Source organism: Tellurirhabdus rosea, from assembly GCF_026278345.1.
Lineage (GTDB): Bacteria > Bacteroidota > Bacteroidia > Cytophagales > Spirosomataceae > Tellurirhabdus > Tellurirhabdus rosea.
In genome coordinates this window covers 3,036,363-3,497,735 of sequence record NZ_CP111085.1, presented here as the reverse complement: position 1 = coordinate 3,497,735, position 461,373 = coordinate 3,036,363, and the positions used below count along the sequence as shown (strand labels likewise).

385 protein-coding genes, 2 tRNA genes and 2 pseudogenes (2 of these 389 running past the window's edge) are annotated in these 461,373 nt (G+C 57.2%); 172 read left to right on the top strand and 217 right to left on the bottom strand.

Features of this window, described 5'->3' with window-relative positions; genetic code table 11:
* The 6 genes from ORG26_RS14735 to ORG26_RS14710 form a co-directional block, all read left to right on the top strand.
* On the top strand, positions 1–485 hold the 3' portion of the coding sequence (locus ORG26_RS14735; RefSeq protein ID WP_266363028.1) for a hypothetical protein. 157 nt of this gene lie to the left of the window's left edge; 485 of the gene's 642 nt are visible here — the last part of the coding sequence; its start codon lies off the left edge, out of view; its stop codon occupies positions 483–485.
* Positions 482–1,375: a DUF4097 family beta strand repeat-containing protein gene (locus tag ORG26_RS14730; protein ID WP_266363026.1), complete on the top strand. Its 894-nt coding sequence runs from the start codon at positions 482–484 to the stop codon at positions 1,373–1,375. The genes ORG26_RS14735 and ORG26_RS14730 overlap by 4 nt, the downstream gene beginning before the upstream one ends.
* Positions 1,376–1,392: 17 nt before the next feature.
* On the top strand, positions 1,393–1,620 hold the full coding sequence (locus ORG26_RS14725) for a hypothetical protein (protein ID WP_266363025.1): 228 nt from the start codon (positions 1,393–1,395) through the stop codon (positions 1,618–1,620).
* Between the two features lie 145 nt (positions 1,621–1,765).
* Entirely contained in the window at positions 1,766–2,161 is a 396-nt protein-coding gene (locus ORG26_RS14720) for a hypothetical protein (protein WP_266363023.1), read from the top strand.
* A 148-nt stretch (positions 2,162–2,309) separates the two neighbouring features.
* A complete protein-coding gene (locus ORG26_RS14715) occupies positions 2,310–2,765 on the top strand; it encodes an ABA4-like family protein (RefSeq protein ID WP_266363021.1) in 456 nt (151 codons plus the stop codon).
* A gap of 4 nt (positions 2,766–2,769) precedes the next feature.
* Complete coding sequence (locus ORG26_RS14710; RefSeq protein WP_266363019.1) at positions 2,770–3,633, top strand: TraB/GumN family protein; 864 nt, start codon at positions 2,770–2,772, stop codon at positions 3,631–3,633.
* 130 nt (positions 3,634–3,763) lie between these two features.
* Here ORG26_RS14710 and ORG26_RS14705 read toward each other — a convergent pair whose 3' ends face one another.
* Both ORG26_RS14705 and ORG26_RS14700 read right to left on the bottom strand, forming a co-directional pair.
* Positions 3,764–4,654 (bottom strand): PPK2 family polyphosphate kinase, encoded by an 891-nt coding sequence (locus tag ORG26_RS14705; protein WP_266363017.1) that lies wholly within the window; start codon positions 4,652–4,654, stop codon positions 3,764–3,766.
* Positions 4,655–4,711: 57 nt separating this feature from the next.
* Positions 4,712–5,620 carry a PPK2 family polyphosphate kinase gene (locus ORG26_RS14700; protein WP_266363015.1) on the bottom strand — a complete coding sequence of 303 codons (909 nt, stop codon included), beginning with the start codon at positions 5,618–5,620 and terminating at the stop codon, positions 4,712–4,714.
* A 220-nt stretch (positions 5,621–5,840) separates the two neighbouring features.
* On the opposite strand from ORG26_RS14700, the gene msrA reads away from it, so the two are divergent.
* Positions 5,841–6,419 (top strand): peptide-methionine (S)-S-oxide reductase MsrA, encoded by a 579-nt coding sequence (gene msrA / locus ORG26_RS14695; protein ID WP_266369417.1) that lies wholly within the window; start codon positions 5,841–5,843, stop codon positions 6,417–6,419.
* A 56-nt stretch (positions 6,420–6,475) separates the two neighbouring features.
* Here msrA and ORG26_RS14690 read toward each other — a convergent pair whose 3' ends face one another.
* Both ORG26_RS14690 and ORG26_RS14685 read right to left on the bottom strand, forming a co-directional pair.
* Positions 6,476–6,832, bottom strand: coding sequence for a hypothetical protein (locus tag ORG26_RS14690; protein WP_266363013.1), 357 nt, complete (start codon positions 6,830–6,832; stop codon positions 6,476–6,478).
* Between the two features lie 137 nt (positions 6,833–6,969).
* On the bottom strand, positions 6,970–8,181 hold the full coding sequence (locus ORG26_RS14685; RefSeq protein ID WP_266363011.1) for an NADP-dependent isocitrate dehydrogenase: 1,212 nt from the start codon (positions 8,179–8,181) through the stop codon (positions 6,970–6,972).
* A 169-nt stretch (positions 8,182–8,350) separates the two neighbouring features.
* Between ORG26_RS14685 and ORG26_RS14680 the strand changes: the two are divergent.
* Positions 8,351–10,020: pseudogene (locus ORG26_RS14680) on the top strand (peptidase dimerization domain-containing protein).
* A gap of 69 nt (positions 10,021–10,089) precedes the next feature.
* Here ORG26_RS14680 and ORG26_RS14675 read toward each other — a convergent pair.
* The gene (locus ORG26_RS14675; RefSeq protein WP_266363010.1) at positions 10,090–10,932 is read right to left on the bottom strand and encodes a CvfB family protein; all 843 of its coding nucleotides are present in this window, start codon (positions 10,930–10,932) and stop codon (positions 10,090–10,092) included.
* A gap of 266 nt (positions 10,933–11,198) precedes the next feature.
* Here ORG26_RS14675 and ffh point away from each other — a divergent pair, with 266 nt between their 5' ends.
* Entirely contained in the window at positions 11,199–12,518 is a 1,320-nt protein-coding gene (gene ffh / locus ORG26_RS14670; RefSeq protein WP_266363009.1) for a signal recognition particle protein, read from the top strand.
* 115 nt (positions 12,519–12,633) lie between these two features.
* Here ffh and ORG26_RS14665 read toward each other — a convergent pair whose 3' ends face one another.
* Positions 12,634–16,314: a DUF5689 domain-containing protein gene (locus tag ORG26_RS14665; protein WP_266363008.1), complete on the bottom strand. Its 3,681-nt coding sequence runs from the start codon at positions 16,312–16,314 to the stop codon at positions 12,634–12,636.
* A gap of 196 nt (positions 16,315–16,510) precedes the next feature.
* On the opposite strand from ORG26_RS14665, the gene ORG26_RS14660 reads away from it, so the two are divergent.
* Positions 16,511–16,960 (top strand): hypothetical protein, encoded by a 450-nt coding sequence (locus ORG26_RS14660; RefSeq protein WP_266363007.1) that lies wholly within the window; start codon positions 16,511–16,513, stop codon positions 16,958–16,960.
* A gap of 89 nt (positions 16,961–17,049) precedes the next feature.
* Here ORG26_RS14660 and ORG26_RS14655 read toward each other — a convergent pair whose 3' ends face one another.
* Complete coding sequence (locus ORG26_RS14655) at positions 17,050–18,771, bottom strand: S41 family peptidase (RefSeq protein WP_323134259.1); 1,722 nt, start codon at positions 18,769–18,771, stop codon at positions 17,050–17,052.
* A gap of 171 nt (positions 18,772–18,942) precedes the next feature.
* Positions 18,943–20,943, bottom strand: a complete 2,001-nt coding sequence (locus tag ORG26_RS14650) for an acetoacetate--CoA ligase (protein ID WP_266363006.1) — start codon at positions 20,941–20,943, stop codon at positions 18,943–18,945.
* A gap of 178 nt (positions 20,944–21,121) precedes the next feature.
* Here ORG26_RS14650 and ORG26_RS14645 point away from each other — a divergent pair, with 178 nt between their 5' ends.
* Both ORG26_RS14645 and ORG26_RS14640 read left to right on the top strand, forming a co-directional pair.
* Entirely contained in the window at positions 21,122–23,047 is a 1,926-nt protein-coding gene (locus ORG26_RS14645; protein WP_266363005.1) for a pseudouridine synthase, read from the top strand.
* A gap of 1,366 nt (positions 23,048–24,413) precedes the next feature.
* A complete protein-coding gene (locus ORG26_RS14640) occupies positions 24,414–26,090 on the top strand; it encodes a gliding motility-associated C-terminal domain-containing protein (RefSeq protein WP_266363004.1) in 1,677 nt (558 codons plus the stop codon).
* Between the two features lie 3 nt (positions 26,091–26,093).
* On the opposite strand, the gene ORG26_RS14635 is transcribed toward ORG26_RS14640, so the two are convergent.
* Together ORG26_RS14635 and ORG26_RS14630 are read right to left on the bottom strand one after the other, a co-directional pair.
* Positions 26,094–30,032: an AAA domain-containing protein gene (locus ORG26_RS14635; protein WP_266363003.1), complete on the bottom strand. Its 3,939-nt coding sequence runs from the start codon at positions 30,030–30,032 to the stop codon at positions 26,094–26,096.
* Between the two features lie 111 nt (positions 30,033–30,143).
* Entirely contained in the window at positions 30,144–31,223 is a 1,080-nt protein-coding gene (locus tag ORG26_RS14630) for a TerC/Alx family metal homeostasis membrane protein (RefSeq protein WP_266363002.1), read from the bottom strand.
* 203 nt (positions 31,224–31,426) lie between these two features.
* Between ORG26_RS14630 and ORG26_RS14625 the strand changes: the two genes are divergently transcribed.
* Positions 31,427–32,167 (top strand): glycosyltransferase family 2 protein, encoded by a 741-nt coding sequence (locus tag ORG26_RS14625; RefSeq protein ID WP_266363001.1) that lies wholly within the window; start codon positions 31,427–31,429, stop codon positions 32,165–32,167.
* A gap of 33 nt (positions 32,168–32,200) precedes the next feature.
* On the opposite strand, the gene ORG26_RS14620 is transcribed toward ORG26_RS14625, so the two are convergent.
* Positions 32,201–33,028: an SMP-30/gluconolactonase/LRE family protein gene (locus tag ORG26_RS14620; RefSeq protein WP_266363000.1), complete on the bottom strand. Its 828-nt coding sequence runs from the start codon at positions 33,026–33,028 to the stop codon at positions 32,201–32,203.
* A gap of 138 nt (positions 33,029–33,166) precedes the next feature.
* Here ORG26_RS14620 and ORG26_RS14615 point away from each other — a divergent pair, with 138 nt between their 5' ends.
* A complete protein-coding gene (locus ORG26_RS14615) occupies positions 33,167–34,813 on the top strand; it encodes a GMC family oxidoreductase (protein WP_266362999.1) in 1,647 nt (548 codons plus the stop codon).
* 67 nt (positions 34,814–34,880) lie between these two features.
* Here the strand turns inward: ORG26_RS14615 and ORG26_RS14610 are convergent, their stop codons facing one another.
* Both ORG26_RS14610 and ORG26_RS14605 read right to left on the bottom strand, forming a co-directional pair.
* Positions 34,881–35,510: a hypothetical protein gene (locus ORG26_RS14610; RefSeq protein WP_266362998.1), complete on the bottom strand. Its 630-nt coding sequence runs from the start codon at positions 35,508–35,510 to the stop codon at positions 34,881–34,883.
* 103 nt (positions 35,511–35,613) lie between these two features.
* The gene (locus tag ORG26_RS14605; RefSeq protein ID WP_266362997.1) at positions 35,614–36,243 is read right to left on the bottom strand and encodes an MgtC/SapB family protein; all 630 of its coding nucleotides are present in this window, start codon (positions 36,241–36,243) and stop codon (positions 35,614–35,616) included.
* A 197-nt stretch (positions 36,244–36,440) separates the two neighbouring features.
* On the opposite strand from ORG26_RS14605, the gene uvrA reads away from it, so the two are divergent.
* Positions 36,441–39,407 (top strand): excinuclease ABC subunit UvrA, encoded by a 2,967-nt coding sequence (uvrA, locus tag ORG26_RS14600; RefSeq protein WP_266362996.1) that lies wholly within the window; start codon positions 36,441–36,443, stop codon positions 39,405–39,407.
* A gap of 82 nt (positions 39,408–39,489) precedes the next feature.
* On the opposite strand, the gene ORG26_RS14595 is transcribed toward uvrA, so the two are convergent.
* Complete coding sequence (locus tag ORG26_RS14595; RefSeq protein WP_266362995.1) at positions 39,490–40,116, bottom strand: thymidine kinase; 627 nt, start codon at positions 40,114–40,116, stop codon at positions 39,490–39,492.
* Between the two features lie 158 nt (positions 40,117–40,274).
* On the opposite strand from ORG26_RS14595, the gene ORG26_RS14590 reads away from it, so the two are divergent.
* Positions 40,275–41,504, top strand: a complete 1,230-nt coding sequence (locus ORG26_RS14590; RefSeq protein WP_266362994.1) for a hypothetical protein — start codon at positions 40,275–40,277, stop codon at positions 41,502–41,504.
* Between the two features lie 95 nt (positions 41,505–41,599).
* Positions 41,600–43,651 carry a ComEA family DNA-binding protein gene (locus ORG26_RS14585; protein ID WP_266362993.1) on the top strand — a complete coding sequence of 684 codons (2,052 nt, stop codon included), beginning with the start codon at positions 41,600–41,602 and terminating at the stop codon, positions 43,649–43,651.
* 75 nt (positions 43,652–43,726) lie between these two features.
* Here ORG26_RS14585 and ORG26_RS14580 read toward each other — a convergent pair whose 3' ends face one another.
* Positions 43,727–44,623 (bottom strand): DUF4249 domain-containing protein, encoded by an 897-nt coding sequence (locus tag ORG26_RS14580; RefSeq protein ID WP_266362992.1) that lies wholly within the window; start codon positions 44,621–44,623, stop codon positions 43,727–43,729.
* A gap of 80 nt (positions 44,624–44,703) precedes the next feature.
* Positions 44,704–47,112, bottom strand: a complete 2,409-nt coding sequence (locus ORG26_RS14575; RefSeq protein ID WP_266362991.1) for a TonB-dependent receptor — start codon at positions 47,110–47,112, stop codon at positions 44,704–44,706.
* A 169-nt stretch (positions 47,113–47,281) separates the two neighbouring features.
* Between ORG26_RS14575 and ORG26_RS14570 the strand changes: the two genes are divergently transcribed.
* Together ORG26_RS14570 and ORG26_RS14565 are read left to right on the top strand one after the other, a co-directional pair.
* A complete protein-coding gene (locus ORG26_RS14570; protein WP_266362989.1) occupies positions 47,282–48,781 on the top strand; it encodes a S41 family peptidase in 1,500 nt (499 codons plus the stop codon).
* Positions 48,782–48,902: 121 nt separating this feature from the next.
* Positions 48,903–51,146 (top strand): heavy metal translocating P-type ATPase, encoded by a 2,244-nt coding sequence (locus tag ORG26_RS14565; RefSeq protein WP_266362987.1) that lies wholly within the window; start codon positions 48,903–48,905, stop codon positions 51,144–51,146.
* A gap of 130 nt (positions 51,147–51,276) precedes the next feature.
* Here the strand turns inward: ORG26_RS14565 and ORG26_RS14560 are convergent, their stop codons facing one another.
* The gene (locus ORG26_RS14560; protein ID WP_266362985.1) at positions 51,277–52,785 is read right to left on the bottom strand and encodes an ATP-binding protein; all 1,509 of its coding nucleotides are present in this window, start codon (positions 52,783–52,785) and stop codon (positions 51,277–51,279) included.
* Between the two features lie 254 nt (positions 52,786–53,039).
* Here ORG26_RS14560 and ORG26_RS14555 point away from each other — a divergent pair, with 254 nt between their 5' ends.
* A complete protein-coding gene (locus tag ORG26_RS14555) occupies positions 53,040–53,549 on the top strand; it encodes a hypothetical protein (RefSeq protein WP_266362983.1) in 510 nt (169 codons plus the stop codon).
* 76 nt (positions 53,550–53,625) lie between these two features.
* Here ORG26_RS14555 and ORG26_RS14550 read toward each other — a convergent pair whose 3' ends face one another.
* From ORG26_RS14550 to ORG26_RS14540, 3 genes are all read right to left on the bottom strand, one after another.
* Positions 53,626–55,716: a prolyl oligopeptidase family serine peptidase gene (locus ORG26_RS14550; protein ID WP_266362982.1), complete on the bottom strand. Its 2,091-nt coding sequence runs from the start codon at positions 55,714–55,716 to the stop codon at positions 53,626–53,628.
* A gap of 106 nt (positions 55,717–55,822) precedes the next feature.
* Positions 55,823–56,299, bottom strand: coding sequence for a response regulator (locus ORG26_RS14545; RefSeq protein WP_266362980.1), 477 nt, complete (start codon positions 56,297–56,299; stop codon positions 55,823–55,825).
* A 69-nt stretch (positions 56,300–56,368) separates the two neighbouring features.
* Positions 56,369–57,466, bottom strand: coding sequence for a ferredoxin--NADP reductase (locus ORG26_RS14540; RefSeq protein WP_266362978.1), 1,098 nt, complete (start codon positions 57,464–57,466; stop codon positions 56,369–56,371).
* 69 nt (positions 57,467–57,535) lie between these two features.
* On the opposite strand from ORG26_RS14540, the gene ORG26_RS14535 reads away from it, so the two are divergent.
* Both ORG26_RS14535 and ORG26_RS14530 read left to right on the top strand, forming a co-directional pair.
* Positions 57,536–59,452, top strand: a complete 1,917-nt coding sequence (locus ORG26_RS14535; RefSeq protein ID WP_266362976.1) for a hypothetical protein — start codon at positions 57,536–57,538, stop codon at positions 59,450–59,452.
* A gap of 116 nt (positions 59,453–59,568) precedes the next feature.
* Complete coding sequence (locus ORG26_RS14530; protein ID WP_266362974.1) at positions 59,569–60,483, top strand: alpha/beta fold hydrolase; 915 nt, start codon at positions 59,569–59,571, stop codon at positions 60,481–60,483.
* 136 nt (positions 60,484–60,619) lie between these two features.
* On the opposite strand, the gene ORG26_RS14525 is transcribed toward ORG26_RS14530, so the two are convergent.
* Positions 60,620–61,342, bottom strand: a complete 723-nt coding sequence (locus tag ORG26_RS14525; protein ID WP_266362972.1) for a glucosamine-6-phosphate deaminase — start codon at positions 61,340–61,342, stop codon at positions 60,620–60,622.
* Between the two features lie 207 nt (positions 61,343–61,549).
* On the opposite strand from ORG26_RS14525, the gene ORG26_RS14520 reads away from it, so the two are divergent.
* Positions 61,550–64,741, top strand: a complete 3,192-nt coding sequence (locus ORG26_RS14520; protein ID WP_323134258.1) for a TonB-dependent receptor — start codon at positions 61,550–61,552, stop codon at positions 64,739–64,741.
* Between the two features lie 158 nt (positions 64,742–64,899).
* On the opposite strand, the gene ORG26_RS14515 is transcribed toward ORG26_RS14520, so the two are convergent.
* The 5 genes from ORG26_RS14515 to ORG26_RS14495 are packed head-to-tail and all read right to left on the bottom strand — an operon-like array spanning position 64,900 to position 75,827.
* Positions 64,900–65,865 (bottom strand): DUF1735 domain-containing protein, encoded by a 966-nt coding sequence (locus tag ORG26_RS14515; protein WP_266362970.1) that lies wholly within the window; start codon positions 65,863–65,865, stop codon positions 64,900–64,902.
* A 17-nt stretch (positions 65,866–65,882) separates the two neighbouring features.
* A complete protein-coding gene (locus ORG26_RS14510) occupies positions 65,883–67,685 on the bottom strand; it encodes a RagB/SusD family nutrient uptake outer membrane protein (protein WP_266362969.1) in 1,803 nt (600 codons plus the stop codon).
* Positions 67,686–67,697: 12 nt separating this feature from the next.
* Positions 67,698–70,856 (bottom strand): SusC/RagA family TonB-linked outer membrane protein, encoded by a 3,159-nt coding sequence (locus ORG26_RS14505; protein WP_266362967.1) that lies wholly within the window; start codon positions 70,854–70,856, stop codon positions 67,698–67,700.
* A 30-nt stretch (positions 70,857–70,886) separates the two neighbouring features.
* Positions 70,887–72,734: a RagB/SusD family nutrient uptake outer membrane protein gene (locus ORG26_RS14500; RefSeq protein ID WP_266362965.1), complete on the bottom strand. Its 1,848-nt coding sequence runs from the start codon at positions 72,732–72,734 to the stop codon at positions 70,887–70,889.
* 18 nt (positions 72,735–72,752) lie between these two features.
* Complete coding sequence (locus ORG26_RS14495) at positions 72,753–75,827, bottom strand: SusC/RagA family TonB-linked outer membrane protein (protein WP_266362963.1); 3,075 nt, start codon at positions 75,825–75,827, stop codon at positions 72,753–72,755.
* A 786-nt stretch (positions 75,828–76,613) separates the two neighbouring features.
* Here ORG26_RS14495 and ORG26_RS14490 point away from each other — a divergent pair.
* Together ORG26_RS14490 and ORG26_RS14485 are read left to right on the top strand one after the other, a co-directional pair.
* Positions 76,614–79,073: a TonB-dependent receptor gene (locus ORG26_RS14490; protein ID WP_266362961.1), complete on the top strand. Its 2,460-nt coding sequence runs from the start codon at positions 76,614–76,616 to the stop codon at positions 79,071–79,073.
* A 102-nt stretch (positions 79,074–79,175) separates the two neighbouring features.
* On the top strand, positions 79,176–79,745 hold the full coding sequence (locus ORG26_RS14485; protein ID WP_266362959.1) for a Uma2 family endonuclease: 570 nt from the start codon (positions 79,176–79,178) through the stop codon (positions 79,743–79,745).
* 68 nt (positions 79,746–79,813) lie between these two features.
* On the opposite strand, the gene ORG26_RS14480 is transcribed toward ORG26_RS14485, so the two are convergent.
* The 4 genes from ORG26_RS14480 to ORG26_RS14465 form a co-directional block, all read right to left on the bottom strand.
* Entirely contained in the window at positions 79,814–82,699 is a 2,886-nt protein-coding gene (locus tag ORG26_RS14480) for a M16 family metallopeptidase (protein ID WP_266362957.1), read from the bottom strand.
* Between the two features lie 179 nt (positions 82,700–82,878).
* On the bottom strand, positions 82,879–84,039 hold the full coding sequence (locus tag ORG26_RS14475) for an acyltransferase family protein (RefSeq protein WP_323134257.1): 1,161 nt from the start codon (positions 84,037–84,039) through the stop codon (positions 82,879–82,881).
* 94 nt (positions 84,040–84,133) lie between these two features.
* Positions 84,134–86,068, bottom strand: coding sequence for a glucosamine-6-phosphate deaminase (gene nagB / locus ORG26_RS14470; protein ID WP_407704830.1), 1,935 nt, complete (start codon positions 86,066–86,068; stop codon positions 84,134–84,136).
* Positions 86,069–86,344: 276 nt separating this feature from the next.
* Complete coding sequence (locus ORG26_RS14465; RefSeq protein WP_266362953.1) at positions 86,345–87,460, bottom strand: sensor histidine kinase; 1,116 nt, start codon at positions 87,458–87,460, stop codon at positions 86,345–86,347.
* A 197-nt stretch (positions 87,461–87,657) separates the two neighbouring features.
* On the opposite strand from ORG26_RS14465, the gene ORG26_RS14460 reads away from it, so the two are divergent.
* The 5 genes from ORG26_RS14460 (at position 87,658) to ORG26_RS14440 (ending at position 97,003) form a co-directional block, all read left to right on the top strand.
* Complete coding sequence (locus ORG26_RS14460) at positions 87,658–88,851, top strand: acyltransferase family protein (protein ID WP_266362951.1); 1,194 nt, start codon at positions 87,658–87,660, stop codon at positions 88,849–88,851.
* A gap of 132 nt (positions 88,852–88,983) precedes the next feature.
* Positions 88,984–91,740: a DUF1553 domain-containing protein gene (locus tag ORG26_RS14455; RefSeq protein ID WP_266362949.1), complete on the top strand. Its 2,757-nt coding sequence runs from the start codon at positions 88,984–88,986 to the stop codon at positions 91,738–91,740.
* A 117-nt stretch (positions 91,741–91,857) separates the two neighbouring features.
* Positions 91,858–93,351: a DUF1501 domain-containing protein gene (locus tag ORG26_RS14450; RefSeq protein ID WP_266362947.1), complete on the top strand. Its 1,494-nt coding sequence runs from the start codon at positions 91,858–91,860 to the stop codon at positions 93,349–93,351.
* A 176-nt stretch (positions 93,352–93,527) separates the two neighbouring features.
* Positions 93,528–94,217, top strand: coding sequence for a DUF2306 domain-containing protein (locus ORG26_RS14445; RefSeq protein ID WP_266362945.1), 690 nt, complete (start codon positions 93,528–93,530; stop codon positions 94,215–94,217).
* 371 nt (positions 94,218–94,588) lie between these two features.
* Positions 94,589–97,003: an outer membrane beta-barrel protein gene (locus ORG26_RS14440; RefSeq protein ID WP_266362943.1), complete on the top strand. Its 2,415-nt coding sequence runs from the start codon at positions 94,589–94,591 to the stop codon at positions 97,001–97,003.
* Between the two features lie 44 nt (positions 97,004–97,047).
* On the opposite strand, the gene ORG26_RS14435 is transcribed toward ORG26_RS14440, so the two are convergent.
* A complete protein-coding gene (locus tag ORG26_RS14435; RefSeq protein WP_266362941.1) occupies positions 97,048–98,418 on the bottom strand; it encodes a Gfo/Idh/MocA family protein in 1,371 nt (456 codons plus the stop codon).
* A gap of 225 nt (positions 98,419–98,643) precedes the next feature.
* Here ORG26_RS14435 and ORG26_RS14430 point away from each other — a divergent pair, with 225 nt between their 5' ends.
* The 6 genes from ORG26_RS14430 to ORG26_RS14405 all read left to right on the top strand — a co-directional run bounded on the left by ORG26_RS14430 (position 98,644) and on the right by ORG26_RS14405 (position 104,157).
* Positions 98,644–100,251, top strand: a complete 1,608-nt coding sequence (locus ORG26_RS14430) for an N-acyl-D-amino-acid deacylase family protein (protein WP_266362940.1) — start codon at positions 98,644–98,646, stop codon at positions 100,249–100,251.
* A 6-nt stretch (positions 100,252–100,257) separates the two neighbouring features.
* Positions 100,258–100,650 carry a contact-dependent growth inhibition system immunity protein gene (locus ORG26_RS14425; RefSeq protein WP_266362939.1) on the top strand — a complete coding sequence of 131 codons (393 nt, stop codon included), beginning with the start codon at positions 100,258–100,260 and terminating at the stop codon, positions 100,648–100,650.
* A gap of 26 nt (positions 100,651–100,676) precedes the next feature.
* Entirely contained in the window at positions 100,677–101,138 is a 462-nt protein-coding gene (locus tag ORG26_RS14420; protein ID WP_266362937.1) for a DUF6932 family protein, read from the top strand.
* Between the two features lie 2 nt (positions 101,139–101,140).
* Positions 101,141–101,374: a hypothetical protein gene (locus ORG26_RS14415; protein WP_266362935.1), complete on the top strand. Its 234-nt coding sequence runs from the start codon at positions 101,141–101,143 to the stop codon at positions 101,372–101,374.
* Positions 101,375–101,395: 21 nt separating this feature from the next.
* The gene (locus tag ORG26_RS14410) at positions 101,396–102,454 is read left to right on the top strand and encodes an NHL repeat-containing protein (RefSeq protein WP_266362933.1); all 1,059 of its coding nucleotides are present in this window, start codon (positions 101,396–101,398) and stop codon (positions 102,452–102,454) included.
* Between the two features lie 203 nt (positions 102,455–102,657).
* The gene (locus ORG26_RS14405; protein ID WP_266362931.1) at positions 102,658–104,157 is read left to right on the top strand and encodes a c-type cytochrome domain-containing protein; all 1,500 of its coding nucleotides are present in this window, start codon (positions 102,658–102,660) and stop codon (positions 104,155–104,157) included.
* Positions 104,158–104,226: 69 nt separating this feature from the next.
* Here the strand turns inward: ORG26_RS14405 and ORG26_RS14400 are convergent, their stop codons facing one another.
* From ORG26_RS14400 to ORG26_RS14390, 3 genes are read right to left on the bottom strand one after another with little or no spacing between them, the layout of a single operon-like run.
* Positions 104,227–104,670, bottom strand: a complete 444-nt coding sequence (locus ORG26_RS14400; protein WP_266362929.1) for a MarR family winged helix-turn-helix transcriptional regulator — start codon at positions 104,668–104,670, stop codon at positions 104,227–104,229.
* Between the two features lie 56 nt (positions 104,671–104,726).
* A complete protein-coding gene (locus tag ORG26_RS14395) occupies positions 104,727–105,182 on the bottom strand; it encodes a DoxX family protein (protein ID WP_266362927.1) in 456 nt (151 codons plus the stop codon).
* On the bottom strand, positions 105,182–105,598 hold the full coding sequence (locus tag ORG26_RS14390) for an organic hydroperoxide resistance protein (protein ID WP_266362925.1): 417 nt from the start codon (positions 105,596–105,598) through the stop codon (positions 105,182–105,184). Before ORG26_RS14390 ends, ORG26_RS14395 begins: the two co-directional genes overlap by 1 nt.
* Before the next feature lie 209 nt (positions 105,599–105,807).
* Between ORG26_RS14390 and ORG26_RS14385 the strand changes: the two genes are divergently transcribed.
* The gene (locus tag ORG26_RS14385; RefSeq protein ID WP_266362923.1) at positions 105,808–106,605 is read left to right on the top strand and encodes a polysaccharide deacetylase family protein; all 798 of its coding nucleotides are present in this window, start codon (positions 105,808–105,810) and stop codon (positions 106,603–106,605) included.
* Here ORG26_RS14385 and ORG26_RS14380 read toward each other — a convergent pair.
* On the bottom strand, positions 106,602–107,654 hold the full coding sequence (locus ORG26_RS14380; RefSeq protein ID WP_266362921.1) for an FUSC family protein: 1,053 nt from the start codon (positions 107,652–107,654) through the stop codon (positions 106,602–106,604). The two genes, ORG26_RS14385 and ORG26_RS14380, sit on opposite strands and share 4 nt — an antisense overlap.
* Positions 107,655–107,937: 283 nt before the next feature.
* Between ORG26_RS14380 and ORG26_RS14375 the strand changes: the two genes are divergently transcribed.
* From ORG26_RS14375 to ORG26_RS14360, 4 genes are all read left to right on the top strand, one after another.
* Positions 107,938–111,366: a DUF1553 domain-containing protein gene (locus ORG26_RS14375; protein WP_266362918.1), complete on the top strand. Its 3,429-nt coding sequence runs from the start codon at positions 107,938–107,940 to the stop codon at positions 111,364–111,366.
* 75 nt (positions 111,367–111,441) lie between these two features.
* Positions 111,442–112,887, top strand: a complete 1,446-nt coding sequence (locus tag ORG26_RS14370; protein WP_266362916.1) for a DUF1501 domain-containing protein — start codon at positions 111,442–111,444, stop codon at positions 112,885–112,887.
* Positions 112,888–113,057: 170 nt separating this feature from the next.
* The gene (locus tag ORG26_RS14365) at positions 113,058–113,594 is read left to right on the top strand and encodes a DoxX family membrane protein (protein ID WP_266362914.1); all 537 of its coding nucleotides are present in this window, start codon (positions 113,058–113,060) and stop codon (positions 113,592–113,594) included.
* A 189-nt stretch (positions 113,595–113,783) separates the two neighbouring features.
* Positions 113,784–114,866 (top strand): mechanosensitive ion channel family protein, encoded by a 1,083-nt coding sequence (locus tag ORG26_RS14360; RefSeq protein ID WP_266362912.1) that lies wholly within the window; start codon positions 113,784–113,786, stop codon positions 114,864–114,866.
* 81 nt (positions 114,867–114,947) lie between these two features.
* On the opposite strand, the gene ORG26_RS14355 is transcribed toward ORG26_RS14360, so the two are convergent.
* Both ORG26_RS14355 and ORG26_RS14350 read right to left on the bottom strand, forming a co-directional pair.
* A complete protein-coding gene (locus ORG26_RS14355) occupies positions 114,948–116,273 on the bottom strand; it encodes a Gfo/Idh/MocA family oxidoreductase (RefSeq protein ID WP_266362910.1) in 1,326 nt (441 codons plus the stop codon).
* Positions 116,274–116,335: 62 nt separating this feature from the next.
* A complete protein-coding gene (locus ORG26_RS14350) occupies positions 116,336–117,322 on the bottom strand; it encodes a formylglycine-generating enzyme family protein (protein ID WP_266362908.1) in 987 nt (328 codons plus the stop codon).
* Between the two features lie 233 nt (positions 117,323–117,555).
* Here ORG26_RS14350 and ORG26_RS14345 point away from each other — a divergent pair, with 233 nt between their 5' ends.
* Together ORG26_RS14345 and ORG26_RS14340 are read left to right on the top strand one after the other, a co-directional pair.
* On the top strand, positions 117,556–119,439 hold the full coding sequence (locus ORG26_RS14345) for an ABC-F family ATP-binding cassette domain-containing protein (protein ID WP_266362906.1): 1,884 nt from the start codon (positions 117,556–117,558) through the stop codon (positions 119,437–119,439).
* A gap of 91 nt (positions 119,440–119,530) precedes the next feature.
* Positions 119,531–120,181 (top strand): DedA family protein, encoded by a 651-nt coding sequence (locus ORG26_RS14340; protein ID WP_266362904.1) that lies wholly within the window; start codon positions 119,531–119,533, stop codon positions 120,179–120,181.
* A 75-nt stretch (positions 120,182–120,256) separates the two neighbouring features.
* Here ORG26_RS14340 and ORG26_RS14335 read toward each other — a convergent pair whose 3' ends face one another.
* Entirely contained in the window at positions 120,257–120,772 is a 516-nt protein-coding gene (locus tag ORG26_RS14335) for a gamma carbonic anhydrase family protein (protein ID WP_266362902.1), read from the bottom strand.
* 208 nt (positions 120,773–120,980) lie between these two features.
* On the opposite strand from ORG26_RS14335, the gene ORG26_RS14330 reads away from it, so the two are divergent.
* The 14 genes from ORG26_RS14330 to ORG26_RS14265 all read left to right on the top strand — a co-directional run bounded on the left by ORG26_RS14330 (position 120,981) and on the right by ORG26_RS14265 (position 138,299).
* A complete protein-coding gene (locus ORG26_RS14330; protein ID WP_266362901.1) occupies positions 120,981–123,362 on the top strand; it encodes an SLBB domain-containing protein in 2,382 nt (793 codons plus the stop codon).
* A gap of 177 nt (positions 123,363–123,539) precedes the next feature.
* On the top strand, positions 123,540–124,901 hold the full coding sequence (locus tag ORG26_RS14325) for an MATE family efflux transporter (RefSeq protein ID WP_266362899.1): 1,362 nt from the start codon (positions 123,540–123,542) through the stop codon (positions 124,899–124,901).
* A 24-nt stretch (positions 124,902–124,925) separates the two neighbouring features.
* Positions 124,926–126,026: a DegT/DnrJ/EryC1/StrS family aminotransferase gene (locus ORG26_RS14320; protein WP_266362897.1), complete on the top strand. Its 1,101-nt coding sequence runs from the start codon at positions 124,926–124,928 to the stop codon at positions 126,024–126,026.
* Positions 126,023–126,439 carry a GNAT family N-acetyltransferase gene (locus tag ORG26_RS14315; protein WP_266362895.1) on the top strand — a complete coding sequence of 139 codons (417 nt, stop codon included), beginning with the start codon at positions 126,023–126,025 and terminating at the stop codon, positions 126,437–126,439. Before ORG26_RS14320 ends, ORG26_RS14315 begins: the two co-directional genes overlap by 4 nt.
* Positions 126,440–127,651, top strand: coding sequence for a glycosyltransferase family 4 protein (locus ORG26_RS14310; protein ID WP_266362893.1), 1,212 nt, complete (start codon positions 126,440–126,442; stop codon positions 127,649–127,651). It abuts the gene before it with no gap.
* Positions 127,652–127,778: 127 nt separating this feature from the next.
* Entirely contained in the window at positions 127,779–128,861 is a 1,083-nt protein-coding gene (locus tag ORG26_RS14305; protein ID WP_266362891.1) for a Wzz/FepE/Etk N-terminal domain-containing protein, read from the top strand.
* Between the two features lie 179 nt (positions 128,862–129,040).
* Positions 129,041–129,838: a hypothetical protein gene (locus ORG26_RS14300; RefSeq protein ID WP_266362889.1), complete on the top strand. Its 798-nt coding sequence runs from the start codon at positions 129,041–129,043 to the stop codon at positions 129,836–129,838.
* A 12-nt stretch (positions 129,839–129,850) separates the two neighbouring features.
* Entirely contained in the window at positions 129,851–130,573 is a 723-nt protein-coding gene (locus tag ORG26_RS14295; RefSeq protein ID WP_266362887.1) for a hypothetical protein, read from the top strand.
* A 5-nt stretch (positions 130,574–130,578) separates the two neighbouring features.
* Positions 130,579–131,397, top strand: a complete 819-nt coding sequence (locus ORG26_RS14290) for a glycosyltransferase family 2 protein (protein ID WP_266362886.1) — start codon at positions 130,579–130,581, stop codon at positions 131,395–131,397.
* Between the two features lie 2 nt (positions 131,398–131,399).
* A complete protein-coding gene (locus ORG26_RS14285) occupies positions 131,400–132,815 on the top strand; it encodes a hypothetical protein (protein ID WP_266362884.1) in 1,416 nt (471 codons plus the stop codon).
* Positions 132,808–133,977 (top strand): glycosyltransferase, encoded by a 1,170-nt coding sequence (locus ORG26_RS14280; protein ID WP_266362882.1) that lies wholly within the window; start codon positions 132,808–132,810, stop codon positions 133,975–133,977. The genes ORG26_RS14285 and ORG26_RS14280 overlap by 8 nt, the downstream gene beginning before the upstream one ends.
* A complete protein-coding gene (locus ORG26_RS14275) occupies positions 133,905–135,179 on the top strand; it encodes a WcaI family glycosyltransferase (RefSeq protein ID WP_266362880.1) in 1,275 nt (424 codons plus the stop codon). The genes ORG26_RS14280 and ORG26_RS14275 overlap by 73 nt, the downstream gene beginning before the upstream one ends.
* 168 nt (positions 135,180–135,347) lie before the next feature.
* On the top strand, positions 135,348–136,727 hold the full coding sequence (locus tag ORG26_RS14270) for a sugar transferase (RefSeq protein WP_266362878.1): 1,380 nt from the start codon (positions 135,348–135,350) through the stop codon (positions 136,725–136,727).
* Between the two features lie 33 nt (positions 136,728–136,760).
* Positions 136,761–138,299 (top strand): capsule assembly Wzi family protein, encoded by a 1,539-nt coding sequence (locus ORG26_RS14265; protein ID WP_266362876.1) that lies wholly within the window; start codon positions 136,761–136,763, stop codon positions 138,297–138,299.
* A gap of 73 nt (positions 138,300–138,372) precedes the next feature.
* On the opposite strand, the gene ORG26_RS14260 is transcribed toward ORG26_RS14265, so the two are convergent.
* The 24 genes from ORG26_RS14260 to ORG26_RS14145 form a co-directional block, all read right to left on the bottom strand.
* Positions 138,373–138,921, bottom strand: a complete 549-nt coding sequence (locus ORG26_RS14260; protein WP_266362874.1) for an NADH-quinone oxidoreductase subunit J family protein — start codon at positions 138,919–138,921, stop codon at positions 138,373–138,375.
* A 64-nt stretch (positions 138,922–138,985) separates the two neighbouring features.
* Positions 138,986–139,549 carry a NuoI/complex I 23 kDa subunit family protein gene (locus tag ORG26_RS14255; RefSeq protein WP_266362871.1) on the bottom strand — a complete coding sequence of 188 codons (564 nt, stop codon included), beginning with the start codon at positions 139,547–139,549 and terminating at the stop codon, positions 138,986–138,988.
* Between the two features lie 72 nt (positions 139,550–139,621).
* Positions 139,622–140,770, bottom strand: coding sequence for an NADH-quinone oxidoreductase subunit NuoH (gene nuoH, locus ORG26_RS14250; RefSeq protein ID WP_266362869.1), 1,149 nt, complete (start codon positions 140,768–140,770; stop codon positions 139,622–139,624).
* 55 nt (positions 140,771–140,825) lie between these two features.
* A complete protein-coding gene (locus ORG26_RS14245; RefSeq protein WP_266362867.1) occupies positions 140,826–141,911 on the bottom strand; it encodes an NADH-quinone oxidoreductase subunit G in 1,086 nt (361 codons plus the stop codon).
* 130 nt (positions 141,912–142,041) lie between these two features.
* Positions 142,042–143,382, bottom strand: a complete 1,341-nt coding sequence (nuoF, locus tag ORG26_RS14240; protein WP_266362865.1) for an NADH-quinone oxidoreductase subunit NuoF — start codon at positions 143,380–143,382, stop codon at positions 142,042–142,044.
* Between the two features lie 9 nt (positions 143,383–143,391).
* Entirely contained in the window at positions 143,392–143,892 is a 501-nt protein-coding gene (gene nuoE / locus ORG26_RS14235) for an NADH-quinone oxidoreductase subunit NuoE (RefSeq protein ID WP_266362863.1), read from the bottom strand.
* 25 nt (positions 143,893–143,917) lie between these two features.
* Positions 143,918–145,156, bottom strand: a complete 1,239-nt coding sequence (gene nuoD, locus ORG26_RS14230) for an NADH dehydrogenase (quinone) subunit D (RefSeq protein WP_266362861.1) — start codon at positions 145,154–145,156, stop codon at positions 143,918–143,920.
* Positions 145,157–145,267: 111 nt separating this feature from the next.
* Positions 145,268–145,771 carry an NADH-quinone oxidoreductase subunit C gene (locus ORG26_RS14225; protein ID WP_266362859.1) on the bottom strand — a complete coding sequence of 168 codons (504 nt, stop codon included), beginning with the start codon at positions 145,769–145,771 and terminating at the stop codon, positions 145,268–145,270.
* A 104-nt stretch (positions 145,772–145,875) separates the two neighbouring features.
* Entirely contained in the window at positions 145,876–146,421 is a 546-nt protein-coding gene (locus ORG26_RS14220; RefSeq protein WP_266362857.1) for an NADH-quinone oxidoreductase subunit B, read from the bottom strand.
* A gap of 60 nt (positions 146,422–146,481) precedes the next feature.
* A complete protein-coding gene (locus ORG26_RS14215; RefSeq protein WP_266362855.1) occupies positions 146,482–146,853 on the bottom strand; it encodes an NADH-quinone oxidoreductase subunit A in 372 nt (123 codons plus the stop codon).
* A 179-nt stretch (positions 146,854–147,032) separates the two neighbouring features.
* Positions 147,033–149,165 carry a sialate O-acetylesterase gene (locus tag ORG26_RS14210; RefSeq protein WP_266362853.1) on the bottom strand — a complete coding sequence of 711 codons (2,133 nt, stop codon included), beginning with the start codon at positions 149,163–149,165 and terminating at the stop codon, positions 147,033–147,035.
* A 173-nt stretch (positions 149,166–149,338) separates the two neighbouring features.
* Complete coding sequence (locus ORG26_RS14205) at positions 149,339–151,999, bottom strand: T9SS type A sorting domain-containing protein (RefSeq protein ID WP_266362851.1); 2,661 nt, start codon at positions 151,997–151,999, stop codon at positions 149,339–149,341.
* A 93-nt stretch (positions 152,000–152,092) separates the two neighbouring features.
* Positions 152,093–153,094, bottom strand: coding sequence for a GTPase ObgE (obgE, locus tag ORG26_RS14200; RefSeq protein ID WP_266362849.1), 1,002 nt, complete (start codon positions 153,092–153,094; stop codon positions 152,093–152,095).
* Positions 153,095–153,130: 36 nt separating this feature from the next.
* Positions 153,131–153,709 (bottom strand): adenylate kinase, encoded by a 579-nt coding sequence (locus tag ORG26_RS14195; RefSeq protein WP_266362847.1) that lies wholly within the window; start codon positions 153,707–153,709, stop codon positions 153,131–153,133.
* 159 nt (positions 153,710–153,868) lie between these two features.
* A complete protein-coding gene (locus tag ORG26_RS14190; RefSeq protein ID WP_266362844.1) occupies positions 153,869–155,629 on the bottom strand; it encodes a tetratricopeptide repeat protein in 1,761 nt (586 codons plus the stop codon).
* 87 nt (positions 155,630–155,716) lie between these two features.
* Positions 155,717–156,652, bottom strand: a complete 936-nt coding sequence (locus ORG26_RS14185) for a PstS family phosphate ABC transporter substrate-binding protein (RefSeq protein WP_266362842.1) — start codon at positions 156,650–156,652, stop codon at positions 155,717–155,719.
* A gap of 215 nt (positions 156,653–156,867) precedes the next feature.
* Positions 156,868–157,698, bottom strand: a complete 831-nt coding sequence (locus tag ORG26_RS14180; RefSeq protein WP_266362840.1) for an energy transducer TonB — start codon at positions 157,696–157,698, stop codon at positions 156,868–156,870.
* A gap of 12 nt (positions 157,699–157,710) precedes the next feature.
* Complete coding sequence (locus tag ORG26_RS14175) at positions 157,711–158,235, bottom strand: ExbD/TolR family protein (protein ID WP_266362838.1); 525 nt, start codon at positions 158,233–158,235, stop codon at positions 157,711–157,713.
* A 42-nt stretch (positions 158,236–158,277) separates the two neighbouring features.
* The gene (locus ORG26_RS14170; protein ID WP_266362836.1) at positions 158,278–158,907 is read right to left on the bottom strand and encodes an ExbD/TolR family protein; all 630 of its coding nucleotides are present in this window, start codon (positions 158,905–158,907) and stop codon (positions 158,278–158,280) included.
* A 45-nt stretch (positions 158,908–158,952) separates the two neighbouring features.
* Positions 158,953–159,789, bottom strand: coding sequence for a MotA/TolQ/ExbB proton channel family protein (locus ORG26_RS14165; protein ID WP_266362834.1), 837 nt, complete (start codon positions 159,787–159,789; stop codon positions 158,953–158,955).
* 401 nt (positions 159,790–160,190) lie between these two features.
* On the bottom strand, positions 160,191–161,366 hold the full coding sequence (locus ORG26_RS14160; RefSeq protein WP_266362832.1) for an MFS transporter: 1,176 nt from the start codon (positions 161,364–161,366) through the stop codon (positions 160,191–160,193).
* A gap of 186 nt (positions 161,367–161,552) precedes the next feature.
* A tRNA-Pro gene (locus tag ORG26_RS14155) sits at positions 161,553–161,626 on the bottom strand.
* Positions 161,627–161,731: 105 nt separating this feature from the next.
* Positions 161,732–164,122 carry a M1 family metallopeptidase gene (locus ORG26_RS14150; RefSeq protein ID WP_266362830.1) on the bottom strand — a complete coding sequence of 797 codons (2,391 nt, stop codon included), beginning with the start codon at positions 164,120–164,122 and terminating at the stop codon, positions 161,732–161,734.
* Positions 164,123–164,297: 175 nt separating this feature from the next.
* On the bottom strand, positions 164,298–164,879 hold the full coding sequence (locus tag ORG26_RS14145; RefSeq protein WP_266362828.1) for a HupE/UreJ family protein: 582 nt from the start codon (positions 164,877–164,879) through the stop codon (positions 164,298–164,300).
* Between the two features lie 144 nt (positions 164,880–165,023).
* On the opposite strand from ORG26_RS14145, the gene ORG26_RS14140 reads away from it, so the two are divergent.
* The 4 genes from ORG26_RS14140 to ORG26_RS14125 all read left to right on the top strand — a co-directional run bounded on the left by ORG26_RS14140 (position 165,024) and on the right by ORG26_RS14125 (position 168,785).
* Positions 165,024–166,001: a zinc-dependent alcohol dehydrogenase family protein gene (locus tag ORG26_RS14140; protein WP_266362826.1), complete on the top strand. Its 978-nt coding sequence runs from the start codon at positions 165,024–165,026 to the stop codon at positions 165,999–166,001.
* Between the two features lie 236 nt (positions 166,002–166,237).
* Positions 166,238–167,362 carry an alkane 1-monooxygenase gene (locus tag ORG26_RS14135; RefSeq protein ID WP_266362824.1) on the top strand — a complete coding sequence of 375 codons (1,125 nt, stop codon included), beginning with the start codon at positions 166,238–166,240 and terminating at the stop codon, positions 167,360–167,362.
* A 217-nt stretch (positions 167,363–167,579) separates the two neighbouring features.
* Positions 167,580–168,293, top strand: a complete 714-nt coding sequence (locus ORG26_RS14130; RefSeq protein WP_266362822.1) for a MotA/TolQ/ExbB proton channel family protein — start codon at positions 167,580–167,582, stop codon at positions 168,291–168,293.
* Positions 168,294–168,392: 99 nt separating this feature from the next.
* A complete protein-coding gene (locus ORG26_RS14125) occupies positions 168,393–168,785 on the top strand; it encodes an ExbD/TolR family protein (protein ID WP_266362820.1) in 393 nt (130 codons plus the stop codon).
* Positions 168,786–168,808: 23 nt separating this feature from the next.
* Here the strand turns inward: ORG26_RS14125 and ORG26_RS14120 are convergent, their stop codons facing one another.
* The 3 genes from ORG26_RS14120 to ORG26_RS14110 all read right to left on the bottom strand — a co-directional run bounded on the left by ORG26_RS14120 (position 168,809) and on the right by ORG26_RS14110 (position 172,412).
* Positions 168,809–169,792: an FAD:protein FMN transferase gene (locus ORG26_RS14120; protein ID WP_266362818.1), complete on the bottom strand. Its 984-nt coding sequence runs from the start codon at positions 169,790–169,792 to the stop codon at positions 168,809–168,811.
* A 2-nt stretch (positions 169,793–169,794) separates the two neighbouring features.
* On the bottom strand, positions 169,795–170,889 hold the full coding sequence (aroC, locus tag ORG26_RS14115) for a chorismate synthase (RefSeq protein ID WP_266362816.1): 1,095 nt from the start codon (positions 170,887–170,889) through the stop codon (positions 169,795–169,797).
* A 113-nt stretch (positions 170,890–171,002) separates the two neighbouring features.
* A complete protein-coding gene (locus tag ORG26_RS14110; RefSeq protein ID WP_323134256.1) occupies positions 171,003–172,412 on the bottom strand; it encodes a BatD family protein in 1,410 nt (469 codons plus the stop codon).
* A 130-nt stretch (positions 172,413–172,542) separates the two neighbouring features.
* Here ORG26_RS14110 and ORG26_RS23595 point away from each other — a divergent pair, with 130 nt between their 5' ends.
* The gene (locus ORG26_RS23595) at positions 172,543–172,746 is read left to right on the top strand and encodes a hypothetical protein (protein WP_266362813.1); all 204 of its coding nucleotides are present in this window, start codon (positions 172,543–172,545) and stop codon (positions 172,744–172,746) included.
* Between the two features lie 50 nt (positions 172,747–172,796).
* Here ORG26_RS23595 and ORG26_RS14100 read toward each other — a convergent pair whose 3' ends face one another.
* From ORG26_RS14100 to ORG26_RS14085, 4 genes are all read right to left on the bottom strand, one after another.
* A complete protein-coding gene (locus tag ORG26_RS14100; RefSeq protein WP_266362811.1) occupies positions 172,797–174,134 on the bottom strand; it encodes a dihydroorotase in 1,338 nt (445 codons plus the stop codon).
* Between the two features lie 98 nt (positions 174,135–174,232).
* Positions 174,233–175,213: a porphobilinogen synthase gene (gene hemB / locus ORG26_RS14095; protein ID WP_266362809.1), complete on the bottom strand. Its 981-nt coding sequence runs from the start codon at positions 175,211–175,213 to the stop codon at positions 174,233–174,235.
* 114 nt (positions 175,214–175,327) lie between these two features.
* The gene (locus ORG26_RS14090) at positions 175,328–176,008 is read right to left on the bottom strand and encodes a response regulator transcription factor (RefSeq protein ID WP_266362807.1); all 681 of its coding nucleotides are present in this window, start codon (positions 176,006–176,008) and stop codon (positions 175,328–175,330) included.
* A 76-nt stretch (positions 176,009–176,084) separates the two neighbouring features.
* Positions 176,085–177,992: a sensor histidine kinase gene (locus ORG26_RS14085; protein WP_266362805.1), complete on the bottom strand. Its 1,908-nt coding sequence runs from the start codon at positions 177,990–177,992 to the stop codon at positions 176,085–176,087.
* A gap of 184 nt (positions 177,993–178,176) precedes the next feature.
* On the opposite strand from ORG26_RS14085, the gene ORG26_RS14080 reads away from it, so the two are divergent.
* Both ORG26_RS14080 and ORG26_RS14075 read left to right on the top strand, forming a co-directional pair.
* On the top strand, positions 178,177–178,968 hold the full coding sequence (locus tag ORG26_RS14080) for a T9SS type A sorting domain-containing protein (RefSeq protein ID WP_266362803.1): 792 nt from the start codon (positions 178,177–178,179) through the stop codon (positions 178,966–178,968).
* A 282-nt stretch (positions 178,969–179,250) separates the two neighbouring features.
* On the top strand, positions 179,251–179,484 hold the full coding sequence (locus ORG26_RS14075) for a hypothetical protein (RefSeq protein ID WP_266362801.1): 234 nt from the start codon (positions 179,251–179,253) through the stop codon (positions 179,482–179,484).
* 2 nt (positions 179,485–179,486) lie between these two features.
* Here ORG26_RS14075 and ORG26_RS14070 read toward each other — a convergent pair whose 3' ends face one another.
* Both ORG26_RS14070 and ORG26_RS14065 read right to left on the bottom strand, forming a co-directional pair.
* Complete coding sequence (locus ORG26_RS14070) at positions 179,487–180,065, bottom strand: methyltransferase (protein ID WP_266362800.1); 579 nt, start codon at positions 180,063–180,065, stop codon at positions 179,487–179,489.
* Entirely contained in the window at positions 180,058–180,552 is a 495-nt protein-coding gene (locus ORG26_RS14065) for a rhodanese-like domain-containing protein (RefSeq protein WP_266362798.1), read from the bottom strand. Before ORG26_RS14065 ends, ORG26_RS14070 begins: the two co-directional genes overlap by 8 nt.
* A 293-nt stretch (positions 180,553–180,845) precedes the next feature.
* On the opposite strand from ORG26_RS14065, the gene ORG26_RS14060 reads away from it, so the two are divergent.
* The 8 genes and pseudogenes from ORG26_RS14060 (at position 180,846) to ORG26_RS14020 (ending at position 191,621) form a co-directional block, all read left to right on the top strand.
* Entirely contained in the window at positions 180,846–183,893 is a 3,048-nt protein-coding gene (locus ORG26_RS14060; RefSeq protein ID WP_266362796.1) for a glycoside hydrolase family 3 N-terminal domain-containing protein, read from the top strand.
* A gap of 100 nt (positions 183,894–183,993) precedes the next feature.
* Positions 183,994–185,073: pseudogene (locus ORG26_RS23640) on the top strand (Ig-like domain-containing protein); the annotation flags it as partial.
* 3 nt (positions 185,074–185,076) lie between these two features.
* On the top strand, positions 185,077–188,412 hold the full coding sequence (locus tag ORG26_RS14045) for an Ig-like domain-containing protein (RefSeq protein ID WP_266362791.1): 3,336 nt from the start codon (positions 185,077–185,079) through the stop codon (positions 188,410–188,412).
* Between the two features lie 102 nt (positions 188,413–188,514).
* A complete protein-coding gene (locus ORG26_RS14040; RefSeq protein WP_266362789.1) occupies positions 188,515–188,952 on the top strand; it encodes a nucleoside deaminase in 438 nt (145 codons plus the stop codon).
* Between the two features lie 59 nt (positions 188,953–189,011).
* Positions 189,012–189,623 (top strand): superoxide dismutase, encoded by a 612-nt coding sequence (locus ORG26_RS14035; RefSeq protein ID WP_266362787.1) that lies wholly within the window; start codon positions 189,012–189,014, stop codon positions 189,621–189,623.
* A 111-nt stretch (positions 189,624–189,734) separates the two neighbouring features.
* Positions 189,735–189,810 (top strand) — tRNA-His (locus ORG26_RS14030).
* Positions 189,811–189,860: 50 nt separating this feature from the next.
* Complete coding sequence (locus tag ORG26_RS14025) at positions 189,861–190,520, top strand: carotenoid biosynthesis protein (protein ID WP_266362785.1); 660 nt, start codon at positions 189,861–189,863, stop codon at positions 190,518–190,520.
* 222 nt (positions 190,521–190,742) lie between these two features.
* The gene (locus ORG26_RS14020; protein ID WP_266362783.1) at positions 190,743–191,621 is read left to right on the top strand and encodes a MerR family transcriptional regulator; all 879 of its coding nucleotides are present in this window, start codon (positions 190,743–190,745) and stop codon (positions 191,619–191,621) included.
* Positions 191,622–191,742: 121 nt separating this feature from the next.
* On the opposite strand, the gene ORG26_RS14015 is transcribed toward ORG26_RS14020, so the two are convergent.
* The 3 genes from ORG26_RS14015 to ORG26_RS14005 form a co-directional block, all read right to left on the bottom strand.
* Entirely contained in the window at positions 191,743–192,696 is a 954-nt protein-coding gene (locus tag ORG26_RS14015) for a D-2-hydroxyacid dehydrogenase (RefSeq protein WP_266362781.1), read from the bottom strand.
* A gap of 24 nt (positions 192,697–192,720) precedes the next feature.
* Positions 192,721–194,778, bottom strand: a complete 2,058-nt coding sequence (locus ORG26_RS14010) for a penicillin acylase family protein (RefSeq protein WP_266362779.1) — start codon at positions 194,776–194,778, stop codon at positions 192,721–192,723.
* Positions 194,779–194,918: 140 nt separating this feature from the next.
* Entirely contained in the window at positions 194,919–195,878 is a 960-nt protein-coding gene (locus ORG26_RS14005; protein WP_266362777.1) for a YheT family hydrolase, read from the bottom strand.
* Between the two features lie 63 nt (positions 195,879–195,941).
* On the opposite strand from ORG26_RS14005, the gene ORG26_RS14000 reads away from it, so the two are divergent.
* The 3 genes from ORG26_RS14000 to ORG26_RS13990 all read left to right on the top strand — a co-directional run bounded on the left by ORG26_RS14000 (position 195,942) and on the right by ORG26_RS13990 (position 197,414).
* Complete coding sequence (locus tag ORG26_RS14000; protein WP_266362775.1) at positions 195,942–196,391, top strand: hypothetical protein; 450 nt, start codon at positions 195,942–195,944, stop codon at positions 196,389–196,391.
* 208 nt (positions 196,392–196,599) lie between these two features.
* On the top strand, positions 196,600–197,067 hold the full coding sequence (locus ORG26_RS13995) for a hypothetical protein (protein WP_266362773.1): 468 nt from the start codon (positions 196,600–196,602) through the stop codon (positions 197,065–197,067).
* Positions 197,068–197,081: 14 nt separating this feature from the next.
* Positions 197,082–197,414: a hypothetical protein gene (locus ORG26_RS13990; protein ID WP_266362771.1), complete on the top strand. Its 333-nt coding sequence runs from the start codon at positions 197,082–197,084 to the stop codon at positions 197,412–197,414.
* A gap of 99 nt (positions 197,415–197,513) precedes the next feature.
* Here the strand turns inward: ORG26_RS13990 and ORG26_RS13985 are convergent, their stop codons facing one another.
* From ORG26_RS13985 to ORG26_RS13955, 7 genes are all read right to left on the bottom strand, one after another.
* Complete coding sequence (locus ORG26_RS13985; RefSeq protein WP_266362769.1) at positions 197,514–198,707, bottom strand: neutral zinc metallopeptidase; 1,194 nt, start codon at positions 198,705–198,707, stop codon at positions 197,514–197,516.
* Between the two features lie 184 nt (positions 198,708–198,891).
* Positions 198,892–199,656 (bottom strand): glycosyltransferase family 2 protein, encoded by a 765-nt coding sequence (locus ORG26_RS13980; RefSeq protein WP_266362767.1) that lies wholly within the window; start codon positions 199,654–199,656, stop codon positions 198,892–198,894.
* A 43-nt stretch (positions 199,657–199,699) separates the two neighbouring features.
* Positions 199,700–200,659, bottom strand: a complete 960-nt coding sequence (locus tag ORG26_RS13975; RefSeq protein WP_266362765.1) for a glycosyltransferase family 2 protein — start codon at positions 200,657–200,659, stop codon at positions 199,700–199,702.
* Positions 200,660–200,807: 148 nt separating this feature from the next.
* The gene (locus ORG26_RS13970) at positions 200,808–201,749 is read right to left on the bottom strand and encodes a glycoside hydrolase family protein (RefSeq protein WP_266362763.1); all 942 of its coding nucleotides are present in this window, start codon (positions 201,747–201,749) and stop codon (positions 200,808–200,810) included.
* A 6-nt stretch (positions 201,750–201,755) separates the two neighbouring features.
* A complete protein-coding gene (locus tag ORG26_RS13965; protein ID WP_266362761.1) occupies positions 201,756–203,291 on the bottom strand; it encodes a hypothetical protein in 1,536 nt (511 codons plus the stop codon).
* Between the two features lie 289 nt (positions 203,292–203,580).
* Positions 203,581–204,654 carry an NAD-dependent epimerase/dehydratase family protein gene (locus tag ORG26_RS13960; RefSeq protein ID WP_266362759.1) on the bottom strand — a complete coding sequence of 358 codons (1,074 nt, stop codon included), beginning with the start codon at positions 204,652–204,654 and terminating at the stop codon, positions 203,581–203,583.
* 193 nt (positions 204,655–204,847) lie between these two features.
* Positions 204,848–205,099 (bottom strand): hypothetical protein, encoded by a 252-nt coding sequence (locus ORG26_RS13955; protein WP_266362757.1) that lies wholly within the window; start codon positions 205,097–205,099, stop codon positions 204,848–204,850.
* 194 nt (positions 205,100–205,293) lie between these two features.
* On the opposite strand from ORG26_RS13955, the gene ORG26_RS13950 reads away from it, so the two are divergent.
* Entirely contained in the window at positions 205,294–205,800 is a 507-nt protein-coding gene (locus ORG26_RS13950; RefSeq protein ID WP_266362755.1) for a DUF1003 domain-containing protein, read from the top strand.
* Positions 205,801–205,826: 26 nt separating this feature from the next.
* Here the strand turns inward: ORG26_RS13950 and ORG26_RS13945 are convergent, their stop codons facing one another.
* Positions 205,827–207,572, bottom strand: a complete 1,746-nt coding sequence (locus ORG26_RS13945) for a M3 family oligoendopeptidase (RefSeq protein ID WP_266362753.1) — start codon at positions 207,570–207,572, stop codon at positions 205,827–205,829.
* Between the two features lie 99 nt (positions 207,573–207,671).
* Positions 207,672–208,739, bottom strand: coding sequence for a ferredoxin--NADP reductase (locus ORG26_RS13940; protein WP_266362751.1), 1,068 nt, complete (start codon positions 208,737–208,739; stop codon positions 207,672–207,674).
* Positions 208,740–209,361: 622 nt separating this feature from the next.
* On the opposite strand from ORG26_RS13940, the gene ORG26_RS13935 reads away from it, so the two are divergent.
* Entirely contained in the window at positions 209,362–214,053 is a 4,692-nt protein-coding gene (locus ORG26_RS13935; protein WP_266362749.1) for a putative Ig domain-containing protein, read from the top strand.
* Between the two features lie 63 nt (positions 214,054–214,116).
* Here the strand turns inward: ORG26_RS13935 and ORG26_RS13930 are convergent, their stop codons facing one another.
* A complete protein-coding gene (locus ORG26_RS13930) occupies positions 214,117–214,956 on the bottom strand; it encodes an N-acetylglucosamine kinase (RefSeq protein ID WP_266362747.1) in 840 nt (279 codons plus the stop codon).
* 112 nt (positions 214,957–215,068) lie between these two features.
* Positions 215,069–215,314, bottom strand: coding sequence for a cytochrome b5 domain-containing protein (locus tag ORG26_RS13925; protein ID WP_266362745.1), 246 nt, complete (start codon positions 215,312–215,314; stop codon positions 215,069–215,071).
* Between the two features lie 190 nt (positions 215,315–215,504).
* Here ORG26_RS13925 and ORG26_RS13920 point away from each other — a divergent pair, with 190 nt between their 5' ends.
* Together ORG26_RS13920 and thiL are read left to right on the top strand one after the other, a co-directional pair.
* Positions 215,505–215,948, top strand: a complete 444-nt coding sequence (locus ORG26_RS13920; RefSeq protein ID WP_266362743.1) for a hypothetical protein — start codon at positions 215,505–215,507, stop codon at positions 215,946–215,948.
* A gap of 158 nt (positions 215,949–216,106) precedes the next feature.
* Positions 216,107–217,144: a thiamine-phosphate kinase gene (gene thiL / locus ORG26_RS13915; protein ID WP_266362741.1), complete on the top strand. Its 1,038-nt coding sequence runs from the start codon at positions 216,107–216,109 to the stop codon at positions 217,142–217,144.
* 94 nt (positions 217,145–217,238) lie between these two features.
* Here the strand turns inward: thiL and ORG26_RS13910 are convergent, their stop codons facing one another.
* On the bottom strand, positions 217,239–218,309 hold the full coding sequence (locus ORG26_RS13910) for a mannose-1-phosphate guanylyltransferase (protein ID WP_266362739.1): 1,071 nt from the start codon (positions 218,307–218,309) through the stop codon (positions 217,239–217,241).
* Positions 218,310–218,552: 243 nt separating this feature from the next.
* Between ORG26_RS13910 and ORG26_RS13905 the strand changes: the two genes are divergently transcribed.
* The gene (locus ORG26_RS13905; RefSeq protein WP_266362737.1) at positions 218,553–221,687 is read left to right on the top strand and encodes a carboxypeptidase-like regulatory domain-containing protein; all 3,135 of its coding nucleotides are present in this window, start codon (positions 218,553–218,555) and stop codon (positions 221,685–221,687) included.
* An 87-nt stretch (positions 221,688–221,774) separates the two neighbouring features.
* Here the strand turns inward: ORG26_RS13905 and upp are convergent, their stop codons facing one another.
* Positions 221,775–222,419 (bottom strand): uracil phosphoribosyltransferase, encoded by a 645-nt coding sequence (upp, locus tag ORG26_RS13900; RefSeq protein ID WP_266362735.1) that lies wholly within the window; start codon positions 222,417–222,419, stop codon positions 221,775–221,777.
* Positions 222,420–222,573: 154 nt separating this feature from the next.
* Between upp and ORG26_RS13895 the strand changes: the two genes are divergently transcribed.
* Entirely contained in the window at positions 222,574–224,358 is a 1,785-nt protein-coding gene (locus ORG26_RS13895; RefSeq protein WP_266362733.1) for a hypothetical protein, read from the top strand.
* 168 nt (positions 224,359–224,526) lie between these two features.
* Positions 224,527–225,108: a D-sedoheptulose 7-phosphate isomerase gene (gene lpcA / locus ORG26_RS13890; RefSeq protein ID WP_266362731.1), complete on the top strand. Its 582-nt coding sequence runs from the start codon at positions 224,527–224,529 to the stop codon at positions 225,106–225,108.
* Here lpcA and ORG26_RS13885 read toward each other — a convergent pair.
* Entirely contained in the window at positions 225,071–226,153 is a 1,083-nt protein-coding gene (locus ORG26_RS13885) for a helix-turn-helix transcriptional regulator (protein WP_266362729.1), read from the bottom strand. The genes lpcA and ORG26_RS13885 overlap by 38 nt on opposite strands.
* A 120-nt stretch (positions 226,154–226,273) precedes the next feature.
* Between ORG26_RS13885 and ORG26_RS13880 the strand changes: the two genes are divergently transcribed.
* Positions 226,274–227,803, top strand: a complete 1,530-nt coding sequence (locus tag ORG26_RS13880) for a TROVE domain-containing protein (RefSeq protein WP_266362727.1) — start codon at positions 226,274–226,276, stop codon at positions 227,801–227,803.
* 778 nt (positions 227,804–228,581) lie between these two features.
* Positions 228,582–231,593: an AsmA-like C-terminal region-containing protein gene (locus tag ORG26_RS13875; protein ID WP_266362725.1), complete on the top strand. Its 3,012-nt coding sequence runs from the start codon at positions 228,582–228,584 to the stop codon at positions 231,591–231,593.
* A gap of 26 nt (positions 231,594–231,619) precedes the next feature.
* Here ORG26_RS13875 and ORG26_RS13870 read toward each other — a convergent pair whose 3' ends face one another.
* A complete protein-coding gene (locus ORG26_RS13870; RefSeq protein WP_266362723.1) occupies positions 231,620–232,663 on the bottom strand; it encodes a methyltransferase in 1,044 nt (347 codons plus the stop codon).
* Between the two features lie 246 nt (positions 232,664–232,909).
* Here ORG26_RS13870 and ORG26_RS13865 point away from each other — a divergent pair, with 246 nt between their 5' ends.
* The 3 genes from ORG26_RS13865 to ORG26_RS13855 all read left to right on the top strand — a co-directional run bounded on the left by ORG26_RS13865 (position 232,910) and on the right by ORG26_RS13855 (position 235,041).
* Positions 232,910–233,317: a nuclear transport factor 2 family protein gene (locus tag ORG26_RS13865; RefSeq protein ID WP_266362721.1), complete on the top strand. Its 408-nt coding sequence runs from the start codon at positions 232,910–232,912 to the stop codon at positions 233,315–233,317.
* Positions 233,318–233,434: 117 nt separating this feature from the next.
* Positions 233,435–234,031, top strand: coding sequence for a GNAT family N-acetyltransferase (locus ORG26_RS13860; protein WP_266362719.1), 597 nt, complete (start codon positions 233,435–233,437; stop codon positions 234,029–234,031).
* Positions 234,032–234,141: 110 nt separating this feature from the next.
* Entirely contained in the window at positions 234,142–235,041 is a 900-nt protein-coding gene (locus ORG26_RS13855; RefSeq protein ID WP_266362717.1) for a carbon-nitrogen hydrolase family protein, read from the top strand.
* 3 nt (positions 235,042–235,044) lie between these two features.
* Here the strand turns inward: ORG26_RS13855 and ORG26_RS13850 are convergent, their stop codons facing one another.
* Positions 235,045–236,586: a YifB family Mg chelatase-like AAA ATPase gene (locus ORG26_RS13850; protein WP_266362715.1), complete on the bottom strand. Its 1,542-nt coding sequence runs from the start codon at positions 236,584–236,586 to the stop codon at positions 235,045–235,047.
* Positions 236,587–236,685: 99 nt separating this feature from the next.
* Positions 236,686–238,101, bottom strand: coding sequence for a M20/M25/M40 family metallo-hydrolase (locus tag ORG26_RS13845; RefSeq protein WP_266369409.1), 1,416 nt, complete (start codon positions 238,099–238,101; stop codon positions 236,686–236,688).
* Positions 238,102–238,425: 324 nt separating this feature from the next.
* Between ORG26_RS13845 and ORG26_RS13840 the strand changes: the two genes are divergently transcribed.
* Together ORG26_RS13840 and ORG26_RS23525 are read left to right on the top strand one after the other, a co-directional pair.
* Positions 238,426–240,519: a S9 family peptidase gene (locus tag ORG26_RS13840; protein WP_266362713.1), complete on the top strand. Its 2,094-nt coding sequence runs from the start codon at positions 238,426–238,428 to the stop codon at positions 240,517–240,519.
* 184 nt (positions 240,520–240,703) lie between these two features.
* Positions 240,704–241,597, top strand: a complete 894-nt coding sequence (locus tag ORG26_RS23525) for a M23 family metallopeptidase (RefSeq protein ID WP_323134254.1) — start codon at positions 240,704–240,706, stop codon at positions 241,595–241,597.
* A gap of 2 nt (positions 241,598–241,599) precedes the next feature.
* Here ORG26_RS23525 and ORG26_RS13830 read toward each other — a convergent pair whose 3' ends face one another.
* The 3 genes from ORG26_RS13830 to ORG26_RS13820 all read right to left on the bottom strand — a co-directional run bounded on the left by ORG26_RS13830 (position 241,600) and on the right by ORG26_RS13820 (position 245,715).
* Positions 241,600–242,607, bottom strand: a complete 1,008-nt coding sequence (locus tag ORG26_RS13830; RefSeq protein WP_266362711.1) for a hypothetical protein — start codon at positions 242,605–242,607, stop codon at positions 241,600–241,602.
* Positions 242,608–242,681: 74 nt separating this feature from the next.
* The gene (locus ORG26_RS13825) at positions 242,682–243,383 is read right to left on the bottom strand and encodes a hypothetical protein (protein WP_266362709.1); all 702 of its coding nucleotides are present in this window, start codon (positions 243,381–243,383) and stop codon (positions 242,682–242,684) included.
* Positions 243,384–243,507: 124 nt separating this feature from the next.
* On the bottom strand, positions 243,508–245,715 hold the full coding sequence (locus ORG26_RS13820; protein ID WP_266362707.1) for a bifunctional alpha,alpha-trehalose-phosphate synthase (UDP-forming)/trehalose-phosphatase: 2,208 nt from the start codon (positions 245,713–245,715) through the stop codon (positions 243,508–243,510).
* Between the two features lie 117 nt (positions 245,716–245,832).
* Here ORG26_RS13820 and treF point away from each other — a divergent pair, with 117 nt between their 5' ends.
* The 5 genes from treF (at position 245,833) to ORG26_RS13795 (ending at position 251,940) form a co-directional block, all read left to right on the top strand.
* Entirely contained in the window at positions 245,833–247,347 is a 1,515-nt protein-coding gene (gene treF / locus ORG26_RS13815) for an alpha,alpha-trehalase TreF (RefSeq protein WP_266362705.1), read from the top strand.
* 188 nt (positions 247,348–247,535) lie between these two features.
* The gene (locus ORG26_RS13810) at positions 247,536–249,017 is read left to right on the top strand and encodes a xylulokinase (RefSeq protein WP_266362703.1); all 1,482 of its coding nucleotides are present in this window, start codon (positions 247,536–247,538) and stop codon (positions 249,015–249,017) included.
* A gap of 101 nt (positions 249,018–249,118) precedes the next feature.
* Complete coding sequence (locus ORG26_RS13805; protein WP_266362701.1) at positions 249,119–250,039, top strand: Rpn family recombination-promoting nuclease/putative transposase; 921 nt, start codon at positions 249,119–249,121, stop codon at positions 250,037–250,039.
* A 58-nt stretch (positions 250,040–250,097) separates the two neighbouring features.
* A complete protein-coding gene (xylA, locus tag ORG26_RS13800) occupies positions 250,098–251,438 on the top strand; it encodes a xylose isomerase (RefSeq protein ID WP_266362699.1) in 1,341 nt (446 codons plus the stop codon).
* A gap of 58 nt (positions 251,439–251,496) precedes the next feature.
* Positions 251,497–251,940, top strand: coding sequence for a nuclear transport factor 2 family protein (locus ORG26_RS13795; protein ID WP_266362697.1), 444 nt, complete (start codon positions 251,497–251,499; stop codon positions 251,938–251,940).
* A 91-nt stretch (positions 251,941–252,031) separates the two neighbouring features.
* Here the strand turns inward: ORG26_RS13795 and ORG26_RS13790 are convergent, their stop codons facing one another.
* Positions 252,032–252,856 carry an enoyl-CoA hydratase-related protein gene (locus tag ORG26_RS13790; protein ID WP_266362695.1) on the bottom strand — a complete coding sequence of 275 codons (825 nt, stop codon included), beginning with the start codon at positions 252,854–252,856 and terminating at the stop codon, positions 252,032–252,034.
* 105 nt (positions 252,857–252,961) lie between these two features.
* Between ORG26_RS13790 and ORG26_RS13785 the strand changes: the two genes are divergently transcribed.
* Together ORG26_RS13785 and ORG26_RS13780 are read left to right on the top strand one after the other, a co-directional pair.
* Positions 252,962–254,065: a T9SS type A sorting domain-containing protein gene (locus ORG26_RS13785; protein ID WP_266362693.1), complete on the top strand. Its 1,104-nt coding sequence runs from the start codon at positions 252,962–252,964 to the stop codon at positions 254,063–254,065.
* A gap of 124 nt (positions 254,066–254,189) precedes the next feature.
* Entirely contained in the window at positions 254,190–255,308 is a 1,119-nt protein-coding gene (locus tag ORG26_RS13780) for a T9SS type A sorting domain-containing protein (RefSeq protein ID WP_266362691.1), read from the top strand.
* Positions 255,309–255,417: 109 nt separating this feature from the next.
* On the opposite strand, the gene ORG26_RS13775 is transcribed toward ORG26_RS13780, so the two are convergent.
* From ORG26_RS13775 to ORG26_RS13765, 3 genes are all read right to left on the bottom strand, one after another.
* Positions 255,418–256,395, bottom strand: coding sequence for a radical SAM protein (locus tag ORG26_RS13775; protein ID WP_266362689.1), 978 nt, complete (start codon positions 256,393–256,395; stop codon positions 255,418–255,420).
* A gap of 122 nt (positions 256,396–256,517) precedes the next feature.
* On the bottom strand, positions 256,518–257,360 hold the full coding sequence (gene accD / locus ORG26_RS13770; RefSeq protein WP_266362687.1) for an acetyl-CoA carboxylase, carboxyltransferase subunit beta: 843 nt from the start codon (positions 257,358–257,360) through the stop codon (positions 256,518–256,520).
* Between the two features lie 103 nt (positions 257,361–257,463).
* A complete protein-coding gene (locus ORG26_RS13765) occupies positions 257,464–258,165 on the bottom strand; it encodes a DNA alkylation repair protein (protein WP_266362685.1) in 702 nt (233 codons plus the stop codon).
* A gap of 138 nt (positions 258,166–258,303) precedes the next feature.
* Here ORG26_RS13765 and ORG26_RS13760 point away from each other — a divergent pair, with 138 nt between their 5' ends.
* Entirely contained in the window at positions 258,304–259,584 is a 1,281-nt protein-coding gene (locus ORG26_RS13760; RefSeq protein WP_266362683.1) for a M20/M25/M40 family metallo-hydrolase, read from the top strand.
* A 99-nt stretch (positions 259,585–259,683) separates the two neighbouring features.
* On the top strand, positions 259,684–260,244 hold the full coding sequence (locus tag ORG26_RS13755; RefSeq protein WP_266362681.1) for an NADPH-dependent FMN reductase: 561 nt from the start codon (positions 259,684–259,686) through the stop codon (positions 260,242–260,244).
* Positions 260,245–260,295: 51 nt separating this feature from the next.
* On the opposite strand, the gene ftsZ is transcribed toward ORG26_RS13755, so the two are convergent.
* From ftsZ to rsmH, 21 genes are all read right to left on the bottom strand, one after another.
* The gene (gene ftsZ, locus ORG26_RS13750) at positions 260,296–261,720 is read right to left on the bottom strand and encodes a cell division protein FtsZ (RefSeq protein WP_266362679.1); all 1,425 of its coding nucleotides are present in this window, start codon (positions 261,718–261,720) and stop codon (positions 260,296–260,298) included.
* Between the two features lie 90 nt (positions 261,721–261,810).
* Positions 261,811–263,181, bottom strand: coding sequence for a cell division protein FtsA (gene ftsA / locus ORG26_RS13745; RefSeq protein WP_266362677.1), 1,371 nt, complete (start codon positions 263,179–263,181; stop codon positions 261,811–261,813).
* Positions 263,178–263,924, bottom strand: a complete 747-nt coding sequence (locus tag ORG26_RS13740) for a cell division protein FtsQ/DivIB (RefSeq protein WP_266362675.1) — start codon at positions 263,922–263,924, stop codon at positions 263,178–263,180. Before ORG26_RS13740 ends, ftsA begins: the two co-directional genes overlap by 4 nt.
* A gap of 67 nt (positions 263,925–263,991) precedes the next feature.
* The gene (gene murC, locus ORG26_RS13735; RefSeq protein WP_266362673.1) at positions 263,992–265,380 is read right to left on the bottom strand and encodes a UDP-N-acetylmuramate--L-alanine ligase; all 1,389 of its coding nucleotides are present in this window, start codon (positions 265,378–265,380) and stop codon (positions 263,992–263,994) included.
* Positions 265,381–265,534: 154 nt separating this feature from the next.
* Complete coding sequence (gene murG / locus ORG26_RS13730; protein WP_266362671.1) at positions 265,535–266,626, bottom strand: undecaprenyldiphospho-muramoylpentapeptide beta-N-acetylglucosaminyltransferase; 1,092 nt, start codon at positions 266,624–266,626, stop codon at positions 265,535–265,537.
* Positions 266,627–266,653: 27 nt separating this feature from the next.
* Positions 266,654–267,820 (bottom strand): FtsW/RodA/SpoVE family cell cycle protein, encoded by a 1,167-nt coding sequence (locus ORG26_RS13725; protein ID WP_266362669.1) that lies wholly within the window; start codon positions 267,818–267,820, stop codon positions 266,654–266,656.
* Position 267,821: 1 nt separating this feature from the next.
* Positions 267,822–269,195 carry a UDP-N-acetylmuramoyl-L-alanine--D-glutamate ligase gene (gene murD, locus ORG26_RS13720; protein WP_266362667.1) on the bottom strand — a complete coding sequence of 458 codons (1,374 nt, stop codon included), beginning with the start codon at positions 269,193–269,195 and terminating at the stop codon, positions 267,822–267,824.
* Positions 269,196–269,359: 164 nt separating this feature from the next.
* Positions 269,360–269,695 carry a large-conductance mechanosensitive channel protein MscL gene (mscL, locus tag ORG26_RS13715; RefSeq protein ID WP_266362665.1) on the bottom strand — a complete coding sequence of 112 codons (336 nt, stop codon included), beginning with the start codon at positions 269,693–269,695 and terminating at the stop codon, positions 269,360–269,362.
* Positions 269,696–269,766: 71 nt separating this feature from the next.
* Positions 269,767–270,696 carry a DUF3078 domain-containing protein gene (locus ORG26_RS13710; RefSeq protein ID WP_266362663.1) on the bottom strand — a complete coding sequence of 310 codons (930 nt, stop codon included), beginning with the start codon at positions 270,694–270,696 and terminating at the stop codon, positions 269,767–269,769.
* Entirely contained in the window at positions 270,696–271,520 is an 825-nt protein-coding gene (locus tag ORG26_RS13705) for a mechanosensitive ion channel family protein (RefSeq protein ID WP_266362661.1), read from the bottom strand. Before ORG26_RS13705 ends, ORG26_RS13710 begins: the two co-directional genes overlap by 1 nt.
* 29 nt (positions 271,521–271,549) lie before the next feature.
* Positions 271,550–271,753, bottom strand: a complete 204-nt coding sequence (locus ORG26_RS13700; protein WP_266362659.1) for a hypothetical protein — start codon at positions 271,751–271,753, stop codon at positions 271,550–271,552.
* A 3-nt stretch (positions 271,754–271,756) separates the two neighbouring features.
* Positions 271,757–272,371 (bottom strand): RNA polymerase sigma factor, encoded by a 615-nt coding sequence (locus ORG26_RS13695; protein ID WP_266362657.1) that lies wholly within the window; start codon positions 272,369–272,371, stop codon positions 271,757–271,759.
* Between the two features lie 196 nt (positions 272,372–272,567).
* Positions 272,568–273,404, bottom strand: coding sequence for a translation elongation factor Ts (gene tsf / locus ORG26_RS13690; protein ID WP_266362655.1), 837 nt, complete (start codon positions 273,402–273,404; stop codon positions 272,568–272,570).
* Between the two features lie 186 nt (positions 273,405–273,590).
* Positions 273,591–274,424 carry a 30S ribosomal protein S2 gene (gene rpsB / locus ORG26_RS13685; RefSeq protein ID WP_266362653.1) on the bottom strand — a complete coding sequence of 278 codons (834 nt, stop codon included), beginning with the start codon at positions 274,422–274,424 and terminating at the stop codon, positions 273,591–273,593.
* A 165-nt stretch (positions 274,425–274,589) separates the two neighbouring features.
* Positions 274,590–274,976, bottom strand: a complete 387-nt coding sequence (gene rpsI / locus ORG26_RS13680) for a 30S ribosomal protein S9 (RefSeq protein ID WP_266362651.1) — start codon at positions 274,974–274,976, stop codon at positions 274,590–274,592.
* Between the two features lie 114 nt (positions 274,977–275,090).
* Positions 275,091–275,540 carry a 50S ribosomal protein L13 gene (rplM, locus tag ORG26_RS13675; RefSeq protein ID WP_266362649.1) on the bottom strand — a complete coding sequence of 150 codons (450 nt, stop codon included), beginning with the start codon at positions 275,538–275,540 and terminating at the stop codon, positions 275,091–275,093.
* A gap of 238 nt (positions 275,541–275,778) precedes the next feature.
* Entirely contained in the window at positions 275,779–277,002 is a 1,224-nt protein-coding gene (gene mraY / locus ORG26_RS13670; protein WP_266362647.1) for a phospho-N-acetylmuramoyl-pentapeptide-transferase, read from the bottom strand.
* A 97-nt stretch (positions 277,003–277,099) separates the two neighbouring features.
* Positions 277,100–278,572 carry a UDP-N-acetylmuramoyl-L-alanyl-D-glutamate--2,6-diaminopimelate ligase gene (locus tag ORG26_RS13665; protein WP_266362645.1) on the bottom strand — a complete coding sequence of 491 codons (1,473 nt, stop codon included), beginning with the start codon at positions 278,570–278,572 and terminating at the stop codon, positions 277,100–277,102.
* Positions 278,573–278,582: 10 nt separating this feature from the next.
* On the bottom strand, positions 278,583–280,853 hold the full coding sequence (locus tag ORG26_RS13660) for a penicillin-binding protein (protein ID WP_266362643.1): 2,271 nt from the start codon (positions 280,851–280,853) through the stop codon (positions 278,583–278,585).
* A complete protein-coding gene (locus ORG26_RS13655) occupies positions 280,850–281,248 on the bottom strand; it encodes an FtsL-like putative cell division protein (protein WP_266362641.1) in 399 nt (132 codons plus the stop codon). The genes ORG26_RS13660 and ORG26_RS13655 overlap by 4 nt, the downstream gene beginning before the upstream one ends.
* A 57-nt stretch (positions 281,249–281,305) precedes the next feature.
* Positions 281,306–282,217 (bottom strand): 16S rRNA (cytosine(1402)-N(4))-methyltransferase RsmH, encoded by a 912-nt coding sequence (gene rsmH, locus ORG26_RS13650; protein ID WP_266362639.1) that lies wholly within the window; start codon positions 282,215–282,217, stop codon positions 281,306–281,308.
* Between the two features lie 92 nt (positions 282,218–282,309).
* Here rsmH and ORG26_RS13645 point away from each other — a divergent pair, with 92 nt between their 5' ends.
* Together ORG26_RS13645 and ORG26_RS13640 are read left to right on the top strand one after the other, a co-directional pair.
* Entirely contained in the window at positions 282,310–283,551 is a 1,242-nt protein-coding gene (locus tag ORG26_RS13645; protein WP_266362637.1) for a TlpA disulfide reductase family protein, read from the top strand.
* Between the two features lie 9 nt (positions 283,552–283,560).
* Complete coding sequence (locus tag ORG26_RS13640) at positions 283,561–284,778, top strand: MFS transporter (protein ID WP_266362635.1); 1,218 nt, start codon at positions 283,561–283,563, stop codon at positions 284,776–284,778.
* A 10-nt stretch (positions 284,779–284,788) separates the two neighbouring features.
* On the opposite strand, the gene ORG26_RS13635 is transcribed toward ORG26_RS13640, so the two are convergent.
* Both ORG26_RS13635 and yiaA read right to left on the bottom strand, forming a co-directional pair.
* Complete coding sequence (locus ORG26_RS13635; RefSeq protein WP_266362633.1) at positions 284,789–286,162, bottom strand: DUF2254 family protein; 1,374 nt, start codon at positions 286,160–286,162, stop codon at positions 284,789–284,791.
* Between the two features lie 72 nt (positions 286,163–286,234).
* A complete protein-coding gene (yiaA, locus tag ORG26_RS13630; protein ID WP_266362631.1) occupies positions 286,235–286,684 on the bottom strand; it encodes an inner membrane protein YiaA in 450 nt (149 codons plus the stop codon).
* Positions 286,685–286,868: 184 nt separating this feature from the next.
* Between yiaA and ORG26_RS13625 the strand changes: the two genes are divergently transcribed.
* The 6 genes from ORG26_RS13625 to ORG26_RS13600 all read left to right on the top strand — a co-directional run bounded on the left by ORG26_RS13625 (position 286,869) and on the right by ORG26_RS13600 (position 294,354).
* Positions 286,869–287,951 carry a Gfo/Idh/MocA family protein gene (locus ORG26_RS13625; protein ID WP_266362629.1) on the top strand — a complete coding sequence of 361 codons (1,083 nt, stop codon included), beginning with the start codon at positions 286,869–286,871 and terminating at the stop codon, positions 287,949–287,951.
* Between the two features lie 175 nt (positions 287,952–288,126).
* Positions 288,127–288,693 (top strand): hypothetical protein, encoded by a 567-nt coding sequence (locus tag ORG26_RS13620; RefSeq protein WP_266362627.1) that lies wholly within the window; start codon positions 288,127–288,129, stop codon positions 288,691–288,693.
* 71 nt (positions 288,694–288,764) lie between these two features.
* A complete protein-coding gene (locus ORG26_RS13615) occupies positions 288,765–289,997 on the top strand; it encodes an alkaline phosphatase family protein (RefSeq protein ID WP_266362625.1) in 1,233 nt (410 codons plus the stop codon).
* Positions 289,998–290,039: 42 nt separating this feature from the next.
* Entirely contained in the window at positions 290,040–291,377 is a 1,338-nt protein-coding gene (locus tag ORG26_RS13610; RefSeq protein ID WP_266362623.1) for a DEAD/DEAH box helicase, read from the top strand.
* 106 nt (positions 291,378–291,483) lie between these two features.
* Positions 291,484–293,358 carry a heparinase II/III domain-containing protein gene (locus ORG26_RS13605; protein WP_266362621.1) on the top strand — a complete coding sequence of 625 codons (1,875 nt, stop codon included), beginning with the start codon at positions 291,484–291,486 and terminating at the stop codon, positions 293,356–293,358.
* A gap of 219 nt (positions 293,359–293,577) precedes the next feature.
* Positions 293,578–294,354: a 3-keto-disaccharide hydrolase gene (locus ORG26_RS13600; protein WP_266362619.1), complete on the top strand. Its 777-nt coding sequence runs from the start codon at positions 293,578–293,580 to the stop codon at positions 294,352–294,354.
* Positions 294,355–294,363: 9 nt separating this feature from the next.
* On the opposite strand, the gene ORG26_RS13595 is transcribed toward ORG26_RS13600, so the two are convergent.
* Together ORG26_RS13595 and ORG26_RS13590 are read right to left on the bottom strand one after the other, a co-directional pair.
* Positions 294,364–294,771, bottom strand: coding sequence for a putative toxin-antitoxin system toxin component, PIN family (locus tag ORG26_RS13595; protein WP_266362617.1), 408 nt, complete (start codon positions 294,769–294,771; stop codon positions 294,364–294,366).
* Positions 294,768–294,998, bottom strand: a complete 231-nt coding sequence (locus tag ORG26_RS13590; RefSeq protein ID WP_266362615.1) for a hypothetical protein — start codon at positions 294,996–294,998, stop codon at positions 294,768–294,770. Before ORG26_RS13590 ends, ORG26_RS13595 begins: the two co-directional genes overlap by 4 nt.
* 298 nt (positions 294,999–295,296) lie before the next feature.
* Here ORG26_RS13590 and ORG26_RS13585 point away from each other — a divergent pair, with 298 nt between their 5' ends.
* The 5 genes from ORG26_RS13585 (at position 295,297) to ORG26_RS13565 (ending at position 299,288) form a co-directional block, all read left to right on the top strand.
* The gene (locus tag ORG26_RS13585; protein ID WP_266362613.1) at positions 295,297–295,476 is read left to right on the top strand and encodes a hypothetical protein; all 180 of its coding nucleotides are present in this window, start codon (positions 295,297–295,299) and stop codon (positions 295,474–295,476) included.
* Positions 295,464–295,682, top strand: coding sequence for a type II toxin-antitoxin system RelE/ParE family toxin (locus tag ORG26_RS13580; RefSeq protein ID WP_266362611.1), 219 nt, complete (start codon positions 295,464–295,466; stop codon positions 295,680–295,682). Before ORG26_RS13585 ends, ORG26_RS13580 begins: the two co-directional genes overlap by 13 nt.
* An 85-nt stretch (positions 295,683–295,767) precedes the next feature.
* Positions 295,768–297,183: a Gfo/Idh/MocA family protein gene (locus ORG26_RS13575; protein ID WP_266362609.1), complete on the top strand. Its 1,416-nt coding sequence runs from the start codon at positions 295,768–295,770 to the stop codon at positions 297,181–297,183.
* 82 nt (positions 297,184–297,265) lie between these two features.
* Complete coding sequence (locus tag ORG26_RS13570; RefSeq protein ID WP_266362607.1) at positions 297,266–298,396, top strand: ATP-binding protein; 1,131 nt, start codon at positions 297,266–297,268, stop codon at positions 298,394–298,396.
* Positions 298,397–298,442: 46 nt separating this feature from the next.
* Positions 298,443–299,288, top strand: coding sequence for a glycoside hydrolase family 16 protein (locus tag ORG26_RS13565; RefSeq protein WP_266362605.1), 846 nt, complete (start codon positions 298,443–298,445; stop codon positions 299,286–299,288).
* 3 nt (positions 299,289–299,291) lie between these two features.
* Here ORG26_RS13565 and ORG26_RS13560 read toward each other — a convergent pair whose 3' ends face one another.
* Both ORG26_RS13560 and ORG26_RS13555 read right to left on the bottom strand, forming a co-directional pair.
* A complete protein-coding gene (locus ORG26_RS13560; protein ID WP_266362602.1) occupies positions 299,292–300,413 on the bottom strand; it encodes an aldose epimerase family protein in 1,122 nt (373 codons plus the stop codon).
* Positions 300,414–300,422: 9 nt separating this feature from the next.
* Positions 300,423–301,340 carry an SMP-30/gluconolactonase/LRE family protein gene (locus ORG26_RS13555; protein ID WP_266362600.1) on the bottom strand — a complete coding sequence of 306 codons (918 nt, stop codon included), beginning with the start codon at positions 301,338–301,340 and terminating at the stop codon, positions 300,423–300,425.
* A gap of 123 nt (positions 301,341–301,463) precedes the next feature.
* Here ORG26_RS13555 and ORG26_RS13550 point away from each other — a divergent pair, with 123 nt between their 5' ends.
* Positions 301,464–302,606: a DEAD/DEAH box helicase gene (locus ORG26_RS13550; protein ID WP_266362598.1), complete on the top strand. Its 1,143-nt coding sequence runs from the start codon at positions 301,464–301,466 to the stop codon at positions 302,604–302,606.
* Here ORG26_RS13550 and ORG26_RS13545 read toward each other — a convergent pair.
* The 6 genes from ORG26_RS13545 to ORG26_RS13520 are packed head-to-tail and all read right to left on the bottom strand — an operon-like array spanning position 302,603 to position 309,219.
* A complete protein-coding gene (locus ORG26_RS13545; protein WP_266362596.1) occupies positions 302,603–303,226 on the bottom strand; it encodes an HmuY family protein in 624 nt (207 codons plus the stop codon). The genes ORG26_RS13550 and ORG26_RS13545 overlap by 4 nt on opposite strands.
* A 5-nt stretch (positions 303,227–303,231) precedes the next feature.
* Positions 303,232–305,349, bottom strand: a complete 2,118-nt coding sequence (locus ORG26_RS13540) for a TonB-dependent receptor plug domain-containing protein (RefSeq protein WP_266362594.1) — start codon at positions 305,347–305,349, stop codon at positions 303,232–303,234.
* Entirely contained in the window at positions 305,349–306,377 is a 1,029-nt protein-coding gene (locus tag ORG26_RS13535) for a hemin-degrading factor (RefSeq protein ID WP_266362592.1), read from the bottom strand. Before ORG26_RS13535 ends, ORG26_RS13540 begins: the two co-directional genes overlap by 1 nt.
* A 1-nt stretch (position 306,378) precedes the next feature.
* Complete coding sequence (locus ORG26_RS13530; RefSeq protein ID WP_266362590.1) at positions 306,379–307,221, bottom strand: heme ABC transporter ATP-binding protein; 843 nt, start codon at positions 307,219–307,221, stop codon at positions 306,379–306,381.
* A gap of 4 nt (positions 307,222–307,225) precedes the next feature.
* Positions 307,226–308,329: a FecCD family ABC transporter permease gene (locus ORG26_RS13525; protein ID WP_266362588.1), complete on the bottom strand. Its 1,104-nt coding sequence runs from the start codon at positions 308,327–308,329 to the stop codon at positions 307,226–307,228.
* Between the two features lie 11 nt (positions 308,330–308,340).
* Positions 308,341–309,219, bottom strand: coding sequence for a heme/hemin ABC transporter substrate-binding protein (locus tag ORG26_RS13520; protein WP_266362586.1), 879 nt, complete (start codon positions 309,217–309,219; stop codon positions 308,341–308,343).
* 135 nt (positions 309,220–309,354) lie between these two features.
* Here ORG26_RS13520 and ORG26_RS13515 point away from each other — a divergent pair, with 135 nt between their 5' ends.
* Both ORG26_RS13515 and ORG26_RS13510 read left to right on the top strand, forming a co-directional pair.
* The gene (locus ORG26_RS13515; protein ID WP_266362584.1) at positions 309,355–310,233 is read left to right on the top strand and encodes a helix-turn-helix transcriptional regulator; all 879 of its coding nucleotides are present in this window, start codon (positions 309,355–309,357) and stop codon (positions 310,231–310,233) included.
* Positions 310,234–310,323: 90 nt separating this feature from the next.
* Positions 310,324–311,634, top strand: coding sequence for an alpha/beta hydrolase family protein (locus ORG26_RS13510; protein ID WP_266362581.1), 1,311 nt, complete (start codon positions 310,324–310,326; stop codon positions 311,632–311,634).
* Between the two features lie 97 nt (positions 311,635–311,731).
* Here the strand turns inward: ORG26_RS13510 and ORG26_RS13505 are convergent, their stop codons facing one another.
* Positions 311,732–313,051: a DEAD/DEAH box helicase gene (locus ORG26_RS13505; protein WP_266362579.1), complete on the bottom strand. Its 1,320-nt coding sequence runs from the start codon at positions 313,049–313,051 to the stop codon at positions 311,732–311,734.
* A 210-nt stretch (positions 313,052–313,261) separates the two neighbouring features.
* On the opposite strand from ORG26_RS13505, the gene ORG26_RS13500 reads away from it, so the two are divergent.
* The 4 genes from ORG26_RS13500 (at position 313,262) to ORG26_RS13485 (ending at position 318,010) form a co-directional block, all read left to right on the top strand.
* Complete coding sequence (locus ORG26_RS13500; protein WP_266369407.1) at positions 313,262–313,744, top strand: MarR family winged helix-turn-helix transcriptional regulator; 483 nt, start codon at positions 313,262–313,264, stop codon at positions 313,742–313,744.
* Positions 313,745–313,876: 132 nt separating this feature from the next.
* On the top strand, positions 313,877–316,318 hold the full coding sequence (locus ORG26_RS13495) for a 3-hydroxyacyl-CoA dehydrogenase/enoyl-CoA hydratase family protein (protein ID WP_266362577.1): 2,442 nt from the start codon (positions 313,877–313,879) through the stop codon (positions 316,316–316,318).
* Between the two features lie 64 nt (positions 316,319–316,382).
* A complete protein-coding gene (locus ORG26_RS13490) occupies positions 316,383–316,793 on the top strand; it encodes a four helix bundle protein (RefSeq protein ID WP_266362575.1) in 411 nt (136 codons plus the stop codon).
* Between the two features lie 38 nt (positions 316,794–316,831).
* Positions 316,832–318,010 carry an acetyl-CoA C-acyltransferase gene (locus ORG26_RS13485; protein ID WP_266362573.1) on the top strand — a complete coding sequence of 393 codons (1,179 nt, stop codon included), beginning with the start codon at positions 316,832–316,834 and terminating at the stop codon, positions 318,008–318,010.
* 14 nt (positions 318,011–318,024) lie between these two features.
* Here the strand turns inward: ORG26_RS13485 and ORG26_RS13480 are convergent, their stop codons facing one another.
* Complete coding sequence (locus tag ORG26_RS13480; protein ID WP_266362571.1) at positions 318,025–320,004, bottom strand: LysM peptidoglycan-binding domain-containing protein; 1,980 nt, start codon at positions 320,002–320,004, stop codon at positions 318,025–318,027.
* A gap of 423 nt (positions 320,005–320,427) precedes the next feature.
* On the opposite strand from ORG26_RS13480, the gene ORG26_RS13475 reads away from it, so the two are divergent.
* Positions 320,428–322,242, top strand: a complete 1,815-nt coding sequence (locus tag ORG26_RS13475) for an acyl-CoA dehydrogenase family protein (protein WP_266362569.1) — start codon at positions 320,428–320,430, stop codon at positions 322,240–322,242.
* Between the two features lie 134 nt (positions 322,243–322,376).
* Here ORG26_RS13475 and ORG26_RS13470 read toward each other — a convergent pair whose 3' ends face one another.
* Complete coding sequence (locus ORG26_RS13470; protein ID WP_266362567.1) at positions 322,377–323,945, bottom strand: hypothetical protein; 1,569 nt, start codon at positions 323,943–323,945, stop codon at positions 322,377–322,379.
* A 247-nt stretch (positions 323,946–324,192) separates the two neighbouring features.
* On the opposite strand from ORG26_RS13470, the gene ORG26_RS13465 reads away from it, so the two are divergent.
* The 5 genes from ORG26_RS13465 (at position 324,193) to ORG26_RS13445 (ending at position 333,674) form a co-directional block, all read left to right on the top strand.
* On the top strand, positions 324,193–324,633 hold the full coding sequence (locus tag ORG26_RS13465) for a nuclear transport factor 2 family protein (protein ID WP_266362565.1): 441 nt from the start codon (positions 324,193–324,195) through the stop codon (positions 324,631–324,633).
* Between the two features lie 154 nt (positions 324,634–324,787).
* Positions 324,788–330,214 carry an alpha-2-macroglobulin family protein gene (locus tag ORG26_RS13460; RefSeq protein WP_266362563.1) on the top strand — a complete coding sequence of 1,809 codons (5,427 nt, stop codon included), beginning with the start codon at positions 324,788–324,790 and terminating at the stop codon, positions 330,212–330,214.
* A gap of 87 nt (positions 330,215–330,301) precedes the next feature.
* Positions 330,302–330,964 carry a hypothetical protein gene (locus ORG26_RS13455; protein ID WP_266362561.1) on the top strand — a complete coding sequence of 221 codons (663 nt, stop codon included), beginning with the start codon at positions 330,302–330,304 and terminating at the stop codon, positions 330,962–330,964.
* 149 nt (positions 330,965–331,113) lie between these two features.
* Positions 331,114–331,830, top strand: a complete 717-nt coding sequence (locus tag ORG26_RS13450) for a S24 family peptidase (protein WP_266362559.1) — start codon at positions 331,114–331,116, stop codon at positions 331,828–331,830.
* A gap of 131 nt (positions 331,831–331,961) precedes the next feature.
* On the top strand, positions 331,962–333,674 hold the full coding sequence (locus ORG26_RS13445) for a GMC oxidoreductase (protein WP_266362556.1): 1,713 nt from the start codon (positions 331,962–331,964) through the stop codon (positions 333,672–333,674).
* Here ORG26_RS13445 and ORG26_RS13440 read toward each other — a convergent pair.
* Entirely contained in the window at positions 333,669–334,487 is an 819-nt protein-coding gene (locus tag ORG26_RS13440; protein ID WP_266362554.1) for a polysaccharide deacetylase family protein, read from the bottom strand. The two genes, ORG26_RS13445 and ORG26_RS13440, sit on opposite strands and share 6 nt — an antisense overlap.
* A gap of 67 nt (positions 334,488–334,554) precedes the next feature.
* On the opposite strand from ORG26_RS13440, the gene ORG26_RS13435 reads away from it, so the two are divergent.
* Positions 334,555–334,848 (top strand): hypothetical protein, encoded by a 294-nt coding sequence (locus ORG26_RS13435; RefSeq protein ID WP_266362552.1) that lies wholly within the window; start codon positions 334,555–334,557, stop codon positions 334,846–334,848.
* Positions 334,849–334,900: 52 nt separating this feature from the next.
* On the opposite strand, the gene ORG26_RS13430 is transcribed toward ORG26_RS13435, so the two are convergent.
* Positions 334,901–336,808: a glycoside hydrolase family 9 protein gene (locus ORG26_RS13430; protein WP_266362550.1), complete on the bottom strand. Its 1,908-nt coding sequence runs from the start codon at positions 336,806–336,808 to the stop codon at positions 334,901–334,903.
* Between the two features lie 132 nt (positions 336,809–336,940).
* On the opposite strand from ORG26_RS13430, the gene ORG26_RS13425 reads away from it, so the two are divergent.
* The 6 genes from ORG26_RS13425 to ORG26_RS13400 all read left to right on the top strand — a co-directional run bounded on the left by ORG26_RS13425 (position 336,941) and on the right by ORG26_RS13400 (position 343,890).
* Positions 336,941–337,216 (top strand): hypothetical protein, encoded by a 276-nt coding sequence (locus tag ORG26_RS13425; protein WP_266362548.1) that lies wholly within the window; start codon positions 336,941–336,943, stop codon positions 337,214–337,216.
* Positions 337,217–337,266: 50 nt separating this feature from the next.
* A complete protein-coding gene (locus ORG26_RS13420) occupies positions 337,267–338,178 on the top strand; it encodes a TIGR01777 family oxidoreductase (protein ID WP_266362547.1) in 912 nt (303 codons plus the stop codon).
* Positions 338,179–338,331: 153 nt separating this feature from the next.
* Positions 338,332–339,429 (top strand): polysaccharide biosynthesis protein, encoded by a 1,098-nt coding sequence (locus tag ORG26_RS13415; RefSeq protein ID WP_266362545.1) that lies wholly within the window; start codon positions 338,332–338,334, stop codon positions 339,427–339,429.
* Positions 339,430–339,594: 165 nt separating this feature from the next.
* Entirely contained in the window at positions 339,595–340,248 is a 654-nt protein-coding gene (locus ORG26_RS13410; protein WP_266362543.1) for a class I SAM-dependent methyltransferase, read from the top strand.
* A gap of 189 nt (positions 340,249–340,437) precedes the next feature.
* Complete coding sequence (locus ORG26_RS13405) at positions 340,438–341,643, top strand: acetyl-CoA C-acetyltransferase (RefSeq protein ID WP_266362541.1); 1,206 nt, start codon at positions 340,438–340,440, stop codon at positions 341,641–341,643.
* Between the two features lie 63 nt (positions 341,644–341,706).
* A complete protein-coding gene (locus ORG26_RS13400) occupies positions 341,707–343,890 on the top strand; it encodes a 3-hydroxyacyl-CoA dehydrogenase NAD-binding domain-containing protein (RefSeq protein ID WP_266362539.1) in 2,184 nt (727 codons plus the stop codon).
* Positions 343,891–343,931: 41 nt separating this feature from the next.
* Here ORG26_RS13400 and ORG26_RS13395 read toward each other — a convergent pair whose 3' ends face one another.
* Complete coding sequence (locus tag ORG26_RS13395) at positions 343,932–344,975, bottom strand: sialidase family protein (protein WP_323134252.1); 1,044 nt, start codon at positions 344,973–344,975, stop codon at positions 343,932–343,934.
* 144 nt (positions 344,976–345,119) lie between these two features.
* Between ORG26_RS13395 and uvrB the strand changes: the two genes are divergently transcribed.
* On the top strand, positions 345,120–347,150 hold the full coding sequence (uvrB, locus tag ORG26_RS13390; protein ID WP_266362537.1) for an excinuclease ABC subunit UvrB: 2,031 nt from the start codon (positions 345,120–345,122) through the stop codon (positions 347,148–347,150).
* A gap of 121 nt (positions 347,151–347,271) precedes the next feature.
* Here the strand turns inward: uvrB and ORG26_RS13385 are convergent, their stop codons facing one another.
* Positions 347,272–348,612 carry a glycoside hydrolase family 140 protein gene (locus ORG26_RS13385; protein ID WP_266362535.1) on the bottom strand — a complete coding sequence of 447 codons (1,341 nt, stop codon included), beginning with the start codon at positions 348,610–348,612 and terminating at the stop codon, positions 347,272–347,274.
* Positions 348,613–348,723: 111 nt separating this feature from the next.
* On the opposite strand from ORG26_RS13385, the gene ORG26_RS13380 reads away from it, so the two are divergent.
* From ORG26_RS13380 to ORG26_RS13370, 3 genes are all read left to right on the top strand, one after another.
* Positions 348,724–349,257, top strand: a complete 534-nt coding sequence (locus ORG26_RS13380; RefSeq protein WP_266362533.1) for a DUF2911 domain-containing protein — start codon at positions 348,724–348,726, stop codon at positions 349,255–349,257.
* A 165-nt stretch (positions 349,258–349,422) separates the two neighbouring features.
* Positions 349,423–353,427, top strand: a complete 4,005-nt coding sequence (locus tag ORG26_RS13375; protein WP_266362531.1) for a S8 family serine peptidase — start codon at positions 349,423–349,425, stop codon at positions 353,425–353,427.
* Positions 353,428–353,483: 56 nt separating this feature from the next.
* Entirely contained in the window at positions 353,484–354,131 is a 648-nt protein-coding gene (locus tag ORG26_RS13370; RefSeq protein WP_266362529.1) for a deoxyribose-phosphate aldolase, read from the top strand.
* Positions 354,132–354,225: 94 nt separating this feature from the next.
* On the opposite strand, the gene ORG26_RS13365 is transcribed toward ORG26_RS13370, so the two are convergent.
* Entirely contained in the window at positions 354,226–355,152 is a 927-nt protein-coding gene (locus ORG26_RS13365; protein WP_266362527.1) for a carboxypeptidase-like regulatory domain-containing protein, read from the bottom strand.
* Positions 355,153–355,295: 143 nt separating this feature from the next.
* On the opposite strand from ORG26_RS13365, the gene gcvT reads away from it, so the two are divergent.
* Entirely contained in the window at positions 355,296–356,384 is a 1,089-nt protein-coding gene (gene gcvT / locus ORG26_RS13360; RefSeq protein WP_266362525.1) for a glycine cleavage system aminomethyltransferase GcvT, read from the top strand.
* Positions 356,381–357,100: a 2-phosphosulfolactate phosphatase gene (locus ORG26_RS13355; protein ID WP_266362523.1), complete on the top strand. Its 720-nt coding sequence runs from the start codon at positions 356,381–356,383 to the stop codon at positions 357,098–357,100. The genes gcvT and ORG26_RS13355 overlap by 4 nt, the downstream gene beginning before the upstream one ends.
* 108 nt (positions 357,101–357,208) lie before the next feature.
* Here ORG26_RS13355 and ORG26_RS13350 read toward each other — a convergent pair whose 3' ends face one another.
* The 4 genes from ORG26_RS13350 to ORG26_RS13335 all read right to left on the bottom strand — a co-directional run bounded on the left by ORG26_RS13350 (position 357,209) and on the right by ORG26_RS13335 (position 361,660).
* Positions 357,209–357,445, bottom strand: coding sequence for an acyl carrier protein (locus ORG26_RS13350; RefSeq protein ID WP_266362521.1), 237 nt, complete (start codon positions 357,443–357,445; stop codon positions 357,209–357,211).
* Between the two features lie 113 nt (positions 357,446–357,558).
* A complete protein-coding gene (locus ORG26_RS13345; protein WP_266362519.1) occupies positions 357,559–358,863 on the bottom strand; it encodes a TolC family protein in 1,305 nt (434 codons plus the stop codon).
* A 34-nt stretch (positions 358,864–358,897) separates the two neighbouring features.
* On the bottom strand, positions 358,898–360,472 hold the full coding sequence (locus ORG26_RS13340; RefSeq protein ID WP_266362517.1) for a DHA2 family efflux MFS transporter permease subunit: 1,575 nt from the start codon (positions 360,470–360,472) through the stop codon (positions 358,898–358,900).
* Positions 360,473–360,562: 90 nt separating this feature from the next.
* Positions 360,563–361,660 carry an HlyD family secretion protein gene (locus ORG26_RS13335; RefSeq protein ID WP_266362515.1) on the bottom strand — a complete coding sequence of 366 codons (1,098 nt, stop codon included), beginning with the start codon at positions 361,658–361,660 and terminating at the stop codon, positions 360,563–360,565.
* Positions 361,661–361,820: 160 nt separating this feature from the next.
* On the opposite strand from ORG26_RS13335, the gene ORG26_RS13330 reads away from it, so the two are divergent.
* Positions 361,821–362,321, top strand: a complete 501-nt coding sequence (locus ORG26_RS13330; protein ID WP_266362513.1) for a MarR family winged helix-turn-helix transcriptional regulator — start codon at positions 361,821–361,823, stop codon at positions 362,319–362,321.
* 83 nt (positions 362,322–362,404) lie between these two features.
* Here the strand turns inward: ORG26_RS13330 and ORG26_RS13325 are convergent, their stop codons facing one another.
* Positions 362,405–363,856 (bottom strand): Gfo/Idh/MocA family protein, encoded by a 1,452-nt coding sequence (locus ORG26_RS13325; RefSeq protein WP_266362511.1) that lies wholly within the window; start codon positions 363,854–363,856, stop codon positions 362,405–362,407.
* A 109-nt stretch (positions 363,857–363,965) separates the two neighbouring features.
* Complete coding sequence (locus tag ORG26_RS13320; protein ID WP_266362509.1) at positions 363,966–364,262, bottom strand: SCP2 sterol-binding domain-containing protein; 297 nt, start codon at positions 364,260–364,262, stop codon at positions 363,966–363,968.
* Between the two features lie 91 nt (positions 364,263–364,353).
* On the opposite strand from ORG26_RS13320, the gene ORG26_RS13315 reads away from it, so the two are divergent.
* Together ORG26_RS13315 and ORG26_RS13310 are read left to right on the top strand one after the other, a co-directional pair.
* Positions 364,354–364,893, top strand: coding sequence for a sigma-70 family RNA polymerase sigma factor (locus ORG26_RS13315; RefSeq protein ID WP_266362507.1), 540 nt, complete (start codon positions 364,354–364,356; stop codon positions 364,891–364,893).
* A gap of 50 nt (positions 364,894–364,943) precedes the next feature.
* Positions 364,944–365,693 carry a FecR family protein gene (locus ORG26_RS13310; RefSeq protein ID WP_266362505.1) on the top strand — a complete coding sequence of 250 codons (750 nt, stop codon included), beginning with the start codon at positions 364,944–364,946 and terminating at the stop codon, positions 365,691–365,693.
* Positions 365,694–365,748: 55 nt separating this feature from the next.
* Here ORG26_RS13310 and ORG26_RS13305 read toward each other — a convergent pair whose 3' ends face one another.
* From ORG26_RS13305 to ORG26_RS13270, 8 genes are all read right to left on the bottom strand, one after another.
* Positions 365,749–366,159 carry a hypothetical protein gene (locus tag ORG26_RS13305; protein WP_266362503.1) on the bottom strand — a complete coding sequence of 137 codons (411 nt, stop codon included), beginning with the start codon at positions 366,157–366,159 and terminating at the stop codon, positions 365,749–365,751.
* Between the two features lie 654 nt (positions 366,160–366,813).
* Entirely contained in the window at positions 366,814–367,014 is a 201-nt protein-coding gene (locus tag ORG26_RS13300; protein ID WP_266362501.1) for a hypothetical protein, read from the bottom strand.
* 150 nt (positions 367,015–367,164) lie between these two features.
* A complete protein-coding gene (locus ORG26_RS13295) occupies positions 367,165–368,403 on the bottom strand; it encodes an MFS transporter (protein WP_266362499.1) in 1,239 nt (412 codons plus the stop codon).
* 97 nt (positions 368,404–368,500) lie between these two features.
* Positions 368,501–369,763 (bottom strand): MFS transporter, encoded by a 1,263-nt coding sequence (locus ORG26_RS13290; protein ID WP_266362496.1) that lies wholly within the window; start codon positions 369,761–369,763, stop codon positions 368,501–368,503.
* 151 nt (positions 369,764–369,914) lie between these two features.
* A complete protein-coding gene (locus ORG26_RS13285) occupies positions 369,915–370,403 on the bottom strand; it encodes a YciE/YciF ferroxidase family protein (RefSeq protein ID WP_266362494.1) in 489 nt (162 codons plus the stop codon).
* 158 nt (positions 370,404–370,561) lie between these two features.
* The gene (locus tag ORG26_RS13280) at positions 370,562–371,341 is read right to left on the bottom strand and encodes a polyprenol monophosphomannose synthase (protein ID WP_266362492.1); all 780 of its coding nucleotides are present in this window, start codon (positions 371,339–371,341) and stop codon (positions 370,562–370,564) included.
* Positions 371,342–371,522: 181 nt separating this feature from the next.
* Positions 371,523–372,824: a protoporphyrinogen oxidase gene (gene hemG, locus ORG26_RS13275; protein ID WP_266362490.1), complete on the bottom strand. Its 1,302-nt coding sequence runs from the start codon at positions 372,822–372,824 to the stop codon at positions 371,523–371,525.
* 2 nt (positions 372,825–372,826) lie between these two features.
* Positions 372,827–373,231, bottom strand: coding sequence for a DUF4296 domain-containing protein (locus ORG26_RS13270; protein ID WP_266362489.1), 405 nt, complete (start codon positions 373,229–373,231; stop codon positions 372,827–372,829).
* Positions 373,232–373,377: 146 nt separating this feature from the next.
* On the opposite strand from ORG26_RS13270, the gene ORG26_RS13265 reads away from it, so the two are divergent.
* The 4 genes from ORG26_RS13265 to ORG26_RS13250 all read left to right on the top strand — a co-directional run bounded on the left by ORG26_RS13265 (position 373,378) and on the right by ORG26_RS13250 (position 377,018).
* Positions 373,378–374,244, top strand: coding sequence for a DUF58 domain-containing protein (locus ORG26_RS13265; protein ID WP_266362487.1), 867 nt, complete (start codon positions 373,378–373,380; stop codon positions 374,242–374,244).
* 25 nt (positions 374,245–374,269) lie between these two features.
* The gene (locus tag ORG26_RS13260; RefSeq protein WP_266362485.1) at positions 374,270–375,232 is read left to right on the top strand and encodes a hypothetical protein; all 963 of its coding nucleotides are present in this window, start codon (positions 374,270–374,272) and stop codon (positions 375,230–375,232) included.
* A gap of 79 nt (positions 375,233–375,311) precedes the next feature.
* Entirely contained in the window at positions 375,312–376,319 is a 1,008-nt protein-coding gene (locus ORG26_RS13255) for a VWA domain-containing protein (protein ID WP_266362483.1), read from the top strand.
* A gap of 123 nt (positions 376,320–376,442) precedes the next feature.
* Positions 376,443–377,018 carry a ribonuclease HII gene (locus tag ORG26_RS13250; RefSeq protein WP_266362481.1) on the top strand — a complete coding sequence of 192 codons (576 nt, stop codon included), beginning with the start codon at positions 376,443–376,445 and terminating at the stop codon, positions 377,016–377,018.
* A gap of 86 nt (positions 377,019–377,104) precedes the next feature.
* On the opposite strand, the gene ORG26_RS13245 is transcribed toward ORG26_RS13250, so the two are convergent.
* From ORG26_RS13245 to rpmH, 5 genes are all read right to left on the bottom strand, one after another.
* Positions 377,105–377,614 (bottom strand): DUF2480 family protein, encoded by a 510-nt coding sequence (locus tag ORG26_RS13245; RefSeq protein ID WP_266362479.1) that lies wholly within the window; start codon positions 377,612–377,614, stop codon positions 377,105–377,107.
* A gap of 5 nt (positions 377,615–377,619) precedes the next feature.
* Positions 377,620–378,354: a tRNA (adenosine(37)-N6)-threonylcarbamoyltransferase complex dimerization subunit type 1 TsaB gene (gene tsaB / locus ORG26_RS13240; protein ID WP_266362477.1), complete on the bottom strand. Its 735-nt coding sequence runs from the start codon at positions 378,352–378,354 to the stop codon at positions 377,620–377,622.
* A 129-nt stretch (positions 378,355–378,483) separates the two neighbouring features.
* Complete coding sequence (locus ORG26_RS13235) at positions 378,484–380,151, bottom strand: S41 family peptidase (RefSeq protein ID WP_323134251.1); 1,668 nt, start codon at positions 380,149–380,151, stop codon at positions 378,484–378,486.
* A gap of 11 nt (positions 380,152–380,162) precedes the next feature.
* The gene (locus ORG26_RS13230; RefSeq protein ID WP_266362475.1) at positions 380,163–380,591 is read right to left on the bottom strand and encodes a ribonuclease P protein component; all 429 of its coding nucleotides are present in this window, start codon (positions 380,589–380,591) and stop codon (positions 380,163–380,165) included.
* Between the two features lie 51 nt (positions 380,592–380,642).
* On the bottom strand, positions 380,643–380,810 hold the full coding sequence (gene rpmH, locus ORG26_RS13225) for a 50S ribosomal protein L34 (protein WP_266362473.1): 168 nt from the start codon (positions 380,808–380,810) through the stop codon (positions 380,643–380,645).
* A gap of 242 nt (positions 380,811–381,052) precedes the next feature.
* Here rpmH and ORG26_RS13220 point away from each other — a divergent pair, with 242 nt between their 5' ends.
* The 7 genes from ORG26_RS13220 to ORG26_RS13190 all read left to right on the top strand — a co-directional run bounded on the left by ORG26_RS13220 (position 381,053) and on the right by ORG26_RS13190 (position 387,935).
* On the top strand, positions 381,053–382,522 hold the full coding sequence (locus ORG26_RS13220; protein ID WP_266362471.1) for a M61 family metallopeptidase: 1,470 nt from the start codon (positions 381,053–381,055) through the stop codon (positions 382,520–382,522).
* A 92-nt stretch (positions 382,523–382,614) separates the two neighbouring features.
* Complete coding sequence (locus ORG26_RS13215; RefSeq protein WP_266362469.1) at positions 382,615–383,391, top strand: NIPSNAP family protein; 777 nt, start codon at positions 382,615–382,617, stop codon at positions 383,389–383,391.
* Between the two features lie 197 nt (positions 383,392–383,588).
* Positions 383,589–383,963, top strand: a complete 375-nt coding sequence (locus ORG26_RS13210) for a BlaI/MecI/CopY family transcriptional regulator (RefSeq protein WP_266362467.1) — start codon at positions 383,589–383,591, stop codon at positions 383,961–383,963.
* The gene (locus ORG26_RS13205) at positions 383,960–384,847 is read left to right on the top strand and encodes a M56 family metallopeptidase (RefSeq protein WP_266362465.1); all 888 of its coding nucleotides are present in this window, start codon (positions 383,960–383,962) and stop codon (positions 384,845–384,847) included. Before ORG26_RS13210 ends, ORG26_RS13205 begins: the two co-directional genes overlap by 4 nt.
* Positions 384,848–384,850: 3 nt before the next feature.
* Positions 384,851–385,867, top strand: a complete 1,017-nt coding sequence (locus ORG26_RS13200) for a TonB family protein (protein ID WP_323134433.1) — start codon at positions 384,851–384,853, stop codon at positions 385,865–385,867.
* Between the two features lie 8 nt (positions 385,868–385,875).
* Entirely contained in the window at positions 385,876–386,862 is a 987-nt protein-coding gene (locus tag ORG26_RS13195) for a TonB family protein (RefSeq protein WP_266362461.1), read from the top strand.
* Positions 386,863–386,897: 35 nt separating this feature from the next.
* The gene (locus ORG26_RS13190) at positions 386,898–387,935 is read left to right on the top strand and encodes a TonB family protein (protein ID WP_266362459.1); all 1,038 of its coding nucleotides are present in this window, start codon (positions 386,898–386,900) and stop codon (positions 387,933–387,935) included.
* A 72-nt stretch (positions 387,936–388,007) separates the two neighbouring features.
* On the opposite strand, the gene ORG26_RS13185 is transcribed toward ORG26_RS13190, so the two are convergent.
* The 7 genes from ORG26_RS13185 to ORG26_RS13155 all read right to left on the bottom strand — a co-directional run bounded on the left by ORG26_RS13185 (position 388,008) and on the right by ORG26_RS13155 (position 393,813).
* The gene (locus ORG26_RS13185) at positions 388,008–388,463 is read right to left on the bottom strand and encodes a hypothetical protein (protein ID WP_266362457.1); all 456 of its coding nucleotides are present in this window, start codon (positions 388,461–388,463) and stop codon (positions 388,008–388,010) included.
* 64 nt (positions 388,464–388,527) lie between these two features.
* Positions 388,528–389,295, bottom strand: coding sequence for a LytR/AlgR family response regulator transcription factor (locus ORG26_RS13180; RefSeq protein WP_266362455.1), 768 nt, complete (start codon positions 389,293–389,295; stop codon positions 388,528–388,530).
* Positions 389,292–390,347 (bottom strand): sensor histidine kinase, encoded by a 1,056-nt coding sequence (locus ORG26_RS13175; RefSeq protein ID WP_266362453.1) that lies wholly within the window; start codon positions 390,345–390,347, stop codon positions 389,292–389,294. Before ORG26_RS13175 ends, ORG26_RS13180 begins: the two co-directional genes overlap by 4 nt.
* Before the next feature lie 133 nt (positions 390,348–390,480).
* The gene (locus ORG26_RS13170) at positions 390,481–391,155 is read right to left on the bottom strand and encodes a hypothetical protein (RefSeq protein WP_266362451.1); all 675 of its coding nucleotides are present in this window, start codon (positions 391,153–391,155) and stop codon (positions 390,481–390,483) included.
* Between the two features lie 170 nt (positions 391,156–391,325).
* The gene (locus tag ORG26_RS13165) at positions 391,326–391,832 is read right to left on the bottom strand and encodes a SixA phosphatase family protein (RefSeq protein WP_266362449.1); all 507 of its coding nucleotides are present in this window, start codon (positions 391,830–391,832) and stop codon (positions 391,326–391,328) included.
* Positions 391,833–391,834: 2 nt separating this feature from the next.
* Positions 391,835–393,025 (bottom strand): M20 metallopeptidase family protein, encoded by a 1,191-nt coding sequence (locus ORG26_RS13160; RefSeq protein WP_266362446.1) that lies wholly within the window; start codon positions 393,023–393,025, stop codon positions 391,835–391,837.
* An 83-nt stretch (positions 393,026–393,108) separates the two neighbouring features.
* The gene (locus ORG26_RS13155; protein WP_266362444.1) at positions 393,109–393,813 is read right to left on the bottom strand and encodes an RDD family protein; all 705 of its coding nucleotides are present in this window, start codon (positions 393,811–393,813) and stop codon (positions 393,109–393,111) included.
* Positions 393,814–394,020: 207 nt separating this feature from the next.
* Between ORG26_RS13155 and ORG26_RS13150 the strand changes: the two genes are divergently transcribed.
* The 8 genes from ORG26_RS13150 (at position 394,021) to ORG26_RS13115 (ending at position 402,720) form a co-directional block, all read left to right on the top strand.
* Positions 394,021–394,965: a stage II sporulation protein M gene (locus ORG26_RS13150; RefSeq protein ID WP_266362442.1), complete on the top strand. Its 945-nt coding sequence runs from the start codon at positions 394,021–394,023 to the stop codon at positions 394,963–394,965.
* On the top strand, positions 394,962–395,816 hold the full coding sequence (locus ORG26_RS13145) for a hypothetical protein (protein WP_266362440.1): 855 nt from the start codon (positions 394,962–394,964) through the stop codon (positions 395,814–395,816). The genes ORG26_RS13150 and ORG26_RS13145 overlap by 4 nt, the downstream gene beginning before the upstream one ends.
* A gap of 2 nt (positions 395,817–395,818) precedes the next feature.
* Positions 395,819–396,739, top strand: coding sequence for a hypothetical protein (locus ORG26_RS13140; protein ID WP_266362438.1), 921 nt, complete (start codon positions 395,819–395,821; stop codon positions 396,737–396,739).
* Positions 396,723–397,454 (top strand): DUF4129 domain-containing protein, encoded by a 732-nt coding sequence (locus ORG26_RS13135; RefSeq protein ID WP_266362436.1) that lies wholly within the window; start codon positions 396,723–396,725, stop codon positions 397,452–397,454. The genes ORG26_RS13140 and ORG26_RS13135 overlap by 17 nt, the downstream gene beginning before the upstream one ends.
* Before the next feature lie 52 nt (positions 397,455–397,506).
* Positions 397,507–398,685 (top strand): DUF4350 domain-containing protein, encoded by a 1,179-nt coding sequence (locus tag ORG26_RS13130; RefSeq protein WP_266362434.1) that lies wholly within the window; start codon positions 397,507–397,509, stop codon positions 398,683–398,685.
* A gap of 83 nt (positions 398,686–398,768) precedes the next feature.
* Positions 398,769–399,737, top strand: coding sequence for an AAA family ATPase (locus ORG26_RS13125; RefSeq protein WP_266362432.1), 969 nt, complete (start codon positions 398,769–398,771; stop codon positions 399,735–399,737).
* A gap of 157 nt (positions 399,738–399,894) precedes the next feature.
* Positions 399,895–401,232, top strand: coding sequence for a DUF58 domain-containing protein (locus ORG26_RS13120; RefSeq protein ID WP_266362430.1), 1,338 nt, complete (start codon positions 399,895–399,897; stop codon positions 401,230–401,232).
* Between the two features lie 27 nt (positions 401,233–401,259).
* Positions 401,260–402,720, top strand: coding sequence for a M20 family peptidase (locus ORG26_RS13115; protein ID WP_266362428.1), 1,461 nt, complete (start codon positions 401,260–401,262; stop codon positions 402,718–402,720).
* Between the two features lie 56 nt (positions 402,721–402,776).
* Here ORG26_RS13115 and ORG26_RS13110 read toward each other — a convergent pair whose 3' ends face one another.
* The 4 genes from ORG26_RS13110 to ORG26_RS13095 form a co-directional block, all read right to left on the bottom strand.
* Positions 402,777–402,995 (bottom strand): hypothetical protein, encoded by a 219-nt coding sequence (locus ORG26_RS13110; protein ID WP_266362426.1) that lies wholly within the window; start codon positions 402,993–402,995, stop codon positions 402,777–402,779.
* Positions 402,996–403,088: 93 nt separating this feature from the next.
* Complete coding sequence (tatC, locus tag ORG26_RS13105) at positions 403,089–403,961, bottom strand: twin-arginine translocase subunit TatC (protein WP_266362424.1); 873 nt, start codon at positions 403,959–403,961, stop codon at positions 403,089–403,091.
* A 146-nt stretch (positions 403,962–404,107) separates the two neighbouring features.
* Positions 404,108–405,400, bottom strand: coding sequence for a serine hydroxymethyltransferase (locus ORG26_RS13100; RefSeq protein WP_266362422.1), 1,293 nt, complete (start codon positions 405,398–405,400; stop codon positions 404,108–404,110).
* A gap of 197 nt (positions 405,401–405,597) precedes the next feature.
* Positions 405,598–406,461: an AraC family transcriptional regulator gene (locus ORG26_RS13095; protein WP_266362420.1), complete on the bottom strand. Its 864-nt coding sequence runs from the start codon at positions 406,459–406,461 to the stop codon at positions 405,598–405,600.
* A gap of 135 nt (positions 406,462–406,596) precedes the next feature.
* Between ORG26_RS13095 and ORG26_RS13090 the strand changes: the two genes are divergently transcribed.
* Both ORG26_RS13090 and ORG26_RS13085 read left to right on the top strand, forming a co-directional pair.
* Positions 406,597–407,424, top strand: coding sequence for a phytanoyl-CoA dioxygenase family protein (locus ORG26_RS13090; RefSeq protein ID WP_266362418.1), 828 nt, complete (start codon positions 406,597–406,599; stop codon positions 407,422–407,424).
* Between the two features lie 202 nt (positions 407,425–407,626).
* A complete protein-coding gene (locus ORG26_RS13085) occupies positions 407,627–409,738 on the top strand; it encodes a protein-disulfide reductase DsbD family protein (protein ID WP_266362416.1) in 2,112 nt (703 codons plus the stop codon).
* A gap of 127 nt (positions 409,739–409,865) precedes the next feature.
* Here the strand turns inward: ORG26_RS13085 and ORG26_RS13080 are convergent, their stop codons facing one another.
* Positions 409,866–410,558: a porin family protein gene (locus ORG26_RS13080; RefSeq protein WP_266362414.1), complete on the bottom strand. Its 693-nt coding sequence runs from the start codon at positions 410,556–410,558 to the stop codon at positions 409,866–409,868.
* Between the two features lie 144 nt (positions 410,559–410,702).
* On the opposite strand from ORG26_RS13080, the gene ORG26_RS13075 reads away from it, so the two are divergent.
* On the top strand, positions 410,703–411,497 hold the full coding sequence (locus ORG26_RS13075; RefSeq protein WP_266362412.1) for a DUF3050 domain-containing protein: 795 nt from the start codon (positions 410,703–410,705) through the stop codon (positions 411,495–411,497).
* Between the two features lie 154 nt (positions 411,498–411,651).
* Positions 411,652–412,467 carry a lysophospholipid acyltransferase family protein gene (locus ORG26_RS13070; RefSeq protein WP_266362410.1) on the top strand — a complete coding sequence of 272 codons (816 nt, stop codon included), beginning with the start codon at positions 411,652–411,654 and terminating at the stop codon, positions 412,465–412,467.
* 104 nt (positions 412,468–412,571) lie between these two features.
* On the opposite strand, the gene ORG26_RS13065 is transcribed toward ORG26_RS13070, so the two are convergent.
* The 4 genes from ORG26_RS13065 to ORG26_RS13050 all read right to left on the bottom strand — a co-directional run bounded on the left by ORG26_RS13065 (position 412,572) and on the right by ORG26_RS13050 (position 416,333).
* A complete protein-coding gene (locus tag ORG26_RS13065) occupies positions 412,572–413,987 on the bottom strand; it encodes an inorganic phosphate transporter (protein WP_266362408.1) in 1,416 nt (471 codons plus the stop codon).
* A 175-nt stretch (positions 413,988–414,162) separates the two neighbouring features.
* On the bottom strand, positions 414,163–415,239 hold the full coding sequence (rlmN, locus tag ORG26_RS13060) for a dual-specificity RNA methyltransferase RlmN (RefSeq protein WP_266362406.1): 1,077 nt from the start codon (positions 415,237–415,239) through the stop codon (positions 414,163–414,165).
* Positions 415,226–415,789, bottom strand: coding sequence for a CvpA family protein (locus tag ORG26_RS13055; protein ID WP_266362404.1), 564 nt, complete (start codon positions 415,787–415,789; stop codon positions 415,226–415,228). The genes rlmN and ORG26_RS13055 overlap by 14 nt, the downstream gene beginning before the upstream one ends.
* Positions 415,790–415,883: 94 nt before the next feature.
* On the bottom strand, positions 415,884–416,333 hold the full coding sequence (locus ORG26_RS13050) for a GatB/YqeY domain-containing protein (RefSeq protein ID WP_266362402.1): 450 nt from the start codon (positions 416,331–416,333) through the stop codon (positions 415,884–415,886).
* A gap of 138 nt (positions 416,334–416,471) precedes the next feature.
* Between ORG26_RS13050 and ORG26_RS13045 the strand changes: the two genes are divergently transcribed.
* The 3 genes from ORG26_RS13045 to mnmH all read left to right on the top strand — a co-directional run bounded on the left by ORG26_RS13045 (position 416,472) and on the right by mnmH (position 419,019).
* Complete coding sequence (locus ORG26_RS13045) at positions 416,472–417,185, top strand: pyridoxine 5'-phosphate synthase (RefSeq protein WP_266362401.1); 714 nt, start codon at positions 416,472–416,474, stop codon at positions 417,183–417,185.
* Between the two features lie 150 nt (positions 417,186–417,335).
* Positions 417,336–417,692, top strand: coding sequence for a hypothetical protein (locus ORG26_RS13040; RefSeq protein ID WP_266362399.1), 357 nt, complete (start codon positions 417,336–417,338; stop codon positions 417,690–417,692).
* 280 nt (positions 417,693–417,972) lie between these two features.
* On the top strand, positions 417,973–419,019 hold the full coding sequence (mnmH, locus tag ORG26_RS13035; RefSeq protein ID WP_266362397.1) for a tRNA 2-selenouridine(34) synthase MnmH: 1,047 nt from the start codon (positions 417,973–417,975) through the stop codon (positions 419,017–419,019).
* Between the two features lie 7 nt (positions 419,020–419,026).
* Here the strand turns inward: mnmH and ORG26_RS13030 are convergent, their stop codons facing one another.
* Complete coding sequence (locus ORG26_RS13030) at positions 419,027–419,581, bottom strand: hypothetical protein (RefSeq protein ID WP_266362395.1); 555 nt, start codon at positions 419,579–419,581, stop codon at positions 419,027–419,029.
* Between the two features lie 280 nt (positions 419,582–419,861).
* On the opposite strand from ORG26_RS13030, the gene prfA reads away from it, so the two are divergent.
* The gene (gene prfA, locus ORG26_RS13025; protein ID WP_266362393.1) at positions 419,862–420,935 is read left to right on the top strand and encodes a peptide chain release factor 1; all 1,074 of its coding nucleotides are present in this window, start codon (positions 419,862–419,864) and stop codon (positions 420,933–420,935) included.
* 101 nt (positions 420,936–421,036) lie between these two features.
* On the opposite strand, the gene ORG26_RS13020 is transcribed toward prfA, so the two are convergent.
* Positions 421,037–421,825, bottom strand: a complete 789-nt coding sequence (locus tag ORG26_RS13020; protein ID WP_266362391.1) for an SDR family oxidoreductase — start codon at positions 421,823–421,825, stop codon at positions 421,037–421,039.
* Between the two features lie 86 nt (positions 421,826–421,911).
* On the opposite strand from ORG26_RS13020, the gene ORG26_RS13015 reads away from it, so the two are divergent.
* The 5 genes from ORG26_RS13015 (at position 421,912) to ORG26_RS12995 (ending at position 426,193) form a co-directional block, all read left to right on the top strand.
* Positions 421,912–422,652, top strand: coding sequence for a DUF547 domain-containing protein (locus ORG26_RS13015; RefSeq protein ID WP_266362389.1), 741 nt, complete (start codon positions 421,912–421,914; stop codon positions 422,650–422,652).
* Positions 422,653–422,773: 121 nt separating this feature from the next.
* Complete coding sequence (locus ORG26_RS13010; protein WP_266362387.1) at positions 422,774–424,219, top strand: DASH family cryptochrome; 1,446 nt, start codon at positions 422,774–422,776, stop codon at positions 424,217–424,219.
* 65 nt (positions 424,220–424,284) lie between these two features.
* A complete protein-coding gene (locus tag ORG26_RS13005) occupies positions 424,285–424,866 on the top strand; it encodes a LemA family protein (protein WP_266362386.1) in 582 nt (193 codons plus the stop codon).
* Positions 424,867–424,945: 79 nt separating this feature from the next.
* Positions 424,946–425,377 (top strand): TPM domain-containing protein, encoded by a 432-nt coding sequence (locus ORG26_RS13000; RefSeq protein ID WP_266362384.1) that lies wholly within the window; start codon positions 424,946–424,948, stop codon positions 425,375–425,377.
* Positions 425,378–426,193 (top strand): TPM domain-containing protein, encoded by an 816-nt coding sequence (locus tag ORG26_RS12995; protein ID WP_266362382.1) that lies wholly within the window; start codon positions 425,378–425,380, stop codon positions 426,191–426,193.
* A 45-nt stretch (positions 426,194–426,238) separates the two neighbouring features.
* Here ORG26_RS12995 and carA read toward each other — a convergent pair whose 3' ends face one another.
* From carA to rpoB, 41 genes are all read right to left on the bottom strand, one after another.
* The gene (gene carA, locus ORG26_RS12990) at positions 426,239–427,351 is read right to left on the bottom strand and encodes a glutamine-hydrolyzing carbamoyl-phosphate synthase small subunit (protein WP_266362380.1); all 1,113 of its coding nucleotides are present in this window, start codon (positions 427,349–427,351) and stop codon (positions 426,239–426,241) included.
* A gap of 160 nt (positions 427,352–427,511) precedes the next feature.
* Complete coding sequence (rplQ, locus tag ORG26_RS12985; RefSeq protein ID WP_266362378.1) at positions 427,512–428,072, bottom strand: 50S ribosomal protein L17; 561 nt, start codon at positions 428,070–428,072, stop codon at positions 427,512–427,514.
* 93 nt (positions 428,073–428,165) lie between these two features.
* On the bottom strand, positions 428,166–429,155 hold the full coding sequence (locus ORG26_RS12980; protein WP_266362376.1) for a DNA-directed RNA polymerase subunit alpha: 990 nt from the start codon (positions 429,153–429,155) through the stop codon (positions 428,166–428,168).
* 137 nt (positions 429,156–429,292) lie between these two features.
* Entirely contained in the window at positions 429,293–429,898 is a 606-nt protein-coding gene (gene rpsD / locus ORG26_RS12975) for a 30S ribosomal protein S4 (protein WP_266362374.1), read from the bottom strand.
* 132 nt (positions 429,899–430,030) lie between these two features.
* Positions 430,031–430,426 carry a 30S ribosomal protein S11 gene (gene rpsK / locus ORG26_RS12970; protein WP_266362372.1) on the bottom strand — a complete coding sequence of 132 codons (396 nt, stop codon included), beginning with the start codon at positions 430,424–430,426 and terminating at the stop codon, positions 430,031–430,033.
* 91 nt (positions 430,427–430,517) lie between these two features.
* A complete protein-coding gene (gene rpsM, locus ORG26_RS12965; RefSeq protein ID WP_266362370.1) occupies positions 430,518–430,895 on the bottom strand; it encodes a 30S ribosomal protein S13 in 378 nt (125 codons plus the stop codon).
* Positions 430,896–430,904: 9 nt separating this feature from the next.
* Positions 430,905–431,021: a 50S ribosomal protein L36 gene (rpmJ, locus tag ORG26_RS23590; RefSeq protein ID WP_038119933.1), complete on the bottom strand. Its 117-nt coding sequence runs from the start codon at positions 431,019–431,021 to the stop codon at positions 430,905–430,907.
* 87 nt (positions 431,022–431,108) lie between these two features.
* Positions 431,109–431,327, bottom strand: coding sequence for a translation initiation factor IF-1 (gene infA / locus ORG26_RS12955; protein WP_266362367.1), 219 nt, complete (start codon positions 431,325–431,327; stop codon positions 431,109–431,111).
* A gap of 8 nt (positions 431,328–431,335) precedes the next feature.
* Positions 431,336–432,151 (bottom strand): type I methionyl aminopeptidase, encoded by an 816-nt coding sequence (map, locus tag ORG26_RS12950; RefSeq protein WP_266362365.1) that lies wholly within the window; start codon positions 432,149–432,151, stop codon positions 431,336–431,338.
* Positions 432,152–432,154: 3 nt separating this feature from the next.
* Positions 432,155–433,468, bottom strand: a complete 1,314-nt coding sequence (gene secY / locus ORG26_RS12945) for a preprotein translocase subunit SecY (protein WP_266362363.1) — start codon at positions 433,466–433,468, stop codon at positions 432,155–432,157.
* An 87-nt stretch (positions 433,469–433,555) separates the two neighbouring features.
* Entirely contained in the window at positions 433,556–434,002 is a 447-nt protein-coding gene (gene rplO, locus ORG26_RS12940; protein ID WP_266362361.1) for a 50S ribosomal protein L15, read from the bottom strand.
* 7 nt (positions 434,003–434,009) lie between these two features.
* On the bottom strand, positions 434,010–434,189 hold the full coding sequence (rpmD, locus tag ORG26_RS12935) for a 50S ribosomal protein L30 (protein WP_266362359.1): 180 nt from the start codon (positions 434,187–434,189) through the stop codon (positions 434,010–434,012).
* Between the two features lie 12 nt (positions 434,190–434,201).
* Entirely contained in the window at positions 434,202–434,717 is a 516-nt protein-coding gene (rpsE, locus tag ORG26_RS12930) for a 30S ribosomal protein S5 (RefSeq protein WP_266362357.1), read from the bottom strand.
* 9 nt (positions 434,718–434,726) lie between these two features.
* Complete coding sequence (gene rplR, locus ORG26_RS12925) at positions 434,727–435,083, bottom strand: 50S ribosomal protein L18 (RefSeq protein WP_266362355.1); 357 nt, start codon at positions 435,081–435,083, stop codon at positions 434,727–434,729.
* Positions 435,084–435,114: 31 nt separating this feature from the next.
* Positions 435,115–435,672, bottom strand: coding sequence for a 50S ribosomal protein L6 (rplF, locus tag ORG26_RS12920; protein ID WP_266362353.1), 558 nt, complete (start codon positions 435,670–435,672; stop codon positions 435,115–435,117).
* A gap of 9 nt (positions 435,673–435,681) precedes the next feature.
* Positions 435,682–436,080 carry a 30S ribosomal protein S8 gene (gene rpsH, locus ORG26_RS12915; protein ID WP_266362351.1) on the bottom strand — a complete coding sequence of 133 codons (399 nt, stop codon included), beginning with the start codon at positions 436,078–436,080 and terminating at the stop codon, positions 435,682–435,684.
* 111 nt (positions 436,081–436,191) lie between these two features.
* Positions 436,192–436,461, bottom strand: coding sequence for a 30S ribosomal protein S14 (gene rpsN, locus ORG26_RS12910; protein WP_266362350.1), 270 nt, complete (start codon positions 436,459–436,461; stop codon positions 436,192–436,194).
* Positions 436,462–436,488: 27 nt separating this feature from the next.
* On the bottom strand, positions 436,489–437,043 hold the full coding sequence (gene rplE / locus ORG26_RS12905) for a 50S ribosomal protein L5 (protein WP_266362349.1): 555 nt from the start codon (positions 437,041–437,043) through the stop codon (positions 436,489–436,491).
* A gap of 33 nt (positions 437,044–437,076) precedes the next feature.
* Positions 437,077–437,412, bottom strand: coding sequence for a 50S ribosomal protein L24 (rplX, locus tag ORG26_RS12900; protein ID WP_266362348.1), 336 nt, complete (start codon positions 437,410–437,412; stop codon positions 437,077–437,079).
* 3 nt (positions 437,413–437,415) lie between these two features.
* Positions 437,416–437,784, bottom strand: coding sequence for a 50S ribosomal protein L14 (gene rplN / locus ORG26_RS12895; RefSeq protein WP_266362347.1), 369 nt, complete (start codon positions 437,782–437,784; stop codon positions 437,416–437,418).
* 3 nt (positions 437,785–437,787) lie between these two features.
* Positions 437,788–438,051 carry a 30S ribosomal protein S17 gene (gene rpsQ / locus ORG26_RS12890; protein ID WP_266362346.1) on the bottom strand — a complete coding sequence of 88 codons (264 nt, stop codon included), beginning with the start codon at positions 438,049–438,051 and terminating at the stop codon, positions 437,788–437,790.
* A 30-nt stretch (positions 438,052–438,081) separates the two neighbouring features.
* On the bottom strand, positions 438,082–438,276 hold the full coding sequence (rpmC, locus tag ORG26_RS12885) for a 50S ribosomal protein L29 (protein ID WP_266362345.1): 195 nt from the start codon (positions 438,274–438,276) through the stop codon (positions 438,082–438,084).
* A 35-nt stretch (positions 438,277–438,311) separates the two neighbouring features.
* Positions 438,312–438,740: a 50S ribosomal protein L16 gene (rplP, locus tag ORG26_RS12880; RefSeq protein ID WP_266362344.1), complete on the bottom strand. Its 429-nt coding sequence runs from the start codon at positions 438,738–438,740 to the stop codon at positions 438,312–438,314.
* A gap of 92 nt (positions 438,741–438,832) precedes the next feature.
* Positions 438,833–439,699 carry a 30S ribosomal protein S3 gene (gene rpsC, locus ORG26_RS12875; RefSeq protein WP_266362343.1) on the bottom strand — a complete coding sequence of 289 codons (867 nt, stop codon included), beginning with the start codon at positions 439,697–439,699 and terminating at the stop codon, positions 438,833–438,835.
* A gap of 9 nt (positions 439,700–439,708) precedes the next feature.
* Positions 439,709–440,104, bottom strand: coding sequence for a 50S ribosomal protein L22 (gene rplV, locus ORG26_RS12870; protein WP_266362342.1), 396 nt, complete (start codon positions 440,102–440,104; stop codon positions 439,709–439,711).
* 77 nt (positions 440,105–440,181) lie between these two features.
* Entirely contained in the window at positions 440,182–440,460 is a 279-nt protein-coding gene (gene rpsS / locus ORG26_RS12865) for a 30S ribosomal protein S19 (protein ID WP_266362341.1), read from the bottom strand.
* Positions 440,461–440,467: 7 nt separating this feature from the next.
* On the bottom strand, positions 440,468–441,292 hold the full coding sequence (rplB, locus tag ORG26_RS12860; RefSeq protein ID WP_266362340.1) for a 50S ribosomal protein L2: 825 nt from the start codon (positions 441,290–441,292) through the stop codon (positions 440,468–440,470).
* 34 nt (positions 441,293–441,326) lie between these two features.
* Complete coding sequence (gene rplW / locus ORG26_RS12855) at positions 441,327–441,614, bottom strand: 50S ribosomal protein L23 (protein WP_266362338.1); 288 nt, start codon at positions 441,612–441,614, stop codon at positions 441,327–441,329.
* 3 nt (positions 441,615–441,617) lie between these two features.
* Complete coding sequence (gene rplD, locus ORG26_RS12850) at positions 441,618–442,247, bottom strand: 50S ribosomal protein L4 (RefSeq protein WP_266362336.1); 630 nt, start codon at positions 442,245–442,247, stop codon at positions 441,618–441,620.
* A 4-nt stretch (positions 442,248–442,251) separates the two neighbouring features.
* Complete coding sequence (rplC, locus tag ORG26_RS12845) at positions 442,252–442,872, bottom strand: 50S ribosomal protein L3 (protein ID WP_266362334.1); 621 nt, start codon at positions 442,870–442,872, stop codon at positions 442,252–442,254.
* A 401-nt stretch (positions 442,873–443,273) separates the two neighbouring features.
* A complete protein-coding gene (gene rpsJ / locus ORG26_RS12840; RefSeq protein WP_234736410.1) occupies positions 443,274–443,579 on the bottom strand; it encodes a 30S ribosomal protein S10 in 306 nt (101 codons plus the stop codon).
* Positions 443,580–443,751: 172 nt separating this feature from the next.
* Complete coding sequence (gene fusA, locus ORG26_RS12835; RefSeq protein ID WP_266362330.1) at positions 443,752–445,857, bottom strand: elongation factor G; 2,106 nt, start codon at positions 445,855–445,857, stop codon at positions 443,752–443,754.
* A 179-nt stretch (positions 445,858–446,036) separates the two neighbouring features.
* Positions 446,037–446,162 (bottom strand): hypothetical protein, encoded by a 126-nt coding sequence (locus tag ORG26_RS12830; protein ID WP_266362329.1) that lies wholly within the window; start codon positions 446,160–446,162, stop codon positions 446,037–446,039.
* Between the two features lie 120 nt (positions 446,163–446,282).
* Positions 446,283–447,863, bottom strand: coding sequence for a glucoamylase family protein (locus ORG26_RS12825; RefSeq protein ID WP_266362327.1), 1,581 nt, complete (start codon positions 447,861–447,863; stop codon positions 446,283–446,285).
* Positions 447,864–447,925: 62 nt separating this feature from the next.
* Positions 447,926–449,419, bottom strand: coding sequence for a RagB/SusD family nutrient uptake outer membrane protein (locus ORG26_RS12820; protein ID WP_266362325.1), 1,494 nt, complete (start codon positions 449,417–449,419; stop codon positions 447,926–447,928).
* Between the two features lie 59 nt (positions 449,420–449,478).
* Complete coding sequence (locus tag ORG26_RS12815) at positions 449,479–452,460, bottom strand: SusC/RagA family TonB-linked outer membrane protein (protein WP_266362323.1); 2,982 nt, start codon at positions 452,458–452,460, stop codon at positions 449,479–449,481.
* Between the two features lie 197 nt (positions 452,461–452,657).
* Positions 452,658–453,125, bottom strand: coding sequence for a 30S ribosomal protein S7 (rpsG, locus tag ORG26_RS12810; RefSeq protein ID WP_266362321.1), 468 nt, complete (start codon positions 453,123–453,125; stop codon positions 452,658–452,660).
* A gap of 69 nt (positions 453,126–453,194) precedes the next feature.
* Positions 453,195–453,620: a 30S ribosomal protein S12 gene (rpsL, locus tag ORG26_RS12805; RefSeq protein ID WP_266362319.1), complete on the bottom strand. Its 426-nt coding sequence runs from the start codon at positions 453,618–453,620 to the stop codon at positions 453,195–453,197.
* A 212-nt stretch (positions 453,621–453,832) separates the two neighbouring features.
* The gene (locus ORG26_RS12800; protein ID WP_266362317.1) at positions 453,833–454,153 is read right to left on the bottom strand and encodes a DUF3467 domain-containing protein; all 321 of its coding nucleotides are present in this window, start codon (positions 454,151–454,153) and stop codon (positions 453,833–453,835) included.
* A 148-nt stretch (positions 454,154–454,301) separates the two neighbouring features.
* A complete protein-coding gene (gene rpoC / locus ORG26_RS12795; protein ID WP_266362315.1) occupies positions 454,302–458,648 on the bottom strand; it encodes a DNA-directed RNA polymerase subunit beta' in 4,347 nt (1,448 codons plus the stop codon).
* Between the two features lie 106 nt (positions 458,649–458,754).
* On the bottom strand, positions 458,755–461,373 hold the 3' portion of the coding sequence (gene rpoB, locus ORG26_RS12790; protein WP_266362313.1) for a DNA-directed RNA polymerase subunit beta. 1,245 nt of this gene lie beyond the right edge of the window; only the last 2,619 of its 3,864 coding nucleotides appear in the window; its start codon lies off the right edge, out of view; it ends in the stop codon at positions 458,755–458,757.

Here is a 461,373-nt window from a genome sequence, read left to right as displayed (position 1 = left end):
TGGAAAGCCGATTGGCAAATGTACAGATGCCGCCTTTCGGCGAAATGACCGCTTCCGATGGGCAATCGACCGAAAAGATTCGTCCGCTCTGGAATCGGGTGCCGAAACGGGCTTCCATTCTGGCGGCCGCCACCGTTGCCGGACTTCTCGGCGGCTGGCTTTACCTGACCCTTGAACCCCCGGAGACCGTGACCGTGACGTATTCCATCGAGGTGGCTAAACCCGTGCAACCGAAGTCCGCAGCGCCGCCCATTGACGCCCGCCAACTCATCGCCGAACGTTGTCAGGAAGTGAAAACAGTCTGCGAAAAGCCGGAAGTGAAGGAACTCCGCACCGAACTGGCCGATCTTGACAATCGCCAGGCCCAATTGAAGGAGCAACTGGCCGTGTTTGGCAACGACCCGCAGTTGGTGGAAGCCCAGGCGCGACTCCAGAGCCAGCGCGAGGAAGTTACGAAAGAACTGGTCGAACTGCTGGCGATATGAAAAAGTACCTTATGCTCCTGTTTCTGGCAGTGCTGCTGACTCCACCGCTGGCCGCCCAGGTAAAATTACAGGTGGTGACTCAGTCGCTGGAAAAAGACCTGACGGGCATCCGCAAGGTGGTTATCAACGGCAAAAAAGCCGATGTCATCATCCACGGCTGGACTAAAACGGGCGTTTCGGCCCAGATCCGGCGCGTGGCCAAGCACCCCGACCGCGACGTAGCCGAATTAGAACTGAACTTCATGCTCTACAAAATCGGTGCGCAGGACGGCGTGCTGACGCTCACCAATGGCTTCCGGATTCCGCAGAACCGCCGCAGCGTGCAGAGTCAGTTGAAAACCGTGTTTGAGCTTTGGGTGCCGGAGAATACGGGCCTGCAGATCGACAACAGCTTTGGCGACATCACGCTGGCAAACCTGCGCGGCGAAACGTCCGTCACCTTCGAGTTCGGTAAGCTCAGTCTGAGCGATTTAACGGGAAAGCTTACCATCCAATCGGAGTATGGCGACCTGGAAGCGACGGACGTGGGCGGGCAGCTGGTTTGCAAGGCAGAAAAAGCCGATATCATCCTGCGTCAGCTCAGCGGAACGGCCCGGATTGAAAGCCGCTACGGCAAGCTTTACGTCCGCCCCGCCGAGCGATTGTCTTCCCTGACGGTCAGCGCCGCCCGAACCGAGATCTACCTCTACACCCGTCGGGTGGATGATTTCCAATATGAGGTTGAAACGACCTACAGTACGCTGAAAGTCCCGGACTCGCACCAGCCGTTTGTCAGAAAGCTGCGCTTCGACCACCAGCCCGCCGGGAATCGGCCCGCCGTGCGGATTGACGGAAGTTACAGCCCGGTGACGCTCATTCAGTCGGCCGGAGACATGTTGATTAAAAATTAGAAACCACTGCTAGACTTATGAAATACGGACTGTTTACGATCTGCCTTTGCTTTTTGCTGACCACCCCGCTGTTCGCCCAGCAATCCGACACTCTCCGCACCACCGTCACGCAGGAGGAATGCCGCCTGACGAGCGAGGAAATTAACCGGTTCATCTGCTACGTAACGCGGGCCAATGTGGAGGAGAAAACCTTGATCAAGTTTGGCTTAAGCCCTCTATTTCGGGAACCTCCTTTGTTGCGGTAGGGCCAACATTTGCGATAGGCTCCAACTTCGAACTGGCCCTTGAACGGAAACTCAGCCCGTCGTTTTCTGCCCTGCTGGGCATCGACGCCATGGTGTATTATTCCACCTTCAATCAGTCGTCGGTGGTGGCTTCGCAGATGATTGAGTGGAAAAGTCGAACATTTCGGAATACAATGGGCGTCAAGCTTGGTGCCCGGTATTATTACGCAAAAGCCAGACACATCCGCACTGGCAAATCGGCCAACAACTTTTCGGCAATTATGTGTCTATCCAGTTGGCAAGGCCTGTTTCGTATTATGTCTCCGAAAAGAGCTTTGATGCTTCCACCCAAACCTTCATCACCAGACGAACCGCTCCGACTCTTCAGGGTCTCAATCTACCCACGTTGGGCCTTTTTTGGGGACTGCAGCGCCGGTTAAGCCACTTTGGCTACGTCGACTTGAACGCCGGCCCGCAACTTATGCGGCCACAAGACACCAAAAGCACCCGACTCATTGACTTTTCTTTTCAATTCAACGCGGCGATTGGCCTCGGCTGGTAATTTCCTTCGCGAAAACCTTTCTTCACCCTATGCGTCCGCTCCTGTTTTGGAACGGGCGGATTTTTTTGTGTCCTGAGGCCGCCTTCGTACATTCGTTAATCGATGGGCTTTCTGCTCCAAAGACCGCTCTGTTAACACCTACCTATTCATGAATACCGCTCTGGCTTTCCAACTGGCAAATGCGCTGGTGCTGCCCCAATGGCTGCTGATGATTTTTGCCCCGCGCTGGCAACCGACCCGCTGGCTGATGCGTCACCAGCCCATTCCGGCACTGCTGGCCCTGTTTTACCTGTATTTTCTTTTTTTCGGGACCAATACCAACAACCTGGCGCTGGATTCGTTCAATACATTAGCGGGCGTCAAGGCGCTGTTTACCAGCGATGCGGCCGTGCTGGCGGGCTGGATACACTACCTCGCCTTTGACCTCGTGGCCGGAACGTACATATTGCGCAGCGGTCGCCGCCGCCGGATTCCGCACGGACTGCTGGTGCCTTGCCTGCTGCTGTGTTTCCTGCTCGGCCCGACGGGTTTCCTGATTTACTGGATCATTCGGAAATTTTATAAACGCTCGTACTCGCGGAGCGACCATTCAGACGAGGATTAAGTCTATGAAACGTTATACCCTGCTCCTCCTAACGCTCCTGACCGCCTCGGCGGTTTCGGCGCAGTCGCTCTTGTGGAAAGTATCGGGCAACGGCCTGCGGGAACCGTCGTACCTCTTTGGCACGTACCACGTCCTGAAAGACAGTTATCTGAATTCCAACCCGAAAGTCCGGGACGCTTACCGAAAGGCGCAGGGTGTGGTGGTCGAAACGACCATCGATTCATCCGCCGCCATGATGCAGATGGCCATGAAGGCGCTCATGCTGGACAACAGCCTGACCAAACTACTTTCCGATGAAGATTACGCTCTGGTTTCGAAGGAATTTCAGCGCGCGACGGGCATGGATTTAGCCATGTTCAACCAGTTGAAGCCGGCCATCGCGTCCATGATGCTCAGCATGGCCGACCTCGAAAAAGGCACCGATACCCTCAAACGGTTTACCGGCCAGCCCATCGACCTGTTCTTTGCGGCGGATGGCAAAAAACTGGGCAAGAACGTCTCGACGCTGGAAACGATGGATGAGCAGTTGAGCCTGCTCCTCGACCACGAACCCGTCGAAAAACAGGCCAAACAGCTGGTGCAGATGGTCCGCGAAAAAGACAAGATGCGGGGCGTCGGCAAGCAGATTACGGACCTGTACTTCAAACAGGATTTGCAGGCCATGTACAAACTCAGCCAGGACCTCGGCGAGAGCTACGGCGACATGACCTACCTCACCGACGAGCGCAACCGGACCTGGATGAAGAAACTGCCCGCTCTGGTTTCCTCCCGCCCCACCTTCATCGCCGTCGGCGCCCTGCACCTCCCCGGCCCGCAGGGCCTGATCGAACTCTTCCGCAAAGAAGGCTACAAGGTGGAACCGCTGTAGGGAGGTAAGAATTAAGAGTTATGAGTTAAGAATTATGAGTTAAGAATTAAAAGTAAGAAGGCTCCGCCGGGTCAGAAACCTGAATCAGCGGAGCTTTCTTACTTTTAACTTTTAACTCTTAACTCTTAATTCATTTGTCTTGTCTTTCAATTTCCCGGATGAGGCGGCGGGCTTCTTTGTCGTCGCGGGTGGGAAACTCGATCGGCAGCGAGTCGAGGACTTCGGTCACGATCCGGGCGATGATGAGTTGCTGGTTGGCGCGGTCGTCGCTGGGAATGATGTACCAGGGACAGCGTTTGGTCGCCGTGGCGTTGATGGCCTCTTCGTAAGCCTGGATGTACTCATCCCAATGCTGCCGTTCTTCCAGATCGCTCTCGCTCAGCTTCCATTGCTTCTCGGTATCGCGCAGGCGGTTGATGAGCCGCTGGCCCTGCTCCTGCTTGTCCACGTGCAGGTAAATCTTGATCAGGAGAAAGCCGTTTCGGAAAAGGTAATCCTCAAAATTCCGGATGTCGAGGTAGCGTTCTTTCCAGAGTTCGTCCGGATTGGCGACCAGATTCGGCGGCAGTGAGCTTTCGGTCAGGCGTTCGCGGTGCACTTTTTCGACCAGCACTTCTTCGTAATACGTCCGGTTGAAAATGCCGATATAGCCCCGCTCGGGCAGTTCTTTCCAGAAACGCCAGAGGAAATCGTGCGCCAGGTCCTGCTTGCTGGGTTTTTTGAACTCCCCCACGCGAAACCGGGACGGATTGACGCCCGAGAACACATGCCGGATACTGCTGTCCTTGCCGCCCGCATCCATCGCCTGAAAGAGCACCAGCAGACCGTAATGTTCGTCGGCGTGCATCTCGTTCTGGCGCTGGTCGATCCGGGCCGTCAGGGCATCGAGTTGGCGGGTCCGGTCGGCCTCGTCCCGGTAGAACGGCTCGATGCGGGTGGGCGTATCGCGCAGGGACAGCCGGGTGCGGCCTCCTTCAAACCGGAAGCTGGCGGCGTCAAATTTTGGTTTCTTCAGGTTCATAGCGCTGTAAATCGTCGGGAGCCGCCGGTGTTGCATGACCGCGGCCTTCGGTGCGGGTTAGTCCTTGTCCTGTTTTTCAATGACTTCTTTCAATTGCTGCAGGGTTTTTCGCTGGCGGGCGTTTACCTCCGGATAGCGGAACTTCAGTTTTTTCAGTTCTTCCACCAGTATTTTGGCCACGATCAGCCGCATGTTCTTCTTGTCATCGGCGGGCACGACATACCAGGGCGCGTGTTCGGTAGCCGTCTCGTTGATGGTTTCTTCGTATGCCTTCATGTATTCTTTCCAGAAACCCCGTTCCACCACATCCTGGTCGTCGAACTTCCAGTTTTTCGCCGGATTTTCGATGCGCTTGATGAGTCGTTTGCCCTGCTCCTTCTTGGAAATATTCAGGAAAAACTTCACGACCGGAAAGCCGTTGCGGTGCAGGTATTTTTCGATATGGCGAATGTCTTCGTAGCGGTGGTCCCAGATTTTCTCCGGTTTTTCGAGCAGGTCCTCGGGCAGACGCTGTTTTTCGGTCAGGAGGTCCGGATGCACTTTCACGGCCAGCACTTCCTCATAATACGAGCGGTTGAAAATGCCGATGGTGCCGCGTTCGGGCAGATTGACGAGGCAGCGCCACAGAAAATCGTGGTCGAGTTCCTGCTCCGACGGCCGTTTGAATGAGTACACCCGCAGCCCCAGCGGGTTCACGCCCGAGAACACTTTCTGAATGGTGCTGTCCTTCCCGGCGGCGTCCATCGCCTGAAAAATAGCCAGCAGGCCGTAGCGGTTATGGGCAAACATGCGCTGCTGAAGCTCGTCGAGTTCGTCGGTCAGGCTGTGCAGCAGGGCGTCGTACTGGTCGTCGGATTCGTACAGGTCCGGAATTTTGGTGTCCGCTTCTTTCAGGACAAAGGTATCGCTGCCGTCCTGCCGGAAACGGTCAACATCCAGAAGCAGCTTGGTTTCGTACGTATTCATGCCGGGAGTTGGGGTTGAAAAACAGTGTGTGGTGTCGTGGCACCACTAGCGCAACTTTCCGGAGAAAGTTTCTGTTATGCTTTTGTAGAAAAACCCGAAAACCAAGGTGATGGTTACTACTTCCCTGCGCAGCCGCCTCATGCTCCTGCTGACGGCTCTGCTCCCCGCGCTGACGTCGTGCGCGCAGAAATCCAACACGGCACAGGTTAAGGCAAACGATATGACTCAGGAACAAATTGCAAAAACGCCCGGCCTCGAAAAGGCAACTTTCGGCACGGGCTGCTTCTGGTGTACGGAAGCGATGTTTGAAGCCCTCGACGGCGTAGTTTCGGCCGTTTCCGGATATGAAGGCGGTCAGAAGGCCAACCCCACGTACAAAGAAGTATGCACCGGCGAAACGGGCCATGCCGAGTGCGTGGAAGTAACCTACGACCCCAAAAAAGTGTCCTACGCCGCCCTGCTGGAAGCTTTCTTCCGCAGCCACGACCCGACGACGCTCAACCGTCAGGGTGCCGACGTGGGCACGCAGTACCGCTCGGTGATCTTCTTTCACAACGACGAGCAGAAGACCCTGGCCCAGACGGCCATTGCCGAACTGAACAAGTCCGGCGCGTACAACCTGCCGATCGTGACGGAAATCAGCCCGAAAAGCACGTTTTACGCGGCCGAGGACTACCACCAGAATTACTTCGCCAACAACCCCGATCAGGCGTACTGCTCGTTCGTGATTGCCCCGAAGCTGGACAAGTTCAAGAAGGTGTTTAAGGAGAAATTGAAGAAGGAAGTCGCCCAGAATTAACAGAAAAGCCCCGGTTGATCGGGGCTTTTTTATTCCATTCTCCACAGAAGCCCCTCCTATTTCGTCACTTCCAGATGCGTCAGTTTGATGGGGATTCCGGCCAGCCGAATATTCGGCGGGGGCGCAAATTCCGTGGCGTTGAAGATCACGCTGGTTCCCGTCTTCTGGAGCGAAGTGGGCAGGTTGCAGGCGAAATACCGTTTCTTGTCCGAGGTTTGGATATAAACCCAGGTGCTTGTTTTGGACGTATCGGCTTCGTTCACGACGGTTCCCGGCACGGCCCGCAGGTCGGCGGCCTTCTGCCATTCATCGTAATCGGGACAGGCGTCGCTCAGGGCTACGCCGTCGGTATTGGCGTCTTCGCAGGCCGTCAGCAGCAGCGACAGGGCCAGAGTGGATAGTGTCAGTTTCATACGCTAAAAAAACGAAAGATTCTGGTACATAGACACCAACCGGACTAAAAAGGTTGGAAAAAGCCGCCCCCAAATTGAGAGCGGCTCTCCTCTACCCTAATAAGGAATGCCATATCTGCGAGATATGGCATTCCTTATTAGGAAAGCTTCGCTTTCAGATTCTGGTCGAGCGCCTCCAGGAAGTCCTGGGTGTTGAGGTAGTGCTCACCGGCGACCAGTTTCGTTCCCGCCGGGAATACCGACACGGCCAGGTCCTTGGTCATCTTGCCGCTTTCGACGGTTTCGATACACACCTGCTCCAGCGCGTTGCAGAAGTCGATCAGCGGCTGGTTGCCGTCCAGTTTGCCCCGGAAAGCCAGACCGCGCGTCCAGGCGAAGATCGAGGCGATCGGGTTGGTCGAGGTCGGGTTGCCTTTCTGGTGCTCGCGGTAGTGGCGCGTCACGGTACCGTGAGCAGCTTCCGCTTCCATCGTCTGACCGTCCGGCGTAACCAGTACCGACGTCATCAGGCCCAGCGAACCGAAGCCCTGCGCGACGGTGTCCGACTGCACGTCGCCGTCGTAGTTCTTACACGCCCACACGAAGTTGCCTTCCCATTTCAGGGCCGAGGCCACCATGTCGTCGATCAGGCGGTGTTCGTAGTGAACTTCCGGGAAGTCGGCGCTCACTTCTTCGAAAATATCTTTAAAACGACCGTCGTACTTCTTCAGGATCGTGTTTTTGGTCGAGAGGTACAGCGGCCAGTTTTTCTGTTTCGCCATGTTGAAACAAGCCTTGGCAAAGCCGCGGATCGATTCGTCCACGTTGTACATGCCCATGGCTACGCCGCCGCTCTTGAAGTTGAAAACTTCAAAATCCATCACGGTTCCGTCTTCGCCTTCGAACTTCATCGTCAGCTTACCGGCACCCGGTACGACGAAATCCGTCGCGCGGTACTGGTCACCAAAGGCGTGACGACCCACGATGATCGGGGCCGACCAGTTGGTCACCAGACGCGGTACGTTTTCCATCACGATGGGCTCGCGGAACACCGTACCGTCCAGAATGTTCCGGATGGTGCCGTTGGGCGACTTCCACATCTGCTTCAGATTGAATTCCTTCACGCGGGCTTCATCGGGCGTGATGGTGGCGCATTTGATCCCGACACCGTACTGCTTGATGGCGTTGGCCGCGTCGATCGTTACCTGGTCGTTGGTTTCGTCGCGGTATTCGATGCCGAGGTCGTAGTATTTAATGTCAACGTCGATGTAGGGAAGAATCAGCTTATCCTTAATGAACTTCCAGATGATTCTGGTCATTTCGTCGCCATCCAGTTCAACAACGGGATTAGCTACTTTAATTTTTTCCATTAGCTAACTATAAACAGGTGAAACGTATACAGAAAATCAGGCGCAAAGGTAGCAATAATGGGAATACAGGGAAATGAATCTTAATTTTTAGCCCGTACGGCCAAAGCGGCATTTTTCTTTATATTTAATAAGTAAATACAACCTTACTCTTATTAATTCTTCTGTCTTTATGGTTAAAAAGACTACGCTTGTCCTGTTCCTGTGTATTTATTGTTCGGCCCTCCTTTCTGCTCAGCCCCGCAAAGGAAAAGCGGGCGACAGTCGTCTCGACAAACTCAAATCCGAGGCCATCGCCGAGGTTGAAAAGCGCAAAGACCTCGGGCAACAAATCAACGATATGCTGTTCAGCTTCTCCGAATTGGGCTTTCAGGAGGAAGAATCGTTCAAATACCTGACCAGTTTACTGGAAAAGAAGGCTTCAAAGTCCAGAAAGGCATCGCCAACATGCCCACGGCCTGGATCGCCACCTGGGGCAGCGGCAAACCCGTCATCGCCATCGGCTCGGACGTTGACTGCATCCCGAAAGCGAACCAGAAACCCGGCGTGGCTTACCACGACCCGCTCGTCGAAGGCGCTCCCGGCCACGGCGAAGGCCACAACTCCGGGCAGGCGCTGAACATCATTTCGGCACTCGCCGTGAAGGCCCTCATGGAACGCGAAAAACTGCCCGGTACGCTGATGCTGTGGCCCGGCGTGGCCGAAGAACTCGTTGGCGCGAAGGCGTTCTACGTCCGCGACGGTTATTTCAAAGACGTGGACGCCTGTATTTTCACCCACGTCGGCAACAACCTCGGCGTGTCGTGGGGCGATGCGGGTAACAACGGGCTGGTGTCGGTCAAATTCACGTTTGAAGGCGCGGCGGCCCACGCGGCGGGCGCTCCGTGGCGCGGACGCAGTGCCCTGGATGCGGTCGAACTGATGAACGTCGGCTGGAACTTCCGCCGCGAACACCTCGAAACCACGCAGCGGTCCCACTACGTCATTCCCGACGGCGGCGACCAGCCCAACGTCGTGCCTTCCAAAGCGGCGGTCTGGTACTATTTCCGCGAACGCTCGTACCCGAAGATCAAGCGCCTGTTCGACATCGGGGTCAAAATCGCCGAAGGCGCGTCGATGATGACCGATACGAAGTTCTCCTACGAAATTCTGGGTTCGGCCTGGCCGGGGCACTTTAACAAACCCATCGCCGAGGCCATGTACCAGAACATCCGCAAGGTGGGCCTGCCAACCTGTTCCGAAGAAGACCAGCTACTGGCGAAAGCCACGCAGATGGAGCTACAGGCCATCAACGTCAAAGGGCTGGCCTCCAGACTGGACACCATCGGACTGCCCGCCTCGGCCGCGCCGATGATGATGGGCGGACAAACGCTGAACTCCAACGCCGGCTCGGACGATATTGCCGACATTTCGTGGTCGCTGCCCACCATCGTGCTGCGGTACCCGTCCAACATTCCGGACCTGCCCGGTCACCACTGGTCGAACGCCATTTCGATGGCGACGCCCATTGCGCACAAAGGCATCGTGGCGGGCGCCAAAGCCGAAGCCATGACCCTGCTCGACCTGCTGACCAAACCGGAGCTGATTACGGCCGCCTGGGACTATTACAAAAACGAGCAGACCAAAGACATCAAGTACACGCCGCTCATTTCGCCCAAAGAAGCCCCGGCGGTGTATCTGAACCGGGAAATCATGGCGAAATTCAAACCCGAACTGAAGAAGTATTATTACGACCCGGCGAAGTACAAAACGTATCTGGAGCAACTGGGCATCAAATATCCCACGTTGCGGGACGACCAGAAAACGGCTTTGCTGAAAGAAAAAGAGTCGAAAGGAAAATAAAGTCTGTAAAGCGGCTCGCAGCGTTCATTTCGGAGTTTCCGGACGAACGCTGCGAGCGTTCTATACGGCTCACGCCAGGCGAATCCCGCCCGATTCAATCGTAATCCGCTGCTGCCGGTAGAGCGTCCCGACGGCCCGTTTGAAGGTTTTCTTGCTCATTTTCAATGTGTCGTAAATTTCCTCCGGATCGCTGTCGTCGGTCAGAGGCAGGAAACCGCCGCGGGCCTTCAGGCTGTCCAGAATCTGCTGTGCACCCGCTTCGATGTTGCCAAAACCCGGTTTTTGGAGGGTCAGGTCCACGCGGTTGTCTTCCCGGATGCGTTTGATATAGCCCTGCAACCGGTCGCCGGGATAAAGGCGGCGGAAAAGTTCGTTCCCGTACAGCAGGCCCCGGTAGCGGTTGTTCACGATGGCGTTGAAACCCAGATCGGTAGGCTCGTAGACCAGCAGATCGACCTCCTGGCCCTCTTCCAGCCCGAACGCCTCGTTTTCCAGAAAGTGGTTGATCTTGGCCGAGGCCACGAGCCGGTCGGTTTCGTGGTCCAGATACAGAAAAACGACGTAGCGGCGACCTACTTCCATGCGCTTGTTCTGCTCGCGGAACGGCACAAAGAGGTCTTTTTCGAGTCCCCAGTCCAGAAACGCGCCCACCGACGAAACGGCCACACACTGCAGATAGGCAAACTCATTGCGCTGGATTTTGGGCGTCCGGGTCGTAGCAACGAGGCGGTCTTCGGAGTCGGTGTAAATAAAAACCGAAATCTCGTCGCCCTCCCGCAGGTCGTCCGGAACGTATTTGTTGGGCAGCAGAATGGCGTCTTCGTACTCATCTTCCTCGCTTTCGGCCAGGAAAGCCCCGACGCTCGTAAAGCGCACCGCAACCAGCGTATTGAATTTCCCCTGTTGAATCATGCAAAAGCCGGAATTCCGGCGTTGGTTTGTGGGTCAAAGGTAAACCAGTCGGTCACGTTTTTCAACCTCCCGTTAAAAATCACTAACTTTGCTCCTTAAAGAGTTTAGAGTTTAGAGGTCAGGGTTTACAGTTTATGGTTGCTGTACTCATGGACAGGTTGCGGAGGCGACCGTTGGTACACCAAACTATAAACCATAAACTATAAACTTTAAACCCTAAACTACAAACCGTCAAATGTCCGGTTGCATAGTAACACTACAGACACATGTTTGAAAGTCTTCAGGATAAATTAAACCAGGCCTTCAAGACCCTCAAGGGGCAGGGCCGTATTACGGAAATCAACGTCGCCGCCACGGTGAAGGAAGTTCGCCGGGCGCTGACCGACGCCGACGTCAACTATAAGGTAGCCAAGGAAGTAACTGACCGCGTCAAGGAAAAAGCCCTCGACCGGAAAGTACTCATCTCCGTGGAACCGGGGCAGCTGTTTGTCAAGATCGTACAGGAAGAACTGACCGATCTGATGGGCGGCGAAGCCCAGAACATCAACGTCAAAGGCGAGCCCGCCGTTATCCTCATCGCCGGTCTGCAGGGATCGGGGAAAACCACGTTCTCGGGCAAGCTGGCCGCGTACCTCAAAAAGCAGGGGCGCAACGTGCTGCTGACCGCCTGCGACATCTACCGCCCCGCCGCTATCGACCAGTTGAAAGTGCTGGGCGAACAGGTGGGTGTGGAAGTGTACGCCGAACCGGAAAACAAAAACGCCGTGGAGATTGCGCAGCACGCCCTGGAACATGCCCGCAAGACCGGCAAAAAGGTGGTCATCGTCGATACCGCCGGTCGTCTGGCCGTGGATGAGGTGATGATGCAGGAGGTGGAAAACCTCAAAAAAGCGCTGAATCCCTCCGAAACCTTGTTCGTCGTGGACTCGATGACGGGTCAGGATGCCGTCAACACGGCCCGGACGTTCAACGAGCGCCTGAACTTCGACGGGGTGGTGCTGACCAAGCTCGACGGTGACGCCCGCGGCGGAGCGGCCCTTTCGATCCGGTCGGTGGTGCAGAAGCCCATCAAGTTCATCTCGACGGGCGAGAAAATGGAAGCCCTCGACATCTTCCACCCCGAGCGGATGGCCAGCCGGATTCTGGGCATGGGCGACGTAATCTCCCTCGTGGAGCGCGCCCAGCAGGCTTTCGACGAAGACGAAGCCAAGCGCATCAGCGCCAAAATGCGCCAGAACAAGTTCGATTTCAACGACTTTCAGGCGCAGTTGCAGCAGATCAAGAAAATGGGGAACATCAAAGACCTGCTCGGCATGATTCCGGGCATGGGCAAGATGATCAAAGACCTCGACATTGATAACAACTCCTTCACGCCCATCGAAGCCATCATCGGCTCCATGACCCCGAAAGAGCGCGAACGGCCCGACATTATCGACGGCAGCCGCAAAAAACGCATCGCCAACGGCAGCGGCACGACCATCCAGCAGGTCAACAACCTCCTGAAACAGTTCGACGAAATGCGGAAGATGATGAAGAAAATGAACCAGATGCAGGCATCCGGCAAGTTGAATAAGATGATGCGGTAAAAAAGGTTTATAGTTTAAGGTTTATAGTTGCTCCGCCCCTTTATTCCCATTGAGGCGAAGCAACTATAAACCTTAAACCCTAAAAAAGCCGGCTGAGTGACTCAGCCGGCTTTTTTTATCGCTTCAGAAGTTTCACCACTCGGGTTTCTGTCGGGGTGCTGACGCGAAGCAGCAGCAGACCCGCGGACTGGCTGGCTACCGGCAGCGTGCGGCGTTCCACCGCTTCCGCCCGCTCTACCTCCTGGACGCTGACGGGTTTGCCCTGCACGTCTGTCAGCAACAGGCGTAGGGGCTGGCCGGTCGCTCCGCGCACTTCTACCTGCACCGATTCGCCCGTCACCGGGTTCCCGACAACCGTCACCGACAGTTTCACGTCCGCTTCCGCCGAGGCCAGGCGGGCCGAGCTGCCGCAGACTACGTTGGTATTAAAAACAATGCCGACCCCATCGTAGCCCTGGCCGTTGGCCGCCCGCTGGCGCACATTGATTTTCAAGTCCTTTCCACGGTTCTTAGCGTCGATGACCTGCGTCGCCGCGTCCGTCCAGCCGGTCGTAACGGCCGGAATCATGTATTGAAGCGGATTGCCGTTGCCGCCCGTCGTCCGGATGGTGAGCTGGCCGGTCGCGCAGTTATAGAGCGGAGCCACCAGCTTCAGCGGCTGGGCCTGCACCGTTACCGTCACGCTGGTCGGGGCGCTGGCGCAGTTGCCAAGCGTACAAATGCCCGTATAAACGACCGTACCCGTTTCGGAGGTCGGCACCACGATGTTTCCGGTCCCCGTCTGGCCCTTCGGGCCCGTCCACGAGAGCTGGCCCGCGCAGTTGCTGGCCGCAAAGGCCACCTCGCCGCTGTATTGCGGCACCGTCAGGCTTGTCTGGTTAGCGGCGTAGAGCTGCCCGCCAATGGTGGCGTAGTTCGGCGCATCGGCTACGGGGGCCACCGTTACCGTGGCGGTAGCGGTGTTCGTCTGGTTATCGGCATCCTTTACGGTTACCGTGAACGTGTGCGTGCCGGTCGGCAGACCCGATACGGTAGCCGTGGCGCTGCCCGGGTTCGAGATCGTACCCGGTCCGGTCCAGGTGTACTGATAAGCCGGGGAGCCGCTGGTTACCGAAGCGATTAGCTGCGCCGATTCATCCGGGCAAATAGCGCTCGTCGGCGTAGCCGAAGCCGATACGGCCAGTGGCGGAATCAGGGCCTGAAGATCGAAACGGGCCACGACCGGGATGTGGTCGGAAGTCGTGTTCGAATAATCCGAAATGAACGTGTACGGCGTACCGACACCCGCCGAACCCGCCACGTAGGCCGGAGTCAGCTCATTCGACACAACAATATGGTCAATCATGTTTTCCTGGGCCAGGAACGAACGGAAGCCGTTGTCGCTCAGCGTCCGGGTCAGGGACGTGAAGCTGGCGGCATCGTCCACGAAGGGCTTGTAGGTTGATTCCGTCGCGCTGACGTTCGCTACCGTGCGGTCGAGGTCGTCGTTGAAGTCACCGGCCAGCACCAGCAGCTCGTTCGGGAACTGGGCCTGCAGCGAGTCATACAGCACCTGCACGTCGTACTTGCGGCGGTCGTAGCTGCCCTGAAGCGGGGCCGTATTGGCTTTGGCGTGAATGCCGATGAAGTTCACGCGGCGGGTCGTATTGGCCACCTTCACGTCCAGCGACCACAGGTACGGATACCGGCCTGAAGCCCAGAAGTTATCCACCCCGGCCGGATAGTTGGGCAACGGAGCGGCTTTTTCGAGCAGCGGGCGCTGCGACACGATTGTAGCCAGTTCGGTTTTGTAAAGAATGCACACGCGCTGGGCGTCGTCGGGCACGGTGGTCGGCGTTGTGGGGTCGGCGGGAACTTCGTGGCCGGGGTTGTTCGAAACGAACGGCGAGCAGTTGCCGCTGTAGCCCGGCAGGGCCGCCACGAGCCGGTTGATGGCCGCCGCGGACGAGATTTCTTCCAGCACCACCACGTCGGCCTGCAGGTTGTTGAGCACCTGCACGGCGTTGCTGAACTGCCGGTCCTCGTCGCCGGGGCCGTTGCCGGTATTGCCCAGCCATTCGATGTTCCAGGCAACCACGTCCAGCGTCCGGGCGCGGTCGATCTCACCACCGCCGGGGACGTAAGGCACCGAACCCGGAATATCCTGCGTAAAACGCGGCAGCAGCTGATACGTTGCGTTGAAACGGCCCGCAATGCCCGTCAGCGTCGCCGGACCCGCCGGGTTCGTATTGCCCGGAATGTTGGTGAAGCGGTTCACGCGCAGGGCCGTCGCGGCACCGTTGCTTTCGAGGCGGAAATTGGCGTCGGGTGTCAGCACAAACACCGGGTTGGCGGCATCGACCGGAGTGTTGGGACGAATCACGGCGGCTTCAATCGCTACCAGCCGGCTTTCGTAAGCGGGCAGATCAGCAATCGTCACCACTTTGGGCGCCAGCGGACCCACGTTTCCGATGCGCGTGAACGTCACCGCCTCGCTGACCTGCTTGCTCTGGTTGAACTCGCTCAGCGTTCCGCCCGTAATCTGAACCGAATCGCCAATCTGCACCTGTCCGGCAAACGTAGCGTTGAACACGGCGATCCCGGCCGTACCGTCCTGAATGTAGGCCGTGCTGCCGAACTGGTTGCTGGCCGTAACCCGCCCGGCAATTTTTCCGCCCGGCAGGGACGTAATCGAGGTGCCGTTGGGCCGCGTGCGCGCCTCAGCAATCGGGGTGATGACGTTCGGGTCGTTCACGACGCCGCTGATGGTCACGGTAGCCGTCAGCGTCCCGTTGAAGACGTTGGTGATGCTGCCGCTGATTGTCTCGGCCGTGGTTCCCGCCAGCCGGACCCACACCACCTGCGACACGCTGCCGTCGGTGGTCGGCACGCTGAGGGTAGTGCCGTAACTGCTGTTGTCGGTGCTCACCTGCACGCCCGCCGGGGCCGTTACGCTCACCGAACCACTGAGGTTACTGCCCGTCAGCGTGTACGACTGCGGAGTCGAGGGGGTTCCTGCGTTAGTCGAAAAGCCCGTCAGCGCCGCCGGATTGGCCGCCAGCGTGGGCGAAACCACGTTGCCGATGGCCGTTACCGTCACGTCGTCGATGGACAGACCGTGGTCGGCACCCGCGTGGTCAGGGTCGTACCAGCGCAGCATGATTTCCTGACCGGGATTCAGCGTCAGGTTCGTCAGCGTGTACGTTTTGATTGCGCGGTTGGCGGCATCGTTCCCGTTGATGGCCCCGGCCGACCCGCCCGTTACGGGGCTGACGAAGTCCAGTTCGTCAACGGCCGTAAAGCCACCGGGTGTTGCCGTGCCGCTGCCCGGCACCGTGCTGGTCACCTCGTCGGCGATGCGGTAGGAAAAATCTACCGTCTGGGCGGCCGCGGCGCTGTTGCGCCATTGCTCGCCCGCGTAGCTGATCTGCAGCGACGTAACGGTAGCGCCGGTGTTGTTTTTCAGCCGAACGCCGTACGTGAAGTTACCCGCGGCGGCGTTGCTCGAACCCACGGAGCCCAGCGCCCGGTCGGTATCGGTGCCCGTGCCGTAGCTGTAGAGCCCGCCCGCGTTGCTGGAGCCGGTGTTGGCGGTGATGACGGAGCCGTTGCCCGATCGTTCGCCGTAGACACCCGGAATGGTACTGTTCTGCCCGAACGTCAGCGTGCCGCTGGCCGGCAGGGCATTGAATGTCTGGGTAACCGGGACGTTGAAGGAAGAAATCGACGTTTGCCCGTACAGCTCCGGCGCCAGAGCCAGGGGAGCCAGCAGGGCCGTCAGTCGTAAAAGTGATGTTCGTAAAAGTGATTTTAGCATGCGGATAGGTTTAACGTAAAAAGCCTACAAAGGTAAATTCCAGCCCTTATATTCTTGTTACTGAACTGTTAATTGTGAAAACATTAACGCATCCTTATTGTCTCAAATCGAAGTATTTCCGGCGTTTCGGCCCCGGTAGTGGGCTCCCGGACGGGGGAATACGAAAAGAGTCCCCGATTTTTGCGTCTTTTGCAGGATGAAAAAATGGCTTTTGCTGGGGCTGCTGCCGCTGGGACTTCCTGCGTTTGGGCAGGCTTCGGTCGCGTACTACCCCTGGGCGGACCTCTTCACCGTCAGCACCAATCCCAACCGGACGCTCTGGCTCGACGCCCGGTTTCAGACCAATACGCTTTTCGGCCAGCTAAATACGACGCTGGCCCCGCTCATTAATCTCAAAAAAACGGAGAATTATCAGTTTTACACCGGGCCGGGTGTGCGGTTCAGCGCCATCGACGCGGCGCAGGGGGGCGATTTTCTGCAGGGCTATTCGTGGCAGTTCGGCGTCCGGGTAGCGCCGCTGACGGCCCTTCCGCAGCTTCAGGCGGCGTTCGAGATTTCGCCTTCGGTGTCAAGCGGCTTTAGTTCCGGAGTGCTGTATTCCCGGCTGGGAGTGGCGTATGTATTTCGTAAAAAATCTGAACTGTGATTGACGCTGATTTAACGGATTGATATGATTTCTATTTAGGCGTAGCCAATCATATCAATCCGTTAAATCAGCGTCAATCACAGTTCAGACTACTTCTTCACCGTATAATTTCCCCGCTCCAGCAGGCGCGCCCGGTCGAAGAGCGTCAGGGCTTTGCGGTACGTGTTGTCGGATTCATACATGACCTGGAAGAACTCGTTGTTCAGGCCGTCTTTGCTGCCGCGCTTCCAGACGTACTGGGCAATGTACGCTTTCAGCTGCGTCCGGATGTAGTCCTTCGAGCGGTTGAATTCCTTCTCGTTGAACTTGACGCCCTGGCTTTTGGCGTCATCCACCATTCGCTGCATCATCGGCTCGGTCACCGTGAACGTCTTCCGGAAATCGGCGAATCCTTCTTTTTCAAGGCGTTTGCGGTTTTCGTTGGCGTATTCCAGCGCCATCTCCCGGATGATGTTTTTGCCGTAGAGCTTGGCCAGATAATCCGTCATGTACAGCGTGTCGCGGGGCACAAACACGTCCGGCGTAATGCCGCCCGCGCCGTAGACCGTCCGGCCGCCGGAGGTCGTAAACTTGTATTTCGGATCGTTCTTGATGCTGTCGGCAATGAAGAATTCGCCGTTCTTGGCCCGGGCGTCCAGCTCATGCTCGTATTCGTCGTTGCCTTTGCCGAGGGTATACGGCTTCTGGATGCTTCGGCCGCTGGGCGTGAAGTACCGGGAAATAGTCAGCCGCAGTTCCGAACCGTCGGTCAGCATGACGGGCATCTGCACCAGTCCCTTGCCAAACGAACGCCGTCCGACAATCAGGGCGCGGTCGTGGTCCTGCAGCGCACCGGCCACAATTTCCGAGGCCGAGGCGCTGCCTTCGTCCAGCAGAACGACCAGCGGGCCATCCTCAAACTGTCCGGCAATGCGGGCTTTCACCTGGCGGTCGTAGCGGTTGTCCTTGCCGTCGGTATACACCAGCAGTTTGTCGCCCGACAGAAATTCGTCGGCCATGCTCGTGGCGCGGTCCATGTAGCCGCCGGGGTTGTTGCGCAGGTCCAGCATCAGCTGCGCCATGCCCTGTTGCTTCAGATTCGCCAGCGCGTTCTTGAATTCGTCGTAGGTCGTTTCCGAGAAGCGGTTTACCTTGATGTAGCCCGTTTTGTCGTCGATCATGTAGGCGGCATCCACCGAATAGGTCGGAATCCGGTCGCGGGTCACGGTGAAGGTCAGCGGTTTTTTCTCGCCTTTCCGCAGCACCATCAGTTTCACCGGCGTTCCCCGGCGACCGCGCAGTTTCTGGAATACCAGCCCGTTGTCGAGCTTGCTGCCCGTCAGTTCGGCATCGTCCACTTTGATGAGTTTGTCGCCACTTTGCAGGCCCGCCGCCTCGGACGGTCCTCCGGCCAGAGGCGTCACGACATAAACGGTGTCTTTGTAGATGTTGTATTCAATCCCGATGCCGTCGAATCCCCCTTCCAGCTGCGTCCGGGCGGCGGTAGCCTCGTCCGGATTCATGTAGGACGTGTGCGGGTCGAGCTTTTCGAGCATTTTCTGGATAGAATAATCCACCAGTTCTTCCGTGTTAACGGTATCAACGTAGTTGTTTTCGATCAGTTGGAGTACTTCTTTGTATTTTGAATAGCCCCGCCCGATATTCCCCAGGCTTTTGGGTCCGCTAAAAAACGTAGCGCCTACCAGCATGCCGGCGGCCATCGTAAGCCCGAGCAGCATCGGCAGCCGGACCATCGTTCTGTCATTCCGAATCCCCTCGTCGCCCCGCCCGGGCGTGTGTGGTGCGGGTCCCTCCTCTCTCATCTCGCTCATACTTTTGGTGTGTGCTTAAAGCGTCAAACAGGTAGCTATAACTAATCCAGAGTTTATAGTTTATTGTTTAGAGTTGCTTCGCAAATTCCTGAGGAGGCGGAGAAACGATGAACTTTAAACTATAGACTCTAAACTCTAATTTCAAATTGTTTGCCGCAATCCCTCAGACGGTTACATCTTTGCGCCACCGGCCAGCGTGGGGGCCAGTTCGACGAAGGCATCCCAGGCCGACGGGTTCTTCAGGGTGTCGCGACTCGCGGCTATTTCGGGCAAAACGCCCATTAAGAGCTTTTTCACCGGCGCTTCGACTTTTTTTCCGCTGATGGTGTACGGAATTTCGGAAACCTGATAAATAGCGTCCGGGACATGGCGCGGACTGTATTGAGAACGCAGTTCGTGACGTATACGTTGCGTTATTTCCTCATTCAGTTGCGAGGGTTCCCCACCTTCCTCTTTCAGCACCACAAAAAGGGGCATGAAATAGCGTCCGCCTTCCTGTTCCAGACAAATGACCAGACTATCGGCCACTTCGGGTACACTTTCCACGGCGCTGTAAATCTCGCTCGTCCCGATCCGGACCCCGTCGCGGTTCAGCGTGGCGTCCGAACGGCCGTAAATGACGACCCCGCCGCGGGGCGTAATCCTGATCCAGTCTCCATGCCGCCAGATGCCCGGAAAGTGCTCGAAATAGCTGCTACGGTACCGTTCGTTGTCCCGGTCGTTCCAGAAATAAATCGGCATCGAAGGCATGGGCTGCAGGATGACCATCTCGCCCAGTTCGTTCCGGACGGGCTTACCGTCTTCGCCGAAAGCCTCCAGTTTACAGCCCAGCAGCCGACACTGGATTTCGCCTTCGTACACGGGCAGCGAAGGGCAGCCGCCCACGAACCCGCTGCACACGTCGGTCCCGCCGCTGAACGAAATCAGCCAGACGTCGCTTTTGACCTGCTGGTAAATCCAGCGGAACCCTTCCGGCGGCAGCGGCGAGCCGGTAGAACCGATCGTTCGCAGGTGCGGCAGGGAAAGCGAAGCCGGTGAAATGTCCGCCCGCATGCAGGCCAGGTAATACGCCGCGCCGCCGCCGAAATGGGCCACTTTGGCTTTTCGGGCCAGTTCCCAGAGCACGTTGAGGTTTGGCGCGGCGGCCGCTCCGTCGTAGAGCACCAGCGTGGACCCCAGCAGCAGCGAAGCCACGGAATAATTCCACATCATCCAGCCCGTGGTCGAATACCAGAAATAGCGCTCGCCGGGCTTGACGTCCTGGTGCAGCGCCAGCGCCTTCAGGTGTTCGAGCAGGCAGCCGCCCACGCTATGCGTGATGGCCTTCGGCTTGCCCGTCGTCCCCGACGAATACAGCACCCAGATCGGATGATCGAACGGGACGGCCTCAAATTCGAGTTCGGCATCGGGCAGGGTGAGCATGGCGTCCCAGGGAACGGAGTTTTCGAGGCGGCTGTCGCGGTCCAGGTACGGAATCCATACCACCTGCCGGAGCGTCGGCAGTTCCTCGCGGAGTTCGCGGATGGTCGCGGTTTTGTCGATGGGCTTGCCGTTGTACGTATAGCCGTCGGCGGCAAACAGGATTTTGGGTTCGATCTGCTGAAAACGGTCGATGATGCTCGGCGTCCCGAAGTCCGGCGAACAGCTCGACCACACGGCCCCCACCGCATTGGCCGCCAGAAACGCCACTACGGCCTGCGGAATGTTGGGCAGCACGCCCACCACCCGGTCGCCGGGCCGGATGCCGTTTTCGCGCAGCCAGGTCGATACCACGGCCACCTGCCGTTCGAGCTCCGCCCACGAAAGCTCCGTCAGCGGGTGCTGCTCGGACTGGAAGAGAATGGCCGGACGGTCGTAGGTTTTATTGCGAAAAACATGTTCGGCGTAATTCAGGTGCGTACCCGCAAACCAGCGCGTCCCGATGAAGCCGGTTTTGGGGCGGCTGATGACCTCGTCGTAATCCCCTTTTCCCTGCACGTCGAAGAATTGCCAGATGCTTTCCCAGAAATCTTCGAGGTCCGTCGTCGACCAGTCCCAGAGGTCTTGATAGTCCCGAAAATAAAGTCCTTTCTTGACAAAAAGCCAGTCTGTATATCGTTTGAGGTTGGATTGCTCAATGAATTTACGGTCAGGTTTCCAGAGTGGAGTAAGGGTTGTGGAGGCTGTGGTCATGGAATTTTCGTTTGGGACAAATTTGAGCAAAATTTAATCGTTAAAAGTAAATCGTAAACGGCAAATTATTTGTTGTCTGAAAATAAGCTAACTTTGCAGCCCACTTCAAAAGGCTGATCATAAAGCAACTGATTATCAATAGGAAATCGTAATAGTACAGTAGCGATACTGCAACTTCATGGCTAAATTCAATAAAGACGACCAGGACCGCCGCGAGGGCAGGTCCGATTCCAACCGTTCAAACGACGAAAGACGTCCTTTTTACGACAATGTAAACCGCAACCGGAGCGAGGGCCAGCCCGAACGCCGGGAACGCAGCTTTGACCGGGACGAACGGCCCCGCCGCGAGTCAGGCGACCGCAACGAGCGCCCGGGCTTCGACAAGCCGGGCTTCGATAAGCCCCGCCGTCCCTTCGGTGAGCGCCGGGATGATAATGCCCGCGGAGAGCGCCGTCCGTTCGGTGAGCGCCGCGACGACAATGCCCGCGGTGAACGCCGCCCCTTCGGCGAACGCCGTGAATCCGATTTCTCACGCGGAAATGACAGAGATCGGGGTGGTTTCGGAGAACGCCGGAGCGGCGAAAATCGCTTTGGTGGCGAACGCCGCTTCGAAGAACGCGGTGACCGCCCCCGTTTCGGCGGCGACCGCAAAGAAGGCGGCAACCGCTTCAATCGCCGGGACGATGAGGCCGGCAACCGTTTCGGCGGCGAGCGCCGTTTCAACGAACGCCGCGATTCAGACCGCAACGACAAGCCGGGCTTCGATAAGCCGGGCCGCCCGTTTGGCGAACGTCGCGAGTCAGGCGACCGCAACGAACGTTCGGGCTTCGACAAGCCGGGCTTCGATAAGCCCCGCCGTCCGTTCGGCGAGCGCCGGGATGATAATGCCCGCGGAGAGCGCCGTCCGTTCGGTGAGCGCCGCGACGACAATGCCCGCGGTGAACGCCGCCCCTTCGGCGAACGCCGCGAATCCGGTTTCTCACGCGGCAACGACCGCCAGCGCCGCGACGAACCGGCCTGGAAAGATCCCGAACGCAAAAGCTTCCGCTGGAACGACGATCCGGAGCGCAAACCCACTGACCGTTCCGACGACGATCGCCGTTTCAACCGGCGCGACGACAGCGAACGCCGCCCGTATGGCGAGCGCCGCAGCGAAGGAACCGGCCGGGGCGAACGCCGTCCGTATGGCGACCGCAACGAAGGCGCACGCCGCCCGTTCCAGCGCGACGACCGGAATGAAGGCTCCCGCTTCGACAAGCCGCGTGCCCGTCGTGAAGACGGAGACCGCAGCCGGCCGGGCGGCCCGAAAGCGCCGAACTACGACATCGACCGCATGAAGGAACGCGTTCCGGAGAAGAAACAGCGCGAACTGGAACGGGCCGAACGCAGCAACGACGGCACCATCCGCCTGAACCGATACATCGCCAACTCGGGCATCTGTTCCCGCCGCGACGCCGACGTGCTGATCGCCAACGGCGAGATCAAGGTGAACGGCACGGTGATTACGGAAATGGGCTACAAAGTCCGTCCGGAAGATACCGTCAAGTACGGCAACCGGGTGCTGAACCCCGAGAAAATGATGTACGTTCTGCTCAACAAGCCGAAGGATTACATCACGACAACGGACGACCCGCAGGAGCGCCATACCGTTATGGAACTGGTGAAAGACGCCACGCCGTACCGGATATACCCCGTCGGTCGCCTCGACCGCAACACCACCGGCCTGCTGCTGCTGACCAACGACGGCGAACTGGCCGAAAAGCTGACGCATCCGTCGAACAATATCCGGAAAGTGTACCAGGTGGAAATCGACAAGCCGATGACGACGGAGCATTTCGAGCAGATTCAGGAGGGCATTGAACTGGAAGACGGTTTTATCAAGCCGGACGACCTGAGCATTGTCACGCCGGACGCGCAGGTGATCGGTATCGAAATCCACAGCGGCCGTAACCGGATTGTCCGCCGGATTTTTGAACATTTCGGGTACGAGGTCACGAAACTGGACCGTACGGTTTACGCCAGTCTCAACAAAAAGGACCTGCCCCGGGGCAACTGGCGCTACCTTACCGAAAAGGAAGTAATTAGACTGAAATTTCTGCTGTAAAAGCACGTAAGTAATTCCGGGGCTAAAACCGGGGACGGAAGAATTAAATAAAAATTAATTTTTCAATGTTTTTGGAATAACAAGCCCGTGATTTACAGAGTCTTACAGAAAAGTACTTAAAATTTAAGTAAGTATTTTGACTTAGTTGTTTTTTCTGAAATATTTTCTCATTTACTTTGTTCCATACACTTAATGGTGTGTAAAGGGATAGCTACATTTGAGTAAATGAACGGTAAAGCCCGCCCACTTTGTGGACGGGCTTTATGTTTTTCTGCACTTTTTCGTTACCGGTTTAGGTATTTCACCGCTTTCCATCCTACATTTAAAGGCTTTTAGGAAACACATTCTACACACCGGTAACAACATGGCATGCAAAAGGTACGTACTCACCTGGCTGGTCCTTGTGGGGATACTATTGCCTTTTTTCAGCGCGGCGCAGTACACACCACAGGTTGGCAGACGGGCAAACGTTTGGTATTTCGGAAACTTTGCGGGTTTGGATTTCAATAGTGGAGCGCCTGTTCCGATCAGCAATGGAAACATGCGCCAGTCTGAAGGGTGCGCGGCCATATGTGACGAAAGCGGTCGCATACTTTTCTACACACATGGATCACAAATTTGGAGTCGGGAAATACAGACTGATGGTAAAAACAAAAGAATGCCTAATGATGCAAACCTTAAAGGGCATGACTCCTCTACTCAAAGCGCTTTAATCGTTCCTAATCCAGCCGACCGCAATATTTATTATATATTCTCAGCGTACTACGAAGGGCAGGGTGGTCTAGTATATTCTACTATTGATCTGTGCTTAAATAATGGCTTTGGCGATGTCAAAGAAAAAAACAATCAGCTCCATACACCCACTACAGAAAAACAGACCGCCGTTCCTCATGCAGACCGTAAGTCTTACTGGGTTATTGCTCATGAGGCAGGCACTAATAAATTTCTAGCTTTTCTTGTTAACGCCAGCGGTGTGAGTAGTACACCTGTAGTTTCTTCTGTCGGTTCTGTACATCCCCTAACGCCTAACCGAGGTAATATCGGGGCAATGAAAGCCTCACCAGATGGCCGCAAAATCGCTGTAGCTGTTTCCAATCCCGGTTTTGTAGAGCTTTTTGACTTTGATAATACTACGGGCAAGCTTTCTAATCCTAAAGTTGTTATTAATGGCAGACCCAATATTTACGGCTTATGTTTCTCGCCCAACAGCAATCTTTTATATGCCAGTTCAGCCTTCGAAGCACCTCATAATCTCTTTCAAATAGATTTGAACAGTTCGACATTTAGCGCAACAATCTTATCTACTAACAACACAACTACAATTGCCTATGGAGACTTACAGATAGGTCCCGACCGAAAAATATATATGGCCCGGTTGAACAGCGACCACCTGAGCGTCATTAACAATCCCAATGTTGCCGGAAGCGGATGTGGATTTACGCTTAATGGACTCAGTCTTGGTGGGAAAACCAGCCTCCTCGGCCTGCCCAACATCGTTGACCTGCTCCCAGTACCCCAATCCGCCAATAAACCCGAAGCCACCATTCGGAACACACCGGGGGCCGGCTGCGGCAATGACCAGCTGCGCGCCGAAGTTACCAAATCCGCCGCGACCCGCTTCAAATACCAGTGGTACAAAAACGGCACGGCCATGAACGGCGCTACCCAGCCAGCCATCGCCGCCACCGGCCCCGGAACGTACGAGGTCGAGGTGACGGAAGACGAACCCTGCCGCAACCAAATGGCCAAATCCCCGCCCTTTACCGTAACGGCGACTTCCCTTCCTTCCGCTCCGACCAAGCAGCCCAAAGGGTGCGGCGCTTTCATTCTGGCCGCCAACGCCGGCACCAACAAGGTCGAATGGGCCGGACCGGGCATCAGCGGCCCACGAGCCACCCAGGATACCCTCCACGTGACCGGCCCGAACGGAAAGACCGTTTACAAGCTTAAAATCACCTCCGCTACGGACGCGACCTGCTTTGTCGAAACCAGTCTGGAAGTCGATTTCAACCGCCCGGCGGATTACAAACTCAACCTGCCGCCCCAGACCGCCTGCCGCGAAAGCATCACGCTCCGGGCGGCCCCGGCCCCGGCCTGGGACAGCTTCTCCTGGATTCAGCCCGACAATTCAACCGTTTCGGGAGCCGACATTACGGCCCGGCGCAGCGGCACCTACCTCGTCGTGGCCCGCAGTACCGCTACCGGCTGCGAAAGCAAAGACCAGGTGACCGTCACGCTCAATCCGCCGCCGCCCGCCCCGACGCTCGTTTCGGGTTCCAGCGCGACCGTTTGCCAGGGCGACCCGCTGCCTACCCTGCTGGCGAGCGGGAGCAGCCTGAAATGGTACGCCGACCCGAACCAGACCACTCAGGTAGGCAGCGGAACCAGCTTCCAGCCCGTCCTTTCGGGTACGCCGCCGCAGCCGCTTCGCTACTACGTCACCCAGACCGTTTCGGGCACCTGCGTCAGTCCGGCGGCGCAGGTCGAGGTGTTCATTCGCTCGGGGCCGCCGCTGCAACTGGCGCAGAAAGCCTACAGCGCCTGTTTTACGGCCGGTTCGGTGGTGTTTCTCGACGCCGGGCGGGGCAACAACTGGATATACGAATGGCGGGAAGTGGGCGTTCCCCGCGTGCTCGGCACGCAGCAGCAGCTGATGGTCAGCAAACCCGGCAGTTACAGCGTTCGGGTGTCGGACGGGCAATGTTTTTCGGGCGAAACCCTGACCGTGACCGAAACCTGTTCTGCCCGGTTCTCGCTGCCCGACGCCTTTACGCCCAACGGCGACGGCATCAACGACCGTTTTGCCCTCAAAGGCCAGTTCATGACCCGGTTCGAACTGAAAGTCTACAACCGCTGGGGCGGCGTTATTTTCGCCCTGGAAGGCACCGACCCGGCGGCAGTGGCCGACAAGTTCTGGGACGGCACCTACCGCAACGAGCCCGTTCCACCGGGGGCCTACTCCTACCGGCTGAACATCTGGCAGCAGCAGGACACCCGGGAGGAGTCGTTTACGCGACAGGGCACGGTTTACGTCATCCGGTAACCTTCAGGTCCGTTTCTGCCAGTACACCCGGCTGAACACTCGCCGGAAAGGCCAGTTTTTCGTTTGCAGCGACAGCGGCAGGTAGGCGTGGGCTTCTTTCACGGTGCTTTCAAAATAAAGGGCATCGTCGGTCAGGACCAGTTCAGAATACGCATGCTGGCTTTTTCGGGTCAAATCGGCAAAGGGCAGTTCTTCGGTCAGCGTGGCGTCTTCCGTTTTCAGATAATCTTTCAGCAGGCGACCCGTCGGCAGGCGTTCGGGCGTGTGGGGCTGCGGCCGATAACGGCCTTCCGACACGGTCAGGGCGTATTCCAGATACGCGCGAAGCAGTTTTGGACCTTCGTTCAGCGTCTGCTCGACGGGCAACTGCGCGGGCTGTACGCTCGTGATGACATAAATCCGTTCGCGGGCGCGGGTCACGGCTACGTTCAGGCGATTTTCGCCGCCCGCCAGATTCAGCGTCCCGAACTGGGCGGCAATCCGGCCCCGCTCGTCGGGCGCGTAACCCACCGAGAAAATGATGATGTCCCGCTCGTCGCCCTGCACGTTTTCGATGTTTTTGACAAAAAGCCCTTCGACCGTCGTCCCCGGCAGCGGCAGAGCCTCTCCTTCCAGCAGGTCCAGAATGAGCTGCTGCTGCGGGAAATTGAACGTCACCACGCCCACCGAAAAGGCCGGTTCTTCGGTCTGAAGCTGCCGGATGAGGTCCACCACCGCCCGGGCTTCCATTTCGTTGGTCTGCTGCTGCCAGAGGCCGCCCACATTCCGGTAAGAAATGGCGGGCTGGCGGCGGGCCAGGTGGTTGAAGTCCGGGAGGAGCTGCAGGCGGTTTTTATAGAACTGCCGGTTCGAAAAGTCAATCAGTTCCGGCGAGCGGCTGCGGTAATGCCCGCGCAGGGTCGTCTGGGCAAACGAGCGGGCGGCCAGCACCAGCAGGGATTCGGCCTCCAGTTCGGGCGGTGTATCCTCGTCCGGCTCCGGTTCGAAGCGGACGCGGTAAAGGTCGGTAGGCGGCAGTTGCTTCGTGTCGCCCGTCACCACCACCCGGCTGGCCCGCCAGAGTGCCGGAATGCCGTATTCAGCCGAACACTGCGAGGCTTCGTCGAACACCACCACGTCGAACAGGTGCCGCCGCAGCGGAAAAATGGCCGACACCGATTCCGGCGAGGAAAGCCAGCAGGGAACGAGCTGAAAAATTTCGTCCGAGAACTGTTCCAGCAGCTTCCGTACCGGCCAGACGGCCCGTTTTTTGGTTACCTGGTGCCCCAGGTCGCGGTACGTCACAAGGTTGTTCAGGCGGTTGTATTCCAAATCCCGGTAGATCTGTTCGCGCAGCCGGATGCCCAGAATCTGCTGGCTCAGCGCCTGTTTCTGCACCACATTTTCCTGCAAAGCCTTTTCCAGCTGCTGCATCCGCAGGGACGACACGCTCCGCAGTTCCGGCCGCTGCTCTTCCAGATACGCCAGCCAGGCCAGCCGCAGGGAGTTCTGAAAAACGGCGGGCCAATCCCCGACCGAACGGGTAATCAGGCGTTCGAGCACGGTTCGTTCGGCTACGGTCAGGCTTTCGTGCAGCCGGTCCGCCTCGACGAGCAGGTCAAAATCGGCCTCCAGTGATTCCCGAAGCACGGCGGCCATGCTTTCCGGCTGGCGCAACAGGGCGTCGAGCTGCGCGGGCGTGAGCAGCCGGTACCAGGCCTCGGTACGGGTCTGCACGGTCAAGAGCCAGCCGGTTAGTTCCTGAAGTCCGCGCCACGAAGACGGCCCACCGGTTCGGCTCTGCAACCAGGGCAGCAAAAAATCAAAGCGGGTTTCGAGCAGTTGCCAGGCTTCCGAAGCGCCCCAGAAAGCCGTATACAGCCGGTCGGCGGCTTCTTTCATCCGCACGGCATCGTCCGTCAGCATGGAAGGCAGTTGCAGCTGCGTGGTGGCCGCTTCGACCTGACGCAGGAGGCCCTGCTGGCGGTCGAGCTGCAGAATAAGGCGGTTCAGGCTGGTGGCGTCGGTCGGGTAACCGCAGCGGGCGGCCAGTTCGGTCACTCGTTTTTTCCCGCCAAAAAACAGCCAGCCCAGCATCCGTTCGCGGGCCTGCACCCCGGCGCGCAGAACGGCCAGCGTCTCCGGAATGTCGGCAAACGGCACCGGCACCGACTGCGGGTCGGCCTCGAAAGCTTCGGCGACATCCACCAGCAGGCGTTTCAGGCGGTTTTCGGCCTCGGGCAGCACTTTCCGCCGGGCAAAACGCAGCAGAATCTCGCAGAAAAGCGGCTCGGCAGTCTGGGCCATGATGCGTTCCAGGGCGGGCCGGTCGTAGGCCAGCTGGGTGGCTTTCTGCCAGGAAAGCGGCGTCTGGAACTGCATCAGCGTTTCTTCCGCCAGTCGGCCCGACAGGTCCACCACCTCGTCGATCACCTGCCGGATGGCGGCCTGATCCCCCAGGCCAAACCGGGCGAACGAAATCCGTTTCTGCCAGGGATGCGGCGCCGCCAGTCGCTGGTGGTACGCCTCGTAGTTTTCCAGCTTCTGCAGGAACGTTCCGGTTTCGTTCAGGGGAAACTGCCGGTAGAGGTCGTTCAGGGCGATGGTCGGCGCGGAGGGGTTGCTGCTCAGATACAGCTCTTTGGCCGATACGCCGCACAGGCTTTCGTCAAACAGGGCGTCCTTGAAGGCCTGCAGCTCACCGAGGGTCTGGTCGATCTGCCGGGCGGTCTGGGTAAACGTCCGTTCGAGCAGCACGGCGTCGAGGCCCTGATTCTGCTTCCGGTAGTCTTCGACGCGTTCGATCTGGTCGGCCAGTTGCTCGTACAGCATCCGGCGGTCGTTTTTGAAATCGTGAATCAGGGCCGTAAACGGCGCCATACCGACCTGCCGGAGCCGTTCGTAAACGACATCCAGCGCCACCCGTTTCTGGCAGACCAGCAGCACCCGTTTGCCCTGGGCCGCAAAATCCGCCATCAGGTTGGCGATCAGCTGCGACTTGCCCGTTCCCGGCGGGCCCTGCACCACCAGCGACTCCCCGGCCCGTACGCGCCGCAGGGCCGCCTCCTGCGAAGCATCCAGCGGCAGCGGTGTGTGGAGGTGTTCTTCTTTGAAGGAGGGGGAGGAAAGGGAGGAAGGAGGAAAGGGGAAAAGAGCCGCTTCCGTTCCTCCTTCCTCCCTTTCTTCCCCTTCTTCCTTTTCCAACGCTTCGTAGTCGCGGACGAGGTAGGAACCGGCCTGAGGGAGAATACCGAGGACGGCTTCGGGGTAGAGTTTCAGTTCGCCGTTTTTTTCCAGCTGTTCCAAATCGGCTTTTTTAAGCGCCTGAAAAGGCTGGAGACGGTCGGCGAAAAGGTCGGGGTTGAAATCGAGGCGAAGCGGGCTGTTTTTCAGCCGTTCGTACAGTTGGGTGCGGAAAGCCGTAGCGTCGCGTTCGTAATCGTCGAGCGGCTCTTCCAGTAAGTCTTCGGGCGCGGAAAGGCTGCTGAAATGGGCGTAGGCCAGCAAAAAACTGCGGTTGAGCGTCACCGGCTCGTCGGCGCGTCGGCGCAGCAGCCAGCGGCCGGCTTCCTGAATGAGCTGCACCGGAAATAGCAGCAGCGGACCGTGGACGGGCGTTCCGTCGGCAAATTTTCCCCGCACGAACGGATACCCGACGTAGAGGTCCTGCGCCCCGCGCTCTTCTTCAATAAATTGGGCCGTCCGGGCGATGCGGCGCAGGCGGCGGCTGGCGTCGTTGGCCTTGCCGTCGCGCGGGTCCAGCACTTCGCAGACCGGAACGGTCGCCTTACGGCCGATCAGCTGGCGGATAATGTCGAAGGAAGGCTGGTTGAGCCGGTAATCTGTTTCGTGCAGGTCCAGAAACTGTTCGGCGGGCAAGCTGGTCAGCAACAGGGAACGGTTGCGGCTGCTCAGGTTAGTCAGGCGGCGGGCGTAAGCTTTGAGAATAGGTTTCTGAACCACAGATTACACAGATTTATGAATTGACCACGATTGTCTTTTTGAGACTTCATAGTTAATCATAAAAATCTGTGTAATCCAGATGGTCCTCCGGTGCGGTCCGGAAAGGGCAAATCAAAGTTCGGACATCTCCGGCTCCGGCTCTTTTTTCTCCGGAATCAGCCACGACGCCAGAATGGCAGTGCCGAGGATGGTCAGGATGACGTATAACGAGTAAACGGTCTTGAAGCCCCACTCTTCCAGCGGCGCGTGCAGCACCATTTTCAGACCGATGAACGTCAGCAGCACGGCCAGACCGACCTTCAGGAAGCGGAATTTGCTCATGATGCTCGACAGGAAGAAGAACATCGACCGCAGCCCCATGATGGCAAAAACGTTCGAAAAAAAGACGATGTACGGGTCTTTGGTGATCGAGAAAATGGCCGGAATGGAGTCTACGGCGAACACCAGGTCCGTAAAAGCCACCACGATAACCACGATGAACAACGGCGTCACGAAGAGCTTGTTGTCGGTTTTGCGGCGGACAAAGAAGTGGTCGATCACGTTGCGGCGGTACACGTTCAGGTACTTGGCCGTAAACTTCACGACGGGGTGGTTCTTAGGCTCAATCTTATCGTCGCCTTCTTTTTCGAAGAACAGCTTCATGCCGGTATACACCAGGAACGCGCCGAAGATGTAGATGATCCAGTCGAAGCGCTGCAGCAGGGCCGAGCCGACGAAGATGAAAATGAAGCGCAGAACGATGGCTCCCAGAATACCCCAGACGAGGATTTTCTTGTAGAACCGCTCACGAACGCCGAAGGAGGCGAAAATCATGATGAACACGAAAATATTGTCCGCCGACAGGGAGTACTCGACCAGATAACCCGTGATGTACTCCAGCGACATGTTGTTCTGGAACAGGCGCAGGCTTTCCTCAAAATTTCCCGCCACCAGCGGCACATGGTCGGCATACCGCGCCCGGACCTCCTCCAGCCGTGCCATGTCGGTGATTCCGTGGATGAGGTAGCCGTAATTCTTAATGAAAAAATAAAAAGCGATGGACAGCGCCACCCAGATAGCGCTCCAGATCCCGGCTTCCTTGAAGCTGACCACATGGCTTTTCTGCTTGGTGAGCAAGCCCAGGTCGAGGGCCATCACGACCAGCACAAACAGCGAAAAGCCCGCAAAAAATATTACTTCGTTGCTAAACATAGTATGTATCCACAGGCTTTGGCCTGTGATGGTTATGTATCCACCGACCGAAGTCTGCGGTACTTGCTAAATAGTTGATAAGGGCACAGCTCCTCACGGACGGTCCGTGGATACCGTGGGTACAAAGGCGCAATATCGCACTAAATCGGCAGTTGATTGCATTGCTTTTCATTCGTTCCCCCGGATTCCGTACTTTTGCCCGTATGTATAACCAGAAAAGAGTAGCGGTCGTTCTGCCTGCTTACCGGGCAGCGCTGACGCTGGAACGTACCTACCGGGAGATACCTTTTGATATTGTGGACGAAGTCATTCTGGTAGACGACGCCAGCCCGGATAATACGGTGGAAGAGGCGCGGCGGCTGGGCATCCGGCACGTGATCCGGCACGAAAAAAATCGCGGTTACGGCGGCAATCAGAAGTCCTGTTATCAAAAGGCCCTCGAACTGGGCGCCGATATTGTGGTGATGCTTCACCCGGATTACCAATACACCCCGAAGCTGATCGTGGCGATGGTCAGCATCATCGGCAACGACCTGTACCCCGTTGTCTTCGGCTCGCGGATTCTGGGCAAAGGAGCCCTGAAAGGCGGTATGCCGATGTACAAATACGTCGCTAATCGCTTCCTGACGCTGACGCAGAACATTCTGATGAATCAGAAGCTGTCGGAATACCATACGGGCTACCGGGCTTTTTCGGCCGGGGTGCTGCGCAGCCTGGACTTCTCGCACAACTCCGACGACTTCATCTTCGACAACGAGATGATCGCCCAGATTTTCTACAAGGGCTTCGACATCGCGGAGGTTACCTGCCCAACGAAATATTTTGAAGAGGCGTCCTCGATCAATTTCAAACGCAGTTCCATTTACGGGCTGGGCGTGCTGAAGGTTTCCTTGTTTTACCGCCTGACCAAGTGGGGAGTAATGAATTGGAACGTTCTGAAATAATTTGACGCCGTAGAGACGCAGAAATCTGTGTCTCTACGGGTTTATCTGCAATAACTCCCCCCGTTCTCCTTCGGTAATGACGATGCCCCGCCGGCCGGTCGGGTCGCAGGCTACGTTGGTTGGGCACTCGCCGGGCAGGCTGATGTCGCGCAGGTGTTTGCCTTGCTGGTCGTACACTTTCACGCAGGCCGCTCCATACACGGCGACGTAGAGATTCCCGTCCGGTCCGATGGTCATGCCGTCGGGGCCGTGGCCGGGTTCGCCCGTCTTGACCCAGATGTCGGGGTTCTCCCAGGCCGGTTCGTCGGCGTTCGGGTCCCAGTACCCGTACCAGATGCGTTTGCGGTGCGTTTCGGCAATCAGGAGCGTGTTGCCGTCGGGCAGCAGGGCCAGCCCGTTGGGGTAAAACAGGCCCTCGGTAATCTTAAAAACCTCCCCCACGGGCGTACAGACGCAGACGTACCCGGTGGGCGTAGCCTCGTCGCCCGAAGGTCCCGGACAGGAGAAAATCAGGTTGCCGGCGCTGTCGCGGATGAGGTCGTTGGGCATGTTCAGCGGCTTGCCGTCCACCTGGTCGATGATGATTTCCGGCTTCATGTCCAGAGTGGCCCCGGCCGAATAATTCAGACAGCGGATGGCGTTCAGGCCCGAGTCGCAGAACCAGAGCCGGTCCAGGCTGTCCACATAAAGCCCGTTCGGGCGGCTGCCCGCGCCCACCGAGACCCGGCCGCTCTCGCCATCGGGCTTCAGAAAAAACAAACTTTCGCCTTCCTGTTCAACACACCAGAGCGTGCCGTCGGCGGTAAAGGCTGGACCTTCCGGGAGGCGCAGACCGGTTGCTATCGTTTCAATCTGACCCATGCGTTCAAAAACACCCCGTTCCGAAGACCGGTTCTGAAAACCGACTGACCGGACTTTCGCCGTCTTAAACGCCTGACATCTTGTAATCTATCCTGAAAAAATTGTATCTTCACAGGCTGACTTTCCTAAACCTGACCCATGAAATATGATTACATCCTCGTCGGGGCCGGTTCGGCTGGCTGCGTTCTGGCGCACCGGCTGACGGCGGACCCCGGTGTTTCGGTGCTGCTGCTGGAGGCAGGCGGCCCGGATACCAAACCGGAAATTCACATTCCTGCCGCCTACACCAAACTCAACCGCACCTCCGTGGACTGGGGCTACTGGACGGAACCCCAGGCGCATGTCGATGGACGGATGCTGTACCTGCCCCGCGGCAAAACGCTCGGCGGAAGCAGTTCGACCAACGCCATGGCCTACGTCCGCGGCAACGCCCTCGACTACGACGATTGGGCGGCGCTGGGAAACGAAGGCTGGGGTTATCAGGACGTGCTTCCGTACTTCCTGCGTTCGGAGCACAACGAACAGATCGACCAGCTCGATCCGCGCTACCACGGCACGGACGGCCCCATGAACGTGACTTTTGCCACCCGCTTCCGGACTCCCCTGGCGGGTGCATTCGTTAACGGCTGCAAAGCCATCGGCATTCGCGAAACCAACGATTTTAACGGCATCCGGCAGGAAGGAGCGGGTTTCTTTCAGTTCACAATCCGCAACGGCCGCCGGGAAAGCACCGCCACGGCATTTCTGAAACCCATCCTGAATCGTCCGAACCTGACCGTCCGCACGAAAGTCTATACCCGCCGCGTCCTGCTCGAAAACGGCCGGGCCACGGGCGTGGAAGTCATCACCAGCCGGAATGTGACGGAGAAAATTTACGCCCGCCGGGAGGTCATTCTGTCGGCCGGCTCGTTCAACTCCCCGCAGATTCTGATGCTGTCGGGGATTGGGCCCGCCGAAATGCTGCGGCCGTTCGGAATCGAAACGCTGCACGAGCTGCCGGGCGTGGGGCAAAATCTTCAGGATCACCTCTTCACCGGAGCCAGTGCCCTCACCAGCGGCCTGTATGGCACCAACCATTACCTCAGGCCGCTGTACCAGTTCCAGACGCTGCTGCAGTATTTTGCCACCCGCCAGGGACCGGCCACCATCAGCCCGCTCGAAGCCAACGCCTTTATCCGGACCGACGAAACCAAAGACCGTCCGGACCTGCAGCTTCACTTCGCCCCGACGCATATCGGCGACGATTACAAAGGCGATCTGTACGACATCAATACGTTTCCGCGCACGGACGGCTTCACCATTCTGCCGACGCTGCTGAAGCCACAAAGCCGCGGCTACGTGCGACTGCGGTCGGCCAACCCGATTGATGTGCCGGTGATTCAGCCCAACTTCCTGTCGGCCGAAGCAGACCGGAATCTGCTGTTAAAAGGAATGAAAATTGCCCTGGAAATCATGGAGACCGACGCTTTTGGCCCGTACCGCGAGCGCACGATCACTCCGCCCGACCGCAGTTCCGACGAGGCGATTCTGGCGCACATCCTCAGGCAGGTTGAAACGGTGTACCACCCGGTCGGCACCTGCAAAATGGGGAACGACGAAATGGCCGTGGTGGATGCCAAGCTGCGGGTCCGCGGACTCGAAGGGCTGCGCGTCATCGACGCGTCCATCATGCCCACCATCGTTTCGGGCAATACCAACGCGGCGGCAATTATGATCGGCGAAAAAGGAGCGGATCTGGTGATGGGCGTTCGGCAGAAAGCGAGGGAGGTGATGAGTAATGAATAATGAAGGCTCCGCCTCAATCCAATTGGACGAATAGGCGGAGCCTTCATTGTTCATTATTCATTCTTCGTTAGAAGAACGAAATCCGAAACACCCACGGGCTGCTGTAGGCTTGCAGGGTATTGGCGTTGTAATTCAGGTTGTACAGCGCTGACAGGTTGATACCCGCCAGACGGCCGATCCGCTGCGAATAGGTAAGACCAACCAGGGGAGCACTCACCCAGGTTCTCGTAATGGGCACTCCAAGACCTTTGTAGGTATCCTGCAGGCTATTCGTCTCCAGTTCGCCATGTGCGTACAGGTTCTGGATAACACTGGGAATGATCTCATAGAGACCAAATACCCGCCCGCCGTACTGATTCGCCGTTAAATTGATGCGTTGGTTGGTTGAGGCATCCACTACCCTGAAACGGGTGTAGATGTAATTAATACCAACCCCCAGCACGGCCCGCTCCGAAGCCTGGTAGGCAAGAACGGGCGAAAGTCCAATGCTGAAGGGATTGCCAATGGACAATCCGCTGATGCCGCCGCCAAAACGCAGTCGCTGGCTGAACGGCAGCGGGTCGCCTTCCGGTGTAGTGGCGCGGTTGGGTTCTTTACCGGGATTGCGCCGGTCCTCGGGGTCTTCCGTAATCTGCCCGAAGGCCAAGCCGCTGCTCAGAAACAGCAATAAAAACAGGCTTTTCTGTATGAATTTCATGATGCAAGTTTACAGGAAAAAGAATGCTTATACATAACGAACGGGACCCGGTTTTGGTCTAAAGCGTTGCAACCCTGTCAGCGGTCGCAAACCCTGACAGGGGTTAGAACTCGAATTCCTTCACGTCCGGGTCGTTGAGCAGCTTCTTGATGCATTTTTCATGCGCCTTTTCCGGCCCCTCCACCTTCCAGCGACCGATGATCTGGCTGCCGAGCCGTAGCTGCGGGCCGCGCTGCGCCGTCAGCCCGCACTCTTCAAACAGCTTGTCGTAATAATTCAGCGTCTTGTTCTTGAAAGGCGTCGTGATGCGGTATTCACGGGTTTGCCGGAACTGCGAAATACGAACCGACAGCCGGGAAAGCATCAGCAGGGACCCGATGATGAGCCCAAACCCAACCAGCGCAATGTCGAAAAAACCGCCGCCAATAGCCATGCCGATGGCCGATACGGCCCAGACCGTTGCGGCCGTAGTGAGCCCTTTCACCCGGCTGTCTTCTCGGAAAATGATGCCCGCCCCCAGAAAACCAATGCCGTTGACGATGTTGGCAGCAATGCGGTCGTGGTCGGGACTCAGCCGGTGCGACACCAGCGTGAACAGTGTCGAACCCACGCAGATCATGATCATCGTCCGTAAACCGGCGGACTTACTCCGGTACTCCCGTTCCGCTCCGATAGCTCCTCCGAGCAGCAGCGCCAGCAGGAGTTTGTAAATATCCTCTTCGTAAAAATCCATCTGGGTGTCGAAAAAAGAGTCGCAGCGAGGGGCAGAACGGGGAAACAGCCGTAGCCTCTCGTGCGTTCCAGCCAGAAAAGGGTACGCCCGGCTTCGCTTTCCTCCGCTTCACTCCGCGATACAAGTAATTAAGCCTAAAGAAACCATAAAGTCCTAAAAACCGTTAGCCTTGAGATACGGTTTGCTAAATTTACAGAATGAATATATCGGTTAGTCCGTCGGTGCAGACCGACATCGAGCGCCTTGACCCGAAGCAGTTTATCGTCATTAAAGGCGCCCGGGTTCACAACCTGAAAAACCTGGATGTTGCCATTCCCCGCAATAAATTAGTGGTTATAACGGGCCTGTCAGGTTCCGGGAAGTCGTCGCTGGCCTTCGATACGCTGTTTGCCGAAGGGCAGCGGATGTACGTCGAAAGCCTCAGCAGCTACGCCCGGCAATTTCTGGGGCGGATGGAGAAGCCCGAAGTTGACTTCATCAAGGGCGTCTCCCCGGCTATCGCCATTGAGCAAAAGGTCACCACGCGCAACCCGCGCTCCACGGTGGGCACCTCCACGGAAATTTACGATTACCTCAAACTCCTTTTCGCTCGCGCCGGCACGACCTACTCCCCCATTTCGGGCCGCGAAGTGAAACGGGACACGGTCACGGACGTGGTCGATTATCTCTATTCCTTCCCCGACGGGCAGCGCGTCATGGTCATGGCGCCGCTGACCATTCACGAAGGGCGCACGCTGGCCTATGAACTGAAAATCCTGCTTCAGAAAGGCTACACCCGCATTGTGGCCGACGGCGGTCCGGCGGGTCAGCAGGTCCTGCAGATCGAGGATTTGCTGGAAGACGACTCGCTCCTGGCGTCCCTTTCCTCTGCTTCTTCCCTCGAAATCCTGATCGACCGGGGAACAGTGCAGTTTGGCGATGACGGCAAGCCGGAAGAAGATAACCAGTACCGCTTCTCGGATTCGGTCCAGACGGCCTTCAACGAAGGCGACGGTATCTGCCGGGTGGACATCGTGGGCCGGGGCGACAACCCGGGCGAATCGCGGACATTTTCGGATAAATTCGAAATGGATGGGCTGGTCTTTGAGGAGCCAAGCGTGAATCTGTTCACCTTCAACAACCCGTACGGAGCCTGCCGCCGCTGCGATGGGTTCGGCAAGGTACTGGGCATCGACCCGGATCTGGTTTTTCCGGACAAAAACCTGTCGGTGTTCGAAGGCGCCATCGCCCCCTGGCGGAGCGAGAAAATGAGCGAGGAGTTTCTGAAGCCGCTCCTGAAAAACGGCATCCGCTTCGACTTCCCCATTCACCGACCGTATAAAGACCTGACGCAGGCCGAAAAAGACGTCCTCTGGACCGGAAATCAGTATTTCAGCGGCCTGAACGCATTTTTCGATTTTGTCGAAAGCCAGACCTTCAAGGTGCAGTACCGGGTCATGCTGTCGCGTTACCGGGGCAAAACGACCTGTCCGGAATGCCGCGGCTCACGCCTTCGCGTCGATGCCAGTTACGTCAAAATTGCTGGTGGCCCGTCACACGGCGGTCCGTCGAACGGTGGCCCGTCACACGGCTACTCGATTACCGATCTGGTTCTGATGCCGATTAGTCAGACAGCGGCTTTCTTCCGGGCGCTCGAACTGCCCGAACACCAGCAGCAGGTTGCCAAGCGCATTCTGGTCGAAATCCGCAACCGCCTGGAATACATGGAACGCGTCGGCCTCGGCTACCTGACGCTGAACCGCCTGACAAATACGCTGTCCGGCGGTGAATACCAGCGCATTAAGCTGGCGACCTCCCTCGGCTCGGCGCTGGTCGGCTCGATGTACATTCTGGACGAACCCAGCATCGGCCTGCACCCGCGCGACACCCAGCGCCTCGTCAGCGTGCTCGAATCCCTGCGCGACATGGGTAACACGGTCATCGTTGTCGAACACGAGGAAGAAGTGATGCGGGCCGCCGACCAGCTTATCGACATCGGCCCCGAGGCCGGAGCCGGCGGCGGAAAGCTCGTTTTTCAGGGAACCTGGGAGGCAATTAAAAGTGAAGAGTTAAAAGATAAAAGTAATGGCCTGGAGTCGGGGCTGCATTCGTACACGATTGACTTCCTGACCGGCAAGGAAACGGTGCCTGTGCCCCGGTTCCGGCGGCGCGCCACGCAGTGGATCGACGTCAACGGCGCCCGGGAAAACAACCTGAAAGACGTCAGCGTACGTTTTCCGCTCAATACCCTGACGGTGGTCACGGGCGTGTCGGGTTCGGGCAAATCGACGCTCATCCGGAAAGTGCTGTTTCCGGCCCTGTCGCGGCTCAAAGGCGGCGGAGCCGAAGAGGCGGGTAAGCACGACAGCCTCGGCGGCTCGCTCGACCGCGTCGCTTCGGTGGAGATGATCGACCAGAACCCCATCGGCAAGTCGAGCCGCTCCAATCCGGTGACGTACATCAAGGCGTACGACTACCTGCGGCAGGTGATGTCCGAACAGCCGGTTTCCAAAGCGCGGGGTTACAAACCGTCGCACTTTTCGTTTAACGTGGACGGCGGGCGCTGCGAAATCTGCCAGGGCGAAGGCGAGGTGAAGGTGGAGATGCAGTTTATGGCCGACATCTACCTGAAGTGCGAGGGCTGTAACGGCAAGCGCTTCAAGCAAGAAGTGCTGGAGGTGGCGCTGGAAGGCAAAAACGTCTCCGACATTCTGGACATGACCGTCGACGAAGCAATTGAGTTTTTCAGGAAAGCCGACCCCAAAATGGTGGAAAAGCTGCTGCCGCTTCAGGAAGTGGGTCTCGGCTACATCACGCTGGGACAGTCGTCCAACACGCTTTCGGGCGGGGAAGCGCAGCGGGTCAAGCTGGCGTCGTTTCTCGGCAAAGGCAATCCCAACAAAGGAAAAACGCTCTTTATCTTCGACGAACCGACGACGGGTCTGCACTTCCACGACATTCGGAAGCTCCTGAAAGCCATCAACGCGCTGGTCGATCAGGGCGATTCGGTCATCATCATTGAACACAACACGGAAGTCATCAAGTCCGCCGACCACATCATCGACCTCGGCCCGGAAGGCGGTGAAGCGGGCGGCTACGTGACGTTCGAAGGCACACCGGAGGAAATGGTGCAGCTGCCGGAAGGCGAAAATTACACGGCGGATTTTCTGAAAGGAAAACTCTAATGTCTCTGCGGCCTTTGGCGCAAGTGTCAAAAGCCCCGCATCCGAGAACGGGTGCGGGGCTTTTTTATCGAAGCCAGGACTTTTACTCAGGCTGCTTTTCGTACACCCACTCCCGTTTCCCGGCCCGTTCGCCGAGCTGAAAGCAGTTGCGGCAGCGGGCTTCGTAACTGTCGGTTTCGCCAAGCAGAACCTTTTCCCGGGAGGGCACAAGTCGGTAGGAATAGCTGGCAATATCGCCGCAGACCACGCAGATGGCGTGGACTTTGGTTACGTATTCGGCAATCGCCATCAGCTGCGGCATGCAGCCAAACGGATTTCCTTCAAAATCCATATCCAGCCCGGCCAGAATGACCCGTTTGCCCTCGTTGGCGAGCCGGTTGCAGACCTCCACAATTTCTTTATCGCCAAAAAACTGAGCCTCGTCGATGCCCACAACCTCACAATCGCCGGCCAGCTCCAGAATCTCGTGCGCCGAGCGGACGGGTATGGATTCGACCGTGTTGGCGTTGTGCGAAACAATGTGCTTTTCGTGGTAACGGGTATCGACGGCCGGTTTGAAAATCCGCACCGACAGACGGGCGATGAGGGCGCGGTTGAGCCGTCGGATCAGCTCTTCGGTTTTGCCCGAGAACATCGATCCACAAATCACTTCTATCCACCCGGTCCGCAGGTGAGGCGGTTCCGGCCGACGGCTTGGTTCAATAAACATACGCTGGTGTCGTTCTTTACTCGAAAACTAGGCTGAGATTAGCGCACGCTGGCATTTTTGTTGTTATTGACAAAAACTGGGCCTGCCGGATAAATTTAGACCCCTCCGACAGGATTCGCCGCGAAAACTATATCTTTACAAAGCAAAGATATTTTGACATGTCGACCAAATTCAACACATCTTCTCTGACCGAATACAGCAAGACATACGCCCGTCGTCTGGCCGGGGACTTCTTTGCCAATCACACGATCATTTCAGGTGCTGAACTGCTGCGGCTATCCCCAATCGGGCAGGTCAATCTGTTTGTTGTCAGCGCTTTATACGACAAATGGAAAGCCGACGCCGAGAAATTCCGCAGTCCTTATTTCGACTTTGAAAACCCTGAGGTCCGGCATGCGCTTCAGGCGTTCATGAATACCGTTTCCCAGCATATCTCGGTTCGCCGGGAGCATCTGGAACCCCTGCTGGCCGAAGCTGTCAAGCGCACCCTGACGCTGCTTTTTGACCCGCATCATTACTTCGACGAAGCCCTGCGCAACCAGCCCGATTTTCAGTTTTCGGCCGAAGCCGCCAAACAACTGACGCGCTACACCCAAATCAATAAGTTCGTGCCGCAGGTACTGGAAGAGCGGATGAAAGGCAAAGAGTTTATTTACGTCAACCACGCCCTGAACCTGCTGGATGAAATCCTGACGCAGCGTGGCCGCGAACTGGAAAAGCCGGATAAGTACATCGCGCTGTTTTCCGAAAAAGCCCCGCTCGATCCGGCCATTCTGCTGCGCAAGGTTCCGTACGATCCGCACACGCCGCAGCAGCCCGCCAACCCGGCCAGCCGTTCCTTTTTCGAACTGGACCTCGACACGCCGGCCGCGCCGGAAGCCGAAGCCCGCCCGACGCCGACTCCCGCGCTGGAACCGGAGCCTGCCCCGCTCACGCCGCCCGCTCCCGCAGCGCCGGTCACCAACGGTTCGGTTCATTTTATTGAGAACGGCCACGCCGAAGAGCCTTCGGCCCCGTCGTTCGGCGCCGGACCAGCCACTGGTCTGGAAACCCGCCACGATTTTCACGTTCCCTCGACGGTGGCCGAATCGCCCGAGCCGCCCCGGACCGACGCCCCGCCGACGATTGGCGAAAAATTCTACCGCGCGCCTATCGAGAGCCTGTCCAAAAGCATTTCGCTGAACCAGAAGTTTATGTTCATCAACCAGTTGTTCAACGGCAACGCCGGTTCGTACAACCAGGCCATCGAAGAACTGGACCGGGCTTCCACATACGAACAGGCCCGCGACCTGATTTCGTACCGCTACGCCGCCCAGTACATGTGGGATATGAGCAGCGACGAAGTGGCGGCCCTGATCGAGATTCTGCGGCGGCGGTTTGCCGTTTAAGGGCCGGTGGGGCAGCGCTGCAAAATTTTGCAGTCCGCTGCGGTTGCTTCCCGTAAATTCATTCGTCTAACGGATATCCCCCATCCGTTAGACCTGTGTTTCGTTTCTTCCTTTTTTCGATTCTCGTATGGCCCGTCGTGGCGACCGCTCAGCCGGTTCGCCAGCGGGAGGCCGATCTCAACCGCTTCATCCAGGAACTCGTGCCGGTGCAGACCGAGGGCGTGGACGTGCAGGTCGTTTTCGACAACCTGTTTCAACTGTACGCCAATCCGCTGGACCTCAACGCCGTCACGCGTGAAGAGCTGGCGGCAACGAACCTCCTCACGGAGAAGCAGCTTAACCATTTCTTCGCCTATCGGCAGGAATTAGGCCCGTTTCTCTCCGTCTACGAACTACAGGTCCTTCCCGACTTCGACCTGCCGACGGTGCGCCGCCTGCTGCCTTTTGTGACGGTAGACAGCCGCGTCCGCTCCCTCCGCAATCCCACGGACCACTACCTGACCCTGCGGATGGAGCGGGTGCTGGAGCAACAGAAAGGCTTTTCGCCCGCCGAACCGGACACCAAAGGCAACCTGCCCCGCCGCTATCTGGGCGACCCGCCGCAATGGTTCCTGCGGTATCGCTACAGCCGCCCGCGCCGGTTCAGTTTCGGTCTGACGGCCGAACAGGATCCCGGCGAGCCCTTCCGCTGGCAGCCGGGGCGGTACTATTACGGCGTCAATTTTCTGTCGTTCCACGCGCAGGTCCAGAACCGGGGCCGCTGGAAAAACATCACGGTGGGCGATTTTCAGGTGCAGGCGGGTCAGGGGCTGGTGCTGTCGGCGGGATTTTTTCTCGGAAAAGGGTCGGAGCCTGTCGCCGGGGTGCGCCGCCCGACGCTGGGAGCCCGGCCTTACGCGTCGGTAACCGAATACGGCTACCTGCGCGGCATTACGGCCACCTACGAACTGACCAAAAAGCTCCATCTGACCCTGCTGGCCGCCCGCAATCGCCGGGATGCCAACATCGTGGCGGGCGAGGAACCGACCGTCAGTTCACTGCAAACTTCCGGACTGCACCGCACCGCTTCCGAACTGGACGACCGGGCGAGTCTGCGCGAACAGAATGTGGGGGCGCACCTCCAGTATCAGACGGATCGCTTTCAACTGGGCGCCACCTTTCTGCAAACGACCTTCGACAAGGCCCTCCAGCGCCGGAACGCGGCTTATAATCAGTTTGAATTTTCGGGAAAACAAAACCGGCTGGCCGGACTGCACGGCTCCTACGTCTGGCGCAACGTCAATTTTTTCGGCGAACTGGCCTACAGCAGCGGCTCCCGAACCGGCAGCGGTGGACTGGGCGTCGTCAGCGGAGCCATTGCCAGCCTTACCAAACGGCTGGATGCCACGCTCCTCTACCGGCATTTCGACCGGAATTTTCACAGTTTTTACGCCAACGGCTTCTCCGAAGGGTCGCGCACCATCAACGAAACGGGACTTTATGCCGGTGCCCGGTACGTGGTCTACCGCCGCCTGACCGTAGGAGCCTACCTCGACCAGTTTCGCTTCCCGTGGCTGCGGTATCTGGTCGATAAGCCCTCAGGCGGCCGGGATTATCTCCTGCAAACGACCTGGACCCCGACCAAAAAATGGACCCTGAACGCTATTTTCCGGCAGGAATTCAAGGAAAAGAATCTGCCCGGCACTAAACCGGTGCAGGTGGTCCGCACGCGCCGGAACAGTCTGGTGCTGAATGCGGAATACAACCCAACCCGGATTCTGTCGGTCCGGACGCGGGTTCAGGGCGGCGGTTTTCGGTATCGGGGGCAGCCGGGCAGCCAGGGACTGGTCGTTGCGCAGGATGCCACGGCCGATTTTGGGCGGCTTTCGCTCAGCGGACGACTGGCGTGGTTCCGCACCGACGACTGGGACAGCCGCCAGTACCTCTACGAACGCGACGTGCTGTACGCTTTTTCCATTCCGGCCTACTACAACCGGGGCTGGCGGCATTACCTGCTGGTGCAGTATACCCTCAACCGCCACGCCGACCTCTGGCTGCGCTGGGCCCGCACCGACGCCCGGCAGGCCGATTCCATCGGCTCGGACCTGGACGAAATCAGCAAGCCGCACAAGACGGAGGTGAAAGTGCAGTTGCGGTGGCGGTTTTGAAGCAGGACGGCCGTGCCTGCCGTACCCGGATGAGACCGTTCGGCCGCAAGCCAATTGCGGCCGAACGGGACAAACTCAGGACTTCGGCCGAATCGTAGCCTTATCGACCTTAACGGTTTTGCTGCCCACAGCCGAAACGCCGAAGAAACCGACCGCTTTGGGGCCCGCCGTCCGGGTGTTCAGCACGTTGGTCGGCACGTTGGCGGGCGGCGAAGCAAACAGGCCGCCGTTGTTGATCTGGGTGCTCAGCTGTTGGAAAAAGTTGAACGCATCGGCCGTGATGGACAGCACCTCTACCCGCACCGAATCGGATTCCTGGTACAGTTTCTCGGGATTGATGGCCTGACGTATGGGCCGGATGAAGAGCAGCCCGTCCGTGTCAGCCCCGTTGACGGTAAAAGCGCCGTTGAAGGAAACCGACACGTCTATGGTCCGGTCGAGGCGCTTGCCGTTCTGGTACGCCCTGATCCAGTAGAAATCCGGCGAGTTCGGAAGATCAGTCGCGTAAAATTCGGCCAGATAGCCTTCTTCTGAAGACACCGGCGTCAGTTTCTGTTTCACAAAAGTCACCGAATCGACGGCCGGAACGGGGCGCATGGCCGACACGGCCCGGTAGGTTTCGCCGGAAAAGGCAATGTTCAGCGTATAGGTCCGCCCGACCTGCCCGAAAACGGAATCCGTTTTTGTCGGGGTCCAGACGTAATTGCCGTCGTTCTTGCCGTCGGTGAAGGCGTAGACCTTGCCCCGGTCGTCGGTGACGGTCACGGTGGCCCCGGTGGCGGCAGGCGGCAATCCGGCGTTGAAGTAGCCGGCCGTCCGGGTCAGGCGGATGGTCTGCGGGCCGCGCTGGTTGGTCACCCAGCCGTCTACGGCGAGTTGGGACGGGCCTTCGTCGAGGCTGATGTCAATTTTTTCCTCGCAGGCCGTGAGCGCAACAAGGAGAAAAAGGAGGAATATGTTGAGGCTTCTCATGTCTGAAAAATAGGCAGTCTCGCGGCGCGAAGGGCCGTTGTGAAAAACGCTTCACCCGTCTTTCTTCCGCGATACGATGGTTAAAACTTGAAATTATACGTCACCGACGGAATCACGCTGGCGAAGATGGAGTACCGGATGGCTTCCGCCTGCGGAATCTGTACCTGCTCGCCGTTTACGTTGACCGTCCGGCGGTCGTCGGCCTGCTGGAAAAAGACCGAGAACGGATTGCGGCGGTTGTAGACGTTGTACAGCGAGAAAACCCAGTTGTCTTCCTTCTTTTTGCCCGGCCGTTTGCGCCCCTGCAGCGTTGCCGACAGGTCGAGGCGGTGGTAGGGCGGAATCCGGTAGTTGTTGCGGGCATTTTCGGCATTATGCGGCACCAGCCAGCCCTGAAAAGTGTAGCCGTTGGTCGGGAAAGTGCCCGGCGTGCCGCTCGACAGCGAGAACGTACCCGAGAAGCTCCAGCGTTTGTTGAGGTCGTAGAGGGCCACGAGGTTGAGGACGTGCCGCCGGTCGAAGCGGGTCGGAAACCAGCGGTCGTTGTTGATGCCTTCCACGAGTCGTTCGGTTCTGGCCAGCGTGTAGCTGACCCAGCCCGTGAGGGTTCCTTTGTTCTTTTTGAGGAAAAACTCCGATCCGTAGGCGCGGCCCCGGCCGTTGAGCAGTTCGCCTTCCAGCAGCGGATTCAGGAGCAGATCGGCCCCGTCGATGTAATCAATCTGATTTTGCAGCCATTTGTAATACACCTCTACCGACGCTTCATACTCGGTGCCGGTCCGGCCGAAGTTCCGGAAATATCCCCCCGCGACCTGGTCGGCAATCTGCGGTTTGATGTTGTTGGTCGAAGGCGTCCAGACGTCGAGCGGGGTCGAGGCGGTGGTATTGGACACCAGGTGGATGTACTGCGCCAGCCGGTTGTAGCTCAGTTTCAGGGAACTCAGGGCTCCCAGGTCCAGTTTGGCCGAAAAACGCGGCTCCCAGTTTCCGTAGGTCTGGATTGTCTCGCCCCGGCCGTATCGCTGCGTCAGGCCCGGAATCACGTCGCGGCGCTGGCCGGGCGTTTCGTTGGTGAAAAACGTGTACGCCACGCCCGAACCGATGTAGTTGTAAAAGGAATACCGCAGTCCGTACTGGAGCTGCAGCCGCCGCGACACCTGCTGTTCGTTGCCGACGTAAAGGGCGCTTTCCAGGGCATATTTGCGTTCCAGTCCGAACGACCGCTCCACGCCGCCCGTCGCCGCCGTGGCCGTTCCGGGTTCAAATTCGTAGAGCAGCGCCTGTCCGCCGAAGGTCAGGGTGTTGTTTTTCAGAAAATACGTAAAATCCGGTTTGACGCTGTAGTTCTTGATGCGGGATTTCCAGCGGAAATAATCCCGGGTATCGGTGCGGCGCAGGTCCGAATCGAGCAGGTAATCGTAATTGCTGTAGAAGGCGGTCGTGTTCAGAAACAGTTTGTCCGAAAACACGTGGTTCCAGCGCAGGGAAGTCGTCGCGTTTCCCCAGTTAAATCCAAAGTCGGCTCCAAACACGTCGCGGCCGAGGTAGCCCGACAGGAAAACCGTGTTTCGGTCGTTGATCCGGTAATTGGCTTTTGCCGTAAAGTCGTAGAAAAAGAAGCGCGTGCCTTTGAGGTCGCCGCGCAGAAACGGCCGGGCCAGCACGTCGGCGTAGGACCGGCGACCCGCCACGATGAACGACCCGCGGCCTTTGAACAAGGGCCGTTCGTAGGTCAGGCGGCTGAAAATGACCCCGATGCCGCCGTTCACTTCCGGCCGTTTGGCGTTGCCTTCTTTCATCCGCACATCCAGAATCGACGAGATCCGCCCGCCGTACAGCGACGGAATGCCGCCCTTGACCAGTTTCACATCCTTGACCGCGTCCGGATTGAAGACCGAGAAAAAACCGAACAGGTGCGAGGAATTGTAGACCGGCGCTTCGTCGAGCAGCACCAGATTCTGGTCGATGGCCCCGCCGCGGACGTTGAAGCCCGTAGCCCCCTCGCCCACCGTCGAAACGCCCGGCAGAAGCTGGATGCTCCGCACCACGTCCACTTCGCCGAGCAGCGCCGGAATGCGCTGGATGGTCTTCATCTCGATCTTGTTGACGCTCATTTCAATGCTTTTCACATTGTCGTCCTCGCGCCGGGCCGAGACGGTCACTTCCTGCAGGTCGCGGCCTTCCTCGCGCAGTTCCATGTCCAGGCGCACGTTCTGCATCGTCAGATCGACGGTGCGGGTTTCTTTCCGGTAGCCGACAAAGGTGAAGATCAGGCTGTAGGTGCCGGGCGGCACGGTGATCGCGTAGAATCCGTAATTGTTGGTTACGGCACCGGTGGCGGCTTCTTTCCCGTAAACGGAAACGCCGATCAGGCCCTCGCCGTTGGCGGCGTCTTTCACGTAGCCGCTGACGGTCCGTTTGTCCTGCGCCCGCGCTGACAGAATGCCCGTCAGCAGGCTGCAGAAAATCAGTAGAATGGCTTTCATCATAGGTTGGGGGGTAATCCTTTTGCTAACTTTTTTCAATACTATTTGTTTCTCACGGGTTGTATTCCGGCCAAATGCCTTGTCACCGCTTTGACACGTAACACACCTACCGCCCCTATTCGTTGCAAAGCCGCTGCCAAACATGTATATTGAATTAGAAATTGATACCGGAATGAAATTTCTGATTTGGGCGCTTTGCCTGTTGGGCTGGCTTTCCGTCGGTGCGCAGCCGCTGACCCCCGAAAAAGCCCGGGCGGACATGAAGTTTTTGAAACGAAAACTGGACAGACTCTATCCGGGCATCGGTCATTATGCGCCCCAGGCCAACTACGAGCGGCTGTACGATTCGCTGGTCAACCAGGCGGCTCCGCCCGTTTCGTACCACGACTTTTTTCAGCGTCAGGTGGTCCCGCTGATTGCGTCTTTGAAAGACGGGCACCTGGCGGTCATGCACGCGCGGGATTACATCATCCGGCCGTACCGCTACTTTCCTTTCGAGGTGCGGCAGGTGGGCAGCCGGTATTACATTTCCCATAATTTGTCTGCCGACACCAGCCTCCGCCGCGGCACCGAGATTCTGGCCCTCAACGGCGAGCCGTTTGCCGCCATCCACGAAACCCTGCAACGCTACCACCGGGGCGGCAACGACGGCGACCTGACGGCCGGGGCCCGCACCCGCAGCCTGGTTTATTTTCCGGTATATTACCTCTGGTGGTACGGGCCGCAGACCTACGTTACGCTCACCTGCCGGACGCCCGGCGACACCACCGTCCGCGACGCCACCGTGTCGTGCCTCACGTCGGGGCAGTTACACCGCTACGCCGTCCGCCGGTACCGCAGCGAGATGAAAAGTACCCTGCCGAATCTGGCCGTGCGAAAAATCGACAGCCTGCCCGGAACGGCCGTGCTGCGCATCGAGACCTTTTCCAATTCGTCCCGCGACTGGTTTGGGCTGCGCTACAACCGGCAGCTCCGGAAGGCGTTTACCGAAATAAAGGACCAGAACGTGCAGAATCTGGTGATCGACGTGCGCAACAACGGCGGCGGCACGGTTCTGAACGCCGTACGATTGCTAAGTTACTGGATGCCCCAGCCCTTTCAGCTCATGGAGCCCGGCGTCATCAAGCGGGGCGGACGTTCGGCCTACGTGAAAGCCTGGAATCCGTTCACGTGGATGCTGTTTCCGGTTTTTTACAAAAAAGACCCTTCCGGCGGCTTCCGCGAACGGCCCGCGCCGCCCAAGCGCAAACCGCAGCAGGAACTGGCCTACCGGGGCAACCTGTATTTTCTGGTCAACGGGGCGTCATACTCGGCCACGACGTCGGTACTCGCCAAGACGCTGGACGCCGGGCTGGGTACGTTTGTCGGCGAGCCGTCGGGCGGGGCCTACTGGGGCGATTTTGCCGGGCAGTTTCAGTACGTAACCCTGCCGAATTCGGGCATCCGGGTCCGGATTCCGCTCAAGAAACTCATTCACGCCGTCAATCCGAAAAACGCCAACGGGTTCACCGTAGAGCCGGATTTTACGGTCGACCGGACGCTGGACGACATCCTGCAGGGCCGCGATTATCTGCTGCACCGCACCCTCGAACTGGTCAAACAGGGCAAACTCGCCGAACGGGAAGCCAAACGGCGGCAGAGCCTCTCCACGGAGCTTTCGTCTTCCCGGTAAAAATCCTGCACATACCGGCGGAAATTCTGTAACGCTTTTGGGTGTTATCCGTATGACCTTTGTGGGGTCAACTGGCTCTGGCGCGGACCCATTCGCGCTGCAGTGCTATTCTTTTACAACCATGAGTACCAAAACCATATCCCAGCCAACCGAAGTCCGCAAGACCTTTCCCGTCCTGGAAATGTCCTGCGCAGCCTGCGCGGTGAGCGTCGAGTCGATGCTTAAAAGCACGCCGGGCGTGAGCGACGCGGGGGTCAACTATGCCAACCAGAGCGCCTGGGTCCAGTACAACCCGAAAGCCGTAACGCCGGAAGGGCTACAACAGGCCGTGCGTTCGGCAGGCTACGATCTGGTGCTCGAAAGCGCCGAACCCGATGCCGAAAGTCCGCAGGAAATCCAGCGGGCCGCCCAGCAGCGGCATTACGAGGCGCTCAAAAAACGGACGCTCTGGGCGGGTCTGCTGGCGCTGCCGGTGGTCGTTATCGGGATGTTCTTCATGGACATGCCGTACGCCAACTGGCTCATGCTCGTGCTGTCGGCCCCGGTGGTCTTTGGCCTGGGCGGGACGTTTTTCACCAATGCCTGGAAGCAGGTGCGGCACGGCAAAGCCAATATGGACACGCTGGTCGCCCTCTCGACCGGCATTGCGTTTCTGTTCAGTACCTTCAATACGGCTTTTCCGGAGTTCTGGCACCGGCGGGGACTGCATCCGCACGTTTATTTTGAAGCCGCCGCCGTCGTCGTGGCCTTTATTCTGCTGGGTCGTTTGCTGGAAGAACGGGCCAAGTCGAACACGTCGGCGGCCCTCAAGAAGCTGATGGGACTGCAACCCAAAACGGTGCGCGTGGTCGAAAACGGGGCCGAAACGGAGATTCCGCTGGCGCAGGTCCGGACCGGGCAGCTGCTGGTGGTGCGCCCCGGCGAGCGGATTCCGGTAGACGGCCGCGTCGAATCAGGGTCGTCGTACGTAGACGAAAGCACCGTTTCGGGCGAGCCGGTGCCGGTGGAGAAAACGGCGGGCGCGGTGGTCTTTGCCGGAACGATCAACCAGAAAGGCAGCTTCCGGTTTGTGGCCGAAAAAGTCGGCGGCGATACGGTGCTGGCCCAGATTATCCGGCTGGTGCAGGAAGCGCAGGGCAGCAAGGCGCCGGTGCAGAAGCTGGTGGACAAAATTGCCGGGATTTTTGTACCGGTCGTTATCGGCATCGCTCTTCTGACCTTTGCCGCCTGGATGCTTTTCGGCGGCGACAATGCCCTCACGCACGCCCTGCTGGCGTCGGTGACCGTGCTGGTCATTGCCTGCCCCTGCGCCCTCGGCCTGGCGACGCCCACGGCCATCATGGTCGGCGTCGGCAAAGGAGCCGAACACAATATTCTGATCAAGGATGCCGAAAGTCTGGAACTGGGTTACCGCGTCAACGCCGTCATTCTGGACAAAACCGGCACGATTACCGAAGGCAAACCCCGCGTGACGGACTTTGAATGGACCGCCGCCGACGCCGACCAGCCCCGGCTGACGCGGATTCTGCACGCGCTGGAAGCCCGCTCGGAGCACCCGCTGGCCTCGGCCGTGGTCGCCTATCTGCCCGGAACAGAAAGTCTGGTAATGGACCGTTTCGAAAGCCTGACGGGCCGGGGTGTCATCGGTACGCAGGCCGGACGGACGTACCTCGTCGGGAACCGCCGCCTGCTGGACGAACACGGCATCCGCCCGGATGCGGCGCTGGAGAGCCTGGCTGCCCGCCTGAGCGCCGAAGCCAAAACGGTCGTTTATTTCGCGGATTCAACGCAGATTCTGGCCGTCATGGCCATTGCCGACCCGGTCAAAGCTACGTCGAAAGCCGCCATCGAAACGCTGCAAAGCCGGGGCATCGACGTGTTCATGCTGACCGGCGACAATCGGCAGACCGCCGGAGCCGTCGCGCAGTCGGTTGGTATCCGGGAGTTCCGGGCGGAAGTTATGCCGTCCGACAAAGCGGATTTTGTGAAAGAACTGCAGCAGCGCGGCAAGGTGGTCGCTATGGTCGGCGACGGCATCAACGACTCCCAGGCGCTGGCGCTGGCGGACGTAAGCATCGCGATGGGCCGCGGCTCCGACATTGCGATGGACGTGGCCAAAATGACGCTCATTACCTCCGACCTCGGCAGCATCCCCAAAGCCCTGCACCTGTCCCGGCGCACCGTGCAGACCATCCGGCAAAACCTGTTCTGGGCGTTCATTTACAACCTCATCGGCATTCCGCTCGCCGCCGGAATCCTTTACCCAATCAACGGCTTCCTGCTGAACCCCATGCTCGCCGGAGCCGCCATGGCCCTAAGCTCCGTGTCGGTGGTGATGAACAGCCTGAGGCTGAGGTATGAGTGAATGATTGAATTTTGAATGATTGAATGTTGAATAACTGGATGGCTAAATGGCTGGATGGTTGAATGGCTTCGCAAGCTTTAAATTGAGGCGAAGCCAATCAATCATTCAAAATTCAACATTCAATCGTTCCCTACCCCGGCAGGTACACGGTGAACGTGGTTCCCTCGCCGACTTTGCTGCGGACGCTGATGCTGCCGCCGTGGAGTTCGGCGATTTTTTTGCACATCGCCAGCCCGATGCCGGTGCCTTCGTACTGGCTGCGTCCGTGGAGGCGTTCGAAGAGTTGAAAGATGCGCTTGTAGTGTTTTTCATCAATGCCAATGCCGTTGTCGGTGACTTCGACCCGCACCCAGCTGGCGTGGGCCGATGCCGCAATCGGAACAGCCGTTTTATCGATGATTTCGCCCTTGATGATTACGATGGGCTTAAGATGCTTGGGGGTGAATTTCAGGGCGTTGCTGATAAGGTTTTGAAACAACTGACGGAGTTGGAGCGGGTTGCCTTTCAGAATCGGCAGCGGGCTGAGCTGGATGGTGGCGTTTTTCTCCCGGACCATCATTTCAAGGTCCTGCTGAATTTCGGTCAGAATCTTGGCCAGCGAAACCATTTCGAAAGCGGGCTGGCCGGTCGTCAGGCGGGAATAAGAGAGCAGGCCCCGCACCAGCGTCTGCATCCGGCCGCCGGCGGCTTCCATGCGCCGCAGCAGGTCCGCCGCATCGGCCGGCAATGAATGACTGAATTGCTCGCGCAGCAGCGTACTGAACGACTGGATCTTGCGCAGCGGCTCCTGAAGGTCATGCGAGGCCACGTACGCAAACTGTTCCAGCGCCTGGTTGGACTCCCGCAGTTCGGCCACCAGTTCCCGGGAACGGACCAGCGCCTGCCGCAGCGGCGTCTCGTCAATCACCGAGACCACCACCCCGTCTCCCTGCCGCACCACCGACACGTCGTAACAGCGGCTCTCACCGTTCTGGTCGAATACATGTTCAAAGCGGGTCGGAACGCCGGTTTCCACCACTTCCGTGTAGCGTTCAAAAATGCCGCTTTCCTTCAGTCCGGGCAGCACTTCGAGCAGCGTCTGGGTGTGGTGGTCGCCGCTCATTCCTCCGGCCAGCTGGCGGTTGGCCTCGTTTTGGGTGAGGTTGCGGAAATCCACGATGCGGCCCGTCTCGTCGCGGAGGGCTTCGGCCAGCATCAGCGCGGCCTGACAGCCGTCCAGAATACCTTCCAGCTGTTCGCGGCGGCGACGCTCCTCATGCTGCAAAAACCGGGTTTGGGTAATGTCTTCAAACGTAAACAGCACGCCTTCGTCCTGCCGGGAGAGGTTGACCATGATCCAGCGGCCTGCCTCCACTTCGTGCAGTTCTTCTTCGTACTGCATCGGCTCGCCCGTTTCCCAGACGTACCCGAGGCGGTCGAGAAAACCCGTCTCGACGGCGAGCGGAAACACCTCCGACAGCCGATGGCCCGACACCTCTCCCGCCGAACGTCCGGTCAGGCGGGCGTAGGTTTTATTGACAAACTGGTACGAAAAATCGTCCACACGCCCTTCTGCATTCTGAATGCACCGAAACAATACCAGTCCAACCGGCATGTGGTCGACGATCCGCTGAAAAAACTGTTCTGATGCGCTGTTCATCAAGGATGTGGATTGGACGCCCTAATCTACAAACTTTCTGGAGAATACTGCTTTTTTGGCCTGTAACCACCTATTGACTTTGTCAACTTATCTCCATACATTCATCCTATGCACAGTTCAACCCGTAAAAATGCGGGTCTACCTACGGTTTTATACCCTTCATGGAAGTACCGTATCATTGCGCTTGAATTCCGGTTCTCTTTGCCTTTACCTTTGTGTCACACAAACAACCAAAAGCAAAACAATCCACGAAAATGAAAAAGATTTTCTCCTTCCTCGTTGCCGCCTTTTTACTCATTAGTGTACAGTCTTTTGGACAGCTTTCTGTCGATAAGGGCACCAAGTTCCTTAACGCAGGTATCGGTTTAGGCGGCTGGGGTGGCATCGGTTATTCGGGCAGCGTTGCTCTAGGCGCCTCGTTTGAAGTTGGCGTTATTCCTAACCTGACCGTTGGTGGCATTGGCGCTTACCGTGGTTACAGCGGCTACGGCGCATACTACAGCATCGGCGCCCGCGGTTCTTACCACTTCAACGAAATTTTGAGCATTGCTAACGACAAGGTTGACCTGTATGGTGGTCTGGGCCTGATTTACAGCGGCTGGTCGTGGAACGAAAGCTACATTGGCTTCCGGGACTCGTACGGCGGTGTTGGTCTGGGTGGCCACGTAGGTGCCCGCTATTTCTTCAGCGAAAAGATTGGTGGTTTTGCCGAAGCCGGTTTCGGAGTCGCTCCTCTCCAACTCGGTCTGACAGTCAAATTCTAATCTTCCTCTTTAATTTAAAAAGCCCGCTTCACGTTCTGTGAAGCGGGCTTTTTGTTGCACCAGCCGGGATCCGTCACTACTTGCTGGCCACTTCCTTCAAACTCTTGACACCCATGTTCCAGAGTGTGAAGGCGTAGATATCGGCCATCAGTTCGAGGCTCTTTTTGGTGTTGCTGGCCCCGTGGCCCGAGTTGGTGTCGATGCGGATCAGCACCGGGTTCGGGCCTTTGTATTTTTCCTGAAGCGTCGCGGCGTATTTGAACGAGTGCGCCGGCACTACGCGGTCGTCGTGGTCCGCCGTGGTCACGAGCGTAGCGGGGTAATTCTGGCCTTCTTTCAGGTTGTGAATCGGCGAATAGGCGTACAACGCCTTAAACTCCTCCGGGTTGTCGCTGCTGCCGTAGTCGGCAATCCAGTTCCAGCCGATGGTGAACTTGTGGAACCGCAGCATGTCCATCACGCCCACCTGCGGAATCGCCACCCGGAACAGCTCCGGACGCTGGTTCATCACCGCCCCCACGAGCAGACCTCCGTTGGAGCCGCCGCGGATTGCCAGTTTCTGCGAAGACGTGTATTTTTCCTTAATGAGGTATTCGGCCGCCGCGATAAAGTCGTCGAACACGTTCTGCTTTTTAAGCTTCATGCCCTGTTCGTGCCATTTCTCGCCGTATTCGCTGCCGCCGCGCAGGTTGGCCTGGGCATACACGCCGCCCTGTTCGAGGAACGGCACCAGCAGGGAATTGAACGAAGGCGTCAGGCTGATGTTGAAGCCGCCGTAGCCGTAGAGCAGCGTCGGGTTGGTGCCGTCGAGTTGCAGGCCCTTGCGGTAGGTCAGGAACAGCGGCACTTTGGTGCCGTCCTTGCTGGTGTAGAACACCTGCTTCGTTTCATAATCGGCCGGGTTGAAGCTTACTTCGGGCGCCCGGAAAACGCTGCTTTTCTTCGTCGCAATGTCGTAGCGGTAGATCGTCGGCGGGACGGTGAACGAGGAGAAGGTGTAGAACACGAATGTATCTTCTTTTTCGCCGCCGAAGCCGCCCGCTTCGCCCAGACCGGGCAGCTTGATTTCGGCCTCAGGTTTGCCGTTCAGGTCGAACACGGCCACGCGGGAGGTTACGTCCTTGAGGTATTCGACGAACAGCTTACCGCCCGCCGAACCGACGCCGCCTTCCGTGATCGGCTCCGGCTTTTCGGCGATCAGCGTCGCAAATTTCTTCGTTTTGAGGTCAAACGAGACTACTTTCTGGTTGGGAGCGTTCTCGTTGGTCAGCAGGATGAGGCGGTCGCCTTCGTTTTCCACCACGCCATAGCTGAAGTTGGTGATGTCGGCCACCACGGGCACAAACTCCTTCTGACCCGCCTTGGTATCCATCGCAAACAGCGCGTTGCCGTCGAGGCCCCGGCCCCGGTCGCTGACGTTCAGGAACACGAAGCGCTCATCCTCCGAGGTGGACGCGATGTTGAAGCGCTGCGGATTCGCCTTGTTTTCGTACACCAGCCGGTCGGCCGACTGCGGGCTGTTGAGTTTATGGTAAAAAACCTGATGGTTTTCGTTTCTGGCCGCCAGCGCCGAGCCTTCCGGCTTCGGATACCGGCTGTAGTAGAACCCGTCGCCCTGCCAGGCCGCTCCCGATACTTTTACCCATTCGATTTTATCGGGCAGATACTGCTTCGTCTGCATGTCCATGACCTGGTACTCCTGCCAGTCGGAACCGGCTTTGGAGAAGCCCACCACGGCATACCGGCCATTTTTGGAGAGCCGGAAAACGGTCAGGCGGGTGGTGCCGTCGGCGGACAGTTTGTTGGGGTCGATCACCACTTCCGGCACCCCGTTGAGGCCCTTCTGGCGGTAAAGCACCGACTGGTTTTGCAGGCCGTCGTTTTTGTAAAAATAAAACCACTCGCCTTTCCGGGCCGGAGCCGAGAATTTGGGGTAGTTATAAACCTCTTCCAGGCGGTTCTGAAGCTGCCTGCGGTACGGAATCTGCTCCAGATAGCCAAACGTAACTCCGTTCTGGGCCTTCACCCATTCGCCGGTTTCGGCCGAACGGTCGTCTTCCAGCCAGCGGTAAGGGTCGGCTACTTTGGTGCCGTGGTACTCGTCGGCGTGATCAATTTTGCGGGTTTGAGGGTACTGCAATTGAGCCTGGGCAAGAGAAGAAAGCATAACGGACAGTCCAATTAGCGTTGGTCTTAGCATGCGTTGATGGTTTTAAGGGGAAAACAACCCTTAAATTTCGTCAGGAACCACCGGGAATCCAAGTGCAAAATGGTCAGGAGCGCGAATCGGGCAGGGTGACGGTGTCCCACCAGTATTGTTTCAGGGTCCGGAAGTAGTCCAGCCAGTGGTCGTAATCGAGCGGTTTGATGAGAAAAGAGGTAACGCCCTGCTCGTAGGCGGCCCGTACGTCGGCCTGGTCGGTGGAATTACTCAGCACCACAACCGGAATCCGGTGCAGCGCCCCGTCTTTGTTTTTGAACCAGCCCAGCAGCCGCCAGCCATCTTCGCGTCTGGGGAGGTACAGGTCCAGCAGAATCAGCTTGGGATAATCGGTTTTGTCGTCAGAACACGTTTCCAAATACCGGATCGCCTCCTGGTCGCTGGCGGCCCAGAACAGCCCAACCTCAGGCATCACCTGTTGCAGGGCCATCCGAATGATGGTCCACTGGGCGGAATCGTCCTCGACAACCAGGATACTGGCCTGTCGGTAGTTCCGACGCGTTGCTTTTGTCCGTTGAGTAGTGTTCATTTAACTTGGGCAGTCGGCAAAAATACACATTCTATCAGGCGAATCAAGATGTCGTGAACAGCCAGCCGCTTATGTATCAGGGATTTCTTCCAGAAAAAGCTGGACGTCGTCGCTTTCGGGATAACCGGTGCAGGTAAGAACCCACCCGTTTGCCAAATCGTTTTCAGTCAAAACGTCGTTGATGGTCATGGCCACCCGGCCGCGGCGGCAGCGCACCGCGCAGGCCGAACACCGCCCGCCCCGGCAACTGTACGGAAGCGGAATGCCCTGCCCCAGCGCCGCCTCCAGAATCGATTGATAGGCAGGCACCTGCAGTGTGTATTCGGTCCCCCGGAAGGTCAGCGCAATCCGGTGGTCCCTTGCCCGCTCCGGACTGATGGCCGGGACGCTGACGACGTCCACGGTAAAATTTTCTTTGCGGATCTGTTCCTGCTTTATTCCTAAAAAAAGAAGCGTGAACTGCACCATCCGCATGTAGTCGCCGGGGCCGCAGATGTACCAGCGGGCGTCGGCCCGGTCAAAAGTCGTCAGGCCGGGCAGCATCAGTTCCAGCAGCAGGTTGTTCAGCCGCCCCCGGCGGACCTCTCCGTTCAGCCCCCCGTCGCCCGTCGGCTGGCTGAGCAGGTGAATCAGCCGGAAGCGGTCGGCATGGCGTTGCCGGAGCGCATTGAGGCTGTCCCGAAACACTACCGAATGCTCACTGGTGTTGCTGTACAGCAGCGTTACCCGGCTGTCGGGTTCTTCGTGCAGCACCTGTTTTAGAATGGAGAAAAGCGGCGTAATGCCGCTCCCGGCGCCCATCAGCACAATGTCGCGCGGCGTGCCGGGGCTGGTTTCCAGCACAAAACGGCCCAGCGGCGGCAGGCTGGTCAGCACGTCGCCCACCTGCACATGGTCGAGCAGGTAGCGCGAAACCTCCCCGTTGTCCACCCGTTTAATCGTAATCCGCAGGTCGGCATCGACGCCCGGTGTGGAGCTGAGGGAATACGACCGCCGGACTTCATGGCCCGATATGTGCAGCACGAAGGTCAGAAACTGACCGGCCCGGTAGCGCACGGGGCGGTTATCAACGGGTTGCAGGACAAGGGTTTTCGCCGTAATGTGGCGGGTGCCGGACGTTTCGATAAGAATTTCCGACACATGAAGATGAATCAATTCCTCGTTCATCAGGGGTTTGTAACTTTGCAGGACGTAGGCAGCCCGGAATCAGGACCGTAAAGGCTTAACGTTATCAACATGAATAAGTTTACATTTTCAGGAAGTGTTTGGGTCGTCCTTACCGTTGTGCTCATGGCGGCGCGCGGCGCTGGACTTTCTCCGAAAAAGATGCCGGTCGCTTCGGACACCCTCATCATCCGCACCGACACGCTGATCGACCGCTTCGTCAAGGACAGCGCGTACCGGGCCGTTTTCAAGCGCGATACCACCTTTAAAGCCGACGAAGGGCAGGCCGCCCGTGCCGATTCCAATCTGCTGGATACGCCCGACATTCTGACCGGCGACCTCAACGGGCTGGCTGTTTGTCCGGGTTCGCCCGTCACCGTCCCGTTTGGCACCACCGGCCGGTTTGCCCCTGACAACCAGTACGTACTGCAACTGGTCGATCCAACGGGCAAAGTCACCAACCTGACCGAACCCGCCCGTCCGGCCCCCGGCGCGGCCCTGCTGACCGGTCATATTCCGTTGCAGACGCCCGCGGGCAGTTTCTACGCCCTGCGCGTGTCGTCCACCAGTCCGGTCGTGAACGGGACGCTGCGGCGGCTGCGCATCCTGCCCGCCCCGACGGCCCGCATCGAACTGCCGGACGGCGGCACCACCACGACCATCGTGCCCGGCCAGCCCGCCACTCTGCGCGTGGCCCTGAGCGGCCAGGGACCCTGGTCGTTTGCGCTCTCCGACGGCACCAAAGTGACCAACGTCATGCAGACGCCTTATGAACTGACCATCACGCCCGACCAGCCGACCGTGTACAAAGTCCTGACCGTCAGCGGTCCCTGCGGCAGCGGCGCGGTTTCGGGGGAAGTGATCGTGAATGTGAACGAAAATCCGACGCCGACCCTGACCCTCAAAGCACCGACCGGCGGCTGGCAGGTCTGCACGGGGACGCCGTTTCAGGTGGCCTTTACCGCAACGGGCAAATTCAACGCCGGAAATAATTACGTCGTACAACTGGCCGGGGCCGACGGAGCCTGGACCAACATTTCCGGCGGCGGCGCAGGCAGTCCGCTGACGGCCCGGCTTCCCTACGGCATCGACCCGAAGAAAAGCTACCAGTTGCGCGTGGTGTCGACCTTCCCGACGCTGACCAGCGAAACGGCCCCGCTGACCATCGCCCAGCAGGCCACGGTCGCCCTCCGGCCCGACTCCATCCGGATCGACGAAGGAAAAAGCGCCGAGCTGAAACTGGACCTGGGCGGCGGCGGCCCCTGGTTTGTGCTGCTAACGGACGGGACCTACGAAAACGGCATCACCAAAACGCCGCACACCCTCCGCGTGACGCCCCAGAACTCGACGGCCTACGGCATCACTTCGGCCGGCGGGGCCTGCGGCGTGGGCGACTTCAGCGGACGGGCTTTCGTGCGGGTCAACGTGCCGCCGTCGGGCATTGCCACGGGCAATCTGGCCTCCCGGACCGTCTGCTACGGCAGTGAACTCACCATTCCGTTTACCACAACAGGGCGTTTCTACGCCAGCAACAAGTACATCGTGCAGGTGGCCGACACCAGCGGGACTTTCCACAGCATGGCCACCACCTACCGCGACGGCGTGCTGAAAGCCACGCTGAGTCCGCCCTCGCTGCGGGATACGCTCAGCACCGTGCGGGTGCGGGTCATTTCGACCAGCCCGGCCGTGATCGGTTCGGAGACAACCGTGAAAATGCTGGCTCCGAATGCGGGCCTGGCGACCCTCGGCGGCGAAGCGACCATCCGGCCCGGACAGACGACCCGCGCCCGGATTGCGTTCCGCAACGGCATGCCGCCGTACTCGTTCACGCTCTCGGACGGAACGCAGATCAACGGGACGTTCCTCAACCCGTACGTTCTGACACTGGCCCCGACGACGACCACCGAGTACACCATTACCAGCATGAAAAGCGGCTGCGGGTCCGGGCGGGCGACGGGCAAGGCCGTCGTGACGGTCGAGATCAACTAGCTTTGTCGCCGCTCCGGGCGGATTGGGTGAAGAATCCGGCGGTTTCGTCCTTTCTTTCGGGCGGCTCTGGCGGCGTCTGCTGAACTTTGTTGCCAACAACAACTTCGGTGAACGCCATGAGATTGCTCTTAACCCTGGTTGCCTGCCTGCTGGCAATGGCCGCCGTCGCCCAGAAAGCGGCGGATAACGGTTCGTTTTTCTTCACGACCTCCGACAGTACCCGGCTGTACGTCCGGGTTGCCGGGAAAGGCCAGCCCTGTCTGTTTCTGCACGGTGGCCCCGGCTCCACGAGCCATTATTTCGAAGCTTCGGACGGGCGCCGGGTAGAGGATTTCATGCAGATGATCTACATCGACCTGCGGGGAAGCGGCCGTTCGGGCAGCGCGCCTTCGGGCGATTACTCGATTGCCCGTCTGGAAAAAGACCTGGAAGAACTGCGGCGCTATCTGGGCCATGCGAAATGGACCGTCATGGGCCATTCCTTCGCCGGGTTGCTGCTGACGAATTACGCCGCCTACCATCCCGACCGCATCCGGTCGCTGGTGTACGTCAACTGCACGCTCAACCTGACCGCTTCCGCCGAAAGCTGGATTGATTTTGGCATCCGGGAATTAAAGCTCCAGGACACGAAGGCGCTGAAAGACCCGGCGGTTCCGGCCTTGCAGCGCATGGGTCTTATCAGCGAAAAATTAAACGAAAAAGGGGTCTGGTACAAGCTCATGTTCGCCACGCCGGAGGCCAAGGCCAAAAGCGACTCGGTCAGCTTTCAGAGTTTTCCGGAGTTTAATTTCGAATACGGGCAAAAGGTTTGGGGGAACCCCGAATACATGCAGGATTACACGCCGCTGACGGCGAAAATCTCCGCGCCGACGCTGGTCGTTACGGGTGCCCGGGACTTTGCCGTCGGGCCGGAGCATTACAAAGCCTTTCGGTTTCCCAACAGCCGGGTGGCCGTTTATGACGGCGGTCACTGCCCGTTTCAGGAAGGCGGAGACTGGTTTGTGAACGAAGTGAGGCAGTTTGTGAAGTGACGCGATTGGGGTTCCCACAGATTGGTTTCTCGCAGATTTGCGCGGATTTTGTACGCAGATTTACACAGATTACTATTGAAAAAAATCTGCGGAGATCTGCGTACAAAATCCGTGTAAATCTGCGGGAACCAACCCGTTATAATCCCCCCGCCGCTTCGGCATCGGCCCAGACCTTGCCGTTTGGCAGAATCTGGAACAGACTGGCCGGGAACTCCTCCGTCACCGGCCCTTTCAGCGCGGTTTTGAGCACGGCCGCCTTTTTGGCCCCGCTGACCAGCAGGAGGGCTTCCCGGGCCTCGGCCACGTGCCGCAGGCCGACAGTCAGGCCTTTTTCGAGCGGCGTCGGGCGGTTGAAATATTTCTGTCCGACGGCAATCGTCGTTTCGTGCAGGTCGGAAACGTGCGCTTCGCTTTTGAAGGAAGTACCCGGTTCATTCATGGCAATATGCCCGTTGAGGCCCACGCCGACGATAATCAGGTCGAAACCGCCGTTGCAGGACACCAGCCGGTTGATCCGGTCGCACTCGGCCTGCGGATCGTCCGTTTGGGTGCTGAACAGCTGTACCTGCTCCGGCCGGAGCTTCAGCGGGTCGAACAGGCCGCGCTGCAAATACCAGCTACAGCTTCCCTCGTCTTCAGGGCCCATGCCCATCCACTCGTCCAGCCCCACGAAAGTGACCTGGCTGGTATCGGCCTCTCCGGCCTGCGCCAGCTTTACAAATTCGGAATAGGCACCCAGCGGCGTATCACCGGAAGCGACGCAGATAAGGGCGGCTGGTTTTCGTTTTAATAAATCCGCCATGCAGCAGGCCGTTTGGCGGGAAAGGGAAAGATAATCGGGAAATGTACGAAAGGTCATGGGGTTAGATTCAGATTCGGGCGGTAAGATACTTCCGAAACAGACTAGTTCGGAATGACTTTTGTTCGAAAAATGCGCTTAAGGCACTCTCAGATTACTTTTTCTTTAAGCAGCCTCCAAAACCATAACAGACAGTTCACCTGCCGTTCACACACGCTTAACACTCATTTGGTCACTTTGCAGCAGTAAAACCTACCAATTTGCTGCATGAGAAACACTCTATTCTCTCTTCTTATTATCCTAATGGGTTGTCTGGCGACGAGCCAAACGCTGGCCCAGACTACCCAGGCGTCCATCGCGGGCGTCATTACCGAAACGAACAAGTCGCCGCTGGCGGGCGCCACGGTTCAGGTTCGCAACGAATCGACCGGCTTCACGACCGGGACCGTGACCAACGCCAAGGGCGAGTATCTGTTCAAGGAACTGCCGCTCGGCGGGCCGTACACCGTAAAGGTCACGTTCATCGGATTCGGCGAACAGAAACGGACCGGGTACGCCCTCAACCAGGGTGATGCCGTGCGCGTCAACCTGTCCATGCAAGAAGACAACCAGACGCTGGAAGTGGTGCAGGTGGTGGCCTCGGGGCTCAAAAACAAGGTCGAGAACTTCGGCGCGGCCACGACCATTTCGGCCCGCTCCATTGCCACGCTGCCGGTCAACGGACGGAATTTCACCTCCCTGATGGACCTGTCGCCCCTGAGCCGCGGCGGCAACCTCTCCGGCCAACTCGGTTCATCCACGAACTACACCATCGACGGGATGAACGCCAAAAACCCGACTTCGGCGGGGGCCACGACCAGCCGGAGCGGTGCGCCCTACTCCATTTCGATTGAAGCGGTCCGCGAATTCAAGGTCGTCACGAACCAGTACGATGTCACCTTCGGCCGGGCCGGGGGCGGTACGGTGAGCGCCGTGACCAAAGCCGGAACCAACCAGCTGAGCGGCAGTGCCTTCAACTACACCCGCGCCGACTGGCTGTCGAGCCCGTACGACATCCGGGGCAACAAGCGCGTAAACAAGTTCTCGACCAACCAGTACGGCTTCGCCCTGGGCGGTCCGCTGATCAAGGACAAGCTGCACTTTTTTGCCGTCTGGGACCACCAGCAGGACTCGCGCCCGCTGATCATCGCCGACATTCAGTCGGCCACCGACGAAAACCGTTTCAACACCACCCGGACGACCCTCGACCGCTTTGTGTCCATCGCCCGTAACCAGTACGGGACGTCGGCCTCGCCGCAGTACGGTTCCTTCGACAAAGTGCGCGGTTCGGACGCGGCCTTTCTCCGCCTCGACTGGCAGATCAACCCGAAAAACCTGCTGACGATCCGGAACAACTACACCAGCGACCGCAACAAACTGGGTCTGGCCGACAATACGGCGATCAACATCTACGAGTCGTACGGCAATGACTACAACATGGACAACAGCCTGCTGGCAACGCTGCGGACCTCTCTGAATCCGAAAGTCACGAACGAACTGAAGCTCCAGCACCTGTACACCTTCCAGGACAGCAGCCCCGGCGACCAGCTGCCGGATGCCAACATTCCGCGTGCCATCGTCGAGAACGTAGTTTCCACCGTCGCCGGGGGCACCCGCTCGACCAACATCCAGATGGGCGGTCACCGTTTTGCGCAGGAAAGCTTCCGCAACAACGTGCTGCAACTGGTGGATAACCTGTATTACAACACCGACAAGGTGCAGTACACGCTTGGTCTGGACCTGATGTACACCCACGCCTCTTCCATCTACGGCAGCGAAGTGAACGGGCGTTTTCATTACAACGTATCGGGCAACACCTCGGCCCTCGACAATTTTGAACGGCTCCAGCCCTACCGCTACTACCGCGAAGTGCCGCTGGTGGACGACCTGACCGTGAAAGGCGGCATCCTGAACGCCGGGGCCTACGGACAGATGAGCACCCGCCTCGCCACCGGCCTCGACCTGACCGCCGGTCTGCGCTTCGACCTGGCGCGTTACCCGTCGGCCCCGCTGAACCAGCTGGTGTACGACGAGTTGAAGCTCCGGACCGACAACAAAATCAAGTCGTTTGTGGTCCAGCCGCGGATTCAGCTGACCTGGGACGTGAACGACCAGCGCCGCGACATCATCCGATTCGGAGCCGGGATTTTTGCGTCCGACATCAACAACTACATGGTTATCAACAACCTGACCTTCGACGGCAAGCACCTGGCGACGGTGGACGTTCGCTCCCCGAACATTCCGACGCCTGACTTCCGGGCGTACCGCAGCAATTACGCGAGCATCCCGACGCTGGCCCAGTTCCAGCTGCCGACCATCAACCTGAACGGTCCGGACGCGAAGGTGCCCATCATGTACAAGGCGAACCTCTCGTACAACCGCTTCCTGACGGACAAATTCCGGGTGGGTGTGGCCGGTTTCATGACGCTGGGCCGCAACAACTACGTCTACGTGGACCGCAACATGGTGGCCAACCCGTACTTCCGCCTGGCAAACGAAGAGAACCGGGGCGTTTACGTGCCCCTGAACACCATGCCGGCCAACGGCGCGGGCGACTGGCTGCAGGGCCGCGTCAGCAACAAGCTGGGCCGCGTTCTGGAACTCAACAGCACGGGCAAGGTCAATAACTTCGCCGTGGTGGCCGACGCCACGTACCAGTACTTCCGCGACGGCGAAATTACGGTCAGCTACACCTGGAACGATACCCGGGACAATACTTCGTTTAATGGCAACGTCGCCAACACGGCCACGCTGGTACTGCCGGTGAAAGACGATCCGCGCGACCTGAGCCGGGTAACGTATTCGGACAACCAATTCCGTCACAAAGTTGTGTTCTTCGGCACGCTGCCCACGTTCTACGGCATCAGCGTCGGCGTTCGGTATTCGGGCATCGGCGGGACGCGCTACTCGCTGCTGTCGGGTGCCAACACCAACGCCGACTTCGTGGGCACCAACGATCTGGCCTACATCTTCGACCGCAACGGTGAGAATGTACCGGCTAATGTGAAAGCGGGTTTGCAGGCGATTCTGAACAACCCGGACGCCAGCCAGAGCATCAAGGACTACATCACGAAGTACAACGGCCGGATGGCCGAGCGGAATGGCGGCATCAACGGCTTCTTCGGCGTGTGGGACATCCGGGCCAGCAAGCGGTTTACGTTCTACAAAAAGCACAGCCTGGAGATTTCGGCCGACTGCTTCAACTTCGCCAACTTCCTCAACAAGTCGTGGGGCGTCAACAAATCGCTGAGCTCGCAGGCGCTGTATGCGCTCGGCATCCCGGCTACGGCCACCTCGCCGGCCGTTCCGAACTTCGACCGGACGACCGGGCAGTTCAACTACCGCGTCAATACGGCGGGGGTGGTAGCGCCGTCGGGCAACCCGTACCAGTTCCAGTTGGGAGCGAGGTATAGTTTCTGAGACAAAAGAGGAAAGACAAAAGAGGAAAGACAAAAGAGGAAAGACAAGAGACAATAGACCTCTGGAGTAAAACAGCAAGAGCCCATCTCGGTTGAGATGGGCTCTTGACTTTTATGAGCATTTGCCTTTCGGGCGCGACGGCTGCTTCCCGAGAACAATTACTGATAATTCGCCGGGTTTTCGTCCTGCCACTCGTTCACGCCGTCGCGGATGCGGTTGCGGAAGGTGAGGGTGTCCTGGGCGAAGGAGGTGGTGCCGTCGGCGTTGGCGTATTTGTACTTCAGGATGATTTTCCGGTTTTGCAGTAGCTTAGACCGGTTGAAAACACTTTCGCCATCGGGTTCCACGATTACCCGCGAGCCGGGGGCCTGGCTGACGATCACGCTGTTGCCTTGCAGCGTCAGTTTCATGGCACCCGTCTGGTCGCTGATCTTGTTGGTCACCAGAGCGTTCGGCGCGATTGTCTTCAGGGCCATCACCTTGCCTTCCGGCGAGGGAATGGTCGTGAAATAATTCACCGTCCGGACAACCTTGCCCGTCGCATCCTTCACCGTCGTAACGCCGCCATGCCAGTAGTTTCCGAAAAGCATGTTCTCGTACTTGAGGGCAATCACGGCGGACCGCTTGGCCCGCACGAGCGAATCGGCATCGGCCGAAACGATGTAGAACGGCAGTGCATACACCGGCCGGAGGGTCGCGGCGTCCTGCAGGAACCGGGCCGAATCCGCTTTGATGACCACCGAGCCCGAGTGTTTCCCGGCTTTGATGACCATCTTTGCGTTGTCGGAAATGGTGAAGTAATTCGACGGAATCACTTTGAGCGTGTCCACCGTCTGCACCGCATCCTTGATGTAGGCGGCCCCGGTTTTCATGGCGGCCAGCGCCTCGGCGTTCACCAGTTTGGGGTCCAGCGTAAAGTTCACGACCCGGTCGCGGGTATTTTCCCGGATGCCGCCCAAGGCCGCCCCCACTTCGATTTTCATGCCTTCGCCGACCACAAACGTCCGGACGTTGGTCTGGTACATGAAGTAAATCGAGGTGTAGTCAAAATCCTTGATATACGGTTCGTAGCAGGACGACAGCAGGGCCGAAAGCAAGGCACACACGCATAGAATCTTTTTCATAGCATCTTCAATTTCAATTATTTCCAGGTATCCCAGCCTTCGTTTTGCACCAGTCTGCTCATCCGCAGCATTTCGTCGTACGGAATGGGCAGGTAGGCGGATTTATACGAGCGCGTTTCGACCACTTCGTCCATCTTGTACGTAAACGTGCCGTCCGGATTACGGGTGATTTTGGCCATGTGCACCGGCTTGTTGAGGTCCGTCAGGTTGGTTGACCAGCGGCGCAGGTCGTAGAAGCGCATGCCTTCAAAGCACACCTCGATCCGCCGCTCATTTTTGACAAACTGGTCGAACACCGTTTTGCCTCCCGCGGCCACTTCCGTCAGGTAAGGATCGGACGTAAAGCCCCGGCCGCCGTCGCTGTTGTTGCGGGCGCGCAGATACCCCATCGCGTCTTTGGCCGACATACCGTAACGAGCGCTGAGCGGCCCATCCATCTGGTTGGCGGCTTCGGCGAACGTCAGCAGCATGTGCTCCCAGCGGATGAAATACTTGGCGTGCGGCTGGCGGTTGATGGAGTTATCGGCCCAGTTCAGCCCCATGAACACCATTTTCTTGATGTGGTAATTCGTCCGGCTGTTGACCGCCGGTCCGGCCGCATCCTTCCCGCCGTTCGCCCAGTTTTCGAAGGTGTACATGGTCGTGGTCGTGTTGATCTTCACCGCTTTGGCTCCGTTGTGGAAGATGTTTGCGTAGAAACGCGGATCGCGGTTTTCGTACGGTTTTGCCGGGTCGTAGAGGCTGCGCGGGTCGGTGATCGGGTAGCCGTTCTTCATCGGGAAGGCGTCCACGAGTTCCTGCGTCGCGCCGACCGAGCCGGTGCCCTGGAATCCGCCGGGGTAGAACATCCGCTCCATGGCGTCGTTAGCATTGTTGTACCGCGACGAGAAGACGATCCCCGGGTGGTTGGGATCAAACCAGTTGACGGCCCGCGTGGCGTTGAAGCCATTGGTGACGGCGTCCACTTTCATTTTGAAGTCAATCACTTCCTTCGCGTTTTTGGCGGCCAGATCCCAGCGGGTCAGGTCGTTCGACGGATTGAAGCGCGGGCTGGCCCAGGTCAGGTACACCATTGCCTTCAGCGCCCGGGTGGTGATGCCGTCGAAGCGGCCCCAGTAGCGCGATCCGGCATAGACACGGTCGTTTACGTTCGGAACAAGGAAATCGCGGTGCGCAATGGGCAGGTATTTGTAAGCCGAGTCGCAGTCGGCGATGATCTGCCGGACGCATTCGTCATAGGTATTGCGGGCCAGGTTGGTCTCGGTCTTGATGTCGATCGGGTCGAGCACAATCGGGAAGCCGAGCAGTTGCCCGTTCGTTGCTTTGCCGCCGAATTTCTGCAGCAGGTCCCACTGGAACCAGGCCCGCAGCGCGAACGCTTCGCCCTGCAGGCGGTTCTTCACCAGACTGTCGAGGTGTTCGTTCACCAGAAAACGGGTGTTGTAACCGCGCCGGTCTTTCAGGAACAGATTGACGAGGTAGATCGAGCGGTAATCCCGGTCCCAGTACGTCCGGAACGGGTCCTGGCTGGTCGGCAGCGCACCCACGGCCAGGCGGGTCATGCTGTTGGTGGTGCTGGTAATGACCACGTCGTCCGTCGTGCCGTCGAGGTAGACGCCTTCGTTGTCGTTGTAGTTCCGGGGCATGTTGTCGTAACACTGGCCGACCAGCCCCTGCACCATGTCCTGAAATTTCCAGATATCCTCCGTGGTCCGGTTGCCGTTCGGGAACGGGTCCAGATAGTCCACGCAGGAAGCAAACAGGAAGCCCGAAAGGGCCAGAACAGCGACGCTTTTGGAATATATTGAACTGAATTTCATACCGATACGCTGCTAGAAAGTAAGTTTAAAGCCTCCGGTGAAGGTTTTGAACAGGGGGTACACCGTCACGCCGGAGTTGATCGATTCCGGATCAACATCCTTGATCTTCGAGATCGTCAGCAGATTGGCGCCCCGGACAAACAGCCGGGCACCCCGCGAGCCGAAGATGTTGCCGGCGCCCACGGGCAGGTTGTAAGCCAGTTCGACGTTCTGAATTTTGAAGAAACCACCGTCCCGCAGCCAGAAACTGGAGTTGATGAAGTTGTTGTTCACCTTGTAATACGTCAGGCGCGGATACTGGCCGTCGATGTTGTTCTTCACAAAATTCGAGTAGTTGTTGTCGCCCCAGCCGCTCCAGAAGTACTTGTTGGTCATCGGAATGTCGTAGAACGCCCGGCCGGTGCCGAGGCCGGTCAGTTCGAAATTCCGGTAGCTGACCCTCAGGTTCAGGGCATACGTCAGACGCGGCGTGGTGTTGCCGATCCGGCTCTGGTCGTTGTCGTCCACGACGCCGTCGCCGTTCATGTCCTGGTATTTCAGGTCACCTTTCATCAGCACTTCGTCGTAAATCTGCGGCACCTGGCGGGTATCGGCATCGCTGGCAAATTTCCCGACGTAGGTCTGTCCCCAGAAGGCGTCGATGGGCAGGCCAATGCGCGACTGGTACTCGAACCGGTATTTCGGTTCATCCCACATCAGGATTTTGCTGCTCTGAACGGCGGCATTCCCCCCTACCGAGAACCGCAGCGCGCCGATCTGGTCGCTGTATTGCAGGCCCGTTTCGACGCCGAAGTACCGGACTTTGTTGTAGTTGTACCAGGGCCGCGCGGTCGAAATGCCGCCGACGAACGGCACCGTGTTGGCCAGCTGCGACACAATGCCGTCGCGGAGGTTATTGAAGTAGGTCAGTTCCAGCGACAGTTTGCGGTTCAGCACCAGCGCATCCAGACCCACGCTGAACTCCTTGCGGGTTTCCCAGGTCAGGTCCGGGTTGCCGATGCGGCTCGGGGTAGTCCGGTAAACGGAGTTGTCCGTGTTGCTGCCGAACCACTGCCCGGTCGAATACGGTCCGAAGGCCGAGCCGCTGGTGTTGACGCCCCAGCGGTCGAGATACAGGAACGGCGTCAGGAAGCTTTCGAAGCCCAGCACACCGCCTTCTGCCCGCAGCTTCAGGTAATCGATGCCTTTGATTTTCTGCATGAACGGCTCTTCGGACAGCACCCAACCCAGACCCACGGCCGGGAACAGGGCATAGCGCTTGCCTTTGGCGAAGCCGGACGTCCCGGCGTAGTTCAGCACGCCGTGGAACATGTAGCGGTCGCGGAAGCTGTAGCGGCCCGTGAAGATGCCGTTCTGCTGGCGCTGCGGTTCCTCGATGCCGTTGCGGGCATTTTTGGAAATGTAGTAGGTGGCCCCGGCCTGCAGGTCGTGCCCGTTCCAGGCTTTTTCGTAGCTCAGGTTCTGGTAGACCACAAACCGCTGCGTGTAGTAATCGTGCAGCTTGGCCATCCCCGCCATGTCTACGCCGTCGTGTACCTTCGACAGGCGGGTGGTGTCCGCACCGGAGGCCGTTTTGCCCGGCGTCACGATGTAGGCAATGTAGTCTTCGGCCTTCCCGATGCGCACGCTGTTGTAGAGGTTGAAGCCTACGTACGTCCGCGATTTGAGGCCCGGCACCATTTCCTTCATGTCGTACTCGAAGGTCATGTTCGACGCGCCCGTCCGGCCGGTTTCCGTGTAGTAGCCGTTGTGCATCAGGTTACCGATCGGGTTCTGGCGGAAGCTGGAGTTGGAACTGACCGCGTACCAGGGTGCCACCGGATTGTCGCCGAAAGCGGCGTAGACCGGGAAGGCAATCGGCGGCGTGTTGGTGATGTCGTTCAGGGCCGTATTGAGCTCGACCAGGTCGAGGGCGGTGTTCGTGTTGCCGTCGTCGCTGGTGAAGTTGGAGTTGTATCCGTAGTTGGACGACCGCCGGAAGCTCACCCCGCCGAAGAAGTCGAACTTGATCTTGATCAGGTCGTTGATCTTGACGTCGATGTTGGAGCGGACATTGAGCCGGTTGTAATCCGACTTCGCGCCCATCTTGTAGATGTCGCCTTCGCCGTTGTAACCGAGGTAGGCGCTGTACTGCACCACGTCGTTACCGCCCGTCGACGACAGGTTGTACCGCCGAAACGCCTTCGTGTTTTTCAGCATCATCTGCCGGAAATCCACGCTTGGGTAGTACATGTTGTACGGGTCGTTTTTGGCGTATTCCCCGATGGCCGATTCGCTGTAGAGCGCCGGCAGGGCGCTGTTGGTGCGGGCCACGTTGTTCAGGCGGGCGTATTCGGCACCCGAGGCCCAGCCCGGGAAGCGGTCCACGACGCTGACGCCCTGTTCGGCGTTGACGTTCAGGACGCGTTCGTTTTTGCGGCCGCGTTTGGTCTTGATGTAAATAATCCCGTCGGCGGCGCGGGGGCCCAGCATTGTTTTTCCGACAATGTCCTTGACGACCGTTACCGTTTCGATTTCCTGCGGGTCGAGCGGCATTTCGGTCACGTCCGTGGGAATGTCGTCGATGATGTAAATTGGGTTACGGCCGCGGGTGGCGTTGCTGATTTTTTCGGTCACCCGGAAAAAGCCCAGCTGTTCCTCGGCGTTCAGCCCCGGCGAGCCGTCCCGTTCGATGACGTCCAGACCCGGCACCAGCCCGGTGAAGGCGTTGCGCAGGTCATTGGACGGGTATTTTTCGAGGTCGGTGGTGCGCAGGACGTTGTAGCCGCCCGTCGCGTTCCGTTTTTTGATGTCCATAAACGGCATCGGCACCACGTCGTCGAAGGTCCCGAAGAGGTTGGCCCGCTTCAGTTCGATGACGCTGCGGGTCACGATTTCGCCCACCGGCGACACAAATTTGTCGTATCCGAACGTACTGACCGTAACGACTTCCTCCGGGGCTGCCTCAAAATCGTAATCCCCGAACGCATTGGTTTCCGCGTAGAGACGGCCCTCGCCCACCACCACGGCGGCTTTGGGAACCGGATTGCCCTTTTCGTCGGTCACCTTCAGATGTATTTTCACGACCCGCGCTTTCCGGCCTGCTTTGTCCTGCGCCTGCGTCGCGCCCGTCAGGCACAGCAGCAACAGCAGCAACCCGATAAAGCCGCGGTTTTGGTAAAGGTTTTTCACTCGCATAATCATCAGGGTAAAGGATTTAGGCTACCACACTTCGTTGGGCACAAATTTTTTCATCTTGTACATATCGTCCGTGTTGAACGGCAGATAATACATGGCTTCCTTCCAGCGCACCTGGCGGTCGGCCGGCAACGGCATACGGGTGTACTTGTAGCCCGTCGGATAAGTAGCGCTCGTCGGCACCTTTTCGATTTCCACCTTGTAGAGCGTGCCGGACATGATGCGCGGAACGTCTTTCCAGCGGCGGATATCGTGGTAATAGTGTCCGCCTTCGAAGCACAGTTCGATGGTCCGTTCGTTTTTGATGCGGTCGCGGAGCTTGTCCTTGGACGAAGCGAAGGCCGCCAGCACGTCCGGCATTCCGGCGCGGTTGCGGATTTTGTTCAGGGCCTGCATCGCCGTCAGGGCCGAACCCGGAGCCGCCCCGTTGGGACCGTAGGCTTCGTTGGCCGCTTCGGCGTAGTTGAGGTAAAGCTCGCCGAGGCGGATCAGCGGGTCGGTGTACTGGGGTGTCGTCTTGTTCTTGACGCTCTGTTCGCCCCAGGTTTTCCGCTCGTAGTAGCCCGTGCGCGTCACTCCGGCATACGACTGGTCCAGCATTTCGGCGTAAACGGCCGCCCCGTTGTTGGTTTCGTAGTAAATCTTGGCGGTGCCGTAGCCCGGAACCGGAGCCGTGTTGTAAATGATGTCGATGTAGAAACGCGGGTCGCGGTTGGCGTACGGGTCCTGCTCCTTGTAGTGCCCGGCGGCGGCGGCGGCGGCCCGGTCGGCTTCCGTATTCAGCGGTTCGCCCCACTTGGTCTCAAATTTGTCGACCATGTTCTGGGTCGGGCATTCGCCGGAGAAACCGGTTTTGCTGCCGCCGAAAATGCCGTTGACCTGCCCCTGCAGATCGCCCGCGTTGTACGCCTTCGTGCCGGCATACCAGCCCCAGAGCTGCTCGTTGGAGTAGGTGGTTCCGATGTAGTTTTTCTTGTAATCCGCCAGCGGCAGCAGCGTATAGCCATATTGTTCGGCCAGTTTGATGGCTTCCCAGTTGGCTTTGGCGGCTTCTTCCCAGTCTTTGGCGCCCAGTTCGTTGTTGAGCGGGCTGGCGGCATAGAGCAGGGCCCGGGCTTTCATCGCCTTGGCCGCTACGCCCGTCGGACGTTTCTGCTCGGGGTTGTTGAGGTGGCCGGCCACGCCCGGACCGGGGTCGCGGCGCATGAGGTCGGCTTTCTCGAAGTACATTGCGGCCGTATCCATGTCGGCGGCGATCCGGATCAGCGTTTCGTGCTTGGAGAGGCGGGGAATGTCCCATTCGTCATCCGGACCAATCACCTTGGTCAGGTACGGCATCGCTCCCCAGAGGCGGAAGAGTTCAAAGTGCGCGAATCCCCGGATAAAGTAGGCCTGCCCCTTGAAATCGTTGATATCCGTCTCGTTCACATCCTTCAGCATCTTGATGTTCTGGAGCGAGAGGTTGCATTTCCGGATGATGTAGAACATCGAACCGAGAATGGGCCGGCGGGCCTGGTCGTAGGTCATTTTGTTGATAATGGCCGAAATCTGGCCCGCTTTGATGACCTGCGCATCCATGCTCCGGCCCATGTCGCTCATGTCCGTCAGCGATTCCATGGTGTACTTCTGGTCCCAGAAGTCGAAATAGAGCGAGAAGGCATTTTTTATGTTATAGCCGCGCCAGGTTCCGGCATCGTTCCGGTTTCCTTCGTAGATATCGTCAAAATAACGCTTGAAGTTATCGTACTTGGAAAACACGTCGGCCGTGGTCAGGCCCGATTCGGGTGCCTTGTCGAGGTAATCGTTCTTACAGGAAAATGTCAGAACCATCAGCAGCAACGGCGCGAACAGGAGGGCAAAAATCTTTTTCATGGACGTAGAAATTTTACGTTAGAATGCCGCTTTGAGGGAGAATCGGATCGAGGCCATCGTCGGGTAGAAACCCTGGTTGAAGTCCTTGCGCTCGGGGTCGCCTTCGATGAGCTTGGTGGCCGTCCAGATGTTGTTGGCCGTCACGAAGAAAACCAGATTGGACGTTCCCAGCACCCGCTTCAGCATCGGAGAGTTGAACGTGTACGAGGCGTAGACTTCCCGCAGACGCAGGTAGTCGGAGTTGCGCCAGAAGCGGTTCTCGACCATGATGTCGAAGCCGCGGTCGGCTTCTCCACCGCCCCAGAACAGGTTGTCCGTGCTGCCGCCGCCCGAATAGTGCAGGGTGGCGTGGTTGGCTCCCGGGTTGGTCGGCGTCCAGTAGTCCAGCTGCGAAGAGTGTACGCGCCAGTCGCCTTTGATGAACTCGACCTCGTAGGGTTGGTTGAACTCCACGTACTTGCCGACGTTGCCCGTGAACATAAAGTTGAAATCAAACTTTTTGTACGAGAAACCCGACGAGAACGAGTACGTCAGCGGCGCGTAGTCGGAACCCCGGATGGGATATTTGTCGAGGTTGGTCACCCGGCCGTCGGCGTTGAAATCCAGGAATTTGTAGTCTCCAACGTTCAGCTTCTGGAGGTCGATGGCCGCCGTATTGTTGTGAATGTCGTCAATCGACGTGTAGTACCCGCTGCCGGTCAGCTGCACCCCGCTCAGCTGCGCGCCCAGCGGTTTGCCCTGCTCTTTCTGGTAGTCGAAGGCATAGGGCAGGTCATCCTTGAAGATAATCCGGTTTTCGTTGAAGCCGAAAATCCCTTTCACGAAGTAGCTCAGGCCCATGCCGGTGCTGTTGCGGTACTCGGTTTCGATCTCGATCCCGTGTTTCTTCAGCTGCCCGCGGTTCAGTTCCTTGAAGGAGTTGCCCACCAGCATCGTCACCGTACGCGGCACGAGCAGCATTTTCTCGCGCTGTTCGTCGAAGAGGTCCACGCTGAAGTTGAAGCGGTTGTTCCACAGGCCAATCTCCACGCCGAAGTCCCGTTTGCGGGCTTCCTCCCACTGCGAAATCGGGTTGGGGCCGAGGTCTTCGTGAATGTATCCGGAGTTGTCCTTGAAGTAATCGCTCAGGTACAGCCAGCGGTTGGCGGCAATGTCGCTCCCCACTTTTCCGTCCGAGTAGCGGAACTTCAGTTTGCTGAGCCAGGGCAGAGATTCCTTGATGAACCGCTCTTCCGACGCCACCCAGCCGACGGCTCCGGACGGGAAGAAACCATACCGGCGGCCCGGCGCAAAGCGTTCGGAACCCGTGTAGCCGACGTTCACCTCCATCAGGTAACGGCCGTCGTAATCGTACGTGCCGCGACCGACAACGCCCTGGTTGTAATACGGGAATTCGGTTGTTTTGTCCTTCTGCTGCCGGTTCACCAGCGCCAGACCCGTTACGCTGCTTTTGCCGAACGTGCGGCTGTAGCCCATCGACGCTTCGAGGTACAGGTCTTTGTAATAGTCGTTTTCGAGTTCGCCCACGTTGATGTCGAGCGGCCCCTGCTGGAACATTTCATTGCCCTGCCCGTTGCGGAACCAGGGGTTTTCTTCCGTCCCAATCTTATCGTAATTAAGCTGGTATTCGGGGAAGGTATAGGTCGCCGTGAGCGAACGGTTGCGGTAATACGTACTCATCGACACCTTCCCGCGCAGGGTCAGGCCGGGGGTCAGGAAGTCGAGTTTCTGGTCCAGGATCAGGTCCGTAAACAGCTTGGAATCCAGGTACCGGTTAAACGAGCCCTGGTTCATGGACGTATACGGGTTGCCGGTGAATTCCCCGAAGTTCATCGCCAGGCGGTCGCCGCGGTCGTTCGGATAATCCGGGTCGGGCACCTGTTCGAGCACCCAGGCCGGGAAGTAGGCCGGGTAGCGCGACGGGCCCGTGGAGTACAGGTTCCGCCAGGGCGTGCTGCTGGGCTGGTTTTTCAGACCCGTTTCGCCGCCCACGTTCAGGGACAGCGTGCTGCTGCTGGTCAGGTTGAAATCGATGTTGGTGCGGTAGTTGAACCGGTGGTACCAGTAGCGCGTATCGTCGTAGCCCTGGTTGTACGCCTTGAAAAAGTCGCCCTGGTACGAATAGCCCAGCGAGGCGAAGTATTTCACGGAGTTGGTCCCGCCCGACACGTTGAAGTTGGCATTGCCGGTCGGCGCAAACTCCTTCGTCATGATGTCGAACCAGTTCACGTCCGGGTAACGGAGGGCGTTCAGCGGCGTCGACGGCTTGCGGTACTGGTCCAGGGCGTACTGCGGAATGAGGTCCTGAAACTGCTGGCCGTTCATCAGCGCCATGTTGTACATCGACATGGTGGTGTGCGAGCTGATGTGGTCCGGAATGCGGGTGGCCTTCGAGACCCCGTACGAGCCCGTAAAGTCCAGTTTCGGTTTGCCGATGACGCCGCGCTTGGTCGTCACGATGATGACGCCGTTGGCCCCTTTCGCCCCGAAAACGGCCGTGGCCGAGGCGTCTTTCAGGACCGAGATTGTCGCAATTTCGTTGGGGTCCATGTCCCGGAAGTCGCGTTCCACACCGTCGACCATCACCAGCGGCTGGGAGCCGTTCCAGCTCGACAGACCGCGGATAATGATTTCGGAGTGGTCGCTGCCCGGTTCGCCGCTCTGCTGCATGGTCAGTACGCCCGAGAGTTTACCGGCGATGGCGTTGGTGATGTTGGTGGTACCGGAGCGCATCAGGGCTTTGTTGTCCACCTGCGTGATGGCCCCCACGACGCTTTCCTTGCGCTGCGTGCCGTAGCCGACCACGACCACTTCCTGCAGCGATTTGTTTTCGGCAATCAGCTTGACGTCGATGGTCCGCTGTTTGTTTACCGGAACTTCCTGAGAGGTGTATCCAATGTAACTGAAAACCAGAATCGAGTTTTCGTTGGCGACGGTAATCTTGTATTTCCCGTCCTTATCGGTGGAGAAACCGTTCATGGTTCCTTTTTCCACCACGTTCACGCCCGGCAGCACGCCCCCGTCGTCGCCCTTAACGACCCCGGTAATCGTGACGGCCAGCACTTTCAGATCAATGGTTCGAGGCGGATTCATCCGGTTGGCCTTATACGCAACCTTTCCGGCCGCCGAACCCGCCTTGTTTTTTTCAGGATCGTCTCCCTTTGCAACCAGCTGCCCCACGAAAAGGCATTGGAGAAGTACTCCGGTCAGTGCATAGCGAGGTCTGGCTACAATTTGTAGTAAAGGTTTTAAATCCATAATTTTAATGGTTTGAATTGCACAATTCAAATCATGGAGACTTTACCGAAGTACCTGAGCGCCAACTCGTAACCAACGGTAAAAAATCTCCGGAGCCGGTAATCCGCCCTGGATTACCGGTTTTCTAAGTCATCTCGGGGAGCATGGAGAAGGGATCGTTTAGTTTTGGTTATGATAAAAAACAAATATCTTTTTGACTGAACCGGTAAAAGCGGGATCAATCAGAATTTATACGGCAGGGTGTGTACGAAATGGATTTTGTTAACGCTTTACGGGGGAGAGACTGCTGTTATGCCTTCAAAAAGTTTGACGATCCCGCTATCTAACCTTCAATAGACTTTTTTATAGGAAACTTTACAATTGGAAACGCTCTCATTCAAAATAAATCTTTCTTTTGTTATATAACCGGGAGGTTTACTTCCGGAAGATTGCGCAGAATCATTTTCCATAACATTGCACCGGTATTCCCGTTTCCGGGTAACCCGCCCGAAGCCCGGTCCACCCGCAGTCCCTTTAAAAAATTTAAACGGGATTGCTGACGACAACATAGTAGAATACCAGAGCGGGGTACTTCGATATTAAGCTATTCCCAACTTCATTCCGCCAGCCGACCGCCAGCGCATGAAACATCCTTTACTTTTGTTGCTTTTCCTGGCTTGTCTGCAGGCGCAGGCACAAACCCCGGCGGCTCCGGCACCGCCGTCGGTCCGCAGTCCGGTCATCGCCGCCGGGCGCATCAGCGGAACCGTGCTGGATGCCGTCACGAACAAACCCGTGGAGTTTGCCACGGTGGCCCTGCTCAATGCCGAGACCGGCAAGCCCATCACCGGCACCACGACCGACGAAACGGGCAAGTTTCAGCTCAGCAACGTGGCCGCCGGGCAGTACCGGATTGCCATCAGTTTCATGGGCTACGAAACCCGTACGGTCGACCCCGTGTCCATCACGGTGCAGAAGCCCGAAGCCGCCCTCGGCGTGCTGACCCTGAAGGCCGACAACCGCACCCTCGGCGAAGTGACCGTCACGGCCCAGAAAGAACTGATTGAAGACAAGGAAGACCGGCTGGTGTACAATGCCGAAAAAGATCCCACCGCCGCCGGCGGCACGGCCGTAGACCTCCTCAAAAAAGTGCCCATGCTGACCGTTGACCCCGACGGCACGATCCAGCTCAAAGGCAGTTCGAGCATCAAGGTGCTCATCAACGGCAAGCCGTCGAGCATCATGGCCCGGAACATCAACGAGGCGCTGCAAATGATTCCGGCGGAAATGATCAAAACGGTGGAAGTCATCACGGCGCCGTCGGCCAAATACGATTCGGAAGGCACGGCCGGGGTCATCAACATCATCACCAAAAGCCAGTTGCAGGGCCTGACGGGCGGACTCAACGCGGCGGCGGGCAACCTCCGGCGCAATTTCGGCGGAAACTTCAATTTCAAAGGCCAGAAACTGAGCGTGACGGGCTTCGGCGGCGTCAACGGCAGCAATTACTTCGGCGGGGCGTCGTCGTTCCGGCAGAATCTCCGCGCCGACAGCGTCGTCAGCACCGTTGAGCAGCAAAGCACCTACCGCAATACGGGCCGGTCGTTCATTGGTTCGTTCAGCGTCGATTACGACATCGACACCCTCAACCGGGTGGGAATTGATGCCAGTTTTGGCGGCGAAGGCCGGAACACGTTTTCGACGCGCGACACCCGGACCCGCCTGCTGAATCCGCAGGAATTCCGCCGTTACAACCGCTCCGAAAACGGGAACGGGAACATGGACCTCAATTTCAACTACACCCGCATTGCCAAACGCAGTTCCGAACAGGAATACACGTTTCTGGCCCAGTACAACCGCAACGACAACGCCAGCCGGTACGACCTGAACCAGTACCCGCTGCCCGAAAGCGACGTGATCAATTACCGCGAACGCAACAACAACACCAACCAGCAGAACGAACTGACGATCCAGACGGATTACGCCTACCCGTTTTCGACCGTCAAACGGCGGATGCTGGAGGTGGGCACGAAGGCCATTTACCGGGATGTGAACAGTGATTTTCGGCTCGAAAACGCCCGCGACGGCTCCCTGGATTACCAGGAAGACCCGCGCCGGGCCAATACCTTCGAATACCAGCAACTGGTCTGGGCCACCTACGGCTCGTTCCGGTTCCGGACCGACAAGCAATGGGGCTTTACCTTCGGCGGGCGCTTCGAGTTGACTGACATCAACGCCAATTTTATCTCGACCAATACCCGGTTCAGCGACCGCTACCAGAACCTGATGCCGAACATTACCCTGTCGAAGCGGCTGGGCAAAAGCCAGCGGGTCCGGCTCAATTACAGCCAGCGGATTCAGCGGCCGTCGATTGCCTACCTCAACCCGTACGTCAATTATTCGGACCCCAAAAACATCCGGTCAGGCAACCCGTACCTGAACGCCGAACTGGCCCACTCGGTCGAACTGTCGTACAACACGTTCACGCAGAAGGGCCTGACGGTGAATACCACCTTCTTCGGGCGGCAGACCAACAACGCCATCGAACAGGTCACGACCGTGGACAGCAGCGGCGTATCGACCAGCACGTTCCGCAACATCGCCCGCAACGCCACCTACGGCACCAACCTGTACGCTTCCGTGCGGCCGGTGAAGCAATGGAACCTGAACGGCTCCGTCGGGCTGAACTACAACCTGCTCAACAGCCCCGCCCTCCAGACGACGAACCAGAACTGGAGCTACCGGTTCAACCTGAACACGTCGCTGCAACTGCCGAAGGATTTCAGTCTGCAGGCCAACGGCTCGTACACCTCCCGCCGGGTGCAGTTGCAGGGCCAGTCGTCGGGCTATTATTATTACGGCTTCTCGGCGCGGAAGGAGTTCAAGAAGCAGAAAGTGACGTTTGTGGCCAATGCCGAAAACGTCTTCCGGCTGCATAACGTCGTTCGGAACCAGTTCCAGACGGCCACGTTTATTTCGGAGGGCATCAACTACAACGTCATCCGCAACGTCCGGCTCTCGGTCAACTGGCGTTTCGGCAAGATGAAAGCCGCCCCCGAACGCGAACGCAAAAAGATCACGAACGACGACGGGAAAAGCTAAACCCCGTGGGGTGGCACGACCACCGGGCGACGCTGTCCGGGTCGTGTCCCCACTCATCTTCCTTTTCGCTATATTTGGAAAGCAAAACGTAGCGGAAACCTCATGGAAGCTCTCAGCGCACCGAAAACCTACACCGTTCAGGAATATTTTGAACTGGAAAAGACCAGCGAACTCCGGCATGAATTTTACCGGGGCGAAATTTTCGCGATGGCCGGCGCAACGCTCAACCATAACGAGATTGTGCAGAACATGACGTTTGCCCTGCGGGACCATTTTCGGCCCAAAGGCTGCCGCGTCTTCTCGGAAAGTGTTAAGCTGGAAGTCATCCGGGACGTGTATTATCCTTATCCGGACATTATGCTCACCTGCCATCCCGACGATCTGCGGGCGCAGTACGTGGTGAAGCACCCGGGCCTGATTGTGGAAGTTTTATCCGATTCCACCGCCGACCACGACCGGGGCTTCAAGTGGCAGAACTACCAGCGAATTCCGTCCCTGAAGCATTATTTACTCATTTTTCAGAACGAGTACCGGGCCGAACTTTACAGCCGCAACGTTGATTTCTGGAAATACGAAGTCTTCACCGAGCCCAGCCAGCAGATTGCCTTCGAACATCTGGACTTCCAGCTGCCGCTTTCGGAGATTTATCAGAACGTGGTAGTTGGCGAATAAAAGCACTAAAAAGCCCCGCCAACCAACAAACTCGTCAGCCAGCGGAGCCTACTTTTAACTCATAACTCTTAATTCTTAACTGTCTTTTCCGGCATCAGCACCACCCGAATGTAATTCCCGGCGAAATAGCGGTTGGCGGCCACTTTCGTGCTTTCGACCGTTACTTTTTTCAGCAGTTCGTCTTCGCGCAGGATTTCGGTCGGGTCGTCTCCGTTGAGGTACTGGCTGGAGAGGTAGCCGAGCCAGAAGCCGTTGTCCTTCAGTTGCACTTCGGTTTCGCGGCGCGTTTCGGCCTTGAACTTGGCAATGTCCCGTTCGTCGGCCCCGGTCTTTTTCAGGCTTTCAATCGTTTCCAGCGATTTGGCGATGAGCTTTTCCACGTTTTCGGGGGCGCAGGTGAAGCCGATGCGGAACGAGTAACGCTCCGCCGGAATCTTGCTGTAGCCGCCGCCCACGCTCACGCCGTAAACGCCGCTTTCCTCCTCCCGCAGCTTTTCGGTCAGCTTGATTTCCAGCACTTCCGCCAGGGCGTCCACCTGGGTGGCGTTCTCCGGATTCCAGTCGAAATCGCCGCTGAACACGAGTTGCACGGTGCTTTTCGGGTCGATGCCCTTAAAAACCGTTTTGGCGATCTGGCCCTTCGGTGTCCGGATGCCCAGGTCCTTGTAGCTTTCCTTGCGGCCCGTCACCGGCAGACCGCCGAGGTACTTTTCGAGCAGCGGCCGGATTTCTTTTTCCTTGAAATTACCGACGAAAAAGAAGGTAAAATCGCTGGCGTCGGCAAAACGGTCGCGGTAGAGCTGCAAAGCCCGCTCGGGTTTCACCTGTTCGAGGCGCGCGAGCGTGAGCGGCATCCGGCGGTAATTGTAGTTGCCGAGTACGGCCGCCAGCGTGTCGTTGAAGATCTTCTGCGGCGTGGGGGTGGCGTACGCATTTTGCAGTGCTGCCCGCTGGTTCGACAGGAAGCCCTTGATGACGTCGGTGTCCAGGCGGGGCGTCGTGAAATAGGCGTAGAGCAGTTGCAGGGCCGTTTCGAGGTCTTCCGGCGATGTGTTACCACCGACGCCTTCGCCCGTTTCGGAAATGTACGGCCCTACGTTCACCGACTTGCCCGTCAGGAACCGCTGCAACTGCGTCTGGTTGTATTCGCCCACGCCGCTCAGATGGGCCAGCGTCGAGGCAAAGCGGGCCGACTCGAAATCCTCGTTGCCGTACAGCGATGTGCCACCGAAGCTGGTGCCGGTGAAAATGATCTGGTCGTTCTTGAAGTTGGTCGGCTTCAGCACCACGCGCACGCCGTTTTTGAGCGTCCATTCCGTCACGCCGATTTCCCTGATTTCGCGCTCATTTGTCACCGGACCGCCCACGGGCAAGGTGGATAACAGGGGTTTATCCACCACTTTATCCACATACGCCGTCACGTCGCGGCCCGCCCCGTTGACCAGCGCCAGCACGTCGGCCTCCGACGGCAGTTTGTCCTTTTCTTTCTCGGGAGCCATGATCACCACGGCGCGGTTGTCCGGCGTGATAAAATCTTTGGCGAGGTTGTTAACGTCCCCGAGCGTGATGCCGCCGATGTACCGTTTCTGAAAATCGTAATACGTTTCGATGCCGATGGCCGGGTCGTCGTGCAGGAAATGGTCCACATATTCACCGATGTAGACCGACGAGCGGGTTTTGTCGCGTTCGCGGTAGGCGCGTTCGATGGTTTTCATGAACTGCTTTTTGGCCCGCTCCAGTTCGGTTTCGGTAAAGCCATAGCGTTCGACCCGGGCGTTTTCGTTCAGGATTTCGTTGAGCGAGCGCTTCAGGCTGGCGGCGTCTTTCGCCACCACATACGAACTGAAGGCATCCAGATTCCCGAGGAAGCTGCCGTAATTGCTGAAACCAAACAGAAACGGCGGGTCGGCCTGGCGGGTCAGTTCCTGAATCCGGTCGCCGAGCATGGTGTTGAACAGACTGCGTTTCATGCCTTCGCGCAAATCCAGCAGCGTTTTTTCCTTTGTTTCGGGACGTTTGTAGAGAATCTGCACGACCGTATTGGGCTGTTCCGGGTCGGTCACAATCGCGATTTTGGTGTCCTTATGCGGCGAAATGGTGTACTCCGTGCGGGGTTTTGGACCTTTCACAGCCGGAATGCGCCCGAATTTTTCGCGGATGGTCGCCTCCACCTGCGCCACGTCAAAATCGCCCACGGCCACGACGGCCATCAGGTCCGGACGATACCAGTCGGTGTAAAACTGCTTCAGCGTGGCCGGTTTGAAGGTCCGGATGATGTCCAGTTTGCCGATGGGCAGCCGGTCGGCGTAGCGGGAATTGTTCAGAATGAGCGGAAAGTACTTCTCGCGCATCCGTTCCTGGGCACTCCGCCGCGACCGGGCCTCTTCCAGCACCACGCCCCGCTCCTTCTCGATTTCGTCCGGCTCGAACGTGATGTTGTGCGCCCAGTCTTCCAGAATCTGAAACGCCCGCTCGAACACCCGGGCGGAGTCGGTCGGGACGGGCAGTTCGTACACCGTCTCGTCGAAGCCCGTGTACGCGTTCAGGTCGGCCCCAAAGCGTACGCCCGACGACTGGAGAAAGTTGATCAGTTCGTTTTTGGGGAAGTTCTTCGTGCCGTTGAAGGCCATGTGTTCCAGAAAGTGCGCCAGTCCCTGCTGCTCGTCCGTTTCCAGAATGGCGCCCGCCTTCACGACGAGCCGCAGTTCAGCCCGGGCTTTTGGCTCGGTATTTTTTCGGATATAATAGGTCAGGCCGTTGGGCAGCTTGCCGCGTTTTACGGTGGGGTCGAAGGGAATGGCCTGTTTCAGTTCGGCCGGAACGGGCACGGCCGTGCGGCGTACGACGGCGGGTTTGGCCGAGGCTTTCCGGGCTTTGGTTGTCTGGCCGAGTGCCGGAGCCATCAGCACCAGGGCGGCAGACAACGATAGGAAGGACTTGCGGAATACGTTCATGCGTTGGGAGCCAAAGCTTTGGGGGCAATATGCGTCAATAAAGCCAAACTTTTCCCTTAAAACGTGCAGGCGGCGGTGACTGTTGCAAAAACGAAAAGCAGCGGTGCCGCCTTCCCCGGAGCGAAGATACACCACTGCCCGAAAATCGTTTTTGTGCGGAGAAGCCGCCAGACAATCGACTACACTTTGATGATGATCCGCCGCCGGTACATCCCGTACAAAATCCCGAACCAGATGCCGATGAAGGTCAGGGCGCCGGCCAGCGAGGCGTTGTACGGACTGTCGAAGTACGGCACAAAAAAGGTCTGGTACATCCACTCTTTCGCACCCGTTTCCTTTCCGTCCGGTCCGGCAACTTTGATCATCGACAGGATGCGCGGAATCAGGCCCGAGAGGAAAAAAACCGTGATGGCGTTCACCCCGAAAGCCACAAAAGGCGGCGTCCAGCGCTTGTAGCCCTGCACATCGACCAGCCAGTAACACAGCGCCAGCCCCAGCAGGGCCAGTCCGCCCGCGAGCAGCACGTACGAACTCGTCCAGAGAGCTTTGTTGATCGGGAAAAAACCGTTCCAGACGTAGGCGGCGAGCAGTGCCAGACAGCCCGCCGTAAACAGCCAGGCCACTTTTTCGGCTTCGGCGCGCGCCGAGCGCAGCAGCGTTCCGGCCAGCACACCGATCAGGCCCGTCCCGATTGCCGGGACGGTACTCAGCAGCCCTTCCGGGTCCCAGATTTTGGAGGTTTTCCAGAGGTGATCGCCCAGCAGCGTCCGGTCGAGCCAGGCCCCGAAGTTTGTTTCCGGCTCCAGATTCGCGTACCCGACGCCGGGAACGGGCACCACCGTCATCAGGAGCCAGTAGCCGACCAGCAACGTTCCCAGCAGCCAGCCCTGTTGCCGGGCCGTCGTCCGGACAAAAATCAGGGAGCAGAGGATGTAAACCAGCGCAATCCGCTGCAGCACGCCCGGAATGCGGAACGTGGCAAAGTCAAAACGGGGGAACAGATTCAGGAACAAACCGAGGCCGAAGAGCACCAGCCCGCGTTTCAGGATTTTCCCGGTCGTGCCGGGCCTGTCGCCACCCGCCAGCGCGTAGGTGATCGACACGCCGACGATGAACAGGAAAAACGGAAAAATCAGGTCCGTGGGCGTCCAGCCGTGCCAGTGGGCGTGGAGTAGGGGGCCGTAGACATGCCCCCAGTCGCCCGGATTGTTGACCATGATCATCGCCGCGACGGTGATGCCGCGGAAAGTATCGAGCGACAGCAGGCGCGCACCCGCGATCGGACTGCCTTGTGGTTTACGTTCGGTAGTTATCGCTTGCGCTTTAGGTTCGGTCTGCATAGGTTACGTATCAGGTGTCTATATTACCTATTTTCCCGAAAAGAGAAATGCCATACCTCGCAGATATGGCATTTCTCTTTTCGGGAAACTGTAGTTAGAATTTCCAGCGGACGAAGGCTTCCATGGCTTCGTATTCGGCCAGGCCCAGGCGGTTGTACAGTTCTGCCGTACCCTGGTTGCGCTCCTCGGCCCGCTGCCAGAACTCACGCGAATCGGTTCCCTGGAACACCACCCCGTCCTTCTGGGACTGGTGTTTAAAAATGCCAAGGCGCTTGCGCAGCAACTGGTCCGGCGACATCGGTACGGCCATTTCGATTTCGTAAATATCCCACTCGGCCCAGGCACCACGGTACAGCCATACCCAGCAGTCTTTCATGAAATTCTTGTGCTTCAGGCGGCGAACGGCTTCCATGATGGCATCCAGACAGACCTTGTGCGTGCCGTGCGGATCGGCCAGGTCCCCGGCGGCGTAAATCTGGTGCGGCTTGACCTTCTCGATCAGGTCCATCACCACCCGGATATCCTCTTCGCTCAGCGGCTTTTTCTCTACTTTGCCCGTTTCGTAGAACGGCATATCGAGGAAGTGCGCGTTTTCGACCGGAATACCCACAAAACGGCAGGTCGATTTGGCCTCACCCCGGCGAATCAGGCCTTTCACGTGCCGGACTTCGGGCGTGTCCATTTCGCTGTCCTTTTTGTTGCGCAGGAACGCGGCGGCATCCCGGAAAATCTGGGTCGCCTGCGGACTCTCGATGCCAAAACGCTCGTTGAAATCCACCACATAATCCGCAAAACGCAGCGCCTCGTCGTCCGCTACGGCAATGTTGCCGGAGGTCTGGTACGCCACGTGGACCTCGTGCCCCTGGTCGTGCAGGCGCTGGAAGGTGCCGCCCATCGAGATGATGTCGTCGTCGGGATGCGGCGAGAAAATAAGGCAGCGCTTGCTGGCGGGCAGGGCGCGTTCGGGACGGTTGGTGTCGTCGGCAGCCGGTTTACCGCCCGGCCAGCCCGTAATCGTGTGCTGAAGCTGGTTGAAAACGTCGATGTTGAGGTCGTACGCCTGCCCGACCTGCGCCAGCAGATCGCTCATCCCGTTGTCGTTATAATCCTTGTTGGTCAGTTTCAGAATAGGCTTGCCGAGGGTCAGCGACAGGTGCGTGACGGCCTTTTTGATCATCTTGTTATCCCAGACGACCGTATCGACCAGCCACGGCGTTTTCATGCGGGTCAGCTCCGAAGCGGCGGCTTCGTCGATGACAAATAGGCCGTTGGGATGCGTCTGCAGGTACGAAGCCGGCACCAGTTCGGTCACTACGCCTTCCACGGCGGCTTTGATGACCGGCGCTTTGCGCTCGCCCCAGGCCAGCAGCACCACACGACGGGCTTTCAGAATGGAAGCAACCCCCATCGTGATGGCCTTCTTGGGCACTTTAGCCAGACTGCCGAAGTCGCCCGCGGCGGCGGCTCGTGTCGAATGGTCGAGCATCATCAGGCGGGTGTGCGAATTGATGAGCGAACCCGGTTCGTTGAACCCGATGTGACCGTTGCCGCCAATGCCGAGCAGCTGGAAGTCCAGACCGCCGTACGATTCGATTTTGTCTTCGTAAGACCGCACAAAATCCGCCACCTTGTTCAGCGGCACCGTTCCGTCCGGGATGAAGTAGTTGCCCGCCGGAATATCGACGTGGTCGAAAAGCTGCTCCTTCATGAAGCGGACGTAGCTTTGCAGCGAATCCGGCTCCATCGGATAATATTCGTCGAGGTTGAAAGTGACCACGTTCCGGAAGCTCAGGTCTTCCTCGCGGTGCATCCGGATCAGTTCGGCGTAAACCGTCTTAGGCGACGAACCGGTGGCCAGACCCAGCACGCAGGGTTTGCCTTCCGCCTGTTTCTGCCGAATCAGGGCCGCAATCTCTTTGGCTACCGCCTGCGACGCCGCTTTGGCATCCGCGTAAATATTGGTCGGAATTTTTTCGTAGGTAATCGCCTGTTGAATCGGCTCACCCGCACGGGCCGTCGTGCTGTCCATACCAGCCCCGTCGATAACGGAAGGTTCAGCAATCATAATCTGTTGGCGGTGTTTGTTGGAGAGGTTGTTTACCAGAATTCAAAGTTGAGCAAACTTTGTCGGAACGGCAACGGATTGTTTTTAAATTTTTTTAAAAACTAGGCAATGCTCCTGAATGGGTAGACAGTCCCGGAGCGATTCGTCCCAAAGCCCGCTCCGCCCTTGCTATTCCATGTCCTAAGCTGTCTCTGAGGCCATTAGCCAATCCAAAAAACTACTTTTGTAATAGGCGCAGCCTCAGACCCGGGTTGTCGGGAGTTCGGGCTGAACCGCGGCGGGAACGAGCGGCACGGTCACGGTGAAAGCGGCCCCGTCGTCCTGAATGACCGGCTCCGGCTGGCCGATGAACCGATAGCGGGTGACGATGTTGCGAAGACCGACGCCGTTGGAGGCGACAGCCACCGTTTTGCGCTGCAGATTGTTCCGAACCACCAGCCAGCCCCGCTCGTCGGTCCCGATATACACTTTCAACGGCCGACGCTCCTGCGCGACGTTGTGTTTGACGGCATTCTCGACCAGCAGCTGTAGCGTCAGCGGCGGCACACCGCAGTTTTCGTACTCTCTGGCCACATCCACGGCGAGCAGAAACCCTTCCCCAAACCGGGTTTTCAGCAGGTGGGCGTACGACTCGATAAAACGCAGTTCCGCGGCAAGGGTCGTCAGGGGCTGGTTGCTCGACTGCAGCAGGTAGCGATACACCGAACTAAGCTCCTGCAGATAATGGCTGGCCTGAGGCGGGTCGATCTCAATGAGCGCATTCAGGGCGTTGAGGCTATTGAACAGAAAATGCGGGTTGATCTGCTGTTTGAGAACATCAAGCTGGCTCAGCAGGTGCGCCTTTTCCAGCTCGGCCTTTTCGGCTTCGGCCCGCCGCAACTGCTGGGCCACCGCCCGGGATTCGGCGGCATACAGGAAAATTTCGTAGGCCAGCAGCAGGACGATAAACGGAAAAAACGCCCGCAGCAGGTCAATTTCCAGAATCGTCAGCGAGACCTTCAGGTGATTGATGGTGATGGACGCCGTGCGTTCCGGGGGAATATTTTCCAGCGAACCCGTCAGCAGCAGGTGCCGCAGCACGTCCAGTCCCCGGAGCAGAACGGCCGTCGCCCCGGTCCCGACCAGCACCGTCGTGACCAGCCGCCGGCCGGTGGCGGTGGGGTATTTTCTCCGGAAAAACAAAATCAGAAACCGCCCGGCTTCCCAGAACGCCACAATGGTCAGCAGGGCCAGGCCCTGTTTGGCGATGAGCGGCCCGGTCAACGGCTGTTTCCAGTACCCGTTGCTGAGGTAGTTCAGCACCATCATGAGCGACACGCCCACCAGACGCAGCCAATTGTCGTTTACGGTCGGCAAGGGAAGAGTTGAGTTTCGCGGGAGGTTTTAATCCACCTGAAAATAAATCATTTGAGCCTTATAAAGCAAAAAATTAACGCTCCGTCGGTTTGTCAGACAAATCAAAATCACCTTACGCTAAACTGAAAGCCCGCTCAGCGCAAGTATGGCCTCTTTTTTGCAGAAAATGGTCTATATCTTAACCGTAACGGACTCTTTTGAAAACGCATTACCAGACAAGGCAAAGCCTTTCGCCTGCGTTGTCGCATTTGGCTTTTATCGACGGAATGAGGGCGCTGGCGGCGCTTTACGTCGTCATTCACCATGCCTCCCTGCAGATTCCGCGCGACCATCTGGCCCAGAACTGGCTGCTGCCGTATTTTGCGTACGGCCGTCACGCCGTCGATGTGTTCATTGTGCTGTCGGGCTACTGCCTGATGCTGCCGGTCGCGCGCAACAACGGCTACCTCCGGACCGATTACCTGATGTTTATCCGCCATCGCTTCCGGCGCATTGTTCCCCCTTACCTGCTTAGTCTGGCCCTTTCGCTGCTGCTGATTGCGACCTGCATCGGGCAGCCGACCACAACGCACTGGACCATCTGCCTGCCGGTCACGTCCTGGGATATCGTCAGCCACCTGCTCCTGATTCACGACCTGACCGGCAGCGCCTACAAAATCAACCACTCGCTCTGGTCCATCGCCGTCGAATGGCGGATTTACCTGTTTTTCCCGCTGCTGGTGCTCGGCTTCCGGCGCTGGAGCGGCAGCGGGACTACCCTCGTCACCGTGGCGCTGTCGGCGGTGCTGTGGTTCGTGCTGTGGCAGCATCCGGTCGAGGGAATCAGCCAAGAGGCCTGTCTGGACTATTTTGGCCTTTTTGCGCTGGGTATGCTGGCGGCGCATCTGGCGTTTTCGAGTGAGCAGTTGTTCGGCATGCATCCGCGCAAAGGCCCCTGGTACGAGCTGGCAACGGGTTTTCTGGCGCTGAACATCTGGCTGACACCGCAGACGGGAACGTTTACCCTCCTGCCCGTCGACCTGAGTCTGGGGGCCGCCACGGCCTTCCTGCTGGTCGGGTTGTCGCGCCGGACGGGAAGCTGGTTCAAAAGCCTGCTGTCGTGGGACCCGCTGGTGTACGTAGGCCAGTTTTCGTACAGCATTTACCTGATTCACGCCCCGCTGCTGCAGGTCATCGAACTGTACCTGATCCGCCCGCTCGGCCTGACGCCGGCAGGGGCCAGCCTCTTCTACGCGTTTGTCGGGACTCCGCTCGTAGTGGCGCTGGCCTACGGGTTTTACCTGCTCGGCGAACGGCCTTTTATGACGACCCGCCAGAAAAAGCCCACCACCCGTTTTCCGGGCGAGGAGCCGCTGCTTCGGACCAGCCAGGACGGTGTTTCCATCCGTTGAGCTGGTTGGACCACCACGCGTTTGTCGGAAAAGCCGGCGTACTTCTCCGCGTCGAACGTATTTTGTATCAATAGTTTGGGTAAATTAGGCTTTGTTCCTGTTTTTACGGGACAGAGCCTATTTCCAAACCTTATGAATGTAAAAATCATAGCGATTACCGGCGTAGTCGCCGTGGTTGCCCTCACGCTGCTCTCTTCCTTCGGTGCGTTCGAATCGAAGGTGGATTTCAACACCCAGATCAAACCGATTCTCAACAAAAACTGCATTGCCTGTCATGGCGGGGTCAAAAAGGTCGAAGGGTTCTCGCTGCTGTTTCGCCACGAAGCCGTCGCCCCGACCAAGTCCGGCAAACCCGCCCTGATTCCCGGCGACGCCGATGCTTCGGAGATGATCCGCCGCCTGACGGCCGAAGATCCCGACGAACGGATGCCGCTCGACGCCCCGCCGCTGAAAGAAGAAGAAATTGACCTGCTCAGAAAATGGGTCGATCAGGGAGCCGAGTGGGGCGACCACTGGGCCTATACCGGCCCTGAAAAGCCCGAAATACCCCGAATCGGCACGTTCTGGAGCCGCCTGGGTCTGACCGACCACCCGGACCACGCCTGGGCAAAAAACGAAATTGATCCTTTTGTTCTGGATAAACTGCGTCCGGACGGCATACGGCCGCAACCCGAAACCGACCGCCGCACCCTGATCCGCCGCGTGGCCCTCGACCTGACGGGCCTGCCGCCCACCGAAGCGATGGTCGAACGTTTTGTGTCCGACAAAAGTCCCGATGCGTACGAAAAGGCAGTCGATAGCCTGCTGGCCTCCCCGGCTTACGGCGAACGCTGGGCGGGCTCCTGGCTCGATCTGGCCCGTTACGCCGACACCAAAGGCTACGAACGCGACCCCGGCCGGCAGATCTGGCGCTACCGCGACTGGCTGATCCGGGCCTTCAATCAGGATAAGCCGTATGACCAGTTCATCACCGAACAACTCGCAGGCGACCTTTTGCCGAACCCCACCGACGACCAGCTGGTGGCGACCGGCTTTCACCGCAACACCATGAACAACGACGAAGGCGGCACGCAGGACGAGGAGTTTCGCATTGCGGCCGTGATCGACCGGGTCAACACCACCTGGGACGTGTTTCAGGGCACTACGTTCGCCTGTGTGCAGTGCCACAGCCATCCCTACGACCCTTTTGTGCACGAGGATTATTACAAATACCTCGCCTTCTTCAACAACACCCGCGACGAGGACGTAACGAGCGACACGCCCACGCTGCGTTTTTACAAAAATCAGGATTCGGTAAAAGTGGCCGAGCTGAAAAACTGGGTGACCCAACATAGCGGCAACCCGCGTCAGGTGCAGGAATGGATGCATTTTGTCCGGCTGATAGAACCGAAAATCAATTCGCACGACTTCGACGAATACCAGAACGCCTCCCTGCTCGACGCCAAGTACTTCGGCGTGCAGCATGGCGGCTCGGCTCGCATCCGGCAGGTGGACCTGACCGGCAAAAACCGGCTGATTCTCGCCTGGGGCACCAACGCGGACAATGCCGTCGTTACGATCCGCGAAAACAGTCCCACCGGCCGCGCCCTGCTGACGCTCCCGGTGCCCAAAACCGGCAGCGCCTGGAACGACTCGGTCATGACTTTCCCGCTGCCCGACCTGCGGGGACGCCGAAACCTCTACCTCACGCTCGACAGTCCGAAGGCTCCGAAAGAATGGGTCATGGTGAAATGGGTCGCTTTCCGCCCCGCCCTGCCCGGCCAGCCCGCCGACCGCCTCGGCGAGATGGACCGGAAACTGATGGCGGTGCTGAACGCCAGCCCCCCCAGCACGCCGGTCCTGTACGAAAGCAGCGGCGAACTGACCCGGAAAACGCATGTTTTTGAACGGGGCAACTGGATGGTGAAGGGCAAAGCTGTCCAGCCCGACGTCCCGAAATCGCTGCCTCCTCTGCCGAAAGACTACCCGCGTAACCGCCTCGGTCTGGCCCGCTGGATGACCTCACCGGACCACCCGCTGACGGCCCGCGTTGCTGTCAACCGCTTCTGGGAGCAGCTTTTCGGCCAGGGGCTGGTCGAAACGGTGGAAGACATGGGCACGCAGGGCGTTTCGCCGACCCACCGCGAACTGCTGGACTACCTGGCCGTGGAGTTTGCCACGACGGATGCCTGGTCGGTGAAGAAACTGCTGAGGCGCATCGTGCTGTCGGCCACCTACCGGCAGCGCTCCGAAGCCACCCCCGAAGGACTGGCTCACGACCCGACCAACCGCTGGCTGGCCCGCGGGCCGCGCGTCCGGCTGGCGGCCGAACAGGTCCGCGACCAGGCGCTCGCCGTGACGGGTTTGTTAAGCCCCAAAATGTACGGTCCGAGCGTCATGCCGCCCCAGCCCGACGGCATCTGGCAATCGCCCTATAACGGCGAGACCTGGAAGCCCAGCACGGGCGAAGACCGACACCGCCGGGCGCTGTACACCTACTGGAAACGCACGGCTCCGTACCCGTCGATGGTCACTTTCGACAGTCCGAGCCGGGAATTCTGCCAGATTCGCCGCATTCGCACGAACACGCCCCTGCAGGCACTGGTGACGCTCAACGACACGGTCTATGTCGAAGTGGCCCGAAAGCTGGCCGACGCGATGGCCGACAGGGCGAAGACGCCCGCAGACCAGATTCGGGCGGGCTACCGGACGGTCACGTTCCGTGACCTTTCGCCCAGAAAACTGGCCGTTCTGCTGAACCTGTACCGAAAAACCGAAACGTATTACCGGCAGCACCCGGACGATGCCCGAAAGCTGCTCGCCCGGGCCGACGCTCCGCCCGCGCGGGCCGCCCTGACCGTGACGGCCAATACGCTCCTGAACCTGGACGAAGTGATTACGAAGGAGTAATGTACCGCGAAGCGGCGCTTCGCGGATGGATTTGACGACATGGGCCGCAACGCGGTGTTTTTGACAATATTCATGGTTTGAAAAAATAAGCGGAGAGCTACTCCGCTTTACAGAGACATGAACAAGCTTCTGCACGAACTTCAGCAAGCCACCCTCCAGCGCGAGACGCGGCGGCATTTTCTTCATACCTGCTCCACCGGTCTGGGAGCTATGGGCCTGACGGGTCTGCTGACCGGCTGCGGCTTTTTTGACAAAAAACAACCGGCGGCCCAGGCGCCTGCTCTGGCGGACAATCCCATGACGCCCCGCGTGGCTCCGGCCGTGGCGCGGGCCAAACGGGTCATTTACATCCACATGGCCGGATCGCCTTCCCAGCTGGAATTGTTTGATTACAAGCCGGAGCTGGTGAAATACCACGGCCGGGACTGCCCGCAGGAACTACTGACGGGCAAGAAATTCGCCTTCATCCGCGGCGTGCCGAAGATGCTCGGTCCGCAGGGAAAATTTGCGCAGCATGGACAGTCGGGCGCGTACATTTCGGACTACCTGCCCTATTTGCAGCCGATGGCCGACGACCTGACGTTCCTGAAGGCCATGTACACCGACCAGTTCAACCACGCTCCGGCGCAGCTCATGATGCACACGGGCTCGGCGCGGCTCGGGCGACCGAGCATCGGCTCCTGGGTCACCTACGGCCTTGGGACCGAAAACGACGATCTGCCCGGCTTTATCGTGCTGGCTTCGGGCGGCAAACAGCCGGATGCGGGCAAGTCGGTCTGGGGCAGCGGGTTTCTGCCGACGGTCTACCAGGGCGTGCAGTGCCGCACGGACGGCGACCCGGTGCTGTACGTCTCCAACCCGGCGGGCATGACCGGCGACATCCGCAAACAGACCATCGACGCCATTACCGAAATCAACCGGCAGGAGTACGAGGAAGCACAGGACCCGGAAATTCTGACCCGCATTTCGCAGTACGAAATGGCGTTCCGGATGCAGACCTCCGTGCCCGACGCGATGGACATCAAAGGCGAACCGCAAGCCATGCTGGACCTATACGGCGCCGACCCCAACAAAGGCTCGTTTGCCCGGAACTGCCTGCTGGCGCGGCGGCTGGTGGAGCGGGGCGTCCGGTTCGTGCAACTCTTCGACTGGGGCTGGGATACCCACGGCACCTCGGCCGACGGCTCGATTGAAACCGGCCTCCGCAACAAATGCCAGGCGTCCGACCAGGCCGTGGCGGCGCTGCTGAAAGACCTCAAACAGCGCGGTCTGCTGGACGAAACGCTGGTGGTCTGGGGCGGCGAGTTCGGCCGGACGCCCATGCAGGAAAACCGCGACGGGCAGACGCTGCCGTTCATGGGCCGCGACCACCACCTCGAAGCCTTCACGGTCTGGATGGCGGGCGGCGGCGTGAAGCGGGGCTTCAGCTACGGCGAAACGGACGACATCGGGTACTACGGCGTCAAAGACAAGGTTCACGTCCACGACCTTCAGGCCACCATCCTGCACCTGCTCGGCTTCGACCACGAGAAGCTGACCTTCCCGTTCCAGGGACGCAATTTCCGGCTGACGGATACGGCGGGAAAAGTCGTGAAGGCGGTGCTGGCGTAAAGCCCTGAACGGCGGGGGTCGGAGTTGTTTTGCAAAAGAAGGGCAGTGTCAGCGCCCCGGTTGGGCTAACGGGCCTTGTCAAACGTCCCAAAACCTGCCGTACGACCCTATTTTTTGCATTCTGTCCGGGAAGGGCGGTACGTTTGCCTCAACCAAAACGCAAACGCACAACCGCCATGAAAATGCTGATTTCTTTCCTGCTCATCACCCACGTCGTCGCCGGGACGCTGGCCCTGCTGATTGGGCTGGTGCCGATGTTCGCCCGCAAAGGCAGCCGCTTACACAACCGCGCGGGCCGGATTTATGTCTGGAGCATGACCTACATTGCCCTTTCGTCGGTACTGCTTTGCGTGCTTCAGCCGTTCACGCTGTTCCGGCTTTTTCTGAGCGGAATTGCCGTCTTTAGTTTTTACCTGAGCACCACCGGCTGGCGGGCAACCCGGCAAAAGCGGGGGCAGATCACGGCGTTTGACCGGGTCCTGACTTACGGAACGCTGCTCGTCAGCGCGGGCATGATCGGCTTCGGCTTCTGGCTGCTCGCGCAGTCGTACTCGTACCTAAACGTGCTGTTCCTGGTTTTCGGCGGCATGACCGGAACCTTCGCCCTGAAAGATGCGCTTCGTTACCGGCAACCGGCCGAAAAAATGGCCTGGTACTTTCAGCACCTAACCCGGATGGGCGGCTCCTACATTTCGGCCATCACGGCGTTTCTGGTCAACAACAACACCCGGATGCTGCCCCCGGGCACGCCCGACTGGGTGCACCTGGCCACTTGGATCGTCCCTTCCGTCGTCGGCGGCATACTGATCGGGCGTACCGTTCGCTATTACAAGGAAAAATTTGACCGAAAGCCCGCCCTCGCCTGATTCATCCGACCCGTTTATACCCGCGCCACCGGCCCTTTCTGCAAAGGCCGGTGGCGCTCTTTTTTCGTTCCAATGGCTCTTTTCTGATTTCACAAAAAAAATAGCCTCGTTTGTTTCCCCGCCACCGCCACGCTACGACTAACCCGTTTGTCGGGCCGGCGGGCCGTTTGCGGCCTTCGGGCGGAGAGCGGTTCGGGTTCCACCCGAAAACGTTCCCATCCACTCCTCTTTTTTAACCATGAAAACTACCCGAATCCCTGATGCCTGCCTGCGCTCGTGGCCTCCCCCAACGAGTTTTTTACGCCTCCTGCGACCCGGTCTGAAGCCGACCAACAGTGAATCCACGGGCCCTTTCTGATGAGCTTGACGTTATGAAAACATTTATCCTTCTCGTTTTTGCGGCCACGAGCACCATTGCTTACGGACAGGCCAGGCTCAGTGGGACGGTTAAGGATGCGGCGGGCAAACCGCTGCCGTTTGTCACGGTGGTGCTGCTCAAACCGGACTCTTCGCTGGTGAAAAGCACCGCCAGCGACTCCGGCGGGCGGTACGCGTTCGAGAACGTCCGGTTGGGGGCTTACCGGCTGGCGGCCTCGGGCGTGGGTTTCCGCAAAATTGCGTCCCCGCCTTTTGCCGTGGAATCCCCTTCCACATCCGGCCCCACGCTGACGCTCGCGGAGAGCACCAGCCAACTGTCCGAAGTGACCATAGCGATCAAAAAGCCGTTTGTGGAACAGAAAATCGACCGCATGGTGGTCAACGTGGCGGGCAGCATCATCGGCAGCGGCAGCACGGCGCTGGAAGTGCTGGAACGGTCGCCCGGCGTAACGGTTGACTATCAGAACGAAACGCTTCAACTGCGCGGAAAGGAAGGCGTCATTGTGCAGATCGACGGGCGGCAGAGTTACCTTTCGCCGCAGGATGTGATTGCCCTGCTGCGGACGATGTCGAGCGACAACATTGAGAAGGTTGAACTCATTACCAATCCCTCGTCGCGCTACGATGCCGCCGGAAATTCGGGCATTATCAACATTCAGCTGAAGAAAAATCGCAGTCTGGGCACCAACGGCAGCCTGTCGGCGGCGCTCGGCACGGGCCGTTACGACCGCGAGCGGGGTGGCCTGCAACTGAATCACCGGACGGCCAAACTGAACCTGTTCGGCTCGTACAGCCTCAACCGGGGCGGCAATTTCTTCGATTTTCTGCTGAAACGCAACCAGCCGGACCCCAGCCCGACGGCCCCCGGCCGCCGCAACCTGGTGGAGACGTACACCTACCTGCGCTTCCGCGACCTGGGCCAGAATGCCAAAGCCGGATTTGATTTCATGCCGACCAAACAGACGACCATCGGGCTGGTCTGGACGGGTCTATGGAGCGACCACCGCGAACGTGGCCCCGCTTACGGCACCTTCCGGCGGACCGAAAACGGCCCCGTCTACCTCTGGACCGGGACCGAAAAAACCTATAACACCAACAGTCTCAATCAGGTCGGCAACCTCAATTTTCAGCACTCATTAGGAGAAAAAGGCGGGCAGCTCAACGCGGACGTGGATGTCGGGTACTTTCAGCGCGATTTCAGCAACCGCCTCCTGACGACGGTTCTGATTCCGGACGGGCAGACGGAGCCCAGCGAGCTACTCAACACGCAGCCGACCGAAATCAACATTTTTACGGCAAAAGCAGACTACACCCGCCCGCTGCGTAACGGCTGGCGGCTGGAAACGGGCCTCAAAACCGCTTCCGTCCGGACCGACAACGACCTGACGCTCAGCCTGGGCCCGCCCGGCGAAATCGTCCGTAACCCGGACCTGTCGACACGGTTTCTGTACACCGAACGGGTGAATGCCGCCTACGCGAGCGCTTCCGGGAAATGGGGCAAAACGCAGGTGCAGGCCGGTTTGCGGGCCGAACACACGCATTCGGAGGGCAACGCCGTGACCATGCGGCAGGTGGTGACGCGCAACTACCTGAACCTGTTTCCGAGCCTGTTTCTGACCCGTCCGCTGGCCGGCGACCGCACGCTGAATGCGTCCTACAGCTACCGCATCGACCGGCCCAATTACCAGTTTCTGAATCCGGCCCGGGGCTACGTCGATCCGTACACGTATTCGCAGGGAAACGCTTTTCTGCGGCCGCAGTACACCCATGCGCTGGAAGTTCGGTACGCGTTCAAAAACGGCCTTTTTGTCTCGGCGGGGGCCAATTACCTGCGGGACATGTTCAGCTATGTGGTGTATGTAACAGAAGGAAATACGGGTTACCGCTTTGCGCAGAACATCGGAAGGTCACAGGGCTATACCGCAACGCTCGGCTGGCCGGTTACCGTGACAAAAGGCTGGCAGTTGCAGACCAACTGGCTGGCGTATTTCAACCGCTACCAGTTCCGATACGAGAGCACCGACTTGCGCATCGACAACTTTTCGGGACGTCTCAACGCCAACAACGCCTTTACGTTTGGCAAAGGCTGGACGGGCGAACTGAACGGCTGGCTCCAGACGCCTTCGGTGACGGTTCTCTTCCGGACTCCCTGGCTCGGGTCGCTGGATGCGGGCGTGCAGAAAGCGGTCACTTCGGCCCTGAAGCTGAAACTGAGCGCCCAGGACGTGTTTCGCTCGAATCAGGTGATCGGCGGGGCCGACCAGCCGGGCAACTCCCAGTCCGTCCGGATCAAATTTGACACCCGCGTGGTGCTGCTCAACCTGACGTACTCGTTTGGCAACCAGCAGGTGAAAGCGGCCCGGCAGCGGCAAACGGCTTCGGAAGAGGAAAGCCGTCGGGCCAACTAGGACTTTAAAAGGCGAGGCCGGTAGCAATACCGGCCTCGATTTGTTTATACCCGCGCCGGTTCGGGATGCTTCCACGGGGCGCGGTAGGGCCGCTTGAGCAGCGCCGTAGCCTCTTTGTCGCCGACGACTTCGCGTTTCTGCGGATCGTACACCAGCGGGCGGCCGACTTTCATGGAAATATTCGCCAGAATGCAGCTGGCCGTGGAGATATGGCCTTCCTCGATGTCGGCCACCGGGCGGCTTTTTTTCTCGATAGCGCTCAGGAAGTCGAGCATGTGCAGGCGCGTGGCCGGGGCGGCGTTCAGTTCGATGCGTTCCTCGGTCTGGTCTTCGGGGTATTTTTCCTTTTCGTAGACCACGTCCTTGTGAATCTTTTCGACCTTTTTGTCAACGGGCACAAAGTCGTACTGCATGGTGCTGGCGTACAGCGTTCCTTTGTCGCCGTAAATCGTCAGCGACCAGGGGTAATCGGCATTGGCGGGTGTCCCCCAGGAGCGGTGAGTCCAGACGCAGTTGAGGTTGTCGTATTCGAAAACGGCCGTCTGGGTGTCGGCGATGTTCGATTTGCCTTCTTTCTGCACGTACACCCCGCCCGTGGACGAGATTTTTTTCGGCCAGCCCAGCCCCAGCATCCACCGGACCGTATCGAGCATGTGGACGCACATATCGCCCATGATGCCGTTGCCGTACTCGTTGAAGGTCCGCCACCAGCGGATGTGCGGCAGTCCGTCGTAGGGGCGCAGGGGAGCGGGGCCGGTCCACATCTCGTAGTCCAGAAAGGCCGGAACCGCCTGGGTCTCCGGGTTTCCGTTGGCCCGCATGTGGAAGTAGCAGCACATTTCGACGTGGGCGACTTTGCCGAGCAGCCCTGTCTCCACGATTTTTTTCTTGGCGTCGATGAGGTGCGGCGTGCTTTTGCGCTGCGTGCCGACCTGCACCACTTTGTTGTATTTGCGGGCGGCGGCCACCATCGCTTCGCCTTCCATCACGTCCACGCTGATGGGCTTCTGCACGTACACATGCGCTCCGGATTTCAGGGCGTCGATGGTTTGCAGGGCGTGCCAGTGGTCGGGCGTACCGATCAGGACAATGTCCATTTTATTTTCGTCCAGCATCTTCCGGTAATCGCCGTATAGTTTAGGCACCTTGCCGGATTTCTGCCGCTGGCTGACGAGTTTACCGGCCGCTTCGAGCATGTTTTTATCCACATCGCAGAGGGCGACAACCTCCACGGGTGCTACCTGAATAAGGCGAAAGAGGTCACTTTTGCCGTACCAGCCCGTGCCGATCAGGCCAACGCGGTAGGTCTGGGCCGTCGGATGGAGCATGTTCATGCCGTTGGCTCCGTAGGCGGTCAGAGCCAGTGCCGCCGACGCGCTGAGGAAGCGCCGCCGGTCGATGGTGAGGTTATTCATACGAGTAAGGGTTGCGGAAAGGCGGTTAGTCTTTGGATATTTTCGTAAAAAGCCGCCACCGGACCGTACTTACTCTATTCCTCTCCCGCTGAACCGGTTTGGTCCTCCCGACCCCGGATTCAGCGGATTTTCGGCGAAAGAAAGGCTTCTTTGCGGCCGGAAGGGCCTTTTGTGTAGACATCCCGCGGTTCTTTTGCTACCTTGTAGCAACCTAACTCTTTCGTAATGCCAACACTACGTTTACTCCTCTTCGTATTGATGACCTTAACGGCCCGTGCCCAGACGTACGACCTCGTCATCCGCAACGGCCGGGTCGTTGACGGCACCGGAAACGCCTGGTACCACGCCGACATCGGCATTCGGGCGGGCAGGATTACCCGGATCGGCGCCATCCCGGCGGCGGAGGGCAAACGGGTCATCGACGCCCGAAACCAGATCGTTGCGCCCGGTTTCATCGATGTCCACACGCATCTGGAAAGCAGCATCGGGCCGCGGCCGGGGGCCGAAAATTTCCTGTACGACGGGGTCACCACACTCATCACGGGCAACTGCGGCGGGTCGGCCACCAGCCTGCGGGCCTTTTTCGACTCGCTGGCGCTGACGGGCGTTTCGCCCAACGTCGCGGCCATGATCGGCCATAATACCGTCCGGCTGAAAGTGATGAAAACGGCCTTCCGCGACCCTACCGCCCGCGAACAGGCCGAAATGGAGCGCCTCGTGGAAGAAGCCATGAAACAGGGCGCCGTGGGCCTCTCGACCGGGCTCATCTACAAACCCGGCACCTGGGCCAAAACGGGCGAAATCGTGGGGCTGGCCAAAGTGGCGGCGCGCTACGGTGGCGTCTACGCCTCGCATATCCGCACCGAAGGCCAGGAGGTCCGCAAAGCCATTGCCGAAGCCATTCAGATTGGCCGTGAAGCCCGCATTCCGATTCAGATTTCGCATTTTAAAGTCGCCAGCAAGCCCATCTGGGGCGCCAGCCGCGAAACGGTCGGCATGGTGGAGGCCGCCCGCCGCGAAGGCATCGACGTGACCGTGGACCAGTACCCGTACACGGCGTCCAGCACTTCGCTCGAAACCATGCTCCCCTCCTGGGCGCTGGCCGACGGCGACTCGGCCCTACTCGCCCGGCTCCGCGACGCAGCGACCCGCACCAAAATCCGCAACGAAATGGTGACGGCCCTCAAAAAAAGCGAGCGCAAGAACTACGAATACGCCGTGGTGGCCTACTACCGCGCAGATACCACCCTCAACGGCAAGAGCATCACGGCCATCAACCGGCAGATGGGCCGCAAGGCAAACCTGGAAACGGAGGCCGAACTGATTCTGGAGCTGATGGAAAAAGCTAACCTCCAGCGGATTCAGATGGTCTACCACACCATGTCGGAAGAGGACGTGACCACCATCATGCGGTATCCGAACACGATGATTGCCTCCGATGCCGGGGTCGTGCGGTTTGGGTCGGGAATGCCGCATCCGCGCGCCTACGGCACCAACAGCCGCGTGCTGGGCCATTACGTACGCGAACAGAAGGTGCTGGGTCTGGAAGATGCCGTCCGCCGGATGACCTCCCTGCCCGCCCAGCGCTTCAGACTGGCGGACCGGGGCCTGCTGCGGCCGGGCTACGCGGCGGACCTCGTAGTTTTTGACGAAAATACCGTGGCCGACGGCGCCACCTACGACGCGCCGCATGGCTACGCCAAAGGATTCTCGTACGTGCTGGTCAACGGCGAGCCGGTCATTGAAGACGGTCGGCACAACGGAAAGCGGCCCGGCCAGTTGCTGCGGGGCAGTGCCTACGCGGCGGGCAGTGTAGCCGACGCGAATAAGTAAAAAAGCATGGAAACCACCTGGAAAGAACAAACCCTCGAAACCATTGAACAGCGAAGCTGGCCGGAACCGGACTTCGACGACCATACCGGACAGCGGCTGTATGCCCTCTGGCGCACGCCGCTGGCCCGCTTTACAGTGGAAGACATCCGCCTGCTGATCGCCCACAAGGCCGCCCTGTCCCACCTGGTCCCGCTGGCGATCGAAAAGCTGGGCGGCAATCTGTTTGCAGAGGGAGATTTTTACCCCGGCGATCTTTTACAGAGTGTACTGACCATCGACCCGGAATTCTGGTACGCCAACCGCCCGCTCTGGTCCAGCGTGTACGAACTGATCCGGTACCGGGACTGGGAACTGGAAGAGCGCGGCATCCGCGCGGATGGTTTTCTGGAACTGTCGTAGCACAGACGTTTGTCCACCGAACTTGTATGCAGTTTGACGAATACGGGCACCTGCTGCCCTACGAACCGATTTTAGCGGATTTGGAAACGTTCGAGCAGGAATTTGTCGCCGCGTTTCCAGCCTCGGCATCCCGCCGGGAATTGTTTTTGCATTATTGTGCGTACGTTCAGGAGTTGAAACAGTGGCTCCCCGGTGGATTTACCCAGTGGATTGACGGTAGTTTTGTTACCCGAAAGCTGAATCCAAAGGATATTGACGTGGTTACGTTCGTCCCTTATAATCAGTATACGCAGCATGAGCCGATCATTAACGAGCTAAGGCAGCAGCGGATTAGTCGAAAAAAACAAATTGACGGTTATTTTGTAAAAACTTTTCCCGAAAACCACCGGCTGCATCACCTGTACGTCCTGGACCGTGCCGACTGGCTTTTTCAGTTCAGCGGAACAAGAGACAATCGGAATAAAGGTTTTATCGTAATTCGATACTGACTATGGAACAACCACGGGATGAGCACGAGCGCGGCTTGTTCATTGCTCGATTACTCGAATTGATTCAACGCACCACGGCAGCCATCGCCCGCCATCAAGCGATCGAAGAAGCGGACCGTGACCGGTTTGCCATCCAGCAATACACTGAATTGCGTGAGCGGTACCTTGAAGAACTGACGCAATTGCTAGAAGATGCCGGACTTGATGTCCACCTGCACGTCAGACAAGCCGCCTGATCCCTACCTTTCCTGAACCCCATGAACCACCCAACCCGCCGCGTCTTCCTGGCGCAGACTGCCACGCTGGCCGCCGCCGTCAGCTTTCCGAATGTTCTCTTCGGTAAACAGCCGAAAGGGGACGAGATCGTCGTCGGGCACAACTCGCACCGCTACCGGGCCGTCCCGAACTGGGGCGTGCTGGACGCGGGCAAAAACCCCGTCAACGACTGCCACGAGATGGTGCAGGACGCCAAAGGCCGGATTCTGCTGCTCACCAACGAGACCCGCAACAACGTCCTGATCTACGACAAATCGGGCAAACTACTCGACAGCTGGGGCAACGCCTATCCCGGTGCCCACGGCCTGACGCTGGCCAGCGAAGGCGGCGAACAGGTGCTGTTCATCTGCGACCCCGACCGGCACCAGGTCATCAAAACCGACCTAAAAGGAAAGGAACTGCTGAAACTGGATTACCCGCGCGAAACCGGCGTCTACGCCCATCCCGCGCAGTTCAAACCGACCGAAACGGCCGTCAACCCCGCGAACGGCGACATTTACGTGGCCGACGGCTACGGCTCCAACTACGTCATGCAGTACGACCGCAACGGTAAACTGATCCGGTATTTTGGCGGGAAAGGGACCGAAAACGGGCATTTCGACTGCTGCCACGGCGTGCTGGTCGATACCCGCAACAAAGCCAACCCCACGCTGCTCGTCACCGACCGCCGCCGCAACGCTATCAAGCGTTTTACTTTGGACGGAAAATACCTTTCGACCATCTCGCTGCCCGGCTCGTACGTCTGCCGCCCCGTTCTGCACGGCGATATGCTCTTTGCGGCCGTCTTCCGCAGCACTTCGGACGCCTACCCGGATTCGGGTTACGTGCAGATTCTGGACAAGGCCGACAAGGTGGTGTCCACGCCGGGCGGCTCGGCTCCGGTGTACCAGAACGGGCAGTTGCAGGAACAGCGCAAGGACCGCACGTTTGCCAGTTTTCTGCATCCGCACGATGTGCTGGTGGACGAAGACGAAAGCCTGTACGTGGCGCAGTGGGCGTCGAAAAAAACGTATCCGGTGAAGCTGGAGCGGATTGCCTGAGCGGGCGCCCAGGGGTTCACGCAGATTTACGCGGATTTTCCCGCAGATTTTCGCAGAAATAATCTGGGAGAATCTGCGGGAAAAATCCGCGTAAATCTGCGTGAACCAGACCCTTCCAATCGAAGCCGCATCAGTATTTACCCGAAATTTCCGCCTTTAGGAAGTATCGTTACAAGCCGTCATGCGGCTGAATCTGAATCTACATGAGCCTGCTCCTTCAAGCCACCGCCCCCTCTGACTGGTTACTTTTCTTCGGCCGCTTTCACCCGCTGATCGTCCACCTGCCGATTGGTTTCCTGATGGTGGCCGGGCTGCTCGAACTCGGGCGGCTGACGGGGCGGATCAGCTTCAGCGCCAGCACCCTCACGGCCATTCTGTTCTGGTCGGCGGTGAGCGCCACGGTGGCCTGCGTCTTCGGGTACTTCCTGTCGCTGGGCGGCGGCTACGAGGCCGAATTGCTGGAGGAACACCAGTGGCAGGGCATCGGCGTAGCGGCGTTTGCCTGGGTGGCCTGGGCGGTGAAGTCCGATCGTTTTTCCGAAAAAATCCCTTTCAGTTCGGCCCTGTACGTGCCCGCGCTGGCCTTGTCGCTGCTGCTGTTGATGGTGGCGGGGCATCATGGCGGCTCGCTCACCCACGGCACCGATTACCTGACGCAGTACACGCCCGAGCCGATCCGGACGCTGGCCGGGATTCCGCCGCGCGAGGAAGACGTGCTGGCCCTCAAGCCGATTGAGAACGTCAACGAGGCGCTGGTGTACGAGCAGATTGTGAATCCCATTCTGAAAACCCGCTGTGTGCAGTGCCACAATCCGCAGAAGGCGAAGGGCGATTTGCGGATGGACACGCCCGAAATGCTCCGGAAAGGCGGCGAGGAAGGCCCTATTTTCGTGCCGGGCAAGGCCGACGAAAGCGAAATGCTGAAACGCTGCCTGCTGCCGCTGGAAGACGACGACCACATGCCCCCCAAAGGCAAAACGCAGCTGACCGAAAACCAGCTTGCCCTGCTGCGCTGGTGGATCAACGAAGGCGCGCCGTTTGACAAGAAAGTCGCTCAGCTGAAAGTGGACGAAGCGGTGAAACCGGCGCTGGCGTCGCTGGGCAGCGGGGGTGGGACGAATGAGGAAGAATTAAAAATGAAGACTGGTGAATCGCCGGTGCTGGCGCTGAAGGTGGCCGCTCCGGACGCAAAGGCGGTCGAAGAACTGAAAAAGACCGGCCTGCTGGTGCTGCCGCTGGCGAAAGACCAGAATCTGCTGGAGGTAAGCGCCGTGAACGCCCGCTCGTTCAGCGACGCACAGGCCGCGCTACTGGGCAAATTGAGCGAACAGATCGTCTGGCTGAAGCTGGGCGACACCCAGATCACCGACGCCACCCTCACGCAGGTAGCCCGGCTCAAAAACCTGCAAAAGCTTCACCTCGAAGGCACGGCGGTCACCGACGCCGGTCTCGCCAGTCTCAAAGTCCTGCCCTACCTCGAATACCTGAATCTCTACGGTACGGCGGTCACCGACGCCGGTCTGCAAAGCCTGAGCCGCTTGAAGTCGCTGAAAACCGTCTACCTCTGGCAGACCAAGGTGACCGAAACCGGCGTGGCGAATCTGAAAAAAGCGGTGCCGGGCCTGGAAGCCAATACGGGTTTGGACGAAAAGATAATTGCGGAGATGGTGAAAAGTGAAGAAACGGCCAAAGAGCAACCGTAACACCCGTTTCGCCTTTTTTTACGGGAAATGGCAGGTTCGCTTTGGACATTGCCGGAATCAGCAATGCCCTTATTTGCTGGACAACATCCGGATAAGCCCCTGCAACTGGTCTCGCATCTGAATCAGCCCCTCGACGGACAGCTCTTCCGACCGTAACCCCTTCACTAATTCTTCCGGAATCGAAGCGGCGGCGGATTGTAAGTCCCGGCCTTTGGGGGTCAGTTTGATAATCACTTTCCGCTCGTCTTCCGTGGAGCGCTGGCGTTCCAGCAGTTTCATGGCCTCCATGCGCTTGAGCAGGGGTGTGATGGTATTGGTCTCCAGCAGCAACCGCTGGGTGATTTCCGAAATAGAAATCCCGTCCGTCTCCCAGAGCACCAGCAGCACCAGATACTGCGGGTAAGTGAGGCCCAGTTTCTCCAGATGAGGCTGGTATTCCCGGATAATCAGGCGCGAGGCGGCATAGACCGGAAAACAAACCTGATTTTCCAGTTTGAGTTGTTCTACCATCATGATCTAAATCTTTATTCGTCAGGTCTAACGAATAAAGGTACCCATTTCAGCCGAAATCATTTCCAAGACGTCCGTTTTCGAGCTCGCCACGTCTGCCACGCGCCCGTCGCCCAGAGTGCCCAGATCACCAGCACCGGCTGAAAAAACAGCCGAACCGTGCGCGCCAGATCCGAATTCAGTCCGAAGGCGTCCCGGTGGTGCACCAGCTGAGCGATGTTGCCCGGAAAGATGGCGACAAAAAAAGCCGCGACAACCCACCCGACCAGAAACCGCTGACTGAACCAGAATACCAGCGCCAGCCCGAGGGTAATTTCAACGATACCCGACAGCACAACTACCAGATCCCCATCCAGAGGCAGCCAGGGAGGCACCTGCGCCAGAAACTCGGTTCGTGCCCAGGTGAGATGGCTTGTCCCGGCAAAGGCCAGATTCAGCCCCAGCAATACCCTACCCACCTTCTGAAAGGTGGATGTCCCTGCCTGATTATTCCCGGCAATCCCGTTTTGGTCCATTACTCCTGTAAGTGCAGGGTCACAACCACATTATTCCGAATCGCTTTTGAATACGGACAGACCGCGTGAGCCTGCTCAAGCAGTTCCTGAGCCGTAGCCCGGTCCGTACCTTCCATCCGAACCGCCAAATCGACGGCAATGTTGAAGCTTGTCGCGTCGGCCATTTGGAGAGAAACGGTCGCGGAAACGCTGGAAGTAATCTTAACTTTCCGCAAACGCGCCACCATGTTCAGCGCACTGTCGAAGCAGGCCGCATACCCGGCGGCGAACAACTGCTCCGGATTTGTAAAGTCCCCGGCAGGGCCACCCAACGCTTTCGGAGGGCGTACTTCCAGCGTCAACACCCCGTCTTCGCTGCTTACCTGACCCTCCCGGCCGCCTACAGCCGTTGCTGTCGTTTGATAAATCGTTTTCATTTGTATCGCATAAGATTATATCGTGTACGATACAAATGTATAGAAAGTCTCCACTCCCTCCAAACTCGGCCCTGAATCTTTATTCAGATTCAGGGATGAGGAATTCCATCATCGCAGCCAACATAAATATCCACAACTGATTAAGATTCGCTTCGTTTCTTCTTTCCTGACAAGAAAGAACCTGACCGTTCTCTGAAGCTCCCGTTTTTATGAAAAAACACGTTGTCCTCTTTTCCCTGCTCCTGACGCTAGCTGTTTCGGCCCACGCCCAGCAAAACGGCCCCTGGAACGGCAGGCGGTGCGCGGTGGTGCTCACCTACGACGATGCGCTCAACGAGCATTTTACCAATGCCATTCCGGCGCTGGATTCGCTCAGATTGAAGGGCACTTTCTACATCACGGACATTTTCGGCACGCTTCAGGCGCAGATTCCCGGCTGGCGACGGGCGGCGGCCAGCGGGCACGAACTGGGCAATCATACCTTCACGCACCCCTGCGAAGGCGGTCGGCCGGGGCGGGAGTTCGTCAAGCCGGATACGGACCTGACCCAATACAGCCTGCCACGCATCACGGCCGACATCCGGGCTATGAACGCCCTGCTGTTTGCCATCGACGGGAAAACGAAACGGACCTTCGCCTACCCCTGCGGCGATACCAAAATCGGGGGTACGCCTTACCTCAGCGGCCAGAAAGAGCTGTTCGTCGGGGCGCGGGGCGTGCGGGCAGGCATCACCCCGGCGGCCCAGGTAGACCTAACCAACACCAACGCCTTCATCGTCAACGGGCAGTCGGGTGAGGCGCTGATCGCGCAGGTGAAGAAAGCCGAAGCCCGGCAGGGTCTGCTGGTGTTCTGCTTTCACGGCGTGGGCGGCGGACATGGCCTCAACGTTTCGCTACCGGCGCACCGCGAACTGCTGCGCTACCTGAAACAGCACGAAAAAGACATCTGGGTCGCCCCGATGGTAGACGTAGCGGAGTTGGTGAAAGCGCAGCAGACCCGCCCCTAACGCCTTTTCGTCAGCGCAATTTTCGTTTTTCGCATCTGCCGGGTCGCCACGTCCTGTAGCCGCTCATTGTACAGCATCCAGCCGCCAAAGGCCCCGATGAGGCTTCCCAGGACAATATCCAGCAAACGGGCCGTAATCAGTTCCGTCGGGTTGGCGGTCAGCGAAGCGCCCGACTCGGCCAGAAAGATGGTGAGGATGGTAATGAAAATGACCGCAATGCCGTAGTTGCGCACCACCAGCCACTCGACCACCGTTTGCAGCACAATGATGCCGAGGGCCATCACCAGCAGCGTGGGCTTCAGGAGCAGAATGCCCCAGGCCAGACCCAGCCCCAGCAGCGTACCGATCACCCGCTGGAGGCTCCGCTGCCAGACATGCCGCGTACTGACGCCCTGCATCACGGCCATACAGGTCGTGGGCACCCAGTACGGATTCTGGAGTTTCAGCAACTGCGCCACCAGCAGCGACAGGCCCACAGTCAGCCCGAACGTAACCGATTCGACAAAGTTGACGTATTTGTTCTTGTCGACGCTGATGACCTCGGCCGCACTCTTCGTTTTCGACAGCGTGAGAATACTGTAAACCAGTCCCAGGGTGCAGGACAGCATCGTTCCGATGGCCACGTAACCGATTTTTTCGGGAATAAGCCGGACATCGTACGGCATGCAAAGGGCCACGGAAGCGACCATGATGAAGAAAAAATTGCCGGGCGGACGGGTCATTTTCAGGTAATACAGCACCAGATGCACCGTGAAGGCCAGCACGCCCAGAAAAGCGGAGGCTACAAAGGGGTTGAAGCCGCAAAGCAGCCCCAGCGAAAAAGAAACCAGGATGCCGAACGAACAGCTCATCAGCGTGATCATCCGGACCACCACACTCGACGATTGCAGGTAAAGAATCACCAGCCCGGCCATCGAAGCCAGCTTGCCGCCCGGCAGGTTGCCCGTCAGGTAGCCCGCCAGCATGGGAATGCCCACGCACAGGCCCGCCAGCACGGGAAAATCCCAGCGGCGGTCTGACTTTTTGATTTCAAAGAGTTCTTTAACCATAAAAAATTGCCGTTCACTTTTCCGGTAGTCCATCCGGTAAAGGAGCCGGGTAAACGCTCAACAGAAGCAGAACCGGGAAAGGCTCAAACGCCCGCCGGATTTTACCAAGCGGGCTTTCCGGCCCTTTTTTTCAGCGGGAGATTTTGCTTTTACCGGCCGCCCGAAGGTTAAGAAACCAACTCCTCCGGCCTTTTAGGGGAAGGATAAACCTTCTGACAACTTAGCATAATAAGTCAAAAACCTTATCTTTGCTAAGCCCTGACCTTAAACCCGTTATCTTATCATGAAAAGCCGGCAGTCGATATTGCGTTTTTCGACGGCTTACGCCCTGGCCGGACTGCTGCTGGGCGCGTGCAGTCATGTGGAAAAACCCGCCGAAATCGTGGCGGTGGAACACACGCTGCCCGAAAAAGTCGATTACAATCTGCATATCAAGCCCATTCTGTCGGACCGCTGTTTTGCCTGCCACGGGCCGGACAAAGCGAAGCAGAAGGCCGGACTGCGCCTCGATACGCCGGAAGGCGCCTACGAAGCCCTGACCGAAAGCGGCAACCGGGCCATTGTTCCCGGAAATCTCGCCAAAAGTGAATTCTACCACCGCATCGTCTCGACCGACCCCGAGTACATGATGCCCGAGCCGTCGTCGAACCTTGCCCTTTCGGCGGAAGAAAAGGCGCTGCTCATCCGCTGGATCGAACAGGGCGCCCAGTACAAACCCCACTGGTCGCTGACGAAAGTCGAAAAACCGGCCGTGCCGCAGGTGAAGGACAACGGCTGGGCGAAAAACGACATTGACCGTTTTGTCTGGCAACGCCGGGCCGAGATGCCCGCGCTTGCATCCCTGCGTCCCGCCCCCGAAGCCGACAAAGCCACCCTGCTGCGCCGGGTCTCCCTCGACCTGACGGGCCTGCCGCCGACACCCGCCGAGGTGGACGCCTTTCTGGCCGACAACTCCCCGAACGCCTACGAGAAAGTGGTGAACCGGCTGCTGTCCTCGCCCCACTACGGCGAACGGCAGGCCGCCGAATGGCTCGATGTGGCCCGTTACGCCGACACGCACGGCTATCAGGACGACGGCCTGCGCACCATGTGGCCCTACCGCGACTGGGTAATCCGGGCCTTTAACCGGAACCTGTCGTACGACCGTTTCACGACCTGGCAGCTCGCGGGGGATATGCTGCCCAGGCCCAGCCGGGACATGCTCGTCGCGACGGCCTTCAACCGCAACCACCAGCAGAGTCAGGAAGGCGGCATTGTGGACGAAGAATACCGCGTGGAGTATGTCGCCGACCGCACCAACACCTTCGGCAAGGCGTTTCTGGGCCTGACCGTCGAGTGCGCCCGCTGCCACGACCACAAGTACGACCCCATTTCGCAGAAAGATTATTTCTCGCTTTTTGCCTTCTTCAACAGCAACAACGACCGGGGCCAGATTCCATACAACGGCGAGGCCGCCCCGACCGTGACCCTGACGAGTGCCGAAACGGACGCCCGATTGAAATTTATCCGGGAAAAACTGACGCCGCTCCACCAGCAGCTGAACCCGGCCCGCCCCGACTACCAGCAGCGCTTTGGGCAGTGGCTGACGGCGGCCGAAAAAACGCCCGTTTCATCCCTCAAAACCGGCCTGATCGCGCATTATACCTTCGACGAAACCGACAAGGTCGATTACGTGGTCTTTACCAGACAGGAGGAGGAAAAGCGGAAAGCCGAACAGAAGCTCGACGACGAAAAGCGGAAGCGGGCCGAAGCGATGGGCAAAAAATACGAAAAGCCCAAAGAGCCGAAAAAGCCCAAAACGGCCGCTGAACTCGCCAAGGACCCGCGCAATCTGTTCATCAACGGGGCCAACGACACCGTTCCGGCGCGCCTGGGCGGCGACCCCGAAAAATACGCCCTGTCGGTGCCGGGTCGCTTCGGGCGGGCGCGGTTCCTGCGGGGCGACAGCCAGATTCAGCTGCCGGGCGATTTCGCCGTTTTCGAACAGAATCAGCCGTTTACGCTCAGCAGCTGGTTCAATCTGGCGAAACCGGGTATGGAAATGACCCTCATGGGACGCACCACGGGCCCCATGGACGGCCAGCGGGGCTATCAGATGGATTTGCTGAAAGACGGGCGGGTAAAGGTGACCCTCAGCCACGTCTGGCCCGACAACGCGCTGGACGTGGAATCGCTGGACAAAGTCCCGGTAAAAAAGTGGTTCCAGATCGCCATGACCTACGACGGCACGGGGCGCACGGCGGGCCTGAAGCTGTACCTGAACGGGCGGCCGATGCGGACGCAGGTAATCACCGACAACCTCCGGCACAGCATCGTCTGGGGCAAGGACAAGACCCACTGGGCACAGCACTCGTTCTACATCGGTCGGATGCACGACTATTTCTACAAAGATTTTGCGGTGGACGAACTGCGGATTTACAACCGCGCCCTGACCGAACTGGAGATGCCGCAACTCGCCGGAGGGCCGGATGCGCTGTCCACCGCACTCCGTACCCCGGCCGCCAAACGAACCCCGGCCCAGCGCAGCGGTTTGTACAATTTCTACGTCACAACGGTCGATCCGGGTTATAAAGCCGCCTTCGATGGGGCCATGAAACTGCGGGGCGAGGCGCTGATGCTGTACACCAATGCCGATCAGGTGATGACGATGCGGGAACGGAAGTTTCCGCGCAGGACCTTTGTGCTGAAGCGCGGCTCGTACGATGCCCCGGCTGAAGAAGTTTCCCCCAACACGCCCGCGCAGTTGCCCGCTTTTCCTCAAAAATACCCCAGAAATCGCCTTGGGCTGGCGCAATGGCTGCTGGACGAAGACAACCCGCTGTTTGCGCGGGTGGTGGTCAACCGGGTGTGGCAGCAGTATTTCGGGCAGGGACTGGTCAAATCCAGCGACGATTTCGGCAACCAGGGCAACCTCCCCACCCACCCCGAACTGCTCGACTGGCTGGCGGCGACCTTCCGGGAAAGCGGCTGGAATTACAAAGCCCTGCACAAACGGATCGTGATGTCGGCCACGTACCGGCAGTCGTCCGTCACCCCGGCGGCCGTTCGGGAGGCGGATTATGACAATTCGTACCTGACGCGCGGCCCGAACTTCCGCCTCTCCGCCGAGCAGGTTCGCGACAACGCCCTGGCGGCCAGCGGCCTGCTGACGCGCCGGATCGGCGGACCGAGTGTGCACCCGTACCAGCCCGCGGGCATCTGGGAGGCGCTCGCCACGCGCAACACCACCACATACGTGCAGAACCACGGCGACAGCCTGTACCGGCGCTCCATGTATACCATCTGGAAACGCTCGTCGCCCCCGCCGATGATGCTCAATTTCGACGCGGCGGAGCGGCATACCTGCACCGTGCGGCGTCAGAAAACCTCGACTCCGCTTCAGGCCCTCGTGACGCTGAACGACCCGCAGTTTGTGGAAGCGGCCCGGGTGCTGGCGCAGAAAACGTTCGGCACGGCGGACGTGGCGACGGCGATCAATACCTATTTTAAGGCGGTGGTGAGCCGGCCGGCGCGGCCGCAGGAGGTGGCGCTGATGCGGCAACTATACGCCGAAGAACTGGCCGATTTCCGGAAAAACCCCAAACGGGCGCAGGCACTGCTGACGGTGGGCGAATTTCCGGTGGACAAAAAGCTGCCGCCCGCCGAGCTCGCCGCCCGGACGGTCGTAGCCAGTACGGTGATGAATTTTGACGAGGCGATTGTCAAGCGATAATGTAAGGCGGAGCGCCGCTCCGCTTTGATTTTCAAAACAATAAAAACTACACGGGGCACCGCTCCGTGCCACAAGATGGACCTCGAAGACGAAATCCACGATATCCAGAGCCGCCGCACCTTCCTCGGTCGCACGAGCGCGGGCATCGGCACCCTGGCGCTGGCGTCCCTGCTGAACCCTGGCAAGCTGTTCGCTTCGGGCAGCGAGACCGGGGCGCTGGGCAAACCCCATTTTCCGCCGAAAGTCAAACGGGTGATCTATCTGTTCCAGAGCGGCGCGCCTTCGCAGCTCGACCTGTTCGACTACAAGCCCCGACTGGAGACCATGTGGGGGCAGGACCTGCCTGAATCCGTCCGGAAAGGGCAGCGCCTAACGGGCATGACGGCCGGACAAAGCCGTTTCCCGCTGGCCGCTTCCCGGTTTTCGTTCAAACAGTACGGGCAAAGCCGGATGTGGATGTCGGAACTGCTGCCGCACACGTCCCGGATCGTGGACGACCTGAGCTTCATCCGCACCATGCACACCGAGGCTATCAATCACGACCCTGCCGTGACGTTTTTTCAGACGGGTTCGCAGCAGGGCGGGCGGCCGAGTTTCGGGTCGTGGGTGAGCTACGGGCTGGGGTCCGACAACCAGAATCTGCCCGCTTTTGTGGTGCTGCTGTCGAAGGGCCGCAACGGCGACCAGCCGCTGTACGCCAAGCTGTGGAGCAACGGCTTTCTGCCGAGCGTGCACCAGGGCGTGGTGTTCCGGTCGGGGCCGGATCCGGTATTTTACCTCAACAACCCGCCGGGCATCGACAAAACGAGCCGTCGCCGCATGCTCGACTACCTCGGCAAGCTGCATCAGGAGCAGTACAAACAGGTGCTGGACCCGGAGATCAACCACCGGATGGCGCAGTACGAAATGGCCTACCGGATGCAAACCTCCGTGCCCGAAACGCTCGATATTGCCAAAGAACCCGCTTACATTTTCGACCTCTACGGCCCCGACAGCCGCAAGCCCGGTACGTTTGCCGCCAACTGCCTGCTGGCCCGGAAGCTCATTGAGAAAGATGTAAAGTTTGTCCAGCTCTACCACCAGGGCTGGGACCAGCACGGCAATCTGCCCAACGACATCAAAATCCAGACGAAAAGTGTAGACCAGGCATCGGCGGCGCTCGTTATGGATCTGAAGCAGCGCGGTCTGCTCGACGAAACGCTCGTCATCTGGGGCGGCGAATTTGGCCGGACGAATTATTCGCAGGGCAAACTGACGAGGGATAATTACGGCCGTGACCACCACCCGCGCTGTTTCACGGTCTGGATGGCCGGGGCGGGCATCAAAAAGAGCATGGTTTACGGCGAAACGGACGAGTTCGGCTACAACATCGCCCGCGACCCCGTGCACGTGCACGATTTTCAGGCCACCATCATGCACCTGATGGGGGTCGACCACGAAAAACTGACCTTCAAGCACCAGGGGCGGCGCTACCGGCTGACGGACGTGCACGGGAAGGTGGTGAAACCGCTGCTGGCATAATCCTCACTTTTATCAACAACCGGTTCGGGTTGACGGTTGTGGGTTGGATAGCTTAGAAAAGTTTCTCGCCGATAATCGCTGATTTCAAGGCGCACATTAGTACAGATTTTTTGCGAAAATCTGCGCTGAAAATCTGCGATCATCTGCGAGAACTACTAACACTCAACCTTATGGAAACAAGTGAAGCCCCGAAGCCCGTCCGGCGGCTGGATGCCCGAATCGTGGACTGGATGGCCCAGAACGGCCTGACGGTGCTGCGCGTGGCCCTCGGTATTGTCTTTTTCTGGTTTGGTATCCTGAAGTTCTTTCCAAGCACGAGCGTCGCCGAAACGCTGGCCACCCGGACGATCTCGGTGCTTTCGCTCGGTTATGTCAAGCCTGAGATTTCGCGTCCCCTGCTGGCGGCCTGGGAAACGGCCATCGGGCTGGGCCTGCTGACGGGCGTCTGGATGCGCGTCACCCTCGGTCTGCTGTTTCTGCAAATGATCGGCACATTTCTCCCTCTGGTCTTTTTTCCGAAAGAAAGCTGGACCATTCCGCTGCTGGTTCCGACGCTCGAAGGGCAGTACATTATCAAAAACCTCGTGCTGGTGGCGGCGGGCCTGGTGCTGGGTGCCACGGTGCGCGGCGGCAAGCTCATTGCCGACCCCAAAGCCGCCCGAACGGCCGAGCGCCTTCAGGAGCGCAACGACTCCGTCAGGGGTTAAAATTGCGCGGGTTACGCAAGCCCGGACAGCCGCCGCACAACGTCCTCTGCGTGAAAGCATTCAAAGCTCCGTACAGCAACGTTTTGGCAGAAAGCCTTAACAAAATCACGCAGAATTGTAGTTTTACCGGAAACATCTCTTCCCACTACCCGGCTTTTCGCCCGTGCGAAGTCCCGGCGGTACGGTATTATGGAACCCATCATTGACTATTGGAACAACATCGACTGGGAGCTGACCTGGCGGACGCTTACCCGCAACGGCTGGGTGATGCTGGTATCCGCGTCTGTAGCGGGCCTGCTCGTCTGCTTCATTGTCACCCAGATTGCGAGTTTTATTCAGCGGCGGCGGCCCAGCGGTCTTCTTGAACTCCTGCGGCTCAATGCCAAACAGGCTTTCTACCTGTTTGTCCCGTCGCTTTTTTTCCTGATTGCCACCAACTTACAGTCCCGGACTTTTCTACGACGCCATCCGAACGTGGACCGGCTCTCCGAAATCCTGTTTCTAATTGCTGCCACCTGGCTCATTCTGAGGCTACTGCGCGTCGGCGAACTGTACATTATCCGCAAATACGACACCACGCTGGACGCCAATCTGTCCCAGCGCAAGTTCGTTACGCAGTTGCACTTTATCCGGCGGGTCGTGTCGCTGGGGGTGATTGTCATCAGCGTATCGCTGCTGCTGATTTCGTTTCAGGGAAGCCGGAAACTGGGCCTGAGCGTCCTGACCTCGGCCGGTATTGTGTCCGTCCTGGTGGGTTTTGCGGCGCAGAAAACGCTGGCAAACCTGCTGGCAGGCATTCAGATTGCCCTGACCCAGCAGATTCGGCTGGACGATGCGGTGGTGGTGGAAAACGAATGGGGCCGGATCGAAGAAATTAACCTGACGAACGTGGTGGTGCGGGTCTGGGACCGGCGACGGCTGATTCTGCCGATTACGTATTTTGTCGAGACGCCGTTTCAGAACTGGACCCGCAACGAATCGACCATCATCGGGGCCGTCATGCTGCACCTGGACTATACCGTGCCGGTGGACCAACTGCGCCAGAAAGCGCGGGAGATTGTCGAGCAGGAGCCGCTTTGGGACAAGCAGTCCTTCGCCGTACAGGTGACCGAAACCCTGCCGACCTGCGTGCAGGTCCGTGTCCTCGTCTCCTCCTTCGACGCCCCCTCCGCCTTCGACCTGCGCTGCATCGTCCGCGAAAAACTGCTGGCCTACGTGCAGGAAGCGTTTCCGGGCAGCCTGCCGAAGATGAGAATTGAAATGACTGAATGATTGAATGACCGAATGACTGATTAGCTCCGCAAATCTTAGCATTGCGAAGCTAATCAGTCATTCGGTCATTCAGTCATTCATCTACACCGTCACGGTTTTCCCCGGCACGGCCACGGGGTAGAAGCCGTCGGCGTTGGGAAGAACTTTCGGCATGGCGTCCCAGGCGAGTTTAGCCGGGAAGAGGTCAATGTTTGAATTGAGGGCTTCGTCCCATTTAACCACTTTGCCGGAATACGTCGCCATACGGCCCATGATCGCGGTCATGGTACTTTTGGCGCCGTTTTCGGCATCCCAGAACTTGTATTCGTTCTTGGCAATGGCCGCAAACAGTTCGTCGTGCTCGATCTGGTACGGATCGCCGTCGCCTTTGCCGTTGTGGGTGTAAATCGAACCGCCTTTGTGGTCTTTCAGGATGCTTTGTCGCCCGAAGGAATCGACCCGGCCTTTCGTACCGACGAACTGCTCGTCCACTTTGCTGAAAGTCCCTTCGTAGTGGCGGCACTGGCTATTGATCAGCGTTCCATCTTCGTAGACGTAATCCACAATGTGGTGGTCAAAAATTTCGCCGTATTCCTTGCCGGTGCGGACCTGACGACCGCCGGTGCCCTGTGCCGACACCGGATAGCCCCGCTTCACCCAGTTAGCAACGTCAATGTTGTGAATGTGCTGTTCGTTGATGTGATCACCACAGAGCCAGTTGAAATAATACCAGTTCCGCATCTGGTGTTCCATTTCGGTCTGGTTAGCCTGACGCGGTTTCACCCAGACGCCCCCGCTGACCCAGTAAACCGAGCCTCCGATGATGTCGCCCAAAGCACCGTCGTGAATCCGTTTGATCATCTCGCGGTAGTTGGGCTGGTAATGACGCTGCAGGCCAACGACTACGTTCAGCTTTTTCTTCTTGGCTTCTTCCGCAGCCGCCAGCACCCGACGAACACCCGGCGCATCGGTCGCTACCGGTTTTTCCATGAAGACGTGTTTGTTTTGTTTCACGGCTTCTTCAAACATCATCGGCCGGAAACCCGGAGGAGTTGCCAGAATCACAACATCCGCCAAAGGAATGGCTTTTTGATACGCATCGAAACCGACAAACTTACGTTCTTCCGGCACATCGACCCGCTTAGCCAGCTCCGGATTTTGATTTAAGGTTTTATACGCGTCGTCCAACCGATCACGGAAGGCATCGGCAATCGCCACAATTTTAACATTTTGCCTGCTCTTCAAGGCCTGAAGAGCGGCCCCTTTTCCACGGCCACCGCAGCCAATGAGCGCCACTTTGATGGTATCATCGGCCGAGCTATGGAACCCATACGAAGAGGCAAAAGAAGGCAGGGTCGTCAACAGGGCTCCCCCCGTGAGCAAGCCGGATTGTTTCAGAAAATCCCGACGGTTTGATTCGTTAGACATAAAGAACAAGGTTTAGAAATACCATCAATAGCGTCTAGTTAAGAACAATAAGCAACCGGTCATCAATACTCCTCGATCAAAGGCGGGTTATAATACGCCTTGATTTCTTCTTCCGACGGCTTTTTGGCGGGTCGTACCACCCGAAAACCGACAAACGACGCACTGGTCAGCCACCACTCGCTTTTAGGAGCCTGGGGATCGAGCATCTTCCAGGCCGGAGCGGAGGGCGTCCGGGCGGCGGAGCGCAGAACTGCCGGATCATCATCCCACGAGCCGCCGCGAACGGCATTCGGGTACAATTGCGTCACTTTCGCGTACGGCTCTTTTACCTCGCCTTTCGCTTTTTTGGCGTAATAATCCGGGTAATACTGGTCGAGGGTCCATTCCATCACGTTGCCGTGCATGTCGTGGAGGCCCCAGGGGTTTGGTTTTTTCAGCCCTACTTTCTTGTACGCCCCGCCGCTGTTGCCGTTGAACCAGGCGTACTGGTCGAGCAGTTTCGGATCGTTGCCGAACGAATACGCCGTCTGTGTACCCGCCCGGCAGGCGTATTCCCATTCCGCTTCGGTGGGCAGGCGGTAGAAAATGCCCGTTTTGGCGTACATCCAGGCGCAGAACTTGATGGCCGCGTACTGCGTCATGTTGATCGCCGGGTGCCCTTCGCGGCCCATGCCGAACGACATGTCCACGTACGGCGGGCTGGGACGGGTCACGGCATTCATTTTGGTCATGTCGAATCCCGGATTGCGCGCCGCCATCTCCTTTTCCATGTTCTCAAACGCAAACAGGTCGTACAGGTCCCAGGTCACTTCGAGCTTTCCCATCCAGAACGGTTCCATTTGCATCGCGTGCTGCGGCCCTTCGTCGGGCTTGCGGCCCTTCTCGGCCGCCGGGCTGCCCATCGTAAATTTGCCGCCGGGAAGGGCGACCATTTCGTACTTTAAAGCACTTCCGGGTATATCCTGCGTATAACTTTTCAACGTTCCCTGCGCCAGTCCGGTGAAGGAACAGGCAAGGCTTAGCAATCCAACAAGTACAGTACTGCGCATAATTCAGGTTTCCAATAGCCAGGCTATCTGTCAAAAGCAGAAAGGTGACGGGATTTCATTGTATTTTTGTGAAAAATTATTCTAACCTGCCGAAGGTTAACCCATTTTGTTCTTCTACAGACCCATACACTGGCCGTCGATTGACGCTGCTCACCGTTGACGAACGTTTCATCAGCGACAATCGGCGTCACCAAATCGGCGGACATCTGCGAGAAAAAGCTTTTACCACATTCATGAATATTTTATCAGCCGAAAATATCGCCAAGTCGTACGGCGACAAATACCTGTTCCAGAACCTGACCTTCGGCCTCAGCCGGGGCGATAAAGTAGCCATTGTCGGCGCCAACGGAACGGGCAAATCCACCCTGCTTTCCATTTTGGCCGGTCTGCAGCCGCCCGACGAAGGCATCGTCAGCATCCGGAAAGACGTGTCGGTGGGCGTGCTGGAACAGCAGCCGCATCTGGACGACGCCCTCACCGTTCTCGAAACTGTCCTCTCGGGGGAGAATTCGGCCCTGCTCGCCATCCGGGAGTACGAACTGGCGCTGGAATCAGGCAACCACGACCGCCTGGACCGCGCCATGCAGCAGATGGACACGCTGCAGGCCTGGGATTTCGAGACGCAGATGAAGCAGGTGCTGGGCGTGCTGGGCATCCACGACGTGACGCAGCGGGTCGGGTCGCTCTCGGGCGGGCAGCGCAAACGGGTGGCCCTGGCGCGGGTCATTATTGAAAACCCAGAACTGATTATCCTCGACGAACCGACCAACCACCTCGATCTGGAAACCATCGAGTGGCTCGAAAACTACCTGACGACCCAGAACCAGACGCTGCTGATGGTGTCCCACGACCGGTATTTTCTGGATAAGGTCTGCAACCAGATCGTCGAACTCGACCGGCAGACGCTGTTCAGCTACAAAGGCAATTACGCCTACTATCTGGAGAAAAAAGAAGAACGCGAAGCCATTGCCGCCGCCGAAATCGACAAGGCCAAAAACCTCTACCGCCGCGAACTCGACTGGATGCGCCGCCAGCCGAAAGCCCGGGGCACCAAGGCGCAGTACCGCATCGACGCCTTCGAAGACGTGAAGGACAAGGCCCACCAGAAGCTTGGCAAGAGCGAACTGGAACTGAACATCCGGACCCAGCGGCTCGGCAGCAAAATCATCGAACTCGAAAACGTCAGCAAGCGCTACGGCGAGAAGGTGCTGCTCGACCATTTCACCTACACCTTCCGCAAGGCCGACCGCATCGGCATCATCGGCAAGAACGGCATGGGCAAAACGACCCTGCTGAACATGATCAACAACGAAGTCCGGCCGGACTCGGGCAAAATCATCACGGGCGGGACCGTCAAGATCGGGTACTACACCCAGTCGGACCTCGACATTCCGGAAAACATGCGGGTGATCGACGTGGTGCAGGAGGTGGCCGAGGTCATGAAGCTCGGAACGGGCGAAACCGTCACGGCCTCGCAGTTTTTGCAGCACTTTCTCTTTGATCGAAAAAAGCAATATGATTTTGTTCATAAGCTTTCCGGTGGGGAGAAACGGCGCCTCCAACTGCTTTTGGTGCTGGTACAGAATCCTAACTTCCTGATTCTTGACGAGCCGACCAACGACCTCGACATCACGACGCTCAACGTGCTGGAGGAGTTTTTGCTCTCGTTTCCGGGCTGCATCCTGCTCGTGTCGCACGACCGGTATTTCATGGACCGGCTGGTGGAGCACACGTTCGTCTTTGAAGGTGAAGGCAAAATCCGGGATTATCCGGGCAACTACACCGACTACCGGGAATGGAAGGCCGAACAGCCCAAAGTCAGCGAAGCCGCCGACCGGAAGCCGGAAACTAAAGCCCCCGCGACCGAAACGGCCGGAGCCGCTTCCACACCGCCACCGGCTAAGAAAAAGCTCTCGTTTAAAGAGCAAAAGGAATATGAATTGTTAGAAAAGGAAATCGAGGAACTCGAACAACGCAAAAGCGGGTTACTACAGCAACTGAACAGCGGCAGCAGCAACCACGAACAGCTTACCGCCTGGGCGCGGGAAATCGAAGAGGTTGACGCCCAGTTATCCCAAAAATCCGACCGCTGGCTGGAGCTGGCGGAGTTTATATAAATTTTGAATGTTGAATGATTGAATGATTGAATGGCTCCGCCAATTCCAGTCCTGCGGAGTCATTCAATCATTCAACATTCAATCATTAGCCATGCAGCAACTGATTGACTTTTTCCAATACCTGCTCAATTCGGAAGAAATCATCCGGACCGGCGGACTCGTGCTCATCACGCTGATCATCTACGTGGAGAACGGCCTGTTTTTCGGCTTTTTTCTGCCGGGTGATTACCTGCTTTTCCTGACGGGTGTTTTCGCCGGGACCAAGGTACTGCCGGTGGCGCTTCCGCTGTTGCTGCTGTGCATTTTCGGCGCGGCCGTGCTGGGCTCACTGACGGGCTACGGCTTCGGCTATTTTTTTGGGGAAAAGCTGCAAAACCGCCCGGATTCGCTCTTTTTCAAGAAACAATATATCGAAACGACCCGGGAATATTTTGCCAAATACGGCAGCCGGACGCTGGTCATTGCCCGTTTCCTGCCCGTCGTGCGGACGTTTGCGCCCATTCTTTCGGGCCTGATTCACATGGATTTCCGCTACTTCATGCTGTACAACATCATCGGCGGGGCCATCTGGGTTGGGTCGCTGGTGGGCGGCGGCTTTTATTTCGGCGAAAAATATCCCTGGATCGTCAACTACGTCCATTACATCATTATTTTCTTCCTCGCCATCACGACGTTTACGGTCATTCGCGGCTACCTCAGCGCCCGGAAAGAGATGGGGCAGGAAAAGGAAGTGGTCAAATAAAAAAGCCCGGAGGCGGCGCGAAAAGCCGGATGCCGGGTTCCGACCGGGCTTTTCGGACCTGCCGCTCCCGGCCCGTCAGCTTTCGCGGAACCACTCTGCGTACATCACGTAATTATTCGCCGTCCGCATAAATACTTCGCCCAATTCCGGCGTCACATTTTTCAGGAACTTCGCGGGGTTGCCGGCGTAAATCGTGCCGGGCGGAACCTGGGTATTCTGCGTCACGATGGCCCCGGCGGCGATGATGCTGCCGGTTCCGACCACGGCTCCGTCCATCACAATGGCGCCCATGCCGATCAGCACTTTGTCTTCGATGGTACAGCCGTGGACGATGGCGTTATGGGCGATGGAGACGTAATTTCCAATCGTCGTTTTGAATTTCTGGTAGGTACAGTGAATAACGGCGCCGTCCTGTACGTTACAATAGTTCCCCATCGTAATTGAATTGACATCACCGCGAACGACGGCGTTGAACCAGACGGTGCAGTGATCGCCCATGATCACCTCGCCGACGACGGTTGCGTTATCAGCCAGCCAGCAGTCGCGGCCAAGCTGCGGATGAATACCCCGAACGGGTTTTATTAAGGCCATAATCAAGTTGGAAGAATGCGGTGCAAACTAAGGAGGCCCGTTTCCAAACTCCAAATCCGGCCTTAAATAAACGGGTACCCACTCTCTTTTGGAATAAATACCTAATTGTAGTAGGCAATTTGTAACTTTGCCTGATCCTTTCCTCGATTGCATGCGTTTGATAAACTATACGGGCCAGCCGAGGTACCTCACCCGAATTGCACTGGTAATGTTTCGTGTGCTGGCCGCTTTTTTACTGATTCTGTGGATAGCGGCGCCTCCGGCCCTCGCTCAACAGCCGTCGCGCGGCTCCCGGGTCGATCAGTTAACCGACGAGCAGGTGCTGGAATTTTACCGGCGCGCCCAGTCCAGCGGCCTCAACGAAATGCAGATCGAACAGGCGGCCCTTTCGCAGGGATTTACGCTGTCCGACATTGCCAAGATGCGCCAGCGGATCGCCAAACTTCGGTTGCAGCAGAACAAATCGGGCGGCTCAGGGTCTACCGGCGGCAGCGGACAGGATTTCCTGGGTGCCGATTCCACCGGCGGACGATCGCAGCAGGGCCGCCTCTCCCAGCGGAATATGTATTCGGACAGCCTCGACCCTTTCCGCCGGGATTCGCTCAAAAAGCCCGTCGTGTTCGGCGCGTCGCTCTTCCGCAACGCCTCCCTCAGTTTCGAGCCGAATCTCCGGATTGCCACGCCCCGCAATTACCAGCTAGGTCCGGACGACGAACTGACGGTGGAGATTTACGGCAATTCCACGGACAATTACCGGCTGCGCGTCAGTCCGGAAGGCACCGTCCGGCTGCTCAATCTGGGTCCTATTTTCGTCAGCGGACTGACCATCGAGCAGGCCGAGCAGCGCATTGTAGGGCGGCTTCGGTCGGCCTATCAGGGCCTCAACCGGCCCGGCAGCGGCACCTACGCCACCGTCACGCTGGGCAACATCCGCAGCATCCGGGTCACGATCGTGGGCGAGGTCATGCGGCCGGGGACGTTCACCATTTCGTCGCTCGCAACGACCTTCAACGCGCTCTATCTGGCTGGCGGACCGAATCCGGAGACCGGCACCTTCCGCGACATCCGGGTGATGCGCAACAACCGGCTGATCAGAACTATTGATTTATACAACTTCCTGCTCCGCGCCGACCAGTCCGACAACATCCGGCTCCAGGACAACGACGTGATTCTCGTCGGCAACTACAACGCCCGGGTCGAGCTGGCGGGAGAAGTCAAACGTCCGGCCCTGTACGAAGTCAAGACCGGCGAAACGCTGAAGACCCTGCTGGCCTTTGCGGGCAACTTCACGGACAAGGCGTACACCGCCTCCATCACCCTGCGCCGCAACACGGCCCGCGAACTGCGGGTGGTCACGGTCGCGCCCGAGCAATTCGCCACCTTTGTGCCGCAGGCCGGGGACAAATACACCATTGGCGAGATTCTGGAACGGTACGAGAACCGCATTCAGATCACCGGGGCCGTCATGCGGCCGGGCGAATACGCACTAGGCGACGATCTGGCAACGGTGGGTTCGCTCATCCGCCGGGCGGAGGGGCTGCGCAAGGACGCTTTTCTGAACCGGGGTCATGTCTACCGCGAACGCGAAAACATGGACCTCGAAACCATCCCGTTCGATGTGGGCCGGCTGATGCGCAACGAAACGCCCGACATTCCGCTCCTGCGGCAGGACAGCATTCATATTTTCTCCCAGCGCGATTTGCGGGAAACGTATTACGTCCAGATTCAGGGAGCCGTCAACCAGCCCGACACCTTCCAGTTTGTCAACAACATGAGCGTGGCGGACCTGATCGCGCTGGCCGGGGGCTTCCAGGAAGGCGCAACGCCGACCCAGATCGAGGTGGCCCGCCGCATCCGGGAGGACTCCTTGACCAACGACCAGCGCGGCACCGTGAACATTTTCCGCTTTGCCATTGACCGCAACCTGCGTCTGTCGCCCGACCAGGCCGGATTCAGCCTCCAGCCGTTTGATATTGTGTACGTCCGGACCTCGCCCCAGTACGAGGAGCAGCAGAACGCCTACATCTACGGGGAAGTGATGCATCCGGGCAGTTACGCCATTCAGAGTAATCAGGAGCGGCTTTCGGACCTGATCAAGCGGTCGGGAGGATTGAAGCCCAACGCCTTTCTGAGCGGGGCGCGGCTCTACCGAAACGGCCAGTTGATCGCCACGGACATCATTGCGGTGATAAACAACCGGGATATTGCCGGGAACCTGCTGCTGCAGAACGGCGATTCGCTGCTCATTCCGGGGCGGCAGGACGTGGTCCGGATCGAGGGGGCGGTGCTCAACAACCCGTCCATCGTCAGTTTCCGGCCGGAGTTCAGGCTGAAAGACTACATTACGCAGGCAGGCGGCGTCACCGAAAATGCCCGTTTCCGCAAAGCCTACATCGTATACGCCAACGGGCTGAAGGACCTGTACCGGAAAAATCCGAAAATGCAGCCGGGCGCCACGATCGTGGTGCCGTACAAGCCGCTGGAAGAAAGCCGGTTAACGCCCACGGAGCGCCTCGGCATTTTTTCACTCATCGGAACGCTCATCGCCACCAGTGCGACGGTTCTGGTCAATCTGATAAACAGGCCCTGACCGGCAACAGCCGGGCAAAGCGACTGCCCGTCTGAAAGGCTGGTCGCACAAGGTTCGGCTTTCCCGGCAAAAGTTCGGTTTCCGATTTCGTTTTGCCTTAGGGGTGTTCTTTTCCGGTCGTTTTTCGGATACGTTGCGGGAACACCCATTTCAGCTTAGAAAGTAAATCCAGACTCAATGATTCAGCAACTTCTCAACGAAATACGGGTACGGAAGGACACAAAATCGCTGCTTGTTCTTAAAAACGTAGTGGCTTCTGTGGCTCTGAAAGGTATCTCAATCGTTTGTCAGTTTGTTGTGGTCAGAATTACGTTACAATACCTCAATGTGGCGGATTATGGGGTCTGGCTGACGCTCAGTTCCATTCTGACGTGGCTGACGCTGTTTGATTTTGGCTTTACCAACGGTTTGCGCAACAAGCTGACCCACTATTACGCGGACCGCAACTACGAATCGGCCCGCCAGTACATCAGCACGGCCTACGCCTTTCTGAGCGCCGTGACAACCGTTCTGCTGGCCGTTTTCCTTGCCGGCTACTCGGCGGTGAACTGGCAGACCGTTTTCAACGCCCCGGCGACTTCGTCCTCCACGCTGCCGTTGGTGGTTCTTTACACGTTTGTTTTCTTCTCCATCCGTCTGGTTCTGAATCTGGTTGCTGCGATTCTGCTGGCCGTTCACCAGGCGGCCTACGTCGAGTTTATCAACGCGCTGACGCAAGTGGTTCTGCTGGGGCTTTTGTACGTCCACACGCATTTCTACAAGCTGGACCTGCTGAGTGCGGCCCTGCTTTACAGCGTTGTGCCCGTCCTGCTTCTATTTATTTTTTCGATATTTGTCTTCAATTATACTTACGCGGAGTTAAAGCCCTCGGTTCATCTGGTCAAACGCTCCCTGCTGAAAGACCTGGGAACGGTTGGCGGCAAGTTCTTTGGCATGCAGCTGGTTGGTCTGGTGCTTTTCGCTTCCCAGAATTTTGTGATTGCCCATTTCTTTTCCCCGGACGATGTCACCCCGTTCAACCTGGCGTACCGTTATTTCAGTGTGGTGCCTATTGTCTTTAATCTGGTGATTGTCCCGCACTGGTCATTTATCGCGGAGGCTTATCACCGGCACGACGTGGCCAAGATCAGGCAGGTGGTCGGCCGACTGTTGACGATCTGGCTCCTTCTTTTTCTGGTTACGGTCGCCATGGTCGTTATTTCCGACTGGGTTTACGCGTTGTGGCTGGGCAAAAACGTGGTCACGATTTCCCTGATGATGACGCTTGTGCTGGGCCTGAGTACGGCCCTTACGACCTGGGGCGGCCTTTTTTCGCTGATTCTGAGCGCCCTCGGTAAAATTACCGTACCCCTGATTACGGCCGTCACGGTTATGTTTATCAGTATTCCGCTGGCTTTGTACCTGGCCGGTTTGTCAAGCCTGGGCGTGGCGGGGGTTCCTCTTGCCTTTACGCTCTGCCTGCTGCCCGGAGCCATTCTACAACCCTACCAGTGCTATTTACTACTTAACAGGAAGGCAAGAGGGCTTTGGGCTCAATGATTGCCTTTAATCGAGATCACTACCATGCAACACAGAGAAATTCCGGTTTATCAACCTACCCTGGCAGGAAATGAAAAGGCTTATGTAATGGAATGCCTGGAGTCCACCTGGATTTCCTCAAAAGGTCCGTTCCTCCACAAATTCGAGCAGCAGTTTGCGCAGTACATAGGAGGCACCTACGCGCTGGGCGTCTGCAACGGCACGGTCGCTTTGCATCTGGCGATGGTGGCGCTGGGCATCGGACCGGGCGACGAGGTGATCGTGCCGACCCTCACCTACATCGCCTCCGCCAACGCGGTGGTGTACAATGGAGCGACGCCCGTGTTTGTCGATTCCGAGCCGCAGAGCTGGCAGATGAGCCCGGAAGATGTGGTCCGGAAGATAACGCCGAAGACCAAAGCCATTCTCTGCGTACACCTGTACGGCCATCCCTGCGACATGGACCGGCTGGTGGCCATCGCCCGGGAACATGATCTCCTGCTGATCGAAGACTGCGCCGAAGCCATCGGCACGCGGTACCGGGGCCGACACGTCGGGACATTCGGCGACATTGCGACCTTCAGTTTCTACGGCAACAAAACGATTACGACAGGCGAAGGCGGCATGATCGTCACCAACGGCGAAACGCTGTACGACCGCTGCCTGCATTTCCGCGGACAGGGGCTGGCTAAATACCGGCAGTACTGGCACGACGTCGTCGGCTACAACTACCGGATGACCAACATCTGCGCCGCCATCGGGCTGGCCCAGATGGAGCAGCTGGACGAGTTTCTGGCCAAAAAGCAGCAGGTGGCCGCCTGGTACGCCGACGGGCTGGCGGGCACGGACTACGAACTACACCGGCCAATCGGCGATGTGCTTCACTCCTACTGGATGTGTTCGCTGCTGGTGCGCCGGTCCGAAAACCGCGACCCGCTTCGCGAACATCTCCAGCGGCACGGAATCGAGACACGTCCGCTGTTCTACCCGGTCCACACCATGCCCATGTACGCCCAGCGCTACGCCCGGCATCAGGTGGCCGAAGACCTTGGCTGGCGGGGCATGAACCTGCCGAGCTATCCCGGACTGAGTCAGGAAGACGTGCAGTACATCTGTGAGGCCATCAAGTCCTTCATCCCGTCATGAAATTCGTGCGCATCGAGGCGGGCAACCTGCACCTGATCCGCCGTTTTCTGGAGCGGCTCGGCCGAGGAGAGCAAACGTTTCGCTATTTTCAGAAACGCCCGGTCGAGACGGTCCTGCACCATACCTATTGCGCGGTGCTGATGGACGGTGCGGAACCCGCCGCCTACGGGCATCTGGACCCGGAGGCGGATACGTTGTGGCTTGGCCTTGCCGTGGCCGAGGCGTGTCAGGGCCGGGGCCTCGGACGGCAGATGCTGGCTCATTTACTGCAAACCGCCGCCGACCGGAAGGAGAAACAGATTACCTTGAGCGTGGATAAGCAGAATCAGCCTGCCATCGCGTTGTACGAGAGCGCCGGTTTCCGGCCCGTCAGGTTTAACGAGTCAACCATCACCTACACTTTAAACTTGTAGATGAATATCCTTTATTACATTCCTGAATTATCCCAGGCCGGAGGCGGTGCCCGTCAATACTCCTGCGCACTTCTGCGCATTCTGGCGCAGGATAAGGAAAATAAGTATTTCATCCTGCACAACGACAAGGACCCGTTGATTCATGATATCCTGAACGAGAACCCGCATCTTACGCTCATTCCGCGGCAGTTCGGCAGGGAGCGGTCCTACGAAAGGCTCATCACCAACCTGATCAAAGGCATCAACCTTCTGCTGAAAGTGTACGGCCAAAAACGCCGTTTGTTCGTCTGGGGCTTTGAAGAACGGTTACGCAAACGCTACCAGCTGGACATCATCCACTGCCCTTACCAGCACGCCGCCCATACAAAAGCGCAGGTCATTGCCACCCTCCACGACGTTCAGGAATTACATTTTCCGGAGTTTTTTACCCCCGAGGAACGCCTTGAGCGGGCAAAGCATTATCTGGGCGTTACGGAGCGGGCCAACGTCATTGTCGTTAGCTACCAGCACGTCAAGGAGGATTTGATTCGCTTTTTCCGCCGGACCAGCCAGAACGTCTATGTTTGTCTGCTGGATATGCAGCAGTTGTGGTTCGAGCAGTTTATCAACAAACCGGACCTGGAAGCCCCGCCCGCCTACGCCCAGGGCGAATATATTCTGTATCCCGCCGCCACCTGGCCTCACAAGAATCACCTCAGCCTGCTGGCCGCCCTCGCCCACCTGCGCGACCACTACCAGGTGCAGATCAAGCTCATTGCGACCGGCCACCAAACGCCCCATTTCGAGAAAGTGAAGCAGCGTCTGGATGAACTTCAGTTGCACAATCAGGTTATTTTTACGGGAATTGTCCCCGACGTTACGTTGTATAACCTGTACCAGCGCGCGCGGGCCGTTGTGGTGCCGACCCGGTACGAAGCCGGCAGTTTTCCGCTGATGGAAAGCCTTCTGATGGGAATACCCGTTATTTGCTCAAACGTTACCTCCCTGCCGGAAACGATTGGGGACCCGCAATTCGTTTTTGATCCGGACGATGTCCCCGACATGGCGGACAAAATTTTACGGATCATGCAGGACGGACATTTCCGCCAGCAAAGTCTCGAAAATGCCCGGAAACAGGGAGGCCGCCTGAAGAATACGGATGCCCTCTGGCGGCTTCAGCAACTTTACCAAACATTATCCAGCAAAGCCGTTACCAATTCGGAACTGGTTTGACAATCGATATGGACAAGTACTGCATACTTACCGGACAGACCCGGCCATTCGGCCCGCCGGATACGCTCCCCGCAGTTGCGGCAGCGGTTCCCACGAATGTATTTAACAGAAACTAACGCTGGCAGGAATGAGGGGAACAGAAACTATTCAGGATTTGCAAAGCGATGACCGGGAGGAAGGAATTGACATTCGCCTGACCGACATTTTCCGGTTTCTGCGTCGGAACCGGCTGCGGATGCTGATTGCCGGCGCCGTGGGGGCGGTCATTGCCGCCGTGTACGCCTATACACTCCCGAATCAGTACACTTCGCAGGTGACCGTCATGCCGGAATTGCAGAACCGGGCCCCGGGCGGCAATCTGGGCGGCCTGAGCTCTCTGGCGGGTCTGGCGGGCGTTGAACTGGGCAGCCTCTCGGGCGGCATCGAAGCCATCCGCCCGGACCTGTATCCGAACGTCCTGCAAAGCATTCCCTTTGGGCTCCACCTGATTCAACAGCCCGTCTATTCGTCCAACGCCCGGAAAACGCTGCCGCTGGCCGATTTTCTGAAGGAAGAGGCCCGCAACGCGTCGCTGATCAGCCGCATGATGGCGAACGACGAGGCGGCGGAAGCGCCGGTTCCGCTCGATCCCAAAAATACGAGCCGGGCCATCGTTGTCACGCCAGATCAGGAAGGTCTCATTTCCGTACTGAACAAGCAGGTGGGCGCGACCTACGATAAAAAAACGGGTATGCTCAGCATTCAGGCGACGTTATCCGACCCAGTGGTGGCCGCTACCGTGGCCCGGCTTTCGCTCGAATACCTGACCAATTATGTGACCAGCTACCGCACCGGCAAATCCCGCTTACAGGCGGACTTTCTTTCCCAGCGGGTTTCGGAGGCCCGGCAGCGGTACCAGTCGGCCGAGTACGCGCTGGAAAGCTGGCGCGACCGCAACCGGAGCCTGTTTACCAACGTCGCGAAGCTGGAAGAGCAGCGCCTTCAGGCCGATTTCCTGCTTACCCAGAGCGTGTACAATGACCTGTCAAAGCAGTTGGAACAGGCCAAGATCAAAGTACAGGAAGAGGCCCCCGTTTTCAAGACCCTGGAGCCACCCCGCGTTCCGCTGCATAAGAGCGGGCCAAAACGAATGGTCATGGTGGTGATCGGTGCCGTGCTGGGGGGAATCATCGGGCTGGCGCTCTCGCTCGGCTCTGTTTTCAGACAATAACGCGGCGGAATTGCCGGGCAGTCGGTCTGGCTCACGGCAGAACTTTCTGCATACAGACGATCAGCCTGACCGGAAAGGTAAGTTCGTCGCCAAACAGCCATTTTCCGGCAAAACCAAACGGCCTGAACCCGTTTTTCTTATTTCTTTTGACGGCAGAAAACCCGTTTGATTTTCCTTATATGGAATCCGCAAGCAGTAAATATTCTTTTCGACTGTTCATTATCACCCACCGGGCGATTGTAAAGGAATATTACAACGAGGAGATACTTCCTTTCATCACGTTTGTCAATGTCAATCCGGAACTTGACTTTCCGGCCGAAAAAGAATACGCGGTTATGAACCTCTGGGAACTGCCCGTTTTTGTTCCGATCGGCAAATTCTATACCGAGTCGGAGGTGATTTACAACGTTTATAAAAACAAACAGCTCTATGCGGGACTGGACGCGGTTGGCTTTGCTCACTACGACATGGATTTGAGTACGTTAACCGCCGAAAGCTTTCAGAATTACCTGAAAACGAACGATGTGCTGTACTTTCAACCTTACTCGTTCCGGGAAGATTATGATCAGAAAATCCTGATGGACCCCGCCAGGCCGGACACGCTACGCGGCAAAGGCCGGAACTGTTACGAAACCATTCTGGCTGATTACAACGGCTCTTACGGCACGTCATTCCGCCCGAAAGAATTAGCCGGTAAAACGATTGGTTTATGCAGCTGTTTTATGGCAAAAGTCGATTTGTTTTCTTCCCTGATGACGGATTTTATTGCGCCCGTTATTGAAAGCAAAAAGCTTGATTCCTACGACAGCCAGCGCATTCACCGCATTCAGGGCGGGCTTATGGAACGGTATATTGGTGTTTGGTTTATGCTCCAAACGGCAAACGCGGCTCCGGTTAAGGTGCCTCATTTTTTTGAGCAGACAAGACATAATCGCCGACTTATCAACCGTATAAAAAATTACTTTTTGAAAAGCTAGAAGGCTAATTTCATGACCATCCGTAATCCAGGAATTCTGCTTACCGGAACCATTAATCCCGGGTCTGCCATTAATCTTAAACGAACAAAGGCCGAGGACCGCGAGCACGATTATAGAATCGCCATCGAGCAGTGGCTGAAGCTGGGTTACCGGGTGGTGTTTGTGGAAAACAGCGGGTATGAATCAAAACAGATAGCGGCCTTAACGGAGAGCCACGAGCTTGAGTTTTTGCAGTTCCAAACCCAGAAAAGCCACCTGGGCAAAGGCGCGGGCGAGGCCGAAATTCTGGAATACGCCTTTGCCCGGTCGGCCGTGCTCCGGGAAAGCGAAACGGTGCTGAAAGTGACAGGGCGCTATTTTGTCGGCAATGCCCGGTCGATCGTGGAAGCGGCCCCGGTCGGCGACAGCATCTGGGTGTCTGCCATTCTGAAGCAATACTTAACCTTCGCCGATTCGCGTTTCTTTATCTTTAGGAACGAATTTTATTCCCATTACCTGAAAGCAGCGCTGGCGCAGGTGGACGAAACGGCCGGAATCTATTTTGAACATGGGCTGGCCCGGGCCATTCACGCCTGTCTGGCCGACGGGCACTCGTGGCGGCCGCTGCCGGAATATCCGGTTTTTGAGGGCTATTACGGCACCGAAAATACCCGGATCAAGAACGACCTGCTCAGGCGGTGGAAACGGAAGCTGGTGCTGAGCGCCGCTAATTTTTTAACCAGAATCGACTACTGAACCGTATGGATGGGCTTACCTCGACTGTTTCCCGGCGTTCGCTGCCCCCGCCCGCTTCGCCGCTGATTTCGGTGATTACGGCGGTCTACAACGCCCGCCCGACGCTTGAAGCCACGCTCCGGAGCGTGGGGCAGCAGTCGTATCCCCAGGTTGAACACATCATCATCGACGGCGGCTCGACGGACGGCACCGTCGAGCTTATCCGGCAATACGCCGATCAGGTAGTGTACTGGGTCAGCGAACCGGACGGCGGTATCTACGACGCCTGGAACAAGGGCATCCGGGCGAGCCGGGGCGAATGGATCTGCTTTCTGGGTGCCGACGATACCCTGGAACCGGACGCGCTCGCCACGTATGCCCGCTACCTCCAGCATGAGGCCCCCGCGGGCTGCGAGTTTGTGTCGTCGCGGCTGGTGATGGTCAACGAGGCGGGGCAGACCCTCGAAACGCTCGGACAGGCCTGGCACTGGCCGACCTTCCAGCGGTACATGAACGTCACGCACGTGGGCGCCCTCCACGCTCGTTCCCTGTTTGAGCGGGGCGGCCTGTACGACACGTCTTACCGCGTCATCGGCGATTACGAACTGCTGCACCGGGCGGGCGATTCGCTCAGGGCCGGGTTTGTTCCGGCCGTCACGGTGCGGATGCGGCAGGGCGGCATTAGCGACGGAACGCCCGCCCTGCGGGAAGCCCGTCGGCTAAAGGTCGAACAGCGCCGCTGGCATCCGGCCCGCGCCTGGGCCGATTACGGGTTTGCTACCTTCAAACTCCGCGTCCGTCAGTGGCTGAACCGGCGCGGCATTTACGCCCGCATTCGTCAGTAAGTATGCTCACCGGACCTTCTGCTCTGCTGGCAACGCTGGCCGTCTCCCTCATCACCGTCGGTATCGCCGCCTGGCTGCTGCTGGGCTATTACCGCAAAAAACTGACGATTGTCGAGGTGCTGCTCTACGGGCTGGCAACGCAGGGGTACCATCTGGCGCTTATCGGCCCGACCATCAACGCCTTTTTTCTGGTTTCCACCCTTTTTCTGGTGCATGAGGTCTGGCTTTTTTCCCAAAAGACCATCCGGATTCACCGCCGTTACCTGCTGCTGCTGGGGTTGCCGCTGATTTCGAGCCTGATCGGGGTGGCGGTGTACACCTACGACTTCCATTCGTTTTACCACAATCCGGTTTCGGACCTGTATTTCTACACAAAACCGATTTATTTCTACGCGAAAAACTACCTGCCGCTGTTTGCCATCGGGTACAAACTCTACCGCCACCGTTCCGACCTGACGCTGCCGCACTTTTTTGCCACCGTCGAGCGCATTGTCCGGTACTCCTGTTATCTGGCGCTTGCCCAGCTGGGCCTTACGCTGGTGACGGGCAGTGGCCTGCTGGCCGAACTGCTCGGCGACAAGGCCCGGTACATGCTGACGCTGCCCAACGGCCTGACGTTTATCCGGGTGTCGGCGGCGTTCAACGAACCCAAAAATCTGGCGGCTTTTCTGGGGCTGGCCCTTCCGTGGCTGGTTTTGGAGCGAAAAATCCGCCTGGCCTGGCTGGCGGGTCTGGTCGGCCTGCTGACCATGTCGCAGACCTTTACCCTGGAATGCCTGATGGCGGTGTTTCTGTTCGTTCTGCTGCGGCCCCTGCGGCAGGTCCGGCCGCTCATTGTGGGCACGATGGTGCTGGTTGTCGCCTTTTTCCTGACCCTTTCGACCGCCCGCGACGCCCTGATGAACTCGGCGGCGGCCAACCGGGATGCGGTGCTGTTTGCCCTGGTGGCCGAACGGGCCATTCAGCGCTTCGAGGAGGGCGGCGACGATGAGCAGGCCGAGATTCTGGGCATTCCGTTTCAGAAGGATCTGGAGTGGCCCGTGGTCAAGTTTCTGTTCGACCGCCCCGACGTTCTGCTGACCGGCTACGGACCGGGTAACAGTAACTTCATCCCGCCGTCTTATTTTTTGAGTATCTTCGAATACAAATACGAAGAGCAGCTCACCGGGCGGCAGGCAAACCACATGAACATGCGGTGGTTATTCTACAGCGTGGAGTTTGGTCTGCCGGTTTTTCTGGTCTTCTGGTGGGTGCTCACGTCGGTCCGGTCCGGATTACCGGTTTTTGCACGGCGCTATTTTGCTTTTCTGTGGGTATGCCTCTTTTTCAACGAGGTGGAGATTGTGCTGATTGTTTTTTACATGCTGTTGCAATATGGACCCGTTGTCCGACCCAAAGCAGTTGATTCGTATGCGTAAACCACTTTTGGTCCTTTCAGGAATTAATCTTACCGATACGGGCAAGCTGTCCATTCTGACGGACTGCCTCGATTATGCCGATACGCACCTGAGCCAGGAGTTCGACGTGCTGGCGCTCGTACCGGGCAATCATTCGTTTCTGCACCGGAACATCCGCTTCCGGACGTTTCCGCTTTCCAAGAAAAGCTGGTGGTTCCGGCTGTATTACGAGTACATTTTCTTTTACTTTTTGTCGCGGAAGCTAAAGCCGTACCTCTGGCTTTCGCTGCACGACATGACGCCCAATGTACAGGCGAACGTCCGGGCGGTGTACTGCCACAATGCGGCGCCGTTTTATAAGATTCCCTCCAAATACCTCTTCCACGACCGGACGTTTACGATGTTCAACTGGTTTTACGACTACCTCTACGGGCTGAACATCCGCAAAAACCAGTACGTAGTCGTACAGCAGCACTGGCTGGCGGACGTGTTCCGGAAGCGGTACCGCATCGATACCCTGCTGGTGGCCCGCCCGGCTTCCGAAGCGTCGGTGACCTTTCCGCCGCTCGCGCTGCGTCCGGCCAGCGGCGAACCCACGCGGTTCTTCTATCCTTCCTACCCGCGTTTTCACAAAAATGCCGAGCTGGCCTGCGAAGCCGGTCGCCTGCTGCGGCAGAAAGGCATCACCGGCTTCGAGATTGCCTTTACCTTCGACGGAAGCGAAAACCGCTACGCCCGCGAAATGGTGGAGCAGTATGGCCACGACCCGGGCGTTCAGTTTCTGGGCCTGCTGCCGCGCGAAGAGGTTTTTGCCCGCTATGCCTCCTGCGATTACCTCCTGTTTCCGTCGCAGCTGGAAAGCTGGGGCCTGCCCCTGTCGGAAGTACAGCCCTTCGGCAAACCCGTGCTGGCCGCCGACCTGCCCTACGCCTACGAAACCATCGGCACCTATCCGTACGCTGCTTTTTTCAACCCTGATTCGGTGGAAGAACTGGCAAACCTCATGGAAGCGGCCATCCACCGGACCCTTTCGCTGGCCCCGTCGCCTTCCGAAAAAATCCCTTCCGGGCGGGCCGCCGCGGGCTGGCGCGGATTATTTGACCAACTTCTATGCGAATCCTCTTCTACAGCATCAGCTACTCCCCCGAGAACGCCGGTTCCGGACGCTACAATGGCGAACTAACCGAGTGGCTGGCCGCCCGGGGGCATCAGGTGGACGTGATTACGGCGCATCCGTATTACCCGGAATGGCGGGTACACGAGTCCTACCGCGGAAAAGGCTGGTGCACCGAACGCCGCGGCAACCTGACCGTTTACCGCTCGCCGCTTTACGTGCCCCGGGAGGTGACCGGCCGGTCCCGCATTCTGCACGAACTGTCGTTTGCTGCCACTTCTCTCGTACACGGAGTCCGCTGTCTGTTCCGGAAGTACGATGTGGTCATTGGCATGTGCCCGCCGCTGCTGGCCGGGGCGTTTCCCTATCTTTTTGGCCGTTTCAGAGGCGTTCCGTTTCTGTTTCACGTACAGGACCTACAGGTCGACGCCGCCCGGCAGCTCGGCATGATCCGTAACCAGCGCCTGCTGAACGCCCTCGATGGCGTGGAAAAGTTTCTGCTGCAAAAGGCCGACGCTGTTTCCAGCATCAGCGAAGGCATGAAACGCAACATTCTGGCGAAAGGCGTACGGCCGGAGCGCTACTTCATGCTGCCCAACTGGGCCGACACCGATTTCATCAGGCCCCTGCCCCCGGATGAATCGCTGCGGACGGAACTGGGCATTGCGCCCCATGAAAAAGTTGTGCTGTATTCGGGCAATATGGGGGAAAAACAGGGGCTGGAAGTGATTCTGGACGCCGCGGCGCTGCTAACCGATGTTCCGAACCTCCGGATTCTCCTTTGTGGCGAAGGAGCCGCGCGGCGGCGTCTGGTAGCCGATGCCCAGAGCCGGGGACTGCATAACGTGCTTTTCTCGCCCATCCGGCCTTATGAGCAGTTGCCAAAGGTGCTGGCTACGGGCGATGTGCACCTGGTTATCCTCAAAAAATCAACTTCCGACCTGGTGATGCCTTCCAAGCTTGTCAGCACGCTGGCGGCGGGAGGCGCGGCGATTGTTTCGGCCGAGCCGGGGACGACCCTGCGCGAAGTGGTCGAAAATAATGATTTCGGCTGGGCCATCGAACCGGAAAGCCCGGCGGCGCTGGCCGAAGCGATCCGGGAGGCCGTTTTGTCGGAGCGTCTGCCCACCCTGCGAAAGAATGCCCGCCTCTATGCCGAAAATTGCCTAAGCAGAACGGCCATTCTGTCCAAAGCAGAGGTCTTTCTGCACCAATTGGCCAGAAAAGAGCCCCTGGTTCAGAACAATTCTGAAAAGGTTACCATATCTTAATAATCATTAACTATAACCGTCCCACTCAGTAAATTAGGATTCCCGCTGGATAAAAATAGAACCCGCTTGCCGTTTTTTGAGTAACTTGCCCCGGTTAAATCGATTGACTCCATTCTCTCGGCCGTGTCCTGCCACCTGTAACCTTAACCATAAGTAAGTACTTCTTGTATGCGACACCGGTATTCTGTCTTACTGCGCCCGCTTAGTGCCGCCGCCGACATACTGTGTCTGAATGGGTGCTTTATGATTGCTCACCGAATTACGTTCGGGCCAGAAGCCGATCCGTTCTCTTCGCATTATTATACGCTTTTCTGGTTTTTCAATGCGGCCTGGCTGCTGTTGCTGCTCATTATTAAGCCGTATACATTTGCCCGTTTAACGTTCACGATCGATACGCTGCTGACGGACCTGATGAAGCTGGTCGGGTTTCATATGGCGCTGGTCTCTGTTTTCTGGGTTTTCACGAAGGGCTATTATTACTCCCGGGAGCAGCTGCTGCTGACCTACCTGCTGTTTCTGTTTCTGGGTTCTTTCTGGCGGGGGCTGGCGCTCGTGGCGCTCAAGCTGTACCGGGCGATGGGGTACAATAACCGCCGGTTTATCATCGTCGGGTACAGCGATCTGTCTACGAGCATCCGGACGTTTTACCAGACCCGCCCGGAGCTTGGGTACAAGTTCTGCGGCTATTTCGACCACCTGACTCCGACCAACTCTCCGGCGCTCCGGGGCGACTATTCGCAGCTTCGGGATTATATCCTGAAAAAGCAGGTGGACTGTGTGTACTGCTGTCTGCCGTACATGGACCCCGTTCAGCTGAAGGAAATTATGGCGCACTCGGAAGAGGAAGGCTACCAGGTCAAACTGATCGTTGACTTCAAGGGCTTCCTGACCCGCAGCGTGTCGATTGAATACCATGACCTGCAGCCGGTCATCAGCCTTTCCACGCGGCTGGTGAACGATTTCAGGATCAATATCTACAAACGCATTTTTGATCTTGGCTTTTCGACCTTTATGCTCACCGTCGGGGCGCCGATCTTCATTCTCGTGGCCCTGATTACCAAACTGACATCCAAAGGACCCATTCTGTATTCGCAGGAACGGGTCGGGCAGTGGGGTAAACCGTTCCGGATTTACAAGTTTCGGAGTATGTACGTTGACGCCGAAGCGCAGGGACCCGCCCTCTCGGCCGGCCGGCGCGACCACCGGATCACCAAATGGGGGCGATTTATGCGAAAAACGCGCCTGGACGAGCTGCCGCAGTTTTTTAATGTCCTCAAAGGCGATATGTCCGTTGTGGGCCCACGGCCTGAGCGACAGTACTTTATTGACCAGATTGTTGAGCGTTCTCCCGAGTTCAGAGTCCTGCTGACGCTGAAGCCGGGAATAACTTCCATCGGCCAGATCAAATACGGATACGCCGAGAACGTTGAAGAAATGATTCAACGCCTGAATTACGATCTTCTGTACCTGAAGAATGTGTCGTTTTCCTACGATGTCTGGCTCATTGTGCAGACCGTGCGGATCATGATGCAGGGACGCGGCAAATAACCGGTTATCCTGACAGACCATTAATCCACTTCTATGAAACTCTGGCCCTGTAGTTTATTACTTTCACTTCTAGGATTTAGCGGCCAGGCTATCGCCCAGAGGGCTTACTTTCCGCGCTCGCACCATTTTTATGCCGAAGCCGGTGTTTACATCTCCGACTCCAGCCGCACGCCTTTCTGGATGCGGGCCAATCAGTACAGCACAGTTCCCTACAACACCCCGGCCGGGACTTTCCGGATCGGGCTGCGCTCGGATTACGGCCGTCCGCTGCTCTCCGGCGGCCGGGTGACGCACAAGCGCTTCGACTGGGGTTATGGCGTCGAACTGGTAACCAACAGCGAACGAATCGCCGGCAACTGGAACAGGACCATTTTACTGCCGGAGGCTTATGCCAAAGTCCGCTTTCACTTTATCGAGCTCTGGGCCGGCAAGCGCCGCGAAGTGATCGGGCTGGCCGACAGCACGCTTTCCACCGGCTCGTACGCCTGGTCCGGAAATGCCATGCCGCTGCCCAAAATTCAGCTGGGCACGCCCGGATTTGTTTCTGTCCCTTTCACGAAGGATCTGTTTGCGTTCAATGGCTTCTATTCCCACGGCTGGTTCGACAAGCCCGGCTTTGTGACCAATTCGTACCTGCACCAGAAGGCCCTGCACATCCGGTTTGGGCGTCCGGACTGGGGCTTTCGGCTCTACGGCGGCTTCAACCACCATGTCCAGTGGGCCGGATTCGCCCCGGCCCTGCCTTATTATCTGGCCAGAAACGGCTACCTGCCTTCCCGCCTGAAAGATTACTACTGGGTTGTCACCGGAACCCATCGTCCGACCCAGTTCGACTCGACGCTCACCAGCATGGAGGACAACCGGATTGGCAACCACCTCGGCACGGTGGATCTGGGCATGGACATCCGGATGGGCGATTTCAACCTTTTCCTGTACCGCCAGAGCCTCTTTGACGACGGCTCCCTGTTTTACCTGACCAACATTGCGGACGGCCTCAACGGCATTCGGCTGCAAAACCGCCGCCCGCGCCGGGCTTATTTCCGGATCAACGAAGTGCTGGGCGAACTGCTGTACACCAAGAGTCAGGGGGGCAGCTCGTTCATTCTCGAAGACGGGAAGGACAAACTGCGTGGCCGGGACGATTATTTCAACCACTCGCAGTATCAGGAAGGCTGGACCTACAACGGGCGCGTCATTGGCTCTCCGTTTATCACGCCCGGTTCGGACCTCGCTCCGGGTCTGCCCCGGGGCGCAATTTCGAACAACCGGGTCATTGTTGTGCACCTGGCCGCCAGCGGCACGCTCGGCCGACGGACAGAATGGTACCTGAAAACGTCGTACAGCAAGAATTACGGCACCTACAGCAACCCTTTCCCCGACGCTCCGACGCAGCTATCAACCATCCTGAACGTCACCTCCCCGTTCGAATTACCAGTTCTGGGAGAGCTTAAACTGAATTCGTCCTTTGCGTTTGATTCCGGAAAGGTGCTGGGTACTACGGCTGGCATCTACGTCGGAATTCGGAAAGAACTGTCGGCCGGTGACCATCCGGAAGTCACCCAGTTACCTTAAGTGCCGTCTTTTTGCCACAAAAAAAAGCCGCGTCTGCAGACGCGGCTTTTTTTTGTTGAAGAACTTGTCAGGCTTAGAAATGCCGGTCGCCCGCTTCGCGCTTTCCGAGCATAACAGCCCCAACCATAGCAACCAGAAACAGGACGGAAGCCAGTTCAAACGGCAGCAGATAATCTTTGTACAACACCATTCCGAGACCTTCCACCATGCCCACCTGGGGGTTGTAGGTGATCGTATCGACCGGGGCGACCTGGGCCACCCGGAACACCGTCACCATGATGACCAGCAGAACGCCGCCAACGATGACGGCCGCAATTTTGGTCAGATTGGTTTTTGCCTCCTCATCGTCCTTCTTCATGTTCAAGAACATGATCGTAAAGAGGAACAGGACCATGATCGCCCCGGCATACACGATGATGTTCACGGCCGCCAGAAACTGGGCGTTCAGGAGGATATAATGCCCGGAAAGGCAGAAGAAAGTCAGAATCAGCGCCAGTACGCTGTGAATCGGGTTTCTGGCCGTGACTACGTACGAAGCAGCCAGAAGGGTCAGGACGGTCAGAGTGGCAAAAAGGTAAACAACCGGCTGACCGGATTTCAGTAACGGAATAATGTCGTTCATTGCGTAGGTGGTAAAGCAAAAATCATCCGGTCGCAAATGGGCCGGATGACTGGAAAAATAGGTGCTAGGTTGCCGCGCCGGACAGGGTTGGCTCGGTCGGCGTCGCTTTTACTTCCGGGTTGTTACGAACGTAGCGGTTGTTAACGTCTTCAACCAGTTTATTCTTGCCAAAAATCACGTCTTCGCGCTCGGTAAATACCGGAACGAACTTGTCGTGGCGCAGGTAAACGGCCTGTTTCGGACAGGCTTCCTCGCAGAGTCCGCAGAAGATGCAGCGCAGCATGTTGATTTCGTAGACGGCCGCGTACTTTTCTTCCCGGTACAGGTGTTCCTCCCCTTTCTGGCGCTCGGCAGCTACCATCGAGATGGCTTCGGCGGGGCAGGCTACGGCGCAAAGTCCGCAGGCGGTACAGCGTTCGCGGCCTTCTTCGTCCCGTTTCAGCACGTGGTGCCCCCGAAAAACCGGTCCCAGGTACCGCTTCACCTCCGGATACTGAATCGTCGGCCGCTTCTTGAAGAGGTGACTGAACGTGATCGCCAGCCCCTGCGCAATCGCCGGCAGGTACATTTTTTCGGCCAGCGTCATTTCTTTATTGCTGACCTGTTTTGATCGGTTCGTGAGTTGCATAAATATTGGGTTTAACGTTCAAGGTTTAACGTTGAAGGTGAATCTCTTCCGTTAAACCTTAAACCTTACACGTTAAACTTTCTGGGCTGAAACAGCGCCTTTGGGGGCTCGCGCCTGCGAAGCGACCGCCAGCACCACCATGACCGCCACAATGATCCAACTGGCGTATTTTACTTCGTACAGCAGTCCGAAACCGGTGACGACGATGTTCAGAATGGCCAGCGGAATGAGGCTTTTCCAGCCCAGGTTCATCAACTGGTCGTAGCGGAAACGCGGGATGGTCCAGCGTACCCACATGAAGAAGAAGATGAAGAAGAAGATCTTGCCGAAGAACACTGCCGAGCCGATGGCCGTAGCGAGGTTATGCCCCGTCGTGCCGAGGGAAGCCGTCAGGTTCTCGCGCACCCAGTCCATGCCGGGGTAGTTGTAACCGCCGAAATAAAGCGACGAGATGATCGCCGACGAGATAAACATGTTGATGTACTCGGCAAACAGGTAGAAGCCCAGCTTCATCGAGCTGTACTCCGTATGGTAGCCGCCGATCAGTTCGTTTTCGCACTCCGGGAGGTCAAACGGCGTCCGGTTACACTCCGCAAAGGCGCAGGTCAGGAAGATAATGAAGCCCAGCGGCTGGTTGAACAAGTTCCAGGCGAACCCGTGCTGGTCCTGAACAATTTTGCTGACCGACAGCGAGCCGGTCATCATCAGAATGGCGATGATCGACAGACCCAGCGCAATTTCGTAGCTGATGTTCTGCGAAGCGGCCCGGATGGCGCCCAGCAACGAGAACTTGTTGTTCGACGCCCAGCCTCCGACCATGATGCCGTAGACGCCCAGCGAAACAACGCCGAACACGTACAGAATCCCGATGTTGACCTCGATTCCCTGCAAAGGAATGAGCATGTTGTCGAACTTCACCGATTCGCCGAACGGAATCACGGCGCTGGTCATCAGGGCGGTCAGAATAGCCAGACAGGGTCCCAGGATGAACAGCCACTTGCTGGCCTGCGCCGGAATGAAGTCCTCCTTGAAGAACATCTTGCCCGCATCGGCCAGAGGCTGCAGCAGACCAAACGGCCCCGCCCGGTTCGGCCCAAGCCGATCCTGCAGGAACGCCGCAACCTTCCGCTCCGCGTAGGTCGAATACATGGCAATCACCAGCGTCACCCCAAAGATGACGAGGATGATGATTGTTTTTATGATTAAGGCGGTTAAATCCATGGTTATACGTTTAAGGTTCAAAGTTGAACGTTGAACGTTTCAACTTTAAACGAAATTAAGGTTCGGGGTCCATTGCGTGGGGCAGGGCCTTGAAACGCTCGGGCGGCAGTTGCTGGATGCCGAGTTGTGACCGGTCGCGAATGTCGTCCGTCTGTTTGTACTCATCGGCCGCCAGCCGCAGGGCAAATTCCGACGTTTTGATCGAATCCTTGCGGTATTTGTTGGCCGTAATGACCGACGAACGGGCGATTTTGGTCGGCCCTTCGATCACCCAGTCGCTGGTTTTCTTCTTATCGAAACGGCAGGTGTTGCAGATAAACTCCTTCACCTCGTTCCACTCGTTCTTGCGGGCCGTTACCCGGATAACGTCTTCACCCCGGTACCAGAGCGTCACGTTGCCGGAGCAGGTCGGGCAGTCGCGGTGCGCATCCACCGGCTTGGTGAACCACACCCGGTTTTTGAAGCGGTACGTTTTATCCGTCAGCGCACCCACCGGGCACACGTCGATGACGTTGCCGGAGAAGTCGTTGTCCACCGCTTTCTCAATGTACGTGCTGATTTCGGCGGCATCGCCCCGGTTCATCACACCGTGAACGCGTTTTTCGGTAATCTGATCGGCCGTATACACGCAGCGGTAGCACAGGATGCAGCGCGTCATGTGCAGCTGGATGTACGGCCCAATGTCCCGTTTCTCGAACAGGCGACGTTCCTCTTCGTAGCGGGTCGTCGCCATGCCGTGGTTGTAGGCGAAGTTCTGCAGGTCGCACTCACCGGCCTGGTCGCAGACGGGGCAATCGAGCGGGTGGTTCAGGAGCAGAAACTCAACGACCCCTTTCCGGGCTTCAAGGACCTGCGGGTTAGTCGTGTTTTCGACCACCATGCCGTCCTGAACCGGCGTGATGCAGGAAGCCACCAGCTTCGGCATCGGACGCGGGTCTTTGGCCGAACCGGCGGCGACGCGTACCAGACAGGCCCGGCATTTACCGCCGCTGCCTTTCAGGGGCTGGTAATAACACATCGCCGGGGGAGCCACGTCCCCGCCGATTTTCCGGGCGGCCTGCAAAATGGTCGTTCCCGGCTCGACTTCCACTTCAATGCCGTCGACGGTAACTTTTAACAGTTGCGGCTTATTATCTTCCATATCTGTAAAACGGAATGATATTCCGTTTGTAGTTTGTCTTTCTGTTTACGTGTAACACGGGTTATCAATCCGTGTATCGTTTCTACGGATTGTTGATCCGTGTCTTGTTTTCACGGATTATCAATCCGTGTTACACTAGGGCCATTTCTCCGCGGTACACCGCGCCCGGCTGCGTCGCTTCGTGCGGATGCGTCACGTGCCACTCGAATTCCTCGCGGAAGTGACGGATGGCGCTGGCTACCGGCCAGGCCGCCGCGTCGCCGAGCGGGCAAATGGTATTCCCTTCGATTTTTTTGGCGACATCCACCAGCAGATCGATGTCGTGCATGTTGCCGTGGCCGTATTCGAGCCGGTGCAGGACCTTCTCCATCCAGCCCGTTCCTTCGCGGCAGGGACTGCACTGGCCGCAGGACTCGTGGTGGTAAAAACGCGAGAAGTTCCAGGTGTTGCGCACGATGCAGGACGTTTCGTCGAAAACGATAAACCCGCCCGAACCGAGCATGGTCCCGGTGGCAAAACCGCCGTCCGACAGGGATTCGTAGGACATCAGGCGCTTGTCGCCGTTGGCCAGCTTCAGAATCAGGTCGGCGGGCAGAATGGGAACCGAAGAGCCCCCGGCGACTACTGCCTTCAGCTTATGACCCGGCCGGATGCCGCCGCACCACTCGTCGGCGTAGATGAAATCTTCGACCGGAACGCCCAGTTCGATTTCGTAAACGCCCGGCTTGTTGATGTGGCCCGAGGCCGAAATCAGCTTCGTGCCCGTGGAGCGGCCGATGCCGATGCCCGCGTAGGCTTCCCCGCCGTTGTTGATAATCCAGGGCGTCGTGGCGATGGATTCGACGTTGTTGACCACCGTCGGCGACTGGTACAGCCCTTTGACGGCCGGGAAGGGCGGTTTGTTGCGCGGGTTACCACGCTTGCCTTCCAGCGATTCGAGCAGAGCCGTTTCTTCGCCGCAGATGTAAGCACCGCCCCCGGGCTGCACCACGAGTTCGAGGTCGTAGCCCGTTCCGAGGATATTTTTTCCCAGAAAACCGGCTGCTTTTGCTTCCGCGATGGCTTTTTCCAGAATCCGGATCACGTACATCAGTTCACCCCGCACGTAGATGAACGACTTGTTCGCTCCGAGCGCGAAGCTGGACACGATCATGCCTTCGATCAGCAGGTGCGGAATGTTTTTCATCAGGTAGTGGTCCTTAAACGTTCCCGGCTCCGATTCGTCGGCGTTGCAGACGAGGTAACGGGGAACGCCCTCCGGCTTGGCCAGAAAGCTCCACTTCATGCCCATCGGGAAGCCCGCGCCACCGCGGCCGCGCACGCCCGACTTTTTCACTTCTTCCACCACCTCGTCCGGCGTCAGGGTTTTGATCGCCTTCTCTACGGCCGTGTATCCGCCCATTTTCCGGTAGACCTCGAAGGTTTCGATTCCGGGGACGTCGATATGTTCAAGCAGGATTTTCTTTCCCATTGCTACGGCTTATTTAGACAATTCCGCGATAATCTCGTCCACCCGTTCGCGGGTCAGGTGCATGTAGTACTGCTCCCGAATCTGGAAGACCGGACCCATGCCGCAGGCGGCTAGGCACTCGACTTCTTTTAGGGTGAATTTGCCGTCAGATGTTGTCTGTCCGGCTTCGATTCCGAGCTTCTGTTTCAGATAATCGTACACTTCCTCACCGCCCATCAGGCAGCACGGACCCGTCCGGCAGTATTCGATGACGTGTTTACCGACCGGCTCCAGGTGGAACATGGTGTAGAACGTGGCTACTTCGTAGACCTCGATGGGCTGAATATCCAGCATCCGGGCTACGTAGTCCATGCCTTCCACACTCGTCCAGCCTTCCTGCTCCTGCAACAGGTGCAGCAGCGGCAGCAGGGCCGATTTCTGTTTTCCTTCCGGATAGCGGGCGATGATTTCCTTCGCCTTTTCCAGCCGTTCGGGGGTAAATTCAACCGTATTTCTAGTTTCAGCGGTCATAAGTTAACAGCAGGTTGTATTCGGCTCAGGCGTCCAGTTCGCCCGCAATCACGTTCAGGCTACTCATAATGGCAATGGCATCCGACAGGGTCTGCCCTTTGCACATTTCCGGATAAGCCTGGTAATAAATAAAACACGGCCGACGGAAGTGCAGGCGGTAAGGTGCCCGGCCACCGTCGCTGATGAGGTAAAAGCCCAACTCGCCGTTTCCGCCTTCGACGGCGTGGTAAACCTCGCCCGCCGGAGCATCGATTTCGCCCATGACGATCTTGAAGTGGTAGATCAAGGCTTCCATGTTGCGGTAAACTTCCTGCTTCGGCGGCAGGTAATATTCCGGCGCATCGGCGAAGTACGGTCCTTCCGGCAGGTTTTCCATTGCCTGCTCAATGATGCGCAGACTCTGCCACATTTCTTCGTTCCGGACCATAAAGCGGTCGTAGGTATCGCCGCTCTTCCCGACCGGAATGTCGAACTCAAAGTCCTGGTACGACGAGTACGGATTCATCACCCGCACGTCGTAGTCTACGCCCGCGGCCCGCAGGTTCGGACCCGTGAAACCGTAGGCCAGCGCCCGCTCGGCCGAGATAGGCCCAACGTCGATGACGCGGTCCATAAAGATCCGGTTGCGGTTGAAGAGGTTTTCAAACTCGCGCAGCACTTTCGGGAAGCGCTTCAGGAAAGCGCGTATCTTCCGAATCGCTTCGGGAGAAAGGTCGCGTTCCATGCCGCCGATCCGGCCCATGTTGGTCGTCAGGCGGGCTCCGCAGACTTCTTCGTAAATTTCGTAGATATTTTCACGCTCCTCGAACAGGTACAGGAAGCCCGTGTAGGCGCCCGTATCTACCCCCAGAATGCCGTTACAGATGAGGTGGTCCGAAATACGGGCCAGTTCCATCATGATGACCCGGATGTACTCGGCCCGCTTGGGTACGGTGATGCCCAGCAGTTTTTCGACCGTCATGTGCCAGCCCATGTTGTTGATCGGCGACGAACAGTAGTTCATCCGGTCGGTCAGCGTCGTGATCTGGTAGAACGGCCGCCGCTCGGCGATTTTCTCAAAGGCCCGGTGGATGTATCCGACGGTCTGTTCGCCCGACACGATTTTCTCCCCGTCCATCTGGAGGACGTTCTGGAAGATTCCGTGCGTGGCCGGGTGCGTCGGGCCGAGGTTCAGCGTCGTCAGTTCATTGACGTACTGAATGTCCTCTCCGACCGGTGCCGGAACGCCGGCTTTATTGGCTAATTCAAGTTCTTCGGTTGTCATGCAACTTAATGATTGAATGAGTGAATGACTGATTGATTGAAGGTTGTCAGGTGAAGCCAGTCACCGCCGCGGCGGACCGCTCCGTCCCTCAATCCGTCGTTCATTCATTGTTTATCGTCCAAACAACGCATCAATTTTGTCCTGCCGCGTCGGGTCTTCGAGTTCGTACTGCTTCCGCATGGGGAAATAGTCGAGGTCTTCCATGTTCAGGATTCGCTTCAGGTTCGGGTGTCCGTCGAAGAGAATGCCAAAGAAGTCGTAGGTTTCCCGCTCCATCCAGTTGGCACTCGGATAAAGCGTCGTTGCCGTAGGAATATGCAGATCCGCTTCGGCCAGAAACACCTTCAGGCGCACGCGGAAGTTCTGGGTCAGGCTGTGCAGGTGATACACGACGCAGAATTCGCGCTCCGGCAGGTCGTCGGGATAATGGACGCTGCATATGTCGGTCAGAAAATTGATCTGGTACAATTTATGGTCCTTCAGGTACTGCAGCAGCGGGATAATCTGCTCCCGCGTGGTTGAAAGCGTCAGCAGCCCGTGCGGTTCCTCAAAGTCATAAACCTCCTCGCCGAACTGGCGGATGAGGTCTTTGGCAACTTCCTCGTTGGTGAGCATTTTTGGAATGTTGAATTTAGAATGACTGAATGATTGAATAATTTAACTGAGCGAAGCCAATCACCGCGGCGGCGGCCCGCTCATTCAATCATTCAGTCATTCAATCATTGAATTTGGTATGACTCCAGCAGTTTCTGGTATTCGGGTCCGTTGCGGCGGCGCAGGGATTCGTTCTTGGCCAGTTCCTGCACCTGCATCAGTCCGTCGAGAATCTGTTCGGGACGCGGCGGGCAGCCCGGCACGTACACGTCCACCGGAATGACGCGGTCGATGCCCTGCAACACGCTGTAGGTATCGAAAATACCGCCGCTCGAAGCGCAGGCGCCGATGGCAATCACCCAGCGGGGTTCGGCCATCTGCAGGTAAACCTGCTTCAGAATGGGAGCCATTTTCTTGGCAATCGTTCCGGCCACCAGCAGCACGTCGGCCTGGCGCGGCGAGAAGCTCGGCCGTTCGGCACCGAAACGGGCAATGTCGTAGTGCGCCCCCATCGTGGCCATAAACTCGATGCCGCAGCAGGAAGTCGCAAACGGCAGCGGCCAGAGCGAATTTGCCCGAGCCAGACCAATTACTTTATCTAACGAGGTGGCCTGAAACCCCGGTCCTTCGTAGCTCGGCGGCGATTCGGCCAACTTGATGTTGCTTGCCATATGGTTACTAGTTGATTCGAAAAAAGAACAACTTTTTTCTTAAAATCGTCCCATCACGGATTATTCCCACTTCAGAACGCCCTTGCGAATGACATAATAGAAGCCCGACAGCAGCAGGCCCATGAAGAGCAGCATCTCGATGAATCCTTCGCGGCCCAGCTTCATGAAGTTGACCGCCCAGGGATACATGAAAATGACCTCTACGTCAAACAGAACAAACAGGATGGCAATGAGGAAGTACTTGATGGAAATCGGCGTCCGGGCGTCACCCTGCGAAGGAATGCCGCACTCGAACGGGTCGTCTTTTTTCTGGCTCTTCCGCTTGGGACCAATGGAGTGCGTCACGATCATCGTGACCACAATGAAAGCCAGTGCCAGACCCAACTGGATGAAAACCGGCAGGTAATCGGACGGCAAATAGGTTGTGTTCATAACAGATTCTGCAAATCGCGTTGCAATTTAGCACGAAAACAAATAGCTGCGCTGGCAACTGTCACAAATCAGGACACTGTTTCGCAACTTTCAAATTTACAATTTTCCTGCCGACAATTCAATAAAAAAAACGGGTTGCCCGAAGAATCAGGCAACCCGGTCTATACGTTAACGGGCGGCTACTTGACCATAATCCGGCTCGACTGGTTGAACCCTGCCCCGCGTACCTGGATGATGTATTGCCCCGGCAGCAGCACCGACAGATCGACGAATTGCCGGGCGTCAAACTTCTCGAACTTCTTCGAAAAGACATGCTGCCCGAACAGCGTGTACACCGATACTTCCGCATTTGTCAGGTTCTCGCGGGTTTCGACCGCCACCCGTCCCGAAGGCGAGGGATTGGGATACACTGTCAGGCCTTTGTTGCCCGCCGGCAGCTGGTAATCGAGCGGGGCCGAGAAATTGGAGTAACAGGTCAGGTTGCTGGAACCGAGGGTATACACCTTTTTGGTCCGCGCCGAATACTGGCCCGGCTGCAGAGCCTTGATCTCAACCGCGCTCTGGTTGGAAATAAGCTGGCTGCCCAGTCGCCAGTCGAACTGGAAGCCGGCGCCGTTCAGGGTATCCCGTAAGGTGTACGCGCCTACCTGACGCAGGGCGGGCGTGGGCAGTTTGGGCTGCACCACCAGACTTACCGGGGCCGAACTGGCCGAGCTGCACCCGTAGACGTTGACTGCCCGCGCCGTGTAATTGCCGGGATTGCCGACTTTCAGCGTCCGGGCGTTGACGCCGGTATTCCAGACGATGGCGTTCCCCACGGGCGAGTTGGTCGAGAGCGTCAGCACCGAATCACTGCACACCTGCTGCTGGCCGCTCGGCAGCAGGGCCGGTACGGTGGGCTGCAGCGCTCCGGTGACATTCAGTTCGGGCAGGATGAACGTCGTTCCTTTTTCGTCTTTTGCGATGGCGGAGTATTTGCCCGGAGCCGTCACGGAAAGCGTTGTTCCTTTCTGCCCGTTGCTCCACGTAATGTCCTGAAACTGGTAGGTAATGGTTGCGTTGTTGGCCGTTTCCGTAATCTCCGGCTTAACCCGCAGCGTCAGGCCCTGGTTGGACGGGTCGCAGGTTACGGTCACCTCCGGCGAAGGCAGCGGCTTCAGGGGAATGGCCCGGGAGAAAAAGTTGGCATCCATGCTGGCAAACCACGCCTCGGCCAGCAGCCGAAGCCCATCGCCGCCGAAGTGCACGCCGTCAGGACGGGGAACCTGCAGATTATCCGTCGATGGCCCGGCGTAGACGTTGTTGTTGAAGGTGTTGATTACCGCGTTCTGCGCATTGATCACCGCCTGGCTGGTTTCGCCCTGGTTGTAGGACGAACGGGCCAGAATCCAGGCCGGGTAGCGCTTGGTATCCGCCCGCGTTTTGTTGATGATGTACTGCATGCTGTTGCGGTACTCTTCCTGCGTCACGCGGAGCGGCACGTTGTCGGTTTCGCCCTGTTGCCACAGAACGGCCCGCAGTCCCTGAAGAGAAACATAGTACCGCAGGGCAATCAGCAGGTTTCCGTAGGGCATGCCGGTCGGGTAATTTTCGAAGGGAGTGCCCATCTGGAAGATGTTTTTCCCCGGTAAGCCTTTTGAGCTGTCTTCCCAGCTTTTGATGGTTGTGCCGGCCCAGGCGGTGTTGATAAAAAGCACCGGGACGTTGTATTGTCGGGCGATGAGGTCGCCCAGGATGCCCCAGCACCAGGCGCTTTGTCCGCGCGGGCCGATGAGGGCGTCGGCGTCGAGATGCCGGAACGTGGGCGACGGGGGATCGTCCAGCGAATTGGCAACGGTATTGTCGTACGTGATGGTGTTAACCCGGTCGTCGGAAGCGCCCGCCGCGCCTTTATCCTGAAAACCCTGCGCATTGGACTGTCCCGTGATGATAAAAACTTCACCGATTCCGATGCGGTCGATGGCGGCCTGACCGACCAGCGTGGTGTTCAGAAACGCCCGGACTTCCAGCCGGTACCAGCCGCCTTTTCCGGTAATATTTCCCTGAAAAATCCCGCCCTGCGGGTTGTTCTGAATCGTGGTCCAGTCGGTATTGGTGCCCTGGTCCTGCCCCATCATCACCAGTCGCGCTTCTACCCGGTTGATTGGCTGGCTGTAGGTTCCGTTGATTGAGATCGTACTTAAGTCCGAGCGGTCGCGCTGAAAAACAGCACGGGTGGAGGGGTATGTAATGGCAATCTGAGAAAATCCAGGGAGGGTGGTGAGAAGGAAACTGACCAGAATAAACAGCCTGGCAGGAAGATTTATTTTCATAGTACGATGGTCTCAATCTTGGTTACGACTGTATTCTCCGACCTCGGTCACAGACTTCTATAAAAAAGATTCACATCCATTGATAAACAGCAAATTTTGCTCTTTTCCGCCTAAAAACAAAACGGCACTTACCCAGCGTACCGGGTAAGTGCCGTTTGACGAGCCCCAAGGGGTTACATACCGATCATGAGGCGCTTGGAACCTTTGAATTCTGCCGACCGGACATTCAGGATATAATGCCCCGGCGGAAGCATCGACAGGTTGAGCGATTTCCGTTCGTCGAATACATCGACCGTCTCGGTCAGCACAAGCTGTCCGTTCAGGGTATAAAGCGTAACGGTTGCATTTTTGATATTATCGAAGGTCTCTACCGAGATTCGTTTGTCTATACTGGGATTGGGATAAACGCTAAGCCCTTCGTTCTCCAGAAAAGGTGTGAACATCCGCGAGGACGAGAAGGCCGAGAAACAGGTAAGACCTTTGTCGTAAACGATAAATGCCCGGGCCCGGTACTCGCCTTCGACGGTCGCCTTGATCTCCTGTCCCTTAAACGGAATGACCTGATTGGACCGCTCCCACTCGTAATAATCGCCCGCCAGTGATCCGGAAGCCTGAAGGGTATACGTTCCCGCCTGCACCACTGTCGGGACGCTCGGCACCGCCTTCACATCCACCGTAATGGCCGAGGAAGTGGGCGACAGACAACCGTTTCCGTCCCGGACGCGGGCCACATACCGGCCGCTGCTGGTAGCCACGATGCTTTGCGCGGTATCGCCCCGCGACCAGATGGCCTGGAACGGGCTGTTGGCGGTCAGGGTGACGCGGTCGCCTTCACAGAAGGTCGTAGCGCCTCCGGCCGTCAGCGTGGGGGCGGGTGGCAGCGGATTGACGCGCACCGAAATAACGTTGGAAGGGTCCGAAAGACAGCCAAACGTGTTGCGGGTCTGCACGACATAATCCCCCGACTGGTTAACCAGAACAGTCCGCCCCGTAAGGCCGTTGCGCCAGATATAGCCATCTTCGGGCGACGACGTCAGGGTCACACTCTGGTCGGCGCAGAAGGTGGTCGGGCCGCTGGCGCTGATCACCGGACGGCTCGGCAATGGGTCAACCCGGACTTCGACCGGATTGGATTGGGGTGAGGTACAGCCGTTCTGGTCCGTTACGCTCACCGTATAAACGCCCTGCCGGCGCACCTGAATCTGGCGCGAGCGTTCGCCCGTGTTCCAGGTATAGGCGAAGCCTTCGGAAGCCTCCAGCGTCGTGAACTGCCGGTCGCAGAAGCGCGTCGGGTTCAGCGACCGGGCGGTGGGCGACTGCGGCAGCGGATTGACGCTCACCTGAATCGGGTCGGAGACGAATTCGCATCCGGCCACGTCCCGCGTGCTGGCTACGTACGACCCGGCCTGTCCCGTTGTGATAGAGCGCCCTGAGGTCGAGCCGTTCCAGGTGCTGTTGGGGTAGCTGGAGGTCAGCGTCACGTTCTGTCCTTCGCAGATTGTCGTCGGACCGCTTGGCGAGATCGTCGGACGGGCGGGAACTTCGTAGGGCGCGGTGAAGGTGACGTTACCGTTGCCATCCCGAATCGTCGCGAAATACCGACCCGAACCGGCGGTCAGGGTTGCGTTCGTTGACCCCGTGTTCCAGCGCAGGTTGCCCGAAGTGCCGCTGACATTGAGCGCCAGGGTGTTAAGGCCGGCGCAGCCAATCGACAGGTTGGGGCCGACGGCCGGACCGTGGGGCTGTGAGTTCTGAAAGAAGCGATCGTTCAGCTGATCGGACCAGGCCTGTCCGAGCGTCAGCAGGCCACCGCCGCGGAAGTGGACATCATCCCCCGGGTAATAATTCGGGTCTGAGCGCGGAATCTGAATCAGGTCCGTGTTGGGCCCTTCAAATACATTGGGAACGCTGCGGATGATTTCGTTTTGTGCTTCCAGGATGGCCGGGCTGCTCCCGCGCGTGTCGTCGTAAGAAGTGCGGCAAACCACCCAGGAGAGGTTTTTTCCGCTATGCTCCCGGGTCTTCTGAATTAGAACCCGCAGGTGGTCCACGTACTCCCCCTGCGACATGTTAGCGTAGTGATCACTCTCCCCCTGAAGCCACAGGACAGCCCTGACGCCCACCGAATTGACATAAAACTGCAGAGTCTGCTTCAGGTTGCCGTAGGGTTGCCCCTGCGGGTAGGAGAATCCGCCGTACACGCTGTAACCGGTCCGCCCTTCGGCGGTTTCCCGCCAGCTTTTGATTCCGGTAGCGGTCCAGGCGGCGTTAAAAAACAGGATAGGAACATTCAGACGGCGAGCCAGGAGGTCACCCAGATAGCCCCAGCACCAGGCCGCTTCGCCCCGGGGCGAAATGAACGCATTGGCGTCCAGATGCGAGAAGGTCGGATAAGGCGGCTCGGTTTCCGGCTGGTCTGTTCCGTAGATATGATTGACGCAGTTTACGCGGTCGTCCGACGCGCCCGGGCCGCCATAGTTGGCAAATCCCTGCGCGTTGGACTGTCCGGCGATGACAAAGACTTCGCCGACCCCAACCCGATCGACCGCCGGGCCGTTGATGACGTTTTCGCCCTGAACGCCCCGAATCTGGAGCTGGTACCAGCCGCCGTTGAGCGTTATGTTCCCCGCAAAGGCACCGCCCTGCGGGTTGTTCTGGAGAATCATCCAGTCCGTTGGCGAACCTCCCTGCAACGGGATGGCCCGCACTTCCACCCGGTTTACGGGGACCGAGTAAAATCCTCCAACCCGGAACGTCGCCTGATTGGCATTATTCCGCTGGAAGACCATCCGGCTGGTTGGATACGTGATATTCACCTGCGCCAATGCAGCCATTGGCAGGAGGAGCAATAACAGTAGTTTAGAAATAAACGGTGTGTGTGTATTCATGGCCTTAGCCGCCGATCATTGCTGATAAAAAACCAAACATCAATCCATCACTGAGGCCGACTCGTTCAAAGCTAGCCAAATCTGATCTTTCAACTCCTGAATACCACGCTGCTGGACTGCCGAAATGAAAAGCACAGGCAGATCAGCCGGCAGATTGTCTTTAAGGGATTCGGTCTCTTCGACCAAATCGCATTTGGATATCGCCAGCAAGCGGCGTTTATCCATTAGTTCAGGATTGTACTGATGTAATTCGTTTAGCAATGTATTGTACTCGGCCCGGATATCCTCAGCGGTAGCCGGAATCAGAAATAATAAAACCGAGTTCCGTTCAATATGACGTAAAAACCGGAGTCCCAAGCCCTTGCCCTGCGAGGCCCCTTCAATAATTCCCGGAATGTCCGCCATGACGAACGACTTGAAATCACGGTAGGCAACCACCCCCAGATTGGGAACCAGCGTTGTAAACGGATAGTCCGCAATCTCCGGGCGCGCCGCTGACATTACCGACAGCAGTGTCGACTTTCCCGCATTCGGAAAGCCTACCAGCCCGACATCGGCAAGCAGCTTCAGTTCCAGAATCACCCACTCTTCCTGACCGGGCTCGCCGGGCTGGGCATAGTAGGGCGTTTGCTGCGTTGCACTCTTGAAATGGTCATTGCCCAGGCCGCCGCGACCGCCGCTAAACAGGATGATCTCCTGTCCGTCTTCGGTTACTTCGGCCAACTGGTCACCCGTTTCCGGATTTTTGGCAATGGTCCCCAGAGGCACCTCCAGAATGACGTCACTTCCCTGGGCACCCGTGCGGCGGCCGCCTTCACCGGCTTTTCCGTTTTCCGCCCGGATGTGTTTCTGGTATTTTAAATGCAAAAGGGTCCAAAGCTGTGCATTTCCTTTCAGAATGATATGCCCGCCCCGACCACCGTCTCCACCGTCAGGGCCTCCTTTGGGAACGTGTTTTTCCCGCCGGAAGTGCATCGAACCGGCTCCACCGGCCCCCGATCGGCAATTGATCTTAACGTAGTCAATAAAGTTTGATCCCATACTCCTCAAAACAACCGCTCCTCACACAGACTCCTGTCAGGAGTGTCGCTTTTCAATTTCGTTACTAATGGTTTGAAAAATATCTTCGATATCCCCAATACCGTTGATTCCTACGTATTTTCCCTGCTGTTGGTAGTAGCCTGCAACCGGAGTCGTTTTTTCATTATACTCCGATACGCGCCGCCGGATCAGCTCTTCATTCTGGTCGTCCGGCCGGCCGGATGACTGTCCACGCAGTAGCAGTCGTTTGGTCAGTTCTTCCTGATCTACTTCCAGCGCCACCATCACCGTGATCTGTTCGTTGTACTGACTCAGCAGATCGTCCAGCGCTTCCGCCTGGCGAACCGTACGGGGAAACCCATCGAAGATGAATCCGGCCGCGGCCTGGTTTTCCCGTAATTTACTGTCAATCATACCGATAACAACTTCGTCGGGAACCAGAACGCCCTGATCCATCAACGCCTTTGCCCGTAATCCCAGTTCTGTCTGGGCGGCAATCTGTGAACGCAGCAGGTCGCCGGTCGAAAGATGGACTAACTGGTACTTGTCAATTAACTTTTCACTTTGCGTGCCTTTGCCAGCACCCGGTGGGCCAAACAGTACAAGGTTTAACATAGACGGTAATAAGTGTACATGCGGGATTTTGTACAAAATTACGATTGTTAACCCTAAATAGATGAAGAATTTAGTAAGTATTTATCAACAGGTTTCTTTATGGACCAAAAAATAAGGGCTACCGTTGGCAGCCCTTACTCATTTATTCAGAAATCATCCTTATTTCGTCGGTTTTGCCGCGGGCTTTTTAGGAGCCGCAGGCTTAGCTGCCGGGGCAGCCGGTTTGGCCGCTTTGGGATTCAGTGCATTCTGAACATCGACATCGGCAGGGTCAAGCTCGGAAGCTTTCTGCAGATAATCTCTGGCTTTGACAGCGTCGTTTTTGCTGGTGTAATACTGGGCCAGAAACTTGTACGCCGTCATCATGTTCTTTTTGTACTGCTCCTTCTTGGCGGCATCCGCGGCGATCTCCGTGTTGGCTACTTCGAGGTACTTCTCGTAGTGCGGCACAGCAACACCCGTATTCAGGGCCTGCTCACGCGGATAGGCAAAGTAGTTCGTCTGTGCGCGCCAGTAGTAACCCGGAGCCCAGTCTTTGGAGATCTGGTTCACTTTGGCAAACGCCATGTCAGCGCCCTGGTAGTACTGCTGCTTCTGCTGGTTGAGCGCCGTGGTGTCCGCACCGGCCGTGCTCATGTCGCGCAGCAGTTTGTTCATCACGAAGTAGTTCGAGTAGCCCAGCTGGAAGTAGTCGTTCGACGTTGCTTTGGCCGTATCGTACTGGATCGCCTGCTGATAAGCCACCGCCGCTTTGTCAAACTTCTTCTGGTTGAAATAGGTCTTCCCGATTTCGCGATACAGGTTTTCCGTTGAATCCTGCGGAGCGGCCTTTTCCAGGTAAACGATCTGCAGTGAGTCTCCTTCCGGCGTTCCCTGCTGGCCATAGGCGCGTCCCAAAAACTTATAGTCGTCTCCGATAACTTTGTTCGGAGCTTCCTGAATGAACGTCGTCAGGCTCTGGATTGCCTCGTTGTACTTACCCATGTTGTTGTAAGCCCAACCGTAGATCCGGTTGATAACGGGGTTGTTCACTTTGCCTTTCAGCGCGTCAAGCTTTTGGATCGCCCGCATGTTGTCACCGGCCAGAAAGTCGAACTGGGCCGAACGCAGCAGCTTGTCTACGTCGGTCGTCTGGCTTTTCTGGATGTAGGTATCCATGTTCCGAGCGGCCGTTTTGTAAGCCCGTGAACCAAAGAAAGCCTCTGCGAGATCTTCGTAGGTCGGAGCGAACTCAGGATCAGCGGCGATTGCCTTTTCGTAGTACTCCTGCGCTTTCGGGTAGTTTTTACCCCGCAGGAAAATCTTACCGATTTTATAGTTAGCCTCCGCACTGTTTGGGCTAATCATCAGCGCATTTTCGTACTTGCTGACGGCGTTACCGCCATCGTTCTTCACCATATAAGCGTCACCGAGCGCCATTTCGATTTCGGCGTTCTGGTTTTTCTTATCCAGTTTGTCCGCAATGTCCAGAATACGGATTGCTTCGGCCGGATCAGCGGCTTCCTCGAACATCGTGTAGGCTTCACCCGCGCGGAGCAGGACGTCCTGGTTCTTGTTCTTGGTGGCGCTCAGGGCTCCATTGATCAGATTTTTTGCCGTAGCCGCATCCTTCTTTGCCAGAGCGACCATTGCCAACCCAATATTGTTCATCTGATTTTTGCCGTCAGCTGCTGCTCCTTTGTCAAAAGCTTGCTTGGCAGCATCCACATTGCCGGCTTTCAGGTTGGCTAACCCGAGATAATAATAGTTGTCGGCTGAAGGAGCGCTGCTGGCGAGGCTGTTAAAGGTCTGAATAGCCTTATTGTACCGTCCGGCCTCCAGGTCCTTAACGCCCGACTGTGCATCCTGTGCCACCGCCTGGAAGGTGCCGAACATCCCGGCAACAACCGTTGTTAACAGAGCTTTCTTGTTGAAAATCATGCCAATTCAGGTTGAAAAATAGGTTATTGATTGGTTTATTGGTAAACAGAATACAAAACTAAAAAATTGCCTTAATAACAAAAATTTTTAGTTTTTATTAAGAATGACTTGCCTATTGTATGGCACCGAAGGCCACAAACCGCTTTTTTCAATAAGCAGACTTCCCTCGCCACGCATGATATACGTCATCAGTCCGCCACCCAGTCCTGAGTGCACTTCCCGGCTGTGAACATAGACCTTTCTACGCAACGGATAAACCTGCATAGCCAGGTTGGCCTGGAACGGCTGCTTATATTCACTGATCGCCGACGGAACTGCCTTCGTCGCGACGCCCATCACCCGCAGATCCTTCGACAGTTCGCGGGTCAGCGGTTCGTCGCCATCGCTGATCCAGTTTACACCAATAAAACCAAGTGCGGTTGGATTGGTTCGAACGTAATCGATAACTGCCCGGTTTGAGTTAACCGCATAGAGCCTGAGTTTGCTGACATCCTGCACGCCGAACTTCTGAAGCATGAAATTCAGGTTGCTCGAATTGCTGTTGTCAAACACCAGCACCACCGGCCCGGACTGGTTGCTGCCTTTCAATTGGGACCAGCTTGTGATCGTCCCCTGAAACAGCCCGCTCAGTTCCGGCATGGTAATCAGACTATCGGTATTGTTTTTACCAACGATGAGGGCAATGGCATCCGTCGCAATGACCTGCGTGCGGACCTTGATCTTTTCTTTAGCCAGCACCGCGACTTCCGAAGCATTCAGTTCCCGGGTGGCAAAGACGAGCCGGGCACTGTCCCGAAGCATCGCCGCTACGGCTTGCTGCTCCGGCCGGTACAACGTATCGAACTTTGTATCGGGATAGATTCCTTCGTAAGCCCGCCGAATCGATTCAATCACCGGCTGGAGCGACTCGTCCGCCGCGATGGTCACCCGGCCCTGAATCGGATTGTCCTTGGGCTGCGGAGAACAGGCCGACAAAGCGGCCAGGCCCAAAGCCGCCAGCCGCGATTTCCAGTTTTTCTTCATTAGTACGTGCGTTGTAAACCCCGAAAGGTGCGAAATAGTCCGTAGACTATCAGCAAAACAGCCAAAACGGTCCGGATGGTTCCGGTTGGTAAGAGGCCAAAAGACTGAGAGGAGGCAATCAAAAAGATGCCTCCTCCCGTATAGGCCAGACCCATGACGACGTTCAGGTAACGCCGCAACAGGTCAGGTGATTGCCTGCGTTCCATGCCAACCGGTTACTCCAACTGGAAATTGATTGGCAGGTTATACTTCACACGTACCGCGCGACCGGACTGCTTACCGGGACGCCATTTCGGCATCTGCTTTACCACGCGCTGGGCTTCTTCGTCCGTTCCGAAACCAAGTCCTTTCAGAACCTGAACGTCCTGAATCGAACCGTCGGTGTTGACAACGAAGCTGACGAACACGCGGCCTGAAACGTTAGCCCGCGAAGCGGCGGCCGGGTAGCGAATGTTCTTGCCCAACCAGGCATACATCGCCGACTGACCACCCGGAAACTCCGGCTGCTGTTCAACGACGGTGAAGATTTCATCGTCTTTCTTGGGAGCTACTTCCACGGCGGCTTCGACTTTCGTCGGGCCGGCGGTTTCTTCCGGAGCGGCGATGACTTCTTCCGCGTTGGGGTCACCTTCCTGCGTTTTTTCGGCGGCAACGGCCTCCTTCAGTTCTTCAACTGTCGGCGGCGGCGTTTCTTCGGGTACCTCCTCGTCCGGCTTTACTTCCGGCGGAAGGAATTTAACCGTATTGACCTTCGGAAGCTCAACCGGCGGCGGTGGCGGCGGTGGGGGTTCGTTCGGGTCAATGGGCGGCGGAGCTACTTTCATCAGGTCTACTTCGACCATTACTTCTTCCTTCTCTTCCGGAGTCAGAACCGAGATAATGGTCGGAGAAGCCATACCCAGGAGGAACAGTGCGGAGCCGATGATTACGGACCGATAGATCGTCGTTGGGTAAGTTTTCCGTAATGTGTAGGCACCATACGCTTTGTTACGATTGTTGAACACGATATCATCCAGTGTTCCCTCGTATGTTGTTACTTCTGCCATGGTGATTTTAGATTACTTCAGCTTGTCGGCAATCAGTTTTTCCTCATCGGGGGTCAACATGTCCACAAGCGCGTAACGCTTTGTTTTCGTGATTGCCATTTCGTCCAGAATATCCACCATGTTTTTGTAGGTGGCTTCTTTTGTCGGTTTGATCACGACGACAAAGTCCTGACCAATCTGGGCTTTCGCCTGGAGAATAGCATCCCGGACCTCCTGTCCTGCGCGGGCAGTTTTGAGTTCCGGATCTTCGCTGGCTGCTTTACCGACAATGTAATGGACCTGGTCAAATTTGCCCAGGAAGACAGTCATTACTTTTGACGATTTCAGCGGCTCGGTCTCGATCTTCTCCGTCTTGTCCGGCACGTTCAGTGTCATTGAAGACGGTTTGCTCAGGGTAGTAGCGAGGATAAAGAAGGTGATCAGCAGGAAGCCAAGGTCAACCATCGGAGTCATATCGATCCGGGTCGACGCTTTTTTACTGCGGACTTTACCACCATCGTGTTTACCACCACCACCACCGGTTTCGATTGCTGCCATTGTTCGTTAAATTTTAGGCGTTCGAAATGATTTAGTGATTGGTTACTCGCTTTGCGACCAGCCGGCCGGCGGCGCTTCCGTACCCGTCACCAGGTTGAACTTGTTGATGTTCTGGGACTGCAGAGCGCCCATTACATTCTTAAAGCTCGGAAACTTGGCCACGTTATCGCCTTTGATGGCAATCCGGAGATCCGGGTTGGCCTTCCGGGCGTTGTAGATCCACTGAGCAAGCTGGTTAGTCTGGATATTGGCTGTTGAGTCAACAGGAATACCCGGCTGTTTAACCTCTTTTTGCTTTTCGGTATCCAACGCCAGAAACGACTTCAGCTGGTTAACCGGAAAACCGATGTTCGGCAGGATGGCGAACTTCTTCTTTTCAGTTTCGGTGAACGACAGTCCATAAACACCGGCAATGTTGTCAAGCATTGCGATACGGTGCTGCTGGTTGTCAATCCCAAAGTAGACTTTACCCTGTCCGTCAAGGCTGATCACCATGATGTCCTTGTCGGGCACTTTTATACCGGAAATGGAGGACGGCGGGTTGATCGGAGCTGCTTCCTGCGCACGAAACTGAGCCGTCAAGATAAAGAAGGTCAGCAGCAGGAACGCTACGTCACACATGGCCGTCATGTCCATAGCCGGACTGGACCGTTTAGGTTTTACTACAGGCATGTTTTACTGGTTAAAATCGTTACTTATAAACGCAACCTGTAAACATTAATTGTGAGCAGCAAAGTTCTGCTGGATGCTCAGACCGATCTCGTCGATGTTGTAAGTCAGTTCATCGATGCGGCTCGTGAAGTAGCTGTACATGATGGTTGCGATAGCAGCCGTACCGATACCGAGGGCCGTGTTTACAAGGGCTTCTGAGATACCCGTTGACAGAGCGGCCGTATCCGGCTGACCTGATGCACCCATCGCTGAGAAGGCGCGGATCATACCCAATACCGTACCGAGCAGAGCTACCAGCGTAGATACCGAAGCCAGCGTAGCGATGATGGTCAGGTTCTTTTCCAGCATCGGCAGTTCCAGAGAGGTCGCCTCTTCTACTTCTTTCTGCAGAGCAGCCAGTTTTTGCTCTTTGTTCAGTTCGTTGTCGGTCGTCAGTTGCTGGTACTTCAGCAGGGCCGTCTTAACAACGTTACCTACTGAACCTTTCTGGCGGTCGCACTCTTTGATGGCAGCTTCAATCTCGTTGCGGTCGAGCATGCTCTTCACCTTGCGTACAAACTCATCGATAGAACCAGATCCGTTCGCCCGGCCGATCGTGAAGAAACGCTCGATTGAAAATACCAATACGATCAAGAAACAAGTGAACAGAATGGGTACAATCGGCCCCCCCTTGTACACAATACCAAAATAGTCTCCCGCCAGCGGCTGATTTTCGTTGTTACCGCCCTGGAAGTGGCTGCCGTCACCGAAGATGAACATGTAGGCGAGAACGGCCACTACAAACAGAATGGGAATAACAAACACCGGATTCAGGCCGCCCGACTTCTTGGCTTTGGGAGCTGCTGCTTTAGCTGGTGCTGGGGTTGGAGTTTGTGTTTTCATTGAACTTACTGTAGGGTTAAATTGAAACTGATTTTTGTTGTAAATAAAGCGAAAATTTCAGTCTGCTTTGTTTATTTGAAATAAAATTTCGTCAGGCATATGACGGAACCTCTTACAAAATTATCAATTTTCTCCCTGAAAATACGCAAGGGGTAAGATCAAATTTTTATAAAATCTGTAAATATTTTTGCTAAAATATAATTTTACCAATACGCAAATTAACTCCCTTTCTTTTACAGACATTTCAATAAAGCGCTGTTTACTAACAAATTACTCTTTGATCGGCTTCCTTAAGTAACTTTTTGGTGATTGGACTGCATGCCCGCAAAACAGAAATGTTATTTTTCAGTTTTCGCCTCTCACCCGGTCATATTTGTGTCTGTCAAACATGATTTGGGTTCTCAGACAGGCTCATTTGTCTTGCCCGGAAGGCCCCATCGGGTCATCAGATAAGCCAGCGCCAGCGCGGAAAAAGCGGAAATCAGGCAGAATGTAAGCAGAAAGCGACTCGGCGTGTTGTCATAAACTTCGGCGGAAAGGTACGCCCCGAGGCCAATTCCGGCCTCCAAAGCAATGTACATGGTTGCCAGCGCCCTTCCCCGGTTCAGCGGCGTACTCAGGTCCACCGTCCACGCCTGCACGGTAGGCGAATAGATTCCCATCGACAGGCCAAACAGCACGGCGCCGGTCAGAAAAAGAAAAACGGAATTGGAAAATGCCAGGGTCAGCATGGCGGCCGTCAGTAAACCCGACGCAATCCGCAGCACGGGCCGCCGCCCGTAGCGATCCGAAATTTTGCCCGCGACAAACCGTACCCCCAGCGAAGAGAGCGTAAAAACGGTAAAGAAAAGGCCCTTGTTGCCCATATTCAGGTGTTCGCTGAAGTCAGGGGCCAGCGTGATCACGGCGCCAAAACTGAACGAATTGAGGAACGTCACCAGCGAAGGAGCCACCACATCCGGCTCAAAGATGTCGCGGCGGCTGATTTTCAGCAACCCAAAACGAAACGGCACTTTGCGCGGCAGCGTTTCCTTCATCGTCAGCAAAACCAGAATGGACAGCAGCGCCAGGGCCGAGGACGTATAAAAAAGCGCGTTCAGGCCGAAGTGAGCCGTCATCCAGCTACCGATGGCGGGGCCGAAAGCCGTGCCGACACTGCCACTCAGTCCGAGCACGCCCATGGCTTCGCCTCTCCGCTCGTCGGGCGCAATATCCGCGACGTACGCCGAGGTTCCGGTTGGTTTGAAGCCCGTCGAGAAGCCATGCACGAGCCGCAGCAGCAGCAGGGCAAAAACCGTATGGGACAGGGGATACAGAAAGCCGCAGACAAAACAGACCAGCGATCCAAACGCCATCACCGGCACCCGGCCGATGGTGTCTGTCAGCCGCCCGCTGAACGGCCGGGAGAGTCCGGCGGTGAGGGTAAACAAAGCAATGAGGTATCCTTTGTACTCGGCTCCGCCCAAACTGCTGAGATAGCCCGGCAGCTCCGGAATGAGCATGTTGAAGCTGGCAAAAAAGAGAAAGGAGCTGAGGCAAAGAAGAAAAAAAGCCGGGCTGTAAATGCTCTGTTTCATAACCGGTAAAAAAATAGAGCCGCAAGATTTGCGGCTCTACGAAGTCGGGATGGCGAGATTCGAATCGCAGTGGCGACCCAGTCACAACCCCTTGCACCCCATGCAGGTACGACTACCTGGCTGTGCTGCATCCCAAACAGAAAGCCTAAAAAAAGTAAAGCCGCAAAATTTTGCGGCTTTACGAAGTCGGGATGGCGAGATTCGAACTCACGACCCCTTGCACCCCATGCAAGTACACTACCTGGCTGTGCTACATCCCGATTTGTCTGCAAAAGTAATGAATAATGAGTAATGAACAATGAAAATTTACGCAAACTGCCTTCATTTTATTCCTTGTTCATTATTCATTATTCATTCTCAACAGCTTACTGCTTTCGTCCGCCCTGCGTACCCGGAGCCTGCTGCCGGGCGTCACGCTCCTGCTGCATCGGGTTCTTGGGACGCGGGGCAGATTGCTGCTGCTTGTACAACTGGAAGCGGCTCGGCGTCGGACGGCGCGGGAACGAGTTGTTCTCCGTATCGATGTCGGCGATTTCCTGGAACGGGTCGAGGGTCCAGGCAACGACTTTCTTGCTGGTCGTAATCACCTTCTTCACGTCCTTGTCGTTGAAGCGCCACACTTCCGCCGGGATGCGGGCTACGGAATCCGTGCCGTCCTCGAACTCCATCCGGATGATGACCGGCATGGGCAGACCGCCTTTGTTCTTCAGCGATACCGTGTAAAAATTCGTGTTCGACTCGGCCAGTTTACGCTCGTCCGGTGAAAGCGTAGCCAGATAGTCCTGGTACTTCTTCCGGTCGGCTTCCGTCACCTTGTACGGATCGTAGCTGTTGTAGAAATCGCGCATGGACGAATCCTTGGCGACCACCGTGCTGTTTTGGTCGGCGGCGTCACGCTGCTTGCTGATCGTGTTGGCGCGGCGCTGGGCTTCGGCACGGGCCTCGGCTTTCACCACCTCCGGATTCTGCGAGTTGATCTGGAACCACTCCACTTCTACCAGGTCCTGATCGACCGGCTCGGTGCCGTAGAACCAGCCTTTCCAGAACCAGTCGAGGTCAACCCCGGAAGCGTCTTCCAGCGTCCGGAAGAAATCGGCGGGCGTCGGGCTCTTGAAGCGCCAGCGGTTGGCGTATTCCTTAAAGGCATAGTCGAACAGTTCCCGGCCCATCACCGTTTCGCGCAGGATGTTCAGCGCCGTGGCGGGCTTGGCATAGGCGTTCGGACCGAGGTAAATGACGTTCTCCCCGGAGGTCATGATCGGCGACAGCACCGACTTGTCCGACTTCATGTAGTCCACGATGTACTGCGGTTCGCCCCGGCGCGAGGGGAAGTTGTAATCCCACTCCTTCTCGGCCAGATACTGGCAGAACGTGTTCAGCCCTTCGTCCATCCAGGTCCACTGGCGCTCATCCGAGTTGACGATCATCGGGAAGAAGTTGTGGCCCACTTCGTGAATGATAACCCCGATCATTCCGGCTTTCACCTGCTCGGAATACGTGCCATCCGCTTCCGGACGGCCGCCGTTGAACGAAATCATCGGGTATTCCATGCCGCCGCCCGGTACCGAGTGGCAGGAAATAGCGACCGGATACGGGTATTTGAACGTGCGGTTGCCGTACGATTTCAGCGTATGCTCCACCACGCGGGTCGAGTATTGTCCCCACAGCGGGTTGCCTTCTTTCGGGTAGTACGACATGCTCCAGATTTTACGACCATCGCCGTATACGTCCGTCTGCATGGCATCCCAGATAAACTTGCGCGACGAGGCAAAAGCAAAGTCGCGGACGTTCTGAGCCGTGTAAATCCAGGTCTTCTTGCCGGTCGGCTTGCCTTTTTCGGCGGCTTCGGCTTCGGCCTGCGTCACGATCACAACGGGCGTTTTGGAATTGCTGGCCTGCTGCATCCGGCGCTGCTGGGTGGCAGTCAGCACCTGCTTGTAGTTCTGACATTCGCCCGTGGCGGCCACCACGTGGTCGTTCGGTACGGTGATGGCTACCTTATAATTGCCAAAAATCAGCGTAAACTCCGAGCCGCCGAGAAACTGCTTGTTCTGCCAGCCGTTGATGTCGTCGTACTTACACAGCCGCGGGAACCAGTGGGCAATGAAGTAGTTATAGTTTCCGTCTTTCGGGAAGTACTCGTAACCGGCGCGGCCGTAGTACTCCGTCACGAAGAAATTCCAGTCGATGCCGAAGGTGTAGTTCTGCCCCGGCTTCAGCGGCGTCGGCAGTTCGATGCGCATCATCGTCTGGTTGACTGTGTATTTCAGTGCCTTACCGGCTTTATCGGCAACGCGGGTAATCTTGTAGCCGAACTCCTTCTCTTTGTCCATGCCGATACCGCGCGGCGTACCCAGATTCTGCACGGCGTTGACGCTCATGCCGTTCGGATTGACGCTCCCCGTCTGGGTCAGGCTATTGACCGAATTCTTGTCGAACAGGTTCTGGTCCAGCTGCAGCCACAGGTACTTCAGTTCGTCCGGAGAGTTGTTGAAGTAGGTAACGGTTTCCGATCCGGTAATTTTCTGGTTGGCATCGTCCAGTTCAACCCGGATATCGTAATCGGCCCGGTTTTCAAAATAGTCACGGCCCGGTGCTCCGGAGGCGTTCCGGAAGGTGTTCGGCGTCGGCAGGGCGGGGCCGAGCTGCTCAAACCGGTCATTGGCGCTGTAATTCGGATTTGTTGGCAACTGAGCTTTGGCTCCGAAAGACAACAACGCCAAACCCGCCGCCAAAAGGGATGCTTTCAATCGCATACGCTGGGGTTGATGAGTTTTGGTAAAATTAAAACGAACCTAATTTCCTGCGAAGTTACAGAAAATTAATCTCAACCGGGATTCTACCCGTGCAGGGATTTGGCCGATTCTTGCCCTGACGGGCGATTTTTTCGCTTCTTTTCGGCAAAAATTGACCGGATTTCTGAAAATAGGTTCAGATAAGGAGCGAAACTGCCATGCCGGCCACAATACCGGACACGATCAGGTTCCAGTCGTGCCGCTTCGTCCGGAACATTTCGATGGTGACGAAGGCGAAGGTCAGAATGACGGCGACAATGACCAGTTGCCCGAGTTCCAGACCCAGGTTAAAGGCCAGCAGGGGCTTGACAATGCTCGTTTCGCGACCGAGCAGGCTACGGAGGTAGCTGGAAAAACCCATCCCGTGAATCAGCCCGAAGACAAGAGCCAGGCCGTAGCGCAGCCGCCCTTTGCTATCGTCGGGAGCAAACCGGCTGGTGGGTGCTTTGTAGAAAAAATTGGTAACGGCCGTCAGCAGAATCGTAATTGGAATCAGGGTTTCGATCAGCCTGGCGCTGTAATTAATAACCCCCAGCGTTGCCAGCGCCAGCGTGATGGAATGTCCGACGGTAAAGGCCGTCACCAGAATCAGCACCTGCTTCCACTGCTGGAGGGTGTAAATGGCGCACAAAGCCACCACGAACAAAATGTGGTCATAGCCGCCGGGGTCCGTAATGTGTTCAAAACCCAGTCTGAGGTAAACGAAAAATTCTTCCATGCAACGATACGCGTGACGTTAGGTAGGTTATTGGCGCAAAAGTAGGAAGATTCTACGGGGAATGCGCGGGTGCCTGCCGTAAGTCCGGCATCTGTCATTATTTTGGGAAAGTTTTTACATTCATCCTGCAAACGTTACCAATCCATGCAAAGCGTCACCTTCACCGAGACCGGAAAACCCACCGAAATCCTTCACGTTACCGATGCTCCGATGCCCGAACCCGGCCCCGGTGAGGTGCGGCTCCGGGTCCTGAGCAGCCCGATCAACCCGTCGGATATCATGTTTGTCCAGAATCTGTACGGGATTCGGCCGCAGCTGCCCTCGGGTGCGGGTTTTGAAGGCGTCGGGATTGTCGATAAACTGGGCGAGGGAGTGGAGATGCGGACGGGCATTCGGGCCAGCTTCACGGCCGTCGGGTCGTGGTCGGAATACGCCATCGCCAACCAGCGGGCTCTGATTCCGGTGCCTGACGCAATTCCTGAAGAAATAGCGGCCCAGTTGTTTGTTAACCCGTTTACGGCCTACGCCATGTTGCAGGAGTCCGGTGTGCAGCCGGGCCAGTGGCTCATGCTGACGGCAGCGGGCTCGGCGTTTGCCAAAATGGTGATTCAGTTGTGCAAAATGCGCGGCATCCGGACCATCGGCACCGTGCGCCGCGACGACCTCAACGAAGAACTGAAGGCGCTGGGGGTTACCGAACTGATTAATGTAGAAACCGAAAATCTGAGCACCCGCGTTCGCGAGATTACCGAAAATCAGGGCGTTACCTGCGTGCTGGATGCGGTAGGCGGCCACACGGCCACGGAAGCCATCAAGTGCCTGGCCAAAGGCGGCACCATGCTGATCTACGGCCTGCTCAGCCTCCAGGATCCGTCTTTCAACGCCGGTCTGATGATTTTCCGCGAACTGACCGTCCGGGGCTTCTGGCTTACCGACTGGATGCGCCGCGTCAACAGCCAGACCCGTATGGAAGTGGCCCAGAACGTTATTTCCCTGCTGGCTTCGGGCCAGATCCAATTACCGGTCGAAGCCACCTATCCCCTCGCCCAAATCCGCGAAGCCGTCGCCCACGCCGAACGACACGGACGGCATGGGAAGATTCTGGTGAAATGTGGTGATTGATGGGTTGAATGACAGATAGGTTGATGGTGGTCCGCCACTGCGGTGCAATGTTGAATGTTGAGTTTTGAATGGTGGTACGCCGCTGCGGTTGATTCAGGAATAGCTCTGCACAACTTTTTGTGGGCCTAATCGACCGCAGTGGCGGACCAACCACCATCATTCAAAATTCTATATTCAACCAATCAATCATTCAACCTATCTATCTTTCAAAATTCAATATCCAAACCTCCCCTCCCATGTCGCGCCTCAAAAAACTCGGTTTTCTCTGGTCGTACAGCGTGCTGGCCGTGATTGTGGGCGGGTATTACGCGGGCGGCTGGACCTGGGCGGCGGTGCCTTACGTTTTTGGGATTATTCCGCTGCTGGACTTTCTGATCGGCAAAGACCCGGAAAACGTGTCGCGGGCGGATTACGAACGGGTACTCAGCGACCGCTATTTCGATGTTCTGGTGTATTCGTTCGTATACCTGCATTATGGATTGCTGGTCTGGGCCGGCTGGCAGCTGCGCTACGCACCGCTGACGGGCTGGCAGCAGGCCGGTCTGGTGGTGAGTGTGGGCATTTTCGCCGGAACGATCATCAACGTGGCGCACGAACTGGGGCACCGGAGCAGCAAAATGGCCCGGTTCCACGCCAAAGCGGCCCTGCTGTCGGTGGGGTATATGCATTTTTATCTGGAACATAACCGCGGACACCATGTCCATGTAGCAACGCCCCTCGACCCGGCGACAGCGCGGAAAAACCAGTCGGTATACGGGTTCTGGTGGCAGTCGTTCACGGGAGGTTTTCGGAGTGCCTGGCGAATCCAGCGGCGGTTGCTTCAGAAAGACGGCAAGCCGTTCTGGTCAAAAGAAAATTACATGCTGGCCGCCACAGCCGGGCCGCTGCTGTGGTGCCTGGCGTTGACCCTGTTTCTAGAAATGCCATTTCTGGGAGAAATGGCATTTCTAGAAACAGGGTCGATTCCTGCCTTCTTCGCCGTTCAATGCGCTATCGGGATCCTGCTGCTCGAATCGGTCAATTACATCGAACATTATGGCATTCTGCGGAAAGAGGTGGCCCCCGGCCGCTACGAACGCGTCAACCCGCTGCATTCCTGGAACGCCAGCCACCTCATCAGCAACCTTGTCCTTTTTCAGTTGCAGCGTCACTCGGACCACCATGCCTACGCGTCGCGGCCCTACCAGGTCCTGCGGCATTTCGACGAAAGCCCGCAGTTGCCGGCCGGTTATCCGCTGATGATTCTGCTGGCGCTGGTGCCGCCGCTCTGGTTCCGGGTGATGAACCCGCGTCTCGAAAACTGGCAGCAACGGGCCTGCAGCCCGGAAGAAATTACCCGGCTTGTCAGACAATTTGCATGAAAAGTGGTTCTACGGTAGATAAAAAACCAAATTCGCTTTACACTAACGCTGATTGTTTACTTTTGTAAGTCTACCGACTGCAATAATTTGCAAAAAAATAGCGTTGGGAAGTAGTTATTAAACGCCGTCCGGTCCTGTTCGACGAGTTACGTCGCAACGGCCAGAAACGGCAATTTACTCGGACAATAACCCTCATTACCATAATAACGGATAGTAAATGATTCTGCTTCAAACTCCGACCGGGGCCGCTGTGGCCGACACTACCGCCGCCGCTACTGGTGCTGCCGCACAACCACAAAGCATTCAGTTATTTGATCTGGTAGCCAAAGGGGGCTGGGTCATGATTCCGATCGGAATCCTGTTTTTCCTGACGCTGTATCTGATCATCGAACGCTGGCTTTTCATCCGCAGCAACACGCAGGTCGATGGTAATTTTATCGACAACGTGAAGGATATGGTCATGCAGGGCAATATCAAATCGGCGGAATCCTTCTGCAAAAACCAGCGCTCGTCCATCGGCCGGGTGTTTGAAAAGGCCATCGGTCGGCTGGGCTCGCCGATCAAGGAAATTGAAGGAACGCTGGAAACGGTCGGACAAATCGAAATTTCCCGGCTCGAACGGAACCTGGGCTACCTCGGCATTATCGCCGGTATCGCGCCGATGCTCGGTTTTATCGGAACGATTTCCGGTATCATCCGGATTTTCTACGACATTTCGCTGTCCGACAACATCAGTGTCGGCATCATCGCTGGTGGTCTGTACGAGAAAATGATCACGTCCGGAGCCGGTCTGATTGTGGGGGTTATTGCCTACACGGGGTACCACCTGCTGAACATGCTGGTCGAAAAATTCACGCTCAAACTCGAAATCAACGCGTTCGAGTTTATGGAAGTCCTGCAAAAACCGACCGAATCGGTGCGGGCGCGATAGCTTTGTTAGACAATAGATAAAAGACAAAAGACAAAAGACCGTTTTGTGATTACGTACAAACCGTCTTTTGTCTTTTGTCTGTCTTCTTTCATCTTTTCTATGAAATTCCGTCGCAAAAATAAATTTCATGCCGAGGTAGCTACCTCTTCGCTGAACGACATCATGTTCTTCCTGCTGTTGTTTTTCCTCATCATTTCGACGGTGGCGAATCCGAACGTGATCAAGCTGATGCTGCCGAAAGCCTCTTCGGCCCAGCAGGTGGCCAAAAAACAGGTTACCCTGTCCGTAGATGCCAGCCGCAACTATTTCATTGATAAACGGCCGGTCGATAAAGCCAATCTGGAAGCCGAAATGAAGTCGATCATGGATGGCATTGAAGACCCGACCATCGTCGTCCGCTTCGACAAGGCGCTGACCGTTCAGGACCTTGTAGACGTGCTGCAAACCGGGGCGAAGCTCAACATCAAAATGGTCATGGCGACCAGCAAGTAAAGGAAAGCGGACGAATTGTCCGCTTATTTTTTTGTCTCTCCGAAACGGCCGGTCTGCCAAACCACCGGTCTCCCCTTCCGCTCCTCCACCTGCCAGACCTGCACGCCCGGAAACCGCTTGAGCAGGCGCTTGCCGCGCCGGATTCCTGCTACGCCGAAAACCTTTGCCAGCGCGTCGGCCCGCACACCGTCGGGTGCCAGCACCGTCGTCCGGACATGATGCCGCAGGCCCAGGCCCGTTCGCGGATTCAGGAGGTGCGAGTAGCGCCTGCCGTTATGTTCCAGAAAGCGGTAAGCAGCACCGGACGTGGTGATGGCGGCGTTTTCGAGCCATAAGGTCGTTGTGTCCGGTGCCACACCGGCCTGAATCCGCCAGCCCCGCTCGCCGGGCGGAGCATCGCTGACCAGAATGTCGCCGCCGATGTCGAGCAAAGCCGACCGAATCCCCCGCTCGCGGAGCACTTTCATGCCCTCATCAATGGCAAAGCCCTGGCCAATGCCGCCCACATCCAGCCGCATGCCCGCCCGCTTCAGCCGCACCCGAAGAGCCACAGAATCCATTTCCACAAGCCGGAAATTCACCAGACGGTGCGCCTGCCGGATATCCTTCTTCGCCGGAAAAACCTTCCGCCGCACGGCCCGTCGCCAGAGCTGCGCCAGCGGACCCACCGTTGGGTCAAAGAGCCCGTCGGAGGCCCGGGCAATGGTTACGGCCTTTTGCAGGACCGAAAACAGATCCGCCGAGACGGGCACCCATTCTCCGTTGCCCGCCGTGGCCGACAGGCGGTTGATTTCCGAGCCGTCGAGATAATCGCTCATGACCGTGTTCAGCGAATCCAGCCGGGCGTAAACCGCTTTTTTCGTCGATTCGGCCCTTTTTTCATCCGGCGCGAAGAAGATCAGGTTGAACTCAGTTCCGTACAGCGGGCGGGTATACGCATAGCGTTGCAGCGACTGGCCCGAGGCCGTCAGGCCAGCCAGCAGCAGCAGAAAGGCCAGAAACCGCATGATTACAGCCGCGCAGCTTTGTCGCGCAGGTAAAAATCCGCCAGCACCAGCGCCGCCATAGCCTCCACGATGGGCACGGCCCGGGGCACCACGCAGGGATCGTGACGGCCTTTTCCGGAAACCACCACGGCGTTTCCGTCCGCATCCACGCTGTCCTGGTCCTGCATGATCGTCGCGACGGGCTTAAACGCGACGCGGAAGTAGATATCCTCGCCGTTCGAAATGCCGCCCTGAATACCGCCCGAAAGGTTGGTCTTCGTCCGGACGCGCCCAGTCTCTTCGCCGGGTCCATTTTCGGTGTAAAATTCGTCGTTGTGTTCGGAGCCGTAGAGTTCTGCCCCGGCAAAACCGCTGCCGTACTCAAAGCCTTTCACTGCGTTGATGCTCAGCATGGCTTTGCCCAGTTCGGCATGGAGCTTATCGAAAACCGGCTCTCCCCAGCCAACCGGAGCCCCCTGAACGACGCAGTTGACGACGCCGCCGATGGAATCGCCCCGCTTGCGGGTTTCGTCGATGTACTCAAACATCTGCCGGGCCATTTCCGGGTCCGGGCAACGGACGGCGTTTTCCTCCGCCAGCGCTAGGTTCAGCTGCTGATACGGCGTTTCCAGCTTCAGTTTGCCGACCTGCGAGACGTACGCCTGCACCGATACGCCGAGGTGCTGCAACAACAGCTTGGCGACGGCTCCAGCCGCGACACGGGCCGCCGTTTCGCGGGCCGAGCTGCGTCCACCGCCCCGGTAATCGCGGTTGCCGTATTTCTGTTCGTAGGTAAAATCAGCGTGGGAAGGCCGAAACTGGCGGGCAATGTGCGAATAATCCTTGCTGCGCTGGTCCTGATTCCGGATCACCAGGCTGATGGGCGTGCCGGTGGTTTTGCCTTCAAATACGCCCGAAAGCACCTCAAACTCGTCCGCTTCCCGCCGTTGCGTGGTAATGCGCGACTGCCCTGGTTTGCGGCGATCGAGTTCGGACTGGATAAAATCGGTGTCGAACGGGAGCCCGGCCGGGCATCCGTCGATCACGACCCCAATGGCCACCCCGTGCGACTCCCCAAAAGTTGAAATCTTAAATAGCGTTCCGTAAGTACTGCTCATAATCACACAGCGATAAACAGTGGTCAGTGATCAGTGGTCAGTGGCTCCACTGTATTATAACCTGGCGGAGACACTGACCACTGATCACTGACCACTATTCATCGCCTATTTCTTTATTTTTTCCAAAGTAAATACAACATTCCCAGAATCATAATAACGATCGACACATTTGCCAGCACCCGAATGAGTTCGTGGGGGTTGATGGGCTGGCGCAGGCTGTCGGTTTTCTCGATTCCGGTGTAAATAGAGCCGGGCAGTCCCACCTGCACGGTATCGGTTTCTCCATCCGCCGCCGCACCGCCCACCCGGAGGGTTATTGCCGACCGAAGCGTATCGTACCGGGCTTTCTGCGGATTGAAAAAGATGTACTGGAAGATGCGCCCGAGCGGGACCGCCCCGTTCTGCCGGGCGACCAGCAGGTAGCGGAAGCGTTTGTAGCCCGTCACCGGAGCTTCCTGCCGCTCGATTTCCTGTTTTTCTTCGGGAGGAAAAATATCAAAACCCGGTTGGCTCGGCAGAATAGGCTGAGGCAACGAGGCGATGTTGCCCTCGCCTTCAATCCGGAAATCGTACTGCACACTCTCGCCGGTAGCGGGGCTGGTCCTAGAAATATACTCCTGAAGCCGGTACTGCCCCACCGCTACCCGGTCGCGGAGCGGATGCGGCGGCAACGGCCGGACACCGACGCTCTGCGGCGCCGTCGAAAAGGCGACGAACTCCCGGGGCCGCTTTCCTACGGTCGCCGGGCGAATCTGTTCCATGCGCAGACTGACCGGGGCAAAACGGATGGGCTGCTGATTCAGGGGGAAAAAGGTAGCCTGGTAAATCCGGTATTCGGTATATCGCTTACCGTTCAGGACGGTCAGGTGCGGTTTGAGCTCCGAGATGCCGGAGTTTTCTTCCCAGCAGTTGGCTGGACGCAGTTGTTTCAGAATCTGCTGCAACTGCGATTCGAGCTCGAAAAAACTCAATTCGAACGGGTACGTCTCGGCTACAAAAAATGCAAGTTTGACCGTAAATCCCTCGCCGGTGAACACACTGCCGGAGGAGGTCGTCAGCGTCAGGAAAGCGTCCCGTTTGGTTACGACGGCCGTTGCCACCGACGTGGAGACCGGAGCACCCGCTTCTGGAGCCACCGTAATGGTCGTTCCCTCCGACCGGACGGTTGTCCCGTTGACCTGGAGCGTGAAGGGAGCCAGTTTGTACTGTCCCGGCCGCTGGGCTACGTAATTTTGCGTAATTACCTGCGAAACGACCGCTTTTCCGTTGAGCATGGTGCTGGTCGTGCTCGTGTTTGTGCCCCGTTTGGACAGTCCGGGAATCTCCGGAAAATCAAGAACCGGCCGGGTTTCGCTGTTTCGGATAATAACGGAAATGGTGAAAGGCCGTTCCCTAATTAAAGTGCTTTCTCCCAGCTCGATAGATATAGCATTATCCTGCCCTAAAGCATTACATATCAGGGAAACGCTTAAACTTACCGTTAATAATAATGCAAAAAGATATTGGAATTTTAAAATTCTCATGCCTATATTCGTGCAACAAAATTGCAAACACGGCGTTTCAAAGGTGAAGATCGCAGCCTACCGGAAGCGGTCATTATTCACACTAAGTTCGTCACTTCCAATCTACCAACCAAAAACCTGAGAATGAAGTATGGCAAGCATGCTGGAGTACCTCAAAACAATTCTGCAAAAGGTCAGCTTTGACCAGAATTTGTTCGAGAAAGAACTCAAAAAAGCCATCCGAAGTCTGATTCCTGAAGAAGTACAACAATTGAGGGCCTGGTGTTATGATAAATTTGGTACCAGCTATCAGTCCGTTCTGAACCGTTGTTTCAGGCGCGTTCGGTTTTCCTAACATATCTTTCTGATACAACTGAGGCCCGTCGAAACGGGCCTCTTTCGTCTTCACCGGTCAAACGCCAGCCGCTTGCCGCGCACCGAGTCGTCCAGACGGCCTTTTTCGTAAGCCACCTGCCCCGACACGATGGTGTGCGTCACGGCCGCCCGCAGCGTCTCCCCTTCCAGCGGTGACCAGCCGCATTTGTACAGAATGTTTTCTTTTGAAACGGTGCTTGTCTGGCCCAGATCGACCAGCACCAGATCTGCCCAGTAGCCTTCCCGGACATAGCCCCGGCGGTCGATCCGGAAGCAGTCAGCGGGCGCGTGGCTCATTTTCTGCACGACTTTCTCCAGCGTAATCCGGCCCTGCTGCGCGGCTTCGAGCATCAGCAGCAGCGAATGCTGGACCAGCGGCAGACCCGCGTGGGCGTGCCAGTAGCTTTCCTGCTTCTCGGCCCAGGTGTGCGGGGCGTGGTCGGTGGCGATGATGTCCAGCCGGTCGTCGAGCAGGGCTTCCCAGAGCGCCGCCCGGTTGTGCGGGGCTTTGATGGCCGGATTGCACTTGATGCGGTTGCCCAGCCGGTCGTAATCGTCCGCCGAAAACCAGAGGTGATGCACGCAGACTTCCGACGTGATGCGCTTTTCTGCCAGCGGAATGTCGTTGCGGAAAAGCGACAGTTCCTTAGCGGTGGTCAGGTGCAGGATGTGCAGGCGGGTATTGTAGCGTTTTGCCAGTTCGACGGCCAGCGACGACGATTTGTAACAGGCCTCCTCGTCGCGCACCAGCGGATGAATGCGGGCCGGGGCGTCGTCTCCGTATTCGGCCCGGTAGCGTTCGGCGGCGGCCCGGACGGTCGCTTCGTCCTCGCAGTGGGTGGCAATCAGCATCGGACTCTGGCGGAAAACCTCCTCCAGCACGTTCACCTTATCGACCAGCATGTTGCCCGTCGAGGAGCCCATGAAAATCTTGACGCCGCAGACGTTTTTAGGATCGGTCCGGAGCACTTCCTCCAGGTTGTCGTTGGACGTACCCATGAAGAACGAATAGTTGGCGATCGAACTCCGCTCGGCGATGGCGTACTTCTCGGCCAGCAATTCTTGCGTCAGCGCGTTCGGAACGGTATTGGGCATTTCCATGAAGGTCGTCGTCCCGCCGGCGACGGCGGCGCGGGCTTCGGAGCCGATGGTGGCCTTGTGGGTCAGACCCGGTTCGCGGAAATGCACCTGGTCGTCGATGACGCCCGGCAGCAGGTACTGTCCGGCCGCGTCAATAACCTGATCGGCCGAAAGCCCGCTCAGGCCAGTTCCGATCTGTTCAATAAAACCGTCTTTAACGAATACGTCAGCGTCCCGAATCTGTCCTTCGTTGACCAGGCGGGCGTTGATAATGAGGAGGGTAGACACGTTTTTCGAAGATGAGGGGTTTTTCAGGTATGAGGTATGAGGTATAAGGTATGAAGTAAGGCTGTTTCACTTCATACCTTATACCTCATACCTCTACCTCACTTGTTCAGTGTTGCAATTTCTTTGGCAAAATACGTCAGGATCACTTTGGCACCGGCGCGTTTCATGGCGGTTACGGCTTCGAGCATGGCGCGCTGGCCGTCGAGCCAGCCGTTCTGGGCGGCGGCTTTAATCATGGCGTACTCGCCGCTGACGTTATAGGCCGCAATCGGCAGGTCGAAGTTGTCGCTGAGCAGTTTGATGATGTCCAGATAAGCCAGAGCGGGTTTTACCATCAGGAAGTCGGCTCCTTCGGCCAGGTCCAGCTCGGCTTCGATGAGGGCTTCGCGGCTGTTTGCCGGGTTCATCTGGTAGGTTTTCTTGTCGCCAAAGCGCGGGGCCGAATCCAGCGCATCGCGGAACGGGCCATAGAAGGCGCTGGCGTACTTGGCGCTGTAGGCCATGATGCCGGTCTTTTTGAAACCTTCGGCATCGAGGCGTTCGCGGATGTAGCCTACGCGGCCGTCCATCATGTCCGAGGGACCTACAATGTCGGCACCTGCACGAGCCTGGGCGACGGCCATGTTGCCGAGCACTTCCAGCGTTTCGTCGTTGAGGATTTCGATGCCGTTCGGGCCTTCGTGAACAATGCCGTCGTGGCCGTCCGAACTGTACGGGTCCATAGCCACGTCGGTCATCAGCGCCAGCTCCGGGAAACGGGATTTGATTTCGCTGACGGCATGCAGGTACAGGCCCTGTGGATTCTGGCTTTCGGTAGCGTATTTGTCCTTGCGCTCCTCGGGCAGGTTGGGAAACAGGGCGATGGCCTGAATTCCCAGATCGACGCATTCCTGAATTTCTTCGAGCAGCAGGTCAAGCGAAAAACGGGCGATGCCGGGCATGGACTTCACCTCCGAACGGACGTTCTGGCCTTCCATGACAAACATCGGGTAAATCAGGTCTTTGACGGATAAGGTATTTTCCTGCACCATGTCCCGGATAGCGGCGGACTGGCGGTTTCTGCGGGGTCTTCTAAGCATAATGGTGATGTTTCCAGGTGTTTCTCGCAGATGTTCGCAGATTTTCTGCGCAGATACCCGCTGAAGATCTGCGAGAACTTTTCCACGCAAAAGTCGCCAAGAAAAACCAGAAAGTCAGGCCATCAGTTTAAAACCTTCCCCGTGCAGGTTCACAATCTGGACCGATTCGTCGTCGCGCAGGTATTTCCGCAGCTTGGTAATGTACACGTCCATGCTCCGGGCGTTGAAGTACGAATCGTCGCCCCAGATCAGTTTGAGGGCAAAACTCCGGCTCAGCGGCTGGTTTTTATTCTGGGCAAACAGCTTCAGCAACTCGGACTCCTTGCTGGTCAGCTTCTGCGCACTGCCGTCGCGGGCCAGCAACTGGTGGTCGTAGTCGAAGGAGTAGGTGCCGATCTGGTACGTCGAGGGCGCCGCCGCCTCGTCCGTCTTCCGGTAACGGCGCAGAATGGCCCCGATGCGCAGCAGCAGCTCTTCCCGGTCGAACGGTTTGGTCATGTAATCGTCCGCCCCGATCCGAAGCCCCTGGATGGTATCTTCCTTCATCGACTTGGCCGTCAGGAAAATGATCGGCACGTCCTTACCCGACATCCGGACCTGTTTTCCGAGCGAAAACCCATCTTTTTTGGGCAGCATGACGTCGAAGATGCACAGGTCATATTCGTGGCTCGTAAACTTCTCCCACCCCTGATTGCCGTCGGTCGCCAGGTCGGTGTCGTAGCCTTTCGCGTTCAAAAATTCCTGCAGCAGCAGGCCCAGGTTAGGGTCGTCTTCAACAAGTAGGAGTTTAGGCATAAAATAGTGGATTAGTCGTAAGTCGTAAGTCGTAAGTGGCTCCGCCGTTTCCCAGCGTGGCGGAGCCACTTACGACTTACGACTTACGACTATTTAATGACTGATTATAGGGAATCACGACTTCAAATTCACTCCCCTGCCCGGGCTGGCTGCGGACCTGAACGGTGCCGTGGTGTTCTTCCACCATTTTGCGAACGTAGCTCAGGCCGAGGCCGAAGCCTTTCACGTCGTGGCGGTTGCCGGTCGGGACGCGGTAAAATTTCTCAAAAATCCGGCCCAGTTGTTCTTTCGTCATGCCCAGGCCCCGGTCCGCGATGGTAACGCTGACGCCGGTCTCCAGGCTTTTGGTCCGGATGGTAATTTCCGGCTTTTCGGGCGAATACTTGATGGCGTTGTCCAGCAGATTGTACAGAATATTACTTAAATGCACCTCATCGGCCTCGACCACCTCGTTTTCGGCCTCAAATTCCAGATGGACTTCGCCCTGTTTCTGTTCAATCTGCAGGCCGATGGTGTTGAGTGCCTTCCCGATGGTGTCATGGATGTTCACCTCCGTCAGTTTCAGCTTCACCCCGCCCTTCCCCGACTCCGCGTTATCGAGCAAAGCCATCTGCAGCACTTTTTCAACGTGCGAACCCAGCCGTTTCGTCTCCTCCCGGATGATTCCCATGTACCGGCTCAGCCGGGTAGGCTCGGCGGTTCCGTCCAGAAGCTGTTCGTTCGCCATATCCACGGCCAGCGAAATGGTCGAGATGGGCGTTTTGAACTCGTGGGTCATGTTGTTGATAAAATCGTTTTTGATGTCAGCCAGCTTCTTCTGCCGCATGATGGTGCTGATGGCTACGTAAAAACAGGCCATAATCACCAGCACGAGCACCGCCGACCCGGCAAACATCATCGTCATTTTCTGCAGAATAAACGACTCCTGATTCGGAAAGTACACGTAGATCAGGTTGCCGGCTTCGTACAGATTATTCGGAAAAAGCACCGCTTTGTACAGTTTCTGGCTGGTCGTGTTCCGCTGAACGGGATCTTCGCGGAGCGAGTGGGAAGCAAACAGAATCTGCGGTTTCAGCGCGGCGTCTTTGGCCTGCATCCGGACGCCGTATTCCAGCGGAATGGTGATGCCCCGCTCCTGCATGGCCCGTTTCAGCAGCGTATCGACCACCACCCGGTTGACGCGGCTGCCGATCGGCCGGTCCGCAAAAATCAGGTCCTTGAACACCTCCTTGACCATTTCTGATTTGCGGGTAGCGCGCTTGAAACGCTCATCCGGCGAGGTGGTATCCGCCGGGGCGGTTTTCGCCACAAAAGGCGTTTTGGGCCGCGGCTTCCGGACTTTCCGGGCAATCATCGCCTTTTTATCCACCACCGGCTGGGAGGCTAATGTATCCACCGGCCGACTGCCGTGCAGCATCTGGAACTGGCGCAGAAAAACCTGATCCACCAGCCGGTCGAGCTGCTGCTGCTGCCGGAGCTGCAACGCCCAGAGTTCTTCCGGGCCGAGCGCGTCCTGGTGGCGGATGATGTCTTCCATAAACTGCTGCTGCACCTCCGACAGCTTCTGAAAATCGGAATGCAGCACGTCCGAAGGCGAAACCGGCGAGGGCATGCCCCTTTGTCGGGCGGCCAGCGCCCGGTCGGAAGCGGCTACGGCGGGGCCTTCCGGCACCGGGGCGGGGTTAGGCGGCCCGTCAGGGCGGGACCGACGGACGGGCGCTGCCTTGATCGGCGCCTGTGGGCGGGCGATGGCCATGAGCCGCCGCTCTTTTTCCTGCTGGCGCAGGTGCTGCTGCGTCTGGTACAGAATTTCCTGCCGTTCGAGCGTCCGGACGACCTCCTGCAGGGCATCTGTCACCTTATAATCAAACTGTTCGCGCTGGAGAGCCAGGGCGCTCCGAATCCAGTACAGCTGCAGCGACATGAGTCCCAGCAGGCCGACCGTCATCAGCACCGCAATCCACCGTATTCGTTGTTTCGTCATTTTTTCAATTTCCTGTGCAACGGTTGACCGGCAACCTGCATCTATTGGTCAGTTCAGGAGTAAAAATACGAAATCCGGATAGCCCGGATTAAACGGTTCCTCCTCTTTAACAATCTTTAACAGCGTAGTAATTCCCAATGGTGTACGTTTGCACCGTTCCAGAGGTTGATAACTTTTTACCACTATGAACACCAGAAACGCATCCCGTCTGCTCATGACAGCCCTGCTGTTTGGCGGCGTTTTGACGGCAGCAACTGCCCAGACAGACAAGGCCAAGGAAAAAGGCCAGGTGAAAGTAAAAGTAATGGAACGTACCGATGCCGGTGAAATGCGGGAGTTCGACCGCACCTACAATGTCGAGGGCATGAAGGACGACGACCGCGACGCGATGGTCAACCGCATCGTGGACTCACTCCGGACCAAGCGCGGCAACAACCGGGGCCAGATTACGATCATTGTCGAAGACGACAACGGCAGCACCCGGATCGTGCAGCGCGACGTGAACGGCAACCGGGTGGATCTCCGGCAGCGGAGCGGCGACAGTCGGGCGGAGCTTAACGGCGACCGCAGCACCCGGCGTTACCGGGTTTATCCCGACTCGCTGGCCGACCGCTCCCGCCGGTTTGAGTTCTCGTTTCCGGAAAACTGGAGCACGCGCATGAACGACGCCTTCCGGAACTGGAGCGTCGATCTGGGCGACTCCCCGAAAGCCTCGACCATCCGCAGCCTGCAGGTTTATCCCAACAACCCGGAACAGCACGAACTGAACGTTCGGTTTACGGCTCCGGCAAAAGGCGACGTGAAGATTCGGGTGACCACGCCGGATGGCAGGGAAATCGCCCGCAAGGATGTGAAGGACTTTTCCGGAAGCTTCACTGGCCAGATCGATCTGGGCAAAAAGGCGAAAGGAGTTTACTTTGTGACGGTTACGCAGAACGAAGACGGTGCCATGAAGCGGATTGTGCTCTCCGAATAAGGCCCGATACGGACAAAACCTGACGGAAGCTGTCAGGTTTTGTCCCAAAATTCTGAAGGTTCACACCCCAAAAAATGCACTTCAGCCGGAAAAACTTTAGCCGCCCTCCGAACGTCCCTACATTTACGTACGCATAGGCTGTGACTTTTAGCAATACCATTCGTCATAGTAATTGACCGTTCACACAAAATTTTCAAAAAATATAGTACTATGCATTGCAAGGTACACTCCAAAGCCTATATCTTTGTATCAACTTCTAACGGAACTAATCCGCACAAAGCTATGAAAGCGTTATTCGTCGTATTCCTGATGGGTATTAGTCTGAGCGCCTCGGCCATCGGACATCCGCACAACCTTTTTTCGGCACACCGCAAAGCCAAAAAGGTCAAGACAACGGCAGTATGCCGCACGCTGCCCCAGGCGTCGGTCAAGCGTTCGCTGACGGCGACGGTTCGCGCGGCGGGTCCGGGTGCCTTTGCCTTCGGCTGGGAAATGCTCAAGAAGAAAATGCTGTAAACTCAGGGGCGAATGAGGATGAAGACCTCAGCGCCCGCCCGCGGCGGAATGGAATTGTAGCAGGGTTCTATCTGCACCGATCCAAATTCTGCCGTAAACAAGCGGTCATACTCCGCCACGCTTCCGCCAAACGGCGGCCCATCCTGCGCAAACGTCCGGTCGAACAATACCCCTGCCAGCACTCCCGCTGGTTTCAGCAACGCCTTCATTTTCCGGACATACGCCTCCCGCAAAGCAGGGTTCAGGGCACAGAAAAACGTCTGCTCAACGATAAGGTCGTACCGGCCTTCATGCGCAAAGAAATCTTCACAAACCAGAGTCAGCCGGTTTCCGGCGAGCGGTTGCAGCCGTTCGGCCAGTCTGCCGATCACTTCGTCCGAAATATCCACTACCGTTACGTCCGTAAAGCCTTTCCGGAGCAGATATTCGGCTTCGTAGGCGTTCCCGGCTCCGGGGATAAGAATGCGGGCTGAGCGGTCGCTGAGCTGGTCAAAATACGTTTGCAGAGGCGTGGAAACGGTTCCGATGTCCCAGCCCGTTTGTTCCTGCCGGTAGCGTTCGTTCCAGAATTCGCTAGTCATACACTTTCTCTCCTTTATCGACCCAGACGCCCCAGGCCCGGTTATACGCGTGGATTCGGTTTGTCGGCTTTCCGGCGGAATCCACCAGCGGGTAGCCCTGGTTGACCCACTCGAAGATGCTGCCGTAGAGGTTACGGACGTGGGTGAAGCCCGCCGCCAGCAGTTTCTCCCCGATCCGTTCGCTGCGGTAACCGACCGAGCAGTAGACCACAATGGGCGAATCCCTGGGCACGGCCGCCACGCGTTTAAGATCAAATTCGTCAAAACCGACCCACTGGGCACCGGGGAGGTGGCTGACCTCAAATTCGCGCCGGGCGCGGGTATCCAGCAGAATTACTTTCGGGTTTTTGTGCAGGTCTGCCACGCTGACCGTCGGAACGGTGCCTTTGTACAGCGTCCTGAGCATCAGTCCGTAAGCCCGGTTAGTAACCTGCGCCATCGCTGAATAGAAACCAAAAACCATTGTCAGCAGAAGAAGTTGTCGCATTAAGGCAAATCCATTAATATGAGGGCATGTCTGTCTGGCGTTGTCCGGATTCATAGACCGTAATTAGGAAATTTAAACGATTGACGTCCCTGCCAATCTAACGATCCGTACGGACGCCGCCCGGTCCTGGGGTGAAAATGTCGTTAAATTCCGAAAAATACGGCGCATTTTTTGCGTATTTCCCATCCATGACCGAACTTTCATTAGGCACTTCCTAAGGGTTTGCTTAATTTTATAACCAGATTGGAGTATAGTGTACTCAACCTGAATCGTAACTGTTTAGATTGGTGAAGATGCGTATTAAAGTTGTCTTTCTGGCGTCAGCCCTGCTGGTTCTCGGCTTGCTGACCTCCTTCGGCTGGACAAGGGGTATTCTCAAAACGAGCCTTCTGACAACTTTCGCGCCCGTGGATCGTGCAGAAAAGTCAGTTGTGAAGCGCAAAAAAGCAAACCCTATCCGGGTTCGTCCGGTAGAGGTGCTTGCGCTTGCCCCTCAGGAACAGCGCTGGGTAGATAGTGTCTTTGCTACGCTCACCCAGGAGCAGAAAATCGGTCAGTTCTTCATGGTAGCAACCTTCTCCAATCAGGATGAGGCGCACTACCAGTATATCGAAACGCTGGTGCGGCATTACCACATCGGCGGTCTTATCTTCTTTCAGGGCGGTCCGCACCGGCAGGCCATGCTGACCAACCGCTATCAGGCGGCCGCCTCCGTGCCCCTGCTGGTGGGCATCGACGGCGAGTGGGGCCTGGCCATGCGCCTCGACAGCGCGATGGAGTACCCCAAGCAAATGACGCTGGGCGCCATCCGCGACGAAAAGCTGGTGTACCGGATGGGTCAGGAAATTGGCCGCCAGTGCCAGCGCCTGGGCATTCACATCAACTTTGCCCCCGTTTCGGACATCAACAGCAACCCCTCCAACCCCGTTATCGGCAACCGCTCGTTCGGCGAATCGAAGGAGAACGTAGCCGACAAAGCGCTGGCTTACATGAAGGGCCTGCAGCACAAACGCATCATCGCCACGGCCAAGCATTTTCCCGGTCACGGCGACGCCAATGTTGATTCGCACGTGTCTCTGCCCGTCATCAGCCGGTCCGTGGAGCAGTTGCGGGATGTGGACCTGTATCCGTTCCGTCGCCTGATTGCTGACAGTCTGATGGGCGTGGTCACGGGTCATCTGCACGTGCCGGTCGTCGATAACACGCCCCGGCTGGCGGCTACGCTTTCTGAAAAAGTCGTTACCGAACTGCTGAAAAAAGAACTCGGTTTCCGGGGCCTGGTTTTCACCGACGCTCTGAATATGGGCGGCGTGGGCCGTCTGCCGTCGGAAGAAATCAACCTGCGGGCCCTGACGGCCGGCAACGACATTCTGCTGTATCCCGAAAACGTTCCGGACGCCGTTCACCGGATTGCTGACGCCGTCAAAAATGGCGAAATCACGCAGTCGCTGATCGATGAGAAGGTCAAGAAAATTCTGCGGGCGAAATACTGGGCGGGCCTCAACCGCTATCAGCCCATCGCGCTGGAAAACCTTGACCGCGACCTGAACTCCCCCGAAGCCCGCCTGCTGAAACAGGAGCTTTGCGAACAGGCCGTTACGATCGTCAAAAACAAAGGCAATCTGCTGCCGCTGGGCTCCCTCGACACCACGCGGGTGGCCGCCATCGCCATCGGCGGCGAATTTGGCAGCGTTTTCCAGAAATCACTGAATAACTATGCGCCCGTCCGGACCATTGCGCTGAACGAAAAACCGCAGTCGGAAGCGGCGCTGGAAGAGATTTTCGGCCAACTCGGCGACGCCAATACCGTCGTGATCAGCTACCACCGCCTCAGCCCGTCGGCGCGCTGGAATTACGGCATCACCAAGCCGTCGCTGGATCTGGTGGCCCGGCTGAAACAACGGGGTCTGAAAGTGGTCGTGGCCGCCTTTGGTCCCGCCTACGCGCTGCGTCCCTTTGTCGGCACGTCGGCTGATGCCGTGCTTTGTGCCTACGAAGACGGCGAGGATATGCAGCGGGTGGTGCCGCAGGTACTTTTCGGCTCCATTCCGTCCAAAGGCATGATGCCTGTCACGGTGGGCGACTGGCGGCTGGGCTACGGCCTGTTCACCGCTCCGAACGGCCGTCTGGCCCATAGCCTGCCCGAAAGTGTGGGAATGCGGTCCGTGCAGTTGAAGCAGATCGACGACATTGTGCAGAAAGCGCTCAAAGACCGGGCCTTTCCCGGCTGTCAGGTGCTGGTGGCCCGCAAAGGCAAAGTCGTGTTCGACAAGAGCTACGGCACCCTCAGCTACAACGGGTACGAGCGCGTAACCAACGAAACCCTGTACGACCTGGCTTCGCTGACCAAAGTGCTGGGCACGCTGCAGGCGGTGATGCTGCTCAACGAACGGGGCGCCATCGATCTGAACCAGAAAGTAGCCTACTACCTGCCCGAATTTGGCAGCAACAGCAAACGCAACATGACCGTCAGCGATCTGCTGCTGCACCAGGCAGGTTTCCCGGCCGGGCTGCCGCGGGCCGTCGAACGGGCCAAAGTGACGAGCGGGCTGCGGTCGGGATTCTACAAAGCCTCCCGCGACAGCTCGCACACGCTGCAGGTCGGCCCGACGCTGTTTGCGCACACTTCTCTCAAAGATTCTGTCTGGAACTGGATTGTCAATACGCCGCTGACGGGCCCGAAGGCCGACGAAGACGGTAAGTTCGGCTACCTGTACAGCGACCTCAGCTTTGTGTCGCTGCAACGAATTGTGGAGCGCGTGACGGGGCAGCCCATCGACCTGTTCCTCGAAGAAAACCTGTTCAAGCCGCTGGGTATCGGGACGATGACCTTCAATCCGGCCCAGCGTCGCCCGACCTTCCGGGCGGCTCCGACCGAAAACGATACCTGGTTCCGCAACGCCCTGCTCCAGGGAACGGTACACGACCAGCTGGCGGCCCTGCAGGGCGGTATTTCAGGCCATGCCGGGCTGTTCGGAACGGCCGGAGACATCGTCAAGATTCTTCAGATGAACCTCCAGAAAGGACAGTTTGGCGGGCGGCGGTTCATGCTCCCGGGCACGGTTCCCCTGTACGTTCGGAATGCCAGCGACCGGAGCCACCGCGGACTGGGCTGGGACAAACCCGATCCGAGCGGCAACAGTTCGTACATCTCTCCGCAGGCGTCCGTTCGCTCATTTGGTCATACCGGCTTCACCGGAAATGTGGTCTGGGTAGACCCGGATTACGACCTCGTTTTTGTCTTCCTTTCGAACCGTGTACACCCCAGCGCGGGCAATACAATCATCAATTCACAGAAAATCCGCCGCCAGATTCACGAGGCAATTTACAAGTCGATGTAAAAGCGAACAGATGACCGGATACACATGATGACTATTTTTTCTCGGAATAACTTTGTTATTTTGAGAGGCTTATTTGTATCCAATCTCTGATTTTTCTTTTATGTCAAAACCATTACGTCTGCTCTGGTCGTTACTGGTTGTGCTGGTGGGCTGGCCTGAATTCACGCAGGCCCAGACGATAACGACGGGAGTTGTTTCTCCAACTGTCAGTTGCGGCGGTGTTGTATCGGTCCCGTTCACAGTTAGCAATGGAACCTTAGCATCAGGCACTAATTTCAAAGTTCAAATTAGTAGCGCTAACGGAAGTGCTCCGTTCACTGATATTCCTAATGCAATCGGAACAACGTCACCAATAACTGCAACTGTATTTCCTACAACGGTGGCGGTTCAAAGCTTTACTTTCAGAGTTACAACTGTAAATTCATTAACGGGACTTACGCTTAATGCAAGCACAAATTCGGTTCGACTTGGAGCAGCACCAGGGGCCACTCCAATTGTAACCACGCCAATTACTTATTGTCAATTTGCACAAGCGACTCCACTGTCTGCCTCTGGTCCCGGCCCCACTGTTGTTCGTTGGTATGACACTCCAACCGGTGGCACTCCATTACCAGCCTCTTCTGGTTCATCAGGGCCAATCCCACAGACTACTACACCAGGAACAACAACTTATTACGCTGCCTTAGCGAATGAGATTGGATGTGAAGGCTCACGAGTTGCTGTTCAAGTAGTTGTAATCGCTCCTCCGGCGGCACCCGCTGTCAATCCCACGGTCACGTACTGCCAGAATGCATCCGCCTCGCCCCTGACGGCAACGGCTACCGGCGGCGCGACGCTTCGCTGGTACACGACGGCCACCGGCGGCACCGCCTCGACGACCGCTCCCACGCCGCCAACCTCTTCGGTAGGCTCCACGACTTTTTATGTTTCGCAGGCAGTCGGAAGCTGCGAAAGCGCCCGGTCCGCCATTACGGTCACGATCAACGCCTTACCGGATGCACCCACCGTTCAGGCCGGGGTAACTTATTGTCAGAATGCCTCTTCGGCAGCGCCCCTTTCGGCTACGGCCACCACGGGCAATACGCTCCGCTGGTACACCACCCCGACGGGCGGAACCGGCTCCACCACGGCCCCGACTCCGGGCGTGGCTACTGCCGGAACAACCACGTACTATGTCAGTCAGGTGAATACGGCGAGCGGCTGCGAAAGCCCCCGGGCCTCGATTACCGTAACCGTGACGGCCACGCCGGGGCCTCCCGCCGTGACCAGCCCCGTCACGTACTGCGCTAACCAGCCCGCCAGCCCGCTGACCGCCACCGGAAGCGGCACGCTGAACTGGTACACGACGGCTACGGGCGGCACCGCCTCGGCTACTGCTCCTACGCCACCCACCAGCGCGACGGGCACGAGCAACTACTACGTGAGCCAGACGGTTTCGGGTTGTGAAGGCCCCCGGGCGACCATTGCCGTCATTGTGAATGCGGTCCCTCCGGCGCCCACGGCCCCGGCCTCGGTCACGCTCTGTCAGAATGGCTCCGCAGCTCCTTTGACTGCCGTTGCCATCGGCGGCGGCACGCTGCGCTGGTACGGAACGAACGCATCCGGCGGAACCGCTTCAGGCACGGCTCCTACACCCGATGTAGCCACAGCCGGCGACGTGACTTATTACGTCTCTCAACTTGTCAACGGTTGCGAAAGCCCACGGGCCGGCATTCTGGTCAGCGTCAAACCGCAGCCGACGGCTCCCACGGTAGCAGCCATCGCGGTTTGCCAGAACACAACGCCGGTTAGTCTTACGGCTACGGCCTCGGCGGGCGGTACGCTCAACTGGTACGGCACCAGTGCTACCGGCGGCACTCCCTCGGCTGTCGCGCCCGCGCCACCGACCGGAACAGTAGGCACCACAAATTACTACGTGAGTCAGACCGGTGCGAACGGCTGTGAAAGTCCCCGGGCGGTTCTGGCTTTCCGCGTCAAGGCGACTCCGGTAGCTCCGGGCGTCACTCCCGCCGAGTTTTGTCTGAATCAACAGAACGTTCCGGCGCTGACCGCCACCGGAAGCGGCACGCTGAACTGGTACACGACGGCCACCGGCGGCACCGCCTCGGCCACCGCTCCCACGCCGCCGACCAGCGCCACCGGCGTAACGACCTATTACGTTTCGCAGACCCAAGAAGGCTGTGAAGGCCCCCGCGCCGGACTGGCGGTAACCATCAAGCAACTGCCCGTCGCGCCGACGGTTCCGGCTTCGGTGACGTTCTGTCAGAATGGAGCTTCGGCCCCGCTTTCGGCAGTAGCAAGCACCAGCGGCACGCTGAACTGGTACGGCACCAACGCCACGGGCGGCACGGCTTCCCCCACCGCTCCCACGCCGGTAGTCACTTCGGCTGTAGATGCCAATTATTACGTATCTCAGACGGTCAATGGCTGCGAAGGCCCCCGGGCAAGCCTGCCGGTCAGCGTAAAACCCCAGCCGGTCGCGCCGACAGTTGCGGCGATCACCGTTTGTCAGCGCAGCCCGGTTGTCGCCCTGACGGCAACGGCGACGGGCGGCGGCACGCTGAACTGGTACGGAACGAATCCTACGGGCGGCACGGCTTCTTCCACCGCTCCGGCCGTAACGACCAACGAGGTTCAGACGACCAATTATTACGTGAGCCAGACCGGCACCAATAGTTGCGAAAGCCCGCGGGCGACGCTGACTTACCGTGTGAAGCCGACGCCGCTGCCGCCGGGTGTAGCGGCCGTCGAATATTGTCAGAACCAGCCGAATATTCCGGCCCTGACTGCTTCGGCCTCGGCGGGAACGAATCTGAACTGGTACGGTACCAGCGAAACGGGCGGTTCGCCTTCCGCTTCGGCTCCGGTTCCGCAAAACACCAACCCGGTTACGACGACCTACTTCGTTTCCCAGACGCTGGATGGCTGCGAAAGTCCCCGCGCCGGACTGGCTGTTCGCATTAAACCGCTTCCCGCCGCGCCCGGTGTGACCGATTTCCGGCTTTGCCAGTTCGACGAGCCGCGTCAGGTTTCGGCTCAGGGACAGAATCTAAAGTGGTTCAATAATTTCGGTGACCAGTTTGGAAGTACCCCCGTAGCCACTACGGAAGAGGGCCGAACACTCGTTTATCAGGTTAGCCAGACCGTCGAAGGGTGTGAAGGGCCGAAAGCTACGCTGACGGTTACCATCCAGACAACGCCGCTGCCGCAGGTAGCCACGCCGGTTGTCTATTGCCAGAACACTACGGCTCAGCCGCTTTCGGCAACGGGTGTTCAGGGCGGCCGGTTTGTCTGGACCGATCCATACGGCAACGTAACGGAAGTGGCTCCGGTGCCGCCGACGCTGAACGCCACCACGGGCGAATTCTTTTACAAAGTGGCCCAGATTGGTCCCAACGGCTGTAAAAGTGCGAACGTCAACATTCGCTTTATCGTAAACCCGCCGCCGACGGCCAGCGTCAGTGGGCCCGCTTCCATCAACCTGGGCCAGCCCGCTTCGCTGACGATCACGTTTACCAGCGTTCCGCCGTTCAGCTACACGCTTTCGGATGGCAGCAACGGCACCTCGGATACCCCGCAGAAAGTGGTAACGCTGACCCCTACCCAATCGACGCTTTACCGGGTAACCAGCGTCAGCAACGTCTGCGGCGTGGGTCTGCCGGGCACCAACGCAAACGTCAACGTCCGCATTCCGACGATCACGACCACGGCCCTGACCGCCGGAACGGTCTGCGCGGGAACGCAGATACAGGTCGGCTTTACCTTTACGGGTGAGTTTAACGCCGGAAATGCCTTCCGGGTGCAGATGGCCCGCGATACGGCTTTCGCAGCGCCGATTGACATATCAGCGGGAACCCCGCAGGCGGGACTCATTACGGCTACCGTTCCGACGACGGCGGTGCAGGGTCTGTACTACGTCCGGGTGATTGCCAGCAACCCGTCGATTCCGGTGCCGGGCCGCCGTAGTCCGACCGTGCTCGATGTGCGCGCCCTGCCCGTGGCGACGCTGACCGGGACCCGGGACATCTACGAAGGCGAAAGTGCCCAGTTGAGCTTTCAGTTTACGGGCGACGGCCCCTGGCAGGTGAGTTACAACGACAGTCTGCGCACGCAACAGTTCCAGACCAATGCCAATCCGCACGTACTGACGGTCACGCCGGCCCGCACGACCACCTTCCGGCTCACGTCCGTGGCTAACAACTGCGGCCCGGGTACCGTAACCGGGGTAGCGACCATCCGGGTGCTGGCGGTTCTCGGCCTGGAACCCAATCCGCTCCACACGGCCGTTCAGGCGTATCCGGTGCCGGTTTCGAGCGAACTGACCGTGGATATTTCGCTGGATCTGCAGCAGGAGCCCGCCAAAATTCAACTGGTGGACCAGAGCGGCCGCCCGGCGATGCAGACGACGACCCGCCAGCGCCAGACCAAACTGGACCTGAGCGGCCAGCCGTCCGGCCTCTACTTCCTGCAGGTGCAGGTTGGCGAGCACACGACGGTGCGGAAAGTGCTGAAGCAATAAAAACTGAGTAATCCTTTACGAAGGACAAATTACGCGTTACGTTTACCGGTTCCGGTCCCGTAATTCGTAATTTGTCCTTCGTCATTTCAAGTCTGCCCTTTTATGTTCACCGACGAATACTTTATGGCGCTGGCCCTTCAACTGGCCGAACAGGCGGGCGAGGAAGGGGAAATTCCGGTCGGGGCGGTTGTGGCGTGCAAAAACCGGATCGTCGGGAAAGGGTACAACCAGACCGAGCGACTGAAGGACGTGACCGCGCACGCAGAACTGCTGGCCGTCACGGCGGCGGCCCAGTATCTGGACTCGAAATACCTGCCCGACTGCACGCTGTATGTTACGCTGGAGCCCTGCGTCATGTGCGCCGGGGCTTTGTTCTGGTCGCAGATCGGGCGAATTGTGGTGGCCGCTCCCGATCCCAAACGGGGTTACAGCCGGCTGGAACCGTCCCCGCTGCATCCCAAAACCCGGCTCACCACGGGCGTTCTGGCCGAAGAAAGTCTACAACTGCTCACGAAGTTTTTTAAGCGCCTAAGAACATAAATGAAAAAGTCCGTGTTAGCGGGTTGAAAACTTCGTATCCTTTAACTCCACAAAACACTATGGCCTTTGAATTAGCCCCACTGCCCTACCCCAGCAACGCTCTGGAACCGAATATCGACCAGCAGACCATGGAAATTCACCACGGTCGTCACCACAACACCTACGTGACCAACCTCAACAATGCCGTCAACGGGACGGATTTGGCGGAAAAATCGCTGGAAGACCTGCTGGCTGAGGTGAGCAAATATCCGGTTGCCGTGCGGAACAATGGCGGGGGACACTGGAACCATACTTTTTTCTGGAACATCATGTCGCCCAACGGCGGAGGTCAGCCGACCGGCCAGCTGGCCGAGGCCATCAACGCCAAATTCGGTTCGTTCGACGCGCTGAAGGAAGAGTTTGCCAAAGCGGCAACGGGCCGGTTCGGCTCGGGCTGGGCGTGGCTGATCGTGACGGAAAACGGCGAGCTGGCCATCACCTCCACTCCGAACCAGGACAACCCGCTGATGGACGTAGCCGACCAGAAGGGCACGCCGATTCTGGGCCTGGACGTTTGGGAACACGCCTACTACCTGAAATACCAGAACAAACGCCCCGATTATATCGCCGCCTGGTGGAACGTCGTTGACTGGAATGCGGCCAATCAGCGCTTCCAAAAGGCAAAAGCCTGATTTATAATGAATAATGAATGATGGATAATGAAGAGGTGGGAAAAAGTAAAATTTTTTGCTTTTCACTATTCATTATTCATTATTCATTCATTACTTTTGCAGTCCAAACACGGAGGATGTAGCTCAGCAGGTTAGAGCACCAGATTGTGGTTCTGGGGGTCGTGGGTTCGAGCCCCATCTTCCTCCCTTCGATGGATAGCCCTGTTAATCGCAGGGCTTTTTTTTTACCTTCGCGCCATGTTCGACGCCCAGCCCCATCCTTCACGTTATTACCGCCCCGCGTTGATTTTTCTGAGTCTGGCGTATCTGGCCGGTCTCATCGGCCTCCAGACTCCCGCGGCTTCGGCCCTGTTCAGGATGCTGGTTCCGGCGAATCTGCTGGTATCGGCCGGCTTACTGCTCGCTTTTCATACCGACTGGAACCGGCCTTTTCTGTTTTACTGTCTGCTGGCGTTGCTGGTTGGTTTCTGGGTGGAGGTACTGGGCGTCAAGACGGGGTTTGTGTTTGGAACCTATGCCTACGGCCCCACGCTGGGCTGGAAATGGCTGGATGTCCCGCTGATCATCGGCGTCAACTGGCTTGTGCTGACGTACTGCTGCGGCACGCTCTGCGACCGGCTTTCCTTCCCGGTTTACCTCAAAGCCATTCTGGCCGCCTCGCTGATGGTGCTGCTCGACCTGTTTATTGAGCCCGTTGCCATTCAGCTGGACTTCTGGACCTGGTTCGGCGCCGACATTCCCATTCGGAATTACCTCGGCTGGTGGATCGTTTCCCTCATTCTTTTTTCCTTCTGGTACGGACTTCCCTTCCGGAAACAAAACCCGCTGGCTCTTCCCCTCCTGCTGCTCCAGTTTTTATTTTTTGTGGGAGGATGTCTGTTTAACTTTTTGTCGTAAATTGATAAACATTTTGGCTAGTCAGCCGGTTAAGTAATTGGCAGTTTATGTAATTTTTACTCTGTTCTCTTTTATTGTACTTTTAGCTTGTTGCTTAAGTTACCTATCAGGGCTTAAATACGTCACAAAATCATTTTACCCCCTGAGATGGTAATTGACTCGCGTGAGCGGTCTATACCTTTCCTGTACAAGCCTCATTAAACGGTAATTTGTACATTAACAATGAGTAATTACTCCATAAAAGATTTAGAGCAGCTTTCCGGTATCAAAGCGCACACGCTTCGTATCTGGGAACAGCGGTACAACATCATTGCACCCAAACGGACGGACACCAACATCCGGACGTACGACGATCAGGACCTGAAGCTGGTTCTGAACATCTCGCTTCTGAAAGATCACGGTTATAAAATCTCTGAAATTTCGCGCATGACGGCCGACGAGATGGCCCGCGAGGTGATTACCATTTCCGACAAAAAACTTAACTACCCCGATCAGATTCATGCCCTGACGATTTCGATGATTGATCTTGACGAAGATCGTTTCGAAAAGATCGTCAGTACCAACATTCTGCAGTTCGGCTTTGAGAACACGATGATTCATATCATCTACCCGTTCCTGAGCCGAATTGGAACGCTCTGGGTGACGGGCTCCATCGGGCCGGCGCAGGAGCATTTCATTACGAACCTGATTCGTCAGAAAATCATCGTCGCTATCGACGGGCAGGTGAGCAAGCAGCGGCCCAGCGCCAAAAAGTACCTGCTTTATCTACCGGAAGGCGAAATGCACGAAATCAGCCTGCTGTTTGCCAACTATATCATCCGGGCTCGCTACAATAAAGTAGTGTATCTCGGGCAGAGCCTGCCTTTCAACGAACTGGCCTTCGCCTGCGAAGTGCACAAGCCCGACTATATCTTTACCGCCATTACGTCGGTGCCGAGCAACCACGAGGTACAGCCCTATATTGAACGCATGTCAAAGCAGTTTCCGCATTCTCAATTGCTGCTTACGGGTTACCAGGTCGTAGGACAGGACATCACCCTGCCCACCAACGCCACAGTGATCAACAACATTGAGGATTTGATTCGGATTGCAAGTGTGTGAAAAAAAGTCGTAAGTCGGTAAGCGGTCCGCCGTTGCGGTCGTAAGTGGCTCCGCCAATTTCTAACCTGGCGAAGCACTTACGACCGCAACGGCGGACCGCTTACCGACTTACGACTTACGACTAATTTACCACATTCTTCGGCCTTCCTTCCAGGAAGGCTTTTATATTTTCAGCGGCCAGCAGCAGCAGGCGCTGGCGGGCCTCCCGGCTTGCCCAGGCGATGTGCGGGGTGAGCACGCAGTTCTTGGCGCCAATCAGCGGACTGCCCGAAACGGGCGGCTCCTGCGTCAGCACATCGAGGCCCGCTCCCGCCAGACGACCGGCGTTAAGCGCTTCGGCCAGGTCCGGCTCGTTGATGAGTCCGCCGCGGCTGGTATTGATCAGGTAAGCCGTCGGTTTCAGGGTGCTTAGCCGTTCCCGATTGACAAAGCCGCGGTTGTCGGCCGTCATCGGGCAATGCAGCGACACGACGTCACTTTCGGCGAAAACGGTGGCCAGATCGGCGTATTGCCTGCCTTCGGGCAAAGCTTCCGAGGTATCGCGGCGGTTGACCAGAATGTTCATACCAAAAGCCCGGCCAATGTCGGCCACCCGCCGCCCAATATCTCCGTACCCAACCAGCCCGAGCGTTTTTCCGGCCAGTTCGACCAGCGGCGTTTTCCAGTAGCAAAAATCCGGCTGACGACCCCAGTCGCCCGCCCGGACGCTGGCCTCATGCACGGACGTACGGTAGGCCAGTTCAAGCAGCAGCGCAAAGGTGTGCTGGGCGACCGATTCCGTACTGTATCCTTTCACGTTTGTCACCGTAATTCCCCGCTCCCGGGCGGCTTTTACGTCGATAATGTCGTAGCCCGTAGCCGTGACGCCGATGTAACGCAGGCGGGGCAACTGGGCCAGCGTTTCCGCCGAAAAGCGAATCTTGTTGACCAGCAGCAGGTCGGCTTCCGCAGCCCGGGCGAGCAGTTCTTCGGGCGCGGTACGGTCGTAGAAGGTCACGTCGCCGAGCGTTTCCAGCGGTGCCCAGTCAAGGTCGCCGGGATTGAGGGCGTACGCGTCGAGGTAAGTTATTTTCAAAATGCTTCGTGGTTTGGTTCTGGTTTAAGGCTGAACGGCCCCCGGCTGGTACACGCGCACGGCTTCTTTCAGCACGGTCGCCTTGTCCAGCGTCATGGGCTTGGTTTTCTGCTGCCCGAACAGGTCCATCTGATCGGCATAATGCGGGCTGTCCGGCCGATTGCTTGCCCCGAAGCAGTTGACCGTTTCGATAATGGGCAGCCCGTTGTGCGGAAATCGGACCAACTGGATGTACGATTCACCGGCAACGGCTTTCAGTTGTCCGTTTTTGTACGGCTCGGCGTGCATGGCGGCCAGCACATCCGGGATGCCCGACTGCGGTTGTACCCGGTCGCCGCGAACGAGTTTCTGCAGTTCGCCCAGCGTGACCTCCGACCGTCCAAAGTGCTTTTTGCAATACGCCTTCGCGTACCGCAACCCTTCCGCGTGCTGGTCCGGCGACAGGCGCTTACCGGTCAGTTCGTCGCTTCTGTCGCGCCAGTACTGATAAAACAGCAGAAAGAGTGCGGCCCCCCGGCTGTCGGCGGTTGCAGTGCGGTTCCAGGTCCGGAGCGTGTCGATGACGTCGCTGATGTCGGGATAGCTAGCCGGGTTTAGCCGGAACAGGCCGTTTACGTCGATGCTGTAATGCAGGCTGTCCGGCAGTTGCAAATCGTATTTGATGCGTTTGAAGGCTTCGTAGCTGACTTTTCCCTGCTCCTGCATCAGGTCCGAGAAACGGCGGCTTCGGTTGTTGTCCAGGCGCTCGTAGCCCATGGTCGGGTCAAAACCGCGGGGTTTGAGGTTATCGGCCGGGCCGGTGGCGTTAAACGGGGTATTGTTGGTATTGAACACGAACCCGCTGGGCGGATTGAGCAGTTGCGGCAGATCGCTGAGCGGGTGAAAAGCGGTCCAGAGCGTTTTGGAGGTATTGCCGGGCAGAGTTTCCTTCCAGTTGTAGCCGGGATTCCGAAGCGGCATTTTCCCGTTACTGAGGTAAAAAATCGTATCGGTCCGGTCGGCGTACACGATGTTGAAGCCGGGGATCGCCAGCATTTTCAGCGCCCGGTAGAATTCAGCGAAATTGCGGGCTTTGTTCATCCGGTACCACTGTTCGATGCCCCGCAGGTCCATGTTGGCCCCCATCCGTATGGCAAAAACGCCCTTGTCGGTTTTGACCGTCGCCCCGTAGCGGCTCCAGTACGCCTTTCGGCCAACGGCAATGGGCAGGCCCTTCACCCGGAGCCGGACCGTTTTTTCTTCCAGCGTTACCCATTGGTCGTCGAAGCGGTACTGCCGGTCGTTAGCCGGGTTCATTTCCAGTTGGTAGACGTCGATTTTGTCCTGATAATTGACGGTATGCGCCCAACCGAGGTTTTCATTGACGCCGTGAAAAATCACCGGACCGCCCGGAAACAGTCCGCCGAGCATGTTCCAGCCCTGTTCGCTGCACAGATGAGCTTCGTACCAGGCCACGGGGCCTTCGAGGGGCTGGTGCGAATTGATGGCCAGGTAGGTCTGCCCGTCCGTGGTGCGGCGTCCGCTGATCGCAAAGGCATTGGAACCCGCCGCCCTGAACGGAGCCAGTTGTACTTTCCCTGCAAAAACCGCCTTCAACACCTCGTCTACGCCGGAAATAACGGACAACGACAGCACCACCGCCGCCATATATTCCTTCGGTGTGACCGGGAAAAGCCCTTTGACGAGCACCTCGTCGGGATGCGCTCGGGCATAATCGTTCAGTCCCTGCAGATAGCCGGCAATCAGGGCTTTGAACTCCGGCGACAGGCGGGTATCGTACTGCTGTTCGACCAGTTCGTGCGCCCGCAGGAGTTCGACGACGTAGTCGATGGCCGCGCCGTCGCGCCCGAGATGTCGCCCGAGTAGCCCTTTGGCCGGGAGCGCCACCAGCTGAATCGTTTTGAAATCGTCCTCGGCATGCGCCCACGCCAGGCCGTACGCCACCTCCGGGTCCGTTTTGGCGAAAATATGCGGTACACCCCAGCGGTCGCGGGCGATGGTAACCGCAGACGGGTTGATGACCGCTTGTGCCAGTAACGGAAAACTGAGCAGACTGCTCCAGAGGAGGAGGATGTATCTCACAGGTTTTGGCGTATAAAGACAGAAAATTAAGCAATTGCGTAAGGTTTCTCGCAGATTTGCGCGGATTTTACACGCAGATTTTCGCAAAATCTTCCGCGATCATCTGCGCTTGGAATCCGCGTAAATCTGCGAGAAACACCTTACTGACAAAACGCCAGCGCCCGCCGTTCGGCGTAAGTGTAGAGGTCGCCGCGGACGAGAAAACCGACATGGCCGCCGGTGGCAGGCGTTTCCAGAAAGAGATGCGGATGTTGTTCGGCCAGCCAGGCGGGCGAGCATTCCGGCGACAGAATGGGGTCGTTCTGGGCGTTGAGCAGCAGCGTCGGCACGGTAATGTCGGGCATGAAGTTAACGGCGGAGGCCTGGTCGTAGAAATCCAGCGCGTTGCGGTAGCCGTTGAGCGGGGCGGAGAAAAAATCGTCGAAATCCTGCCAGACGCGCACCTGGTTCAGCCGGGTCATGTCGAGCGTGCCGGGAAAGAGCGCCGCTTTCTGCTGCATCTTGATGACCAGTTTTTTCATGAACCGGTTGCGGTAAAACCGGTTCGACGGAAGGTCCAGAAGGCGGGCGCTGGCGTGCAGGTCGGCGGGGGCCGAAATGGCCACGGCCCGGCGTACCACATCCGGAATCGTTTTTCCGTGGACACCCAGATATTTTAACGTTATATTACCGCCCATGCTGTAGCCAACCAAGACGACCTCTTCGTAGTTTTTAGTACGGAGGGCGTGGGTCAGGACTTCCCCGATGTCGCCGATCTCACCGTGGTTGTACAACCGGAAGGCGCGGTTCATTTCGCCGCTGCACGACCGGCAGTTCCAGGCCAGCACGTCGTAGTCCTGTTCGGCAAAGAGCCGGGCGGTGCCTTTCACGTAATGCCGTCCCGAATCGCCCTCCAGCCCGTGGGTAACCAGCAGCAGGCGGCGGCTCCGGCGGTCGGTCCAGTCGAGGTCCACAAAATCGCCGTCGGAAAGGGTCAGCCGTTCGCGTTCGTAAGTGACGCCCGGCACTTTCCGGAACAGGCTGGGATAAACGGTTTGCAGGTGTCCGTTGTAGAGATAACGCGGCGGACCGGGGTAAGCGGAGTGACGAATGACGGGCATATTCAGGAAAACGTTGACCCATTAACCGCATCCGGGGGCGTTTCTGTTCCGCCGGTTTACTTTATGGAGATAGCCAAATACATACCGGTCATTCTGGCCAGTACGCTCAAGTTCATCGGCGGTCCTATTTCGGGAATTGCTCTGGGGTTGTCGTGGCTGGAAACGAGCCTTTGCACCATCCTTGGCATGATGGTGAGCGTGATGGCCGTCACCTATGCGGGCAAGGCCCTGCAGCTTCTGCTGCGTCGCTGGAGCAAAAAGCCGCCGCGGCGATTCACGCGCCGCACCCGTCTGGCCGTCCGCATCTGGAAGCGTTCGGGGATGCTGGGCATTGCGCTGCTGACCCCGCTCCTGCTGACGCCCATTGGCGGCACCGCCCTTGCCGTTTCGTTCCGGGTACACCGGCACCTGATTTTTGCCTACATGCTGGGCAGCGCCGTGTTCTGGGGCGTAGTGCTGACGCTGGCGATTTATCAGGTTCCGGGCCTGAAGGGCATTTTTACGCGGAGCTGATTTTAGCGAATGAGTGAATGAGTGGTTAACCCGCTTAGGCGGCGGCGAACTACTCAATCGCTCAATCATTCATTCGCTCAATCACTCATTCGCTCATTCGCTCAATACCTTTTGCTTCACGCCGGCAAATAAACCGGCCCCGGGCGGGTCTTGTGTTACCAAAATTGTTAGACTTACGACTAACATTTGATTTAAGCACAAGGCCGTTATGAACGCTATCACCCGATCCAACAAACACCTCTTTTACCTGTTTTTTCTGGCCCTCGTTCTGCTCCAGAGTTGCACGACGGTTCGGCTCATCAGCGACTATGATGAAATCACGGACCAGGCGGTCACCGAGATGCAGGAAAAGGTGTCGCGCTTCTTTGTCCAGCTGAACCGGGAGGTCGGCACCGACAAGGCCCGGCACGAAAATTACGTCCCGTTCTATGACGACGTCCGGACGGACCTCAACAGTCTGCGCATCCGGGCCAACGCCATCGACCGGAATGAGATTGTCCAGAAGCAGATCAGCAATTTGTCGGACATGATCGACAACACGGAGAAGCTCCACAAAATCGGCTTTCGCACGGTCAACGAACTCAAACCGCTGCAGGGCAATTTCGATGCGGCCTTTACGGCCATCGTCAAGCTGCAACTGGCCCTGAAACGAGGTGAAAAGCCCAACTCTAACTAACTCTCTGCTCGCGTATGCCCCAGATCAATGTGCAGCAGGTCGGCCTGGATATGCTGAACGCTGCCAAAACCCAGCTAGGAAAACATTTTGCGGACGCCAAACCCTTTGCCGAACAGGCATTCCGGCAGTTGGCCGATAACCTGGCGCTCATTACCGAACTGAAGGTGACGAACCAGATTACCGAAGAACAGGCCCGCCTTCATTTTGAAATTTTTAAAAGCTCGACCCGGATCGTCTTGCTGACGATCGAGGGACTGGGCGTTCTGGCGGTGGAGGCGGCCATCAACGCGGCGCTGGGTGTCGTCGCCGACGTGGTCAATACCGCTATCGGCTTTGCCCTGTTGTGACCCCGGTCGGAGACGCCTTTTTACGCCAAAAGCGGCCTGTATCGTTCCCGTTGCCGGGTTTAACGATACAGGCCGCTTTTATGCCCCCCAATGGTCCTGTTAATTCGGAGCTACCAGCGCGGGCAGCTGCGCCTCAAAAAGGGCGGTAAACTCCTGGCTCGTCAGGATGTGGCCCTGCTTCTGGGCGTTGTTGGCCACGCTGTAGCCCCATTCGGCCGCCGCCATCCGCTGGGCCGGCGTGCCGTGGTGACCGCTGTTGGTGAAGCCGCAATCGCCGATGTTATAGAAGACCTGCAAAAACTGCTTAACCCGCTTCCACTGCATGGCCGCCCCTCTCGAATGGGAAAGATAGTAGGCCGAGAAGGCATCCGCCATTAGTTCCGTGCGGCGGGTGGCTTCCGGGGTGTTCGCTCCGAACAGGCGGAGTTGGAATTGAATGTGGTGTCCGAATTCGTGGGCGAGGATAGCCTGCGGCGCTACATCCGCGTAGCCTATGCCCGCAAAGGCATCCTGAATGCCGTCGCCCATGATAATTTTGCTGGGAATCAGGCCGTAGGGACCGAAGTTGAAGGCCGATTGAGCAAATGCGTTGAACGTAAACAGCGGGTGATTGCCGCTTCTGTACTGCGGAATTTCCGTCAGCAGATCAATAATCACATCTGCCCAGTAGGCCGCCGCCTGCGGGCTGTCGCCGTATACGACCTGATTGACGCGGATCACGCGGTCGCGGTCGAGCAGCATGCTTCCGTGCATGGCACCCAGCACGATGCCGTCCGACTGGATATTCCAGAAACGTTTTAAATCTTTGAAAGCCTTCGTGTTGCTGTGCGAGTATTCGCCGGTTGCCCCAAAGGTCTGGTTCTCGGAAGTATTCGAGAAAACCAGCGCGTCGTAGGTGGGAATGTCCAGCATGCCGGTGTAATAGGCGAGGACGATCATATCATTATTCCAGTCGGCCATCTGCTCGTCCAGCCATTGCGTGGCGGCCGTGTTGTTGTCGCAGGAGGTCGGCTCGATGCCGAGCGCCCGTTCGACATACTGCTTGTATTCCGGGTGCGTGTCCTGCAGCAGACCCGCGGCTCGCTCCACGCGCTGCTCATAACCTTCGGGCAGCGACGCCCGAATGCGGGCCAGTTTCGCTCTCAGTTCGTCCGATAAAGGAGATGCCACCCGGGCAGAACGATGGCTGGGTGCCTGCGTAACGCTGGTTTCGGTCAGGCTGTCTTTTTCACATCCCGTGAGTAAGGTAAGGGAAAGGGCTACTACAGAGGAGTAAAGCGAAAGTTTTTTCATGCGTACTAAAATGGTTAACCTGTGGACTAAGTATACATTTTCGAAATATAGGATTTTATTTTCAAAGTTTCCTTGGTACAGATGATTTTTGAAAATTGTCTTATTATACCGCCCAAATTTGCCAAACATCAAAAAAGACCGCAGGTTTCTGCGGTCTTTTTTGATGTTTGGCAAACGGCTGCCTTTATACCGTCGCTTTCGGCGGGACGCTGACCGGCTTTTTCCGGTAATCGCCGCGCGAGAAGTATTTTTCGATCAGGCAGTACATCAGGATAAAAAAGTACCGGCTGCCCATCTCTTTGATTTTCAGTTTCGACTCGCCATACTTCCGGTTGGTCCAGCTGTTTGGCACCACGGCGTAGCTGTATCCCCGGACAATCGCCTTTAGCGGCAGTTCTACCGTCAGGTTGAAGTGCGGAGACAGGAACGGCTTGAGGCCATCCATCGTCTCGCGTTTGTAGAGCTTGAAGGCATTGGTGGTATCGTTGTATTTGATGCCGACGAGCACCCGGATGATGGCGTTGGCTACCCGGTTGATGTACTTTTTGAGGCCCGGATAATCGATGACCTTGCCGCCCTTGATCCAGCGCGACCCGAACACGCAGTCGTAGTCGCCTTCGAGCATTTTGTAATAGAACCTGACGAGGTCTTCCGGGTCGTCGGACATATCGGCCATGAAGACCGCCACGCAGTCGCCCGAAAAACGCTCCAGTCCGTAGCGAACCGCGTAGCCGAAGCCGTTGGGACCGGGATTGGTGAAGTACACCAGGGTTGGAATTTCGATCGACAACTGGTCTAACACCCGCAGCGTCCCGTCTTTCGAATTGTCGTTGGTTACGCAGATTTCGTGCGGAATGTCATACTTCGCCAGCGTCCGGTACAGGGTCCGCAGAGTTTCGGGCAACGACTCTTCTTCGTTATAAGCCGGAATAACAACACTTAGTTTCATACGTTAATGTGGTTAGCCATCAGTCATCAATCAACCGCTGACTTCAACGGTGTGGAAGTAAGCGAAACGTACTATATATTTTCAAAACGGATTCCGGAATCAGATAATCCCGGATTACTTCTTTGGTAATCCGCCAGTTTGGCCGCCCCAGATTGAGGTATTTCAGGGCCAGTCCGGCCCGGCGGAAATAGCGGTCATTGTATTGTTTTGAATCCAGCAGCATCCGGTAATACCGGGCAATATTTTTCTTCAGGACCTTGTCGAACCGGTAATCCAGTTCCTGGTTGATGCCTTCGTACATTCCGATGCGGTTGTAAAGGAATTCGGCATCCCATTTATGGTCCGTAAAGCTGATGCCGTTCCGGTTTTTGCGGTAAACCGACATCACTTCGGGAATATAACCGATATTTCCCTTTTTTGCCAGCAGAATGTACCGGGGAATGTCGCCGCTTTTCGACTTCATGTACCATTCGGGATAGTCTTTCAGCAGGCCGTTCCGGAACATGACGCTGGAGGTGGCCATAAACCAGACTTCTTCCTCGCCCACCAGGTCCGCAACCGTCGAAATGATTTTCTGCTCCGGTCCGTTGACCAGTTCCGGAGCAAACTCACCGTCTTCCCAGATAATCTGGGCGTTGTGGAAGCAGGTCGAGCATTCGGGGTGGGCGTCCAGAAAATCCACCTGTTTCTGAAGTTTCTGCGGGTGGCAGAAATAATCATCCCCGTCAACGGTGGCAATGTACTGGCCGCGCGAAGTTTCAATGGCGCTGATGGCATTGAATTTTCCGGCCCCGCCCAGGTTTTTCGGGTGCAGCAGCGGAATGATTTTTCCGGGATATTTGGCCGCGTACTCCAGAATCACCTCCTGCGTCCCGTCCGTCGAGCAGTCGTCGGCCACGATGATTTCATACTCGAAATTCGTTTCCTGACGCAACGCCCCGTCCATCGCCTCTGCGATATACTTAACCTGATTATACGTTGCTATGTTAACGCTGACTTTCATAAGTTCTTTAAGTCGTCAGTCGTCAGTCACAAGTCGTAAGCAGTCCGCTGCTGCGGTCGTAAGGGGCTCTGCTGGATTGAGAGACGGCAAAGCCATTTACAACCGCAGCGGCAGACCGCTTACTGCTTACGACTTACGACTAACAGACTTACGACTGTTTAATAGCATATCCAAATCCCGACGCGCCGAATCCATTCCCGTTGTAGAACATCAGTGTCTGTTCGTTGTACTGCACCACGTGGGCGTAGTCCATCATCAGCGAATCCCAGCCGTCCGTCGACCGGTCAATGCCGATCTGTTCGTCCTTGCGCTCCCAGTTGAGGCCGTCTTTAGACTCGGCATAGCCCAGCCGGTAACTCTGCGAAGCGTCGGTCCGGAAGTTTTTGGCGTTCCGGTAGGAGTAATACATTTTGTACAGGCCATCTTCCCGGATTACGGCCGGGCGACCGATGGCGTCCGTAAACTCGTCGTAATCAATGCAAACGTGCCCGTTTCGGTTCCAGTGAATGCCGTCTTCTGATTCTGCGTACTTGACATTATAGAACGGCTCCGGGTGATTGTTGATGATTTCGATCTTCGTGCACGAAAGGTACCACATCCGCCAGCGGGTACTGCCGTCGGGCTGGTCTTCGGCCAGAACGCAGGGCTGGGCCACCCAAACCTGGTCGTAGATGGAGCGGTCGAGCAGCGGACCATCGTACTTGCGCTCGAAGGTCAGGCCGCCATCGCGGCTGATGGCCAGACCGATTCCGAGCCGGTACCAGGCCGTTTCGCTTTTGTTCCAGCCGGTATAGTACAGCCAGATTTCATCGCCCCGCCGCAGAAACCAGGAGGGCATCGTGCCGGTCTCGTCAAACATGCCAACGGCACCTTTCGACAGACAGGGCCGGTCGTGCACGTACAGTACGTTGGACAGATCGCTGGAATCCAGTTCCACAAAAGCGGCGGACGAGGCCCGGTCTTCATCGCGGGTGGCAAAGTAGACCCGCAGACGGTCGTTCATCGGGAAGGCAAAGGGAACCTGGGCGTGGGTTCGGCTGAACGGCAGCGAGCCGTCGGGCTTAAAAATTACTCCTTTTTTAGTCCACATAATCCTTTATTTCTGCGCCAGCTGGCGGGCCGGTTTGAACCGGTCGGCCCGGACGTAGATTCTGGTTTTATCAATTTCACCGGCAAACCGGTAATGGGTCTGAATAAATGTATGCAGGGCCGGAAAATGTTCGTGGGCGTACCGCTGCCGGTCGTTGAGCCAGAACGAGTAGCCCACGGCATCGACGAACACGGGCGGAAACGAACGGGTCAGGTCGCCGACGTAACGGGTCAGGTAGATGTGTTTCAGCGGATGATCGTACGCGCTCCGGATGGAGTGGTTCTCGTTGACGCCCTGCGGCATCTGCGCTTCGACGTAATAGCGGCACATCCAGCCCCATACCACCAGCGGCTCTCCCGGCCGGGCGTACTGAAGAATGAATTTCGCCACGTCGGACCGGACCAGTTCGCGGCTTCCCTGAACATACCGGTTGAATGACTCTCCTTTCACCAGTTTGAACAGAAACGGCAGGGTAAAGCTCAGCAGCGTAATCACGGCCACGCTCGACCGGATCAGGTGATTGGGGCCCGCCGTGGGCAGGTACCGCAGGCAGGTTGCCAGCATCCAGGAACCAACGAGCGCGCACGGAATGACCGCAAACAGCATGTGGTGCGGGTAGCCGCTGCCCGTCCGGGTCACGGCCAGCACCGTGGCCGCCAGGAGCACGATGACAAAAGCGCCCGGCTCCCAGTCCGCTTCTGCCTTGAAATGGCTCTTGAGCCAGGCGGGCAGCATCACCAGACCCAGCAGGACCGGCAGGCCAACCAGCAGGTAAAACTCCGGCAGGCGCTGAACAAGATGGGACAAAACGGCCAGATTCTTCAGCCAGTTGAAGTCGCCGCCGGTGCCGTACTGGAAATTGCCAACAATGTAAAACGTGATAAAATCGTCGAAAACCCCGTTCAGCAGCGTCAGCATCACGACGAACAGCGGAAAAAACACGCTGCCCGCCACCAGCGTCAACAGCCGCGAGCCTTTTTGCCTTCCCGTCAGATTTTTCCGGAAGCCAATCGTAATCAGGATAAACAGCCCCGCGACAAACGCCATCGGAACGCCCTGCAGTTTAGCGAAAGGTACGGTCCCCGCCAGCAGGCCCGCCAGAAAGACCCAGCCGTAGGTTGGCTTTTCGGATCGCTGGATAACGGCCACCGCCAGATACAGGGCACCCAGCAGGGCCACCGGCAGATGTTCGCTGCTGTAATGGACAAAATCGGGGTTCTGGGTAATCGACAGCAGCAGCAGCGGCGGCAGCAAAGCCAGCCGGGCTACCCGCTGGCCAAACCAGACCTCCGCGGACCGGTAGAAAAACCACACACTCAGGAGGATGCAGCCGAGGCCAACCAGCCGCGCCCGGATAAAGTCGAACGGAAGCCCCAGCCAGTGGGGAAGAATCAGCAGGTAACTGTCGAGCGGGCCGCCGGTGGTGCCATCAACCGACCGCCAGAAAACAGGATCGATAATCAGCGTCATGGCCTGCGTGATCATCTGGCTTTCGTCCGGATTCAGTTCCTGATTAAATACCAGTACCGGAATGCGCAGCATAACCAGCGCAGTTAACGCAAGCAGCAGAAACACGGACCTCCGATGCCACCAGGTTCTGGAGTGATCTGTTGGAACGTCCGATACTGCCATCAAACCGACTATCCACAGAAGACCGTAACCGATGACGAAATAAACGGTTGGTCTGGAATCAAAACTAAGCATATGGTTCAAATAAAATGTCAGCCGTACGGGGACTGACATTTCATGGATTCGTCAATGGGCATTCGATGCGCCGAAGACCGGGAAGAAGGAACAAGCCGGATTCCGGCCTGTTCTTCACTCCTCAATATCACTTCTGCACCAGCAACCGCTGCGCCATGCTGTCGTGAATCTGTTGCAGGGTCTGCTGCAGGTCATACTCCCAGTTCCAGCCCGGATAGTGCTCCTTGAACTTGCTCAGATCGGAGATGTACCAGATGTGGTCGCCAATCCGGTTGGTTTCCGAGTAGCTGTAGTTCATCTTGTTGCCTGAGATCTGTTCACAGACGGTAATGGCCTCCAGCATCGAGCAGTTGGCATGACGACCGCCGCCCGCGTTGTAAACCTCACCCGGACGCGGGTTCTGGTAAAAATGCCAGAACATGTTCACCAGGTCATGGCTGTGAATGTTGTCGCGCACCTGCTTGCCTTTGTAACCGAAGATGGTGTAGTGGTTGCCCGTAATGGCACACTTCATCAGGTACGACAGGAAGCCGTGCAGCTGGGCGCCCGAGTGATTGGGTCCCGTCAGACAGCCGCCCCGGAAGACGCCCGTCTTCATGCCGAAATAACGGCCGTACTCCTGCACCAGAATGTCGGCAGCTACTTTGGAGGCGCCAAACAGGGAGTGCTTGGTGTGGTCGATGGACATGTGCTCATCGATGCCGTTGGTGAAGTACGGGTGCGACTCGTCGATCTCCCAGCGGGTTTCGGTTTCGATCAGCGGCAGGTAGTTGGGGTTATCGCCGTAGACTTTGTTGGTCGAGGTGAAGATAAACACCGCTTCGGGGCAGTGCTGGCGGTTCATCTCCAGCAGGTTGAGCGTGCCGTTGGCGTTGACCGAGAAATCGGTGAACGGCTCGCGGGCCGCCCAGTCGTGCGAAGGCTGCGCCGCCGTATGAACGATGAGTTTGATGTCGGCCCCGTACTCGCGGAAGATGGGGTCGAGCTCTTCAACTTTGCGGATGTCGGCCGTGTAGTGTTTGTAGTTGGAAAACGAATCCCTGAGGCGGTCACGGTTCCAGTCGGTTGAGCCGTCGGCGCCAAAGAAGTATTGCCGCAGGTTGTTGTCGACGCCAATAACCAGATCAAATTTATCGGCGAAAAAGGCAACGGATTCGCTGCCTATCAGTCCGGCAGAACCTGTAACTAATGCAATGTTCATGGTGCTGTATAACTATGGTTCAATTACACTACTCGAAAAATCCTATTTGAGTATTTGAATATTTGTGTAAAGTAAGCCAAAAAAGATGGAAGCACATAACCCCCAAATTTTTTTCGAGTGAATGAACAAAAAAAGCGATGTAAATGCCATCAGAGCACACATCGCTTCATATATCAACTTATTTAATGGCTTGTTAGTTGCCCTGCGCAATCGTCGATCCGCCGAAAAGTTTCTGACGAATTTTGCCCGTACGCTGCTCCAGTTCCGGACGTGCCGTGTACTTATAGTTTGACTGAATGGCGGCCGAATCCGGGTGGGGTCCGTACACGTACTCATCGCCCGCGCGGAAATCTTTCTGACGAACGGTATTGTATTTCTGGTAATCGCAGGAGGCCAGCGAAACAACGGCCAGTACCAGCAATCCTTTATTAAGAAGACCTTTCATTTACAGACGTGTTACAAAGTTCGTACAAAATTACAGCCTGCGGCGCAAACTGCCAACTGCTTCTTTGTTTTTGTGCCGAAAGTGAAAGAACCTGTGGCAGAAAAAGGTTTAAATGAACGGCAGGACCCGGCAAACCGTTGCCTCCGAACCGGTATCTTTACCTCCCGAGTGCATTCACCCTGCTCCCTTTTTTCATGCAAAACCTCAATCCCCTCGTCCGGAAAGCCCTGACGGACCAGACGCTGCTCTCGCCTACCCTCACCGACGACGACAGCCCGTCGCTTACCCCGGGCGAACGCCTGGCCGACCGCGTCGCGGAGTTTGGCGGAAGCTGGACCTTTATCATCAGTTTCGGCCTGGTGCTGCTGGCGTGGATTTCCGTCAATTCGCTGGTGTTACGAAAAGCGGCCTTCGACCCTTATCCGTACATCCTGCTGAACCTGATTCTTTCGTGTCTGGCCGCCATTCAGGCCCCCATCATCATGATGAGCCAGAACCGGCAGGAAACCAAGGACCGGCAACGGGCGCAGAACGATTACCTCATCAACCTGAAAGCCGAGGTCGAAATCCGGCAGGTGCAGGATCGCCTCGACGCGCTCTCCCGGCAGCAGGAGGTGCTGCTCGACCTGCTCCGCCAGCAGCAGGTTCAACTCCGGCAGCTAACGGGAAACGGCCCGTCGGACGGCAGCGAACCGCGCTGATTCGCTGCCATCCGGCCGGGTTGGCTCTACTGCGCCTTGATCTGGTCCAGTTCCTCCCCGACAAACCGGAGCAGGCGGCCGATATATTCTGCCGAGAAGTCGAACGGAATCCCGGCGGCTTCGTAAATCCGGCCAATCGGGGCGGTGTAGCCCAGTTTCAGAGCGGCCTTGTAGCCATCGAGTCCTTTTTTGCGGTCTTCCCGGAAGTTCATCCAGATGCCGATGGCACCGAGCTGGGCAATGCCGTATTCGATGTAGTAAAACGGCACTTCGTACAGGTGCAGCTGCTTCTGCCAGCCGTATTCCTTAAAGCGTTCCAGTCCGCTCCAGTCCGTTACGGAGTCCGAAAACTCGCTGAAAATACGCACCCACGCTTCCCGCCGGTCGTCGACGGAATGGGCCGGGTTTTCGTAAATCCAGTGCTGGAATTTATCAATCGTGGCGACCCAGGGCAGCGTTTCAATAATCGATTCGAGGTGCTGGATTTTGGCCCGGCGCAGTTCGTCCGGGTTTTCGAAGAACACGTCCCAGTGGTCCATCGACAGCAGTTCCATCGACATCGACGCCAGTTCGGCCACCTCCATGGGCGGCGTCCGGAAGGATTTCAGGGGCAGATCACGGGTCAGGAACGAATGCACGGCATGGCCGCCTTCGTGCACCATCGTCACCAGGTCGCGCAGGCTGGAGGTGGCGTTCATGAAGATAAACGGCACCCCGATTTCTTCCAGCGGATAGTTGTAGCCGCCCGGCGCTTTGCCTTTGCGGGACTCCAGGTCCAGATGCCCCATCGCCTTCATGATCCGCAGGCAGTCGCCGAGGTAAGTGTCCAGCCGCGAGAAGCACTCGATGGTCTTGTTGAGCAACTCCTCCCCGGTGCCGAACGGCCGCAGCGGCTCGCCGCCGTACAGGTCCACCTTCAAATCCCAGGGACGAAGGACGTCGATGGGCGATTCGCCCTGCATCAGCTTCTGGCTGCGCTCCCCGGCCAGCTGGTTCAGCATCGGCACGACCGACTGGGCAACCGACTGGTGGAACCGGAAGCAGTCTTCGGGCGTATAATCGAACCGGCCCAGCTCGGCAAACATATAATCCCGGAAATTGACGAAACCGGCATTGACCGCTACCTGATGGCGCAGTTCGCGCAGGCGGTCGAACAGTTCGTCGAGTTCGTCCTTATCCTGAAAACGGCGCTGCTGGATTTTCATCCAGGCTTCCTCCCGTTCGGCCCGGTCGGGCGACTGCAGCCAGTTGCTGGCCTGCGGCAGGGTCACTTCCTCGCCGCCCAGTTCGACGGTCATGGCCCCGGCGATGGCCCCGTATTTCCGCTCCTCGCTCTGGAGTTCGGTCAGCAGGGGAATGTTTTCTTCCCGGAAAATCTCAATGCCTTTTTTCATGCCGCGAACGGCCACCGCAAAGCCTTCTTCCGTCAGTTCGCTCAGAAACGGGCTGGCCACCGCTTTTTTGTCGAGCGCATTGCCGTAGGCCAGCAGGTGCGGCTGAATTTCGGTGATGAAAAAATTGAGTTTGCCGACCAGTTCTTCATTGGACGTGTCGCAGGTCATCCGGATGTACCGCCAGGCAAAATCTTCGGACAGGTACGATTCGAGTTCGCTGCGGTCGCGGAACCAGTGGCGAAGGTCGTCGGTGCTGTCGACAGGCCGGTTCAGCAATTCGTCGTAAAGCGGCTGAATCCGGTCCCAGTTGGTTACTTCCAGTTCCTCGCCAATGAACATCCGGGCGGGGCGGGTGGGAATTTGCAGGTCGTTGGTCATTGTCACAGAGAGTCGGTTTTCTGTTTTCTGTTGTCTGTTGCTTCGCCAGCTGGCAGAACCCATCCAGCGAAGCAACGGAAAACAGAAAACAGAAAACGGTTATTCAATTTCGATAATCACATCCCGGGTCAGCGGGTGGGCCACGCAGGTGAGGATATACCCGGCGTTCAGTTCCGATTCGGACAGGCCGTCTTCTTCATCCAGCTTGACTTTGCCGGACACGCACCTGCCCAGGCAGGCGGTGCACATGCCCGCCTGGCAGGAATAAGGCAGGTCAATATCCAGTTCGAGGGCGGCCTCCAGGATGGTCTGGTGCGGCTCCACGGGAATTTTGTACTCACTGCCTTCGTATAGAATCGTTACATCCTGCGCTCCGGAGGCATTTTCGGTTTCGTTTTCCGTCACTTCGCCGTGCGCTTCGGGCGGGGCCGTAGCAAAGCTCTCCCGGTGAACGTTCTTCTCGGGAATGCCCAGCAGTCGGAGCGCGCCGCGGGCCTCTTCCATCATGCCTTCTGGACCGCAGAGGAAAAACGAAGCCCTGCTCAGCTCGTCGGCGGGCCGGTTTTCCAGCAGTTTGAGCAGCATCGACTGGTTCAGGCGGCCGTGCAGACCGTCCCAGCCGTCTTCGGGCTGGCTCAGGATATGGGTGACTTTCAGGCGACCGGCGTACTTCTGTTCCAGTTCGGCCAGTTGTTTCCGGAAAATAATGGAAGCGGCGTTGCGGTTGCCGTACAGCAGCCAGATGTCGCTTTGCGGTTCCAGGTGCAGGATGGATTTGGCAATCGAAATCAGCGGCGTGATGCCGCTGCCCGCTCCGATCAGGATGGTGCGGCGGCGGTTCTCGGCGGAAGCTCCGGCCGTAAACGTCCCCATGGGTTCGAGCGTTTCGAGCACATCGCCGGGTTTTATCGAAGTACACAGATACCCGGAAGCCAGTCCGCCCGGCAGTTGCTTGACCGTCACGGCGGGCGAAGCGTCCGTGTGCGGCGAGCTGGACATGGAATAGGAGCGGCGGATTTTCTGTCCGTTCAGCGTCAGAATAAAGGTCAGAAACTGCCCGGGCTGATACCGGACGGTTTCGCTTAATGGGTGCCAGAAGTGAATGGTTACGGCATCGGGCGTTTCCCGCACCACTTCTTTAACTTTCAGGTAATAACGAGTTGCCATAATAAATGGGGTAAACAGCGGCGGATAAGCAGCTCAGATCAGCACAATCGGGTTTTAAAGGATGCCTCGCCGGAGTCAGTAATAAAGGCGCGCGCAATATACAGCAGAACTCCGGACGTACTTCTAACAAATTGTACCCGCTTCGGGTTTGCCGGGGCGGCTCGGCAGGCTCCGGAATCGCCCGGCCCGGCGGTCGCCAGTTCGGTTTCGCCTCTCGCATAATTTTTGATAAACGACTCTGGTGCCCTTCATTCACCCCTATTCTTTGTCACCATGCCGACCGGTCTTAGCGACAAATAAGGCAATCTGGCGCGTCTTTGCTTCTTTTTGGTAAATCCCGGTTCTTCACCGCGCGCTGGCGGGACGCGTTACTTTCCTTCAGAAAACTAATCTGATCATCTGATGGAATGATTTTTGCCAACTATATAACTAGTGGTTACAGCGCTTGACAGCAGACTATTTCGCCGAAAAAATTGAACTGAATAAGAACGCCTTACGGCTTCGTTCGGTCTGCTGCTTTGTCCTGTACGCCATTGACAACCTGAAAAGTTTTCCTCAAACGTCCAATCTGTATGTAACACTTTTTTTTCGCCAAACAAATCCCTCATTAATCTTACCCTCTATGCGAACTTTGCTTAAAAATAGCCGGATCATCCACACCTGCATCTGGCTGTTATGTGCTCTGTTCACCCATCTGGCGTCAGGAACCGGGAGAAGCTCTCACCTGGCGGATGCTGTCCGGCCCCGTTCATTGACGACCGAGGACCGGCAGCGGTACATTGGAATTGTGGTATACAATTTTGAAGACCAGGCCGCGGTGGGAATTGAGCGCATAAACAACTCTTTCCAGCAGGGAGCCAACTTTGTTGAAATCTGTATTCATTGGGATAAAATCTACGCCTCCCGAAACAGCGCTCCCAACTGGAGCATCATCGACGCACACATCCAGCGGGCCCGCGAGCTGAATCTCAAAATCGGCATACGCATCCTGACCGCCCGGGAGTACGACAAGGTCTCCGACTTCTGGACGGACGGGGAAGTGATGCGGGCCGGCAACGGGCAGCCGATGCTGTATTCGCGGGGCACGCACTTCAGCTTTGCCCACCAGCCAACGCTGGACCTGGCCAAGGATTTTGTCCGGCAGTGCACGGAGCGCTATCAATACCTGCAGCAGGAAAACCGGCTGCTGTTTATGTCGGTCATCTCCTCGCCTATTCTGGAAGGCGAATATTCCTTTGCCCTTCAGGACCTGGCGACCGGGCAAAGCACCACCACGGTCTACGATTACAGCGAGCCGATGAAAGCCGGTTTCCGGCAATGGCTGCAGGGTCGCTTTACCCTCTCGGAACTGAACCGGCGCTGGAATACGGACTTCAGTTCCTGGGCGGCCGTACAGCCGGCGCCCGTTCCGTCGTGGTCTGCCTACGATACCTTCCGGAACCAGTGGGGCGAAGACTGGTACATTTTCCGGCACCTGATGCTCAAGCGCTATTTTGAGGAAACCACCCGCATCATCAAAAACATCAACAGTGCCATCCGGGTGATGAACCAGCACGGTTCGGTATGGGACCCGCTCAGTCCGTTACGCGGCACGCTGGCCTTCAGGGACCTCGCCCAGAATGCGGACGGCGTCAAGGTCAACGACGATACGGCCTACAATCACTATTTTTCGATGGACGTGCTCCGGAGCAACCTGCGGCCGGGGGCTCACGTCTCCAACGAGGTGGACGGCAGCGCCAATGTGCCCATCGAAGAACGCATGGAGCAGATCGAGGCCAGTTTTGCCCACGGCGCCAACATCATCGTGATGGCGAACTTCAACAGCCAGAGCCAGACCCAGCTTTTCAACCAGCTCATGGCCCAGGTCCGGCAGCGCAACCTGCTCAGTCAGCCGGTTCCGCAGATTCAGCCGACCGTTTCCATGACGTATAAATTGTCAACGATTCTGCGCTACGGCTCGTCGGATGCCTCGATTCAGGGCGAATGGAGCCGGCTGTACAATCAGGCCGGACGCCAGCCCGTCCAGATTGTGCTGGACGAAGACCTGCTGGCCAATCCGAACCAGACGCCAGTGGTGACCGTACCGATTCCGGACCAGACCGCCACGGTGGGCCAACCGTTCACGTACACCATTCCGGCTTCCACCTTCAACGACCCGGACGGCTACATCGCCCAGCTTTCCGTCACCGGCGGACTTCCTTTCAACGGGATTTCGGCCAACGGAAGCACCCTTTCCGGAACGCCTTCGGCCGCGGGCAGCACCCGCATCACGGTGCAGGCCATCGATAACCGGGGAGCCGCCGCCCAGACGCAGTTTACGCTGACCATCAATGCCGTCGCCGCCCCGCCACCGCCGCCCCCACCGCCGCCGGTCAACCAGCCGCCGGTGGTCAATCAGCCGATACCGTCCCTGACCGCCACGGCTGGTCAGGCGTTCAGTTACACGATTTCGGCCAATACGTTCTCCGACCCGGACGGAAGCGTTGCTTCCGTGTCCGTTTCGGGCCTGCCGACCGGAATCACCTACGCTGCGGCCTCCCGGGTGATTTCCGGTACGGCTACCTCGCCGGGCACCAGCACCCTGACCGTCAGCGCGACGGACAATCAGGGCGCGACCGTTTCGACGACCACTACGCTGACCGTCAGCCAGGCTCCCGCACCGGTTCCGCCGCCGCTGCCCGCGCCGCCGCTCCAGCTCATTGAGCCGATTTACACTTGTACGGACGGGCGGCTTCAGTTTCAGACCGTGGGCGGCGACGGCTCACTGATTGAGTACTCCGCCGTTGGCATTACCGCCTGGACTCCCAACCCCGTCCATTACCTGGACCCCTGGCTGCGCAACGGTACTACGTTTACCCTGCGCGCCCGGCAAAGCGGCCGGGAAGTGTCGATGTCGTGGACCTCAAGCTGTACCACGAACCAAGCCCCGGTCGTGACCAACTCTATTCCGGCTCAGGCCGCCCGGGTTGGGAGGCCGTACAGTTACACGCTGGCGGCCAATACGTTCACGGACCCTGACGGTACGATCGTCCTGATAGAAATGATTGGCCTGCCGCCCGGAATCTCGTTCAATCCGACAACCCGCGTCATGAGTGGTGTTCCCACGACTGCCGGACGGATAACGGTAACGGCCAGGGCCACCGACAACAAAGGAGCCGTTGTCACGACGACGTTCCCGTTTGTTGTCAATACGAACCAGCGGCCGATTGTAGCGTCGGTCATCCCGAGCCAGACGGCCACCGTCGGGCAGACGTACAGTTACCGGATTCCGGACGAGATTTTTTCGGACCCCGACGGTTCCATTGCTTCCGTGCAGGTCGGCGGCCTGCCCGATGGGCTTTCGTACAACGCCGCCTCGCGACAGATCAGCGGCACGCCGACGAGTCCAGGCAGCAGCACCATTACCGTTACGGCAACCGACAACGATGGCGAGACGGTGGTCACTACGTTTTTGTTCACGGTTAATCCCGGACGTCCGCCGGTCAGTTACCAGTCTCCCAACGGGCACCTCGACGAAGCCACCTGCACCCAGATTCGCGGCTGGGCCGCCGACCAGGGCCGCCTCAACGAGCCGATCAGCGTTGATATTTACATCGACGGACGACTGGTAGCCACGGTTCTGGCCAATCTGGCGCGGCCGGACGTAGGCAGGGCGCTCAACGACAATGGCCTGCATGGGTTCCTGCTCCCGACGCCACCGGCCTATCAAACGTCGGGCAATCATGTCGTGGTCGCCCGATACGCCGGGAGCGAGACGCAGTTGAACGACAGCCCGCGGCAGTACACCTGTACGGCGCCTCCTTCGCCCATTAACCAGCCGCCCGTGGTCAGTCAGCCGATTCCGCCGCAGATGGCTACGCTGGCACTGCCCTATTCCTTCACCATTCCGGGCGGAACGTTCTACGAGGGAGACGGGCGTATTGTCCTGATTGAAGCAACGGGGCTGCCCGCCGGACTGACCTACAACGCCACGACCCGGGTCATCTCCGGTACGCCCGTGGCCGCAGGCACCAGCACCGTGACGGTACAGGCGACCGACGACCGGGGCGCCAGCGTCGCAACCCGTTTTGACCTCACGGTACAGGAGCAGCAGAATTATGGACAGCCGGATGGTCATCTGGACATAGCCGAATGCGGATACATCCAGGGCTGGGCCGCCGACCGGTCGCGACCGAACGAGTCCATTCAGGTGGACGTGTACATCAACGGGCAGTTTGTCAGCAAGGTACTCGCCAACCAGTCGCGCCCGGATGTCGGGGCGGCGCTCGGCGACAACGGGCTGCACGGGTTTGTGTACCTCCTTCCGGCGGCTTACCGGAGCGCGGGTAATTACACGATAGAGGTCCGCTATGCGGGCAGCAGCCGGCATCTTCACGATTCGCCGAAACAATACACCTGTACCGGCGGCATCCTGATTCCAGACCAGACCATTTACAAAGGGCAGTTGTATTCCTATCGGCTGCCGGACGTGCTGTATACTTCCGTTAACGGACAAACGGCAACCCTCGACGTAACGGGTTTACCGGCAGGGCTGTCGTACAACGGCCTGGCCCGCACCATCAGCGGCACGCCGGAACTGATCGGCATCAGCCAGGTCCGAATTCGCCCGCCTCAGGAAGGTGCCATGACGCTGACCTTCCTCCTGCGGGTGGAGGAAAGTCCCGAGATTCAGCTGGCTCTGGTGCAGAACAATGCGTCGCTGACCCCTATTCAAACGCTGAAAAACGGTGACGACATCCGAATCGGGAGCCTGCCATCGGTTGTCAATTTCGTCTGCACCTCCCCGGCGACCCTGGGCAGCGTGGTGCTGGACCTCAGCGGCCCGCTCAACATCCGTCGCACGAGCAGCACGGCCCCGTTCACCCTCGCCGGCCCCGAAGGTCTGCAGCTGAAGACGGGGACTTATACGCTGAAAGTGGCGGCTTTCACGGGTGAGAACGGCACAGGCGTCCAAATGGCCGGCCAGACGATTACGTTCAGCATCAATAACCTGAGCGGCCGGCTAGCCAGCGTCCGGGACCGCCCCCGGCCCGAAACGACCTTCGACACGTGGAAAGCCTGGCCGATGCCGGTGCGGAATCTGCTGACGGTCAAACTGCCCCAGCAGGTAGCAACCGAAAGTCTCCGCTTCAGCCTCATTTCCGCTACCGGAAACGAACAGCCTGTGCCGACGCACCTGCTCCGCCAGGACGGCCAGCAGGTGCAGGTCGATCTGGGTCCATTCGCCCTGACGCCGGGCCTGTACTTCCTGCACGTCCGTCAGGCCGGGGCGGCCGGAGAAAGCCTCCGGTGGATTAAAATCGTCAAAGATTAAGACGTGGACGTGATACGAAAAACCCCGAAAGTCAGCGCTTTCGGGGTTTTTCGGTTTGAAAAGCTATTGATGATACAGGGCCAGCCCGGCAATCGGGTTTTCCAGAATCCGGGCGGGGGTCAGCCCTTTGTCGCTGACCACGCGCCGGAGAATGTCGCTGTAGTAGAAAGCCACCGAGCCGACAAAATGGACGGGAAGATTTTGGTGACCGGGAAACGTCCGGACGTATTTATCCACAAAGAGACCGAAGGCCTCGTACACCAGCTGATAAGCGAACGGGTGCGACCGGTTATCGAACAGAAATTTGGAGAAAGACGCAAAATAACGGTTGGGATAAGGCTGCTTGTAGGCATGGTCCAGCACCGTCAGCCGGTCGGGGCTGTTGTAGCGGCGGCTGAACTTTTCGGCCAGATCGGCTGGCAGTTCGCCGCGCAGGTAATGCACCATCAGCGTTTTGCCGAGGTAGCCGCCGCTGCCTTCGTCGCCGAGCCAGAAGCCCAGCGAAACGGCGGGCTGCGCAATGTCGTGGCCGTCGTAGAGGCAGGCGTGGGAGCCCGTTCCCAAGATGCAGGCAATGCCGGGTTCTTTGCCGCAGAGCGCCCGGGCCGCCCCGAGCAGGTCGCTGCCCACGCGTACCTTGTCCGCCTCGGGAAACACGGCTCGCAGCGCCCGCTCCACGGTGGCGATGGGTTCCGGACCCGAGCAGCCCGTGCCGTAGTAATGAATTTCGGTCACCGTCCCGCTGAGAGCGGGCAGCAGGTTCTGCCGCAGTTCCGCCGCGATGGCTTCGTCTGTCTGGTAATACGGACTGATTCCCACGGTCCGGGCCTGTCCGATCTGCCCGTCGGTGGTGATGGTGCGCCACTCCGTCTTGGTGGCCCCGCTATCTGCGATGAGTATCATGTTCTTTTTAGTTTGTTCATAGGGTTAAAGTTTATGGTTTATAGTTTAGGGTTGCTCCGCTACTTTGAGCACTGCGGAGCAACCCTAAACTATAAACCATAAACTTTAACCCCTAATTCGTCAGCCTTCCCACCACCGGGAAGCGGCTGAAAACCTGCCGGGTGTGGGGTGCATCCGCCAGTTCGTCGGTCAGGTCCTGCCCGGCCCAGTGTTCGTAATGTTTGCCGTGTCGCCAGAGGCGGCTTTGGGATACGTCGTAGATCAGCCCTTCAAAAGCGCACCAGATTTCTTCGCGGTCCTGCCCGTTGCGCAGGGCGAGCTGCGACTTTGTAAACCCTTTTAATAAATTCGGATTCATTTCAAATGGCCAAATCTTCGCTTGGGCCACCTGTTCTGACGGGCGGCGCACAAAATTGACCGGAAATTAAATCGTTTACCTAACTTGAGAAAAAATTCGGTAACTTTATCCGTCTGTTCGCTTATCGGATTATTCCGGATTTTACGTCTGATCCGTATTTAACAGAAGAATTTATCGCCAGAAATAACTCATGAAACGCACTGCTTTCGTTGGCCTGATGGCCGTACTGACGACCCTGCTGATGGTGACGGGTTGCAAAAAGGAATCCAAGCCTATCTCAGAAATTATTGCCAAAAACTGGACCGCCCAGAAGGTGGAAGAGGGAACATCGACGGTATACACCAAAGGAGGCCAGACGAACGTGCGGCCGGGCTACTCCCAGTTTCAGCTCAACCTGGCCAGCCCCCCGAGCGTCACCTACAAGGAATTTGACGGCAACACCTTCACCGGTCAGTATGAAGTGACGGACAGCAAGCTCACGCTGAAAAGCCTGACTCCGCAGCCGACCGGCACCAACGGCACGATCGAATTCACGATCAACAGTGCTTCCGAAAACGAACTGATCATCACCCGCACGACCGCCAGCCAGAAGACCGGCAACAGCGTTAACAAGTACACGCTGACCAACCCGTAAGCCGAACGGAAAAGCGGGGGCGGCAGCCAACTGACAAAGTTCCTGAGTAGTCAGGTGCGTTGCCGATCCGGCGGTGCACGGGCCGCTCCGGAACTTTGTCAGTTTTTCGGGGTATCGCCCCGGAACTAAACCCCGCGCCGCTGCCTTTTCAGAAAACCATGAACCAACGTACTGAACTAAATACGCTCGGCGAAATTGGCCTCATCGAGCGGCTGGCGACTCCTTTTCTGGCAACCGAACGGCCCGAGACCGTCCGCGGCATCGGCGACGACGCGGCCGTGATCGACACGGGCGGCCCCGATTACTGGCTGGTTTCGACGGATATGCTGCTGGAAGGCGTTCACTTCGACCTGTCGTACGCCCCGCTGAAGCACCTGGGTTACAAAGCCGTGTCGGTCAACGTTTCGGACATCGCGGCCATGAACGGCCTGCCGACGCAGATTACGGTAAGTGTGGGCCTGAGCAACCGCTTTCCGGTCGAGGCGCTGGAAGAACTGTATGCCGGCATCCGGCTTGCCTGCAACGACTACAAAATCGACCTGATTGGGGGCGATACCACTTCCTCCCGCGCGGGTCTGGTGATTTCCGTGACGGTGATGGGCCGGGTGGCGAAAGACCGCGTCACTTACCGCAATACGGCCAGACCCAACGATGTGCTCTGCGTGACAGGCGATCTGGGCGCGGCTTTTCTTGGACTTCAGCTGCTGGAGCGGGAAAAACAGGTGTTTCTGGCCAACCCGAATATGCAGCCCGAAATTCCGGAGGAAAAATCCTACCTGCTTGAGCGCCAGCTGCGTCCGGAAGCCCGGACGGATACGGTTTACGAACTGCAGGACCTCGGCATCGTGCCCACGGCCATGATCGACCTCTCGGACGGCCTCGCCGATGGCGTGCTGCACCTCTGCAACCAGTCGAAAACCGGCGCGGTGCTGTTTGATGAAAACCTGCCCATCGACGACGTTACCTACCTGACGGCCGGGGAACTGAACCTGAGCCCGATCACCTGCGCCCTCAACGGCGGAGAAGACTACGAACTCCTCTTTACGGTGCCGCCGCAGGAATACGAAAAACTAAAAAATCACGCCCGCATCACGGCCATCGGCTACCTTACCGACAACCCCGCCCGCGTCGTCCTGGCGACCAAAGCCGGTGAGCAGACGCCGATCAAAGCGCAGGGGTGGCAGCATTTCAGTTAAAAGTTAAAAAATAAGAATTAAAAATAAGGCTCCGCCGGATCAGATACCTGAATCAGCGGAGCCTTATTTTTAATTCTTATTTTTTAACTTTTAATTAAACAAACTGTGTTCCTTTTTCCTTCGCGTCGGAGACGAAGTCTTTTACTTTCTGTTCTTCGTCTTTGCGGCAGATCAGGAGGACGTTGTCGTATTCGGCGACGATATAGCCGTCCAGTCCATTGACGACCACGAGCCGCTCTTTCGGGGTTTTGATGATGCAGTTGGTCGTGTCGTAGAGCATGACCCGGCCGTCGATCACGTTTTCGTTCCGGTCTTTGCCCGACACTTCGTACAATGATTTCCAGGTTCCCAGGTCCGACCAGCCGAATTCGCTGAGCACGACGTAGACATTGTCCGCTTTTTCCATCACACCGTTGTCGATGGAGATGCTGCGGCAGTGGGTGTACGCCCGGTTGATGAACGGCTGTTCGGTTTCGGAATAGTAGAGTTCGTTCCCTTCTTCGAAGAGTTCGGCCATTTCGGGCAGGTGTTTTTCGAAGGCGCGGAGGATGGCCTGGGCATTCCAGACGAAGATACCGGCATTCCAGACAAACTCACCGCTGTCGAGAAACTGCTGCGCCAGCTCTAGGTGCGGCTTTTCGGTAAAAGTCTTCACCTTTTTAACCTCCCCTTCCGAGTCGGTCATGTACTGAATGTAGCCGTAACCCGTATCCGGACGGCTGGGCTGGATGCCGAGCGTCACGAGGATGTCCGCTTCGGCCGTGGCCGCCAGGGCGACCCGGATGCGTTCCCGGAAGGCGTCTTCTTTCAGGATGATATGGTCGGCCGGAGCCACTACGATATTGGCCTGCGGGTCCTTTGCGGCAATTTTATAACAGGCATAACCGATGCAGGGAGCGGTATTGCGGCGAACCGGCTCCAGCAGAATCTGCTCATCCGTCAGAAAAGGAAGCTGCTCCTTTACCAGATCCTTATATTCGGCGCTGGTTACGATATAAATATGGTCGGGAGTGCAAATACCGTCAAACCGTTCAGCGGTTTGCTGCAAAAGGGTTTTGCCGGTTCCCAGCACGTCATGAAACTGCTTGGGATTTGAAGTGCGGCTGAAGGGCCAGAACCGCGTTCCGACTCCACCTGCCATGATAACTACATACGTCTGCTTCATTCGTTGGTCAACCAGAGGCTACAATTCAAACTCGTTTTGCTTCCCAAAGCTACAAGCATCGTTCCAATTTGTCTCCTTTCTCGGAATTAATATTCGTCTATAGACGCAATGGTTACAAAGCTCGCTATACCTTAACCTATGACTCAAAAACCATTATTCTTTTTTATAGGAAAAGTTGTAAATATTGAACCTAATCGTCTATTTGTAACCAAATCTAACTATTACAAAATCTGTACGTAACCTATGGATAAGTATTTTACGCAGCGATTATGTGCGTTGTGTCTATTCCTGCTGGTCGGGCTGAGCGCCTTTGCGCAAACCCGGATTTCCGGCCGGATTACGGATGGCGAAACCAAGGAAGGTCTGGCCGGTGTGAGCATCGTGATCAAGGGTAAGCTGGCGGGTACCATCACTGATACGAAAGGCAACTTCTCGCTCACCACCACCACGCCGCCGCCTCTGGTCATTGTCATCTCCTCGGTTGGCTACCAAACACACGAAGAAAACGTCACGAGCGCCAACGCGACCGTCAACGTCACGCTGGCCGAACAGGCGCTGCTGGGGCAGGAGGTCGTGGTGTCGGCTTCGCGGGTGGAAGAAAATGTGCTGAAATCGCCCGTGACGGTTGAGAAAATGGACATTCGCGCGATTCAGAACTCGCCTTCTCCGGACTTCTTCGGCGCGCTGGCCAACTTCAAGGGCATCGACGTCGCCACGCAGGGCCTGCTTTTCCGGTCCATCAACATGCGCGGGTTTGGGGCGACCGGAAACCCGCGGACGGTGCAGCTCATCGACGGCATGGACAATTCGGCTCCCGGCCTCAACTTCCCGATCGACAACATCGTGGGCATTCCGGAGCAGGACGTGGAAAGTGTCGAAATTCTGCCCGGGGCGGCCTCGGCTCTGTACGGCCCCAACGCCATTCAGGGTCTGATTCTGATGAACAGCAAAAGCCCGTTCCTGTACCAGGGCGTAAGCGCCAACGTCAAGACGGGCATTATGCACGCCGATAATCGGACAACGCCCACGACGGGCTTCTACGACGCGTCCATCCGCTTTGCCAAAGCGTTCAACAACAAGTTCGCGTTCAAGCTCAATGCCTCCTACATCGCCGCGCAGGACTGGCAGGCCACGGATTACACGAACCTGAACTCCTCGGACCGCACCAACAACCCCGACGCTCCGAACCGGGGTCCCGGCATTCCGGTTAATTACGACGGCATGAACGTCTACGGCGACGAAGCGCAGGCCAACATGCGGACTGTAGCGCAGGGGCTGATTGCGAATACCAGCCTGCCGCAGGCACAGCGCAACGCCATCCAGACGGCGCTGAACGCGGGCCTGATTCCGAACGTGAACGTCAGCCGCACGGGCTGGCGCGAACGCGATCTGGTGGACTATAACACCAAAAGCCTGAAACTGAACGCCGCCCTGCACTACCGCCTGACGGAGAAGATCGAAGCCATCGGCCAGATCAACTATGGCTTTGGCACGACGGTTTACACCGCCAACGGGCGCTACTCGCTGCGCAACTTCAACCTGACCCAGGCGAAACTCGAACTCCGCGGCGACAACTTCATGGTTCGGGGGTACACCACGCAGGAACGTTCGGGCGATTCGTACACCGCGGGTCTGACGGCCGTGACGATGAACGAAGCCTGGAAAGCAAGCCCGACCTGGTTTGGGCAGTACGTGAGTGCCTATCTGCAGGCTCGGCCGACCGTTCAGTCCGATGAAGCCGCCCACCTCGCGGCCCGCGGCGTAGCGGACCAGGGACGGCCGCTGCCCGACACCGATGCCTACAACACCTTGTACGAAAACGCCCGCTCGACGCCCATTGTCCGCGGCGGTGGTGCCTTCCTCGACAAGTCTAACCTGTACCATGCCGAGGGGCTTTACAACTTCAAAAACGAGATCAAATTTGCGGATGTCCTGATCGGGGCCAATGTGCGTCAGTACCAGCTCGGCTCGGAAGGAACGCTTTTCGCCGATCAGGTGGAAGGCCGTAACGGTCAGATTGGGATTACGGAATACGGCGGTTTTCTCCAGGTGAGCAAGACGTTCTTCGGCGAACACCTGAAGCTGACCGGCTCGACGCGTTACGATAAGAACCAGAACTTCAAAGGCCAGTTTACGCCCCGCGTTTCGGCCGTAGCCACCTTCGGAGAAAACAACTTCCGGGTCTCGTACCAGACCGGTTTCCGGATTCCGACCACGCAGAACCAGTACATTGACCTCCAAACGCCCCAGGCCCGGCTCGTCGGCGGTCTGCCGGAGTTCTGGGAACGGTATAACCTCGCCAACTCGTACTCGCGTACGGACGTGACTGCCGTGGGTGCCGCCATCACGGCGCAGGCCACCAATCCGGCCTTTCAGCAGCAGCAGCAACAGGCTCTGACTGCCATCGTCCAACCGCAGGTTATCGCCGCCATTCAGCAGCAGGTACTCGCCCAGGTAACCACTCAGGTTAACGCTGCTGTTGCTGCCGGACAGATTCCGGCCTCCGCCGCCCCGTCCGTCATTCAGCAGCAGGTGGCCGCACAAATGGCCTCCGCACAGGTACAGGGCCTTATTCAGCAAAACGTAACGGCCCAGGTAACGGCGAACCTGCCGGGTTTCGTTCAACTCCAGGCGATCAACGGAAATATCGGCAACCTTCGCCCCTATCAGCGTAAGGAATTCCGCCCCGAACGAGTCCAGAGTTATGAAATTGGGTATCGGGGCGTGATCAACAAGCGGCTGTTCGTTGACGCTTATTACTACTACAGCGTCTACCGGGATTTCATTGGCTCCGTTGTGCTGATCCAACCTACCGGGCCAGCCATTCCGAATGTTGGTCTGCCTGAAGCTTCAGGAGTTTTGAGCGGTAACACCCGCCGGGTTTTCTCCATGCCCGTCAACAGCAGCGAGCGGATTACCGCTTCCGGCTGGGCGATTGGCCTGAACTACGCGCTGAACAAAGGTTATTCGGTTTCGGGAAATCTTGCCAACAACCAGCTCAACGACTTTACCCCGACTGCCGAGTTGCAGACGGCCGGCTTCAACACGCCGAAGTACCGCTGGAATGTGGCGTTTAACAAACGGCCGACGAACAACTCCAGCTTTGGCTTTGCCGTAGCGTTCCGCCATCAAGATGAGTTTGTGTGGGAAGGCTTCGGCCAGCCGACGGAAGTGGGCGTGCCGCTGTATGGCAACACCATCGTCCCGGCGGTCAACAACCTCGACGCGCAGGTGAACTACAAGCTGACGAAGTTCAAGTCCATCGTCAAGCTCGGCGCGACGAACCTGTTCGGCAAGCCCTACATTCAGGCTTTCGGCAACCCGTCCATCGGCTCCACCTATTACGTGAGCCTGACGTTTGACGAATTGTTGAATTAAGTCAATAAGTCGTAAGTCGGTAAGTCGTAAGCGCTCCGCTAAATCAGGATTGAGGCGGAGCACTTACGACTTACCGACTTACGACTTTTAAAGTTTTTCCCCAAACGCCAGGTCTCCGGCATCGCCCAGGCCGGGCACAATGTAGAAGTGTTCGTCCAGCCGGTCGTCGATGGCTCCCAGCCAGAGGTGGCACTGCGGCATTTGCTCCCGGACGTACCGGATGCCTTCGGGTGAGGCAATAACCGCCGCGATATGCGTCTGGGCCGGAATGCCGTACCGCAGCAGCGCGTGGTACACCTTCTCCAGCGACCGCCCCGTCGCCAGCATCGGGTCCATCAGAATGACCGTCTTCCCGCTCAGGTCCGGACTCGCCATATAATCCATCGCAATTTCAAATTCATCGTCGTTGGCGTGATACCCCCGGTAGGCGCCGATGAACGCATTTTCGGCTTTATCGAAGTAATTCAGAAAGCCCTGATGAAAGGGCAGGCTCGCCCGGAGGATGGTGGCCAGTACGGGCTGCTGCAACAGAAGCTGGGTCGTGGACGTTCCGAGCGGTGTTTGTACGCGGACCACCTGATGCGGCAAGATTTTTGATATCTCATAAGCCATGAGTTCCCCCAGCCGTTCCAGATTGCGCCGAAAACGAAGCCGGTCTTTCTGAAGCGATACATCCCGGAGTTCGGCAATAAACTGATTGGCAAGTGAAGGCTGGTCGGTAAAAACGAACATGAAGTCGGTTGGCAGCACCGGGCCGCGTTTTGGAGGAAATTGCAATTTTTGCCGGTAATTTAACCGCAGTGAAAGATATTCCAAACGGAATATGTAATTTTCGGTTACTATTTACTTAGCTAAAGCTCTGTAAATTAGTCCACAACATGAATGTATGAGAAACTTCTCTACTGTATTAACACTCGTAACTTGTGCACTATCAGGGCTGGTAAAGGCGCAGAGCCCTACCGTTCCCCTGAATCCGGATTCGTACCGGCTGATTGATCGGTATGAAATCAAACTGGGCCGCTGGGCCGACGGTTTTCACAGTTCGTTCAAGCCGTACAACCGTCACCAGATTATCCAATTGACAGACAGCCTGATGGGTGATTCGCTCGTTCGGCTTTCCACTGCCGACCGCTTCAACCTCCAGTACCTGCGCGACGACAGCTGGGAATGGCTTTCGGCCAGCGCCCGCGATTCGGCCTCGCCCGCTTTCTTCCAGCTGAACCGGCTGGGTCTGGATTACTCCCCAACCGGCGACAGCCGCCGCCCGCTGGCCAAAGTCCTTTACCGCAAAAAAAGCGATTTATACTATTTCGAGAACGAGGACGTGGACATTCACGTGAGTCCGGCCGTTTCGTTTGGCTACGGCTTCGAGACGCTCAACAACCGCTCGGAGTTTCAGCCGTCTTCCGTCCGCCAGAATCCGTTTCTGAACTCACGGGGTATCGAAATCCGGGGAAGCATCCGCAAACGGCTGGGCTTTTACACTTTCCTCTCGGACAATCAGGCCATTTTTCCCAGTTATTACAACGAATACCGCAACACCTACGGGCTGGGCTCGGGCATTACGCTCGCTCCCGGCGAAGGGCTGGCGAAGGAGTACAGTTCCGGCGGACTTCTGGGAGCCGATTACATCGCCGCCCGCGGCTACATCACCTTCAACGCCCTGAAGGTCATCAACATTCAGTTTGGGCACGACAAGAATTTCATCGGCAACGGCATCCGGTCGCTTTTTCTGTCGGACAACAGCGCCCCGCACCTGTTCCTGAAGTTCACGACGCGCCTGGGCCGTTTCCAGTACACCAACCTGTACACCGAACTACAGAATACGCAGGTGCCTGTCAACCCGACCGAGCCGTTTATCAAGAAATACGCGGCCATGCACCACCTCAGCATCAACCTGGGTCGGCATGTGAACGTGGGCGTGTTCGAGGCGGTTGTGCACAGCCGCGACCATCTGGAACTGAACTACCTGAATCCGATCATTCTTTACCGCTTCCTCGAATCGTACCAGAACAGCGCCGACAACGCCCTGATGGGAATCGATTACAAGGTCAATTTTCTGCGGCATTTTCTGGTCTACGGCCAGTTCATGCTGGACGAATTTCTGATTAAGGACATCCGCGCGGGCGAAGGTTCCTGGACCAATAAGTTTGCCCTTCAGGCCGGGCTGAAATACATCGATGCGTTCGGCATTCCGAATCTGGATGTGCAGGGCGAGTTCAACATGGCCCGGCCCTACACCTACGCCCACCGCTCGGGGCAGACCAATTATGTCCATTACAACCAGCCGCTTGCTCACCCGCTGGGCGCTAATTTTGTGGAAGGACTGGGCATCATCAACTACCAGCCCTACAGTCGCTGGACCGTAACGGGGATTTTTGGCGTGATGCGGTACGGGGCCGACCCGCCGAGCCGCAACTACGGCGGCAACCTGCTGCTGAGCTACGATACCCGCTTTCGCGACAAGGGCAACTACATCACGCAGGGCCGCGAAACAATTATTTCCTACGGAGACCTGCGGCTTACGTTCATGCCGAAGCACAACATTTTCATCGACTTCCGCCAGAACTTCCGCGTGAGCGACAGCCAGTTAAGTCGCCTCCGGTACAGTTCCGCCCTCACCTCAATCGCCCTCCGCTGGAACATGCCGTATAAAAGCATGATTCTTTAGTGTACGGGGTTTTGTGTTTCTTTGTAAAAAAGTGGTAAGTGTAAGTCGTAAGTCGTAAGCGGTCCGCCGCTGCGGTACTTTGCCTCAACTCAATACTGGCGGAGCCACTTACGACTTACGACTAATTGACCGCAGCGGCGGACCGCTTACGACTTTGTTGACTTACTTATGCTCCATTCCATCATTCGCCAGGAATTGACCGAAGCGCGGTCGGTGCTGGACGCTTTTCTTTCCGACGAAAAAAATCTTGCAGACATCGAGGCGGCGGCCCAACTGATGGCCGAAGCCCTGCAAAACGGCAATAAAATCATTTCCTGCGGCAACGGCGGTTCCCACTGCGACGCCATGCACTTTGCCGAAGAATTGTCCGGCCGCTACCGGGGCGAACGCCGCTCGCTGGCGGCCATCGCCATTTCCGACACGAGCCACATCACCTGCGTCGGCAACGACTACGGCTTTGACTTCATCTTTTCCCGCTTTATCGAAGGGCTGGGCAATGCCGGGGATGTGCTGCTCGGCATCAGTACCAGCGGAAATTCGGTCAATGTCATCCGCGCCGTGGAAGCCGCCCGCGAACAAGGGATGAAAGTCGTGCTGCTGACGGGCAAAGACGGCGGCAAGCTCGCCGGAACCGCCGACGTAGAGGTGCGCGTGCCGCATTTCGGCTACGCCGACCGCGTGCAGGAGGTTCACATCAAGGTGATTCACCTGTTCATTCTGCTGATTGAGAAGCTGGTAATTGGGATATAAGTCCGGGCGGTGTTGCCGTGGCATCGGGCTGCGGCAACACCGCGTAGTTGACCACCGCCGAAGCCAGCCGGTCCTTCAGGCGCCTGCGCAGACGTTCGGGAGCCAGTACGGTCATTCCCTCGCCATAGCCGAGTATCTCTTTCTCCAGTTCCATATTCAACTGCACAAAGAGCCCAATCACCATACCTTCCGCCCGGCGTTCGAGCACCTTTTGGGATGCATGCAGCGGCTTCGTCTCGACGTAGGGTGCATTTTCCGGATTGACCAGAATCCGGACGTGCATGGGCCGGGATGTCATCCCGACCGTTACCCCGATGACATCCCGGTAAAACGTTTCGGGATTGTAGTTTTCGTTGGGGCGGTACTCGGCGTCGGTGGGCTGCACGTCCAGCATCCGGTCGAGTGCCAGGTGCAGCACAGTAGGGCCTTTCTCTGAAATACCCACCGCAAACCAGCGGTTCCGGAACTCTTTCAGCCACCAGATATGAAAGACAATTTGCTGCGGAGCCCGCGCCCGGAAGGACTGGTACGTCAGAAGCAGGGCTTTCCGATGAATGACGGCCTGATACAGCACGTCAAGGTAATTTAGTCCGCGCAGGTTTTCATTTTTCTCAAAATCAATGACCGCAGGCTGGGCGTGGGCGGCGGCGTAGACATGGTCTTCCAGCTTCTGTACTACTTCCGTCAACTGATTGAAGTGCGAAAAACCCTTGAATTGCTTCAAAACGGCTACCGCCTCGCTCATGCGGCTTAAGTCCTGGGCCGAAAGCGGGATCTGCGTGATGCTGTACGTGGGGTCTTCGTACTGGTAATATTTCCTGTCAACCACGATGATGGGCGCATTGTAACCCAGTTTGTCGCTCCGCATCATCTGCAAATCGGCCTGAATGGTGCGCCGACTGATTCCTTTGTCAATTCCCTCAAATTCATACAGAACGTCCGATACCTTGTCCATCAGGTCTTCGAGCGTCCAGCGGCGGTAGCGGTTGCGCAGGCATTCATCCAATGCTTTGTAGCGAATCAGGGCAAGGCGGTTAGCGGGCATATCGTAAAGCGGAATGCTATTCCGCGTGAAAAATAAAATATTTTTTACCTGCGCAAAAAGGCTGCGCAGAAGGCCACAACCTTTGTCATGTCAAGTTTGAGACCACAACCGACAAAGGCTATGAAGTTTAATCTTTTTACCAGCAAAAAATCCGAAACAGTGAACTACGAAGGTGCCAAAGCCTATGTGCTGACGCCGGAACTGGAACTATACTCGGCCGTGGCGACCACGATGCTTGCCGATTCGTTCTACGAGAAAGCCGACGACCGCCTGAACCGCATTCGGACGCTGGTCGGAAAGGTAAGCCCGGCCTTTGTGGCTAAACTGGCCGTCTACGTTCGTGAGCAGTTATACCTCCGCTCGGCTCCGGTCGTATTAACCGGCGAACTGGCGAAGCGCCATAACGGCGATAGCCTCGTGAGCCGCACGGTGGCCCGCGTGGTGCAGCGCCCGGACGAAATCACCGAACTGCTGGCTTACTACCAACTGACCAACGAACGCAAAGGCGCCAAAAAGCTGGGTGGACTGTCGAAGCAGGTACAAAAAGGACTGGGAGCCGCGTTCAACAGGTTCGACGAGTACCAGTTTGCCAAATACAACCGCGACGCGCAGGTGAAGCTCCGCGACGCGCTGTTTCTGGTACACCCGAAGGCGAAGGACGAAGCGCAGCAGGCCATCTATAACAAAATTGTCACCGACACGCTGGAAACACCCTACACCTGGGAAACCGAATTAAGCGCCCTTGGACAGCAGACATTCGCCAGCGAAAAGGAAAAGCAGGCGGCGTTCCGGGCAAAATGGGAAGACCTCGTGGCGAGCCGCCGACTGGGCTACATGGCAACGCTGCGCAACCTGCGGAACATGCTCGAAGCGGGCGTAGGTCCGGCGACAATGCAGCGTGTTTGTGATTTCCTGAGCGATGCGGAGGCCGTCCGCCGTTCGAAGCAGTTGCCGTTCCGCTTTCTGGCCGCCTATCGCGAAATCCGTGATATAAAATCTGGCTATGTAGCCATGATTCAGGATGCGTTGGAAGACGCCCTGCGGTACAGCGTGGCAAACCTGCGCGGTTTCTCGGCCGATACGCGGGTCGTCATTGCCTGCGACGTGTCGGGGTCGATGCAGCAGCCGGTTTCGGCCAAAAGCAAGGTCTTGCTGTACGACATTGGCCTATTGCTGGGAATGCTGTTACAGGCCAAATGCAGGAATGTGGTGTGCGGCATGTTCGGCGACCGCTGGAAAACCGTACAGCTACCGGGCCGGAATGTTCTGGCCAACGTGCAGGAATTCTACCGCCGGGAGGGCGAGGTTGGCTACTCGACCAACGGCTATCTGGTAATTGACGACCTGATTCGCCGGAAGTACGTGGCCGATAAGATCATGCTGTTTACGGACACCCAGTTATGGGATAGTTATACGAACAACGCCTTCCAGGCGAACACGCTCAGGGCCAAATGGGCGGCGTATAAGCAGTTAGCGCCGAGTGCCCGCCTCTACCTGTTCGATCTGGCGGGATACGGTCAAGCGCCGCTCCGGGTGGAAGCGAATGACGTCTACCTGCTGGCGGGCTGGTCCGACAAAGTATTCGATGTGTTGCAGGCGCTGGAGGATGGCGAGATCTCGCTGGCGAAAATTGAAGCGATTACCCTGTAACGCGGAGTGATACTCCGCGACGCATGAAGGAGTGCCATTCCGCAAAGTATAAACAGGATGTCGTAGGGACGGAATACTTCGCAGCTCTTAGGGGAGGAATAGCGCAGTTTTGCCAAAAACAAGGCTATCCGGTTCGAATCCGGCATTGCGGTGCCCCGCTCCGTCCCGCCTGTTACTCCTGTTGCCAAAAGCAGGTGCCGTAGAAGAGCAATACTTCGCTGGATGAAGGCCGAAAGGCCTGGGTTCGAATCCCAACTGCTCTTTGCCCGTTGCCCTGTTAATCTTATTGACAAGTGCCGTAGCGCAGCGTTCCTTCGGTAGAGCACCCTTGTTAGGATGGTGCGGGTTCAAATCCCGTCGACGGGTCTCCTGTCGTAGCTCAAGCATTTCACGCTGTGCGCCTGTTGCCTTGTCGAAACATTAGTGAGTGCCGTAGAAAAGAGGTTCATCGACCAATTTTGACTTGACTCCGACTCTTTTCAACTATTGCCTCACTGCCTTACTGGTAAGTGCCGTAGAGATGGGTTACTTCGACTTGGATCCGGGCGGTCGCAGGTTCGACTCCTGCCGTTCCCTCGGGGGCGTAGCTCAGTGGTAGAGCACCAACCCTACTCGCCTGTCGCCTTACCATTTTATTGCTGTTGAAGAATTTAGCTGGGCGGTTCACCAAAGCTTTATGCATAGCCTGGGCCGTTGCCCGCCTGTTGCACATTTTTATATGCAAATAAACTTTTCCGGCTTATGTTTGTCTTAAGAACACAAACCCATGCATTGAAGTATGAAAAAAGCCGGAATCATCCTAGCGTCGGTTCTGGGCGTGTTGCTGCTGGCAGCATGGATTATCCCGACGTTTTATAAAGATAAAATTCTTGCCCGCGTCCAGCGGGAAATCAATAACCGGGTAGCTGCCGATGTGCAGTTTTCGCCCGAAAACGTGAATATCTCGCTGTTGCGTCACTTTCCGAATCTGAGCATTCAGACCGGAAGCCTGAGCATTGCGGGCAAAGCGCCGTTTGTGGGCGACACGCTCCTGAGCGCGGCCGACCTCGACGTTTCGCTGAACCTGATGAGCGTGCTGGGTGGCGATAAACTGGAAGTGAAAGGCGTCCACCTCGACCGCCCGCGCATCCTCATCAAACGCCTCCGCAACGGACAGGCCAATTATGACATTTACAAGCCCGTTGAAAGCACCGAGCCACAAGCCGACACAACCAAAGCGGCCGTCACGGTCAATGTGGAGGAGTGGTCGATCGAAAACGGCTTTGTCCGGTACGAAGATTTGTCGCTGCCGATGAAAGTTCGGCTGGAAAACGTTCAGCATACGGGCAGCGGAAGCCTCTCGGCCGATATTTCCGACCTCGCCCTGAAAACCCGCGCCGACCGGATGACCGTGACCTACGCCAACACGGAGTACCTGACGGACAAAAAGCTGGACGCCGACATGCGGCTGCACCTCGATCTGCCGCAGGCCATCTATACGTTTACGGATAACCGGATAACGCTCAACGACCTGCCGCTGCAACTGGCCGGCACCGTCGCCATGCCGGATACGAACATCCGCCTCGATCTGACGTACAAAGCCGACGACAACAGCTTCAAAAACCTGCTGTCGCTCGTGCCGGGCATTTATTCCGAACAATTCAAAGACATTGACGCCGACGGCACGGTTCGTTTCGACGGAAATGTGAAAGGCATTTACAACGCCCGGCAGTTCCCGGCGTTCGTGCTGAACATGCTGGTACAGAACGGGCGGTTCAAATACCCGGACCTGCCCTCGTCCGTGGAGAACATTGCGCTGGACGTCACTGTCAGCAACGCCACCGACCGGCTGGACAATACCGTTATCAACCTCAAAAAACTGGCGGCCAATCTGGGCAACAACCCCGTGCGCGGCCGGGCGCTTGTGCAGGGCCTGACCCGCTCGACGGTAGACGCCGACATTACGGCCAAACTGAATCTGGGCGAACTGACGCAGTTGTTCCCCATCGACAGCCTGACGCTGCGCGGCCTGTACGACCTGAACCTGAAAGCAAAAGGATTGTACGACAAAACAGCCGGACGCTTCCCGGTTGTCAATGCGGCGATGAAACTGCAGAACGGGTACGTGAAATCGCTGAAGTTTCCCGAGCCGCTGGAGAACGTCAATGCCGTGGCGACCGTCACCAACCGGACGGGGCGGATTCCGGACACGCGCATCGATATCGGCGACCTGCGGCTCCGGCTGGCGGGCGAGCCGTTTGAAGTGCGCGGCTGGGTCCAGAACCTGAACGATTACACCTACGATCTGGCCGCCAAGGGCAAACTCGACCTCACCAAAGTCACCCGGATTTTCCCGATCGAAGGCACCCGGCTGGCGGGCCTCATCGACGCCGACATCCGGACGTCCGGCAAGGTATCCGACGCCAAGGCGGGCCGCTACGACCGGCTGCCTGCCTCGGGAACGCTGGCCGTGACCAATCTCGTCTACAAAGGCGACGCGCTGCCGCAGGGCCTGACACTCAACAGCGCCCGGTTTGACCTCAAACCCGGTCAGTTGGCCGTGCCGCAGATGCGGGGCCTGCTCGGAAGCAGCGCGTTTACCGCGACGGGTTCGCTGAGCAACTACATTCCGTTTTTGCTGGAAGAAAACGAGCCGCTGCGGGGAAATCTGACGGTAAAGGCCGACAAGTTTAACCTGAACGAATGGATGACCGACAGCCCAACGTCCAGCACGGCGACCGCTTCCCGCTCCATCATCGAAGTTCCGGCGAATATTGATTTTACGCTGAAGGCCGACGTAGACCACGCGCAGTACGAAGCCATGCATCTGGACGACCTGAGCGGAACGGTGCTGGTAGCCAACAAAGCGGTCCGGATGCAGAACGTGACGTTCAACTCGCTGGGCGGCAAGTTTGTCACCAACGGGCTGTACTCGACAACCGACATTACCAAACCCGGCTTTGCTTTTGATCTGAGCATTCAGAATGCTAAGTTGCAGGAAGCGTTCGAACACCTGACCGTGGTGAAGGCGCTGATGCCGCTGGCCCAGTACATGTTCGGCGACTTTACGAGCAAGTTCCAACTCAACGGCCTGCTCGGTCAGGACATGATGCCGCAGCTAAGTTCGCTGACTGGCGAGGGAATCGTGAAAGTTCTGGAAGCGCAGTTGCGAAACAATCCCATTGTGGACCGCATCATCGAACGGACGAAGCTGAACGAGCTGAAGGATTCGCGGTTCAAAGACCTCTTGCTGGAAGCCGAAATCGACGACGGCCACGTGGGCTTCAAGCCCTTCGACATCAAGGTCAAGGATTACGTCATCAACGTGTCGGGCAGCAACGGGCTGGACGGCTCGCTGAACTACATCCTGAAACTGGACGTCCCGACGGGCCGCGCGGGAACTGCCTTCAGCAACGCCTTTGCTTCGCTGACCAAACAGGCGTTGCCCGCCGCCGTAGACCGGGCCAAAATCGACCTTGCGCTCGGTGGCACGTTCAAAACCCCGCAGGTGCGTTTTCTGGCCAGCTCCACGGCCAACCAGCTGGCGCAGCAGGTAGCCAAACCGCTCATTGATGAGGCAAAACAGCGTGTGCAGGGGGAGGTCCGCTCCCGGGTCGACAGTCTGCAGGCGCGTGGGGAACAAAAACGGGCGGAGGCCGAAGCCCGCGCCCGTGTTGCCGCCGACAGTGTGAAAGCGGAGCTGGCTCGCCGCCGACTCGAAGCCGAACAGAAGGCCAAAGCTCAACTTCGACAGGAAGGTGCGAAGTTTTTAGATAGATTAAGAAAACCGGTTCGAAAAGATACAACTTAGTTGTCAGGGCAACAAATCTGTTGCCCTTATTTTTTGCCGACCACCATAGCCCGTCCGGGAATCGTCAGGTACGTTTTGACCTTGAACGGTTTCAGGCCCGCTTCGGCAAACCAGCTCTGCATTTCGGCCACGGTCCAGTTGCCCGCCGTGCTGGTCAGCCCATAAAACAAATCCGTCGAAGAGCCCACGAGTTCGGGCTTGCTCCCCGGCTCCGGGCGGATGAATTCGTTGATAATGAAAACGCCGCCGGGCTTCAGCGCCTGCGCAGCCTTTCGGGCCACCAGGCGATTTTCGGCGTCCGTGAAGTGGTGGGCGAGGCTGGACATCAGAATAATATCGTACTGCCCGGTGCCGTAATCGTCCGTCAGCGCGTTGCCGGGCTGGTGCCGAACGCGCCCGTCCATGCCCGACTGGGCCAGAAAAGGCGCCGCTTTCTCGACGGCGGGCGGCAGGTCCAGAATCACCGATTCCAGCGCGGGCAGGCGGCGGCAAAGGGCCACCGAATGCTGACCGTGCGCCCCGCCGATGTCGAGCATGCGGGTAGCCGTCTTCGGCACGGGCGCTTTCCGGCCAAACTCCTTCGCTTCGGTATTGGTAGCGGCCGTCATGGCGTGCTGGTAGTATCCCCACTGCTCGGGCGTCAGGTGGTCGTGGTAGTGAATGCCCTGCCCCGTTTTCAGGTAGTCGCCCAGTTGGTCCAGCCAGGGCCAGACCACGCGGTTGTTGAACAGCATCATGCCGTAAACGGAGGCCGGGTCGGTGGCCGTGACCCATTTGCGGGCTTCGGCGGTGAGCGTGTAGCGGTCATTGCGGAACGACACATAACCGAGTGCCGTCAGCAGCCCCAGCAGTTCGCGGGTGGCTTTGGGATGCAGCCCGCAGGTCCGGGCCACGTCTTCGGCCGTTTGGGCGTCGGTCTTCACCGCTTCAAAAATACCTTTGTCGGCCGCCTCCAGCACCGCCTTGGCGATAACCGGAAAAATCTGCACGTGCAGCAGCGGCCAGGGAACCATGTTTACTTTCAAAGCAAGCCATTCCAGCGGGTTGTCGGGGGAGATTTTTAACTGCATTCAGAAAAAGAGTGTCGTTTAACGTTAAAAGCCTAAGGTTCAACGCGGTGCGCCGCAGCGGTTGCTTCGCTTTGCAATCCGTTTTGATAAATCGGAGCCATCGCTGCGGCGCACCGCTTTCAACGTTAAACCTTTAACGTTAAACGACATTTCTCCCCTTTTATCCCGCAAATTCTTCCAATCCACCCCTATGAACCTATTTTGGCGGGAGAGGGTTGAACTATGAGTTTACAAAATGTCACTCAAATGACCGCTTTAGAGACCGTAAAAAACTACTACGACGCGTTTAACCGGCAGGACTGGAACGGCATGCTGGCTCTTATCCATCCGAACATCCGTCACGAACCGAACCAGGGCGAACCGCGTCTGGGCCTCGAAAAATTTACCGAGTTCCTGCGCCACATGGACGAAAGCTACGCCGAAACGCTGACCGATATCGTGCTGTTTTCGGAGCCTACGGACAAGCGCGTCGCGGCCGAGTTCGTTGTCAACGGGACGTATAAAAAAGCGGAAGCGGGTTTGCCCGCCGCCCACGGCCAGCGTTATGTCCTCCCCGCCGCCGCTTTTCTGGAAGTCACCGACGGCAAAATCAGCCGGGTGACGACGTATTACAACCTGGAATTGTGGATTAAACTGGTGTCGGAGGGAGTTTAGAAGTGAAAGGTTTTAATGGTTTAGGGTTTATAGTTGCTCTGCCTCTTTATTCTCATTGAGGCGGAGCAACTATAAATCCTAAACCCTAACCTCTAAACCCTTCCCCTATTTCACCCCATGCTAACCTCCCTCCGCTTTGTGACGAAACGCGGCCCTGAGCTGGCTGAGGTTTTCGACGATCTGGCCGAGCTGCGGATTGCCGTTTTCCGGGACTTTCCGTACCTCTACGAAGGGTCGGTGGACTACGAGAAAACGTACCTGCAAACCTACGTCCGCTCCGGGCGGTCGCTGCTGTTTGCGGTTTACGACGGGCCGAAGATGGTGGGCGCAACCACCTGCCTGCCCCTGCGGGACGAGATGCCGGAATTGCAGGCCCCATTTTTGCAGCAGGGCTACGATGTTGATTCGCTTTTTTATTTTGGCGAAAGCCTGCTGCTGCCCGCTTACCGGGGCCTCGGACTGGGCCACCGCTTCTTCGACGAACGGGAAGCCCACGCCCGGCAGTTCGGCACGTACCGGATGACCTGCTTCTGCGCGGTGGAACGGTCGGAAACCCATCCCGACCGCCCCGCCGACTACCGGCCCAATGACGCTTTCTGGCTGAAACGGGGCTACCGAAAAGAACCGTCGCTGCAAACCACGCTCGACTGGCCCGACATTGGAGAATCGGAGTCGACGCCAAAGCAGATGACCTTCTGGCTCAGAGAACTTTGAGTCTGCATCGCAGCGTTGCGCGGACCGGTGAAAAGCCTCCCGCTCACTTCGGCGGTAACTGACAGGATTGACTAATGGGAGCAACAACGCTCATTAACTCACAGAACGCAATGAACGTAACCATCGCCGCGGCGCAGTATCCCATTACCGAGCACCGCACCTTCGCCGACTGGCGCGCTCACATCACCGACTGGGTGGCCGACGCCGCCCGGCAGAAAGCCCAACTCGTGCTTTTTCCGGAATACGGGTCTATGGAGCTGGTCAGTCTGTTCGGGCCGGAAATCCGGCTGGACCTGCGTCGCCAGGTCCGCGAACTGGACGCGCTGAAAGAAGAATTCTGTGCTGTTTTCGCCGGGCTGGCGAAGCAGTACAAACTGGTCATCGTGGCTCCTACGCTGCCGGTGCTGGAGGAGGGCAACGTCCTCAACCGGGCCTTCGTCTTTTCGCCGAAAGGGCTCGTCGGCTACCAGGACAAGTTTTTCATGACCCGATTCGAAAACGAAGAATGGGGCATTCATAGTGGCGAGAAGACCCTGACGGTGTTCGACGCGCCCTGGGGTAGTTTTGGCATTCAGATTTGCTACGACGTCGAGTTTGGACTGGGTTCGCAGTGGCTGAGCGCCGCCGGGGTGTCGCTAATTCTGGCCCCGAGCTGCACCGAGACCGTGCGGGGCGCTACCCGCGTGCATGTCGGGGCGCGGGCACGGGCGCTCGAACATCAGGCGTACACGGTGGTTTCGCAGACGGTCGGCAATGCGCTCTGGTCGCCGGCCGTGGACATCAACTACGGCTTTGCGGCCTTCTACTGCACTCCGGACCGGGATTTGCCCGAAGAAGGCATCATCGGAACCGAAACCCCACAGAAAGTCGGCTGGCTGGTGCAGACGCTTGACTTCTCCCGGCTCGAAACCGTTCGCCAGCACGGACAGGTTTTCAATTATAAAGACCACCAGCGGCTGTCTTCCAGCTTCGTAGACGAATCGGTGAAGGTGGTCCGGCGGCTGGTGTAGTCCTCAGCCCGCCCAGTTTTCGCGGTCGAGGCTGCGGTATTGAATGGCTTCCGCCAGATGTTCAATGCGGATTTCTTCGGTTCCGGCGAGGTCAGCAATGGTTCGCGAAACTTTTAGAATCCGGTCGTAGGCGCGGGCCGAAAGGCCAAGACGGTCCATCGCCGTTTTGAGCAGGGCCAGCCCGGCGGACGAAATGGCGCAGACTTCCTTGACCATCTGCGACGGCATCATGGCGTTGGAATAAATGCCGTCCTGCCCGGCGAAGCGCTGGCTCTGGATTTGCCGGGCGTTGATTACCCGTTCCCGAATGGTCGCGCTGTCTTCGGCGGGGCGCGTGGAGGTCATCTGGTCGAAGGAAACAGGAGTAACTTCTACGTGCAGGTCGATGCGGTCGAGCAGCGGGCCGCTGACTTTGTTGAGGTAGCGCTGCACCACTCCCGGTCCGCAGACGCACTCCTTGTCCGGATGGTTGTAGTAGCCGCACGGACAGGGGTTCATGCTGGCAATGAGCATAAAATTCGCCGGAAACTCCACGGCAAACCGCGCCCGCGAGATACTGACTTTGCGCTCTTCCAGCGGCTGCCGCATCACTTCCAGCGCCGTCCGTTTGAACTCCGGCAATTCGTCCAGAAACAGCACGCCGTTATGAGCGAGGGAAATTTCGCCCGGCTGCGGGAAACTGCCGCCGCCGACCAGCGCCGCGTCGCTGATGGAGTGGTGCGGAGACCGGTACGGCCGGGTCGCCACCAGCGTCGCCCGACTGCCCAGTTTGCCGGCGACGGAATGGATTTTGGTCGTTTCCAGCGCTTCGTTCAGGGTCAGCGGCGGCAGGATGGTCGGCAGGCGTTTGGCCAGCATCGTTTTCCCGGCCCCCGGCGGGCCAATCATGATCACGTTATGGCCGCCCGCCGCCGCAATCTCCAGCGCCCGCTTGATGTTTTCCTGCCCCTGCACATGCGAAAAATCGGCGTCGTAGGCATTCAGGTTGTGTTCAAACAGGTCGCGGGTGTCGGTCACCAGCGGTTCGATGGCTTTGGACCCTTCCAGATATCCGACGGCATCCATCAGGTTTTCCACCGGAATGATATCCAGATTGTTGACGATGGCCGCTTCGTGGGCATTGGCGGCAGGCAGAATAAAGCCCTTGTAGCCGCGCTTCCGGGCTTCGATGGCAATCGGGAGCACGCCTTTGATGGGTCGGAGAATGCCGTCCAGGGACAGTTCGCCCATGATGACGTAGTCTTCCAGTTTTCGCTCAAACGTAAGCTGCTCCGAGGCCTGCAGAATGCAGAGGGCGATGGGCAGGTCGTAGGCAGAGCCTTCCTTGCGCAGATCCGCCGGGGCCATGTTGACGACCACTTTCTGCCGCGGCATTTTGTAGCCAAAATATTTCAGCGATGCTTCGACGCGTTCTTCACTTTCCTTCACGGCACTGTCGGGTAGCCCGACCAGGTGGAAGCCCAGTCCCTGCCCGACGGCCACTTCAATCGTTATAACGGAGGCGTTGACGCCGTAAACGGCGCTGCCGTAGGTTTTTGCCAGCATGATTTGTCAAGGTTTTCCTCTAAGACGTCCGAAACGTCAAAAAGAAACCTCAACCACCGGGTTGAGGTCAAATTTTTTCCTGATAAGAGCGGTTTTCTTTCACTCTTTCCACCGCCACTCGTTCGCAATCTGCAGCGGCGTGCGCAGGCCCTGGGCAATGAGGTAGTCGCGGGTTTTGGTATCGTCAAGACGGCGGGCGGGCAGGTCGTCGGCGTCCGCGAGCGCGTAGAGCACCATAGACGAATACCGCACCGTATTTTTGAGCTGCTCGCGGTTGACGAGGTTGATTTTATCGCAGTCCGCGTGGTAGCAGTTCAGAACTTCAGGAGCCAGGCGGCCGTTCATGCCCACCACGGGCACGCCTTCCACCATAAACGGCTGGTGGTCGGAATGCAGCCCCGCCTGGTTGGAGATCGTTCCGGCAAAGGACGGCTCGACCTTCCGAATCGTTTCCCCAATCGTATTGAAAAACGGCACCATCTCGTTGCGCCCGAAGGCGTTGATTCCCGAGGGGTCGTTGGTCATGTCGAGGTTCAGAATGTAGCGCACCTTGTCGAGCTGGCCGGTCCGTTTCAGTTCCTCCGCCATGTGTTTGGAACCCAGCAGGCCCTGCTCCTCGCCCATGAACATCACAAATTCAATCGTCCGTTTGGGTTTCAGTTTCAGCGCCTTGAACGTCCGGGCGATGTCCAGCACCGAGAAAGAGCCGATGCCGTTGTCAATCGCTCCGGTGGCCAGGTCCCACGAATCGAGGTGCCCGCCGACAATGATTTTTTCTTCCGGATATTTAGAGCCTTTCAGCGTAGCGACGACGTTCCGCGCCTTGATTTTCCGGCTCACGTTCGTCATGTCCACCAGGGCGGTCAGCCGTTTTTCTTCCCGCATCCAGCGGCGGATTTCCTGCCCGCTTTCGAGCGAAACGCAGACCGACGGAATGGGAATGAGCTTGCCGGTCACCGAAGCCGTTCCCGTCAGCAGGACATTGCCGGGCACCTGGTTGACCATGATCACTCCGGAGGCGCCGTGCTGAATGGCCAGGGCCGTTTTTTCGGAGCGGTGCAGATTCCGGGCACCTCGTACGGGAGCCGCCAGCCCAATATTGACCAGCGCAATTTTGCCTTTGAGTTTGCCTTTTACTTCCGCAAAATCGCCTTCCAGGCCGTTTCCCACGTCTACGATTTCGGCCCGGATGTGTGATTCGACGGGCGAATGCGCGAGCGCGACGACCGGCACATCCACGATGTTGTCGCTTTTATCCGGTCCTACCGACAGCGTCACCGTGTCCCGCATCCACGACTCAACTTCGAACGCCTTGTACTGGACGTCCGAAAAACCGTATTGTTTCAGCAGCGTATAGGCGTACTCTTCGGCCCGGGCCCCGTTGGGACTGCCCGTCAGCCGGTGTCCGATGCGGGCGGATGCCTCGGCCAGCGTCTCGTACGCGCGGCTGTTTTGCTGTACTTCCTGATTGATACGGGTGAAAACCTTGTCCAGCGACGGGCGAGCCGCATCCATAGCGCTCACCAGCAACAAACCACCGGAAACAAGAAGAAAAAAGCAGACTTTTTTTCTCATGGAGAGGGGACTACAAACCTTTTCAAAATAACAAAAAAGCACCGTACCGAACGAATACCAATTGCTAAAAACTTTCATCTTTGGCAAAGTGGCCGCACAGAACGTGCCATTTATACGCCGCGCCGCGCGGGTCGCCTTGTTTTAATGCGTTTACGCTTACAAGGACGCAACGGCAGAGGCGAAGTCACCGTTTTGAAATCTTATTTCCCCGGCCAACGAAATGCGGCCGGTCGTTGTTAACCGGATACTTTCCTACGTTCATCCATGACACAGCCCATTACAGCTTCCGCACCGCCGCGTGCGGCCGTAAAACCGGAAGATCTGACCGTCCACGGCCACACCCGGACCGACAATTACTACTGGCTCAACCAGCGCGAAGACCCGGAGGTCATTGCCTATCTGGAAGCCGAAAACGAATATACCGAGCAGGTCCTGTCGCCCGTGAAAGAGTTTCGCGAAAGGCTTTTTGACGAAATGAAAGGCCGCATCAGGCAGCAGGACGAGTCGGTGCCGTACCGCGAAAACAACTATTTCTACTACACCCGCTACCTCGAAGGCAGCGAATACCCGCTGTACTGCCGCAAACGCGGGTCGCTCGACGGCCCGGAGGAAGTGCTTTTCAACTGCAACGAACTGGCCGAGGGGCACGACTACTACGATCTGGGCGGCTACGAAGTGTCGGATAACGAAGAACTGGCCATTTTCTGTGAAGACACGATCAGCCGCCGGATGTACACGCTGAAGGTCAAGAATCTGACGACCGGCACCTTTTTCCCGGAGGCCATCCCGGACGTGGAAGCGGGCAGCTTTGCCTGGGCGGCAGACAACCAGACGCTTTTTTACATCAAAAAAGACCCGCAAACGCTGCTTGGTTTTCAGGTTTACCGCCATACGCTCGGCTCCGACCCGGCGACGGACGTGCTGGTGTACGAAGAAAAGGACAACCAGTTTTACATGGGTCTGGGCCGGATGAAGTCCAAAAAGTACATCGCCATTGTGTCGGAGCAGAACGGGGTAGCCTCCGAATACCAGCTGCTCGAAGCCGCCAACCCGACCGGCGCGTTCCGGACGTTTCTGCCCCGGCAGAAGGGCCACGAGTACGATGTCTCGCACGTGGGCGATCAGTTCTACATCCGCACGAACTGGGAGGCCGAAAACTTCCGGCTCATGGCCGTACCCGAGCAATTGCCCGAGCCGCCCGCCGACGCTCTGACCGACCGGAAATTCTGGCAGGAGGTCATCGGGCACCGGCCGGACGTGTTTCTGCAGCAGATGGATATGTTCACCAACCACCTGGTGCTGGGCGAACGGAAAGAAGGGCTGATGCACCTGCGGATCATCCACCAGCCCACGCAGGAAGAGCATTACCTCGACTTCGGCGAACCGGCCTACGTGGCGGCCATTTCCTATAATCCGGATTTCAAGACCAACATCCTGCGGTTCTCCTACTCGTCGATGACCACGCCCGGTTCGGTCTATGACTACAACATGGATACCCGGGAGAAAACCCTGCTGAAACAACAGGAAGTGCTCGGCGGCTTCGACCAGAACAATTACGTTTCCGAACGTCTGTACGCCACGGCCCGCGACGGGGTCCGGGTGCCGGTTTCGCTGGTCTACCGGAAAGGAACCCCCAAAGACGGCACCGCCCCGCTGCTGCAATACGCCTACGGCTCCTACGGCTACTCGACCGAGCCGGGCTTTAGTTCCACCCGCCTTAGTCTGCTCGACCGGGGCTTCATCTGCGCCATTGCCCACATCCGCGGCGGGCAGGAAATGGGGCGGCGCTGGTACGAAGACGGCAAACTGCTGAAGAAAATGAACACGTTCACCGACTTCGTGGATGTCTCACTTTTTCTGACGGAGCAAAAATACACCTCGACCGACAGGCTGTTTGCGATGGGCGGTAGCGCAGGCGGGCTGCTGATGGGTGCCGTGGCGAACCTCCGGCCGGACCTGTACCGCGGCATTATCGCGGTGGTGCCTTTTGTGGATGTCGTGACGACGATGCTCGACGAAAGCATTCCGCTCACCACCGGCGAGTTTGAGGAATGGGGCAATCCGAAAAATAAGGAGTATTACGATTACATGCTGTCTTATTCGCCCTACGACAACGTGGAAGCCAAAGCGTATCCCAACCTGCTGGTTATGACCGGACTGCACGATTCGCAGGTGCAGTACTGGGAACCCGCCAAGTGGGTCGCCAAACTCCGGACGATGAAAACCGACAGCAACCTGCTGCTGCTCCACACCAACATGGAGGCAGGCCACGGCGGCGCGTCGGGACGGTTTGCTGCCCTCAAGGATGTGGCGATGGAATATGCCTTTATGATCCATCTGGCCGGAATATCCGCCTGAACGACGGAGTAACGGCGTAACCAGGCTCCTGACGGGCAAAGACCACACACGTCTTTGCCCGTCAGGAGCTTTGCTTTTTCAGCAGTTTACCAAAAAAGCAGTTTCGTCGGCCGCGAGAGGTCGTACGCGAAGAAGGTTCAACAATTGGTCAGGGGAGCGGTTTTGAAGTAAAAACTCAACGCCTATGAAAAAATTCCTTCTGGCCGGACTGGCCCTGGCCGCCTGGAACGCCGGACTCGCCCAGACCGCCGGTGGTGCCGCCCGAACGACCGCTTCCAAATCCGGCAGCGCCAGCCAGAGCACGGCCCCTAAATCGGTGTCGGCCGCGCAGGGCATGGTGGTGCGGTGGTCGGGCAACTGCAAGCGGTGCAGCCTGGAAGACCGCTCGTGGGACCCCGTCAACGGCACCTGTTATTTTCCCATTGACATGGAGAAAAAGCCCGGCACGTACACCATTTCCCGGCGGACAACGGGCGGCAAGCTGGAAAGCGCCAAACTGACCGTTTCGGAGCAGCCCTGTAAGTACGAGGACTTCGATAATTTTCCCAAGAAAGAATACGTCAACGTTTCGGCCCCGAACCAGGCCCGCCACCAGCGGGAAATGGCCGTCGTCAGTCCGTTGCTGAACTTCAAAAAGGACGAGCGACCGGCCGTTTTTGACCTGCCCGTGGGCAAACCCGCCGATCCGCTGCCGAAGGGCGAAGGTAATTTTGGCTCCTGCCGCAGTTTCAACGGACAGCCCCGCGACCGGCATACGGGCATGGATTATCCCGTTACGGCCGGGAAGTCCGTCATGAGCGTCGGGAATGGGCGGGTAATCGTGGCGGCCAACCACTTTTTCAGCGGCAATACGGTCTTTATCGACCACGGCAACGGCCTCATCAGCGAATATATGCACCTGAAAGACCTGGCCGTGAAGGACAACCAGACCGTGACGAAAGGGCAGAAAATCGGCACCGTCGGCAGTACCGGCCGGACCACGGGGCCGCACCTGCACCTGGGAGTGCGCTGGCACGGGGCGCGCGTCAATCCGGGTTATCTGCTGATGGACCCGTCGGACATGCCGGCTGTCCAGTAAGCTTAAGGCTGGTACACTTCGTTGCCGATCTGCCGCGGCCCGGTTTTTTCGGCGGGCGGATTTCCTTTCAGGTTAAAGATATTGGGCATTTTCCGGACGTCGTAGGTTTGGCCGTACACATACCGCAGGGAAATGCCAAAGCCCCAGCCGCTGCCGTCGCTGCCAATGACGGCCCGCTGCGGCTCGCCGCGGTTGACGCTGTAGGAAAGGCTGGTCGTGATGGCGTTGCTGAAACCCCAGTTCTTCCGCAGGAAAACGCTGATTTCGGCATGGCCGCCGAGCCGGATGGCGTATTCGGCCGAAAGCTCGGCCAGGGCCGTCCATTGCCGACTTGTCTGGGTCTGGGTCGTCAGCCGGAGGGTATCGGGAGCCGTTCGGGAGCCGCGGGGAATGAAGCCCCGGAAGCCCATCTGGTTCACCGTTTCTCCGTTGCCCGGAATGGCCCAGAGTCCCGCACCGACCCAGAAACCGGAGCGGTTGGCCGGACCCAGCCGGTTCGTGTTTTCGGCGGGTCGGCCGGTGAAGAGCAGGCGCCGTTTGCCTCGCAGCACGAGTCCGTTGCCCGCGTTCTTGAATTCGAACCGGAGCGGACTGCGGCCGTTGCTGATTTGCAGGGTATTGTGAATGGGCACCTGGCTGTAGCCCATTTCCAGCGCCCACCGTTCGCGGCTCACCCATCCGACGGTAACGCCCCAGTTCAGGGCCGTTGCGGGTTCCGTGCTGACCAGCCCGTTGAAGGTTTCGGTGATCTGGCTACGGTCGGTTCGCACGAGTCCTTCGGCCCCCAGGTACCAGCGGCTTTTGGTGTACGTATCGCCGTAACGGGCCATGATGCGGTCCCAGCTCACTTTGCGGGACGGATGTGCCCGCGTGCCGGAATAGTCCGCATCCGGATTCAGACGTGTGGGCTGTCCGGGCTTTGGGGTGGGTTTGTAATAATCCTCAATGCTTTGAGCACGGCCCGAAGCAGCCACCAACAGAAAAAGCAAGGCAGTGTAAAGTCGTTTCATAGGCATCGAAAAGGAATACAAACGTCTGATTCACAATACGCGCCCTACCCTGACTGCGTTGCGCCCATTCTGAATCAGTCCTGCAACTGCAAGATAGAAATACTGTGCTTTGGTTCGTCAGCAAACGGCTTAAGTTTCAGCAAAAAGAGTCCGGTGATGAGGCCAAGCAGCCCGCCGCCCGCCAAACCGCCGACGATTCCGGAAACGACAATCTGCCAGGCGGGCGTCTGCGCATCCGGCCAGGAGGCGGCCAGGTAGATGCAGCTCAGGGCAACGGCCCAGCCCAGGGCATTGGCCACCACCCAGCGGGCAGCCTGCGGCGTGTGCCGGCGCAGTTCAAACCACTGGAACCAGCCGAATACGGCTCCCAGAAAAAGCCCCGCTCCCGCCGTCAGCGAAAAGAACAGCAGCGGCGAATCCGACGGGTCGGCGGCGGGCCCGGAGGCCGAATCGCCGGAAATCAGCGTTGAAGGCATCATCCCGAGCAGCCAGCCCAGCACGGCCACCGCGAGGGTAAGCCGAAGCCAGCGGCCGCGATTCAGGCCCGGGAACAAATCAGTCAGCACCCGGCTCTGGAACCAGCCCAGCAGCGAACCTTCCACCGCCCCGGCGACCAGCATCAGGAGGAGAAAGGCGATGCGCTCGGGCCAGGAGACGGCTTCGCCGAAAGCGGTCAGGTAACCAACGGCGATGAGGCCCGCAGCCCCGATGCCCAGCAGCTCGCCGGCGGCACAATTCAGAGCCCAGCGGCGGAGAAAATGAGAAGGCGTTTTCATGATGAATCGGATTGGAACGGGGCAAAACTGGCACCCAGCCGCTCGTTCCACCATGATTTAGTGAAGGTTATCGGGGTAACAATGGTCAGTTGCCCGTTCATCGGCGGCTCCGACGAGCGGACGCCTAACCGGGCTGACGTTCGATCTGTTCGCCAAATCCCTGCAGCAGTTCCAGCACCTCGGCGACGCCATTGACCCGGTATTTCGCCGCTGTACTGCCCCGCCCGACCTTCACGGTATGCTGGTTTTTCAACGTCAGGGCGCAGAACATATCCTCGTCGGTGCGGTCGTCGCCCAGGGCCAGGACAAAGTCGTAGGGTTGCGCCAGCGTCAGTTGCCGGGCCACTTTGCCCTTGTCGGTCTCGATACTTTTGATTTCGACCACCTTGTTGCCGTCCAGAACCCGCAGTTTTTCGGGCAGCAGGTTATCCATCGTGAAAATGAGTTCGCGGGAACGCAGAAAACCTGTTTCTTCCCGGGTGTTGCGGTAGTGCCAGGCCAGCGAATGGCTTTTTTCCTCCACAAACGCCCCCGGACAACGACTGACGAATTCCTGCAAAAACGGCCTGACGAGGTCTTTCCACGAGCCGTCGTCCAGCACGCCGCTGCGCCAGATGCCTTTCTGCTTGAGATACGCTCCGTGCTCGGCAACCATGTCTACCGGCAGGTGTCCAAACCAGCCGTCGAGCGTCTGGCTGTCGCGCCCGCTGATGAGCACCACCTTGTTTCCCGGCTGCGCAGCCAGTTGGGCCACTACCCGGACCGTCTCGGCCGAAGGCGCGGCCATTTCGGGGCGCGGCACAAAATTGACCAGCGTCCCGTCGTAGTCCAGCAGAATCAGCCGGGCCTGGGCCTGCCGGTACGTCTGCCGCAACTCCGCCAGCACGCTGTCTTTCAGGGAACGAACCGGGTTTTTGCGGACGGCCTCCTGCATGGTCAGCAGGGCTTTGAGGAACTCGTTGGCCCAGCGTTTCACGTCGTAATCGGCCAGCCGGGTCTGCATGGTCGTCATGCGCTCGCGCTGTTCTTCCGCACTCATTTCGAGGGCGATTTTCATCTTTTCCCCGATTTCGGCTTCGTCGAGCGGGTTGATGAGCAGGGCCTCGGTCAGTTCGGTCGCCGCCCCGGTCATGTCGCTCAGCACCAGCACGCCCTGCCGGTCGCGGCGGGACGCCACAAACTCCTTGGCCACCAGATTCATTCCGTCGCGGATGGGCGTAATCAGGGCCACGTCGCAGGCGGTGTACAGCGCGTTCAGTTCCGCATTGGTGACCGAACCGTACTGGTAGACAATCGGGCGCCAGGTCAGCGAGCCGTATTTTCCGTTGATGCGGCCCACAGCCTGTTCGATCAGCTGCTTCCGCTCCCCGTATTTGGAAATTTCATCCCGCGAGGGTACGACGACGAGAATAAATACAATTTTGTCGGTGTACTCCGGATAATGCGCCAGAAACCATTCCAGCGCGTCGAGCCGCTGCATGACGCCTTTGGTATAGTCCAGCCGGTCGACCGAAAAAATAATCTGCTTGCCCTCGTAGGCCGATTTCAGGTTTTGCCGCTCGGCCACCACGTCTTCGCGGTCGAAAGCATCGTTGAAAAGCGCATAATTGATCCCGACCGGAAAAACGCCCGTCTGCACCGTCCGCTGCTGGTAGGTGAGCTTCCAGACCTTCTGCTGCACGCCCAGCGCCAGCTGCACCGATTGCAGAAAATGAATGTTGTAGTCCGTGGTGTGAAAGCCCACCAGATCGGCCCCAAGCATCCCCGTCAGCAGATACTCCCGGCAGACGTCCGGCACGATCCGGACCAGTTCGTAGGACGGAAACGGAATGTGCAGAAAGAAGCCAATGGTCGCCTCCGGATGCTGTTCGCGCAGCAGGCGCGGCAGTCCCATGAAGTGATAATCGTGCACCCAGACCACGTCGTCGGGCTGTATCAGCTCGCCAAGGGTGGCCGCCACGGCTTCATTCGCCTTTTTGTAGGCCGTAAAATACCGCTCTTCGTATTCCACATACGTTGTGAAATAATGAAAAAGCGGCCAGAGCACCGAGTTGGCAAAGCCGTTATAGAAGTCGGCATTCACTTTTTTATCGAGAAAAACCGGGACATATTCAAAATCATCGTTGACCAGATGTTTGTACTTTTCCCAGGTCCGGCGCGGAAAGTCCGCACAGCCAACCCAGACCGGCTTCTGCGGCGAATCGCTTAAATCGAGCGATTTCATGGCCGTTACCAGACCGCCGGCCGAGGGCTTCATGGTCATGGTACCGTTCTCGTTTTTGAAGGAAAACGGCAAACGGTAAGATATGATAACGAGGCGGTTGTCTTTCATCTTAAATCTTTATCGGTGTGTCGGGAGTTAAAAAGAGTTGATACACAGAATTTATGGTATTCGATAAACTCTGCCTATCAACTCTACTTAGTTAACCCCAAAAAAGAGAAGCTGTTAATGAAGTTTCTGCAAAATCCGCTTTCTCCCGACACGCAGTTCGGCGTCCTTTTTCATGATGTGCAGATGCAGGCCATTTTTGAGGATTCGAAGACCTTTGCCGACTGTCTTCCGACCACCGATCCCGAGGAAATCATGATCCGGTATGAGTCGGAGAAACTGCGGGACGATTTCCGGCTCGACAAATTTATTCAGGCGCATTTCCGCAGGCCGCCCCTCATCAGCACGGAGCACGACAGCCAGCACCGCCTGCCCACCGCCGAACACATCAGCCGCATGTGGCCCAAGCTGACCCGGAACACCGAGCCGAACAGTTCGCTGCTGCCGGTGCCGTATCCCTACATCGTGCCGGGCGGCCGTTTCCGGGAGTTGTACTACTGGGACAGCTATTTTACGATGCTGGGCCTGCGAATCGACGGACAGATGGACCTGGTGCGGGGCATGATCGAAAATTTTGCCCACCTCATCGACACCTACGGCCACATTCCCAATGCCAACCGCACTTACTTTCTCGACCGGGCCCAGCCGCCCTTTTTTGCCCTGATGCTCCGGCTGCTGGCCGCGGAGGACGGCCCCGCGGTTCTGATTCGCTACCTGCCGCATCTGCACAAGGAGTATATGTTCTGGATGGACGGCTCTTTTCGCCTCGACGAATCCGAACCGGCTTACCGACGGGTGGTGCTGGTCCCGGATTTCTGCACGCTGAACCGCTACTGGGACGACACGCCCGCGCCCCGGCCCGAGTCGTACCGCGAAGACGTGGATCTGGTGCACGAGGCCATCGCCCTGGGCTATGCCCCCGAGTCGGTGTATCGCCATGTGCGGGCGGCCTGCGAATCGGGCTGGGATTTTTCAAGCCGCTGGATGAGCGACGCCCGGACCTTTGCCAAAACCAAGACCTGCCACATTCTGCCCGTTGACCTGAACTGCCTGCTGTACGTCATGGAGCAAACCATGGCCGATGCTTACCGGGGCGCCGGTGAGCCCAAAGCGGCCGACCTCTACGACCGCCGCGCCGAAAACCGCGCCCACGCCATCCGGGAACTGTTCTGGAGCGAGCGAGCCGGGTTTTTCATGGACCTTCAGAGCCGGAGTCGGCTGGATACGGGGATTTTCTCGCTGGCGGGGCTGTTTCCGCTCTACGTCGGCATCGCCACGCCCGGCCAGGCCGAACGGGTTCACGAAAAAGTGGTCAATGAGTTTTTACAGCCCGGCGGCGTGCTTACCAGCCTGCACCAGACCGGGCAGCAGTGGGACTCGCCCAACGGCTGGGCTCCCCTGCAGTGGATTGCCTACCGCAGCCTGACGGATTACGGCTTTATCGAAACGGCCCGTCTGATTCGTGAACGCTGGCTGGCCCTCAACGACCGGGTTTTTCAGAATACCGGCAAATTGATGGAGAAATACAATGTCGTGGACACCCACCTGGACGCTGGCGGCGGCGAATATCCCAACCAGGACGGGTTTGGCTGGACCAACGGGGTTTATTTGGCGTTGAAGGCTGAAGAAGCGTAATTTGCAGATGTAAGTTGGGAGTTAGGTATGAGGAATAAGGTTTGAGGTATAAGGTGTGAGGTATGAGGCGGCTCCGCCCGACAGCTAAAGATCAGGCAGAGCTACCTCACCCCTCCTACCTCCTGCCTAACACCTCCTACCTCATACCTTATACCCTCATACCTAATACCTCATACCTCATACCTTCTATGTTTCTTCTTGGATTTGACTTAGGCAGTTCTTCCGTTAAAGCGTGTCTTCTGAATGCCGAAACGGGCACTGCCGTGGCTTCTGCGTTTTTTCCCGAAACCGAAATGGCCATCGAGGCCCCGCAGCCGGGCTTCGCCGAACAACAGCCCCAACTCTGGTGGCAGAACGCCTGCCGGGCGTCCAAAGCCGTGATGCAGCAGGCCGGCGTCCAGCCCGCCGACGTGAAAGCCATCGGTATTTCGTACCAGATGCACGGCCTGGTAGTGGTCGACAAAGCGTTCAACGTCCTCCGCCCGTCGATCATCTGGTGCGACAGCCGCGCCGTTCCGTACGGCGAAAAGGCGTTCCTCAGCATTGGGAAAGACAGGAGCCTGAACCACCTGCTCAATTCACCGGGCAATTTTACCGCGGCCAAACTGGCCTGGGTGAAAGCCAACGAACCGGGCGTTTACGCCGAAATCGACAAGTTCATGCTGCCGGGCGATTATCTGGCCGCCCGCATGACCGGCGACACCTGCACCACGCCCTCGGGCCTTTCGGAAGGCATTTTCTGGGACTTTCTGGAAGCCCGCCCGGCCGAATTCCTGATGCAGTATTTCGGATTCGACACCTCGCTGATTCCCACCATCAAGCCCACCTTCGCCGAACAGGGCCGCCTGACCGCATCGGCGGCGGCCGAACTTGGTCTGGCCGAAGGAACGCCGGTCACCTACCGCGCCGGCGACCAGCCCAACAACGCCCTGTCGCTGAACGTGATGGAGCCGGGCGAAATTGCCGCCACCGCCGGAACCTCGGGCGTAGTTTACGGCGTCAGCGCCGAAGCCAAACCGGACCCGCAATCGCGTGTGAATACGTTCCTGCACGTAAGCCATACGGCCGAAGCCCCGCGCTACGGCGTCCTGCTCTGCGTCAACGGAACGGGCATTCTGAACAGCTGGCTCCGCAACCACCTCCTGCGGGGCGGCGTTTCGTACGGCGAAATGAATGAGATTGCCGCCCACGCGCCGGTCGGAGCCGACGGACTGGTCTGTCTGCCGTTTGGCAACGGGGCCGAACGGGTGCTGGAGAACCAGGATCTGGGAGCTTCGTTCCAGGGTCTGCAGCTGACACGCCACGGCCTGCCGCACCTCGTCCGGTCGGCGCAGGAAGGCATCGTCTTCGCGCTGTATTACGGCATTCAGGTGATGGAGAGCGTGGGCGTGGGTCTGAAAACCATCCGGGCCGGGGAGGCCAACATGTTCCTGAGCCCGCTGTTCCGGGACACTTTTGCCAACCTGACGGGAGCCGTAATCCAGTTGTACAATACCGACGGCGCGCAGGGGGCTGCCCGGGGTGCCGGGCTGGGTCTCGGCCTGTTCAAAACCCGCGAGGAGGCGTTCCACGGCCTTAAGGTCGTCCGGACGATTGAGCCGGATATGCGAGCGCAGGAAGGCTATCGCGAGGCTTACGGACGATGGCTGACGGCGCTGGAAGCGAAATAAAAAGCCGGCAAAGGCGCAGGGACCTTCTTCGCTGCGCCTTTGCCTCAAGGCGTGAATCCTCAGTACGTGAGAAAATGTATTTTTGTGCAAACGCTGTATTTATGAAAGCGAAATACATCAATCCGTTCACCGACTTTGGATTCAAGAAGTTATTTGGCGAAGAGGTCAACAAAGACCTGTTGATTGACTTCCTGAACGGATTATTACCGCAAAAGCACCGCATCAAAGATCTGACGTACAAGCGCACGGAAAATCTGGGCGCTACGGAGATTGACCGCAAAGCCATTTTTGACATTTACTGCGAAAGCGAAAACGGCGACCGGTTCATTGTAGAACTCCAGAAGGCCAAGCAGAATTTCTTCAAAGACCGGGCGGTGTTCTACTCCACCTTCCCCATTCGGGAACAGGCCGAGCGCGGCGAATGGACGTTCGAACTGGCGGCGGTCTACTGCGTCGGGATTCTGGATTTTGTCTTTGACGACGGCAGCCGAAACCCCCACAAGTACGTTGAACGGGTACAGCTTCGCAACGAGGACTGTGCTGTTTTTTACGATAAACTGACGTTCATTTTTATCGAAATGCCCAAGTTCAATAAGACCGAAGAGGAACTGGAATCGCATTTCGATAAGTGGCTGTACTTTATCAAAAACCTCGAAAACTTCGATCACATTCCGCAACGGCTGCGTGACCGTATTTTCGAGAAAGCCTTTCAGTCGGCCGAGATCGCCCGCTTCAACCCGGCTCAGATCGACGCCTATGAACAATCACTGAAATATTACCGGGACATGAAAAACGTAATCGACACCGCCGAGGAAGAGGGCTTCGAACGAGGTTTGGAACGCGGCATGCAGCAGGGGCTGCAACAGGGGCTGCAACAGGGGCTGCAACAGGGCCTCCAGCAGGGCGAGCTTCAGGCACGGCTGGACATTGCCCGCAACGCGCTTGCGCAGGGGTTGCCGATGGAGACAATCAGGGCACTCACCGGACTCAGCGTTCAGCAGTTGGCCGAACTCAAGAATTAACCCGCCAATAGGTGATAACTTTTCCCGAATCTACTTTACCACAAAAACAACGTTAGTGATGCCACAACTCAACCTGACCCTTGGCGACAAGGAGTACTTCCCGTTTGTCAAAGACAAGATTACCTACGAAGGCCGCGAGTCGGACAATCCGCTGGCGTTTAAGTGGTACGATGAGAATCGTCTGATTCTGGGCAAGCCCATGAAAGACCTCTTCCGCTTTGCCGTTGCCTACTGGCATACCTTCTGCGGTACCGGAGCGGACCCCTTCGGGCCGGGCGTCAAGCATTTTCCGTGGGACCAGCATTCGGACGCGATGGGGGCCGCTTACCAGAAAATGGACGCCGCCTTTGAGTTTATCACCAAAATGAACATGGGCTTTTACTGCTTCCACGACGTGGATGTAGCGCCCGAAGGCGGGTCGAACGCCGAATTTGAAGCCAACTTCCGCAAGATTGTCGATTACGCGAAGCAGAAGCAGCAGGCCAGCGGCGTGCAGCTGCTGTGGGGCACGGCCAACCTCTTCTCGCACGAGCGGTACATGAACGGGGCCGCCACCAACCCGGACTTTCACGTGCTGGCGCATGCGGGCTGGCAGGTGAAAAACGCCATCGACGCCACCATCGAACTCGGCGGCTCGGGCTACACCTTCTGGGGAGGTCGCGAAGGGTACATGTCGCTGCTGAACACGAACATGAAGCGCGAACAGGAACACCTCGGCCGCTTCCTTCAAATGGCCCGCGACTACGCCCGCCAGCAGGGCTTCAAAGGGTCGTTCTACATCGAGCCGAAACCGATGGAACCGACCAAGCACCAGTACGATTTTGACGCGGCAACGGTCATCGGCTTCCTCAACAAGTTCGGTTTGCAGAACGATTTTGAACTGAACCTGGAGACCAACCACGCGACGCTGGCCAACCACACTTTCGCGCACGAACTGCAGGTAGCCGCCGACAACAACATGCTCGGCAGCATCGACGCCAACCGCGGCGATTACCAGAACGGCTGGGATACCGACCAGTTCCCGATCGACGTGTACGAACTGACCGAGGCCATGCTGATTATTCTGGAAGCGGGTGGCTTCAAATCCGGCGGGGTTAACTTCGACGCCAAAACCCGGCGGAATTCGACCGACCTGGAGGACATCTTCATTGCCCACATCGGCGGGATGGATGCGTTCGCCCGCTCAGCCATGGTGGCCGAGGCCATTCTGAACAAATCCCGCTACAAACAGCTGCGCGCCGACCGCTATGCCAGCTACGACAACGGCACCGGCGCCGCCTTCGAACGGGGCGAACTGAAGTTTGAAGACCTGCGCGAATTTGCCCAGCAAAACGGAGAGCCGAAACAGACCAGCGGCAAGCAGGAACTCTACGAAATGATTATCAATCAATATATTTGATCGGAGTATTGGGCTGTAAGGAAGAAATTACTTTCTTACAGCCTGTCCTTTCTCATTTATGAAAAAAATACTTGTCCTCCTAAGCCTGATCGCCTCTCCTGCCCTCGCCCAAACAGGTGAACAAACCGCCGTCCGCGCCACCATCGACCGCATGTTCGACGGCATGCGAAAGATTGACACCGTCCAGTTCAGGTCGGTTTTTGCACCGGGGGCTACCCTGCGCAGCATCGGAAAAAACAAGGAAGGCATCACGGGTGTCCAGATCACGCCCATCCCGGCCTTCATCGCCGCGATTGGCAAGCAGAAACCCGGCGCACTCGACGAACGCCTTGGCGGTTACGACATCAAAATCGACGGTGATATGGCCGTCGCCTGGACGCCCTACAGCTTCTTCCTCAACGGCAAGCAAAGCCACTGCGGCGTTAACTCCTTCACGCTCGTCAAACTCAGCAACGAGTGGAAAATCCTTTCCATCATCGACACCCGAAGAGTCTGCCAATAAGAGTTAAGAATTATGGGTTATGAGTTAAGAATTGACTTTGCGGTCTAGGCATTTAGTCTTGATGTATAATTTTTAACTCATAATTCTTAATTCATAACTCATAACTATTCCATCTGGGTTTTCGCTTCTCCACGAATGCCGCCATGCCCTCCCGGGCGTCGGCGGTTTGCTGGATTTGCTGAAACTGCTCAAACAGATAAGCCTGCTGCCGGTCCGGTGGCAGGCTTTTTACTTGCTGGTAGGCCCGTAAGCCAAACTGAAGGGCGGTGGGCGAGTATTGCTTTAGTTCTTCCGTCAACTGCACAACGGCCCCGTCCAGGTTATCGGCGGGCAGCACTTCCGTGACCAGTCCGAGCCGAAGAGCTTCCGGGGCGGTCAGGGTACGGGCGCGAAGGCAGAGGTCCAGCACGGCCCGGGCGGGCATGATTTCCAGCAAACTGGCCATCACCTGAAACGGAAAAAGGCCGCGTTTCACTTCCGGCAGGCTGAACGTAGCCGTCTCGGACGCCAGCACGTACTGGCAGCCGCCCACCAGCAGAAATCCGCCCGCGTAGACCGGCCCCTGCACCCGGGCGATACAGGGTTTGTGCAGTGCGGCCAGCAGTTCCGCCAGCCGGACCGGCCCCGAGGGTTCGGGCACCGTTGCAGTCTCCGCCTCCCCGGTCGAGAGGCTTTTCAGGTCCATACCGGCGCAGAACGTATCGCCTTCGGCCGCCAGCACGACCATCCAAACCTCTTTTTCGTAATGCGCGTAAGCCATCGCAAACGCGAGTTCGTGGAGCAGGACCGGGTTCAGGGCGTTCTTTTTTTCGGGGCGGTTGAGCGTGAGCGTCAGGACATGTTCCCGGAGGCTGGTTTTGAGATAGCGCAGGGTGTGTGACGGAAATGAGGCCGTCTGGTCTGAAGTGTAGAGCATGGGGTGGCTTTTTACCGGATTGGCTACAAGAAAGAGCTTTTTGTCCATTTGAAAAAGGAGCCTCACCGCCCCGCTCACTCCGTACGCTTGTATTTCATTTGCATCATGACTCGTTTTTTCGGCCTTGTTTTTTGCTGGCTGGTTACCAGTTCGGCTTTTGCCACACATTTGCTGGGCGGCTACATTCAGGCCCGTCGGCTGACGAACACTTCGCTTACCTATGAATTTTCGGTCGTTCTATTTATGGACGAGCGCGGCGGCAAGATGGCCAGTCAGCAGCAGGAAGTTATTGATTTCTGTTATGGCGACGGCACACCGCCTGTCCCTGTTTCCCGAAGCGAACGGCAGTTTCCCTTCACGGATATTTCGGTGAACACGTATCGCACTATATATACCTATCCGTCGGCGGCACCCCGGACGGCTTCGGTCCTTCTGACCTATCGCCCCTTGGGCGCGCGCAACCTGCTGGCGTCTACGGATCAGGTGCTGTTTTACCTGGAGACCACCATTTATCCCGAAGCAGTGAATACAACCCCGGCATTTGCCCTGCCTGATAACGTGCTGCAACTCCCGCTGAATCGACCCGCCGTACTGCCCCTTGCGACTCGCGACGCAGAGGGCGACAGTGTGGTGTATTCGCTGACCCGTCCGCGGCTGAGCGAGTGCGGATTTGCGTCTACGTCTCTGCCGGGCTACACGTACCCCAATGCCGTTGAGCAGAAAGGAACCCTCCGCATCGACCCGCGCCGGGGTGTGCTGAGCTGGAACTCACCAACGTCGGTTGGGTATTACCTGCTCGAAGTCAAGGCGGAAGAATGGCGCAAGGGCCGCAAAATCAGCGAAACGTACCTTGACCTTACCGTCGCCACGCGCGATCTGCCCGGCCAGCCCGCGGCAGTTCTTCCGCCCTACGAACCCGTGCAGGAAGCCCCTGACAATAAATTTGAACTGACGGGCGAGGATTTAATTGTGACCGTCTATCCGGTACCCGTTCAGGGCACGCTCAACGTTCTGCTCCGGTCTGCGAAACCGGTTAAAACCCAGCTCCATCTTCTGAACGGCCAGGGCGAACTTCTGGGAGAGTTTTATCCATCCAACTCCGTGCAGGAGCGGTGGGAAATCAATACGCGGCCTCTGCCCGCCGGGGTTTACCTGTTGCGGCTGCAGACGCCCGAAAAAACGTACGTTCAAAAGTTTACAAAGCCGTAAGGGAACCGGCCCGGTGCCTGCCTTTAGGTAAATCCTACTGAAAAAACAGACTTTTCCCGTATTAAAAACCGCCAGTCGCCGTTATGGCAGCGTGAATGGGTCAATCCTTACCGCTTCCATTGCCATGCGTCGACTTTTCTGCCTTCTGGCCTGCTGGTTTACGGCCGGTTCCGCTTTTGCTACGCACATCCTCGGAGGCTATATTCAGGCCCGGCGGGTGGTCCAGGGCTCGGTTTCTTACGAATTTACCATCACGCTGCTCATGGATGACGATGGCGGCACCGCGGCCGGGCAGCAGCAGAACGAGGTCGGCATCTGCTTTGGGGACGGCTCGGCGCTGGTGCAGGTGCCGCGGCTGGACCGTCGGGCGATGGACCGGACGACCAGTCTCAACACCTTCCGCATTCAGTACACCTACAGCGCCCCGGCTGTCCGGACGGTTTCGGTCCTTATCAGCAACCGCTCGGACGGCACACGCAATCTGCCCACCTCGGCCGTCACGACGCCTTATTATCTGGAAACAACCCTCAATACCGGCATTGTCAACAGCACGCCCGGTTTTGTTATTCCCGAGAATCTGTTTCAGGTGGCTACGGGCGTCCCAGCGGTGCTGGCGCTGCGTTCGGCGGATGCCGAAGGAGACAGTATTGTTTATGCCGTCACCCGCGCCCGGCGGGGCGATTGCGGGGCCGCCTCCGAACTGCTTCCGGGCTACCGGTTTCCGCACGACGTCGCCCAGAAAGGTACTTTTAAAGTCGATGCGCTCCGCGGCGAGCTGACCTGGAATGCCCCGACCGAACAGGGCCGCTACGTCTTTGTCGTCCGGGCGGAGGAGTTTCGAAGCGGGCAGAAAATCAGCGAAGCTTATCTGGACATGACCCTCACCGTGACCGACCGGACCGGCACAACCCCTACGCTCATCCCGCCTTACGAAGCCGCCACCGAAAGCACGGCCGTGGTTACGGGCCTGACCGGCGAAGTCAGCGATGGAGAAGTGTCCGTTCTGGCCTATCCGGTGCCCGTGCAGGATCAGTTGCTCGTGCGTCTGCGGTCGACCCAGCCCGTCACGGCCCGCATGCAGGTGTTCAACGCGCAGGGTCAACTGGTACGGGAAGTAGAACTGGCGGCCCCCGCCGCCGAGCACGAAGTCCCCTTCGACGCAACCAACTGGGCAGCAGGCGCCTACCTCATCCGCACGTTCACAATGGGAAAAGCGTATACGAATAAGGTTATGAAGCAGTGAAGAGGGTTTAAGGTTGAAAGTTGAAGGTTTAACGCGGCTTCGCTTCTTTGTTGCCATTGAGGAGGAGCTGCCGCAGCGGCGGACACGTTGAACGTTAAACCTTCAACGCCTAAAAAAGCTGCTTCCACGTCCCTTTAATGCGGTTGTATTTAAGGGTGCTGGGTAGGGCTTTCCACCAGTATTTGGAGATTTCGACGGCAAACGAGGGCTGCATGTAGCAGTTGATGGCACAGCCTTCGCAGCCGGGCAGCCGACCTTCGAGCGCGACAAGCTTCTGCACTTCTTCCGAACGATACAGCTCGTACAGCTTTCCGTCGATGGCGAAATCCTGAAGACCGAGGTGGTAGCAGGGCAGGACCAGTTTGTTTTCGGGAGAAATGACCAGCGTCGTGCTGGCGGCACGGCAGACGGGCTTGTCGATATGATTACCCCCGTCGCGGCGGAGCTGGATGAAGCCGTCGTTGAGGTAGACGTTCTTTTGCTTTCCCCACCACGTCATTTCCTGCAGCGCTTTTTCGGAAAGATGGTCGCCGGTCTGCACGTCGTTGTACTCAAAAACCGGGTTCAGAATCAGCACCAGTCCGTTTGGGCGGCAGATTTCCTCATAAACCTGCCTGATCTGGTGGGTGTTGTGCTCAAAAACGGTGAAGAGAATATCGGGCCGTTCGCCCAGGCTCCGGGCAATCCGGATGGATTCCATCACCTTGTCGAAGCATTTGACGCCCCGCGACCGGTCGTGCTCCTCCGCGACCGGCGAATCCAGCGAGAAATGCAGCATATCGACCAGTCCGCGCAGTCGTTCGGCGTACTTCGGGTAAAGCAGTCCATTGGTGGTAACGGTGGTGATGAGGCCCGCCCGTTTGGCCTCGCGGCAAAGATCTTCGAGCTGGCGGTGCAGGAGGGGTTCGCCGCCGGTAAAGTCCACGACCCGGGCACCGAGCCGGCGCAGGTCCCGGAAGTTGTCGCGCGCGTTTTCCACCGTCACATAAGGCGAGGGCCGCTCCCAGATGTCACAGAAGCTGCAGGTTGCGTTGCAGCGATATGTGACGTAGTAGTTGCAGAGGACGGGGTGTGAAACGAGGCGCATCAAGTCAATTAAAAATTAAAAGTTAAAAATTAAAAGTAGTAATGAGGCACATCCAGCGGTGTGAATCCAACCACACTTTAGGGGCTGCTATTTTTACCTTTTAATTTTTAACTTTTAACTACCTATTGGAGCATCTTCAACAAGCTGGCCAGTTTGTCCTTCAGGTCTTTTCGGTCAACGATGAAATCGAGGAAGCCGTGTTCGAGGACAAATTCGGCGCTCTGGAACCCTTCGGGCAGGTTTTTGCCGATGGTCTCGCGGATCACGCGGGGTCCGGCAAAGCCAATCAGCGAACCCGGCTCGGCAATGTTGAAATCGCCCAGCATGGCGTAGGAGGCCGTAACGCCGCCCGTGGTGGGGTCGGTCAGCAGCGAGATATACGGAACTTTGGCTTCCGACAGCAGGGCCAGCTTGGCCGATGTTTTTGCCATCTGCATCAGCGAAAAGCCCGCCTCCATCATCCGCGCCCCGCCCGACTTCGAAATCATCAGGAACGGCGTTCGGGTCTTCAGCGAGTGGTCGATCGCCCGGGCGATTTTCTCACCAACCACCGAACCCATAGAACCGCCGATGAAGCTGAAGTCCATGCAGGCGATGGTAACGTCCAGCTCGTCCATTTTGCCGTAGGCCGTCCGGACAGCGTCTTTCAGGCCGCTTTTGGCGATGGTCGTGCGTACGCGCTCGGGGTAAGGCTTGGTATCCACGAACTTCAGCGGGTCGGCCGAAGTCATGTTAGCGTCCAGTTCCGTAAACTGGTTGTTGTCAAACAGAATCGCGAAATACGCGTCGGAACCGATTTTTTCGTGATGGTTGCAGTGTACGCAGGTGTACGCGTTGAGCTTATGCTCCCGCGTGTGCATCACTTTCTTGCAGTTTGGGCATTGGTACCACAGTCCATCCGGCGCCTCGCGCTTCATTTCGGTGGGTGTGCTGATGCCTTTCTCTTTTCGTATAAACCAGGACATAAATTCGTTGTGCAGCAGGCAGCAGGCTGACGGGCTGCCTGATAGTTGGTTCCGGTCAAGTCAAACGGGCTGTAAATATACACAAGAAACTGACGCCCGATGCTTACAAGTTCAGATAGTACGTTCGTCGGGCCGGGTCGAAGCGTTCGATAGCGTAGCGCAGGGCCGTTCGGGGCAGTTTTCCGGCCTGGTCGTGCAGAAATTCCTCCAGCGCCTCCGGATTTTTCTTGCCCACCTCGCGCAGCATCCAGCCAACGGCCTTATGAATCAGATCGTGTTTGTGCCCCAGCAGTTGCTCGGCAATCCGGAAAGTATCGCCAAACTGCCCTTTTCGGATAAACGCCAGGGTCGATACCATCGCCATTCGCTGCGACCAGAGGTGGTTCTGCGCCGCCAGTTCGTCCAGCACCTGGCGGTCTTTGTTCAGCAGATAAACGCCGATGATTTCCGGGCAGGTGACGTCGACCAGATCCCAGTTGTTGACGTACTGCCTATTTTCGAGGTACAGATCAAAAAGCTGTTTCCGGCCCGCCTCGCCGGCTTTTTTGGCCTGTAGCGTCCAGATGATGAGGGCCGTCAGGCGGCATTCGTGATACGGTTCGTGCAGCAGTTTCGCGGCTTCTTCGGGCGGCAGCGTACGGTAGCGACCGGCTATTTCGCGCTGTTCCGGAACGGTCAGACCTAGAAAAAGGTCTCCTTCGGCATACTGGCCGGGTCCGGTTTTAAAGAAGCGCTGCAGGGCCAGAGCCCGCTCGGGATTGGCGCGGGACAGCAATTCGGCTTTCAGGGTTTCAGCGGTGAGCATAGAATGGGGTTCGTGCTCCAATATACCACGATTGGGGCATTGACAAAAGGCCGGACGGCCCCTGGGCAAAACATCCCGCGGGCGCCGCGCACCCTGCCGGAATCCTCCTTAACTTGCGCTTACACTACCCATAAACCGATGCCAAAACTTTTTACCGCCGTACTTCTGCTCTTTTGCCTCCCTTTTGCCCGGGCCCAAAAGCTGAGCAAACCCGAAAAGACCGTTATCGAAACGGTCAGAAAGCAATTGCCCGCCACGGAGGCGTTCCTCCAAAAAGTGGTCAACATCAACAGCGGGACACTTAACCGGGAAGGTGTCCGCACCGTGGGCAACCTGATGGGGGCCGAGCTTAAAGCTTTGGGCTTTAACGTGGAGTGGGTCTCCCTGCCCGATTCGCTCAACCGCGCCGGTCACCTCGTGGCGACCCGCCAGGGGAAAAAAGGCAAAAAACTGTTTCTGATCGGCCATCTGGATACGGTTTTTGAAAAGAGCCTGCCGATGGAACCCTTCACCCGCCTCAACGACTCCACGGCTTCGGGGCAGGGAGTCAACGACATGAAAGGCGGGGATGTGCTGGTTCTGGCGGCCCTGAAAGCCCTGCACACCCACGGCCTGCTCGACGACACCTCCATTACGGTTTACTTTACCGGCGACGAGGAAAGCTCGGGCGGGCCGCTGAGCCGCAAAGACTTCATCGAACGGGCCCGGCAGTGCGATCTGGCGCTGGCGTTTGAAACGGCTCAGGGACTGCGCACGGTCACGACCGGTCGGCGCGGGGCCAGTAGCTGGACGCTGAAGGTGGTGGCCCGGTCGGGACATTCGTCGCGGGTCTTTTCGGACCTGGGTTACGGCGCCATCTACGAGGCCGCCCGAATCCTGAATGAGTTCCGGCGAACCCTGAGCCAGGAAGAATACCTTACGTTCAATCCGGGCCTGATTGTCGGGGGCGCCAGCGTGAAATACGATGACGAAACGGCCAAAGCCGAAACGGTGGGCAAAACCAACATCGTCGCCGGGTCGGCGCTGGTGAAGGGCGATCTGCGTTTCCTGACCGAAGCGCAGAAAGAAAACGCCCGCGCCCGGATGCGGGAGATCGTTTCCAAAAGCCTGCCGCTCACCCAGGCCAGCATTACCTTCAGCGACGGCATTCCGGCGATGGAACCTTCCCGGAAGAACGAAGACCTGCTGAAAGTGGTCGATCAGGTCAGCCGGGACATGGGACTGGGTGCCGTTGTGGCGGGCAATCCGGGTTCGCGGGGTGCCGGTGACGTATCGTACGTGGCCGAATTTCTGCCCTGCCTCGACGGGCTGGGCGCTTCGGGCAAGGGCGCACACAGCATTGAGGAGACGATGAACACCAAAGAATTTCCGCTGCTGATCCAGCGGACGGCCGTGCTGCTGTACCGGCTGACCCGCTAGCCCTTCCGTTCGGGCTAAACTGAAAGGGTCAAGAACCAATTTTTTGTCTGGTTGTTAACAACGTATCCGGACAGCCTGACCGGCCAATCTCATCACCGTATGCTCTTACCTGAAGATCAACCCATCACCGACGACACGATTGTGATTATTGTCGGCACCAACCGGCGAAATTCTCTTTCCAGCCAGATTGCCCGCTATTACCAGAGCCTGCTTGCCGAACTGAATGTCTCCAGCGTCATTCTGGACCTGAGCGGATTGCCGGCCGATTTCATCACGACCGCCCTGTATGAGAACACCGGCAAAAATCCGGAATTCAACCGGTACAAGGATGTGGTCGAGCGGGCGAAGAAGCTGGTTTTTGTCGTGCCGGAATACAACAACTCCTACCCCGGCGTGCTGAAGGCGTTTATCGACGGCATGAGCTACCCGAGCGGGCTGGCAAACAAGAAAGTAGCGCTGGTTGGCCTTTCGGCGAGCCACCAGGGCGGCGCCCTCGCCCTGAGCCACCTGAATGACATTTTCAGTTACCTGAATACCAATACCCTGGCGCTCCGGGTCAAACTGGCGCATATCCGGAATTTCTGGAAAGACAACACGCTCCACCACGATCTGTACAATCAGTTGCTCCGCCAGCAGGCCCAGCAGCTCATTACGTTTTAGGCATAAAAAAAGGGACGCTTTCGAAAGCGTCCCTTTTTTTGCCCATGTCGGTTACTCGGCCAGCCGCGTACGGGCCAGTTCGTGATCCGGAATGAGCGGCATATCATACAGCACGATTTTCTGCCGCTGGAAGGCCGGAATGGTTTCCAGGTCCCGTTCCAGGAAGCGGTTCTGCAAAAAGTCCTGAATCATTTTCTGCACTTTGCCGGATTCATCCGTGCGGTCTTCCGCGGGCGGCTCCGGCTCCTGCCAGTACACGGGTCCCGGAACGGCCACCGGGCTGGACATCGCGGCCATTTTCAGGCTGCTTCCGCTGGTCGGTGTCAGCACAGCGGGTTGTTCCCGGCTTATTTCCGGCTCGGGTTTTATTTCGGCCACGGGCTCCGGTTCGGGTTCGGGCTCTGGTTCAGGCTCCGGAACGGGAATCGGCATCGACGGCGGTTGCAGTTCCGAGGCGTAATTGGCCCTGGGGTCGAAGTCCACGCCGCCATCCGGCAGGTCAAAACCGGCAGCAATAACGGTGACGCGCAGTTTCTTGCCGAGATTTTCGTCGATGATCGCGCCGTGTTTGAACAGCCACGCTTCTTTGCCGATCTTCTCTTCGATGAACGAGGTGATGGTCAGCTGCTCGTTCATGGTCGTTTCGTACTCGCTGCTTGACGCCATCGTCAACAGGATACGCTTGGCACCGCGGATATCCCGTTCGTTGAGCAGCGGCGAGTTGAGGGCCTCTTCGATGGCGGTAAGCGCCCGCTCTTTGCCGTCCGATTCGAACGAGCCCATAACGGCTTGTCCGGCGTTTTCCAGCACGCGCTTCACGTCCATAAAGTCGACGTTGATTTCGCCGCGCACCGTAATGATCTCGGCGATGCTTTTGACGGCATTGGCCAGGACATTGTCCGCGTGGGCAAACGCTTTGCGGATGGGCAGGTCGCCGTGAATTTCCGCGAGTTTATCGTTGAGCACGACCAGCACCGTATCGCAGTGCTCTTTCAGGGAATCAATCCCTTCCATGGCCTGCAGGCGCTTTTCTTTTCCTTCAAATTTGAACGGTGCCGTCACGACCGCGATGGTCAGCAGGCCCATTTCCTTGGCAATCTGTGCGATAATCGGCGCCGCGCCCGTACCGGTTCCGCCCCCCATACCGGCCGTGATGAATACCATCTGGGTGGGGTCGCCGAGGTGTTGCCGAATATCTTCTACGTTCTCCAGAGCCGCCTCCCGGCCCACTTTTGGGTCGGTGCCGGCTCCCAGTCCTTTCGTCAGGTGGGCGCCCAGTTGCAGTTTGGTATTAACCGGACTGTGTTCCAGAGCCTGGCTGTCGGTGTTGCAGACGATAAAGTCCACATCCTTGACGCCCATCCGGGACATATGGTTAACGGCATTGCTGCCGCCGCCGCCAACGCCAACCACCTTGATGATGGGTCGGTTCTCCTGCGTTGGACGAATAAACTCATAGCCGTGATCCAGTACCATACCTTTCTGAATTTGGTGCGCAAAAGTAAGTATTCATAGTTAACGTTGAGTCAGCTTTTTTATAATATGGTAATTAACAGACAGCGCTTCTCACTCACCTGAATACTTATCATTCAGATTTACATCGTCCGTAAGGATTGTTCTGCCGTACTTTTTCAGTTTTTCCCAAAAGCTCTCCCGGGAGGCCGTCTGAGCCGGTGCCTCGGCCTTTACTGTCGGTGCACTGCGGGAAACGACCGGGGGCGCTACCGGAGGCGCCGGTTCGGCCGCCGCCGCACGACTGACGGGCACGCGTTCGTCCAGCGACTTGAAGCCGGCCCAGACCAGCCCTACGGCGGTGGCATACGAAGGCTCGCTCACCAGGTCCGCTTTCGGATTCCGCTCCAGCAGGTCGGGCAGGCCCACCCGCGTGTGCATGCCCGTGATGCGCTCAAACAGGGTTTCGATGCCGGGGATCGCCGCCGTACCGCCGGTCAGCACAACGCCGCCGTACAGTTTGTCTTCAAACCCGGACCGTCTTACCTCGGCCTGGACCATCGCCGCGATTTCTTTCACCCGCGCCTCAATGATGAGCGCCAGATTTTTGAGCAGAACGTCTTTGGGAGGTCGGCCGCTCAGCACCGGAACGGACACAATTTCTTTCAGCGTGAAGTCGTTCGGGTCTGCGCTGCCGAATTTCACTTTCAGCTGCTCGGCCTGCTGATTCATCACTTTACAGCCCTGTTCGATGTCGGACGTGATGGTGTTGCCCGCAAACGGCAGAACGGCAATATGCCGGAGCACATTGCGGTGGTAGATGGCGATGTCGGTAGTGCCGCCGCCAATGTCGACGAGCACAACACCGGCCTGGCGTTCCTCATCGGTCAGGACGGCCATCGCAGAAGCCAGCGGCGAAATCAGCATCAGCTCTCCGCTGAGGTTGATGTCGCTGATGCTTTTACGGGTCGACCGGGCGAGGGCCGTCTGGGCCATAATGACCTGAAAGTCGGCCTCCAGCTTAACGCCGGAGCGACCGACCGGATCATCAATGCCCGTCTCGTTATCGACCGTAAAATCCATCGGCAGCACATGGACGATTTCGTTCCCCACGGGGGTGACGGTCCGGTACATGTCTGCAACGAGGTGATCGACATCGGCCACGGTCACTTCGTCGCCGTGCGAGGTGCGGGTAATGCTGCCATGCTGTTTGCGGGAGGAGATGTGCGACCCCGAGAACGCCACATTGACTACATTGATGTTCAGATTGGCCTGTCCGGCTACTTCGTCGATGGCTTTCCGGACCGCTTCGGCTGTCCTTTTGACATTCTTGACGGTTCCTTTCACGACGCCGTCGCAGGAGGCTCTGCCAACGCCCAGAACATCCAGGCGGGTGTAATTATTATCTCGAATCAGACGGCCGGCCACGGCACACACCTTTGTGCTTCCAATGTCCAGCCCAACCACATATTTCTCGTCCTTCATTCGCACACGATCTGGTTACGGTACTGCACACTTACCCGCCGGTAGCGGCTTCCCTCGGGGCGGGATAAGATGTGTTTATAAAATAATTTAAGCTTATCAAATTTAGCCGACAAGTCGGTGGGTTGCCCGATTTCTATCAGGTGTTCACCTACCTGCGGCAGGAGTGTTACCTCCCGGTTGCTGTCAACCCTCACCTGCGCGATCTGTGCTTTCCAGAATGGGTCGGCACGAATCCACTTCAGCAATTCCACCAGATCTTTATCCTTCTCTCCGGTCAGGGGCTTTCGGTTTTCAAAATACGCCCCCGACAGAACGGGCACCCGGGCCGTGTAATTCAGCGACAGCGGAAACCAGGTCCCCTCTTCACTCAGGTACCGCCCACTTCCCGACGACAACTCCTCTTCCGACTCCCCCACCAGACGGGCCAGCGGCCGTTGCTGTTCGATTTCGGCGACCAGATTGCCCTGCAAATCCCGGTACACCTGCGCCCGGCTGATGTAGCCGTTTTGCCGGAGCCGTTTTTCCAGTACTTTCAGGTCAATTTCGGTCAGCGACGTACCGGCGATAGGGTCCGCATCCTGACGGGTAAGAGACCGCAGCACGTCGTTTCGGTTCAGGAAACGGTGCCCGTCGATCTCGTCCATCCGGATACGAATGTCCTCCACCCGCCGCGCTTCCTGCCTTACTTCCGTAAAGGCAATCAGCCCCAGCAGACCGGCTCCTGTTAGGAGTGACGCGAACAAACCCCTTTTTATTTTAAAAATAGGCAACATCCAATAACTAATTTAGGATTCAGGGCCTTATTTTTATTCATTGGTCACCAAATTGCCTTTTTATTTCCGGAATTAATTGATCAATGTCGCCCGCACCGATCGTTGCCAGCAATACCGGCGGTTCCCGACGCAGTACTTCCGGCAGTTCCGCCTTCGAACATTGTATTTTCTGGCTGGCCGTAATATTCCGAAAAATCAGATCGGCGCTGACCCCCTCGATGGGTAGCTCGCGGGCCGGATAAATATCCAGCAGAATGACCCGATCTGCCAGCGACAGGCTGCGGGCAAACTCATCTGCAAAATCACGGGTCCGGCTGTACAGATGCGGCTGGAAAATGGCCGTTACGGTACGGTCGGGATAGAGCGCTTTTAAGGAGGACAGAAATGCTTCCACCTCGCGCGGATGGTGGGCGTAATCGTCGATAAATATAAAAGAATTTGTTTTCAGAATATATTCAAACCGACGTTTTACGCCTTTGTACGTACTCAGCCCCTCGCGCACGGCTTCGGGCGTCACGCCGACCTGCAGCGCCGCCGCTCCGGCCGCCACGGCGTTCTCCACATTATGAAACCCGGGAATCTGCATCGTCACGCCTTCAATCCGCCCGCCCGGATACACCAGATCGAAGACGAAGCAGGCATTTTCGATCCGGACATGGTCTGCCCGGTAAGCGCCCTGCTCCAGCGAATACTCCTGCACGGTGGCCGGCGTGCGGTCGGCCAGTTCGAGGCCGTGGCGCATGAACAGCGTGCCGCCGGGCTTGATCTGGCTCACAAAGGCCGCAAACGAGTCGAGCACGGAGGAATGATCGCCGTAGATATCGAGGTGATCGGCATCCGTGGAGGTGACGATCGCCACGTCCGGGTACAGGGTTAGAAAAGAACGGTCGAACTCGTCGGCCTCCACCACGCAGATGACCTCCGAGAGGTTTTCGGCCGGTTCGTTAAGCAGAAAGTTTGTTCCATAGTTCTGGGTAATCCCGCCCAGAAAGGCCGCGCAGTTGACCCCTGCGTGGCGCAGGATATGCGCCACCATCGACGAAGTGGTTGTTTTGCCGTGCGTTCCGGCGACGGCCACCGTTTTCATCCGTCCGGCCAGCAGGCCCAGCACCTGCGAACGCTTTTGCAGCGTAAAGCCCTGCTCGGTCAGGTAAACGTATTCGGCGTGATTTTTCGGTACGGCGGGCGTGTAGATGACCAGCGTTTGCTCCCGGTTCTGGCGGAAGTGGGCCGGAATCTGCTCCACATCTTCGGTAAAATGAATCGCCATTCCCTCGGCCTGCAGCGTATCGGTCAGCGGGGTCGGCGTCTTGTCGTAGCCCGCCACTTCGTACCCGTTCACCAGAAACCAGCGCGCCAGCGCACTCATGCCAATGCCGCCGATGCCAAGGAAATAGACGTATTTTATGGAATTCAGGTTTGTCATTTTTGAATGATGAATTTTGAATGACTGAATGATTGAGTGACTGAATGACTGACAGACGGTCCGTTACTGCGGTTGATTGGGCTTTGCTTAAGTGATTATTTCTTTAAAATTTTATCAGCCGCAGCGGCAGATCACCTATCAGTCACTCAATCATTCAGTCATTCAATTTTAAAATCTCTTCCGCAATCTCCCTTGCGGCCTTTGGTCTGGCCAGTTCGCGGATGTTCCGGCTCAGGGTCTGCTGCTGGGTGGGGTCGTTTAAAAGCGTAAGCGTTTCGGTCACCAGTTTTTCGCGGGCTTCGCGATCCGTAACCAGCAGCGCCGCCTGACGGCTGACCAGACTCATGGCGTTTTTGGTCTGGTGGTCGTCGGTGGCGGCGGGGAACGGAACGAGAATGGCGGGTTTGGCCACCAGACAAAGCTCCGACACGGACAGCGCCCCCGCCCGCGATACCACCGCATCGGCCACGGCGTACGCCTTATCCATTTCGTAAATGAAATCAAACGCCTTGATGTGCGGGGAACCGCTCTGGGCTACGGCCGCCCGGGCACGCTCGATGAACGACGGACCCGTTTGCCACACCACCTGACAACCGGCTTCCACCAGTCGGCTCAGGTCTTTTTCCATGGTTTCATTGATCGTCCGGGCGCCCTGGCTACCGCCGATGATGAGCAGTGTTTTCCGGTCGGGCTGCAGGCCGAAGAAGGCCAGCCCCTCCGCCCGTTTGCCCGCCGCGGCCCCGATGTCGGTACGAACCGGGTTGCCGGTGAGTTTGATCTTTTCGGCGGCGAAGAATTTATCCATCTCCGGATAGGCTACGCAGATCTTCCGCGCCCAGCGCGACAGCACTTTGTTGGTCAGTCCGGCGTACGAGTTCTGTTCCTGAATCAGCGTGGGGATGCCCGCCAGGGAAGCGGCCAGCAGCACCGGGCCGCTGGCATAGCCGCCCACGCCCACGGCCACGTCCGGCCGGAACTCCCGGATAATCTGCCGCGCCCGGAGCAGACTCCGTCCGAGCTTCATGGGAAAAGCCAGATTCTCCAGCGTCAGCTGCCGTTTGATGCCGACGACGGGCAGCCCGACGATCCGGTAGCCCGCCCGCGGGACTTTCTCCATTTCCATCTTCCCTTCTGCTCCGACAAACAGAATTTCGATGGACGAATCAATCGTTTTCAATTCGTTGGCGATGGCAATGGCCGGGTAGATATGCCCGCCTGTACCGCCGCCGCTGATAATTACTCTCATAGTCTGTCTACTCGTCAGGCCGTCCGGTTAGGCTTTGGAACGACCTGTGGCTAAAATGGCGCTCTCGTCGGCTTCGCCCCGGCTAACGCTGAGGATCAGCCCGATGGAAAGGCCCGTAAAAATCATTGAAGTTCCGCCCATGCTGAGCATCGGCAGCGGCTGGCCGGTCACAGGAATGAGCCCAACGGCCACGCCCATGTTGATCATCGCCTGCCCCACCAGGCTAAACGTCAGGCCAGCCGACAGCAATCCGCCGAAGGCCCGCCTGCTGCTCTGAATGGCGCGCATGCCCCGCCAGAGAAGGTAGAGGTATGCCAGAATGGTCAGAATGCCGCCTACGGTGCCGTATTCTTCCACGATAACGGCGTAAATGAAATCGGAATACGGGTGGGGCAGAAAGTTGCGCTGCTGGCTGTTGCCCGGTCCCTGGCCGACAAGGCCGCCGTTGGCGAGGGCAATGTTGGCCTCCCACGCCTGGTCGCTGGGGCGGCCGGTGCCTTTGGTAACTTCGTAATATTGCTCCATCCGCTTCACCACCGTTTCGGACCGGGTGCCCAGCACAAGTCCTACCGCGCCCAGAAACGCGCAGACGCCCACCATCCAGAGGAGGTATTTGCCAGGCACGCGGCCGATGTACATGAGCAGGAAGCACGTGGCGCCGAGCATGATGGCCGTGGAGGTGTTGGTCAGCATGATGAGCATGCAGATAATGCCGATCCAGAAGATCATCGTCATCAGCAGGCGGGGCTCGTATTCTTCCGGGCGGATGTGCTGCCGTTTGGCGAGCATGGCCGAGAGGTTGGTAATCAAGGCCAGTTTGGCAAGGTCGGAGGGCTGAAACGTGGCCCCGATGATCGGGATGGCCAGCCAGCGGGGAGCCCCGTTGATCCGGACCCCGAACATGAACGTGTAGATCAGCAGAAATACCGACAGCCACATCCCGATTTTGGAGTAATTGGCAAAACTGACGTAGTTCAGCCGGTGGACCCACCACATGCCGACGATTCCCAGAACGACCAGGGCGCTATGCTTGATCAGGTACGTTTCGGTCGCCTGCATGGTCGAGTAGGCGTAGGTGCCGGTGGCGCTGTAGACCACCGCCATGCTCATCAGCGACAGAAACAGAACAACGCCCCAGATGTGGTAATCGCCACCCAGGTTCGTTTTCAGCCAGTCTTTAACGGAGAGAACCATCTTACTGCTTTGGTTGAGTACGGACTTTTTCAGCCTGACGACGAACAGCGGCTTTGAACTGCTCGCCCCGGTCTTCGTAATTGCGGAACAGGTCAAAGCTGGCGCAGGCGGGAGACAGCAGCACCGCATCGCCGGGCTCGCCCAATTCCAATCCTTTCGCCACCACTTCGTCGACTTCCTGCGTTTCGACTAAGACAGGGACTTTTCCGGTAAAGTAATTAATTAACTTTGAATTATCCTTCCCTAAACAAACCAAAGCTTTAACTTTCGACCCTACGAGGCTGTCCAGCTGGGCGTAGTCGTTGCCTTTGTCCTGCCCACCAGCGACCCAGATGACGGGCGTTGTCATGCTTTCGAGGGCGAAATAGACGGAGTCTACGTTGGTGGCTTTGGAATCGTTGATAAAGCGGATGCCGTTGATTTCTCCGGCGGGCTCCAGCCGGTGCGGTGCGTTCCGGAAGGTTTGCAGACCCGTCCGGATGGCTTCCTCCGACAGCCCGACGGCCTGGGCCGCGAGCATGGCAGCCAGCATGTTCAGGGCGTTGTGCTTGCCCTGCAACGGCAAATCGGCCGTTTGAACCCGAAGCTCCGTCCGGGCGGCGGAAGCCACCAGTTCGCCGTTCCGCAGAAACCCGCCCGGCCGGGGCGCGCTTTCCAGCGAGATCGGCAGCGCCTGCACGGCCAGCTCGCGCCGGGGTAGTTCTTCGGCAATCGCCGGATTTTCCTGATAATAAATGAAAACATCCTCCGGGCGCATGTTCTGCACAATCCGGAATTTGGAGTTGACGTAGTTCTGAAACTGGTATTCGTAGCGGTCGAGGTGGTCCGGCGTGATGTTCAGCAGCACCGCCACATCGGCCCGGAACTGGTACATATCGTCCAGCTGAAAACTGCTCAGTTCGAGAACAAAGTAGTCGAAGGTGTCCTCCATGACCTGCCGGGCGAAGCTGTCGCCGATGTTACCGGCCAGCCCGACATTGAGTCCGGCGGATTTGAGCAGGTGGTAGATCAGCAGCGTGGTGGTGGTTTTTCCGTTGCTGCCGGTGATGCCGATCAGTTTTGCCGTGGTGTAGCGGGCGGCCAGTTCAATTTCGGAAATCACCGGAATGCCTTTGGCCCTGATTTTCTGCACGATGGGGACCGTAGGCGGTATACCGGGACTTTTCACCACTTCGGTAGCGGCCAGAATGCGTTCCTCGGTATGTTGTCCTTCTTCAAACGGAATGTCTTCCTGCTGTAATATCCGGCGGTACTTCTCCTGCAACGGGCTGCGGTCCGACAGAAAAACCTCCATTCCTTTTGCTTTTCCCAGCAGGGCGGCTCCAACTCCGCTCTCGCCTCCTCCCAGCACGATTAGTAACGGCTTCCGATCCATCCTCAAAGTAAGGCAGCCGTTTCGGGTCGGCTGCTCCCGGTTTAGTGGTGATTTAAGGGGCAAAATTAGACTTTCGACGCTGTTCCCCGCCGGAAAGCCCAAATTTCTTTCCAATAAAAAACCCCGCCAGGGCGGGGCTTGAGACTTTTTGATTACGGTACGACTCAGGCTACTTCTTTCTGAAGCGAGCTGGAAAGACGCAGGCGGTTGGTCACCTTCACGAGCAGGAAGATCGCCCAGGCAACCAGAAGGAACTGGAACAACACATTCAGAAAGTTACCGTACCGAATGGCAACCTCCGCCGCGGCGCCTTCTGCCGGTCGCAGCACAAGCTTCAGCTGGCTGAAATCCACCCCGCCAATCAGTAGTCCAAGGATCGGATTGATGATGTCCTCTACGAAGGAATTGACAATTTTGCCGAAGGCGGCACCGATGATGATTCCTACAGCCAGGTCCAGCACATTGCCCTGAGCAATAAAGGTTCTGAATTCTTTCAGCATGAATGGAGCGGTTTAAGGTGCGTTAAGTACCTGAAAATTAATCCTTCATCTTTATTCGGCAAACAATTTCTTCAAAATTTATACAGCAGCCCAATGGCCAGCCCCTGGCTATACTGCACGGTGCGGCTCTGGTCTTTGTCGTACAGCACAATGGTGGTCAGGTTGACATTGAAGAGACTGTTGACCTTGGCCGTCAGGGAAGCGTCGATCCGGTGGTCGAGGGAGGTCATCCGCTCGTAGCTGGCAAAAATGAGGTAACGCGCCTTGAAGTTGACGTTTTTCGCAATGTCGCGGTCGAAGTTGGTCACCACCTGAAAGGCCGCTTCGGTCCGGACGCGCCTTCCCGCCGGAACCCCGTACCGTTTGGGTTCGCCGACCGAAATGGCATCGTCCGAAACAATGGTCTGCCGGAGCGTCGCAACGCCGAGCTGCATGTTGAAATAGGTGGTTGGCTTATATTCGAAACCGATGGATTCGGTAACAAAGGCGGGCGCGAAGAACCCCGAAATCAGCACCCGGCGTTCGCCGCCTCCGGTCAGATTTTCGTAGCGATACCCCGGCGCGAACTGCGACAGCAGGTTGCCGGAGGCAAAAAGCTGCCAGGACCGGCTGATGCGGTAGCCAAACTTGGAATCGGCAAAGAGCCGGTCGATGTTCTTGCGGGTCTGTTGCCCTTCATTCCGCACGACCCCGTACTGAAACTGCACTTCGCTGGTCCAGTTGATCCGGTCGCGGAGGTAATCGGCCCGGGCGTTGAGCACCAGTCCGAGGGCAATAGAGTTCACCCCGCCCCCCGTCCAGTTGTCGCTGAACGACCCCTGGTTGAGGTTCACGCCCATCTGACCGCTTTTTTTCCAGTAGGTAGTATCCCGCTGGAGAGGCGGCAGCACTTCTTTGGCGGCGGGAGGTAGGGAATCCACGCGCACCGAGTCGGCGGGTGTCTGACAAAAAGCCGACAGGCCAAAGCCCGTCATTACCAAACTTAGAAGCAGTTTTTTCATCACAAAACTTCCACTACCTGCGTTTGCAGGGCCTGAAGGGGTACAATGGTTACGGTTTCGCCCGTCTGCAGGGTCATCGAGGTGCTGTCGATCTTGACAATAGTGCCTTCGATGGCCCCAATCCGGATGGTCTGCCCTTCCTTGAATCGGCTTTTGCTGTAGAGCGACGACAGGATGTTGGCCATAATATCCCGCGAAGCATAGCTGTAACCGGCCGCAAAGGCAAAAATAACGCCGCCGACCAGCAGATTAAAGCTTGATTCGAGCAGTTCGGTATTGATGCCCGCCTGTCCAAGGGCGCTGATGAGCGTTACGACTAAGAAAAAGAAGAAAACAATCATTCCCAAAAGTTTGCCCGAAGCAATGTTGAACGACTGGCAGAGCGTCACGACCGCACCACGCAGCGCGTCGGCGATCAGCACGCCCACCTGCAGCATAATCGCCGCGGCGATCAGGCGGGGAATAAAGGCCACCAGCGACTTGACCATATCCGTGATGGCCGATACGCCCAGGGTCTCGGTTGCCGCCATCAGGAAAACCAGCAGAATGAAGTAGTACAGCACCCGGGTGGCAATATCGCTCAGTTTGATTCCGGTGCTCAGGCGCTTAATGAAGTCAATTTCGTTGAGTTTATCGCCGATGCGGTCGAAGCCAACCTTCACCAGCACCCGGCGGAGCACCAGCGATACGGCTTTGGCCACTCCAAAGCCGATCAGCAGGATAAACCCGGCCCCCAGAATCCGGGGAACGAACTCAATGAATTGATTAATCAGGGTCGAAAAGGTGTTGACCAGCACATCAACAAAGGCAGGTAGGCGATCCATAGTCAGCAGTTAAGTCAGATAAGTTACAGTTAGGGCGCCGGGGGGCTATCGATCCGGTTCTGGACCAGTTCAAGAAAAAGCACAACGGCGCCCATAAAATCGCCGGTGCACACTTCAACCACCGTCAGGGAGTTGCGAATAAAGTCAATCTCGGAGAGCAGTTCCTCCCGTACGTTCGGCGGACACACGGCGTCGGCCTCCAGTTCAGCAAATGGATTTTTCGACAGTTCCATAGTTTAGCGGATAGGCCACTTCAGCAGGGTCATCAGTTTGGCAAAAAGGACCAGCCAGAAAAGCAGCGTTTCCAGGTAGCGCTGCCGCAGCCGCTCTTTTGCGCGCTTCAGCCGCATCTTGACGGCGCTTTCGGTTACCTTCTGAATGGCGGCAATGTCTTTGATACTAAGCCCGTCCTGGTATTTCATCAGGAGAATGGCTTTCTCGTCGGCGGCGATTCCCTGCATGGCGCTTTTGAGGCGGCGGACTTCCATTTCAGCCAGTTCGGCCTCATTGTCTTCGGACCAGTCCATGTTTTCGTCGATGGCGACCTCCCCCTGCCGTTTCACGATCCGCAGCTGGTCCGTGCAGTAGTTGTACGTAATGGAATACAGCCAGACCGAAAACTGGGACTGCCCCCGGTAACTGCCCAGCCGCATGATGAGCCGCAGAAAAATGTCATGCGTGAAATCTTCCGCCCTGGCTTTATCCTTCGTGAAGGTCAGGCACTTCCGGTAGACTTTGTTGCTGTATCGTTCGTAAAGGCGGTCAAAATAATAGTTGTTCTGCGTACTCATGTACAGGCTGACCAACTCCTCATCCGACATTCGCTTACTGTCAATGGATTTGCTTACCATGCATGTAAGAAGTAGTTGCGGCAAAAAAGTAACCTGCCCTGATTGGTTCCCGTCCGGGGGCGTACCGGCAATGCATTTTACGAATCGTTAACCCAGTGATTGTACAACAAATATAACAGTATGAAATTCTTATCATAAATAAAAATGCCCCGTCTCTTTCCAGAGACGGGGCATTTTTGAGTATCCGGCAAAAAGATTAGCCGCCGATGGCTACGCGCTTGAAGGAAGACACCTTCAGGCCCTTGCTGGTTTTCTCCAGCAGCTGGGCGATCGTCAGCGACGAATCTTTTACGAATTCCTGGTTCAGCAGCGTACTTTCTTTGTAGAACTTCTGCAGTTTGCCCATGGCAATTTTTTCCAGCATGGCTTCCGGCTTGCCTTCGGCGCGGGCCTGCTCTTTACCGATTTCGATTTCGCGCTCAACGATGGAAGCGTCAACGCCGTCCTTGTCCAGAGCGATCGGCTTCATGGCAGCGATCTGCATGGCGATGTCCTTACCCACCTCGGTCACGTCGGTGCCGTTGGTGCTCGTCAGGCCGACCAGTACGCCCAGTTTGCCGTTGGAGTGGTTGTAGGCCACGACTTTGTCCGCCGTTACGGTTTCGTAGGAGATCACGTCAATTTTCTCGCCGATTTTACCCATCAGGTCGGTGATGTGATCCTGCAGGGAGCGGCCATCGGCCTGGGCTACGGCCAGCAGGTCTTCTTTCGAAGCGGCGTTGGTCGAAACGGCCGCCGTCAGAACCGCCTGGGCGAGGTTCTGGAAGTCGGCTACTTTTGAAACCGGCTCGGTTTCGCAGGCCAGGGCAACGACGCGGCCCGTGGTGCCGTCTTCGCTCACCTGGGTCAGCACGATTCCTTCCGACGTGGTATTGTCAGCGCGTTTGCTGGCGATTTTCTGACCCTGCTTGCGCAGAATATCTTTGGCTGCTTCAAAATCACCATTGGCTTCGGTCAGGGCTTTTTTACAGTCCATCATGCCGGCGCCGGTTTCCTGGCGGAGTCTGTTAACGTCTTGTGCAGTGATTGCCATTGTTGGTAGTGTTTCTAATTCAAAGTTTATGGTTTAAAGCTTAGAGTTTATGGTTTACAGTTCAGGCACAGCGGCCGGACAACTCCAAACCATAAACTCTAAACCTTTAAACAGGATAGCCCATAGCTAAGCTACGGGCTAGTCCTTGATTATCAGCTTAGCAACTCATTACGGTCGCTTGGAAAATTATTGGTCGTTCCGGTCTTCTTCCGGCGAAACGGCCAGGGAAGGAGTTGACTCGGCACCTTCGGCTACGGGAGCTTCGACGGCTTCGTCAACGGCGCGCTTCGCTTCTTCCTCTTCCTGCAAACGCTGGTCGTCCTTGTCCTGCTTGCGTTCTGCCAGACCTTCTTCGATGGCCTTACCAATCGCCAGCGTAATGAGGCGGATGGATTTGTAGGCATCGTCGTTTGCCGGGATCGGGAAATCTACTGCGTCCGGGTTAGAGTTGGTGTCGCACATGGCAAACACGGGGATACCAAGCCGCTTGGCTTCGGAAACCGCAATGTGTTCGCGCTTCACGTCCACCACAAACATAGCAGCCGGCAGGCGGGTCAGGTCGGCAATACCGCCCAGTACACGCTCCATTTTCTCTTTGTCACGGCTGATCGTCAGGCGCTCCCGCTTGGCGAGGTTTTTCACCGTCGTTTCTTCCTTCAGCATCTTCTCCAGGCCCTGAAGTTTCTTCAGCGACTTGCGGATGGTGGCGAAGTTGGTCAGCATACCACCGAGCCAGCGATCGGTCACGTACGGCATTTTCAGGCGGCGTGCTTCGTCAGCTACAATCTCCTGTGCCTGTTTTTTCGTGGCGACGAACATCACCTTGCGGCCTGAACGTACGATCCCTTTGATGGCGTTGGACGCTTCGTCGAGTGACGCCAGCGTCTTGTTGAGGTCGATGATATGGATCCCGTTCTTCTCCATGAAGATGTACGGAGCCATGCGGGGGTCCCATTTCCGGGTAAGGTGGCCAAAGTGCACACCGGCATCCAGAAGGTCTTTGTATTCTACTTGTGCCATTTTTTTAAATGAACAATGAATAATGAATGATGAAATACGCAGCACCGCACGTCGGCATCGAGTAAGTGCGGTCTGGACGAAAATGAGTTTAGTGTTTATGGTTTAAAGTTTAGAGTTACTGAAAACCGTAACCATAAACTATTGACTATAAACCATAAACCCATATTAACGCTTCGAGAACTGGAACCGACGGCGGGCTTTGGCGCGACCGTACTTTTTCCGTTCTACCATGCGTGAGTCACGGGTCAGGAAGCCTTCCTTCTTCAGGGCCGGACGGAAGTCGGGGCTGTATTCGCAGAGCGCGCGGGCAATCCCCATACGCGTCGCTTCAGCCTGGCCGGTGATGCCGCCGCCTTTTACGTTGACCTTCACATCGTAGCCTTCCGGGGCGTTGATGGTGGTCAGCGGCTGCTTCAGGATGATTTGCAGCACGTCCTGCGGGAAGTACTGCTTGAAGTCCTTGCCGTTCACCACGATATTGCCGCTACCCACCGAAAGGTACACACGGGCAACCGCAGTTTTACGACGACCTAATGCGTTGATTCTTTCCATTTTTTCGTTTAACGTCTAACGTTCAACGTTTAACGCCCGGCGCCTGATGGTTCAGAATTGGCCTGTCCTCTTACGCCTTTAACTTTAAACTTTAAACCTTAAACGCTTATCGTCTTAGAGTTCCAGTTTTACTTCTTGAGGTTGTTGAGCAGCGTGCGGGTGCTGGTTACCGGCATAAACGTACAGGTTCGTGTACAGCCGACGGCCAAGACGGTTCTTCGGCAGCATGCCTTTCACGGCGTGCTCGACGACCCGGATGGGGTGCTTGGCGAGAATTTCGCGCGGGGTAGTGAAGCGCTGGCCGCCGGGATAACCCGTATGACGGACATACACTTTATCGGTCATCTTTTTGCCGGTCAGTTTGATCTTTTCGGCATTGATGACGATGACGTTGTCGCCGCAATCGACGTGCGGCGTGTAGCTCGGCTTGTGTTTGCCACGGATGATTTTGGCTACCTGGCTCGCCAGACGACCCAAAACCAAGTTCTCCGCGTCAACAACCACCCAACCTTTTTGCGCAGTCGCTTTGTTGACGTTGGTGGTCTTGTAGCTTAACGTATCCACAATTTACAGGAGATTATATATTGAATTACAACAGGTTGCAAAGAACAAAAAGAATCCCGTCCGGAAACGGGAGTGCAAATATAGGGCGTATATTTTTGAAAAACAAGGGAAAAGGAGGAAAGGGGAGGAAAAGGAGGAAAGGGGAGGAAAGGGAAGAGAGGGAAGAAAGAGAGCATTGCTACTCGAGGGCGTTTCCTCCTCTTCTCCCTCCGTCCTCCCTCTCCTTCCCCTTCCTCCTTTATCTCAATTTCAGCGTCACCAGCGAGGCGACCGCCAGCAGAATGCCGATAATCAGAAAACGGATAACGATTTTGGCTTCGTGGTAGCCTTTCTTCTGAAAGTGGTGGTGCAGCGGCGACATCAGGAACAGCCGGTGCGTCCGGGCGTACTCGATGCCGTGCTTCTTTTTCTGGTATCGGAAATAACTCACCTGCAGAATGACCGAGAGCAGTTCGACGAAGAAGATACCGCACAGAATCGGAATCAGCAGTTCTTTCCGCACCGCCAGCGCCAGCACGGCGATAACGCTCCCCAGCATCAGGCTGCCCGTATCGCCCATGAACACCTGCGCCGGGTACGAATTATACCACAGAAACCCGATCAGCGCGCCCACAAAAGCGGCGCAGAAAATAACCAGTTCCCCGGAGTTCGGAATGTACATGATGTTCAGATACTGCGCGATGGTCTTCGTACCGGAAACCCAGGCAAAAACCGCCAGCGTCAGGCCGATAATGATGGACGTGCCCGCCGCCAGCCCGTCGATGCCGTCCGTGATGTTGGCCCCGTTGGACACCGCCGTGATGATGAAGATGCAGGCAATGGTGTAAATAATCCAGGTGTACTGGTCCGGCACGAGGCCAAAGAGCAGCGAATTATAATCGAACTCGTTGTTTTTCAGGAACGGAATGGTCGTCAGCGTGGACTTCACATCGCGGAACGTTTCCTGCCCGAGAATGGCCGCGGCCGGCGTTGTTTTTTCGTACACCCGGATTTTGACGTAATCGTTGAACGACAGCGTCAGCCCCACGATCAGGCCCAGCCCCACCTGCCCGACCACCTTAAACCGGCCGTGCAGCCCTTCCTTGTTTTTCTTGTGAACCTTCAGGTAATCGTCCAGAAAGCCGATGAGGCCCGTCCAGACCGCCGATACCAGCAGCAGCACGATGTAGACATTGCTGATATTGGCAAAAAGCAGCACCGGAAACAGCAGCGAACACAGGATGATGAAGCCCCCCATCGTCGGCGTGCCGCGTTTCTGCATCTGTCCTTCCAGACCCAGGTCGCGGATTTCTTCGCCAATCTGCTTGGAACGCAGAATGTCGATGATTTTTCGGCCGAAAATAGCCGCAATCAGAAGAGCAAGCGTAATGGCCGCCGCCGCCCGAAACGACAGGTATTTGAAAACCCCGGCCCCGGGAAAGTTATAGTTCTGGTCGAGGTAACTGAAAAGGTAATAAAGCATATGCTAATGACTGAATGAGCGAATGAGTGAACGAGTGAGTTTTTCAGGCTGGTGAGTAATTCAACTGCAAACGGCCGCAAAGTTAGCCGCTTTTTACTCATTCGCTCCGTCCGATTTCACTCTTTGCAAAGGCTTCCCGCAGCACTTTACGGTCGTCGAAGTCGTGTTTGACGCCCTGAATCTCCTGATAGGTTTCGTGCCCTTTTCCGGCAATCAGCACGACATCGTGCGGCCCGGCCATCTGCACGGCTTTCAGGATCGCTTCCCGGCGGTCTACGATAGTCTGGGTTTTCTTAAAGTCAATCGGCGGAACACCGGCCTGCATCTGCTCCAGAATGGCCATCGGGTCTTCAAAGCGCGGATTGTCGGAGGTCAGAATCACCCGGTCGCTGAATTTGCAGGCGATTTCGGCCATGACGGGCCGTTTGGCGGCGTCGCGGTTGCCCCCGCAGCCCACCACCGTGATGATCTTCTCGGCCCCCTGCCGCAGTCCGTTGATGGTTTCGAGAACGTTTTGCAGGGCGTCGGGCGTGTGGGCGTAATCGACAATGCCGACCACCTCGTTGTCCGAAATCACCGTCTCGAACCGCCCCGGCGGACTCGAAATGCTCGACAGTTCGGTCAGCACGTCCTCGGCGTTTTCGCCCAGCAGTACAGCCGCGCCGTAGACGCCCAGCAGGTTGTAGGCGTTGAACCGGCCCGTAATCTTGAACCAGACCTCCCGGCCATCGACGTCCATGTGCAGTCCAAAAAGCCCTTCCGACAGAATCCGGCCTTTGAACGTTCCCAGCGTTTGGAGCGAAAACGTTTCCTTGCGGGCTGCCGTGTTCTGGAGCATCACCAGTCCCCGTTTGTCATCGAGGTTTACCAGGGCAAACGCCGAGGCCGGAAGTCCATCGAAAAAGCCTTTTTTGGCCCGGATGTAATTGTCGAACGTCTTGTGAAAATCGAGGTGGTCGTGCGTGATGTTCGTAAAAATGCCACCCGTAAACTGCAAACCCGTAATCCGGTGCTGCACCACCGCGTGCGAGCTGACTTCCATAAACACGTGGGTACAGCCGTGGTGCAGCATCCGCTGAAGCAGTTCATTCAGGCTGATCACGTCGGGCGTGGTGTGGGTCGCCGGGATCACTTCCTCGTCGATCTGGTTCTGCACCGTCGACAGCAGCCCGACCCGGTAGCCCAGTTTGCGGAACAGCCGGAACAGCAGCGTCGCCGTCGAGGTCTTGCCATTGGTGCCCGTCACGCCCACCAGTTTCAGCTTCCGGGACGGGTGCCCGTAGAAGGTCGCCGCCAGCAGCCCGAGCGCGTAGGCGGAATCTTCGACCTGGATAAACGACACGCCTTCGGGCCGTTCGTCGGGCAATTGTTCGCAGAGGATGGCCGTTGCGCCGAGTTCCAGCGCTTTCGGGATGAACTGGTGCCCGTCGGTCTGGGTTCCGCGGATGGCGGCGAACAAACTGCCCGGCGCCGCCTGGCGGGAATCCATCGTCAGGCCCGTAATGTCAACGCTCATCGGCCCGGAAGTCGACTGGAGCGGTACTTTGTAAAGAAGGTCGGTTAGTTGCATGTACGTTCGTTCAATTACGTCTTCCCGGCCCCATCGCAATGGGCGTGACCGGAGGAAGTGGCTCCTGTTTCAGCAGCGAATCCGGTCGGGCAGACGGTTTCAGCGTCAGTGTAATTTTTCGGGGCTGGGGCAGCGGTTCGCCGGCAGCCACCGATTGCGCCACCACCTTACCGACGCCCTGGAAGCGGACCGAGAAACCCCGGTTTTCGAGCATGTACAGGGCGTCGCGCAGGGTCATGCCGCGCAGGTCCGGCACCCGGTTTTTGGACAGTTGCTTCTGCCACTGGCTGCCGCTTTCGGTCCGCACCCAGCCGTCCGAATCGGGTTGGCTCGGCAGATTCAGTTCTGCGCTGATGGTGCGCATGTCCGTCGCCAGACCGGCCATCGGCTCGCCTTTCAGCGGCGCGCTCGGCTGGCCCTTCAGGGGCGTGTGCATGGTGACGTCGTAGGCAAAGATCCGGTCGGCAATCGCCCGGAAGACCGGAGCCGCCACCGCGCCGCCCATCAGCAGGTCGACGTTGTCGCCGCGCGGGCTGTCCACCACCACCAGCATGCTGTAGCGGGGTTTGTTGGCGGGAAAATAGCCGATAAACGAGGTGTAATAAATGCCGGGCTGGTAGCGGCCGTTGATGAGTTTCTGAGCCGTCCCGGTCTTCCCGGCGATGGTGTAGTGGGTCAGCGTCCGGCCGATGCCGCGCGCCGTGCCGTTGGTGATCACGCCTTCCAGCATCCGTTTCACCTGCCGGATGGTCGACGCCGAGGCAATCGGGTTAGGGTCTACGTATGGCTTGAACTCCTCCACCACGTCCGCTCCGCTCCGGATTTCCCGGACGATCATGGGCCGCACCCACTTGCCGTCGTTGGCCACGGCATTGTAAAACGTGAGCATTTGCAGCGGGGTGAGCTGCATTTCGTAGCCATACGCCATAAACGCCAGCGAAATCTTGCTCCAGCCCTTCGACGAGGGCGTCCGGATCACCGGCGGGGTCTCCCCTTTCATCTGGAAGCCCGTCGGCTTGGTCAGCCGGAACTGGTTCAGGTAGCGCAGGTAGCGTTCGGGCTGTTTGTAAAAGTGCTTCTGCATCATCAGGTGGATGCCGACGTTGGACGATTTTTCGAAAATCTGCTGGGCCGAAATCTTGCCGTAGCCCCGGTGCCCGGCGTCGGAAATCGTGACGGTCCGGTACCGGATGCTGCCCCCGCCCACGTCGAAAATATCCGTCGGACGAATGGCTTTGTCTTCGAGCAGGGCCATCATCGTCGCCAGTTTGAAGGTGGAACCGGGATCGGTGCGACCCGCTAGGGCGTGGTTGAACGTCTCGACGTACTGCCCCTTCACGTTGGTCAGGTTCGCGACGGCTTTGAGGGCGCCGGTCTGCACGTCCATAATCAGCACGCAGCCCTTATCAGCCTTGTTGGCCACCAGACTTTCGCGCAGGGTCGCCTCGGCGATGTCCTGAAAATTGACATCCAGCGTCGTGTAAATATCCATTCCCGGCTCCGGCTTCACGTCCGAGCCGTCTTCCACCGGCATTTTGTAGCCATGCGACAGCGTTTTGACGAGGCTGATGCCTTTCCGACCGGCCAGTTCTTTCTGAAAGCTGGCTTCCAGGCCCACCAGCCCGTTACCGTCTTTGGCATTGAGGTAGCCGACCGTCCGCAGGGCCATGTTGCCAAACGGCTTATACCGCTGGTAGACCACGTCGAATTTGCCGCCGATCAGCCGAACCGGGGCGGGCACCTTGCCGCCTTCCCGTTTGGCCCGGTCGATTTCTTTCTTGTTGATAATGGTATCCCGGCGAAAAAAAGGCCATTCCCGCATCATCAGGCGCTCCTCGAACGTCACCAGCCGCTGCCGGATGGGAACCGGTACGTGGTGATCGTCTTCCTCCCGCGCCCGGTTGAATTTTTCCAGATAGACCTCCGCCGGAGCGTCCCCGAAATAAGCCGCAAACTGCCGGGCGGCCACCCCGATGTATTTGTAATACGTCAGCGAATCGCGGATAGCGCAGGGGTCGAACCCGACTTTGTAGTACGGCAGCGAGGTTGCCAGCAGGCTCCCGTCGGTGGCGTAGATGTTGCCCCGACTGGCCGGAATTTCTTCCCGTTTGAGGCGGGTTCCCGAAATCCGGTCTTTCCAGAGCTTGCCGTTGAAGGTCTGGTAATACTGGACGTAAATCAGCCGGGCGATAATGGCCAGGGCAAAGATGGTAACGCCGATGGACGCAAGCCGTGCCCGTCCGATAATAACCTGTTTAACGTTCTGGCTACCCATGCTCATTGTTCTTCTTCGGGTTTGACAACGATAATCTGGGGCGGAACCTGGCTTTCGCCCAGTCCCAGCGCTTCCACCTGTTTCCGGATTTCGGACTGCTTGCCGGTCTTCATGAAAGCGGCCTGCAACGTCGTGTAATGGGCCCGCAGCTCGTCCACTTCGGCTTTTGTCTTCTGCAGCTTGCGGACCAGCCGTTCGGCGTTGTGATTGGAGCCGATGTAAATAATGATCAGAAACGCCACCCAAACAATCCGGCCGAAGTGCTCGATCGGCCACGGGTTATCCTCCCCGATCAGCTTTTCGAGGCCGAAGGTCCGGTTGAGGTAATTGTACAGCCGACTCTCCCGCTTCCGGGGCGGTTTGGGCGGCTTGGGCTGGGTTTTGTAGGTGTTCTGAGCCATTGTATCCGCGGGCTTTAGCCCGTGATTGATTGTTTCACGATAACGCTGGAACCGCCCTCAGATACGTTCAGCGATTCGCAGCTTCGCGCTCCGGGCCCGGGGGTTCCGGCTCACTTCCTCGGCGGACGCTTCAATCGGTTTTCGGGTTACGGACTGCAGCGGTTTCGTGACGTTTCCGTACAGATCCTTGTCCTCGATTCCCTGAAAATTTCCGGCTTTGATAAAATTCTTCACGAGCCGGTCCTCCAGCGAATGATACGCCATCACCACCAGCCGTCCGCCGGGTGCCAGCGCGTCGGGAATCTGCTCCAGAAATTCCTCCAGCACGGCCAGTTCTTCGTTGACCTCGATCCGGAGGGCCTGAAAAACCTGCGCAAAATATTTGTTTTCCTTGCCCCGGGGCGCGTACCGCTGCATCACCGCTTTCAGGTCGTTGACCGTATCGAGGGGGCGGTTCAGCCGGGCCGTCACAATGGCCGAGGCCAGCGTCCGGGCGTTGGTCACTTCGCCGTACATCCCGAAAATCCGGTGCAGTTTTTCCTCCGGGTAATGGTTAATTACGCTTTTGGCGGTCAGGTTGCCCATCTGGTTCATCCGCATGTCGAGTTCGGCCTCGTAGCGGGTCGAAAAACCGCGCTCGGGCGTATCGATCTGGTGGGATGAAATCCCCAGGTCGGCCAGAATGCCGTCGACCTGATCGGCCTTGTACAGCCGCAGATAGCGTTTGAGGTGCCGGAAATTGGCCGCCACGAACGTCAGGCGCGGGTCGTCGAGGGCCTCGGCATTGGCGCGGGCGTCGGGGTCCTGATCAAACACGATCAGCCGGCCCCCTTCCAGTTGCTTCAGTATTTCGCGGGAATGGCCGCCGCCGCCAAAGGTTACGTCAACGTAAGTGCCGCCCGGTTTCAGATTCAGCCCGTCGATACAGGGCTGCAGCATCACCGGTTCGTGGTAAGTGGTATTTGTCATTGGAACTAATCAAAACAGCTCGTCCGTTACAAACTTACAAAATCCGCCTTGACCTCTTCGATACCCAACTGGAATTAATCTACTGGTCTTTTATGAAGCGACTGCTCCTCTTTACCCTTGCAGCCACCGGCTGGTTCCTGATTGCCTGTTCCTCCGATTCCAAAATCCGCGTCCCGAAAGGCGTCTGGCGGGCCACCCTCCAGACCAAAGGCGGCGAACTGCCGTTCGGGCTGGACATTGTGCCCAACGCCGACAGCGCGACGTATACCGTCTACGCCCTCAACGGCTCCGAACGCCTCCGGATGGACACCGCCACCGTCAGCAACGACACGCTCCGGATTCCGATGCGCCTTTTTGAATCGGAAATTATCGCCAAAATCAGCAACAAACGGCTGGAAGGCATTTTCCGCCGCCGCCGCACGGGCAACGAATACGTCACCATGCCGTTTGCGGCCTACCACGGGCTGAAATACCGCTTTGAACCGGAAGGCAAAACCGCCGCGGCCAACCTGACGGGCAAATGGGCCGCCACCTTCCGCTCCGAAGGCGACAGCACCGGGGCCGTGGGCCTCTTCAACCAGAACGGCAACAAGGTGACCGGCACGTTCCTGACCTCGACGGGCGATTACCGCTACCTCGAAGGCAACGTCTTCGGCGACAGCCTCCTGCTCTCCTGCTTCGACGGCACGCACGTTTTCCTGTTCAAGGCCCGCCGCCAGCCCAACGGGACGCTGACCGGCGGTTTCTGGTCCGGCGCGACCGGCTACGAAAGCTGGACGGCCCGCCTCGACCCGGCCGCCGCCCTGCCCGACGAAACGACGCTGACCTACCTCAAACCGGGTTACAAAACGATTTCCTTCTCGTTCCCGGACGTCAGCGGCAAGCCTGTTTCGCTTCAGGACGAACGCTTCAAAAACAAGGTGGTCATCGTGCAGATTCTCGGTTCGTGGTGCCCCAACTGCATGGACGAAACGAATTACCTGAGTCCGTGGTACAAAAAGAACCGCAACCGGGGCGTCGAAATTGTGGGCCTCGCCTACGAAAAATCGGCCGACCTGACGGAATCCGCTCCCAAACTGCAGCGGATGATCAACCGCTTCGGCATCGACTACCCGGTTCTGCTGGCGGGCACCAACGACAAGGCCGCCGCCTCCAGAACGCTCCCGGCCATCAATCGGGTCGTGGGCTTCCCGACCACGATTTTCATCGACAAACGGGGCAACGTCCGCGAAATCCACACCGGCTTTTCCGGTCCGGGAACGGGCGTTTACTACGACAAGTTTGTGGAAGATTTCAATCGGCTGGTGGATAAGCTGGTGGCCGAAAAGATTTAATTTTTCTTTATGTCCCGCACCGAAAAACTTCTTCTCTTCGTGATGGCGTGTATCAATTTCACGCACATCGTCGACTTTATGATCATGATGCCGCTGGGGCCGCAGCTGATGCGCTTTTTTGACATCAACACCCAGCAGTTCAGTCTGATCGTGTCTTCCTACAGCCTGAGTGCGGGCGTTTCGGGCTTTCTGGCTTCGTTCTACGTGGACCGTTTCGACCGGAAGAAGGTCGTGCTGGTGGCGTATGCGGGCTTTGTGATCGGGACGCTGGCCTGCGGTCTGGCTCCGACCTACGGCCTGCTGATTGCCGCGCGGACCACGGCGGGCCTGTTCGGCGGGGTACTGGGCGCGCAGGTGATGTCGATTGTGGCCGACCGGTTTCCGTACGAGCGGCGGGCGCAGGCGATGGGCGTAGTTATGACGGCCTTCTCGGTGGCCTCGGTCGTGGGCGTTCCGGCGGGCCTGTTTCTGGCGACCGAAATCAGCTGGCACGCTCCGTTTCTGGCCGTGGGCGGGCTGGGCATCCTGGTCTGGGGCCTGATTCTGCGTTTTGTACCGAAGCTCGACGCCCACCTGGCGGCACAGACGGCCCGGTACAATCCGCTTGAGACCATCACGACCATCCTGAAGAATCCGAACCAGCTCCGGGCGCTCTGGCTGACGATGACCATCATGCTGGGCCATTTCAGCATTATTCCGTTCATCTCGCCCTATTTTGTAGCCAACGTCGGTTTTGCCGAAAAGCAGCTGTACCTGATTTACTTCGTCGGCGGCTTTCTGACCATTTTCTCGGCTCCGCTCGTGGGCAGGCTGGCCGACCGGCGCGGCAAGTACCCGGTGTTTGTGGTGTTTGCGTTGCTGTCGCTACTGCCCGTCTACCTGATTACGACCATGCCGCCCGCGCCGCTCCCGTACGTGCTGTTCGTGTCGGGCATTTTCTTCATTTTCACCAACGGGCGCATGATTCCCACGCAGGCGATTGCGTCGTCGGTGGTGCTTCCGCAGCACCGGGGCGGGTTCATGAGCCTCAATTCGTCGGTACAGCTGCTGGCCCAGTCGGCGGCGACGTACGGGGCGGGGCTGATCGTCACCAAAGCGCCCAACGGGCAGTTGCTGCATTACAACTGGGTGGGCTACGCTTCCATCCTGGTCATGTTCGCCAGCATTTTCATCGCCCGGACGGTGAAGCCGGTGGACGCGGCCCAGCCGTCGGTGGAGGTTGTCTGAACCGCGCGGTTCAAGACTCCAGCCCCAGCGCGGCCCGGAATGCCGTGTACTCCGCTTTTTTTCGCTCCAGCGCCTCGTCGGGCCGGGGCAGCGCTTCGATCTGGGCAATGACGGCTTCGTAGAAATCATCCAGGTAATTCCGCAGGCTGTTCCGGTGCTCGCGCCGCAGAAAAGGCGTGCCGGGCAGGTATTCCGATCGAAACACGGCCGGATCGGTGTGGAGGTACTGCAATTCCAGATCGTCTACCTGACGGCAGAGCACCAGCAGCTTGTCCGCATCCTGCACAAACGGCACCACGTTATCGACGGTTTTGACTACGTGCCGGACGATGATGTAATCGTCTTTTCCCCAGCTGTAAATCTGGTCAAACGCCAGATCGACCAGTTGCTCGAAACTGAACTCACGGATGGCAATGTTTTTCTGCTGCAAAAGCTTCGCCTCGCGGGAGGTCATGTCGCTCAGGGCGGCTTTGCGAATGATGGCGCCCAGGTAATCGAGGCAGTTCAGGGCCGTGGTCGGGTCGTTGACGGCGGGGGAAATGGCTTTGATGGCGATATCGACCAGCTGACGGATGCCGAACGGAATGTCCTGTTCGTAGCTGCGAAACCGCCCGATCAGAAAGCACGCCTGAATCTCGGGAACCAGGTCATCGTAAAAAGCCCGTCTGGAGGCCGGACAGCGGATTTCGGCCAGCACCGCCCCGGCCATCACGAAGCTGCCGATATGGAACCGCACCCGCATGCTGACGTCCGGAGCCGCCGGAAAGAGCGCGTAAAGCGTCTGGTAGCGCATGGCCTCCAGATAGCCCGCCGCTTTGGCCACCACCAGCACCACCTCCGTCGACCAGCTTTCGGCCTCCGCCGGTTCGTACAGCGTTTCGATTTCCTGAATCGTCCGCTGGGCGATGTTCCGGGTGATGCTCGACGCGTTGATGCTGGTGATGACGTGGTGGATAAAGAGCGGGAAAACCAGCAGCAGCAGGTAGAAACCGCCCACAATCCCGAATTTCGGATAAATCAGCGTCGCGCCGGACCAGCCGAAATACGACAGCCCCAGCAGATACGCGACGCAGGCCAGAAACGACCAGAGAAAAAACCGGCTGAAATGGTCGTATTCGAAAAACGACCGGACGATGCGCGGCGAAAACTGCACCGAGGCCAGTTGCAGCGCCACAAAGACAAAGGAAAACGTGGTGACGACCACCGACGTCAGGATTCCGGCCAGCGTCGCCAGAAAACCGTCGAGGGACGCCTCTGCGTCGCCGGGCCGAACGAGGTGCAGCGCCGTGGTCAGTCCCGCCACCAGCAGGTAGGAAACCAGGGCCAGCAGCCGCCAGTCGGCTTTGATGCGTTCGTGCAGGCGGTAGATACGGCGGAAAAGCATACAGACAGGCTAAAGGATTCCGGCAAAAGTAAGGACTTTGCCGGTTTGCCTGCCTGTCTGTCCGCATTCAAATTACTTCTCCGACCGGAACGAGGTCAGCGGTTCACCCGGCGGCGGGGGCGGCACCGACCGGCCCGGCGAGTCCTGGCTGTCGCGGGTGTTTTTCTGCACGGCAATCGCGCCGAACAGGGCCAACAGGAACGCGAAGGCGTAAAAGCCCTTTTCGCTCGGCAGCAGCGTGGCGTTCCACAGCCCGACGGTGAGCAGGATAATGGCCAGAATGGTCGAAAACCAGCTCAGGCCGTAATACAGGTCCGTCACCGGAATGCCTTCCAGCCGGTCGCGAACGCTTTTCTGCACCGACACGACCGAAAACAGGCCGTACATCAGAATGGTAAAGTAGTAACCTTTTTCATTAAGCAGCATATCGGAGCGCCACAGGCCGATCAGAAAGCCGGCCATTCCGGCACCCAGCGCCAGCCAGGAAGCGCCGACAAAGGCGGCGGATGGTTTTTGGTTCATGGTCCAAAGAGGTTGGTCTGAATTATGCCGTAATATTCTGTTTTTCAGCGCCTGATTTCAAAAAAAGTAGAATGACTGGTAGGATACACCCGCTTGAAACCGCCAAAAAAAAAGTTGAGTAACTAGCCCGTCCGGTTTTCTTATGCCGGAAACGAATCCGAACTTGCCGGTAAAATACCCGTTTATGGCTCCATCCAATTCTCCTATCCGTATCCTCGTAGTTGGCTGCGGCAACATGGGCGCCTCCCATGCGCAGGCTTACCATCAATTTGATGATTTTCAGATCTGCGGCATTGTCTCGACCGGCAAAAGCAAGGAAGTGCTGAACGAAAAGCTGGGCGGCGGTTATCTGCTTTTCTCCGATTACGCCGAAGCCCTCGAAAAGACGCGCCCTGACGCCGTCTGCATCTCGACCTATCCCGACACCCACGAACAATTCGCCATCATGGCCTTTGAACAGGGTTGTCATGTTTTTATCGAAAAACCCGTGGCCGACACTGTCGAAGGGGCCGAACGCGTGGTCGAAGCGGCCACCAAAGCGGGCAAGAAACTGGTCGTGGGGTATATCCTGCGGCACCATCCGTCCTGGGAGAAATTTGTGGAAGTGGCGCAGCAGATGGGCAAGCCGCTGGTGATGCGCATGAACCTCAACCAGCAGAGCCACGGCTACATGTGGACCGTCCACCGAAACCTGATGAAATCGCTCAGCCCGATTGTCGACTGCGGCGTGCACTACATCGACGTCATGTGCCAGATGACCCGCTCGAAGCCCGTCGCCGTGACGGCCATCGGCGCGCGCCTGACCGACGATATTCCGGCCGACAACTACAACTACGGCCAGCTCCAGATCCGGTTCGAAGACGGCTCGGTGGGTTGGTACGAAGCGGGCTGGGGGCCCATGATGAGCGAAACGGCCTTTTTCGTGAAGGACGTCATCGGACCCAAAGGCTGCGTGTCCATCGTAGCCAAGGAAGCCGGGGCCACCGGAAAATCCGATAACGTGGACTCCCACACCAAGACCGAATCGCTGCGGGTGCACTACGCCGACCTCATCGACGATGACCAGTTTGCCCGTCCCGACGAGTGGATCGACATGCAGGACGAGCCCGACCACCAGGAGCTTTGCAACCGCGAGCAGCGCTATTTCCTCCGCGCCATCCGCGAGAACCTCGACCTGACCGACCACATGCAGGACGCCGTCAACAGCCTCCGGATCGCCTTCGCCTGCGACGAGAGCGTGCGGACGGGCATGCCGGTGAAATTATAATCGAACCCCGGGGCCCGGCTCCGGGGTTTTGTTTTTTACGGCTCACCCAGCCCCGCGTAAAACAGCCAGGTCCTGCCCACGGTGGCATACCTTTTGACAGACCTTCCGGGCATGTGCCCGCCCTGCGCCTCCGGGGTGATTGGCCGCCTTGCGTACCGTTCACTTGTCAAAAAGTATGAAACTGTTCTCTTCGACGCGCAGCCGCGTCTTTTCCGCTCTCGGGTGCCTGCTGGCCGGATTGCCTTTCCTTCTGCTAAGTTCCTGCTCCAGACCGGAGCAGGAACCGACGATTGACGTTTCTTCGATCTGGGAAACTGACTGGTTTGGCCTTCCCCTGAACGGGCGCTGGGACAGTCAGTGGGAAAACAAGTCCCTGTCTTCCGGGGAAATGAAGCTGTTCGCCAGCCTCGACACCGCGGGTCTTTCCGGAACCACGGCCCCGCTCCGGATGGAGATGACCGATCGGCAGGCGTTTCCCAACCCTTTCCTGCATTACTTCGAACTGCCCTTCGGCTTCAATCAGGAGTTTTCCGGAAAAGTCGTTTTGAAATACGTCATCGTTGACCATCACCTGACGCCCCTTCAGCAGGGCGTCGTTCGGCTTTCGGCGGCTTCGGGCCGCGCGATGGTAGCCATTGCGCCCGGCGTTCCGGCCGGAGACTACCGGCTGTATTTTTCCCTGAGCAGTCAGGCCAATCCGCATTTTTACAAAAGCTGGGGAAATATCCGGAAAACCCGATAGCCTTAACGGGTCGGCTTCTGGAAGAAAGCGAGCGGTGACTTACCTTTGCCGAAACCCATCCGCGACCCGCCATGAAATTTTTTGGCTTCGTTCTGCTGCTCCACCTCAGTTTCTTCCCGGCTCTGGCCCAGCCCCGGACGCCCAAAGCCGTTTTTGTGATTGTCGATGGCATTCCGGCCGATGTGCTCGAAAAGGTCCGTACGCCCCAGCTCGACAGCCTGGGCAAAGCCGGGTTTTACAAACGGGCCTACGTCGGCGGGCAGAAAGGCACGTACTCGCAGACGCCCACCATCTCGGCGGTCGGGTACAACAGCCTGCTGACGGGCACCTGGGTCAACAAACACAACGTCTGGGGCAACGACATCAAAGCCCCCAACTACCGCTACCCCACGCTTTTCCGGCTGTTCAAAAATCAGTATCCGGACCGCAAAACGGCCGTTTTTTCGAGCTGGCTCGACAACCGGACCAAACTCGTGGGCGACGGGCTGCCCCAGACGGACCGCCTGCACGTCGATTACCACGCCGACGGTTACGAACTCGACACCGTCGCCTTTCCCCACGACCGCGAAAAGACCTACATGAGCCGCATCGACGACCGGGTTGTCGACGAGGCCGTCGCCTGCCTGACTCAAAACGGCCCCGATCTGTCGTGGGTTTACCTGGAATTTCCCGACGATATGGGGCATAAGTTTGGCGACAGTCCCCAGCTTCAGGCCGCCGTCGAAAAGATTGACGCCCAGCTTGGACGGCTCAGCCGGGCCATCCGGGCGCGGCAGCGGTCCTTTGCCGAAGACTGGCTGCTGGTGATTACCACCGACCACGGCCGCGACGCCAAAACGGGCTTCAACCACGGCGGGCAGTCGGAGCGGGAGCGCACGACCTGGATCATTTCCAACAAGCCGGAACTGAACGCCTACGGACGGCAGGTCCAGCCCGGCATTGTGGACCTCATGCCGACCATCGCCCGGCACCTGCGCCTCCGGATTCCGGCGGAGGTGGCCCGCGAAATCGACGGCGTGCCGCTGACGGGGCCGGTGTCGCTCGCCGATCCGCAGGTAACGCTGGAGAGCGACAGCCTGCACATCCGCTGGACCTCCTTCGAGCCGCGCGGCCGGGTCAAAATCTGGCTGACCACCACCAACCAGTTTGAAACGGGCGGCAAAGACGCTTATCATCTGCTGGGTGAAGTGCCTCTGAGTCGGCAGCAGGCCGTATTTTCGGTCAAAGACAAGCCTTCGGCTTTCTACAAAATTTGGCTGGAAGGTCCGGCCAACTCCGTGAACCGGTGGGTCGTGCTGAAGTAGAGCCGGAAACTCCGTACCTTCGTGGCTTGTTACAGCCAGACTATGACTTTCAACGATTTAAATCTTAATAAACCGCTGCTCAACGCGCTGGACGAACTGGGCTATACCGTACCGACGGCCATTCAGGAAAAGGTCTTTTCGGTGGTGATGTCCGGGCGGGACGTGTGCGGCATCGCGCAGACGGGGACCGGCAAGACGCTGGCCTACCTCCTGCCCTGCCTGCGCCAGTACCAGTTTTCGAAGGAAAAACTGCCGCAGATGATTGTGCTCGTGCCCACCCGCGAACTCGTCGTGCAGGTGGTCGAGACGGTGCAGCAACTGAGCAAATACCAGAACCTGATCGTTGTAGGCGTCTACGGCGGGGTGAATACCAAAACGCAGAGCGCCGAGGTGCTGGCCGGTGTGGACGTGCTGGTGGCGACGCCGGGCCGACTGATCGACCTCATTTCCAACGGCTCGCTGAAGCTGAAGAACGTGAAGCGGCTGGTCATCGACGAAGTGGACGAGATGCTGAGCCTCGGCTTCCGGCCGCAGCTGACGCGGATTTTTGACCTGTTGCCCCCGCGGCGGCAGAACCTGCTGTTTTCGGCCACACTGTCGGAAGAGGTGGAGGCGCTGCTGGACGAATACTTCGTCAATCCCGTCCGCGTGGAAGCCGCCCCGGCCGGAACTCCACTCGAAAACATCGAGCAGAGCGCTTATGCCGTGCCGAATTTTTACACGAAAGTGAATCTGCTCGAACTGCTGCTGGGTCGCCATATGGAGATGAACCGGGTGCTGGTTTTTGCAGCAACCAAACAGCTGGCCGATGACCTGTTCGAAGAATTGAAAGGCCGTTTTCTGGACCACGAAACGGTGGCCGTCATTCACTCCAACAAGTCGCAGAACCACCGCTTCGACAGCGTGCGCCGGTTCGAAAGCGGGCAGTGCCGGGTGCTGATCGCCACCGACATCATTGCGCGCGGGCTGGACCTTACCGACGTCTCGCACGTCATCAATTTCGATCTGCCGGACGTGCCCGAAAGCTACATCCACCGCATCGGCCGGACGGGCCGCGCCGACAAACGCGGGGCCGCCATTTCCTTCATCACCGAACGGGAGCAGGAGTACCAGGCCGCCATCGAAGCCCTGATGAACTACGAAATTCCGATACGTCCCCTGCCCGAGGAGCTGATTATTTCGAATGAGCTGACGCCCGACGAGCAGCCGAAAGCCGCCTTCAAAGCCCTTCCGCTGAAACCGACCCGGCCGGAAGACGGCGGCGGGGCTTACCACGAGAAGATGGAGAAAAACAAAAAAGTAAACGTCCGCCGGGATTACGAAGAGGAAAAACGGCGGAAATACGGCCGGCCGATTAAGAAAAGCCGCCCGAATAACTAAAGCGGGTGGTGGCACGACCCGGACGGGCCGCCCGGCGGTTGTGCCACCACTCATCCCGACGGTATAAAAAACCCGGTCGCTGCTTTTTGGAGAAACGACAACTCCCATGCGCACCGGCCTTTTGTTCTGCTTCCTGGTCACTCTTCTGGTCCGTTTCTCCGCTCTCGCCCAGAGCGGACCCACTGGCAACCGCACACCCCCTGCGCATCCGCGAATCCTGCTGCTGAAAGGCGAGGAAGAAGCGATCAGGAAAAGCATCCAGGCAGACCCGATCTGGGGCAAGATGCAGCAAACCATTCTGACGGAATCGGACGCAATGCTGGCGCTCCCGCCCGTCGAACGGATTGTCGTCGGAAGGCGGCTGCTCGACAAGTCGCGCGAGGCTCTGCGGCGGCTTTTCTTCCTCTCGTACGCCTACCGCCTCACGAAGCAGCCGAAGTATCTGCAACGGGCCGAAAAAGAAATGCTGGCCGTCTCGGCCTTCAGCGACTGGAATCCGTCCCACTTTCTGGATGTGGCCGAAATGACCATGGCCGTCGCCATCGGCTACGACTGGCTGCACAACGATCTGTCCGAAGGTTCCCGCAACACCATCCGCGAAGCTATTCTGAAAAAAGGCCTCGAACCTTCTCTCAATGCCAAAAACAACAGCTGGCTGAAGGCAACGCATAACTGGAACCAGGTCTGCAATGCCGGAATGGCGTTTGGTGCCCTGGCGATCTACGAAGACCAGCCCCAGCTTTCGCGGCAGCTCATCGACCGGGCCATCGAAACGGTAGTGCTTTCCATGAAAGATTACGCCCCCGACGGCGCTTATCCCGAAGGCTACGGCTACTGGGGGTACGGCACCAGCTTCAACGTGATGCTTATCAGCGCTTTGGAAAAAGGCTTCGGCACGGATTTCGGCCTGTCGCAGCAGCCGGGCTTTCTGAAAACGGCGGCCTACATGGAGAACATGACTGGCCCGACGGGGGCCAGCTTCAACTACTCCGATGCGGGCAACGGCGGAGGCTTGCAGCCGGCCATGTTCTGGTTTGCCAATAAACTGAAAGACCCGTCGCTGCTCTGGATCGAGCGCGGCCGGTTGCAGAACGAAGACGGTCAGCGACACGTCCGCGACCGGCTGCTGCCCGCCATCATGCTCTGGGGCGGCGGCACCAAACTGAACACCATCGCCGAGCCCAAAGCCAGACTCTGGAAAGGCGGCGGCAAAAACCCGGTCGCCCTCATGCGCAGCTCCTGGTCGGACCCGGCGGCCCTTTTCGTCGGCCTGAAAGCCGGTTCTCCTTCGGTCAACCACGGACACATGGACGTCGGCTCGTTTGTGATGGAAGCCGACGGCGTGCGCTGGGCTATGGATTTCGGGATGCAGGATTATAACTCGCTGGAATCGGCAGGCGTCAACCTGTGGGGAAAAGAACAGAACGCCCAGCGCTGGCAGGTTTACCGCTACAACAACTTTGTTCACAACACCCTGACCGTGGACGGGCAACTGCAGCGGGTAGAAGGGTACGCCGACATCACCGGCACCTCGGAGAAGCCCGCGTTCATGACGGCCACCACCGACATCAGTGCCGTCTACAAAGGTTCGCTCGCCAAAGCGCAGCGGGGCATTGCCATCGTGGACGGGGCGTACGTGGCCGTCCAGGATGAACTCGAAGCCCTCGACAAGGAAGCCACCGTCCGCTGGACCCTGCTCACTGCCGCCGAGGTGAACATCACCGGACCGGGCCGCGCCGAACTGACCAAAAACGGCAAAAAGCTCATTCTACAGGTGCAGGAACCGGCCAAACTCACGCTGACCACCCGCCCGACCACGCCGCCGCACGATTACGACGCGCCCAACCCCGGCTCGACGCTGCTCGGTTTCGACGTGACGCTGCCCGCGGGTGCCAAACAGACGCTGAAAGTGCTGCTCATTCCGGAAAAAGCGGAACAGAAAGCGGCGCAGCCGCTTCGGCCGCTCGCGCAGTGGCGGTGAACCCCACGGTTTAAACATTGCCCACGGTTTACACGTCAGCCCACAGTTTAAACATTGTCCACGGGTTAATTTGCCCACGGGTTAAACGTTGCCCGCGGTTTGAATTGTCCACGGTTTAAACATTGCCCACGGTTTAAACCGTGGGCTGTGGGGCGCACTACCGAATTGGTTGCCAACGGTTTTAACCGTTTTCTTTTACTTCGTAAAAACTCCTTTTTCATGAAACGCACGTACGTCCTCCCCACCCTGCTTGTTCTGCTTTGCACGTTTGGTTTCACGGCTTCTGCCCAGGTGGGTATCGGGGCCAAAAAGCCGAAAGACGCCCAGATGCTTTTCGACGGCACCCGGCAGATGCTGGACGAAAAATGGCAGTACTGGAACAGCCCGCGCCTTGCCGCCGAACCACCCATCAAATGGGCCATCCAGCCCGACCCGGCCGGTACCGGAACCGTCATGAACAGCAACGACCCCGCCGCGGCCGGGGGCAAGTACGGCGCCGCCGACATCGTGACCAAGCAGCCGTTCCGGGATTTCCGCCTGCACGTTGAATTCTACGTCAGCAAGCCGGGCGGCAACAGCGGCGTTTACCTCCAGAACCGGTACGAAATCCAGATTTTCGACGGCGACACGACCTCGCACGGCATCGGAGCGGTCATCAACGAAACGCCTTCCCCTTACCGGGCTTACCTCGGCATCGGAAAATGGAATGCCTACGACATTGTTTTCCGGGCCGCGCGGTTCGAAAACGGCGTCCGCACCGAGAAGGCGATGGTGACGATGTATTTCAACGGCCAGAAGGTCCATACCAACCAGCCCATCAACCAGGTCTGGGGCGGTAAGTTCTCCGGCATCGACGGCGGAAACGACGGCGGCAAAGGCATCACCGATACGCCCGGCGGCATCAAGCTCCAGGCCGAAGGCCACGATGTGCTGTACCGGAACATCTGGATCAAGGAGCTCGACCTGAAGAAGCCGGATACGGATTTTAAGCGGTGAAGCCGCTGGTCACGCTGTTAAAAAGGCCAGAAATTCATCAGGATTGATAACCGCCAGCCTTGGAAAGTCTATCCGATCAAGCACGTGAAAGTGAGCGTCGTAGGTAACAACATAGTCAGCTCCGGCAATCAAGCCGGCATCGACAAATTTGTTGTCGTCAAAGTCTGCGGCGATGAGCCCCCATGTAAAAGGAGTTCCCACGCGCACGACACCGGGTAGTTTAGTCAGGAATTCAAGAAAGTTGTTGGCAACAATTTCGTTGGTCTTTCGGGTCAACACTTCCTGATATTCCAGCAGGATTGCGGTGCTGACTACGAGTTCAACTTTTCCCGCAACCAATGCGGTTATAATAGGTCTGAAACGAGAGGATTTCGGTAATGCCGCCAGCAAAACGTTCGTGTCAACCACAACCCTCATGGCTGCGGATTATAAGGGGTGCGATCGTGCCCTTTGGCCCAGGAGTCAACGGTTTGTTCGTTCCAGTCATTCTCCTGCCAGAGACGGTCCATTTCGGCATCCGCTTTATCCAGAAAGTACTGCGCCAGCAATTGCCGAATTTCCGCTATTTGTTCATCGGGTAAGGAGTAAGCGAACGTTTGCAGTAATTCCACCTGAAGATTGGTTAGTTTCGAGCTTGCTGTCATAGATTCTTCGTTTTTGTGAAGATAACAATTTTAAAGCAATCCGGATTTCGCCTAGGTCGTGAGCCGTATTCAAGTGTTCGGTTACACTATTTGAAATAGCCATAGGAATTTTGGAACTCTTCGTCTCTTTTTGTCAAAACACTCGGTCCGGCGACGACAGATCGAAGGCCACGATGTGCTGTACCGGAACATCTGGATCAAAGAGCTCGACCTGAAGAAGCCGGATACGGATTTTAAGCGGTGAACATACGCCTCGGTCTAAAGCCTTTTTCCTATATTTGAGTAAACAGTTTCCCTTATGACAAAAGAAGCGATCAGAAAAGCGCTGGAGGAAATGCCCGACGAATTTTCGCTGGATGAGTTCATGGACCGGCTGATTCTGCTCCAAAGTTTTGCCGAAGGCCGGGAGCAACAGCGGCAGGGTCGCACCTTCACCCATGAGGAAGTAAGCGATCGTTTGGCAAAATGGCTCAGGTAATCTGGACAGAAACGGCTACCCTTGAACTTGAGGCCATTGCTGAATATCTCGCCAACTATTCGCTGACTTACGCCAAAGCGGTGGTCAAACGCCTTTATCATCGAACCGGTCAGTTAGCTTCTTTTCCTGAAATGGGACGACTAATCCCGGAAATAAGCAATCCCCGCTTCCGGGAGCTGATCGAAGGAAATTATAGCGTTATGTAAGAAATTCTGGACGCTGATGTTGTCCTCGTCCAACGAGTCATCCACCAATCCCGCAATTACAAACCTTAATCCTGTCGTATTTCCTGTGAAGAATGTAGACTTAACCCCTGAAGAATCAACGGCCTCTTCCCGCCGCTCCTTCCTCAAAACCCTCGGCCTAGCCGGCACCGCTGCCGTGACGGCACCCGCCGCGCTGGCAGGCACCGGTAACGCTCCGCAATACCTGAATCTGGTGAAAAATCACGCCAGCACCGCGGCCAATACCAAAGTCCGGATGGGCCTCATCGGTACCGGCGGCATGGGCATCGGCGATATGCAGACGGCCCTTCAGGTCGATGGCGTGGAAATGGTCGCCGCCTGTGACCTCTACGACGGTCGCCTGCGCCGCGCCAAGGAACTCTGGGGCGAAGGCATCATGACCACCCGCGATTACCGCGAACTGCTGGAACGCCCCGACATCGACGCCGTCGTCAACGCCACCACCGACCACTGGCACGAAAAAATCTCGACCGACGCCATGCGGAAGGGCAAACATGTCTACTGCGAAAAACCGATGGTGCAGAAGGTTCCCGACGGGCACACGCTCATCAAAGTCGCCAAAGACACGGGCAAGGTGTTTCAGGTAGGCAGCCAGTTTGCTTCGTCCATCATCATTTCCAAAGCCAAAGAACTTCTCAAGGCCGGCGATATCGGTGAACTGGTCTTCGTCGAGGCCATCTACGACCGCCACAGCGCCATGGGGGCCTGGCAATATTCCATTCCGCCCGATGCTTCCCCGCAGACCGTGGACTGGGACCGCTACCTCGGCAGCGCCCCCAAACGGCCCTGGGACCCGCTGCGCTTCTTCCGCTGGCGGAACTACATGGACTACGGCACCGGCATTGCGGGCGACCTGTACGTTCACCTGCTGACGACGCTGCACACCATCACGGGCTCCAAAGGCCCCGAGCGCGTGTATTCGAGCGGTGGCCTGCGCTACTGGAAAGACGGCCGCGACGTGCCCGACATCCAGCTCAGCGTCTATGATTACCCGCAGACCGCCGAACACCCGGCCTTCAACCTGACGACCCGTTCGAATTTCGTGGACGGCGGGGGCGGCAATTACCTCGTCCGGCTCGTGGGCACCGAGGGCGATCTGGCCATCGGCTGGGACAGTCTGCTCGTCCACCGCAACAAGTTTCCGAAGGCGCCGGGGATGTCGATTGATAATTTCCCGAAGGACCAGAAGGAATTGTACGTTGCCGAATACAACAAGCTTTATCCGTCTAAACCCGAGATGGAAGGCCCCAAGGAGTTTAAATACATGGTGCCGAAAGACTACAAAGGTGACCGGTACGAGCACTTTGTGAACTTCTTCAATTCTATTCGGGAAGGCAAACCGAACATTGAGGACGCCACCTTCGGCCTCCGCGCCTGCGGCCCGACGCAGTGCGGCAACATGAGCTACGCTCAGAAGAAAGTCGTCGGCTGGGACCCGGTAGCGATGAAGATTCTGGGATAAATCTATTAATGGATTCGCTGATTTAGCGTGAAATTAGAAAGCTTATTCGCTAATTTCACGCTAAATCAGCGAATTCGTTTTTATGATCCATCGGATACTAACTGATACCCTCCGGGAGCGACTGCTTGAATCGAGTAAAATCATCATTCTGTACGGACCAAGGCAGGCGGGAAAGACCACGTTGGTAAAAGAACTTCTCAAAACGTTGCCGCATCGGTCACTTTCGGTCAGTGCCGACGAACTGCGTTACCAAACACTCCTTTCCTCGCGTGACCTGACGCAAATGCAGCTTCTGGTGGAGGGATACGAACTGCTGTTCATTGATGAAGCGCAGCGTGTTCCGGATATTGGCTTGAATCTAAAGATTCTGCACGATGCCCTGCCGAACCTGAAAATCATTGCGACCGGGTCGTCTTCCTTTGAGCTTGCTAACCGCACAAAAGAACCGCTTACCGGACGGACGTGGACGTACGAACTTTTTCCTGTTTCAGTAGGCGAACTGAGGCAACAGCAAAACGGCTTTGAGTTGCAGCAACGACTGCCCGAGTTGCTGCGGTTCGGGTCTTACCCCGACACCTTGCAGCAGCCCGGAGAGACCAACAAAATACAGTACCTGCGCGAACTGTCGTCAGCTTATCTGTACAAAGATGTACTTGAAATGGCGTCCTTACGGTATGCCGACCGCCTTCGAAAGCTGTTGCAACTGCTTGCCTTTCAGGTTGGGTCCGAAATATCGCCTGCCGAGCTTGGCAATACGCTGGGAATGAGCAAGGAAACCGTCAACACCTACATCGACCTGCTCGAAAAAGCCTTTGTCCTCTTCCGGTTGTCGGGCTTTAGCCGGAATCTTCGGAAGGAGGTCAGTAAAATGGACAAAATCTACTTTTACGACCTGGGCATCCGAAACGTCCTGATTGATAATTTTCAGCCGCTGGACCTGCGGAATGATGTCGGAGCCTTGTGGGAAAACTTTCTGGTTACGGAACGGCGCAAACGAAACGCCTATACGGCCCAGTTTGCCAACGCTTACTTCTGGCGAACCTACACGGGTGCCGAACTGGATTATGTGGAAGAGGCAAACGGGCAACTTTCGGGTTTTGAATTCAAGTATGGTTCTAAGAAGGCAAAAGTTCCTCCTTCGTGGACGGCGAACTACCCGGGCTCCACTTTTACAATGGTAAATCAGGACACCTTTCTCTCTTTTGTTCTCTAACACCGTTCCCGCGGCCTGCGTCCCCACAGGCCGCTCTCCAATTCGTATGAAGAAAGCATTTCTGTTTCCTGCTCTCGGGCTGTTTCTTTTTGTGACGGCAAATCAGGCGTTCGCCCAATCCACTGACCCGGCCTACAAACTCGTCTGGGCCGACGAATTCAACCGGAAAGGCGCACCGGATCCCAAAAACTGGGCGTTTGAAAAAGGCTTTGTCCGCAACAACGAATTGCAGTGGTACCAGCCCGAGAATGCGTATGTCCGCCGGGGAAAGCTGATAATCGAGGGCCGGAAAGAGCGCAAACCTAATCCGAACTATAAATCCGGCAGCCAGAACTGGCGGGAAAAGCGGGAAGCCATCGACTACACCGCCGCGAGCCTCAAAACATCCGGACTGCACCAGTGGCAATACGGGCGCTTCGAAATGCGCGGCCGCATCGACACCAGCCCCGGGCTGTGGCCCGCCTTCTGGACACTGGGCGTATCGAAGCCGTGGCCGCATAACGGCGAAATCGACATCATGGAATATTACCGGGGAATGCTGCTGGCCAACGTGGCCTGGGGTTCCGAACAGCCCTACAAGGCCGTCTGGCGCGATCCCCGCAAGCCGGTTTCGTCGTTCAGCGACCCGGACTGGTCGAAGAAGTTTCACGTCTGGCGCATGGACTGGGATGAAAAGGCCATCCGGTTGTATGTTGACGACGAACTGCTCAACGAAGTGAGCCTGTCCGAAACGGTCAACCGCGACGGCTCGGGCTTTAACCCGTTCCACCAGCCGCACTACCTGATGCTCAACCTGGCCATCGGCGGCGACAACGGCGGCGACCCGACGGGCACCCGCTTCCCGACCCGCTTCGAGGTCGATTACGTGCGGGTTTACCAGCGGGCGCCGTAAGCTTTATTTGACTTTCATCCGGAAAACCGTCGTGCTCCGGAATTCCTCGCCGGGCCGGAGGGTCGTGGTCGGAAACTGCGGCTTGTTCGGCGAATCCGGGAAATGCTGCGTTTCGAGGCAGATGCCGAAGCGACGGGTAAAGGGAACGCCTTCGCGGCCTTTGATCCGGCCGTTGAGGTGGTTGCCGGTGTAGACCTGTACGCCCGGTTCGGTGGTGTAGAGTTCCATCAGCCGCCCGCTCTCCGGCTCGTACAGCGTCGCGCCCAGCTTCAGCAGGCGGGAGCCATCCGTAAACACCCAGCAATGGTCGTAGCCGAAGCCCGTCCGGATGTGCACGTTGGTGGTATCGTTGATGCGCTGCCCCACGGGCGTCGGCTTGCGAAAATCGAGCGGCGTTCCGGCAACCGGCAGCACGGCCCCGGTCGGAATCTGGCCTTCGTCGGTCGGCAGAAACTGGTTCGCATTGATTTGCAGAACGTGGTTCAGCACGTCGCGCTTCATGCCGGTCAGGTTGAAATAAGCATGATTGGTCAGGTTGACGACGGTCGGCTTGTCGGTTTTAGCCCGGTAATCGATGCGGAGCGCGTCGTCTTTCAGCAGGGTGTAAGTCACTTCGACGGTCAGCGTGCCGGGGTAGCCCTCTTCGCCGTCGGGGGAGGTGTATTGCAGGATAACCGCCGGTTCGGGACCGAGCACAGGCGTGGCCGTCCACAGTTTCTTGTCGAACCCGACGCGCCCGCCGTGGATGTGGTTGCTGCGGTTATTGGCCGCCAACGTGTACGTCGTGCCGTCGAGCGTAAACTTCGCTCCGCCGATGCGGTTGGCAAACCGCCCGACCACCGGCCCGAAATTCGGTGTTCCCTTCAGGTAATCGGCCAGCGTGGGCACGCCCAGCACGATGTTTTCCTGCTTGCCCTGCCGGTCGGGAGCGGTGAACGAAACGAGGTAAGCGCCGTAGTTGGTCACCTGCACCTGCATACCGGAAGCGTTCCGAAGCGTGAAAAGCTGCACTTCGCGACCGTCGGGCAATTTTCCCCAGACTTCTTCTTCGAGGTTCACCTGCTGGGCAAGCGCAGGCATAAACAGAAAATTGGCCCAGATCAGAACGAGCGTCAGAATTTTCATACAGCTCCTTTATTCGACGCCTTTTACGGTCATGGGTAACACAAAAACCGACTGGGAAGCCGTGATGAACAGCGTTTTCCGGTCTTTCCCGCCGAAACAGACGTTGGCGGTCCAGCCCGCCGGGACGGGAATGTTGCCGAGCTTTCGGCCGGACGGGTCAAAAACCGTGACGCCCTGGCCGGTGATGTACAGGTTGCCCTGGCTGTCGAGGGTCATGCCGTCGGAGCCCATTTCGCAGAACAACTGCCGGTTGCCGAGGCTGCCGTCGGTGTTGATCTGGTATTTGTAGGTTTTCTTGTCCCTGATATCGGCCACGTACAGCGTCTTGCCGTCCGGCGTCCCGACGATGCCGTTGGGCTGCATCAGGGCGGCGTCCACAACGACGGGCGTCTGGGTGCCTTTTTTCAGAAAAAAGACCTTCTGACCGGTCTGTTCCGGCGTTTTGTGGGTCCACCAGGGGCGCGGGTAGAACGGGTCGGTGAAGTAAATGTCGCCTTTGGGCGTGATCCACAGGTCGTTGGGGCCGTTAAATTTTTTGCCTTCGAACTGGCCGGGCAGCAGCACCGTCACCGCCTTGTTTTTGGGATTGATGGACCAGAGTTCGTTCTTTTCGTCGGCGCAGGCGATGATGTTGCCTTTTTTGTCGATATACAAGCCGTTGGAGCGGCCCGTTTTCTCCATAAACAGGGACAGATTGCCGTCGGTATCATACTTCCAGATGTGGTCGTTGGGCTGGTCGGTGAAGTAGATATTGCCCTTTTTATCCACGGCGGGGCCTTCCGTAAATTTAAACTGCTGGGAAACCTGCCGGGGTTTGGCGCCGGGCGCGACCACGGTGAGGGAGTCGGCAGCGGGCCGGGCAAAGGCGATTTGGGCGAAAAGCGTAAGCAGAGCGGCAAGCGGTCGGATAAAGCGGAAACGGTTCATACGGATACGGGTCGATATCCCTAAAAGCAGGCAAGTCCCGATTTGTACTGAATTCGAAAAAAAGTTGTTGGGTCAGGCCTCAGGGAATCGTGGTATCTTTGTGAAATTGTTTTTCAGAACCTTATGACATTTTCATCCCTCGGACTCGCCGATCCGCTGCTCAAAGCCGTGGAGGAACAACAATATACGCGCCCTTACCCCATCCAGCAACAGGCCATTCCGGCCATTCTGCGGGGGCGGGACATTTTCGGGATTGCCAAAACCGGTACGGGCAAAACGGCGGCCTACGTGCTGCCGATTCTCCAGATGCTGCTGCGCCACGACCTGCAACGCAACCGGGCCGTGAAAGCGCTGGTGCTGGTACCCACCCGCGAACTGGCGGTGCAGGTCGCCGAAGTGTTTGACGCCCTCAGCGCCCACATGCCGCGCCGGGTCAAAACGGTGCCGGTCTACGGCGGGGTGTCCATCAACCCCCAGCAAATTGCCCTGCGCAACGCCGAAATCGTGGTGGCGACGCCCGGCCGCCTCATCGACCTGCTCGAAAACAACGCCCTGCGCATCAGCACCATCGAAATGCTCGTGCTCGACGAAGCCGACAAAATGCTCGACCTCGGGTTTGCCGAGGAAATGGCCTGGATTTTCAACCGGGTGCCGCAGACCCGGCAGACGCTGCTGTTCTCGGCCACCCTGAAAGACACCATTCAGGAGATCAACGACAAAATGCTGCACGGCGCGGTCAAAATCGAAATCGAAGAGGAAGAAGCCAATCTGGAGCAGATCCGGCAGCTTGCCTACCGCGTTTCGGCGGAGCAGAAAGGGCCGTTCCTGCGCTACCTCATCAAAAAAGAAGACATGAAGCAGGTGCTGGTGTTTGTCTCTTCCACCCGCACGGCGGACAATGTGGTCGGCAAACTGGTCAAAAACGGCATCCAGGCGCTGGCCATTCACGGCCAGAAAACGCAGGGCGGCCGCCTGGAAGCCCTCCGCCAGTTTAAATCGGGCAAACTGACGGTTCTGGTGGCGACCGACCTGCTGGCGCGGGGCATCGACATTGAGGAACTGCCGTACGTCATCAACTACGAACTGCCCCGTTCGCCAAAAGATTACATTCACCGCATCGGCCGGACGGGTCGGGCCGAGGCCGTGGGCACCGCCATTTCGCTCATCACACCCGACGACGAACACCATTTCCGGGTGATTCAGAAAAAGATGAAAAAGCGGGTAGACCTGCTCGAAACGACGGATACCGACCTGCAGGGCTATTAATTCAGGTTGGTGCTGCCGTCCGGCTGGTACACATACCGGAAGGTGTAATACCGCCCCTCGCTGGTCATATCCGGCTGGGCCGGGGCATTTTTGTAGTAACTCAGAATCTCGACTTTGGCGTATTTTCCGTCGCCGGTCCGAATCAGCAGCACCCGGCCGGGAATGGGCGAAATGAGGGTGTTGGCGTAATTATACCAGCCCTTGCCCGACCCGGTCGGAATAGCCAGCTGCGTGCTGCTTTCGTCGGTGGCAAAGGTGGTTCCGGCCGGTACGGCTTTGAGTTCGTCGAAGGTGCCGGTGTAAATGAAGGCTCCGCCCTGCCCCGTTCGCAGCTTTCCGCCGTTGACAATGAGGGTAGTCGCCCGGAAACCGATGTCCCATTTGTTGGTCGCCGAATCACTGTTGGGTACCTGAAGGCCATTTTTCAGGCTCACTAACGTAAACTTGCCGGTTGCTCCGATGGACTGTCCGGTTTGCGGGTCAATCTTGGCGGGGTCGGCGGGAAGGTCTTTGATCGTGACGGACTTTACTGGCTCTACCGTTTGAGAAGTGTTGGACTCACAGCCGAACAGGGCAGACAGTGCCAGCGCGGCAACCAGTGTTGTTTTAAGGGATTGCATGATGTTTACGGATTAATTGATTTTGAAGCTCCTTCGAAGGCCCAGCGCAGCGAGGCATACCAGAGCCGCCCGGCCAGATTGGGAATGTACTGCGGATCGGTATGCCCCGTCAGGTTATCGACCCCCGTTTGGAGCGTGAATGATTTAAGCGTTTTGCTGACGGCCAGATTCCAGAGCGTATAGCCCTGCACGTATTCGTTATCGGCATCCAGAATGACGTTGCCATTCCGGTCGGCGAAGCCGTATCGCCCGCGATAAATGCCTCTCAGGTTGACGGAAAAGCCTTTTTCGGGCAGTTCGTAAAACAGCTTGAGGTTGGCCATGTGGCGCGACCGGTTAAAAAGCCCGCCATAGTCGCGGGGGCTGACCCGGGTGGTCACCAGCGTAGCGGGCGGTCCGTCGATCCGGTCCCGGCGAAACACTTCTCCGCGGGCCACCTGCCGGGCTACCGTTTTGTCTTTTGCCGTCAGGAACTGGTACCCGCTCTGCACGTTCAGGCGCCCGGCTCCCAGCGTCAGCCGATAGGTGGCTTCCAGTTCGGCGCCCTGCGTAAACACCCGGTTCAGGTTGGTGTAGCTGAACACGCTCTGCCCGTTGGTTTTCAGGGCCACCGCCCGGGTTTCGATCAGGTCGCGGATGTCGTTGCGGAACACGTTGAGGCTCGCCGTTACGGGTAAGTTATATCGCCGGTCGAAATCGGCCGTGAGACCCAGGTTGTAAGCCACCGAACTCTCGGCCCGGAGGTTCCCGAAAGCGGCCGGGTCGGACAAGACCTCGGCAATCTGGCCCTGCCGTTGCAGGCGTTCGAGGCTGGCGGCCAGTTCCTGCGTGCCGAAGACGCTGTAACCGACCACCCCGTTGTCGAAGTTGAGGTACAACTGCCGAAAATCGGGGGCTTTGAAGCCGACGCCCGTGCTGCCCCGCACGGCCAGCGTTTTGCCCAGTTCGTACCGGGCCGACGCCTTCGGACTAAACTGGGCGGCGTATTGCGAATGAGCGTCGTAACGCCCGCCCAGAATCACGTCCCAGCGGCCGGTCGGCATCCACTCGTACTGAAAAAAGCCGTATCGGCTGGTGAAAGACCGGCGGTCGGTGTAGCGGGTGGCTTCCACACTTTCGGCAATCCACCCGCCTCCCAGCGTCAGCAGGTGTTTTTCGCTCAGCCGGTGGTCAACCTGAATTTCGGGCCGGTTGAACGTCTGGCGAAAAAAGCTTTCGTCGTACACCTGCCCCCGGTCGGTATAGGCCAGGCTGGTTTCAGTCCGGTAAAAAGTGCTGTAGTAGCGGTACGTAATCTTCCACGCGTCCGTCAGGCGATGCGTCAGCACCGGATTCAGGTTGCGGTCGGTAACGCGTCCCGGTCCGGCCACGGCCACGCCGGGCGCAATTTCCAGCGTGTTGTCCTGTCGTTCCCCAAAAAACCGTCCCGACAAACTCAGCTTCAGCCGCGAAGACAATTCGGCCGTCAGGCGTCCGCTGAAGGTGTAGTTCTGAAACGGCGACACCGTTTGTCCGAAGGTTTCGGGCGTCAGGTCGTACCCGGCCGACTGGTAGCGGTTTCCGAAGGCGTAAAGTCCGATTTTTCCCTGCCAAAGCGAAACGTCGCCCGTCAGGTCGCTTGTCCGGTTGGCTCCGTACCGGGCCGCCAGCGTCGCCCGCGTCCGGGCCGGGTTTTCGGTGATGATGTTGACAACCCCCGCCATCGCCTCCGAGCCGTACAGGCTCGACGACGGCCCTTTCACGATCTCAATCTGTTTGATGTTGCCCACGGCCAGCCGACCCAGTTCGAGCGTCCCGGCGGTGCGTCCTACCAGCGGTTCGCCGTCAAGCAGAATGAGCGTATACTCAGGTCCGAATCCCTGCACCTGCAACCCCTGCCCGTGGTCGTGGGTGATAGCAAGGCCGGTCTGTTCCTGCAATACGTCGTTCAGGCGCAGGGAGCCCATCTGCCGAATCTGTTCGCGCCCGATCAGCGTTACGGGCATGGGCAGGGCTCCCATAGGCCGTTCGGTGCGGGTGGCGGTCACCACCACTTCATTCAGGAGGTGGCGTTTCAGACTATCGCGTCCGATGGAGTCGGGCGGGGCGGTCATCAGCGCCAGGAAGCAGGCAGCGGTCAGCATCACGACTCGGCCAGTTCAGCCACCACATTCCGCCAAAGCTGATTTTCGGGAATACCCGGTTTCCGTTTCCCAAAGATCAGGGCAATCTGGCCTCCCTCCGCGTCGAACAGTTCGAGGCTCGTCACGATGCCTTCGGTCGTGGGCTTTTTGACGACCCAGGCCGAGGCGACATGGTCTTCGCGCAGATGCAGGTTGAATTCGGGATCGAGGACGTTGAACCAGGGCCCTGTCGGCACCAGCTTGTGCACCGGCCCGGTATGAATCTGGATGCATCCCCGGTTGCCGACGAAAATCATCACCGGCAGGGCAAGGTCGGTCGCCCGGTGCAGTACCTGTTTCACCCTGGTCAAAGTGGTGGGAATGGCGTAGCCTTCCGGTGCGAGCCGCATCGCCTGAAGCCGCGAAACCTTGTACGTACGGGTCAGGCCGAAGAAATCGTGCGTATCCTGTAGCGTCCGCCAGCCTTCCTGAAACTCGGCCACGGCAATGGCGCTGTCGGGCGTTTCGGCGGTCGGTTCGGGGCGCGGGGCAATCTCCAGCGGGGCAGACGGGTCTTCCGCCCGGAAATTCGCCACGAGTCGGTCGTAGGCCATCCGGTCGCTCTGTTCGGTCAGGTAGATTTTGTGAATGGCCTCTCCGTCGGCCGTGAAAAACTGAAGGCTGTGCCGGTTGTTTTCGTTCACGGCAAAGCCCAGTTTCCAATGCGTCATAAACAGGCGTAAATCGATGTCTTCGCCCAGCACAAGCCCCATAGGACCGTTGAACGAAACGTCCTGGTAAACGCCCTTGCGTTCGTGAACGACGCTGTTGTTGCGGGTGAGCGCCATGACATACCCCAGCGAGGGCACCTCCTGGAGCAGCTGGCAGAAATCGCCCTGGAGCCGCGTCGCTGTTTCGCCGAGGCCGGTCGCTACCAGTTCGGCTTCACTAACGCCCAGTCGGCTGGCGGCCTCGCGGATGCGGACGGTCGGGTTTTCGGCCCGGAAAGCCGCGTACTGTTTCTTCAAGTCGGGAATTGCCGTTATCATTTCAGGAAAATTTGAAGGTGTTTGAATAAAAATGAGGTTGCCGGACCGGCACGATGACGGGCGGCTCGTCTTCCGAGGGCCGAATCACCTCTACCGAGAGCCGGAAAGCGTCCTGGATGGCCGCCGGCGTGAGGACCGACACCGGCCGCCCCGATCCCACGGGCTGCCCTTCCTTGAGCAGCAGCACCCGGTCGGCGTACTGCATAATCAGGTTCAGATCGTGGAGGATCGCCACCACGCCGTACCCGCGCCGGGTCATGGCTTTGGCAATGTCGAGCAGGCCGTGCTGGTAGTAGAGGTCCAGGCCGGTAGTGGGTTCGTCGAGCAGCAGATACCGGGGCGTTTTCACCAGCGTCCACGGGGGCGTCAGTTCATCGACCGCCATCAGCTGGGCCAGCACCTTTGCCAGATGAACCCGCTGCTGTTCGCCCCCCGACAGCGTCGGAACGGCGCGGTCGGCCAGATGCGTTACGCCGGTCAGGGTCATCACATGGTCGACCACGGCCAGGTCTTCGGCACCGGGGCGGCCCTCAAAGTGCGGGTATCGTCCCATCAGCACCAGTTCGTACACGCTGAACGGGAACGCCAGCGGGTTCTGCTGCGCCAGCACGGCACGGCGCCGGGCCAGTTGCAGCGCGCTGAACTGATACACCGAGCGATTGTCCAGCGAAACCAGGCCCCGGCCCGGCGTCAGTTCCCGGCTGAGGATTTTGAGCAGCGTTGACTTTCCGGTTCCGTTGGCACCCGCAATGGCTACCAGTTCGCCCGGTCGGGCCACCAGCGAAACGTTATCCAGCAGTTTGCGGTGACCAATCTGATGCGTGATATGGGTAGCTTCGAGCATCGCGTTAAGTCGTTACGGTGGGTTGCTTTTTGATAAGCATGTACAGAAAAACAGGCGTGCCGATCAGAGCGGTGATGATGCCAATGGGCAGTTCGGCCGGGGTCACGAGCGTACGGGCCAGCAGGTCGGCGCCCGTCAGCACGATGGCTCCCAGCAGGGCGGAGGCGGGCAGCACCAGCCGATGGTCGGCTCCGGCCATCAGGCGAACCAGATGCGGAATCACCAGCCCCACAAACCCGATGGCTCCCGCCACCGCTACCGATACCCCGACGCCCAGCGTAGCCAGCACAATGACGCTGCGCTTGAGACGGCCCGCGTTGATCCCGAGGTGGGTTGCCTGACTCTCGCCCAGGGCAAAGGCATTCAGGGGCTTGGCCAGCCGGGGCAGCAGCCCGAGCGATAAGGCGGCAAACGGCGCGACGACCTGCACCACCTCCCAGTTGGCCCCGCCCAGACTGCCCAGTCCCCAGAACGTGATGGTGCGGAGCTGCGCCTCGTCGGCCAGATAGATCAGCAGGCCCGTCAACGCGCCCGAGAGTGCATTAACGGCCACTCCGGCCAGCAACAGGGTCGTAACCTGGACGCGGCCTTCCCGCCGCGAAAGCAGGTAAACGAGTGTCGTGGTCAATACCGCCCCCACAAACGCCGCCAGCGAAAGCAGATAAAGGCCCCACTGCCCCGAAAGCGCCGGCAGGAGCTTGACCTGAAAGACAATGGTCAGCACGGCGAACAGCGACGCGCCCGACGAAATGCCGATCAGCCCCGGGTCGGCCAGCGGATTGCGGAAAAGTCCCTGCATGGCCGCTCCCGACACGCCCAGCACCGCCCCCACCAGAACGCCCAGCAGGACGCGGGGCAGGCGAATGACCATCAGAATGGCCTCCTGTTGCGGCTCGACAGGGGCCAGCGCCAGACCAAACGGCTTCAGAAGAATGGTCATTACCTGCGGTATGGTTATGGTCACCGATCCTACCCCCACCGACCAGGCCATCACCAGCCCGAGCAACAGGCCCAGCGAAGGAGACAGCCACCCGCCCCGCGAACGGACCGGCAGCACGGGTTTTTCGGAAGGCAGGGGCCGGGCGACTGGTTGAACGTTGGTCATCATCAGCCGGAGCATTAATGGTTCAGCGCCAGGTCCGGGCTTATCTTCTGGTTCAGTTCGAGGGCGGCCACGCCCAGACGCGGACCGAAGCCCGTGAGCAACTGCCCGTCCATTTCAACGACGTGGCGGTTGCGGCCCGCGTTGGTCTGCGCTATCCCCGGCACTTTCAGCAGCCCCGTGAGCCCGCCCATGCTTTCCAGACCGCTCGTGAACAGCAGAATGACATCCGGGTTGGCCGTGACCAGCGCCTCGGCCGTCAGCGGCTTGAAGTTTTCAAATCCGGTCACCGCATTGCTGCCGCCCGCCAGCTGAATGATCTTTTCGACGGACGTACCGGCCCCGGCGACCATCATGTTTCCGGCACCGCGGGCATAAATGAACAGCACCTTCGGCTGGCGGGACAGTTTGCGGACTTTAGCCAGATCCGCGTCAATTTTGCGGGTCAGGGCGGAGGCTTTGCCCGCCTGTCCGAAGGCGGTCGCTACGTCGGTTATCAGCTTTTTCGTTCCGGCGGGCGAATAGCTCTGCGCAAAAAACAAGGTCTTTATACCCGCCCCCTGCAACTGCCGAACCACTTCCGGTTTGACGTCCAGGCCGCCGCTGCTCTGCGTACCGACCACCAGCGTAGGCTTCAGGGCCAGAATTGCCTCCGCTCCCATGTTTCGGGTGTGTCCCACTCTGGGCACTTTCGCTACCGTTTCGGGATAGGTGCTGGTCACGTCCACACCCACCAGTCCATTTTGCAGCCCCAGCGCACAGATGATCTCGGTGACGGTTCCGTTCAGGGAAACGATGCGCTCCGGCTGGGCCTTCGTCTGGGCCGCTCCCTTCCCGACAAGATTCAGAAAAACCGCGACCAGCAGGACCATCCTTATTCTCATCGATTTACTCATTCGCTTCATGGTTATTGTTATTTAGATTAATTACAAATAACATTGCAAAAAATGCGGTTCGACCGGATTCGGACTTACGTGTTCCGGATTATGACTTACGCATTCCGGATTATCCTGCTTCACACTATGCATCTTATGTTTTCACAATGCCCTTCCGACGCTCCGCCGGTCGGCCCCTCCCCGGCCGACCCGGTGACGCTGACGAGCACCCTTCTGGTGTCCGGCATTCAGCTGCTGACCGCTTCGCTGGAAGCAGACCGGGTAGGCAGCCTCTTTCCTGACACCGGGTCGTCCCTGATCGGATGCCTGTTTGTCTATGCTGGTCGGCTGGGTATCGGTCCCGACGGGTATCTGTCAGCCGGACAATACGGAGTGTTGCGGCTGCCTTTCGGCGGGCTGACTCTGCACACGCCGGAGGCAAGTCCGTGTCAGCTTGTTGTGGTGGGTCTGGAAGTCGCCCTGTTTCGAAGCCTGACCGGGCTGCCGGAGCCTGCCGGAGCGCAAACGGAGGACCTGACCCTTTGCCCGATTACCCCCGCCATGCAGCAGCGGCTTGCGGCGCTGTGGCAGAATCAGTCCGCCGACACCGCGGGCAGGCTTTTCGGAGAGGCTCACGTGCTCGAACTCCTGGCACTGCACGTCACCGCCTGCCGACAGGACCCGGAAGCCGACTCCGCCTTTCCGGACTACGAAAAACTGATTGAAGCGAGGCGGCTGCTAAAGACCCGCTATACCGCGCCCCCGACGCTGACCGAGCTGAGCCGCCTGGTGGGTCTGAACGAGTTCAAGCTTAAGAGAGGATTCAAACGGCTTTTTCAGAATACTGTGTACGGCTGGGTTCTGGATTACCGCCTGCAGCAGGCCCATGAGCTTCTGCGGTCCGGGGGGCATTCGGTCAGTGAGGTGGCTTACCGGGTGGGCTATCAGCACCCCGCCCATTTTACTACTGCTTTCCGGAAAAAATTTGGCCTGGCCCCGCGGGAAGTCAGGGAACCGGCAACGGGCAGGGATTAAAATTTATTGAAAAATTTAAGTAACCTGCAGAAGGCCCTATCCGGGTAGGCCATAGATTTGAGCCATTGTTTCAACTTTTCAGAGCCGTTTATGCAACGCCGCTTCCTTTACTTCTTCCTGCTATTACTTATTACCATTCTCGGGCCATCGGACGTCAGGGCCCAAACCGACACTTTCGTCGTCGGTGACCCGCTGCCCGACGCTCCCGAACTCGCCGCCCGCGGCCCGTACAAGGTTGGCGTCCGGACCATCCAGTTCGTTCATTCCGGCCAGAAGGATATTCTGAAAGCCAAAGACGGCAACGTGCCCACCTACGACCGCAAGCTGACCGTTGAAGTCTGGTATCCGGCCCAGATTCCGGCCGGGAAGACCGAACTGACCCAGTACGAGCAGGTGATGGGCCTGGCCAACAACCCGTCGCGGCCGCTGGTGCCGTACACCTTCCCCGGCCGGGCACTGCGCGATGCCGAACCCGACACCCGGGAAGCCGCCTACCCGCTGGTGATCGTGTCGCACGGCTACCCCGGCTCCCGTTACCTGATGACGTATCTGACCGAAAATCTGGCGTCCAAAGGGTATGTCGTGGTCGCCATCGACCATGCGGAATCCACCTACCGCGACGTGGCCAATTTTGCCAGTACGCTGCTCAATCGCCCGCTCGACGACCTGTTTGTGCTGGACGAAATGGCCCGTCTGAGCGCCAAAAACAGCAAGTCCTTTTTATCCGGCCTGCTCAATGCTAACAACACCGCGCTGATCGGTTACTCGATGGGCGGTTACGGGGCGCTGAATGTGGGCGGGGCGGGGTATAGCCCGCAGGCCGTCGCCTTTTTCGGGCAGATGGCGGGCGGCAGCGACGCCCTGAAAGTCCGCGCCGCCGGCTCTCCGGCTCTGACCGCGGCGCCTGATGCCCGAATCAAAGCCATTGTGGCCTTTGCTCCCTGGGGCATGGAGCGCGGCGTGTGGGATGCCGAGGGGCTAAAAGGACTGCGCCTTCCGACGCTGTTCATTGCGGGAGATAAAGACGACGTTTCGGGCTACGAAAAAGGCATTAAAGCCATTTACGACGGGGCCGTCAACGCCGACCGGTACCTGCTGACCTACGTCAACGCCCGGCACAACGTCGCGCCCAACGCCCCCGCCGCGGCGGTCATGAAGCCCGGTTTGCCGATCAACGAATACATGCATTACGCCGAACCGGGCTGGAACGAGCGGCGCATCAACAACATCAACCAGCACTTTGTCACGGCCTACATCGGCCTGCACCTGAAAGGCCAGGACAATCGCAAATACCTCGATGTGCCCGAAAGCATCACCGCCGGACAATGGCCCGGCTTCAAACCCCGCGCCGTCGGGCTGGAAATGCGACACAACGAAGGGCAATTAAGAGTTAAAAATTAAATGTGAAAAGTGGTCCGCCGCTGCGGTAGGCTCCGCTTATTCAGGCTTCTGACAAGCGGAGCTTACTTTTCACTTTTAATTTTTAACTCTTAATTGCCTACCTCGCCACCTCAATCTTATATTTCTTTCCCTTTAGTTTCTGGTCGCGGATGTTGTCCAGCAGCGAACGGACTTTTTCGCGCCGGACGGCCGCAAACGAAACAAAATCTTTGACTTCGATCAGGCCTAGGTCGCCCCGTTCGAGGCCGCCTTTCTGCGAGAAGAACCCGACGATATCCACCTTGTTGAGCTTGTTCTTTTTGCCGCCGCTGATGTACATCGTCACAAAGGCGGGCGGCGCGGGCAGAGCCGTTTGCGGCGGCAGCGACCGTTCAGGCAGGTCGGTGGGCAGGTAAGCCGGGCGGGGTTCGCCGGGCGACAGCAGGACGTACGCCGTTCCCGAGGCATGCATCCGGGCCGTTCGGCCGTTGCGATGGATAAATTCGTGCGGATGCAACGGCAGCTGGAGATGAACCACGTGTTTCATTTCGGGAATGTCCAGCCCCCGCGCGGCCAGATCGGTCGTGACCAGGTACTGGACGCTGCCGTTGCGGAACCGGATGAGAGCCCGCTCCCGCTCTTCCTGCTCCAGACCCCCGTGGTAGACGGCCGCCTCCAGCCCTTCGTCGTTCAGGAAAGCACCGACCTGCTCGGCCTCCTCGCGAAGGTTGCAGAAAATCAGCGCGGCCTCCGGACCGAACGAGCACAGCAGCCGGAAAAGCGCCTCGGCCTTGTCCAGACCGGCGGTAGACACTTCCATCAGCGTCAGCCCGGTTTCCCGGTTTTCGGTAGTAAAATCCAGCATCCGGACGTTGTTCAGGCGGATAAAATCCGGAATGGCGACGCCCGCCGTAGCCGACACCAGCACGCGCTTCTGCAAACCCGGCAGGCGTTCGACGATATACGCCATCTGGTCGTGAAAACCCAGTTCCAGCGCCTTGTCGAATTCGTCCAGCACCAGCGTATGAATAGCTTCCGGGTCAAAGGAGCGGCGGCTCAGGTGGTCGACAATGCGGCCCGGCGTCCCGATCAGCAGGGCGGGCGGGTTGCTCAGATTCTGCAATTCGGTTGTCATCGGGTGGCCCCCGTAGCAAACGTTCACCTTGAAGCCGGTCGCCATTTTTCGCCAGACGGCTTCAATCTGCAGGGCCAGTTCGCGGGTCGGGGCCAGCACAAGGCACTGCACACCCGGCTGGTCGGGCACGAGCCGATGCAGGACGGGCAGCAGAAAAGCCAGCGTTTTGCCGGAGCCGGTTGGGGCCATCAGCAGGACATCCGTATCCTGCGAAATAGCCTCACGGGCGGCCTCCTGCATCGGATTCAGCGCCTCGATTCCGAGGGCCGTCAGCAGGCGGTCAGTAGGTTGTAATGAATTCATCGATTAAAGGTACGCTAAAAAAGGGCGAGCCGGTCCCCTGCGCTTCTTCGATTGCCGGGAAAGCGGCAAATGCCTGCGCCCGTTCACCCCGGAAGTAATTTTTTTCTTCCCTGCATCCAATTTTCAACAATAGTATGCTTGCATAATATCTCCATTTTTCCTTAGCTTTACCGACCAATTGACCAACGACCTGTGAGCGCGACACCCGGTATGAAGAAGGAGAAAACCGTTGATTTTCACATAAAATGGGCCTGGCATTCTATTTCCCGGCTCTACAACACCTATGCCGCCCAGTACGACATGACGATGGCGATCGGCTACGTGTTGCTGAACATTGATCTGGAGCAGGGCACGCCCGCCACCAAGATCGGTCCGCTGCTGGGCATGGAACCGCGCAGCCTCGTCCGGATGCTGAAAAGTCTGGAAGAGCGCGGCTGGATTCGGCGGGAAGTGGACGAAAGCGACAAGCGGTTTGTCCGGATTCTGCTGACCGACGAAGGCAAAAAACGCCGCGAGATGGCCCGTGAAGGCGTTATCCAGTTCAACCAGATTATCCGCGAACAGATTCCCCTCGACAAACTGGTGACGTTTTTCGAAGTCATGAAAGACATCAACCGGATTGTGGAGGAGGAAACCAGTAAGCTGAAGGCGGGCGATATTGAAGAAATACCAATCACTAATTCCGAACTATGATCTATACTGATTTAACTGATTCACAAGATTAGCAAGGCACTAAACCGCTTTGTCAATTTGGTTACTACAGCAAGGCGGACCCCAATCCTGTAAATCAATCAAATCAGTGTCAATCCCGGTTCAAGACTATTTATGGAAGCAATAACCCTCAACAAACCACAAGCCACCAAAACCCGCAACCGCACCATCCGTCGGGTGGCGGTGCTCGGTTCGGGCATCATGGGCTCGCGGATTGCGTGCCACTTTGCCAACATCGGCGTGGAAGTGCTGCTGCTGGACATCGTCCCCAACGCCCTGACACCCGCCGAAGAGGCCAAAGGACTGAATTTGGATAACCCGGCCGTGCGCAACCGCATCGTCAACGACGCGTTTCAAAATACGCTGAAAGCCTCTCCGGCTTCGCTTTACAGCCCGAAGTTCGCCGACCGCATCAAGCTCGGCAACTTCGACGACAACCTGAAAGACATTGCCACCTACGACTGGGTGATCGAAGTCGTGGTGGAGCGCCTCGACATTAAGCGGTCGCTGTACGAGCGCGTTGAAGGATTCCGCAAGCCCGGCACGCTGATTACCTCCAACACCTCGGGTATTCCGATGCACCTGCTGACCGAAGGCCGTTCGGAGGATTTCCGGCGCCATTTCTGCGGCACCCACTTCTTCAACCCGCCGCGCTACCTGCGCCTACTGGAGGTAATTCCCGGCCCGGATACCGACCCCGAAATCATCGCTTTCCTGATGAAATACGGCGATCTGTACCTCGGCAAAACGACCGTTCTGTGTAAGGACACGCCCGGCTTTATCGCCAACCGCCTCGGCATTCAGTCCCTGATTCAGACGATTCGGGTGGCCGAAGAACTGGGCCTGAGCGTGGAAGCCGTCGATAAACTGACCGGCCCGGTCGTCGGGCGGCCCAAGTCGGGCACGTTCCGGCTGTCGGACGTGGTAGGGCTGGATACGACCGTCAACGTGGCGAAAAACCTCGTCCAGATGCCCCACGACGAGTCGCGGGCGTCGTTCGAACTGCCGGCCACCATGCAGAAACTCATGGAGAACAAGTGGCTCGGCGACAAGACGGGCCAGGGGTATTACAAAAAGATCAAGGACGAAAAGGGCAAGTCGGTCATTCTGGCCCTCGACCTGAAAACGTTCGAATACAAGCCTTCCGAAAAAGTAAAATTCGCGACGCTGGAGGCCACCAAGAGCATCGACGACATCCGGAAGCGCTTCCCGGTGCTGCTGGCGGGTAAAGATGGGGCGGGTGAGTTTTACCGCCGCACCTTCGCCGACGGGTTTGCCTACGCCACCAACCGCATTCCCGAGATTTCGGACGAACTCTACAAGATCGACGAGGCCATCAAGGCGGGCTTCGGCTGGCAGGTCGGTCTGTTCGAAACCTGGGACGCTATCGGGCTGCAAAAAGGTATTGAACTCATTGAGGCTATCGGCAAAAAACCGGCGCAGTGGGTCTACGACATGGCCGCGGCGGGCTTTACGAGCTTCTACAAAGTAGAGGCCGGCGTTCGGAAGTACTACGATATTCCGTCGCAGAGCTACAAAGGCATTCCGGGCACCGAGCAATTCATTCTGCTGGAAAGCCTTTCAAACAACATCGTCTGGAAGAACGCGGGCGCGAACCTCTACGACCTCGGCGACGGCATTCTGAACCTGGAGTTCAAGTCGAAGATGAACACCTTCGGCGCGGAGGTCATCGAAGGCATCAACAAAGGCATTTCGCTGGCGGAGAAAGATTTCCGCGGGCTGGTGATCGGCAACGAATCGACCGAGGCGTTCTCAGCGGGTGCCAACCTGGCCATGCTGTTCATGTTCGCCATTGAGCAGGAATTTGACGAAATCAACCTGATGATTGCGCAGTTCCAGCAGACGATGATGCGGGCGCGGTACTCGTCCATCCCGGTGGTGGGCGCGCCGCACACGCTGGCCCTCGGCGGCGGCTGCGAACTGAACCTGCACTGCGACGCCACGGTGGCCCATGCCGAAACGTACATGGGTCTGGTGGAAGTGGGCGTCGGCCTCATCCCGGCCGGTGGTGGCACGAAGGAAATGGCCGCCCGCGCCTCGGACCTGTACCAGACCGGCGACCCCGAGCTGAACATTCTGCAAAACATCTTCATGAACATCGCCACGGCCAAGGTTTCGACCTCGGCTCAGGAAGCGAAGGAAATGAACTACCTGCGTCCGAACAGCCAGATCGTGCTGAACCGCAGCCGCCAGATCGCCGAAGCGAAGCAGGCCGCCATCGAACTGGCCGAAAACGGGTACGTACAACCGAAGAAGCGCAACGACATCAAGGTGCAGGGCCGGACGGGCATCGCGCTCTTCAAGGCGGGCATTACGGCCATGCGCATGGGCCGCTACATCTCGGACCACGACATGAAGATCGCCGACAAACTGGCCTACGTCATCTGCGGCGGTGACCTGAGCTACCCGCAAACCGTGACCGAGCAGTACCTCCTCGACCTGGAGCGCGAAGCCTTCCTCAGCCTGACGGGCGAGAAAAAGACGCTGGAGCGGATTCAGAGTCTGCTGAATGGGGGGAAGCCGTTGCGGAATTAACAAAGAGAAAAAAGAGAGGAGAGAAAGGAGAAAAGAATTTTGAATTCAGGACACCGTACTTTTTATGGAAGCGCACAATTTTCGCAATCTGAAAGTCTGGCAGTTACCGGTCGATTTTGTTGAAGTTGTCTATCGGTTGAGCCCGCAGTTTCCGGATGATGAGAAATATGGCTTGCTTTCCCAACTTAAGCGGTGTGCCGTTTCGATTCCTTCCAATATTGCGGAAGGGTCCGGACGAACCAGCGATAAAGGCTTTCACCGATTTCTCTCTACCTCCCTTTCTTCCTGCTTTGAGCTGGAAACCCAGCTTATTCTTTCTAACCGTTCAGGCTTCCTGTCGGGAAACGTCCTTAATGAATTAATTGTTAAACTAACTGAGATTCAGAAGATGCTGTATGCATTGCAAAGAAAGTTGAATCGAAACGACCAACCGCCCCACACCCGGCTGTTTCAGTTTCTTTTCTCTTTTTTCTAATCTCTTTTTTCTTTTTCTAACCTCTATTGTCTCAAAACATGAACGCATATATCGTTGCCGGCTACCGCACGGCCGTGGGCAAAGCCCCGCGCGGCGGGCTCCGTTTCACCCGCCCCGACGACATGGCGGCGGAAGTCATCAAACACCTGCTGGCCCAGGTGCCGCAGCTCGACCCCGCCCGCGTCGACGACCTCATTGTGGGCAATGCCGTGCCGGAGGCCGAACAGGGCATGCAGATTGCCCGCTATATTTCCCTGCTCTCGCTGCCGAACAGCGTGCCGGGCATGACCATCAACCGGTACTGCGGCTCGGGTCTGGAAGCCATCGCCATCGCGTCGGCCAAAATTCACTCGGGTCTGGCCGACTGCATGATTGCGGGCGGTACGGAATCGATGTCCCTGGTGCCGGTCATGGGCTGGAAAACGGCCCTGAACTACGAAATTGCCAAGGCGCACCCGGATTACTACATCGGAATGGGGCTGACTGCCGAGCAGGTCGCCGAGCAGTTTAAAATCAGCCGCGACGCGCAGGACGAATTTGCCTACCAGTCGCACCAGAAGGCCCTGGCGGCGCAGGTCGCCGGGAAGTTTGACGATGAAATCGTGCCCATCCACGTGAAGGAAACCTATTTCGACGCCAATGCAGGAAAGAAGAAAACTCGGGAATGGAGCGTGACGAAGGACGAAGGTCCGCGCGCCGATACCAACGCCGAAGCACTGGCGAAACTGAAGCCGGTGTTTGCCGCCGGGGGTTCGGTCACGGCGGGTAACTCGTCGCAAACCTCCGACGGAGCCGCTTTCGTGCTGGTTATGTCCGAGCGGCTAGTCAACGAACTGGGTCTGAAACCGAAAGCTCGCCTGATGTCGTACGCCTCGGCGGGTGTGGAGCCGCGCATCATGGGCATCGGCCCGGTGGCCGCTATTCCCAAAGCGTTGCAGATTGCGGGCGTCAGGCAGGATGATTTGGGCGTGATTGAACTGAACGAAGCTTTCGCCGCCCAGTCGCTGGCGGTTATTCAGGAACTCGACCTTGACCGGAGCAAAATCAACCCGAACGGCGGGGCCATCGCCCTCGGGCACGCGCTGGGATCAACGGGCGGGCGTCTGTCGGTTCAGTTGATGAACGAAATGGCGCGGGGCGGCCACAAATACGGCATGGTCACGGCCTGCGTCGGCGGCGGCCAGGGCGTTGCCGGGGTGTTCGAAAACCTGTCCTGAACCGCGCGGCGGACCTACTTCCAGATCAACAGGCGCTGACCGGGACTGACGGTCTTGTTTGTGATGCTGTTCCACTTGATGACCTGCGCCGGGGCGACCTTGTAACGCAGCCCAATCCGGTACAGATTTTCGCCGGGCTTCACGATATGAATCAACGGCTCCGCTGCAGGGGCCGTTGGCTTTTCAACCGGAGCGGGTTTAGGAGCAGGCGTAACACCGGACGGTGCGGGTTTGGGAGCGGGCGCAACGCCGGACGGAGTGGCCGGACGGGCGGCGCTCACCGTGGAGGCCGTAATGGGCCGACCGGCCGTTTCGATCATCAGCTGCTGGCCGATCTTTGGATACTTTTCGACCGTCGAAATCTTGTTCCAGGTATAGATCTGGGCCACCGAAATGCCGTACCGTTTGGCAATGATCGGGAAAGTCTCGCCTTTCTCAACCGTATGAATCACGAGCGGACTGTTTGCGGGCTTCTCCGCGGGCGGGCGGCTTTCCTTGGCTGCCACTGGAACCTCGTCCGCCGGGACCACCGGGGCGGACTTAACCGTTTTCGTCGCGTTTCCGGATGAAGAGGGAACGGCCGCGGGCGGGGTGTCCGCCTTTCGAGGCACGGGTGCTTTGGCCAGTCCCGCAATGCTGTCGAGAAGGCTCCGCGTGGCGGGCTGGTCTTCGGGCATCGCAATTTTGACGATGACAACGGCCGTATCCTGACGCGACGGAGCCGAGCGTTTCATTTCCGGCTGGCGGTAATACTCCACGGGTGTATCTTTAGGACGTTTCTTCTGCATCCACAGAATCCGGCCCGGTGTCGCCCGCTGTTCAGGCGAAATTTCGTTGTATTTGAGCAGGTAGCTCATCTGAATGCCGTACTGCTGCGCCACGTCCCAGAGCGACTGGCCCTTTTTCACGACGTGGTACGGCACCTTCGCCAGCTTTTCTTTCCGCTCCAGATAATAAACCTCGCCCGAGTAAACCGGCTGGTTCTCGTTCATGTCGTTGTACCGCAGGAAATCCTCTACCTTGATTTTTCCCCGGTAGGCTAAGGTAATTTCGTTATCGTACAGCTGCGCCTGAATGCCCTTTTTGCCGTTAATCGTGTAGAAAACAGGTTCACTGGAAGACTTTGATTCGTTGAGCTTCCGCAATACCGGGAAACCCAGATCCTGCCAGGACGTCGCGCTGCCTTCGGTCACGCCGGCCCGGCGCTTGACCTCCGTAAACTGCTCCAGCGGAGCCGGAATGAACACCGTGTACTCTTTGTCGTACGGCACCCGCTGGCCCTTCAGCCAGGGATTCAGCCGAATGACATCCTGCTGATTGACCCGGAAGAAATCGGCCAGTTGAGCCAGCGTTTTTTCCTTCGTGTTGGCGCTGTAGGGATACAGGACCAGCGGCCGCTGGGGCCGATAAGCCGGGAAGGCGCGCTCCAGCACCAGTTTATGGGCCAGCAGCCGCATCACCAGTTCATCGTTCGGCTGGGTCAGCGCGTAATTTGATTTTTCTTCGGCATTCCGGGCGGGGCCTTCCGACGCGGTGCCGACCGGCCGGCCGTACAGATGCAGGGCCACCAGCCAGTTGCCCGTCTGCCGGTACAGAGCTTTCAGGTGCGCCACCGCGGCTTCCGTAGACGCCAGCAGGTGCAGCCGTTCGTCAACGACGGGTGAAACGCGCAGGCCGAGTGGATTCGTCCGCGTGATGTTCCAGAGACCCACGGAGCGTTGATTGGCCGCCAGCGTGCTGTCCTCCAGTACCAGAAATTTGAAATCGTCGGGAACGCCTTCCTGGGCCAGTACCGGCTCAATCAGCGGAAAATACATGCCCATCTGCTCTACTTTGGCAGCGACCAGCGACCGGTTGACGTACAGTTTCTCAACTTCCTGCTGCATAGCCCGACGATTGGGCTCGGAGATATAAATCGTAACATCCGCCAAATCCGTCCGTTCGCCAACCTGTGGGACGCCCTGGGCAAAGGCCGTTCCTGCAGCTAGGCACACGTTTAGCAGACTTACGATCAGTATGCGTTTTACGAATTTCATTCTTGCCGAATCATCTCACGGCCCGGGACAAAGGGCCATTGAAGTTTATAGCCATAATCGCACCAAAAGTACCTTTCCGGTGTATTTGAACCTAATTAAAAGCATTAGTAACGACAAATGCTTGAAATGTCATTGAAATATTTCTCCGATAAGTAGGCTTTTCCGGTTACGAAAGCACCGGACCGCGCAGCCACCGGCTCCTTTGTAAACGGGCTGCGGCGAAAATTTCCTCAATTTCCCACACTTCTTCTTGATTAAAGTAAATTAAGCAACGTTATGCTTGCATACTATTTATTGACTTTCTATATTTACACCGCAATAGTATGCAGGCATACCAATTTTATTCCTTCTGGAAAAACAACCTGTTAACCATACAGAATCATGATAGCAACAGAGCCGAAAGCGTCCATCAAGGGCGGTGAGTTTCTGATTAAAGAGACGGAAGCGTCTCAGGTGTTTATCCCCGAAGAATTTTCGGAAGAACAGCAGATGATTGCGGCGACCTGCCGGGAGTTTCTGGAGCGGGAAATCTGGCCGCGTCTGGAAGATATTGACCACGCCAAGTCCCCCGAACTGATTTCGTCCCTGATGGACAAAGCCGGTGAACTGGGTCTGCTCGGCACGTCGGTTCCGGAAGAATACGGCGGCTTCGGCATGAACTTCAACACGTCCATGCTCGTGGCGGAAATCACGGGCGCGGGGCACTCCTTCTCGGTTGCCCTGTCGGCCCATACGGGCATCGGCACGCTGCCGATCGTGTATTACGGCAACGACGAACAGAAAGCCAAATACCTGCCCAAACTCGCTTCCGGAGAGTTCAAGGCCGCTTACTGCCTGACCGAGCCGGATTCGGGTTCGGACGCCAACTCGGGCAAGACCAAAGCACGGCTCAGCGAAGACGGCAAACACTATATCCTGAACGGACAGAAAATGTGGATTACCAACGGCGGGTTTGCCGACGTCTACATTGTGTTCGCCAAGATTGACGAGGGCAACGGCCAGACGGACAAAAACCTGTCCGCTTTCATCGTAGAGAAAGATTTCGGCGGCATCACCATGAACGAGCCGGAGAAGAAAATGGGCATCAAGGGTTCTGACACCCGTCAGATTTTCTTCAACGATACCAAAGTGCCAGTCGAAAACCTCCTGTCGGAGCGCGGCAACGGCTTCAAGATTGCGGTCAATATCCTCAACATCGGCCGCATCAAGCTCGGCGTAGCCACCGTCGGCGGGGCAAAAGAAGTGATCAGCAACGCCATCCGGTACGCCAATGAGCGCCGCCAGTTCGGAACGCCGCTCGCCAGCTTTGGGGCCATCAAGCACAAACTGGGCGAAATGGCGATCAAGGTTTACGCCTCCGAAACGGCTTCCTACCGGGCCGGTCAGAACATCGACGACCTGATCGAAGACCTGAAAGCCAAAGGCATGGGCGACGCCGAAGCCAAATTGAAGGCGCTGGAGCAGTTCGCCATCGAATGCGCCATCATGAAAGTCCACGGCTCCGAAGCACTGGACTATGTCGTGGACGAAGGGGTGCAGGTCTACGGCGGCATGGGTTACTCGGCCGACGCGCCGATGGATCGCTCCTACCGCGACTCCCGCATCAACCGGATCTTTGAAGGCACCAACGAGATCAACCGGATGCTGGTCGTGGACATGCTCCTCAAGCGGGCCATGAAGGGCGAACTCGACCTGATGGGTCCGGCGATGGCCGTCGGCAAGGAAATCATGTCGATTCCCGATTTCGGAGCCGAGGAGGACGAAGGGCTGTTCGTCGCCGAAAAGAAAGTGCTGCGGAACCTGAAAAAGGCCGTTCTGATGGTCGCCGGGGCCGCCGTGCAGAAATTCATGATGAAACTGTCGGAAGAGCAGGAAATCCTGATGAGCCTGGCCGACATGGTGATCGAAGTGTACGCCGCCGAGTCGGTGCTGCTGCGGGTCGAGAAACTGATCGGCATCAAAGGCGAAGAATCCGTTTCCCTGCAACGGGATATGGCCATCGCCTACCTGCACGAAGCCGTAGAACGCGTTAACAACGCCGGACGGGCCGCCATTACTTCGTTTGCCGAAGGGGACGAGCTGCGCGTGATGCTGATGGGCCTCAAGCGGTTCACCAAAATCGAGCCGATCAACCTGAAAGTAATCCGCCGCCGCATCGCCGACGCGATGATTGCGGAGAACAAATACATTTTTTAAGGGAGACAGCGGGACGCCGGGGCCTGTTCACCGCCGCGGTTTGTCAAGCTGCCCCTACAGGACATACTTCTGAACTAAAGACCAAAAATAGTATAAGCCGACTGCGGATTCGCGGTCGGCTTTATTGTTGCCCCCTAGTTGTAGACGCACTCCAGCAGCCGCACGTCCTTGAACTCGGTGGGCTGCACCCGGGTGATTCTGAACTTGCCTTTTGCGGTCAGGCTTTCGAACTGCTGGGCCGACGCTTCATCCAGCACGTAGAAGTGCCCGTACGTCCGGCTGGTGATCTCTTCCGGGAGTACCACCACTTTGGCAGGATACTTCCTGTAAAACAATTGCAGCCTTTTGTGCAGGGCTTTTTTGCCCACCACCGGCGACCGCTGGTTCAGCAGAAGCCTGACATCGCCGAGGTTATGCTGGGCAATCGGCAGAAAAGTATCCATCGACTCGCACAGCACCGGGTAGCTGCCCAGTCCTTTGGTAACGGCGGTCAGGCTTGATTTTGCCTGAAGTCCGTAGTTGATGTTCTTGTTGAAAAGATAAAATGAAAGCAGCAGCGTATAAATAACCACGTAAAAGGTGTACCGCGTATCGATTCTGAAATGCCGCCGGAAAAAGTGCACGGCGTAAACGATCTGGAAAATCACCAGCAGGTGGACAGGCCACAGGGAATCGGCGCTCAGCACCGCAATGGACAGGGCATTTGCCAGAACAACCAGCAGGATTGTCAGGATAAAGATAAAGCCGGAGAGAAAGTAAAAGCCAAAAACCGGGTCTTTCGTCAGTTTCTGAAAATTGAACTGCTTGATAAGGATGTAAAACAGGATGCCCGTCATCAGAAAAACCCGGAGACCGGCAATCCAGGGCGAGTTTCCTTCCAGGCGGGTGACGGTAGGAATCAGGGCGCCAAGCACCTGGAAACTGGACGCAAACGACTGTCGGCTGTCTGCGGTGTTCAGCCGTTCCAGACTCGCCTGGATCAGAAAGCCGTCATACCAGATCAGCGCCCAGCCGGCAAAAACCATCAGCATGGACAGGATGGGAAACAGGTACTCCTTCCGCCCGGACCACCAGAAAAGGCCAATGAAAAGGCAGGCCGGAATCGAAATCGTCAGCAGCCCGATATTCTGGATAAAAACAAGACACAGTCCGGTGAGCATCTGCACGAGCAGCAGCGCGGGCTTGGCGGGCTGGCTGATGAGCTGGTGAATAATGATGAAATGCACGCAGCTCAGCAACAGATTAACCGAATAAGGACGAATCTGGCACGAACTCAGAAAATCCAGATCCGTAAAACAGAGGACGGTTATAAACAGCAGAAAATTAAGCGCCGAATTTCGGATCAACTGGTTCGTGTAAACGAACAGGATGACGATTGACGCCAGAAAGAATCCAATTGAAACCGCCTTGAGAAACAACGGGTCCGGGCTTACATAATGCCCCAGTGCCCAGTAGAGGAAATAAAAAAGCGGCGGGCTGGTCTCGACGCCCGCAAAAACGGCTTCGTTCATGTGCCCCAGCGACGGGTCCTGAATCAGAAACAGACTGAAAATTTCGTCCAGCCACAAATGCCCTCCTTTCAGGTAAAGCGAAGCGACAAGCCCCCCGCACAGGGACAGCAGTAACAGGTAGGTGTAAAACGATACGGAGGACAACCGCCTGTCGATCGACAGAGGATCGTACGCAGTGCTGCGACTTAACATAAGGTACTTATCAAGTTACGGATTTCGTATTCAGGTACTCGGGCGTTGCTTAAGACACCGATTTATCGGACAGGCTATGTCTTAAAGATTGCATTATTGAGAAATGGTAACTTATGCCGCCATGAAAACTGGTACAATAATTAATTAATGTAAATTTTTCAATAATTAGTTGACTTGGTTTTCGCTTTTTCTCAGTTTGCGGCCTTTTGTGTTATTCATACAAAGTTTGAACCAAGCTACAGTCTCCATGAAAGGTTTCTTTGTTTCCGCTCTTTTTGCCCTTACTGCCTTGTCGGCTACGGGCCAGACCACTCCGGCTGACCCGACGCAGTCGGCCGCCAATTGTTCCAATGCGTTTTTCACGGCCATGCTCAACGAAGACAGCAATCTGTTCGGCAAGGTGTCCACTTCCGATTTTCTCATTATCAACTACGACGGACAGACGGCTGACCGGGACCTGCTGACCCAGGCACTCGGCGGCGGTTACATCGTTTTTGACACAGGTGCCGTCTCGGGGACCAACACCCGTACGTACAACGACAACACCGCCGTGGTGACGGGCAACTGGAAAACCAAAGGCAACCTTCAGGGCAACGGGTTCGATGCGACCTCGTTTTTTACGCTGGTTTGCGTTAAACAGAACAATGCCTGGAAAGTGGCGTCCCTGCAACTGACCGCACTGCGCTAAGCCCCGACCGCAAAGACGCCCGGTTTTGCTTACCTCTCGGAAATTAAGCCTGACTGCCGCGTCTTTGCGGTTAATAAAACCCACCCCGGCCCTGCGGAAAACCCTGCATTTTTTTGCACCTTTCCACGTTGTTTTTTCGCAACCAACCGTACCCATGAAATCCTTCCTCCGCCCGGGGCTGGCTTTACTGCTGGCCACCCTGCTCACCACCTGTTCCCGCCTAAATTCCGTTCAGATTTCCGGCAAAAACTTCGACGAGGAAGTCGCCCGGACGCAGAATCTAATTTTTACCTTCAATAAAGATTTAGTTTCCCAAACAAAAATCGGCGTCTGGGATTCCACGCAGTACGTCCGTTTCGAACCGGCCATTCCGGGCAAATTTCGCTGGGTGGACGAAAACGAACTGGTCTTTTCTCCGGCCACGACCCTGCGGCCCGCCACCAGCTACAAAGCCGAACTGACCGAAGCCCTGACGAGCCACCTCGACGGCGAAAAACCGGCGGTCGATGCCGAACCCATCGCGTTTCATACGCCCTACCTTCAGCTTTCGGAAACGGAACTCTGGTGGACGCGGGGCGAAGGCGGCAAGCCCGTGGCCAAAGGCCGGCTCACGTTCAATTATCCGGTCAGCAGCGGCGAGGTCACCAACCTGCTCAACGTCCGTACGGAAGACGAAAAGCCGCTCAGCGCGCAGGTAGCCGCCGTTCAGCCCGCCGAACAGATTCCGGTCACGCTGGCGGGCGCTCCGGCAGGCCCGGCCGAACAGCCACTGACCGTCCGGCTCGAAAAAGGCCTGAAAGTGCCGAACACGGCCTACGTGACCTCCGAAGCGCTCGAACATAAAGTGGCCCTCCCACCCGCCAATCGCCTCGACGTGGTGGACGTGCGCACGGGTTTTGACAACAACGAAGGCACAGTCCGCGTCATCACGACCCAGGAACTGAAACCGCAGGAACTGGCCCAGTATTTTACCCTCGAACCCGCCGTGGAGGTCCGGACGGAACTGACCGAAAACGGCTTTCTCATCCGCGGGGCTTTCAACGAAACCGACACCTACGTGCTCACACTGACCGACCGCGTGCAGGGCGTGCTGGGCGCGCGGCTGGAAGAGCCCGTCAGCAAAGACCTGTTTTTCGGAAAAATGCCCGCCGGTATCTCGTTCGTCAACAAACGGGCGCAGTACCTCTCGGCCAAAGGCAGCCGGAACGTCGGCGTCCAGATCGTGAATGTGCCGGAAGTGACCGTCAAAGTGGCGAAGGTATACGAGAACAATATCCTTCATTACCTGAAATCGGGCCGCTACGAGGAGTACGGCGAAATCGACGGCGAGTGGCAGCAAACGGGCCTTTTTACCGATACCGACGACGAAGACCAGCGGTACAGCGATGTGCTCGTCGACAAAACCGTGGCCACGGCCGACCTGCCGAAGGTGCGCGGCGTCGCGGCCCTGAATCTGGCCCTGCCGGAGTCCGACAACCGGTTTCGCGGCGTGTATCTGGTGACGGTCGGCTCCAAAGAACAACTGTACACGAAGGCCACCAAACTGATTTCGGTCTCGGATATCGGCCTGATTGCCAAACAGTCGGCAAATGAGGTCTGGGTCTTCGCCAACTCCATCCGGACGGCCGAGCCGCTGGCGGGCGTAGACGTGACGGTCGTGAGCGGCAGCAACCAGGCCGTGGCAACGCTCAAAACGGACGGGAACGGCGTGGCGCATTTCGAAAACCTCCCGGCCAGTCTGCCCGGCGGAAGCCGCAACAGCACCGGAATCGCCCTGGTGACGGCCAAAACCGACGCCGATTTCAATTATTTGGCGCTCGACGACAGCCGGGTTGAGACCTCCCGCTTTGAAGTAGAAGGCAAACGCGACAATCCCTCGGGTTTCGACGCGCTGATTTACGGCGACCGGGACATTTACCGCCCCGGCGAAACCATTCACCTCAACACCGTCGTCCGGAGTGCCGGGTGGCAGAGCGTGGGCGAGATTCCGCTGAAAATCCGGGTGGTTGCCCCCAACGGCCGGGAGTACCGGATTCTGCGGCAACGGACCAACGACGAAGGCGCGGTAGCCACCGACATTCCCATTGATGCCGCCGCCGTGACCGGAACCTATGGGCTCGAAGTGTACAACGCCAACGAGGTTCTGCTGGCCTCTCGCAACGTGAGCGTGGAAGAGTTTATCCCGGACCGCCTCAAAGTGGACGCCGTAACGGGCCCGACGGCCTTCCGCCCCGGCCAGACAGTGACGCTGACGGCGACGGCGACCAATCTCTTCGGCCCGCCCGCCGCCAACCGGACCTACGAGATCGAATGGCAGCTGGCCCGGAAGGTATTTTCGGCCCCGACGTTTCCGGAGTACACATTTTCCATTCAGAACAATGCGTCGTTCGAGAAAGACCTGCGGCAGGGCGTCACCAACGAAGCCGGGCAGGCCGTCGAACGCTTTGCCGTGCCCCCCGCCTACCGCGACATGGGCGTTCTGGAAGGAAAAATTTACACCACTATTTTTGACGAAAACAGCCGCCCGGTCAACCGCCTGAACCGGTTCGCCGTTTTTACGCAGGAAACCTTTTACGGCCTCAGAATGGCCGACCGCTACGTGGGCACCAACGCGCCGCTGCCGATCGACATCGTGGCCCTGAACCGCAGCGGGGTTCTCCAGCCGGGTGCGCAGACGCTGGTCGAAATCGTGCGGTTCGACTACCAGACCGTCATTGAGAAAAAATACGAGCAGTTGCGGTACATCTCCAAAAAACGGGAAAAGGTCGTTTACACGAATACCCTGAAACTGGGCGACGGCCGCGGCCAGGTCCGGTACGCGCCGACGGTTTCCGGCGAATACGAAGTCCGCGTGCGGAAACCGGGCAGCGAGTCGTACACGCCCGTCGAGTTCTATGCCTACGGCTACGGCAGTACGCAGAGTTCGTCGTTTGAGGTCAGCACGGAAGGGCAGGTTCTGATGACCTTCGACAAACCGGCTTACGAGGTCGGAGACAAGGCCAAAGTGCTGTTCAAAACGCCGTTCGACGGTCGCCTCCTCGTGACGCTCGAACGTAACAGGGTGCTGGAAACGCAGGTCGTGGAAACCCAGAACAAGTCCGCCGAACTGAGTTTTTCGCTGGAAGAAGGCCACCTGCCGAACGTCTATGTGACGGCCACGCTCATCCGCCCGCTCGACAATTCTACTCTGCCGCTGACGGTGGCGCACGGCTTTTCGTCGGTCAGCGTGACGGACAATGACACCCGGATTCCGGTGCAGCTGACGACCGTCGAAGCTTCCCGCTCGAAAACCCGGCAGCGCATCACCGTCAAAACCGCCGCCAACGCCGAACTGACCGTGGCGGTGGTGGACGAAGGCATTCTGCAACTGAAGAATTTCCAGACGCCCGACATTCACGGGTATTTTTACCAGAAAAAGGCGCTGGAAATCACCAGCCACGATCTGTACGGCTTCCTGTTTCCGGAATTGTCGCTGACCGGGGCCTCGTCGTTCGGCGGCGACGGGTACAATCTCGGCAAACGCATTAATCCGCTGAGCAACGGCCGGGTCCGGCTCGTCACCTTCTGGTCGGGCATCCTGAAAGCCAACGGCAGCGGCGAAGCGACCTTCGACATAGCCATTCCGCCCTTTTCGGGTGATCTGCGCATTATGGCGGTCGCGTACAAAGGTCGGGCGTTCGGCTCCGCCTCCCGAAACATGAAGGTCGCCGACCCAATTGTCATCAGCACCGGTGTGCCGCGCTTCCTGAGTCCTAACGACTCGCTGACGCTGCCGGTCACCATCAGCAACACCACCAAAGCCCCGGCGACGGTGACGGCGGCCCTGAGCGTCAAAGGGGCGCTGGTCGCCGGGAGTTCATCCCAGAAACTGGTGATTCCGGCGGGTCGGGAAGTCCGCGCCACCTTCGGCCTCCGCGCCAAAGAGGCCATCGGAACGGGCAGCGTGACCGTAGCCGTGCGCGGCCTGAACGAAACGTTTACCGAAACGACCGACCTGACTGTCCGCCCCGTTACTTCCCTGCTGAAAACGGCCCAGTCAGGCATCGTGGCGGGTGGCCGTTCGCAGACCATCGACCTGCGGACAAGCTTTATCCCGGCGACGGTCCGTAGTGAACTGGTCGTCAGCCGCTCGCCCCTGATTCAGCTGGCGCGGCCGCTCTCGGACCTGCTGGGCTACCCGTACGGCTGTCTGGAGCAAACCATCTCGAAGGCTTTTCCGCAGCTGTATTTTGCGGAAGTGACGAAGACCATCGGCAAGCCCGCGTACTTTGTCAGCCGGGGCGAAAGTGACCTGAACCCGAATTTTACGGTGCAGACGGCCATCCGGAGCGTCGAATCCCGGCAACTGTTCAACGGCGGGTTTGGCATGTGGCCGGGCGCGACGGGCGAAGATGCCTGGGTCACGGCCTACGCCCTGCATTTTCTGGCCGAATCCGCCCGCGCCGGGTTTGAGGTCAGCCCGACGGTGATGAGCAAAGCGGCCGATTATCTGGAAAAGAAAACCAGCACGCCGGCCACCGAAGAAGTTTATTTTTACGAAGAAACGGGCGGCTACTCGGTGCAGAAGCTTCCCAGCCGCGCTTCCATTTACGGCCTGTACGTGCTGGCACTGAACGGGCAGCCCAACCGCCCGGCCATGAATTATTACAAAAGCCAGACGGCTAAACTGACGCCCGACAGCCGGTATCTGCTGGCGGCGGCCTTCTACCTGACCGGCGATACCCGCTCGTATTCGGCCATCATTCCGAAAAGCTACAGCGACCCGACGACGGGGCGGCAGTCCGGCGGCAGCTACGCCTCCCCCATCCGCAACCTCGCGCTGGTGTTGAATACGCTGCTGGAAACCGATGCCGACAACCTCGCCATCCCGACACTAGCCCGGCGACTGTCGCAGGCGCTCAACGGCACGTCGTACCTCAACACCCAGGAGTCGGCCTATGCGGTGCTGGCACTCGGCAAACTGGCAAAACGGGCCGCCGCCTCCACGGCTACCGCAACGGTACTCGCCAACGGAAAGGCGATCGGCAATTTCACCGGCCAGACGCTCAGGCTCACCAACGGCATCGCGGGCCGCCCGTTGACGCTGGCGACCAAAGGCAGCGGCAATCTGTACTGGTTTACGCAGTCGGAAGGGCTCAGTGCAACGGGCGGGTATACCGACGAAGATGCGGGTTTGCGGGTTCGCCGCCAGTTTCTCGACCGCAACGGCGCGCCGCTTTCTTCGTTCCGGCAGAATGACCTGGTGGTGGTCAAAATCACGCTGGCGGCCGAAAACGGCGTGCCGGTGAAGAACGTGGTCGTGACCGACATGCTGCCCGCGGCTTTTGAAATCGAAAATCCGCGCCTGACCGAACCCCGCGAAATGCCGTGGATTCAGAACGCGGCCAAACCCGACCATTTCGACGTGCGCGACGACCGGATTCATTTCTTTACGGACGTCAGCGGCCCCGAGCAGTCGTTCTACTACCTCGTGCGGGTGGTATCCCGGGGCACGTTTGCCCTCGGTCCGGTGTCGGCAGACGCCATGTACGACGGCAGTCTGCGAAGCTATTCGGGAGGCGGAAAACTACGGGTGAACTAAAAAAAAGTACAATTCATCGGGGGAACGTTCGGGCCGGCGGACGTTCCCCTTTTTCTTTGTCTTCCGAACAACAAATACCGATTGAGTATGAAACGCTTCCTGACCGCCGTGCTTTCGCTGCTGAGCGCCGCTTCGTTCGCCCAGTACACGCCCCTCGGTGCCGTTTCGTCCTGGACGGACGGCTACATTGTCACCACCCAGAACGATACCATTCGCGGCAAGATGCGCGTGGGTATGCTGCTCAACGACGCTCCGCAGCAGGTTATTTTCAAACAGGCGGACGGCAAAAAACAGACCTACAAGGCCGACAACATCGTGGCCATCGCCCAGCGGATTCCCTTTGCGGACGAGTCGCTGAACCCGCAGATCCGGGAACGGCAGTACATTTACTTCGACAAAATTTCGCACCCGCGCCGGAACGGGAAAATGCTGCTGACCGAGCGGCTGAGCCGAACGACGGGCAAGCTCGCGCTTTACTTCGACGCTTCGGGCTGGAAACAGACGCAGGAGTTCAGCTTCGGCAACTTCACCATCGCCACCGACCCGAAAGACCTCAGTTTTGTGGTGGTCAAACGGGACGCGGAGTCCTTCGTCGTCAAGCGGGGCAACATTCAGGACCACTACGAAAACCTGTTCGGCGACTGTGCTACGTTCGTCAAAAAATACCCGGATGCCACCCGCCGCGACTGGAACCGCTTCGGCGAGCTGGTCGACGCCTACAACAGTCTTTGTGTTGTGGGTCTGCCCTGATACCAAACGGTCAGAAACGGGCCGGGTAAGTTACCGATTTAAAAATACAGGCAAAAAACTATAATAGATGTGTTGCAAGTCTACCAATCAAGTAGTAATTTTGATAATACACTGTTATAGTTTAAATATACTAAAACCTCACCTGTATTATGGTTGGTAAGGCCAATGATTCCGACAAAGAGTTGATGGTGCCTGTTCAGGAACGCTTGCGGCAGGTGATTGATGCCCTGGGTGTCAGCGTTTATCAGGTAGCCAAAGACCTCGGCGAGAACTCGTCGAAGTTTTACAATATCCTCAACGGGCGCGCCAAGCCGTCGTATGATACGATTCTGCGTCTGCTGGAGCAATACCCGCAGGTCCGGGCGGATTACCTGCTGCGGGGCCAGTTGCCGGTTCTTTCCGAGGAGGAAGACAATGCGCGGGTGATCGAAATGCCCGTTCGCTACCGGGAACTGCCGTTTGTGCCGACCCGCTTTTACGCCAGTTTTATCGAAACGTACACCGAAGGACTTTCGCTCGAACAGCTGGAAACCTACCGGGTGGCCGAACATCTGGTGGAGGGGCACAAAAACGCGGTTATCATCGAAATCTCGGGCAACAGCATGAGTCCGCAGCTCATCAGCGGAGCCAAAGTGCTGGCCGTGCACATCGACCCGACCAACTGGGAATACCAGTCGGGCGGCATCTACGCGGTCATCTACCGGGATTATTTTGTGGTCAAACGCATCAAGGACAACGAACTGCTGACCAAACAGCGCCTGACGCTCCACTCCGACAATCCCAACGGCGGCAGCGTCACCGTTCCCCGAAAAGACATCCTGGGCATCTGGAAAGTGGTGCGGGTGATCGACTCGCCGGTAGAATAGAAATGATTGAATTTTGAATGATGAATGATTGATTAGCTCCGCATAGTTAAGCTGGGCGGAGCTAATCAATCATTCATCATTCAAAATTCAATCATTATATTTACGTACAACTTTCCCTCACCCCACAAAGTATGTACCTCAACGGAGACGCCCGCGCACAGATGACTTACGACGCCATTGTGGTAGGTTCGGGCATCAGCGGCGGCTGGGCTGCCAAGGAATTGTGCGAACAAGGCCTGCGAACGCTGGTTCTGGAACGTGGCCGGATGGTCAAACACGTTGAGGATTACCCGACGGCCATGCTGAATCCGTGGGACCTGCCCCACCGCAACAAACTGTCGCCGGAATTCCGGGAAGCCAACCCGGTCGCGACCAAGTGCTACGCGCTGGACGAGGCCACCCGTCATTTCTTCACTCCCGACGCCGACCAGCCGTACGTTCAGGAGAAACCTTTCGACTGGATTCGGGCCTACCAGGTGGGCGGCAAATCGCTGCTCTGGGCGCGGCAAACCCAGCGCTGGAGCCGCTTTGAATTCGAGAACCCCGCCCGCGACGGCTACGCCGAATGGCCGATTGGCTATCAGGACATCGCGCCCTGGTACAGCCATGTCGAGAAATTTGTCGGCATCAGCGGCAACAAAGACGGGCTGGAAACACTGCCCGACGGCGAATTTCTGCCGCCCTGGCAGATGAACTGCGTCGAAAAAGAGATTGCGCAGCGCATCCGGGCCACCTACCCGGATCGTTATCCCATTATCGGCCGGTGCGCGCACCTGACCAAGCCGCAGGCGGTTCACCTGCAACAGGGCCGCGGACAATGCCAGGCCCGGCACCTGTGCTACCGGGGCTGTCCGTTCGGCGGGTATTTCAGTTCCAACTCTGCGACGCTTCCGTGGGCGGCCAAAACGGGCAAACTGACCATCCGACCGGATTCGGTGGTGCACAGCATCATTTACGACGAACAGAAAGGCCGCGCCACCGGCGTCCGCATTCTGGATGCCAAAACGAAGCAGATGCAGGAATACTACGCTCGCATCATCTTCGTCAACGCCGCCTGTCTGAATACCAATCTGATTCTGCTTAATTCCACCTCAAAGCGTTTTCCGAACGGGCTCGGCAACGACAACGGGCTGCTTGGCCGGTACGTGGGTTTTCATAATTACCGGGGAAATGTCGGGGCGATTTACGAAGGGCACGAAGACAAACATTACTACGGCCGTCGCCCAACGCAGGTGTTTTTGCCCAACTTCCGGAACGTGCATAAGCAGGACGCGGAGTTCATCGGCAGCTACATGTCGTATTTCGGCGCGGCCCGCAAAAGCTGGCAATCCAACGCTGCTAAGGAGGGTTTCGGGGCCGAGTGGAAAGACAGCATCAGCCGCCCGAGCGGACCGTGGAGCGTATTCATGGGCATGCAGGGCGAAACGCTTCCGAAATACGATAACCACGTCCGCCTGAACGTCGACCAGAAAGACCCGTACGGCCTGCCTACGCTCGTGACTTCCATCGGCTACGACGATAATGACTTGAAACAGATGAAGGACTTTATCACCCAGGCGTCGGAGATGCTGGAAAAAGCGGGCTGCAAGAACATTCACTCGTACGACGACAAGCGAAATCCGGGTCTGGACATTCACGAAATGGGCGGCGTCCGGATGGGTAAAGACCCCAAAACGTCGCTGCTCAACCAATGGAACCAGCTGCACCACTGCAAAAACGTGTTTGTCACGGATGGCGCGGCGATGACGTCGATGGGCAACCAGAACCCGTCGATCACCTTCATGGCGCTTACGGCCCGGGCGGCGGACTTTGCGGTGAAAGAGATGAAAAAGAAGAATTTATAACAACTCATCCACCCGCCGCAGCCGGTAGTTTTTTTTCTCTAAATAAAGCAGCAGTTCATCTAAGTGACTGTATAACTTATCCGTTCGGCGCGGGTCGGTGCCGATGTGCATCAAGAGCAGGAAGCCGTTCAGACCGCGACGGTTTTCGTACTCGTAAATAGATTGCAGAATAACGCGGCTCGGGCGGTAGTTCCGGGCTTCCGGCGTGGTGTAGTCGGCATGGGAAAGCGTACCGGGCGTGTAATTGATGAGCTGCAGGTTTTCGGCCTTCGTCCAGGCGGCGATGGTGTCGTTGTACCATTCGTAGGGAGGCAGAAAATAGCGGGCGTCCTTCTTCTGAACCCCAAATCGCTTCATTTCGGCGTAATTTCGGCTTAAATCCTGACGAAACGTTTCTTTCGAAATCAACAGACTGTCGCGTTTTGTCCAGTCGCAGTAAAGCAGGTGGTCGTCCGAGTGAGCGCCCAGGTAGTGGCCGTCCGCTTTCAACTGTTGGATGATGGGGGCGAAGGCCTGATTCCGGTAAAAACGGCCGGTCAGGAAAAACGAGGCTTTCACGCCATGCGTTTTGAGCGTCTGCCGAATCGTTTCGCCGCCATCGGCGGCTTCATCACCGGTAAAAACAAGGGCAATCTGACGCCGGCTGGTATCGCCGCGGATAATGGCTCCCCGAAACCACTGGTTCTTATTTCTCCAGAAATTTTTGGCGGCATGTGCAACTTCGGCTTCTTCTCGTGCATCTTTCAGAGGTAGCTGGTCCGGCAGGAGCGGCAACAGCATCAAACCGAACACAAGCAACAAAACTGCGGGCATATAGGAACACGGTTACGTTAAGCGCAAAGTGATGAATCCGAAGCAACGCTGGACCTATAGCATCCCGATGGCAACTCCACTGACCCAATACGTCGTCGAACTGGAACAATCCGGCCCTTCCGGCTGGGTGAACTACCGCGAACCGGCGCTTGCCCTCCGGTTTGCCTACGAACAATTGCTCAACAGCGCGTACATCTTCGTGCCGGGGGATGAGCAGTGGCCCGCCTACTGCCGCAGCGCCGGGGCCCGTTCGGCCTCTCAGCGCCGGTCCGAGATCATGCAGCGCATCGCCGCCGACCTGGCCAAACGCCGGAGTGCCCTGGCCAACGTCAACGACTTCGGCATTGAACTGCTTTTCTAATCCGTCGTCGCCGATAAAACAAATGCCATATCTCGGAGATATGGCATTTGTTTTATCGGCGACGACGTTTTTTTGAACTGGACGACCGCCCGCGTGACTTGCTTTTCGAGGACCGTTTTTTCGGCTGAACCTTCGGCTTGGCCACCGGTTTGGCCGGGGCCGGTGCCACCCCCGGCCGCGTGTCTGATTGCCGCGCCGCCAGCAGATAGACGAGCGAAGCGGTGCCGTCCATCGTCGGCTCGTTGGTGCTGTAATCGCCAAAATCATCGTGATAAACCACCAGATCGCTCTGAAAAGCGGCGTATTCATCCGGCTCGTAGAGCTTCAGCCCGATCAGGTTTTTGAAGATGCTGCCGTACACCGGACCGTCGACCAGCCCGCCGTCGACGGGAAATTTGCCGATGCGGGTAAAGGCGGAATGCGGGTCGGCAGGCGTATCGCCCCCGGCAGGCAGCCCGTAGACGAAGCTCGTTCCCCACGGATTACAGCCAAAAATCCAGTCGAAACAGGCCTGTTCGAGGCCGATGTAGGTGTTGTCGCCGGTCAGCTTCCGGTACCAGTAGCATTGAATGGCAAACGAGGTCGTCAGGTTGTTGCTGCACCAGATGAAGGGCACGCCGCGGAAGAAAGCGTTGCCTTTGGCCCGGCTCCAGACCTTCTCAATGCCTTCTTTGTAGTAGGCGACGATGTGCTTTTTGCGGGCGGGGTCCAGCTTTTTCGCCAGTTCGTAATGCCCGAGATTGATAAACGGATACCACTGGTAATGCCGGGCCGTGTCGGCACCAATCCAGGGCGTAACGGGCTCAATGAGGGCGTAGGCGTAGGACGAATTCAGGTAGTCCGCCGCCTTCCGGCCACGAATCCGGGCCGCGTTGAACAGCTCCGCCGCCGCCAGCTCCATGTCGTCCACGTAATTGTCTTCTTCGTAGAAATACGGCGCTTTGCCGGGAGCCGTCTGGCAGTTGCCGGGTTTCTGAAGCCCCAGCGTGTAGGCCGACTGCGACCGCCGCCAGAGTTGTTCCGCATAAAAAACGTTCCGCGAACGAAACAACTGATAACCAAGCGCAAAGGCACTGCTGAACTTCCCGGCCGTGGAGGCTACGCCCGTTGCCCGGTTCTTGTGTTTGAACAGTCCCTGCGGCTGCCCCGTGGCAAAGTAAACGGGCCGCTCGAATCCTTTTCCGTACAGTTCATCTTCCTTCGGCAAACGCAGACTGGCGTGGTCGCGGTCGTCGCCGAGCTGGTTGAACATCCATTCGTCGGTCGGGTGCATTTTCAGGAGCCAGTCGAGGCCCCACCGGGCTTCGTCCAGCACATCGGCGAGGCCGTTGGGGCCGCTCAGCCCGTTGGCCAGGTGTTTGTCGCCGAAAGCTTTCGGAAAATCCCGGAAAGCGGCCAGCAGGTGATACGTGGCGTTGGCGGACGTCGGAACGTACTGGAGATAATCGGAGGCATCGTGCCAGCCCCCCGACACGTCGATGTGCGTGCTATCGGGCATGGGGCCGTACATGGTGTAGCCGTCGTGCGTATGGCAGGAATCTTTCAGGAACGGATTGTAGCCGCTGCGCTGCTGCCGCATGTACCGCAGACAGAAATCGGCCGTTCCATCATAAACGTTTTCGGCAATGGTAAACTCCGGGGAGCGGACGCCGCCCGCCTGCAGGTAATATTTGCCCGGTTTGGTATGGGACGAAAAATTGAACCGGTAGGTCTGCCGAAACGGCCCGTAAGCCCCGTACGGTTCACTCACCGGACCGTCGAAGGCCACCTTGCCCGACGTGGCTTCCAGGAGTTGGAAGCGGGTGAGCGTATCGGCCGTTTTGCTGCCCCAGACGGCCACTTTCAGACCCGCCGGGCGGTAGCCAAGCTGGTTGATGCGAATCCAGGCAGTTTCTTCTTCGGTGGGTATGAACGCAAATGACAGAATGGCCAGAACGACCACCAGCAAAAATTTCTTCATATAGGCAAGTTACAGACTTTTCGCGGATGAGTAAGGCAGAAAGTACGGAAGCAGGCCGCAAACAAGCAATTCCGTTTCCAAACACAATATCCGTTCTGCCGGTTACTACCTTCAATACCAACGTTATGCATCATGAACAAACAAGCAAATCGCTTTCTGTCGCTCTGTGCCGGCGTGCTGCTGGCCGTCGGCGCGGTGGCGTGTTCCGGCAATTCAGGCAACTCCGAAGCCAGTAGCAGCGAGCAGGACACCTCGGCTCAGGCCAGCACCGACACCACCGTGATGGGCCTGCAGGGCGACACAACGACCAATTCCGTGGACGGGCCGGTCTCCGCCCCGACCGACACGGCGACCGGCCAGACCCTGCCGGAAGCCACCATGAAAGTACGTGACGAGAAAAATCGCTAACAAAGACGGCTGACGACGGGTTATGCCTTAGACCGCGTAACTCTGTCGTCATGTCCGAAACTGTACTGATTACCGGCGGCACCGGCGTTATCGGCCGCCGCCTCACCCAACTGCTTCTTCAGCAGGGCTTTCAGGTTTCTTACCTCAGTCGTTCCTCAAAACCCGTTCCAAACGTCCGCGTTTTTCCCTGGGATGTCCACCGGGGTACGATTGACCCGTCCGCCGTTACCACCGCCGACTACATCATCCACCTTGCCGGAGCCGGCATCGCCGATGGCCGCTGGACCGACGAGCGCAAGCAGGAAATCATCGACAGCCGCACACAAAGCACCCTTCTGCTGGCCAGAACGATGCTCGAAACGGGTCACCGGCCCAAATCTTTTGTTTCCTCCTCGGCCATCGGCTTTTACGGCGGCGATACCGGCGACCGCATCCTGACCGAATCCAGCCCGGCCGGAACCGATTTTATGGGCCTTGTCACGCAGGCGTGGGAAGAGTCCGTGGAGGCCGTAAGCGCCCTGGGAATCCGCACGGTGAAGCTTCGTACCGGGGTCGTGCTCACTATGGACGGCGGGGCCCTGCCCAAACTCGTACAGCCCGTCAGACTGGGCGCCGGGGCACCGCTCGGTTCGGGGAAGCAGTATGTTTCCTGGATTCATGCCGACGACCTCTGCCGGATGTACATTCAGGCCATGACGGACCCTTCGTGGACCGGGGTTTACAACGCCGTTGCGGCCAAACCCGTTACCAATGCGGAACTTACACGTCAAATAGCTAAGGTCCTCGACAAACCGCTCTTTCTTCCGAATGTCCCGGCTTTTTCCCTCAGGCTGCTGTTCGGCGAAATGGCCGTGGTGGTTCTGGGAAGCAGTCGGGTGCTCAATCAGCGCATTCAACAGCAGACCGGCTTTGTCTATTCGTTCCAGACGCTGAAATCCGCTCTGCAGGCTGCCCTGACCTGAGAACTCACCACGGGCGAAGGGATTTTGAAGGGACCGTCAAATGCTTGGCCAACCAATACACGTGTTATTTTGATGTCATTCAAGCCCTTCGACCGCCTGAATTCGTTTATCGCAAAAGCCGCTGACCGGAAAGAGATTAACAAAAGCAGTTCTTTGGAAGACTTACTCGGACCGGGCACTACGCAGCCGCTCGATCAGGAAGTGGGAAGGCAACTGCGGATGCAGGCCATTCTGGTCACGGGAGCGGCCGGGTCGATTGGGAGCGAACTCGTCCATCAGCTTCTGCTTTTACAGCCCCGTCTCCTTATTCTCGTCGATCAGGCCGAGTCGGGTCTGTTTGAACTGATTCTGCGCCTGCAGACCCGGCACCCGGCTTTGTGCAACCACACCGCGCTCATTCCCAAACTGGCGGACGTGGCCTGTAGCGCCCGGATGGAAGACCTTTTCCGGCAATACCACCCCGAGTATGTCTTCCACGCGGCGGCCTACAAACATGTTCCGCTGATGGAAGCGCATCCGGCCGAAGCAATCCGGGTCAATGTACTCGGAACGGTCGTTACGGCGGACCTGGCGCTCCGGTATCAGAGCCGCAAGTTTATGCTGGTTTCGACGGATAAGGCCGTCAATCCGAGCAGCGTGATGGGTGCGACGAAGCGGCTGGCCGAGATGTACATCCAGAGTCTGAACCCGGCCGGGGCCGACGCCGCCCGTTGCCGGTTTATGGCAGCCCGGTTCGGCAACGTCCTCGGCTCCAGCGGCTCGGTAGTTCGGGTGTTTGCCGAGCAAATCCGGGCGGGCGGCCCCGTCACGGTCAAACATCCGGAGGCCAGCCGCTATTTCATGACCATTCCGGAAGCCTGTCAGCTTATGCTGGAGGGGATCGTCATGGGTCAGGGCGGCGAGGTCTTTATGTTCGACATGGGCGAGCCGCTGTTAATCATCGACTTAGCCCGGAAGATGATCCAGAAGGCCGGGTTAAGGCCGCAACGCGACATCGCCATTACCTTCACCGGCCTGCGCCCGGGCGAGAAACTGCACGAAGAACTGACTTACCGAAACGAATCCTTACGGAGCACCCACCACCCTAAAATCAAGATAGCCAGAGCCTTACCAGTTCGGGCTGGTGAACTTCATGCGGGCCTGAGCTGCCTGCCCGACCTGACCGGCGGCGGGAAAAATACTCAGTTTCTGACATGGCTTTCGGAGAACGTTCCTGAATACGTCCGGCGGGAAAAAGTGCCTTTGCTCTAATTGTCAAAAGAAAAGCGGAATACAGCCCTACCAAATCCAGCTCCTTCTTCGCTCCAAAAACCGGCTCCTTAAAAAATAATTAGAATTTTACAGCACGTATTTATACTTATTAATAATTGTTACCTTAGCGAACGATTTAATTGGTTTCTGATACTAGTCTACATTATGATTTCCAAAGCTACTGACCTTTTCAAACGCAAAGTTCTTCGCCTTGACCGCGACCGCTGGAACTACCAGTACACCGCCGGTCAATGGGCAGGTCTGGCCGCTCTTGATGAGCTTTCGCGCTTTAGCGTCATCGTTGGATATGCCCAGCACCTGAAGCCGGGCGGCAAAATTCTGGAACTGGGGGCCGGCGAGGGCGTCCTGCAGCAACGCTTCAACCCCGCCAAATACAGCCTGTACGTGGCTACCGACGTATCGGACGTTGCCATCGCCAATGCCAAACAGTTTGAAGACGAAAAAACGGTCTACGAAGTCGGCGACATCAACACCTACGAGCCCAAAAACCTGTTCGACGTGGTGATCGTCAACGAAGCTATCTACTACGGCGGGACGGTGCAGAAAGTGCTGGACCGCTACGCCCGATGCCTCAAACCGGACGGCATTTTCATCATCAGCATCAACCACGACAAAGGCAAAAACGCCATCTGGCACCAGCAAATGGATGCCGCGACGTTCCGCCGGCTCGACCGGACGGTAGTTACCACCTCCAAGAACACCTTTGTCATTACCGTTCTCGAAAACGTAAGTGTCTCCGACGCGCCCAAAACGGACGGCGTCGTGGAAGAAGCCCTCTCCGTTTCTTACAAGCTGTAAAAAAATTTCCACCGTAGCAGACGGCTGGCTCGAATTCGGGTCAGCCGTTTCTTTTTGCTCGCCGCCTTTTTGTATTTTTCTGACAAATAATTTGAATTACTGGCCCGATACCGGCTACTTTTGGTATGTAGTATGCGTGCATACCGAACCGTTCATCTATCCGCTCAGCTTTTAATTTTGTCAATTCCAATGGCCGATGCCTTTATTTATGATGCCGTCCGTACGCCCCGGGGAAGGGGCAAAAGTGACGGCTCGCTGCACGATGTTCAGCCAGTCCAACTGCTGACGTCGGTACTGCGGGAATTAAAAAACCGCAATCAGCTGGATACTTCGCTCATCGACGACGTCATCATGGGCTGCGTGACGCCCGTAGGCGAACAGGGTGCCGACATTGCCCGCACCGCCGTCATGGAAGCGGGTTATGCCGAAACCGTCGCCGGGGTACAGCTCAACCGCTTCTGCTCGTCGGGTCTGGAGGCCATCAACATGGCGGCCGCCTACGTGATGTCGGGGCAGGTAGACGCCATCGTGGCGGGCGGCGTGGAGTCCATGTCGCGGGTGCCGATGGGCAGCGACGGCGGGGCCTTGTTCATGAATCCGCAGATTGTCGCCCGGCATCACATCGTACCGCAGGGCATTTCCGCCGACCTGATCGCCACCAAATATGGCTACAGCCGCCAGGATGTGGACAGTTTTGCCGCCGAATCGTACCGCCGGGCCGAAGAAGCGCAGCGCGAAAGCCGGTTCGGCCGCAGTCTGGTGCCGCTCAAAGACGAAATCGGCCTGCCGGTGCTGGACCGCGACGAAGGTGTTCGGCCGGGCACGACGGCCGAAAGCCTTTCCAAGCTAAAGCCGTCCTTTGAAGCGATGGGCGGCTTCGGGCTGGATGCGCTCGCGTTGCTGAAATACGCCGGACTGGACCGCATCAACCACGTGCACCACGCGGGCAACTCGTCCCAGATCGTGGACGGCTCGGCCGGGGTGCTCATCGGCAGTAAGGAATTTGGCGAAAAAGCCGGTTTGAAGCCCCGCGCCCGCATCAAGGCGTTTGCCATCATCGGCTCCGAACCGACCATCATGCTCACCGGTCCCATTCCGGCCACGCAGAAAGTGCTCCGCAAGGCCGGAATGACCGTCAGCGACATTGATTTGTTCGAAGTAAACGAAGCCTTTGCCGTCGTGCCGCTGCTATTTATGGACGAAATGGGCGTCGATCATTCCCAGGTGAACGTCAACGGCGGGGCCATCGCTCTGGGCCACCCGCTTGGCGCAACGGGCGCCATCATTTCCGCTACGCTGCTCGACGAACTCGAACGTTCTGACAAAGAAATCGGCCTTTCCACGCTCTGCATCGGCGGCGGCATGGGCATCGCCACCATTTTCGAACGCCTGTAACGCGGAGTGATACTCCGCGTATTTTGTTTTAAAAGAAAGCGGAGTGATACTCCGCGTTACACCATGATCAACTACACCGTCGAAGATACCATCGCGCTCATCAGCTGGAACATGAGCAGCGCCCCCATGAACGTCCTCAACGACGACTCCATTCCAGCCTTCGAGGAGGCTCTGAACCGGGCTTATGCCGACGAAACGGTGAAAGGACTCATCATTACGTCTGAAAAACCGGAATTCGTCGCCGGGGCGGACCTGAAGATGATTCTGCGCAACAACGACAAAGAGCCCGGCGACATGCTGAAAGTCTCGGCCGAACTGAACCGGGTTTTCCGGGTTATGGAGACCTGCGGCAAGCCCGTCGTGGCAGCTATCAACGGCACAGCGCTGGGTGGCGGCTACGAAATCTGCCTCGCCTGCCATTACCGCGTCGCGCTCGACAATCCCAAAGCCGTTATCGGCCTGCCCGAGGTAACCGTAGGTCTTTTGCCCGGTGGAGGCGGTACACAGCGACTGCCCCGCATGCTGGGCATGGAAGCCGCCCTGCCGCTGCTGGTGGAAGGAAAAAAAGTGTCACCCAAAGAAGCCCTCACTCTTGGCCTGGTCAACGAAGTCGCCGCGACCCGCGAGGAAATGCTCGAAAAGGCCCGAGCGTGGATTGCCGCCAACTCCAGCCCGCTGCAGCCCTGGGACGAACGCGACCGGAAAACGGGCCGCATTGTCGGAAAAGATAATTTCAAAGTGCCCGGCGGAGCGGTCCACAGCCCCGTCGGAGCCCGGATTTTCAGCGGAGGTACGGCCATGCTGATGGACAAAACCAAGGGCAACTACCCCGCCCCGCTCGAAATTATGAGCTGCGTCTACGAAGGTCTGCAGGTCAACATCGACCGGGCGCTGGTCATCGAAGCGCGGCATTTTGTGAAAGTAGCCACCTCAAAAGTCGCGGCCAACCTCATCCGAACGATGTTCCTCGGTCTGAATGAAGCCAACAAGGGCGCTTCACGACCCAAAGGCATCGACAAAACGGACGTCCGAAAACTCGGCATTCTCGGCGCGGGCATGATGGGCGCGGGCATCGCCTACGTCTCGGCTCTGGCGGGTATCGAGGTGGTTTTAAAAGACGTATCCGTCGAAGCGGCCGAAAAAGGCAAAGACTATTCCCGGAACCTGATCAAAAAGGGCATCGAACGCGGCAAGACAACCGCCGAAAAAGGCGAGGCGCTGCTGTCGCTCATCACCGTCACCGACCGGACCGACGACCTGCGGGGCTGCGACCTCATCATTGAAGCCGTCTTCGAAAACCGCGACCTGAAAGCGCAGGTTACCCGCGAGGCCGAACCGATACTGGCCGAAAATGGCGTTTTCGGGTCCAATACCTCCACCCTGCCCATCACCGGCCTGGCCGGAGCGTCGGCGAAACCGGAAAACTTTATCGGCATTCACTTCTTCTCCCCGGTCGATAAAATGCAGCTCGTGGAAATCATCGTGGGCCGGCAGACGTCGGACTATGCACTGGCTGTCGCCGTGGATTACGTGCGGAAAATCCGGAAAACGCCCATCGTGGTCAACGATTCGCGCGGTTTTTACACTTCCCGCTGCTTTGGAGTGTATTCGTCTGAGGGCATGGAACTGCTGGAAGACGGCGTGAGCCCCGTGCTGATCGAAAACGCGGGCCGCGACGCAGGCATGCCCGTCGGGCCGCTGGCCGTGACGGATGAGGTGGCGCTGGATCTGGTGTACAAAATCGCCGCTCAGAGCATCAAAGACGGGGCGCTGACCGAAGACGACACGAGCTACCAGGTCAGCAAGAAGTTCGTCGAACTGGGCCGGGTGGGCAAAAAAGGCAAAGCGGGCTTTTATGAATATCCCGAAGATGGTTCCAAAAAATTCATCTGGCCGGGACTGAAAGAGCATTTCCCGCTCACCGAACAGCAGCCCCCGATCGAGGAAGTCAAGAAACGGCTGCTTTACCGGCAGGCCCTCGAAACGGTCCGCTGCCTGGAAGAAGGCGTCATTCGCACCAAGCTGGATGCCGACATCGGGTCGATTCTGGCCTGGGGTTTTCCGGCCTACACGGGCGGCACGCTGTCGTTTGTGGATTTTGTCGGAACTGAAACGTTTGTCCGCGAATGCGACCGGCTGGCCGACGCCTACGGCGAGCGTTTCCGCCCCACGGCGAAGCTGCGCGAAATGGCGGAGCGGGGCGAAGGGTTCTTTACGGCTCCACGGAAGACCGCAGAAGCGCTTTAATGGTATTGGTGGCACGGCGCCGAGTCGTGCCACCACTCTTTCTATTTCTTCTCCGCCGCCAGCCCACCGGCCTGCAGCACTACGTGCTTGATGCGCTGCCGTTTCCAGGTGTAGGTAAAATGGATAAGTCCGTCTTTCGTCTGGATCACGGCCGGGTAGGAAAATTCCGCGCCCCGTTCGTTTTCCAGCTCCACCAGCGGCGACCAGTCTTTTCCGTTTGTCGAAACGGCCACGTTCAGGGGCGAGCGGCTGCCCCATTTCTTCGCTTCCGTCGGCACATGGTTGTAGACCAGCAGGTGCTGCCCGTTTTTAAGCGTTACGGCGTCGATACCGGAGTTGGGATTGGGTAGTGCCAGGTTTTCCAGCGGCGTCCAGTGCTCGCCTTCATCGTCGGACCAGGCCGTCTGAATCCAGCCGTTTGTGGCCCGGCAAACCAGTTGCAGCCGTCCACCGGGATGCCGCAAAAGGCTGGGCTGAATAGCTCCCTGGTCGCCTGTGCCCGTATTCAGCGCTTCAGTGCGCTTCCAGGTTTTGCCCTTGTCCGTGGTGCTTTCCATATGGAGCCGCCAGCCGTTGTCTTCGGTGCTCGACGGGCAAAGCAGTTTTCCGGAAGCCAATAGTTCGGGTTTATTTTTGATCGGTCCGGCAATGCCGTCGGGCAGCCTTTCGGGCTTCGTCCAGGTCCGGCCGCCGTCGGCAGAGGTCATCTGCATGCCCCACCACTCTTTCGGGTTCGGGCCGACTTTGTAAAACAGGACCAGCGGGCCGGCCTCGTACTGAAACAGCACCGGGTTCCAGGTGGGGTAGCGTTTTCCATCTGTCTGCACGCCGTTGGCCACTTCCACTGGACTGGTCCAGCCTGAAGCCGTCTGCCGACTGACCCAGATGCCGACATCCGGGTGCTTTTCGTGCGTCCCACCGAACCAGGCTGCGACCAGCCCTTCCGGCGTTTCGGCCAGCGTGGAGGCATGACAGGACGGAAAAGGAGCCGTCTCGTAAATAAACTCGCTTTTGACAATCCGGGCGTTTTGTGCGAGGGCGGACAGAAAGGGCAGCAGCAAAAAAGGCAGCAGACAGCGTTTCATCAGTTTGGGCGTAAGTGTCTTTCCATAAAGGACATAAAGTACCCTGAATTACCTTATGGAAACCGAAAAAGCGCGGCACGGCGGTTGGGCTTATTTCGAAAAGCTTCTTGTCCATGTGCCTGTTTTTCCCTAACTTGTAAAGTTATGGAATTCAAACTCACATCAGAATTCAAGCCGACCGGCGACCAGCCGTCGGCCATTGCTAAGCTGGTGAACGGCCTCCAGGAAGGCGAGCCGTCGCAGGTGCTGCTCGGGGTGACGGGAAGCGGCAAAACCTTCACCGTGGCCAACGTCATCGCCCAGCTGAACCGTCCGGCGCTGATTCTCAGCCACAACAAGACCCTGGCGGCCCAGCTCTACGGCGAGTTTAAGCAGTTTTTTCCGGAAAATGCCGTCGAATACTTCATCTCGTATTACGATTACTACCAGCCCGAGGCGTACATCGCCACGACGAACACTTATATCGAAAAAGACCTCGCCATCAACGAAGAAATCGACAAGCTTCGGCTGGCGGCCACCTCGGCCCTGATGAGCGGGCGGCGCGACGTGATCGTGGTCGCTTCGGTCTCCTGCATCTACGGCATGGGCAATCCCGAAGAGTTCCGGCGCAACGTCCTGCGGATTGGCGTCGGCGAGATTCTGTCCCGCAACCAGTTCCTGTACCGGCTCGTCGAGATTCTGTACAGCCGCACCGAGGGCGAATTCTCGCGCGGAACGTTCCGGGTGAAAGGCGACACGGTGGATGTGTTCGTTTCCTACGCCGATTTTGCCTACCGGATCATTTTCTTCGGGGACGAAATCGAAAGCATCCAGCGCATCGACCCGGCTTCGGGCAAGCGGCTTTCCAACGAACGGATGATTTCCATTTTCCCGGCGAACCTCTTTGTCACGGGCCGGGAAACGCTGAACGGGGCCATCCACGAAATTCAGAATGATTTGGTGTCGCAGATCAAATACTTCGAAAAAGACCTGCGCTTTTCGGAGGCCGAACGGATCAAGGAACGCACCGAGTTCGATATGGAGATGATGCGCGAACTGGGCTACTGCTCCGGCATTGAGAACTATTCCCGCTACCTCGACCGTCGGCAGCCCGGCCAGCGGCCTTTCTGCCTGCTCGATTACTTCCCGGACGATTACCTGCTGGTGGTGGACGAAAGCCACGTGACCATGCCGCAGATTCGGGCGATGTGGGGCGGCGACCGCTCCCGGAAAGAAGCCCTGGTCGATTACGGCTTCCGGCTACCCTCCGCGCTGGACAACCGACCGCTGACGTTCCAGGAGTTTGAAGAACTGGCCGGTCAGATGATTTTCGTGTCCGCCACCCCGGCTGACTACGAACTCCGCAAGAGCGAAGGCGTGGTGGTCGAACAGCTGATCCGCCCGACGGGCCTGCTGGACCCCGAAATCGAAGTACGGCCGAGCCTCAACCAGATCGACGACCTGCTGGAAGAAATCGACTCCCGCATCAAACGCAGCGAACGGGTGCTGGTCACGACGCTCACCAAACGCATGGCCGAGGAACTGAGCAAGTACCTCGACCGCGTGGGTATCAAGACCCGGTACATCCACTCCGAAGTGAAAACGCTCGACCGGGTGGAAATCCTGCGCGAACTGCGTCTGGGCGTGTTCGACGTGCTGGTGGGCGTCAACCTGCTGCGCGAAGGGCTTGACCTGCCGGAAGTTTCGCTGGTGGCGATCATGGACGCCGACAAGGAGGGCTTCCTGCGCGACATCCGTTCCCTGATCCAGACCATCGGCCGCGCCGCCCGGAACGCCAACGGCAAGGTCGTGATGTATGCCGACCGGATTACGGGCTCGATGGAAAAGGCCATTGACGAAACCAACCGCCGCCGGGCCATCCAGATGGCGTACAACGAAGAACACGGCATCACCCCGACGACGGTGCTGAAATCCCGCGAAGCCATTATGGAACAAACCAAAGTGGCTGATTCGAAGCCCGCTACGTCCAGAGGGTACTATGTCGAACCGGACGAAATCCGCATTGCCGCCGACCCGGTTGTCCAGTACATGGGCAAGAGCGACCTGGAGCAGCTTATCGCCGAAACGCAGACCCGGATGGAGAAGGCCGCCAAGGAACTCGACTTCCTCGAAGCCGCCCGCCTGCGCGACGAACTGTTTCAGCTACGGGATCGGCTGAAGGCGGAGAGCAAGTAAAAGTTTGCCTTTTGAGGGCAAAATCGCGTTGTTTGTAACGGATGGGGAGAAATCCTCGTCCCAACCTTGAGGTGGTACAGTTCGGCTGTGCCACCTCATTGTATTTGCTCCCCATAGTCTTTCACTGCCCCGCCCGGATTTCCAGCACCCAGTCGTCCTGCGGGGGTGAGGTGAATTGCTTTATGCCCTGATTGGGGAACTTCCCGGCGTCGGCGAAGCGGCCGGTGCGCGGGTCGAGCCAGCGGGCCGTCACCTGTGCGCCTTTCAGACGGCTTAAATCCACTTTGACCCGGCCCGGTTCGGGCAGATACGCCACCAACAAAGTCCCGTCGTCGGTCAGGGCGGCGGTCACGTAATTGGCTTTCGTGTACTCGCCGTAACCGGCTACGAGCGTCTGGTGCTTCTGGTCAGGCACGAGCCGCCACCAGGGAATGCTTTCAAAATAGGTAATGAACTGCCGCAGGTGCTGGCTCCCGGCCGGGTATTGCAGGATGCTGCGCCAGTTTTGCGGAAAAGCCCAGCCGTCGTGGCCGTAGGCGTGGCCGGTACCGCCGCTAAGCAGCGTCCACCAGGCCTGTCGGCGGATGTGCTGGGGCGTCCCGATGTCGTTGTTATACAGCCGGCCGTCGCCTTCGTACTGCGCTTCTCCGAGAATGAACGGCAGGCGGTCGGTCTTGTTGTACTCCCGCAGCGCCGCTTCGTAGACGTGCACCAGTTGCTGCGGATCGACCCACTCGTTGGGCTTTTCGCGCCAGTAGGTATAAATCATGCTGTAGCCAAGCCAGGGCGCGTACTGGAACAGGTCGGTGCTCGAATGCGGCGGGGAAGCATGGTACGTAATCAACTGCCGGGGCGCGGTCCGGTGCAGCCCTTCGGCCAGTGCTTCGATCTCTTTGCGAATCGAGCGCGGGTCGTTATCACCGCCCATCGTCCAGATAATGTTGTTGTATTTTCCGAAACGCCGCCCGAGGTACTCGCCCAGCCGCCGGGCTTTGTCCGGCCCGTTTCGGGCATACACTTCCGTTTTGGCCCCCACACCGTACCCTTCGCGGCAGCAGCCAATCCAGAACGGGGCGATGTTGAGCAGCAGGTTCAGCGAATCGGCAACCTGAATGACCCGTTCGACATGGGCAAAATACCCTTCGTGGGGTCGGGCGAAATCATAGTCGACAAACGGCTTGTGCCCCGCCCGGCTGACCGAATCCGGATTCATCGAAATCTGCACCTGTAGCGTATTGAAGCCCTGATTCTTTCGGGTCGTCAGGTACTCGCGGGCTTCGGGTAAGGTGAGGCGGGCGAAAATCTGCCAGCCCGTATCGGCATGGTACAGAAAAGGGCGGGCTTGCTGGTCGGTAAAATAACGGCCGTTCTCGCTGACCCTCAGCGGAAAAGCAACCCGTTGTCCGGCGGCGGGCGCGCCCAAAAGCACCGTTAGTAAAATCCAGCCTGTTAAAAAGCGCATACGAGTACGGAAAAGGTTTACGCTACAAAGGCGGAGTGCTGGCAATTTTCCTCAAACCGCCGTATCTATACGCCGTACAAACAATTTGGCTCTTAACTCGGTATTCTTTTCATGAAACGAATTCTCATCATCACCGGCATTGTACTGGTTGTTCTGCTGGCCGCGTTCATCGGCCTGCGCGCCTGGACCAAATCCAAAAGCCCGGCGGCGACGGCCGAAATAAACCAGAACGGGGTCTCCGTCAAAGTAGAATACAGCCAGCCATCAAAGCGGGGTCGGGATATTTTCGGGGAACTGGTCCCCTACGGGCAGGTCTGGCGGACCGGCGCCAATGAGGCCACCACCATTGAATTTGACCAGAACGTCATCGTGGCCGGTCAGCCGCTCGACGAAGGCAAATACTCGCTCTGGACCATTCCCGGCGAAGAAAACTGGATTGTCATCTTTAACCGGGAAACCGGGCAGTGGGGCACCAATTACGACCAGACGGAGGACGTGCTGCGGGTGCCGGTCGTATCCCGGAAACGGTCCTCGGTGGCCGAGCAGTTTTTCATCAGCTTCAGCCCCCGCGAAGGCGGCACCGACATGCTCCTGACCTGGGACGAAACCGAAGCGGTCGTGCCGATTCTGCCTCGAAATCAATAGGCAGTCTTTCCGAAAAGTACAGCTCAAAAACTCCATATCCCCAATAGATTTCCATATTTATTGGGGATATTTTTTGGAGGACCAGCACGTTAGCTCTCAGCAATTGGCATTTTATTATTAACTTCGTTGGCTATTCTGGTAACACCCCTACTCAACCGTTACAACATGTACTTTTCGCGCTGGCTTTTTTTGCTGACCGCAATGCTGGGTTTGGTCACTTCCGGTCAGGCACAACGTTCCCTCTACAGCCAGCAGCAGCGCACCATCATCGACCGGCTCCGCAGCGACCTGGCAAAGGACCGGGCCGACAATCTTCAACGGGCCATCCGGCTTGCCCGCCAGCGCAACATTCCCACCGAACAGGTCCGGGCGGACGGTACAGTCGTGATCGTTTCCGGCGTCGATGAACGCAATAACCTGCTGTTCGACGCCACCTACAGCGCCACGCGGGCCGGACAAACCACGCGGACTTCTTCGCTTTATGCCGGCGGCAGCCTGGGCCTTTCCCTCAACGGCAGCAGTCCGGCGGTCGCCAACAAAATCGGCATCTGGGACGCCGGACGGGTCCTCAATACGCACGTCGAACTGACGGGCCGGGTCACGCAGGTGGACAACCCGAGCCGTACTGACAACCACGCGACCCACGTAGCGGGCATTCTGGTCGGGGCGGGCGTCAACCCGCTGACCCGCGGTATGGCCTTCGGCGGACGACTGCGGGCCTGGGATTTTTCCAGCGATGACCCCGAAATGATTGCCGCCGCCCCGGACCTGCTCGTCTCCAACCACTCGTACGGCACGGTAGCCGGGTGGGTTTATAACGGCGACCGCAGCGGCGATGTCAAGTGGGAATGGCATGGCGACACCACCGTCAGCGCCACCGAAGACTTCAAATTCGGCCTTTACAACTTCGAGGCCCGGGACTGGGACCGGATTGCCTACAACGCGCCGTATTACCTCATTGTCAAATCAGCCGGCAACAACCACGCGGCCAACGGACCGGGTGCCGATCAGCCGTACGTGCTCATTAACCGCAACTCCATCAGCCGGACACCCCGCCGCGACCAGAACGGCTACGACCAGATTGCCACTTATGGCACCTCCAAAAACGTGCTGGTGGTTGGGGCGGTCAATACCATTTCTCCTGAATACACCCAGCCTTCGGACGTCCGGATTGCCAGTTTCAGCAGTTGGGGACCCACCGACGACGGGCGCATTAAACCGGATCTGGTGGGCGTGGGCGTCTCTGTCCTATCGGCCGGAGCGGCCAATAATGACAACTATCAGGCGCTGAACGGCACGTCGATGTCTACCCCCAACGTGACCGGCTCGCTGCTTCTTTTGCAGGAATATTACAATCTGCTCCATACCGGCCGGTTTTTGCGTTCGTCCACGCTCCGCGGCCTGGCCATTCATTCGGCCGACGAAGCCGGTAGCGCGCCCGGACCCGATTACCGCCACGGCTGGGGTCTGCTGAACACCGAACAGGCCGCCCGCGTCATTGCCAACGCCGACCGCAGCCATGTGCTGGAGGAACGCACCCTGGCGCAGAACCAGTCCCAAACGGTGCAACTGGTCGCATCGGGCCGGGGACCGCTGGTGGTGACCATCTGCTGGACGGACCCGGAAGGTACGCCCTCCCCGACCGGCCCTAATGGCCTGAACGACCGCACGCCCAAGCTCGTCAACGACCTCGACATCCGGCTCTCCAACGGCACTACGGTAACGCAGCCGTGGACCCTCGACCCCGCCAGCCCCGATCAGGCGGCCCGGCCGGGCGACAATGTGCTGGACAACGTAGAGCAGATTCGAATCGAAAATCCTGTTCCCGGCACGACTTACACCCTGACGATTTCGCACAAAGGCTCGCTGCGCAACACCCAGCAGGAATTTGCCCTGCTCGCCAGCGGCGTTGGCGGAACGGCCTACTGCGCGTCGAATGCCACCGGCCCGGGCGGTACGCAGATCGACCGGGTTCGTTTTGCCGGCATCGACCAGGCGGGCGCGGCAGGCTGCCAGCCCTACAGCAGCTTCCTGAACGTGACGGGCACCGTGGCTTCCGGCCAGCGTCTGCCGCTCGAAATCACAACGGGCAGTTGCGGCACAGCGCGCCCCGCCATTGTTAAAGCCTTCATCGACTGGAACCTGGACGGCGACTTTGCGGATGCGGGTGAACTGGTGGCTACTTCGGGTGAACTCTTGCCGGGAGCAACGTTTACGACCGAGATAACGGCTCCTCCGGGACTGACGAACGGACAAACCACCCGCCTGCGGATTCTGGCCGTCGAGACAACCAGCGCCGCACAGGTCCAGGCCTGCGGGACGTTTGCGACGGGCGAAACCCAGGAGTATCTGGTCCGGTACTCCCGCCCCCAGAACGATGTCGGGGTGACGGCGCTGCTGTCGCCGCAGGAAAGTTTCTGCCCGCAGAGTGCCCTCGAAATCAGCGTCCGGATTCGGAATTTTGGTACCGTTACCCAGAACAATATTCCGGTTACGGTTCGCATTCTAAAACCCGACAATACCCCGGTGGCCACCCTGACCGGCAACCTGCAACGGCCGCTCGGTCCTTTGCAGGAAACGGAATTTGTCCTTACGGGCCAGATTCCGCTGCAGTACGGACAACCGTATCGCTTCGTCGTTACGACCAACCTGTCCTCCGATCAGGATGCTTCCAACAACCCGTTTACGGACCAGCGAACGGTAGCGCAGGACCCGGCAAGCGACGCCCGTTTTACGGCTTCATTCTGCTCCGAAACGCCGGTGACGCTGCAAAATCTGGGTGCCGGAACGGCTTTCTGGTACGACTCCCCGCAGGGCGGCAACCTCCTCGGCGTCGGCAATCTGATCCGGACACCCATCCGAACGACGAACAACGTCTATTACGCTTCGCTGAACGAATTCAACGCGACGCTGGGGCCGGTGTCCAAACAGGACTTTACCGGGGGAAGCTACGCCGGAAACTTCGGGCCGCAGCCGCTGATCACCACCCAGGTACCGCTGATTCTGGAGAGTGCCCGGCTGTACATCGGGTCGGCGGGCCAGATCACTTTTACCGTCCGGAAGCTGGACGAAACGGTCGTATCGACGGTGACGCTCAACGTGACGCCCACCCGGAATCCCAACACGCCCGCCGGACAGCCACCCGCCGGACAGCTTTCCGACGACCCAACGGACCCCGGTGAAATTTATAACCTGAATTTGCGCATTCCCGAACCGGGCAATTACAAGATTACCATCGCCTACGACGGCGGCGCTTCCATTTTCCGGAGCAATTCGGGAGTCAGCGGTTTCCCCTTCGAAATTCCGGGAGTTGCCCGGCTGCGCGGCTCGCTTTTCAACAACGACACCATCCGGAACGCCTATTATTACCTCTACAACCTCCGGCTGCGTTCGCTGGGCTGTTCGGCCGGGCAGCGGACGCAGGTCACGGCCCAGTCGGCCACGTCGACGCTGGCGACCGTAACGGCAACCGGCCCCACGAGCATCTGCCGCGGCGAGTCCGTCACGCTGCGGGCTCCGGAATCCCAGGCGGTGACCTACCAGTGGGTACTCAACGGCAACGTCATTCCGGGCGCGACGACCGCCACGCTGGCGGCCACCGAAAGCGGCGCTTATGCCGTGCGGGTGACGGGCACCTGCGCGCCGGTCCTGTCTGAACCGCTGGCCGTGACCGTCCGCGAACCCGCCCGGCCCACCCTCACCCGCAACGGCTTTACGCTGACGTCCAGCGTGGCGACCGGCAACCAGTGGTTCCGCGACAGCGTAGCCATTTCTGGCGCTACCGGCTCCAGCTTCCAGGTCACGCGGTCCGGCCGCTACGCCGTGCGGGCCAGTCCCAACGGCTGCGTACCGCTGCTTTCCGAGGCGGTCAGTGTGGAGGTCATAACGGGCCTGGAACCTCATTCGGGCGGTTCCCTGCATCTTTTTCCGGTGCCGGCCACCCGCGAACTGACCATTGAGTTTGAACCCGTTGCCGCTACGGGCGAAAAGTATACGGCGGTCCTGACCGATGCGCGGGGCGTCCCGCTTCAGACCCTTACCCTGCTTAAATCCGGCCGAGTCTTCAGTCGGGTGCTGGACGTCAGTACGCTGCCGGGCGGCCCTGTTTTTGTGGCCATCCTGAATGAAACGGGGGTCATTCTCCGGCAGGGGCGTTTTCTGAAATTATAGAAGAAGTTTACGTTTAAGGTTTGTTGTTGATGAAATGACAAACCTTAGACGGCCCCATGCTCTACTCCCATCTGGAACGAACGCTGCTCCATCCTGCCGTAACCATCGATGAACAGTTTGCCGCGCTGGAAGAGGCCATTCGCCTCGGATTTGCCGGACTTACCGCCGCGCCGTTCTGGATTAAAAAATGGCGCCGCGAACTGGGCGAACAGCACCCGCTCGCGCTTACGGCCGTGATCGGCTATCCTTTTGGCTACCAGCGCACGGAGGCTAAACAGCTGGAAGCCGAACTGGCGCTGAAAGACGGAGCCAGCGAACTGGAGATGGTCGTCAACACTTCGGCGGTTTTTTCAGCCTCTTCGGGTTGGGTCAAGGTCGAGATTGCCAAACTGGTGACGCTGGCCCACGCTCACGAAACGCCGCTGACCGTGGTGCTGGAAACGTCGCTTCTGCCCGACGAATGGACCCGCAAACTGGTCAAAACGGCGGCCGATGCAGGCGCAGATTTTCTAAAAAACGGTACAGGTGCGTTGGAAACAACCTTTTCGATTGAAAAGGCGATGGCGTTTCGGCAACTGGTCCCGGCCTCGGTCGGCGTGAAAGTGCTGGGCGACGGAGCTACCAATTCGGAGATGAAGCAGTTAGTGGAAGCCGGAATTGACCGGATTTGCGTGAGTCGGTTCGCGCCGATTGACGTGGATTGAAGCGCAGAAAATCGCTGATTTTATCGGCGAAAATCGGCGGTCAAAATCGGCGTCAATCGGCGGGAAATAAAGAATGCGTCTCCAGCAGCGAACCTCAGTTCCCCACCACCATCTTCGCCTGAATGATCGGGTGTTCGCCGCCGCCGACGCGGGAGAAGGCCGAGTTGTGCCGCCGCCAGAATCCGCCGTTGACTCGCTCCCACACCAGCGGCGAGCGGATTTCCTTGGCAAAGCCCAGGTACTGGCCGTAGCATTCGAGCGCGTTGTTCTGCCCGTCGGGCATTTTGAAACCTTTGGAAAAATAAAACTTCTGGTCCTGCGTCGCCAGCCATTCCATCGCCACAAAAACGCCTTCGCGGGGCAGCCGGATGCCAAACTGCGTCAGGTCTATCTCGACCCAGCTGTTGCCGCGCCGGGCCGAGGCAATGACGCTCCGGGGCAGCAGGTCCGGTCCGGGTTCGTTGTCCACATTGGCGTAGACCCGCACGCGGAACGGGGCCGTCGGGGCGCCTTCCTTGTCGATAAAATACGAAACTTTCTGAAGATAGCCGGTCTGGCCGCGGGCGTTCCGCAGCAGCAGCGCGTACTCGATGTTGCGGCCGGAACAGTTGCCCCAGACAAACGAAACCCGCCGCCGCAAAGCGCCCAGCGTGGCTACTTTCGCCTTTTTGCCCCGCCGCCGGACCGTCACTTCGGCCAGTTGGGTGGCTTTCGGGCGCATCAGGAGCTGGATGTCTCCGGTGAGATCGGCGAGCAGCGCGGTGGTGTCGTGGAAGCCCACGCAGGAGACCAGCAGCGTATCGACGCCCGCCGGAATCCGGGCCGTAAACCGTCCGTCGACCCCGGCATAGGTGCCGAAGCGGTGCTGGGGGTCGGTGACCAGGGCGTAGGACACCGCCGCGCCGTCGCCAACCGTTTGGATGCGGCCTTGTACGACGCGCTGGGCGACGCCGGGCGATATACTGAGAACCAGCCAAAAAAGAATTAAAAACGCTGCTTGCCGGTACGGTGAGTGACGCATGGAAAACCGTCTAAATTCGGTAGATTTGCAACTTATTTTTTTAACGAGTAAAACCGATTCTCGGGACAGCCTGCCTGCTTTTTGCCGCAAAAATAGCGTTTTACCGGCAGATCAGGCCTATTCTGAAAACTTCATCCGCCTTCATGGAAATAAAACACATCCCGTTGGAACCGATTCACCAGCAGCTTGGCGCAAAGATGGTGCCATTTGCCGGTTACCTGATGCCGGTTCGCTATTCTTCCGATATTGAAGAACACCAGACCGTCCGGAACGGCGTCGGCATCTTCGACGTCTCCCACATGGGCGAATTTATGCTGCGGGGCGAGCGCGCCCTGGAGCTGATTCAGAAAGTGTCGGCCAACGACGCTTCGCTGCTTTACGACGGCAAGGTGCAGTACAGCTACCTGCCCAACGGGCGCGGCGGCGTGGTCGATGACTTGCTGATTTACCGCCTCAGCGAAATCGAGTACATGCTGGTGGTGAACGCGTCCAACATCGAAAAGGACTGGAACTGGATTTCGAGCCACAACGACATGGGCGTCGAGATGTACAACATTTCCGACGATATGTGCCTCTTCGCCGTGCAGGGCCCGCTGGCCGCGCAGGCGCTGCAGCCGCTGACCGACGCCAAACTGGATTCGATGTCGTATTACACCTTCGAAAAAACCAACTTCGCCGGGCAGGCCAACATCATCGTTTCGGCGACGGGCTACACCGGCGCGGGCGGGTTTGAGATTTACGTGGCCAACGAACAGGCGGAGCGTGTCTTCAACGCCATTATGGAGGCCGGGAAGCCCTTCGGCATCAAGCCCATTGGCCTCGGTGCCCGCGACACGCTGCGGCTCGAAATGGGGTACTGCCTGTACGGCAACGACATTTCCGACGAATCCTGCCCGCTGGCGGCCGGGCTGGGCTGGGTGACCAAGTTCTCGAAAGATTTTATCGATTCAGAAGTGCTGAAGCTGCGCAAAGCGGAAGGCGTGGCCCAGAAATTGATTGGTTTTGAAATGATTGACCGGGGCATTCCGCGCAGCCACTACGAACTCTGCGATGCCGACGGCAACCCGCTGGGCGAAGTAACCTCCGGTACGCAGTCTCCGACGCTCAACAAAGGCATCGGTATGGGCTTCGTTCCGACGGCTTACAGCAAACCCGGCACCGAAATTTTTGTCAAAGTCCGCGACCGGCTCCTGAAAGCGCAGGTGGTGAAGACGCCTTTTGTGAAGAAATGAAAAATATTGACGTTTGCCTTACCCCCGACTTGTTACACCTCCACACGGCTTCGCTCGAAAACTCGATTGTGGTGGTAGCCGATGTGTTCCGGGCCACCTCCTGCATGGTGACGGCGTTTGCTCACGGCGTGGACAGCATCACGCCCGTAGCCACGATTGAAGAGTGCAAGGACCTGCAGAACCGGGGTCTTCTGGCTGCTGCCGAGCGCAACGCCCGCATGGTGGACGGATTCGACCTCGACAATTCGCCGTTCAGCTACATGGACGAGCGGCTGATGGGCGCCCGGATTGCCATGACGACGACCAACGGCACCTACGCCATCACCAAATCGCGGCAGGCCGTGAAAGTGCTGGTCGGCTCGTTTCTGAACCTGGAAGCGATCGCCCGGTATCTGAAATCACAGCAGTACGACGTGATGGTGCTGTGCGCGGGCTGGAAAGGCCGGCCGAATCTGGAAGATACGCTGTTTGCCGGGGGCCTCATCGACCGGCTGAAAGACGACTACATGATGGCCGAAGACAGCGCGATCATGGCGTGGCGTCTGTATTGTCAGGGAAAAGACGATCTGCCGGGCTACCTGGCCAACTCGTCGCACGTACGCCGCCTGCACCGGCTGGGTATTCAGAAAGACATCGTTTATTGCCTCCAGCACGACCTCTTCGACGTAGTACCGGTACTGCGGGGCAATACGCTGGTGTGTATGGAGGTGCAATAGGTCGAATGATTGAATTTTGAATGATAGATTGATTGGCTCCGTATCAATGGTAGTAAACTGCGAAGCCATTCAATCAATCTATCATTCAAAATTCAATCATTCCTTAGTTCAGGCGATCTGAACGTTCTGTTCCCGTTCGAGGTAATTGAGGACGCCCTGAAGAGTGGTAAGTTTGGAGTAATCTTCGTCGGGGATCCGGATGCCGAATTCCCGTTCGAGCTGCATGATCAGGTCTATACTGTCGAGGCTGTCGAGCCCCAGGTCGCGGGTGAAATGAACGTCGTTGGTGATGGCGGAATCCTGTACGCCAAAATTTCCAAGAATTTTAATAACACGCTCTTTCATAGCTACTTGCTGTTTTTCAGGTTGTGAATAGGTATTTGCAGATCCGCGAGGCACCTTATTATATCGTACGAGCATATATGACCGTTTGTTGTACGCAAACCCTTCCTTTTTATTTAAAGGTTGTCGCCCAACAGCCGTTTTACCTCCAGCTGGTTCAGGAGTAACTGGTATTGAAAGCTAAGTTGTGCCAGCCCCGCTTCCTCTATACCCGTTTCGGCGCTTTCTAGTTCCACATTTGTAATAACTCCGTTTTTTAGTCTTGTACGGGCAATCTCCAGCGCTTTCCGGGCCTGCAGGACCTGCGTGTTGGTGTTCTGCAATTTTTGCTGGTTCGAGCGAATATCGGCGTTCAGCTGATCGAGTGTCTGCCGGAGCTGGGCGCTGGCATTTTCGAAAGCGAACTGGTTGGCAGCGACCGTAATAGAAGCCGCCTGCTGCTGTAACCGGGCCCGTTTTCCGGAATAGATCGGTACGTTCAGATTCACCCCTGCCGCAACGTTGAAACGCAGCTGGTTAATGTCCGGCAAATATCCGTTTTTATACCCAGTCGCTCCCTGAAACGTGATGTTCGGTAGTCCTGCTTTGCGGGCGACTTCCACGTCGGTCTGAGCGGCGCGCAGCCGGTCGGCAACCAGTTGAAGCTCCTTGTTGCCGGTCTGGGCCGCCTGCATGGCGCTTTCCGGATTGACCAGCGTGACGGCCGTTTCCAGCGGTACGGTGGCCGCATTCAGCGTCGGAACGGGAGCGCCGGTCAGATAGGCCAGCAATGCCCGTTGTTTCTCCAGACCGTTCTCCAGATCAATGCGGCGGTTTTTGGCCGTTTCCAGCCGGACCTGCTGCGTCAGAATGTCGAACTCCAGGGCGTCGCCGTTGCGCAGGCGGTTGGCAATGATCTGTAAATTCTGGCCCACCACCCGGATGACGGAATCCTGCACGACCATGCTTTTTTGCAGGAAAGCCATGCCGTAATACGCCGCCGCTACCTGATAATCGAGGTTATGACGGGTCATTTCGAGGCTGTGGACCAGCGCCTGCACGTCGTCCTGCGCCCGGCGGATGGCGGTTTCTGTCCGGCCAAAGTCGTAAATGGTCTGCGAAACGCCCACCTGCGCGTTGAGGTTGTGGTTGGGCATAAACTGCAGCGTGACCTCGCGCCCGTTCAGCGGCAGCGTCGGCTTCGGCACGGGATTGATATACTGATAACCGGCCGTGGCGGCCACCGTGGGCAGAAAACCCGAGCGGGCCACATCGACCCGGATCTGCCCGGCTTTCAGTTGCTGCGCCTGCTCTTTGAGGCGCGGAAAGTTGGCGTGGGCCTGCGTCAGAAGCGTTTTCAGCTCGTCCGGGACCGGCTGGGCCTGCACGGCCGCCGCCCCGAGAGCCAGCGCAATTCCTATAATTTTAGCGATTGATTTCATGAAAAACAGTGTTTGTTCAGGTTGCGAACGGCCGTTAGTGCGCCGCGTCGGCAGCCGCTTTCGCCGCGGCCGGGTCCATTTTTTTTGGTTTCAGCAACAGCAGCAGCGGGAGCGTAAGCACAAAGAAGGTCCCCGCAAGCCGGAAGGTATCCAGGTAAGCCGTCATCAGGGCCTGTCTGGAAATCAGGAGGTCCATCGTTCGGTACGCGCCCTGTAAGGCTTCGAGCGCGTTGACGCCCTTGGCGGCCAGTCCCTGCGTCAGCGCCGTCAGCCGGTCGACCGTCGCCGGGTCGCCGTCCTGCAGATGCGATACCATGTCCATCCGGTGAACGGCCGTCCGCTGGGTGATGTAGGTATTGGTGATGGCCACGCCAAACGCGCCGCCCAGCTGCCGCACCATGTTGGTGAAGGCAATGCCCGTCGGGAGGTCCCGCGGGTGCAGGGTCGAGATCGACTGGTTGATCAGCGGGGCGTTCACCAGCGCGAGTCCCGCGCCCCGGATCAGCAGTGCAATGGTATAATCCCCATTCGACGCATCCGCGTTGTAGGTCGACATCAGAAAACAGAACGTCATGAACGCAAAGTAGCCCAGCGTCACGAACAGACGCGGCGAAACGCCTTTGGCCAGCGACCGTCCGACAATCGGAAAAATGAACAGGGTAATCACCCCGCCCGGAATGAGCAGTTCGCCCGTCTGCGTGGCCGTGTAGCCGCCAATGCGCTGCGCAAACAGCGGAAAAAGCAGCACGGAGGTAAACAGCCCGTATCCGACCACAAATACCAGAATGGAGCTCAGGGCCAGGTTCCGGTTGCGCAGGACTTTGAGGTCCATCACCGGGTCTTTGGTCCGCAGTTCCCACCAGATAAACAGCGGAATCGTTACCACCGCCAGCACACTCAGTACGAGGATAGCCTTGCTGTCGAACCAGTCGTCGGCTTCGCCCCGCTCCAGCACGTACTGCAGACTGCCCACGCCAACGGCCAGCAGCAGAATCCCGAGCTGGTCGATGCTGATTTTGCCGCGGTCGATGTTGTACTCGTTGGGCTGCTTCTGGACGTAGGTGGATGTCAGGTACACGGCCAGCGCACCGACCGGCACGTTGATGAAGAACATCCAGCTCCAGTGGTAATTGTCGATGATGTAACCGCCCAGCGTGGGGCCGATGGTCGGGCCGAGCACGATTCCCATGCCGAAAACCGCCGAGGCAATGGGCCGCTGGCTGGGCGGAAATACGTCGTACATGATGCCTTGTGAGGTAGACAGCAGCGCCCCGCCGCCGATGCCCTGCAGAAAACGGAAGAACACCAGCGTCCAGAGGTCGCCCGCTATGCCGCAGCCGTAGGAGGCCAGCGTAAAGAGGATGATGGAAGCGATGTAGTAGTTTTTCCGCCCGAAGTAATTCTGCAAAAAGCCCGTCATCGGAATGACGATCACGTTGGCGATGGCGTAGGACGTCACCACCCACGAAATATCTTCAATCGTGACCCCGAGGTTGCCCGCCATCTGCGTAATGCCGACGTTGACAATCGAGGTGTCGATCAGTTCCAGAATGGCGGCAGATACGGCCGTGATGACGACAATCCACCGCCGAAAACCCGTTACTTCCATAACTTTTGTGAGTTAGGAGTTAAGAGTTACTGCCGCTGATCTTGGACCTCGCAGTAGAATAACTCACAACTCGCAATTCGTATCTCTTATTTATTGAACGTTCACGGCGGCTTCCACGCTCAGACCGGCCCGGAGCAGTTCCTTGTATTTGGCCGGATTCAGGATTTCGATCTTGACGGGCACACGCTGGGTGACTTTGACGAAGTTGCCGGAGGCGTTGTCGGGCGGCAGCAGGGCAAAACGGGCCCCGGTCGCCTCAGAAAGCGACGTCACCCGACCTTCCACTTTCAGGTTCGGATACGCATCCACGCTCACTTCGACGGGCTGTCCCACACGCATCTTTTCGAGTTGGGTCTCCTTGAAATTGGCAATTACCCAGAACGTTGAATCGTTGACGATGGTGAACAGGGCCTGACCGGGCTGCACGTACTGCCCCGCCACGACGTTCTTCTTCCCGATCTTCCCGGAAATCGGTGCGGAGATGGTGGCGTAACTCAGCCGGAGCCGGGCGTTTTCCACGGCCGCTTCCTTTACTTTCAACAGGGCTTCCACTTTCTTGATGGCCGCTTCGGCGCGGGCGATGGCTGCCGTCGAGACCGCTTCCGAAGTCTGGGCGAGGCGTACCTGCTGGACCGAAGCCTCGTACTGGCGGCTCTGCACGTCGGCGTTGCTGCGCGAATCTTCCAGTTGTTTCTGCGTCAGCGACTGGCCCTGAAACAGATTCTGATCGCGCTGAAGGTCCTGACGGGCTTTGTCGCGGCGGGCGGCCTGAACGGCGGCGTTCGACTCGGTTACGTGCCGGTTCTGGGCGACGTTCTGGCGGTTGGCGCGGGCCGTTTGCAGATCCGCCCGGGCCGTTTGCAGGTCGGCGAGCGTCTGCTGATAATCGGCCTCCGCCTGGCGCAGGGCCACTTCGTATTCCTGCGGATCGATGGTCACCAGCGGCTGGCCCTTCCTGACCACCGCATAATCTTCGACATCGACGCCCTGCACATAACCAGCAACCCGGGCCAGCACCGGCGCCGTGCTGCCTTCAATCTGGGCATTGTCGGTCGTTTCGTAATGCTGGCTGTGGCGATACGACCGGAAGCCGTACAGTCCGCCCGCCGCCAGTAAGATCAGCAAAATCACCCGGGGAAGGTACTTCCGCACCGGCGATGCTGCATTTCCCTGTTGTTCCGTTGCCATGATTTCTAAATTTTGTAGTTAGTTTGGGTGAAACCGGATTATTTCAATATTTCGTCAACCCGGTTGACTAATTGACACAAAAGTAAACCAAGTTGACTATATAGTCAACCAAATTGACTACATTTGTTGGAATTATTTTCACCCTATGCCACCGACGGACATGACTGCTGAAGGAGAAGACACCAAATTTGATTTTTCCGTTATCACCAAAGCCCGGGAGCGGTCTATGGGAAGGCTCATGTGGCGGCTCAAACGGTATTGGGACGGCGTTGTGGAGGCGCAGCTGGAAAAGCTGGGATTTACCGATTTCAAGTTGAGCTTTCTGGCGCTGCTGACGCATATCGACGAGCAGGGCACTACCAATAGCGAACTCGCCCGGCGCGCCTGCGTTACCAAGCAGGCCATGAGCAAGATGGCTACGGTCCTTGAGCAGGACGGCTACATCCAGACCCGAAAACACGAAAAGGATTCACGCAGCAGCATCATCTTCCTGACCGAACGCGGCCAGAACCTGCTGGTGGCTATTTTCAGCGCCATGCGGGAAGTACGGCGGCAGTTTCACGAAGTGGCCGGCGAACAGCGCATGGAAGACATGATCGATACGATGCTCCTGCTGGTGAAGCACCTCGATGAGGTAGAAAGCCGAGCGAATGACGAATGACTGAATGATTGATTGACTGAATAGCTCCGCGGTGCTGGAATTAGCGAAGCCATTCAGTCATTCAAAATTCAATCATTCAGTCATTACAAGGAGTAACTCCCCCGGTACTGGCGACGCACGAAGGCGTTGGCCTGGTCGAAGTTGGTGATTTTCATGTTCTGGCCGTCCCAGAACAGTTTTTTGCGGCCGGGGAAATTGAATCCGCCGCCCGTTCGGGGTTCGCGGTGCAGGAAGCTCCGGGTGGCAAGGTTACCCATCAGGACCGTTTCCGTCAGCGGACCGGACTCGTCGAACGACGAACTGGTGTAGGCTCCGTACCCCTGCTTGCAGGCTTTGACCCACTGTTGCTGGTGGCCGTCGGTTTTGCCTTCCACGAGCGGCTTCTTTGGCTCCGGCAACTTTTTATCGCTGAATTTTTCCTCCGGATAAAGGCGCGGATTGTTACCAAACAACTCGCCCGATAGAATGCCCTTCGTTCCGATGAACAGCATGCCGCCGCTGGGGTCCGAAAACACTTTTTCGTACGGCAGCCCTTCCGGCAGCTGCGGCCGGATGCCGCCGTCGAACCACGACAGTTTGATTTCCTTCACCTTCCGGTCGTCCGACGGAAACGTGAAGTGAATGGCGGAGGAGGGCGGACAGACGTCGTCGAAGAACGCCTCTTTGAAAAAATCGGCGTAAACGGACCCAACGCTGCATTCGACCGAGGTCGGATAACCCAGTTTCAAGGCCCGAAACGGCACGTCCACAAAGTGACAGCCCATATCCCCGAGCGCGCCCGTTCCGAAATCCCAGTAGCCCCGCCAGCGAAAAGGCATGTAGGCTTCGTGATAATCCCGGACCGGAGCCGTTCCCAGCCACAAATCCCAGTCAACGCCCTCGGGTACCGGCTGCGTTTCGCCCCGGTCTTTGGGCGAACGGACGCCCTGCGGCCAGACCGGGCGGTTGGTCCAGCAGTACACGGTATGCACTTTACCGATCACCCCGTCCTGAATCCAGGTTTCGATCTGCCGGGTGGCGTCGCCGCTGCTGCCCTGGTTGCCCATCTGGGTCACCACGCGGTACTTGCGGGCGGCCTCGGTGAGCATCCGCGCTTCGTATATGTCGTGGGTCAACGGTTTTTCGACGTACACATGCTTGCCCAGCTGCATGGCCGCCATGGCAATCGGCGCGTGCATATGGTCGGGCGTCGTGACGATGACGGCGTCGAAGTTCCGGGACTCTTTGTCAAACAGTTCGCGGTAATCCCGGAAGTACGGCGCTTTCGGAAACATGGCCCGGTACTTCGTCGCCATCCGGTCGTCTACGTCGCAGAGCGCCGCGATGGTGTCCGAGCCGTTGTTGAAGGCCTGTTTGATGTTAAAGTCCGCTTTACCTCCGCAGCCAACGGCGGCGATGTTGAGTTTGTCGCTCGGGGCAACGAAGCCTTTGCCGCCCAACACGTGACGCGGCACGATGAAAAAGCCCGCCGCGGCCAGGGCTCCGGTCTGCAGAAACGCGCGGCGCGAAGAGATCGCAAGGTTGTCGGGTTTCATGGTGGTCAGGAGAATTTGGTGAATTTTGAATGTCGAAAGTTACCCGAACCGGTAGTTTGTTGTCGCTACAAGTAGTCGCAGCGATCCACATTCAAAATTCGGTGATTCGTCAGGCGAGCTTCTGGCCCATTTTCATGGCCACGCCCATGTCCCCTTTTACCTTTAATTTTCCAAACATAAAGGCGCTCATGGGATTCAGCTCACCAGAAGCCATTTTTTGTAGGTCGGCAATTGTGACCTGAAGTACACAATCGGCGTCTTTATCCTCGTTTGAGATGACATTCGGAACCTGTTTCCCGTCGATATAGACGACGCCCTGATCCGTGTCCAGCTTTACCGTAGCGTCAATTCCGCTGTTTGTGCCGATACGATTCCGAATTTCGTCTGTAAATTGCTCAAGTGTCATGATTCTGTTGAAGTTTTGGTCTGTACTACCGATAAAACTATGGATAAAATCTACATAGCCCTAACGCTGTTTCAAAAAATTACTTCGCCGCATGGCAGTTGAGAAAGCACTGGTCCGTCAGTTGCGGGCGGCCAACCCGGAGGCGTTCCGACTCCTGTTTGAGCAGTACGCTCCCCGCATTTATCAGTTTGCCGCCGGCTACCTGAAACAGCCCGCGCAGACGGAAGAAGTTGTGCGACAGGTTTTTGTCCGGTTGTGGGAAAAGCGCTGGACGCTGGACGACGACCTGTCCCTGAACGGTTATCTGTTTACCCTGACCTACCACCAGGTGCTGGCGGCCTTTCGGGAGTTGCACAGCGTTTGCCGTACGCAGGAAGTTCTTCTGCGGCTTACGACCCGTTCGGGGAATAGTCAGGAAGAGCGCCTTCTTTATCAGGATTGGGAAAATGTGTACCAGCAGGCCGTTACCCGGCTTCCGCTTCGGCAGCGGAAGATTTTTCTGCTGAGCCGGGACGAAGGCCTGAGTGATCGGGACATTGCCGAACTGCTGCGGCTGCCGTTGACGACGGTAGTCGGCGAGTTGAGCAAAGCCCTCAATAAAGTTGGAAAGCATTTCGACCGAAACGCGTAGTTCGGAATGCGTAATCGAAATGCGTAATCAGTTATTCCGTGGATGAGTTGTTGAACCGTTACTTTCAGGATGAGTGCGATCCGGAAGAACAGCAGGAAGTGATCGAATACCTTCAGAATCCGCCGAACGAACTGTTGCTGCGCGGTCAACTGTGGCAGCAGTGGAACCGGTTGCCGCCGGAAGCGAATGTGGATATGAAGCGGCTCTGGACGGACATCCGGCAGCAGGCCGATTTGCAGCCCACCTCGCGCCGGATCTGGAAGCGCCCCGCTTTCCGGATGCGCCTGGCCCGGCTCCTGATTCGCCTCGGATTGATGCTGGCGCTGGCGCTCGCGTTCTTTCTGCTCCAGGGCCGGTCCGGCACCCCGAAGCTGCTGTACCAGACCGGTCCCGGCCAGCGACTGACCGTTGCCCTGCCCGACCACTCGACCGTCGTGCTGGAAGAGAACTCTTCGCTTACCTATTGCACCCAGGAGCCTTTTACCGACCCTTCCGTTCAGTTTTCGGGAACGGCGGTCTTTCAGATTGCGCCCCAGACGAGAGGCCGCCACTTCGTCATTTACACCAGTGACCGGCTCCAGTTCCAGATTCGGCAGGGCCTTCTCCGGCTCACGCACCAGAACGGGTCGTCCCGGATGGCGGTCCAGGAAGGAGTTGTGGTTCTGAACATTGAAAACGGCTTCTTCGAAGATCCGCTCCACCTCGCCCTTGACCCCGGCGATCTGGCCCTGTACGATGAAAAAGCCAACCAACTCGTGCGCCGCCGGGAGGCCGGGCGCCCCGAAAGCACGAAACCCTGAAAACCGATGCGCTGCCTGACCCGCCAGCAGGCAGACGGTCAGGCAGCGCATCGGGTTAGTTCATGGTCACATACCGCTGCGGCAACTGCTCGTTGAGGCCGGGCGTCGAAAGCCGGAACGTCTTTTCAACCACCTTATCCCCGTCGGTAATCCGGATGGTGTAGTTTCCATCGGTCATTTCGCTCAGGTTGAACTGCTGCTTGTAAGCTTTGCTGCGGCGCGGGAGCAAACCCGTATACAACACTTTATTCGCTTTATCGACCAGTTCCACGCGCACTTTGCTGCTCTGGGTCGGCTTATCGACGACCATCCAGAGTTTGGTGGCATTCGCCGCGGGATACACGACCGCCTGGAAAGAAGAGGACGGGCTGGTCTGCGGAGCTTCCTGCGCAAAAGACGTATAAGGAACGGCCGGTACGAGAGCCAGAGCCAGTGCGGCGACGAAAGTTGAGATTACCTTTTTCATGGGAGTTAGTAGTTGCTGTTTACGATTCGGCAGACTGCGTTTTAAGCATTGCACCGAAAAGACGTAAGCTTTTCCCGATGAAATCGCGCTTTCAGGAAGAGAGGAAAAAAAAAGGGATGGACGGATTTATCGAATTGGTGACTGGTTCGGAACAAAAAAGGCCCGTCGGTGAAGACGGGCCTTTTGCTTTATTTAATAAATGCTATCGCTTAATGAATCGAGGCATACTGGGCAACCATAGCCGACGACTGCTTGACGGAATGGTAGCGAGTATGATACGAATGCAACAAACCAAGAATCAGCAGTACCCCCACCAGTTGAACTGCCTCTTTCACCCGAATCCGGTATCTCCACAAAACCAAGTACTGCTTTCTCATGACGTTAGGTAGTAGGTTATTAAGGTTTCGGTTTCTAAATTAGACCTCACCACCCACTTAAGCAAGTACAATTTTTTATTGGAAATACCCTTTAATTCGAATAGATGAATAAAAGTAAATCTAACAATCCTCTCTCTGGACAATCAATTGTTTACTAATCAGTGCGTTATAAAATAAAAACTTCTGCCCGGGCGTCAATTGCCAGACAGAAGCCTACGTACACTCACCCCAATTTATAATCGCTTTTTAATTCGTGTTAAGCGTTTTGCGGAGCCGGTCAACCCTGTTTCTCCGGAGTTAACGAAACTTGAATGCTTTGCACAGACTGCACCGAAAGTCCGTTTCCTGCCGGTTTGTACGCGCGGTACTTACCGTGCCAGAGCAAAGCCAGCATAAGCAGCAGAACGCCGATCAGGATTTGAATAGAAACGGGCACAGCAAGGCGTGAGCCGTTTGGGCTTTCAGTCGTGTCTTTCATAACTTCCAGTTTGTGTGTGGATATGTGTTTGCGCCGGTCGGTCTGACCTGGCACTGAAATATACAGCGGACTGGAGGATATTGTTACAAATTTATGATTGAATGGTCATTAGGGATAAATGAGTAGTAATAATTAAGCAATGAATAGTATTTAGTCAATATAATTTAAGTCCTTTCCGTGCGTCTCTTCCACCGTCGCCAGTGCCCAGAACGAGATCAGAAAACAAAGCGCTCCGACAAGTCCGGCTGCACCCAGAGCACCCAGCGAGGTCTTTAAATACTGAAACAGGGGAATCGTCAGCAGGGTCGTTGCCCGGACGTTGTTGGCAATGGAGGTGGTCGCCGTTGCCCGGAGGTTGGTCCCGAACTGTTCGGCCGCCACGGTCAGGAAAAGCGCGATGTAACCGATGGAAAAGCCCAGCGCCAGACAAAGCCAGTAGAACGGTTCCGCCGACCGCACCACACCCAGCAGAAAAGCGGCCACCAGAACCAGATTCAGCGCCATCAGCAGTCCAATGGCTTTCCGGCGAGAGTGCAGCCATTGGCTAAGCGGGCCGCTGGCCAGATCCCCTACCGCCATACCGATATACGTGAACATAACGGCGCGGCCCGCCACCACGGGCTCCGACAGCCCAAGGGCTTTACCAAATTCGTTGCTGAACGTAGCCAGAATGCCGATAACGAAGTAGGTCGGGACGGCCAGCCCCATGCAGCGGAGATACCGCAGCAGCAGCGTCCGGTTGGTAAAAAGCAAAAAGAAATTACCGCGCTCGACGCTTTTTCCCTTTATTGTCAGATACATGCCCGACTCGAAAACCGAAACGCGGAGCAGCAGCAGCGCCAGACCCATGCCGCCCCCGATGAAATAAGCCGTCCGCCAGTCGAACGAAACTACCGTGAGATAAGCCACTACGGCCCCAAACAACCCGACCCCGGCGATAAGGGAAGTACCTAAACTGCGCAATTCTTTTGGCAAAATTTCGGAGACCAGCGTAATGCCCGCTCCGAGCTCACCCGCCAGCCCCAGACCCGCCACAAAACGCAGGCCCGCGTAGGTCGGCACGTCCTGCACGAAGCCGCAGGCGATATTGGCCAGAGAGTAGGTGATGATGGAACCGAAGAGAACCGAAAGCCGCCCCCGCTTGTCGCCCAGCACGCCCCACAGAATTCCCCCCAGCAGCAACCCCGCCTGCTGCCAGTTCAGAATACTCGCTCCCTGCCGGGAAACGTCGGCCTCCGACAGCCCCATGTCTTTGAGGCTGGGCACCCGGACAATGCTGAACAGGAGCAGGTCGTACACATCGACGAAGTAACCAAGGGCCGCCACCAGCACCGGCAGCGAAAACAGCACCGCGTAGGCAGGACGGGAAGAAGGAGTCAGGGTTTGCATGGGAAGAGGAAGAAGCGGAGGAAAGGAGGAGAGGGAAGAGGGGGGGGAAGGACGAGGAGAACCAGTTCCTTTTTTCCCTTTCCTCCCCCTTCCTCCTTTATTCAAGATAATTCAGGTCCTTGCCGTGCGTTTCCGGGATGGTCAGGATGGAGTAGAAGCCGATGGCAAAGGCGAGCGCGCCTACGACGGCTCCGGCGTTGATGACATCCAGAGACGGCTTGAGCGTCTGATACGTCAGCGTCATGGGAATGACCAGACCGCGCACCATGTTCGGTACGGTGGTGGCGGCCGTAGCCCGCAGGTTCGTGCCAAACTGCTCGGCACCGATGGTCACAAACATGGCCCAGTAACCGATGCCGAAGCCCATCGCCAAACTTAGGCCATATAGCATTTTGGCGCTGTCGATCCCGGCGTAAAGATAAACAAGACTGCCAATGAGGGTGAACGACATCAGCAACGCCACCGCCTTTTTCCGGGAACGCAGTGCCTGACTGATGACGCCGCTCGCCAGATCGCCCGTGGCCAGTCCCACGTAGCACCACATGATTGCCAGACCGGGCTTGATGGGTTCGTCAATGCCCAGCGCCTTGCCAAACTCGTTGCTGAGGGTCGCCAGAATGCCGATGACAAACCAGGTGGGCAGACCGATGCCTATACACTTCATATAGCGAACAAAGCGCTCCCAGTTGGTGAAGAACGCAAAAAAGTTGCCTTTGGAGACGTGGCTCTGTTCGGCCACTTCCTTGTACATTCCGGACTCAAAAACGCCAATCCGCAGCAGCAGCAGGCCGATGCCCATGCTCCCGCCGATGAAGAAAGCCGTCTGCCAGCTGAAAACCTCCACCGTAAAATAGGCAACAACGGCCCCAAACAGACCCACCCCGGCCACCAGCGACGTACCGAGGGCCCGAAGCTCCTTCGGCAGCGTTTCGGAAACCAGCGTAATGCCCGCGCCCAGTTCACCGGCCAGACCGATGCCCGCGATGAAACGGATGAGCGCGTAATAGTCCGTCGGGTTCATGAATGTTACCTGATCGACGAAGCCGCAGGCGATGTTCGCCAGGGAATAGGTGATGATGGAACCGAAGAGGACCGAAAGCCGCCCCCGCTTGTCGCCCAGCACGCCCCACAGAATCCCCCCCAGCAGCAGACCGCCCATCTGCCAGTTCAGGATATTGACCCCCACGCGGGAAATCTGCTCGTCGGTCAGCCCCAGTTCTTTCAGGCTCGGTACGCGGACGATACCGAAAAGCAGCAGATCATAAATATCGACGAAGTAGCCAAGGGCCGCCACAATGACCGGCAGACTGAAAAGTGGTCGGTAAGAATGCTTTGGCGGAGAGGTTAGGGTTGATTGCATTTGTTCGGGAAGAGAGTTGATTTTTCCGACTATGTTCTGCAAGTATACCCATTTGCCCGCATTTTCGCCAATCGGCCGGTGTCCATAAACACGAAAAAGCGGTGCCCGGCCGCAAAGCCCGGGCACCGCTTCTGTGGGTACGGCAAACGACTTACTTCGAGTCGGCGGCTTTCTTGTTCACCCGACCTTCGGCAATTTTGGTCAGCTTCGCGTCGGTTTCTTTTTCTTCGTTGAGTGTCTGCTCCAGCAGATCGGCGATTTCGCGCATACCGGCCTGCTGGGCCAGCGTGCGGGCCGTGCCGTAGGCCGCGATTTCGTAGTGCTCCATTTTCTGAGCGCAGCCGATCAGCGCCGCATCGGCGATTTCACCTTCCACCTCGTCCAGCACATTTTCGGTTTCTTCGATCAGGCCCTGAATACCCACGCAGGTTTCGCCTTCCGGATCGCAGCCCATCAGTTCACAGGCTTTCTCCAGACGTTCGACCTGCTTCTGGGTCTGCTTCATGTGCATTTCAAAAGCCTTTTTAAGCTGTTGATCCTGAGCGCTTTCGATCAGGGTCGGATACGCTTCCAGCGCCTGGGTTTCGGCAGAGTAGAGGTCCTGCAATTCGTGTTCCAGCAGTTCGTTTACGGTTTTCATACCAGTTGAGTTTTGTTTGATGTAACGACTTTCTCAACCGGACATCATGCCGCATTGTTTGTTATTTTTTTTGCTTACCGAGTGAATGGTCTATTCTTTCTATCGACTTATAAGGCTGCACAAAAAAGCCGCATCGGGGTTTGATGCGGCTCTCCTGATTAAACGACTGCCGGTTCATCCACCACCGGCTTCGGCTGCTTTTTAGGCGGTATGTAATGCTTGAAGAAGCTTTCCACTTTCATCTGAATAACGCCAAAAACCGCTTCCTTAAATATTTTGGTAGACATCTTGGAAACGCCTTTGGTCCGGTCGGTGAAGATGATGGGCACTTCCGTCAGGCGGAAGCCGTATTTCCAGGTCAGAAACTTCATCTCGATCTGGAAGGCATACCCCACAAACCGAATCTGGTTGCTCAGGATGGTTTCCAGCACTTCCCGTTTGTAGCAGATAAATCCGGCGGTTGGGTCCATGATCGGCATGCCGGTGATGAAGCGTACGTAGTGGCCAGCAAAATACGACATCAGCACGCGCCCCATCGGCCAGTTGACGACGTTGACGCCCCGGATGTAGCGGGAACCTACGGCGGCATCGGCGCCCTCGCGCGAACAGGCTTCGTAGAGCCGCACCAGGTCTTCGGGATTGTGCGAGAAATCGGCGTCCATCTCGAAAATATACTGGTACCCCTGGCCCAGAGCCCAGCGGAATCCTTCAATGTACGCCGTTCCCAGGCCCAGTTTGCCGCGCCGCTCCAGCAGGTGCAGACGGCCGCCAAACTCCCGCTGCTGCAGATTCTTAACGCACACGGCCGTCCCGTCCGGCGAGCCGTCGTCCACGATCAGCACCTCAAACGGCACCGAAAGCGTGAAGACTTTCCGGATAATTGCCTCAATATTCTCGATTTCGTTATAGGTCGGAATGACCACCAGACACTCTTTCAAGGCCGTATTGGGTTGTCGTATTATCAATTTCGCAACCAAATAACAACTTTTTCAGGAGTTTGGTATCAGAAGTGGGGCAAATGCGCGGTTAAAAAACGTTAAAAATGGCAAAATGGCCCCTCGGAAAAGCGGTCAAAGAACCGAAAGCGAACGCCGCTTCTGCCCTTTGCCGCCTTGCCGTTTAATCGGTAAGTCTGCCCGCCAGCTCTCCGGCTTTCCTGATGCCGTCCGGCAGACTAATGCCGCCATACCAGTTGGCGCAGACAAAGACTCCGCTCTGCTCAAGGGCACCCACAGACGCTTTAGCGGCCAGATAAGCGGCATCGTACTGGGGAATGGCCCGCTCCCACCGGGCGAGCCACTGTTGTACGGGTTTGCCGGAAATGCCAAACGCCTGCTGGTGCTCCTGCCGGACGTTGCGCAGCGTAATTTCATCTGGCATGGCCGCGTTCTGCGGCGACAGGCGCCCGCCGACGAACGTCGTCAGCAGTACCTCATCCGCCGGACAGCGGTCTTCAAACGTGGAGCTGTTCCAGATGTGGCCGGCGCAGAAGCGGTTTTCCGCCTTGGGATTCAGACCGCCGAAGCCGTCGAGCGGATGCGCCACCTCGGCCCGTTTGTACACTGTGTGCACGGCGGTCATGGGTGGGTAGTCAATTTTCCCGATGGCCTCGGCAGTGTCCGGGAAGGTCGTTTTTAACAGCCGGGCCGCCGTCAGCGTATCCGTAGCCAGCACCACCGCCGTGGCATTGTACGTGCCGCTCCGGGCCGCAACGGTCCAGTTGCTCCCCGTTCGAGTCAGCGCCTCAACGGGGTCGTTTAGGTTCAGGGCCGTCAGGCGGCTGGCGATGGCCTGGGGCAGCATCTGCATGCCCTCCCGGAAACTAACGGTCTGCCGGCGCCCTGCCCCGGCAGCCTTCAGGAAGCCCCGCAGCACCGAACCGTATTTTTTCTCGTATTCCACCAGACTCGGGAACGTCTCGGCGACCAGCAGTTTCTCGGGGTCGCCGGCGTAGACGCCCGTTACGAACGGCGTCAGGGCGTAATCCACGATTTCCTGCGAAAAACGGCGGCGAAAAAACGCGGCCAGTGTTTCGCCCGGCGGCGAGAGCGTCCGGTTGTTGCGTTCGTTCCAGATGGCCCGGATGGTTTTCCAGCTGAAATACCGGCCAAACAGGAGCGACAACGGCCCGGACGGCAGTTTTCGGTAGGCACCCTCCCGGTAAACGTAGCGGGCCTTGCTGATGGGCTTGCTGAAGCGCAGGGCCGGGGTAAGGCCCAGTTCGTCGATGTACGTCAGTAAGGGCTGGTCAACCAGCAGGGAGTTGGGCCCGATTTCGCGCAGATAAGGCCCTTCCCGCCGCGACCGGATCACTCCGCCGACTTCTTCCCCCGCTTCAAAAAGGCGGTACGACAGCCCGCGCTTCTGCAATTCGAGGGCCAGCGCAAGGCCCGAAATTCCGGCACCGATAATAGCAATCATGCTTATTTCGTTTTCTTCTGATCCTCCTGCTTCTTTTCTTCGAGTTTGGCAATCACCTGTTTATAAAGCGAGGCAAACTTTTCCGGGTTGGAGGAATAATACTGGTAGCTTCGGTAATAGGTGCCGGTATCCAGCTGGTAACGGGCGTAAATCTGCTTTTCCAATTTCCGGTAAACCAGATTCTGCGAGTCGGTTGCGATGATTCCCAGCTTTGTAACCCGGGCTTCGGCCAGATGAATATCGGTCAGCACCTCCACCATTTTGTCTTCCGGAATCAGGTTGTCCGGCTTGTCTTCCTTCGGCTGGCAGGCCCAGGCCAGCAGCGTCCAGCCAAAAATCCAGAAACCGTATACCCAGCGGCGAACCGCCCGGCGGGAATAGCGACGTGCTTCGTCGTTAGTTTTCATTATTTTTGTAAATATGGCTTCCTGGGCGAGCCGGAAACTATGATAAAACACAGGCCAGCGGTTGATTGCCGACAGGGTGCCCCGACTATGGGCCTTGGCACCCTTACCGGCAATAACGCAACGAACGCCCAATTTTCTCCGGTACGATGGATGAATTCCTGAAAAAACTCCATAAATACGAAATCCGTATCCGTAAAGCGGTCAATTCGCAGATGCGCGGCAGTTTCAGTTCGGTATTCAAAGGGACCGGACTGGAGTTCAGCGACCTGCGGACGTACCAGTACGGCGACGACGTGCGGGCCATCGACTGGAACGTATCGTCGAAAGGACACGGGACGTTCGTCAAAATTTTTCGGGAAGAAAAAGACCAGACCGTTTTTTTCGTCGTGGACGTCAGCGCCTCGCAGGAAGTGGGAACGGCCGACCGTTCGAAGCTCGACACCACCAAGGAAGTGTGCGGCATTCTGGCAACTTCGGCCATGCGGGAGGCGAGCCATGTGGGGCTCTACTGCTTTTCGGACAAAAAAGAAAAGTACCTGAAGCCCTCCAACAGCATGAAGCACGGCTACCAGCTCATCATGAGCCTCTTCAAGCTGCAGCCCGAATCGGTCCGGACGAATCTGGCCGACGCGCTGCTTTTTACGCTCAATATCCTCAAACGCAAAAGCGTTGTTTTTCTGGTTTCGGACTTCATCGACGCGGGATACGAGCACAACCTCAAGGCCCTGGCCCGCAAACACGACCTGGTCGTGGTGCACATGTACGACCGCCGCGAAACCAGCCTGCCCCGGCTGGGCATCATCCCCGTGTACGATACCGAAAGCCGCCGGATGGTCTGGATCAACACCTCATCCCGGTCTTTCCGGGAGCAGCAGCGGCAGACGTTCCGGGAAAGCCAGCAGCAGCTCGAACGGCTGTGCCGCCAGTACAACGCCAATTACGTCGCCCTCGACGCCCAGGAAGACTACGTTCCGAAGCTGATCGATCTGTTCCGGGTGCGGAAGGCGAAATGATTTTTGAATGAATAATGAACAATGAATGATGAATAGCCGGATACCCGCCGTTTTTTTCCGGAGCCTAACGACCGCCACCACGAAGCATGGGCTCCGGGCCCTTTTCCTTATTCATTCTTCATTCTTCATTCTTTGCTCCGCCTCCGCCCAGCCCCCGCGCGGCCGCTTCCTGACGGATACCGTCGAAATCGGGAAGCCCTTCCGGTACGCCCTGAGTATTCGGCACCGGGCGGTGCAGGAAGTTTTTTTTCCGGATACCGCCCGGCATTTCGCGCCGTTTCTGGTTCGGGATATAGCCTTGTTCAGCACCGTCACCGACACCCTCGGCAGCCTCGACAGCGTGGTGTACACTTTGGTTTCTTTTGAAATAAAGCCGCTTCAGACGCTGCGTGTGCCCGTTTTTCTGCTCAAAAACACCAAAGACTGCACGGCCGTTTTTTCGAATACCGATACGGTCCGGCTCCGCGAACGCATAGCCACCAACCGCCCGGATACGCTGCGGCTGGCGACACAAACGGAGGTTGCTCCCCTGCAGCCGCAGATGAATTACCCGTTTCTGGTGACCATTCTCGCCATCCTGGGCGCGCTGACGGGCTTGATTTTCGTTGTGTTTGGAAAAAGCATCAACCGGCAGCTCCGGCTTTACCGATATTACCGCCAGCATTACGACTTCGACCGGCTGTATTCCCGCCTGACCCGCAACATCAATCCCGACAATGCCTCGGTCAACGCCGGGAAAGCGGTGATTGCCTGGAAGGAATACCTCGAATGGCTGGAACAGAAGCCTTTTTCGACCATGACCACCCGCGAAATTGCGGACGCTATTTACGACAGTCGTCTGGCCGATGCGCTGAAAGAAATGGACGGAGTGGTGTACGGCGGCATGTATTCGGACCGCACCCAGATGTCGCTGCGCATTCTGTACGAAATTGCCGACAGCGCGTACCGGCGTCAGCGGCTCCGGATTCTCAACGTATCCACGGGCTGAAGTTCGTGGATACAAAACCAATCACGGGCTGAAGCCGCGCGGCGGACCGTCCGTGGATACAAATGGCTGTGGATACAAGATGAATTGGCTCTCCTGGAAATGGTTTACCATTGCGCAGTTCCGGCAGTTTAGCTGGGAGGCGCCTTACTGGCTTTACGGCATTCCGGGCCTGCTGCTGCTCTTTGGCTTGCGGGCGCTGCTGAACACCCGGTCGCGGCAGCGGCTGGGCGTGGCCCTCAACCGGACCGAACTGCGGTCGTCGCCGCTGGTGATGCTGCGGCACCTGCCCGCCGCCTGCCTCTTTCTGGCCATGAGCCTGATTCTGGTCGCGCTGGCCCGCCCGCAGATCATTCGCCAGCAGACCGAGAAAATTTCCGAAGGTATTGATGTGGTGCTGGCGATGGATATTTCGGCTTCCATGCTGGAGAAAGACCTGCGACCCAACCGGCTTGAAGCGGCCAAACGGGTGGCCCGGGCGTTTGTCCGCAATCGGCCCAACGACCGGATCGGGCTGGTCATTTTTGCCGGAGAGGCTTTTTCGCTCTGTCCGCTGACCACCGACCACGACCTGCTCAACAGCTACCTCAACGAGCTGGATGACAGCATGATCAAAACGTCGGGAACAGCCATTGGCAGCGCCCTGGCGGTCTGCATTAACCGGATGCGCGAATCAGGTTCCAAAAGCAAGGTGGCTATTCTGCTCAGCGATGGCGACAATACGGCCGGGAACCTCGACCCCGTCACGGTAGCCAAACTCGCCAAGGCGTTCAACATCCGGATTTACACCATCGCCGTGGGCCAGCCACCCCGGCCGGCCGCGTTGGGGCAGTCGGTCGTTACGGTGGACGAAGGCATCCTGACAACCATTGCCGGCATTGGCGGCGGCACATTTTTCCGGGCGACCGACGCCGCCCGGCTGCGGTCCGTCTTCTCCGAAATTGACCGGCTGGAAAAAGCCCCGGTCAAAACAAAAAGCTACAAGGAAGTGCAGGACTACTACCGGGTCTACCTCTACTGGGCAATCCCCTTCCTGCTGCTGGTGCTGCTGCTGAAGAGTACGATTTTTGGAAATATTCTGGAAGACTGAAAAAGGGGTTTAGAGTTTAGCTCAAGGAACGCCATGCCCTCAACCTACTCATTCGCCCAAACAAAAAACATGAAGCCAGCTCCTCCAACTATAAACCCTAAACTTTAACCCTTACCCCTACCCATGCTTCTATCCTGTTACAACAAAGATGCCGTTGAGGCGGGCCTGGATGAGGTCGGACGGGGCTGTCTGGCGGGGCCGGTGGTGGCCGCGGCGGTGATTCTGCCCGGCGATTACCGGCACGAATTTCTAACCGATTCCAAGCAGTTGACCCGCGCCCGCCGCGAACAGCTCCGCGAAGACATCCGGCGCGATGCCGTGGCCTGGGCCGTGGCCGAGGTTTCGGCCGAAGAAATCGACAAGATCAGTATTCTGAAGGCAAGCTTCCTGGCCATGCACCGGGCCGTCGAACAGCTCACCGTCCGGCCCGAACACCTGCTCGTGGACGGCAACCGCTTTGTGCCCTACCCGATGATTTCGCACACCTGCATCATCAAGGGCGACGCCAAGTTTCTGTCTATCGCCGCGGCGTCGGTGCTGGCGAAATGCTACCGGGATGAGTTGATGGAGAAGCTGAGCGAAGAATTTCCGCAGTACGGCTGGGCGCAGAACGTCGGCTATCCCACGCCCGCCCACCGGGCAGGTCTACGCGAACACGGCCCGACGAAATGGCACCGGTTGAGTTTTCGGCTGGTGTAAGCTCTCGCACATTATCACAGACTCCAGACGCAGAGTGGCGCAGAAAACTCCGCGAACATCCGCGTCTAAAATCTGCGGGAAAAGCCTCATTTTCTCCGCTTGAAGAGGGGCACCGTGCTGCACGGTTCGCCAAACATCAGGCTGGCCACCACCGGCTGAAGCTTCCGGGTGATTTCCACGTAGGCCGCCGTCGGGACGGGCACCTTGCTGCACCCCTTCACGACCACTTTGGCGTCCCGAAAGTCTTCCGCATGGATGGTTGTAATGGCGTCGAAATACAGCTTTTCCTCCAAATCCTGTAGGGAGCCGAACACGACGGCGTTGGCATGCGGCGCGAGGTGCAGCGTCAGCAGCATGTACGCCCAGGTGGGAACGATGGCATCTTCCGAACAGGTGACGGCTACGTTCTTTCCGGCGTACTGCGACCAGTCGTGGTCTTTCAGAAAGTCGCGGAAGTCTTTCTCCTTCAGAATCATGCCCATGAACAGATTGTCTTTCAGGTCATAGACGATCCGTTCGCCGGGATGGTAGTAGTCTTCCAGGTCCAGGCTGACAAGGCCGCTTTTGGCGACGCGGTTAACGATTTCGGTTTCCATACCGCTTAAACAACCGCTTTCTTCGGCTTGGTTCCCATAAAGTCTTTCAGATAGAACGGCTCAAACGCGGCCACGTCTTCAAACCGGCCTTCCGCGTACGCCCGTGCGGCCAGTTCCCCAACCGTCCGGGCAGACGGCTGAACAAGGGCGTTCAGGAACCGGGCGTTCGGATGCTGCCCGAGTACCGGCTCGCACTTGGCAGCTCCGTTGCCAAAAAACAGCACCGGCTGTTCGGCCAGAACCTCCGCAAAGGAGTGTTCGTCCACAATCACCGCCGTGGTAGGCATGACCTCCCGCCCGTCTGCGTCGTACACCGCCGCGTAGACTTCCATCCGCCGGGCGTCGAGCATGGGGCAGAACAGGGTCGGATGGGTTGATGGGTTGATGGATTGATGGGTTGAATGACCGCCGACCACTCTCCACTGTCCACTAATCTGCCTTGCCATTGCCTCCAGCGTATTGACGGCAATCATCGGTTTGTCGAGCGCATAACACAAGCCTTTCGCCGTCGAAACACCGATGCGCAGACCCGTGTAGGAACCGGGGCCTTTGGCAACCGCCACGGCATCCAGTTGGGCCAGTTCGTGCCCCGTATGCTGCACCCCGTTCTGAATCAGGGTTGTGAGCATGCCCGAAGAAGACTTTTCGGCAAACAATTCGTAACAGGCCAGCACCTGCCCATCTTTGTGCAAAGCGACGGAGCAAACGGTGGTGGAAGTATCAATGGAGAGAATCAGCATAAAATGGAGTTAGGAGTTAAGAATTATGAGTTAAGAGTTAAAAGCGGTCAGTCGCTGCGACAGGCTCCGCTGCGCGTTGAAAGCTATTTTTAACTCTTAACTCATAATTCTTAACTCCTAACTGTATTGTTATTTTCCTTTCAAAATAGTCTGGTACTTGTTCATGTCCTTGAACAGGTCCAGGGCGGCTTTGATTTCCGGATCCGAGGAGAAAGACGCTTCTTTCAGGCCCTTCTGCAAATAATAATGCCCGGCAATTTCCTGTTCCAGCAGCGATTTCAACTCTGCTTTGAAGGTAATCAGGTCGGCGTCCTTGCTGTGCGACGCTTTGTTTTTGAGCGCCTTCAGCTGTTCTTCAATTTTGTCGAAATACTTTTCCTTCTTGGCCGAGGCTTCAAGGGTAGCGAGGTCTTTTTCCACCTGCGTTGTATAATCGTACTCCTTGTCTTTCAGCCAGTTCGTAAACTCCGCGTATTCGGCATCCGTCAGGCGGAACTCGCGGGCGGGCTTGATGCTCGGGTGCGAATTCCGGTATTTCACGGCATAATCGAAGATCAGGCCCTTGTTGGTCAGGCTGAGGGCAATCGGCGTCGGGGTCGGAGCCTCGGTCGTAATGTCCGGCGTGACGCCGCCGCCATCGTACACCACGCGGCCGTTTTTGGTTTTAAACGCCGTCCGGAGCGAATCCGGAATCTTGCCCACGCTGCCGTCCGGGTTGCGGTGGCTGTAGTCGATGGCCTGGATGCAGCGGCCGCTCGGGATGTAATACTTGGCCGTCGTAATTTTCAGCTTCGTATTGAACGACAATTCGCGGGTGGTCTGCACCAGCCCTTTGCCGTAGGTCCGCTGGCCGACCAGTACGCCCCGGTCGTAATCCTGAATTACCCCCGAGACAATCTCGGCCGCCGAAGCGCTTCGGCTGTTGGTCAGCACCACCAGCGGTATTTCCAGGTCGAGCGGCGGGTTCAGGGCCGTGTAGGTCTTGTTCCAGTCGGTCACTTTGCCTTTGGTCGTCACGACCTCCGCGTCCTTCGGAATCCAGATATTGGCAATATCGATGGACATATTCAGCAGACCGCCGGGGTTCTCGCGCACGTCGAGCACCAGCTTTTTCATGCCTTTGTTCTTCAACTCCACAAACGCGTTGCGGACTTCCCGGGAGGCCGTGGCCGTAAAATCTTTCAGGTCGATGTAGCCGACCTCGTCGTTCAGCATGCCGTAGTACGGCACGTTGGTCATCTTCACCACGTCGCGCATCACGCTCAGGTCGAGCGGGTCTTTGGCCCCGACGCGCTTCACGGTCAGTTTAACGGCCGTGTTGGTCTGTCCGCGCAGCAGTTTATCCGCATCCGACAGGTCGCCCGAGCGGTCGCGGCGGGTTTTGATGTCCACGCCGTCCACTTTGATGATTTCGTCCCCAATCCGCAGCCCGGACTTTTCGGCGGGCGTTCCTTCGTAGACCATCATGACGATGGTTCTGCCCTGCCGGTTGCCGACCAGCGCCCCGATGCCGTTGTAGCGGCCCGTGGTCATGGTCATGTAGTCCTCGATTTCGTCTTCTGCGTAGAAATTGGTGTACGGGTCAAGGCCCTTCAGCATGGCATCGATGCTCGATTTCACCATGCGGTTGGGATTTATTTCGTCAACGTAGTACAGATTCAGTTCTTTGAACAGCGTGGCGTAGATGTCGAGGTTTTTCGCGATTTCGAAAAAGCGGTCGTCCTGTCGGAACGAAGCGAGGCCCAGCCCCCCGGCCAGGAGCGCGACCGTAGCCGCGATGGTAAAACGTTTGCGCATAGGGATAGAGGCTATTGAAGCTTAGTCAAAACCAATTTCATGCTTTTTTCTATCTCTTCAAACGAAATTTTCTTTCGGGCGGTATACAAAAAGGCAATGTACGCGGGGGGAGTTTTCGGTTTTTCCGGGGTGCCGTACAGGAACGGCTTGTTTTTGCGGTAGGCTTCGCGGATGCGGCGACGAATGAGGTTTCGGTCCACGGCCTGTTTGAAGTTCCGTTTGGAAACGGTAATCAGGATGGCGGGCAGCGGCGCGGGGCCTTTTTCAGCTTCCGGAAAATCGCCGGGCGACTCGGGGGAAAGGGGCGTTTCGGCGCGCAGATACAGCACCCGATACGGAAAAAGGTAGTACGTCCCTACAGCCGTACTACCTTTTTCAAATAACTGACCAATGGTCTTTTTGCTGCAAAGCCGCTCGGATTTCGTGAAGGTTTGCTGCATAAAGAGTCGTTAAACGTTGAACGTTAAACCTTCAACGTCTAACGTTCAGCCTTAAAATTTGAAGCGATCGCCTTTCTTCTCGTCAGAGACGGTCAGCTTATGACGGCCTTTTCTACGGCGGGCGGCCAGCACCTTGCGGCCGTTAGCGGATGCCATACGCTCGCGGAAGCCGTGCTTGTTTTTCCGCTTACGGTTCGACGGTTGGTATGTTCTTTTCATGGCAATGTATGCGTTTGTGTCGTTGTTCCTGAAAGAGTCCGCAAAGGTAGCTAATGTTTCCTTTACGAACAAGCCATCCAAACCTTTTTATAGTTTTCAGAAACAAGCGATTACCTTACTCCGTAGTTTCGGGTTTAGAGTTTATGGTTTAAAGGTTATAGTTGAGGGTAAATTGGCTACTCACGCGGACGGCTGTAAACCATAAACTCCAAACGATAAACTTTAAACCATAAACGGCTTTCATGCACTACACGATATTCTCCGAGAACCCCGAATCGCGTTTTCTGAACGTGGAATGCCGTCTGACGGACATTCACACTCCCACCGTCGAACTGCAGCTTCCTGCCTGGCGGCCCGGCCGCTACGAGCTTCAAAACTTTGCCAAAAACATCCAGCAGTTTGCCATCACCGACGGCGAAGGCCGGGCCGTGGACTTCCGGAAAATAACCAAAGACCGCTGGCGGGTGCAGACCGAAGGCGTCCGGGAGCTGGTTATCCGTTACAATTATTTCAGCAACCTTGTCAATGCCGGCACCAGCTATGCCGACGACCGGCTGCTGTATGTCAACCCCGTTAACCTCTGCCTGTACGCCGAGGGCCGCCTCCATGAGCCCTGTACGCTGCAACTGGGTATCCCGGCCGACTGGCCCATTGCCTGCGGCCTCAAACAGACCGGACCGGCCACGCTCCGGGCGGCCGATTTCTACGAACTGGCCGACAGCCCGCTGATCGCCTCGCCGGACCTGAAGCACGAGCAGTACGTGGCGGGCGGCGTGGTTTTCCACGTCTGGATTCACGGCGATTACAGCCCCAACTGGGAGCGCATCCGGGAGGATTTTGTGCGGTTTACGGACGTGCAGTTGCAGTTGTTCGGAGAATTTCCGGAACGCGATTACCACTTTCTGACCCTGATTCAAAACATACCGGTCTACCACGGCGTCGAACACCGCAACTCGACGGTGCTTGTCCTGGGGCCGAACGACGAGGGCGAAGGACTTTACAACGACTTTATCGGCGTGTCGTCGCACGAGCTTTTCCACGCCTGGAATATCTGCCGCATCCGGCCTGTGGAGCTGCTGCCGTACGATTTTACGCGGGAAAACTACTTTCCGACCTGCTTTGTGGCCGAGGGCGTCACGACCTACTACGGCGACCTGCTGCTCCGCCGCTCGGGAGTGTTCAGCGACGAGGCGTACCGCAAGGAACTGCACGTGCTGCTGAAACGGCATTTTGAGCAGAACGGCCGGGCCGCCCAGTCGCTGGCGGAATCATCCTGGGACCTGTGGCTCGACGGCTACGAAAAGGGCGTTCCGGACCGGAAAGTGTCCGTCTACCAAAAAGGAGCCATCGCGGCCATGCTGCTGGACCTGCACCTCCGCCGCAAAACCGACCACGACCGGACGCTCGACGACGTGATGCGCCTGATGTGGGAACGCTTCGGCAAGCCGTTTGTCGGCTACACACTGGACGATTACCGGGCCGTCTGCGAAGAAGTGGCCGGTGAGCCCCTCGACTGGTATTTCAACACCTGCATCTTCGGCAATGAACCGCTGGAAGAGCTGGTCAACGCGTACCTGGACTTTGTCGGGCTGCGAATTGACTACGACCCCGAGGCCGACGGACTTTCCCTCCTGCTGCTGGATACCGACAACGAGGTGGGGTTGGAAGAGCGGGAAAAGTGGCTGACGATGGGTTTAACGGCGGTTCATTAACCACCGAGTTATCCAGAGATTATGGACTCTTTTAACCCGGTGGTTAAATTCCCTTCTTCCTTATCTTTACTTCCAAATTAACATCTTAATCAATGTCCGTTTTTCTTAAGAATTTCTTCCTTGCTGTCTGTCTGCTGCTGGCCGTAACGGTCAACGCCGCGCCTAAACCCTCCTATTACGAACTTCGTACCTTCCGGCTGAAGACCCCCGAGCAGGAAAAACGCCTCGACGCTTATCTGGAAAAAGCTTTCATTCCCGCCCTGCACCGGGCCGGTGTCGCCAAAGTGGGCGTGTTCAAGCCCGTCGAAACGGCCGCCGGAGCCGAGCAGATCGTCTACGTTTTTATTCCGTACAAAAAAACCGACGAGTTTTTCAAGCTGCCCGAATCCCTGAGCAAAGACAAAGCCTACAACGAGGCGGCTCAGGATTACCTCAACGCGGCGCACAACGACCCGGTCTACACCCGTTTTGAGTCGGCCCTGATGGAGTCCTTCAGCGGCATGCCTTCGTTTCGCGCGCCCTCGCTGAAGTCGGCCCCGGCCGAGCGGATTTACGAACTGCGGAACTACGAGGCGGCCACCGAAAAGCTGCACCAGGCCAAAGTGCACCAGTTCAACAACGGCGAAATGCAGATTTTTGAGCGGCTGGGCTTCAACGCCATCTTCTACGGCCGCGTGCTGGCGGGCAACAAACTGCCGAGCCTGATGTACATGACCTCGTTCGAGAACAAAACCGAGCGCGACGCCCACTGGAAAACGTTCAGCGCCGATCCCGAGTGGAAAAAGCTCAATGCCCTGCCCGAATACAAGAACAACTTCCTGCGGGCGGATATTCTGCTGCTGCACCCGGCGGCGTATTCGGAAATTTAAAGTTTGGGTTTAACCACAGAGTTTCGCGGAGGGAAGCACAGCGTTTTTCAGAGTAATCAATCTCTGTGTAACGCCGTGCTTCCCTCCGCGAAACTCTGTGGTTAAAAATTTTTCCAAAAAATAACTAATTATTTAGTTGAAAAACTAAACCATTAGTCTTACCTTTCGTTTACCATTACAACCAATACCCGATTTTTATGCAAGTCCGCGAACTCACCAAGGCCGAAGAAGAAATCATGCGTGTACTCTGGAAGCTCGACAAAGCTTTTGTGAAAGATGTGCTGGCCGAACTTCCCGATGATCCGAAACCCGCTTACAACACGGTTTCGACCATCATCCGCATTCTGGAGAAAAAGGGATTGGTGGGCTACACCGCTTACGGAAAAACGCACGAATACTATCCGCTGATTACCGAAGAACAGTACAAACGCTTTCAGACCGAGCAGCTGATGTCCAATTATTTCGACAATTCGCTGCAGAAGCTGGTGTCATTTTTTGTAAAAGACCGCAACCTGAGCCTGAAGGAAGCCGACGAGCTGATTCAGCTCATTAACCGCAAAAAGGAATCATGAACGCCCTGGAATTTTTCCTGAAGGCCAACCTCTACCTGGCCCTGTTCTACGCCTGCTACCATCTGGGACTGCGGCGGCACACCTTTTTCAGCCTCAACCGGGCGTATCTGCTGGCCTCGGTGGTGGCCGCACTGACGCTGCCGCTGGTCGAACTGTCGCTGCAAACGGTCGAAAAGCTGCCTGTCCCGGTGGGCGTTATTTCGCTGCCGGTGGCGGTGCTGGCGGCGCCGACGGAATCGACCGGGCCGGACTGGGAAACCATCGGCTACGGGGCGTACGGGCTGGTGGCGGCGGGTCTGTTTCTGCGGTTTCTGCTGCGGCTGACGGGCGTGGCCCGGCTGATTGCCCGTTCGGAACGGGTGCCGCAGAACGGCTTTACGCTGGTCCGGCCCGACTCGGAGCGGGTGCCGTCGTTCTCGTTTTTCCGCTATCTGGTGCTGAATCCGGAGGACGCCCGGCATCATGCCGACGTGGTTTGCCGCCACGAACTGGTCCACATCCGGCAGTGGCACAGCGCCGATGTGCTGTTTTTTGAGCTGGCGCAGATTCTTTTCTGGATTAATCCGGTGATGCTGCTCTACCAGCGCGCCATTCGGCAGGTCCACGAGTTTCTGGCCGACCGGGGCGCTACGACCGTCGAGGACAGTACGCAATACGCCACGTTTCTGGTCGAGTATGCCTTCAGCGCCCAGCCGGACACCCTGACCAACAGTTTTTTCAATCCAACGCTGCTGAAAGAACGCATTCAGATGCTGCACCGCCGCGCCACGAGCCGCTGGGCGGTCTGGAAGTACGGGCTGGTGCTGCCGCTGGCGCTGGGATTGCTGGCGATGACAAGCGCACCGGAGAAGGTGCAGAGTTTAGTCTCATCTATCTCCGCCTAAGATATTACCGTATCGGGACGCGTGACCGATAGCGACGGAAAGCCGCTGGCTGGGGCTAACGTGGTGGTTGTAGGTACTACGCGCGGCACTACCACCGACGCTCAGGGCAAGTTTCTGCTTGTTAAAGTGCCGTCGGACGGAAAGCTGGCCGTAAGTTTTGTAGGCTTCAGTACGGAGGCGGTGGCCGTGCTACCCACGCTCACTATTCGCCTCAATCGGCAGCCCGTTGCCCTTGACCGGGTGGTGGTGGTAAGCTATCTGCCTAAAGAGGCACCTCTCCAGCAGGAAAAGTCACCCAGCCCGAAGCCGGACACCGAAGAAGTTTTTAAAGTGGTCGAACAGCAACCGGAATTTCCCGGTGGGCACCGTGCCTTGATGGAATACATTGCCCGGAACGTGCGTTACCCGACCCGGGCCCGACAGGCAAACGTTACGGGCATTGTTATGGTCGAATTTGTTGTCTCGGAGGCGGGGCGGGTTCAGGATGTAAAAGTCATGAAAGGCATTGGCTTCGGGTGCGATGCGGAGGCGACCCGGGTGGTCAGCGAGATGAACCAGCTCTCACCTTGGCAGCCGGGTAAGCAGAACGGTAAGCCAGTGGCGGTGTCGTATGTGCTGCCGGTTTCGTTCGAACTGGAAGGAGCCACTGACAAACGCTCGGGTTATAACGAAACGCCCAAACTGCCCAACAACCTGCCGCTGGGGGATTTTCCGGATTATTACGGAAAAGCGACTCCTAAAAATTCCAGAGGAAGTGTTGCCAATGTGTCCATGCCCCGCGGCTTCTTTTCAATTCCTTCCGATACCATCGATTTGAAGGAGCCGCTTTTTATCCTTGACGGCGTCGTGCAGAAGAATAAACGGGCCGTCCGGCAACTCGATCCCAGATTGATCAAATCCATCAATGTCCTTAAGGGGGAAACCGCCCAGCAGTTGTACGGCCTGGCCGGTAAAAATGGAGTTCTTCTCATCAATACGAAAGAAACCGATCCAGATTCGCTACGCTCGACTTCCAAATGACAACACCTATGAAAAACGCTGGCAATCCCTTTACTCACCTTCTCCGCGCCGCCGACGACCTCTTGGTCCGGCAGTCTTACGAAAGCCGGACGCCGCTGGTGAACCGATTCTTTCATTCCTCCATCCTTAAACAACGCATTCAAATGCTGCAAAAACCTGCTTCCAGCTACTGGGCCTTACTTCGTTACGCCGCCGTGTTGCCGCTGGGCCTGACCCTGCTCATGTGTACGCAGGAACTGCCTATGAAAGAGTCCGTTCCGGCGAAGCCTACCGCCGGTGCCCGCATAACGGTTGGCGGCGATGAGGTATTTACGGTTGTCGAAAAGGCTCCCGAGTTCCCGGGCGGTACGGCGGGCCTGTTCAACTACCTGTCGCAGAACATTAAATACCCGGCCGAAGCGGCCAAAGCCGGGGTGGGTGGACGGGTCTTCGTGACGTTTATCGTCAACACCGACGGCACCATCAGCAACGCCGAGGTCCTGAAAGGCGTCCGGGAAGACCTGAACGCCGAAGCCCTGCGAGTGGTGTCGCAGATGCCCGCCTGGAAACCGGGCACGCAGAGCGGCAAACTGGTGCGGGTAAAATATAACCTGCCGATTGCTTTCCAGACCGAAGAGCAGAAGGCCGAGCAAGCCGGTACGGCTCCGAAACCCTCTTTTTATGTGGTGGACGGCGTTGAACAACCTGCCGATTTTCAGCCTAACTCGCTCAATCCGGACCAGATCGTTTCCATCGATGTGCTGAAAGGCGCTTCGGCGACGGCGCAGTACGGCGACCGGGCCAAAGATGGGGTAATCGTGGTTGTCACAAAAAGCAATCCGGCCGTGAGCAACCCGAAGCCTTCCTCGTTTGATATAAGCAAGGCAAGCTTATTTTTCAACGATAAGCCCATCACAAAAGCCGAAATGGAGAAGATGGATCCGGCATTAATTAAAGAAGTTAGGGTTACGAAGGATGGGAAGGGCAACGACGTTGTCAGAATGTACGGTAAATAAACCCGGCAATGGCACCGCATGGCACTACTTCCCCCATGAGCCGATTGCTTCAGGCGTTGGACGGTTGGCTGGCTGCGTACGTACGCAAGGCGGATTTTCCGCTGACGAATCTGTTTTTTTCGCCTTCCACTCTTAAACAACGCATTCTAATGCTGCAAAAACCCGCCTCCAGCCGCTGGGCATTGAGCGTATATGCGCTGTCGTTGCTTGCTATGCTTGTGTCCTTTCTTTTTGTTTCTTCCTGCCAAAATGAGTTAAGCGAAACAGATACGACACCCGGTAAAACATTGATTACGGTTTCCGGCACTACCGTAGATGCACAGGGACAACCGTTACCTGGTGCGCGAATCACGGTCCAGGGGCTTAACCGAACGGTTGTTTCAGGGGCAGATGGCCTTTACAAACTTGAGAATATTCCGAGTAATGCGAAGATTACCTACAGTACCCTGGGCTTCCACGAGGTAACTGTGTCAGTTGACGGCCAAACTACCATTCCGGTTATATTTCGCAGGCCGCTTAGCACCAAACCTGAAGAGGAAGTTTTTATGGTCGTTGAAAAAGAGCCTGAATTTCCGGGTGGTTACGAAGCGCTGAGACAGTTTCTGGCCCAACACCTCCGTTATCCCGAGCCCGCCCTCCGGGCAGAAGTAGAAGGAAAAGTTTTTGTAAGCTTCGTAATTAGAAAAAACGGCAAAGTGACGGATGTAAAAATCCTCAAAGGAATGGGTTTTGGTACTGATGAAGAAACCATGCGAGTCATGAATACTTTACCTAACTGGAAACCCGGCTACCAGAATGGCAAGCCCGTCGATGTTCGGTATACTATTCCTGTCGATTTTACGCTCCCCAAAAAGACCGCACAGGCCGATAAACAGGCCAGTGCTGCTGAAGAAAACGACGAAATGGACCCCACATTTTACGAGGACATTCGAAGAAACTACAAGACATTTCTTGTAAATGGAAAGTCCGTAAGCTTCGATGAATATGTTCGTTTAGACAAGTACTCTTACGCGGGCAACTTCGACCTTAAGACGAAAACGGTTTCTATCTCAGTCAAGCTTCCAAACAAGTGATCAATTTGAGAGATAGACAATAACAAAGAAGCCCCGACCTCACTGGTCGGGGCTTCTTTGTTCCATTGAACCTTATTTTTTCTTCTTCGGAAACAGCTTCAGAAAATCTTCGTAGAAGTCCCGATACCCGTCGGGAGCGTCTTTTTTGTCGGCCCAGGCGACGGTAAACTCCGTTTTTCCCTTTTTCCAACCTACCGACGCGGCGGGCGTTTCCGGCTTGGCGGCCGTCAGGGTTTTTACTTTCAGTTCCTGCTCGGCGCGGCGGAACCACTCCAGCGTTTTGTCTTTGGGCTGCTGCCCCAACTGCTGAAACGCCCCTGTGGAACCCTCGCGGTAAAACAGCAGCCCATTGTCGAGGAGGCGGTATTCGGGACGATTTTCGTCGTGGCCGGTGGTAACGACGAGCTGGCGGCCGGTAAAGCGGTTAGGAAAGAGCGATCCCGTGGGCTCCTGCGCCCGAACGACTCCTGCTCCCCCCAAGACTATCCACCCCACCATCAGTAACAAGCGTACGAAACGGGTACTCATTGGCATTTTAACAAACGGTTTTTACGTATATAACTCCGTTTGCCCGGAAATATTGCCGAAAAAACTACCCGTCGAGCCACGCTTTGAAGGCGGGCGCTTTCTCGCGGCTGACCAGCACTTCCTGCGCCGCCTCCGGCCGGAGTTCGATTTTCAGTTTGCCGTTGAAATACGTGTGAATCCGGTGAATGGACGACACCTGGGCGATAAATTGCCGGTTGAGCCGGAAAAAGCGGAGCGGATCGACGCGGGCTTCGAGGTCTTCGAGCGTGTAATCGACCAGATACTGCTTTCCGTCGCGGCTCACCAGGCAGGTCAGTTCGTTGGCCGTGTAAAAATACGCCACCTCGTCCTGCGCAAGGGGAATCAGTTGCTCTCCGTTTTTGACCAGAAACCGGCTTTTGTGCGTCCGGCGGGTCATTTCCAGACTGTCGAGCAGCGATTCGACCTTGCGGGCATAGGCATCTGGCGAAAACTCCTGCTTTAGGTCCCGGTATTTCCGGATAGCCTCGGCCAGTTCGGGCAGTTTGATGGGCTTCAGCAGGTAGTCGATGCTCCGGACCCGGAACGCCTTAATGGCGTATTCGTCGTAGGAAGTCGTGAAGATGATGGGGCTGTGCGCCGGAAAAGCTTCAAAAATCTGAAAGCTGAGGCCGTCGGACAGCTGAATGTCGGAGAAAATCAGGTCTACCGGCTGACCTGCCGCAAACCACCGTTTGCCCGCCTCCACGCTTTCCAGTACGGCCACGATTTCGATGCGTGGGTCCAGTTTCCGGATCAGTTTTTCGAGGCGTTCGGCGGCGGGGTATTCGTCTTCGATGAGCAGGGCTTTCATGCGGCAAAGGAAGTGAGCAACGGAATTTTGACGCGAAACAGGCCGCCATCGCTGCTGATTTCGACCCTCCGGTCGGTAAGCAGACTGTAGCGGTTGACGATATTTTGCAGCCCTACCCGGGTGGACTTTTCGGGGCCGGTGCTTTGAAGAATCGTCTTCTGCTGAATATTATTCTCGATAACCAGGTACTCGCTTCCTTCCTGCTGGATTTTGATTTTCAACGGATTATCTTTCGAAACGACGTTGTGCTTGATGGCGTTTTCAATGAGCATTTGCAGGCTCAGCGGCGTGACGTACTGGTGATACACCTCCGGCGACAGGCTTTTCTCTACCTGCAGATTTTCCCGAAAACGGATTTTGTTCAGGTACACGTAGGCGTCCAGAAACGCGATTTCTTCCTCCAGCGTGACGGTGTTTTTGCTCCGGCTGACCAGCACGTACCGGTACACATCCGACAGGCGTTCGAGGTACTGCTGGGCACCGGTGTTTTCGTCGTCGATCAGGGCCGCCAGCGTGTTCATGCTGTTGAAGAGAAAATGCGGGTCGAGCTGATTTTTGAGCACATCCAGCTGCGACTGCACGCTTTCCCGGGCCAGCGCCTCCGTCTTCCGGACGTTCTGTTTCCAGGATTCAAAGAAGAACACCGACTCGTAAACCAGATACACCAGCAAGGTCGGCAGCAGGCTCATGCGAAAGCCGAGAAACAGGGGAAACTCCTTGTGAAAAAGCGCCCGGCAAATAAGCTCGTCGAGCAGGGTCGTGGCGACAAAGGTGTACGAGAGCCCTAGAACGGCTTCCAGAATCAGCCGTCTGGTGGTCTGGTGGTAGCCGGGAAGCAGGCGGCGCACCCGGACGATAATCAGGCGGTTTCCCTCCCAGACAATCAGCGTCGTGCAGACCGATACGAACAGATTGTACAGAAACACCTCGTCGAAGGGCACAAACTCGCTGGTTTTGGTGAGCGCGGGCACCAGAAAACTCAGCAGCGGAATGCCAATCAGGCGAATCGTGCCGTCGTTGAGCCTGTAGGGCGTTGTCTGGGAGGGAATCATGACCGGATGCATCGGGGAATTACGGGAAAGGTACTATACTCAGCCAAAAGAAAAAAGAGATTAGACAAACGACCAGGAGGCTTCCAATCAGGGCCTTGTCTTGTTTCTTTTCGCTTTTTTCTTTCCGCCTACTCTATTTTTTGTTCATACCAAAGGTGTAGCCGATCGTGACATTCGCCAGCAGGCCGCCGGTGCCGGGAAAGCCCTGCGAAGCTGCCTTGTAGGTTTCCGTGCGATTGGTCGTCCGGTTGAGGTAGGTGTACTTGTTATCGTCCAGCGAGCTCCAGACGTTGGGCCAGAACCGGACGCTCGGCATGATCAGGATGCCCGACAGTCCGTTGGGCTGTTTCCGGAACGGGTAGTAGCGGTAGTAAGCGCCCAGCCCGAGCGTCACGGTCCGGTAGGAGGTCAGCTTGTTGCCGACCGATTCGGGCTGGCCGTTGTAGTACACGTCGTAGTAGTGCAGTTTGGGTTCAAAACGCAGGTCCAGGCCGGGCGTCAGCCGGTAGCCAATGCCGATGCCGAGCGTCGAAGTCAGTTTTTCGGATAAATTCTGGTCCTGCGCCACCGGCGAGGCCGACTGCCCCGACAGCCGGATGTTGAAGCCGTGCGAATAATCGAAAACCATCCGGTTGGTCGTGTATTCGGCCTGCACGTTGAAACCACCCAGCAGCAACTGGCTGATGCCGCCGCCGAGCGTAAATTTGTTGGAATACGGAAACTGCTTGCGGGCGGGTGCCGACTCCTGCGCCAACAGGGTTCCTGCCGAGAGCAGCAGAGCGAAGAGGGTGTGAGCAAACGTTTTCATGAGGTCAGTTGATTTGCGTTTTGTGTGATTGATGCATCAAAACTGGCAAATCAGCCGGCCTTCGGGAAGTCGGCGGCGGGTGAAGCGTCGCCGGGTGGGGGCGAAGCGTTGACCAGCGGGGGTCAACCGCCCTAAAACAAATGCCATATCTTGGAGATATGGCATTTGTTTTAGGGCGCGCCGTAGGTTCGTTCTTCCAGTTTCACCTTCCGTCCGGTCAGGCTTCGGTGAATGGTGACGTGGTAGAGGTTGCCGTGGTCGCCGGACTCGATTTTCTGGAGGGTCGGCCGGGTTCCCAACCCTTTGGCAATCTCCAGAATCGTGTTGCTGTGCCCGACCACCAGCACCGTTTTCCCCTTCAGGTCGTTGAGTCGCCGCAGCACGACCTCCGTCGGATGCGGGGCGTAAGTACCAACGGGCAGGTTTTTCGCCCGGGCCAGCGGCTCGGCGGTCTGCCGGGTCCGGAGATAGGGTGTCGATAGAATAGAATCGATGCTAACCGAGGCCAGTTCCCGCGCCAGGGCCTGCGCCCGCGCCTGACCGACCGGAGTCAGGCTGCTGGTATCGCTTTCGTTGCGTTTTTCGGCGTGCCGGACGATGTAAACATGGGAGGTAGAACAGGCGGAGGTGGCTGCAACCACAGCCGCAACCACCCAGGAGCGGAGCCAGTTTTTCATTCTTAATTCTTCATTTTTAATTCCTCCAGCGCCAGCCACGCCATCAGCCCCGGACCGATTTCCAGCGCGGTTTCGTCGATGTCGAACGTAGGCGTATGGACGCCGGAAACAATGCCGCGCGATTCGTTGCGGGTGCCGAGGCGGTAAAAACAGGAGTCTACGACCTGCGAATAAAAGGCAAAATCTTCGCCCGCCATCCAGAGGTCGAGGTTGATGATGTTTTCTTCACCCATAAAACCGGCCGCCGCCGAACGCAGGCGCCGCGTCAATTCGGGGTGGTTTTTGAGGAACGGATACCCGCGCACCACCTCAAATTCGCAGCTTCCGCCCATGGCTTCGGCCATGCCTTCGGCCATTTTCCGCATTCGGCGCAGGCCGTCTTCCCGCCATTCCTCGTCCATGCAGCGGAACGTCCCTTCGATTTTCACCTCGTTCGGAATCACGTTCGTCACCCCGTCGGCAATGAACCGGCCGAACGACAGCACCGACGGGTTGGCGGGCTTCCGGTTGCGGCTGATGATCTGCTGCAGGGCGACGATGATGTGCGAAGCAATCACGACCGGGTCGATGAGCTGGTCTGGCATGGCTCCGTGGCCGCCTTTGCCTTTTACGGTCAGGTACAATTCGTCCGTCGAAGCCATGTACATGCCTTCCCGAAAGCCGATTTTACCTACCGGAATATTCGGCGCGACGTGCTGGCCGATCATGCTCGCCGGAGCGGGGTTCTGCAAAACGCCCTCCTTAATCATCAGCGAAGCGCCGCCGGGAGCCTTTTCTTCCGCCGGCTGGAAAACCAGTTTCACCGTGCCTTCAAACTGGTCGCGGAGCGCGTGCAAAATCCGGGCGGTTCCCAGCAGGCTGGCCGTGTGCACATCGTGGCCGCAGGCGTGCATGACGCCCGGAACGGTCGATTTGTAGGGCACGTCGTTGGCCTCGTGAATGGGCAACGCGTCCATATCGGCCCGCAGCCCGACGATGCGGCTTTCCGGGTTGCGGCCTTCGATGAGGGCCACCAGACCAGTATTGGCAACGCCTTCCTGCGGCGTCAGTCCGATGGCTTTCAGGCTGTCTGCCACAAAACGGGCCGTATTGAACTCGTGGAACGAAAGTTCGGGATTGGCGTGCAGGTGGCGGCGGTTGGCGACGATATCGGCCGCATATTGCCGGGCGAGGCTTTTAATCAGGTCTTGCATAAACGTATCCACGGGTCGAAGCCGGTGGCAATTGGTATAAATTTCGGGCATCAGCCGAGTGCTCAGCCCGCCCCTCGTTGCATTTATTTACTCACCAGATACTGATAATCGTTGACCACGGTATCTAGAAAAGCGTAATCCGTCGTCGTGTATTCAACTTCCAGCAGCGTCCGGACTTTTTCGGCTGTACGGTTCATTACCTCGTCGCTGCCCCGCTGCAACACTTCCCGGATGATTCCGATATCGCGGTCGGACAGGCGGGCGGCCTCCGGAAACGTCACCTGATGGCTGTCCGAAAGTTCGCGGTAAGTCACTTCGTCGAGCGACACGGGAGCTTTCAGTTTCACGACGGTAGTTGCGGCGGCCATATCCCCAATGCGCTGCCCCCGGCCGTTGACGGCGATGGCGATGATGGCCACGATGCCGCCCAGAAAAACCGGCGATTCGATGATGCGCAGTATCCACCGGATGAGGTAGGCACCCAGGCCCGGCTGCGAGCCGTCGAGCATAACCACCCGAATGCCCATCGCCCGTTTGCCCAGGCTCTGTCCGTTCAGGAAAACTTCAAAAAGCAGGTCGTACAGCATGATGGGCAGCACCACGAACCCAATCCAGAAATAAAGAGCGATTTTGTCGCCCGAACCCATGTTACGTCCGAGCAGGGAAAGCAGAATGACCCAGGCCAGGATAATGACGTAGTCAATCAGCGCGGCCAGAATCCGTTCGCCAAGACTGGCGGGTTCGTACTCCAGCAGAACATTTTGGGAAGTTTGAATCGAGACGCTCACACCAAACCGAAGCTTACCGTTTGTCAAAAACCGAAATTAGAAAAGTTTTGCCAAAACCGACGAAATCTTTGCGGGCAGTGCGTATTTTGAAACCATTTAAAGTTCGTAGTTTAGGGTTTAACGTTTATGGTGGTACGCCGCGTTGTCACAATCCTGAACCTTGAACTGTACCCTATAAATCCTACACTATTTACCAACTCATTTTCCATGCGCGAAGCGGTTTTTGTGAAGCGAAATACCCCGAAATGGCAGGAAATTGAATCGCAGACGAGCCGCGATCCGGACGTCCTGACCGAGCAGTTTGTCGAGTTGACGGACGATCTTTCCTACGCCCGGACGTTTTACCCTGATTCGGCCGTCACGCGCTACCTCAATGGGCTGGCCTCCCGGATGCACCGCGACCTGATGCAGAACAAACGCGAAGACCGCAGCCGCTTCGTCACGTTCTGGACCCACGAGCTGCCGACGCTGTTTTACCGTTCGCACCGGCTGCTGCTGGTTTCTTTTCTGGTTTTTCTGTCCGCGGGCCTCATCGGAGCCCTGTCCGCCGCGCATGACGACACGTTTGTGCGCCTAATTATGGGCGACGAATACGTGAACATGACCCTCGAAAACATCCGCAAGGGCGACCCGCTGGCGGTGTACAAATCGAGTCCGCGGGCAACCATGTTTCTGCAGATTACCCTCAACAACATCCGGGTTTCGTTCGTGGCGTTTGTGATGGGCCTGTTCGGGTCCTTCGGCACGCTGGCCATTCTGTTTCAGAACGGCATCATGCTGGGTGCTTTTCAGTATTTCTTCTACGAAAAAGACCTGCTGCTGACGTCCGTTCTGACCATCTGGATTCACGGAACGCTGGAAATTTCGGCCATTATCATCGCCGGAGCGGCGGGCCTGACGATGGGCAACAGCCTGCTCTTTCCCGGCACGTATTCTCGGCTGGAAAGCTTTCGTCGCGGCACCAAACAGGGCCTCAAGATTGCCGTCGGGCTGGTGCCGATCTTCATAGCGGCCGGTTTTCTGGAAAGCTTCGTCACCCGGCTGCCGCTGCATCCCGTGGCGAGTTCGGCCATTATCCTGACCTCCGCGGCATTCATCATCTGGTATTTTATCCTTTACCCCATCCGGCTTAACCGCCCTTCCCGAGCATGACAGTCTTTCATCGCAGGCGCGATTTTGGAGAAATCATCAACGTCGCCTTCCGCTTTTTTGTCGAAGAATACGCCAGGCTCCGCTGGCCGCTTCTGGTCATTGCCACGCCGATGGCCCTGGCGACGAACGTGGCCTCGCAGGTGGTCGAGCGGGCGTTTCGGGACACTTACATGCAAGAGGTCGGCCGCGCTACCGGCGTTCTGTTCTTTAACTACGGCGCAAGCCCCGCTTTCTGGGTGTTGCTGTTCATTTCGACCCTCAGCAGCATCCTGGTTTCGATGGCGGTCTACGGCTATGTGCTGGCCCGGGAGGAACAGCCCGACCAGCCTGCCACCCTCGACCGGGTCTGGTCCTGGGTAGAGTCCAATCTGCTGCGGGTGCTCGGGGCTTCGGTCGGGGCGGCCCTTATCGTGATGATCGGTCTGGTCTTTTTTCTGCTGCCGGGCCTTTATCTGCTGCCCGTTTTCACCCTGCTGCCGTTTGTGGTGATGCGGGAGGACGGCACGGTGGCCCAGGCGTTCGGGCGCTGTTTTACGCTCATCAAAGGCCATTGGTGGGAGACCTTCGGGCTGCTGGTCATTATGATGGTCGTCTACATGATTTCTTCCGGATCGATCACTGCCCTCGTTACGCTGGCCATGCGGCGGCTTCAGCTGACGGGCTACTGGCTGGTGCTGGGCAACACGCTCGTCATGCTGATCGGAACCTTTCTGATTGCGCCGCTGTACTTTGCCATTGCCTTTCAATATTACAACCTGCTGGACCGGAAACACGGAACCGGGCTGCTGCATCAGATCGACCAGATTGGCGCGCCGGCACCCGCTTCCAAGTCCGACCCTAATTTGTACTAACCATGAATCTTTACGAAAAACGTGATTTCGGGCAGAAAATAAACGCCACGTTTGAATTTATCCGGGAAAACTTCAAACCGCTGCTGCTTTCCCTGTCGTATATCGTCCTCCCGTTCACGCTCATTACGGCGGTGGTCCAGGTTTTTCTTCTCCAGGAATTACTCCAGGGCAAGACCATTACCGGTCTGGCTGTTTTCACGCCTACCTATTTTGTCAGCCTGGTTTTATCCATCATCAACACCATGATGGTCTACCTGACGGTGAACGGCTACCTGCTCGAATACGAGGAAGGAGCCCGGGACATTACGCCCGCTCAGGTCTGGCAGCGGGTCGGGCGGGAAATCCTGCCGGCGCTCTGGCTGACGTTGCTGGCGACGCTCTTCACCGTTTTCGGCTTTTTTCTGTTCCTGCTGCCGGGCATTTACCTGATGGGCATCCTTCCGTTCATGTACATGGTCTTTACGCGGGAACAGCGCGGGGCGCTGGATACGGTGCTGCGCTGCCAGCAACTGACCCAAAGCCCGTGGTGGTCGCCCGTCGTGGGCAGTTTTCTGCTGGTCTGGCTGCTGTTCTTCGAAGAGGTCCGGAAGCGGGTGCGCAACTGGTGGTCTACCGTCGCCCTGATGGTCGTGATGCTGTTTATTCAGGTTCTTCTGGCGCTGGTGTTTCAGATTCCGACGGGCATTATGACGGTGCTGAGCGGGATGGGGCTGGGGTCGGCCACCTCGCCGGTGCTGCTTTCCATCTTCTCGGTGCTCAGCAATGTGGGCGGGACGATTCTGAGCGCCCTGTTCCCGATTGCGGCGGCGTTTCAGTACTACAATTTTCTGGCGCAGGTGGAAGGCACGGACCTGCTTTCGGCCATCGAAACGCTGGGTGATTCGAAAGCCAAACCCCGAACGGAAGATGAAGGTGACTATTAGGCCCGATCGGTTTGGCGGACAAGTGCCTGCCCTGCTTCAGGTGCTGCTGCTGCTGCTGGCGCTGCTGCTCCCGCCGACCGCTTCGGGCCAGCCGGACGACCGGACGCCGGTGACCGTCCGCCGCCCCTCGGCCGGACGCCTCGCCGACCTCCGCAGCAGCCGCGAGTACCGCTACGACCGCGAATCCCGGCCGCCCGACAATTCGCTGGCCCGGTTCTTTGACTGGCTGATGCGCCGAGTTGCCCGTTTTCTGTCCAGCAGCGCGTACCAGAACTTTTGGCAGTACGTCTTTATGCTGGGTGTCGCCGGGCTGGTGGTGTGGCTCCTGATGAAAGCCAATATCATGGGCAACCTCTTCAGCCGGGAGTCCCGGCAGATGCCGCTGGCCTACGCGACCGTTACGGACAATATCCACGAAATCGCCTTCGGCGAACGGATTGAAGAGGCCGTCGAACAGCGGAATTACCGGCTGGCCGTCCGGCTGCTCTACCTGCAGACGCTCAAGCACCTCACCGACCGGGGCCTGATTGTCTGGCAACCCGACAAAACCAACCGCAGCTATGTGTACGAACTGGCCCAGACGCCCTACCGCCCGGACTTTGAGGAACTGACGCGGCAGTACGAATACGCCTGGTACGGCGATTTTCCGGTGACGGAGCCGCAGTTCCAGACCATCCGGGAACGGTTCTCCCAGTTTGAAAAAGCAAAATGGTAAGGCCGTTCCTCCCTGACCGACGGCTTCCTCACGTGGCCCGATATCCTCGTTTATGAAACCCAACAAATACGTCCTCATCCTTCTTCTCACCGTGGTGGGCTACGGGCTGTTCGAGTATTACCGGCCCCGCCCGGTGGACTGGTCGCCGACGTACACCAACCGGGACGCCATTCCGTTCGGCACCAAAGCCACCTACGACCTGCTGTCGGATGTGATGAACGGCCAGCCGGTGACGACGGTCCGGCTTCCGGCTTATAACCACATTACGGAGGCTAAATTTCCCGCTCGCAGCAATTACATTTTCGTCAACAACGAGCTGACCCTGAGCCGCCTCGACCGGGACGGACTGATCAGCTACGTGCTTAAAGGCAACAACGCTTTTCTGTCGGCCTACTATTTTCCGGATACGCTGATGAAACTGCTGGGTTTTCGGGCAGAACTGAAGGCCCCTACCCTGCGCGACACGACGCTGGGCGTTAATTTTGTAAACCCGACCCTGCGGAGGCGGGAGGCTTATCATTTTCGGCACGACGACGGGCGGAATTATTTTAAAGTGGTCCGTCCGAACATCATCGTACTGGCCCGCAATGCCCGTCAGGAGCCGATTTTCCTGAAAATTCCGTTCGGAAACGGGTTCTTTTACATTCACAACCTTCCGCTGGCGCTGACGAATTATTACGTGCTCGATGAAAAAGAAGGCGATTTTGCGTTCAAGTCGTTTTCGTACCTGCCGCCCCTGCCGACTTATTGGGACGAGTACCAGAAGCTGGGCCGCTTTGACCCCGACCAGAAGACGTCGCTGCGGTACGTCCTGAGTCAGCCGCCGCTGGCCTGGGCCTGGTACCTGACCCTGGCGGGCCTGCTGCTGTTTGTCATCTTCGCCGGGAAGCGGACCCAGCGCGTGATTCCGGTGGGCGAGACGCCGCGCAACAGTTCGCTGGACTTTGTGCAGACCGTCGGACGGCTTTACTTCCAGCGTGGCGACCACGCGAATCTGGTACAGAAGAAAATTCAGCACTTTTTTGCTTTTATTCGGGAGAAATATAACCTGAATCCCGCCCATCCGGACGAAGAGTTCCGGGAAACGCTGGCCCGGAAAAGCGGCGTTGCGGTCCGGGATGTGGATGAGATTTTTAAGCAGATCGCTTTTTCGCAGCAGGGGCGCGTTTCCGAATATGAACTTTTGCGGCTGAACGGCGCCATTGAGAACTTTTATAAAAATGTCTTATAACCACGGAGCTGCACGGAGGTATACAAAGGTTAATGACTCTGTGACCCTCTGTGCCATAACTCTGTGGTTAACCCCAACATCCCATGTTCGAATCCCGCATAGACCTTACCGAACTCAAAACCGCCGTGGAGGCCATCCGTTCCGAAATCGGCAAAGTGATTATCGGCCAGCAGCAGCCGTTTGACCTGCTGCTGACGGCGCTGCTGGCCGACGGGCACGTGCTGATTGAAGGCGTTCCCGGAGTAGCCAAAACCCTGCTGGCGAAGCTGCTGGCCAAAACCATTTCCATCGAGTTCAGCCGCATTCAGTTCACGCCGGACCTGATGCCGTCGGATGTGCTGGGAACGTCGGTGTACAATCCGAAACAGGCCGATTTTGAATACCGTACCGGTCCGGTTTTCGCCAACATCGTGCTGATCGACGAAATCAACCGGGCTCCGGCCAAGACGCAGGCGGCCCTGTTTGAAGTCATGGAAGAGCGGCAGGTAACGGCCGACGGCACCACGCGCCGCCTGGCCGAGCCGTTTCTGGTGCTGGCGACGCAGAACCCCGTCGAGCAGGAAGGCACCTACCGCCTGCCCGAAGCGCAGCTGGACCGGTTTCTGTTCAAAATCATCATGGGTTACCCGAGCGCCGAAGAGGAGGTGGACATCCTGCGCGGCCACCACGAGCGCCGCAGCCTGACGGATGCCCTCGAAGCGGTGCAGTCCGTACTGACGGCCGACCAGCTCACGGCTCTCCGGGCGCAGGTCCACCGGGTGCACGTGGAGGACCACCTGTTTGCCTACATGGCGCAGATTGTGCAAAGTACCCGGGCCAACAAGTCGCTGTACCTGGGGGCCTCTCCGCGGGCCTCCGTCGCCCTGCTCAACGGAGCCAAAGCCCTGGCTACCCTGCGCGGCCGCGATTTCGTGACACCCGAAGACGTGCAGGAACTGGCCGCGCCCGTGCTGCGCCACCGCATCATCCTGACGCCCGAGCGCGAAATGGAAGGCGGCACGGCAGACGAAGTCATTGCGGAAGTAGTGCGGAAGATTGAAGTACCGAGATAGGATAGAATGAGAATTCTATTGATTACGAATAAATAATTACGAATTACGTGACATGATGTGTAGGGCCATGTAATTCGTAAGCGGTCGCTTCCCCGGCCGTAATTCGTAATTTTTAATTCGTAATTGATTACAGCATTTTGAATTTCTGAAAAATCCCTTGAAGTCCCTCTACGTTTCCCGCCTCGTCTGGCTCGTTCTGATCGCCTTTGTGCTGGCGTTTGTGGCGGCGTACGCGCTGCCGGGGCTGTTTCCGCTGGTGCAGCTGGGTCTGCTGGTCTTCGGGCTGCTGCTGATGCTGGATGGATTGCTGCTTTTCCGCGCTCCGGCGGGCGTCTTTGCCCGCCGCGACGTACCGGAACGGCTTTCCAACGGCGACGAAAACCCGGTGGACATTTACCTCGAAAATCGCTATCCGTTCCGGGTCTGGCTGGAAGTCATCGACGAAATTCCGTTCCAGTTTCAGCGGCGGGATGTGCTGTTTACCGTGTCCCTGAAGTCCAACGAGCCGAAAACGATCCGATACGAACTGCGGCCGGTAAAACGGGGCGAATACAGTTTTGGCGTCGTCAATGTGTACGCGCAAAGTCCGCTGCGGCTGCTCAAACGGCGCTACTCTTTTTCACAGAACAAACTGGTGGCCGTTTATCCCTCCTTTCTGCAAATGCGGCAATACGAGTTGCTGGCCATTTCGAACCGGCTCACCGAGGTCGGCATCAAACGCATCCGGCGGCTAGGCCACAGCATGGAGTTTGAGCAGGTGCGCCCCTACGTGCCCGGCGACGATGTCAGGACGCTAAACTGGAAAGCCACCGCCCGCCGCACCGATTCTCAGGGCGCTTCGTTTATGGTCAATGCCTACCAGGACGAACGTTCGCAGGCCGTGTATTGCCTGATCGACAAGGGACGGGTCATGAAATCGCCGTTCGAGGGACTAACCCTGCTGGATTACGCCATCAACGCCTCGCTGGTCCTGAGCAACATCGCCCTGCTGAAACAGGACCGCGCCGGTCTGCTCACCTTTTCGGACCGTATCGGGCAGATGGTCCCGGCGGAGCGTCGTTCCGGACATCTGATGCGCATTCTGGAAGTGCTTTACAAACAGAAAACGCGCTTTCTCGAAACGGATTACGAAACGCTCTACGCCAGTGTCCGGACGCACATCCGGCAGCGGAGCCTGCTGCTGCTGTTCACGAATTTTGAAACGCTTAATGCCCTGCACCGGCAATTGCCGTACCTCCGCCGTCTGGCCAAGGACCACCTGCTGATTGTTGTTTTCTTCGAAAATACCGAGTTGAGAAGCCTGCTGACCGAGCCTGCCGAAAACACCGAAGCGGTTTATCAGAAGACCATCGCCGAAAAGTTTTTTTACGAAAAAAAGCTGATTGTGAAAGAATTGCAGCGCCACGGCATTCAGGCTATTCTGACGGCTCCGCAAAATCTGACGGCCAACACAGTCAACAAATACCTTGAATTAAAAGCCCGCGGGATGATCTGACCGCGACTCCCCGAACCAACCGTAACGATGAAACGATTTCTTAGAATTGCCTTCCTGGCGCTGCTCCTGCTGATCGGCATTCTTCTGCTCAATACTTTTCGTTTTTCTTCAAAACAACTGACGAATGTGCCGCCCGCCCCGGCCGTTGCCGTGTCGGATTCGGCCATTCAGCGTTTCTCCCGCGCTCTGCAAATCCGGACGGTGTCGTTTACCGACTACGCGCTGGTAGACACCACCCAGTTCGACCAGTTTATGGAATTCACCCAGCAGGCGTTCCCACTGGTTCACAGCCGGTTGAAGCGTGAAACCGTCAACCGCTACGGCCTGCTGTACGAATGGAAAGGCCGCAACGCCAGCCTGAAACCCGCGCTGCTCATGGGTCATTACGACGTGGTGCCGGTCATTCAGGGCACCCAGCGGATGTGGAAACGCCCGCCTTTTGCGGGAACGGTGGAAGGCGGCTACCTCTATGGCCGCGGGACGCTTGACGACAAAAGCACCGTCATGGGCCTCTTTGAAGCGGTGGAACACCTGCTCAGGACGGGTTTCCAGCCGGAACGGACGATCTATCTGGCGTTCGGACAGGACGAAGAAGCCAGCGGTCGCAGGGGCGCCCAGAGCATCGCCCGGCTGCTGAAGCAGCGGCGCGTACAACTGGAGTACGTGCTGGATGAGGGCGGAACGATCAAAACAGACGGGCTGTCGGCCCTGCCCCGGCCCGTTGCGCTCATCGGCATCGCCGAAAAAGGGTACATAAGCCTCGTGCTGAGCGCCCGTTCGGAGGGCGGCCACTCGTCCATGCCCCCGACCCAGACCAGCATCGGCATGATCGCCGAGGCCGTCGCCAGGCTGGAAGCAAACCCGTTTCCGGAGCGACTCGACGGCGGCGCTGACCTCATGTTCGACTATATCGGTCCCGAAATGGACTTCGGGCAGCGGCTCGTTTTTGCCAACCGCTGGCTTTTCGGGCCGGTCATCAAACGCATTCTGGCAGGTTCCAATTCCGGTAGCGCCATCATGCGCACGACCACCGCACCCACCCTGTTCAATGCCGGGGTGAAAGACAATGTGCTGCCCATCGATGCTTCGGCCACGATCAACTTCCGCATTCTGCCCGGCGAGACTGCCGAGTCGGTGCAGCAGCGGGTGGAGGAATTGATTGATAATCCGAAGATTGCGGTAAAGCCGCTCCGCAGCCTGAATGGGAATCCGTCCCCGATTTCGCCTCCGGACGCCCCGGCGTTCGAGCGCCTGAACCGGACCATCCGGAGCGTTTTTCCGGAAGTCATCGTGACGCCCTTTCTGATGCTGGGCGGTACGGATTCCCGGTTTTATGCCGGCCTGACGCCGAACGTCTACCGCTTTGCGCCGACCCGCATGGATGAGGCAAGTCTGGCAACCGTTCACGGCACCAACGAACGGATTTCGGTCCGGAATTACCGCGAAATGGTCCGCTTCTACGCTGCCTTGATTCGCAACAGTCAATAAAAGAGAAATGCCATATCCCTGTAGATATGGCATTTCTCTTTTATTGACCAGGCTGATTAATTATCGCTGACACTGCCTTTGATAGACTCGTAATCCGACTTCAGCCGCCCCATTTCCTTCGTCAGAAATGTCTGAAGCTGCCGGTTAAAATTAGATTTTTCCTCCTCCGGCAGCGAGGCGTACAGATCTTTCAATTCCTGATTGATAGCCGCCCGCTCCTCCTCATTCGCCGCATTAATCGAGCGGTAATGGTATTGTCTGAAATTGTATTCCATGCAGGTAATGGTTGTGATAGTTTAGGGTTTATAGTTTAGGATTGCTCTGCTGCGTCTAAACCTGCGGAGCAACTATAAACCCTAAACCATAAACTAATCATCGTACTCCCCCCGTTCCATCATTTCCTGCGATTCTTTCAGGCGCAGGCGTTCTACGTAGCCCGACACCCAGATGCTCACTTCGTACAGCAGCGCCAGCGGGATGGATACCAGAATCTGGCTGTAAATGTCCGGTGAGGGGGTGATGATGGCCGCCACAATCAGAATCACGACAAACGCGTGCCGGCGGTATTCTTTCATGAACGCCGGGGTCAGGAAACCGATTTTCGACAGCACAAAGGCCACAATCGGCATCTGGAACGTCAGGCCGCAGCCCAGCGTCAGGGTCGCCAGTGTACCGATGTACGAACTGATGTCGAACTCGTTGACGATGCGCGGGTCGAGCTGGTAGTTGGCCAGGAAGTTGATGGCCAGCGGCGACACGATGTAGTAGCCAAACAGCACGCCCATCAGGAACAGCGCCGTCACGTAGAAAACCGCCCCTCTGGCCGCCCGGCGTTCCGAGGAGCGCAGGCCCGGCGCGATGAACTTCCAGACTTCGTAAAACGCGTACGGAAATGCCCCGATCAGCCCGATCATCAGCGACGAAGTCAGGGCCATCGTAAACTGTTCGGCCATCTGGCGGCTCTGCAGCGTGAAGTTCAGCTGACTCACGCACAGATCGGCATAACCGGTTTTTTTGGACAGCTCACACATCATCCGGTACGTCCAGAAATCGGGTTTGGACGGAGCCAGAATGATTTTGTCGTAGATGGTGCGGATGAAAACAAACGCAATCAGGGCGAAAACGGCGATTGACCCAACGGCCCGAATCAGATGCCACCGAAGCTCCTCCAGGTGCTCCAGGAAGGTCATCTCCTTACCGTCCTCAATCTCGTGTTCCAATTGTTGGTCCAGGGGCTTCATTAATTTTGAATGAGTGAATGAGTGAATGAGTGAATGGGCGGACCACCGTAACGGCAAAAAGCTTTACAGTTTTCTAACTTCGGCGAAGCTATTCGCCGCGGCGGCGGACCGCTCATTCGCTCAATCACTCATTCGCAATTATAAAACTACGCGTACAACGGGAAGTTTTTCATCCAGTTGTTAACTTCTTCTTTTATGGCCTGAAGTTTCACGTCGTTGTCGTGGTTCATCAGGACTTCGTCGATATATACGACAATCTGCTCCATATCGGATTCTTTCAGTCCGCGCGTGGTCATGGCGGCCGTCCCGACACGCATGCCCGAAGTGACCATCGGTGATTTGTCGTCGAACGGAACCATGTTCTTGTTGATCGTAATATCGGCTTTGATCAGCGTGTTCTCGGCCAGTTTGCCGGTGAGGCCTTTCGAGCGCAGGTCGATGAGCATCAGGTGGTTGTCGGTCCCGCCCGAAATGATCTGGTAGCCGCGCGACAGGAAAGCGCTGGCCATCGCCTGGGCGTTTTTCTGTACCTGGGCCGCATAATCCGCGAAATCGTCCGTCAGCGCCTCGCCGAAAGCCACCGCTTTGGCCGCAATAATGTGTTCCAGCGGGCCGCCCTGCGTGCCGGGGAAAACCCCCGAATCCAGCAGCGACGACATCATCCGGACGTCGCCCTTCGGCGTCTTGATGCCAAACGGGTTTTCGAAGTCGTTGCGCATCATGATCACACCGCCGCGGGTACCGCGCAGCGTTTTGTGCGTCGTGGTGGTCACGATATGGGCATGCGCCAGCGGATCGTTCAGCAGGCCCTTGGCGATCAGACCGGCCGGGTGCGAAACGTCGGCGAGCAGCAGCGCCCCGACCGAATCGGCGATGGCGCGCAGGCGGGCATAATCCCAGTCGCGGCTGTAGGCCGAAGCACCGCAGATCAGCATTTTCGGCTGTTCGCGCCGGGCGGTTTCTTCCACCACATCGTAGTTGATGACGCCGGTTTCCTTTTCCACGCCGTAGAACGTCGGACGGAAGTATTTACCCGAAATATTGACGGGCGAACCGTGCGTGAGGTGACCACCGTGCGATAGGTCAAAACCCAGAATCGTGTCGCCGGGCTTCAAACAGGCCAGAAATACGGCCGTGTTGGCCTGGGCACCCGAGTGCGGCTGTACGTTGGCCCAGCCTGCACCGAAGAGTTCTTTCAGGCGGTCAATCGCAATCTGCTCGATTTCGTCTACCACCTCGCAGCCGCCGTAATAGCGTTTGCCCGGCAGGCCCTCGGCGTATTTATTGGTCAGTACGCTTCCGGCCGCTTCCATCACCTGCTTTGAGACAAAGTTTTCGGAAGCAATCAGCTCAATACCGGACTCCTGACGGTGAGCCTCTTTGGCAATCAGGTCAAATACCTGCGTATCGCGGGCGATAGACGTAGCAGTCGTTGACATATTATTTCGAGTAATGGGGTAAAAACGATTGATTTACGGAGTACAAAGATAGGGGGAAATGGGGTTTAAAGTTTAGGGTTTGGGGTTTATAGTTTAGAGTTTATGGTTTAGAGTTTATGGTTCAGAGTCCAGGGCGGTCCGATTCGGCGGAGCAACTCTAAACCCTAAACTCCAGACCCTAAACTCCAAACCCTCCCCTACAATCCCTTCTGCAAGGATTGAAAGCGCAGGGGTGTGGTGCCGGTACGGAGCTTGAACTGGCGGTGGAAGTGCGAAATATTGTTAAAACCGCACTCCATTCCTACCTGACTGACGCTCACGTCGGCCTTCGACAGCAGCTTCCGGGCGTAGCTGATGCGCAGTTCGTTCAGATACTCGATGAATGATTTGCGGGTCCGTTTACGAAAATAGCGGCAGAAAGCGGCCGGGGCCATGCCCGCCACCGACGAAATATCCTCGACCCGGATCTCTTCCCGGAAATGAGCAAGCATGTAATCCAGCACGCGCTTCATGCGCTCGGTTTCGGCCTCCGTGGCTTTCAGCTGGTAGCCTTCACTGGCCAGCATGACCGCACCCGGATCAGCGGCCAGTTCCTTCAGAATGTGCAGCAGCGCCAGAAGCCGGTCAAAGCCGGTCAGGGTGGTCAGTTCGAGCAGATGGCTATGCAGCCGACTGGCCGTCTTCCGGCAGAAGCGCAGTCCGTGGCCCGCCCGGACCAGCAGCGTCCGCAGCATTCCCGCCTCCGGCAGCTGCGGCAGCCACGCCTCGCCCAGCGACTGGGCAAACTGGACTACCACCGCCTCCGCTTCGTCGTCGGCCGTGATGATTTCCTCGTCGTTGCGCCAGAAATGCGGCAGATTTGGCCCCAGCAGCACCAGATCGCCCGGCTCGAACGCTTCCACGTGGTCGCCCACGAAACGTCGGCCCTGGCTGTTCAGGATATACGTCAATTCAAATTCCGGGTGGTAATGCCAGGGCGAATCAAAATAAGGCAGGTGCAGGTGTTTAACTTGCAGAGAGGCCTGTTCGTCCAGTTCAATTTTTTCGAAAAGAGCTTTCATAACTTGCGCTTCTTTACCCTGTTTTCCGGCAACGGGTAAATTGTTGTCAAAATCGTATATAATTTGGAAAAAGTATTGATTGTTTCCAAGAAACCATAGAACCAATTTTGCTCCGTACTATTCCTAAACCCTTTTATGCTATCAACGTTTGATAAAGCCGCCCTGCAGCAGCAGCTTTCGAAGCCTTTTAACCTGTCCGACGAAGCCATTACCTTCTACCGGACTAACGGCTATGTCAAACTTAAGAACGTGCTGAGCCCGGAAGTTCTGCAGTATTACGGCGAAATAATCACGGAACAGGTTATTCGGCTCAATACGCTCACCAAGCCCATGGAGGAGCGCACGACCTACGAACGGGCGTTTCTGCAAATCATGAACCTCTGGCGCGAGGACGACCTTGTGAGGGAATTTGTCTTTTCGCCCCGACTGGCCCGGATTGCGGCCGAACTGATGGGCGTTTCGGGCGTCCGCCTCTACCACGACCAGGCGCTGTACAAGGAGCCGTCCGGGGGTTTCACGCCCTGGCATGCCGACCAGTTTTACTGGCCGCTGGCCTCACCTCACACGGTCACGGTCTGGATTCCGCTGCAGGAAACGCCGATGGAGATGGGCCCGCTGGCCTTTGCCGAGGGCAGCCAGCAGGTGGAAATTGGGCGGGAACTGGAAATCAGCGATGAAAGCGAGAAACTGCTGGCGGCCGAACTGGCCCGGCTCAACTTCCGGGTCAACGACACGCCGTTTGACCTGGGCGAGGTGAGCTACCATGCTGGCTGGACCTTCCACCGCGCCGGTCCCAATACCTCCAACGCCCCGCGCAAGGTCATGACCATGATTTATATGGACAAGGACCAGACCATCACCGCCCCCAAAAACAGTTACCAGCAGGCCGACTGGCAGAAATGGCTGGACAGCTTTCCCATCGGCGGAAAGCCCGAAAGCGAACTAAACCCGGTGCTGTTTTAATCAATGAATAATGAAGGCTCCACCTCTTTATCCGTATTGGATTGAGGCGGAGCCTTCATTATTCATTGCGGTCCGCCGCCGCGGTTCATTATTTTCTCCCCTCCAGCCCTCCAACGAAGGGCTTTTTTGTTAAACCGCGACTTTTGGAAATATTTTTGTGAAAATGGTGTTGTAGCTTCAGGCACCGTGCGGTCTTGTTCTTATGAAACGCGTTAAACTAATTTTCCTTCTCTTTGCTGCGCTTGTTACGTCGCTGACAGCCAGCGCCCAATTTCAGAATCACGCCACCTGGCAGATTGAGCCTTCCCAAACGACGGCCCGGGTGGGTGACGTTCTGGATATCCGGCTCAAGGCGACCATAGATCCCGAATGGTACCTGTATTCCAGCGACATGGACCCCAATCTCGGGCCTACGCTCACGACGATTACGCTGAAACCGAACGACACCTACCAACTGGTCGGCAAGCTGGTCTCGGTCAATCCCAAAGAAAAATACGAAGAGGTCTGGGGCGGAAACATTCGCTATTTCACCCGGGAAGGCATTTTTATTCAGAAAATCAAGGTTTTAAAATCCGCCCCGGTGCTGGAAGGCACGGTAGATTACCAAACCTGCTCCGAGAAAAACGGTCTCTGTGTTCAGGGAACCAGCGATTTCCGCATCGATAACATCAAGGTGGAAGCCGGTGCCACCGCCGCGGCTTCGACTTCGGCCGTCTCCGCTTCGGCTGCGGCTCCCCTGGCAGCCTCCGCCTCCCCGACCGATTCCGGCAACGTGGAAGTCGCCGAAGCGCCCGCCTCCAACCCGGATTCGGCCGTCGCTACCGCCGAAAACGCTCCGGAAGTGATCGCGTCGCCGGAAGCCCAGCCCACCGAATCCCTGCTGGGTTTTGCCATTGCCGCCTTTTTGTCCGGTCTGCTCGCCCTGCTGACGCCCTGCGTCTTCCCGATCATTCCGATGACGGTGAGTTATTTTACGAAGCAGGACCACGGCTTTGCCAAGGCATTGCTGTACGGCGTTTCCATTATTGGCATTTATGTGCTGATCGGCACGCTGGTTTCGCGGATCAACGGACCTGCTTTTGCCAACTTCGTCAGCACGCACTGGCTGCCCAATCTGTTGTTTTTCGCTATTTTCTTCGTGTTTGGCCTGTCGTTTCTCGGACTGTTTGAAATCGTCCTGCCCAGTTCGCTGGTCAACAAGGCCGATGCCCAGTCCGAACGGGGCGGTGTAGTTGGCATTCTGTTCATGGCCTTTACGCTGGTGCTGGTTTCGTTTTCGTGCACGGGCCCGATTGTCGGCAGCCTGCTGGTGGCCTCCGCAGGCGGCGAAGTCGTGAAGCCGATTGTCGGCATGGCGGCGTTCTCGTCGGCCTTTGCCATTCCGTTTACGCTGTTTGCGGCCTTTCCGCAATGGCTGAAAAGTCTGCCGAAATCCGGCGGCTGGCTGAATTCGGTGAAAGTGGTCCTCGGCTTTCTGGAACTGGCCCTGGCGCTCAAGTTCCTGAGCATCGCCGACCAGGTGTATCACTGGAACCTGCTCGACCGCGAGGTGTTCCTGGCTTTCTGGATCGTTCTTTTCTCGCTGATCGGGTTTTATCTGCTCGGCAAAATCCGTCTGCCGCACGACAGTGAGGTGAAGACCATCAGCATTCCGCGGCTCCTGCTGGCCATTGCTACCTTCTCGTTTGTGGTGTACATGATTCCGGGTTTGTTTGGGGCTCCGCTGAAAGCACTGGCGGGTTATCTGCCGCCGCAATCAAGGCAGGCGTTTGCCTTTGCGGCCAATTCCGGCGTAGGCTCAGGCCCGTCGAGCCTGCAAGAAGTACCGAAATTTGCGGAATTGTTCCGGGACAAGACACCGCATGGGATCGAAGCTTTCTACGATTATAAGCAGGCGCTGGCTTATGCCAAAAAGGTGAACAAGCCGGTTTTCATTGATTTTACGGGTCATGGCTGCGTCAACTGTCGGGAGATGGAAGCCCGCGTCTGGGCCGAACAGCCGGTGCTAAACCGGCTGCACAACGATTTTGTCGTTGTGGCGCTGTACGTGGACGACAAGACCGAACTTCCGGAAAGCGATTGGTACAAGTCAGCCTATGACGGCAAGCAGAAAACGACCATCGGTGCCCAGAACGCGGATTTGCAGATTACGAAGTATAACAACAATGCCCAGCCGCATTACTGCATCGTGGACGCGGACGGCAAACTGCTCGTTCAGCCGAAAAACTACGACCTGGACATAAACAATTTTGTGAATTTCCTCGACAGCGGTAAACAGGCGTTCTCCTCCACCGAAACGCTGGTAGCCCGCTAAGCCGTAGATTTTAAAAATTACACACGGCTGAAATTAAAAAAGTCCGGGCCAATGGTCCGGACTTTTCAGTTTCAACTCCAACGGTTTAAAACCGCCTTAACCCTTAAACACACAAACTACTATCTTCTCAGCGGCTGAGCGGGAACGAATAGCCAACGGACACGTTCACGCCGCGGTTGCGAATGGGCATCTGCACCACGGGCAGGTCATAATTCCGGGAGAAACCGTGCTGGTAACGGGCTTCGAGGAACAACCGTCCGGCTCCTACTTCACCACTGACACCCAGACCGCCGATGGCGCTGAAATCCCACTGGTTGAAGAGACCGCTGCTGGTATTAAGCGGAATATCGACGTTCTGGGTCCGGAAGAGGCCGCTGGCACGGGTCCGGATCCGACCATCGACGGCATAACCCGCCGCCCCGCCGGCCAGCACATACGCCTGCACGGGTCCTTCGTTCAGGTTCACTTTCAGCAGCAGCGGCACTTCGACATAATGCGTCTGGTACGAAACCCGAGCGCCGAAGGGAATGGGGATATTCCCGATGTTAAAATTAAGGTCTTCATTAATCACAAAGCCCTTCTGGATGTATTGCGCCTCGGCCCGGAACGCTACGCGGTCGCTGATGGGTGCTTCAAGGAAAATCGCCCCGGTAGGTCCCGGCGACAGCCGGAAGGTAGGCGAGAAATTATCGGCAAAATCAGGTTTGGAAACAGCGCCCCAGTTGGCACCCACCCGGATACCCACCTGTACCTGCGCGGTTGCGGTCTGAACCATTAAAAGTGCCATTGCGGCGATGCCTGCCAGTGTAAATCGTTTCATGATGTTGTTAAAATATGGGTCTTGTAAAAAATGGGCAGGTAAAGTTTACCATAGGCAAAAGCGGTCAATTTTCTTTTTTGTTGCAACCTAACGCTTTGACAGGGCGTTAGCGTGAAGGATTAATTACCCACAAAAAAAAATATAATGATGCCAAATGAACGGATTGAAGGCCTTATAGGCCGGATTCAGCCGATTCGCGAGCAATTGGTTGCCCACCCGCTTTACGGAGCCATTGGTACATTGGAAGACGTACAAACCTTCATGAAGTCACACGTCTGGGCAGTCTGGGATTTTATGTCGCTGCTGAAAGCCCTGCAACGCCGCCTGACCTGCGTGGAGGTGCCCTGGGTGCCGGTCGGTTCGGCCAACACCCGCTACCTGATCAACGAAATTGTGGTCGGGGAAGAAAGCGACGTAGACCCCGACGGGCAGCGGTTGAGCCATTTCGAATTGTACCTGAACGCCATGCAGCAGGCCGGGGCGGATACGTCGGCCATCAAAGCTCTGCTGGAACGGTTGCAGCAGGGCGGGACCGTTGAGACCGCCCTAAATCACGAAGGCGTACCGGCGGGTGCCCGTGCCTTCTCCGGTTTTACCTTCGACCTGATTCGCCACGGCGAAGTGCACCAGTTGGCCGCGGTCTTTACGTTTGGCCGCGAAGACCTGATTCCGGATATGTTTTATTCCATCGTTAACGGCTTGAAAACCACGCATCCCGAGGCGCTGCAGCTGTTTACCTACTACCTGGAACGGCATATTGAAGTGGATGGGGATCACCATTCGCATCTCGCGAAAGAAATGACCGCCGAGCTTTGCGGTAATGATGACCGGAAGTGGCAGGAAGCCGAAGAAGCCGTCGTTCGGGCCCTGGAAAGCCGACTGGCCCTGTGGAACGATACACTCAAAAGCATGCGGGAACTGACTTCTTCTGTTGCCTGATGGTTTAAGCCGATTATTTTGTACGCCTGTAGTTGGAAGTAGCCTCTACAGGCTTTTTCTTTGTTATCCCTGAACTCTAATATAATTTTTTATTGAAAACATTGTATTGATTTATTAGCTTTACCTGTTACGCTTAGTTGGTCTTTAGAATGAGATGAGAGAAAAAGAACCGAGTCGATACAGCTATCTTCCGGGGCCGCTGGCTTCGCTGGATTTTTTGGGCCTCTTTGAGAAAGACCCGTTTGGCAACATGCTGTTGATCAAACGGATTCTGATTTCTCTGATTGGCTGGTTTACCTATTTTCGCTACACGCTCTACAACCGCATCAAAATTGAGGGCATGGAGCACCTGAAGGACCTGCCCATCAACAACGTCATCTTCCTGTCGAACCACCAGACTTACTTTGCGGACGTTATCGCGTTTTATCACATCTTCTGCGCCGCCAAGTGGAACTACCGCAACACTATTTTTCCGCCTTTTTACCTGCTGGCGCCCCGCGCCCGCAATTATTACGTAGCCGCCAGCGAAACCATGAAAGGCGGCATCGTTCCCCGGCTTTTCTCGCTGGGCGGGGCCATTCAGATCGAGCGTTCGTGGCGGGCCAAAGGACAGGATGTAAAAAGGGAGGTCGACCGTTCGGCGAGCGATAAAATCGGCAAGGCGCTCGAACACGGCTGGGTGGTCAGCTTTCCGCAGGGCACGACGAGCCCCTACGCGCCCGTCAGGAAAGGAACCGCGCATCTGCTCAAAGAAAGCAATCCGATTGTGGTGCCGATCGTCATCAACGGCTTTCGGCGGGCTTTTGACAAGAAAGGTCTGCGGTTCAAAAAGCGCAACACGACCCTGACCATCCGCATCAAACCGCCGATGGAATACAGCCCCGACGAAGACGTGGACGCCCTGGTAGACAAAGTCCGCGACGCCATCGAACAGAACATCCCTAAGGAGAAACTGACCTGGATGCAATAGGGGAGTTAAGAATTAAGAGTTAAAAATTAAAAGTAGCTTCGCCTGGTCAGGATACCTGATTAAGCGAAGCTACTTTTAATTTTTAACTCTTAATTCTTAACTGATTATAAAATCCAGCGGAAGAAGATGTATAGGGTGAAGGACAGCAGGATGGAGACGGGCAGCGTCAGCAGCCAGGCCAGGGCGATGTTCCGGATGGTGCCGCCCTGCAGGTTTTTGATGCCTTTGCTGGCTACCATACTTCCGGCGATGCCCGACGACAGGACGTGCGTGGTGCTAACCGGCACCGCCAGCAGCGACGCCATCCCGATGGTGCTCGCCGCTACCAGTTCGGCCGAAGCGCCCTGGGCGTAAGTAAGGTGCTGCTTACCAATCTTCTCCCCGACCGTAATCACAATCCGCTTCCAGCCGACCATCGTACCCAGACCCAGCGACAGCGCGACCATCAGCAAAACCCAGGTCGGCGCGTAATCCGTCAGGCGGCGCAGGCCATTCTTTTCGTCCGTATTGCTTTTCAGGATGTTACGGTCGGCATCGCTGATTTTCACGTCCTCGCTGGACATCAGCTTCTTGGTGTTATTGGTGATCAGCAGCACATCGCGACGCACTTCTATCCGGTGTTCGGCACTGATTTCCTCCGTGGTGGAGGCACGGGCCAGCAGCGTCTGCAGGTCGTTGATTTCCATCTTGATGGTCCGCAGCCGGCCGGCATCTTCCGAACCAAGCCCCGTCGAGTCGATGCGGCAGACCACCGGCTCAATGGCCAGCAGGTTCTGACGGATCACCGTCGGGTCTGTTGCGGTATTAAGGGCGAAAAAGGACGGGGTGATGCCAATCAGAATCAGCATAATCAGGCCAACACCTTTCTGGCCGTCGTTCTGGCCGTGAAAGAAACTAACCCCGGTACAGGTAGCGATGAGGACCGCCCGAATCCAGGTTGGCGGCGGCGTATTCTTTTTGGGTTCTTTGAAAAGCGCGTCGTTTTTGACGGTTTTCTTCAGCACATACATCAGCACAACGGCCATACTGAAGCCGAAGAGCGGGGAAAACAACAGCGCCTGGCCGGTTTCGGCGGCTTTGGTCCAGTTGACGGCCGAAGCGCCGGTCTTGTTTTCCGGCATCAGCGTAAAGGCCAGTCCAACACCCAGAATAGAGCCGATCAGCGTGTGCGAACTCGAACTGGGCAGTCCAAAATACCAGGTTCCCAGGTTCCAGGCGATGGCGCTCAGCAGCAGGGCCAGCACCATGGCGATACTGTGGTAGACGTTTTGGTCGATCAGCATTTCGACCGGCAGCAGGTTTACGATACCCATCGCAACCCCGATACCGCCGAGCAGTACCCCGGCAAAGTTGCAGATGCCCGACCAGACAACGGCGACGTTGGGTTTCAAGGAGTTGGTATAGATAACCGTAGCTACGGCATTGGCTGTATCGTGAAAACCATTGACAAACTCAAAAGCACAGGCGGCGAATAAGCAAAGGGAGAGGAGGATGAAAATATCCGTTTCTAAGCCGAACATGAATAAAAGGTAAGTTCGTGATAAATAGCCTTTAAGGCGGTGGTCATATTGGTATTGTACAAAAATACAGCAAAGTTTTCAGGGCAATATTAAGGGAATGTTAAACTGGTGGAAAGCAAACCAGACTTCATCTGTTCATGCCTGATTACCAACAAAAAAGCGGACTTTCGTCCGCTTACTGTTTGCCCGCCAGTTGCCCGCAGGCGGCGTCAATGTCCTTGCCCCTGCTTCGGCGAATGTTGACCGTTACGCCCCGGTCTTCCAGAAAACCGGCAAACTTGTCGAGCGTTTGCGGGTCGGTATTTTTGAAAGAAGCTTCCGAAATGGGGTTGTATTCGATGATGTTCACTTTCGCCGGGACCTTTTTGGTAAACTGCCAGAGTTCTTTAGCGTCCTGCAGCGAATCGTTGAAGTTATAAAACACGATGTATTCGAACGTGACGCGGGTGCCCGTTTTCCGGTAAAAATAATTCAGCGCGTCGGCCAGGGCCGGCAGTGAATTGCTTTCGTTGATCGGCATGATCTGGTTCCGTTTCACATCGTTGGCGGCGTGCAGCGAAAGGGCCAGATTGAACTTCACGTTGTCGTCGCCCAGTTTTTTGATCATTTTGGCAATACCGGCCGTTGATACCGTAATCCGTTTAGCCGACATGCCCAGCCCGTTCGGCGACGTAATGTGCTCGACGGACTCCATCACGTTGGCATAGTTCAGCAGCGGTTCGCCCATGCCCATGTAAACAATGTTGGTCAGTCCCGTGCCGTAGGCCTCTTTTGCCTGCCGGTCGATGGTCACCACCTGGTCGTAAATCTCAGAAGCTTCCAGATTCCGCTTGCGGTCCATGTAGCCCGTTGCGCAGAACTTACAGGTCAGCGAGCAGCCCACCTGCGACGACACACAGGCCGTCATCCGGGCGTCGGACTCCGTACCGGCCGACAGGTCGTTGGGCTTGAAAGCCGGAATGAGCACGCCTTCGATCAGGTTGCCGTCGTGCAGCCGAAACGACGATTTGATGGTACCGTCGGCGCTGCGCTGCGATACGGCGACCGTCATCGGCCGGATCTCGAAGTGTTCGGCCAGCATCTGCCGCGTTTTCTGCGACAGGTTGGTCATTTCGTCAAAGGAGCCGGCGGCCCGTTTCCAGAGCCACTCGTGAATCTGTTTCGCCCGGAAGCCCTGTTCCCCATGCTGGGTCAGCCAGGTTTTCAGTTGTTCGGCGTCGAATTTGCGTATATCCTGCTTAGTCGCTGTCATTGTCTTTACTCTTCCTCTTTTCCCCTAACGCAACTTCCTTGCCACGGGCCAGAAGTCGGTTGCCCATCGGCATCCACGTCGAGGCCGCATTCATCACTTTGGGCGCAATCGGCACCACCATCGGATACAGGAACGTTTCCTGCGTCTGGCGGGGCGGCATTCGGACTCCCATCCAGCTTAACAACCAGAATATCACACTAATTCCAAAGACCCACGTAAAAATTCCGACCGCGGCGCCGGCCAGACTGTCGAACGTCCCCAGCAGCGTCATCCGAAGCATCCGGCGGAGCGTAAACCCGAGCTGGTTGATCAGAAAAACGGTTGGAAAAAAAATAACGGAGAACCCCAGCCACGGCAGCAATCGCCGGGCCATTTCCAGACTGATGTACGGGGCCAGCAGTTCAATGCCGAAACTGAGAAATTTAAAACCAACAATCATCGCCGCCACGAACGCCACCACCGCCACCACCTCGACCAGCAGGCCTTTGCGGTAACCGTTGTACGCTCCGTAGAGCAACGGAATGAGGATAAGAATATCGAGGGTTTTCAAATTGCGAATGAGTGATTGAGCGGTTGAGTGATTGAGTGACGAACTGCCGCTTGACTATATCCCAAAGCGCTCAATCACTCATTCACTCAATCGCTCATTGTAAAAGTTGCTTCACCATGGCCGAAACGGCTTTGCCTTCTGCAACTCCGGCCAGTTCTTTGGTCGCCACGCCCATCACCTTACCCATGTCGGAGGGGGCGGAAGCACCTACGCGGGCGATGATGTCCTGTAAACGGGCTTTCAGTTCGTCTTCGGTCAGTTGCTTGGGCAGGTAATTTTCAATCACCGCGATTTCGGCCTGTTCGACGGCCAGCAGGTCTTCCCGGCCCTGCGTCCGGTAGATTTCGGCGGAATCTTTCCGCTGCTTGACGGCTTTGGTCAGCAGCTTGATTTCGTCCTCCGGCTTCAGCTCGCCTGAGCCGCCTTCTTTGGTTTCTTCCAGCAGGATCAGCGATTTCAGCGCCCGGAGCGCCCGCAGGCGGTCGGCTTCTTTCGCTTTCATGGCTTCCTTGATATCGGCGTCAATTTGTTGTTTGAGAGCCATAAGACAGAATGAATAATGAACAATGAATAATGAAGTATCTTTGAACCAAGCTTCCGGCGACAAAGTTACGAAACCAGCAACGTCCACTACCGTTTTACCTTCTTTTCATCATTCATTTTTCATTATTCAGTTGAAAAAATGACTCGTTTAAGCGTCAACATCAACAAAATCGCCACCCTGCGGAATGCCCGGGGCGGCAATAATCCCAACGTCGTTAAGGTCGCCATCGACTGCGAACGCTTCGGCGCGCAGGGCATCACGGTCCACCCGCGCCCCGACGAGCGACATATCCGCTTTCAGGATGTGCTGGATTTGAAGCAGGTTGTGACGACGGAGTTCAACATTGAAGGCAACCCCGATGCCCGGTTCATCGACCTCGTCATGCAGGTCCGCCCGGAGCAGGTGACGCTTGTGCCGGATGCACCCGACGCCATTACGTCCAACGCCGGCTGGGATACCATCCGCCACCGCGACCACCTCAAGGACCTGGTTGCCAGCTTTAAGGATGCCGGCATCAGGGTTTCCATTTTCGTAGACGCCGACGAACGGATGATCGAAGGAGCCCGCGAAGTCGGCACCGACCGGATCGAATTATACACGGAGCCGTACGCCCACCACTACTTCACCAGCCGCGAAGACGCCGTAGCCCCATTTGTCCGGGCCGCCCAACTGGCTCTCGACCTGGGCCTCGGCCTGAACGCCGGGCATGACCTGAGCCTCGACAACCTCCGGTATTTCAACCAACAGGTGCCGGGTCTGCTCGAAGTGTCCATCGGCCACGCGCTGGTTTCGGACGCCCTTTATTTCGGGCTGGAAAACACCATTCAGATGTATCTGCGGGAATTGGTCTGAACCTGGATTGTCACAGATTTGAATGATGGACAAGAGTGACTGGGCTATTTTAAAACTCTGCCCATTATTCAAATCTGTGTAAGACTAGGTTGGGATTTATCTCCGGTTTATACATTCCAGACACAACGTAAACCTTGGTGATTTAATATCATGGATAACCCATCACTAAAGCAAATATTAAAAGGCCCTAACTCGGATGAATATACAATCTTTAAATTTATAACTGCCAAGTATATACCAGACTACCGGGTGAGGGAAAAAGAGCTGATAAACTCCTTAGCTTCTAAGGGTTGGACCCGTAAGCTTCTATATGATTTTATCATTCAAATGCTTGGTGATAAGGTCCTGTATCAAGAATTGAGTGAAGATGAATATAATGCTTTAGATAATTTCTATACTGCCATAATTGGCTATTGCCACCCTGATTGCATTATAAAGTTTCCTGGAGATCCACAGGAAGAAGAGGAATTTCTTAGTTACGTACGCTCTGATTCCTGGAAGGTTTAAAGCTTGTTCAGGCCTCTATTCCGTTACTCATCAGCACCCTATGCAAAGAGTCTGACTTCTTCCATCGCGCGAACACCTTGGTCGTTTAAGCAAGGTAATATCATTGGCTGAACTGGCTTGGAAAGCTCCCCTCTAAAGGTTATTCAGAAGAGTAAACCGTAAGCCAAAGAAAACGCCAAAACATTCTTTGAATCAAAGCGGTCCACCGCCGCGGCTCAGGACAATCACAGTAAATCTTTAAATCAGCGTAATCCCGACGGTCCGCCGCGCGGTTCAGACAATGATTCAACAACTTTCCGTCACCGACTTCCTCGCCAAAGCCGCCGCCCTGCCCGTCATTGATGTTCGGTCGCCGGGGGAATACGAGCGCGCCCATATTCCCGGAGCCCTGAATATTCCTTTGTTCGACAATGAAGAACGGGCAAAGGTCGGGACGAAATACAAAAAGGCCGGGAAAGACATTGCGGTTCTCCTGGGTCTTGAACTGGTAGGCCCCAAACTGGCCGATTTTGTCCGGCAATCCCGCAAGCTTAACCGCGAAGGCAACGAAGTGCTGGTCCACTGCTGGCGCGGCGGGATGCGGAGCGGCTCGTTTGCGTGGCTGCTCAACACGGCCGGAATCAAGGTCTCGACGCTGGCAGGCGGGTACAAAGCTTACCGAAATGCCGTACTGGAAAGCTTCGCCGAGCCGCGGCAACTCCTCATCGTGGGCGGAAAGACGGGCAGCGGCAAGACCGACGTGCTGAAGGAACTGGCCGCCCAGGGCGAGCAGATTGTTGATCTGGAAGCCATCGCCCACCACAAAGGGTCCTCGTACGGAGCGATCGGCCAACTGCCCCAGCCTTCCGTTGAGCAGTTTGAAAACGATCTGTTCCAGGTCTGGCGGACGCTGGACCCGGACCGCCGCATCTGGCTGGAAGACGAAAGCAAGCACATTGGCCAGTGTTTCATTCCGCATCCGCTCTGGCTACAGATGCGGGCTGCCCCGGTCGCTTTTCTGGACATTCCCCAGGAGGTCCGCGTGGAACGGCTGGTGCGGGAGTATACCGGCATTGACCACCGGCTGCTGGTCGAAGCGACCGAGCGAATCCGCAAACGGCTCGGCAACCAGATCGCCCAGCAGGCGCTGGAGGCGCTGGCCGCTCAGGATTACGCCACCGTGGCCCGGCTGTCGCTGGCTTATTACGACAAAGCCTACCTCCACGGGCTTTCGCAGCGGGACCAGGAGCAGGTTCACCCCATGAACATTACGGAGGATAACCCCGCGCAGACCGCCCGGCAGCTCATCGCCTGGGCTGAAGCGCAGGAAAAGGTGGCGGTCAGGTAACGCCGCTTTATTTCTTTTTCTCCAGCGCCTTCGTATTAATCCGGCGGATGACCTCTTTCCGGTTGAAAACGATCCGCCAGACAACAAAGGGGAGCGCCGCATTGTCGGAACAGGTTTTACAGATCGGATTATCGGCAGGCACGGCGGCGTTGTAGACAAACAGCGAGTCGGCGATTTTCTGGACGTTCGTGCTTTGCGGCAGCTTTTGTTCGGCATTGTACAGATAAGCGTCCAGCACTTCCCGCTCTTTGGCCGGCAAAATCGGGCTTTTCACATCACTGGCCCCAACCAGCTCAATTTTAGCGGCGTAAAGCTTCTCCAACTTCTGAACCGACGTTAGCTTGTCGGGGCGGCAGAGGCTCGTGTCCGGGTTCTTCGCCAGTTCGGCCGCGAGAGCTTTCTGGGCGGAGGCGACGATGGAAGCGCCCCATTCGTCCACCACCGATGCCACCTGCGCGCCGGTCACCCTCTTGATTTTGCGGTCCGCCATTTCCTGCGCCAGCGCCTTCGAGTTCTGGGTAGGTTCGGGGTTGCAGGAGGTCAGACAAAAGAGAACAGACAATAGATAAAAGACGAAAGACAAACGATTAAGGATAGCCGATGCCTGACGGACGGCTGCTGACTGCGAATTCACCATATACCTGTCGGAACTTGTGCGTTAACAACTTTGTAAAGTAAATGCGTAAGCGTCTGGCCGTAAGTCGGTAGGGCGGCCGTTGAATTCATCCGCCCTGCTTTGCCGTCTCCGCTGCACGTTGCGCTACAACTTATTGCTGCAAAGGTAACATTCCGCCGACTACTGGCCGATTTTTTGTACTTTTGTCAGTATAACAACGTTCACCATGATTCATCAGTTAGAGGCGATAAAAGAACGGTTTAACGAGGTATCTCAGCAGATTATGATGCCGGAGGTCGTGTCCGACCAGAAGAAATTCATGAAGCTGAGCAAAGAGTATAAAGACCTTGATAAAATCGTCAAACAATACGATTCATACCGCAAACTGCTCAGCGATATTGAAGGCGCCAGAGACATTCTGATTACGGAAAAGGACGAGGACATGCGGGAGCTGGCCAAAGCCGAACTCGACGAGCTGGTGCCCCAGAAAGAGCCGATGGAGGATGTGCTGAAAGAGATGCTCATTCCGAAAGACCCCAACGACAGCAAGAACGTCATCCTCGAAATCCGGGGCGGTACGGGCGGCGACGAAGCGGCCATTTTTGCGGGCGACCTCTTCCGCATGTACCAGCGCTTCTGCGACAAAATGGGCTGGCGGCTTTCGCTGACGGATTATACCGAAGGCTCTTCCGGCGGCTACAAGGAAATTATCGCCCAGATCGAGGGCGAAGACGTGTACGGCAAGCTGAAATTCGAGTCGGGCGTGCACCGCGTCCAGCGGGTTCCGGCCACCGAAACCCAGGGCCGCATTCACACCTCCGCCGCCAGCGTGGCCGTCCTGCCCGAAGCCGAGGAAGTGGACGTAGACATTAACATGAACGACATCCGGAAAGATACGTTCTGTTCGTCCGGCGCGGGTGGTCAGTCGGTCAACACGACCTACTCAGCCGTCCGCCTGACGCACATTCCGACCGGACTGGTGGTGCAGTGCCAGGACGAACGCTCGCAGTTGAAGAACTTCGACAAGGCCCTGACCGTTCTCCGCTCCCGTATCTACGAAATCGAACTTCAGAAACACAACGACGCCATCGCTTCCCAGCGGAAATCGATGGTGGGCAGCGGCGACCGTTCGGACAAAATCCGGACGTACAACTACCCGCAAAGCCGCGTGACCGACCACCGCATCGGCCTGACCATCTACAACCTTTCGGCCGTCATGGACGGCGACATCGACGAGTTCATCGACCAGCTCCGCATCGCCGAAAACGCCGAGCGGATGAAGGAAGGCGCCGCTGTTTAGTTAAAAATGAAAAGTTAAGAGTTAAAAATAGGCTCCGCCTAACCAGGTATCCTGACCGGGCGGAGCCTATTTTTAACTCTTAACTTTTCATTTTTAACTGTTTATAGGCTTCCTGTTTTTCCTCCATCTACTGGCACGTTGATGCCGGTAATGGCGGCGGCGGCGGGGGTGCAGAGGAAGGCTACGGCGGCGGCTACTTCTTCGGCTTCGGCAAACCGGCCGATGGGAATTTCGCTTTCCATCTGCGCAGACACTTCGGCCTCGGCTTTACCGGACGACTGCGCGCGCATCGCCAGCACCGCGTCCAGCCGGGCCGTTCGGGTGTAACCGGGCAGCACGTTGTTCACGGTAATTCCGTCTTTGCCCAGCTCCAGCGACAAGGTCTTGGCCCATTGAGCAACGGCCCCCCGAATCGTGTTTGAAACGCCCAACCCTACGATGGGCTGTTTGACGGACGTGCTGATGATGTTGACGATCCGGCCAAACTGAGCCCGGCGCATGAACGGCACTACGGCCTGCACCAGTTGCTGGTTGTTGAGCAGATGCGCCGCAAACGTATTGGTAAACTCTTCCAGCGCGGCTTCGATCAGCGGGCCGCCCTTCGGACCTCCGGTATTGTTGATGAGAATGTGGACCTCCGGAAACTCGTTCAGGTAGCGTGCCAGAGCCGTTTTGACGTCGGCAGGCTGCGAAAAATCGGCTACCAGATACCGGTGGACCTGCCCGTGGGTCGTATCGAGGCTTGCGGCTACTTCGCTCAGTCGGGCTTCGTTGCGGGCCATCAGCGTCACGTTTGCGCCCAGAAGCGCCAGTTCTACGGCCGTCGCGCGGCCTATGCCCTGCGTACTGCCGCAAACGAGAGCAGTTTTGCCTTGCAGTGATAAATTCATTCGACAGACTGGTTATAACCAAGGAAACTGTTTTGTCTCATATATTGCACAATCAAGCGATTTGCGCGTTCAAACTTACCAAGTTTATGAGATATCTGGTCCTGTTTTGTGTTCTGTTTCTTACCGCCTTCGCTCCCGCCGCCCGGGCCGATGTAGACCATTCCATTTTTGATGCGCTCTTGAAGAAGTATGTCAATGAGCGCGGCATGGTCAATTACAAAGGGTTCAAAAAAGACGAAAAGGAACTGCGCCGCTACCTGGATCTGCTGAGCAAAAACCCGCCGAAAGCCGGCTGGTCGGCGGATGAAAAGCTGGCGTACTGGATTAATGCCTACAACGCCTTCACGATTCAGCTTATTCTGGACCATTATCCGGTTAAAAGCATCAAGGACATTGGCACCCTTATCCAGATTCCGTACGTCAATACGCCCTGGGACATCGAGTTTATCCGCATTGGCGGCAAAAAATACGACCTTAACAACATCGAGCACGACATTATCCGGAAGGAATTCAACGACCCCCGGATTCATTTCGCGCTGGTGTGCGCGGCCAAATCGTGCCCCAAACTGCGCAATGAAGCCTTTGTGGCCGCCCGGCTCAACCGCCAGCTCGACGAACAGGGCCGCGACTTCCTGAACAATCCCGCCAAAAACGCTATCACCGCCCGACAGGCCAGCCTGTCCAAAATTCTGGACTGGTATGCGGGCGATTTTAAGAAAAACGGCCAGACGGTGGTTAGCTGGGTCAACCGCTACTCCAACGTCAAAATCAACAGCGAAACAGACCTTTCGTACCAGACCTACGACTGGAGTTTAAACGAACCGTAACCCGGACCGGGATTCCGCTGATTCAGGGATTTGCCCGGATGCTTAGCGGGTCTCTATCCATCATCGTACATCCCTAAATCTGCGTAACCCCGACGGTCCGCCGCGCGGTTCAAGACATTTTATGAAACGCATTCTCTACTGGTTCCGCAACGATTTGCGGCTGCACGACAACGAAGGATTCTACCGGGCCACGCAGGACGCCGATGAAGTGATTCCCGTGTACTGCTTCGATCTCCGGCTTTTCCGCCCGCTTCGGCAACCGGCCATTCAAAAGACGGGGGTCTTCCGCGCGCAGTTTCTGCTGGAAAGCGTAGCGGATCTTCGAAACAACCTGATTGAACTCGGCGGCAACCTGATTGTGCGCACCGGACACCCCGAACAGGTGCTCTGGGAAATGGCCCGCGATCTTCAGGCCGACGCTATTTATGCCAGCAAAGAAGTCACGCAGGAAGAAACGGAGGTCGAATCGGGCCTGAGCAAACGCCTGAAAGGCATCAACGTCGATATCGAACTGTTCTGGGAATCGACGCTGTACCACGTCCGGGACCTGCCGTTCAACGTTTCGCGCATGCCGGATGTGTTCACCAGTTTCCGGCAACAGATCGAAAACAAAGTCCGGGTTCGCCCCACCTTTCCGCTTCCCGATCCGATTTCGGTTCCGCGTGAAATCGAGGTCGGCGAACTGCCGGAGCTTGCCCAGCTTGGCTTTTCGGAACTACCCGCCGCAGACCCGCGGGCGGCGATTTCCTTCAGGGGCGGCGAGCGGGCCGGTCTGGAACGGCTGCGGCATTACTTCTGGGGAGAAGACCACCTGCGGAACTACAAGGAAACCCGCAACGGGATGCTGGGTACGGATTTTTCGTCCAAATTTTCGGCCTGGCTTGCCCTGGGCTGTCTGTCGCCCCGCCACGTCTACGAGGAAGTGAGGCGTTACGAGAGCGAACGGATCGCCAACGACTCCACTTACTGGCTCGTTTTTGAGCTGCTGTGGCGGGACTTTTTCCGGTTCATTGCGCTGAAATACGGAACGCGGATTTTCAAGCCGGGCGGCATCAAGATGCGGCTGGGACATCCGTTTGTCGAAGACCGCGCCCTGTTTGACCGCTGGGCGAACGGGCAGACCGGCGTTCCGCTCATCGATGCGGCCATGCGCGAACTCAACGCGACGGGTTTTCTGTCTAACCGGGCGCGTCAGAATGTGGCCAGCTTCCTTATCCACGACCTGAACCTCAACTGGACCTGGGGCGCCGCTTATTTTGAAGCCATGCTGACGGATTACGACCCGGCGAGCAACTGGGGCAACTGGTGTTATACGGCGGGAGTCGGCAACGATCCCCGTCCGAACCGCTATTTCAACATCTACTCGCAGGCCCTCCGGTACGATGAGCAGGGCGAGTACGTCCGTCACTGGCTTCCGGAACTGGCCCGGGTGCCCGCCGACAGGATTCACCGGGTCTGGACGCTCAACCCGGCCGAGCAGGACGAGTACGGCCTGCATTTAGGCACGGATTACCCGTTACCCATCATCAACGCCGACAAATGGCTTAGCCCGGAATCTATCCGATGATGTAAATTTTTAGTTATATAGGAAACGATTCATCACTTTTACCGCACAAACACGTAAAAACAACCATGTCACGAGGACTTATCATTGTCATTGCCCTGCTGCTGATTTTCGGCTTTTTCGGGTGCAGTACCTATAACGGATTAGTAGAGAAAGATACCAATGTGGAAGGAAAATGGGCGCAGGTGCAGACGCAATACCAGCGCCGGGCAGACCTGATTCCGAACCTGGTCAATACGGTAAAGGGCGTCGCCAACTTCGAAAAATCGACCCTGCAGGCCGTTATCGAGGCCCGGGCCGGAGCCACCGGAATCCGCCTGAATGCCGACCAGCTGACGCCCGAAAACGTCCGGAAGTTTCAACAGGCGCAGGACCAGCTGAGCGGTTCGCTGTCGCGGCTGCTGGCCGTAGCGGAAAACTACCCGCAGCTTCGGGCTACGCAGAACTTTTCCGAGCTTCAGGCGCAGATTGAAGGGACCGAAAACCGGATTTCTGTCTCTCGTAACGACTTCAACCAGGCCGTTCAGTCCTATAACCAGTCCGTCCGGTCTTTCCCGGCCAATATTTTCGCCGGTGTTTTTGGCTTCCAGCGCAAAGGCTTCTTTGAAGCCTCCCAGGCGGCCCAGCAAGCCCCAACGGTTCAATTTTAATGATGAGTTAAGAGTTATGAGTTATGAGTTAGCCAAAAAATAACTCATAACTCTTAACTCTTAACTCTTAACTCACTTTATGACGGGTCAGCTCTTAACTTCCGAGGAACAGCAACGAGTGATTACCGCCATCCGGCAGGCTGAGGACCATACGTCCGGCGAGGTCCGGGTTCATATCGAAGCCAAATGTCCGGAACCTAACGTCATGGACCGGGCGGTGCAGGTCTTTTTTCTGCTGGAAATGAACAAAACCGTCCAGCAGAACGGCGTCCTTTTCTACCTGGCGACCGACGATCACAAGTTTGCCGTCCTGGGCGATAAAGGTATTGATCAGGTTGTACCGGCTAATTTCTGGGAATCGACCAAAGAGGTGTTGCGGGACCATTTTCGCGCCGGGCAGATAGCCGAAGGGCTCTGTAAAGGAATTGAACGGGCCGGACAGCAACTCAAACAGTATTTCCCACGCCAGGAAGACGATAAAAATGAGCTTTCCGACGAAATATCTTTCTAAATGAATTCATTCCTGAAAACAGTACGTCCGGTTCTCTTCCTGAGCGGTCTTGTCCTGTTTCTTTTTATGATCGGTCTGCCGGTCCGGGCACAGGATACCGGAACGCAGAACGTCATTCCTGACCGGCCCAATCCACCGCGACTGGTCAACGATCTGGCGGGTATTCTGCGTCCGGACGAAGTGCAGCGGCTGGAAGATAAACTGCGCCGGTATAATGATACCACCTCCACGCAGATTGTCGTCCTGATCGTCCGCAGCACCGAGCCCTATCCCATCGGCGACTTTAGTTTTCAGGTCGGCCGGAAGTGGGGCGTCGGGCAGAAAGGCAAAAATAACGGCCTCATCCTGGCCTGGTCGACGCAGGACCGAAAGGTGTTTATTGCTACCGGTTACGGGCTCGAAGGCGCCATTCCGGACGCCATTGCCAAACGCATCATCAGCGACATCATTTCGCCCCGTTTCAAAAACGAAGAATGGTACGCCGGTCTGGACGAAGCGACGAACGAAATCATCCGACGGGCCAATGGCGAGTACAAGTCCCAGGGCGGCGACTCCGACGGCGGCAGTAACCTTCTCCCCATCCTGCTTGTCTTCTTTTTTGTTATCCTGATCCTCATCTGGATTGGCCGGAACCGGGGCGGCGGCAACCGTTACCGGAGCGGCGGACCGACCATCTTTCCGTTCCCCTACACGACGTATTCCGGCTGGGGTGGTTCATCCGGCAACTGGGGCGGCGGTGGTAGCGGCGGAGGTTCCGATTTCGGCGGCTTTGGCGGAGGTGACTTCGGTGGAGGCGGTGCCGGAGGCGATTATTAGACCAGAAGAAAAACAAAAAGCCGGGTTCGCGCCCGGCTTTTTCATTTATTTCGACTGCTGAATCAGTCCGACAAATTCATCAAACAGGTACCGCGAATCGTGCGGTCCCGGAGAAGCTTCCGGGTGGTACTGAACCGAGAAGGCCGGTTTGTCTTTCCGACGGATGCCTTCAATGGTCTTGTCGTTCAAGTTTACGTGCGTCAGTTCCACATCCGGATGATCCATGACGTCTTCGGCGCGTACGGCAAACCCGTGGTTCTGGGACGTCACTTCACAACGGCCGGTGATGAGGTTCTTTACCGGGTGATTGAGGCCCCGGTGCCCGTTGTGCATCTTGTAGGTCGACAGGCCGCTGGCGAGCGAAAGCACCTGGTGGCCCAGACAGATGCCGAACAGCGGCTTGTTGGTGTCCAGTGCCTGCCGAACGGTTTCGGCCGCATAAGGCATGGCCGCCGGGTCGCCCGGGCCGTTGGAGATGAAATAGCCATCCGGGTTCCAGGCGGCAATTTCCTCAAACGGGGTGGTCGCCGGAAATACGCGGCAATGCGCGCCCCGGTCCGTCAGGTTCGTCAGAATGCTTTTCTTGACGCCCAGGTCCAGAACCGCCACGCGGAACTCAGGCCGTGCGCTGTCCAGGTCATAAATACGCTGGGTGCAGACCTGCGACGACAGCTCCAGACCTTCCATGTCGGGAATCGCCTTCAGCTGGTCGAGCAGCGGAGCCGGGTCCAGAATCTCAGACGAAATGATGCAGTTCATTACGCCCTTGTCGCGGATATGCCGCACGATCTGGCGGGTATCCACTCCGCTGATTCCGACAATGTTCGACTTTTCGAAGTACTCCTGTAGTGAAGAATCAGCCGTGTGGCGCGAATGAATCTGGGAGAAGAAGTTGCAGACCATGCCGCTGATCTTCACCCCGTTTGATTCTTCCTCCGTTTCCAGCTGCACGCCGTAGTTTCCGATGTGCGAGTTGGTGTTAACGATAACCTGTCCGTAGTACGAAGGATCGGTGTAGATTTCCTGATAACCGGTCATCCCCGTATTGAAACAGATTTCGCCACCGGCTGTGCCGATTTTGCCTAATGCCAACCCCTTGAATACGGTACCGTCTTCCAGTACCAGCAACGCTTCCTGATGATTTGACCGCTTCTGCATCGACCGTTTTAACTGAGAATTTAAAGGTTAGTTGATAGACAAGAGATTGCCGGTTTTAGTTCGCTGGCCTTCGCCTGTCTTTCGCTGAAAATGGTAATTCCAAAAAAAAGGGCTAAACCTGACGGTCAGCCCTCTTTCGATATGATTCTTACGCAATCATTTACTCTTTCGGCGCTTCGGTTTCGTCCGTAGATTCCGTTTGGGCGGCTTCCGGAGCATCCGTTGCGGCCGGAGCTACTACCGGGTTGTTCTCGGCAGCGGCTTCAACAGCGACCGGAGCATCACCAGCGGCTTTCTTGCCACCGGCGCGACGGCTGCGGCGCGTACGGGTCGCTTTCTCTTCAACAACCGTCAGCAGGTTATCGTTGAAGTCAACCAGCTCGATCAGGCACATAGAAGCGCTGTCACCAACCCGGTTGCCCAGCTTGATGATGCGGGTGTAGCCCCCCGGGCGAGTGGAAATCTTGTCCGAAACCACGTTGAACAGTTCTTTCATCGTTTCCTTGTTGTTGAGGTACGAGAAAAGAACGCGGCGGTTCTGGTAAGTATCTTCTTTGGCCCGCGTCAGCAGAGGCTCAACATACTTGCGCAGTTCTTTCGCCTTAGCAACCGTCGTTTCGAGGCGCTTGTTAATGATCAGCGAGGACGCAAGGTTCGACAGCATAGCCTGCCGGTGTGAGTAGGTCCTGCCAAGGTGGTTATCTTTTTTACCGTGTCTCATTGTTTTAGTGAAGGGAGGAGAGGGATACCGGAGAAGGGATATACTGGACGTCCTTTCTCCCTTTGCTCCTTGCGTCCTTTTTCCCTTTCAGTTTTAGTCCTCGTCTAATCTGTATTTTGCAATGTCCATGCCGAAGGTCAACCCTTTTTCGGCAACCAGTTGCTCCAGTTCTGTCAGTGACTTCTTACCGAAGTTCCGGAACTTCATCATGTCCGAAATTTCCAGTCTTACCAGATCACCGAGCGTGCGTACATCGGCCGACTTAAGGCAGTTGTATGCGCGTACCGACAGGTCGAGATCGGCCAGCGGCGTTTTCAGCAGCTTGCGCATATGCAGCATCTCTTCGTCCACCACATTGTCTTCTTCGGCTTTGGCCGTTTCGAAGGTCATGGTCTGGTCAGAGAACAGCATGAAGTGCTGAATCAGGATATGAGCAGCGCCTTTGAGAGCTTCCTCCGGGTGAATCGACCCGTCGGTCTCAATATCCAGCAACAGCCGTTCGTAGTCGGTTTTCTGCTCAACGCGGGTGTTTTCAACGCTGTACCGGACGTTCTTGATCGGCGTGTAAATCGCGTCGATGGGGATATGTCCGAAAGGCAGTTCATTGGCACGCGGCTCATCAGCCGGCACATAACCCCGCCCTTTTTCAACGATGATTTCCATCTCAAACTCACGCGTATCGTCGATGTGGCAGATCACCATTTCGGGGTTCAGCACCTCGAACGAAGCCGTGAATTTTGATATATCGCCAGCCTTCAGTTCGGGCTGGTTCTTGATGGTTACCGTAATTTTGTTGTCAACCATGTCCGAAATCTTCTTAAAGCGAACCATTTTCAGGTTCAGGATGATTTCGGTAACATCTTCAACAACACCTTCTATGGACGAGAACTCGTGCAGGACACCGGGGAAGCGAACGCTGGTAATTGCGTAGCCTTCCAGCGATGACAGCAGGATTCGGCGCAATGCATTCCCAATCGTCACGCCGTACCCTTTTTCGAGCGGCTTGAACTCAAACAACCCGTGGAAGTCGTCAGCTCTTTCCATGACAACTTTGTCGGGCATTTGGAACGCTAATATTGACATACGAGTTCGTAGTTTGGTGTTACGCGGCCGGGGCCGCTGTTGATATATGAAAGTCGTTGGGCGTCAAAATAAGGATTGACGGGCTAATGGCAAAATAAAACCTCGGTAGTGCAGAGGTTTTATTCGGCCGCCAACGATTACTTCGAGTACAGTTCGACGATGAGCTGCTCGTTCACGTTTTCCGGGATCTGATCGCGATCCGGATAGGTGATGAACTTGCCCGTCAGCTGCTGGTTATCGAACTCCAGCCAGTTGAACCGCTTGGTCCCGCGAGCCGAAAGGCTGTCGGTAACGGCTTCCAGCGACTTCGACTTTTCGCGAACGCCGATCAGCTGGCCGGGTTTCAGTGAATATGAAGGAATGTTAACGACTTCGCCGTCAACAATGATGTGCTTGTGAGAGACAAGCTGACGAGCCGCCCGGCGCGTCGGGGCAATGCCCAGACGGTATACCGTATTGTCGAGACGGGCTTCGCACAGCTTCAGCAGGTTTTCACCCGTGATGCCTTCCTTAATTACGGCGCGGTGGAACAGCGCGCGGAACTGGCGTTCCAGGATGCCGTAGATGTATTTTACTTTCTGCTTTTCCTGCAGCTGAACAGCGTATTCAGACTGTTTGCGCTTGCGGCCGCGACCGTGCTGGCCCGGGCCATATGCTTTCTTTTGCAGCGCTTTGCTGGGGCCGAGGATCGGCTCCCCAAACTTACGGGAGATTTTGGCCTTGGGGCCTGTATATCTTGCCATTTTTCTTTTTACTTAATGAATAAACATAACCGGTATCGCACCGGCGTTCCGTGCCGTAGCGAATGAACAGACACAACCCAATGTCGCCTGCTCGTTATTCATTCTACTGCGTCCTGAGCGTGTGACCGGTAATTATACGCGGCGACGCTTCGGCGGACGGCAACCATTGTGGGGCAGCGGCGTGATGTCTTTGATCGACGTTACCTCAATACCGGAGTTCTGAATCGTACGGATGGCTGATTCACGACCAGCACCCGGACCTTTTACGAACACCTCAGCTTTGCGCATACCGGCTTCGTGAGCTACGGCAGCACAGTTCTGGGCGGCAGTCTGGGCAGCATACGGCGTGTTTTTCTTAGAGCCTTTGAAGCCCATTTTACCGGCCGATGCCCACGAGATTACCTGCCCGCTGCTGTTAGTGATTGAGATAATGATGTTGTTGAAAGTAGCCTTGATGTGTACTTGGCCTACCTGTTCAACAACCACAATCCGCTTTTTCGCTTTGTCCTTGCGTTTTGCTTGAGCCATTGTTTGTTTTCGTTCAATGTTTAACGTTTAACGTTTAAAGAGCGGTAAACGAAACCTTTGAACTTTAAACCTTAAACTTTAAACTTTCAGATTACTTCGTTGCTTTCTTCTTGTTAGCAACCGTCTTACGCTTCCCTTTCCGGGTACGTGAGTTGTTCTTGGTGTGCTGTCCGCGAACCGGAAGCCCTTTCCGGTGACGGAGGCCCCGGTAAGAACCGATGTCCATCAGACGCTTGATGTTCAGCTGAACTTCTGACTTCAGCGCGCCTTCCACCTTGTGCTCAGCCGTAATGATGTTACGAATCGCTGTTGTCTCTTCGTCATTCCACTCGCTGACCTTTTTGTCAACGCTGATTCCTGCCTGAGTCAGGATTTTCGTAGCCGTGCTACGACCGATTCCGAAGATATACGTCAGTGCAATCTCACCACGCTTCCGGTCGGGAATATCAACACCTGCAATACGTGCCATATCCAGTAATTAACCTTGTCTTTGTTTGTACCGAGGATTCTTTTTGTTAATGACGTAAAGCTTGCCTTTGCGGCGAATGACTTTACATTCTGCGCTGCGCTTTTTAATGGACGCTTTGACTTTCATGGGTTTTACTCCGTTTAAGGTTTAACGTTTAACGTTCAAGGCATGAGCGAAAAGACGTTCAACCCCAAACTTTAAACCTTAAACCAATTATTTATACCGATAAACAATTCTTGCTTTGCTCAGGTCATACGGAGACATTTCAAGCTTCACCCGGTCGCCCGGCAGAATCTTGATGTAGTTCATCCGCATTTTCCCGGAAATGTGGGCAATCACTTCATGCTTGTTTTCGAGCTGAACCCGAAACATGGCATTGGAAAGTGCTTCTACAATCGTACCGTCTTGTTCGATGGAGTTCTGTTTCGCCATACTGTGCGTTACACTATCGTCGCTTCGTTGGTTTCAATCATCATCGAAGTGTTTGCGGTCACTTCTTCGATGTACTGAAACGTAGTCAGGATTTCTGCTTTACCTTTCCGTATCGCTACGGTATGTTCAAAATGGGCTGAAGGTTTGCGGTCCGTAGTCCGAATGGTCCATCCATCACGCTCCTGCACAATGTTGCGTTTTCCCAGATTGATCATGGGCTCGATGGCGATAACCATGCGCTCCCGCAACCTGGGGCCCTGCCCGCGTTTGCCGTAATTCGGCACCTGAGGGTCTTCGTGCAGATGGCGGCCGACGCCGTGACCAACTAGTTCCCGAACCACCGAGTAACCAAATCCTTCGACATACGTCTGGATGGCAAACCCAATGTCCCCTACCCGATTGCCTTCCGTAGCGCGTTCGATGCCCGCATACAGCGACTGCTTGGTTCGCACCAACAGTTGCCGGGCTTCGGGAGCTATTTCGCCGACCGGATAAGTATAGGCACTGTCGCTATGGTAGCCTTTCAGCTTAACACCGCAGTCAATACTAACAATATCGCCGTCTTTTAGTTCGTATTTGTTCGGAATACCGTGGACAACCACTTCATTCACCGAAATACAAAGGGAAGCCGGAAAACTTCCGTTATACCCTTTAAAAGAAGGAATTCCTCCGTTATCACGGATGAATTCCTCAGCAACTGTATCCAGCTCTTTCGTTGTGATGCCAGGACGAATCAGCCGTGCTACTTCAGCATGAGCCTTTCCCAGAACCTGGGCACTCAACTTAATGAGTTCAATCTCCTCTTCCGATTTCAGATGAATCATTGCTTATGCGGCGACACTCTCCGTGCGACCCTGAACCCGTCCTGACTTCATCAACCCTTCATAGCGACGCATTAAGAGATAGCTTTCGATCTGCTGCAGCGTGTCGAGAACGACACCGACCATGATCAGCAGGGAAGTACCTCCGAAGAACTGTGAGAAGTTCCGCGTCATGCCGAGTAAGACGGCAATTGACGGCAGAATTGCCACTACAGCCAGCATGATGGCTCCGGGCAGGGTAATCCGGTCCAGAACCTGTCCGATGTACTCGGAGGTCATGAAGCCGGGCTTTACACCGGGAATGAAGCCACCACTCCGTTTCATATCGTCGGCAATCTGGTTAGGGTTAACCGAAATGGCCGTATAAAAGAAGGTAAAGATCAGAATGAGCAGGCCAAAGACCAGATTGTACTGCCAGGTCGTGTAGTCGGCAAAAACCGTCTGCACCGTTCCGGCAAAGTCACTCTTTTCAGCAAAAAGACCCGCAACCAGCGACGGTACGAACATCAGCGCCTGGGCGAAGATGATCGGCATAACACCCGCGGCGTTCAGTTTCAGCGGCAAATACTGACGCTGTCCTCCCACCACTTTGTTGCCCACGATCTGCTTGGCGTACTGAATCGGAATCCGGCGAACGGCCTGGGTCAGCACGACGGCTCCCATGACAACAAAGAACAGAGCCACGATTTCGAGCACGAAAATCAACGCGCCACCGGTTCCGCGCGACTGCGCTTCACCAAGAATAGCGCCCGGGAAACGAGACACAATGCCAATCATGATCAGCATGGAAATACCGTTACCAATGCCTTTGTCCGTAATCCGCTCTCCCAGCCACATACAGAAGATCGTACCGGCGGTCAGAATGAAAACCGAAACGACCGAAAACGTAGCACGGTCGATCAGGATGGCTTCGGCCGGAACCGTGGTAGCCAGATAGGTGGAAGCCTGTACGGCCGTCACCACAATCGTCAGCACCCGGGTAATCTGATTCAGACGCTTACGTCCCGACTCGCCTTCTTTCTGCATGCGCTGAAAGTACGGCAGGGCCAGGGTGAGCAGCTGAATAGCGATTGAGGCCGAAATGTAAGGCATGATGCCCAGCGCAAAAATAGAAGCACGGCTGAAAGCACCGCCCAGGAACGTATCCAGCAACCCTAACAATCCACCGGGCGTCTGACCGAGTGCTGCCGGGTTAACCCCTGGCAGGACGATGTGTGAGCCCAGCCGGAAAACTGTAATAAACAACAGCGTATTGAGGATCCGAGTTCTCAGCTCCTCAATCGAAAAGATATGCTGAAGGGTTGTAATGAATCGTTTCATTTGTCTGTTTTGCTATCGGCCGTTAAACGGCCACTTGTCCAAAGTTACAACTTTTCGTCAGGGAATCCTAACCGGACAAGTGGGCGCTTACAGCTTGACGGCTTTCCCGCCTGCTTTTTCGATTGCTTCGGCAGCTTTTGCTGAGAACGCATCGGCTGAAACTTCAACCGCCGTCGTCAGTTCGCCCCGGCTCAGTACCTTTATCTTGTCGTTTTTACCGATCAGACCATTCGACAGCATTATTTCACGGCTGATGACCGTTGAGCCGGTCTTTTCAGCCAGTGCCTGCAGCGTGTCAAGGTTGACAGGCTTAAACTCAACGCGGTTCGGGTTCTTGAAGCCAAACTTCGGCAGACGACGCTGGATAGGCATCTGACCACCTTCGAAGTTTTTCTTCGCGCTATAACCTGAACGGGACTGAGCACCTTTGTGACCACGGGTAGAAGTTCCACCCATGCCCGACCCTGTACCACGGCCAACCCGCTTGTTATCACGGACTGAGCCCGATGCCGGTTTCAGAGAGCTTAAGTTCATGGTATTATTAGATTTCTTCGATCTTCACCAAATGTTGTACTTTCCGGATAACTCCGGCAACCGAATCGTTCAGCTCCAGCTCAACGTAGCGGTTGATCTTGCCGAGGCCCAGCATCTTGATTGCCTGCTTCTGGGTCTGCGGACGGTCGATGATGCTGCGAACCTGTGTGATTTTAACGCGTGCCATACTTTTTTGTTCTTAGCCGTTGAAAACCTTTGACAGATTAACGCTGCGCTGGAACGCTACCTGGTGCGGAGCCCGCATCTTCAGCAGCGCGTCGATGGTTGCCTTCACCACGTTGTGGGGGTTCGACGAACCTTTCGATTTTGCCAGTACGTCGCGGATGCCGGCGCTTTCGAGGACGGCGCGCATGGCACCACCGGCGATTACACCCGTACCCGGAGAGGCCGGTTTCAGCAGGACGAAGCCGCCGCTGAATTTGCCTTCCATTTCGTGGGGAACCGTGTGCTTCAGCAGCGGAACCTGAACGAGGTTTTTCTTGGCATCTTCAATTCCTTTGGCAATCGCGTCCGTTACTTCGTTCGCTTTGCCCAGACCGTAGCCGACTACACCGTTGCCGTCGCCGACCACCACGATTGCCGCGAAGCTGAAGCGACGACCGCCTTTCACTACCTTCGCAACGCGGTTGATAGCGACGACTTTCTCTTTCAGTTCGGACTCGTTTACCTTAGCGGGTCTTGTATTCGTTACCATTGTTTTTGCTTAGAATTGAAGGCCACCTTCGCGGGCGCCATCGGCCAGAGCCTTAACTTTTCCGTGATACAAATAACCGTTCCGGTCAAAGACAACCGCCGTGATTCCGCTTGCTACCGCTTTCTCGGCCAGTTTCTGACCTACCTGCTTGGCAACGTCTACGTTCGCTCCTTTTTTATCCTTGCCTACGATTTCGACTGATGACGCAGCGGCCAGGGTACGGCCTTCCGAATCGTCGATGATCTGGGCGTAGATACGGGCGTTCGAACGGAAAACCGACAGGCGCGGACGCTCGGACGTACCGGCCACTTTTCTCCGGATTGTATGCTTAATACGCAGTCTTCTGCTTTCTTTTGTGACAGCCATTTTCGTCTGTGCTTATTATATGGTTCACCGATTACTTCTTGGAAGCAGACTTACCAGCTTTGCGGCGAACAACTTCACCCACGAACCGGATACCTTTTCCTTTGTACGGCTCAACTTTGCGCAGCGACTTAATTTTAGCCGCTACTTCGCCGATCAGTTGCTTGTCGATCCCTTCCAGAATAACTTTCGGGTTCTGACCTTTCTCCGTTACCGTCGTTACTTTCAGTTCGGTCGGAACCAGAACGAAGATGTTGTGGGAGTAGCCCAGGTTCAGTTCAAGAACCTGGCCCTGGTTGGATGCCTTGTAACCAACCCCGATGATTTCGAGTTCGATCCGGTAGCCCGTGCTGACACCCGTTACCATGTTGTTGACCAGTGCCCGGTACAGACCGTGCATGGCTTTGTGGCGCTTCTGTTCGCTCGGACGAACCACTTTCAGTTGGCCGTCGGTTATTTCAACCTGGATCTCCGGGTTGATGGTCTGAGTAAGAGTACCTTTCGGGCCTTTTACCGTAACGACGTTGCCGCTACCGACCTCGACCGACACCTTCTCCGGCAGTGCAATTACTTTATTACCTACGCGTGACATGGTTTCCGATTAGTATACGTAACACAATACTTCACCGCCTACGTTCAGCGTACGGGCTTCCTTGTCGGACATGACGCCTTTCGACGTAGACAGGATAGCGATACCCAGACCGTTCAGTACACGCGGCAATTCGTCGTGGGCACGGTACTGGCGCAGACCCGGCTTGCTTACGCGCTGAAGGTCTACGATAGCCGGCTGCTTCGATACCGGATTGTACTTAAGGGCGATTTTGATGGTTCCCTGCGGACCGGTCTCATCGAACTTGTAGTTCTGGATGTAACCTTTGTCGAAGAGTACCTTCGTGATCTCCTTCTTTATATTGGAAGCAGGAATTTCAACAACCCGGTGCTTGGCACGGATTGCATTTCTGATGCGAGTCAGATAATCTGCTATTGGATCAGTGTTCATTTCGTCCTGATTATTAACGCAAACCCAGGTAACGGCGCACCGTTTTTAAATGGGCTTGCAAAATTACGGAATCGTTTTCTAATTACGAAACGTCGAACTGTTAAAACCTGATTACCAGCTTGACTTCGTTACACCCGGGATGCGACCGGCCGAAGCCATTTCGCGGAACGTTACCCGTGAGATTCCGAACTTCCGCATATATCCCCGCGGACGGCCGGTCAGCTTACAACGGTTATGCAGACGTACCGGCGAAGCGTTGCGCGGCAGTTTGTCCAGGGCCAGGTAGTCACCGGCTTCTTTCAACGCAGTCCGCTTGGCGGCATACTTGGCAACCAGCCGTTCCCGCTTGCGTTCTCTTGCTTTGATTGATTCTTTTGCCATGTTTCTGTTGTTCGAGGTCTGACGAACTTATTTCTTGATATTGGCAAACGGCATTCCCAGCGCCTTGAGCAGCTCGTAGCTCTCTTCGTCGGTGTTGGCCGTAGTTACGAACGTGATGTCCATACCCGAAATCCGGTTCACTTTGTCGATCTGGATTTCCGGGAAGATAATCTGTTCTTTAACGCCAAACGTGTAGTTACCACGTCCGTCGAAGCCTTTTTCGCTGATGCCTTTGAAGTCACGAACCCGGGGCAGAGCGACAGCCGTCAGCCGGTCCAGGAATTCGAACATCTTTGCACCGCGCAGCGTCACCTTCGCACCGATGGGCATGTTCTCCCGCAGTTTGAAGTTTGATACTGCCTTCTTCGACAGCGTCGGCATGGCTTTCTGACCGGTAATCTGCGTCAGTTCGTCCACACCAATGTCAACCAGCTTCTTGTCCGCCACGGCGGCGCCGATACCTTTGTTCAGGACGATCTTCGTCAGACGGGGTACCTGCATTACGCTGGTGTATTGAAAGCGTTCCTTCAGTTGAGGAACGACTTCGTTCAGATATTTCTCTTTGAGTCTCGGAGTTGCCACTGTTTTTCCGCTTTAAATGTCCAAAACCTGATCTTAGATGAAGTTGCCAGACTTCTTTGAGAACCGCTGCAACTTGCCTTTATCGTTCAGTTTCCGGCCCGTGCGTGAAGCTTCGCCAGTAGCGGGATCAATCACCATCAGGTTGCTGATGTGGATCGTACCTTCCTTTTTCTCGAGGCTACCCTGCGGGTTGGCGGCCGACGGTTTGATGTGTTTGGTGATCATGTTCACCCCTTCCACAACAGCCCGCTGCTTGTCTACCAGCACGCGCAGAATTTTGCCGGTCTGACCCTTTGAGTTACCAGAGATCACCTTCACGGTATCCCCTGATTTGAGGTGTAACTTTTTGGGTTTATCTACTGTCTTCATGTCTTAGAGTACTTCTGGAGCCAACGAAACGATTTTCATAAACTGCTTCTCGCGCAACTCCCGCGCTACGGGTCCGAAGATACGGGTGCCCCGCGGCTCGTCGTTGTTGTTCAGCAGAACGGCTGCGTTATCTTCGAAGCGGATGTAAGAACCGTCTTTGCGACGTACTTCTTTCTTGGTCCGCACGACAACGGCTTTGGATACCGTTCCCTTCTTCATGTTCGAGGAAGAAAGGGCCGCTTTCACCGTTACTACAATTTTATCGCCAACCGAGGCGTAGCGCTTGCCGGTTCCGCCAAGAACCCGGATCACAAGCACTTCTTTTGCGCCGCTATTATCGGCTACGCTCAAACGTGATTCTTGCTGTACCATGGGTTACTTCGCTTTTTGGAGGATTTCGACTAAACGCCAGCGCTTGTTCTTGCTCAGCGGACGGGTCTCCATGATGCGAACCGTATCACCGACTCCGCATTGGTTGAGTTCGTCATGAGCCATAAACTTCTTCGTACGGTGCATAAATTTGCCGTACATCGGGTGTTTCACTTTGCGGTCAACGGCGACGGTGATTGACTTCTCCATCTTGTTGCTTACCACTACCCCGATACGTTCTTTTCTGAGATTTCTTTCTTGCTGCTCCATTGGATCAAATCAGTTGATCGGTTGGTCTTCTTAGGCCTGACGGCTTTTTGACGTCAGTTCCGTGTTCAGTTGAGCGATCAGCCGGCGCGTCTGACGAATCCGCATCGGGTTTTCGACGGGAGAAATCGCGTGCGCAAACTTCAGTTTCTGCAGGCGATCCGTTTCGGCCGTAATCTGCTCTTTCAGTTGCTCAACCGACAGCGCCTTGATATCGTTCTTTTTCATGGTCTTAATCTGTTATTTCGTTAAACCAGACGGGATTAGGCTTCCTGCTCCTGGTAGTCCCGACGAACGACGAACTTGGTCTTAACCGGCAGCTTCTGCGCTGCCAGACGGAGGGCTTCCTGCGCCACGTCCAGGGGTACCCCGGTCGCTTCGAACAGAATGGTTCCGGGCTTGATGACGGCTACCCAGTATTCCGGGGCCCCTTTCCCTTTACCCATCCGAACTTCAGCCGGCTTCTTGGTGATGGACTTGTCCGGGAAAACACGAATCCAGACCTGGCCTTCCCGTTTCATCGCACGGGTTACGGAGATACGAGCGGCTTCAATCTGGCGCGCCGTGATCCAACCTTCTTCCAGCGATTTGATCGCAAACGACCCGAAAGCAATCTGGTGACCGCGGGTGGCGAGACCCTTAATCTTCCCTTTCTGCTGCTTACGAAACTTGGTTCTTCTTGGTTGTAACATTGTCGTATGTCATTAGAGTCGTCAGTCGGCCAGTCGGCCAGTCGTCAGTCTGGGACTGAGGACTTACAGACTGAGGACCGTTGACTGTTTTGTTATCTTCTACGCTGGCCGCCGCCTTGTCCGCCACGATTACCGCCGCCTTGTCCGCCACGGTTGCCGCCGCCGCCTTGTCCGCCACGGTTGTCGTTACGACCCCGGCGACGATCGCCGCGTTCGCCTTCACCACCGCGGTCACCCCGACGGTCGCCACGATCACCACCGCGACGGTCGCCACGGTCGTTGCCGCGCTCGGCCTGGGCTGCGCTCAGTTGAGCGGCCGGAGACAGGTCACGCTTGCCGTACACTTCGCCTTTGAAGACCCATACTTTGATACCGATCTTGCCGTATACCGTCTGGGCTTCCGAGAGCGCGTAATCGATGTCGGCACGCAGCGTGTGCAGAGGAACACGTCCCTCTTTGTACTGCTCCGAGCGGGCGATTTCGGCACCACCCAGACGACCCGATACGCGAACCTTGATACCCTGGGCTCCGACGCGCATGGCAGAGCTGATGGCCTGCTTCATGGCGCGACGATACGAGATCCGGGCTTCCAGCTGCTGGGCAATCGTTTCGCCGATGAGTTTGGCGTCGATTTCCGGACGCTTGATTTCGAAGATGTTGATCTGAACGTCTTTGCCAGTAATCTTCTTCAGCTCTTCCTTGATCTTGTCGACTTCACCACCGCCTTTACCGATTACGATACCCGGACGGGCTGTGTGGATGGTCAGCGTAATCCGCTTCAGCGTCCGCTCGATCACCACCCGGGCGATAGCGCCTTTCGGGATACGGGCAGAGATATATTTACGGATTTTAACGTCTTCAACCAGCTTGTCAGAAAATTCTTTACCGCCATACCAGCTTGAATCCCATCCTTTAACGATGCCAAGCCGCAGACCAACGGGGTTTACTTTTTGTCCCATTCTGTTGTCTTATTTTTCTGAGTTCTCTGTAGTGTCGTCTTCTGCAATCGTCAGCAGGGGCTGCGCCGCGCTGTCAACGACCAGCGTAATGTGGTTTGAGCGCTTGCGGATGCGGTGGCCACGACCCTGGGGAGCCGGGCGAAGCCGCTTCAGCATACGACCGCCGTCAACGAACACCGTCTTTACGACCAGGTCGGCATCTTCAATGCTTTCGCCTTCGTTTTTCACCTGCCAGTTAGCAACGGCCGACAGGAGAACTTTTTCCATCACCTTCGCACCACTCTGCGGTTGAAAACGCAGGATGCCGAGGGCTTTGCTTACCTTCTGGCCACGAATCAAATCGGCTACAAGCCGCATTTTGCGAGGCGACGAAGGCACATCTTTGAGCTTTGCTATTGCTTCCATTTGTTAGTGCTGAATTGTGAATTCTGAATTGTGAATGTTTTTTGATCCAACATTCTTCATTCATAATTCTACATTGATTAACGTCTGCCTTTGTCCTTCTTCGCTACGTGACCGCGGAAATTGCGGGTGGGGGAGAATTCGCCCAGTTTATGACCGACCATGTTCTCCGTTACGTATACCGGGATGAACTTGTTGCCGTTGTGAACAGCAAACGTATGGCCGACGAAATCCGGAGAGATCATTGAACGACGTGACCAGGTCTTGATGACCGACTTACGGCCTGAGTCGTTCATGTTTTCGACCTTCTTCTCCAGACGGAAATCTATATAGGGCCCTTTTTTAAGTGAGCGTGCCATTTACGTCTTATTTTTTGCGTTTGCTAATAATCAGTCGGTCTGAGTACTTCTTCGGCGAACGGGTCTTCTTCCCTTTCGCGTACAGACCCGTACGTGAACGCGGGTGTCCGCCGGAAGCGCGGCCTTCACCACCACCCATCGGGTGATCGATCGGGTTCATCGCTACACCACGAACGCGCGGCCGGATACCCAGCCAGCGGCTACGACCTGCCTTACCGATGCTGACGTTCATGTGGTCGGGGTTTGATACCGAACCTACCGTTGCCATGCAGGTAGACAGAACCCGACGCTGCTCGCCTGACGGCATACGCAGTACAGAGTACTTGTCTTCACGAGCGACCAGCTGGGCGTAGGTACCGGCTGAGCGGACCAGCGCACCGCCCTTGCCCGGGTGCAGCTCGACATTGTGGATAATCGTACCAATCGGCATGGACCCCAGCGGCAGCGCGTTACCAACTTCCGGAGCAACGTCCGGACCGGAAACGATTTTCTGACCGACGGTCAGGCCCTGCGGGGCGATGATGTAGCGCTTTTCGCCATCTGCGTAGAACAGCAGGGCGATACGGGCCGAACGGTGCGGATCGTATTCGATCGTCTTGACCGTGGCCGGAACACCCGCCTTGTCACGCTTGAAGTCGATAATCCGGTACTGTTGCTTGTGACCGCCACCGATGTAGCGCATGGAACGGCGGCCCTGGTTGTTACGGCCACCGGTTTTCTTTATCGAGATCAACAAGCTCTTCTCCGGCACGTTCGTCGTGACGTCGGAAAAGTCCGGGGCCACGCGGAAACGTTGGCTCGGCGTTGTTGGTTTCAGTTTCTTAACAGCCATTACTTGTGCGTTTTGACTTCGTGGTTAGAACCCCTTAGATTTCGGCGTAGATGTCCAGAACTTCGCCTTCCGCCAGCGTAACGATGGCTTTCTTCGTCGTTGACGTGCGGCCGGACGTTACCCCTTTCTTCGTGCTTTTCGACTTCGTGTGGCCGATGACCCGCATCGTGCACACGTCGGCTACCTTCACACCGTACATTTTCTCGATCTCTTTCTTGATCTCGATTTTGTTGGCGTTCAGCGTAACTTCGAAGCCATATTTGCCCTGTTTGTTCAGAGCCGTCATTTTTTCCGTAATAATCGGTCTTTTCAGTACGTTCATGGCTTATTCCGCAAGAAGAGATTCTAACTTCGACAGCGCGCCTTCGCTGATGAGCAGCCGGTCGGCGTGCATCAGGTCATAGGTGTTCACAGTATCCGCCGTTACGACTTTCGCCTTTTTCAGGTTGCGGCTCGACAGAACCACGTTCGTGTTTACGTCCGGCAGGATGAGCAGCGTTTTGGTTTCCGCTGCCTGAAAAGCATTCAGGAAATCGATGTATGCTTTTGTACGGGGTGCTTCCAGCGTGAAGTCTTCGAGAACGGACACGCTGTTGGCCTGCGCCTTCGCGGCGAAAGCTGACTTACGGGCCAGTTGCTTCACTTTCTTGTTCAGCTTGAAAGAATAATCGCGCGGACGGGGACCAAAGATGGTACCACCACCGACGAATACCGGCGACTTGATGCTGCCGGCGCGGGCACCGCCCGTTCCTTTCTGCTTCTTGATTTTGCGGGTTGAGTGGGCGTTCTCGCCGCGCTCTTTCGCTTTGTGCGTACCCTGGCGCTGGTTGGCGAGGTACTGTTTAACGTCCAGATAGATCGCGTGCTCGTTCGGCTCGATACCGAAGATGGCGTCTGACAGGTTCACTTTCTTGCCCGTCTCTTCGCCTTTCGAGTTATATACTGACAATTCCATAAGGCTATTTCTCTAAGATGACGAACGAATTTTTTGCACCCGGCACCGAACCGCTGATCACGATCAGGTTTTGCTCAGGCAGAACGCGCAGGACGCGGAGGTTTTGAACCTTTACCCGGTTGTTGCCCATCCGGCCTGCCATACGCAGCCCTTTGAACACACGTGAGGGGAATGAACAGGCACCGATCGAACCCGGGTGCCGGGCACGGTTGTGCTGACCGTGCGTCTGACCGCCTACCCCGCCGAAGCCGTGGCGTTTCACAACGCCCTGGAAACCGCGGCCTTTCGCCGTTCCGACTACATCGAGGAAGTCGCCTTCCGTGAAGACGTCCGTCACTGACAGTGTTTGACCCAGAGCGAGCTGCTGCTCGAACTCCTTGAACTCAACCAGCTTGCGCTTGGGAGTTGTGTTGGCCTTTTTGAAGTGGCCGAGAAGCTGCTGCGTCGTGCGCTTTTCTTTCTTCTCGCCGTAGCCGAGCTGGATGGCCGTGTAGCCGTCCTTCTCCTGCGTCTTCACTTGCGTGACAACGCAAGGACCGGCCTCAATCACTGTACATGCCAGAGCCTGCCCGTCAGCATTGTACAGACTGGTCATCCCAATCTTTTTTCCAATTAAACCAGACATGGTAAGTTGTTGTAAAGCAGGAAATTAAATGAAACAAATAAAAAAACGGAGTGCAAAATTAGGGATTAACCGGCCATATTGCAACCCGTATCTGCTTAATTGTCAAAAAATAACGTGTTTTTTCAACAAAAAAGGCCAGGCGTAGAACACCTGACCTATGCGTTCGGTGCAGGCTTCCGAAGAGGCCTTACCGGACAAAGTCAGATGTGGTTTCCGCAGGGGACCTTCATCCGCGTTATGTTTTTGAAAGCAATAAGCTTTTTTATTCGGCCTGCAAATATAGAAAGAGTTTTTTCAGAAAAAAAGTACTACCTCATTAAAAATCAGTAAAAAACAAAAAACCACCGGAGTTTTCGTCCCGGTGGCTTCTTATCTCGTCTGGAGTCGTATCGACCAGAAAACTATACTTTGATTTCCACGTCAACGCCGCTCGGCAGTTCGAGCTTCATCAGCGCGTCAACCGTCTTGGCGCTCGTCGAGTAGATGTCTACCAGGCGCTTGTAAGTGCACAACTGGAACTGCTCGCGTGACTTCTTGTTCACGTGCGGAGAACGCAGAACGGTAAAGATTTCCTTATCGGTCGGCAGGGGAATCGGACCGTTCACCACGGCACCCGTCGATTTTACTGCCTTCACGATTTTCTCAGCCGACTTATCAACCAGCATGTGGTCGAACGACTTCAGTTTGATCCGAATTTTTTGATTCATGGTAATGAGTGGTCCTGATAGAAAATAACCCGTTCCCGACAGGTCGCCCGCCGCCGAAAGGACCATTTACTCCGGCAACGCAGCCTATTTTGAATAGTGGATGATGAATGTTGAATTATGAAGAATATCTAAACAGACCTATCATTCCCAATTCAACATTCATCATTCAAAATTATTGGGCGCGAACAGCACCCTTTGACTTCGCTACAATGCCTTCGGCCAGGTTGGTCGGAACCTGCTCGTAGTGCGAGAAGGTCAGGTTGGCCGTGGCACGACCGGAAGAGATCGTACGCAGGTCGGTTACGTAGCCGAACAGTTCCGACAGGGGAACGTCAGCCTTGATCACCTGCGAGCCAGCGCGGGTATCCATGCCTTTCATGATGCCCCGGCGACGGTTCAGGTCACCCGTGATCGGACCGGTGTATTCTTCCGGCGTCAGCACTTCAACCGCCATGATCGGTTCGAGCAGTTTCGGACCGGCGTTCTTGGCTGCCTCACGGAAGCCCATACGAGCCGCCAGTTCGAACGACAGTGAATCGGAGTCAACGTCGTGGAAGGAACCGTGGAACAGACGAATTTTCATCGAATCCAGCGGGTAACCAGCCAGCGGGCCGTTTGACATGGCTTCGCGGAAGCCTTTTTCGATGGCCGGGATGAATTCACGGGGAATCACACCACCAACGATGCCGTTTACGAACTCCAGACCCGGCTTGCCTTCTTCGCCCGGCATGATTTCGAACACGATGTCGGCAAACTTACCGCGACCACCCGTCTGCTTCTTGTACACCTCGCGGTGTTCGAAGTTCTTCGTCAGGGTTTCTTTGTAAGCTACCTGCGGCGCGCCCTGGTTTACTTCTACCTTGAATTCACGACGCATCCGGTCGATGATGATTTCAAGGTGAAGCTCACCCATCCCGCGGATGATCGTCTGGCCGGTTTCTTCGTCCGACTCAACTTTCAGGGTCGGGTCTTCTTCGATCAGCTTACCGATAGCCTTCGAGAAGTTGTCTTGGTCAGCCGATTTTTTCGGCTCGATGGCGTAACCGATAACCGGATCCGGGAATACCATGGATTCCAGAACGATCGGATGCTTCTCGTCCGACAGGGTATCGCCCGTCTTGATGTCTTTGAAACCTACTACGGCACCGATGTCGCCAGCTTCCAGACGATCGATCTGGTTCTGCTTGTTGGCGTGCATCTGGAAGATACGCGAGATACGCTCCTTGTTGCCTGAACGGTTGTTCAGAACGTATGAGCCGGATTCCAGCGTACCGGAGTACGAACGGATAAAGCACAGACGGCCAACGTAGGGGTCCGTAGCAATCTTAAACGCCAGAGCCGTGAACGGATCGTCGGAGCTCGGCTTGCGTGAGATTTCGGCGCCGGTGTCCGGGTTCGTTCCTTTGATGCTTTCTTTGTCGAGCGGCGACGGCAGCAGGGCCATCACGTAATCGAGCATCGTCTGAACGCCTTTGTTCTTGAACGAAGAACCACACAGCATCGGAACGATCTTCATGCTGATCGTCGCCTGACGCAGGGCGGCCAGAATTTCGTCTTCCGTGATGGAGTTCGGATCTTCGAAGTATTTCTCCATCAGGGTATCGTCGAACTCGGCCACGGCTTCGAGCAGTTTCTCGCGCCATTCGGTTGCTTCGTCGATCATGTCGTCCGGAATGGGAACGACTTCAAAGGTCATACCTTTGTCGCTTTCGTTCCACTTGATACCGCGGAAGTTGACGAGGTCAACAACGCCCTCGAACTCGTCCTCGGCACCAATCGGGAGCTGCAGGGGTACTGCGTAGCTGCCCAGCATTTCTTTTACCTGGTTGCAAACGTTCAGGAAATCCGCGCCAGCGCGGTCCATCTTGTTTACGAAGCCAATCCGGGCAACGTTGTAGTTGTTGGCCAGACGCCAGTTGGTTTCTGACTGCGGCTCGACGCCGTCAACGGCGCTGAAGAGGAACACCAGACCATCCAGAACGCGCAGGGAGCGGTTTACTTCTACGGTGAAGTCAACGTGACCCGGCGTGTCGATGATGTTGATGTGGTATTTCTGGTCCCGGTAGGTCCAGTTTACGGTCGTTGCAGCGGAGGTAATCGTGATACCACGCTCCTGCTCCTGCTCCATCCAGTCCATGGTAGCGGCACCGTCGTGTACTTCACCAATCTTGTGGCTGACACCGGCGTAATAGAGGATACGTTCGGTCGTGGTCGTCTTACCCGCATCAATGTGCGCAGCGATACCGATGTTCCTCGTGAATCTTAAATCGCGAGCCATTCGTCTATGAAAAACTTAGTGTTGATTCGTTGAAAATGTCCTGATTTGACCGCCATGCGGACGCACCTTGGCAAATCAGGACGCAAAGTTACTGAAAAACAATTAACAAAAAAAGGTTTGCTTTCAGCCCGGAAGAAAGTTAATGGATGTTTAACACCTGAAAACAAAAGCTTTACGGCTTAGCAAGAAATCAAGCCCTGCGCAATCAGAACGGGAACAATCAGCCAGAGCAGTCCTTTGATGAGGAAAAACAGAAAGCCCAACCAGCCGACGCGTTTGAGCCAGAGTTTGAAGCGGTCGTTCATGTGGGGGTTTGTTTACGGGCCTTACTGAATCACAAACACCAAAAAAACGCAATGCGTTACATACTTGGTGCAGGACGGCCAAAAAATATTGCGTTTTTCACTCCCCAGCCCGGAAGCGGGTTAGTTCGTATCCACGCCCTGGTGCAGGAACAGGCGGACCTGCTGCCGGTCGGCTCCCTGCGTCAGTTCAAACGTGTATTTCCCCTGTGGCAACTGGAACGTCAACTGGTGCATTCCCTCCGCGTAGGCCTGGTTGTCGATTAGCTTCCGGACCGGCTTTCCCGTTTCGTCCAGTACGTTCAGCGAAACGGGCGAAGCCCCTTTTACGGCAAAATCGAGGACGAAAGCGCCCCGGTCCGGGTGCTTCCAGAGGTCGACGTAACCCGTGCGGAAGTCTGGCGCGTAGGCGTAGAAACTGGTCGGATGCACCGGCTTGCGGATACCCATCTTTTCCAGACCCGTCCAGAGTTCGGGCGTTCGTTCCCCGAGTTTCCAGATCAGGCCGGAGCGGTAATTTTCCATCATGACCACAATCGGACCCTGATCGATGGCCAGGTACTGGTTGGAGTACCAGTTCAGGTTTTTGTGATAGGCATCGTAAAAGCCGTACGGCCCGAAAAGCCGGCTCCCTTCCCGCAGGTACAGATTGCGTAAAACCTGCATGGAGTAGTACGGCGTGTACGGAAAGGCCGAAAGGGCCGCCGTGGGGCTGATGGTTCCGTTGTCGTTGGTCGGCGAGTGGGCGTCGTAGAAGTTGTAATCGTCGCTGGCGGTCAGACCCCAGTTGCCGGGGCCATAGCCGTACATGGCCTGCCGGGGCTGAAGGCAATGGGCCCGGTTTATGAGGGTGTGGTGCAGATTCTGTGTCCAGTAGTACGTGTTGTCGTCCTGCATCAGGCGCGGGTCCAGACTCAGGTACGAGTAGTGCGTGAAGAACAGCGGCCCGCCCATGTCCATCCCGAGCGGCAGCCGGTAGCCGAAATAGGTGTTGCCGTTTTTGTAGTAGCTGCTCTGTTTGTAGGTATTCTCGTAAACAGTCGGTGGAATGGCGTGCGTGGGCGAACCCAGCGCCAGCACGTACGTAATGATCGTTTCGTCGAAGCCGCGAATCGGGTGGTTCATCTTCCAGCCGTGGTTCGGCGACCAGTGCCAGAGCAGTTTCCCGTTCTGCACGTGCCAGTCCCATTCGACCTCCCGCCACAGCTTTTCGATCCGCTGGCGGACATCCTTTTCCACCGCAGTATTCTGGGTAAAATACGCCCGGGCGCTCAGCAGGCCATTGACGAGGAAAGCCGTTTCGACCAGGTCACCGCCGTCGTCGTATTGCGAAAAGGGCACGACTTTGCCGCTGCGTCCGTCGAGCCAGTGGGGCCAGACGCCGTGGAAGCGGTCGCTTTTTTCCAGAAAACCAACAATCTTCTGCATCCGCTGGGCGGCCTCAGCCCGGGTGACCCAGCCCCGCTCGGCACCCACGACAATGGCCATGATGCCGAAACCCGTTCCGCCCGTGGTGACGATGTTGGGTGTCGCCGTCCGCTCGGGAGCCAGCCCGGAAACCGGATGACCAAAGTCCCAGAAATAACGAAAGGTCGCTTTCTGTACCGTTTCGAGGTACTCGCTGTACTCGTTGGCCGGAGCCGCCGGTTGCTGGGCGCGGCAATTCAGGGAAATCAGAAAAAGAAGGGTAAACGCTCGAATCATGATTCACTTATTTTGACCAGCGGGGCGCCGTTCTCGACCGGCGCCCCGCTGGTGAAGTCCTGTCAATAGCCGGGGTTTTGCGTCAGTACGTTGCCGCTGGCGTCGATCTGCTGCTGCGGAATCGGCATGATTTCGTTTCGGTTCTGCATGAACTGCTTTCCGGCAGCCCGAAGCACCTCGGCAGCCCGTCCCTGACGCACCAGATCCCAGAAGCGGTCGTGCTCCATCGCCAGTTCCACGCGCCGTTCGCGCCAGATGGCATTCCGGACCTGCGTCCGGTCGGTTGCCGTCACGTTGGGCAGGACCGTCGTGCTGCTGCCCCGTGCCCGCGCCCTTACCGAGTTCAGAGCTGTCAGGGCGGCCGGGGTCTGGTTCAGTTCATTCGCCGCTTCGGCGTACATGAGCACGATGTCGGCATACCGCAGCAGCCGGATGTTTTTGCCGGAATCGCCCAGTCCGCACGGCGACCGGCTCTCGTTCAGGCCCACGTAGGCTTTCTGGTTGTAATACGGGTTGATGGCCGTCTGCGGAACCGTGTAGCCGTCGCGGGTCGTTTCGCCGCGCACCAGAAACGTCGCGTCCCGGCGCGGATCACCGGTTTCGTAGGCATTGAACAGGTCCTGGGTCGGGACGTTAAAGCCCCAGCCCAGTCCGGCCTGCGCCGAACGGACACCCTGCACTTCGGCGTACTGTGACCCGCCGCCGCACTGGGGCAGGGCCGCCGCCTGGACTTCAAATACGGATTCCCGGCTATTTTCCCCCGCTTCGGTAAAAATCACTTCGTAAGGCGTCGACAGGTCGTATTCGCCGGACTTCATGATTTCATCGGTGAGTTGCAGCACCTGCGGCCATTTGCCCTGGTACATCGACACTTTGGCCAGCAAGCCTTTGGCCGCGCCCCGGGTCGCCCGGCCCAGCTCCGTGGTTGGGTACTGCGATTTTTCGGGTAAGACCGCGATAGCCGCCCGTAAATCCGTTTCGATCTGCTGGTACGTCTGTTCGCGCGTGGAGCGGGGCGTGGCCGGGGCCTCGTCGCCCTGGATGGCTGTAATCAGCGGCACACCGCCAAACGTGCGGACCAGATTGAAGTAGAAGTAAGCCCGCAGCATCCGGGCCTCGCCGATCAGCCGCGAACGCAGGGTGGTGTCCATCTGGATCGCTGGCACGCGCTGGATAACCTGATTTGCTTTGGCAATGCCGAGGTACTGCCCGGTCCAGAAATCGTTCAGACCGGAGTTGGTCGGCGAGACGGTGAACTGGTCAAATTCGTTCAGAAAGATGGCATCGTTTGGCTCACTGCCCTTCTCGGCATCATCCGAGGTAATGCTTGAGACACCGATGAACGAAAAGACGTGGGTCGGCCACTGGCGCAGCTGCCAGTAGATGGCGTTGGTCGCCCGCACCGCGCCTTCCTGACTATTGAAGAAATCTTCCGTGACCTGTTCGCCCTGCGGACGCTTGTCCAGAAACTCCTCGCTGCACGCCTGGCCGAAGAGCAGGAGCGTTCCCGCCAGCAGTGCGCGAAAGTAGGTGTTGAATTGGGGTAAGTTTTTCATTTCGTTAAAGAATTACTCCCTGAAGTATTTTTCATTTTGGAAAACATAGATGCCTGTGGTCAGAAGCCGATCTGCAGCCCGAGGGTCGTGGTACGGTACACCGGAATGACATCCAGATCGACACCCCGACTCAGCGGCTCGTTGGCCCGTCCGCCCACTTCCGGCGAGAAGCCCGAATAGTTTGTAAACGTAAACGGGTTGAGGGCATTGGCATACACCCGCACCGACCGCAGCCCGACCGACCGCAGCAGGTTGGAAGGCAGCGCGTAGCCCAGTTGGATGGTCCGGATGCGGACAAAGGAGCCGCTTTCCATAAAGTATTCGGAGACTTCAAAATTCTGCCCTCCGTTGGTCAGCCGCGGCTGGGTGGTAGACCGGTTCTGGGGCGTCCAGCGTTCCAGCGCAATCCGCTCGTAGTTTTCGTTTCCGAAACGAACCGCCCGACGCCCGTTGTAGATTTTGTTGCCGTGTGAACCCTGCAAATCCAGCGACAGATCGAAGCCCTTGAAGTTGAAGTTCGAGTTGAAGCCCCAGAACATTTTTGGAATGGCCGTTCCGAGATACACCCGGTCGTTGCCGTTGATGACGCCGTCGGGCTGGCCGTTCGGGCCGCTCACATCGACGTACCGCAGATCGCCCGGCCGCGCGCCCGGCTGCGACGGGCTGCTGGTGACTTCCTGCTCATTCTGGAAAACGCCCGCCACCCGATAGCCGTAGAACGCCCCGATGGGCTGGCCGACGTCAGTCAGCGTCACGTTCCGGCCGTTGCCCAGGCTACCGCCGATGAGCGGAATCCCACCGTTGCCGAGGCTGGTCACTTCGTTGTTCACCGTCGTCAGGTTGGCGTTGATGGAGTAGCTTAGGTCGCCTGCCCGGTCGTTCCAGCCCGCCGACAATTCGAAGCCCTGGTTGACTACACTGGCGGCGTTGGCCTGTACCTCGCGGCCATTGCCGATGTTGACGTTCAGAATGACGTCGGAGGTCTTCCGGTTGTAGTAGTCGATTTCGGCCGTTAGTCGGTTGTTAAGAAAGCCCGTTTCGAGGCCGATGTCCGTCTGGGTCACTGTTTCCCACAACAGGTTGGAAGTCGTGGTATTGACCTCCGTCGCCCCGAGCTGCAGGTTCTGGCCGGAGCCGAAGACCGGGTTCAGGCTGCTGGTAATGCGCGGGTAATACAGGTAGTTGGGAATGTTGGTATTTCCCAGAATCCCGTAACTGGCCCGCAATTTCAGGTTGCTGAACAGCATCTGATTCGCCATAAAGTCCTCTTCGATAATCCGCCAGCCCAGACCCACGGCCGGAAAAGTTGCCCAGCGGTTATTGGTCGGAAAGCGGGAAGAACCATCCCGCCGCACACTGACCGTCAACAGATACTTATTCAACAGCGTGTAGTTTACCCGGAAGAGATACGAGGCATAACTGAAGACGTTGCCCTGGTCGGTCGCCTCGGCTCCCACGGTATTTCCCAGTGACAGATACTGCACGTCTGAGCTGTAACCCGGCACATCGCGGCGGCTTCCCTCCAGACGCTGGTACTGCACTTCCTGAGCGGTAGCGCCTAACAGCACCGTCAGGTCATGGTTTTCGCCAAACTGTTTCCGGTACGTCAGCGTGTTTTCCCAGAGCCAGCTGGTATTGAGGTCGTTGCTCCGGGTCAGGCGACTCTGTTCGTTGAACTGGCTGGACGACACACGGTACGAAGGCAGAAAAACGTTGCCGTTGTTCAGGGAAAGGTCTACGCCGATGCTCGAACGGAGAGTGAATGCTTTCAGAAAATCCAGTTCCCCGTACAGATTTCCGACGAGCTGGCCGGTCCGCGCCCGGTCGTTGGTCTGGTATTCCAGCACCGCCGCCGGGTTAGCCACCGTACTGACCTGCGAAAAGCCAAACTGTCCGTTTGGCAGGCGAGGCACGACGGTCGGGTCGGCGTTATAGGCCGATTGGACGACGGAGCCCGGTACATTGTTGGATTGGGTACGGGAAAACGAAAGGTTGTTGCCCATCCGGAAGTTGCCCGTCAGCTTGTAAGTGTTGTTAACGCGAAAGGTCAGGCGGTTGAACCGGGATTTGTCAATAATGCCCGATTCGTCGTAGTAGCTGGCGCTCACGTTGAAGGTAACCCGGTCGGTGCCGCCCGAGGCCGTCAGCTGGTGGTTCTGGATGCCGCCGTTCCGGAAAATGTAATCAAACCAGTCGGTGCCTTCGCCCAGTGAGGAAGGATTCGGAAAACGCGGCTGAGCGCCTTCGTTGGCGGCCACTTCGTTGACCAGCGTGGCGTATTCGGTGGCGTTGGTCAGGTCCAGTCGTTTGCTGAGCTGGGTGACGCCGCCGAACCCTTCGTAGGAGAACGTGGTCCGCCCTTCCTTACCCGCTTTGGTCGTAATCAGGACAACGCCGTTGGCTCCGCGTACGCCATAAATCGCCAGCGACGAGGCGTCTTTCAGAATATCGATGGAAGCAATGTCGGCCGGGTTCAGAAAACGGATGTCATCCACAAACATACCGTCCACTACGTACAGCGGGTTGCTGTTGCCGACTGTTCCCACGCCGCGAATCCGGACGTTGGGAGCCGCTCCCGGCACGCCCTGGTTGGTGGTGATCAGCACGCCCGCCGCTTTTCCCTGTAACGCCTGCGTCGCCGTCGCGACCGGCCTACTGGCAATCTCCTCGGCCCGAACGGTGGAGATCGAGCCCGTCACGTCGGCTTTCCGCTGCACGCCGTAGCCTACGGCCACGACTTCGTTCAGGGTGGTCACGTCTTCGACCAGCACAATGTCCAGCGTTGGTCCGGTCACGGTCTGTTCGGAGGTTTGGAGGCCGATAAAGCTAAACACGAGCACGTCGCCGTTAGCCGCTTCGATGCTGTACTGTCCGTTGGGGTCCGTGGTGGCTCCCCTTGAGGTGTTCTTTACCTGCACGGTCACGCCCGGCAGGCCGCCCGGCTCCTGGGCGGTGGTTACGCGCCCGCTGACCCGCTGCTGGGCCCAGGCAAGCTGGCCCGTCCAAAGCAGCATCAACCAAAGAAGTAGTTGCTTTTTCATAACGTATAGGATTGTAAAGGTACTTTTCCGCCGCGCGGCTCCTCAACGAAAGAATCCGTTTTGGAGCCATCAGGCAGGATTTGCCCACTCTATACGCATAACTAAGCAAGCCTGCAAACGTCTAAAATTTCTGACCCTATAAAAGCAAAAGCCTTCCCTCACCGGGGAAGGCTTTTGAGAGTCAGATAAGATACGGATTAGAAGCGGAAGTGCGAGAACGCCTTGTTTGCTTCGGCCATACGGTGCGTATCGTCCTTCTTCTTAACGGCAGCGCCCTCACCTTTCGATGCGGCGATGATTTCCGCAGCCAGACGGTCTACCATGGTTTTTTCACCACGTGACCGGGCGTACTTGATCAGCCATTTCATGCCTACTGATACCTTACGGTCAGGACGCACTTCCGTCGGAACCTGGAACGTAGCACCACCGACGCGGCGGCTTTTTACTTCGACTGAAGGCATTACGTTGTTGAGTGCCTTCTTGAACGTTTCGAGGCCGTTGTCGCTGGTTTTCTTCTCAACAACTTCGAGTGCCCCGTAGAAGATCGAGTATGAGATACTCTTCTTTCCCTCATACATGAGGTTGTTCACAAACTTCGTTACCAGCACCTCCCGGAATTTCGGGTCGGGCAGGACGTATCTTTTTTTAGGTTTTGCCTTTCTCATGGTCTTCAGATGGAGATCTTACTCTACGTACGGCACATCAGGCGGTACGCAGTGCAAGGCTTTTTTTAATTACTTTTTCTTCCCTTTAGCGGGTGCGCCTTTGCCGGCTGCCGGAGCCTGACCCGGTTTCGGACGCTTGGTGCCGTATTTCGAGCGGCTTTGCAGACGACCGTTTACACCGGCCGTATCGAGGGCACCCCGAACGATGTGGTAACGAACACCCGGAAGGTCCTTTACACGACCACCGCGCACCAGCACGATCGAGTGCTCCTGCAGGTTGTGGCCTTCGCCCGGGATGTAGGCGTTCACTTCTTTCTGGTTCGTCAGACGAACACGGGCTACTTTACGCAGGGCCGAGTTCGGCTTTTTGGGAGTCGTGGTGTATACACGGGTGCAGACACCGCGACGCTGCGGGCACGCATCCAGAGCCGGAGACTTCGACTTGAATTCCAGCTTTTCGCGGCCCTTACGTACTAATTGTTGTATCGTAGGCATTGTATAGAAATTGTGATAATTGCAGTATTCCGGAAAATCGGAGTGCAAAATTAGTGAAACTCACCGGAATAGCAAGGGGGCGAGTATAGGATTTTTGGTAAAAAGCTTAAAGTCAGGTTTTTTGTATCGAGTGATTGAGCGTACGGAAGTCGCGGGCACGAAGCAAGGCGAAGCATTCGCTCAATCACTCATTCGCTCAATCACTCAATAAATTACGCTTCCCCAATCGGCCCGCCGAACTGGGTTGGGAAGCGGAAGGCTTCGTCGCCGCCGTTGATATCGCCGAAGGTATCCTCGAATTTGCGGATGTTTTCTTTCAGGGCCGCCAGCAGGCGCTTGGCGTGTTCGGGGGTCAGAATGATGCGGGATTTTACTTTGGCTTTCGGTACGCCGGGCATCAGGCGAATAAAGTCGATGATGAACTCGCTGTTCGAGTGGGCAATCATGGCGAGGTTGGCGTAGACGCCCTCGGCTATGTCTTCGGTCAGTTCGATGTTAATCTGGCCTTCCTGATCGGGGAGCTGGTTTTCCATTGGGTAGTTTCGGTTAACAATAAGTTTTAACACTGCTGTTAAACACTAAACAGGTAAAGGTGCGACGCAGGGTGTTGTAACTTTGAAGGTATGAAAAAAGCGGCCAATCCTTTCGGACTGACCGCTTCTTTTCTATGACAAAATCGCGTTATACCGTTTCCCGGCGCTTGCTGCGGGTGAACTTCTCTTTGTTCTCGACGTAAGATTCGTACTCTTCCTTCGAGCTGACAATGATGTTCTGGTAGCGGCGGATACCCGTACCGGCCGGTACGAGGTGACCCACGATGATGTTCTCCTTCAGACCTTCCAGATAGTCGGCCTTACCGCGGATCGACGCTTCGCTCAGAACCTTCGTCGTTTCCTGGAACGAGGCCGCTGACAGGAAGCTTTCGGTACCCAGCGACGCCTGCGTGATACCCAACAGCGTCGGCTGCGAAACGGCGGCCATCGCATCACGTACCTCCACAATCCGCTGGTCGCGGCGCTTCAGGCTGGAGTTCTCGTCGCGCAGACGACGGGCGGAAATAATCATACCCGGCTTCAGCGTTTCGGAATCACCCGCATCGATTACGACCTTCATGTTCATGATCTTGTCGTTTTCTTCACGGAATGACCACTTGTCGACCACCTGGCCTTCGAGGAAGTTAGTGTCGCCGGCATCGATGATCTCCACTTTCTGCATCATCTGGCGAACAATTGCTTCGATGTGCTTGTCGTTGATCTTCACCCCTTGCAGACGGTAAACTTCCTGAATTTCGTTCACGAGGTACTCCTGAACGGCCGTCGGACCTTTGATCGACAGGATGTCGGAAGGCGTAATGGCACCGTCGGAGAGCGGGTTACCGGCCCGGACAAAGTCATTGTCCTGAACCAGAATGTGCTTCGACAGGGGCACCAGGTACTTCTTCCGGGTACCGTCTTTCGACTCAATATAGATTTCGCGGTTACCACGCTTGATGGTTCCGTAGGTAACAACTCCGTCGATTTCCGAAACGACCGCCGGGTTCGACGGGTTACGGGCTTCGAACAGTTCCGTTACGCGCGGCAGACCACCCGTGATGTCGCGGGTTTTACCGACGTTCCGCGGAATCTTCGCCAGAGCCTGACCCGCTACGATGTCGCCGCCGTTTTTCACGACCAGACGGGCACCAACCGGCAGGTTGTAGGCTTTCTCGGTCGTGTCTTCGAGCAGCGTGCTCGTGCCGCGGACCATGATGGCCGGGTTCTTCGTTTTGTCGCGGCTTTCGATGATCACCATTTCCTGGAAGCCCGTCTGTTCGTCGAACTCCTCGCGGTAAGTGATGGCTTCTTCAATCGCTTCAAACTCCAGTTTACCCGTGATTTCCGAAAGAATAACGGCGTTGTACGGATCCCAGGCGCAAAGCTCCTCGTTCTTTTCGACCATCTGGCCTTCTTTCACCCGCAGGAACGCTCCGTAAGGGACGTTGTTGCTGATCAGAACCGTATTCGGGTTGGCCGGGTCAACGATTTTAACTTCACCCGAACGACCCATAACGACCGTTACCGGGTTGCCTTCGTTGTCGAGCGACTCTACCGTCCGCATTTCCTCGAACTGGATCAGACCGGCAAACTTGGCCTTGATGGCAGCATCAACGGCGATGTTCGACGCGGTACCACCCACGTGGAAGGTACGGAGGGTCAGCTGAGTGCCCGGTTCACCGATCGACTGGGAGGCAATAACGCCCACGGCTTCCCCGATGTCGACCATACGGCCAGACGCGAGGTTACGTCCGTAACATTTTGCACAAACCCCCTTCTTGGCTTCGCAGGTCAGTACCGAACGGATTTCCACCGTTTCGATGCTGGTTTCGTCGATGGCGGCGGCGATTTCTTCCGTAATCTCGCTACCCGAGGCTACGATCAGAACCGGCTTGCCTTCGGCGTCCTTCTTCAGCGGGTCGTAGATATCGTGTACCGTCACACGGCCCAGGATACGTTCGGACAGCGGTTCGACCACGTCTTCGTTATCCTTCAGGGCGGAGATTTGCAGGCCGCGCAGCGTACCGCAGTCTTCTTCCGTGATGATCACGTCCTGGGCTACGTCGTGCAGACGACGGGTCAGGTAACCGGCATCGGCCGTTTTCAGAGCCGTATCGGCCAGACCTTTCCGCGCACCGTGCGTCGAGATAAAGTACTCCAATACGTCCAGACCTTCTTTAAAGTTGGACAGAATCGGGTTTTCGATAATCTCACCAACGGAGCCCTGCAGGTTTTTCTGCGGCTTGGCCATCAGACCACGCATCCCGCCGAGCTGACGAATCTGTTCGCGCGAACCACGGGCGCCGGAGTGCATCATCATGTAGATGGAGTTGAACCCTTGCTGGTCGGCCTCCAGTTGCTTCATGAGTGTCTCCGTGATGCGGGAGTTCACACGCGTCCAGATGTCGATCACCTGGTTGTAGCGTTCGTTTTCCGTAATCAGACCCATGAGGTAGTTCTGCCAGACGCTTTCTACTTCGCCTTTGGCCTCCTCGATGAGCTGCGTTTTTGTTTCCGGAACTTTTACGTCGTTCAGACCGATCGACAGACCACCCTTGAAGGCCATCTGGAAGCCAAGCTCCTTGATGTCGTCGAGGAATGCCGCCGTACGGGCTACACCGGAAATTTTAAAGATATAGGCAATGATCTGCTGAAGCTTCTTCTTCGTCAGCAGTTCATTAATATAACCGACTTCTTTCGGCACCGCCTGGTTGAACAGCACCCGTCCGGCAACGGTCTCGATTACTTTCGTTTCGAGATCACCGGCTTCGGTCCGCACCTGGGTCCGTACCTTGATGTTGGCGTGCTTCGATAGTTTGCCTTCGTTGATGGCGATAATCACTTCCTCCGCTCCGTAGAACGTCATGCCTTCTCCGGCAATCGGGAACTCCGGCGTGCTACGGCGACCTTTCGTCACGTAATACAGCCCGAGTACCATGTCCTGCGACGGTACCGTGATCGGTGCGCCGTTGGCCGGGTTCAGGATGTTGTGCGAGGCCAGCATCAGCAGAGAGGCTTCCAGGATGGCTTCCTGTCCCAGCGGGACGTGAACGGCCATCTGGTCACCGTCAAAGTCAGCGTTGAAGGCCGTACAGACGAGCGGGTGCAGCTGGATCGCCTTGCCCTCGATCAGTTTCGGCTGGAACGCCTGGATACCCAGACGGTGCAGCGTCGGAGCCCGGTTGAGCAGGACAGGGTGACCTTTCAGTACATTTTCCAGAATGTCCCAGATGATGGGGTCTTTCCGGTCAACGATTTTCTTGGCCGACTTCACCGTCTTGACAATTCCACGCTCGATGAGCTTACGGATAATGAACGGCTTGAACAGCTCGGCGGCCATGTCTTTCGGCAGACCGCACTCGTTCAGTTTCAGCTCCGGACCAACGACGATAACCGAACGACCGGAGTAGTCAACCCGCTTACCGAGCAGGTTCTGACGGAAACGGCCCTGCTTCCCTTTCAGCATGTCTGAAAGCGATTTCAGCGCCCGGTTCCCTTCGGAACGCACGGCGTTTACTTTCCGCGAGTTGTCAAACAGGGAGTCAACGGCTTCCTGCAGCATCCGCTTTTCGTTCCGAAGAATCACTTCAGGCGCCTTGATTTCGATCAGACGCTTCAGACGGTTGTTCCGGATGATGACGCGGCGATACAGGTCGTTCAGGTCAGAGGTAGCAAACCGGCCGCCGTCCAGGGGGACAAGCGGGCGCAGTTCGGGCGGAATGACCGGCACCATGCGGATGACCATCCACTCCGGACGGTTTTCCACGCGGGTGTTGGCATCCCGGAACGCTTCCACGACTTTCAGACGCTTTAGGGCTTCGGCTTTCCGCTGCTGTGACGTATCCGTAGCCGCTGCGTGACGCAGGTTGTACGACAGTTCGTCCAGAGCCACGCGCGAAAGCAGCATTTCCAGCGCCTCGGCACCCATTTTAGCAATAAACTTCATCGGATCGCTGTCCGGCAGAAGCTGGTTGCCGCTGGGCAGTTTATCCATGATATCCAGGTACTCGTCTTCCGTCAGGAAGTCAAGCTCCTGAATGCCGTCTTCGCCTTTGATACCCGGCTGAACGACTACATACCGTTCGTAGTAAATTATCTGGTCAAGTTTCTTGGTAGACAGACCTAACAGATAACCGATTTTGTTGGGCAGGCTGCGGAAATACCAGATGTGCGCAACAGGCACGACCAGTTCGATATGGCCCATCCGCTCACGGCGTACCTTCTTCTCCGTTACTTCAACTCCGCAACGGTCGCAGATAATGCCTTTGTAGCGAATACGCTTATATTTTCCGCAATGACATTCCCAGTCTTTCACCGGTCCGAAGATACGCTCACAGAACAGACCGCCCATTTCGGGCTTGTAGGTCCGGTAGTTGATCGTCTCCGGTTGGGTGACCTCCCCGTATGAACTCTCCAAAATTGACTCAGGCGACGCCAGGCTGATGAGGACCCGGTTAAAGTCGCTGTTGAGCTTTTTGTTCTTTTTGAATGACATTGGTTGGAGATTTATAGAATTATAAAGTCTGATAGTCTTTTAGTCGCCAGTCATCAGCTATCCCTTTAAAACGGGTGACTGACGACTGGCGACTTTCGGACTTTTATTAGTCGAGCGTTACTTCCAGGGCCAGACCACGCAATTCGTGTACGAGTACATTGAATGACTCCGGGATGTTCGGCTTCGGCAGGTTTTCACCTTTCACGATAGCTTCGTACGCCTTCGCCCGACCCACTACGTCATCGGATTTTACGGTCAGGATTTCCTGGAGGATGTGCGATGCGCCGAAAGCTTCGAGCGCCCATACTTCCATCTCCCCGAAACGCTGTCCACCGAACTGGGCCTTACCACCGAGCGGCTGCTGGGTGATGAGCGAGTACGGTCCGATCGAACGGGCGTGCATCTTATCGTCTACCAGGTGACCCAGTTTCAGCATGTAGATAACCCCGACCGTTACCGGCTGGTCAAAACGCTCACCCGACAGACCGTCGTAGAGGTACTGACGACCGAATGCCGGTACGTTGGCGTCGGCCAGTTCGGCCATTACTTCGCCTTCCGTAGCGCCGTCGAAGATCGGCGTCGCATACTTGCGTCCCAGTTTCAGGCCAGCCCATCCGAGAACGGTCTCGTAGATCTGACCCAGGTTCATCCGGGAAGGTACGCCAAGCGGGTTCAGCACGATGTCGACCGGCATCCCGTCCGCCAAGAACGGCATGTCTTCGTCACGAACGATTTTCGCTACAACCCCTTTGTTACCGTGACGACCGGCCATCTTGTCACCCACTTTCAGCTTCCGCTTCTTGGCGATGTAGACTTTAGCCAGTTTCACGATACCGGCCGGCAGTTCGTCACCTACTTCCAGCGTAAAGCGTTCGCGCTTGAAGCGGCCAGTGATTTCGTTGCGGCGGTTGTTGTAGTTCTTCACCATCTGCACGAGCAGACGGTTCGTGTGCTCATCGTCTGTCCATCCCTCCGTCAGCAGGTCGGCCAGCAAGTTCACTTCTTCAGCAACCGAGTAGCTGCTTTCGTCGCGATACGGGTTTTTGTCCGGGAAGAGGTTATCCGTAATGTTCTTACGGGTAAACTTCACCCCTTTGCTCATGATCTCATCGCCAAATTTGTGACGGATACCGAGTGACGTCTTGCCTTCCAGCAGGGTCGTCATCTTGTTGATCATCTTCTCGCGAATACCGATCAGTTCCCGGCTGTACCGCTTCATCAGCGCCTTAATCTCTTCTTTATGCTTACCGCGGTCCTCCTTGTTGGGGCGCGAGAACAGCTTCGTGTCGATGACGACGCCTTTCAGCGACGGCGGTGCTTTCTTGGAAGCATCCTTCACGTCACCGGCCTTGTCGCCAAAGATGGCGCGCAGCAGCTTCTCTTCCGGCGTCGGATCGCTCTCTCCTTTCGGCGTAATTTTACCGATCAGGATGTCGCCTTCCTTCACTTCCGTACCCAGACGTACGATCCCGTTTTCGTCGAGGTTCCGGACGGTTTCTTCCGATACGTTCGGAATTTCAGCCGTCAGTTCTTCCTCGCCGCGCTTCGTGTCACGCACTTCCAGTTCAAACTCTTCGATGTGAATGCTGGTGAAGATGTCTTCGCGTACAACACGCTCCGAAATCACAATGGCATCCTCGAAGTTATACCCCTGCCAGGGCATAAAGGCTACTTTCATGTTCCGGCCCAGCGCCAGTTCGCCCCCTTCAGTAGCGTACCCTTCGCAAAGCACATCGCCTTTCTTCACCCGCTGGCCTTTCAGCACCATCGGCTTCAGGTTGATGCAGGTGTCCTGGTTCGTGCGGCGGAACTTGATCAGTTTATATTCTTTAACGTCTTCGTCGAAAGACACCAGACGCTGGTCGTCCGCCAGGTCGTAGCGTACTTTGATCACCGTGGCGTCAACAAAGTCGATGACCCCGTCTTCTTCGGCAATGACCAGCGCGCGGGAGTCAACGGCAACGCGGCCTTCGAGACCGGTACCGACGATTGGCGCTTCCGGACGCAGCAGCGGCACGGCCTGACGTTGCATGTTCGATCCCATCAGGGCACGGTTGGCGTCATCGTGTTCCAGGAACGGAATCATCGAAGCAGCCACCGACACAATCTGGTTCGGGGCAATGTCCATATAGGTCACGCTCGTCGGCTCCGAAATCGGGAAGTCACCTTCGAAGCGGGACTTGATCCGGTCGTTTCCGAAGAATCCTTCCGTATCGACGTGGGCATTTGCCTGCGCGATGTAGTGCGAATCTTCTTCTTCGGCCGTCAGGTACACCACCGGCTTATCCACGGCGACCTTGCCTCCGTCAACAATCCGGTACGGCGTTTCGATGAAGCCCATGCTGTTTACTTTGGCGTAAACGCAGAGCGACGAAATCAGACCGATGTTCGGACCTTCCGGCGTTTCGATCGTACACAGACGACCGTAGTGCGTGTAGTGAACGTCACGAACCTCAAAACCGGCCCGTTCGCGCGACAGACCACCAGGTCCGAGTGCAGACATCCGGCGCTTGTGCGTCACTTCGGCCAGCGGGTTCGTCTGGTCCATGAACTGCGACAGCTGGTTGGTTCCGAAGAACGAGTTGATGACCGACGACAGCGTCCGGGCGTTGATCAGGTCAACGGGCTTGAAGTCCTCGTTATCGCGGACGTTCATCCGTTCCTTGATCGTCCGGGCCATACGGGCCAGACCGACGCCGAACTGCGCGTACAGCTGCTCACCCAC

Bases quoted from the DNA above. Each gene is read 5' to 3' on its own strand.
- ORG26_RS14730 (WP_266363026.1), top strand. From the start codon at position 482: ATGAAAAAGTACCTTATGCTCCTGTTTCTGGCAGTGCTGCTGACTCCA.
- ORG26_RS14725 (WP_266363025.1), top strand. From the start codon at position 1,393: ATGAAATACGGACTGTTTACGATCTGCCTTTGCTTTTTGCTGACCACC.
- ORG26_RS14715 (WP_266363021.1), top strand. From the start codon at position 2,310: ATGAATACCGCTCTGGCTTTCCAACTGGCAAATGCGCTGGTGCTGCCC.
- ORG26_RS14710 (WP_266363019.1), top strand. From the start codon at position 2,770: ATGAAACGTTATACCCTGCTCCTCCTAACGCTCCTGACCGCCTCGGCG.
- ORG26_RS14705 (WP_266363017.1), bottom strand. From the start codon at position 4,654: ATGAACCTGAAGAAACCAAAATTTGACGCCGCCAGCTTCCGGTTTGAA.
- ORG26_RS14700 (WP_266363015.1), bottom strand. From the start codon at position 5,620: ATGAATACGTACGAAACCAAGCTGCTTCTGGATGTTGACCGTTTCCGG.
- msrA (WP_266369417.1), top strand. From the start codon at position 5,841: ATGACTCAGGAACAAATTGCAAAAACGCCCGGCCTCGAAAAGGCAACT.
- ORG26_RS14690 (WP_266363013.1), bottom strand. From the start codon at position 6,832: ATGAAACTGACACTATCCACTCTGGCCCTGTCGCTGCTGCTGACGGCC.
- ORG26_RS14685 (WP_266363011.1), bottom strand. From the start codon at position 8,181: ATGGAAAAAATTAAAGTAGCTAATCCCGTTGTTGAACTGGATGGCGAC.
- ORG26_RS14675 (WP_266363010.1), bottom strand. From the start codon at position 10,932: ATGATTCAACAGGGGAAATTCAATACGCTGGTTGCGGTGCGCTTTACG.
- ffh (WP_266363009.1), top strand. From the start codon at position 11,199: ATGTTTGAAAGTCTTCAGGATAAATTAAACCAGGCCTTCAAGACCCTC.
- ORG26_RS14665 (WP_266363008.1), bottom strand. From the start codon at position 16,314: ATGCTAAAATCACTTTTACGAACATCACTTTTACGACTGACGGCCCTG.
- ORG26_RS14660 (WP_266363007.1), top strand. From the start codon at position 16,511: ATGAAAAAATGGCTTTTGCTGGGGCTGCTGCCGCTGGGACTTCCTGCG.
- ORG26_RS14655 (WP_323134259.1), bottom strand. From the start codon at position 18,771: ATGAGCGAGATGAGAGAGGAGGGACCCGCACCACACACGCCCGGGCGG.
- ORG26_RS14650 (WP_266363006.1), bottom strand. From the start codon at position 20,943: ATGACCACAGCCTCCACAACCCTTACTCCACTCTGGAAACCTGACCGT.
- ORG26_RS14645 (WP_266363005.1), top strand. From the start codon at position 21,122: ATGGCTAAATTCAATAAAGACGACCAGGACCGCCGCGAGGGCAGGTCC.
- ORG26_RS14640 (WP_266363004.1), top strand. From the start codon at position 24,414: ATGGCCCGGTTGAACAGCGACCACCTGAGCGTCATTAACAATCCCAAT.
- ORG26_RS14630 (WP_266363002.1), bottom strand. From the start codon at position 31,223: ATGTTTAGCAACGAAGTAATATTTTTTGCGGGCTTTTCGCTGTTTGTG.
- ORG26_RS14625 (WP_266363001.1), top strand. From the start codon at position 31,427: ATGTATAACCAGAAAAGAGTAGCGGTCGTTCTGCCTGCTTACCGGGCA.
- ORG26_RS14620 (WP_266363000.1), bottom strand. From the start codon at position 33,028: ATGGGTCAGATTGAAACGATAGCAACCGGTCTGCGCCTCCCGGAAGGT.
- ORG26_RS14615 (WP_266362999.1), top strand. From the start codon at position 33,167: ATGAAATATGATTACATCCTCGTCGGGGCCGGTTCGGCTGGCTGCGTT.
- ORG26_RS14610 (WP_266362998.1), bottom strand. From the start codon at position 35,510: ATGAAATTCATACAGAAAAGCCTGTTTTTATTGCTGTTTCTGAGCAGC.
- ORG26_RS14605 (WP_266362997.1), bottom strand. From the start codon at position 36,243: ATGGATTTTTACGAAGAGGATATTTACAAACTCCTGCTGGCGCTGCTG.
- uvrA (WP_266362996.1), top strand. From the start codon at position 36,441: ATGAATATATCGGTTAGTCCGTCGGTGCAGACCGACATCGAGCGCCTT.
- ORG26_RS14595 (WP_266362995.1), bottom strand. From the start codon at position 40,116: ATGTTTATTGAACCAAGCCGTCGGCCGGAACCGCCTCACCTGCGGACC.
- ORG26_RS14590 (WP_266362994.1), top strand. From the start codon at position 40,275: ATGTCGACCAAATTCAACACATCTTCTCTGACCGAATACAGCAAGACA.
- ORG26_RS14580 (WP_266362992.1), bottom strand. From the start codon at position 44,623: ATGAGAAGCCTCAACATATTCCTCCTTTTTCTCCTTGTTGCGCTCACG.
- ORG26_RS14575 (WP_266362991.1), bottom strand. From the start codon at position 47,112: ATGATGAAAGCCATTCTACTGATTTTCTGCAGCCTGCTGACGGGCATT.
- ORG26_RS14570 (WP_266362989.1), top strand. From the start codon at position 47,282: ATGAAATTTCTGATTTGGGCGCTTTGCCTGTTGGGCTGGCTTTCCGTC.
- ORG26_RS14565 (WP_266362987.1), top strand. From the start codon at position 48,903: ATGAGTACCAAAACCATATCCCAGCCAACCGAAGTCCGCAAGACCTTT.
- ORG26_RS14560 (WP_266362985.1), bottom strand. From the start codon at position 52,785: ATGAACAGCGCATCAGAACAGTTTTTTCAGCGGATCGTCGACCACATG.
- ORG26_RS14555 (WP_266362983.1), top strand. From the start codon at position 53,040: ATGAAAAAGATTTTCTCCTTCCTCGTTGCCGCCTTTTTACTCATTAGT.
- ORG26_RS14550 (WP_266362982.1), bottom strand. From the start codon at position 55,716: ATGCTTTCTTCTCTTGCCCAGGCTCAATTGCAGTACCCTCAAACCCGC.
- ORG26_RS14545 (WP_266362980.1), bottom strand. From the start codon at position 56,299: ATGAACACTACTCAACGGACAAAAGCAACGCGTCGGAACTACCGACAG.
- ORG26_RS14540 (WP_266362978.1), bottom strand. From the start codon at position 57,466: ATGAACGAGGAATTGATTCATCTTCATGTGTCGGAAATTCTTATCGAA.
- ORG26_RS14535 (WP_266362976.1), top strand. From the start codon at position 57,536: ATGAATAAGTTTACATTTTCAGGAAGTGTTTGGGTCGTCCTTACCGTT.
- ORG26_RS14530 (WP_266362974.1), top strand. From the start codon at position 59,569: ATGAGATTGCTCTTAACCCTGGTTGCCTGCCTGCTGGCAATGGCCGCC.
- ORG26_RS14525 (WP_266362972.1), bottom strand. From the start codon at position 61,342: ATGACCTTTCGTACATTTCCCGATTATCTTTCCCTTTCCCGCCAAACG.
- ORG26_RS14520 (WP_323134258.1), top strand. From the start codon at position 61,550: ATGAGAAACACTCTATTCTCTCTTCTTATTATCCTAATGGGTTGTCTG.
- ORG26_RS14515 (WP_266362970.1), bottom strand. From the start codon at position 65,865: ATGAAAAAGATTCTATGCGTGTGTGCCTTGCTTTCGGCCCTGCTGTCG.
- ORG26_RS14510 (WP_266362969.1), bottom strand. From the start codon at position 67,685: ATGAAATTCAGTTCAATATATTCCAAAAGCGTCGCTGTTCTGGCCCTT.
- ORG26_RS14500 (WP_266362965.1), bottom strand. From the start codon at position 72,734: ATGAAAAAGATTTTTGCCCTCCTGTTCGCGCCGTTGCTGCTGATGGTT.
- ORG26_RS14495 (WP_266362963.1), bottom strand. From the start codon at position 75,827: ATGAATCCGCCTCGAACCATTGATCTGAAAGTGCTGGCCGTCACGATT.
- ORG26_RS14490 (WP_266362961.1), top strand. From the start codon at position 76,614: ATGAAACATCCTTTACTTTTGTTGCTTTTCCTGGCTTGTCTGCAGGCG.
- ORG26_RS14485 (WP_266362959.1), top strand. From the start codon at position 79,176: ATGGAAGCTCTCAGCGCACCGAAAACCTACACCGTTCAGGAATATTTT.
- ORG26_RS14480 (WP_266362957.1), bottom strand. From the start codon at position 82,699: ATGAACGTATTCCGCAAGTCCTTCCTATCGTTGTCTGCCGCCCTGGTG.
- ORG26_RS14475 (WP_323134257.1), bottom strand. From the start codon at position 84,039: ATGCAGACCGAACCTAAAGCGCAAGCGATAACTACCGAACGTAAACCA.
- nagB (WP_407704830.1), bottom strand. From the start codon at position 86,068: ATGGACAGCACGACGGCCCGTGCGGGTGAGCCGATTCAACAGGCGATT.
- ORG26_RS14455 (WP_266362949.1), top strand. From the start codon at position 88,984: ATGAATGTAAAAATCATAGCGATTACCGGCGTAGTCGCCGTGGTTGCC.
- ORG26_RS14450 (WP_266362947.1), top strand. From the start codon at position 91,858: ATGAACAAGCTTCTGCACGAACTTCAGCAAGCCACCCTCCAGCGCGAG.
- ORG26_RS14445 (WP_266362945.1), top strand. From the start codon at position 93,528: ATGAAAATGCTGATTTCTTTCCTGCTCATCACCCACGTCGTCGCCGGG.
- ORG26_RS14440 (WP_266362943.1), top strand. From the start codon at position 94,589: ATGAAAACATTTATCCTTCTCGTTTTTGCGGCCACGAGCACCATTGCT.
- ORG26_RS14435 (WP_266362941.1), bottom strand. From the start codon at position 98,418: ATGAATAACCTCACCATCGACCGGCGGCGCTTCCTCAGCGCGTCGGCG.
- ORG26_RS14430 (WP_266362940.1), top strand. From the start codon at position 98,644: ATGCCAACACTACGTTTACTCCTCTTCGTATTGATGACCTTAACGGCC.
- ORG26_RS14425 (WP_266362939.1), top strand. From the start codon at position 100,258: ATGGAAACCACCTGGAAAGAACAAACCCTCGAAACCATTGAACAGCGA.
- ORG26_RS14420 (WP_266362937.1), top strand. From the start codon at position 100,677: ATGCAGTTTGACGAATACGGGCACCTGCTGCCCTACGAACCGATTTTA.
- ORG26_RS14415 (WP_266362935.1), top strand. From the start codon at position 101,141: ATGGAACAACCACGGGATGAGCACGAGCGCGGCTTGTTCATTGCTCGA.
- ORG26_RS14410 (WP_266362933.1), top strand. From the start codon at position 101,396: ATGAACCACCCAACCCGCCGCGTCTTCCTGGCGCAGACTGCCACGCTG.
- ORG26_RS14405 (WP_266362931.1), top strand. From the start codon at position 102,658: ATGAGCCTGCTCCTTCAAGCCACCGCCCCCTCTGACTGGTTACTTTTC.
- ORG26_RS14400 (WP_266362929.1), bottom strand. From the start codon at position 104,670: ATGATGGTAGAACAACTCAAACTGGAAAATCAGGTTTGTTTTCCGGTC.
- ORG26_RS14395 (WP_266362927.1), bottom strand. From the start codon at position 105,182: ATGGACCAAAACGGGATTGCCGGGAATAATCAGGCAGGGACATCCACC.
- ORG26_RS14390 (WP_266362925.1), bottom strand. From the start codon at position 105,598: ATGAAAACGATTTATCAAACGACAGCAACGGCTGTAGGCGGCCGGGAG.
- ORG26_RS14385 (WP_266362923.1), top strand. From the start codon at position 105,808: ATGAAAAAACACGTTGTCCTCTTTTCCCTGCTCCTGACGCTAGCTGTT.
- ORG26_RS14380 (WP_266362921.1), bottom strand. From the start codon at position 107,654: ATGGTTAAAGAACTCTTTGAAATCAAAAAGTCAGACCGCCGCTGGGAT.
- ORG26_RS14375 (WP_266362918.1), top strand. From the start codon at position 107,938: ATGAAAAGCCGGCAGTCGATATTGCGTTTTTCGACGGCTTACGCCCTG.
- ORG26_RS14370 (WP_266362916.1), top strand. From the start codon at position 111,442: ATGGACCTCGAAGACGAAATCCACGATATCCAGAGCCGCCGCACCTTC.
- ORG26_RS14365 (WP_266362914.1), top strand. From the start codon at position 113,058: ATGGAAACAAGTGAAGCCCCGAAGCCCGTCCGGCGGCTGGATGCCCGA.
- ORG26_RS14360 (WP_266362912.1), top strand. From the start codon at position 113,784: ATGGAACCCATCATTGACTATTGGAACAACATCGACTGGGAGCTGACC.
- ORG26_RS14355 (WP_266362910.1), bottom strand. From the start codon at position 116,273: ATGTCTAACGAATCAAACCGTCGGGATTTTCTGAAACAATCCGGCTTG.
- ORG26_RS14350 (WP_266362908.1), bottom strand. From the start codon at position 117,322: ATGCGCAGTACTGTACTTGTTGGATTGCTAAGCCTTGCCTGTTCCTTC.
- ORG26_RS14345 (WP_266362906.1), top strand. From the start codon at position 117,556: ATGAATATTTTATCAGCCGAAAATATCGCCAAGTCGTACGGCGACAAA.
- ORG26_RS14340 (WP_266362904.1), top strand. From the start codon at position 119,531: ATGCAGCAACTGATTGACTTTTTCCAATACCTGCTCAATTCGGAAGAA.
- ORG26_RS14335 (WP_266362902.1), bottom strand. From the start codon at position 120,772: ATGGCCTTAATAAAACCCGTTCGGGGTATTCATCCGCAGCTTGGCCGC.
- ORG26_RS14330 (WP_266362901.1), top strand. From the start codon at position 120,981: ATGTTTCGTGTGCTGGCCGCTTTTTTACTGATTCTGTGGATAGCGGCG.
- ORG26_RS14325 (WP_266362899.1), top strand. From the start codon at position 123,540: ATGATTCAGCAACTTCTCAACGAAATACGGGTACGGAAGGACACAAAA.
- ORG26_RS14320 (WP_266362897.1), top strand. From the start codon at position 124,926: ATGCAACACAGAGAAATTCCGGTTTATCAACCTACCCTGGCAGGAAAT.
- ORG26_RS14315 (WP_266362895.1), top strand. From the start codon at position 126,023: ATGAAATTCGTGCGCATCGAGGCGGGCAACCTGCACCTGATCCGCCGT.
- ORG26_RS14310 (WP_266362893.1), top strand. From the start codon at position 126,440: ATGAATATCCTTTATTACATTCCTGAATTATCCCAGGCCGGAGGCGGT.
- ORG26_RS14305 (WP_266362891.1), top strand. From the start codon at position 127,779: ATGAGGGGAACAGAAACTATTCAGGATTTGCAAAGCGATGACCGGGAG.
- ORG26_RS14300 (WP_266362889.1), top strand. From the start codon at position 129,041: ATGGAATCCGCAAGCAGTAAATATTCTTTTCGACTGTTCATTATCACC.
- ORG26_RS14295 (WP_266362887.1), top strand. From the start codon at position 129,851: ATGACCATCCGTAATCCAGGAATTCTGCTTACCGGAACCATTAATCCC.
- ORG26_RS14290 (WP_266362886.1), top strand. From the start codon at position 130,579: ATGGATGGGCTTACCTCGACTGTTTCCCGGCGTTCGCTGCCCCCGCCC.
- ORG26_RS14285 (WP_266362884.1), top strand. From the start codon at position 131,400: ATGCTCACCGGACCTTCTGCTCTGCTGGCAACGCTGGCCGTCTCCCTC.
- ORG26_RS14280 (WP_266362882.1), top strand. From the start codon at position 132,808: ATGCGTAAACCACTTTTGGTCCTTTCAGGAATTAATCTTACCGATACG.
- ORG26_RS14275 (WP_266362880.1), top strand. From the start codon at position 133,905: ATGCGAATCCTCTTCTACAGCATCAGCTACTCCCCCGAGAACGCCGGT.
- ORG26_RS14270 (WP_266362878.1), top strand. From the start codon at position 135,348: ATGCGACACCGGTATTCTGTCTTACTGCGCCCGCTTAGTGCCGCCGCC.
- ORG26_RS14265 (WP_266362876.1), top strand. From the start codon at position 136,761: ATGAAACTCTGGCCCTGTAGTTTATTACTTTCACTTCTAGGATTTAGC.
- ORG26_RS14260 (WP_266362874.1), bottom strand. From the start codon at position 138,921: ATGAACGACATTATTCCGTTACTGAAATCCGGTCAGCCGGTTGTTTAC.
- ORG26_RS14255 (WP_266362871.1), bottom strand. From the start codon at position 139,549: ATGCAACTCACGAACCGATCAAAACAGGTCAGCAATAAAGAAATGACG.
- nuoH (WP_266362869.1), bottom strand. From the start codon at position 140,770: ATGGATTTAACCGCCTTAATCATAAAAACAATCATCATCCTCGTCATC.
- ORG26_RS14245 (WP_266362867.1), bottom strand. From the start codon at position 141,911: ATGGAAGATAATAAGCCGCAACTGTTAAAAGTTACCGTCGACGGCATT.
- nuoF (WP_266362865.1), bottom strand. From the start codon at position 143,382: ATGGGAAAGAAAATCCTGCTTGAACATATCGACGTCCCCGGAATCGAA.
- nuoE (WP_266362863.1), bottom strand. From the start codon at position 143,892: ATGACCGCTGAAACTAGAAATACGGTTGAATTTACCCCCGAACGGCTG.
- nuoD (WP_266362861.1), bottom strand. From the start codon at position 145,156: ATGACAACCGAAGAACTTGAATTAGCCAATAAAGCCGGCGTTCCGGCA.
- ORG26_RS14225 (WP_266362859.1), bottom strand. From the start codon at position 145,771: ATGCTCACCAACGAGGAAGTTGCCAAAGACCTCATCCGCCAGTTCGGC.
- ORG26_RS14220 (WP_266362857.1), bottom strand. From the start codon at position 146,421: ATGGCAAGCAACATCAAGTTGGCCGAATCGCCGCCGAGCTACGAAGGA.
- ORG26_RS14215 (WP_266362855.1), bottom strand. From the start codon at position 146,853: ATGAACACAACCTATTTGCCGTCCGATTACCTGCCGGTTTTCATCCAG.
- ORG26_RS14210 (WP_266362853.1), bottom strand. From the start codon at position 149,165: ATGAAAATAAATCTTCCTGCCAGGCTGTTTATTCTGGTCAGTTTCCTT.
- ORG26_RS14205 (WP_266362851.1), bottom strand. From the start codon at position 151,999: ATGGCTGCATTGGCGCAGGTGAATATCACGTATCCAACCAGCCGGATG.
- obgE (WP_266362849.1), bottom strand. From the start codon at position 153,094: ATGGGATCAAACTTTATTGACTACGTTAAGATCAATTGCCGATCGGGG.
- ORG26_RS14195 (WP_266362847.1), bottom strand. From the start codon at position 153,709: ATGTTAAACCTTGTACTGTTTGGCCCACCGGGTGCTGGCAAAGGCACG.
- ORG26_RS14190 (WP_266362844.1), bottom strand. From the start codon at position 155,629: ATGATTTTCAACAAGAAAGCTCTGTTAACAACGGTTGTTGCCGGGATG.
- ORG26_RS14185 (WP_266362842.1), bottom strand. From the start codon at position 156,652: ATGAAGAAAAACTGGAAATCGCGGCTGGCGGCTTTGGGCCTGGCCGCT.
- ORG26_RS14180 (WP_266362840.1), bottom strand. From the start codon at position 157,698: ATGGCAGAAGTAACAACATACGAGGGAACACTGGATGATATCGTGTTC.
- ORG26_RS14175 (WP_266362838.1), bottom strand. From the start codon at position 158,235: ATGGCAGCAATCGAAACCGGTGGTGGTGGTGGTAAACACGATGGTGGT.
- ORG26_RS14170 (WP_266362836.1), bottom strand. From the start codon at position 158,907: ATGCCTGTAGTAAAACCTAAACGGTCCAGTCCGGCTATGGACATGACG.
- ORG26_RS14165 (WP_266362834.1), bottom strand. From the start codon at position 159,789: ATGAAAACACAAACTCCAACCCCAGCACCAGCTAAAGCAGCAGCTCCC.
- ORG26_RS14160 (WP_266362832.1), bottom strand. From the start codon at position 161,366: ATGAAACAGAGCATTTACAGCCCGGCTTTTTTTCTTCTTTGCCTCAGC.
- ORG26_RS14150 (WP_266362830.1), bottom strand. From the start codon at position 164,122: ATGCGATTGAAAGCATCCCTTTTGGCGGCGGGTTTGGCGTTGTTGTCT.
- ORG26_RS14145 (WP_266362828.1), bottom strand. From the start codon at position 164,879: ATGGAAGAATTTTTCGTTTACCTCAGACTGGGTTTTGAACACATTACG.
- ORG26_RS14140 (WP_266362826.1), top strand. From the start codon at position 165,024: ATGCAAAGCGTCACCTTCACCGAGACCGGAAAACCCACCGAAATCCTT.
- ORG26_RS14135 (WP_266362824.1), top strand. From the start codon at position 166,238: ATGTCGCGCCTCAAAAAACTCGGTTTTCTCTGGTCGTACAGCGTGCTG.
- ORG26_RS14130 (WP_266362822.1), top strand. From the start codon at position 167,580: ATGATTCTGCTTCAAACTCCGACCGGGGCCGCTGTGGCCGACACTACC.
- ORG26_RS14125 (WP_266362820.1), top strand. From the start codon at position 168,393: ATGAAATTCCGTCGCAAAAATAAATTTCATGCCGAGGTAGCTACCTCT.
- ORG26_RS14120 (WP_266362818.1), bottom strand. From the start codon at position 169,792: ATGCGGTTTCTGGCCTTTCTGCTGCTGCTGGCTGGCCTGACGGCCTCG.
- aroC (WP_266362816.1), bottom strand. From the start codon at position 170,889: ATGAGCAGTACTTACGGAACGCTATTTAAGATTTCAACTTTTGGGGAG.
- ORG26_RS14110 (WP_323134256.1), bottom strand. From the start codon at position 172,412: ATGAGAATTTTAAAATTCCAATATCTTTTTGCATTATTATTAACGGTA.
- ORG26_RS23595 (WP_266362813.1), top strand. From the start codon at position 172,543: ATGGCAAGCATGCTGGAGTACCTCAAAACAATTCTGCAAAAGGTCAGC.
- hemB (WP_266362809.1), bottom strand. From the start codon at position 175,213: ATGCTTAGAAGACCCCGCAGAAACCGCCAGTCCGCCGCTATCCGGGAC.
- ORG26_RS14090 (WP_266362807.1), bottom strand. From the start codon at position 176,008: ATGCCTAAACTCCTACTTGTTGAAGACGACCCTAACCTGGGCCTGCTG.
- ORG26_RS14085 (WP_266362805.1), bottom strand. From the start codon at position 177,992: ATGACGAAACAACGAATACGGTGGATTGCGGTGCTGATGACGGTCGGC.
- ORG26_RS14080 (WP_266362803.1), top strand. From the start codon at position 178,177: ATGAACACCAGAAACGCATCCCGTCTGCTCATGACAGCCCTGCTGTTT.
- ORG26_RS14075 (WP_266362801.1), top strand. From the start codon at position 179,251: ATGAAAGCGTTATTCGTCGTATTCCTGATGGGTATTAGTCTGAGCGCC.
- ORG26_RS14070 (WP_266362800.1), bottom strand. From the start codon at position 180,065: ATGACTAGCGAATTCTGGAACGAACGCTACCGGCAGGAACAAACGGGC.
- ORG26_RS14065 (WP_266362798.1), bottom strand. From the start codon at position 180,552: ATGCGACAACTTCTTCTGCTGACAATGGTTTTTGGTTTCTATTCAGCG.
- ORG26_RS14060 (WP_266362796.1), top strand. From the start codon at position 180,846: ATGCGTATTAAAGTTGTCTTTCTGGCGTCAGCCCTGCTGGTTCTCGGC.
- ORG26_RS14040 (WP_266362789.1), top strand. From the start codon at position 188,515: ATGTTCACCGACGAATACTTTATGGCGCTGGCCCTTCAACTGGCCGAA.
- ORG26_RS14035 (WP_266362787.1), top strand. From the start codon at position 189,012: ATGGCCTTTGAATTAGCCCCACTGCCCTACCCCAGCAACGCTCTGGAA.
- ORG26_RS14025 (WP_266362785.1), top strand. From the start codon at position 189,861: ATGTTCGACGCCCAGCCCCATCCTTCACGTTATTACCGCCCCGCGTTG.
- ORG26_RS14020 (WP_266362783.1), top strand. From the start codon at position 190,743: ATGAGTAATTACTCCATAAAAGATTTAGAGCAGCTTTCCGGTATCAAA.
- ORG26_RS14005 (WP_266362777.1), bottom strand. From the start codon at position 195,878: ATGCCCGTCATTCGTCACTCCGCTTACCCCGGTCCGCCGCGTTATCTC.
- ORG26_RS14000 (WP_266362775.1), top strand. From the start codon at position 195,942: ATGGAGATAGCCAAATACATACCGGTCATTCTGGCCAGTACGCTCAAG.
- ORG26_RS13995 (WP_266362773.1), top strand. From the start codon at position 196,600: ATGAACGCTATCACCCGATCCAACAAACACCTCTTTTACCTGTTTTTT.
- ORG26_RS13990 (WP_266362771.1), top strand. From the start codon at position 197,082: ATGCCCCAGATCAATGTGCAGCAGGTCGGCCTGGATATGCTGAACGCT.
- ORG26_RS13985 (WP_266362769.1), bottom strand. From the start codon at position 198,707: ATGAAAAAACTTTCGCTTTACTCCTCTGTAGTAGCCCTTTCCCTTACC.
- ORG26_RS13980 (WP_266362767.1), bottom strand. From the start codon at position 199,656: ATGAAACTAAGTGTTGTTATTCCGGCTTATAACGAAGAAGAGTCGTTG.
- ORG26_RS13975 (WP_266362765.1), bottom strand. From the start codon at position 200,659: ATGAAAGTCAGCGTTAACATAGCAACGTATAATCAGGTTAAGTATATC.
- ORG26_RS13970 (WP_266362763.1), bottom strand. From the start codon at position 201,749: ATGTGGACTAAAAAAGGAGTAATTTTTAAGCCCGACGGCTCGCTGCCG.
- ORG26_RS13965 (WP_266362761.1), bottom strand. From the start codon at position 203,291: ATGCTGCGCATTCCGGTACTGGTATTTAATCAGGAACTGAATCCGGAC.
- ORG26_RS13960 (WP_266362759.1), bottom strand. From the start codon at position 204,654: ATGAACATTGCATTAGTTACAGGTTCTGCCGGACTGATAGGCAGCGAA.
- ORG26_RS13955 (WP_266362757.1), bottom strand. From the start codon at position 205,099: ATGAAAGGTCTTCTTAATAAAGGATTGCTGGTACTGGCCGTTGTTTCG.
- ORG26_RS13950 (WP_266362755.1), top strand. From the start codon at position 205,294: ATGCAAAACCTCAATCCCCTCGTCCGGAAAGCCCTGACGGACCAGACG.
- ORG26_RS13945 (WP_266362753.1), bottom strand. From the start codon at position 207,572: ATGACCAACGACCTGCAAATTCCCACCCGCCCCGCCCGGATGTTCATT.
- ORG26_RS13940 (WP_266362751.1), bottom strand. From the start codon at position 208,739: ATGGCAACTCGTTATTACCTGAAAGTTAAAGAAGTGGTGCGGGAAACG.
- ORG26_RS13935 (WP_266362749.1), top strand. From the start codon at position 209,362: ATGCGAACTTTGCTTAAAAATAGCCGGATCATCCACACCTGCATCTGG.
- ORG26_RS13930 (WP_266362747.1), bottom strand. From the start codon at position 214,956: ATGATACTCATCGCAGATAGCGGGGCCACCAAGACGGAGTGGCGCACC.
- ORG26_RS13925 (WP_266362745.1), bottom strand. From the start codon at position 215,314: ATGAATCCGAATTTATTAAAAGGGTTTACAAAGTCGCAGCTCGCCCTG.
- ORG26_RS13920 (WP_266362743.1), top strand. From the start codon at position 215,505: ATGAAACGCACTGCTTTCGTTGGCCTGATGGCCGTACTGACGACCCTG.
- thiL (WP_266362741.1), top strand. From the start codon at position 216,107: ATGAACCAACGTACTGAACTAAATACGCTCGGCGAAATTGGCCTCATC.
- ORG26_RS13910 (WP_266362739.1), bottom strand. From the start codon at position 218,309: ATGAAGCAGACGTATGTAGTTATCATGGCAGGTGGAGTCGGAACGCGG.
- ORG26_RS13905 (WP_266362737.1), top strand. From the start codon at position 218,553: ATGGATAAGTATTTTACGCAGCGATTATGTGCGTTGTGTCTATTCCTG.
- upp (WP_266362735.1), bottom strand. From the start codon at position 222,419: ATGTTCGTTTTTACCGACCAGCCTTCACTTGCCAATCAGTTTATTGCC.
- ORG26_RS13895 (WP_266362733.1), top strand. From the start codon at position 222,574: ATGAGAAACTTCTCTACTGTATTAACACTCGTAACTTGTGCACTATCA.
- lpcA (WP_266362731.1), top strand. From the start codon at position 224,527: ATGCTCCATTCCATCATTCGCCAGGAATTGACCGAAGCGCGGTCGGTG.
- ORG26_RS13885 (WP_266362729.1), bottom strand. From the start codon at position 226,153: ATGCCCGCTAACCGCCTTGCCCTGATTCGCTACAAAGCATTGGATGAA.
- ORG26_RS13880 (WP_266362727.1), top strand. From the start codon at position 226,274: ATGAAGTTTAATCTTTTTACCAGCAAAAAATCCGAAACAGTGAACTAC.
- ORG26_RS13875 (WP_266362725.1), top strand. From the start codon at position 228,582: ATGAAAAAAGCCGGAATCATCCTAGCGTCGGTTCTGGGCGTGTTGCTG.
- ORG26_RS13870 (WP_266362723.1), bottom strand. From the start codon at position 232,663: ATGCAGTTAAAAATCTCCCCCGACAACCCGCTGGAATGGCTTGCTTTG.
- ORG26_RS13865 (WP_266362721.1), top strand. From the start codon at position 232,910: ATGACCGCTTTAGAGACCGTAAAAAACTACTACGACGCGTTTAACCGG.
- ORG26_RS13860 (WP_266362719.1), top strand. From the start codon at position 233,435: ATGCTAACCTCCCTCCGCTTTGTGACGAAACGCGGCCCTGAGCTGGCT.
- ORG26_RS13855 (WP_266362717.1), top strand. From the start codon at position 234,142: ATGAACGTAACCATCGCCGCGGCGCAGTATCCCATTACCGAGCACCGC.
- ORG26_RS13850 (WP_266362715.1), bottom strand. From the start codon at position 236,586: ATGCTGGCAAAAACCTACGGCAGCGCCGTTTACGGCGTCAACGCCTCC.
- ORG26_RS13845 (WP_266369409.1), bottom strand. From the start codon at position 238,101: ATGGATGCGGCTCGCCCGTCGCTGGACAAGGTTTTCACCCGTATCAAT.
- ORG26_RS13840 (WP_266362713.1), top strand. From the start codon at position 238,426: ATGACACAGCCCATTACAGCTTCCGCACCGCCGCGTGCGGCCGTAAAA.
- ORG26_RS23525 (WP_323134254.1), top strand. From the start codon at position 240,704: ATGAAAAAATTCCTTCTGGCCGGACTGGCCCTGGCCGCCTGGAACGCC.
- ORG26_RS13830 (WP_266362711.1), bottom strand. From the start codon at position 242,607: ATGAAACGACTTTACACTGCCTTGCTTTTTCTGTTGGTGGCTGCTTCG.
- ORG26_RS13825 (WP_266362709.1), bottom strand. From the start codon at position 243,383: ATGAAAACGCCTTCTCATTTTCTCCGCCGCTGGGCTCTGAATTGTGCC.
- ORG26_RS13820 (WP_266362707.1), bottom strand. From the start codon at position 245,715: ATGAAAGACAACCGCCTCGTTATCATATCTTACCGTTTGCCGTTTTCC.
- treF (WP_266362705.1), top strand. From the start codon at position 245,833: ATGAAGTTTCTGCAAAATCCGCTTTCTCCCGACACGCAGTTCGGCGTC.
- ORG26_RS13810 (WP_266362703.1), top strand. From the start codon at position 247,536: ATGTTTCTTCTTGGATTTGACTTAGGCAGTTCTTCCGTTAAAGCGTGT.
- ORG26_RS13805 (WP_266362701.1), top strand. From the start codon at position 249,119: ATGAAAGCGAAATACATCAATCCGTTCACCGACTTTGGATTCAAGAAG.
- xylA (WP_266362699.1), top strand. From the start codon at position 250,098: ATGCCACAACTCAACCTGACCCTTGGCGACAAGGAGTACTTCCCGTTT.
- ORG26_RS13795 (WP_266362697.1), top strand. From the start codon at position 251,497: ATGAAAAAAATACTTGTCCTCCTAAGCCTGATCGCCTCTCCTGCCCTC.
- ORG26_RS13790 (WP_266362695.1), bottom strand. From the start codon at position 252,856: ATGCTCTACACTTCAGACCAGACGGCCTCATTTCCGTCACACACCCTG.
- ORG26_RS13785 (WP_266362693.1), top strand. From the start codon at position 252,962: ATGACTCGTTTTTTCGGCCTTGTTTTTTGCTGGCTGGTTACCAGTTCG.
- ORG26_RS13780 (WP_266362691.1), top strand. From the start codon at position 254,190: ATGCGTCGACTTTTCTGCCTTCTGGCCTGCTGGTTTACGGCCGGTTCC.
- ORG26_RS13775 (WP_266362689.1), bottom strand. From the start codon at position 256,395: ATGCGCCTCGTTTCACACCCCGTCCTCTGCAACTACTACGTCACATAT.
- accD (WP_266362687.1), bottom strand. From the start codon at position 257,360: ATGTCCTGGTTTATACGAAAAGAGAAAGGCATCAGCACACCCACCGAA.
- ORG26_RS13765 (WP_266362685.1), bottom strand. From the start codon at position 258,165: ATGCTCACCGCTGAAACCCTGAAAGCCGAATTGCTGTCCCGCGCCAAT.
- ORG26_RS13760 (WP_266362683.1), top strand. From the start codon at position 258,304: ATGCCAAAACTTTTTACCGCCGTACTTCTGCTCTTTTGCCTCCCTTTT.
- ORG26_RS13755 (WP_266362681.1), top strand. From the start codon at position 259,684: ATGCTCTTACCTGAAGATCAACCCATCACCGACGACACGATTGTGATT.
- ftsZ (WP_266362679.1), bottom strand. From the start codon at position 261,720: ATGGTACTGGATCACGGCTATGAGTTTATTCGTCCAACGCAGGAGAAC.
- ftsA (WP_266362677.1), bottom strand. From the start codon at position 263,181: ATGAAGGACGAGAAATATGTGGTTGGGCTGGACATTGGAAGCACAAAG.
- murC (WP_266362673.1), bottom strand. From the start codon at position 265,380: ATGACAAACCTGAATTCCATAAAATACGTCTATTTCCTTGGCATCGGC.
- murG (WP_266362671.1), bottom strand. From the start codon at position 266,626: ATGAGAGTAATTATCAGCGGCGGCGGTACAGGCGGGCATATCTACCCG.
- ORG26_RS13725 (WP_266362669.1), bottom strand. From the start codon at position 267,820: ATGGTTCTCTCCGTTAAAGACTGGCTGAAAACGAACCTGGGTGGCGAT.
- murD (WP_266362667.1), bottom strand. From the start codon at position 269,195: ATGGATCGGAAGCCGTTACTAATCGTGCTGGGAGGAGGCGAGAGCGGA.
- mscL (WP_266362665.1), bottom strand. From the start codon at position 269,695: ATGCTGAAAGAATTCAGAACCTTTATTGCTCAGGGCAATGTGCTGGAC.
- ORG26_RS13710 (WP_266362663.1), bottom strand. From the start codon at position 270,696: ATGAAAAAACTGCTTCTAAGTTTGGTAATGACGGGCTTTGGCCTGTCG.
- ORG26_RS13705 (WP_266362661.1), bottom strand. From the start codon at position 271,520: ATGGATCGCCTACCTGCCTTTGTTGATGTGCTGGTCAACACCTTTTCG.
- ORG26_RS13700 (WP_266362659.1), bottom strand. From the start codon at position 271,753: ATGGAACTGTCGAAAAATCCATTTGCTGAACTGGAGGCCGACGCCGTG.
- ORG26_RS13695 (WP_266362657.1), bottom strand. From the start codon at position 272,371: ATGGTAAGCAAATCCATTGACAGTAAGCGAATGTCGGATGAGGAGTTG.
- tsf (WP_266362655.1), bottom strand. From the start codon at position 273,404: ATGGCAATCACTGCACAAGACGTTAACAGACTCCGCCAGGAAACCGGC.
- rpsB (WP_266362653.1), bottom strand. From the start codon at position 274,424: ATGGCACAAGTAGAATACAAAGACCTTCTGGATGCCGGTGTGCACTTT.
- rpsI (WP_266362651.1), bottom strand. From the start codon at position 274,976: ATGGAAAGAATCAACGCATTAGGTCGTCGTAAAACTGCGGTTGCCCGT.
- mraY (WP_266362647.1), bottom strand. From the start codon at position 277,002: ATGCTTTATTACCTTTTCAGTTACCTCGACCAGAACTATAACTTTCCC.
- ORG26_RS13665 (WP_266362645.1), bottom strand. From the start codon at position 278,572: ATGCAACTAACCGACCTTCTTTACAAAGTACCGCTCCAGTCGACTTCC.
- ORG26_RS13660 (WP_266362643.1), bottom strand. From the start codon at position 280,853: ATGAGCATGGGTAGCCAGAACGTTAAACAGGTTATTATCGGACGGGCA.
- ORG26_RS13655 (WP_266362641.1), bottom strand. From the start codon at position 281,248: ATGGCTCAGAACACCTACAAAACCCAGCCCAAGCCGCCCAAACCGCCC.
- rsmH (WP_266362639.1), bottom strand. From the start codon at position 282,217: ATGACAAATACCACTTACCACGAACCGGTGATGCTGCAGCCCTGTATC.
- ORG26_RS13645 (WP_266362637.1), top strand. From the start codon at position 282,310: ATGAAGCGACTGCTCCTCTTTACCCTTGCAGCCACCGGCTGGTTCCTG.
- ORG26_RS13640 (WP_266362635.1), top strand. From the start codon at position 283,561: ATGTCCCGCACCGAAAAACTTCTTCTCTTCGTGATGGCGTGTATCAAT.
- ORG26_RS13635 (WP_266362633.1), bottom strand. From the start codon at position 286,162: ATGCTTTTCCGCCGTATCTACCGCCTGCACGAACGCATCAAAGCCGAC.
- yiaA (WP_266362631.1), bottom strand. From the start codon at position 286,684: ATGAACCAAAAACCATCCGCCGCCTTTGTCGGCGCTTCCTGGCTGGCG.
- ORG26_RS13625 (WP_266362629.1), top strand. From the start codon at position 286,869: ATGGCTCCATCCAATTCTCCTATCCGTATCCTCGTAGTTGGCTGCGGC.
- ORG26_RS13620 (WP_266362627.1), top strand. From the start codon at position 288,127: ATGAAACTGTTCTCTTCGACGCGCAGCCGCGTCTTTTCCGCTCTCGGG.
- ORG26_RS13615 (WP_266362625.1), top strand. From the start codon at position 288,765: ATGAAATTTTTTGGCTTCGTTCTGCTGCTCCACCTCAGTTTCTTCCCG.
- ORG26_RS13610 (WP_266362623.1), top strand. From the start codon at position 290,040: ATGACTTTCAACGATTTAAATCTTAATAAACCGCTGCTCAACGCGCTG.
- ORG26_RS13605 (WP_266362621.1), top strand. From the start codon at position 291,484: ATGCGCACCGGCCTTTTGTTCTGCTTCCTGGTCACTCTTCTGGTCCGT.
- ORG26_RS13600 (WP_266362619.1), top strand. From the start codon at position 293,578: ATGAAACGCACGTACGTCCTCCCCACCCTGCTTGTTCTGCTTTGCACG.
- ORG26_RS13595 (WP_266362617.1), bottom strand. From the start codon at position 294,771: ATGAGGGTTGTGGTTGACACGAACGTTTTGCTGGCGGCATTACCGAAA.
- ORG26_RS13590 (WP_266362615.1), bottom strand. From the start codon at position 294,998: ATGACAGCAAGCTCGAAACTAACCAATCTTCAGGTGGAATTACTGCAA.
- ORG26_RS13585 (WP_266362613.1), top strand. From the start codon at position 295,297: ATGACAAAAGAAGCGATCAGAAAAGCGCTGGAGGAAATGCCCGACGAA.
- ORG26_RS13580 (WP_266362611.1), top strand. From the start codon at position 295,464: ATGGCTCAGGTAATCTGGACAGAAACGGCTACCCTTGAACTTGAGGCC.
- ORG26_RS13570 (WP_266362607.1), top strand. From the start codon at position 297,266: ATGATCCATCGGATACTAACTGATACCCTCCGGGAGCGACTGCTTGAA.
- ORG26_RS13565 (WP_266362605.1), top strand. From the start codon at position 298,443: ATGAAGAAAGCATTTCTGTTTCCTGCTCTCGGGCTGTTTCTTTTTGTG.
- ORG26_RS13560 (WP_266362602.1), bottom strand. From the start codon at position 300,413: ATGAAAATTCTGACGCTCGTTCTGATCTGGGCCAATTTTCTGTTTATG.
- ORG26_RS13555 (WP_266362600.1), bottom strand. From the start codon at position 301,340: ATGAACCGTTTCCGCTTTATCCGACCGCTTGCCGCTCTGCTTACGCTT.
- ORG26_RS13550 (WP_266362598.1), top strand. From the start codon at position 301,464: ATGACATTTTCATCCCTCGGACTCGCCGATCCGCTGCTCAAAGCCGTG.
- ORG26_RS13545 (WP_266362596.1), bottom strand. From the start codon at position 303,226: ATGCAATCCCTTAAAACAACACTGGTTGCCGCGCTGGCACTGTCTGCC.
- ORG26_RS13540 (WP_266362594.1), bottom strand. From the start codon at position 305,349: ATGCTGACCGCTGCCTGCTTCCTGGCGCTGATGACCGCCCCGCCCGAC.
- ORG26_RS13535 (WP_266362592.1), bottom strand. From the start codon at position 306,377: ATGATAACGGCAATTCCCGACTTGAAGAAACAGTACGCGGCTTTCCGG.
- ORG26_RS13530 (WP_266362590.1), bottom strand. From the start codon at position 307,221: ATGCTCGAAGCTACCCATATCACGCATCAGATTGGTCACCGCAAACTG.
- ORG26_RS13525 (WP_266362588.1), bottom strand. From the start codon at position 308,329: ATGATGACCAACGTTCAACCAGTCGCCCGGCCCCTGCCTTCCGAAAAA.
- ORG26_RS13520 (WP_266362586.1), bottom strand. From the start codon at position 309,219: ATGAGTAAATCGATGAGAATAAGGATGGTCCTGCTGGTCGCGGTTTTT.
- ORG26_RS13515 (WP_266362584.1), top strand. From the start codon at position 309,355: ATGTTTTCACAATGCCCTTCCGACGCTCCGCCGGTCGGCCCCTCCCCG.
- ORG26_RS13510 (WP_266362581.1), top strand. From the start codon at position 310,324: ATGCAACGCCGCTTCCTTTACTTCTTCCTGCTATTACTTATTACCATT.
- ORG26_RS13505 (WP_266362579.1), bottom strand. From the start codon at position 313,051: ATGAATTCATTACAACCTACTGACCGCCTGCTGACGGCCCTCGGAATC.
- ORG26_RS13500 (WP_266369407.1), top strand. From the start codon at position 313,262: ATGAAGAAGGAGAAAACCGTTGATTTTCACATAAAATGGGCCTGGCAT.
- ORG26_RS13495 (WP_266362577.1), top strand. From the start codon at position 313,877: ATGGAAGCAATAACCCTCAACAAACCACAAGCCACCAAAACCCGCAAC.
- ORG26_RS13490 (WP_266362575.1), top strand. From the start codon at position 316,383: ATGGAAGCGCACAATTTTCGCAATCTGAAAGTCTGGCAGTTACCGGTC.
- ORG26_RS13485 (WP_266362573.1), top strand. From the start codon at position 316,832: ATGAACGCATATATCGTTGCCGGCTACCGCACGGCCGTGGGCAAAGCC.
- ORG26_RS13475 (WP_266362569.1), top strand. From the start codon at position 320,428: ATGATAGCAACAGAGCCGAAAGCGTCCATCAAGGGCGGTGAGTTTCTG.
- ORG26_RS13470 (WP_266362567.1), bottom strand. From the start codon at position 323,945: ATGTTAAGTCGCAGCACTGCGTACGATCCTCTGTCGATCGACAGGCGG.
- ORG26_RS13465 (WP_266362565.1), top strand. From the start codon at position 324,193: ATGAAAGGTTTCTTTGTTTCCGCTCTTTTTGCCCTTACTGCCTTGTCG.
- ORG26_RS13460 (WP_266362563.1), top strand. From the start codon at position 324,788: ATGAAATCCTTCCTCCGCCCGGGGCTGGCTTTACTGCTGGCCACCCTG.
- ORG26_RS13455 (WP_266362561.1), top strand. From the start codon at position 330,302: ATGAAACGCTTCCTGACCGCCGTGCTTTCGCTGCTGAGCGCCGCTTCG.
- ORG26_RS13450 (WP_266362559.1), top strand. From the start codon at position 331,114: ATGGTTGGTAAGGCCAATGATTCCGACAAAGAGTTGATGGTGCCTGTT.
- ORG26_RS13445 (WP_266362556.1), top strand. From the start codon at position 331,962: ATGTACCTCAACGGAGACGCCCGCGCACAGATGACTTACGACGCCATT.
- ORG26_RS13440 (WP_266362554.1), bottom strand. From the start codon at position 334,487: ATGCCCGCAGTTTTGTTGCTTGTGTTCGGTTTGATGCTGTTGCCGCTC.
- ORG26_RS13435 (WP_266362552.1), top strand. From the start codon at position 334,555: ATGGCAACTCCACTGACCCAATACGTCGTCGAACTGGAACAATCCGGC.
- ORG26_RS13430 (WP_266362550.1), bottom strand. From the start codon at position 336,808: ATGAAGAAATTTTTGCTGGTGGTCGTTCTGGCCATTCTGTCATTTGCG.
- ORG26_RS13425 (WP_266362548.1), top strand. From the start codon at position 336,941: ATGAACAAACAAGCAAATCGCTTTCTGTCGCTCTGTGCCGGCGTGCTG.
- ORG26_RS13420 (WP_266362547.1), top strand. From the start codon at position 337,267: ATGTCCGAAACTGTACTGATTACCGGCGGCACCGGCGTTATCGGCCGC.
- ORG26_RS13410 (WP_266362543.1), top strand. From the start codon at position 339,595: ATGATTTCCAAAGCTACTGACCTTTTCAAACGCAAAGTTCTTCGCCTT.
- ORG26_RS13405 (WP_266362541.1), top strand. From the start codon at position 340,438: ATGGCCGATGCCTTTATTTATGATGCCGTCCGTACGCCCCGGGGAAGG.
- ORG26_RS13400 (WP_266362539.1), top strand. From the start codon at position 341,707: ATGATCAACTACACCGTCGAAGATACCATCGCGCTCATCAGCTGGAAC.
- ORG26_RS13395 (WP_323134252.1), bottom strand. From the start codon at position 344,975: ATGAAACGCTGTCTGCTGCCTTTTTTGCTGCTGCCCTTTCTGTCCGCC.
- uvrB (WP_266362537.1), top strand. From the start codon at position 345,120: ATGGAATTCAAACTCACATCAGAATTCAAGCCGACCGGCGACCAGCCG.
- ORG26_RS13385 (WP_266362535.1), bottom strand. From the start codon at position 348,612: ATGCGCTTTTTAACAGGCTGGATTTTACTAACGGTGCTTTTGGGCGCG.
- ORG26_RS13380 (WP_266362533.1), top strand. From the start codon at position 348,724: ATGAAACGAATTCTCATCATCACCGGCATTGTACTGGTTGTTCTGCTG.
- ORG26_RS13375 (WP_266362531.1), top strand. From the start codon at position 349,423: ATGTACTTTTCGCGCTGGCTTTTTTTGCTGACCGCAATGCTGGGTTTG.
- ORG26_RS13370 (WP_266362529.1), top strand. From the start codon at position 353,484: ATGCTCTACTCCCATCTGGAACGAACGCTGCTCCATCCTGCCGTAACC.
- ORG26_RS13365 (WP_266362527.1), bottom strand. From the start codon at position 355,152: ATGCGTCACTCACCGTACCGGCAAGCAGCGTTTTTAATTCTTTTTTGG.
- gcvT (WP_266362525.1), top strand. From the start codon at position 355,296: ATGGAAATAAAACACATCCCGTTGGAACCGATTCACCAGCAGCTTGGC.
- ORG26_RS13355 (WP_266362523.1), top strand. From the start codon at position 356,381: ATGAAAAATATTGACGTTTGCCTTACCCCCGACTTGTTACACCTCCAC.
- ORG26_RS13350 (WP_266362521.1), bottom strand. From the start codon at position 357,445: ATGAAAGAGCGTGTTATTAAAATTCTTGGAAATTTTGGCGTACAGGAT.
- ORG26_RS13345 (WP_266362519.1), bottom strand. From the start codon at position 358,863: ATGAAATCAATCGCTAAAATTATAGGAATTGCGCTGGCTCTCGGGGCG.
- ORG26_RS13340 (WP_266362517.1), bottom strand. From the start codon at position 360,472: ATGGAAGTAACGGGTTTTCGGCGGTGGATTGTCGTCATCACGGCCGTA.
- ORG26_RS13335 (WP_266362515.1), bottom strand. From the start codon at position 361,660: ATGGCAACGGAACAACAGGGAAATGCAGCATCGCCGGTGCGGAAGTAC.
- ORG26_RS13330 (WP_266362513.1), top strand. From the start codon at position 361,821: ATGACTGCTGAAGGAGAAGACACCAAATTTGATTTTTCCGTTATCACC.
- ORG26_RS13325 (WP_266362511.1), bottom strand. From the start codon at position 363,856: ATGAAACCCGACAACCTTGCGATCTCTTCGCGCCGCGCGTTTCTGCAG.
- ORG26_RS13320 (WP_266362509.1), bottom strand. From the start codon at position 364,262: ATGACACTTGAGCAATTTACAGACGAAATTCGGAATCGTATCGGCACA.
- ORG26_RS13315 (WP_266362507.1), top strand. From the start codon at position 364,354: ATGGCAGTTGAGAAAGCACTGGTCCGTCAGTTGCGGGCGGCCAACCCG.
- ORG26_RS13305 (WP_266362503.1), bottom strand. From the start codon at position 366,159: ATGAAAAAGGTAATCTCAACTTTCGTCGCCGCACTGGCTCTGGCTCTC.
- ORG26_RS13300 (WP_266362501.1), bottom strand. From the start codon at position 367,014: ATGAAAGACACGACTGAAAGCCCAAACGGCTCACGCCTTGCTGTGCCC.
- ORG26_RS13295 (WP_266362499.1), bottom strand. From the start codon at position 368,403: ATGCAAACCCTGACTCCTTCTTCCCGTCCTGCCTACGCGGTGCTGTTT.
- ORG26_RS13290 (WP_266362496.1), bottom strand. From the start codon at position 369,763: ATGCAATCAACCCTAACCTCTCCGCCAAAGCATTCTTACCGACCACTT.
- ORG26_RS13285 (WP_266362494.1), bottom strand. From the start codon at position 370,403: ATGAAAACCGTAAACGAACTGCTGGAACACGAATTGCAGGACCTCTAC.
- hemG (WP_266362490.1), bottom strand. From the start codon at position 372,824: ATGATTGCTATTATCGGTGCCGGAATTTCGGGCCTTGCGCTGGCCCTC.
- ORG26_RS13270 (WP_266362489.1), bottom strand. From the start codon at position 373,231: ATGAAAACTAACGACGAAGCACGTCGCTATTCCCGCCGGGCGGTTCGC.
- ORG26_RS13265 (WP_266362487.1), top strand. From the start codon at position 373,378: ATGGATGAATTCCTGAAAAAACTCCATAAATACGAAATCCGTATCCGT.
- ORG26_RS13260 (WP_266362485.1), top strand. From the start codon at position 374,270: ATGATGAATAGCCGGATACCCGCCGTTTTTTTCCGGAGCCTAACGACC.
- ORG26_RS13255 (WP_266362483.1), top strand. From the start codon at position 375,312: ATGAATTGGCTCTCCTGGAAATGGTTTACCATTGCGCAGTTCCGGCAG.
- ORG26_RS13250 (WP_266362481.1), top strand. From the start codon at position 376,443: ATGCTTCTATCCTGTTACAACAAAGATGCCGTTGAGGCGGGCCTGGAT.
- ORG26_RS13245 (WP_266362479.1), bottom strand. From the start codon at position 377,614: ATGGAAACCGAAATCGTTAACCGCGTCGCCAAAAGCGGCCTTGTCAGC.
- tsaB (WP_266362477.1), bottom strand. From the start codon at position 378,354: ATGCTGATTCTCTCCATTGATACTTCCACCACCGTTTGCTCCGTCGCT.
- ORG26_RS13235 (WP_323134251.1), bottom strand. From the start codon at position 380,151: ATGCGCAAACGTTTTACCATCGCGGCTACGGTCGCGCTCCTGGCCGGG.
- ORG26_RS13230 (WP_266362475.1), bottom strand. From the start codon at position 380,591: ATGCAGCAAACCTTCACGAAATCCGAGCGGCTTTGCAGCAAAAAGACC.
- rpmH (WP_266362473.1), bottom strand. From the start codon at position 380,810: ATGAAAAGAACATACCAACCGTCGAACCGTAAGCGGAAAAACAAGCAC.
- ORG26_RS13220 (WP_266362471.1), top strand. From the start codon at position 381,053: ATGCACTACACGATATTCTCCGAGAACCCCGAATCGCGTTTTCTGAAC.
- ORG26_RS13215 (WP_266362469.1), top strand. From the start codon at position 382,615: ATGTCCGTTTTTCTTAAGAATTTCTTCCTTGCTGTCTGTCTGCTGCTG.
- ORG26_RS13210 (WP_266362467.1), top strand. From the start codon at position 383,589: ATGCAAGTCCGCGAACTCACCAAGGCCGAAGAAGAAATCATGCGTGTA.
- ORG26_RS13205 (WP_266362465.1), top strand. From the start codon at position 383,960: ATGAACGCCCTGGAATTTTTCCTGAAGGCCAACCTCTACCTGGCCCTG.
- ORG26_RS13195 (WP_266362461.1), top strand. From the start codon at position 385,876: ATGAAAAACGCTGGCAATCCCTTTACTCACCTTCTCCGCGCCGCCGAC.
- ORG26_RS13190 (WP_266362459.1), top strand. From the start codon at position 386,898: ATGAGCCGATTGCTTCAGGCGTTGGACGGTTGGCTGGCTGCGTACGTA.
- ORG26_RS13185 (WP_266362457.1), bottom strand. From the start codon at position 388,463: ATGAGTACCCGTTTCGTACGCTTGTTACTGATGGTGGGGTGGATAGTC.
- ORG26_RS13180 (WP_266362455.1), bottom strand. From the start codon at position 389,295: ATGAAAGCCCTGCTCATCGAAGACGAATACCCCGCCGCCGAACGCCTC.
- ORG26_RS13175 (WP_266362453.1), bottom strand. From the start codon at position 390,347: ATGATTCCCTCCCAGACAACGCCCTACAGGCTCAACGACGGCACGATT.
- ORG26_RS13170 (WP_266362451.1), bottom strand. From the start codon at position 391,155: ATGAAAACGTTTGCTCACACCCTCTTCGCTCTGCTGCTCTCGGCAGGA.
- ORG26_RS13165 (WP_266362449.1), bottom strand. From the start codon at position 391,832: ATGAAAAACTGGCTCCGCTCCTGGGTGGTTGCGGCTGTGGTTGCAGCC.
- ORG26_RS13160 (WP_266362446.1), bottom strand. From the start codon at position 393,025: ATGCAAGACCTGATTAAAAGCCTCGCCCGGCAATATGCGGCCGATATC.
- ORG26_RS13150 (WP_266362442.1), top strand. From the start codon at position 394,021: ATGCGCGAAGCGGTTTTTGTGAAGCGAAATACCCCGAAATGGCAGGAA.
- ORG26_RS13145 (WP_266362440.1), top strand. From the start codon at position 394,962: ATGACAGTCTTTCATCGCAGGCGCGATTTTGGAGAAATCATCAACGTC.
- ORG26_RS13140 (WP_266362438.1), top strand. From the start codon at position 395,819: ATGAATCTTTACGAAAAACGTGATTTCGGGCAGAAAATAAACGCCACG.
- ORG26_RS13135 (WP_266362436.1), top strand. From the start codon at position 396,723: ATGAAGGTGACTATTAGGCCCGATCGGTTTGGCGGACAAGTGCCTGCC.
- ORG26_RS13130 (WP_266362434.1), top strand. From the start codon at position 397,507: ATGAAACCCAACAAATACGTCCTCATCCTTCTTCTCACCGTGGTGGGC.
- ORG26_RS13125 (WP_266362432.1), top strand. From the start codon at position 398,769: ATGTTCGAATCCCGCATAGACCTTACCGAACTCAAAACCGCCGTGGAG.
- ORG26_RS13115 (WP_266362428.1), top strand. From the start codon at position 401,260: ATGAAACGATTTCTTAGAATTGCCTTCCTGGCGCTGCTCCTGCTGATC.
- ORG26_RS13110 (WP_266362426.1), bottom strand. From the start codon at position 402,995: ATGGAATACAATTTCAGACAATACCATTACCGCTCGATTAATGCGGCG.
- tatC (WP_266362424.1), bottom strand. From the start codon at position 403,961: ATGAAGCCCCTGGACCAACAATTGGAACACGAGATTGAGGACGGTAAG.
- ORG26_RS13100 (WP_266362422.1), bottom strand. From the start codon at position 405,400: ATGTCAACGACTGCTACGTCTATCGCCCGCGATACGCAGGTATTTGAC.
- ORG26_RS13095 (WP_266362420.1), bottom strand. From the start codon at position 406,461: ATGAAAGCTCTTTTCGAAAAAATTGAACTGGACGAACAGGCCTCTCTG.
- ORG26_RS13090 (WP_266362418.1), top strand. From the start codon at position 406,597: ATGCTATCAACGTTTGATAAAGCCGCCCTGCAGCAGCAGCTTTCGAAG.
- ORG26_RS13085 (WP_266362416.1), top strand. From the start codon at position 407,627: ATGAAACGCGTTAAACTAATTTTCCTTCTCTTTGCTGCGCTTGTTACG.
- ORG26_RS13080 (WP_266362414.1), bottom strand. From the start codon at position 410,558: ATGAAACGATTTACACTGGCAGGCATCGCCGCAATGGCACTTTTAATG.
- ORG26_RS13075 (WP_266362412.1), top strand. From the start codon at position 410,703: ATGATGCCAAATGAACGGATTGAAGGCCTTATAGGCCGGATTCAGCCG.
- ORG26_RS13070 (WP_266362410.1), top strand. From the start codon at position 411,652: ATGAGAGAAAAAGAACCGAGTCGATACAGCTATCTTCCGGGGCCGCTG.
- ORG26_RS13065 (WP_266362408.1), bottom strand. From the start codon at position 413,987: ATGTTCGGCTTAGAAACGGATATTTTCATCCTCCTCTCCCTTTGCTTA.
- rlmN (WP_266362406.1), bottom strand. From the start codon at position 415,239: ATGACAGCGACTAAGCAGGATATACGCAAATTCGACGCCGAACAACTG.
- ORG26_RS13050 (WP_266362402.1), bottom strand. From the start codon at position 416,333: ATGGCTCTCAAACAACAAATTGACGCCGATATCAAGGAAGCCATGAAA.
- ORG26_RS13045 (WP_266362401.1), top strand. From the start codon at position 416,472: ATGACTCGTTTAAGCGTCAACATCAACAAAATCGCCACCCTGCGGAAT.
- ORG26_RS13040 (WP_266362399.1), top strand. From the start codon at position 417,336: ATGGATAACCCATCACTAAAGCAAATATTAAAAGGCCCTAACTCGGAT.
- mnmH (WP_266362397.1), top strand. From the start codon at position 417,973: ATGATTCAACAACTTTCCGTCACCGACTTCCTCGCCAAAGCCGCCGCC.
- prfA (WP_266362393.1), top strand. From the start codon at position 419,862: ATGATTCATCAGTTAGAGGCGATAAAAGAACGGTTTAACGAGGTATCT.
- ORG26_RS13020 (WP_266362391.1), bottom strand. From the start codon at position 421,825: ATGAATTTATCACTGCAAGGCAAAACTGCTCTCGTTTGCGGCAGTACG.
- ORG26_RS13015 (WP_266362389.1), top strand. From the start codon at position 421,912: ATGAGATATCTGGTCCTGTTTTGTGTTCTGTTTCTTACCGCCTTCGCT.
- ORG26_RS13010 (WP_266362387.1), top strand. From the start codon at position 422,774: ATGAAACGCATTCTCTACTGGTTCCGCAACGATTTGCGGCTGCACGAC.
- ORG26_RS13005 (WP_266362386.1), top strand. From the start codon at position 424,285: ATGTCACGAGGACTTATCATTGTCATTGCCCTGCTGCTGATTTTCGGC.
- ORG26_RS13000 (WP_266362384.1), top strand. From the start codon at position 424,946: ATGACGGGTCAGCTCTTAACTTCCGAGGAACAGCAACGAGTGATTACC.
- ORG26_RS12995 (WP_266362382.1), top strand. From the start codon at position 425,378: ATGAATTCATTCCTGAAAACAGTACGTCCGGTTCTCTTCCTGAGCGGT.
- carA (WP_266362380.1), bottom strand. From the start codon at position 427,351: ATGCAGAAGCGGTCAAATCATCAGGAAGCGTTGCTGGTACTGGAAGAC.
- rplQ (WP_266362378.1), bottom strand. From the start codon at position 428,072: ATGAGACACGGTAAAAAAGATAACCACCTTGGCAGGACCTACTCACAC.
- ORG26_RS12980 (WP_266362376.1), bottom strand. From the start codon at position 429,155: ATGTCAATATTAGCGTTCCAAATGCCCGACAAAGTTGTCATGGAAAGA.
- rpsD (WP_266362374.1), bottom strand. From the start codon at position 429,898: ATGGCAAGATATACAGGCCCCAAGGCCAAAATCTCCCGTAAGTTTGGG.
- rpsK (WP_266362372.1), bottom strand. From the start codon at position 430,426: ATGGCTCAAGCAAAACGCAAGGACAAAGCGAAAAAGCGGATTGTGGTT.
- rpsM (WP_266362370.1), bottom strand. From the start codon at position 430,895: ATGGCACGTATTGCAGGTGTTGATATTCCCGACCGGAAGCGTGGTGAG.
- rpmJ (WP_038119933.1), bottom strand. From the start codon at position 431,021: ATGAAAGTCAAAGCGTCCATTAAAAAGCGCAGCGCAGAATGTAAAGTC.
- infA (WP_266362367.1), bottom strand. From the start codon at position 431,327: ATGGCGAAACAGAACTCCATCGAACAAGACGGTACGATTGTAGAAGCA.
- map (WP_266362365.1), bottom strand. From the start codon at position 432,151: ATGATTCATCTGAAATCGGAAGAGGAGATTGAACTCATTAAGTTGAGT.
- secY (WP_266362363.1), bottom strand. From the start codon at position 433,468: ATGAAACGATTCATTACAACCCTTCAGCATATCTTTTCGATTGAGGAG.
- rplO (WP_266362361.1), bottom strand. From the start codon at position 434,002: ATGAACTTAAGCTCTCTGAAACCGGCATCGGGCTCAGTCCGTGATAAC.
- rpmD (WP_266362359.1), bottom strand. From the start codon at position 434,189: ATGGCACGCGTTAAAATCACACAGGTTCGCAGCATCATCGACCGTCCG.
- rpsE (WP_266362357.1), bottom strand. From the start codon at position 434,717: ATGGTAACGAATACAAGACCCGCTAAGGTAAACGAGTCCGAACTGAAA.
- rplR (WP_266362355.1), bottom strand. From the start codon at position 435,083: ATGGCTGTCACAAAAGAAAGCAGAAGACTGCGTATTAAGCATACAATC.
- rplF (WP_266362353.1), bottom strand. From the start codon at position 435,672: ATGTCACGCGTAGGTAATAAAGTAATTGCACTGCCGGAGAAGGTGTCG.
- rpsH (WP_266362351.1), bottom strand. From the start codon at position 436,080: ATGAACACTGATCCAATAGCAGATTATCTGACTCGCATCAGAAATGCA.
- rpsN (WP_266362350.1), bottom strand. From the start codon at position 436,461: ATGGCAAAAGAATCAATCAAAGCAAGAGAACGCAAGCGGGAACGGCTG.
- rplX (WP_266362348.1), bottom strand. From the start codon at position 437,412: ATGAAGACAGTAGATAAACCCAAAAAGTTACACCTCAAATCAGGGGAT.
- rplN (WP_266362347.1), bottom strand. From the start codon at position 437,784: ATGGTACAGCAAGAATCACGTTTGAGCGTAGCCGATAATAGCGGCGCA.
- rpsQ (WP_266362346.1), bottom strand. From the start codon at position 438,051: ATGGAGCAGCAAGAAAGAAATCTCAGAAAAGAACGTATCGGGGTAGTG.
- rpmC (WP_266362345.1), bottom strand. From the start codon at position 438,276: ATGAAAAAGAACGATATCAAGGCGCTGTCGGTTGAGCAACTGAAAGAG.
- rplP (WP_266362344.1), bottom strand. From the start codon at position 438,740: ATGTTACAACCAAGAAGAACCAAGTTTCGTAAGCAGCAGAAAGGGAAG.
- rpsC (WP_266362343.1), bottom strand. From the start codon at position 439,699: ATGGGACAAAAAGTAAACCCCGTTGGTCTGCGGCTTGGCATCGTTAAA.
- rplV (WP_266362342.1), bottom strand. From the start codon at position 440,104: ATGGAAGCAATAGCAAAGCTCAAAGATGTGCCTTCGTCGCCTCGCAAA.
- rpsS (WP_266362341.1), bottom strand. From the start codon at position 440,460: ATGGCACGCTCACTTAAAAAAGGGCCCTATATAGATTTCCGTCTGGAG.
- rplB (WP_266362340.1), bottom strand. From the start codon at position 441,292: ATGGCTGTTAAGAAACTGAAACCAACAACGCCGAGCCAACGTTTCCGC.
- rplW (WP_266362338.1), bottom strand. From the start codon at position 441,614: ATGAACGTACTGAAAAGACCGATTATTACGGAAAAAATGACGGCTCTG.
- rplD (WP_266362336.1), bottom strand. From the start codon at position 442,247: ATGGAATTGTCAGTATATAACTCGAAAGGCGAAGAGACGGGCAAGAAA.
- rplC (WP_266362334.1), bottom strand. From the start codon at position 442,872: ATGTCTGGTTTAATTGGAAAAAAGATTGGGATGACCAGTCTGTACAAT.
- rpsJ (WP_234736410.1), bottom strand. From the start codon at position 443,579: ATGAATCAAAAAATTCGGATCAAACTGAAGTCGTTCGACCACATGCTG.
- fusA (WP_266362330.1), bottom strand. From the start codon at position 445,857: ATGGCTCGCGATTTAAGATTCACGAGGAACATCGGTATCGCTGCGCAC.
- ORG26_RS12830 (WP_266362329.1), bottom strand. From the start codon at position 446,162: ATGAACGACCGCTTCAAACTCTGGCTCAAACGCGTCGGCTGGTTGGGC.
- ORG26_RS12825 (WP_266362327.1), bottom strand. From the start codon at position 447,863: ATGATTCGAGCGTTTACCCTTCTTTTTCTGATTTCCCTGAATTGCCGC.
- ORG26_RS12820 (WP_266362325.1), bottom strand. From the start codon at position 449,419: ATGAAAAACTTACCCCAATTCAACACCTACTTTCGCGCACTGCTGGCG.
- ORG26_RS12815 (WP_266362323.1), bottom strand. From the start codon at position 452,460: ATGAAAAAGCAACTACTTCTTTGGTTGATGCTGCTTTGGACGGGCCAG.
- rpsG (WP_266362321.1), bottom strand. From the start codon at position 453,125: ATGAGAAAGGCAAAACCTAAAAAAAGATACGTCCTGCCCGACCCGAAA.
- rpsL (WP_266362319.1), bottom strand. From the start codon at position 453,620: ATGCCTACGATACAACAATTAGTACGTAAGGGCCGCGAAAAGCTGGAA.
- ORG26_RS12800 (WP_266362317.1), bottom strand. From the start codon at position 454,153: ATGGAAAACCAGCTCCCCGATCAGGAAGGCCAGATTAACATCGAACTG.
- rpoC (WP_266362315.1), bottom strand. From the start codon at position 458,648: ATGTCATTCAAAAAGAACAAAAAGCTCAACAGCGACTTTAACCGGGTC.